We start from the raw sequence: 453565 nt of genomic DNA, 5'->3' as shown, positions 1-453565 counted from the left end.
ACCCACCAGCGCGATATCCATGATGGCGTCGGCGCGGTCGGGCCCGACCCTGCATGCACCCACCGAGATACCGCCCACTGTGTCCAACGCACAACGCTCCTTGAAATCCGGATCGGTTCTGGCACGTGTAGCCAGCCACTCCTTTGATTTGTCATTCCTGGCCGCCAACGCCTGCCCCAGGTCTGACAGGAGATGCGAATCCGGGCAATGGTTCCCGGGCATCGCAGCCGCCGCACCGACGCACGATCCGTCGACTCCGGTCACGGCCATGCCCTGACGCCTGGCTTCGACATCAACATCCCGCCACGTCATGAAGCAGGCAGCCACCAGCAGCGCCGGCACAACTGCCGCGAACGCATACACCGGCTTCCGACGCGACGTACCCGACGGCGACCAGCGGAAGCGATTCTCCACCAGCGCGTAGGTGGCCCAGGCAAGCAGCATGGATGCCGCCAGCATCAACCACTTGTGAGCGTCCGTCGCCTCGATGTCGAACACATAGGGGAACAGGACAATGACCGGCCAGTGCCACAGATACAGCGAATACGACACGTCGCCGGTGAACTGCACCGGCCGCAGCGAGAGCACCGATGCGATGTCCCATCGTTTACCCGCATCGCCCCAAGCGATGCAGGCGATGGCACCGGCGACCGGGAGCAGCGCGATCCACCCCGGGAACGCCGATTCACCTGTGAATACAACCGCCGAGGCGAAGATCGCGAAGAAGCCAGCCCAGCCAAGAAGCGCCCGCAACAACGCGGGCAGTCGCCAACCAGCACCGGCGGCACGGTCCGAAGCAAGCAGCGCGAGCAAACCGCCTGCAGCGAACTCCCAGGCGTGGGTAAACGTCGAGAAGTAAGCGAAGCTGCGATCATTGGCTGTCGCATACACCGAATAGGCGAGGCTCAGGACGAAGATCGCGCTGATCGCGGCCAGGATCAGACGATGGCGTGCGGAGCCAGGCTTGCCGCGTGCCAATGCCGCCATGGCGACCACGACCACTGGCCACACCAGGTAGAACTGCTCCTCGACCGACAGCGACCAGTAGTGCTGCACCGGTGACGGATCGTCCGCCGCCGCGAAATAGTCGATAGCGTTGAAAGCCAGCAGCCAGTTCTGCAGGTACAACGCGCTGGCGCCGATTTCCGAGGCCGCCTGCTGCCAGAGCGTGCGGGGCATGAACGCCAGCACCAGCGCCAGGGTCACCGCGAGCACCAGCAGCGCGGCCGGCAGCAGTCTCGCGATCCGGCGCGCCCAGAACCGTGTGAGCACGACAGTGCCGGTGCGCTCCACCTCGCGCATCAGGTGCGACGTGATCAGAAATCCGGAGATCACGAAGAAGACGTCGACGCCGACGTAACCACCAGTGAGCGTCTGCGGCCACAGGTGGAAGACCACCACCAGCATCACCGCCAATGCGCGCAGCGCCTGGATCTCGGGAAGGAACCTCGTGCCCCCGTGCGACGGATGCGCGGGCAGGATTGCGCCATGGGCGCGGGAGGAAGTCTGTTCTGGCATGGGCGATCGGTTTCGAGGGTGGTGTGTCGGCCCGATGCCCATGAAGCGCACAAGCGAGACGACGGGTGGCCGAGGCCACCCGTATTCTATCGCAGCCGCAGCGACCCCAGATGTGCCCGGAAATGGAAAAGGGCCGCTGCTGCGGCCCTTTATCCCTCATATTGCAAGCGAACCCTCAGGGTCCGACCAGTTCGAACTGCCAGGCACCGTCACTTCCCGTGGGGTTCAGCGGCGTCGCGCCATTGAGCAGGAACTCCTTGTACCGGCTGTTGCCGTCGATCACGTGGACCATGGTCGTTCCCGGGCCCATTTTTTCGATGGCGTAGAGATCCAGGCGCCCGTCGCCATTGAGGTCGCCGAGCTTGAAGTCCCAATCGTCAAGCCGGCCCGTGCTGGGCAGAAGCGTGGGCGTCTGGAGCAGGAAGTTCTTGAAACGGCTCGCCGCATTGAGCACGTGGACCTCGGTTCTGCCACTTCCACCATTGCGCTTGATGGCATACAGATCAGCCCTGCCGTCACCGTTGTAGTCACCCACCTCGAACTTCCACCCCAGGTCGGAGCCGGTGCCACTGAACGCTGTGGTGGCCTGAAGCAGGAAGTTCTTGAACTTGCTCGCTCCGCTCAGTATGTGGATCTCGGTCTTTCCACTCCCCCCCATCCGCTTGATCGCATAGAGGTCGAGGCGTCCATCGCCGTTGTAATCGGCCAGATCGAACTGCCAGCGCGTGTCCGTACCCGTGGAATGCAGCAGGGTCGTGGTCTGCAGCAGGAAGGTCTTGAAATTGCTGGCACCGTTCAGCACATGCACTTCCGTCTTGCCCGAGCCTCCATTCTTTTTGATGGCGTAGAGATCCTGGACTCCGTCGAGGTTGTAGTCGCCAAGCCTGAAGGCCCAGCCATAGCCGTTTCCGGTCCGGGCCAACGCGGTGGACAGTTGCCGCTGGAACCGGGTGTAGGAGTGCGCGCCGCTCAGGATGTGCAGTTCGGTGCTGGTTCGACCGTTGCGCTTGATCGCATACAGGTGCGGGCCCTGGTTCAGATTCACGACAGCACGAAACGCCGCGATGATCGGCGCCGTACTGCGCAGGCTCCTGGCGTTGTCGGCCTGGTTGGCGACGCCACAGGCACGACCGCCGCAGTAGGTGGACTGCGGGTTGGAGAAGATTCGCCACGCGGCCTGGCCAGCGTCGCCATACGCCATGACGGTGTAGAAATTGCCGTTCGCGGCAGTGGTCTTCAGACCGAAGGAATAGGCATAGCGGCCGTATTCCTGTTCACCGCTGTCTTCATCCATCGCCGATTCGCGATCGTGGTGCGAACCCATGTTGTGTCCAATCTCGTGAACCAGCGTTTCGTCGCGGCAGAAATGGCCGTTGTCGGGCGCCTGCATGCCGTTGGAATCGCTGATCGCCGCGTAGCCATAGGCTTCGTGGCCAGGCTGGATCGCGGTGCGGTCACCGCCGATGAGCCAGGCGATTCCGCAACCGTCGTGGTCGGAGTCGCGGAATCGGCGGACCAACGCCACCAGGTCCGCCCCACGGGTCTCTCGGGCCTCCCGCAGCGGTCGCAGCGATGCCGGAACTGTCACATTGGACGTCCCATTGCTACCGGTGAGCTGCTCCAGCGCGGTCTGGTTGCTGCCCGTGTCCGCGTAACCGACCTGCATGGTGCCAACAAGCCGCAGGGTGACCGCCACGCTACTGTTGACGAAGGCCTGGTTGCCCACGGTGATGAGATGGTTGAGGCGGGTCTGCGCCTGGGATGTGCCGCCCATCATGCTGGCGAAGCCGGCCGTATAACCCAGCAGCACGTCGATGTTGACGTCCCCCGGCGCTCTTTCGGCAGAGATTCCCGCCGTATCGATCGGCAGGCCATCGACAAGCTCCTGCGCAGCCTCGGCCTCCGTCCCGGTCATGGAGACGGCCGCGTCCGCCTTCGGCACCAGGTAGTCGGGACCCACCAGCCCAGCACGGATTCGCTGCTGCAGCGGCGAGAGCACGCCCTTGGCCGTGGTCGCCAGCCAGGTCTGGCCAGCATGGGTCGTCAGCCGCAGCATGTCGTCGTGGCCATAGGGAAGAACGCCGAACACGGCCTTGTCGCCGAAGGTCAGGATGCCCTCGATGCCGTTCTGGTCCCGACCGATCCAGCTCCAGTCGCCGCTGGGATGCTCGACGTGGCGCTCGTAGCTGAGATCCACCCTGCGACCATCCGGGCCGGTCAGGTGCAGGACGCCCGTGCTGATGGCCGCCAGTGCGTGGGCTTCGCTCACCCTGACCGGGTGGAAGGTATGGCCGCCCTGGCGCTGGAGAGGCCGCACGCGGTCGTAACCGACCAGGTCGCCGCGATCGACGTGGGACGCGATGGCATCCTGGCTGCGGAGCGGTACCGGCACTTGCACGCTATCGGCAGCCATCCCCGCACCCAGGATGGCGGGTGCGGCTCCGGGTGCCTGTGCCCCGGCAACTGCAGCGGCGAGGGTCGCCCCACGTTCGGCCGCATCGCGCGAGTCCGTGGCAAAGGGCGATTCAGGGGCACATGCCGCCAGAAGCATGGCGACAAACCCCGTTGATAAGGCGGAAGGGAGACGGTTGGACATGGCCGGCACTCCTTGGGCTGGGTCCCCAAGAGTACGCTTGCCTTTCCAGGCTTGCAGCACTGTCCGTCCGGCGCCCCTTCAGCGCCCTCCTCAGCCCACCAAGGGCGCGAACGGCACTCCGGTCCGCTGGCGCAGCAGGGCCTCGTCGACGCCCTCGGCCATCTCCACCAGCTCCAGGCCGGCTTCCGTGACGTCGAACACCGCCAGGTCGGTGATGATCCGGTCCACCACGCCCACGCCGGTCAGCGGCAGGGTGCATTCGGGCAGGATCTTCGAGTCGCCGGCCTTGGTGCACTGGTCCATCAGCACCACCACGCGCTTGACGCCGGCCACCAGGTCCATCGCGCCGCCCATGCCCTTGACCATCTTGCCGGGCACCATCCAGTTGGCGAGGTCGCCCTTGTCGGTGACCTCCATCGCGCCCAGGATCGCCAGGTCGATGTGGCCGCCGCGGATCATCGCGAAGGAATCATGGCTGCCGAAGTAGCTCGCGCCGGCGCGCGCGGTCACGGTCTGCTTGCCGGCGTTGATCAGGTCGGCGTCGACCCCGTCTTCGGTCGGGAAGGGGCCGATGCCGAGCAGGCCGTTCTCCGACTGCAGCCACACGTCCACGCCCTCGGGGATGTGGTTGGCCACCAGCGTCGGCAGGCCGATGCCGAGGTTGACGTACATGCCGTCGGAGAGCTCGCGCGCGGCGCGCTGCGCCATCTGGTCGCGGGTCCAGGCCATCACTTGCCTCCTTCGCGCACGATGCGCTGTTCGATGCGCTTCTCGGGGGTGGCGTTGACCACGATGCGGTCGACGTAGATGCCGGGCAGGTGGACCTGGTCGGGATCGATGTCGCCCACCTCCACCAGCTCTTCGACCTCGGCCACGCAGACCTTGCCGGCCATGGCGCAGGCCGGGTTGAAGTTGCGCGCGGTCTTGCGGAACACCAGGTTGCCGGCGCGGTCGGCCTTCCAGGCCTTGACCAGGGCCACGTCGGCGGTGAGCGCGGTCTCCAGCACGTAGTGCTTGCCGTCGAACTCGCGGGTCTCCTTGCCCTCGGCCACCACCGTGCCGTAGCCGGTCGCGGTGAAGAACGCGGGGATGCCCGCGCCGCCGGCGCGCAGGCGCTCGGCCAGGGTGCCCTGCGGGTTGAACTCGAGCTCGAGCTCGCCGCCCAGGTACTGGCGCTCGAACTCCTTGTTCTCGCCCACGTAGGACGAAATCATCTTGCGGATCTGGCGGGTCTCCAGCAGCTGGCCGAGGCCGAAGCCGTCCACGCCGGCGTTGTTGGAGATCGCGGTGAGCCCCTTGACGCCGGAGTCGCGCAGCGCGGCGATCAGCGCCTCGGGGATGCCGCAGAGGCCGAAGCCGCCGACGGCCAGGGTCTGGCCGTCGGCGACGATGTCGGCAAGGGCGGAGGCCGCGTCGGCGTGGACCTTGCCGGCCGGGGCCGCGGTGTTCGCGGATTGGACCATGTCATGGAGCCCTGGATGAACAGGATTCCCATTCTAGCCGCCGCAGGTGGCCACGACAGGGGACCTTGGGACAATGGCCGCCCGGTCTGGAACCGGATCCGGACCCGATGTCTGGCAAAATGCACGCCCCCTCCCCTCCCATGCCCCGTCCGGCATCCGCCGGGCCAGCGCCTCCCGCATGCTCAACCGCCTCAAGCTCATCGCCAAGCAACTCCTCGCCATCGTCTGGGTCCGCCGCGCCTACGAAGGCACCCTGCGCGCCGTGCTCGAGGTGCTGGCGGCCAACCGCCTGTTCTCGCTGGTCTACAGCGTGCTCAGCATCCCCTCGTTCAACCGCGAGCAATTCGCGGTGCTGCGCGGCCGCCGCGACTACTACCGCAACCTGGGCCGTGTCCGCGCCACCCGCACCGAGCTGCGGCGCAACGTGCACCGGCTGGAGAAGGGCATCCTGATGCAGCCGCGGCGCCCGGTGTTCGCGCTCGACTACCTGGTCGAGACCATCGAGTTCTACGAGCGCGCCACCCGCCAGCACGCCGACGGCGCCGACGGCGACATCGGCGAGCTGACCTGGGCCTACGGCGTGCTCGGCAGCTACTTCTCCATCGTCGACGGCGCGAACCCGGTGGTCGCCGGCGCAAAGGCGCGCTACGAGGCCACCCGCGCGCAGTTCAACCCCGACGACAACGGCAAGGTGCCCTACCGCCGCGCCGACAGCGCGCAGAGCAGCGCCAGCTACGAGGACCTGCTGTCGCTGGCGCAGCGCCGGCGCTCGGTGCGCTGGTTCGAACAGCGCCCGGTGCCGCGCGAGCTGGTCGACCAGGCGCTGCTGGTCGGCCGCCAGTCCCCCTCGGCCTGCAACCGCCTGCCCTACGAATTCCGCATCTTCGACGACCCGGAGATGGTGAAGCAGGTCGCCGCGATCCCGTTCGGCGCCGCCGGCTACGGCCACCAGGTTCCGACGATCGCCGTGGTGGTGGGCAGCCTGAACCACTACTTCAGCCCGCGCGACCGCCACGTCATCTACGTCGACAGCGCGCTGGCGGCGATGCCGTTCATGCTCGCGCTGGAAACCCTGGGCCTGGCCTCGAGCGTCATCAACTGGCCCGACTTCGAGCCGCTGGAAGCGAAGATGCAGAAGGCGCTCAACCTGGACTACGACGAGCGCGTGATCATGCTGATCGCGATCGGCTATCCGGATCCGGAGGGGCTGGTGGCGTACTCGGAGAAGAAGTCGCTGGACGTGATCCGGCGCTGGAACGACCTGGGGCGCTGAGCGCCTCCCGGACTCAGGCGTCCCGCTCCACGCGGCGCAGGCCCAGCAGCGCGAACACCCCGTCCTGGCCCAGCGCCAGCGCGAGGTCCACCACCAGGTAGACGATGCGCGCCATCACCGTGACCGCCAGCGCCTCGCCGGCCGGGACATAGGGCATCAGGCCCAGGGTCAGGATCGCGTCGCGCACGCCCAGGCCAGCCGGTGCGATCGGCACCATGAAGCCGACCGCGTAGCCGGCGGCGAACAGGCCGATCGCGAACACCGGGCCCACGTCCAGGCCGCAGCCGCGCGCCAGCACCCAGAAGCCCAGGCCCAGCAGCAGCCAGATGCCCGCCTGCGCCGCCACCGCGCGCAGCGGCGGCCAGGCCAGGCGCGCGTAGCGCGTGAGCAGCGCGCGCTTCCAGATCGCCGCAACCGCCACCGCCACCAGCGCCAGGCCGAAGCCCATCCCCAGCCACCAGGCCACGAACGCCGACAGGCTGCCGGTGAGGATGCCCACCAGCGCCGGCCCGGTCAGCACCGCGCCCACGACCGAGGCGCCGGCCACGATCCACAGGCTCTCGCAGACCAGGGCGTCGCGGATCGGGCCGTACTGCGCCCCCAGGTGGCGGTAGGCCGCGGCGCGCCCGATGAACTGCCAGATCGAGCCCGGCAGGTACTTGCCCAGCTGGCTGAGGTTGTAGAGCCGGAAGGCGTCGACGAAGCCGATGTCGATGCCGCAGCGGCGCGCGGCCACGTGCGCGTTGATCCCCAGGAACAGCTTGGCGGCCGCGGTCAGCACCAGGCTGGACGCGATCCAGCCCCAGCCCAGGGTGCGCAGCATGGCCGCGATGTCGTCCCAGGAGCGGGCGATGATCACCGCAGCGGCGACCAGCACGGCCGCCACCCAGAGCCACTTCGCGGCGAAGACCAGCCGGTTACGCAAGATCGGCGCCGAGCGACGGCGTCAGCAGCGCCGCCACCGGGCGGTCGGCCGAGGCCTTGACCTCCGGCAGCGCCGCGGCGATCGCCGCGCGCATCGCCTCGCGCTGCTCGTACACGCGCTGCACGCTGGCGCGCAGGTCGGCCGCCGACATCGCCTTGTAGTCCATGACGTTGCCTTCCAGGCCAAAGCGCGCCATCACCTCGGCGTACTTGTGGCTCCAGCCCAGCACCGCCGCCGGCACCTGCAGCGACAGCGCGCCGACCATGGCGTGGAAGCGCGACACCAGCACTGCGTCCATGCCGCGGATCACGCGCTTGATCTGCGCGGTGTTCATGTCGAGGTCGAAGGCCAGCAGCCGGCTCTCGCTGCCGACGGCGTCGCGCACGCGGCGGATCACCGGGAGGTCGTTGTTGCGCTCGGCGTCGCCGGCGGCCGCGCGCGTGGCGTTGGGGAACAGCACCACGGCGTGCCCGGCGTTGAGCAGTTCCGACACCAGCACCGACAGCACCTGCTCGTAGTTGCCGCCTGACTTGCGCGACTGCACCGCCACTACCGAGCTCGGGCAGATGCCGATGATGCCGCCGCCCTCGCCCGGGCGCAGCGCCTCCATCTCGGCGAAGCGCGCGTCCAGCGCCGGGCCGCCGTCGCGGGTCAGGCTGTAGGCATCGCGATGGTTGAAGGCGATGTCGTCGGCCTGGGCGAAGCGCAGGCCCTTGAAACCCGAGCCTTCCAGGTGCTCGCGCGTGCGCGCGCCGCGGGCCCACAGCATCCGGCACATCGGCAGCACCAGGGAGGCCAGGGTGCGGTTGGCACCGTTCCGGTAGGGGCCGGTGGCCTGCGGCATCTTCACGATCGGCGTGCCCAGGAACCAGGCCGGCAGCAGGGTCAGGGTGTTGAACGGCAGGAACTTCTCGCGCCCGTCGATGAAGGCCACGCCGGCCAGGTCGACCAGGGCCGTCGACTCCGCCAGGCCGCGGATGTCGGCCGGGGCATGGCGCAGCACGCCGGCGCCGAACAGCTTCTTCAGCAGGCCGAACAGCAGGGCCAGCGGGAACAGGCGCAGCACCAGCGCTGCCGGTGTCGAGCTGTGCAGGCTGAGCGCCGGATCGTCCACGACCAGGCGGCGATCGTCTTCGGGGTAATAGGTGAAGACGTGGAAATGCAGGTCCGCGCGATCCGCGCGCAGGCGGCCGACCACGGTTTCCAGCATGGCTTCGGCGCCGCGGTTTCCGGACAGGGTCGCGGCGATGATCGAATAGGCGCTGGCGGCCACGGAACCTCCGGTAACAGGGTCAGGGGCGGTCCGGACGCTCGGCCCGGACCCGAAGGCGCGCAATTCTATCAAGCCGCCGGCTGGCCCGACGGCCGCGACGCGTCGCGCAGCAGCACCGCGAGCAACGCGACCGCGCTCCCGGCCAGGGCCACGAACACCATGGCGACAAACCAGGGCGGTGCCGGCGCCCAGGCCAGCCACGCCTCCCAGCGCACGCCCAGGGATGCCCCGGCCGCGCCCCAGTGCGCACCCAGTACCTTGGCCATCGCCGTACCCGCGAACAGCGCGAATGCGGCCCACAGCACGACCGGCAACCAGCCGCGCATCCTGGCCGGCAGGCTTGCGGCGAACGCCAGGGCCAGCCCCGCAGCCACGCCCGCGATCGCGAAGTACAGGTAACGGCCCTGGATGCCCGCCGGGATACCGGTGCGGGCGAAAAGCCCCCAGGTGCTGTCGAGCAGTACCAGCAGGCCCAGCAGGAACGGTCCCACCAGCAGCAGCGCGTCCGCGCGGCGCCCGGCGAAGCTGCGCCGCCGCACCAGCAGCAGTGTGATCCCGGCGAGCAGGATCACACTGGCGGTACCGGTGATCCACAGCGGGAACGGCATGCCGGGCTTGATCGAGAGCGTGGCCCAGAACCGGGTCGGCAGCCGCTCGGACAGTACGCGCAGCCAGCGCATCCCGTCGCCCCCGAATGTCAGCGGGCCGTCCTGGAGCAGGGGGACGTGCCCGGCAGGCTGCATCGTGCCGTACTTGAGCAGGTTGGCCAGCCACCACCATCCGCCGAGTGCGGACAGCGCGGCGACGATCCCGAGTGCGATCGCATACCGGGTCCATGCCCGGCTGCGCCAGGCACCCACCAGGTAGGCCAGGCCCACGAACGGCACCAGCAGCAGGGCCCAGGCCTTCGAGAACAGGGCCAGCGCCAAGGCGATGCCGACCCAGCACGCCGTGCGATGGCGCGCGTCGCCGGTGGCGACGGTCACCACGCCCAACGCCACCACCGCGCAGACGATGTTGAGCAGGCTGTCGTTGTTCACCGCGCCGCTGATCGCAGCCAACTGCGGGATGCATAACGGAACCAGTGCGGCTGCGGCCATGGCCGGCCGGTCGCCGCCCAGGCGGCGCACCGCCAGCGCCGCCAGCAACGGCAACCCCGCCATCAGGGCCACGCCGAACAGGCGCAGGGCGAGCACGAAGAGGTCGAAACGCCAGCCCGCTGGAATGACCGAGGTCGCGGCGGCCGCCAGCAGGTAATACCCGGGTGGATGCTGCGACATCTGGTTGTTGGCGCCAGACGGCAAAGGTTCGCCAATCGCGTCGAAACTCGGCCGATCCGCGCGTGCGACCGCGTCATCCGCTTCCAGGCGCGGATAGTGGTTCGGCCCCTTAGGCAGGCCGGCATGGCGCATGCTCCGGACCACGTTCTGCTGCAGTCTCAGCTCCTTGAATCCGGGCCAGTCACCCTGCTCCTGGAGATGTCTCACCGCCCCCACGTGCCAGGCCTCGTCGGCTGATCGATAGACGGGGAGCAGCAGCGACCAGCCTGCCAGCAGGCACACCCAAGTGGCCGTTGCCAGCCAGACGCTGCGCGGCAACGGCAGCTGCAACCGCCCCTCCGCTCCGGCTGGCGCCGTGGCACCGGAAGCCGCACCCGGGCTGGGCGCCCGCGCACGGTGCGCACCGGCAAGCATGTTCCGCGCCCAGGGGAATGCCGTGCCCCCTGACTCGATCGAACGTACCGGCCATGCCTTCGTCCTGCGACCCCATGCGACAAGACCGGCGCAGACCAGCCCGACCGTGGCCAACCAGGCGAGCAGCGGTCCGGCCGCGATCGCCCGGTAGTTGAACTCGATGCGCGCCGGGCCGGCCACCGGCACGGCAGGCAGCACGCCGGCGAACCGCCCGGGTTCAACCCGGACCCCGTCGACCGTGATACGCCATCGCCGGGTTGCCTCCATGGGGACCACGATGTGGCCGGCGGCCTCGCCCGTGTATGCGAGGGTGAATCTGGACGGCCGGTATTCAAGGATGTCCACCGCATCGCTGCCAGGGCCCGGCAAGGTCGCACCGTCCGCAACGAAGTATGGCCCGTTGGGACTGCGCGTGTTTTCCCAGACGTCGCTGTAGGAGCCTTCGAAGACCTTGCGGAAATGCGCCGGACGCGCGCTCGACGCGAGCACGAAGTCGATCACCCGCCCTGACGGCGCGCCACCGACCTGTACCTGCCTGACGGAGCTTTCCGGATCGACCTCGCCCGTCCACGCCGTCAACGGGCGCCCGGCGGCGCCCGGCTGGTAGGCGACGTCGAAGGTGTAGCGTCCCGCCGGCAGTATGTGGTCGCCCTCGAACGGCACGGTCAGGTACTCGTTGTCACGCGCATCGCCGGCATCGACCCGGCCGCGCGCGACCTCGGCACCGCCCTCTTCCTCGCGCAGGACCACTTCCACCGCCCCGTCGATGTCGGTCGCCTGGTGGGTCCCGACGCGGATCCGCAGCGAAGCCAGCTCGAACGGCCTGCGCAGCGCAAAGGGCTGCACCCAAGGACCCGACCCGGGCAGGTCCGCGAGCGGCTGCATGGCCTGGCCGCTGCGCACGCCCACCAGCGCACGCCCCAGCCCGGTCTTCTGGCTGACCATCAGGTAGCGGACGTTCATCGACGCCAGTTCGTCCGCGTCGAGCCGGATGTCGTTGGCGCGGACCGCGGACGCGGTCGGCGTGACGAACGGGTTGTTGGCCATCCTGGCCAGCTGCTCCCGCAGCGCCTCCGAACGGAAGCGGTGTGCGAACCACTCGCGCAGGCCATAGGCACCCACGGTGCCCGCGATCAGGTGGCTGTTGTCGGCGATCACGTAGTCGAACGGGCCCTTGTGGGCCAGAACATGGTCGATCGCCGGTGTGCGCGGATAGTAGTGCGCGGCCTGCGCCGGCCCGTTGAACTGGCGGAAGTAGCGGATCTGGTCCACCACCTGCCAGCACAGGAGCGCCAGGATCACCACGCCCACCGGTGCCTCCCGCAGCGCCGGCCGATGCCGCAGGGCCTGTCCGAGCTTGTGCAGGACCGCCGCCGCCGACATGGCCAGCGCCAGCCCCAGGATGGATATGGCACGCGACCAGGCGTTGCCGGACAAACCCGGGACCCAGGCAAGCCGGGACGGAGGCACCAGGCCGAACACCAGTACCACGGCCACCAGCCCCAGCAGCAGCGCGAACAGGCCGAGCAGGAAGGCCCCCTGCCTGCGCACCCACACCAGGGCGAAACCGGCAAGCGCCAGCACGAAACCCACCGCACCGACGTACATGGCCGACTCGACCTGGGGCTTGTCGAACGCGGCCCCCGGGAAGAACAGCCCGAAATGCGTAGCCAGGCGCAGCGGGCTTCCACTCGCGCGCGCGCTGGTGTCGAACTGGCCCAGCCAGCCAATGAACACGGCCAGCGGAATCGCGGCCAGCAGGAACCCGAATGCCATGCCGACCGCGGCCGGCACGCCGGCCCGTGCCGTTCGCCTGAGGCAACCGGTGAGCGACCGCTCGTGCGCGGAGACGGCCACCGACAGCATCAGCGCATAAAGCACCGCCGCGCCCAATACGAGCAGACTCACGAACGGGAAGCCGCCACAGAGCACGAGCGCGGTCGTCGCAGCCACTCCGACGACCGCTCGCGGCCGCGGCGACCGGATGGCCGAATCCACGGCCAGCAGCAGCCACGGCGCCCATAGCAGCACCAGGGTGTGCGACCAGAACAGCCAGGCGGCAATGAAGCCACAGAACTGGAACATCACCGCGCCAAAGCCCGCCGGCAGGCGGTCAACGTGACGCCGCAGGAAGAAGTACATGCCGACCCCGGCGAGGGTCAGGTTGAGGAGCACGGCCAAATACAGCCCCAGCGCGGCGGATGGCGCGGCGGCGAACACCCCGAACGCAGGACTCAACAGTCCCGAGGTCAGCTTCAGCAGCGCCGCGTCACCGCCGGCCGAGGCATCGTTCCACAGCGGGAGCCGCCCCTGCCGCAACTCGTTGCGCGCGAAGGTCCACTGCGGCAGGCGGGCATCCAGGACATCCGAACGCTGCGGATGGCGCACCTCCGCCTTCGGCACCGCCGAGCCCCAGGCCGGATAGCTCGCCAACAGCTCGACCGGCGTCGTGGTCTGGCCACGAAAGGGGTTGGCACCGATCGCGACCACCGCCAGCAGCCCGAACAGGAGCCATGTCCACAGGATCCGGAGTCGAGCGGGCATGAAGAGCCTTGAATACGAGGGGACTGGGCATTCTATCGCGGTCGCCCGATGGACTCAGCCGCAGCTGCACTATAATAGGGGATTAACGCCAGAAACCTGCCCATGAAGCTCATCATCCAGATCCCCTGCCTGAACGAAACCGGCACCCTGGCCATCGCCATCAACGCGCTGCCGCGCGAGGTCCCCGGCTTCGACACGGTGGAATGGCTGGTGATAGACGACGGCTCGACCGACGGCACGGCTGGACTGGCGCGCGAGCTCGGCGTCCACCACGTGGTCCGCCACCCCGTGAACCGTGGTCTGGCCGCGGCCTTCATGACCGGCATGGACGCCTGCCTCGCGCTGGGCGCCGACGTCATCGTCAACACCGATGCCGACAACCAGTACGAAGCGCGCGACATCCCGCAGCTGACCGCGCCGATCCTGGCGGGCGAGGCCGACATGGTCATCGGCGCGCGCCCGATCAGCGAGACCGAGCACTTCTCCTGGATCAAGAAGCAGCTGCAGCACCTGGGCAGCTGGGCGGTGCGCGTGGCCAGCAAGACCGACGTCGCCGATGCCCCCAGCGGCTTCCGCGCGATCTCGCGCGAGACCGCCATGCGGCTGAACGTGTTCAACCCCTATACCTACACGCTGGAAACCATCATCCAGGCCGGCCAGAGCAACCTGCGCGTGGCCTCGGTGCCGGTCCGCACCAACGAGGACCTGCGTCCATCGCGCCTGGTGAAGAGCATCTCCAGCTACGTGCGGCGTTCGCTGGTGACGATCTTCCGCGTGTTCGTCACCTACCGGCCGCTGTTCTTCTTCTGGGTCGCGGCGCTGCTGGCGGTGCCGGGTGTGCTGATCGGCGCGCGCTTCATCTACCACTACCTGAGCGGACAGGGCGGTGGCTACATCCAGTCGCTGATCCTTGCTTCGCTGCTGCTCACCCTGGCCGCGCTGGCAGGCATGTGCGGCCTGCTGGCCGACCTGATCGCGACCAACCGCAAGCTGCAGGAGCGGATCCGGGTGGACGTGCTGAAGGCGCGGCTGGGCTCGACCCAGGCGCCGGGAACCCATCGCTGAACCCTCCCCCGCGAGCCCGCCAACACCCCTTCGCCTGCCTGGAACACCCGCCATGAAGCTGACGCCCCTGTCGCTTGTCCTGGTCCTCGCCGCCACCGTCACCGCCTGCCAGAAGGACGGGCCGTCGGCGGCCACGGCGCCCGCGGACACCGGCGCCACTGCCGCTGAAGCCGCGGAAGTGGCCGACCCGATGGCCGAGGTGGTCTGGGACGACTCCGCCGCTCCGGTGGCCGGAACGCGCGTCGAAATCAACCCGGACCCGACCCCGTTCTGCGAGGGCTCGCGGCAGGTGGTGGAAGTCGAGTGGGATGTCGCGGCCGCCGAGCCGGTCCATCTGCAGCTCTGGGTCGAAGGAGCCCCCGGCCGCCGCAAGCTGTGGACGGCCACGAAGGCCCTGACCGACTCGAAGCGCACGGGGCCTTGGGCGACCGAAGGCATGAGGTTCATCGCGCTGGACGCCAAGAGCAAGCGAGTGATCAACTCCGCCACGGTCACCGCTGCGGACTGCCCCTGAGTCAACCACCACCCTGGATATACGCCATGGCCTTCGCTGACAGCATCCTCCGCGGCCAGCACGGGAGGTCGCCCCGCCTGGCCAGCGTCGCCGTAATGGCGGTGCTGTCGCTGGCGTGGACGCTGATGACCCTGTGGGATTTCGGCCTTCCGGGACTTTACTTCGACGAGGTCAACCACTACGCCTTCATCCCGGGCCTGCTGTCCGAGGAGGCGGCGCGCCTGCCGCACTACAGGCTTGCGGACAACTGGCTCGACCTCAAGGACGGCGTGAGGCAGTACCCGATCCTTGGCGGCACGATCTACAACTCGCTGCTGCGGACCTACATCGGCCTGCCATTCTTCCTTGCCGCCGGCTTCTCGCTCGAGAGCATCCGCATCTTCTCGGCCCTCTTGGGCCTGGCCGCGATCCTGTCTTCGGCGTCGCTGGTCGGCCGGCTGTTCGGATGGTTGCCGGCACTCCTGTTCGGGCTGGTGGTCATCACCGATCCCACGAACGTGTTCTCCCTGCGTGCGCAAGGCGGCCTGTTCTGGATGCTCATCCTGTTCGCCACCCTGGCCGCCCACGCGCTGCTCGTCGCCTGGCAGCGCCGCGAACTCCCGCCATGGTGGACTGCCATCGTCGCCGGAGCCTCGATCGCACTGGCCGTCGCCAGCTACTTCGTCGGCGTGTTCGTGGCAGTTCCGTTGGTGGCCTGCGGCATCGCCATCTACTGGCGCCACCCGTTGCGCCTGGCGGCCTTCCTCGCCGCCGGGATCATCGCCTATTCGCCGGTGCTGTACGCGCTGTGGTCGATCCACATGCACACGCCACAGCACTTCGCCAACTTCGGCCATGCGTCGCTGGATCCGTCGCGTCCCGCGATGCCGTTCGCGGAAGGCCTGAAGAAGGCGCTGGACAAACTCCAGGGTGCCCTTGGGAGCCACCGTTTCGCCGGATCCATCGTCGGGGGCCTGCCCCGCGACTTCTCGCTGCTGCGCATCACGGCGCTGGTGGCGGCGATCGCAACCTGGCTGGTGGTGGCGGCCCGGGGGCGAATCGGGGGAAAACCCCGGGGCCTGTTCCTTGTCGTCATCGCTTTCGTCGCGACGATCCATGTCTTGGCCCTGCTGAAGCTGACTTCGCTGAACCTGCACCACCTGATTCCGTTTTCGGTCCTGCTCACGATGGCCGTTTGCTGCCTGGCCGCTATCCCGGGGATCCCTCGCGTGGTGGCGGCATGCGTCGTCGCGATCCTGCTGGCTACGAATTCGATCGCAATGTCCGACGCGCATACCAGTCTCCAGCGAACCGGCGGCCGCGCCTACCACAACGAAACCTATTCACTGCCAGCCTCGCTGATGACAGAAGAGGCGTATCGGGACCATTACCCGGTATTCGCGGCGTGGGGCTTCCACCTGCAGTATCTGTTCCAGACCCGCGGCGAACGCCCGTATGCCTTCATGGCCAGGCCCAATCCCGACCGGATCAGGAAGCTCCTGGGCAAGCATGGGAAGCTTGCCGTCTTCGTCGACCGACGGGATCGCGACGCCTTCCTCGCCGGGTTCCAGCCGGATTCCGAAACGCGGTTCCAGCAGCGCGACGGCCAGTACCTGTACAGCATCATGCTGCTGTCCGCGGCTCCGGGTCCGTCACCTCCCTGACGACCACGCGACCGGCCACCGGACATGGGCGGGCGTGGCCATGGGTGCGGCCGTCGTCGCGCGGCACCTAGCCTGCGGCGTGCCGCGGCGGTCTGGCGAGTATCTCGCGCCGCTCGTCCACGTCCGCATAGGGCGTGGGATCCATGAAACCCGACAGCGCGCCCCACACCGCCTGCGGCGAGAAGCGCCGGGCGATGAAGTCGCGCGATTCGCGCGACACCCGTCGCCATTCGTCGTCGTCGGCCAGCAGTTCGAGGATGCGGGCGGCCATGGCTTCAGCGTCGTCGCAGGCTGCGAGGAAGCCGGCGGTCTCCTCCTCCATGCCCTGCACGCCGTAGGACGTGGTGACGCAGGGGATGCCGTGGTGCATGGCTTCGAGCACCTTGCCCTTCATGCCACCGCCAAAGCGCAGCGGCGCCACGACCAGACGGGCGCGCGCGTAGTAGCCGGCCAGCGCTTCCTCGGTCACGTAGCCGGTGACCTCGACGTGCTCACCGGCCAGGGCCTGCACCGCCTCGGTGGGGTTGGAGCCGACCAGCGACAGGCGCAGACCGGGGTGTTCCCGGTGCAGCAGGGGCAACACTTCGCGAACGAACCATTGCGAGGCATCCACGTTCGGCGGGTGCGCGAAGCCGGCCACGAACAGCAGGCCCTCGCGTTCGGCCAGGTTGTCGGCGGGATCGTCGCGCTCGGCCTCGTAGGCGTACAGGGGCACGGTCCGTGCTTCCGCGTCCACGTCGTTGTCCGCCAGCCATGCGCGCACGTGCGCCGTCTCGCCGTCGGCCGGGTACAGGACCAGGTCCGCGCCGCGCCACATCGTCTGCTCCCAGCCGCGCTGGGTTTCGATGTCGTCGGCCAGGTGCCGGGTGGGCAGCACTTTCATCTGCTCCTGCAGGCGCAGGTGGTGGATGTCGTGTCCGTAATAGACGATGCCTGCGTTGGAATGCCGGCGCACGGCGTCTAGCGCCTGGATGCCGATGTGCGGGCGGCTCAGCACGACATAGTCGAAGTAGCGGCCGTTTTCCGCGAACCAGGCCTCGAAGCCCATGCCGGCGTACTCCGGACCATGGAAGAACTCGATGCCATGGCGTTCCAGCGCGCGCGCGTAGACCGGGTCCCAGGCCAGGTTCTCGGGCCAGAACTTCACCTGCATGCCCTGGCGCTGGAGCACGCTCATCAGCTGCCACATCGCGCGCGAACCGGCGTCGCGATCAGGCTGCGGGGCGTAGTGGTCGACCACCAGCACGGTCTTGCGCAACTGCGAGCGCTCGCGGGCCAGGAACACGTGCTCGCCGTTGGCGAAGTGCCCGCGGGCCAGCGTGTCCTTCCAGCGTTCGGCCAGCTTCCGCAGGTTGGTGAGCTGGTGCGCCTTGATGCCGCTGCCGGTGTCGGTGCCGTGGCTGACGCCTTCGTGGTGCACGACCACCGATTCGGGCTGCAGGTAGACCGGGCGCCCGATCGCGCGTGCGCGGAACGCGAGGTCGGTGTCTTCGCAGTAGGCCGGCAGGTAGTGCTCGTCGAAACCACCGAGGGTGCGGAACACCTCCGTGTCGACCAGGATCGCCGCGCCGGAAATGTAGTCGGCCTCGTGCACGTAGTTGTACAACGGCCGCGAGGGGTCGTCGTAGCGGCCGAAGTTCCAGGCGCTGGCGTCGCTCCAGACGATGCCACCGGCTTCCTGCAGGCGGCCGTCGGGATAGACCAGCTTCGAGCCGACGATGCCGGCCTGCGGGAACAGCCTGAAGGTGTCCACCAGCGCATCCAGCCAGCCCGGGGTCACCGTGGTGTCGTTGTTGAGGAAGCAGATGTACCGCCCCCGCGCCATGTGCAACGCCTGGTTGCAGGAGCGCAGGAAGCCCACGTTCTCCGGGTTGCGGTGGTAGCGCAGGCCCGGGGTATGGGCGAAGCGGTCCATCTCGATGTCACCTGACGCGTCCTCGAGCAGCAGCACCTCGAAGGACTCGCGGCCGGCGAGGTGCATGATCGAGCGCAGGCAGTCCAGCGTATGGCGGAACTGTCCGTAACAGGGCACCACGATGGTCACGCAGGGGTTGTCGACCTCGGGGAAGCGGAGCTCCGGGACCGGCAGGGCGGCGCGGCTCAGGCGCGGTGCTTCGACACCTTCCACCAGGGTCACCGGCAGGGAAGGATCGGGCGGCGGCACTTCGACAATCCCGCGAACGGGCACTTCGGGCTCCGTACCGCGGCGTGCCAGCAGGCCGACGGTGCGCCGCAGGGGCCGCGTCATCTTCCAGCTGCTCGACGTCAGGACCGCCTGCAGGGTCTGCTGCAGCCGGTCATAGGCTTCGCTTTGGGCCTGGTTGGCACCGGCCAGTCGCTCCGAAACCTCGCGCAGGGCGTCGGCCAGCGACCATGCACGCTGCATCTCCGCTTCCAGCAGCGAGCTCCAGTCGGAGGATTCCTGCAGCCGGATCTCGAGTTCCCGGCGGGCCATGGCGTGCCCGGTCTCCCGGGCTGCGATGTCCTCCCGGAGCGTGCCCTCCAACGCCCGCGCATTGGCCAGCTCGGCCGTGAGGTTGCGGACATGGACATTGGTCGACTCGAGAAGCAATCGCTGCTGGTTGTGGTCGCTCTCGAGCGATGCGGCCCGCCGCGACTCCTCGGCCAGTGCCTGCCTCGCCTTCTCCAGCCCGCCCTCGAGCGACTGCGCCCACGCCGTGCGCTCGTCGTACTCCGATTGCAGCTTCGCATGGCGTTCCGCCGCTTCCGCCAGCTTCGCGTCCAGAGATTTCGCCCACGCCGTGCGCTCGTCGTACTCCGACTGCAGCTTCGCATGGCGTTCCGCCGCTTCCGCCAGCTTCGCGTCCAGAGATTTCGCCCACGCCGTGCGCTCGTCGTACTCCGACTGCAGCTTCGCATGGCGTTCCGCCGCTTCCGCCAGCTTCGCGTCCAGAGATTCCGCCCACGCCGTGCGCTCGTCGTATTCCGACTGCAGCACCTCATGCACTTCGACCAGCGACGCCAGTTCGGACGACTGCGCCTCGAACTCGCGGTTGGCCTCGACCAGCGCGGCAGCACGCAGCGCCGGCAGGTCGCCGGGCTCCAATGCGAGGATGTCGTAGACCTCGTTGGCCGGCAGCGACACCGGCGCGGCGACCTCGCGGCCTTCATGGTCCAGGAACAGCAGGCGCGCGCCGCCGGCCGTCGTTCCGACCTCGGCGTTGCGGGAGCGGCTGCTGCCGACCACCAGAAGGTCGTCGAACACCAGCAGGCCACGCACGTAGGAGTCGAGCCGGATCGCGGCGACCTCGGCGAAGCCTTCGTCGTAGCAGCGGACCACGCCGGCCTCGGAATCGCACAGCCACAGCCGTCCTGCCGCGCTCACCAGCGAATGCGGCTGGGACAGGCCGCGCACCACCGTGCTGCCGCTGGCGAGGTCCACGACTTCGCCGGCGCCTGCGGTGCGGCCCTTGTACTCCCGATGACTGCTGAAACGCCCGAACATCGACGCCAGCCAGCGGCCTCCGTGGAAGGCGGTCGAATTGAGATGGCAGGCATCGGACTCACCGGGGACCGGCGTCCAGCGTCCGGCCTCGCGCCAGTCCGCGCCGTAGCGGATCACGGCGTTCTCGCCCGTGGCCACGACCAGCGCACCGTCCCCACTCCAGGCCACATCGTGGACATCGAACGCGGTGTCGCCCGGCGCGAAGCTCTGCAGTGAACCGTCGGCACCGAAGCGGCGCACCATGCCGCCCTTGCCCGTCTGCCGCCCGACGAGGATCGCGTCGTCGGCACGCGCCAGCCCGGTGCTGTCGACGTGGCCGAGGCGCTCGACGCGCCCGTCGACCACCAGGAACAGTCCGCCCCGGTTGGGGCTGGACACCAGCAGTGGCACCCGGGACGTGGTCATGCTCAGCGCACCTCCAGCGGTTCGCCGCTGGCCGCGTCGGCCACTCCGATCACCGCTTCGAGGTCGGCCACGCCCTGGCAAGCGCTCTTGTCGCCGATCACCGTGATGATGACCGCGTCCACGCGCCGGTCAAGCGCGAAAATCTCGTGGCCCTGATCGTCGAACTTCGACACGCCCAGGGTCACGAAGTACTGGCCCGGGGTCAGCCCGCAGCGCAGGTCGAAGTTCGCCACCACCACGCCGGGCTCCCTGCGGACCATCAGCGTGCCGGTGGTGGAAAAGGTGTTGGCGGCGTACACCACCGTGCCGTCGACGGTCGCCACCCGCATGCCGAACACCAGCCGGTCGTTGGGCTCCCGGATCTCGTAGCGGGCATGGATGCTGAAACGCTCGCGCCCCGACAGCACCGGACCCTGGCCTTGCGGACCAAGGATCAGGAAGTCGCAGGTCGCCGCGCCGCCGACGCCGATGCGGGTCTCGTCGCGGTTGTAGCCCGCGCGCTGGTGGAAGCAATCCACCGCCCCACGAGCGACGAATTCGGCCAGGGCCGTCTCGCCCGCGTCCACGACCTCGGCGGCAGCGGCGCCGGACGGCGCGGCTGCCGGCCCCGGTGCGGACTCCGCCGGCGCGCTGTTGTCGCCGAAAACGCGGCGCAGATACTCGCCCACCGCGTTCCGGGCCTCGCCGTCGTACACCAGGCGCCCGTGGTCGAGCACCACGCCACGATCGCAGAGCTGCAGCAGCAGGTCGGCGGCGTGGGTCACGAACAGCAGCGTGCAGCCGTTCTGGCGGAGTTCCTCGATGCGCTTGTGGCACTTGCGCTGGAAATAGATGTCGCCGACCGCGAGCGACTCGTCGACGATCAGGATGTCCGGGTCGGTATGCACCGCGACCGCGAAGGCCAGTCTCACGAACATGCCGCTGGAATAGGTCTTGACCTGCTGGTCGACATAGTCGCCGATCTCGGCGAAGGCGAGGATGTCGCCCATGCGTGCCTGGATCTCGCCCTGGCTGAGGCCGAGCAGGCTGCCGTTGAGCAGGATGTTCTCGCGCCCGGTGAACTCGGGGTTGAAGCCCGCGCCCAGCTCCAGCAGCGCGGCGATCCGGCCCTGCACCTCCACCGTGCCCGCGGTCGGCGTCAGGATCCCAGAGATCAGCTGCAGCAGGGTCGACTTGCCCGAGCCGTTGCGGCCGATGATGCCGACCGCTTCGCCGCGGCGGATGTCGAGGCTCACGCCCGAAAGCGCCTGGAACTCGCCGGCCGGCCGCGACTTCGGCCAGACCATGTGCAGCATCTGCTGGTAGGGATGCTCGAACGAGGGGAAGGCCTTGCCGACCCCACGGACGCGGATCGCCAGGTCAGAGGACATCGGCGAACCCCCGGCTGGTCAGCTTGAACCAGCCGTAGGCGAGATACATCGCCACGAGCCCACCCACGGCGTACGCCGCCAATCCCTGCCAGTCCGGCAGCACCTGCCACAGCGCGACATTGCGCGCCTGGTCGATGAAGAAGGTCAGCGGATTGAGATGGAACACGAGGCGATACTGCTCAGGGACGGATTCGACCGGGATGATCGCGGAAGAGAGGAAGAACATGCCCGTGACCACCACCGGCACCGCCTGGCCGATGTCGCGCAGGTAGACGCCCAGCGCCGAGATCACCCACGTCGCCGCGATGGTCAGCATCACCAGCGGCGCGAGCACCACCGGGAGCAGGACGATGTACCAGGAGAAGACGCCGTAGACCAGGCCCGCCAGAAGCACGAACACCAGCAGGTTCATGGCCATGTGGAACAGCGCCGACCACACCACCGCCCAGGGCAGCACCGGCAACGGGAAGATCACCTTCTTGACGTAGTTCGCGTTGCCCTGCATCAGCGACGGCGCGCGGGACACGCACTCGGCGAAGAAGCCGTGGACGATGATGCCGATGAACAGCACGATGGCGAAGTTCGCCGCCTCGCCCTCCGGGCGCACCCAGCGGCTGCCCAGGATGTGGCCGAAGGCCAGCGCGTAGATCGCGAGCATCATCAGCGGGCCGATCAGCGACCAGAACAACCCGAAGTTGGCCCCGCGGTAGCGGCCGAGGATATCGCGCCAGGCCAGCTGCGCGGTGAGGCTGCGATCCCGTCCGAAAGCGCGAAACGGCCCGGCCAGAAAGTGGCCGAGCCGCCCTGCCTGCGGCCGGTTCACGACCGCTGGCCCGTCAGGCCTGCTGTGTTGCGGCGTACCACGGTTCAGGGGCTGACCGTGATCGACTTCCTGGTATCGCAGCGGAAGCCACCGGGACCTTCCTGGGCCAGCCACACCGCGTATTCGCCCGCGGGCAGGCCGGCGAGGACCACCTTCACGTTGTAGCCGGAATCCCGGGCTTCGGGACGGTTATGGCGGCGGGCCACGTCCTCGCGCTTGCCTCCGGTCTTGAACTCGTGCGCGAACTGGCTGGTGCCGCTGTCCAGGACAATCAGGGGCTGGGACGTGGCAATGCCCTTCGGCGGCAGGAACCAGCCACCGAACAGCAATTCGTCGCCCATCGCGTAGGGCACCGCACCGACGGATTCCCTGTTGATGCGGTCAAGCGCGCAGACGCCTCCCGCCTTCAGCTTGCCCGCCGCCGCATGTTCGAACATCCCCGACGGGTAGGTGCGCTTCGACACCGGGGCGGGAGCTTTCTGCTCCTGGGCCGGGGTCGTGCTGGCGCCGGTGTCATCGGAAGGCCGCTCGCCGCATGCCGCGAGGGCGACGACAACCGCTGCGGAAAAAACGGTGGCGGAGAGGTTCCGGGTAATGGCGTTCATAGAATTCTCGCTGAGAAATCGTTTCGGAGGACTACGGAGTTGCCTTCGCGTGCTCCGCAAAGGGGCAGATTGACAGGACGGCGCGACCGTCGCGCATCGAGTCTTTCAGATAAAGGCGGGGCGGAATCGCGAGATCGAAATTGCCGTCCAGCAATGACAGGTTCGGATTATATGCCGGATCCCAGGCCAGGGATGAACCCCAGCGGGCCTGTATCCGGCCGACTTCGCCCATGAACCGGGCCATCTTTACCGGATTGTCCTCGTAGCCCCGGCTGGCGGATTCGTGGTGGTAGAGCTCGGCCCACGGCGTCCAGACATTGAGGTAGCCGCGGGCGGCCACGCGCAGGCAGAAGTCGACGTCGTTGAACGCCACCTCGAAGTCCTCGTCCAGGCCGCCGACCTCCTCGAAAACCTCCCGCCGGACCAGCAGGCAGGCTGCGGTGACCGCGCTCAGGTTCTGCGCCAGCATGGCGCGGTTGTGCTGCCCGGGCGTTCCCCGCGGCTGGCCCACGTGCGCATGCCCCGCCACGCCGCCGATGCCGACGATCACGCCGGCGTGCTGGATCCGGTCGTCGGGGTAGTACAGCATCGCGCCGACCGCGCCGTACTGAGGGACCAGGGCCAGGCCCAGCATCTCCTCCAGCCAGCCACCGTCGATGACTTCGATGTCGTTGTTGACCAGGCCAATGACCGTGCCACGGCATGCCCGCACGGCGACGTTGTTGATCCGCGAGTAGTTGAACGGCGCATCGTGGCGTATCACGCGCACGCGCGGGTCGCGCTGCACCTCGTCCATATACGCCAGCGCGTCCGCATCAGTCGACTGGTTGTCGACGATGACGATCTCGAAGTTCCGGTAGTGCGTGCGCTCGAGGATCGTGCCCACGCTCATGCGCAGCAGTTCCACCCGGTCGCGGGTCGGGATCACCAGGCTCACCAGCGGGCCGTCGTCGCCCACCGGGCGGCGCACCCGGTAGCCGCCGGTGACCGGCTCCACCGTGGCCTCGATGTCCCCACGCGCGTGCAGGTACTCGGTGATCGCGCGCACGCCGGCGGCGTCGGTGTAGGACTTGGCGGTGCCCGACAGCGCGGTCGAACTGGCGATCGCGCGCCAGTGGTAGAGGATGTGCGGGATGTGCCCGATCTCGTCGCTGGACAGTCGCGCGGTCGCGCGCAACGCCAGGTCATGGTCCTGGCTGCCTTCGAAGCCGATGCGGAAGCCGCCGATCCCGCGCAGCAGCGCCGCTTCGTACACGCTCAGGTGACAGACGTAGTTCTGGCTGAGCAGCAGCTCGGGGTTCCAGTCGGGCTTGAAGTAGGGCGCGAAGCGGTTGCCCTGCTCATCGACCTTGTCCTCGTCCGAATACACCAGGCGCAGGCCGGGCTGCTCGTCGAGCGCCTTGGCGACCATGTACAGCGCATGCGGGGCCAGCTCGTCGTCGTGGTCGAGCAGGGCGACATAGTCGCCGGTGGCGATCTCCAGCGCGGAGTTCGAAGCGGCCGAAATGTGGCCGTTCGCCTCACGCCGCACCACCTTGATGCGCGCGTCGCGGGCGGCATACTCGGCCAGCACCTCGCCCACCCGAGGGTCGGGCGAGGCGTCGTCGGCGATGCACAGCTCCCAGTGCGGGTAGGTCTGCGCCAGCACGCTGTCCAGGCACAGGCGCAGCCACTGTTCGGGCGTGTTGTAGACCGGCATCACGATCGACACCAGAGGCCGCCGCGCAAAACGCGCGATCCGCGCCTCCATCTGCCGCAGGTCGTAGGCGACGGGCGTATCGAAGCGCCGCAGCCAGGCCTGGTAATCCAGCGAGACGCCCTCGGACATCTCGTCGTGGAAGGCATACAGCCATTCGCCGAAACCGGGCAGGCCGCCCTCGCGCCAGGCCTTCCAGGCTTCGCCGGCGGCAATGCCCAGCATGTCGCGGTCGCCGGCGAAGCGCTGCACCAGGCGGCGCAGCATGACCAGGGTGGCACGCACGGTGCCCATGCGCACCAGGGTGGCGTTGGTCAGTTCGAACTCGCAGGGCGCCGTGGACGGGTCCATGCGCAGGCAATGGACCTCGTGCGTGAAGCGCACGACGGCATCGACCTGCGACGTGGACGCCTTCGAGGAATACGGGATGCGGACCCGGTGCGCGTCGCCCATGCCCTGCCCGTAGTCCGGGTAGAAGCAGGGGTTGTCGATGAAGCCCTCGAACCGGCGCAGGTCCATGCGCAAGCGGTACCAGCCCGCCGGGAACCGGCGGCCCTGGTCGTGGCTGGCGATGAAACGGGGGTCGACCCCGACCGCTGCCCAGCGTTCGCCGGCGTCGCCATCGTCCACCCGCTCAAGGTGTCCGGAGGCTTCCAGCTCAAGTGCCACGCCCCGAAACCAGCGCCACCACGATGAAATCGACATTCCTGCTTCCCTGCCCGTGCTACCTGTTGCCCGCTGTCCGGTTGCCGATCGCCACGCCGGGCTCAGGCCAACGCCTGCAGGACGTCCGCGACGAGGTCGTCGATGCTTTCCACGCCCACGCTCAGGCGGACCAGGTCGTCGCCCATGCCCAAGGCGGCACGGCGTTCGGCAGGCACCGAGGCATGGGTCATCACCGCCGGGTGGTTGACCAGGCTTTCCACGCCACCCAGCGACTCCGCCAGGGTGAACAGCTCCAACCGCTCGCAGAAGCGCTGTGCGCCCTCGTAGCCGCCCTTCAGGCGCACCGAGACGATGCCGCCACCGCCGTCCATCTGGCGCATCGCGAGCGCATGCTGCGGGTGCGAGGCCAGGCCGGGGTAGATCACGTCGAGCACGCCCTCGTGCTCCTGCAGGCGTCCCGCCAGGGCGAGCGCGTTGTCGCAGTGCGCGCGCATGCGCAGGTGAAGCGTCTTCAGGCCGCGCAGAGCGAGGAAGCTGTCGAAGGGACCCTGCACCGCCCCGACCGAGTTCTGGAGGAAGGCGAGCTGCTCCCCCAGTTCGTCGTTGTCGCCGGCCACGACCATGCCGCCGACCATGTCGGAGTGGCCGTTGAGGTACTTGGTGGCGGAATGCACCACCAGGTCGGCGCCGTGCTCGAGCGGGCGCTGCAGGATCGGCGAGGCGAAGGTGTTGTCGACCACCATCAGCAAACCGTGCCGGCGCGCGATCGCGGAGACCGCCTGCAGGTCGACGATCTTGAGCATCGGGTTGGTCGGGGTCTCCACCCAGACCATGCGCGTCTTCGGCGTGATCGCGGCCTCGAAGGCGGCGGCGTCGGACAGGTCGACGAAGCTGAAATCCAGCGCCGCGCTGCGCCGGCGCACGCGCTCGAACAGGCGGTAGCTGCCGCCGTACAGGTCGTCCATGGCGACGACGTGGTCACCGCTGTCGAGCAGTTCGAGCACCGTGGCCGAGGCCGCCAGGCCCGAGGCGAAGGCGAAACCGCGGCTGCCGCCTTCGAGCCCGGCCACGCAGCGCTCGTAGGCGAAGCGGGTCGGGTTGTGGGTGCGGGAGTACTCGAAGCCCTGGTGGACGCCTGGGCTGGACTGCGCATAGGTCGAGGTCGCGTAGATCGGCGTCATCACCGCGCCCGTGGAGGGATCCGGCGACTGCCCGGCGTGGATCGCCCTGGTGCCGTGACCCCACCGGGAAGGATCTGCGCCGCCCCGGCCGTGATCGTCCTGCATGCCCGTGTTTCCGCTGGAAAAGACCGCGAATTGTAGCACTGGGGCGGCCTGCGACCGCCCTCCGGGGCGCGCCGAAACTGAGCCTCAGCTGACCCGTCGCCGCAGCCAGTTCAGGAGGTCGATCCGGGTGATCAGGCCCAGGAAACGGTCGCCGTCCATCACGATCGCCACCTTGCCGGCGTCGAACACCGGCAGCAGGGCCTCGACCGGCGACTTCACGTCCAGCACTTCGAGCTTGCTGACCATGGCGGTCGACACCGGGTCGCGGAACCGGGCCTCGTCGCCGTACACGTGCAGCAGCACGTCGGACTCGTCGAGGATACCGGCCAGGCGCTCGCCGTCCATCACCGGAAGCTGCGAGATCTCGTACAGCTTCATGCGCTGGTAGGCGGTGACCAGCAGGTCGTCCGGGCCCACCACCACGGTGTCCTTCTGCGAATACGGGCGCAGGATCAGGTCGCGCAGGTCGCCGTGCTGCTCGCGCTCGATGAAACCGTTGTCGAGCATCCAGTAGTCGTTGTACATCTTCGACAGGTACTTGTTGCCGGTGTCGCAGACGAACACCAGCACCTTCTTCGGCTCGGCCTGTTCACGGCAGTATTTCAGCGCCGCGGACAGCAGGGTGCCCGTCGAAGAGCCGCCGAGGATGCCCTCCTTCGCCAGCAGTTCGCGCCCGGCCAGGAAGCTTTCCCGGTCGCTGATGGCATAGGCCTTCTTCACCCGGCTGAAGTCGGAGATGGTCGGCAGGAAGTCCTCGCCGATGCCCTCCACCATCCAGCTGCCGGACTTCTCGGACAGCGTGCCCTCGTTGATGTACTCGGCCAGGATCGAGCCCACCGGGTCGGCCAGCACCATCTCCACGCCGGGCGCGTGCTCGGCGAAACAGCGTGACAGCCCGCTCATGGTGCCGGAGCTGCCACAGCCGAACACCACCGCATCCACGCCGCCGACTTCCGCCATCTGCCGCAGGATCTCCGGCCCGGTGCCGAACTCGTGCGCGGCCGGGTTGTCGGGGTTGCCGAACTGGTTGATGAAATACGCACCGGGGGTTTCGCGGGCGATGCGCTCGGCGAGGTCCTGGTAGTAGTCGGGGTGGCCCTTGGCCACGTCCGAGCGCGTCAGCACCACTTCGGCGCCCATCGCCTTGAGGTTGAAGATCTTCTCCCGGCTCATCTTGTCCGGAACCACCAGGATCAGCCGGTAGCCCTTCTGCTGGGCGACCAGGGCCAGGCCGATGCCGGTGTTGCCGGCGGTGCCCTCGACCAGGGTAGCGCCCGGCGCGATGTCGCCGCGCTTTTCGGCGGCCTCGATCATGCTCATGCCGATGCGGTCCTTGATCGACCCGCCCGGGTTCTGGCTCTCGAGCTTGAAGTAGAGCTCGCATTTGCCGGCGTCCAGGCGCTGGGCCTTGACGATGGGCGTGTCGGCGATGAGTCCGAGGACGGAGTCGTGGATGGGCATGCGATGGCGGCCTGTCGGGCGACGGGGCGCCGATTATCGCATCGCCCGCCGGGCCCCGGACGGGGCCGGCGGGAGGCGGCCGTGGCGCGGGCGGCGGCGACCGACGAGGATGGTGCCGCCGCCCGCCACAGCCTTGGCTGTCACGTGGGGGGAGGGAAAACGGCGGTCAGTGGGCGAGCGCCTGGTACATCACCGACAGGCGGTCCTTGGCGGCGAGCTTCTCGCGCTTCATCCGCGCCAGCGTGGTGTCGTCGATCGGCAGCACGCCGAGCTCGGCGTCCAGCACCTTCTTGTCGAGCTCCTTGTGGTGGTGGTAGAGCTGCCGGAACTCCGGGTTGGCCTTGAACAGCGCGTCGAGTTCCGCCTGGGGTTGCCCTTCGAACATGGAGACCTCCTTCAACCTGGGCCCGCGCATGCGTGCCGCGCGGGCATGCAAAAACGCCCCGGGCCTTGCGGCACGGGGCGTGTCGTGGGGAACGGCTGCGACTGGCTCCAGACACCCTCCCTCGGGATCGTCCGCGGGGCCTTGCCCGCGGCGACGTTCCCCTTGGAGTCGCTGGTATCCGTCACTGTGTCGTCCCTTCTGCAAGGCGGCCCACCCGGGGGTGGAACCTGCCTCTGGGGTCGACCCTACTCCTCCCCGCCGGGGGCGGCAAGGGTCCCGCCAAAGGGGACCTGAACCACGTGCCGGCGGCCGCCGTAAGCGGCCGCGGCGGGGCTCAGCGGGGGTCTTCCAGGGACTTCAGCAGCTCGGCCTCCTGGCGCTTGAGCTCGGCCTCGCGCTCGCGCGCGGCGCGCAGGCGCGCGGCCTGGGCACTGGCGACATCATCGAGCACGCCCTCGGCGCGCTGGCGGGCCCCGGACTCCGCCTCGGCCTCCAGGCGCAGGCGCTCGGCCTCCTCGGCCTGGATCCGGGCCTGGATGCGCAGGCGTTCGGCCTCGGCGCGGGCGCGGGCGGCGTCCTGTCGGCTGGCCTCGACCAGCAGCTCGCTGCGCTCGCGGTCCAGGCGATCGACTTCGCGACGGGCGAGCTCGGTGGAGGCGGTGACCTCGGCGGTCTCGACCCGCCATTCAGCCACCTGGCGGGCATCGGCCTTCGGCTGCGCACCCCTGGCGGCGGCCAGGGCGTCCAGCGCCTGGCGTGCACGCAGGCGCTCGTAGGCGGCCAGGCCCGCCCGCTCGGGGTCGGCATCGAGCGCGCGCAGGCGGGCCTGCAAGGGGGCACTGCCGTCGTCGGGAACGGCGCGGCTCTGGGCCAGCGAGGTGGCGGGAAGCAGAAGGAGGGCCGCGATCGCGGCGGCAGCCAGGCGGATCATCGGCCGTCCTCCATGCCCAGGCGCTGGCGCAGCGACGCCACCTCGGCCCGGCGCTGGGCCAGGGTGGACTCGGCCTGGGCCTGCGCGCTGCGGGCGGTGGCGAGGTCGGCCGAAGCCTCCGACAGGCTGGCCAGGGCGCGGGCATCGCGCTCCTTGCCACCGGCCATCGCGGCCTGGGCCCGGCTGAGCGCGGTCCGCGCCCGGTCCAGGTCCTCGGCGGCGTACTGCTGGGCATCGGCCGCGTCGGCGCGCGCCACCGCCTGCTGGGCGGCCGAAAGCTCGGCGGTCGGCGGCGGCAGGCTTGCGCAGCCCGCCAGCGCGAGCGCGAGAACGAGACACGCGCCATGCAGGCGCTTTGGAATTTGTGCGAAGCTTGTGCGCATAGGGGGCCGCCGCGGATTGGGGAACGCACGGCCATTGTCAACAGCATCCGCCCGGACCGCAATCGCCGGGGCGGCGCGACAGGGGAATTCCGCGAATGGACATCGGCTACTTCCTGAAGCTGATGACGGAGAAGAACGCCTCCGACATGTTCCTGACCACCGGCGCGCCGGTGTACATCAAGGTCGAAGGCAAGCTTTATCCGCTGGGCAACACCGGCCTGCCTTCGGGCATGGTCAAGAAGATCGCGTATTCACTCATGGACGAGGGCCAGGTGCCGCAGTTCGAGCGCGACCTGGAGCTGAACATGGCGCTGTCGCTGGCCGACTCGGGCCGCTTCCGCGTGAACGTGTTCAAGCAGCGCGGCGAGGTCGGCATGGTGATCCGCGCCATCCGCAGCACCATCCCCTCGATCGAGGAGCTGCAGCTGCCGCAGGTGCTGAAGGAGATCATCATGGCCCCGCGCGGCCTGGTGCTGATCGTCGGCTCCACCGGCTCGGGCAAGTCGACCACGCTGGCGTCGATGATCGACTACCGCAACACCAGCACCTCGGGCCACATCCTCACCATCGAGGATCCCATCGAATACCTGCACCGGCACAAGAAGTCGATCGTCAACCAGCGCGAGGTCGGCCTGGACACGCACGCCTTCCACAACGCGCTGAAGAACGCGATGCGCGAGGCGCCGGACGTCATCCTGATCGGCGAGATCCTGGACGCGACCACGATGGAGGCGGCGATCGCCTTCGCCGAGACCGGCCACCTGTGCCTGGCCACGCTGCACTCCAACAACGCCGACCAGACCATCGAGCGCATCCTCAACTTCTTCCCCGAGGCGGCGCACAAGAACGTGCTGATGAACCTGGCGCTGAACCTGCGCTCGGTAGTCAGCCAGCGCCTGGTGGTGGGCACCGACGGCCGCCGCATGCCGGCCACCGAGGTGCTGATCAACACGCCGATGATCCGCGACCTGCTGCGCCGCGGCCAGGTGCACGAGATCAAGCAGGCGATGGAGGAATCGCTGGAGGAAGGCATCGAGTCCTTCGACCAGTGCCTGTTCCGCCTGTACAAGGAAGGCCGGATCGAGCGCGAGACCGCGCTGCGCGCGGCCGACTCGCGCGAGGGCCTGGACCTCAAGTTCCGCCTGTCCGAGGGCGGCGATGGCGAGCACGACCCCTACGCGGACGTCTTCGACACCCACGGCGCCGCATAGGCGCCCGGCGGTACCCGTGCCTCAGGCCGGGGGCGCGTCCGGCTGCCGCTCGGGACGCGCCGCGTCGAAGGCGGGCAGCGCCAGGCAGTGCGCCTCGATGCGCGCGATCACCGGATAGGCGGACATGTCCACGCCGAAGCGACGCGCGTTGTAGACCTGCGGCACCAGGCAGCAGTCCGCGATGGTCGGCTGGTTGCCGTCGCAGAACTCGCCGGTGGACGGGTTGTCGACCAGCAGCGCCTCGAAGGCGCGGAAGCCGGCCTCGATCCAGTGCTTCACCCACACCTCGCGCTCGGGCTGCGGCACGCCCCAGTCGTGCTCGAGGTACTGCAGCACGCGCAGGTTGTTCAGCGGGTGGATGTCGCAGGCCACGATCTGCGCCAACGCGCGCGCGCGCGCGCGTTCGCGGGCGGTGGCCGGCAGCAGCGGCGGCGCCGGCCACATCTCGTCCAGGTACTCGAGGATGGCCAGCGACTGGCGCAGGTTGCGGTGGCCATGCTGCAGCACCGGCACCAGCTCCTGCGGATTGAGCGCCGCGAAGTCCGGGCCGTGCTGCTCGCCGCCGCCGCGGACCAGGTGCACCGGCGCGATGTCGTACTTCAGGCCCTTGAGGTTGAGGCCGATGCGCACGCGGTAGGCCGCGCTCGAGCGCCAGTAGGAATGCAGGCACAGGGCCCCGCTTCCGCTGCCCTCGCCTTCGCCGCCGCCCGCGTCATGTCCGGCCACCGCACCCCTCCTGCTGTCGTAGTCGCCCGGCTTCCGCCGGAGCCGCGCTCAGGGCGCGGCCTGGTGCTCGATCACTTGCTCGATGGCGCCGAAGATCGAGGTCCCGTCGGCGTCCAGCATCTCGATGCGCACGCGGTCGCCGAAGGACATGAAGGGCGTCTTCGGCTGGCCGTGCTCCAGGGCCTCGACGGTCCGTCGTTCGGCGAAGCACGACGCGCCCAGCGAGGTGTCCTCGTTGGCGATCGTACCCGAGCCAACGATGGTCCCGGCCGACAGCGGCCGCGTCTTGGCCGCGTGGGCCACCAGTTGGGCGAAATCGAACTGCATGTCGACGCCGGCCTCGGGCGCGCCAAACCACTCGCCGTTGATGTGGGTGACCAGGGGCAGGTGCAGCTTGCTGCCGCGCCAGGCATCCCCCAGCTCGTCCGGGGTCACGAACACCGGCGACAGCGCCGAGCGCGGCTTGGACTGCAGGAAGCCGAAGCCCTTGGCGAGCTCGCCCGGGATCAGGTTGCGCAACGAGACGTCGTTGACCAGGCCGATGAGCTGGATGTGGCCGGCGGCCTGCTCCGGCGTGGACGCCATCGGCACGTCGTCGGTGATCACCACGATCTCGGCTTCCAGGTCGATGCCGTAGTCCTCGCTGACCACGCGCACCGGGTCGCGCGGGCCGAGGAAGCCGGCGCTGGTGGCCTGGTACATCAGCGGATCGGTGTAGAAGCTTTCCGGCACCTCCGCGCCGCGGGCGCGGCGCACGCGCTCGACGTGCGGCAGGTAGGCCGAGCCGTCTACGAACTCGTAGGCGCGCGGCAGCGGCGCGGCCAGCTGCGCCGGCTCGAGGTCGAAGGCACCGTCGGCATCGCCGGCATTGAGCGCATCGGACAGCGCGACCAGCCGCGGCGCGATGTTCGACCAGTCCTCCAGCGCCTGCTGCATCGTGGCCGCGACTCCAGTGGCGCGCACCGCGCGCGCAAGATCCCGCGACACCACCACCAGCGTGCCATCGCGCCCACCTTCCTTCAGGGAACCCAGCTTCATCGCCACTCCGCGAAACGTTGCAATCCCGGGATTGTAACGGGGCGGCGGGGGCGGCGGGACAGGAAGAGCTTTTGCCACGGATGACGCGGATCACGCGGATTTACGCGGATCAAGTAAAAGCAGTTCAACAATGGGCAGCGCCCAGTGTGGTGCATGACCGCACTCCACCCGGCAACTGCTCTATCCGCGTAAATCCGCGTGATCCGCGTCATCCGTGGCAAGGCTTTTCAACCGTCCCCCTGGAACCCGCCCGAACGGTAGGTCAGGACGAGGGTGTCGCGGTGGCCGTGGCCGTCGGGGGCGAGGGGCTGGATCGGGGTTGATTCGTGGATGACGCGGGTGTCGTCCATCAGCAGGAGCGACCAGGGCTCTTCCAGGGTGAAGCGGTGGCCGTCGGGGCCGGCGGCGTCGAAGACGCGGGTTTCGCCGCCCTTGATGCCTTCGCGGCCGACCACGAACACGGCGACGAAGTCGACGCCGTCGCGGTGCGCGCCCTCGGGCGTGGGCCGGCCGATGCCGTCGCTGGTGTCGATGCGGAACTGGTGGGCTTCGACATGCCAGGGGCCGGCGTCGCGCACGCCGCTGCACAGGGTGCCGATAACGGCCAGCAGCCGCGACCAGGCCGGCCGCGACACCAGCTCGGCGGACAGCGGCTGGTACATGCGCTCCATGCCGCCGTGCAGGGCGTTGTAGTCCAGCGACTGCCAGTGCGCGCGGTGCGGGGTCATCCGCACGTCGTCACCGTCGACCACGAAGCAGGAGTGCCGGCGACTGCGGTAGCGGCCACCGTCGCGAAGGTATTCGTCGGGTGGCAGGTCGTCCCAGCCGATGCGCAGGCCAGCGATGTCGGCGGGCTCCAGGCCCATGGCCGAGACCACCGAGGCCGGGGAGAGGACGGCGTAGCCTTCGTCGCGCAGGGCCGCCTGTTCGGCGCCTTCGGGCGTGTAGGGAGGCGGGAAAGTGACGGCCATGGCAGGACACCTCGGCGGTCACGGGTCGCGGGCCGACATCCGCCGCCAGGGCGCCGGGCCCGGAAAGGGCGAAGCCCGCGCGAGGCGGGCTTCGAACCTTGTTTCGATGTGGCAGCCCCGGATGGATTCGAACCACCGAATGCCTGAGTCAGAGTCAGGTGCCTTACCGCTTGGCGACGGGGCTATGCAGCAATTGTAACCCAGGATCGCCGGAAGCGATCCTGAATACCGCGATCAGCGCTTCGAGAACTGGGTCGCGCGGCGGGCCTTGTGGAGGCCGACCTTCTTGCGCTCGACCTCGCGGGCGTCGCGGGTCATGAAGCCCGCCTTGCGCAGCTCGGACTTCAGGCTCTCGTCGTACTCCACCAGCGCGCGGGCGATGCCCAGGCGGATGGCGCCGGCCTGGCCGGTGGTGCCGCCGCCGGTGGTGGTCACGGTGATGTCGAAGCTTTCGGTGTTGTTGGTCAGCTCCAGCGGCTGGCGCACGATCATGCGCGCGGTCTCACGGCCGAAGAACTCGTCCAGCGGACGCTCGTTGACGGTGATGTTGCCGGAACCGCGGCGCAGGAACACGCGGGCGGTGGAGGACTTGCGACGGCCGGTGCCGTAATTCTGGGTGATTGCCATGACTTAGATATCCAGGACTTGCGGCTGCTGGGCGGCGTGCGGGTGCTCGGAACCCTTGTAGACCTTGAGCTTGCGGTACATCGCGCGGCCCAGGGGATTCTTCGGGAGCATGCCCTTGACGGCGATCTCGATGACGCGCTCCGGGTGGCGCTCCAGCGCCTGCGCCAGGGACTCGGTCTTGAGGTTGCCGATGTACCCGGTGAAGCGGTGGTACATCTTGTCGGCGAGCTTGTTGCCGGTCACGTGGATCTTCTCGGCGTTGACCACGATGATGTAGTCGCCGGTGTCGACGTGCGGGGTGTAGACGGGCTTGTGCTTGCCGCGGAGGCGGCGGGCCAGCTCGCTGCTCAGGCGGCCGAGGGTCTTGCCGGTGGCATCGACCACGTACCAGTCGCGCTGGACAGTCTCGTTCTTGGCGGAAAAGGTCTTCATCGTAGCTCTCAGGGGTGACTGGTCGGGCTGGTTGCGCGGGCCATCGCCGGCGGAACTTCGCCTCGCGTTTTCACGTTCGGGGAACGCAAGAGGCGGAATTGTAGCGGGCGCCAGGCTCCCCCGCAAGTTCGGCCCCGGCCGCCCTGCCCACAGGCACAATAGGGCCATGGCCACCCGCACCCTCTCTCCCCTCGACCGCCTGCTGGCGGATGCCCAGAACGCGCTGGAGACCGTGGCCGGCCGGCCGCGGGCGGAGCGTCCCAATCCCGGGGCCGTCGAACCGGAGGTCGAACTGGACGACGCCGAGCGCCGCCACGCCGCCGGGCTCATGCGCATCAACCACGTCGGCGAGGTCTGCGCCCAGGCACTGTACGTCGGCCAGGCCACGGTCGCCCGCGACCCGGCCACCCGGGCCCACCTGCTCGAAGCCGCCCAGGAGGAGACCGACCACCTGGCCTGGTGCGACGACCGCCTGCGCGAGCTCGACAGCCGCCCCAGCCTCTTCAACCCGCTGTGGTACGGCGGCGCCTACGCCATCGGCCTGCTGGCCGGGCTGCGCGGCGACGGCTGGAACCTGGGCTTCGTGGTCGAGACCGAGCGCCAGGTCGAGGCCCACCTGGAAGAGCACCTGCAGACCTTGCCGCAAGCCGACCTGCGCAGCCGCGCCATCCTCGAGACCATGAAAGCCGACGAGGCCCGCCACGCCGACAACGCCGAGGCCGCCGGCGCCAGGGTGCTGCCGCAACCGATCCCGTCGCTGATGGCTGCGGCTTCGAAGGTGATGAAGACCGTCGCCTACCGCCTCTAGCCCGATACCAGCTTCAGCCCGACGATCCCGCAGACGATCATGCCGATACAGGCCAGCCTTGCCGGCGAAGCGCTTTCGCCAAAAACCAGGATGCCGAAGGCCGCAACGCCAACCGCGCCGATGCCAGTCCAGATCGCGTAGCCGGTGCCGATCGGGATCGCCTTCAGGGCCTGCGACAGGCACCAGAAGCTCACCGCCATCGCCGCCAGCGTGCCCAGGCTCGGCCATAGCCGGGTCCAGCCCTCGGTGTACTTCAGGCCCAGCGCCCACACCACCTCGAACAGCCCCGCCACCACCAGATAGATCCACGCCACCTTCTGCCTCCTTCGCGCCTTCGCGAGAGCCCCGCCCTTTCCGCGGCGCCCATGAAAGAAAAGCGGCCCGGAGCCTTCGCTCCGGACCGCCGTCGGTCTTCGTCCGCGGGCCGCGCCCGCGCGCGGGTCGTCCCGCCGTATGTGTTCCGTCGCTACATCATGCCGCCGCCAGGCCGAACGCCACGTAACCCGGCGCCCTCGGCTCAAGCCACCAGGTTGCGGCCGTGGAAGAGCTCCTCGATCTCCTGCTTGAGCAGCGCCTCGATCTTCATGCGCTCCTTGAACGACAGGTTCCGCGCCTTCTCCTCGAACAGGTACTGGTCGAGGTCGAAGTCCTTCAGGTGCATCTTCGTGTGGAAGATGTTTTCCTGGTAGACGTTGACGTCGAGCATCTCGTAGCGCGACTTGACGTTCTTGGCCAGGAAGTCCTGGATCGAATTGATCTTGTGGTCGATGTAGTGCTTCTTGCCCTTGATGTCGCGGGTGAAGCCGCGCACCCGGTAGTCGGCGATCACGATGTCCGACTCGAAGCTCTCGATCAGGTAGTTCAGGGCCTTCAGCGGCGAGATCACGCCGCAGGTGGCGACGTCGATGTCGGCGCGGAAGGTCGCGATGCCCGCCTGCGGGTGGGTCTCGGGATAGGTGTGGACGGTGATGTGGCTCTTGTCCAGGTGCGCGACCACGGCGTCGGAGATCACGCCCTTGGCGTCGGCCTTGTCGATCACCGGCTCCTCGGAGATCAGGATCGTCACCGAGGCGCCCTGCGGATCGTAGTCCTGGCGCGCGATGTTGAGGATGTTGGCACCGATGATCTCGGCGACGTCCGTGAGGATCTGCGTCAGCCGGTCGGCGTTGTATTCCTCGTCGATGTATTCGATGTAGCGCTGGCGCTCGTCCTTGGAGACGGCGTAGCACACGTCGTAGATGTTGAAGCTCAGTGCCTTGGTGAGGTTGTTGAAACCCTGCAGCTTCAGGCGAGGCAGCGGCTTGACCACGTCGGTGCGATCCCGGTTCGGGCGGAAAGTGCGGGATTATGGGGCAAAGCGGCCGACGGGGCGAGCCGGCGGAGGGTTGAGGCCCCCTACGACGGATCAATGGTTTGCCCGCAGGGGCCGGACGGCCTACTCTTGCTGAATCCCCCGTTCACCCTTTCCATGACTATCAGCCCTGTGGCCATCATCAGCACGCATCGACGCCCCCTGCATCCACTCATGCCGTCGCCGGCGACCATCGAGCGCTTCCTGGCGCACTGCCACCGGCGCCGCTACCCACCGCGCACGGAGGTCTTCCGCCCCGGCGACCAGGCCGGGACCATGTATTACGTGGTCAGCGGCTCGGTCACGATCATCACCGAGGAGGACGACGGCCGCGAACTGATCCTGGGCTACTTCGGCCCCGGCGAGTTCGTGGGCGAGATGGGGCTCTTCATCGAGTCCGACGTCCGCGAGGTGGTGCTGCGCACCCGCACCCAGACCGAGCTGGCCGAGATCAGCTACGAGCGGCTGTACCAGCTGTTCGATGGTTCGCTGTCCGGGGACGCCACCCAGATCATGTACTCGATCGGCGCCCAGCTGTCCCGGCGCCTGCTCGACACCAGCCGCAAGGCCGGGCGCCTGGCCTTCCTCGACGTCACCGACCGCATCACCCGCACCCTGCACGACCTGACGAAGGAGCCGGAGGCGATGACCCATCCCGACGGCACCCAGCTGCGGGTCTCTCGCCAGGAGCTGGCGCGGCTGGTCGGCTGCTCGCGCGAGATGGCCGGGCGGGTGCTGAAGAAGCTCCAGGCCGACGGCAAGCTCCACGCCCGCGGCAAGACCATCGTCCTCTACGGCACCCGCTGAGGCGCGATGGCGGCGTTCGAACCCCGGGGGATGCTGCCCGACGCCGACCTGCGCAGCGCGTCGGCGATCGATGCCGACGACGTTGCCGCCCTGCTCAGCGCGCTGGGCTATCCCTGCGACACCGCGGACGCGGCGCGCCGCATCGCCTCGATCACCGCCAATGACCGCCAGGCCCTGGTCGTCGCGCGCTGCGGGGGCATGGTCACCGGGCTGGTCGCGCTGGACTTCATGTACTACCTGCCGCTGGACACCACCACCTGCCGGATCACCGCCCTGGTGGTCTCGCCCGACGCCCAGGGCCGCGGCCTGGGCCGCCAGCTGCTGCGCGAGGCCGAGCGCCGCGCCCGCGCCGCCGGCGCCGCCCGCGTCGAACTGACCAGCGGCTCGCAGCGCACCGAGGCCCACGCCTTCTACAAGGCCTGCGGCTTCAGCGACGGCACCCTGCGCTTCATCAAGCGATTGGGCGACGCCTGATCCCGGACAAGCCGCGACGCCCCGCGTCCGGTTAACCTGCCGCTTCCTGATCCGAAGGCGCCAGCGCGCCGGGGCTGCAGCGCATGGATTTCCTGGCCGGCGACTTCCTGATGTTCGTGGCGATCGGACTGTGCGCGCAGCTGGTCGACGGCGCACTGGGCATGGCCTACGGCCTGGTGTCCTCGTCGATCCTGCTGGCCATGGGCATGCCACCGGCGGCGGTCAGCGCCAGCGTGCATACCGCGGAGGTGTTCACCACCGGCGTCTCCGGTGCCGCCCACGGCGCCCTCGGCAACGTGAACCGCAAGCTGATGCTGCGCCTGGCGGTACCTGGCGTGATTGGCGGTATCCTCGGCGCCACCGCGCTCAGCCGGCTCGACGGCGACGCCATCAAGCCCTGGATCTACGCCTACCTGCTGGTGCTGGCCCTGCTGATCCTGCTGCGTGCGGCCGGGCGCCGGCTGCCGCGCAACGAGGTCAAGCGCGTGGGCGTGCTCGGCTTTTTCGCCGGCCTGCTCGACGCCATCGGCGGCGGCGGCTGGGGCCCGATGGCAACCTCGACCCTGCTCGCCAACGGCGGCGAGGCGCGGACCAGCATTGGCACCGTCAGCGCCTCGGAGTTCGTGGTCACCCTGGCGATCTCGCTGACCTTCCTGTTCTCGATCGGGATCGAGCACTGGGAGATCATCGTCGGCCTGCTGGTGGGCGGCGTGATTGCCGCGCCGGTGGCCGCGCTGCTGGTGCGCCACGTGCGCGAGCGGGTCGTGCTGTTCGCGGTTGGCGGCCTGGTGCTGGCGATCTCCAGCTTCCAGATCTGGCGGGCGCTGGCCGGCTAGGCGCGGTCCGCCGGCAGCGAGCCGTCCTCGCCGATACCCACCGCGACCGGCTCGCCACCGCGGTCGGGGCAGCCCCAGTTGAGGATCGGCGTGCCCGGCGGCAGCGCGGCGCGGAAGCGCTCGATGGCGCCCGGCTTGGGATTGACCACCACCGGCCGGCGCGCGGCACGCAGCAGCGGCAGGTCGGCCCAGGAGTCGGAATAGGCGGCGTCGATGTCGCCCCAGCCGAGCTCGCGCAGCATGCGCATCTTCTCTTCGTTGTGGCAGTGGCGGGCGGCGACCACCGCGCCCAGGCGCGGGCCGGCCAGGGTGCCGACCACCGGCACGTCCTCGTGGGCGACGAAGGCCAGGATCGCGCGCGCCAGCTCCGGCGGCGCGCCGGTGGCGACCACCACGCGGTCGCCGCGCTCGCGGTGGCCGTGGAAGGCCTCCAGCGCCACGGGGAGCAGGCGGCCGCGGATGTCCTCGACGTGGCCGGCGACATAGGCGTCGATCAGCGCATCGAGGTCGCGCACGCGCTGCAGGCCGAGGGTGCCGGCCCAGACGAAGCCGGAGATGCCCACGCGCCGGGTCGGCAGGAAGGCGACCATCGGGCCGAAGACCGGCGCCAGCAGCAGGGCCAGCAGCACGCGCCACGGGCTGCGCCTGATCAGCCAGGCGAAGAGGTGGCTGCCGGAGTCGCCGTCGTACAGCGTGTGGTCGAAGTCGAAGATCACCAATGGCGCGTCGTCGCGGGGCACCGCGTAGCGGCCGCGCAGGGCGTCCTCGGGCGCGCCCGCGACCGGATCGCCACTCATGCTGCGAACATCCCGCGCAGCGCCGCACCCGGATCGTCGGCGCGCATGAAGGCTTCGCCGACCAGGAAGGCGTCGACGCCGGCGCCGCGCAGCAGGGCCACGTCGGCGGCGCTCATCACGCCGCTCTCGGTGACCAGCCGGCGGCCCGCGGGCGCCCGCGCCTTCAGCGACAGAGTGGTGTCCAGCGACACTTCGAAAGTCCGCAGGTCGCGGTTGTTCACGCCCAGCAGCGGCACGCGGCCGTCGACGGCCGGCAGGCGCAGCGCGCGCTCGAACTCGTTGGCGTCATGCACCTCGGCCAGCACGTCCATGCCCAGCGCCAGCGCCTGCGCCGACAGGTCGTGCAGGCGCGCGTCATCGAGGCCGGCCAGGATCAGCAGCACGCAGTCGGCGCCGAGCACACGGGCCTCGTCGACCTGGTACGCATCGACGATGAAGTCCTTGCGCAGCACCGGCAGCGAACAGGCGTCGCGCGCCTGCTGCAGGTACTCGTCCGCGCCCTGGAAGAAGTCGACGTCGGTCAGCACCGACAGGCAGGCCGCGCCGCCGGCCTCGTAGCTGCGCGCGATGGCAGCCGGGTCGAAGTCGGCGCGGATCACGCCCTTCGAGGGGCTGGCCTTCTTGACCTCGGCGATCACCGCGGCCTGGCCGGCGGCGATCTTCGCTTCGATCGCGGCGGCGAAGCCGCGCGGCGGCGACGCATCGGCCAGGCGCGCGGCCAGTTCGGCGCGCGGCAGGCGTGCGCTGCGCTCGGCGACTTCCTCGACCTTGCGGGCGAGGATCCGCGCCAGCACGTCCGGCGCCTGCACCGCGCTCATGCCGCGCCCTCCCCGTCCGCCGCGGCGGGAGCGGCCGCGCCACCGGACAGGCTGCGCGTCGCCGCCACGAACTCGTCCACCTTCGCCCGCGCCGCGCCCGAGGCGATGGTCGCCCGCGCCAGTTCCACGCCGCTGGCGATCGAATCGGCCACGCCGGCGACGTACAGCGCGGCGCCCGCGTTGAGCGACACGATCCGGCCCGGCAGGCCCTCGGCATCGCCGATCGCCTCCAGCACCATCGCCTTCGATTCCGCGGCGCCTTCGACCTTGAGGTTGCGACTGGCGGCCATCGGAATGCCGAAGTCCTCGGGATGGATTTCGTACTCGCGCACCTGGCCGTCGCGCAGCTCGCCGACCAGGGTGCCGGCGCCGAGCGAGATCTCGTCCATGCCGTCGCGGCCCCAGACCACCAGCGCGCGTTCCGCGCCCAGCTCCTGCAGCACGCGCACCTGGATGCCGACGAGATCCGGATGGAAGACGCCCATCAGGATCGACGGCGCACCGGCCGGATTGGTCAGCGGCCCGAGGATGTTGAACAGCGTGCGCACGCCCATCTCGCGGCGCACCGGGGCGACGACCTTCATCGCCGGGTGGTAGGCCGGCGCGTACATGAAGCCGATGCCGGTGCGCGCGATCGATTCGGCCACGGCTTCGGGCGGCAGTTCGATCGCCGCGCCCAGCGCCTCGTAGGCGTCGGCGCTGCCCGAGGTCGAGGACACGCTGCGCCCGCCGTGCTTGGCCACGCGCGCACCGGCCGCCGCGATCACGAAGCTCGACGCGGTGGAGATGTTGAAGGTGTTGGCGCCGTCACCGCCGGTGCCGACGATGTCGACCAGGTGCGTGCGGTCGGCCACCTCGACCTTGCGCGCCAGCTCGCGCATCGCGCGCGCGGCGCCGGTGATCTCGCCCACCGTTTCCTTCTTCACCCGCAGGCCGATCATGATCGCCGCGGTCATCTGCGGCGAGACTTCGCCGCGCATCACCTGGCGCATGAGGTCGAACATCTCGTCCTCGAAGATCTCGCGGTGTTCGATGGTGCGCTGCAGGGCTTCCTGGGGGGTGATGGGCATGATGTCTCTATGAAAGAAAGTTCTTCAGCAGCGCGTGGCCGTGCTGGCTGAGGATCGATTCGGGGTGGAACTGCACGCCCTGCACCGGATGCTCGCGATGGCGCAGGCCCATGATTTCCTCGCGGCTGCCGTCGTCGTTCTCGGTCCAGGCGGTGACTTCCAGGCAATCGGGCAGGCTGGCCTGCTCCACCACCAGCGAATGGTAGCGCGTGGCTTCATAGCCGTCGGGCAGGCCGGCGAACACGCCCTGCCCCCGGTGCCGGATCGGCGAGGTCTTGCCGTGCATGATCCGCCCTGCGCGTACGACCCTGCCGCCGTAGGCCTGGCCGATGGCCTGGTGGCCCAGGCAGACGCCGAGGATCGGCGTGGTCGGGCCGAGGCGCTCGATCACTTCGAGCGAGACCCCGGCCTCGTTGGGCGTACACGGCCCCGGCGAGATCACGATGTGGCTGGGCGCGCGGCGCGCGATGTCGTCGACGCTCAGCGCGTCGTTGCGCACCACCTCCACCTCGGCGCCGAGCACCTGCAGGTACTGGACGAGGTTGAAGGTGAAGCTGTCGTAGTTGTCGATCATCAGCAGCACGTCAAAGCCCCTCCGCCGCCTGCGCCACCGCGCGGAACAACGCGCGGCCCTTGTTCATCGTCTCTTCCCACTCCTTCACCGGGTCGGAGTCGTACACGATGCCGGCGCCCGCCTGCACGTGCAGGCGGCCGTCCTGGATCACCGCGGTGCGGATTGCGATCGCCATGTCGGCGTCGCCGTTCCATCCGATGTAGCCGATGCTGCCGGCGTAGACGTTGCGCTTGATCGGCTCCAGCTCGCGGATGACTTCGAGCGCGCGGATCTTGGGCGCGCCGCTGACCGTGCCCGCGGGGAAGGTCGCGCGCAGCACGTCGGCGTAGGACAGGCCTTCGCGCAGCCGGCCGGTGACCTCGCTGACGATGTGCATGACGTGGCTGTAGCGCTCGATCACGAACTGCTCGCCCATCTCCACCGTGCCCGCCCGCGAGACGTGGCCGACGTCGTTGCGGCCAAGGTCGATCAGCATCAGGTGCTCGGCGCGCTCCTTGGGATCGGCCAGCAGTTCGGCTTCCAGCGCCATGTCCTCGGCGTGGGTGGCGCCGCGCGGGCGGGTGCCGGCGATCGGGCGCACGGTGACCTCGTCGCCCTGCATGCGCACCAGGATCTCCGGCGAGCTGCCGACCACCTGGGTGTCGCCGACGTCGAGGAAATACATGTAGGGCGAGGGATTGAGCGCCCGCAGCGCGCGGTACACGTCCACCGGCCGCGCCGCGAACGGCACCGACAGCCGCTGCGACAGCACCACCTGGAACACGTCGCCGCCAGCGATGTACTCCTTTACCTTGGCCACCGCGTCGATGAAGCCCTCGCGGGTGAAGCCGGAGACGAAGTCGTCTTCGTCCAGCGCGGCCGGATGCAGGGTTTCCGGATAGCCCGTGCCGGCCTGGCGCAGGCGATGCACCAGGGCATCGAGCCGGCGCTGCGCACGCGCCAGCGCCTGCGGCTCGCGCGGGTCGGCGTGCACCACCAGGTACAGCCGGCCCTTGAGGTTGTCGAACACCGCCAGTTCGTCGCACTGCATCAGGAGGATGTCGGGCGTGCCCAGGTCGTCGCGCAGGCCGGCGTCGGCGGCCAGCCGCGGTTCGATGTAGCCGATGCACTCGAAGCCGAACCAGCCGACCAGGCCGCCGCTGAAGCCGGGCAGGCCTTCGACCTCGGGCACCGACTGCTCGGCGCGCAGGCGCTCGACCTCGGCGAAGGGATCGGTGACGTCGCGCTCGGCCACCACTTCGCCATGCTCGCGCAGCGCGTAGCGATGGCCGCGGAACTCGTGCACGCGCGTGGCCGGCAGGCCGATGATCGAGTAGCGGCCGAAGCGCTCGCCGCCCTCGACCGATTCGAACAGGCAGCTGTGCGGGCCGTCGGCCAGCTTCAGGTAGACCGACAGCGGCGTGTCGAGGTCGGACAGCACTTCGCGCACCACCGGGATACGGGTGTGGCCGGCGTCGGCATGCCGCTGGAACTGTTCGGGGGTCATCGTGGCTCCGTGGGCGATGGATCGGCGTCGCCGGGGGACAGCAGCGCGCAGCCATCCGGCAGGTGCATGCGCAGCCGGCCGGCGACCGCTTCGGCGCGAAAGCGGCGGCCTTCCACCGGCTCGCCGTCGAGGTTGAGCACCATCGGCGCGTCGGCTTCGATCTCGATCCACGGCAGGCGCGCGCGCACGGCGACGCGATCCAGCGCAGCGTGACGCCCTTCCGCCAGCATCGTGCCGAGGGTGGCGCCGACCTCGCCCTCGAGGCCGGGAACGATGGTGAGGTCGAGCAGCCCGTCGTCGATCCGTGCATCCGGGCACAGCGCCTGGCCGCCACCGGCCTGGCGACCGTTGCCGATGCCCAGCGCGATGAACCCGCCGCCCCAGCCGAAGCCCGGTCCGCTGATCCGCGCCTCGATCGGGTCGATGCGTCCCAGCCGCGCGAGGCCGGTGACGAGGTAGGCCAGCCCGCCGAGCAGCTTCTTCAGGCCTTCGTCGGTCTCCAGCGTGACCTGGGTGCCGAAGCCGCCGCTGGCGAGGTTGGCGGCCCAGTGCGTGCCGTCCTCGCCCTGAAGCCGCAGCAGGTCGATGGGGCGCGCCGGCTGCGACAGCACCAGTTCGAGCGCGGCCAGCGGCGCATCAGGGAGACCGGCGGCCGAGGCGAAATCATTGGCGGTGCCCATCGGCACCAGCCCGAGCGCGGGCAGCTCGCCGGGGCCGGCGTCGCGGCCGGCCAGCGCGGTCGCGACCTCGCTCAGGGTGCCGTCGCCACCGGCGGCGATCACGGCGTCGACGCCCGCCGCCATCGCCTCGTCCACTTCGCGCGCGCCGTCGCCGGGTTCCCAGGTCACGCGCACGTCGACGTGCACGCCGCGGTCGCGCATCGCCACCACGGCCTCGCGCAGCGCGTCGTCGCCCGCGGCCTTGCCGTTGATGACCAGCAGCCAGCGGGGCGTGGTCATGCCGGCGACCCGTCGCTGCGGCCGTGATCGCGGCCGGGGCTCACGGAGCGCCGCCGCAGGCGCGGGCGACCTCACGGCGCATCCGCGACACCACGTCGGCATAGTCCGGCTGGCCGAAGATCGCCGAGCCGGCGACGAAGGTGTCCGCGCCCGCGGCCGCGATCGCGCCGATGTTGTCCGGCTTCACCCCGCCGTCGATCTCCAGCCGCACCGCGCGGCCGCTGGCGTCGATGCGCTCGCGCACCTTGCGCAGCTTGTCCAGCGCGGAGGGAATGAAAGCCTGGCCGCCGAAGCCCGGGTTCACCGACATCAGCAGCACCAGGTCGAGCTCGTCGAGCACGTAGTCCAGCACTTCGACCGGCGTCGCCGGGTTCAGCACCAGGCCCGGCTGGCAGCCGGCGGAGCGGATCAGCTGGATGGTGCGATGCACGTGGCTGCTGGCTTCGGGATGGAAGCTGATCAGCGTCGCGCCGGCCTCGGCGAAGTCGCCGACGATGCGGTCCACCGGCGACACCATCAGGTGCACGTCGATCGGGGCGGTCACGCCGTGCTTCCTCAGCGCCGAACACACCAGCGGCCCGATGGTGAGGTTGGGCACGTAGTGGTTGTCCATCACGTCGAAGTGCACCCAGTCGGCGCCGGCGGCGAGCACGTGGTCGACCTCCTCGCCGAGGCGGGCGAAATCCGCCGAAAGGATGGAGGGGGCGATGACGGTGGGCTGCATGGCGGGGCTCGCGCGGTGAACCGGGGGAACGTGGATTCTACCGGCGGCCGCGCTGCTTCCGGATGCGGTCGTAGGCGCGATTGATCTCGGCAGCGCGCTGCTGGGCCTGCTCCAGCAGCTCCGGCGCGGCGCCGGCCATGCGGTCGGGGTGGTACTGCGCCATCAGCCGGCGGTAGGCCAGGTCGACCTCGGCGTCGCTGGCGTCGCGCTCCAGGCCCAGCACCGCGTAGGCCTCGTTGCGGGTGGTCCGGAACCAGTCGCTGTCGAAGGCATGGCCGATCAGCAGGCCGATCAGGCCCCCGGCCGGATGGCGCATCAGCAGCCAGCCGGCGATGAATCCCAGGACTTTCCCGTACCAGCGCTTCATGCGCGCGATTCTACCTTGGCCACCCGCACGGAAGGCCGCGCATCGCTACAATGCCCCCCCGACGGCTCCAAGACGACCCATGGCAACGACCCTGCTCGAAGCCCATCTTCCCGGGCTCGAACTGATCCACCGCGGCAAGGTCCGCGATGTCTACGCGCTCCCCCCCGGCTCCGGCCCCGAGGCGCTCGGCCCGCTGATGCTGATGGTCGCCACCGACCGCCTCAGCGCCTTCGACGTGGTGCTGCCCGATCCGATCCCCGGCAAGGGCGAGATGCTGTGCCAGGTGTCGAACTTCTGGTTCGGCCAGACCGAGCACCTGGTGCGCAACCACCTCACCGGCATCGACGTCGCCTCGGTGCTGCCCGAAGGCGTGGATCCCGAACCCTACCGCCTGCGCTCGGTGGTGACCCGCCGGCTGAAGCCGGTGCCGGTGGAAGCCATCGCCCGCGGCTACCTGATCGGCAGCGGCTGGAAGGACTACCAGCGCACCGGCCGGGTCAGCGGCATCGCCCTGCCCGACGGCCTGCGCCAGGCGGAAAAGCTGCCGCAGCCGATCTTCACGCCCTCGACCAAGGCCGCCGTCGGCGACCACGACGAGAACATCGACTTCGACACCATGGTGCGCACCATCGGCGCCGAGCTGGCCGAGCAGGTGCGTGATGCGACGCTGCGGCTGTACGGCTTCGCCGCGGAGTACGCGGCCGCGCGCGGCATCATCCTGGCCGACACCAAGTTCGAGTTCGGCACCGACGCCGACGGCCGCCTGTACGTGATGGACGAGATGCTCACCCCCGACTCCTCGCGCTACTGGCCGGCCGACGCCTACGAGGTCGGCACCAGCCCGCCGAGCTACGACAAGCAGTTCGTGCGCGACTACCTGGAGACGCTGGACTGGGGCAAGACCGCGCCCGGCCCGAAGCTGCCAGCGGATGTGATCGAACGCACGCGCGCCAAGTACGCCGAAGCGCTGCAGCGGCTGGCGGGCATCGACATCGACCAGGCCGCGGCCGCGGGCTGACCGACCACACCCTGCCGGGCGCCGGGGCCGGCGCTACTCCGCCGGCGCGAGGCCGGCGGCCTGCAGCGCGCCGGTGATCACCGCGCGCGCCGCATCCAGCGCATCGCCGCGCGGCACGATCCGTGCGCGGCGATCCAGGGTCTGCGCCAGGCCCAGGGCCACCAGTTCGGCATGCGCATCCAGCAGTGCGTCCGCGGTGGCGGCATCGAGCAGGCCCGCGTCGCGGCAGGCCTCGACCAGCGCCGGCGTCGCCCGCGGCCCGAGCAGCTGCGGATGCGCCGCGGCACCGCCCAGCACCAGCGCCTGCAGCAGGAACTCCAGGTCCACCAGGCCGCCCTCGCCCTGCTTGAGGTCGAACAGACCGTCGCGGCCGCGGTCGAGTTCGACGCGCATGCGCGCGCGCATCCCCGACACGTCCGCGGCCAGCGCCGCGGGTTCGCGCGCGCGCGCCAGGGCCTCGGCGCGCACCTGCTCGAAGGCCGCGTGCAGGCCCTCGTCGCCGGCCACGCAGCGCGCGCGCACCAGGGCCTGGTGCTCCCAGGTCCAGGCGCGTTCGCGCTGGTAGTCGCCGTAGGCCGCCAGCGAACTCACCAACAGGCCGCTGCCGCCGTCCGGGCGCAGGCGCACGTCGACTTCGTACAGGCGGCCGGCGCCGGTGCTGGTGCCGAGCAGCATCACGATCTTCTGCCCCAGGCGCGCGAACCAGCGCTGTGCCTCCAGCGGGCGGGCGCCGTCGGACTGCGCGTCGGCCTGCGCGTCGTAGAGGAACACCAGGTCCAGGTCGGAGCCGATGCCCAGTTCCTCGCCACCGAGGCTGCCGTAGCCGATCACCGCGAAGGGGGCATCGGGCACGCTGCCGTGGGCGGCGCCCATCTCGCGCCGCGCCAGCTCCACCACCGCGCCAACCACGCCGTCGGCCAGCCAGGCCAGCTGGCGGGCGGCATCGACCGCGGCGATGCGGCCGTCGAGCGTGGCCAGCGCGATCCGGAAGCTCAGCGCCTGGCGGGTCTCGTTCAAGGCGAACAGCGCGCCCTCGAGGTCGTCGCGCTGCAGCGCGGCGGCGCAGGCGGCGTCGATCTGCCGGCGGCCGGGCAAGGGCCCTTCCACGCGCAGGTCCAGCAGCTCGTCCAGCAGCAGCGGGTGCGCGGCCACGCGCTCGGCGAGGAAGGCGCTGCGGGTCACCAGATCGGTCAGGCGCGCCAGCGCTGCCGGCTGCTCGTCGAGCAGCGCCAGGTAGCTGGCGCGGCGCAGGATGTTGTGCAGCAGCGCCAACAGCCGGCGCATCGCCTGCAGCGGGCGGTCGGCCGGGGCGCTGGCCTGCAGCATCACCGGCATCACCCGGTCCAGGCGCGCGCGCGCGGCGTCGGACAGTTCGCGCACGCTCGGCGAACGCGCAAAGTCGCGCAGCGCGGCGTCGACCTCGGCCGGATCGCCGTAGCCGGCCGCCGCCAGCACGCCGGCGTCACCGCCTTCGGGCAGGGCGCGCCAGTAGCCGGCGAGGTCGCCGCTGACCTCGCTGCGCGCCTCGTCGCGCTGGGCCAGCAGGGCGCCGAATTCGGCGGCGACGCGGTCGCGCACCGGGGCAAGTGCCGCGACCAGCTCGTCCCAGCCGGCATGGCCCAGGCCGGTGGCGATGCGCAGCCGGTCCAGCGGATCCTGCGGCAGCACGTGGGTCTGCGCGTCGCGCAGCATCTGCAGGCGGTTCTCCAGGCGGCGCAGGAACAGGTAGGCGGCGGCCAGGTCATCGGCGGCCCCCGGCTCGACCTGGCGCGCATCGCGCAGCGCCTCGAGCATCGGCAGCAGGCGGCGGCCGCGCAGCGCCGGCTCGCGGCCACCGCGCACCAGTTGCAGGGCCTGCACCAGGAATTCGATCTCGCGGATGCCGCCGGGACCGCGTTTGATGTCGTCGGCCAGCTCCTTGCGCGCGACCTCGGCGGCGATCGCCGCCTTCATCTCTCGCAGGCCGGCGAGCGCGCCATAGTCCAGGTAGCGGCGGTAGACGAAGGGCCGCAGCGCGGCGAGGAAGCGCTCGCCGGCATCGATGTCACCGGCGACCGGCCGCGCCTTCTGCCAGGCGTAGCGCTCCCAGTCGCGGCCCTCGCGCTGGAAGTACTGCTCCATCGCCGCGAAGCCCAGCGCGATGCGCCCGGCGTTGCCGAAGGGGCGCAGGCGCAGGTCGACGCGGTGGCAGAAACCGTCGGCGGTGGGCTCGTCGAGCAGCTTCGCCAGCGCGCGGCCCAGGCGTGCGAAGTATTCCTCGGCGGCCAGCGGCCGCGGGCCGTCGCTCTCGCCGGTCTCCTCGTAGGCATAGACCAGGTCGACGTCGGAGCTGAAGTTGAGCTCGCCGCCGCCGAGCTTGCCCAGCGCGAACACCACCAGCCGCACCTCGGCGCCGGTGCGGTCGCGGACCACGCCGTGGCGCGTGGCGAACTGCACCTCCAGCGCGGCCAGCGCCCGCTGCAGGCAGTCCTCGGCGAGGCGGGTACTGCCGGCGAGGGTGTCGGGCACGTCGTCCAGGCCTTCGAGGTCGCGCCAGACCAGGCGCGCCGAGGCGGCGGTGCGGTAGGCGCGCAGCCGGGCCGGCCACTCGTCGGGGCTGTCGGGATCCAGCTGTGGCGGCGGCACCGGCGCGTCGGGATCGTCCAGCAGCGCCTCCAGCACCTGCGGCTGGCGGACGAAGACTTCCAGCGCGAAGTCGCTGGCGATCGCCACCCGGCGCAGGCTCGCACCGCCGCGCTTGACCAGCAACTCCGGCAGCCGCTCCAGCTGACGTGCTGCGTGGGCGTCGAGGGCGGCGGGGAGGGCTTCACGGGAGGCTGGATCCATCCCCGGATTGTGGCAAATAAAAAAAGCCCGAAGCGGCGGACCGCTTCGGGCTTTGCTCCCTCCCCCACGTCGGGTGCGGGGTGATCGTGAAGGAAACGTTATGCAACTTGCACGCTGCAGCGCAAAACGAGACCGACGGGTTCAGGAATTGTCAATCCCGACCTTGGTCGGCCTCCGCCCGGCGTCGCGCAGGATCTCGCGCGCCGCGTTGCGCCCCGGCAACCCGGTGACCCCGCCGCCCGGATGCGTACCCGAGCCGCACAGGTACAGGCCCTTCAGCGCCCCGCGGTAGTTGCCCTGCCCCAGCACCGGCCGCGCCGAGAACAGCTGGTCCAGGCCCAGCGAGCCGTGGAAGATGTCGCCGCCGACCAGGCCGAAGCGGCGCTCCAGGTCCAGCGGCGACAGCGCCTCGAAGCCCAGCACGCTGCGCGCGAAATTGGGCGCGACCGCATCCACCGTGTCGATCATCAGCTTCGCCACCGTGTCCCGGTGCGCGTCCCAGCCGCCGTCGACGTCCGGGTGCACGTGCTGGCAGAACAGGCTGGCCACATGCTGGCCGGGCGGCGCGAGGGTGTCGTCGAGGGTGGACGAGATCACCAGCTCCACGATCGGTTCGCGCGACCAGCCGGGGTTGTGCTGCTTCGATTTCGCATCGAAGTAGGCCTGCTCGAAGTAGCGCAGCGAGGGTCCGACCAGGATGCCGCTCTGGTGGTGCGGCTGCAGCTGCGTGCCGGGCGCGGCGCGGAAGTCCGGCAGCTCCGACAGCGCCACGTTCATGCGGAAGGTGCCGGAGCCGCAGCGGTAGCGTTCGAAGCGCTGTGCGGTGTCGTCGTCGAGGTGTTCGCGCGGCACCAGCTTCGTGTACAGCAGCTTCGGGTTGAGGTTGCTGGCGACGATGGCCGCGCGCAGCTCGCGGCCATCGGCCAGGGCGACGCCGACCGCGCGGCCGCCTTCGACGATCACCTGCGCGACTTCGACACCGGTCTCCACCACCACGCCGCGCGCGGCGCATTCGGCCGCCATCGCCTGCGTGATCGCGCCCATGCCGCCGATCGCATGCCCCCACGCACCCTGCTTGTCGTTGACCTCGCCGAAGACGTGGTGCAGCAGCACGTAGGCCGAGCCCGGCGTGTACGGGCTGGCGAAGTTGCCCACCACCGAGTCCCAGCCCAGCGCCGCCTTCAGCGGTTCCGACTCGAACCAGTGGTCGAGCAGTTCGCCGGCCGACTTGGTGAACAGGTCCAGCAGGTCGCGGCGGCCGCGCATGTCCAGCCGCTTCAGCCGGCGCGCGACCGAGGCCGAGGCCAGCCAGTCGGCGAGCACGAAACCACCGGACACGTTCGGCGGCGTCAGCAGCATCAGCTCGCGCAGCACCGCGACCACGCGGTCGAGCATCGCGAAGTACTCCGGCAGCCGCTGAGCATCGCGTGCCGACCACTTCGCGACTTCCGCCGCCCCGTGCTTGCCGCCAAGGCGGAAGGCGCGGCCATCGGGCAGCGGCAGGAAGTTCGAGTACGGCCGTTCGACCACGCGCAGCCCGTGTTCGGCCAGGCGCAGGTCGGCGATCACGCGCGGATTGAGCAGGCTGACCGTGTAGCTGGCGACCGAGTTGCGGAAACCCGGATGGAACTCCTCGGTGACCGCAGCGCCGCCGACGATGCCGCGGCGCTCCAGCACCCGCACCTTCAGGCCGGCGCCGGCGAGGTAGGCGGCGCAGACCAGGCCGTTGTGGCCGCCGCCGATGATGATGGCGTCGTCGCGCGCGGCCAAGGCGTCAGCCCGCGTTGCGCACGACGCGCATGCCCGGACGCGCGCCGAGCAGGGCCTCGACCTCGTTGGCCAGGCGCGCGGCGGCGTCCGGACGGCCGAGCTTCGCCGCGGCAGCCGCCGCCGCGGACAGGATCGAAGGATCGGCGAACAGCGCCTGCAGCCGCGCCGCCAGCGCGTCCGCGGTGAAGCCGCCATCGTCCTCGCGCATGCACCAGCCCGCGCCCAGGCGCTCCAGCGCCTCGGCGTTGCCGCGCTGCTCGTCGCGCGAACCGCCCTGCGGGATCGGCACCAGGATCGCCGGTCGCCCGACCACCAGCAGGTCGGCGATGGTGGTCGCGCCGGCGCGGGTGACGACGAGATGGGCGTCGCGCAGGCGCGCGGCCATGTCGTCGAAGAACGGCCGCAGCTCGACGGCGATGCCGGCTTCGCCCAGCTGCGCGGCCACGGCGTCGGCATCCTCGCCACGGTACTGCAGCGACAGCTGCAGCCGCGCGCGCAGCGCTTCGGGCAGGGCCAGCAGCGCCGGCGGCAGCACGCGGCCGAACACCGCCGCGCCCTGGCTGCCGCCGACCACCAGCAGCCGCAGCGACGCGTCGCCGTCCAGTGGCGGATACGGCGCCTGCGCCGCTTCAAGGATAGTCGCGCGCACCGGGTTGCCGGTTTCCACCAGTTTGCCGCGCGCCGCATCGGCCACGCCGCCGATGTCGGCGAAGGACGTCGCCACGCGGTCGGCGAAGCGCAGAAGCTGGCGGTTGGCCATGCTCAGCCGGGTGCCCTGCTCGTGCAGCAGCAGCGGCAGGCCGAGGCTGCGCCCGGCCAGTGCCGGCGCGAAGCTGGGATAGCCGCCGAAACCCGCCACCAGCGCCACGCCGCGGCGCTTCATGTCCGCGCGCGCGGCCAAGGTCGCGCGCGTGATCACCGCCGCCGCCGCGAGCTTGCCCCCGATGCCACCGGCCAGGCTGCGCGCCGGCAACACGAGGTGCGGCAGGCCTTCCAGCGCCTGCGTGAAGCGCGCACCACGCGCCTCGGTGTAGACCACCACCCCGTGGCCGCGCGCCTGCAGCTCGCGCGCCAGCGCCTCGGCCGGGAACAGGTGGCCTCCGGTGCCGCCGGCGGCCAGCCCTATCGTCGCGCGCGGCGCGCGGGCGGCGTCATCGTGCATGCGCGCGCCTCAGTGCGCCGCCGCGGGTGCCTTGCCCCGCAGCCGGTTGAACAGGCCTACCGCGCCCAACACCAGCCCGCCGACCACCAGGCCAACGACCAGGCTGGCCAGGGTGTCCGCCACGAAGCCGGGCACGCCCCAGCCCGCGGCGACATCCAGCAGATGGTGCAGGGCATCGATGTTGTGCACGAAGATGCCGCCACCCACCAGGAACATGGCGATGGTGCCGAGCACACCCAGCACGTTCATGAGCCACGGCGCGGAGTAGACTAGGCCGCGCCCCAGCGCCGGCACCAGCTTTCCGGGCCGCCCGCTCATCCACAGCCCGGCGTCGTCCATCTTCACGATCGCCGCGACCAGGCCATAGACGCCCACGGTGACCAGCAGCGCGACCACCGACAGCGTGGTCGCCCGGGTCAGCAGCGGCGAGTCGGCCACCACCGCCAGCGACAGCACGATGATCTCGGCCGACAGGATGAAGTCGGTGCGCACCGCGCCGCGGATCTTCTTCTTCTCCATTTCCTGCGGCGTCTCGCCCGAGGCCAGCACCGCCTGCGCACGTGCCTCCGGATCCGGCTTCGCCCCGCGGTGGAACAGCTTGTGCACCACCTTCTCGAAGCCCTCGTAGCAGAGGTAGGCGCCGCCGATCATCATCAGCGGCACCACCAGCACCGGCGCCAGCCAGCTGATCAGCAGCGCCGCCGGCACCAGGATCAGCTTGTTGACCAGCGAGCCCTTGAACACCGCCCAGACCACGGGCAATTCGCGGTTGGCCTTCACGCCCGCGACCTGCTGCGCATTCAGGGCAAGGTCGTCGCCGAGCACCCCGGCGGTCTTCTTCGTCGCGGCCTTGGTCAGGACGGCGACGTCGTCGAGCAGCGCGGCGATGTCGTCCAGCAGGGTGAGCAGGGAGGCGCCGGCCATGCGGGTTCCGGGAAAGTGGCGGGAACGGATTGTCGCACCGACGGCGCCGGCGGTGCAGGGCGCCGCCCACCCCCGGGGCAGCCCCGAATTGCGACCGCTCCCCGGCGCTGCTACCGTCGCGCGTCCGCACTGCCCCGGGGAGGGGACGGGCATGTCCGACGCCGAAATCACACAGCTGCTGGTGCGCGCGCGCAGCGGGGAGCCCGAGCGGCTGGCCGAAGTGTTCCAGGCGCTGTACCCCGAGCTCATGCGCATGGCGCGCTCGCGGCTGCGCGGGCGCCACGACACCCTGACCCCGACGGTCCTGGTGCACGAGCTGTTCCTGCGCGTCACCGCCTCGGAGAACCTGGAACTGGTCGACCGCAGGCATTTCTTCGCCGCCTCCGCGCAGGCCCTGCGCTGGATCATGGTCGAGGACGCGCGCAAGGGCCTGTCGCAGAAGCGCGGCGGCGGCGCGGTCCATGTCGAGCTGGAGGACGACCTTGCCCCGGCCGTCGCCGGCGGGCCCGCGGACACCGGCGTGCTGGCCCTGCACGAAGGCCTGGAGGCGCTGGAGCAGATCAGCCCGCAGCGGCGCCAGGTGGTCGAGCTGCGCTACTTCGCCGGGCTCGAGTTCAAGGAAGTCGCAGAGCTTCTCGGCATTTCGGAGCGGACCGCGCAGCGCGAGTGGGAGCGTGCGCGCGCGTTCCTGCTGGCAATGCTGGACGGGGACGGCGATGGATCCTGAGCGGCTCGCGGACTGGCAGGCCGCCGACGCCCTCTTCGACCAGTGGCTGGACCTGCCCGAGCCGGAGCGCGATGCCTGGTTGGCGGCACAGGCACCGTCGGGCGCAGTGCGCCGGCGACTGGACCAGCTGATCGACGCGCACCGCAGGCCACGCGCCGCGCTCGACCCCTCCGGCGACAACCTCGCCGGCTGCAGGCTCGGCGAATGGACCCTGGGCAGCGAACTCGGCCGCGGCGGCATGGCCGTGGTCTACCGGGCCTGGCGCGAGGACGGCATGGCACGGCGACAGGCCGCGCTGAAGATCCTCACCCTGGGCGCACTGGGCGCCACCGGCCGCGAACGCTTCCAGCGCGAGGCCGAGATCCTCGCCCGTCTCAACCATCCCAACATCACCCCGCTGATCGATTCGGGCGTGGCCGGCGACGGCACCTGCTGGCTGGCCATGCCGCTGGTCGAAGGCAAGCGCATCGATGCCTGGTGCGACACGCAGGCGCTGGATGCCCGATCCATCGTCCGCCTGTACCTCCAGGTCTGCGGTGCCGTCGCCTGTGCGCACCGGAACCTCGTGATCCACCGCGACATCAAGCCTTCCAACGTGCTGGTCGAGGAAGCCGGGCACGTACGCCTCCTCGACTTCGGCATCGGCCAGTTCACCGATGCGGCCGCCGAACCGACCCAGACCCTGTGGCGCGCAATGACCCCCGGCTATGCCGCGCCCGAGCAGCTGCGCGGCGACCCGCCAAGCACCGCGATCGACGTCTACGGCCTGGGTGCCCTCCTGCACCGGCTCCTGACCGGCCTCACGCCGGAAGCCGGCGACACCACCACCCGGCCCTCGCAGCTGGTGCGGACCAGCAGCCACGCCTACCACCGCCACCACCTTCCGCTGAGGAACGACCTCGACCGCGTCCTGCTGAAGGCCCTGGCCGAGGAACCCGAGCGGCGTTACGCATCGGTCGAGGCCTTCGCCGACGACCTCCGCCGCTGGCTGGACCAGCGTCCCGTCCTCGCCCAGGAGCCCTCCCTGGGCTATCGCGCGCGCAAGTTCATCGGCCGCAACCGGTTCGGGGTGGCGGCGGGCGTGCTGCTGTCTGCGACTCTGGCGGCTGGCGTCACGGCAACGCTCTGGCAGGCACAGGAAGCGCGCAGGGAAGCGGAGAACGCGCGCGTGCAGGCGCAGCGGGCGATCCTGGTGCGCGACTTCCTCCAGCATGTGTTCCAGTCCACCGAGCCTGCAGCCGGCGGCGTCCCGGACGCACTGGAACTGCTGGCCGAAGGCGCGCGCCGCGCGCGCAGCGACCTCCTCGACTCCGACCCCCTGGCCGCCGCTGACATCCTGATGCTTACCGGCCAGGCACGGAGGGAGCTGGACCACGGGGCGGAAGCGGAAGCCGACCTGCTCCAGGCGCGCGAGCTGTTCGCCCGTGTCGCCCCCCGGGCCTGGAAGGAACGCGCCAGCATCGAAGAAGAGATCGGACATCTGCTGCGAGACCGCGGCGATGGCGAAGGGGCGCTGCGCCACTCGCGGGCCGCAGTGGGCCTGGGCGAGCAGGCCTTGGCCGAGGACGGCAACGCCAAGCCTCTGCTCGAGGCCAGGACCGGCCTCGGGATGGCCCTGTTCGCCAGCGATCCACACGCCGCGCGGGGCATGTTCGAGGACGTCCTCGCGGCGCTTCCCGGCCACGGCCTCCAGGACACCACGCTGCATATCACCGCGATCGACGGCCTGTCGGCCACGGTCGCCGCAACCACCCCCGACGACATCGAGCGGATGGTCGCGATCTCGGAAGAGCAGATCCGGCTGTCACGCCTGATCGATGGCCCCGACAGCGGCTGGTATGCCAGCACGCTCGCCGACCAGGTGCCCACCTTCGGGCGCGCCGGTGACCATGTGCGTGCGGGGGAGCTCGCCCGGGAAGCGGTTGCTATCGCGGACCGCGTCTATCCGGGGCCTCATTCGAAGAAGGCCGCGGCACACTGCCAGCTGGCGGCCCACCTCCATTTGCGCGGGCGTTTCGCCGAAGCAGTGGAGCACTACGCGGTGGCCAGCGGCATCAACCGGGAGCTCGGCCAGAGCAACCTGCACGTGCAGGCCTGCTTCATGTTCAGCGGCTACGCGAACGTCGCGACGGGCGACTATCCGACCGCGCTCGCGGACATGGAGCGCAGCTGGGAGATCCTCGGCCAACACGATTACCGGACGTCGCCGACCGGCCTCACGGCCTGCGGAAACCGGGCTTCGCTTCAGCTCCTCCTGGGCGATATCGGAGCAGCCGCAGGCATCCTCGCCGACTGCCCGCGCCCTGATGGCGGGCCGCCGGTGATCCAGCACCACCAGGCCTTCGCGGAGCTGCACCTGGCCCGCGGACAACTGGCCGAGGCCGGACGGATCGCGGAGGAGTTGCGCGAAGCCGGCCCTCCCGAGGCCGACGACCGCTACTGGATGCGCCCGTGGATGCTGTCGCTGCTCCTGGCCCACCGCGAGGGACGGGAGGACGCATTCGCGTCCCTGGTCGCCGCGCTCGGCGAGCACGCCGCCATGGAGCCGCTGTCGCACTGCCTCGCCGCACCGGACGAGGCCCGCTGCCTGGCCTTCCCCTAGGCAGCCCGCGTCCCCGGTGCACGCCCGCGGCAGCGCTGCGCTCCCGCGATGACGTGGCGGTTCCCGCTTCCTGTTCCCGATAACCAGGGACCCGGACAGCAGGAACGCAGCCATGAAAATCCACCACCACCCGCTCGCCATCGCCCTGGCGACCGCCCTCGCCGGCCTCGGCGCCACCGCCTCGCCGCAGGCCAGCGCCGCCAAGGCCGAACTCCACGTCGAAGTCGCCACCCACACCATGCCCGGCATGGGCGGACTGGGCACCCTGGGCCGCATCACCGGCAACCTCTCCGGTGGCACCGCGAGCTACGGCCAGGCCCGCCACCCCGGCATGCCGGGGCACTACCTCGACATCGCCCTCGACAACGAGGACAGCCCCGGCACGGCCGCGAACCTCGCGATCCCCAAGGGCCTGCGCCTGGGCGACAGCATCGACCTGCGCGCACCCGAACGCCGGACAGACACCCATACCGGCGGCGGCGGCAACGATGGCGCCACCGGCCTCGCCGATGGCTCGTCGCAGGAGATCCGCTACTACTGGGGCTGCGGCAACGAAGTGCGTGGCGGCCAGCCGCGCACGATGACCACCGCCGTCCGCAACGGCAAGCCGGTGGTGACGGGCAGCATGCCGCAGCCGCGCACGGTGCCGCAGCTGGGCATCGACGCCGGCCCGGCCTTCGCCCTGTGGCCCAACCCGTCCAGCCGCAAGTCGGTGTCCAATCGCGCGTCCCTGGTCGGCGCCCACCGCCTGACCGGCGGTGGCCTCGCCCAGGCGATCGATTTCCAGGTCGACGACGCCCAGGACTTCATGCCCGAACTCGAGCTCGACAGCACGGGCAGCGCCGCCGAGGGCATCGCCCTCGCCTGGAACGGCGTCGATGGCGCCAGGGCCTACTTCATCCAGGCCATGGGCATGGACGGCGACGCGATGGTGATGTGGAGCAGCGCGGAAGACGGCGTTGCCGGCCCCGAGCTGATGGCCTACCTCCCGGGAAACACCCTTTCGCAATGGCTCGGTGCGCGCACGCTGCTGTCGCCGGAGACGCGCAGCTGCAGCATCCCGGAAGGCATCTTCTCGAGCGAACCGATGGTGCAGATGATCGCCTACGGCAACACCCGGACCATCGAGGGCGATGACTGGCGCGTGCACCTGCGCAGCAAGTCGACCGCGACCCTGATGGGCGGTGGCGTGGCTCCGGCCGGAGCGGCCAAGGACGCCGGCAAGAGCGCCACCAAGGGGTTCCTGCGTGGCCTGATCGGTCGTTGATCGCATGCGCCTCCGGATCAAGTGCCTGAGGACACCGCCCCTCCTCCTGGCCGCACTGGCGCTGCCGCTGCTCTCCGCCTGCGGGGACAGCGCCGCCACCGGCACCGCCCGGGAAGAGCGCGGCTACGCCACCGGAAAAGTCGTCGATACGCAGGGCCGCCCGCTTGCCGGGGCGAAGATCCTGCTCGACAACTCGATCTTCTACGCCTCCTACATCGATGGCTCGAGCCGGGACGACGGCAGTTACCGGATCAGGGTTCAGCCAGGCGCCTGGCGGGCCCAGGCCAGCCTGGACCGCGAGTACAACGGGCGAACCTACACCCTCGAACTGCACGGCGACGAGACCGACTCCTTCGACGAGGAAGGCGCCGTGCGCGATTTCACGTGGAAACTGGACAGGCGCTCCGCATCCAGGACTGGCATGCCAGGGGCGACTTCGTGCCCCGCTTCCAGCTCGACTTCCTGCCGGATCCGGGCAACGGGCCACGCAACTCGGCCTCGATCGTCATCGGCTACTGACCACCACGCATCCAGACACAAGGACCCAGACCATGAAACCGATCCTCATCGCCATCTTCGTCGTAGCCACCGCCCTCCTCTCCGCCTGTACCGTCAGCACCGACCTGGATTCCGCGCGTGTGGACTGCGGCACGCCCGGTCCCCACGGCGTCGACTGCCTGGTGCAGCGCACCGGCGGCAATCGCGGCTTCGAGGCCTGCTGGGACCTCGCCATCACCTGCCAGAACGGCGGCGTGATGACGGGATCGGCCTGCCACTCGATGGCCGCGGCCGACAGCAAGGGCGAGCAGAACATGCCGGCCGACGGCTTCTCCAACCAGGCCGCCTGCGACGTTCCCGCGTCGGGACAGGTGGAGAACCTGAAGGTCACCGCGCAGTGATCCTGCACACCTACGAGCGCAGGGAACCCGGGGCATGAAGGTGCCGCGCGCCCTGGCCACCGCCATGCTCCTGGTCGGGGTGTCCGCGTGCGGTGCGGACGGCAATGCCACCGCCGCGGCCGCCCCGGCCAGACATGGCCATGTCACCGGCAAAGCGGTCGATGCCCGCGGCGAGCCGATCGCCGGTGCCCGGGTGCTGCTGGACAATACGGTGTTCCACGCCTCGCACATGGAAACCACGACCGCCGCGGACGGCAGCTACCGGCTGAAGATGCATCCCGGCGCATGGCTGGCGACCGCCACCTTCCGGAAGGAATACAACGGACGGACCTACCAGCTGGAGCTGCACCCGGAAAGCCCCGACGCCTTCGACGACGACGGCGCGATCCGCGACTTCAGCTGGAAGCTGGAAGGACGTTCGCCGCTGAACGAGTACCGCTACTACGGCGGTTCCATCGTGGTGCACGCGGGCAACGACTTCGACGGGGACATGCAAGCGGTCAGGCTGGCCCTGGTACCCGCGGGCCCGCTGATCGACGGTTCGGAAGGAACCATGCTCGCGCTGCGGCAGGGCGACCGCTACTGGGTGCAATACGGCTACATCGAAGACGTGCCGATCGGGCGCTACCGGGTCACGGCCGTGCTCGAAACCGGTGAAGGATCCCGCCCGCTGAGGATCCGGAACCTTCACGCGAAGGATGGGCCGCAGCAGGAACTCCTGCTGGACTTCCTGCCGGAGTCGGACCTGTCCCCCGGGCAGAACGTCGCGGTCATCGCGATCGAGCACTGAGAACCAAAAAAACCCCGCCTCTCGGCGGGGTTTCTTCTGGCTCATGCCGCGGCAACCGGGATCAGAAGCCCATGCCGCCCATGCCGCCCATGTCGCCGCCGCCCGGCATCGCCGGCTCTTCCTTCTTCGGAAGCTCCGCCACCATCGCTTCGGTGGTGATCATCAGGCCGGCGATCGAAGCCGCGTTCTGCAGCGCGGTGCGGGTGACCTTGGTCGGGTCCAGGATGCCGAACTCGACCATGTCGCCGAACTCGCCGTTGGCGGCGTTGTAGCCGTAGTTGCCCGAGCCGTCCTTGACCTTGTTGACGATGACCGACGGCTCTTCGCCGGCATTGGTCACGATCTCGCGCAGCGGGGCTTCCATGGCGCGCAGGGCGATCTGGATGCCGTGGTTCTGGTCTTCGTTGGCACCCTTCAAGCCTTCGACCGCGGTCTTGGCGCGCAGCAGGGCGACGCCGCCGCCCGGAACCACGCCCTCTTCGACGGCTGCGCGCGTGGCGTGCAGGGCGTCTTCGACGCGGGCCTTCTTCTCCTTCATCTCGATCTCGGTCGAGGCACCGACCTTGATCACCGCCACGCCGCCGGCCAGCTTGGCCACGCGCTCCTGCAGCTTCTCGCGGTCGTAGTCCGAAGAGGTCTCCTCGATCTGCGCCTTGATCTGCTTGATGCGGCCTTCGATGCCGGAGGTCTCGCCGGCGCCGTCGATGATGGTGGTGTTCTCCTTGGAGACCTGCACCTTCTTCGCGCGACCGAGGTCGTTGATGGTCGCCTTCTCGAGCGACAGGCCGACTTCCTCGGAGATCACGGTGCCGCCGGTCAGGATCGCCATGTCCTCCAGCATCGCCTTGCGACGGTCGCCGAAGCCCGGGGCCTTCACGGCGCAGACCTTCACGATGCCGCGGATGGTGTTCACCACCAGCGTCGCCAGGGCCTCGCCCTCGACTTCCTCGGCGATGATCAGCAGCGGCTTGCCGGCCTTGGCCACGCCCTCGAGGACGGGCAGCAGGTCGCGCACGTTCGAGATCTTCTTGTCGTGCAGCAGGATGAAGGGATCGTCCAGCTCGGCCGACATCGACTGCTGGTTGTTGATGAAGTACGGCGACAGGTAGCCGCGGTCGAACTGCATGCCCTCGACCACGTCGAGCTCGTTGTCCAGGCCCGAGCCTTCCTCGACCGTGATCACGCCTTCCTTGCCGACCTTGTCCATCGCCTGGGCGATCAGGTCGCCGATGTTGGCGTCGGAGTTGGCGGAAATGGTGCCGACCTGGGCGATTTCCTTGCTGGTCGACGACGGCTTGCTGATGTTCTTCAGCTCGCCGACCGCGGCCACCACGGCCTGGTCGATGCCGCGCTTGAGGTCCATCGGGTTCATGCCGGCGGCGACCGCCTTCATGCCCTCGCGGATGAAGGCCTGGGCCAGCACGGTCGCGGTGGTGGTGCCGTCACCGGCGTTGTCGGAGGTCTTGGAGGCGACTTCCTTCACCATCTGCGCGCCCATGTTCTCGAACTTGTCGGCCAGCTCGATCTCCTTGGCGACGGACACGCCGTCCTTGGTGATCGTGGGCGAGCCGAAGCTCTTGTCGAGCACGACGTTGCGGCCCTTCGGGCCCAGGGTCGCCTTGACGGCGTTGGCGAGCACGTTGACGCCACGCACCATCTTGGCGCGCGCGTCCTCACCGAAACGGATTTCCTTCGCGGACATGTGTGTTACCTCGAATGTGGATCAGGGAATGGGGATGCGATGCGCTTCGGGGCGCACTCAGCCGACGATGGCGAGGATGTCGTCCTCGCGCACGATCTTGTATTCGGTGCCTTCGTGCTTGTAGGCCGAGCCCGAGTACTGGCCGTAGATGACCTTGTCGCCGACCTTGACCTTCGGCGCGCGCAGGCTGCCGTTGTCCAGGGCCTTGCCCTCGCCCACGGCCACGACCTCGCCCTGGGTGGGCTTTTCCTTGGCGTTGTCGGGGATGACGATGCCGCCGGCGGACATCTGCTCGGCTTCGATCGGCTTGACGACCACGCGGTCGTAGAGCGGCTTCAGGTTCATGCGATCCTCACAAGTGATTGATTTTACGGGAGTCGATGGTCGATCGGTCGCGCATTCTGGCAGTCGGGGAGTCCGAGTGCCAGCGCGCGCGCCGCGAAAACCCGGCAGCGCCGGGATGCCCGCAACATGGGGGGCTGCTTTCGGGGTTCAAGGGGGGTGGGAGGAAAAATCTTCCCGGACGCGCCCGACCCCCGACCAGGGCCGGGCCGGGGCGGGGCGGGGCTCAGAAGCGCCAGGCGGCGACCAGCATGGTCTCGCCGTCGTTGGGCTTGTGCAGGCTGGCGTTGGAGATATGGCGCAGCAGCAGGGAGAAGCGGTCCCAGCGCCAGCCGGCGGTGGTGACGAACTGCGGATCGCCGGACAGGGCGTCGGTTTCGCCGGACTGGGCACCGACGCCCGCGCCCAGGGTCAGGCCGTTGTCGGTGCGCTCGTAGCGCAGGCCGGCATAGCCGACCCAGACGTCGTCGGCGAGGTCGCGGCCGCGGACGTCACCGCGGCCATTGACGTAGACCGCGCCCACTTCGGCGCGGAGCACCGCGTTGTCGAGCGACCGGACCTCGGGCAGCCAGGCCACGGAGGCGACCCGGGTGAATTCGCGGTTGGTGGTGGTGGAGGCGCCGGCGGCTACTTCGATGTCGCTGGCGGCCCGGGCCGGGACAAGCGGGGCGGAGGCCAGCATCACCACGGCCAGCCCCGCGCCCAGGACGGCGGAGCGGGAAGACACACGCATGGGGGATACCTGCATGAATGGGGAATCGATCACGGAAAGCATAAGGTTCCGGTGTCGCGCGGGCGTGCAGGCCCACAGAAAGGTGTGTCCCCCTGTCTGGCAACAGTCACATGGGACGGCTAAATTGCAGGGTTCACCAAGGGGAAACATCAATGCGACCTGAACGCTCCATGCTCTGCTGCGCGCTCGCCCTCGGCATCGCCGCGGCCCTCCCGGCCCAGGCCGAGGTCTTCGTCAACGAAATCCACTACGACAACCTGGGCGCCGACGTCGGCGAGGCGATCGAAGTGGTGGGCAGCGCCGGCGAAAGCCTGGCCGGCTACCAGCTCGTGCTCTACAACGGCAGCAACGGCCAGTCCTACAGCACCACCACCCTGCCCGAGGGCAACCTCGCGACCTGCGGCGGCCAGGTCCGCTTCGCGGTCGCCACCTATCCGCAGGACGGCGTGCAGAACGGTTCGCCCGACGGCATCGCCCTCGTCGACCCGCAGGGCGGCGTGGTCCAGTTCCTGAGCTACGAAGGCACGATGACGGCCAGCAACGGTCCGGCCGCCGGCATGACCAGCACCGACATCGGCGTCGAGCAGGCCAACAGCACGCCCATCGGTCTCTCGCTGCAGCTCGGCGGCGAAGGCAACGTCTACGCCGACTTCGCGTGGAATGATTCCGCGGCCCAGACCTTCGGCGCCTGCAACAACGGCCAGTCCTTCGGCGAACCCGGCAACGCCGCGCCGCGCGTGGTCTCCACCTTCCCCACCGAAGGCTCGAGCGACTTCCCCTATGCGGCCGACCTGACGGTCACCTTCAGCGAGCCAGTCGTCGCCCAGCCCGGCGCCTTCACCCTGGCCTGCGAGGGACTGGCCCGCCGCCAGCCGGTGCTCGACCACGAGGCGCAGGCGACCAGCTTCACGCTGACGCCGTCGATTCCGCTGGTCCCCGGCCAGGCCTGCTCGCTGCAGATCGATGCCGGCCTGATCGCCGACCTCGACGAAGCCGCGCCCGAAGCCGACACCACCATCGCCTTCCACGTGAAGCGCTCCAGCTCGGGCACCAACCCCGGCGAGTACTACGGCCTGGTCAACGACTCCAGCCCCGACCAGCTGCGCTGCTCGCTGCACGAGACCATCCGCGGCCATGTCGCCTACCCTTACAGCGGCAGCGGCACCAGCACCTGGACGATCCTCGAGATCGCCGACGAGGACCCGAACGATCCGGGCAAGATCCTCGACGTCTACCGCAACCGCAGCTACACCAAGGTCACCGACCGGGCCGGCAGCGGCGGCGGCAACAGGTACAACCGCGAGCACACCTGGCCGAACTCGCTGGGCTTCCCCAGCACCACCGGCAACCTCGGCCTGCCGCACTCGCCCTACACCGACACCCACATGCTCTACCTGAGCGACGAGGGCTACAACTCCAACCGCGGCAACATGCCCTTCGCCAACTGCGCCAGCGGCTGCACCGAGCGCGCCACCGAGTTCAACAATGGACGTGGCGGCGGCAGCGGCACCTACCCAGGCAACTCCAACTGGTACCAGGGGCCGAACGGCAACCAGGGCTCGTTCGAGGTGTGGGGCGCGCGCAAGGGCGACATGGCGCGCGCCGTGCTGTACATGGCGATCCGCTACGAGGGCGGCGTGCACCCGACCACCGGCCAGGCCGAGCCCGACCTCGAGCTGACCAACAACCGCAGCCTGATCCTGGCCACCAGTTCGCTGGATGCGCCGGCGTACATGGGCCTGCTGTCGAACCTGCTGGCCTGGCACCAGGCCGACCCGCCGGACGACGCCGAGCGCGCCCGCAACGAAGTGGTGTTCGCCTACCAGGGCAACCGCAACCCCTTCATCGACCATCCGGAGTGGGCCACCGAGGCGCTGTTCACCTCGACCACGCCGGCCACCTGCGAGCTCGGCACCCCGACGCCGAACCCGCCGCGCAACCCGAGGCTGCGCAACCCGCTGCGCTGAGCCAGCGGCCCGCGGGCCGACGGATGCACCATCAGGAGGGGCGCCGGCATGCCGGCGCCCCTTCTTCGTTCCGGAACCGTCCGGGTTCCGGCGGCACGGGTCGGCTACCCTATCCGGCCCCTCCACGTAGCGACCGCGATGACCGTCCTGCCCTGGCGGCGCCTGTGCGCCGCGCTCCTCGCGCTGTCGGCGCTGCTGGCGCCGGCGATGGCGGCCGCCGCGATCGACCTCGACGACCTGCTACCGGTGGACGAGGCCTTCGTGCTGCGTGCCGAGGCCACCGCGCCGGACCGTATCGAGCTGGAATGGACGATCGCCGACGGCTACTACCTTTACCGCCACCGCATGGGTGCCGAACCGGTCGATGCCGGCTTCCGCGCCGCGCCCGGCGGGCTGCAGCTGCCGGACGGCAAGCGCCACACCGACGAGTTCTTCGGCGAGGTCGAGACCTACCGCGACCGCGTGCGCGCGGTGCTGCCCGGCACCGCCGCGGGCGCGCGCACCGAACTGAAGATCCGCTACCAGGGCTGCGCCGACCTCGGCATCTGCTACCCGCCGCAGACGCGCACGGTGGCGGTCACGCTGCCCGCGGCGGCCAGCGCCACCGCAGCCGCAACCCCCGACACCGGCTTTGCCGCGCTGGGCCAGGCGCTCGGTGCCGGCCCCGCGGGCCGCGGCAACCTGGCGCTGCCCGGCGGCAGCCAGGCACTGCCGCTGCCGGAGGAACAGGCCTTCGCCTTCGAGGCCATCGCCGGCGACGGCAACACCGTCCTGATGCGCTTCACCCCGGCGCCGGGCTACTACCTCTACCGCGACCGCAGCAGCTTCAGCCTCGAGGCCGAAGGCATCCAGGCCGGCGCGCCGCGCTGGCCGCGCGGCGTCCAGCATCGCGACGAGCACTTCGGCGAAGTGGTGGTGTATTTCGACCAGGTCGACGTGCCGCTGCCGCTGCGGCGCAGCCACGGCGAGCCGCGCGAGGCCACCCTCACCGCCACCTTCCAGGGCTGCCAGGACGAGGGCATCTGCTATCCGCCGATGACCCGGCGCGTACGCGTGTCGCTGCCGTCGGGCACGATCGCGACCGCGGCGCCGGAAGCCGCTGCCACGACGGAAGCCCGGCCCGGCGACGGCGCGCGCGCGGAAGACGACGCCACCGCGTCAGCGACGACCGCGGACGAAGCCACCGGCCAGCGCGAGGACGTGGCCGCCGCCCTGTCCAGGATCGCCGGAAGCACGGGGGCCACCGCGGACAGTCGCGAGGACGACGACCGGGCCGCGGACGACCTGGCGGACCGGGCCTCCGCTGCCGATGCCGCCGCCGCCGACAACGCTGCACGCAGCACCCCGCCCACGGCCACGACCGGCGGCCTCGCCCTGGCCCTGCTGCTGGCGCTGGCCGGCGGCATCCTGCTCAATGTCATGCCCTGCGTGCTGCCGATCCTGTCGCTGAAGGTGCTGGGCCTGGCCCAGGGGGGCGCCAGCCGTGCGGCCGCGCGCAGCCATGCGCTCTGGTACACGGCCGGCGTGCTGGCCGCCTTCGCCGCGATCGGCCTACTGGTGCTGGCGCTGCGCGCCGCCGGCCAGGCCCTGGGCTGGGGCTTCCAGCTGCAGCAGCCCGGCTTCGTGGCCGCGCTGGTGCTGCTGATGGCGGCCGTCGGCCTGAGCCTGTCGGGGGTGTTCAGCGTCGGCGGCAGCGCCAACCTCGGCCAGGGACTGGCGGCGCGGACCGGCCCGGTCGGCGACTTCTTCACTGGCGTGCTGGCCTGCGTGGTCGCCAGCCCCTGCATCGCGCCCTTCATGGGCGGCGCCCTGGCCTATGCCTTCACCGCCCCTGCGGCGGCGGCGCTGCTGGTGTTCCTGGCCCTGGGCCTGGGCCTGGCCCTGCCCTTCCTGCTGGTCGGCTTCGTGCCGGCGCTGGCCGACCGTCTGCCCCGCCCTGGTGCCTGGATGGAAACGCTGAAGCAGATCCTGGCCTTCCCGATGTACCTCACCGCGATCTGGCTGGCCTGGGTACTGGGCCGCCAGCGCGGCGTCGACGCCATGGCCCTGGTTGCCGCCGGCGTGGCGGTGATGGCACTGGCGCTGTGGTGGCTGGAGCGCGCGCGCCTGCGCGGCGGCTGGCTGTGGCGGCTGCCGGCGATCGCACTGCTGGCGGTCGCACTGTCCTCGGCCTGGCTGGTCGGCCGCCTGCCGGCGCCGGCCGCCGCCGCGGCCAGGGCTCAAGGCGGCAGCGTGCCGTACTCGGCCGACGGACTGCAGGCGCTGCGCGACGCCGGCACCCCGGTCTTCGTCAACATGACCGCCGACTGGTGCGTGACCTGCAAGGCCAACGAGCGCACCACCCTGTCCAGCGACGCCTTCCGCGAGGCGCTCGCCCGCACCGGCGCCACCTACATGGTCGGCGACTGGACCAACGTCGATCCGGAGATCAGCGCCTTCCTCGAAGCCCACCGCGCCGTGGGCGTGCCGCTGTACGTGGTCTACCCGCGCGGCGGCGGCGAGGGCGAGGTGCTGCCGGCGGTGCTCGACCGCGGCACCGCGGTCGCGGCGCTGGAACGGGCGGCCGGCCGATGAGCACGCGCGCCATCCTGCTGGTGGCGCTGGCGGCCGGCGTGCTCGGCGTGGTCGCCGGGCTGGCGGTGAACGGGCCGGGACCGCTGCTGCGCACCGAACTCGGCCAGCGCGCGGTGCAGCAGGCGATGGAGGCCGTCGCCCCGCCGCCGCCGGAAGGCCTGGCCGTGGCCAGGCGCGGCGACCCGATCCCCGCCGTCACCCTGCCGGACCTGTCCGGCACGCCCCGCAGCCTGCCCGCCGATTTCGACGGCCGCCCGCTACTGGTCAACTTCTGGGCCAGCTGGTGCGGCCCCTGCATCGAGGAAATGCCCGAACTCGACCGCTTTGCCGCCGAACAGGGCGACAACGGCGTGCAAGTGATCGGCATCGCGCTCGACGACCAGGCCGCGGTCGAGGATTTCCTGCAGCGCATCCCGGTGCGCTACCCGATCCTGATCGACGCCGCCGGCCCGCGCGATGCCGGGGTCCAGCTCGGCAATCCGCGCGGCGTCCTGCCCTACACCGCCCTGGTGTCGGCCGACGGCCGCCTGCTGAAGCAGCGCATCGGGCCCTTCGTCCATGGCGAACTGGACGCCTGGGCGCGGCTGGACGACTGATTCAAACAGTCGCTTAAAACGTCACTTTATCGCAAAACTTCGGCGATCTGGACACGATCGGCCGCTTGGCGCAGACTGGCGACCGTTTTTCGCGAACGCGGCGCGACCGCATCGAATGGACCGGATCCTCGTCCTCCACGGCCCCAACCTCAACCTGCTCGGCAGCCGCGAGCCGGAGATCTATGGCCGCGAGACCCTGGCCGCGATCGACGCCGGTTTGCGCCAGCGGGTGGAAGCAGCGGGGCTGGCCTTCGAAAGCCTGCAGTCCAACGCCGAGCACGTCCTGGTCGACCGCGTCCAGGCCGCCGCCGGCGACGGCACCCGCTTCATCCTGCTCAACCCGGCCGCTTTCACCCACACCTCGGTCGCCCTGCGCGACGCCCTGGCCGCGGTCGCGATCCCCTTCATCGAGGTGCACCTGTCCAACCCGCATGCCCGCGAGCCCTTCCGCCGCCAGAGCCATTTCAGCGACCTGGCGGCGGGCGTGGTCTGCGGCTTCGGCGCGGCCAGCTATTCCTATGCCCTGGACGCCGCGCTGGCGCGGCTCGCGCCGGCATCCTGACCCCGAACCCCTGTAGCCACCGCCGGCGCCTGCGCCCGGCATCACCCGAGAGGCCCGCATGGACCTGAGAAAAATCAAGAAGCTGATCGACCTGCTCGAGGACTCCAACCTCGCCGAGATCGAGATCAAGGAGGGCGAGGAGTCGGTGCGCCTGGCGCGCACGCCGCGCGCGGGCTACGCCGCCGCGCCGCAGCCGGCGCCGCAGTACGTGGCCGCCCCCGACCAGGGCGCGATGATGCCGATGCAGTCCCCCGTGCAGGCCGCCACCGGCGGCGCCCGCCCGGCCGAACCCACCGGCCCGGCGCTTCCGGAGGGCAACGTCGTGCGCTCGCCGATGGTCGGCACCTTCTATGCCTCGCCGGCCCCGGACAAGCCGCCCTTCGTCACCGTCGGCCAGGCGGTCAGCGTCGGCGACACGCTCGGCATCGTCGAGGCGATGAAGATGTTCAACCCGATCGAGGCCGAGGTCGGCGGCACCGTGCTCGCCATCGTCGGCGAGAGCGGGCAGCCGGTCGAGTTCGACCAGCCCCTGTTCGTGATCGGCTGAGGCGGCGGCCATGCTCGACAAGGTCGTCATCGCCAACCGCGGCGAGATCGCGCTGCGCATCCTGCGCGCCTGCCATGCCCTGGGCATCCGCACGGTCGCCGTGCACTCCACCATCGACCGCAACCTCAAGCACGTGGCCATGGCCGACGAGTCGGTCTGCATCGGCCCGGCGCCGTCGCAGCAGAGCTACCTCGACATGGCCAGCATCATCGCCGCCGCCGAGGTCACCGACGCCCAGGCCATCCACCCCGGCTACGGCTTCCTGTCGGAGAACGCGGACTTCGCCGAGCGCGTGGAGCAGTCGGGCTTCGTCTTCATCGGGCCCAAGGCCGACACCATCCGCCTGATGGGCGACAAGGTCGAGGCGATCAAGGCCATGAAGGCCGCCGGCGTGCCCTGCGTGCCCGGCTCGGGCGGCCCGCTCGGCGAAGACGCGGCGGAGAATGTGCGCATCGCGCGCGAGATCGGCTATCCGGTGATCGTGAAGGCCGCCGGCGGCGGCGGCGGCCGCGGCATGCGCGTGGTCCAGACCGAGGCCGCCCTGGTCAACGCCATCGCGACCACGAAGCAGGAGGCCAAGGCGGCCTTCGGCAACGACATGGTCTACATGGAGAAGTTCCTGGAGAACCCGCGCCACGTGGAGATCCAGGTGCTGGCCGACGGCCAGGGCCACGCCATCCACCTGGGCGAACGCGACTGCTCGATGCAGCGCCGCCACCAGAAGGTGGTCGAGGAGGCGCCGGCGCCGGGCATCACCCCGGAAATGCGCGAGGAGATCGGCCGCGTCTGCGTCGAGGCCTGCATCCGCATCGGCTACCGCGGCGCCGGCACCTTCGAGTTCCTGTTCGAGGACGGGCGCTTCTACTTCATCGAAATGAATACGCGCATCCAGGTGGAACACCCGGTCACCGAGATGGTCACCGGCATCGACCTGATCCGCGAGCAGCTGATGATCGCCGCGGGGCGCCCACTGTCGATCCGGCAGGAGGACGTGGTGCTGCGCGGCCACGCCATCGAGTGCCGGATCAATGCCGAGGACCCGGACAGCTTCCTGCCCTCGCCTGGCCTGATCCAGCACTTCCACGCCCCCGGCGGGCCGGGCGTGCGCGTGGACAGCCACGTCTACGAGGGCTACCGGGTGCCGGCCAACTACGACTCGATGATCGGCAAGCTGATCGTCCACGGCGCCGACCGCGAGCAGGCGATCTGCCGGATGCGGGTGGCGCTGAGCGAGATGGTGATCGACGGCATCAAGACCAACATCCCGCTGCAGCAGCGGATCCTGGCCGACGGCGGCTTCGAGGAAGGCGGGCGCAACATCCACTACCTGGAGAAGCGCCTGGCCGAGCGCAAGGACAAGGCGCTCTCGATCCTCTGAGCGGCGCCGCCCATGCGGCAGCGCGTCATGGTGGCGGGGCCGGCACTCGCCTATGCTCGGAAGTTCGCCGGGCACGGGGGCCGGCACCAACGACCATGGGAGAGAGGATCGATGCGTTTTCGCAAGAGCAGGCTCGCAACCGTCGTAGTGGGCGGGCTACTGGTGTCGGCCACGGCCGGGATCGTTTTCGCACAGCCGCGCACCGCGGCCCCGGCACCCAAGGGTGCGGCCACGGCCGACGCGGGCGTGCAGAGGCCCTGGAGCGCCGGCGGCGGCGACATCGGCATCCGCTGGAACCATGACCTGGCCGGCGACCTCGGCATGCGCATCGTGCCCGGCTCCATCCACGGCCGGCGCGCCAGCGACGGCTCCGAGCGCTTCGCGCTGCAGGACGGCCGCCAGCTGCAGTTCATGGTCGGCAACGGCTACGCCCGCGAGATGGCCGGCGGCGGCCTGCAGGCCAAGGGCGGCTATGTGGTGCAGCTCAAGGGCGGCAGCATCGACCTCGACGGCTTCCGCCTGGTGCCGCGCCGGATGAAGCCCGGCGCCGAGCCGGAGTTCGACCTGGTCGACGCCCAGGGCACGGCCTGGTTCCACGTCGACCACGTGATGCACGAGCTGCTTGACGACCCGCCGTCGTTCACCGTGCCTTCCTCGGACATCCGCATCAGCGAGCGCCTGGCCCAGCGCCTGGGCAAGCCCTACGCGGCGGGCATGGCGATCGCCGAGCTGCAGCTCGACGTGCCGGTACAGGTGCGCGGCAGCGGCGACCTGCAGCCGCAGGCCAACCAGATCACCTGGGACGGCGACCCGGCGCCCGACGGCGGCACCTACCAGAACGACATCTTCATGCTCAGCACCTTCGCGCAGCAGTCGCGTTGCCAGGGCTGCACGGGCAACAGCGGCAGCGGCAACCTGGTGATCACGCCGTCGGCGACGCTGAAGAACAACGTCAACGAGGGCAGCTTCAACGCCACCGTGCCCGGCGACCCGCTCGGCACCAGCGCCGCGAAGTGGACGGCCACCATTCCCTGGTACCAGAAGTTCACCGCGCCTTCGGCGCCGTACAACAACGACCAGCATCCCTACCTGATCTGGAACATGTACCGGACCAACCCGGACGGCAGCCTCGAGCAGATCGGCCGCTCGGGCGTGAAGCACGCCTACCTGACCACCAACGGCAGTTGCCTGGACAGCGGCGACCACCACGGCCACGCGCTGGGCCGCGGTTGCACCGACACCTACTCGGTCGGCAACAACGACTACACCCAGGGCATGACCTCGCGCGACGAGATCCTGCCGGCTTCGGGCCTGTGGGGCCGCTGCGGCTCGGTGTTCGATCCGGACTGCAACGGCGTCCAGAACACCTCGCCGGGCAACGAGTACAGCTACCGCATGCTGGTCAACGAGACCCAGCTGTCGCCCAGCGCCAATCCCGGCGCCAGCTGGCTGTTCGAGTCCTGGTACGTGGCCCGCGGCGACATCAACATCTACAACTCGATGTCGACCCGGGCGACCACGCCGGCGTGGAGCGGCAGCGTCTGGAACATCAACAGCACCGGCGAGCGCCTCGGCTCGGCCATCGACCGCTGGTTCGGGGACGCCGCCGCACCGCCGCCGAACCCGCGCAATCCGCGCATGAACCCGGTCAAGGACCGCAAGCACATCGCCGAACTGGTCGCGGGTGGCGCCCGCGCCAAGCTCGCGGTCAAGGCCGCGCGGCAGCCCAACGGCGTGTGGGAGTACCACTACGCGCTGATGAACTTCGAGTTCGTCTTCGCACAGACCGAAGGCAGCACGCCGAACCTGCGGATCGTGAGCAGTACCGGCTTCGATGGATTCAGCCTCGGCACCGCGTCGGGCAGCGCCATCGCCTCGACCGTGTTCCGCGACGGCGACCTCGACGACGGCAACGACTGGGGCTTCGAGGCGGGCGCCGACCGCGTCGGCTGGTACATGGGCGACAGCGACCGCAGCCTGCGCTGGGGCGAGCTGTACTCGTTCACCGTCTACTCCACCCGGGCACCGGTGAGCGGCACCGCCACCCTGCACGGCGACAGCGCCAACCGGGGCGTCACCTACGAGATCGAGACCCTGGTTCCGGGTCCCTGAGCCCGACCGCCGGCCCGGGACGTCCCGGGCCGGCGGCCTTCCCGCGTACCGGGCCGGTACCATGCACTCCCCCAGGCCCGGCCACGCGCGATGCCTTTCCTCGAACTGACGCTCCACTGCCGCGAATCCGAGCAGCCCCGCTACGAGCACGCCCTCGACGACGTCGGCGCGCTGGCGGTGACCATGCTCGACGCCAACGCCGGCACCAGCAACGAAGACGCCATCCTCGAGCCCGGCGTGGGCGAGACCCCGCTGTGGGCCGCGATCACCCTGAGCGCGCTGTTCCCGCACGATGCAGATGCGCTGCTGCTGCTGGCCGCGCTGGAAAGCTTCGACCCCGGCCTGGACTGGAGCCGGGCCTCGTTCCGCAACGTCGAGGACCAGGACTGGGAGCGCGCCTGGATGGACCAGTACGTGCCGCTGCGCTTCGGCGAACGCACCTGGATCGTGCCCTGGAACCGCGAACTCCCCGAAAAAGCCGACCGCGCAGACGCCGCCATCGTGCGCCTGGACCCCGGCCTGGCCTTCGGTTCCGGCACCCATCCGACCACCGCGCTGTGCCTGCGCTGGCTCGACGGCCTGGCCGCCGACGGCCTGCTCGACGGCGCGCGCGTGCTCGACTTCGGCTGCGGCAGCGGCATCCTTGCCCTGGCGGCCCTGAAGCTCGGCGCCGCGCACGCCACCAGCATCGACAACGACCCGCAGGCGCTGACCGCCACCGCCGACAACGCCGCGCGCAACGAGGTCGCTTCGCGGCTTTCCGTGCACGCGCCCGACGATGCACCCGACGGCACCTGGCCGGTGGTGGTCGCCAACATCCTCGCATCGGCGCTGGAGGCGCTGGCCGACACCATCGCCGCGCGCGTCGCGCCGGGCGGGCGGCTGGCGCTGTCGGGCATCCTGGACGGCCAGCAGGATCCCCTGCTCGCACGCTATGGCGAGTGGTTCGACGAACTGCACGTGGCGGTGGAGGGTGACTGGGTTCGCATTGACGGCATCCGCCGCGGCTGACGGCTGCCAGCCGCGCACGGCGCGTGCTTGAATAGCGCGCATGTTCGTCAACTGCCCGGCCTGCCGCGGACTGGTCGCCACCGACCCCGCCACCGACCTGCCACCGGAGCGCTGCCCGCGCTGCGCCGCGCCGCTGCGCGAAGCGCCGTCCGCACAGCCGCCAGCCAACGACGCGCGCAGCGGCGTGGCCGCGGCGGTGGCCGAGGCCTTCGGCCACCTCGAGGCGTCGGGAGCTTCCGATCCCGCGGATGACCTTGCCGCGCAGCCGGCCATCTCGATGGCGACGCTGCTGCAGCCCGGGTCCGAGTCCGGGCCGTCCGAAGCATCGGGGCCGGAGCCAGGACCGGACCAGGCCACGCTGTCTTCCCAGGCGCCTGCGACTGCTCCCGTTCCTGCGCTGGCGCCTGCACCACCTCCGGCGGCAGAGCCGGACGAGCCCGCACCGCCGGCAGCATCTGCGCCCGCCACCGAGCCCGCACCCGCGGCCACGCCGCCTGCGGCCGCCTCACGGCCACGGCGGGCGACACCCAGCTTCGCGCGCATGCCCCGCGACAGCGCGCGCGCGAAGCCCGCCGGCCGGCGCTGGCCGATCCCGGCGGCGATCGCGGGCCTCGCCCTGCTGCTCGCAATCCAGTGGCTGCTGGCCGACCGCGAGCGGCTGGCGGCCGATGCGACCTGGCGTCCAGTGGTCGCCGGCGCCTGCGCCGTCCTGCGCTGCAGCCTGCCGCCCTGGCGCGAGCCCACCGCGTTCGCCCTGCTCGAACGCGACGTGCGGCCCCACCCCCAGGCCGGCAACGCGCTGCGCATCACCGCCAGCTTCCGCAACGACGCCGCCTGGGCGCAGGCCTGGCCGGACGTCGTGCTCACGCTTTCGGACATCGATGGCCGGCCCCTGGGCGCACGCGCATTCACGCCCACCGAGTACCTGGGGAATGAACCGCCGTCGGCCCTGATCGACAGCGGCGAAGGCGCGGTGATCCGCATGGACGTGCTCGAACCCGACGCCGGCGCGGTCGGATTTTCCTTCGATTTCCGCTGAGGCCGCGCGTGGCAGCAGCGCGGCGGTCGCGCTAGACTCGACCTCCTTCGCGCACGATGCGCGGACACGGCCCAGGGGACCGATTGAACGCTGCCGACACCAACGAGCCGCAGGCACGCGGCACGCAACGGGCACCGTTGCGCGAGCACGTGGCCACCGCCGTGCGCCGCTACATCCGCGACCTGGATGGCTGCAACGCGGAGAACCTGTACGACATCGCCCTGCGCGAACTCGAGATCCCGCTGTTCGTGGAAGTGCTCAACCACTGCGAGGGCAACCAGAGCCGCGCCGCGGCCATGCTCGGCATCCACCGCGCCACCCTGCGCCGCAAGCTGCGCGACTACGGCATCCTCTGAGCCCCGGCCGCGGCGGCGCCGCGCCGTATAATCGCGGCTTTCCCGCTGCCCTCCCCCTGCAATGACCACCGATCGCCTGCCCCTGCGCCGGGCACTGCTGTCCGTGTCCGACAAGACCGGCCTGCTCGAGCTTGCCCAAGCCCTCGCCGCCCGCGGTGTCGAACTTCTCTCCACCGGCGGCACCGCCCGCGCCCTGCGCGAGGCCGGCCTGGCCGTGCGCGACGTGTCCGAAGCCACCGGCTTCCCGGAAATGATGGATGGCCGGGTCAAGACCCTGCACCCGGTGGTGCACGGCGGCCTGCTCGGACGCGCGGGCGTGGACGACGCGGTGATGGCCGAGCACGGCATCGGCGCCATCGACCTGCTGGTGCTGAACCTCTACCCCTTCGAATCGGTCACCGCGAAGGCGGACTGCACGCTGGCGGATGCGGTCGAGAACATCGACATCGGCGGCCCGGCGATGCTGCGCTCGGCGGCGAAGAACTTCGCGCGGGTGGCGGTGGCGACCGACCCGGCGCAGTACGCCGGCATCGTCGAAGAGCTTGAAGCGAACGACGGCACGCTGTCGGCGAAGACCCGCTTCGCGCTTTCGGTGGCGGCGTTCAACCGCGTGGCGCAGTACGACGCGGCGATCGGCAACTACCTCTCGGCCATCGCCGACCCTATCGACGGCGTGCCCGAGCGCGGCGAATTCCCGGCGCAGATGCACTCGAACTTCGTCAAAGTGATGGACCTGCGCTACGGCGAGAACCCGCACCAGAGTGGCGCCTTCTACCGCGACCTGTACCCGGTGCCGGGCACGCTGGCGACCTTCACCCAGCTGCAGGGCAAGGAGCTGAGCTACAACAACCTCGCCGACGCCGATGCAGCCTGGGAATGCGTGCGCCAGTTCGATGCGCCGGCCTGCGTGATCGTCAAGCACGCCAACCCCTGCGGCGTCGCCACCGCCGCGGGTTGCGGCGACGCCTACGAGCGCGCGTACGCCACCGACCCGACTTCGGCCTTCGGCGGCATCCTCGCCTTCAACACGCGCCTGGACGCGGCCACGGTGAAGTCGATCCTCGACCGCCAGTTCGTGGAGGTGCTGATCGCGCCCGACTACGACCAGGACGCGCTCGACTACTGCACGAAGAAGGCCAACGTGCGCGTGCTGCGCATTCCGCTGGGCGACGGCCGCAACATGTACGACAGCAAGCGCATCGGCTCCGGCCTGCTGCTGCAGTCGTCGGACAACCGCGGCATGAACGTGGGCGAGCTGAAGCAGGTATCGAAGCGCGCGCCGACCGAGGCCGAGCTGCGTGACCTGCTGTTCGCCTGGCGGGTGGCCAAGTTCGTGAAGTCCAACGCCATCGTGTATGCGAAGGACGAAGCCACCATCGGCGTCGGCGCGGGCCAGATGAGCCGCGTGTACTCCGCGCGCATCGCCGGCATCAAGGCCGCCGACGCGGGCCTGGTGGTGCCGGGCTCGGTGATGGCGTCGGACGCCTTCTTCCCCTTCCGCGACGGCCTGGACGCCGCCGGTGAGGCGGGCATCCGCGCGGTGATCCAGCCCGGCGGCTCGATGCGTGACGCCGAGGTGATCGCGGCGGCGGACGAGCACGACATCGCGATGGTGTTCACCGGGGTCCGCCACTTCCGGCATTGATACCCGGCTGCGGCGCGAATCGCCCCCTGACTCAGGGGGCTATGCTCTTCCGACGATCCGAAACGGCAGGTTGATACGTCATGAAAGTGCTGGTCATTGGTTCGGGTGGGCGCGAGCACGCGCTGGCGTGGAAGCTGGCGCAGTCGCCGCGCGTGGACGAGGTGCTGGTGGCGCCCGGCAATGCCGGCACCGCGCAGGAGGAAGGCTGCCGCAATGTCGCGGTGGCGGCCGCCGACATCGACACGCTGGTGGCCCTGGCCCGCGACGAAGGCGTGGACTTCACCGTGGTCGGCCCCGAAGGCCCGCTGGTGGCCGGCGTGGTCGACCGCTTCCAGGCCGAAGGCCTGCGCATCTTCGGGCCCAGCGCCGCGGCCGCGCAGCTGGAAGGCAGCAAGGCCTTCGCCAAGGACTTCCTCGCCCGCCACGGCATCCCGACCGCGCACTACGCCGTGTTCACCGAAATCGGTGCCGCGCTCGCCCACCTGCAGGGCACCGGCGCGCCGATCGTGGTCAAGGCCGATGGCCTGGCCGCGGGCAAGGGCGTGATCGTGGCGATGACGCTGGACGAGGCGGAAGCCGCGGTACGCGACATGCTCGGCGGCAACGCCTTCGGCGAGGCCGGTGCGCGGGTGGTGATCGAGGAATTCCTGGAAGGCGAGGAAGCCAGCTTCATCGCCATGGTCGACGGCCGCACCGCGCTGCCGATGGCCACCAGCCAGGACCACAAGCGCGTGGGCGACGGCGACACCGGCCCGAACACCGGCGGCATGGGCGCCTACTCGCCCGCGCCAGTGGTCACGCCCGGGGTGCATGCGCGGATCATGCGCGAGGTGATCGAACCCACCGTCGCCGGCATGGCCGCCGACGGCGCGCCGTTCACCGGCTTCCTCTATGCCGGGCTCATGATCGACGCCAGCGGCGCGCCGAAGGTGATCGAGTTCAACGTCCGCTTCGGCGACCCGGAAACACAGCCGATCATGATGCGGCTGCGCTCGGACTTCGCGACCCTGGTCGAGGCCGGCATCGACGGCGCGCTCGACGGCGTCGAGGCCGACTGGGACCCGCGCCCGGCCCTGGGCGTGGTTATGGCGGCCGAGGGCTATCCCGGCACCCCGCGCACCGGCGACACGATCAACAGCTTCGACGTGCCGGACGTGGCGGACACCAAGGTCTTCCACGCCGGGACCCGGATCGACGGCGAACACGCCGTGACCGCGGGCGGCCGCGTGCTCTGCGTCTGTGCCCTGGGCGACAGCGTCGCCGACGCCCAGGCCCGCGCCTACTCGGAAGTCGCCGGCATCTCCTGGCCGGGCGAGTTCCACCGCCACGACATCGGCTGGCGGGCGGTGGAGCGCGAGCGCGGCTGAGACCCGGGCGCGCACGGGACCCGCGGACGCCGCGCCCGGCTGGCATCGCGCGGACCCAGGGTATAACATGCGTTATTACACGCATCCCGAAGGCTCGCCATGAAGCTGAAGATCACCGCCATCGGCAACTCCGCCGGCGTCATCCTGCCCAAGGAGCTGCTGGCCCGGCTGCGCCTGGAGAAGGGCGATACGCTCTACGCGCTTGAGACCCCGGACGGCGTGCGCCTGACCGCGTTCGATCCGGAACTGGCGGCGCAGATGGAGGTGGCCGAGGAGGTCATGCGCAAGGATCGCAATCTCCTGCGCAAGCTGGCCCAGTAGGGAGCGCGGCCATGATCGTCTGGATCACGCGACCGCTGGCCATCGCCATCCACGAGCGCCAGCTGGCCGAGCACGGCGGGGGCACCGGCGTGCGCGACGATGGTCTGCTGGACTCGGCACTGGCGCGCCCCCGCCAGCTGTACGCCTACGGCGACCCTCCGCCCGACCTTGCCGCGCTGGCGGCGAGCCTGGCGCACGGTCTTGCCCGCAACCACGCCTTCGTGGACGGCAACAAGCGCACCGCGCACGTCTGCTACCGCGTGTTCCTCGCGCTCAACGATGCCGAACTCGATGCGAGCGAGGAGGACAAGTACGTGCAGATGGTGGCCCTCGCCGAAGGCAGCCTGCCCGAAGCCGGCTTCGCCGACTGGCTGCGCCGGCACCTGCGCCCGCGCCCTGGCGCCGCCGTCCACGAGCCGCGCAAGGCCTACGCCCGCTGACGCAGCCTGCGCGGCCCGTCGCAGCCGTCTGCTAGTCTCGCCACGCACCCACGGGAGCCCGCATGGCGTACAACCAGTTCGAGCTGCTGCGGCAGCGCCGCTTCCTGCCCTACTTCGCCGTGCAGGCGCTGGGCGCCTTCAACGACAACGTCTACCGCCAGGCCATCATCGGCCTGCTGTTCTACCTGGGCGTGGACAGCGAACAGCGCACGCTCTACACCAACCTGGCGCCGGCGCTGTTCATCCTGCCCTACTTCCTGTTCTCCGCGATCGCCGGCCAGTTCGCCGAGAAGATGGAGAAGCAGCGCCTGATCGTGATCACCACGACGATGGAGATCGGGATCATGACCATCGCCGGCATCGGCTTCCTGCTCGGCAACATGCCGCTGCTGCTGGTGGCGCTGTTCGCGACCGGCATGCAGTCGACCCTGTTCGGGCCGGTGAAGTACTCGATCCTGCCGGCGGTGCTCAAGCCCGAGGAGCTCACCGGCGGCAACGGCCTGGTGGAGATGGGCACGTCGCTGTCGATCCTCGCCGGCATGATCTACGGCGGACTGGTGTTCCAGGTCGCGGGCACGTGGGGGCCGGAGGCGGCCGCGGCCTCGGTGGTCGCGCTGGCGGTCACCGGCAACCTGGTCGCGCGCATGATCCCGCGCGTGGACGCCGGCGCGCCGGAGCTGAAGGTCAACTGGAACCCGGTGCCGGAATCGATCCGCATCTGGAAGCTCACCCGGCGCACGCCGGCGGTGCGCAATGCCATCCTCGGCGTGTCCTGGTTCTGGTTCGTGGGCACGGTGCTGACCGCGCAGCTGCCGAACTACGCGGAGCTGCACCTGGGCGCGGCGGAGCGATCGACCAGCCTCTACATCTTCGGGCTCGCGCTGTTCTCGGTCGGCGTGGGCACCGGCTCGCTGCTGTGCGAGAAGCTGTCCGCGCGCACGGTCGAGATCGGCCTGGTGCCGCTGGGCGCGCTGGGCGTCAGCGCCTTCATGCTCGACCTCTACTTCGCACGCAGCGGGCTGGCGCCGCAGGCGGGGCTGGACATCGCCGGCTTCCTGGCCGCCGAGCACGGCTGGCGCATCGCCATCGACCTCACCGGCATCGGCTTCTCCTGCGGCCTGTTCATCGTGCCGCTGTTCGCGCTGATCCAGAGCCGCACGCCGAAGCAGGAAATGGCGCGCGTGTTCGCCGGGCTCAACATCCAGAACTCGGCCTTCATCGTCGCCGCGGCGGTGACCGGACTGGCGCTGCAGCAGGTGTTCGGCTGGAGCATCCCGCAGGTGTTCCTGGGGCTGGCGATCGCCAACCTGCTGGTCACCACCTGGATCTTCACCATCGTGCCCGAGTTCGCGATGCGCTTCGTCAGCTGGCTGCTGGTGCGCACGCTGTACCGGCTGGAGCTGCACGGCATCGAGCGCCACGTGCCCGACGAGGGCCCGGCGCTGCTGGTCAGCAACCACGTGAGCTACATGGACGCGCTGATCCTGGCGGCGAGCATCCCGCGGCCGGTGCGCTTCGTCATGTACTACCGGATCTTCCAGATCCCGGTGATGCGGTGGATTTTCAAGGCCGCCGGCGCGATCCCGATCGCCAGCCCGAAGGAGGACGCGGCGATGATGGAGCGCGCCTTCGAAGCCATCGATGCCGCGCTGGCCGAAGGCGAGCTGGTGTTGATCTTCCCCGAGGGCCGGCTGACCTCCGACGGCGACATCGCGCCGTTCAAGTCGGGCGTCGAACGCATCCTGGAGCGCCGCCCGGTGCCGGTGGTGCCGATGGCCCTGCGCAACATGTGGAGCAGCATGTGGAGCCGACGCGGCAGCGCGGCCGCCAGCGGGCGACTGGCGCGGATGCGCGTGCCGCGCCGCTTCCGCGCGCACGTGGCGGTGATGGCCGAAGCGCCGGTCCCGGGCCGCGAGGCCGACGCGAAGATGCTCGAAGCAAGGGTCCGCGCACTGCGCGGCGACCACGCCTGAGCCGCGGGCGCGACCGCCGCGGGACGGGATGAAACCGGTTCAGTTCACCCAGCCGGCCACCACGAACAGCGCCAGCACCGCCAGCCAGGCCAGCAGCACGCGCCAGACCAGGGACATGGCGTCGCGCAGGGCCTGGACCAGCGCCGGATCATCGGCGCCGGCCATCGGCACCGGTCCGGGCGGCATCCCGGCATCGCCAGGATCGGGCCCGGCGGCCACTCCGGCCTGCGGCGCGCCGGCGGAAGCGGCCTCAAGATCCCCGGTCTCTTCATCCAGCTCCCAGCGCACGCTCGCCCGCCCCACGGCGGCCAGCATGTCCGTGCCAGCACGCAGCGCGGCGCCGCCGGCGGCCTTCCAGGCCGACACCGCCACGTCGAAGTTGCCCACCAGCGCCAGTGACAGCGTCATCAGCTGGGCCACCGGCCAGTCGAGCACCGCCAGCCCGCGGCGGGCGCCGTCCACCGTACCCTCGGGCAGATAGAGCGCGGGTTCGTCCTCGGCCGCGATCGCGACCAGCCGGTACAGCAGCGCACCCACGGCGCCCAGCAGCACGAACCAGAACAGCACGCCGAACCAGCGCCGCAGCGCAGCGACGAAAACGCGACCGACTTCGTCGCGGTCAGCGCCTGCACCGGTCGCTGCGGCGGGACGCAGCCGCGCCAGCGCCTCGCGGCGTTCGGCCGCATCCGTCGCGTCGACCACCGCATCCACGTCGACATCGAGATCGCGCGGACCCCAGGCATAGAACACGGCGGCGACGCCGAACAGCAGCGCCGGCAGTCCGTAGGCGAAGCCATCCAGCAGCCACTGCACGAAGCCGACCACCAGCACCACCGGCACCAGCGCCATCAGCAGGCCCCAGCGGCCACGCCAGAAGCCATCGTCGGCGAATCGACGGCCCAGCCAGCCCAGCAGCGCGCGGTACCAACCGTCATCGCGCACGGCGGCGGCGAACGCGGGCGCCAGGTGCCCCAGCACCAGCGCAACCACCACGGCGAACAGGGTCGAGAACATGCCCGGATTCTACCGCCCGGGTCCGTGCACGGTGCCGACCTGGGTCAGGTGCCGGCGTGCCAGCGTTCGATCAGCCAGCGCGAAATGGAAATCGACGGCGACAGCAGCAGGCCCTCTGGCCCGGATTCGCCGCGCAGCGCGGCACCGACCTCGTCGCGCGTGAACCAGCGCGCGTCTTCGAGCTCGTCGCTGGGGCAGTGCGGCACGTCGGGGCCGGCCTCGGCCTCGAAACCGAGCATCAGCGAGGAGGGGAACGGCCAGGGCTGCGAGGCCAGGTAACGGCAACCGCGCACGCGCACCGAGGACTCCTCGAAGACTTCGCGCACCACGGTCTGCTCCAGCGACTCGCCCGGCTCGACGAAGCCCGCCAGCACCGAATAGCGCCGCGGCGGCCAGCCGGGGCTGCGCCCCAGCAGCAGGCGCTCGCCGTCGCTCACCGCGACGATCACCGCCGGGTCGGTGCGCGGGTAGTGCTCCAGCCCGCAGGCCCCGCACCAGCCCAGCCAGCCCGCGCGACGGTAGGCCAGCGCGCCGCCGCAGGCGCCGCAATAGCGGTGCCGGGCGCGCCAGTGCAGCACCGCGCGCGCCTGGGCGAAGGCGGTGGCCTCGAAGTCCGGCCACTGCGCCGCGGCGCTGCGCAGGTCGATGCGTGGCGGCGCCAAGGCGGCCACGGGTCCGCGTCCGGCGTCCGGGTCGATCGCCTCCTCGCGCACCGCGAACCAGCCCTCGTCCCCGCGCAAGCCAAGGAACAGCGCTTCGTCCGGTCCATCGGCCAGCTGCGTCGCGCATGGCGCCAGCAACGCACCGTCCGCCGTCGCCCACGCCCGCCCTTCGCCATCGAGCACCAGCGCTCGGCCCTGCGCCCACAGCCGGGCCAGCGCGGCATCGTCGTCGCGGAGGTTCTCGGCGCGGTCCAGCGGCGCCTCGACGAAGGCGAACGGCGCCACGCGCCGCGACGTCATGTGGTGAAGCTGCTGCCGCAGCCGCAGGTCGACTTCGCGTTCGGGTTGCGGATGGTGAACTGCGCGCCGTGCAGGCTCTCGACATAGTCGACCGAAGCGCCCATCAGGTACTGCAGGCTGAGCGGATCGACCAGCAGGGTCACGCCATCGGTGGCGACCGCGAGGTCGTCCTCGCCCTGCTCCTCGTCGAACTCGAAGCCGTACTGGAAGCCCGAGCAGCCGCCGCCCTGGATGTAGACGCGCAGCTTGAGGGCGTCGTTGCCCTCCTCGGCGATCAGTTCGCGCACCTTGGCCGCGGCCGCGGGCGTGAACTCCAGCGGGCGATCGAGCGCCTGGTAGCCGGGCGCGGACAGGTCGATGGTCGTGCTCATGCGCTCAAGGATGGGGCGCGCGGCGGCGGGCTTCAAGCATCCGGCGCGGAACGCGGCGTCGCCGCGGTGGCGTCGGCCCAGGTGAAGGACTCCTCCACCACCGGCCCGCGCGGCTGCGCCAGGCGCACGATCACACGCAGCGGCTTGAAGTCCGCGGGCAGCATCAGGTCGCCGTCGACCTGCTGGAAGTACTTGAAGGAATACTCCACGCCCGGCGCATCCTCGCTCTGGCGCAGGTCGTTCCAGGCCAGGCGCTCGAGGCTGTCATTGCGCGAGCCTTCCACCTCGACGGTAAGGGTGCCGCTGCTGACCGCGGCGCGGTTCAGGGTCTGGGTCAGGGTGGCGGTGAAGTGCCAGGCGCCCTCGCCCTGGGACTGCAGGCGCAGGCCGTGCACGGTGAGGCCGCGGCGCTGGCTGGTGCTGCCGACCAGGCGTTCGTAGAAGGCGACGTCGGCGCGCAGGGCGGAGATCTCTTCGTCGCGCTCGGCCAGCGTCAGCTGCAGGTCGCCGTTGGCCTCGCGGCTGACCTGGTCGGAGCGCGACAGGGTGGCGACCTGCTGGCGCAGGCCTTCGATCTCACCGCGCATCGCGCCGTCGTCGCGGGCCGGCCCGCCGCCGGCCACCGTCCAGGCGCCCCAGACGCCGAACAGCAGGCAGGCGGCCAGCACGGCCATCAGCGCCATGTGCGCGCGGGGATGGGGATGTTCGGGCGGCGGCGTGTCGGGCATCCGGGCATGTTAACCCCCGAGCCTGAGCGCCGGGCGAACGCGGCCATGCCTATACTCCGCCGCAGTGCAGTCCCCCCTGGAGCCCGGCATGTCCGAAGCCCACCTCTTCGCCGCCGGCGTGCTGCTGGCCTGGCTGGCCGGCATCCGCGTCTACCTGACCGTGTTCGGTGTCGGCCTCGCCGGCGCCCTGGGCTGGCTGGAGCTGCCGGCCGCGCTCGAGGTCACCGCCTCGCCGTGGGTGATGGGGATCTCGGGCGTGCTGGCCCTGGTCGAGTTCTTCACCGACAAGATCCCCGGCGTCGACTCCGGCTGGGACTTCCTGCAGACGCTGGCCCGGGTGCCGGCCGGCGCCTTCCTTGCGGCCGCGGCGCTGTCGCCCGACGGCGACCTGTCGGCCGGCATGCTCGCCACCGGAGCCGGCGTGGCCCTGGGCAGCCATGCGCTGAAGGCCGGCAGCCGGGTCCTGATCAACGCCTCGCCCGAACCGCTGAGCAACTGGGGCGCTTCGGCCACCGAGGACGTGGCCGCCATCGGCCTGCTGGCCCTGGCCCTGGCCAATCCGCTGCTGGCGCTGGGCATCGCGCTCAGCCTCAGCCTGTTGCTGGCCCTGGCCCTGTGGTGGGTCTGGCGGCGGCTGTTCAGGCGCCGGGCGGTCGCGGGCCCGGGCTGAGCGCGACGCCCGTCGCGCGATACGGCGCGCGGTTTCTTGTAGGCTTGTCCGTTCGGGGGAGACGCCAGGGGCGTCGGGCCTCCGTATTCGTCCTCGGAGGAATCCCGCAGTGAGCGCAGCCCCCGGAACACGGACCGCCACGGACATGGGCACGGCAGCATCGCTGCCGGGCACAGCGGTGCGCGCCGAGTTCCCACCGGCGCATTACTGGCGGCGCTGGTGCGAGGACGCAGGCGCCCCGCTGCCCATGCAGGTGGACGCCGCACCGGCCGAGCCCGCGCCCCCCCCGGTCACGCCCCCGGTCGCCGCCGACGGCACCACCGAGGCGCCCTACCGCGTGCTGGTGGTCGAGGACGACCTCAGCCAGGCGCTGTTCGCCGAAAGCGTGCTCTGCGGCGCAGGCATGCAGGCCGCGGTGGTCTCGGTGGCCAGTGAGGTGATGGCCTCGGTGGACACCTTCCGCCCCGATCTGGTGCTGATGGACCTGCACATGCCGGGCATGGACGGCGTCGAGCTGACCAACCTGATCCGGCAGCACCAGGCGCACGCGCACACCCCGATCGTGTTCCTCACCGGCGACCCGGATCCGGAACGCCAGTTCGAGGCCCTGGAAACCGGCGCCGACGACTTCCTCACCAAACCGGTGCGCCCGCGCCACCTGATCGCCGCGGTGCAGAGCCGCGTGCGCCGCGCGCGCATGCTCCAGCGCGAGCGCAGCGGCGGCGCCCGCCACCCGGTCACCGGGCTGTACACCCGCTCGCACATGCTGCAGCGGCTGAACTCGATGATCCCCGGCGACGGCAAGGGCGCGCTGTACATGGTCGAGGTGGCCGGCATCGGCGCCCTTCGCGACCGCTACGGCTATGCCGGCCTCGAGCAGCTGCTCACCGACGCCTCCAGCCGCATCAGCCAGGCGGCCGCCGGCCACGCGGTGTCGCGCCTGAGCGACAGCATCTACCTGGTGCATGCCGCCGACCTCGCCGCCGACCAGTTGCCCGAAAGCGCCCGCGCGCTCCGCGACGCGCTGGGCCGCGAAGGCTTCAGCGCCAACGACGAGGCGGTGCGCCTGCGCGCCTTCGTCGGCTACACCACCCTGGCCCACGGCTACGGCGACGCAAGCAGCGCGCTGGCCGCGGCCGAGCGCGCCCTGCGCGAGGCCCGCGCCCAGCCGATCGGGATCGCCGGCTACCAGCCGCCGCGGCAGCGCGACCACGACCAGGCCATGGCCGAGTCGGTACGCCAGGCACTGGCCGACAACCGCTTCCAGCTCGCCTTCCAGCCCGTGGTCGCGGTGGCCGGCGGCGACGAAGCCCAGTTCCAGACCCTGCTGCGCATGCGCCGGGCCGACGGCAGCCTGCTGCCCGCCGGCGACTTCCTGCCCGCCGCCGATGCGGTCGACCTGATGCAGGACATCGACCAGCGCGTGCTCGAGCTGGCAGTGACCGTGCTTCACCAGCGCAGCGAGGCGGGCAAGCCCGTGCGCCTGTTCGTGTCGCAATCCGCGCGCAGCCTGGCCCGTGACGGCCACGCCACCCACGTGCTGGGCATGCTCGCCGCCTACGGCGTGGAGGGTTCGCGGATCGTGATCGACGTGCGCCAGGACGAGGCCCTGATCCATGCCCTGGCCCTGCGCGAATTCTGCGACGCGATGGTGCCGGCCGGCGTGCAGCTGTGCCTGGGCCAGTACCAGGCCGGCCGCGAGGCCGACGCCCTGCTCGGCCAGCTGCCGCTGGGCTACGTGCGCCTGGCCCCGCGCTATTCGCAGAAGCTCGACGACCAGGCCGTGCGCGACGAGATGCGCCAGGCCATCGAACGGGCGCACCGCCTGGGCCTGCGCGTCATCGGCCAGCAGGTAGAGGACCCGCAGGCCGCGGCCACGCTCTGGATGAGCGGCGTCGACTTCATCCAGGGCAACCTGGTGCAGCAGGCGGCGGGCGAACTGGACTTCGACTTCGACCACTCGGTGCTTTGATGAAGCTGACTCGCGGACGCCCCACGGCGATCATGATGCGCTGGCTCGCGCTGGGCGCGGCCGCCGGCGCCGCGCTGACCCTGGTGCTCGACGTGATCGGCATGGAAGGGCCCTGGCAGCACGCGGCGCTGGTGCTGGCGCTGCTGGCGCTGTTCGCGGTGATCGCGCTGCACATCGCCCTGCGCCAGCGCGAACAGCAGATGGACGAGGCCGACGAGCGCGCCCGCCGCGACGAGGCGGTGATGGAACAGCTGCAGGCGCAGATCGAGCAGCACACCCAGCTCGAACACCAGCTGCGCCAGGCCAAGCAGGCGGCGGAATCGGCGGTGATGGCCAAGGGCGAGTTCCTGGCCACCATGAGCCATGAGATCCGCACCCCGCTCAACGGCATCGTGCCGATGCTCGACCTGCTGATGCACGCGCGCCTCGCGCCCGACCACGCCGAACTGGTGCGTACCGCGTACACGTCCTCGCAGCAGATGCTGCGCATCGTCGACGACATCCTCGACTACTCCAAGCTCGAAGCCGACAAGCTCGAACTCGAGACCACCGGCTTCAACCTGCGCGAACTGCTGGACGGCGTGATCCAGCTGATGGAACGCCCCGCCCAGGCCAAGGGCCTGCGCATGAGCCTGAGCGTGGACCCGGCCGTGCGCCTGGCCGTGCGCGGCGACCCGGTGCGCCTGCGCCAGATCCTGGGCAACCTGGTGTCGAACGCGGTGAAATTCACCGAACGCGGCTCGGTGTCGCTGTCGGTGCGCCGCATCGGCGAGACCGCCGCCCAGCACCAGCTCCGCTTCGAAGTGCGCGATACCGGCATCGGCATTCCCGCCGGCTCGCAGTCACGCCTGTTCCAGGCCTTCAGCCAGGCCGATGCATCCACCACCCGCCTCTACGGCGGCACCGGCCTGGGCCTGGCGATCTCCAAGCGCATCGTCGACCTGATGAGCGGCCGCATCGGCGTGGAGTCCGAACCCGGCCACGGCGCCACCTTCTGGTTCGAGATCCCGCTGCTGAAGGCCGCCGGCGACATGCCCAGTGGCGGCGCCGAGGACAGCACCGCCCGCGGCCGCCTGCTGCTGCTCAGCGCCGACCCGCGCCTGCGCCTGCGCCTGTCGATGCTGCTCCCCAACTGGGGCCTGCGCGTGAGCTCGGTCGAAACCACCCAGGAAGCCCTGGACCGCCTGCGCGCAGCCGCCAACCAGGGCGCGCCGTGGGCCTATTCCCTCGTGCTCGCTGACCTGGCCGGCATGCGCAGTACCGCGGTGGCCCTGCACCGCAACCTCGGCCGCCAGGCCGTCTACGGCGACCTCAGGCTGGTCTGCCTGTACGGGGACGACCCGATCCCCGATGAACTGCAACGCAGCGTCACCCTCCTCAGCCGGCAGGCCCCCGATGCCGACCTCCGCGCCGCCCTCCTCGAAGGGGGAACGACGCAGACTCCGGATTCCAGGGAGCCCATCGCCATGGCCACCATCCCGACCCCGTCGACACCTGCCGCGCCCGTGCGCGCCGCGCGCGTGCTGCTGGTCGAAGACAACCCCGTGAACCTGATGGTGGGCCAGCGCCTGCTGTCGGTGCTCGGCATCACCTGCGACACCGCCAGCAACGGCGAGGCCGCCCTGCTGCGCATGGAAGCCTCGCGCTACGACATTGTGCTGATGGACTGCCAGATGCCGGTGATGGACGGCTACACCGCCACCCGCCGCTGGCGCGAGACCGAGGAGGCCGCCGGCGACGGCCGCCACGTGCCGATCATCGCCATGACCGCGAACGCGATGGCCGGCGACCGCCAGAAGTGCCTGGATGCCGGCATGGACGACTACCTGGCCAAACCGGTGACCCGCAGCGAACTGGAGCGCACGCTGGCACGCTGGTGGAACGCGGAGACCGCCGCGGCGGCCGCGCAGCGCGAGTCCTACGAGGTGGACCCGCATACCGGCGACATGATCGGGCCCGGTGGCGCGATCGAGGACGTAGTCGCCGCCGATGCGCCTCCGCCTCCGGTGGTACCGGCGCAGGTGGCCGCTCCGTCGCCGATCCCGACGGCCGCAACGGCACCTGCCGCGTCGGCCGCGCCGCTTCCGCAGCAGGCGCTGCCACCGGTGCTGGACCACGAGATCCTCGACGAACTGCGCGCCATGCTGGGCGGCGACCTCGACCACCTGATCGACGTGTTCCTGACCGACACCCCGCGCCTGATCGGCACCCTGGAGCAGGCCGCCACCGGCCCCGACTACGAAGCCCTGCGCGACGCCGCGCACTCGCTGAAGTCGTCGAGCGCCAACCTGGGCGCGATGTCGCTGTCGGCCGCGGCCAAGCGCGTGGAACTGGGCGCCCGCGAGCGCCTGCTCGAGCGCCCGGCGGTGGCGGTGGCGCTGGTGGCCAACGAGTTCGTCAGGGCCCGCGCCGCGCTGAAGGCGGTGAGCCCGGCGCAGGCCTGAGCGGCCTGCGCGGATAGCAGCAGGGGGCGGCTCAGCCGCCCATCTTCGACTGCAGGTAGTTCTGCTCGCCCACGCGCTTGATCAGGTCGAGCTGGGTCTCGATCCAATCCACGTGCTCTTCCTCGGAATCGAGGATGTCCTTGAACAGGCGGCCACTGGTGAAGTCCTTGACGCTGTCGCAGTACTCGATGGCCTCGCGCAGCAGCGGCAGGCCGTCGAGTTCCAGCGCCAGGTCGCACTCCAGCGCCTCGCGCGGCGACTCGCCCACGCGCAGCTTGCCCAGCGCCTGGAAGTTCGGCAGTCCCTCGAGGAACAGGATGCGGTCGGCCAGCCGGTCGGCGTGCTTCATCTCGTCGATCGATTCCTCGTACTCGTGCTTGGCGAGTTCCTCGAGGCCCCAGTTCTTCAGCATCTTGGCGTGCAGGAAGTACTGGTTGATCGCGGTGAGTTCGTTGTAGAGCGCCTTGTTCAGGAGCTCGATGACCTTGGGATCGCCCTTCATGGCATGCCTCCGGCTGGGATGGGGAAGATGCCGGGGACTCTAGCGCCATCGCGAAGGCGATGACGGAACGCGAATCGTGATCATCTTCACCCGCGGCGCGGGCCAGGAGGGGCGCGGCCCGCAGGGGTCGAACGTGGCGGCGCCCGCAGGCGCGGCGGCCTCAGGCCGCGCAGGCCATGGGAAGTTCGTGGACGACCTTGCGGGCCGCGGTCTCGCTGGCCAGCAGCTCCGCGGCGGTGTCCACGCAGCTGCCGCAGCAGGCACCGGCACCGGTGCGCATCGTGAGCTCGGTCATGCTGCCGCAGCCGGCGGCCGCGGCTTCGCGGATCTGGTGGTCGGTCACACCATTGCAGACGCAGACGTACACGGCTTGCTCACGGAATCCAGGGAACGGGCCGATTGTCCGCTTACATGAGAATGATTGTCAATGCTGAATGAGGATCGTCCTCAGCGGGACGGTTCAATCCGCCGACGAGCGCCGCGGGCCCGAGGGCGCGCGGCCCGGCTGGCCGCAGCCCCGGCCACCGGGCGCCGCCCCGCCCTGCCGGCCCCGGCTGCGCTGGGTTTCCAGGCTGATCGTGGGCACCGCTCCGGCCCCGGCCACCTGCCGCGCGAACGGTGCCAGGTGCTGCAGCGCCCGGGCGTAGACTCCGCGCTTGAAGTTGACCACGTGCTCCAGCGGGTACCAGAAATCCACCCAGCGCCAGTGGTCGAATTCCGGCTTGTCGGTCAGGTCCAGGCGCAGGTCGCTGTCGGCGCCGGTGAAGCGCAGCAGGAACCAGACCTGCTTCTGGCCGATGCAGACCAGACGGTCGTTGCGGCGGATGGCCCGCGGCGGCAGCCGGTAGCGCAGCCAGCCCGGCGTGGTTCCGAGCACCTCGACGTGCGCGGGCAGCAGCCCGGTCTCCTCGTTGAGCTCCCGGTACATGGCCTCGAGCGGCGTCTCGTCGGAGTTCATCCCGCCCTGCGGGAACTGCCAACCGTCGCGCCGCACGCGCCGCGCCCAGAACACCCGCCCGTCGGGGTGCATCAACACAATGCCCACGTTGGGGCGATAGCCGTCCGGATCGATCACGATGCGGACTCCTGAGGTCTTTCGACGCTTCCAGCGTCACTGCGACCGACTCTGCCACGCGCCGCCGGGGGCGACAAGCCGCGGCCGGGGATTTGACGCCGGGGACCGGCCAGTGGACAATTGCGGGCTCGCCGCGCCCAGCGCGTGCGGACCCCATGGCTATGTAGCTCAGCCGGTTAGAGCACAGCACTCATAATGCTGGGGTCGGTGGTTCGAGTCCACCCATAGCCACCATATTTTCCAATAAAAACAACAAGTTAAACGACGAAAACCCGCCATCGACGCGGGCTTTTCTGTGTCCATGCACCGGGCACTGGGCTAAGGCATGCACGCCTCATCCAACCGGGGCAACGCGCAAACCCCTCTAGACAACGCGGGAACGGCCACTACAGGCCGCTGAGGCCAGGGCGGATCAGGTGTGTTCTTTCGCCGCTGCCTGGACACCGCCGGAGGCTTGGGCCATCTGGCGGAGCACGGTCAGCAGCTCGTCCCGGTCCCCGTCTTCATGGATCGCAGCAATGACTGCGAGCGCCAATGCCGGGTCATCGCGGTACAGGTCGGCCATGGCGTCGTCATTGGGCCTGCTCTTCATCTCATTCCCTCCGCTGCCAGTCTTGCCAGCGAGCACCGGCCGGCCCGGCGGCATCAGGCCTTGTCGTGCTTGCTGCCACCCATGCACCGCGGCGAATCCGGCGCCGCCCCCTGCTCCGCCCACTCCTCCGGCGTATAGGTATGCAGCGCCAGCGCGTGGATCTCGCCCATCAGCCCGCCCAGCGCGGCATAGACGGCCTGGTGGCGACGCACGGCGGTCTTGCCGGCGAAGGCCTCGCTGGCGATCACGGCCTTGTAGTGGGTTTCAAGCCCGCGGCTGTGCATGTGGCTTTCGTCCAGCACTTCGAGATGGCTGGGGGACAGGGCCTGGAGGGCGGCCTGGATGCGGTCGATCTTGGTGGTCATGGCGCCATTATGGCGCGCCGGACCTGTGGGAGCGGCCATGGCCACGATCGCCGCTATAGCGGCTCCCACAGGCATGGGGGCCCCGACACATGGGGGCCCCGACAGTCAGGCAATGGCGGCCAGTGCTTGCCTTGCCGCGATCCACTCTTCATTGGTGGGCTCCACCGCCACCAGGACGCGGCTGCCGGGGGCGGAGATCACCGCTGCATTTGCCTCGTTCGCGGCCTCTTCCAGCTCCACGCCCAGGAAGGCCAGGTCCCTGCACACGCGCTCGCGGATGAAGGCGTTGTGCTCGCCCACGCCGGCAGTGAACACCAGCATGTCCAGGCCACCCAATACCGCGGCCATCGCGCCGATCTCGCGCACGATGCGGCGCACGTACAGCGCCAGCGCGATCCGTGCGCGTTCGCCGGCTTCGCCTTCCTCGTCCTCGTGCTTCACGATCACCCGCGGCTCGGACGAAATCCCGGACACGCCGAGCAGCCCCGAGCGGTGGTACAGCATCTGCCCCACGTCTTCCAGGCTGAGCTTCTCGATCTCCATCAGGTAGATCACCGCACCGGGATCCAGTGCACCGGTGCGCGTGCCCATCATCAGGCCGTCGAGCGCGGAGAAGCCCATGGTGGTGGCGACGCTCTGCAGATCCCGCATCGCGCACAGGCTGGCGCCGCTGCCCAGGTGGGCGACGATGGTGCGGCCGCGCGCGGCGTCGCCGTGGCGTTCGGGCAGCGCGGTGGCCATGTAGGCATACGACAGGCCGTGGAAGCCGTAGCGGCGCACGCCGCGCTCCCAGGCGTCCCAGGGCAGGGGCAGGATCTGTTCGACCTTCGGGATCGTGTGGTGGAAGCCGGTGTCGAAGCAGGCCACCTGCGGCAGGCGCGGGTACTCGCGCAGCAGGATGGCGACCGCCTCCAGCGCGAAGGGCTGGTGCAGCGGCGCCAGCGGGATGTAGCCGCGCAGGTCGTCGAGCACGCCGGCATCCACGCGCACCGGTTTGAAGTACTTGCTGCCGCCGTGCACCACGCGGTGCGCGACCGCGCCCACGCGCCGACCGGCCAGGCGCGCGAGGATGCGGTCGCGGATCAGCGCCAGCGCGCCGGTGTAGGGCTTTCCGGCATCGAGATCGATCGCGAAGGGCTCCACGCCGCTCTCGCCGAAGTCCGGCGACGGGCCGCCGATGCCCTGCACCTTGCCGTTCCACAGCGCCTTGCGCGGCAGCGGGTCGATGCCGCTGTCGTAGACGGCGAACTTGATGCTCGACGAGCCGCAGTTGAGCACCACCACCAGGTCGGCGCCGGAGGATTCCACCGGCGGCGCCACGGGCTGCGCGCTCACGGCGGGCTCTGCCGGTTGTGGTGGGCCAGCATCAGCGCGATGGCGCAGGAGGCCATGCGCGAGTCGCGCGCGTCGGCGCGGCTGGTCAGCACCACCGGCACCTTCGCGCCCAGCACGATGCCGGCGCTCGCCGCCTGGCCCATGTACATCAGCTGCTTGGCCAGCATGTTGCCGCTTTCCAGGTCCGGCACCACCAGGATGTCGGCCTGGCCGGCCACCGGTGATTCGATGCCCTTGGTCTGCGCGGCCGCCATCGACACCGCGTTGTCGAAGGCCAGCGGGCCGTCGAGCACGCCGCCGGTGATCTGGCCGCGGTCGGCCATCTTGCACAGCGCGGCGGCGTCGAGCGTGGCCGGCATCGAGGGGTTGACCGTTTCCACCGCCGCCAGGATCGCCACCTTCGGCCTGGCCACGCCGATCACGTGCGACAGGTAGATCGCGTTCTGGACGATGTCGGCCTTCTGCAGCAGGTCGGGCGCAAGGTTGACCGCGGCGTCGGTGACGATGAACGGCCGCGGGTAGTGCGGCGTCTGCATCACGAAGCAATGACTGACGCGGCGCTTGGTGCGAAGGCCACCGGCCGACGACACCACCGCCGACATCAGCTCGTCGGTGTGCAGGCTGCCCTTGATCAGGATTTCGACGTCGCCGCCGCGCGCGAGCTCGGCGGCGCGCACGGCGGCGGCGTGGCTGTGGGCGACGTCCTCGATGGCGAGGCCGGAAATGTCGAGGCCCGCCTCCTTCGCCGCGGCTTCAAGGCGCGCGCGCGGGGCCACCAGCACCGGCTCCACCAGCCCGGCATCACGCACGTCCAGCGCCGCGGACAGGCTGAGCGCATCGCAGGGATGCACGATCGCCGCACGCACCGGCTCCAGGCTTGCGACATGCGCCAGCAGGCGGGCGAGGCCGTCGTTGCCGTTGGCGTCGCTGGTATTGATGTCGGGAAGCGCCAGGCGGCCGCGCTCGATGCGCTCGTCCTGCGCCAGCACTTCGACCTCGCCCTCGACCACGGTCTCGCCGTCCTGGTTGCTGCCGCGACAGTCCAGCACCACGGCGCGGCTGGCCTCGTCCTTCGAGCTCACCTCGACGCGCAGCGTGAGCGTGTCGCCGGCCGACAGCGGCCCGCTGTAGCGCAGCGCCTGGCGCCGGTACACCGTGCCCGGGCCCGGCAGGCGCGTGCCCAGCAGCGCCGCCAGCCAGGCGCCGGCCCACATGCCCAGGGCCACGGTGTCCTGCGCGGCGGGCGCACCGCCGTCGTTGGCGGGATCCTCGACGGCCTTGCCCGCCAGCAGGGCGAACATGCGCAGGTCTTCGCGGGTCAGCGTGCGCGCGATGCTGGCGCTGTCGCCGACGGCGATCTCGTCGAAGGTGCGGTTGCGGAGGGTGTCGAGCGCCGGGGCATCTGCGGTCATCGGGGTCCCTTGGGCGATGGGCGGGTTGGCCGCGCGGGTGGCGCGACCCGGGCAGTGTCGCGGCTGCGGGCGCACGGGACAATGACAGGCGTCAATCCGCTCGCCGCGCGCGGTCGTCCGGCACAATGGCTCGTGAGTAGCCGGGGGCCTGCCTGCCCGGCCGGAACCCACCATGCCTCACGCCATCGTCGACGGCACGCTCTCGTTCGACGCCTTCGTCAGCATCACGCTCGCCATCCTGCTGCTGTTCGTGGGCAAGGGACTTGCCGCGCGCGTCGGCGTGCTGCGCCGCTACGGCATTCCCGAGCCCGTGGTCGGCGGCGTGCTGTGCGCGACGGTGGTCTGCGCGCTGTACTACGGCGCGGGCCTGCGGGTGGAATTCGACCTGGGCATGCGCGACCTCCTGCTGCTGTATTTCTTCGCCGCGCTGGGCCTGAACTCGAACGTGCGCGAACTGGCCTCCGGTGGGCGCCTGCTGGTGGTGCTGGCGCTGCTGGCGACGGTCTTCATCGTGATGCAGAACGGGCTGGGCATGGCCCTGGCCGGCCTGTTCGGCATGGATCCGCGCGCGGGGCTGATGGTGGGCTCGATCTCGCTGACCGGCGGCGTGGGCACCACCCTGGCCTGGGCGCCGCACTTCACCGATGTGCTCGGCATCGAGGACGCGGCCGAGCTTGGCCTGGCCGCGAACATGATCGGGCTGATCTCCGCCTGCGTGATCGGCGGCCCGATCGCCGGCTGGCTGATCCGGCAGCGCCCGGTGATGCCGTCGGCCGACGCGGAGCTCGAGGTCGGCCTGCTGTACGGCGATGAATCGCGCACCACGCTCGACTACCACGCCGTGCTGCTGGCGCTGTTCTGGCTCAACGTGGCGCTGATGCTCGGCCATGCCATCGGCGGGCTGATCGAAGGTGCCGGGATCACCCTGCCCGCCTTCGTCGGCTGCCTGCTCGGCGGCATCGCGCTGCGCGCGGTGGGCGACCTGGTCGCGCCCGAGGGCGGCCGGATGTGGCGCTTCAACGAGATGCAGCCCGGGATCGCGCTGATCTCGGACATGTGCCTGGGCCTGTTCCTGACCATGGCCCTGATGGGGCTGCAGCTGTGGGTGCTGCAGCCGATGCTGGGCTTCATCGCGGTGGCGATGGCGCTGCAGGTCGCGATGGTGGTCGCCTTCACCGTGTTCGTGGTGTTCCGGGCGATGGGCCGCGACTACGAGGCGGCGGTGATTTGCTCCGGCTTCGGCGGCATCGCGCTCGGCTCCACCGCCACCGCGGTGGCGAACATGACGGCGGTGGCGCGCGAATACGGCGCGGCACCGCGGGCCTTCCTCGTGGTACCGCTGGTCTGCGGCTTCGTGATCGACCTGGTCAACGCGCTGGTGATCGGCCTGCTGGCGCGCTGAGCGTCCGCGCGCCCGGCATGGCGGCCGCGCCTTGCCTCGCGGATTATTATTCCGCCGCGGCGCCTTCCAGCCGCTTCGCGGCCTCGCGCTTGCCCATGCCACGCAGTTCGGCCAGCGCGGCCACCTGCGCCTGGCGCGGGGTCGACTTGCCGGCTTCCCAGTTGTAGATCGACTGCGCGCTGACGCCGGCCAGCGCACCGTATTCGGCGGCCGACAGGCCCAGCTTCTCGCGGTGCGATTTCAGGCCCTTGGCCTGGAAGCGGAGCTTGCGGCCATCCTCGGGTTCGGCCTGGGACTTCCTCGCCGGCTTCGACGCGGACTTGAGCTGGCGCGAAAGCTGCGCCACCTCGCGCTTGAGCGCGGCGATGTCGCGCCGGTAGCCGACATTGGCCTTGCGCAGGGGGTCGAGCTGGGCCTTGGTTTCCTTGCGGGCCAGGCGGGCGATTTCGGCTTTCAGGACGCTTGCGAGATTTGCCACCAGTCGTCACTCCGTATTTATCCGGGGGAATGACGCAGTTTATGTTCGAATACAAATTCCGTCCAATGGAAAGATAAACAATCGTCAATCAGGAAACCTTGTGGAGGATTATCCAGATCGCCGCGGCGAAGGTCATGACAGAAAACAACGCGGCCCCCGAGACCATGCTGCCCGAGCGCCCGGGCCGCGCATTGATCCAGGGCAAGGCCGGCGCGGCGATATAATGGGCGTTTCCCGCCCACCCCCGTGCCAGCCATGACCAACAGCAAGCATCGCAAGCCCCTTCCCGGAACCTCGCTCGACTGGTTCGACGCCCGCGAGGCAGTGGAGGCGCTGCGCCCCGGTGCCTGGGACGGCCTGCCCTACACCGCCCGCGTGCACGCCGAGAACATCGTCCGCCGCGCCGAACCCGCGCGGATCGACGATTACCTGCTGCAGCTGATCGAGCGCCGCCGCGACCTGGATTTCCCCTGGTTCCCTGCGCGCGTGGTCTGCCACGACATCCTCGGCCAGACCGCGCTGGTCGACCTGGCCGGCCTGCGCGACGCCATCGCCGACCAGGGCGGCGACCCGGCCAAGGTCAATCCGGTGGTGCCGGTGCAGCTGATCGTCGACCACTCGCTGGCGGTGGAATGCGGCGGTTTCGATCCCGGCGCATTCGAAAAGAACCGGGAAATCGAAGACCGCCGCAACGCCGACCGCTTCGATTTCATCGACTGGACGAAGAAAGCCTTCCGCAACGTCGACGTGATTCCGCCGGGCAACGGGATCATGCACCAGATCAACCTGGAGAAAATGTCGCCGGTGATCTACACGCAGGACGGCGTCGCGTTCCCGGATACCTGCGTGGGCACCGACAGCCATACCCCGCACGTGGATGCGCTGGGGGTGATCGCGATCGGCGTCGGCGGCCTGGAGGCGGAGAACGTGATGCTCGGCCGTGCCTCGTGGATGCGCACGCCGGAAATCGTCGGCGTCGAACTGGCCGGGAAGCCGCAGCCCGGCATCACCGCCACCGACGTGGTGCTGGCGCTGACCGAATTCCTGCGCCAGCAGAAGGTGGTCGGTGCCTATCTGGAATTCCACGGCGAAGGTGCCGCGGCGCTGACCATCGGCGACCGCGCCACGATTTCCAACATGGCGCCGGAATACGGCGCGACCGCGGCGATGTTCTTCATCGACGACAACACCCTCGACTACCTGCGCCTGACCGGGCGCAGCGACGAGCAGGTGGCGCTGGTCGAGACCTACGCGAAGACCGCCGGGCTGTGGGCCAGCGACCTCGCCGACGCGCGGTACGAGCGCACGCTGCACTTCGACCTGTCGAGCGTGGTGCGCAACATGGCCGGCCCGTCGAACCCGCACCGCCGGCTGCCGGTCAGCGACCTCGCCGAGCGCGGCATCGCCGGCAACCTCGACGCCGCGCGTGCGCAGGAAGCCGAGGGCCTGCTGCCCGACGGCGCGGTGATCATCGCCGCCATCACCAGCTGCACCAACACCTCCAACCCGCGCAACGTGATCGCCGCCGCGCTGCTGGCGCGCAACGCCAACGCGCGCGGGCTCACGCGCAAGCCCTGGGTGAAGACCTCGCTGGCACCGGGCTCGCGCGCGGTGCAGCTGTACCTGGAAGAAGCGAAGCTGCTGCCGGAGCTGGAGCAGCTCGGCTTCGGCATCGTCGGTTTCGCCTGCACCACCTGCAACGGCATGTCCGGCGCGCTGGATCCTGCGATCCAGCAGGAAGTCATCGACCGCGACCTGTACGCGGTGGCGGTGCTGTCGGGCAACCGCAACTTCGACGGCCGCATCCATCCTTACGCCAAGCAGGCCTTCCTGGCCTCGCCGCCGCTGGTGATCGCCTATGCGATCGCCGGCACCGTGCGCTTCGACATCGAGAAGGACGCGCTGGGCACCGACGCAGAAGGCAATCCCGTCACGCTCAAGGACATCTGGCCGACGGACGAGGAAATCGACGCGGTGGTCAAGGCCAGCGTCAAGCCAGAGCAGTTCCGCCGCGTGTACGAGCCGATGTTCCGCATCGCGGTGGACGACGGCAGCCGGGTGGAGCCGCTGTACGACTGGCGTCCGATGTCGACCTACATCCGCCGCCCGCCATACTGGGAGGGCGCGCTGGCCGGCGAGCGCACGCTCAAGGGCATGCGTCCGCTGGCGGTGCTCGGCGACAACATCACCACCGACCACCTCTCGCCCTCGAACGCGATCATGGCGTCCAGCGCCGCCGGCGAATACCTGGCGAAGATGGGCCTGCCCGAAGAGGACTTCAATTCCTACGCCACCCACCGCGGCGACCACCTGACCGCGCAGCGCGCGACCTTCGCCAATCCGAAGCTGCTCAACGAAATGGTGCGCAACGAAGACGGCAGCGTGCGCCAGGGCTCGCTGGCGCGGATCGAGCCGGAAGGCACCGTCACCCGCATGTGGGAAGCCATCGAAACCTACATGGAGCGCGGCCAGCCGCTGGTGATCATCGCCGGCGCCGACTACGGCCAGGGTTCGAGCCGCGACTGGGCCGCCAAGGGCGTGCGCCTGGCCGGCGTGGAGGCGATCGTGGCCGAGGGCTTCGAACGCATCCATCGCACCAACCTGGTCGGCATGGGCGTGCTGCCGCTGGAGTTCAAGCCGGGCACGACGCGGCTGACGCTCGGCATCGACGGCAGCGAGACCTTCGACGTGGCCGGAACGCCGGCACCGGGCGCGACGCTGACCCTGGTGATCCACCGTCGGGACGGGTCGACGACCGATGTGCCGGTGACCTGTCGCCTCGACTCCGACGAGGACGTGCAGGTCTACGCCGCGGGCGGCGTGCTGCAGCGCTTCGCGCAGGATTTCCTGGCGGCGTCGACGGCCGCATAACGCGGCCCGGCGTAACACGCGGGTTCCACCCGTTCCGGGAGGAACCCGCATGCCCGGCACCGGCACCATGCACGCGTTCGATGCGCGCGTGGGCGGCGGCTACCGGATGTCGTTCACCAACCTTGGCACCGGATCCAGCCATTCATTCACGGTGAAGTACGTCGAACTGGTGCCGAACGAGCGCATCCGCCACACCGACAGCTTCGACAGCCCCGGCCTGCCGGGCGAAATGCAGGTGACGGTGGCGCTGAAGAAGAGTGTCTGCGGCACCGAGCTGCAGATCGAGCAGGCCGGCATCCCCGACGCCATCCCGGTGGACTACTGCTACCAGGGCTGGCAGGAATCGCTGGAGCTTCTCGCGAAGCTGGTGGAACCCGAGATCCCGGACGGCGCCTGAGCGCGCGCGGGCATCCGCATCCGGTGGGACAATGCGGTCTGGCGATACACGACACCGACTCCCATGACCCACCTCCCCCAGCTCAGCATCCCCGCCACCTACATGCGCGGCGGCACTTCCAAGGGCGTGTTCTTCCGCCTGGAAGACCTGCCCGAGGCCGCGCGCGTCCCCGGCCCCGCCCGCGACGCGCTGCTGATGCGCGTGATCGGCTCGCCCGATCCCTATGGCAAGCACACCGACGGCATGGGCGGGGCGACGTCCAGCACCAGCAAGTGCGTGATCATCGGGCCGTCCACCCGGCCCGGGCACGACGTCGACTACCTCTACGGCCAGGTCTCGATCGACACCGCCTTCGTCGACTGGTCGGGCAACTGCGGCAACCTCAGCACCGCCGTCGGCCCGTTCGCGGTCGCCAACGGCTTCATCGATCCCGCGCGCCTGCCAGAGAACGGCAGCTTCGCGGTGCGCGTGTGGCAGGCCAACATCGGCAAGACCATCGTGGTGCACGTGCCGATCGCCGACGGCCAGGTGCAGGAGACCGGCGACTTCGAACTCGACGGCGTGACCTTCCCCGCCGCGGAGATCGTGCTGGAGTTCATGGACCCGTCCGACGATGGCGAGGGCGGCGGCGCCATGTTCCCCACCGGCCGGCTCGTCGACGAACTCGAGGTGCCGGGCCTGGGCTCGTTGCCGGCGACGATGATCAGCGCCGGCATCCCGACCGTCTTCGTCAACGCCGCCGACATCGGCTACGACGGCACGGAGCTGCAGCCGGCGATCAACGAGGACCAGGCCGCGCTGGCGATGCTGGAGGCCATCCGCGTGGCCGGCGCGCTGCGCATGGGCCTGATCGCGACGCCGGAGGAGGCCGCCACCCGCCAGCACACGCCCAAGGTCGCCTTCGTGGCCCCGGCGCGCGACTACGTCGCCAGCAGCGGCAAGGCCATCGCCGCGGCCGGCATCGATCTCAACGTGCGCGCGCTGTCGATGGGCAAGCTGCACCACGCGATGATGGGCACCTGCGCGGTGGCCATCGGCACCGCCGCCGCGATCCCCGGGACGCTGGTGAACCTCGCCGCCGGCGGCGGGGCGCGCGAGGCGGTGCGCTTCGGCCATCCCTCGGGCACCCTGCGCGTGGGCGCGGAAGCGCGCGAAGTGGACGGCCGCTGGACCGCCACCAAGGCGATCATGAGCCGCAGCGCGCGGGTGCTGATGGAAGGCGCGGTGCGCGTGCCGGCCGCCGACGGCGCCGCGTAGAATCGCCGCCATGGACATCTTCAAGGTCTTCACCCTCGAAGCCGCGCACCGCCTCCCCAACGTGCCCGAGGGCCACAAGTGCGCGCGGCTGCACGGGCATTCGTTCCGGGTCGAGCTGCACGTGTCCGGCGAGCCGGGCGCGGACACCGGCTGGGTGATGGACTTCGCCGACATCAAGGCCGCCTTCCGCCCGCTGTACGACCAGCTCGACCACCACTACCTCAACGACATCCCGGGGCTGGAGAACCCCACCAGCGAGCGCCTGGCGGTGTGGATCTGGGAGCGGCTGAAGCCGGCGCTGCCGCTGCTTTCGGAAGTCGTGGTGCACGAAACCTGCACCTCCGGCTGCCGCTACCGGGGGCCGGACGCCTGAGGGCAGGTCCGCCGCGGCGGTTCGCCGGCCGGCGTTTCCCCGCATAAACAGCAGCTTAAAGGTTCCGACAGGCGGTTGTTGCAACGCAACATGGGCCGGGTTATGCTGCACCGCACAAACCGGCAATCCCTGCCGGACATTCAGCAGGAGCCCGCCATGTACCAGAACATCAACGAGCAGTTCGCCTCGACCGCGCGCCAGTTCGCCGACACCGCCGCCCAGGTCAACCGCCTGGCCCTGGCCAGCGCCGAGAAGGCCTTCGGCCTGCAGCTGTCGACCCTCGAAGAGAACACCAACGCCGCCTTCGCCTTCTGGGGCGAGCTGGCCGAGGTCCGCGACTTCGACGGCCTGAAGGCCGTGTGGCCGAAGGGCGTTCAGACCGCCCGCGAGAGCATCGAGCGCTCGGTCAGCGCCGGCCAGGAAGTCTTCGGCCAGGCCGTCGCCACCAACGAGGCCATCGCGCAGATCGCGAAGGGCCAGGTCGAGGCCGCCCAGGCCAAGGCCGAGGAAGCCGTGCAGACCGCCACCAAGGCGGCCACCGGCAAGAGCCGCAAGTAAACAACGGCGTCAAGGGTTCCGGCAACGGAACCGGGGCACGCGCGCTCCTCTCCCCGCGCGTCGCCCCACACACCGTACCCGGCAGCGCAAGCTGCCGGGTTTTTTCGTGCCTCAGTCCTTCGCCAGTGCCTTGCCCGGCGCGGCATCATCCAGCCGCTCGCCCAGCACGCGGCGCACGCTGACGAAGAACACCGGGATCAGCAGCAGGCCGAGGAAGGTCGCGAACAGCATGCCGCCGATCACGCCCGTGCCCAGCGCGTGGCGGGCGTTGGCACCGGCACCCGACGACAGTGCCATCGGCGTCACGCCCATGATGAAGGCGAAGGACGTCATCAGGATCGGGCGGAAGCGCATGCGCGCGGCCTCGATCACCGCTTCGCGCAGTGGCTTGCCCTGGGCGCGCTCCAGCACCGCGAACTCGATGATCAGGATCGCGTTCTTCGCCGCCAGGCCGATCACCGTGACCATGCCGATCTTGAAGAAGATGTCGTTCGACAGCCCCGGGCGCAGCATGGTGAACACCACCGCGCCCAGGATGCCCAGCGGCACGATCAGCAGCACCGCCACCGGGATCGACCAGCTCTCGTAGAGCGCGGCCAGGCAAAGGAACACCACCACCACCGACAGCACCAGCAGCAGGGTCGCGGTGTTGCCGGCGATGATTTCCTGGTAGGACATGCCCGCCCAGTCGTAGCCGAAGCCGGTCGGCAACTCTTCGTCGACGATGCGCTCCATCGCGCCCATGGCCTCGCCCGAGCTGTGGCCCGGCGCCTGCGAACCCACGATGTTCACCGCCGAGTAGCCGTTGTAGCGGGTCAGCGAGGGCGTGCTCATGGTCCACTCGGAGTGCACCACGTTCGACAGCGGGATCATGCTGCGGCTGCCGTCCTCGGCCACCGGGCCGGGGGTGTAGAAACGCGACAGCGAACCGGGGTCGGTGCGGTAGGGCGCGTCGGCACGCATGTTCACGCGCTTCACGCGGCCGTCGGCGAAGTAGTCGTTGACGTACACCGGCGCCAGCATCAGCTGGATCGCGCTGTAGATGTCGCTGACCGACAGCCCCATGGCCTGCGCCTGCACGCGGTCGACGCTGAGCTTGAGCTGCGGCGCGTCTTCGAGCGTGTTCGGTCGCACCGCGGTCAGCGCCGGGTCCTGCGAGGCCGAGCCCAGCAACTGGTTGCGCGCCTGGGTCAGCGCTTCGCGGCCGAGGCCGGCGCGGTCCTGCAGGTACATGTCGAAGCCGCCGAACTGGCCCAGGCCCTGCACCGTCGGCAGGTTGACCACGAAGATCTGCGCGTCGCGGATGCCGTACAGCGCGCCGTTGGCCGCCTGCAGGAAGTCCTGCACCGTGCCCTCGCGGTCGTCCCAGTCCTTGAGCTTGATGAAGGCCATGCCGACGTTCTCGCCCTGGCCGATGAAGCTGAAGCCGGCGACCTGCATCATGCTTTCGTAGCCGTCCACCTGCTCCAGCGTGGTGCGTACCTGCTCGAACACCGCCTGCGTGCGCTGCAGGGTCGAGCCCGGCGGCAGCTGCACGATGGCCATGGCATAGCCCTGGTCCTCCTCGGGCAGGAAGCTGCCCGGCAGGCGCGCGAACAGCACGCCGGTGGCCACCACCAGCGCCGCGAACACCAGCATCCACCGTGGCGCATGACTGACCGCGCCGCTGATGTGGCGCACGTAGGTCGCCGCGACCCTGTCGTAGTACTTGTTGAAGGTGCGGTAGACCACGTTCTGGCGCTTGCCGCCCTGCTCCTCGCCGTGGTGCACGGCGTCTTCCTTGAGGAAGCTGGCGCACAGCGCGGGGGTGAAGCCCAGCGCCAGGAAGGCGGAGAACGCCATCGCCACCGCGATGGTGATCGCGAACTGCTTGTAGATCTCGCCCGAGGCACCGCCCTGCAGCGCGCTGGGGATGAACACCGCCGCCAGCACCACGGTGATCGCGACCACCGCGCCGGTGATCTGCTCCATGGCCTTGATCGTCGCCTCGCGCGGCGGCAGGCCTTCCTCGGACATGATGCGTTCGACGTTCTCGATCACCACGATCGCGTCGTCGACCACGATGCCGATCGCCAGCACCATCGCGAACAGCGTGAGCTGGTTCACCGTGAAGCCGAGCATGCTCAGGCCCAGGAAGGTGCCCAGCAGCGCCACCGGGATCACCAGGGTCGGGATGATGGTGGCACGCAGGTTCTGCAGGAAGATCAGCATCACCAGGAACACCAGCACCACCGCCTCGAGCAGGGTCTTGACCACCTCCTTGATCGAGATGGTCACGAAGGTGGTGCTGTCGAAGGGCGAGAACCACTCCACCCCTTCCGGGAAGCTGCCCTGCAGCTCGTCCATGCGCGAAGTCACGGCCTCGGCCACCGTCAGCGCGTTGGCGCCGGGCAGCAGCTGGATCGCGAAGGCGCCGGTGGGCACGCCGTTGTACTTGGTGTCGAAGCCGTAGCCCTGGGCGCCGATGTCGATCCGCGCCACGTCCTTCAGGCGCACGGTGCCGCCGTCGGCGTCCGCGCGCAGGATGATGTCGCCGAACTGTTCCGGCGTCGCGAAGCGGCCCTCGGCCGAGACCGTGGCGGTGAAGCCCTGGCCCTCGGGCGCAGGGTCGGCGCCGATCGAGCCGGCGGCGAACTGCACGTTCTGGCCGCGCACGGCCTGCAGCACCTGGCTGGCCGACAGCCCGTAGCCCTGCATCCGGTCGGGGTTGAGCCAGATGTTCATGGCGTACTCGGAGCCGAAGTGCTGGGTGCTGCCGACGCCGGGCACGCGCGAGATCTGCTCCAGCACGCTGGAGCCGATCATGTTGTTGAGCGCGTTGCGGTCCACCGCCGGGTTCGACGAGCGCAGCCCCACCACCATCAGGAAGCCGGCATTCGCCTTGGCCACCACCACGCCCTGCTGGGTGACCTCGCTGGGCAGGCGCGGCGTGGCCAGCGCGACCTTGTTCTGCACCTGCACCTGGGCGATGTCGGGGTCGGTGCCGGTCTGGAAGGTCAGGGTGATGCTGGCGCGGCCCGACGAGCTGGAGCTGGAACTGAAGTACAGCAGGTTGTCGATGCCGGTGAGCTGCTGCTCGATCACCTGGGTGACCGCGCGTTCGGTGGTCGCCGCGTCGGCGCCGGGGTAGCTCGCGCCCACGGTGACCTGCGGCGGCGCCACGTTCGGATACGACTCCACGCCCATGTTGAGCAGGGCGATCACGCCGGAAAGCGCGATCAGGATCGAGATGACCCAGGCGAAGACCGGATGGTCGATGAAAAAGCGAGGCATCGCCGTCAGTCCTGCGTGGCCGCGTCGTCGCCGGCCTCAGCCGGTGCGGCGGGGTCGGCGGCATCGGGGTGGTCGCCGGCCGGTGCAGGCGCGGCCTGTCCGCCGGTCGGTGCCGCGGGCGTGCCCTGCGCCGCACCGTTGGCGGCGGCACCCGGCTGCCACGGCGTCGCGGTGGCCGGCTCGCCGACCTTCGCGCGCTGCAGGCCGGACACCACCACGCGATCGCCGGCAGCCAGGCCGGCGGTGACGATCCATTGGCCGCCTTCGGCGCGGTCGGTGGTGACGTCCTTGCGGGCGACGGTGTCGTCCGCGCCCACCACCAGCACGTAGGGGCCGGTGGCGTCGCGCTGCACCGCGGCCTGGGGAACCGTGTACACGCCCTGCTGCACGCCCAGCGTCGCGACCAGGGTCACATAGGTGCCCGGCAGCAGGCGGCGGTCGGGGTTGGGCAGGGTCGCGCGCAGCGACACCGCGCCGGTCTCCGGGTCGACGGTGTCGCCGGAGAAGTCGAGTTCGCCTTCATGCGCGTAGACGCTGCCGTCGGGCAGCTTCACCTGCACCGCGACCGGCCCCTGGCGCTCGAGCTGCATCGCCCGCACCTGGTCCAGCTCGGCCGAGCCCATGCTGAAGTTCACGTACAGCGGGTCGATCTGGTCGACGGTGGTGAGGAGGGTCGCCGTGCCCTGGCCCACCAGCGCGCCCTCGGTCACCTGCTGCTTGCCGGCGCGGCCGGCGATCGGCGAACGCACGGTGGCGTAGCCGAGGTTGATGTTGGCGCTGTCCACCGCCGACTGCGCCGCCTGCACGGCGGCGTCCGCGCTGCGTTCCGCGGCCAGGGCGTTGTCGAGGTCGGACTGGGACACGAACTTCTGCGGCGCCAGGCTGCGCGCGCGGTTCGCGGCGGCGCGGGCATTGGCCTGGTTGGCGCGGGCCTGGGCGAGCGCGGCCTGGGCCTCGCCGGCGGCCGCGCGCAGCGGCGCCGGGTCGATCTCGAACAGCACCTGGCCTTCCTTGACGTCGCTGCCCTCCTGGTAGCTGCGGCGCTGGAGCACGCCCGGCACGCGGGCGCGCACGTCGGCGCTGCGGTAGGCGGCCAGCCGGCCGACCAGGTCGCGACGCAGCGGCGCATTGGCCGGCTGCACGGTCACCACGCCGAGTTCGGGCGGCGGCGGGGCCTGCTGGCCGTCTTCGCCACCGCATGCGGCCAGCGCCGCGAGGAGGAGTGTGATCGTCGCGATGCGCCGCATGGGACCGGTTCCGTCAATTATTGAACTGGCAAGTATAGCGTCGGGGAAACGCCATACCCGTGCATGAAGTCAGGGTTGTAGCAGCACGTTCCGTCCCAGCGGTGAAGACTATTGCTCAAGAACTGAATCAGGTTCATTATTCCCGCCCCACCCCTCCCCCAGCCCCTGCATGAGCACCCGTGAACGACGCCGGCGCGAACTCGCCGAGCGCGAACAGCTGTTCCTGGACAAGGCACAGGAGCTGATCCGCCAGGACGGCCTGCTGGGCCTGCAGATGTCGCGCATCGCGCAGTCCTGCGACTACGCCATCGGCACCCTGTACCAGCACTTCGCCAGCAAGGAGGACCTGCTGGTCGCGCTGGCCACGCGCAGCTGCCTGTCGCGCGCCGAGCTGTTCGAGCGCGCCGCGCGCTGGGACGGCCCCACCCGCGACCGCATGCTGGCGGTGGCGCTGGCCGACCTGCTGATCCTGCGCGAGCAGCCCGAGCACTTCCGGCTGGCCCAGTTCGTGTGGACCGACGTGGTCTGGGGCGCCGCGTCGGCGGAAAGCCGCCGCCGGGCGCTGGAAGCCAGCGCGCCACTGGCGGCCGTGGTCGACGGCATCGTCGTCGAGGCCCGCCGGCGCGGCGACCTGCCCGGAAACGTGACGCTGGCCCCAGCGGCGATGACCATCGGACCTTGGGCGATGTGCCTGGGCATGTACACCCTTGCGCAGCAGGAAGGCCTGCTGGACCACCGCCAGACCGGCAACCCCTACCGCCTCCTGCTCGTCCACGTGCAGTACCTGCTCAACGGCTACGGCTGGCAGCCGCTGTTCGACCCGGCCGACGACCGCGCCTTCGACGCCCTGCTCGAACGCGTCTGCGCCGCGGTGTTCGGCCCCGCCTGCGACCCGCACTCGACTTCCGCGACTTCCCTGCTCCAGGACCTCCTCCATGGCCAAGCCTGACCCCGCCCGCAAACCGTCCGCGCGCAAGCGCATGTTCTGGATGCTGCTGATCACCGTGCTGGTGTTCGGCGGCGTCTTCGCCGTCTGGGGCGCGATGCGCGTCATGATGAACAGGTTCTTCGACGACATGCCTCAGCCGGCGGTCGCGGTGAGCACCTTCGAGGCCCGCGCCGAACGCTGGGAAGGCAGTCTCGAGGCGGTCGGTACCCTGGTGGCGGTCAACGGCACCGACGTCACCGCCGAAGCCGGCGGCGTGGTGCAGAAGATCGCCTTCGAAGCCGGCCAGCCGGTGAAGGCCGGCGCCCTGCTGGTCGAACTGAACTCGGCCGCCGAGCTCGCCACCCTGGAAGCACTGGACGCTTCGGCGCGGCAGGCCCGCACCCAGGCCGAGCGCTGGCGCACGCTGGGGCGCGACAAGCTGGTCTCACAGGCCGACGTCGAGGAGCGTGCCACCCAGGCCGCCACCGCCCGCGCCCAGGCCGAAGCCCAGCGCGCGGTGATCGCGCAGAAGCGCGTGCGCGCGCCCTTCGACGGCATCCTCGGCATCCGCAAGGTCAACCTGGGCCAGTTCGTGGCGCCGGGCGACCCGATCGTGAGCCTGCAGTCGCTGGACCCGGTGTTCGTGAATTTCAGCCTGCCAGAGCAGCAGATCCCGCAGGTGCGCGAAGGCCTGACCGTGCGCGCCCGCGTGGACGCGCTGCCCGACCGCGAGTTCGAGGGCACGATCACCGCGATCGAGCCGGGCGTGGATGCCGGCACCCGCAACTTCACCGTGCAGGCGACCGTGGCCAATCCCGACGGCGCGCTGCGCCCCGGCTCCTTCGCCCGCGTCGACTTCGACGTCGGCGAAGCGACCGACGCCGTGGTGGTGCCGCAGACCGCGATCAGCTTCAACCCCTACGGCAACGTGGTCTACGTGGTGGTCGAGGCCGAAGGCGAGGCGCGCGCGCAGGACGGCGAAGGCGATGGCCCGCAGCTGATGGTGCGCCAGCGCTTCGTCACCACCGGCGCCACCCGCGGCGACATGATCGCGGTGACCGAAGGCCTGGAGCCGGGTGAAACGGTGGTCAGCAGCGGCCTGCTGCGCCTGCGCAACAACGCCGCGGTGACCATCAACAACGACGTGCAGCCCAGCACCGACGAGCGCCCGCAGCCGGCCAACCGCTGAGCGCGGCCCCGCCCCCACCCGCCGCCGCGCGTCCGCGCGACGGCCGGAGATCCCGATGAAATTCACCGACATCTTCATCAAGAAGCCGATCCTGGCGATGGTCGTCAGCCTGTTCATCCTGCTGCTGGGCATCCGCTCGTTCACCGAGCTCAACGTGCGCCAGTACCCGGAGCTGCAGAACGCGGTGGTGACCGTCAGCGTGTCCTACTTCGGCGCCGACGCGAACCTGATCCAGGGCTTCATCGTCACCCCGCTCGAGCGCGAGGTCGCCAGTGCGGAGGGCATCGACTACATCACCTCCACCAGCACCGCGGGCGTGGGCATCATCCAGGCCTACATCCGCCTGGACTACGACGCCAACGAGGCCCTGACCCAGATCGCGGCCAAGGTGAACAAGCTGCGCAGCCAGCTGCCGGCCGAATCCGAGGATCCGGTGATCGACCTGCAGCAGGGCCAGCAGATGGCGGCGATGTACACCTCGTTCGCCAGCGAACAGCTCAGCAACAACCAGATCACCGACTACCTGACCCGCGTGGTCGAGCCGCGCATCTCCACCATCCCCGGCGTGCAGCGCGCGGAGATCATGGGCTCGGGTTCGTTCGCGATGCGGGTGTGGCTCAAGCCCGACCGCATGAACGCGCTGGGCGTGACCGCCAGCGACGCACACGCGGCGCTGCAGTCGAACAACGTGCTGGCCGCGCTCGGCTCGACCCGCGGGCAGATGGTGTCGGTCGACCTGACCGCGCGCACCGACATGCGCACGCCGGAGGAGTTCCGGTCGCTGGTGGTGCGTGAATCCGAAGGCGCGATCGTGCGCCTGGGCGACATCGCCGACGTCGAGCTGGGTTCGGAGAACTACGACACCTCGGTGCGCATCAACGGCGAGGCGGCGACCTTCATGGGCATCTTCGTCTCGCCCGACGCCAATTCCCTGGACGTGATCGCAGAAGTCCGCCGGGTCTGGGACGAGGAGATCCTGCCGCAGCTGCCCGAGGGCATCGAGGCCACCATCCCCTACGACAGCACCGAGGCGATCCAGGACGCGATCAACGAGGTGGTGCGCACGATCATCGAGGCGCTGGTGATCGTGATCGTGGTGATCTACCTGTTCCTGGGCTCGCTGCGCAGCGTGCTGATCCCGGCGATCGCGGTGCCGCTGTCACTCGTCGGCGCGCTGTTCCTGATGCTGCTGATGGGCTTCACCATCAACCTGCTGACCCTGCTGGCGATGGTGCTGGCGATCGGCATCGTGGTCGACGACGCGATCATCGTGCTGGAGAACATCCACCGCCACATCGAAGAGGGCATGACCCCGCGCGATGCCGCGCTCCGCGGCGCGCGCGAGCTGGCCTGGCCGGTGGTGGCGATGACCACGACGCTGGTGGCGGTGTACGTGCCGATCGGCTTCCAGGGCGGCCTGACCGGCGTGCTGTTCACCGAGTTCGCCTTCACCCTGGCCGGCTCGGTGCTGCTGTCGGGCGTGGTCGCGCTGACGCTGTCGCCGATGATGTCCTCGCGCCTGCTCAAGGCCCACGGCGACGGCCACGAGAAGGGCCGGCTGGAGGCCTGGCTGGATGCGCGCTTCGACCGCCTGCATGCCGCCTACCAGGGCAAGCTGCACGGTGCGCTTGAGACCAAGGGCGTGATCGCGGTCTTCGGCGCGCTGGTGTTCGCTTCCTGCGTGGCGCTGTACATGATCGCGCCCAAGGAACCGGCGCCGATGGAGGACGAGGGCTTCATTTTCGGCGTCGCCTTCGCCGACGCGCCGGTCACGCTCGACTTCATCGAGCGCTACACGGAATCGGTCAACTCGCTGCCCGAGGAGATCGACGAACTCGGCGACGTGTTCCTGATCAACGGCGGCATGGGCCCGGGCAGCGGCATGGCCGCGATCGCCGGCTTCATCATGGAACCGTGGAGCCAGCGCAGCCGCTCCACCAACCAGGTGCTGCAGCAGGACATCCAGCCGAAGCTGGCCGAGATCACCGGCCTGAACTTCTTCGCCCAGGTCCCGCCCTCGCTGCCCAGCGCCGGCGGCGACGGCGGCGGCGAGTTCCTGATCGGCGGCATCGGCTCGTCGGAGCAGCTGGCCGAACTGGCCGGTGCCATCGTCGAGCGCGCGCAGGCGAGCAGCCGCTTCATCTTCCTCGACACCGACCTCAAGCTCGACAGCCCGCGCATCGAGGTGCAGGTCGACCGCGACAAGGCGGCGATGCTCGGCATCGACATGCGCACGCTCGCCGCGGACATGTCGGCGCTGCTGGCCGGTGGCTACGTCAACCGCTTCGCGATGGAGAACCGCTCCTACCGGGTGATCCCGCAGGTGCAGCGCAGCGACCGGCTCAACGCCGCGCAGCTGGAGAACTACTACACCCGCACCCGCGACGGCGAGCTGATCCCGCTGTCGACCCTGGTAACCCTGAAGGAAAGCGTGCAGCCGCAGAACCTCAAGCGCTTCCAGCAGCTCAACGCGGTGGCGATCACCTTCATGCCGCGCCCGGGCGTGTCCAAGGGCGATGCGCTGCGGGTGCTGGAGCAGGCCGCGGCGGAGGTGCTGCCGCAGGGCTACAGCGTCGATTACGCCGGCGAGTCGCGGCAGTTCAAGCAGGAAGGCACCGGCATGCTGGTGACCCTGCTGCTGGCGCTGATCGTGATCTTCCTGGTGCTGGCCGCGCAGTTCGAAAGCTTCCGCGACGCGCTGATCATGCTGGTCACCGTGCCCATGGCGATCAGCGGCGCACTGCTGGTGCTCAACGCCCTGGCGCTGCTGTCCGGGGTGCTGCAGATGGCCGGGATCGAAGCCTTCCCCGGCATGAGCATCAACATCTACACCCAGGTCGGCCTGGTGACCCTGGTCGGCGTGATCGCCAAGCACGGCATCCTGATCGTGGAGTTCGCCAACAAGCTGCAGCTCGAGCAGGGGCTGTCGAAGCGCGAGGCGATCGAGGAGGCCGCCGGTATCCGCCTGCGTCCGGTGCTGATGACCACCGCCGCGCTGGTGTTCGCGATGATCCCGCTGCTGATCGCCAGCGGCCCGGGCGCGGCGGCGCGCTTCGCGATCGGCATGACCGTGGCCGCGGGCATGACCATCGGTACCGCCTTCACCCTGTTCGTGCTGCCGGCGTTCTACCTGTACCTGGCGCGCGACCACAGCCACGACCGCGAGGCGGACGCAAGCAGTGTCGATGATGCCGATGCCGACGACGACGCCCTGCCCTCGCCGCAGCCTGGCTGAGGCGAGGCCTCGCGCGGCTGCCGGTCAATCCCCGGCCGGCAGCCGCAGCGCCTTCGCGGCGGCGCGCGCGTCGCCTTCGGGCAGGTACGGCAGCACGCCGAGGCAGGGTGCCGGCAGGGCGTCTTCGACCAGCGCCAGGTAATCGGCGCTGAAGTCCGGCTCCAGGGTGGAGCCGATCCAGCCGGCCAGGCGCAGGCCGTCGTCCTCGATCGCGCGCGCCGACAGCCGGGCGTGGTTGAGGCAGCCCAGGCGCAGGCCGACCACCAGGACCACGTCGGCGTCCAGCGAGCGCGCCAGCAGCGCGTGCTCCAGGCCGTCGGCCAGCGGCGCCATCCAGCCGCCGGCGCCCTCCACCACCACCACGTCGCAGTTCGCGGCGATGCGCGCGTGCGCGGCGGCGAGCACGCCCGGCGACACGCGGATGCCCGCGATGCGCGCGGCCAGCTGCGGCGCGGTCGGCTCGGGCAGCGGATAGGGGTTCACGTCCGCGTAGGGCGGCCGCGGCCGGCTGGCCGCCTGCAGCGCCAGCGCATCGGCGTTGCGCCAGCCGCCGTCGCCCGGTTCGCAGCCGGCGGCCACCGGCTTCATGCCGGATGCGCGACGGCCCTGCGCGCGCAGCGCATGCAGCAGCGCGGTGGACGCCAGGGTCTTGCCGATGCCGGTGTCGGTGCCGGTGATGAAGAACGTGGTCGCGGCCATGGTGGCCATTTTTACGCGAAAAACACCGCGCCATCACCGCCCGACGCATCGCGCCGCTTTCGCGACAGGCGCGGCGACGGGCACGCCGCCGCACCGGCCTGGCGGCTTGCCCTAGACTGGGCGGATGTTCACGTCACAGACCCTTTCGGGCAGCAAGCCCGAGCAGTACGCCCAGCTCGCCGCCCAGGCCCGCGCCCTGCTGCACGGCGAGCGCGACCGCATCGCCAACGCCGCCAACCTCTCCGCGCTGGTCTACCACGCCCTGCCGGAGCTCAACTGGGCCGGCTTCTACTTCTACGACGGCACCGAACTGGTGGTCGGCCCCTTCCAGGGCCAGCCGGCCTGCGTGCGCATCCCGCTCGACCGCGGGGTCTGCGGGGCCGCGGCCCGCAGCGGTGAAACCCAGCGCGTCGAAGACGTCGAAGCCTTCCCCGGCCACATCGCCTGCGACGCCGCCTCGCGCTCGGAGCTGGTGGTCCCGCTGTTCCACGAGGGTGCCCTGGTGGGGGTGTTCGACCTCGACAGTCCGGTTCCGGGCCGTTTCGACGTTGAGGACCAGCAGGGGCTCGAGGAGATCGCGCGCGTGTACATGGAATCGCTGGGGCAGTGAGTGCGCCGCCGCTCAAGATGCGCAACATCGGGCCGAAATCGGCCGCATGGCTGCGCCAGGTGGGGCTGAAGACGCCCGAAGACCTGATCGAGGCCGGCCCGCTGGAGGCCTTCATGCGCATCAAGCGCGCGGGCTTCAAGCCCAGCCTCAACCTGCTCTATTCGCTGGAAGGGGCCCTGCGCGACTGCCATTGGCAGGAGGTGCCCGAGGCGCGCCGCGCCGAGCTGGTGGCCGCCGCCGAAGAGGCCATCGCCGGCCTGCCGCCGCCGCGCAACCGGCCGCCGGCCGGGCCGGTGACCACCACCGTGATGCAGGACGAGCCCGACGCCGACTGAGGGCCCTGCGGCTGCGGCTGCGGCCGCCGCCGGTACCCGTGTCCGGGCGTTTTGGCGCGCCCCGCCCCGATGCCTTAGACTGCCGCCACTTTCTGGTGACCCGCGGGGATTCCCCCAAGGGTTGAAACGGGAAGCCGGTGACCTCCCGCCCGCCACCATGGCCGGCGGAAGCATTCCGGCGCTGCCCCCGCAACGGTAAGCGTGGATCCACCCCGGCAAACCGCCACTGTGCTTCGCACGGGAAGGCGCCGGGGCCGGGCATGGAGTCGGCACGCCGACCCGACGCCCTCCCGCAAGCCCGGAGACCGGCCAGAGGGATGACTGGTTGCGATGCGGAGGGCGTCGCGGCGGCAGCGCGCCGTGTACCCGCACGTCTCCCTTCCGTCGCTCCCCATGCACGCAGCCCACACCGACCCGGTCGCGCGGGCGTGCGCGATGCATGGAGATTGACCGATGAAGCCGCAACACCAGATCCTGTCCCTCGCAGTGGCGCTCGCCCTGTCCCCGGCCGCCGCGGCCAGCGGCGCGATCCAGGCCACCGACCTCGACACCGTCGTGGTCACCGCCACCCGCACCGCGATCAACGCCGAGGACGCCAACGTCCCGGTGCAGGTGATCGACCGCGCGGTGATCGAGCGCAGCCAGGCCACCTCGCTGGTGGAGCTGCTGCGCGGCCGCGCCGGCATCAACCTCGCCAACCAGGGCGGCCCCGGCAAGCTGTCGTCGGTGTTCCTGCGCGGCACCGAGTCCGACCACGTGCTGGTGATGGTGGACGGCGTGCGCATCGGCTCGGCGACCGCCGGCATGGTGATGTTCCAGGACCTGCCGCTGGACCAGATCGAGCGCATCGAGATCGTGCGCGGCCCGCGTTCGAGCCTGTACGGCTCCGAAGCCATCGGCGGCGTGATCCAGATCTTCACCCGCCGCGCCGGCGAGGGCGAAGGCCTGCGCTCCAACTTCAGCCTGGGCGTGGGCAGCAACAGCCTGCGCCAGGCCGCCGCGGGCATCGGCAGCTCCGGCGAGCGCGGCTGGTTCCAGGCCCAGGGCGCCTGGCAGCGCACCGACGGCATCGACTCCTGCCGCGGCACCGCCGAGGGCTGGGGCGCGGGCTGCTTCGCCGACGAACCCGACCGCGACGGCTACCGCAACACCTCGGTGAGCGTGCGCGGCGGCGGCAAGCTCGGCGACACCGTGGAGCTGGAGGGCCACGTGCTGGTGGCCGACGCCTTCAACGAATACGACGGCAGCATCTTCGGCGGCAACGAGGCCGACACCCGGCAGCAGGTCTTCGGTGGCCGCCTCGGCTGGCGCCCGAACCAGGGGACCGACGTCAACGTCCGCATCGGCCGCGCCGACGACAAGTCGGACAACCATTTTTACGACCACGCCACCGGCACGCGGACCTTCGCCAGCAACTTCGAGACCCGCCGCGACACCGCCTCGGTGCAGGGCGACTTCAGCGTCGGCGAAGGCCAGCTGCTCAGCACCGGCGTCGACTGGCTGCGCGACAAGGTCACCGGCAGCACCGACTTCACCGTCAAGGACCGCGACAACACCGGCCTGTTCCTGGCGTACCAGGGCAGCTTCGGCGCGCACAGCCTGGACGCCAGCGTCCGCCACGACGACAACGAGCAGTTCGGCGGCCACGCCACCGGCAGCCTCGGCTACGGCCTGAAGTTCGGCGACGGCTTCCGCTTCACCGCCAGCGCCGGCACCGGCTTCAAGGTGCCGACCTTCAACGACCTGTACTACCCGGTCTACGGCAATCCGGACCTGGAGCCGGAGGAGTCGACGACGCTGAACCTGGGCATCGCGCAGTTCGGCCAGGGCTGGAACTGGACCTTCAACGTGTTCCAGACCGACATCGACGAACTGATCGGCTACGACACGAACTTCGCCCTGCTCAACGTCGAAGAGGCGCGCATCCGCGGCGCCGAGCTGACCGGCTTCGTGTCGCTGGCCGGCTGGGACATCAACGCCGAGCTCAGCCACATCGACCCGCGCAACCGCAGCGCCGGCGCCAACCACGACCACTGGCTGCCGCGGCGCTCGCGCAACACCGCGCGCGTGGACGTGGACCGCGCCTTCGGCGCCTTCCGCGTGGGCGTGACCGGCTTCGGCAGCGGCGAGCGCTATGACGACGCCGCCAACCTGGTGCGCCTGGGCGGATACGGCACGCTCGACCTGCGCGTGGAGTACGCGATCAACGCCGACTGGACGCTGCAGGCGCGGGCCTCGAACGTGTTCGACCGCGAGTACGAGACCATCGCCTGGTACAACCAGCCCGGCCGCGAATACGGCCTGACGCTGCGCTACGCCCCCGCCAACTGAGCCTAGGAAGCGCAGGCTGCCCCGCGCCGCCCTGCATCGCACAGCACCGCACCCCCTGTAGGAGCAGCTACAGCTGCGACCCCGACCTCGCGACGGATCACCAAAGGTCACATGGAATGTGACCTCGGAGTCGCAGCTGTAGCTGCTCCTACAGGACGGTGTCGGACGGGGCGGTGTCGGGCGGGGGGCTGAGGGACGGCAGGGTCGACAGGTCGTCGAGCACGGCCACCGCACCCGCGCTTTCCAGGTCGAAGTCGCGCGGATAGCCGTGGCGCAGCAGCACCAGGTCCATGCCGGCGGCCTTCGCGGCGCCGGCGTCGGCCTCGGAATCGCCGACCATCAGCGTGTCCGCGGCAGCCACGCCGTGCAACGCCGCCAGGTGCAGCAGCGGCATCGCGTGCGGCTTGCGTTCGGCAAGCGTGTCGCCGCCGACGACATGCGTGAAATAACGGTCGATGCCCATGGCGTCGGCCAGCACGCGCGCCATGCGCTCGGGCTTGTTGGTCGCCATCGACATCGCCACGCCGGCGTCTGCCAGCGCATCGAGCGCTTCGACGGTGCCGGGATAGAGGCGCGCGTGCAGCAGCAGGCAGTCCTCGTAGTGGACCATCAGCCGCGGCATCACCGCGTCCACGTCGGCAGTGCTGCCGGCATGGCGCAGGGCGCTTTCGAGCAGTACGCGCGTGCCCAGGCCGATCCACGAGCGCACGGTGGCCTCGTCCTCGCGGGCGTGGCCAAGTTCGTCGAGGGTGCGGTTCACCGCCTCGGCGATGTCGGCGGCGCTGTCGACCAGGGTGCCGTCGAGGTCGAACAGCACCAGGGCATACGGAAAGGACACGCGGCGCCTCCTCGGCTTCGGGGACGCCCATTGTCGCCCCGGGCGCGGGCGCGGCGCTATCCGCGGGCGCCGCGCGCCGCCGACAGGTCCAGGCGCGTGGTCGTGCCCTGCCCCGGCCGCGATGCGATGTCCAGCGTCCAGCCGAGATGCCCGCACAGGCGCGAGATCAGGTCCAGGCCGATGCCGCCGCGCTCGCGACCGCCGCCACCGCGCGCCATGCGCGCATAGATCGCGCTGATCTCCTCGGGCGTCATGCCGTGGCCGGGATCGTCGATGACCACGGCGCCACCGTCGACGCGGATGTCGATCGTGCCGCTGTCGCTGTTCTCGATGGCGTTGCGCAACAGGTTGCCGATCGCGGCCTGGACCACCGGCAGCGGCGCCAGGATGTCGCAGCGCTCCGGCGCGTCCAGCACCACCGCCAGGCCCTTCTCGCGCGCCATCGGCAGGTGGTCGTCGATGATCTCGGGCAGCAGCTCGGCCAGATCGATCCAGTCGCTGGACCGCGCCAGCCGCCCGGGGTCCTTGGCCAGCACCAGCAGCAGCGCGATCAGCCGCTCGACCTCGTGCCCGGTGCGGCGGATGCGCGCGATCTGCTGGCGCGCGGCGTCCGGGACGCCGGGCTGCGCGGCCGCCAGCTCGGCCGCGCCGGCGATCACCGACACCGGCGTGCGCAGCTCGTGGCTCATGCTGTCGATGAAGGCCCGCTCGCGCTCGACGTACTGCTCGTTGCGCACGATGAAGTCGTTGAGCGCATCGGCGATCACCGCCAGCTCGGTGCTGGCGTCCGCGGGCAGCGCGATGCGCTGGCCGGCCCGGTCCGGGCTCAGGCCCGCGATGTCCTGCGCGAACTCGCGCATCGGCCGCATCAGCCGGTCGACGCCCCAGCCGATCGCCAGGCCCAGCAGCGCCACCATCACCAGCATCGCGGCCAGCACGCTGGCGGCGACGAAGATTTCCCGCCGCTCGAAATCGCCGATGTCCAGCGCCAGCGCCCACGGGCGGCCGTCCACCTCGCGCACCAGCACCACCCATTCCTTGCCGCCGAACACCACCTCGTCATGCAACCCGGGCGCCAGGCCGCGCAGTGCGTCCGGCAGCGGGCTGGCGGCCTCGTCGCCGTACAGGAACAGGGTCTCGGTATCGCTCCAGCGCTCGTCGGGGGAGAGCGCGCGGCGGTCTTCGATGTGGTCGAACTCGGCCTCCAGCAGCGCCGTCCACACCAGCTGTTCGGCGCGCTCGTTGACCAGGAAGCCGTAGCCGTACACCGCCACCGAAACCAGCAGCGCGTACGCCAGCAGCCCCTGCACCATCCGCCGCCGCAGACTGCTCCTAGCCGGCATCGTCGTCCCCGGTCGCCGGTTCGCCCAGGCGGTAGCCGATCCGCGGCAGCGTGTGCAGCAGCTTGACCGGCCACGGACCGTCGATGCTGCGCCTGAGTTCGTAGACGTGCGAGCGCAGCATGTCGCCGTCCGGCGGGTCGTCGCCCCACAGCGCCTGCTCCAGCCGTTCGCGCGTGACCGCCGCCGGACTGGCGCGCATCAGCACTTCCAGCAGCTTCCGGCAGGCCGGATACAGGTGCAGGCTGCGGCCGGCGCGGGTGACGTCGAGGGTGGTGAGGTCGTAGCGCAGGTCGGCCACCTCGAGCACGCGGCCGCGCCCCCGGCCGCTGGCCCGGGCCACCAGGGCTTCGATGCGGACCTCGAGCTCCGGCAGCTGGAAGGGCTTGGTCAGGTAGTCGTCGGCCCCGGCGCGGAAGCCTGCGATCTTGTCCGGAAGCTCGTCGCGCGCGGTCAGCATCAGCACCGGCATGTCGTGGCCGGCCTCGCGCAGCCGCCGCAGCACCTCGCGGCCGTCCAGCCGCGGGAGCATCCAGTCCAGCACCAGGGCGTCGTAGGCCTGGGTAGAGGCGAGGTGGTAGCCGGTGGGGCCGTCCGGGGCGGCATCGAGCACGTGGCCGCGCGCTTCGAAGTAATCGAAGAGATTGGCGACCAGGCTCTGGTTGTCTTCCACGACCAGCAGGCGCATGGGTGGCTCCGGTGGGGCCGACAGGCTGCGCGCGCCGACGTCGGAACGATGTCGGAGGCGGCGCGCTCCGACGATTCTCCCACGCGCCGCCGGACACCATCGCCCGGACACCCGGTCCCCCGATGCAGACGCCGATGCCGCCGCCGCGCCCCGCCCGCACGCCGCTCCCGCCCCGCTGGCTCCTGCTGGCACTGCTGCTGTTCGCGCTGGCCGCCGGCATCGGCCTGCGCGATCCCTCGCCGCCGGACGAGCCGCGCTTCGTCCTGGCCGCCAGCGCCATGGTCGACAGCGGCGACTGGCTGCTGCCACGCCGGGGCCGCGAGTTCTATGCCGAAAAGCCCCCGGTCTTCATGTGGATGCAGGCGGCCGCCTGGACCCTGGTCCGCGACTGGCGGGTGGCGTTCCTGCTGCCGTCGCTGCTGGCGGCGCTGGCGACGCTGTGGCTGGTGCGGCGCACGGGCGCGCGGCTGTGGTCGCCGCGGCACGGGCCGTGGGCGGCGGCGGCGCTGTTCGCCTGCCTGCAGTTCGGCCTACAGGCCAAGCGCGCGCAGATCGACATGGTGCTGGTGCTGATGACCACGCTGTCGCTGTGCGCGCTGCTGCGCTACCTGCTGGACGGATACCGGCGGCGCTGGCTGGCGCTGGGCCTGTTCGCGGCCGGGCTCGGCACCGTCACCAAGGGCGTGGGCTTCCTGCCGGTGCTGGTGCTGCTGCCCTGGCTGTGGCCGGGGCTGCGACGGCGGCGGCCACGTCGGCCCGGTGCGCGCGTCGCCGGCGATGCGGTGCTCGGGCTGGCCGCCTTCGCCGCGGGCGCGGCGGTCTGGCTGGCACCGCTGGGCATCGCGCTGCTGCGCCATCCCGATCCCGTACTGCAGGCCTATGCGCACGAGCTGCTGTTCCGCCAGACCGGCACCCGCTACGTCAACGCCTGGCACCACGTGCAGCCGCCCTGGTACTACGCGCAGGTGATCGCGACCCTGTGGCTGCCGGGCGCCCTGCTGCTGCCCTGGCTGCTGCCGGCCTGGTGGCGGCGCCTGCGCCGCGGCGATCCGCGCCACGTGCTGCTGCTGGGCTGGGCGGCCCTGGTGCTGCTGTTCTTCTCGCTGAGCCCGGGCAAGCGCGAGGTCTACATCTTTCCCGCGCTGCCCGCGCTCTGCCTGGCCGCGGCGCCGCTGCTGCCGGCGCTGCTTCGGCGCGCCGGCGTGCAGTGGCTGCTGTCGGGCTGGCTGCTGCTGTGCGGCGCGCTGCTGCTGGGCGCCGCCGGCAGCGGCCTGTCCGACGCCGACTGGGCGACGCGGCTGGGTGGAACCCGGGGCATCGCGCCGGCCGACATGCGCGCTTTCCTGTGGGCGCTGGGCGCACTCGGCGCCGCGGCCTGGGCGCTGGCCGCGGCCTTCCGCGGGCCGCGCGTGGGCTCCGGCCTGCTGCTGTTCACGGCCCTGCTGTGGGCCGGCTACGGGCTGGTGCTGGCGCCGGCGCTGGATGATTCGAGCTCGGGGCGGGCGCTGATGCGCGACGTCTCGACGCGCATCGGCGCGCAGGGCGAACTCGGCGCGATCGCCTGGCGCGAGCAGCACATGCTGCAGGCCGGACGCCCGATGCAGGAGTTCGGCTTCAAACAGCCTCTGCACCTGCAGTGGCGCGAGGCCGCGGACTGGGTGGCGGCGGCGCCGGAGCGGCGCTGGCTCTGGATGCCGGAGCCCGCGCTGGGGCCCTGCGTCGACCGCGGCCGCGCGCGGATGATCGGCCATGCCAGCCGGCAGGACTGGTGGCTGGTGCCCGGGACCGCGGTCGATCCACGGTGCAGCGTGCCGCCATTCGCCGCGGACGGGGATTAACGAAGCGCCAACATCGCTCCAACGGCTCTCCGACAGCGGCGCCCGGATCATTCCGCCACCCCACGCTGCCGACGCCTGCGATGCCCACCACCATGTCCACCGCGCCCCGCCACCGTGGCGACGCCCTTGCCCGGACGCAGCCATGACGATGAATCCGTCCCCCCCGCGGCATCCGCTGGTGCCGGCGCTCAGCGTCGTCGTGCCCGCCTACAACGAAGCCGACAACCTGCCCGCCCTGCTCGACGAGATCGACGCCGCCCTGCGCCACGTCACCCGCTACGAGATCGTCTGCGTCGACGACGCCTCCGACGACGGCACCGCCGCGGCGCTGGCCGCCTGCGCCGCGAACCGGCCGCAGCTGCGCGTGCTCCGCCACCGCGCGCGCAGCGGCCAGAGCGCCGCGCTGCGCACCGGGGTCAAGGCCGCGCGGGCGGACTGGGTCGCGACCCTCGACGGCGACGGCCAGAACGATCCCGCCGACCTGCCGCGGCTCTTGCAGGCACGCGCGGACGCCGACGACGGCGTGCGCCTGTTCGCCGGCTGGCGCGTGCGGCGCGAGGATTCCGCCAGCAAGCGCTGGGCCTCGCGCATCGCCAACGCGATCCGCACCCGGCTGCTGCACGACGCCACCCCGGACACCGGCTGCGGGATCAAACTGTTCGCGCGCGACACCTTCCTCGACCTGCCCGCCTTCGACCACATGCACCGCTTCCTGCCGGCGCTGATGCAGCGCGCGGGCTGGCGCACGCTCAGCGTGCCGGTGAACCACCGCCCGCGCCGCCACGGCCAGAGCAAGTACGACAACCTCGGCCGCGCACTGGTCGGCATCAGCGACCTGCGCGGCGTGCTGTGGCTGCTGCGGCGGAACCCCTGCGCAGTCGCCGACGAACGCATCAGCCGCAGCACGGAGCTGCTGTCATGAACGGGACCATCGAAGCACTCGCATGGACCGGCATCGCGCTGACACCGTGGAAGCTGGTCGGCCTGGCCGGCGCCCTGCTGTTCGGCGCGCGCTGGCTGGTGCAGTTCGGCGCCTCGCGCCGCGCCGGACGCGCGGTGGTGCCACGCAGCTTCTGGATCATCAGTATCTGCGGCAGCGCGATGACGCTGTCGTACTTCCTGTTCTCGGACAAGCAGGACGCCGTGGGCGTGCTGCAGAACCTGCTGCCGGCGCTCACCGCGGCCTACAGCCTGTGGCTGGAGCTGCGCCCGACGCGCGCCGCGCCCGCTCAGGCGGATGCGAACAGCGGCGCCTGGACCGGCACTTCGTCGGCGTCGCGGAATCCGGCCAGGCCGACGCCGGCCAGCCGGTAGCGGGTCGAGGCCGGCAGCTGCACGCGCTCGCGCAGCGCCAGCGCGATGGCGACGAACTCCGCCTCCGACGCGGGCGGCGCGTCGGGCGTGAAGCTGCGGGTGAGGATGCGGAAGTCCGACGTCTTGAGCTTCAGCACCACCGTGCGGCCAACGCGCTCGGTCTTCCGGGTCGCGGCCCAGGCCTTGGCGGCCAGCGCCTCGATCGCCGGACCCAGCTCGTCCAGGCGCAGGTCGCTGGCGAAGGTGTCCTCGGTTGAAATCGACTGCACCGGCTGGTCGGGTTCGACCGGGCGCTCGTCGATGCCGCGGGCGCGCCGGTACAGGCCGGCGCCGAAGCGGCCGAAGCGCGCCTGCAGCTCCTCCAGCGCGAAGCCGCGCAGGTCGCCGACGGTGGCCACGCCGATGTCGGCCAGCTTCTTCTCCATCACCTTGCCCACGCCGGGGATCTTCGACACCGGCAGCGGCGTCAGGAAGGCCTCGACCTGCGACGGCTTCACCACGAACAGCCCGTCGGGCTTGTTCCAGTCGGAGGCGATCTTGGCGAGGAACTTGTTCGGCGCGACGCCCGCCGACGCGGTAAGCGAGGTCGCCTCGCGGATCTCGGCGCGGATCATGCGCGCGGACTCGGTGGCGCTGGGCGAGGCGACCTTCGGCGCGGTCACGTCGAGGTAGGCCTCGTCCAGCGACAGCGGCTGCACCAGGTCGGTGTGGCGCAGGAAGATCTCCCGCACCTGCTTCGACACCGCCTTGTAGCGCGCGAAATCCGGCGGCACGAACACCGCCTCCGGACACAGCCGCTCGGCGCGCGCGGCCGGCATCGCCGAGCGCACGCCGAACACCCGCGCCTCGTACGAGGCCGCGCACACCACCGAGCGCGCGCCGCGCCAGGCCACGACCACCGGGCGGCCGCGCAGGCCGGGATCGTCGCGCTGCTCCACCGACGCGTAGAAGGCGTCCATGTCGATGTGCAGGATCTTGCGCATCCGCGGATTATCCCCCGGCACCTGCCTCCACCGGCAGGGTCACCAGCATCAGCGTGGCGTCGTCGGGGTCCGGCACCACCTTGAAACCGAGTCGCCGGCACATGGCGAGCATGGTGCTGTTCTCGCGCAGCACCTGGCCTTCGATGATGGACAGGCCCATCCAGCGCGCGACCTCGATCATCTCCTGCATCAGCCGCCAGCCCAGTCCGGCGCCCTTGAGGTCGGAGCGCACCATGATTCCGTATTCGCCGCGCTCGAAGTCGGAATCGGCCAGCAGGCGCACCGCGCCCAGCATGTCGCCGGTCTGCGTGTCGATCGCCACCAGCGCCATCGAGCGCGCGTAGTCCAGCTGCACCAGGCGGGCGATGAAGTCGTGGCTGAAGTCGCGTACCGCGCGGAAGAAGCGCAGGCGCAGGTCCTCGGCGCTGACGTGCTCGAAGAAGCGGCGGAACATCGCATCGTCCTCCGGGCGCACCGGGCGCACGAAGGCCTCGCGGCCATTGGACAGCGCCAGCGTCCGCTCCAGCTCGGTGGGATACGGGAACACCGCGAAGCGCGGGTGGCCGCGGCCGCGGTGCAGGCGCTTCGACGGCGCCACCGCGATCCGCGCGTCCAGCGCGACCGCGCCGCCGGCGTCGGCCAGCAGCGGGTTGATGTCCACCTCGCGGATGTCGGGGATGTCGGCAGCCAGCTGCGCCAGCTTCACCAGCACCAGGGCCAGCGCGCGCTCGTCGGCCGCGGGCACGTCGCGGTAGGCGTGCAGGATGCGCGAGACCCGCGTGCGCCCGATCAGCTCGTGCGCCAGGCGCAGGTCCAGCGGCGGCAGCCCCAGCGCCTTGTCGTCGATCACCTCGACCGCGGTGCCGCCGCGGCCGAACACCACCACCGGGCCGAACACCGGGTCGTCGGCGATGCCGGCGATCACTTCGCGCGCCTTCGCGCGCAGCACCATCGGATGCACGCTGACGCCGTCGATGCGCGCGTCGGGCCGCAGCCGGCGCGCGCGCGCGATGATTTCTTCTGCCGCCTCGCGCACCGCCGCGGCGCTGGCCAGGTGCAGGCGCACGCCGTCGACGTCGCTCTTGTGCGCGATGTCCGGCGACAACACCTTGACCGCCACCGTGCGCCCGGCATCGAGCAGCGGCTGCGCGGCGCTCACCGCGGCCCCGGCATCGGCGGCCAGCGCCGGGGTGGCGATGGCGATGCCGTAGGCGGCGAGCAGGCACGCGGTGGCTTCGGGGTCGAGCCATTCGCGGCCCTCCGCCAAGGCGGCATCCACCAGCGCCTGCGCGGCGGCGCGGTCCACGGCGAAGTCCCCCGGCAGGCTCGGCGGCGTCTCCATCAGCGCCGCCTGCGCCTCGCGGTGGCGAACCAGATACATGAAGCCGCGCACGGCCTCGGCCTCGCTGGCGTAGGTCGGTACCCCGGCCGCGCCCAGCAGGCCGGCGGCGCCCTGGTCGTCGCCCAGCCACAGGGCCAGCACCGGCTTCTTCGGCGCGCCGCGCGGCCGGGCCGCGAGCACGCCCGCCACGGCCTCGGCGGTCTCCTTCGGGCTGGACAGCACGGTCGGCACGTTGACCGCGAGGATCGCGTCGTTGCCGGGATCGTCGAGCAGGGCCTCGAGCCCGGCGGCATAGCGCTGGCCCTCGGCGTCGCCGAGCAGGTCGACCGGATTGCGGCGCGACCATCCGCGCGTCAGCGCCGCGTCCAGGCGATCGACGGTCGTCTGCGAAAGCCCTGCCGGCGTACCGCCCAGATCCTGCAGGCGGTCGAGCGTGAGCAGGCCGGTGCCGGCGCCGTTGGTCAGCACCGCCAGCCGGTCGCCGGGCACGCTGCCCAGGTGCGACAGCGTCTCCGCCGCGGCGAACAGTTCGTCCAGCGCGTGCACGCGCAGCAGGCCGGCGCGGCGGAAGGCGGCGTCGTAGACGGCGTCGGGCGTGGCCAGCGCGGCGGCATGGCTGGCCAGTGGGCCCCGTCGCCGCGCATGCCGCCCAGGGCGCACCACCACCACCGGCTTGCCGCGCGCAGCGGCGCGGGCGGCGGACAGGAACTTGCGCGCATCGCGGACGCGTTCGAGGTAGAGCAGGATCGCGCGGGTGTGGCGGTCGACGGCGAACCAGTCCAGCAGGTCGGCGAAGTCCACGTCGACGGCATCGCCCAGCGACACCACGCTGGAGAAGCCGAGGCTGCGCTGGCTGGCCCATTCGATCATCGCCGCGGCCACCGCGCCCGACTGCGACACCAGGGCCAGGTCACCCGGCGGTGGCCGGTGCGCGGCGAAGCTGGCGAACAGGCGCGAATGCGGCGCGATCACGCCCAGGCAGTTCGGCCCGACCACGCGCAGCCCGCGCTCGCGGGCGATGGCGCGCAGCGCGGTGTTGTGCGAACCGGGGCCCACGCCCATGTCGCGGGTGAGCACGATCAGCGCGCGCGCGCCCGCATCCGCGGCACGCACGGCGACCCGCGGCACGGTCGCCGGCGGGGTGGCGACCAGCACCAGCTCCGGGGCGAAGCCCAGCGCATCCAGCGACGGCGCCGTGGCCACGCCCTCGATCTCCGGATAGTTCCGGTTGACCACGCCGATGCGGCCGCGGAAGCCGCCGTCGATGAGCTGCCGCAGCACCAGCCGGCCCAGCGATCGCTCGCGCGGACTACCCCCGACCAGGGCCACCGAGGCCGGGGAGAACACGGATCCGAGCGCATAAGTGCCCATTCGATCGATGGCCTGCGTGGGGGCCGTCGACGATAGCACCGGCGCCCCGCGGGCCGCTTGACGCCGCGCAGCCCGCTGTACAACCTGCCGTGATGACCATCACACTCATCCGCAACGCCGACGTCTACGCCCCCGAACCCCTCGGCCGCCAGGACCTCCTGCTCGGCGGCGGCAGGCTGCTCTGGATCGGGCCTTGCGGGTCGGAACTGCCGGACGCCTTCGGCGCCAGCGCCATCGACCTTGGCGGGCGCCGCCTGCTGCCCGGCCTGATCGACTGCCACGTGCATGTCACCGGCGGCGGCGGCGAAGCCGGCTTCGCCACCCGGGTGCCGGCGCCGATGCTTTCGCGCTACACCCGCAGCGGCGTGACCACGGTGGTCGGCCTGCTCGGCACCGACGACGTCGCCCGCGGCACCCGCGAGCTGGTGGCCCAGGTCAACGCGCTGCGCGAGGAGGGCCTGTCCGCCTACGGCCTGGCCGGCGGCTACCACCTGCCCCCGACGACGCTGACCGGCAGCGTGGCCGCCGACCTCGCCTTCATCGACTGCCTGATCGGCGTCGGCGAGCTGGCGATCAGCGACCACCGCTCCAGCCAGCCGACCCTGGACGAACTGCTTCGCATCGCATCGCAGGTGCACGTGGCCGGCCTGATGACCGGCAAGGCCGGCATCGTCCACCTGCACCTGGGCGACGGGCCGCGCGGCCTGGACCTGGTGCGCCGCGCGCTCGACCAGAGCGAGCTGCCGGCGCGCGTGTTCAACCCGACCCACGTCAACCGCCGCAAGGCGCTGTTCGAGGAAGCCGTCGAACTCGCGCGCCGCGGCTGCACCGTCGACATCACCGCCTTCCCGGTGGAGGACGGCGAGGACGCGTGGAGCGCCGCCGACGCCTACGTCCGTTACCTCGACAGCGGCGCGCCGCGCGAACGGGTCACGATCAGCTCGGACGCCGGCGGCTGCCTGGCCTGCTTCGACGCCGAAGGCCACCTGTGCAGCATGGGCGTCGGCCACTCCGGTTCGCTGGTCGAGACGCTGCGCGAGCTGCTGGCCCGCGGCGTGGCGCTCGAAAACGCGCTACCGGCCTTCACCAGCAACGTCGCCGCCCTGCTGCGCCTGCCCGCGAAGGGCCGGATCGCGGTCGGCGCCGACGCCGACCTGGTGGCGATCGACGACGCCGGCGCGGTCACCGACGTCATCGCCCGCGGCCGCCCGCACGTGCTCGCGGGCGCGCTGGTGCAGCGTGGTACGTTCGAATCGCACGACGCATGAGCCATTTCATGCGCCACTTGAAGCCCATCCAACACAGGAGCCATTGATGCCAAGCAAGCCCGCCAACGGGGAGCAACGCGGCTGGATTATTCCGATCGGCGGTGCAGAGGACAAGGAAACCAACCCGCGTATCCTGGCGCGCTTCGTCGAAACCAGCGGCGGCAGCGAGGCGGACATCGTGATCCTCCCGACCGCGAGCCGGCTCAAGGAAAGCGGCCTGAACTACGAGGCGCTGTTCAAGGAGATGGGCGCGGCCCGGGTCGAAGTGATGGACTTCGACACCCGCCGCGACTGCCAGGAGGAGAACCGGCTGGCGCGACTGTCCGAGGCCAGCGGCATCTTCTTCACCGGCGGCAACCAGCTGCGCCTGTCGACCATCCTCGGCGGCACCGACGTGGCGCGCACCATCCGCCTGCGCAATGCCCAGGGCGTGACCGTGGCCGGCACCAGCGCCGGCGCCGGCTTCCTGAGCGAGCACATGATCGCCTTCGGCAGGGAAGGCTCGTCGCCGCACGCCGACAGCGTGCGCCTGGCGCCCGGCCTGGGCCTGACCAACCGCTTCATCATCGACCAGCACTTCCGCCAGCGCGACCGCCTCGGGCGCCTGAGCGCGGCGCTGGCCTACAACCCCTTCGCGATCGGCATCGGCCTGGACGAGGACACCGCCGCCTTCATCTCGCCCGACGACACGCTCGAGGTCGAGGGCAGCGGCGCGGTCACCGTGGTCGACGCCCACGACCTGCAGTTCTCGTCGATGGCCCATGCCGACGAGGAAGACCCGGTATGCATGCTCGGACTGGGCGTGCATATATTGATCGCCGGCGCGACCTTCAACCTGCACACGCGGCGGGCCTCGGCCGGACGCCTGGCCACCCGCAAGACCTGACCACCAGGGACACACCATGCGCATCCTCGAACGCTCCGTCTACGTCGGCCCTTCGCTCCACGCCCACTTCCCGGTCATCCGCCTGCTGATGGACCTGGGCGAGCTGGAGCAGTGGCCCACCGCGCGCCTGGGCCCCGGCTTCATCGATGGCCTGGTAGCCGCCCTGCCCGGCCTGGCCGAGCACGGCTGCTCCTACCGCGAGCCCGGCGGCTTCCTGCGCCGCATGCGCGAGGACGAGGGCACCTGGCTGGGGCACGTGTTCGAGCATGTGGCGATCGAGCTGCAGAACATCGCCGGCGAGGACGTCACTTTCGGCAAGACCCGCAGCGTCGACGGCCGCCCCGGCGTCTACACCGTGGTCTACGAATACGCGCAGCGCGAGGAAGGCATCGCGGCAGGCGAGCTGGCGATGCGCCTGCTCGGCTCGCTGCTGCCGGAAAACCTCCGCCCCGCGGGCAGCGTGCCCGAGGGTTGGCAGTGGGAGGAGGCGCGCGACGACTTCATCCGCTATGCGCAGCGGCGCGCGCTGGGGCCGTCCACCGCCTCGCTGGTGCGCGCGGCCGAAGAGCGCGACATACCCTGGCTGCGGCTCAACGAGCGCTCGCTGGTGCAGTTCGGCCACGGCAGGTACCAACAGCGCATCCAGGCCACGATCACCGGGCGCACGCCGCACATCGCGGTGGAGCTGGCCTGCGACAAGGAGGAGACCAACCGCATCCTCGCCTCGCTCGGCCTGCCGGTGCCGCGGCAGGAGCTGGTGTCGCGCCAGACCGACGCGCTCAAGGCCGCGAAGAAGCTCGGCGGCCCGGTGGTGCTCAAGCCCTACAACGGCAACCATGGCCGCGGCATCACCATCAACATCACCGGCGACGACGAGATCCGCGAGGCCTTCACCGCCGCGCAGGAGCATTCGCGCTCGGTGATCGTGGAAACCTTCCAGCCCGGCGACGACCACCGCCTGCTGGTGGTCAACGGCGAACTGGTCGCCGCCACCCGGCGCACGCCCGGCCACGTCGTCGGCGACGGCCGCAGCAGCATCGCCGCACTGGTCGAGGTGGTGAACCAGGACCCGCGCCGCGGCGTCGGCCACGAGAAGGTGCTCACGCGCCTGGAACTCGACCGCGAAGCCGGGCTGATGATGGAGCGCGTGGGCTACGTCGCCGAATCCGTGCCGAAGGACGGCGAGGTCGTCTACCTGCGCTCCACCGCCAACCTCAGCACTGGCGGCACCGCCACCGACGTCACCGACGTCATCCACCCCGACAACCGCGAGATGGCGGTGCGCGCGGTGCGTGCGATCGGCCTGGACGTGGGCGGCGTGGACTTCATCAGCCCCGACATCACCGAGAGCTACCGCCGCATCGGCGGCGCGATCTGCGAGGTCAACGCCGCGCCCGGCTTCCGCATGCACGTCGCGCCCAGCGAAGGCACCCCGCGCGACGCCGCCGGCCCGGTGATCGACATGCTGTTCCCGCCGGGCACGCCGTCGCGGGTGCCGATCGCGGCGGTCACCGGCACCAACGGCAAGACCACCACCGCGCGCATGCTCGCGCACATCGCCAAGATGTCCGGCCACACCCCGGGCCTGACCACCACCGACGGCGTCTACATCGACGGCAACCGCACGGTCGAGGGCGACATGACCGGACCTGTGTCCGCGCGCATGGTGCTGCGCGACCCGACCATCGACTTCGCGGTGCTGGAAACCGCGCGCGGCGGCCTGCTGCGCGCCGGCATGGGCGTGCGCTCGGTGGACGTGGGCGCGGTGATCAACGTGCAGTCCGACCACCTGGGGCTGAAGGGCATCGACACCCTGGAGCAGCTGGCCGAGATCAAGCGCATCGTGGTCGAGGTGGCCGACGAATGCGCCGTGCTCAACGCCGACGACCCCAACGTGCTGCGCATGTCCGGGTACACCAAGGCGCGCAACATCTGCTACGTGACCATGAACCCCGGCCACCCGCTGGTGCGCGAGCACGTGCGCGCCGGCGGCCGCGCCTGCGCGCTGGAGGAAGGCGTCAACGGCCACATGATCACGCTCTACGAGAAGGGCAGCCACATCCCGCTGCTGTGGACGCACCTGATCCCGGCCACGCTGGAAGGCCGCGCCCTGCACAACGTGCAGAACGCGATGTTCGCCGCGTCGATGGCCTTCGCCATGGGGCTGAAGCTCGACGACATCCGCCACGGCCTGCGCACCTTCGACACCACCTTCTTCCAGGCCCCGGGCCGGATGAACGTGTTCAACGAGCATCCGTTCAAGGTGCTGTTCGACTACGCGCACAACGCGCACGCGGTGGGCGTGATGGCCGACCTCGCGCAGCGCCTGGACGTGGACGGCCGCCGGATCGTGGTGGTCGCCGGCCCCGGCGACCGCCGCGACGACGACATCATCGCCATCGCGCAGGCGGTCGCCGGGCGCTTCGACCACTACATCTGCCGCCGCGACGATTCGCTGCGCGGCCGCGACGGCGACGAGGTGCCCAACATCATCGCCCGCGCCCTGCGCGAAGCCGGCGTCGACCGGGACGCGATCTCGGTGATCCCGGACGAGCAGGCGGCGATCGATGCCGCCCTGCGCATGGGCCAGCCCGGCGACCTGTTGCTGGTGTTCGCCGACGCGCTGGCGCGCTCCTGGAAGCAGATCACCAAGTTCCGCGCCGACGGCAGCGCGGCGGGCGCCGCGAAGCCGGTGCAGCCGCCGCCGCTGCCGGGCGTGGACGTGGCCGAGCCGGCCTTCGACCTCGAGGGCCTGGTGCGCGAGGAGCGCGGGCTGGTGTTCGCCCCCGAGGAAGACAGCGACTGAGGCCCGGGGCCGCCGACCGCGGCGGCCCCGCCCGCGAGCCCGCGTCCCACGCCCACCTGCCCGGCGCACGTCACGATGACCCAGCCTGCCCCACCGCCGTTCGACGACCTGCGCCGCCTGACCGGCCCCAACCTGTACTTCGCCGCGCCCGGCGCGGTGCTGGAAACGGGCATCGGCGCGCCGGTGCCCGCCGCCCTGGTGGACGCATGGAAGCGCCGCATCGCGCAGGCGCGCGCCGCGCTCGGCTGGCCGGAAGGCCCGGTGACCGTGCGCGAACACGCCACCGGCGCCAGCCTCGCCTTCGCCGCGCCCGGCGACGTGCTGTACGCGGCCACCGAGGTCAACGAATGGGCCTGGCTGTCGGCGCTGGCCGACGCCGGCATCGACACCGGCGAAACCGCGCTGCAGCCGGGCCATGCACCGGTGGGCAACGACGGGGAAGCGATGCGGATCCTGCGCTCCGTCGCCGCGGCCGAAGGCCTGCCGCGCCTGCCCGCGCTGCGCGAAGGCGCGCGCAAGCACGACCTGCCGCTGCTGCTCGACGACGAACAGCTTTCCATCGGCCTGGGCACCGGCAGCCTTACCTGGGACAACCCCGAACTGCCGCTGGCCGAAGACGTGCCCTGGCAGGACCTGCACACCATTCCCGTCGCGCTGGTCACCGGCTCCAACGGCAAGACCACCACCGTGCGCCTGCTGACCGCGATCGCCATCGCCCACGGCTGGCACACGGCGAACAGCTGCACCGACGGCATCTACCTCGACGGCGCCATGATCGAGGACGGCGACTACTCCGGCCCCGGCGGCGCGCGCGCCCTGCTGCGCAACCGCCAGGCCGAGGCCGCGATCCTGGAAACCGCCCGCGGCGGCCTGCTGCGCCGCGGCCTTGGCGTCGAGCGCGCCGACGTGGCCATCGTCACCAACGTCAGCCCCGACCATTTCGGCGAGTACGGCATCCACGACCTCGACGGCCTGGCCCAGGTGAAGCTGACCGTCGCCCGCGCCATCGATGCCGACGGCATGCTGGTGCTCAACGCCGACAACGAACTGCTGCGCCGGCACGCCGGCGGGATCGACGCGCCGCTGGCCTGGTTCTCCACCGACGACGGGCATCCGCTGCTGCGCGAGGCGCGCGCCGAAGGCCGCCGCAGCTGCGGCGTGCGCGAGGGCCGGCTGATGCTGTTCGACGGCGCCCAGGCGCACGACCTCGGCGCGGTCGCCGACATGCCGCTGACGCTCGGCGGCCTGGCCGCGCACAACGTGCAGAACTGCGCCGGCGCCGCCCTGGTCGCCACCGGTCTGGGCATCGCGCCGGACACGATCGCCGCGGTGCTGGCGCGCTTCGGCAGCGACCACGGCGACAACCCCGGCCGCCTGCAGCGCTGGATCCTCGGCGGCGGCGTGCAGGTCTACGTCGACTACGCGCACAACCCCGACGGCCTGCACAACCTGCTGACCCTGGTGCGCCAGGCCATGAGCGAGGGCGGCCGCCTGCACCTGCTGCTCGGCCAGGCCGGCAACCGCACCAACGAGGCGATCGGCGAACTCGCCGCCACTGCGGCCGCGTTCAAACCCGACCACGTCGTGCTCAAGGACATGGACGGCTACCTGCGCGGCCGCGACAGCGGCGAGGTGGCCCACGTGCTGCGCGAGTCCCTGCTCCGCGACGGCGTGGCCGCCGACGCGATCGTCGAATGCCTGGACGAGACCGAGGCCGCGCGCCTGATCCTGGCCGCGGCCCGGCCCGGCGACAGCCTGGTGCTGCCGGTGCACGGGGCCACCGGGCGCAACCAGGTGCGGGGGCTGCTGGACGAACTGCAGGCGCGGCGATGGACGGCGGGCATGCCGCTGCCGCCGCCCGCCGCGGCCGATCCCGCCGGGTAGGCGCGACTCAGGCGCGCGAGGGCGCTTTCCTGCGCCGGCGTGCTTTCGCGGGTGCCTCCGTGGCCGTGGGCGCGGCCGTTGCCTGCAAGGCCTGCAGGCTGGCCAGCATGTCGACGTAGGCCGTGAAGTGCTGCAGGTAGCCGGGCGACTGCGACTGCATCAGCCTGAGCATACGGTGTACCAGCGCGCTTGAATTCAGCGGCCCCGCGTCCGCCAGCGCAGGCGCGGGTGCCAGCGCGGAACGCAGCCGGGCGTCGGCGTGCAGCCGTGTCCACAGCACGGTGAAGCCATGCAGCGCAGGCAGCTCCGGCCACTCGTCCTGCCGCGGCAGGCCGGTATCGATGCCATCGGCGAGGGCGTCGCGCGCGTCCTTCCAGCGCTCCATCTGCTGCAGCAGGCCGCGAAGCCCCGGCGCGTCGGCGCACGCGCCCTCGTCCGCGAGGTCCTGCACGACGCTGTCGATCATCGGCGGCCTTCCAGGCCCGACCCGGCCATGGCTGCGGCCGCCGAGGGCTCGGCCGGCCCTGCGGCCTGCGCCTGCGCCTTCGCCAATCGCGGCACCGGCGCCATCTCCACGCGGCGGTTGCGCGCGCGGCCTTCCTCGCTCTGGTTGCTGTCCACCGGCTGCTCGGCGCCGAACGCCGCCGCGAACACCGACGAGGCCGGCACGCCCTGCCCGACCAGCGCGCGGGTCACGGTCAGCGCGCGCTGCGCCGACAGCTCCCAGTTGTCCGCGAAGCGGCGGTTGCCGTCCAGCACCGGGCGGTCGTCGGTGAAGCCGCTGACCATCAGGATCTCGTCGCGCGCGGCCAGGAAATCGGCCAGCGGCGCGGCCAGGCTGGCCAGCAGCGCCTCGCCCTCGGCCTGCAGGCGGTCGGAGTTGAGCGCGAACAGCACGCTGCCGCGGATGCCGATGCGGCCGTCGACCAGGGTGATGCGACCGGCGGCCAGCGGCGCGGCCAGGGCCTGCTCCAGCGCTTCGCGGCGCTGCTGTTCGGCCTGGCGCTGCGCGATCTCCTCGCGCAGCTGCGCCTCGAGATGCAGCTGCACGCCGATCACGCCGACCAGGATCAGCACGAACACGCCCAGCAGCACCGACATCAGGTCGCCAAAGGCGGCCCAGACCGGCGCGGTCGAATCGGCGTCGCTTTCGATCTCCAGGCTCACGCCCCGGTCCCGGCCGGCGCGCCCGGCAACTGGCGGAGTTCACCGATGATCTGCTTCTGCGACAGCACGCTCAGGTCCACGACCTCGCGGGCCTGGGCGACGTAGTAGGCCAGCTGCTCGTCGCTGCGCGTGCCCGCCGCTTCGAGCGCGGCGGCGATGGCGTCCAAGCGCTGCGTCAGCTGCGCGTGGCTCTCGCCGAACTGCTGCACCGCGCCGGCCAGCGCCTCGCCCAGCCCGGCCACGCCGTCCACGCCCGCATCCAGGCGCGCGGTGGCGGCATCGATCACGCCGGTGCCGGCCTCGACCTGGTCGCTGAAGCGGCTGCCGGCCTGCTCCAGCAGGGTGGAGGTGGTGGACACGAGTGCGTCGATGGCGCCGCGCTGCTCGCTGGAGGCGTGGTTCACCGCTTCGAGCAGGGTCGCCAGGGTCTCCATCAGCTGGCTGCGCTCGGCCAGCAGCGCGGTGTCGCGCACCATGCTGTCGGAGAGCTTCTGGCGGAGCTCGGCGACCACTTCGGCGGCGGCGCGTGGCGCTTCGGAAGCGGCTTCGACCAGGGTGGAAATCTCGGCGATGGTCGCGGCGGCGTGCGCCTGCGACTGCTCGCCGATGTCGGCGGCGGCGCGGGCCAGGGCTTCGGCGACGGCTTCGTGCCGGCGCGCGGCGTCTTCGCCGGCCTGCGTCCAGTCCTCGCGCAGCGTGGTCGCCATGCCGGCGAGCTGCTCGCGCCAGGCTTCGAGGCGCTGCGCATCGCGTTCGGCCAGCGCGGACTGCAGGCGCCCGTGCGCACCTTCCAGTTCGGCCAAGAGCGTCGTGGCCTGCGCCGCGAACGCCGCGTTGGCCGCGTCGAGCGCTTGTTGATGGCGCCCGGCCAGCGCATCGGCCAGCGCCTGCTGCGACGTCGCCTGTTCGTCCAGCGCGCGCTGCCACAGCGCGGTCGCGGCGCTGGCGTTGGCTTCGAAGCCCGCGCCCAGCGCGGCCAGCTGGCGGTCGACGGCCTCGGCGACGTTCGCGTTGAGCCGTGTGGCCTCGCCGGTGACCGTTTCCATGGCGGCGGCGATGGCCGGCTGCACGGCTTCGGCCGCGGCACGCGCGCTGTCGGCGGCGCTGCGTTCCAGCGACTGCGCCATGGTCTCCGCCAGGCGCTCCCAGGCCTGCATCGCGCCCTCGTGGAAGGCCGCCTGCTGGCCGGACTGGCGCTCGTGGGCGAGCTGCGCCTGCTGCTCCAGCGCCGCCATCATCGCGCCCATGCGCTCGACCAGGGTCGGCATCAGCGCGGCCTGCTCCTGCATCAGGCGCAGGGCCTCGTCGCGCTGGTGCGCGCGCGAGTGCGGGCGCAGGTGGGTCGCGGTCGCGGCGTCGAGGGCACGCACGGCCGCCGCGCGCTCGCGGCGGCACAGCGCCGCCAGCAGCCCCAGCATCGCCGATGCGGCCACGCCCGCGATCGAAGTGCCGAAGGCGACGCCCAGGCCCTCCACCGGCGCGGCCAGCGAATCGCGTACCGCCTGCAGGTCGCCCGCCGACTGCAGCGCAAGCCCGGTGCCACGCAGGGTGACCAGCATGCCCAGCAGGGTGCCGAGCATGCCCAGCAGCACCAGCATCCCGACCAGGTAGGGCGCGAGCGCGGGCGCCGGCAGCGGCGCCTGGCCGCTCTCGACGCGCTGGCGCACGGCGGTGCGCAGGCCCGGGTCGAGGCGGCCCAGCCATTCGCCGAAGCCGTCGGGCTCAGGCGGCGCATCCAGCGCGGCCGCGAGGCTGGCGGTGGCCTGGCGGTAGCGGTGCAGCTCGATGCCGCCGAGGACGTAGAGCACGCCGATCACCACGGTCACCGCCAGCGCCAGCGCATGGCTGCCGACGTAGCCCGCGCCGATCCAGGCCACGACCAGCAGGCCGATGGCAAAGACGAATCCGTTCAGGAGAGTTCTGTTCATGCGTCCGGTCGTGGAGTGCGAAGCGCGGCGAGCAGCGCTTCGATGGGTTGGAAACGGAGGTCGAGTTCGGCCAGCAGCACCTGCCGGGCCTCGCTGCGGAAGTTCGCGCGCCAGGTGGTGGCGGGCTGCGCGGCGCCTTCGCCATGGCGCGCATGCAGGCTTTCGAAGCGCGCGACGAGCGCGGGGACGACGGGGGCCAGCAGCGCGTGCTCGCGCGGCGCAAGCAGGCCCTCCATCACCGCATCGACGGCGGCCAGGCGCGCTGCGCCGCCTTCGCGCAGCGCCAGGCGCTCGCGCAGTTCGCCGCGCAGGCGCCCGGTGGCGGCCTGCATGTCGTGCTGCAGGTTGCGGCAGTGGCGCTGCACGGCAGTGGCGCCGGCGGCGGCCCCGTGGCTGTCCTCGTTGCGGCGCGGATGCAGCGGCAGCGTCCAGTCGCGGGTTTCTTCGGCGATGGTGTCGCCAAGCTCGGCGCGCAAGCGGCGGCACTCGGCGACCAGGGCTTCATCCACATCATCGGAGGCGTTCATCGATCCGGCGTCCGCATCCGTGACGGCGCCAACGCCCGGATCCGCCGGTCGATGGCCATCGGTGGCTCCGGAGCCATCGGCCCCCGGATCGCCGTCCAGCGCCCGCGACAGCGCCACCGCCCGCTGCCACTCCAGCCAGTCGCCCAGCCGCTCCGCCGGGGACTGCGTCGGGGGCGTGGCGTCCAGCCCCGACATCCGGGCCAGCAATCTGGCGAGGGCGGCGCCCGGGACGGGCGCCCGGGTCTGGGCTTCGGGCATTCGGATGGCCAAAAAACGACCATTTTAGCGCGTGGGCGGATCTGGTCGGGGCTGCCCGATGCCCCGACTTCCCCGGACCAGCCATGGCCGCGATCGACAAGGCATTCCACGGCCAGCCGACCGCGGATGCCACGGCGGGCTACTCGACGGTCACGCTCTTCGCCAGGTTCCGCGGCTTGTCCACGTCCGTGCCGCGCGCCAGCGCAACGTGGTAAGCCAGCATCTGCACCGGGATCGTGTGCACGATCGGGCTCAGCACGCCGACGTGGCGCTCGGTGCGGATCACGTGCACGCCCTCGGATTCGCTGAAGTTGCTGTCGGCGTCGGTGAACACGAACAGTTCGCCGCCGCGCGCGCGCACTTCCTGCATGTTCGACTTCACCTTCTCCAGCAGGCTGTCGTTGGGCGCGATCACCACCACCGGCATGTCGGCGTCGACCAGGGCCAGCGGGCCGTGCTTGAGCTCGCCGGCCGGGTAGGCCTCGGCGTGGATGTAGGAGATTTCCTTGAGCTTGAGCGCGCCTTCCAGCGCGATCGGGTAGTGCACGCCGCGGCCGAGGAACAGCGCGTGCTGCTTCGGGGTGAAGCTCTCCGACCACAGCGCGACCTGCGGCTCCAGGTTCAGCGCGTGCTGCACGCTGCCGGGCAGGTGGCGCAGCGCTTCGATGTATTCGGCCTCCTTCTCTTCCGGCAGGCGGCCGTTGAGCTTGGCGAGCGTCGCGGCCAGCGCGAACAGGCCCACCAACTGGGTGGTGAAGGCCTTGGTCGAAGCCACGCCGATCTCGGCGCCGGCGCGGGTGTAGAACACCAGGCGGCTGGCGCGCGGGATCGCGCTCTCCGGCACGTTGCAGATCGACAGCGTCAGGTCCTGGCCCAGCGACTTCGCGTACTTCAGCGCCTCCATGGTGTCGAGCGTTTCGCCGGACTGCGAAATCGTCACCACCAGGTGCTTCGGGTTCGCCACCGCGGTGCGGTAGCGGTATTCGCTGGCGATCTCGACGCTGCAGGGCAGGCCGCTGATCGCCTCGATCCAGTAGCGCGCGACCGAGCCGGCGTAGAAGCTGGTGCCGCAGGCGAGGATCTGCACGCCTTCCACTTCGCGCAGCACGGCGTCCGCGTCCTTGCCGAACAGGGTCGGCTCGAAGACGCCGGCGTCGATGATCGCTTCCATCGTGTCGCCCAGCGCGCGCGGCTGCTCGTGGATCTCCTTCTGCATGAAGTGGCGGTAGGGCCCCAGCTCCAGAGACGACAGCGAGACGTCAGAGAGGTGCTCGTCGCGCTCGACCGGCCGGTCGTCGCCGTCGAACACGCGCACGGCATCACGGCTGATCTCGGCGGTGTCGCCCTCCTCCAGGAAGATCACGCGGCGCGTGGCCTGCAGGATCGCGGAGACGTCGGAGGCGACGAAGTTCTCGCCTTCGCCCAAACCGACCAGCAGCGGGCAGCCCATGCGCGCGACCACCATGCGCTCCGGCTCCTTGCGGCTGACCACGGCCAGCGCGTAGGCGCCGTGCAGTTCCTTGACCGCACGCTGCAACGCCGCCAGCAGGTCGTCGCCGTCCTGCAGGTAGTGGTGGATCAGGTGGGCGATGACCTCGGTATCGGTCTGCGATTCGAATTCGTAGCCCAGCGACTTCAGGCGCTCGCGCTGCTCTTCGTGGTTCTCGATGATGCCGTTGTGCACCAGCGCCACGCCCTGGCTGATGTGCGGGTGCGCATTGGATTCGGTGACGCCGCCGTGCGTGGCCCAGCGGGTGTGGCCGATGCCGAGCGTGGCCGAGAAGCCTTCGGCACCCGCCGCGTTTTCCATTTCCGCCACGCGGCCGGTGCGGCGCACGCGACGCACGTCGGCGCCGTCCACCACGGCGATGCCGGCGGAGTCGTAGCCACGGTATTCAAGCCGCTTGAGTCCTTCGATCAGGACCGGAACCACATCGCGATCCGCGATCGCGCCGACGATGCCGCACATGGGTGATGGACGCCTTGCCTGGGGACTGCACAGTTTAACGGCGAATGCGCGGCAGGCTGTCCGGCGGACGGCCCAGGTGTCCGCCCGGACAGTCGGACACGACAATAAAATTGAACAAAATCAACATCTTGAAGTTGGCACGCAGCTTGCGTCCCCGATAGACGACTCCCGAATCCCCGAGACCGGACACGCCATGGAACCCAGCCGCGCCCGCATCCGCGATACCTCCGGCCAGGACCGCATCCCCACCGGCACGCCGCCCGCGCGCCGTCGCCTGCGCGATCCGAAGCTGGTGGCCGGCTTCGCCGGCGCGGTGCTGTTGGGCCTTGCCGCCTGGGTGGCGGTGGGCTGGAGTGGCGGCGGCCGGTCCTACGACACCTCGCGCCTGCGCATCGCCGAAGTGGTCCGCGGCGACCTGGTGCGCGACCTCTCCGCCGACGGCCGCGTGATCGCCGCCAACAGCCCGACGCTGTACGCGATCGCCGCCGGCACCGTCGCCCTCAAGGTCGTGGCCGGCGACGCGGTGGAGAAAGGCCAGGAGCTTGCGATCATCGACAGCCCCGAACTGCGCAGCAAGCTGGTGCAGGAGGAATCCACGCTCGCCAGCCTGCAGGGCGAGGCCAGCCGCGCCATGCTCGACGCGCGCCTGACCCGCTCCGACGCGCAGAAGCTGCTCGACCAGGCCCTGATCGAACAGACTGCGGCGCAGCGCGACGTCGAACGCTACAAGCGCGCCTTCGAAGGCGGCGCGGTCTCGCGCAACGACTACGACCGGGCGCTCGACGGCCTGAAGAAGGCGGAGATCGGCGTCGCCTCCGCGCGCCAGGACTTCGCCCTGCAGGGCCAGGGCGCCGGCATCGACGCCGGCAACAAGCGCCTGATGGCCGAACGCCAGAAGGCGGTGGTCGACGAACTGCGCCGCCAGGTCGACGCGCTCACCCTGCGCGCGCCCTTCGACGGCCAGGTCGGCCAGGTGCAGATCGCGCAGGGCACGAACGTGGCCGCCAACGCGCCGGTCCTGGGCGTGGTCGACCTCTCGCAGTTCGAGGTCGAGATCAAGGTGCCCGAGAGCTTCGCCCGCGACCTTGGCATCGGCATGCCGGCCCAGGTCACCAGCGTCGGCAAGCTGTGGCCGGCGGAGATCTCGGCGGTGTCGCCGGAAGTCGTCAACGGCGAGGTCAACGCCCGCCTGCGCTTCGCCGACGGCCAGCAGCCGCCCGGGCTGCGCCAGAACCAGCGCCTGTCCGCGCGCATCGTGCTCGACACCCGCGAGGACGTGCTGATGGTCGAGCGCGGGCCCTTCCTCGAACAGGACGGCGGCAGCTTCGCCTACGTCGTCCAGGGCGGCAGCGCCCACCGGCGCCCGATCCAGGCCGGTGCCTCCAGCCTGTCCTCGGTCGAGATCGTTTCAGGGCTGCAGGCCGGCGAACGCATCGTCGTGTCGGGCGGCGACCAGTTCCAGCAGGCGGACCGCGTCCGCATTTCCGGAGATTGACCATGCAAGCGAACACCGGCTTCCCCCACCAGGTGCACTGGGATTCCTTCCAACTCGCCGATGCCGTGCCGCGCCGCCTGAGCGAGCTGTACCGCTTCGACGTCCGCCTCGACGCGCCCGAAGCGCGCTGCGCCAACGCCGAGCCGCGCCGCGGCCGCGGTGCCCGCCCCTACCTGCCGGCCTCCACCCTGCCCGGCCTGTTCCGCGTCGATTGATGCCCACCACCCACTCCAACGCACAGGGACACACCGTCATGCTGGACATGCGCCAGGTCACCAAGGTCTACCGCACCGAACTGGTCGAGACGCACGCGCTGCGCTCGCTCGACCTGAGCGTGAAGGAAGGCGAGTTCGTCGCCGTCACCGGGCCTTCGGGTTCGGGCAAGACCACCTTCCTCAACATCGCCGGCCTGCTCGAAACCTTCACCGGCGGCGAATTCCACCTCGACGGCGAGGACGTGCGTGGCCTCAACGACAACCAGCGTAGCCGCCTGCGCAACCAGAAGATCGGCTTCATCTTCCAGGGCTTCAACCTGATCCCGGACCTGAACCTGTTCGACAACGTCGACGTGCCGCTGCGCTACCGCGGCATGCCGGCCAACGAGCGCAAGCTGCGCATCGAGGACGCGCTGGCCATGGTCGGCCTGGGCTCGCGCATGAAGCACTTCCCGGCGGAACTGTCCGGCGGCCAGCAGCAGCGCGCCGCGATCGCGCGCGCCATCGCCGGAAGCCCGCGCCTGCTGCTCGCCGACGAGCCCACGGGCAACCTCGACACGCAGATGGCGCGCAGCGTGCTGGAACTGCTGGAGGACATCAACCAGCAGGGCACGACCATCGTGATGGTCACCCACGACCCCGAGCTGGCCGCGCGCGCGCACCGCAACGTGCACATCGTCGACGGCATGGCCACCGACCTGTCGGTGGAGCCGAGCCTGACCCGGGCCGCGCGCGCGGCGCAGGTCGAGGCCGATGCGACCGCGGCCCCCTGAGGACACGCCCATGTTCGCCTACTACTTCAAGCTCGCCCTGCGCAGCTTCCGCCGCAACAAGGTGCTGACCGCGCTGATGGTGCTGGCGATCGCGCTGGGCATTGGTGCCTGCATGACCACGCTGACCGTCTTCAAGGTGCTGTCCGGCGACCCGATCCCGGAAAAGAGTGATCGCCTGTTCTACGTGCAGCTCGATCCCGCCTCGATGCGCGGCTTCATCCCCGGCGAGGAGCCCTCGGCCCAGGTCACGCGTTTCGACGCCGAAACACTGCTGCGCGAGAAGCGCGGCGTCCGCCAGGCGATGATGACCGGCGGCGCGGTATCGGTCACGCCCGAACGTGCCGACCTGCCCCCCTTCTTCGCCCAGGCGCGCTACACCACTGCCGAGTTCTTCCCGATGTTCGCCGCGCCGTTCCTGCACGGCACCGGCTGGAGCAGCGCGGACGACGCAGGCAGCGCGCGGGTCGCGGTGATCTCGAAGTCGCTCAACGAGCGTGTCTTCGGTGGCGCGAACAGCGTCGGCCAGCGCCTGGTGGTCGGTGGCAACGAGTTCCGGGTGGCAGGCGTGCTGGAGGAGTGGCGGCCGACGCCGCGCTTCTACGACATGAACACTGATCGCTACGGTGAGCTGGAGGAGGTCTTCGTGCCGTTCTCCACCTCGCGCGACCTCGAGTTCGGCCGCAGCGGCAGCATGGACTGCTGGGGCGATTCCGGCGCCGACGAAACCGCGCTCAACGCGCCTTGCGTGTGGATCCAGTATTGGGTCGAACTCGAGGACGCCTCGAAGGCCGCGGACTACAAGGCCTATCTCGAAAACTATTCGGCACAGCAGAAGGCCGCCGGCCGGTTCGAGCGCGAGCCCAACGTCCGCCTGCGCAACGTCATGGAATGGCTGGACTTCAACCGCGTGGTCCCGCGCGACGTGATGATGCAGCTCTGGCTCGGCTTCGGCTTCCTGCTGGTCTGCCTGCTCAACACCGTGGGCCTGCTGCTGGCCAAGTTCCTCCGCCGCAGCGGTGAGATCGGCGTGCGCCGCGCCGTGGGCGCCTCGCGCACCGAGATCTTCAAGCAGTGCCTGGTGGAAGCCGGTGCGATCGGCCTGGCGGGCGGCATCCTGGGACTGGGCCTCGCGCTCCTGGGGCTGTGGGCGGTGCGGCAGCAGCCGTCGAGCTACGCCGAACTGGCGCACCTGGACCTGCCGATGCTCCTGGCCACGTTCCTGCTCGCGGTTTTCGCCAGCATCGTCGCCGGCCTCCTTCCTGCGTGGCGCGCCATGGAAGTGACGCCCGCCATCCAACTCAAGTCGCAGTGACCGCGAGGAACGACTGATGGACATCCGACCGATCCTTTCCACCCTGCTCCGCCACAAGACCGCGGCCGCGCTGATCGTGCTCGAGATCGCGCTGACCTGCGCCATCATCTGCAACGCGCTCTTCATGGTCGGCGAACGCCTGGCGCAGATGCGCGAACCCAGCGGCATCGTCGTGGACGAACTGGTGCGCATCCAGATCATCCCCGTCGGCAACGATGCCGACGCCGCGGCGCAGACCCGCTCGGACCTGCAGGTTCTGCGCGAGCTGCCCGGCGTCCGTGCCGCCACCACCAGCAACCAGGTGCCGTTCGTGAATTCCTCATGGAACTCGGGGGTCAACCTGAAGCCCGACCAGCAGCAGCCCACGCTCAGCGCAACCACCTACATGGGTGACGAGCACTTCCTCGACGCCTTCGGCGTGGAACTGGTGGCCGGCCGCTACTTCACGTCCGACGAACTCATTCCGCACGCCGCCCTCAGCGATCCCGACCAGGAGGTGACCATCCCGGGCGTGGTCGTCACCCGCGCCGTGGCCGAGCGGCTGTTCCCCGGCGCGAATCCGCTGGGCAAGCCGATCTACGTCTGGGGCGACACGCCGGTCAGCATCATCGGCGTGGTGGAGCACCTGGTCCGGCCCAGCAGTCTTGGCGGCCCGGGGGCAAGGCAGTACTCGCTGATCGTGCCGGTGCGCGCCAACTACGATCTGGGCGGCCAGTACATCATCCGCACCACGCCCGAACGCCGGCAGGAGGTCCTGGCCAGCGCCAGCGACGCCCTGCGCGCCAACGGTCCGAAGCGGATCATCATCGAGGACAACACCAAGACCTTCCGCGAACTGCGCGACGAGTACTACCAGCAGCAGCGCTCGATGGTCTGGCTGCTCGGCATCGTCTGCATCGCGCTGCTGCTGATCACCGCGCTGGGCATCGTCGGCCTGGCCAGCTTCTGGGTGCAGCAGCGCAGCAAGCAGATCGGCATCCGCCGTGCGCTCGGCGCCACGCGGGGGCAGATCCTGCGCTACTTCCAGACCGAGAACTTCATCCTCGCCACCATCGGCATCGCCATCGGCATGATCCTGGCCTTCGGCATCAACCAGCTGCTGATGGGCCGCTACGAGCTGCCTCGCCTGCCGCTGGTCTACCTGCCGGTCGGCGCGGTGGCGCTGTGGCTGCTGGGCCAGCTGGCGGTGCTGGGGCCGGCACGCCGCGCGGCCGCCGTCCCCCCGGCGGTGGCCACGCGCAGCGTATGATCCCGGACCGATGCCGACCATCCTGATCATCGACGACAACCCCGCCGTCGCCACCGCGCTGGAAGTGCTGTTCTCGCTGCACGACATCGACACCGTGGCCGCGCAGTCGCCCGACGAGGGCCTGGCGCGGCTGCGGCGCGGCGACATCGACCTGGTGATCCAGGACATGAACTTCCACGCCGACACCACCTCGGGCGAGGAAGGCATGGCGCTGTTCCAGGCGATCCGCGAGCGCGAACCCGACCTGCCGGTGATCCTGCTCACGGCGTGGACGCACCTGGAAGCCGCGGTCGACCTGGTCAAGGCCGGCGCCGCGGACTACCTGGGCAAGCCCTGGGACGACCGCAAGCTGCTGGCCACGGTCAACAACCTGCTGGAACTGTCGGAGGCGCGGCGCGAGCTGGCCCGCCACCGCGGCGCCGAGCGCCGCCGCCGCGACGAGCTGTCGCGCGGCCACGACCTGCGCGGCGTGGTCTACGCCGACCCGGCCAGCGAGCGCCTGCTGGCGCTGGCCTGCCAGGTCGCGCGCTCGGAGCTGCCGGTGCTGGTGACCGGGCCCAACGGCGCGGGCAAGGAGAAGATCGCCGAGATCGTGCACGCCAATTCGATGGTGAAGGACGGCCCGTTCGTGGCGCTCAACTGCGGCGCCCTGCCGGGCGAACTGATCGAGGCCGAGCTGTTCGGCGCCGAGGCGGGTGCCTACACCGGCGCAGGCAAGGCGCGCGAGGGCAAGTTCGAGGCCGCCGACGCCGGCACCCTGTTCCTGGACGAAATCGGCAACCTGCCGGCCGCCGGGCAGATGAAGCTGCTGCGCGTGCTCGAGACCGGGCGCTTCGCGCGCCTGGGCGGCAACCGCGAGCGCCACGTCCGCGTGCGGGTGGTCAGCGCGACGAACGCCGACCTCCCGGCGATGATCCGCGACGGCCGCTTCCGCGAGGACCTCTACTACCGCCTCAACGCGGTCGAGCTGAAACTGCCGCCGCTGGCCGAGCGCCCCGACGACATCCTGCCGCTGGCCCTGCACTTCCTGCCGGCGGGCAAGCACCTGGCCGCCGATGCCGAGCGCGCGCTGCTGCGCCATCCCTGGCCGGGCAACGTGCGCGAGCTGCGCAACGTGGTGCAGCGTGCGGCCCTGCTGTCGACCGGCGCCGACATCCACGCCGAGGCGCTGGGCCTGCCGGCGCACGCGGCATCGACCACCGCGACCGCGGGCGGCATCGAGGAACCCGATCGCACGATGATCGAGGCGGCGCTGGCGCGCAGCGGCGGCGTGCTGGCGCAGGCGGCGATGGAACTCGGGCTGTCGCGGCAGGCGCTGTACCGCCGGCTCGACCGCCTCGGCATCCGGCGCGACTGATGCGCCGCATCCGGCGCCTGCCGCTGAGCCTGTCGTTCACAGCCGTCGCCGTGGCCTACATGGCCATCGCGGCCGCGCTGGTGCTGCTGCTGGAACCGTGGCTGCCTTCGCGCTGGCTCGCACTGCCGCTGGCGGTACTGCTGCCGCTGCCGCTGCTGCTGTACCACCTCCGGCGCCTGCTGGCGCCGGCGCGCTCGCTGTTCCGCGCGCTGGCAGGCAGCGTCGCCAGCTACCGCGACGGCGACTACAGCTTCGGCATCGCCTGGGAAGGTGGCGGCGACCTCGGCGACCTGGTCGCCAGCCACCAGGCGCTGGGCGACGCGCTGCGCGAACAGCGCCTGCGCCTGGTGCAGCGCGAACTGCTGCTCGACACCATGGTCCAGAACACCCCGGTGGCGATGCTGCTGGTGGATCCGTCCGGACACGTGGTGCTCGGCAACCTCGCGGCGCGCAAGCTGCTCGGCGACGGCCGCAGGCTGGAGGGCATCGCCTTCGACGAGCTGATGGAGCACGTGCCCGAGCCGATGCGCGAAGCCTTCGCCCGCGGCGGCGATGGCATGTTCACTGTCGGCGACGAGGACGACGAGGACATCTACCACCTCTCCCGCCGCCTGTTCCGGCTCAACGGCCGCCGCCACGAACTGGTGCTGCTGCGCCAGCTCACCGCCGAACTGCGCCGGCAGGAAGTGCAGACCTGGAAGAAGGTGATCCGAGTGATCAGCCACGAGCTCAACAACTCGCTGGCGCCGATCGCGTCGCTGGCCCATTCCGGCGCCGAGCTGCTCAGGCGCGGCCAGCACGAGCGCCTGCCGGCGGCGCTGGCCACCATCGAGGAGCGCGCGCGCCACCTGGAAGGCTTCATCCGCGACTACGCGCGCTTCGCCAAGCTGCCCTCGCCGCGGCTGGAGGCGATCGAGTGGCGCGGCTTCCTCGAGCGCCTGCGCAGCCAGGTCGATTTCATGATCGAAGGCCACGTCGAAGGCGACGTCCGCGCCGATCCCGCGCAGCTGCAGCAGGCGATGCTCAACCTGCTGAAAAACGCGCACGAATCCGGCTCCGCCCCGGGCGACGTGCGCCTGGCGCTGCGCCGCCTGCCCGACGGCTGGCGCATCGACGTGCTCGACCGCGGCAGCGGCATGAACGAGCCGGTGCTGGCCAACGCGCTGCTGCCGTTCTATTCCACCAAGCGCCACGGCACCGGCCTGGGCCTGGCGCTGAGCCGCGAGATCGCCGAGGCCCACGGCGGCCGCATCGCGCTCGCCAACCGCGAAGGCGGCGGCCTGTGCGTGAGCCTGGTGCTGCCGGGCTGAAAGGACGCTCAGCCGGCCTTCGGCTTCTTCAGCGGACGCTGCCAGCCCTCGATGCTCTGCTGGCGCCCGCGCGCGATCGTCAGCTTGCCCTCGGGCGCGTCGCTGGTAACCACCGAACCGGCGCCGATGGTGGCGTCGCGGCCGATCCGCACCGGCGCCACCAGCGACGAGTTGGATCCGATGAAGGCCCCGTCCTCGATCGTGGTCGTGGACTTGTTCACGCCGTCGTAGTTGCAGGTGATGGTGCCGGCGCCGACGTTCACCCCGGCGCCGATCTCGGCATCGCCAAGGTAGCTGAGGTGGTTGGCCTTGCTGCCCACGCCCAGCACGGCGTTCTTGGTCTCGACGAAGTTGCCGATGTGCACGCCGTCGGCCAGCACCGTGCCCGGGCGCAGGCGCGCGAAGGGCCCGACCTGCACGGCGCCCTCGGTGCGTGCGCCGTGGATGTCGCAGTGCGCGCGCACTTCGGTGCCCGGTCCCAGTTCGGCGTCGCGGATGCGACAGAACGGGCCGATGCGCGCGCCGTCGCCCAGCACCACGCGGCCTTCGAACACCACGTCGACATCGATCTCGACGTCGCGGCCGACGACGACCTCGCCGCGGATGTCGATCCGTCCGGGATCGGCGAAGCGCGCACCCTCGGCGCACAGCGCGCGCACCAGGCGCTTCTGCATCGCACGCTCCAGCTGCGCAAGCTGCCAGGGATCGTTCGCGCCCTCGGTCTCCATCGGGTCATCCACGAACACCATCTCCGCGGCGCTGTACTCGGCCGCGGCCATGGCGAAGACGTCGGTCAGGTAGTACTCGCCCTGGGCGTTGTCGCTGGACAGGCGCTGCAGCCAGTTCTTGAGCGCAGTCGACTCCGCGGCCAGCACGCCGGTGTTGACGATATTGATGCGGCGCTGCTCGGCGGTCGCGTCCTTCTCCTCGACGACGGCGCCGACGTTGCCCTCGGAGTCGCGCAGGATCCGGCCGTAGCCGCGCGGGTTGTCGAGTTCGGCCACCAGCACGGCCAGCCGCCCTTCCACCGCCAGCAACCGGCGCAGGGTGGCGGCGGTGATCAGCGGCACGTCGCCGTAGAGCACCAGCACCTGGGCGCCATCGGGGATGCCGGGCATCGCCTCGCGCACGGCGTGGCCGGTGCCGAGCTGTTCGGCCTGCTCGACCCAGCGCAGGTCGGAGCGGTGGCTGAAGGCCTCCTGCACCTGGTCACCGCCGTGGCCGTACACCACGTGGATGGCGGTCGGCGAGAGTTCGCGGGCCGCAGCCATGACGTGCGAAAGCATCGGCCGGCCGGCCACCTTCTGCAGCACCTTGGGCAGCGCCGATTTCATGCGTTTGCCCTCGCCGGCCGCGAGGATCACGACGTGGAGCCCGCCCGTGGAGGCGCTGTCGGCAGGGGTCTTGCTGGCTGATGGCATGGTCGGTCCTGGGCCCTGGTCCCGGCCATTCTAGAGCGAGCCTCTGCTAGCATGCGCGCGATGTCGCCGCCACGCGTGCAAGGACCGAGCCACGCCCTGTCCTCGCCGCGCGTACGGACCGCGGCGGGGCGCGTGCTGGCGTGGTCCGGCCTGGCCGCCACCATCACCGGTGCCGTCGTCCACGACCTGTTCGAAGGCTGGCGGCCGCCGCGGACGCTGGCGATCCTGGTCGTGGCCGGCCTGCTGCTGGCCTGGCCGCTGCGACGCTTCGCGCGCTGCTCCTGGGCTTCGGCGATCGCGCTGTACTGGTGCGCGCTGCTGCCGGTGTTCGCCGATCCCCTGCCCGTGGCCGCCACCCTGCTCGCTGCCGCTGCGGCCACCGCGCTCGGCGGCACGCTGCTGCGGGACGAGGACCTGGCCGCGCGCTGCATCGCCGGCACCGCGCTGGCCGCCGGCGTCCTGGGCTGGCTGATGCCGCTGCCGATCCACCTGCGCTGGATCTACCTGGCCGCATGCGCCGCGCTGCTGGCCTGGCAGTGGCGGCCACTGTGGTCGGGCCTGCGGTCCGCGCGCGTCGCCTGGACCGATTCGGTGGCGACGGCGCCGCTCAGCGCCGCGTTCGCGGTGATGCTGCTCGGACTGGCCGGCACCGGCGGCTGGCTTCCGACGCTGCAGCACGACGACATCGGCTACCACCTCTACCTGCCGTGGTCGCTGATGCTCGACGGCCGCCACCCGCTCGATCCCGAATACCACGCCTGGGCGCTGGCGCCGTGGTTCGCCGACGTGGTGCAGGCCGTGCCGCAGGTGCTGGCCGGCGCCGAAGCCCGTGGCGCGGTCAACGCGCTGTGGCTGGCGCTGGCGGCATCGGGCCTGTGGCGGCTGTGCCTCGCCCTGGGCGGCGATGCGCGCGCGGCGTGGTGGACCGTCGCGGCCTGGGCCAGCCTGCCGCTGACCGCGGCGCTGGCGGGTGGGATGCAGACCGAACTGCCCACCACGGCATTGCTGGCCTGGCTGGTGGTGCTCGGCCATCGCCCGGCTTCGATGCGCGGAGTGCTGGCCATGGCGCTGCTGGCCGGCGCGCTGGTCGCGACCAAGCTTGCCGCCGCGGCCATGGCCCTCGCCCTGCTGCCGTGGCTGGCCTGGCGCCAGCGCGCGGCGCTGGGTCCGGCCACCGTGGCCGTGGCGATGGCGCTGATGGCGCTGGTCGGTGGCGCCAGCTACGCCTTCGCGGCCGTGATCGCCGGCAATCCGCTGCTGCCGCTCGCCAACGGCATGTTCGGATCGCCGTACTTCCCGGCCGAGGATTTCAGCGATCCGCGCTGGCAGGCCGGCTTCGACGCCGCCCTGCCCTGGCACCTCACGTTCGACACCGCGCGCTACCTGGAAGCCGACGCCGGCGCGGGCGGCGTGGTGCTGGTGGCGCTGGCCGGAACCTGGCTGCTGGCGATCGCGATGCGCCGCACCCGTGCCTTTGCGCTGCTCACGCTGGCCCTGATGGCGGGACTGCTCGCGACCAGCCAGTACCTGCGCTACGTCTACCCGCTGCTGGCGCTGGCGCTGCCGGCGCTGGTGGTCGCGACGACGCGCGCCGAACCCCGGCACTGGATGCTGTTGCTGGCGCCGGTGATCGTCCTCAACCTCGCCCTGCAGCCGCGGGGCCACTGGATGCTCGGCGCCAACGTGGTCAAGCACGCCCTGTCCGCGCGCGGCGCGGACGCACCGCTGTATGAAACGTTCGCCCCGGAGCGGCAGCTCGCCGCGATCATGCGCGAAACCATGGGCGCGGATGCGCGCGGCAACGTGCTCATGCTCAGCGACTTCGGCCCGATGCCGGCCGAGTTCGGCCGTCGCGCCAGGACCATCATCTGGTACGACCCCTCGCTGGCCGCGCGCGCGGCCACGGCCGACCGCGATGCGTCCGGCGAAGCCTGGATCCAGCTGCTCCGCGACGAGGGCATCGGCGAGGTGATGCTGCGTCCCGACGAACTCTCCCCGCCGCGCCGCGCCGCGCTCGAACGGCTGGACGCGCGGCCGCGCGCCGCAGTGGGCAGGGTCGAATGGTGGCAGCTGCCCCCCGCGGGAGACACGCCATGAGCCTGGGCCGGCAGGGTTCGCGCTACCTGGTGATCGGCGCCATCCAGTGGCTGCTCGACTGGGGCGTGATGGTGCTGCTGAGCCACTTCGGGCTGCGCATCGGCCTGGCCAACATCGCCGGACGCGTCAGCGGCGCGATCCTGGGGTTCTGGCTCAACGGCAAGCTGACCTTTACTGGCGACGAGCACGTGCTCGGACGCAGGCAGCTGCTGCGCTTCGTGGTGATGTGGCTGGCGCTGACCCTGCTGAGCACGGTCGCGATCGAGGCGATCGACGACGTGCTCGGGCGCAAGTGGGCGTGGCTGGCCAAACCACTGGTGGAACTGTGCCTGGGCGTGCTGGGCTTCATCGGCTCCCGGCACTGGGTCTACCGGCGCTGAGCCGGAAAAGGAAAACCCCGCGCGGAGCGGGGTTTTCCGGGATTCCCGCAGGGGCCGACGCCCCCGCCTTCAGTGCTTGAGGTCAGTGCTTGAGGTTCTTGCGCAGGCGCTCCAGCGCCTGCAGCTGGGCCGCGACTTCGGCCATCTTCTTCTGCGCCTCGGCGACGTCCATCGCCTCGCCGCGGCCGGCGAGCACGCGCTCGGCCTCTTCCTTGGCGGCGCGCACCTTGGCCTCGTCGATCTCGTCGGCGCGGATCGCGGTGTCGGCCAGGATCGTCACCACCTGCGGCTGCACCTCGAGGATGCCGCCGCTGATGGCGAAGTCCAGCTTCTCGCCGTTGGCCTGGGTCACCACCACCTTGCCCGGTTTCAGGCGGGTGATCAGCGGCGCGTGGCGCGGCGCGATGCCGAGTTCACCGACTTCACCGGTGACGACCACCAGGGTGGCCTCGCCGTGGAAGATCTCGGCCTCGGCGCTGACGATGTCGCAACGGATGGTGGTGGTCATGGCTCTACCTTCTTAGGCCTTCTCGGCCATCTTCGCGGCCTTCTCGACCGCCTCGTCGATGCCGCCCACCATGTAGAACGCCTGCTCCGGCAGGTGGTCGTACTCGCCTTCGACGATGCCCTTGAAGCCGCGGATGGTTTCCTTCAGCGGCACGTACTTGCCCGGCGAGCCGGTGAACACCTCGGCCACGTGGAAGGGCTGCGAGAAGAAGCGCTCGATCTTGCGCGCGCGCGACACGGCCTGCTTGTCCTCTTCGGACAGCTCGTCCATGCCCAGGATCGCGATGATGTCCTTGAGCTCCTTGTACTTCTGCAGCGTCGCCTGGACCTTGCGCGCGGTGTCGTAGTGCTCGCTGCCGATCACGTTCGGATCGAGCTGGCGGCTGGTCGAGTCCAGCGGGTCGACCGCCGGGTAGATGCCCAGCGAGGCGATCTGGCGCGACAGCACGACGGTGGCGTCGAGGTGGGCGAAGGTGGTGGCCGGCGAGGGGTCGGTCAGGTCGTCCGCGGGCACGTACACGGCCTGGATCGAGGTGATCGAACCGGACTTGGTCGAGGTGATGCGCTCCTGCAGCACGCCCATTTCCTCGGCGAGCGTGGGCTGGTAGCCCACCGCCGACGGCATGCGGCCCAGCAGCGCCGAAACCTCGGTGCCGGCCAGGGTGTAGCGGTAGATGTTGTCGACGAACAGCAGCACGTCCTTGCCCTTGCCCGACTCGTCCTTCTCGTCGCGGAAGTACTCGGCCATGGTCAGGCCGGTCAGGGCGACACGGAGACGATTGCCCGGCGGCTCGTTCATCTGGCCGTAGACCATCGCCACCTTGTCGAGGACGTTGGAGTCCTTCATCTCGTGGTAGAAGTCGTTGCCCTCGCGGGTACGCTCACCGACGCCGGCGAACACCGACAGGCCCGAGTGCGCCTTGGCGATGTTGTTGATGAGCTCCATCATGTTCACGGTCTTGCCCACGCCGGCGCCGCCGAACAGGCCGACCTTGCCGCCCTTGGCGAAGGGGCACATCAGGTCGATGACCTTGATGCCGGTTTCCAGCAGCTCGGTGGAGGACGACTGGTCCTCGTAGGACGGCGCGGCGCGGTGGATTTCCCAGTTCGCCGAAGCGTCGACCGGGCCGGCCTCGTCGATCGGGCGGCCGAGCACGTCCATGATGCGGCCCAGGGTGCCGGCGCCGACCGGCACCGAGATCGCGCTGCCGGTGTTGGTGGCGACCAGGTTGCGCTTCAGGCCGTCGGTCGAGCCGAGCGCGATCGCGCGCACGATGCCGTCGCCGAGCTGCTGCTGCACCTCGAGGGTGATCTCGGTGCCGTCCACCTTCAGTGCGTCGTACACCTTCGGCACTTCGCTGCGCGGGAACTCCACGTCGACGACGGCGCCGATGATCTGAACGATCTTGCCCTGGTTGCTCATTGCCTGGTCCTCTGAAACTTGCTGTGTGCTTCGAATGTGGGGTTCAAACCGCCGCGGCGCCGCCGACGATCTCGGAAATTTCCTGGGTGATCGCCGCCTGGCGGGCCTTGTTGTAGACCAGGTTCAGGGTGTCGATCAGCTTGGTCGCGTTGTCGCTGGCGGCCTTCATGGCGACCATGCGCGCGGCGTGCTCGGAGGCGATGTTCTCCATCACCGCCTGGTACACCAGCGACTCGATGTAGCGGGTCAGCACGTGCTCGAGCACGGTCTGCGCGTCGGGCTCGTAGAGGTAGTCCCAGTCGTGGGTCACCAGCTTCTCGTCCGACGGCGGCAGCGGCAGCAGCTGGTCGAAGGCGGCGCGCTGGGTCATCGTGTTGACGAAGTCGTTGTAGACCACGAACACACGGTCCTGGCGGCCCTCGGTGAAGCCGTCGATCATCACCTTGACGATGCCGATCAGCTGCTCCAGCTCCGGGTTGTCGCCGAGGTGGGTGACGCTGGCCAGCATGTCCACCTTCAGCCGACGGAAGAACACCGTCGCCTTCTGGCCGATGGTGACCACGTCGACCTCGACGCCCTTCTCCTGCCACTCGCGCAGTTCGCCGAGCAGCTTGCGGAACAGGTTGTTGTTGAGGCCGCCGGCCAGGCCGCGGTCGGACGACACGATGATGTAGCCGACGCGCTTGACCTCAGGCCGCTCCGCGAGGAAGGGGTGCTGGAAGTCGGTGTTCGCCTGCGCGAGGTGGCCGATCAGCTGCTTCATCGCGCGCGCGTACGGGCGCGAAGCCTTCATCCGCTCCTGCGCCTTGCGGATCTTCGAGGCCGAGACCATTTCGAGCGCGCGCGTCACCTTGCGGGTGTTCTGCACGCTCTTGATCTTGGTTTTGATTTCTCTGCCGCCGGCCATGGTCGCTCGCTCTGGTCGCTAAGGGGTCTGGGTCTGGGTCGCTGGGCTCGGGCCCGCGCTTACCAGGAACCCGTCGCCTTGAAGTCCTCGATGCCCTTCTTGAACGCGGCCTCGATTTCATCGTTCCAGCCGCCGCTGGCGTTGATCTTCGAGACCAGTTCGCCGGCGGTGTTGTCGAAGTGGGCGTGCAGGCCTTCCTCGAAGGCACCGATCTTGGCGACCGGCACGTCGTCGATGTAGCCCTCGTTGACGGCGTAGATCGACAGCGCCTGGTGGGCGATCGACATCGGCTGGTACTGCTTCTGCTTCATCAGCTCGGTGACGCGCTGGCCGCGCTCGAGCTGCTTGCGGGTGGCGTCGTCGAGGTCGGAGGCGAACTGCGCGAACGCCGCCAGCTCGCGGTACTGCGCCAGCGAGATGCGGATGCCGCCCGAGAGCTTCTTGATGATCTTGGTCTGCGCCGAACCGCCCACGCGCGACACCGAGATGCCGGCGTTCACGGCCGGGCGGATGCCGGCGTTGAACAGGTCGGTTTCCAGGAAGATCTGGCCGTCGGTGATCGAGATCACGTTGGTCGGCACGAACGCGGACACGTCGCCGGCCTGGGTCTCGATGATCGGCAGCGCGGTGAGCGAGCCGGTCTGGCCCTTCACTTCACCCTTGGTGAACTGCTCCACGTACTCCTCGGACACGCGCGCGGCGCGCTCGAGCAGGCGGGAGTGCAGGTAGAACACGTCGCCCGGGTAGGCTTCGCGGCCCGGCGGGCGGCGCAGCAGCAGCGAGATCTGGCGGTAGGCCACGGCCTGCTTGGACAGGTCGTCGTAGACGATCAGCGCGTCTTCGCCGCGGTCCATGAAGTACTCGCCCATGGTGCAGCCGGAGTAGGCGCTGATGTACTGCATCGCGGCCGACTCCGACGCGGTCGCGGCGACCACGATCGTGTGCGCCAGCGCGCCGTTCTCTTCCAGCTTGCGCACGATGTTCGCGACCGTCGAGGCCTTCTGGCCGATGGCGACGTACACGCATTTGATGCCGGTGCCCTTCTGGTTGATCACCGCGTCGATGGCCATCGCGGTCTTGCCGGTCTGGCGGTCGCCGATGATCAGCTCGCGCTGGCCGCGGCCGATCGGGATCATCGAGTCGACCGACTTGTAGCCGGTCTGCACCGGCTGGTCGACCGACTTGCGCCAGATCACGCCGGGGGCCACGCGCTCCACCGGGGCGGACAGCGAGGCGCCGATCGGGCCCTTGCCGTCGATCGGCTCGCCGAGCGCGTTGACCACGCGCCCCAGCAGCTCGGGGCCGACCGGCACTTCGAGGATGCGGCCGGTGGTCTTGGCCACGTCGCCCTCGCGCAGGTGCTCGTAGTCGCCCAGGACCACGGCGCCGACCGAGTCGCGCTCGAGGTTCAGGGCCAGCGCGAACGTGTCGTTCGGCAGCTCGATCATTTCGCCCTGCATCACGTCGGCCAGGCCGTAGATGCGCACGATGCCGTCCGACACGGAGGTGACCGTGCCCTCGTTGCGCGCCTCGGCGGCCAGCTTGACCTTCTCGATGCGGCTCTTGATCAGTTCGCTGATTTCAGAGGGGTTGAGCTGGGTGCTTGCCATTTCCGGTTCCTCGGTGCGCGCCAGCGTTGGTGGTGCGCGGTAAGTGGATCTTGTGGTGGTGCCGCCGCCCGGGGGCGACGGCACCTTGGTGCTTACTGGCTCAGTGCCGACTGCAGGCGCGCGAGCTTGCCGCGCAGCGAGCCGTCGATGACGACGTCGCCGGCGCTGATGACCGCGCCGCCGATGAGGGCCGCGTCGACCGCGGTCTCGACCTCGACCGCGCTGCCGAAGCGGCGCTCGAGCCCGGCGCGGATGCCGGCCAGCTCGGCCTCGGACAGCTCGGCCGCCGAGGTCACCGTGGCGCGGACGACCTTCTCGGCCTCGGCGCGCAGGTCCTCGTAGAGACCGGCGATCTCGGGCAGCTGGGCCAGGCGGCCGTTGGCGGCGAGCAGCGCGAGAAAATCGCGCTGTTCGGCGGCCGCGGCTTCCGGCGCCAGCAGTTCGACGGCCTCGGCATCGGCCAGCGACGGGTGGCCCAGCAACGGCGCGACGCGCGGGTCGGCGGCGACGCGGGCGGAGAACGCCAGCGCCTTCGACCAGCCCGCGAGGTCGCCGCGGTCGCGCGCGATCGCGAAGGCCGCGCGGGCGTAGGGACGGGCGAGGGTGATCTCCTGGCTCATCGGGCTCAGATCTCCGCGGCGAGTTCGTCGAGCAGCGCCTTGTGGGCGTTGGCGTCGATCTCACGCTTCAGCAGCTTCTCCGCGCCGGTGACGGCCAGCGTGGAGACCTGCCTGCGCAGTTCCTCGCGGGCACGGTTGGCCGAAGCCTCGATCTCGGCGTCGAACAGCGCCTTCTGCCGGATGGCCTCGGTCTGCGCTTCCACGCGCGCGGCCTCGACGATCTGGTTGGCGCGCTGGTGCGCCTGGTCGATGATCTCGTTGGCCTTGGTGCGCGCGGCCTTGAGCTCCTCGTTCGCCTGGTCCTGGGCCTGCGCAAGCGCGCGCTGGCTGTTGTCGGCGGCGGCGAGGCCCTCGGCGATCTTCTGCTGGCGCTCCTCGATGGCCTTGAGCAGCGGCGGCCAGACGAAGGTGGCGATCAGCCAGATCAGCGCGGCGAACGAAAGCGCCTGGGCGATCAGGGTGAGATTGATGTTCATGGCGTTGCCTGTCGTGGTGGTCGGGGCATGCGCGGCTGCGCATGCCGGCCCTGCGGCGTGGCGGGGGCGACGGTCGCCACCCCTGCCGACTGCGGAGCGTTGATCAGCCGGCGACGCGAGCCAGGGCCTCGGTCCACGGACCGATGAACGGGCTGGCGAAGGCGAACAGCAGGCCGACGGCGACCGAGATGATGAACGCGGCGTCGATCAGGCCGGCGGTGATGAACATGCGGACCTGCAGCACCGGGATCAGCTCGGGCTGGCGCGCGGCCGACTCGAGGAACTTGCCCGACATGATGGCGAGGCCGAGGCCGGCGCCGAGCGCGGCGAGGCCGATCATGATGCCGATACCGAGGGCGGTCGAGGCCTGGACCTGGGCAAGGGTGGCGAGGATGGTATCCATGGTTATCTCCGGGCGATGTTGCTTGAGGGTTGAACGAAAGGGTTGAGGGTGGAACTGGAACTCTGGGTGGCTGCCTAGTGGCTGTCTTCGGACAGGCTCAGGTAGACGATCGACAGCATCATGAAGATGAAGGCCTGCAGCGGGATCACCAGGATGTGGAAGATCATCCAGCCGAAACCGAACAGGGCGCCGCCGATCATGCCGAGGATGCTGGCGCCGCCGAGCACCCAGATCAGCAGGAACACGATCTCGCCGCCGAACATGTTGCCGAACAGTCGCATCGCCAGCGAGATCGGCTTCGACAGCCACTCGACGATGTTGAGGATGAGGTTGAACGGCATCATCCACTTGCCGAAGGGCGCGGTCAGGAACTCCTTGGAGAAGCCGCCCAGACCCTTGGAACGCAGGGCGAAGAACAGCATCAGGAAGAACACGCTGAAGGACATGCCGAGCGTGGCGTTGACGTCGGCCGTCGGCACCGGCTTCCAGTAGTTGACGCCCACCCACGACAGCGGGATGGCGAAGAAGTCGGCCGGGATGAACTTGAGCATGTTCATCATCAGGATCCAGAAGAACAGGGTGATCGCGATCGGCGTCACCAGCTTGCTGGAACCGTGGTAGGTGTCGCGGGCCTGGCGGTCGACGAACTCGAGCAGGATCTCGACGAAGGCCTGCCACTTGCCGGGCACGCCGGCGGTCGCGTTGCGGGTCGCGACCCAGAACAGGAAGGTGATCAGCAGGCCCATCGCCACCGCGCTGACCAGGGTGTCGACGTGCAGGGTCATGAAGCCGCCCTCGCCAACCGACGCGGTCAGGTTCTGCAGGTGGTGCTGGATGTAGCTGGTGGGGGTGAGTTCCGCCGCAGCCGCCATTTCAAGGATTCCCGTTTCGATGTTCGCCGGCCAGGGCCAGCACCTGTACCACCAGGGCGACGACCACGCCCCCGATTACCGCCAGGGGCGGCAGCTTCGCCACCGCGATCGCGATGAACAGCGTCGCGATCACCACGAACCACTTCGCCAACAGCCCCAGCACCAGGCGCGCAAGCGCGCCGACGGCGGGCGCGATGCCCCCACCGAGCGCGAGCACGCCGTACAGCGCACCGCCCACGATGATGGCACCCCCCCCTGCCACCGCCCCCAGGGCCCATGCGGATCCCTTCGCGAGCAGCGCAAGCGCCAGCGCGGCGACCGCGATCCCCTGCCGGGTGACCGTGCGCCGCACCAGCCGCGGACCTGCGGCGAGGGGATTGAACACGTGGTTTCCTGTGGCCATGGTGCGGGAGCCGCGGTGAATATCGGCCCCGTCTAGCCCCGGAAGTATAGCAGTCACATTCCGCTCACGGCCAATGGCATTCGTGGGAAAGTTCCCTGAACGGGCGGATCCGCGACGGCCGCCCGGAATCGGAGGCGCCACGACCCATTCAGGCAATCCGGCGACGGCGGCGGGGAACCCTTTGGCAGCGGGGCTGTCTGACCCATTGCCCGGCCCGCACGCTCACCTCGTCGATCCCGTGCAGGCCTTGCAGAAGCCCCGGCAGCCGCCGGGGCTTCGACTTTTCCGGGCTCCCGGCAGGCCGCGCTCAGCCGCCCTGCCGCTCCTGTTCCGCGTCGGCCTGCGCCTGCAGCGCCTGCTCGCGCGCGATCCAGTCCTCGATCGCACGGCGCGCGCGGCGCTCCTCGGCCTTCTCGCGCAGCGCTTCGATGCTCAGCACCCGCTGCAGGCCCACCATCACCCCCACCATCAGCAGCGCGAACGGCAGCGCCGCCACCGTTATCAGGGTCTGCAGCGCGCCCAGGCCACCGGCGACCAGCATCGCCGCGGCGATCACCGCGATCGCGATGCCCCAGGCGAACTTGCGCGACAGGCTGGGATCGCCGGCGGATTCGCTGGACATCGACCCCAGCACCAGCACCGCGGAGTCGGCCGAGGTCACGAAGAAGATCACCAGCAGCGCGATGGTGAGCGCGGACAGCAGGCCAGACACCGGCAGCATGTCGTACATGCCGAACAGCACCGTCTCGTAGCCTTCGGCGAGCGCACCGGCCATGTCCGCGCCGCCGAACATCTGCCCCCACAGCGCGGCGCCGCCGAAGGTCGCGAACCAGGCGAAGCCGAGCAGGCTCGGCACCGCGACCACGCCGAGCACGAACTCGCGCACGCTGCGCCCGTAGGACACGCGCGCGATGAAGGCGCCCACGAAGGGTGACCACGAGATCCACCAGGCCCAGTAGAAGATCGTCCAGTCGGCCACCCAGGTGCTTTCGGAGAACGGCGCCATGCGCAGGCTCATCTCCACCAGGTGGTCGAGGTAGCTGCCCAGCGAGGTGGTAAAGGTCTCGAAGATGAAGCCGGTGGGCCCGAGCAGCGCGACCGCCAGCAGCAGCAGGCCGGCCAGGGCCAGGTTGAAGCTCGACAGCCACTTGATGCCGCGGTCCACGCCGCTGGCGCTGGAGGCCATGTACAGCACGAAGCACACCGCGATCACGCCCAGCTGCATGCCCAGGCCGGTGGGCAGGCCGAACACCCGCGCCATGCCGGCGCTGATCTGCATGGTGCCGAAGCCCAGGGTGGTGGCCACGCCGATCGCGGTGGCGACCACGGCGACGATGTTCACCACTTTGCCGATCCAGCCCAGGTGGCGGTCGCCGATCAACGGCTGCAGCAGGTCGCTGATCAGGCCGCGGCCATTGCGGTTGTACTGGAACCAGGCGATGGCCAGGCCCATCAGCGCATAGATCGCCCAGGGATGCAGGCCCCAGTGGAAGAAGGTGTATCGCATCGCCGCGCGCGCGGCCTGCGGCGTGCCCGGCGGCAGGCCTTCGGGCGGCTTCACCAGGTGCGAGACCGGCTCGGCCGCACCCCAGAACACCAGGCCGATGCCCATGCCGGCGGCGAACAGCATCGACAGCCAGACGGGGTTGGAGAACTCGGGCTCGGCGTCGCGGCCGCCGATCCGCAGCCGCGCCAGCGGGCCGAAGGCCAGGTAGGCGAGGAAGGCCAGGGTCAGGAACACGATCAGCAGGTACAGCCAGCCGGCGTGGCCGATGACCGCGACCAGCGCCGCGGAGGCCATCGCCCCGAACGAGTCGGGCGCAAGCCCGGCGACCACCGCCAGCGCGAACACCAGCAGCAGCGAGATGCGAAAGACCATGGACGGCTCCCCTGCGCCTGCGGAAACCGCGACAGCTTACGCACCGGGGCGCACGGCCGCATGAAACCCCTTGCCGGATGCGTCGCCCCGCCCTCAGTGCCGCAGCTGCACGTCGTCGATGTAGAGGTTGATGTCCCAGCTGGTGTTGGCGTGGTACAGCCAGATCGCGTCCAGCGTGACGTTCGCGGCGGTGATCGCGCCGTTGCCGCCCGCCCAGGCGTTCCACTGGCCGGCGTCGGCCAGCGACCAGGACACGTAGGTCCAGCTGTTGGCCGGGATCGCGCGACTGATCGAACGCTCGGTGCCGTCGCTGTCGTCGATGCCCACGGCCACGCTCATGCCGCTGCCGCCGGCATAGACCCAGAAGCCGATGCTGCCGGGGCGCGGCAGCGGCGCATTCGCCGCGGGAGTACCGACGCCCGACAGCAGGCGCACCGCCCAGGCGGCGCTGCTGCCGGGATCGTCCACCAGCCGGACATGCAGGGAACACGTGCCGCCGTGGCGGACGCTGCAGGTCCGCATGGCAGTCGAGGCGGTGCTGATGCCCACGGTGCTGCCCGAGTAGGTGGGGCCGGTTCCGAACCGGCCCACGCCGTTCTCGAAGTTGTCGAGCATCGTGGTGGCGGTGGCGAGGTTGGCCAGGAAGGCATTGCGCATCCCGCCGGGCTGGTTGCTGTTGTTGAAGTAGTGGTTGGTGATCCACAGCCAGTCGCGCCCGTGGTTGGCGGCCCAGCGCTGCGTACCCCACTGGCTCATGCCGCGCCCGTGGCCGAAACAGCCGCGCCCGGTCCCGACCGGGTCGGACAGGCAGGGCCAGCCGTTGCGTGGCGATCCGTTGCGGCCGTTGCCGCAGCTGAGGTCGGGATTGCTGCATGACAGGCCATCGGACGGGTCGTCCCAGGCGTTGTTTTCGGCCGAGTATTCGCTGAAGGCGATGCTCTGGCCGTCGCGGGTCAGGACCACGCCGCGGGTGGCCGCGGCGGCGGCGACCGTGGCCGTCACCGAACCCGGCTGGAACACCTGGCAGGACGTGCTGCTGCAGATGTCGTACTGGCTGTTGACCGGATTCGCCACGTGGTAGGCGCCGTAGCTGCGGTACGCGATCGCGCCGGCAGCCAGCGACGCCGCCCGCCAGGACGCGATCCACTCATCGTCCAGGCCGCGGCCGACGTAGTCCTCCAGCGCGTAGACCGACACCCCCGTGCAGCTGCGCCCCGAGCAGTTGGTGCCGACGCGGATGCTGCCCGGCACAGGGAGGGTGGCGGCCTGGGCGGCGAGTTCGCGCGCCATCGCCACGGTGTCCGGATCATCCGGATCCAGGGCCTGGTGCCGGTCGGTGGCGACGCGCTCGGCTTCGATCGCCGCCACGGCCGGAGCCCCGGCCAGCGCGGCGCGCGCAGGCGCCGTCCCGGCCTGCAACTGGACGTGTCCGAAGTCGGCTGGCGGCGAGCCGCCAGGGGCGAGATCCAGGATCAGGTCATGGCTGTCCTGGTACAGCGCGAGATTGCGCAGCGCCTGCCGGTAGCCGCCGCCCTCGATCACCAGGCTGGTGGTTTCGGGCAGGGCTTCGGCGTCGGTGGTGGTGTGCGGGGATGCATGCAGCACCAGCTCGAACGCGCCGTCACGATCGGTGGTGGCGCTGCCCCCGCGCTCGGAGCGGATGCGCAGCCCCGGCAGCGGACGCCCCGAATCGCGATCGTAGACATGACCGGACACGATGGCGCAGACACCGCATTCAACGGCACGCAAGGCACGGCGCTCGGCCTCGACAGAGGGCCGCTGTGGCTGCAGCCAGAGCGTCACCGGCAACGCGGCCGTGCCGTCGACCTGGAGGGGCATCGACAGCGGGTGGTAACCCGGCGCCGATACGGACAGCTGGTACGCACCGTGCGCGACCTGCGCAAGTCGCGCACCCGAGGATGGCAGCGCGCCCTGGCGGACGGCATCGGCGCGCGCGAGTGATTGCAGCTCGGCCTGGGCCGGCAGGCTGCGACCGGTCGCGCTGTCACGCACGCGCACCAGGGGCGCCGAAGGATCCGGCCGCGTGCCATCACTTGCCAGCAGCGGGGACACAGGCCCCGCATGGGCGAGGCCCGTCACGCAGGCGACGAACGCGGCGGCAAGGATCACGGAGCGGCGGCGGGGATGACCCGCCTTCCGGTCTGTCAGTGTGGACATGGGGCGTTTCCGGCGGATCGCTGGAATGCAACGGCAACTGCCGCGGGGCGGCCTGTCCGCATGCGGACCGCCCGCGACGGGCGCAGGCCCTCGCGCTGCCGCAGTGGGATGGGCGATGGCGGCGAACCGCCACCGCCCGGACCCGGGTCAGTTCCTGGCCTGCACGTCGTCGATGTAGACGTTGATGTCGTAGCTGGTGTTGGCGTGGTACAGCCAGATCGCGTCCAGCTTGACGGTGCCGGCGGTGATCGCGCCGTTGCCACCGACCCAGGCGTTCCACTGGTTGGCGTCGGTCAGCGACCAGGACACGTAGGTCCAGCTGTTGGCCGGGATCGCCTTGCTGGTGGAGCGCTCGGTGCCGTCGCTGTCGTCGATGCCCACGGCCACGCTCATGCCGCTGCCGCCGGAGTACACCCAGAAGCCGATGCTGCCGTTGGCGCGGGTGATCGCCGTGTTGCTGCCCGGATTGCCCGTGCCCGAGAGCAGGCGCACCGCCCAGGCCGCGCTGGTGTTCGGGTTGTCCTTCAGCAGCACGCGCAGCGAGCAGTTGCCCGCGTAGCGGGTCGTGCACACCCGCGTCGCGGTGGACGCCGTGGAAATACCGGTGGTGCTGCCCGAATACGCGGGGCTGGTGTTGAAGTGGCCGACGCTGCTCTCGAAGCGGTCGAGGTACGTGGTGCCGCCACCGCCACCGCCCGGGTTGAGCCGGGTGTAGTAGCTCGCCCAGTTCCAGTTGATGCCCGGATCGGTGTGGGTCTGCCCGCTGAAGTGCTGGTGGCCCTTGATCTTGACCGAGGTCGGCAGGACGTTGATGCCGCTGCTGGGCGCACCCTTGTAGGCGCTGGCGCAGCTGATGGCGCTGTACTTCGAGCAGAAATTTCGCACCAGCGCCGCCGAGGCGTTGTACATGGCGGTGGTGTACCAGGAGCTGTTGTTGACGTAGCCCTCGTGCTCGATGCCCAGGGTGTAGCTGTTCTGGTTGCGCACGTGCCAGGCAGTGTGGGCGTTGCGCACCATCTGCGTGACCTGGCCGTCGGAGCTGCGGATCACGTAGTGGGCGCTGACGTTGGCCGCCGAGTTCTTGAACCAGCTGATGGTGCCCGCATAGCTGCCCTGCGCGGTGTGGATGGTCACGGCGCTGACGGCCGCGCTGCGCGAGGCGTTGTAGTTGGTGGAGTGGGCGGGGTTCCAGATCGCCGGACCGTAATCGGTGCTCTGCGCGCGCAGGCTGCCGTCGCCGCCGTCCTTCTTCGACGGCGTGCGCACGAGCTGCTCGCTGACCGGGTCGATGGCGAAGCCGTCGACCTCGATGCGGTCGCCTTCCACGTCCAGGCGCACGAACGGCGCCTGCAGCTTCACCAGCGTGGAGGCGTCGAAGGCGCGCTCCCAGGCCACCGCGGTCTGCGGCACCACCATGCCCTTCTCGTCGATGCCGCGGTCCTGTGCCAGCAGCACGTCGAAGGCGAAGCTGGCGCGGGCATAGTCGTCGATGGCGCCATCCGCCGGCGAAGCGGAGAAGCCCGCGTAGCGCGCCAGTTCCGGCGCCAGCGATTCGAGGTCCCTGACGTCCTTGCCGCGCAGCTGGCGGTCGAGCAGCACCGCGGCGGCCAGGATGTTGGTGGCCGGGTCCTGCTTCACGCGTTCGGCCGGGACGCCCAGCAGGGCCGCGGCCTCGCCCACCTGGTCGGCGAAGCCATCACCCGCGTACAGGCCCATCACGCCGTGGGCGGCGGGCATGTGGTGGTGGTCGCCCATGTCGCCGGCGTCCTCGTGGCGGACGTTGTGCCAGCGGCTCTGCACATAGGCGATCGCCTCCAGGGTGCCGCGCGGGATCTTCGGATAGGCCGCATAGGCGCGCTGGAAATAGCCGGGATACGCGGCACGTTCGGCGCGCAACCGGACCTCCTCGGCCTGGAGCCGCTGCACCATCTCCGCTTCCAGCTTCGCCGTGACCGGGTCCACCCCGTCGTCGCCGACGAACTTCGCCTTCGCATGCGCGGGCGCCGCCGCAAACGCGGCCACCGCGATCGACAGGGCCAGCACCGCAACTGCCTGATTCGTTCGAATGCTCATCTCCACCCCTTGGTTGCGCCCTTTGGCGCCTTGGCTCCCCCCGTCCCCGGAACCGGTCCGCGCGGCTTGCCGCCGCGCTTGGGCAATAGCGCCACGCCAGGCGCGACGCGGATAGCTGGGGTTGGCCCTAAGCCGATGGAAACGCGACGCATGGGCGATGCGCAGCGTGCCGACGGTCACATTGCGACTGGCCGCGGGGCGTCGCCCATCGCGCCACCGCTTCACGTCCGCTGCATCGCCGATCAGGCAGAAAGTGCGCCGGCGGCCGCCGCAGAGCAGCCCCATCCCCCCACAAGGAGTTCCCCACGTGAGCAAGACCCCCCTGACCCGCGGCGCATTTGCGCTGTGCGCGGCGGCGGCGCTTTTCGCCCCGGCCGCCCATGCCGACGATGATCGATTCACCCTGCGCCTGAGCGGCATGCACGCCAAGGCCGAGACACAGTTCACCGCCGACGCCATCGTCGCCGGCGATGCCTACGAGTATGAAAGCCCGCGCTGGGAGATCGGCGAAAAGACCGTGCCGCGCATCGAAGGCATGTTCCGCGCTGGCGACCGCCACCGCCTGCTGTTCAACTACTTCCGCTACAGCGAGGACCAGAGCGCGACCCTGGGCCAGGACCTGGACTTCGACGGCATCGAGTTCCCGGCCGACAGCCAGGCCCGCCTGGACACCGACTTCCACCTCGCCAGCCTGGTCTACGACTATGCGGTGGTGGAAACCCCGACCACGAGCCTGGGCCTGCAGATCGGCCTGGAAAGCGCGCGCCTGGAAGCCGACCTGCGCGCGACCGCGGGCGACGAGAGCTTCCGCGCCCACGGCCGCGAGACCGGCTACGCGCCGGTGGTCGGCCTGCGTGCCGCCGCGAACACCGCCGACGGCCGCTGGCGCTTCGTCGCCCAGGGCCAGTACCTGGACGCCGACTGGGGCGACTTCGACGACTACGACGGCGACATCAGCCGCGCCAACGCACTGGTGGAATACCGGTTCACGCCGAAGGTGGGCGTCCACGTCGGCTACGACTGGTTCAAGCTCAACGTCCGCAAGAGCGGCAGCGACGGCACGGTCGGGCTGGACCAGCGCTTCCGCGGGCCGGTGGCGGGGTTGACGCTGGCGTTCTGACGATACGGCGGCCTGCCCCCATCCCCCGAAGGGCAGATGGGGGGCAGGCTCGCGGTGGTGTCCCGCTACTTGCGCTTCGGGATGTAGAGGTCGGTGATGGTTCCGTCGTAGACCTCGGCCGCCATCGCCACCGATTCGCCGAGCGTCGGGTGCGGGTGGATGGTGTGGCCGATGTCCCCGACCTCGGCGCCCATCTCGATCGCCAGCGCGGCTTCGGAGATCAGCTCGCCGGCGTGCACGCCGACGATGCCGGCGCCGATGATGCGGTGCGTGGCCTCGTCGAAGACCAGCTTGGTGAAGCCCTCGGTGCGGCCCAGGCCGATGGCGCGGCCGCTGGCCGCCCACGGGAACTTGCCGACGCCGATCTTCAGGCCCTTCGCCTTCGCTTCCGTCTCGGTGATGCCGACCCAGGCGATCTCCGGGTCGGTGTAGGCCACCGACGGGATCACGCGCGCGACCCATTCCCGGCTCTTATCGGGATCGCCTTCGCCGGCGGCGACTTCGGCGGCCAGCTTGCCTTCGTGCGTCGCCTTGTGGGCCAGCATCGGCTGGCCGACGATGTCACCGATGGCGAAGATGTGCGGCACGTTGGTGCGCATCTGCGCGTCGACGTCGATGAAGCCGCGCTCGCCCACGCGCACGCCGGCCTTGTCCGCGTCGATCTTCTTCCCGTTCGGACTGCGGCCCACGGCCACCAGCACGCGGTCATAGAGCTTGCCCTCGGGGACGTTCTCGCCGTCGAAGGCGACTTCGATGCCCTTCTTGCCGGTCTTGGCTTCCACCACCTTCGTCTTCAGGTGGGTCGACACGCCCTGCTTCTTCAAACGGTCGGCCAGCGGCTTGACCAGGTCCTTGTCGGCGCCGGGCATCAGCTGGTCGGCAAGCTCGACCACGGTCACCTCGCTGCCCAGCCCGCGGTACACCGTCGCCATCTCCAGGCCGATGATGCCGCCGCCAACCACGAGCAGCTTCTTCGGCACCTCGGCCAGTTCCAGCGCGTCGGTCGAATCCATGATCCGCGGATCGTCCCAGGGGAAGCCGGGCAGCTTCAGCGCCTGCGAACCGGCGGCGATGATGCACTGCTCGAAGCGCAGCAGCCGGGTCTTGCCGTTGTCGCCGGCGACTTCGATCTCGTTGGCCGAAACGAAGCGGCCGACGCCCTGCAGCACGCGCACCTTGCGCTGCTTGGCCATGCCGGCCAGGCCCTTGGTCAGCTGCCCGATCACGCTTTCCTTGTGGCCGCGCAGCTTGTCGATGTCGATCTTCGGCTTGCCGAAGTCGACGCCGTAGGCGCCGGCGTGCGCGGCCTGCTCGATCACCTCGGCCGCATGCAGCAGCGCCTTGGACGGGATGCAGCCGACGTTGAGGCAGACGCCGCCGAGCGAGGGATAGCGCTCGATCAGCACCGTGTCGAGCCCGAGGTCGGCGGCGCGGAACGCGGCGGTGTAGCCGCCGGGGCCCGCGCCGAGCACCACGATGCGGCATTCCACGTCGGCCTTGCGGCCGCTTGCGGCGGCTGCGGCCGGCGCTTCCGGCTCGGCCGGGGCGCGATGCGACTTGGCCACAGGCGGCTTGCCCGGGCCGGCGTCGTCGGCCGCGGCCGGTGCCTTGGGCGCGTCGGCCTCCGGCGCCTTGCCGGCCGGCGCATCGCCGCCGCCCGCGCCTTCGGCCTCGAGCACCAGCACCACGCTGCCCTCGGACACCTTGTCGCCGACCTTGACCTTCAGCTCGCGCACCACGCCGGCGGCCGACGAGGGCACTTCCATCGTCGCCTTGTCCGACTCCAGCGTCGCCAGGCCCTGGTCGACGGCGACGGTGTCGCCGACGGACACCAGCACTTCGATCACCGGCACGCCGTCATAGCCGCCGATGTCGGGAACCTTCACTTCGATCGTGTTCGCCATGGCCGCGCCCTCAGAGCATCGCCCGGCGCATGTCGCCGAGCAGCTGTGCGAGATAGGCGGTGAAGCGCGCCGCCGCGGCACCGTCGATCACCCGGTGGTCATAGGACAGCGACAGCGGCAGCACCAGTCGCGGCTGGAAGGCCTTGCCGTCCCAGACCGGCTTCATCGCCGACTTGGACACGCCCAGGATCGCGACTTCCGGCGCGTTGACGATCGGCGTGAAGGCAGTGCCGCCGATGCCGCCCAGCGAGCTGATCGAGAAGCAGCCGCCGGACATTTCGGCCGGGCCGAGCTTGCCGTCGCGGGCCTTCTTCGCCAGCGCCGAGGTCTCCTGCGCGATCTCGATGACGCCCTTCCTGTCGCAGTCGCGCACCACCGGCACCACCAGGCCGTTGGGCGTGTCGGCGGCGAAGCCGACGTGGAAGTACTTCTTCAGCGTCAGCGTCTCGCCCGAGGCGTCGAGCGAGGCGTTGAACTCGGGATACTTCTGCAGCGCGGAAACGGCGGCCTTCATGATGAAGGCGAGCATGGTGAGCTTGATGCCGGCCTTCTCGTTTTCCTTGTTGAGCGCGACGCGCAGCGCTTCCAGGTCGGTGATGTCGGCGTCGTCGTGCTGGGTGACGTGCGGGATCATCGCCCAGTTGCGCGCGAGGTTGGCGCCGCTGATCTTCTTGATCCGCGACAGCGGCTTTTCCTCGACCTCGCCGAACTTCGAGAAATCGACCTTCGGCCAGGGCAGCAGGTTGAGGCCGCCACCGGCCGCGACCGCGCCGCCGCCCGCGGACACGCCGCCAGCCAGGGCCGACTTCACGAACTTCTGCACGTCTTCCTTCGTGATCCGGCCGCCGCGGGCGCTGCCCGCCACCTGCAGCAGGTCGACGCCGAGCTCGCGTGCGAACAGGCGAACGGCCGGGCTGGCATAGGGCACCTTGCCCGGCAGCACCGCGTCGGCGCCGAGCACGCGCGGCGCGGCGGCGGCATCGGCCGCGGCCGTCCCGCCGGCCTGGCGGTCGATGGCGGCCTGGGCGATGTTGTCCGGCTTTTCGGACACCGCCACCGGCGGCACCTGGGTGCCGGTCTCGGCGGCAGGGCGGACCTCGGACGGCGCCTCGGGCTGGGCGCGCGGCGCTTCCGGCGCCGCGGCTTCGGCCGGGGCCGGTGCGTCGGCGCCGCCTTCGGCGGGTTCGATGAGGGCGACCAGCCCACCCTCGGACAGCATGTCGCCGACCTTGACCTTGACCTCGCGCACGATGCCCGCGAACGGCGCCGGCACTTCCATCGTCGCCTTGTCGGACTCCAGCGTGATCAGGCCCTGGTCCTTGTCGACGCTGTCACCGGCCGCAACCAGGACCTCGATCACCGGCACGTCGTCGTAGCCTCCGATGTCCGGTACGCGTGCTTCCTGGGGGCTGGCCATCGGGTATCTCCACGGTCGGTAAGGCGGACCGCTATTGTGGCCCCCGCGCGTGCAAGCGCCAACCTCGGAACCGGCGGCCACGCCCGGGCCGCACCCCGCTTCGCCGCGCGGCGCCTCACAGGCTGCCGACCGGCCATGACCAGGGTCATGCCGCGTTCACCCGTGTCCACGCCGCGTGTGGCGGATGAACCGCGCGTGCAGAAGTTCCCTTTTCCGCCCCGCCCGCGACAAGTGCGATTCATGCGTGCACGGCCAGGATGTCGTCGCCCCACTCCCAGGGGCCCATATGTTGTTAACGAGGAGACTCCCCATGTCCGTTATTTCCCCCAAGAAGCAGTCCCGCATCGCCAAGGTCCTGGTTCCCGCCGCCCTGGCCCTGGCCATCGCGCCGGCGGCCTTCGCCCAGGACGGCACCAGCGCCGCCGACAAGCGCGTGTCCGTGGTCGCCGGCTATTCGATGGTCGAACCGACCCGCAACCCCGAGATCGGCGGCACCCGCACGCAGTTCGACGGCGAAGGCACCCCGACGCTGGGCGTGACCTACCACATCACCGACAACTGGGGCGTTGAAGCCTGGGCCGCGGACAGCTACGGCCAGCGCGTCAATGCCGGCGGCGGCAAGGTCGGCAGCGTCGATGCGCAGCCGTACTCGGTGAGCGGCCAGTACCGCTTCGGCACCGCCGAAAGCACGATCCGGCCCTTCGTCGGCCTCGGCTACCACGAGACCAACTACGACAACGAGACCGCCACCCCGGCCGGCGACCGCGTCGGCATCGAGACCGCCAAGGGCGCGGTGGCCACGGTCGGCGTGGATGCCAACATCAGCCCGACCTGGTTCGCCCGTGCCGATGCGCGCTATTTCCAGGCCGACTCGGACGTGAAGGTCAACGGCGTGAAGGCCGGCGACGCCAAGCTCGACCCGGTGGTGCTGGGCGTGGGCATCGGCGCCCGGTTCTGATCGGACGCGCCGGTCTGCGGCGATCCGGTCGACCGCCGGCCGGCAGTCCCGGCAACAAGGCGGGCCCCGCGCGGGCCCGCCTTTTTCATGCCTGCGCAGGCGGCTCCGGCGCGTCGGCGGGCGCGGACTGCGCGCGCACCACCCGCTCGCGGCGCATCAGGTAGAGCCCGCTGGCGACGATGATCGCCGCGCCCAGCCAGGTCATGCCGTCGGGCAGCGCGTGCCACAGCGCCAGGTCGAGCACCACCACCCACACCAGCGCGGTGTACTCCAGCGGCGCGATCAGTGAAGCCTCGCCGAGCCGGAAGGCATTCGTCAGCGCCACCTGGCCCAGGGTGCCGAAGACCGCGATGCCGCCCAGCAGCCAGGCATCGGCGGCGCGCAGCGGCACCCACTCCGGCCAGGCCAGCAGGCCCGCGCCCAGCGCCACCATGCCCAGGAACCAGAACACCAGCGACTGCGCGCTGTCGCGCTGGGCCAGCATGCGCACGGTCACCACCGAGGCCGCATAGCAGACGGTCGCGAACAGCACCAGCAGGCCGGCGCGGGTCATCACGCCCTCCCCGCCCGGCCGCAGCACCACCAGCACGCCGACGATGCCGACCACGATCGCGGTCCAGCGCCGCGGGCCGACGTGCTCGCGCAGCAGCGGCACCGCCATCGCGGTCACCAGCAGCGGGCCGACGAAGGTGATCGCGTACGCAGTCGACATCGGCAGGTCGCGCAGGCCGGCGACGAAGCAGGACAGGAACAGCACGCCCAACACGCCACGCAGCAGGTGCAGCGGCCAGTGCACCCGGAACAGCGGCCGCAAGCCGGTGGTCGCCGCCGCCCAGGCCAGCACCAGCGGCAGGCCGACCATGCCGCGCAGCGCGGCGACCTGCATCGGCGGGTAGTGGCCGGCCAGCTGCTTCATGCAGGCGTCCATCAGGCACAGCACGGCCACCGCGAACAGCATCGCGAGCACGCCGCGGCGGTGGTCGCGGGCGGCCGCGGCTTCGGCATCGCCGTCGCCGGCGACGCCGGGGCTCACCGGATCCATCGCGTCCTCAGCCGCCGAAGGTCGCGGCGTCGATCACGAAGCGGTAGCGCACGTCGCCGCGCAGCATGCGCTCGTAGGCCTCGTTGATGGCGCTGGCGTCGATCAGCTCGATGTCGCTGGCGACGCCGTTGGCGGCGCAGAAATCGAGCATCTCCTGGGTTTCGCGGATGCCGCCGATCAGCGAACCGGCCAGCCGGCGGCGGGCCATCACCAGCGACGAGGCCGCAACCGGCGACGGCTCCGGAATGCCCAGCAGCACCATGGTGCCGTCGATCTTCAGCAGGCCCAGGTAGAGGTTGTAGTCGTGGGCGGCGGATGCCGTGTCGAGGATCATGTCGAAGCGCTTGGCCAGCCGGCGTGCGGCGCGGCTGTCATCGCCGACGACCTCGAAGGCGTGCGCGCCCAGCTTCATCGCGTCCTCGCGCTTGCGCTCCGAGGTGCTGAGCACGGTCACCCGCGCGCCCAGGGCCACGCCCAGCTTCACCGCCATGTGGCCCAGGCCGCCCAGGCCGACCACGCCCAGCTCGTCGCCGGGCTTCAGCCCGAAGTGGCGCAGCGGCGACCAGGTGGTGATGCCGGCGCAAAGCAGCGGCGCGGCGCGATCCAGCGGCAGGCCGTCGGGGATGCGCAGCACGTAGTCCTGGTGGACGGTGATGCGGGTGGAGTAGCCGCCCTGGGTGGTCTCGCCGGTCGAAGGGTCGAGGCTGCCGTAGGTGGCGACCATCCCCTTCTCGCAGTACTGCTCCTCGCCGGCGGCACACTGCGGGCAGCTGCGGCAGGAGTCGACGAAGCAGCCGACGCCGACGGCATCGCCGACCTGGTAGCGGTCCACGCCCTCGCCCACCGCGGCGACGTGGCCGACGATCTCGTGGCCGGGCACCAGCGGGTACTCCACCGGACCCCACTCGCCGCGCACGGTATGCAGGTCGGAGTGGCAGATGCCGCAGTAGCGGATGTCGATCAGGACCTCGCCCGCGCGCGGATCGCGGCGCTCCAGGCTCCAGGGGGCCAGCGGCGCGGTGGCCGAGGTGGCGGCATAGGCGGCGGTCTTGTGCATGGCGGGCTCCGGGGCTGTCGCGGGGTGCGGATCGGGGTCGGACGCACATGATGCACGACGGCCGTTCCAGCCGCGTTGCGGTACCCTGACCACTCCGTTCCAACGCAATGAGCGCGCCATGCCGTCCTTCGACATCGTCTCGGAAGTCGACACCCACGAGCTGACCAATGCCGTCGACCAGGCCAACCGCGAGCTGTCCACCCGCTTCGACTTCAAGGGCGTGGACGCGGCCTTCGAGCGCGAGGACGCGGTGATCAGCCAGCGCGCGCCCAGCGAGTTCCAGCTGCAGCAGATGACCGACATCCTGCGCGCCCGCCTGGCGGCGCGGAAGATCGACACGCGCTGCCTGGAGTTCGGCGACATCGACACCAACGTCGCCGGCGCGCGGCAGAAGATCACGGTCAAGCAGGGCATCGAGCGTGAACTGGCGAAGAAGATCACGACCGAGATCAAGGCTTCGAAGATCAAGGTCGACACCCAGGTCAACGGCGACAAGCTGCGCGTGACCGGCAAGAAGCGCGACGACCTGCAGGCGGTGATGGCGCTGCTGCGGGGCAAGGACTTCGAGCTGCCGCTGCAGTTCGACAATTTCCGCGACTGACCGCGCCGCGCCCCCCGCAAGCCCCACAGCTCCAGCAGCGCCCCCGACTCCCGGGGCGGCAACCCAAGGCAGGCCGATGGATCCGATCGAAGACACCCGCCGCTGGCTCGAGCGCGCCGTCATCGGCCTGAACCTCTGTCCCTTCGCGAAGGCGGTGGTGGCCAAGGGCCAGGTGCGCATGGTGCTGAGCGAGGCGCGCGACGAGGCGGCATTGCTGGAGCAGCTCGGCGAGGAGCTGCTGCACCTGCGCGACACGCCGGCCGAAGTCACCGACACGACGCTGATCGTGCATCCACAGGTGCTCGGGGACTTCCTGGACTACAACGATTTCCTCGATGCCGCCGATGGGCTGGTCGAGGAGCTGGGGCTGGAAGGGGTGCTCCAGGTCGCGAGCTTCCACCCGCAGTACCAGTTCGCGGGCAGCGATCCCGACGACATCGCCAACTTCACCAACCGTTCGCCCTGGCCGACCCTGCACCTGCTGCGCGAGGACAGCGTCTCCCGCGCGGTCGAAGCCTTCCCGGATCCCGATGCGATCGTCGAGCGCAATGTCGAGACGCTGGAGAAGCTGGGCCACACCGGGTGGCAGGCGCTGTTCCGCAGGGATTCCTGACGTTTTTTGCAGGGCGCCTTCCCTGGATTCGGCTTCGTGTTTGAGCGCCCCTCCTGGGGGACTGTTGCTTCGGGGGGACGCGTGCCTCGGCTTCGGAAGGACGCGTGCCACTACGCGGTGGGTATGAACCGGCGAAGCAGCCATCCATGGCTGATTCGCCTACCGCGCACATCCTTGTGCGCTGTTCATACCCACCGCGCAGTGTCCCGCTCGCGCGAGCGTGTGGTTTCCCGGCTTCGGGGATGACGACGTCCGGAGAACCTTCCGCGTAGTGCCCTTGCGGCTGTGCGATAGCCGCTGCTTGGGCGTTGGGCGTTGCGCCTTGGGCCAGACCTCAGGCCACCGCACCGTCCGTCGCGGAGCGCGGAGTCCGTCGCTTTTCGCCTGGCCGTGCCAAGAAGGTGGTGCAGGAGGTGGATGGTGGGGGGAGTGCGGAGAGTGGGCCAGGGATGGCCCAAGGCCCCGCTTCAGCCATGGACGGCTGACGGCGGGGCGCAGCACTCCCCCCGCCAGCCGCCTCATGCGGCGCGCACTCACACGAACGGGCTTTTGGCTCCGGTGCGACGCACCCCAGGAGCACACCCCAGCCCATCCGTAGCGGCTGTCGCGGCTGTAGCCGCTCCCACAAAGACAGTGATCCCTGGGCAGTGATCCCTAAAGGGGCGCGGCGAAGAGGCGGGTGCGTTCCGCTTCGTCAAGGCTGCGCCATTCGCCTTCGGGCAGGTCGCCGAGGGACAGGCCGCCTACCTCGGAACGATGCAGCGCGGCGACGTGGTTGCCGACCGCCGCGAACATCCGCCGCACCTGGTGGTAGCGGCCCTCATGCAGGGTCAGGCGCGCTTGCGTGGGCGAGATCACTTCGAGTTCCGCCGGCAGCAGCGGCGTCTTCTCGGATTCCAGCATCAGCGTGCCGCTGGCGAAGATCGCCGCCTCGTCGCCCCGTAGCGGCTCCGCCAGCGTCGCCTCGTAGACTTTCGGCAGCTTCGACTTCGGCGAAATGATCCGGTGCAGCAGTTGGCCGTCGTCGGTCAGCAGCAGCAGGCCGCTGGTCTCCCGATCCAGGCGCCCCACCGTCGACAGCGTCGGCGAACGCAGCGCGTAGCGCGGCGGCAGCAGATCGTAGACCAGTCGCCCGCGGTCCTTGGTCGAACAGGTGTAACCGACCGGCTTGTGCAGCATCAGCAGCAGGCCCGGCGGCGGATCCAGCGGCTCGCCGTCGACGCGCACATCGTCCCAGGCGGGCGTGTCGTCGGCATAGAGCACCTCGCCGGCGGCATCGGTGACGCGGCCCTCGCGGAACATCAGCGCGACCTGCTTGCGGCTGCCGTAGCCGAGGTTGGCCAGCGACTTGACCAGCTTCATCGCCGCGCCCATGCCGCCGGCGCGCCCGTGGCCTTGATCGCCTCCACGACCTTGAAGCCGGATTCCTGGGCCACCAGCCGCGCCTCGCCGAAGCCGGCGCCCAGCGCCTGTTCGTAGGGCAGGTGGCGGTTGGCGACCAGCCACAGGCGGCCACCGGGCCGCAGCGCCTGCGCGGCCGCGGCGATGAAGGCGCGGCCGATGTCCGGGCGCTCGCGGCCGTCCGGGGCGTGGAAGGGCGGATTGGTGACGACCACGTCGTAGCCGCCGGGAATGCCCGCGGTCACGTCGTGCCAGTGGAAGCCCAGCGCCACGCGCTGCGCGAAGCCGGCGAGGTTGTGACGCGCCAGCGCAAGCGCGCGGGCGTCGGCTTCAAAGGCGTCGAGCGCGGCGATGCCGGGGCTGCGCTCCAGCAGTTCGGCGGCGAGGTAGCCGTAGCCGGCGCCGAGGTCGGCGGCCCGGCCGCGCAGGTCGGTCGGCAGGTGGCGCGCCAGCAAGGCCGAGGCGAGGTCGATGCGATCCCAGGCGAACACGCCCGGGCGGCTCAGGAAGCGGCCGCCGGCCACCGGGCGCGGGGCGTCCAGGCCGCGCCACTGCGCCGCCAGCGCAGGATCGCCGCCGGGCTGGCCTGCGCGCGCCCAGAACACCCGGCACTTGTGCTTGCTGCGGGTGTTCACGGGGCCGGCGATGCGCGCGAAGTCGGCTTCGGCGGATTTCGCGCCGGCATCGTTGGCGACGCTGGCCACCACCAGCGCGCCGGGCGCGGCACGCGACAGGGCTTCCGCGAACAGCGCGCGGGCCTCGTCGCGCTGGCGCGGCGGCAGCAGCAGCACCAGGGGCCGGCCGGCTTCGCCATCGACAGCCATCGACTCACTGGCCACGGCAATCCCGGCACGCTCCAGCGCCGCCGCATCCGGCCTGAACGCCGTCTCGCAGTCCAGCCCCGGCCAGTCGCCGGCGGCCAGGGCGGCACCTTTGCGCGCGCGCAGGAACAGCGCGCCGGGCTCGCGCGCCAGCGTGCCGTCGGCGAAAGGAAGCATCAGCGCGTCGAGCGCGGGGTCACCGTGGCTGGACATCATGGGCCCGATCAATGAACAGGGCGGGGATTGTAGTGCCGCCACCGCCCTCAACGCCGCGGCAACACGCGCTTCATCGGATTCGAATGCCGGCTTTGCCAGCATCGGGGCCTCCCCCAAGGCAAGCAGAGGAACCCCGCATGCGAGCACTTTTCGTCGGAGGCCCGGTCGACAACAGCGAACTCGACATCAACGCCACCACCCCGCCCACCCACTACCCGCCCGACACCGGCAGCGGCCAGTCCCGCTACCGCCTGCACCAGGTCGGCCGCAAGGGCGACGACGTGGTCTACGCCGTCTACGGCGCCCCCGACAGCGCCGATGACGAAGTCCTCGCGATCGCCGAAGAGCGCGGCTACGCCCGCCGCTTCGAGGCCGAGCCCGGCCCGGCCCGGCTCTGAATGCTCGGGGGTTCCGCCCCCCGCATCCTCAGCCCTGCAGTTCGCGCAGGGTGACCGCCGGCGGCGCGTCGAGCACGCGCCGCGTGGCCCACAGCCCCGCGGCCAGCGCCGCCGCCATGCCGGCCAGGCCGCCGGCGGCGGCCATGGCCAGGTCCGGCGTCCACGGCAGGTCGAACACGCGGGTGGCAACCACGCCCGCCAGCACCGTGGCCGCGATCGCCGCCACCAGTCCCGACAGCAGGCCGATGGCCGCGAACTCCGAGGCTTGGGCCAGCCGCAGCTGCCGCCGGCTGGCGCCGAGCACGCGCATCACCCCACCCTCGAGCAGGCGCTCGTCCTGGCTGGCGCTGATCGCCGCCAGCAGCACCAGCAGGCCGGCGGCGAGCGCGAACCAGAACACCACTTCCACCACCGTCGAGACCTGGTCGGCGGTGCTTCGCACCTGGGCCAGCACCACGTCGATGTCGATCACCGAGACGTTGGGATAGCGCTCCACCAGCGCGCGCGTGAACGCGGTATCGCCCTGCGGCACGCTGACCGCGGTGATCCAGCTTGCCGGGTAGCCCTCGAGCGCGCCGGGCGAGAACAGCACGAAGAAGTTCGGCCGGAAGCTCTCCCAGTCGACCTCGCGCAGGCTGGTGATGCGGCCCTCGATGCGGCGGCCGGCGATGTCGAAGGCGACGCGGTCGCCCAGCGCCCAGCCCAGCGAAGCTGCGAAGCCGGTTTCCACCGACAGCTCCACGCCGTCGCCGCCATCCGCCCCCCAGAACTCGCCCGCGCTCACGCGGTTGTCCTCGCGCAGTTCGCGCGCGGTGGAGAGGTTGAACTCGCGGTCGGCGCGGCGCTGCGCGCGTCGCGCATCCTCGTCGCCGTCGTCGCCGGCGAAGTCGGCCCCGCTCACCACGCGGCCGTTGTGCGTGGCCAGGCGGCCGCGGACCATCGGGTACAGCACCGGCTCGGCCAGGCCCTGCGCCGCGGCCACCTCGGCCACGCCATCGATCTGGTCGGGCTGCACGTTGACGATGAAGCGGTTGGGCGCCTCCTCGGCCAGCGCCAGCTGCCAGCGTCCGATCAGGTCGGTGCGCACGAAGGTCAGCAGCAGCAGCGCCATCAGGCCGAGGCCGAGCGCGGACACCTGGGCGATGCTGGTGCCGGCGCGGCGGCTGACGTTGGCAAGCCCGTAGCGCGCGCTGCCGCGCAGACGCGTGCGCAGGCGGCGCACCGCGAGGATCATCAACCAGGCCAGCAGCGCCAGCACGCCCAGCGTCAGCGAGATGCCCACCAGCATCGCCAGCGCCAGCGTCGCCGAGCCCGCCTGCCACCACAGCAGGGCCGCGATGCCGGCGATGCCGGCGGCGAACACCAGCAGCGCCGCCGGCTCGGTCGGATCGAGGTCGCGGCGCAGCACGCTCAGCGCCGGCACCCGGCGCAGGGCCAGCACCGGCGGCGCGGCGAAGGCCAGCAGCACCACCAGACCCACGCCGTAGCCGCGCAGCGCCGGCATCGCGCCCGCCGGCGGGATCGCGATGCCGAGCATGCCGGCCAGCCAGCCGCCGATCGCCCACTGCAGCCCCCAGGCGATGCCCACGCCCACCGTGCAGGCCAGCAGGCCCAGCATCAGCAGCTCGCCGACGTGGATCCCGGCGAGCGTGGACTGGCTGGCGCCCAGGCAGCGCATCACCGCCGCGCCCTGCAGGTGGCGCGCGCTGTGCCGGCGCGCGGCCATCGCCACCGCCACCGCGGCCAGCACCACCGAGACCAGCGCGGCCAGGCCGAGGAAGCGGCCCGCGCGGTCGAGCGCCGAGCGCACCTCCGGCCGCGCATCCGCCGCGGTTTCCAGGCGCTGCCCGCGCGCGAGGTTGTCGCGCGCCACGGTGGTGAAGCGCTCCACCGCGCCCGCGTCGCCCGCCACCACCAGGCGGTAGCGGATGCGGCTCCCCTCCTGCACCAGGCCGGTGGCGGCGAGGTCGTCGGGGTGGATGAAGACCTTGGGCGCGACGTTGAAGTAGTCCAGTGCGGCATCGGGCTCTTGCACCACCAGCGCCTCCAGGCGCAGCTCCAGCATGCCGATGCCGACGGTGTCGCCAATGCGCGCGCCGAGGGTGTCGGCGCCACCGCGGCTCATCCACAGCGTGCCCGGCGCCGGCACGCCGTCGGCCACGCGCTCGACGCCGTCGGCGCCGCTGATCCGGTATTCGCCGCGCAGCGGGAAGCCTTCGCCGATCGCGCGCAGCTCGCCCAGCCGCAGCTGCGCCGCGTCGCCGCGGCCCACGCGCACCATGGTGTCGAGTTCGACCGTATCGGCGCTGCGCAGGCCCGCGGCCGCGGCCGCCTCGCGCGCCGGGCCGTCGATGGGCGCGTCGCCGCGCAGCACCGCATCGCCGCCGAGCAGGCGGTTGGCCTCGATCGCCAGCGCGCGCGCGGCGCGGTCGGTGACGAAGCCGACCGCGGTCACCGCCACCACCGCCAGCACCAGCGCCGCCAGCAGGATGCGGACATCGCCCGAGGCGAGGTCGCGCCGCAGCTGGCGCCAGGCAAGGCCGGCGATCCTCATGCCAGCGGCCCGCTGTCGGCCACCAGCCGCCCGCCTTCGATGCGCAGCGTGCGCCGGCAGCGTTCGGCCAGGTGTTCGTCGTGGGTGACCAGCACCAGGGTGGTGCCGGCGTCCTGGTTGAGCGCGAACAGCAGCTCGATGATCGCCTGGCCGGTGGCAGTGTCGAGATTGCCCGTCGGCTCGTCGGCGAACATCAACGAGGGGTCGGTGACGAAGGCACGGGCCACCGCCACGCGCTGCTGCTCGCCACCCGACAGCTGCCGCGGGTAGTGGCCCAGGCGCTCACCCAGGCCGACGCGGCCGAGGATCGCGCGCGCCGGCCCTTCGGCATCGGCGTCGCCGCGCAGCTCCAGCGGCAGCATCACGTTCTCCAGCGCGGTCAGCGAGGGCAGCAGCTGGAAGTTCTGGAACACGAAGCCGACCTTCTCGGCGCGCACGCGGGCGCGGCCGTCCTCGTCGAGCGTGGACAGCGGCGCGCCGTCGATCGCCACCGCGCCACGGGTCGGCGTGTCCAGGCCCGCGAGCAGGGACAGCAGGGTGCTCTTGCCCGAGCCCGAGGGCCCGACGATCGCCACGCTTTCGCCGCGCGCGACGCCGAAGCCGACGCCATCGAGGATCACCAGCTCGCCGCCGGGCAGCGCGACGCGCTTGCCGAGGTCGCTGGCCGACAGCGCGGGCGCGGTGGTGGTGGTTCGGGGGGAGTCAGCCATGGTGTCCTTCATCGGGGCATGATGTCCGCCACGGGTGCCCCTGCTGGAGCGGGCACGATCCACGGGCGGAACTTGGGAATCGCGGGATGAAGACAGGATATTGGGCGCGGCGGCGCTGGCTGCAATGTGCCATGGGTTTGTGCGTCCTGCTGCTGGCGACCGCCGCGCAGGCGCAGCCGGCCGCGGCCGCGGCGGAAGCCGGCGCGCCGCGCGGCACCGTGCTGGTGATGGGCGATTCGCTCTCCGCCGCCTACGGCCTGCGCGCCGAAGAGGGCTGGGTGGCGCTCATGGCCGAACGCATCGCCGCCGGCCATCCGGGCTGGCAGGTGGTCAACGCCAGCATCAGCGGCGAGACCAGCGCCGGCGGCTCGGCGCGCGTGGTCGGCGAAGTCCTGCGCCACCGCCCCACCGTGGTCGTGATCGCCCTGGGCGCCAACGACGCCCTGCGCGGCCTGCCGCTGCCGGAGATGCGGCGCAACCTGGCGCGCATGGTCGGCGCCTCGCAGCACGTCGGCGCCCGGGTGCTGCTGGTGGGCATGCGCATGCCGCCCAACCTCGGCCCCGACTACACCCGCGGCTTCGAACAGGTCTACCGCGACCTGGCCACCCTGTTCGACGTCGAACTGCTGCCCTTCCTGCTCGAACCCGTGGCCGCCGACCGCGGCAACTTCATGGACGACAACCTGCACCCGACCGCTGCGGCGCAGCCGGCGATCCACGACCACGTCTGGCCCGCGCTGGAGCCGCTGCTGGACTGAGTCCGCACAGGACCGCGGCGGTGCGCCGTGCCCTGCCCGACGCCTCAGCGCGCCCCGTCTGCCAGCAGCGGATACGGATCGATCGCCGTGCCTTCCCACCAGCGCTTCTCGGGGCCGAGCAGGAAGATCGCGAAGTGCAGGTGCGGCGCCGCCGGATCGGCGTTGCCGGTGCTGCCGACATAGCCGATGACCTCGCCCCGGCGCACTTGCTGCTGCTCTTCCAGTCCGGGCGCATAGCGTTCCAGGTGCGCGTAGTAGTAGGCGTACTCGCCGCCCGGCTCGAACTGGTAGATCGTCAGCCCGCCGCGGTCGCTGTCGAACAGCTTCTCGACGTGGCCGTCGGCCACCGCCAGCACCGGCGTCCCGGCCGGCGCCATGATGTCCAGCGCCTCGTGCACGCGGCCTTCGCCGCGGTCGTCGTCGAAGGTCGACGAGAGCTGCGAGGGCGCGATGCCCTGCACCGGCACGAGCAGGCCGGAAGGCGGGGGCGCAGCGATGGGCGCTGCGTCGGGTGGCACCGTGCCGGTGTCCACCGGCAACTCCGGCATCGGCGCGGCGACGGCGGATGCAACAGGCGTCGCGTCGGATGCCGGCAGCGCGGCGATCCCGACGTCCGCGTCAGCCGCCGCCACGGACGATGCCGCCGATGACGGGGCCACCTGCAGGATCCGCGCCCGCTCGGCGTCCGGCATCAGCACGAAGTGCAGGCCCGCGGCCAGCAGCAGGCCCGCGAGGACGATCGCCACATGGCGCACGCCCTACTCCTGCAGCACCGCCGGCAGGCCCGGTTTCACCGCATCGGCCAGCACCAGCACGTTCCAGTTGCTCAGGCGGATGCAGCCATGCGAATCGGTCTTGCCGACGTTCTCCGGCGCCGGCGTGCCGTGGATGCCGTAGTGCTCCTTCGACAGGTCCACCCAGGCCACGCCCACGGGGTTGTTGGGGCCCGGCGCGAGCGTCGCCTTGGCGTGCGACTTGTCCGCGTCCCAGAACAGGTCGGGGTTGTAGTGGAAGGTCGGGTCGCGCGCGACGCCCTGGATGGTCCATTCGCCGATCGGCAGAGGATCGTGTTCGCTGCCGGTGGAGGCCGGGAACTGGGCCACGACCTTGCCGCCGGCATCGACCAGCTGCAGCACGGAATCGGACTTGTCGACGACTACCTTGGCGATCTCCGGCAGCGGCGCGGCGCCCGACACGCCCGGCACCACGACGCTCGTACCGGCGCGGAACTCCTTGCCGGGGTTGAGTCGCTTCAGCAACGCCGGGCTGGCATGGAACTTCTCGCCCAGGGCCTCGGCCGCGCTCTCGTAGCCGAGCGCGTCGAGCTTCGACTTCTCCATCATGTCCCCGGGCAGCTTGCGGAACGGGCCGCTGACGTCGGCGCCGGTGATTTCGTACTGCACCAGCACCGGAGCGGTGTCGGCGTCCAGCGCCTTCCAGGTGGCCTCGTCCAGTTCACCGCTGGCATCGAGGTCGCGGCTGCGCTGGAAGGCCGCGATCGCGCGCCGGGTGTTGGATCCGCCGCGCCCGTCGATCTCGCCCGGCGAGAAGCGCGCGCGATCAAGCAGCACCTGCGCGCGCAGCATCGCGTCGTCGCCGCTCCGGGCGCCAGCGTCGTTGGCGGGATGGTCGGCGGCCTTCGCCTGCGGGCGTGCAGCCTCTTCGCTGGCTTTCGCGCCGGGCTCGGCGGGGCCTTCCTGCACGGACGCCAGCAGCGGCGCAGTGGACAGGATCGCGCACAGCGCGAGGGCAAGCGGCTTGGCGGAAGTCATCATGCGTCGGTCCTTCGTTCCTGGTCCGCCGGATGCTGCGCGAGCCACGGGCGAAGCTACGTGAAGGTCAGCGCCTGCCGGAGCCCCCACGTTCAGCCAGATCGCAGTGCAGGAAGCGCGAACCTTCCAGCCACGCGGCATCGCGTGCATAGGCGAACAGCAGCTGTCCGTTCTTCAGGTGATCGATGACCTCGCGCGTGACTTCCGGTCGCAGCGCGGGACACCCCCAGCTGCGTCCCAGTCGGCCCTGCCGGCGGGCCTGCGCGGAATCGACGTAGTCGGCGCCGTGCATCACCAGCAGGCGCTCGCGCGCGGCGTCGTTGATGCCGGGCTCCAGGCCATCCATGCGCAGCGAGTAGCCATTGCCGCCGACATAGGTCTCGGCGGTGGCGAACAGGCCGAGGCTCGACTGGTAGCTGCCCTCGACGTTGGAGAAGCGCGTGGCCATGCCGTCGCCGCTGCCGCGACCGTGGGCGACGTGCTCCTCGTGCAGCAGGGTCCCGCGCACGAGGTCGAACACCCACAGCCGTTCCTCGGTCGAGGGACGGGTGTAGTCGATCACCGCCAGCCGCGCGGCATCGGCCCCCGCGCCGCCGCCCAGGCGCGCGCAGTCACGCGCCTCCAGCGCCAGCGCCAGCACCTCGCGATCGATCCCGGGCGCGGCTGCGGCAAGCCGCTCCAGCAGGTCGCCGGCCTGCGCCAGCGGTGCGGACGCGAGCAGTGCCACGACGACTGCGCGACGCAGACGCGGCACGGACCGCCGGCCCGGGCGGATGTTTCCAGTCACCATTGCTTGAAGATGCGGGCGCATTGGCACCGGCGCAAGGGTGCCGCCGCTGCGCACAGGCTGAACGAAGCGTGTCGCCGCCGCCCGATTTCATTGCCGCGGAACGCATGGGGGCGCAGACTCGGTCAATACGACGGCAAGGAACCGCAGCCATGCCACGCCAACGACACATCACGACCGCCGCGATCGCCACCGCGTTGGCGTTCGCCTTCGCAGTTCCCGCCGGCGCCGCCACCCGCATCACCGATCCCGACTACCCTCGCAGCCTGGAGGCCGAAGGCCCGGTTGCGGTGTCCTGGGACGATCCCGCCGGCTTCACCGAGATCCGCTACAGCCGCGACCGTTTCGCCGCCGGACGCGGCAACTGGGTGCACGACATCGCCGCCTACGTGGCCACGCGCGCCGGCAAGGCACTGGGGCCAGGCGAGCGGCTCGAGGTCCACATCACCGACATCGACCGCGCCGGCGACTACGAGTACGGCGCGCGCCGGGCCGACTTCGTCCGCGTGGTGCGCGACGTCTACCCGCCGCGCATCAGCCTGCGCTACACCCTGTACGACGCAGGCGGCCAGGTGGCCGACAGCGGCGAACGCCGGCTCACCGACCCCGGCTTCCTGAGCAGCGGCATTGGCCTGCCGTCCAGCAGCGACCCGCTGCGGCACGAGAAGCGCCTGGTCGACGACTGGGTCCGCCGCGACCTGCAGGCGCGCGGCAACGTCGCGGCCAGGGACGACTGAACGGCGCGATGGCGGTCTACGTGGACGATGCCGTGACCCTGTGGCGCGGCCACCGCTGGGCCCATCTGATGGCCGACACCCTGGACGAGTTGCACGCGTTCGCGGCGGCGCTGGGTATGCCGCGGCGCGCCTTCCAGGACAAGACCAGCGGCGCCCATTACGACGTCACCGGGGAACTCCGGGAACGCGCGATCGCGCTCGGCGCGGTGCCGATATCGCGCCATCGCGACCGCGAACAGATGCGCGCGGTGATCGCGCGTGCCCGCGCCCAGGGCCGCCGCGAAGCGTCCTGAGCGCGATAATGGCGGCCCTGCCCCGTCCACTCCCCCACAGGAGCCGCGCATGACCGCCTTCGACCTGTCGCCCCCCGACGAAGCCCAGCGCCGCCGTCTCACGGAGGCACTCGGTGACGACGCCCGTCGCGTGCTTCTCGCCCACGGCACCGAGGCACCGTTCTGCGGCACCTTCCTCGACAACAAGCGCGACGGCACCTACACCTGCGGCTTCTGCGGCCTGCCGCTGTTCCGCTCCAGCGCCAAGTTCGACTCGGGCACCGGCTGGCCGAGCTTCTTCGAACCCTTCGACCCGGCGCACATCCGTTACGTGCGCGACCTCAGCCACGGCATGGTGCGCGTGGAGGAGGTCTGTGCGCGCTGCGGCAGCCATCTCGGCCACGTCTTCCCCGACGGCCCGCCGCCCACGGGCGAACGCCACTGCCTGAACTCGGTGTCGCTCGACTTCGTCGCCGCCGGCGACCCGCTGCCCGACCCGCTGGGGCGTGGAGGCGCGGAGGCGGCCGCGGTAAAGTAGCGGCCATGAACGACACGCCTCCCGATCGCCTCAGCAACGACCCGCGCAGCCCCCATTACGACGAAGCGGCCATGGCCCGCGGCGTCGGCATCCGCTTCAAGGGCGAGGAACGCAACAACGTCGAGGAATACTGCGTCAGCGAGGGCTGGATCCGCGTTGCCGTGGGCAAGGCGCTGGACCGCCGCGGCAATCCGATGACGATGAAGCTCCAGGGCGAGGTCGAACCCTACTTCCGCGACGCCGCTGGCTGAGCCGTCGCCGCGGGGCGCTGCGACGCGCCCGCGGGAGCAGCCGCACCCGACGCCAGCAGTCCCTGTGACCTGAAACGCTCGATCACGAGGCGGGCGCCCTCGTAGCTGAGGTGCGCCTTGTCGAACTGCACGGGCACGCCCGCGGCCGTCGTGGCGACGCACCGGCCTTGCTCGCACATGGCGTCGAAGGGGGCGTAGAAGGACACGCCCAGCGGCTGCATCCGCCCGGAAACAGCCTGCGTGGCCTTCTCGGCCTGGGCGTAGAGCCGGGCTTCGTCGACCAGCGCGCCATTGTCCTTCCGCAGTGCCGACCTCGCCAGCAGCACCGGTAGTTCCGAGGTGTACTCGGGAACCGGACCGAACACGATGACTTCGCCGACCTGCGGCGCAATCTGCTCGACCGTCTTCGCCAGGCGGGCGGAATTCCCCGCCGACCATCGTCCGGCGAGGATCACCGCATCGAAATCGCCACGCGGAATGTACTCGCTGAAGACCTTGTCCAGCAGTCTCGTGCAGGTGTTCTTCTTCGCATCAGGCGACTGCACTACCGGGCGGCAGCCGGACGCGGTGACCTGCGAAAACTCTACTTCCGGATAGACGTCTCGCAGCGCTTTGCCGTAGTGCGCGGCGTGGCTGTCGCCGACGAGCAGCACGTTGCGACGACCCGGCCGGATGTCGACGCACTCATCTTCCGAGAAATCGCGGACGCCACGCTTGTGGAGGCTGGTGATGAAGCAGTCATTGCGGCCGTTCTGCGAGGTCACGGTCTCCGCGGCGTAGTGCTCCAGCTTCCGCAGCTCCGGCGGCAGGCGCGCGGGCAGGCCGCCCGATGTGGCGACCGCGAGTCCGCAGGCGGCCACCGCCACGATGGCCGTCGAGCCCACCGCGACATTCACGCCCTTGCGTCCCCGGCGCCTGCGGAACGGCTGCTCGATGAAACGCCAGGACAGCACCGCGAGCACGAGACTGGCCAGCGCGAGCCACAGGGCCTCGCGGGTACCCGGCTGCTCTCCGGTGCCATAGAGGCGGTAGAAGACCAGCACCGGCCAGTGGTAGAGGTACAGCGAGAACGAGATCCTGCCGATGAATACCAGCGGAGGCAGGGCCAGCAGGCGGGCGATCCAGGTGCCCTGCTCCCGCGGCCAGACCAGGAGCGCAGCGCCCACCACCGGATAGGCCGCGTTGGCGCCCGGGAACTTCGACTCCGCATCGAGCAGGAAGAACGCGGCGACCACCAGCCCCAGCCCCAGCAGCGACAGTACTTCGGCGAAGACCCGACCCGGGATGCGCGGCAGGAACACCAGCAGCGCGCCGAGCGCCAGTTCCCAGGCGCGCGAGTGCAGCATATAGAACCCGATCTTGGGATCCCCGACTTCGAGGATGGCGACCGATGTCGCGAAGCTGGCCAGGATGATCGCCGCCAGCGCGCCCGCGATGATCCGCGGGGAATTCGACGACAGACGCGCGACGACCAGCAGGATCACCGGCCAGACGAGGTAGAACTGCTCCTCGACCGCAAGCGACCACATGTGCAGCATCGGCTGCATCTCCGCGCTCGCGTCGAAGTAGCCGGTGTTCCAGAGGAAATAGAAGTTGGCCAGGCCGGCGGCGGAATAGCCCGCGCTTGCTCCAAGCGTGGTGTAGGCCGTCGGCAGGAGGATGAAGTACCCCGCGACCAGGCTGGCGAGCACCACCACCAGGGCCGCCGGGAGGATGCGCCGCACGCGCCGGTCGTAGAAGCCGGTGAACGAGAAGCTGCCACGCCCGATCTCCCCGGCGATGATCGCGGTGATCAGGTAGCCGGAAATCACGAAGAACACGTCGACACCGACGAAGCCGCCGGGCACCGGGCCCAGCTGGTAATGGAAGAGCACCACCGACAGCACCGCCAGCGCACGCAGGCCATCGATGTCGGGACGATAGGTGATGGGCGTCATCGAGTACGGCCGGGCATGCGCAAAAGGGCCTGAATCATACCGGACGCCTCCGCGCGGTTCCTGGCGCAAACCCTCTCCGGACCAGGCAACGATGGATTCCGGCCGCGCCTTGGCGGCGGTTCAATCCGTCGGCTGCTGTCCGTAGCGCAGCCAGAGGCGGGCTTCGCGCACGTCCATGAACACGCGGGCCTGGAAACCGACCTGGCGCGCCGAGAGTTCACAGTGCTCGATCTCGTCCAGGCCATTGGGCTTCACGTGGGCGATGCGCACCGACTCCAGGCCGGAGCCGACCAGCGTCCGCACCAGCGCCTGCCAGTCCCCGGCGCTCAACGCGGGGCCACGCAGTTCGTCGATCAGCAGCACGTAGTCCACCGGCTCGCGGGCGAACTCCTCGACGATCTGCCGCCAGTAGGCCCGGGTGGCCTCGGGCGAGGCCGCGCCACGCACTTGGACGCGGAGCGTCCCTGCCTCGCGCGAGATGACAACCGTGGGCACTTCCATCGCGATCACGGCTCCTTGGAGGCTGTACCGGTTGGCGGGACAACGCAGGCGGCGGCGCGCACCGGCCATGCGCCTCGAACCGGCAGATCACAGTGGTTTGGAACTGTACTGATGTCCGCCCGGCTGGCGCGGCCGCGCCGCCAGATGACCGTAGAACAGGAACTTCGTCACACTTGGCACGCTCATTGCTTCACGTTTCCGCGGGAGTGCCGGGGCAACCCCGGTACATGGAAAAGGGGAAATCCAATGAGCAAGACCCGCAATCGCACGGCGCTGGCCAGCGCACTCGCATTCGCAATCGCCTCCGGCGGCGCCCTGGCGGCCGAGCCCCGGATCGTGTCCGTGGTGGTGATGGACGACCTGGATGCTTTCGTGGTCCTGGGTGAAAACCTGCAGCATTCGGGCGCCCGCTCACGGATCACGCTGGGCGACGTGGGCGACATCTCGCGCAACTGCATGCGCTCGCGCGGCCCAGAGTCGCTGACGATGCTGACCTGCACCCTGCCCGGCGGCTTGCCCCCGGCGGGCGACTACATGCTCACGATCGAGCATTTCAGCAGCCTGGGCACGACGCAGCTCGACTACGGTCTGACCATTGGTGCTGTCGGACCGCAGGGCCCCACCGGGCCCCAGGGACCCGCGGGTGACACCGGCCCGGCAGGTCCAGCGGGGCCCGCCGGCCAGGCCGGTGCCGCGGGCGAAGCGGGTACCGCCGGTCCCCAGGGTGACGTTGGTCCTCAGGGACCCCAGGGCGAACAGGGTGTTGCCGGTCCACAGGGCGACATCGGGCCCCAGGGGCCGCAGGGCGAACAGGGCCTCGCCGGTCCCCAGGGTGACGCCGGTCCTCAGGGACCCCAGGGCGAACAGGGTGTTGCCGGTCCGCAGGGCGACATCGGGCCCCAAGGGCCGCAGGGCGAACAGGGTGCTGCCGGTCCGCAGGGCGACATCGGGCCCCAGGGGCCGCAGGGCGAACAGGGCCTCGCCGGTCCCCAGGGTGACGCCGGTCCTCCGGGACCCCAGGGCGAACAGGGTGTTGCCGGTCCGCAGGGCGACATCGGGCCTCAGGGGCCGCAGGGCGAACAGGGTCTCGCCGGTCCGCAGGGCGACATCGGGCCCCAAGGGCCGCAGGGCGAACAGGGTCTCCAGGGCGAAACCGGCACCACCGGGCCGGTGGGACCGATGGGGCCCGCCGGTCCGCAGGGCGCCACCGGCCCGATGGGCCCGGCCGGCCCGGCAGGCACCGCCTCGCTGCGCTACATCACGGGGACCATCAATATCCCGGCGCGCGCGCTGCGCCGCGGCATCGCCCAGTGCCAGTCGAACGAGATCGCCTTCAACGGCGGCATGTACGTGGCCAACCACGGCAACGACGGCTTCAACCTGGACAACGTGGACGGGGTCTACGTCAACACCAGCGGTACCGGCCGGAACGCCCAGGAATGGGTGGTCGTCGCCACCAACGTCCGCTTCTCCGGCGCACAGAACGTCACTTTCTGGATCGGCTGCGCAGGGAATGACGCTGGCGGGACCGCGATGTCCGAAGCCGTGCGGCAGCGCGACGGCGCCTGGCGCTTCGACGGCAAGGCCCTGGCCGACTGACACCAGGGCAGGCACCGGGGGGCACGGACGCCCCCGCCATGAAGTACGAAGGCACGCCCAAGGGCGTGCCTTCGCGTTTACGGGACCCTGCCGGGCCGGCGGAAGCGCCGCGTCCGTTCCGGGCGGGGCGCTTCCTCGAACTCAGGCGTGCAGCGGATTCGGCCGGTCGGTGTCGATCTTGTAGAGCTTCAGCGCCCGCGCCGCGTCCTTGGCGGTCATGCTGCCGTCCTTCGCCAGCGCGTCGATGGCGGCGTGGGCGATGTGGAAGCGGTCGACCTCGAAGTGCCGGCGCAGGTTGGCGCGGGTGTCCGAGCGGCCGAAGCCGTCGGTACCCAGCACGGTGTAGGTCATCGGCACGAAGGCGCGGACCTGGTCGGCGAAGGCGCGCACGTAATCGGTGGCGGCGATCGCCGGGCCCTGGCGGCCCTCGAGCAGCTCCGTGATGTAGGCCTTGCGCGGCTTCTTCGCCTCGGGGTTGTGGCGGTTCCAGCGTTCGACGTCGAAGCCGTCGCGACGCAGCTCGGTGAAGCTCGGGCAGGACCAGATGTCGGCGGTGACGCCGAAGTCCTTGTCCAGCAGCTCCGCCGCGGCGATCGCCTCGCGCAGGATCGTGCCCGAGCCCATCAGCTGCACGCGCAGCTCGCCCTTCTTCGGCTTGCCGGCGTCCTTGAGCAGGTACATGCCGCGGATCACGCCCTCGGCCGCGCCCTCGGGCAGCGCCGGGTGGGCGTAGTTCTCGTTCATGAGCGTGAGGTACCAGTACTCGTCCTGCTGCTGGTCGAGCATCCGCTCCATGCCGTGCTGCACGATCACCGCGACTTCGCCGGCGAAGGTCGGATCATAGGCGCGGCAGTTGGGGATGGCGCCGGCCAGCAGGTGGCTGTGGCCGTCCTCGTGCTGCAGGCCCTCGCCGTTGAGCGTGGTGCGGCCCGCGGTGCCGCCGAGCAGGAAGCCTCGTGCGCGCATGTCCGCCGCCTGCCAGGCGGCGTCGCCGACGCGCTGGAAGCCGAACATCGAGTAATAGATGTAGAACGGCAGCATCGGCTGGTCGTTGGTGCTGTAGCTGGTGGCGCAGGCCATCCACGAAGCGAAGGCGCCGGCCTCGGAAATGCCTTCCTGCAGCACCTGGCCGGTGGCGTCCTCGCGGTAGTACATCAGCTGGTCGCGATCGACCGGCTTGTACTTCTGGCCATCGGGCGCGTAGATGCCGATCTGGCGGAACAGGCCCTCCATGCCGAAGGTGCGCGCCTCGTCGCAGACGATCGGCACCACGCGCGGGCCGACCTGCTTGTCGCGCAGGATGATGCCCAGGGTCTGCACGAAGGCCATGGTGGTGCTGATCTCGCGCTCGCCGGTGTCCTTGAGCAGGCGCTCGAAGACCTCGAGCTTCGGCGCGACCAGCGTCTGCGTGCTCTTGCGGCGTCGCTGCGGCAGGAAGCCGCCCAGCGCCTTGCGGCGCTCGAGCATGTACTCGATTTCCTCGGATTTCCCGCCCGGGTGGTAGAACGGCACCGCGCCGTCCTTGAGCTGCCCGTCGTCGAGCGGGATCTTGAAGCGGTCGCGGAAGGCGCGCACGGCCTCGTCGTCGAGCTTCTTGGTCTGGTGGGTCGGGTTCAGCGCCTCGCCGGCCGAACCCATGCCGTAGCCCTTGACCGTCTTGGCCAGGATCACGGTCGGCTGGCCCTTGGTCTCGACCGCGTTCATGTAGGCCGCGTAGACCTTGTGCGGGTCGTGGCCGCCGCGGTTGAGCCGCCAGATGTCGTCGTCGGACAGGCTGGCCACCATCGCGGCCGTCTCCGGGTACTTGCCGAAGAAGTTGTCGCGCGTGTACTTGCCGCCGAAGGCCTTGCAGTTCTGGTACTCGCCGTCGACGGTTTCCATCATCAGCTTGCGCAGCAGGCCGTCCTTGTCGCGGGCCAGCAGCGGATCCCAGTAGCTGCCCCAGATGGTCTTGATGACGTTCCAGCCGGCGCCGCGGAAGTTGCCTTCCAGTTCCTGGATGATCTTGCCGTTGCCGCGCACCGGCCCATCCAGGCGCTGCAGGTTGCAGTTGATGACGAAGACCAGGTTGTCCAGGCCCTCGCGCCCGGCGATCGAGATCGCACCCAGGCTCTCGGGCTCGTCGGTCTCGCCGTCGCCGAGGAAACACCAGACCTTGCGGTCGGACTTCGGCATCAGGCCACGGGCCTCGAGGTACTTCCAGTTGCGCGCCTGGTAGATCGCGGCGATCGGCCCCAGGCCCATCGACACCGTCGGCGTCTGCCAGTAGTCGGGCATCAGCCACGGGTGCGGGTACGAGGAAATGCCGCGGCCGTCGACCTCCATGCGCAGGTGGTCGATCTGCGACTCGGTCAGGCGGCCTTCCAGGAAGGAGCGCGCGTAGATGCCGGGCGAGGAATGGCCCTGAATGTAGAGCAGATCGCCGGGGTGATCTTCGGACGGCGCACGCCAGAAGTGGTTGAAGCCGACGTCGTAGAGCGTGGCGCTGGAGGCGAAGCTGGCGATGTGGCCGCCGAGATCGCCCGGCTTGCGGTTGGCACGCACCACCATCGCCATCGCGTTCCAGCGGATGATCGAGCGGATCTTCCATTCCAGGGTCTGGTCGCCGGGGATCTTCGGCTCCAGGTGCGGGGGAATGGTGTTGATGTACTCGGTGGTCGGCGCGAACGGCAGGTGGGCGCCGGCGCGGCGCGTCAGCTCGACCATGCCTTCCAGCAGCTGGTGCGCCCGCTCCGGCCCATCGGCGTCGATGACCGCCTTCAGGGACTCGAGCCATTCGCGGGACTCGGTCGGATCCGGATCGTTGTCGAGGACGTCGTTCAGCCAACTGTTCATGCTCGTGCTCCACACGGCGCGCCGGCCGTGTCATTCGGGATTCGTGGAACCCCCGATTCTACCAGCCCGCTCCCCCGACCTGCCGGCGCCGGCGTTGCCCCCGGGGCCCGCTTCGCGCATGATCCCGTGGCCGGTACGCGCTGCGACCGGTCGTCCTGTCCAGGGGATCCCGCCGACCACATGCCTCCCGTTTCGTTCCGGTTCGACCCGCGCTGGCGGGTGCCGCTGCTGCTGGCGGCGGTGCTGGTGATCGTGGTCGTGCCCTTCCTGCTGCTGCGCGCCGCCGAAGACCGCATCCGCGACGCGGAGGCGCTGGTGGCGCACACGCTGGAGGTCGAGGCCGCGGTGCAACTGGTCAATGCCGCCGTGCGCAACATCGAGGCGGCCTCGCTGGAACGTGCGCTGGGTGCGCGTGCACCGATCCTCGAGCAGCGCCTCGATTACAGCCGCACCATCGTGGTGCCGACGCTGGACCGGCTGGAGGCGCTGACCCGCGATTCGGCCGAGCAGCAGGTGCGCATCGGCATCCTGCGCCAGAGCATCAACCAGCGCCTGGACCAGATCGGACGCCTGCAGGACGACACCGGCGCCATCGACGGCGTAGAGCTGCAGCGCCTGGCTGAACACTTCCCCGTGCAGGAGCCGATCGCGGAGATGATCCGCGCCGAACGCAAATTCCTGGCCGACCGGATGGCGGTGGCCGACCGCGCGCGCCGCCAGGCCGACTGGCTGTCCTACGGCACCCTGGCCGCGCAGATCCTCCTGCTCGTCGGCCTGGCGACCCTGGCCATGCGCGACGCCGATCGCCGCAGCCACGCCGAGACCGCCTCGCAGCGCGCAAACCGCCGTTCGGCCGCGGTGCTCGACACCGTGCGCGAGCCGATCGTTCTGCTCGACGGCGACCTGCGCATCGTGATGCACAACGCGGCGTTCTCGGAGCTCTTCGGCATCGACGACGACGCCCGCGGCCGCCCCCTGGCCGAGGTCGGCAACGGCGCCTGGAACGATGGCGAAGCCCTGCGCCGGCTGCGCGACGTCAGCGGCCGCGGCCGGGAGCTGTGGGACTACGAACTGCAGCAGCGCACCGCCGACGGACTCGAGCGGACCATGCTGGTGAACGCGCGCATGATGGAGCTGCCCGACAGCGACGACAGCGTCGCCCTGGTCACCGCCAGCGACATCAGCCTGCAGAAGGCCAGCGAAGAGCACATCCGCGACCTCAACCGCCAGCTCGAGGGCAAGGTCGAGCAGGTCTCCGACGTCAACCGCGAACTCGAGGCCTTCAGCTACTCGGTCTCGCACGACCTGCGCGCGCCGCTGCGCCATATCGCCGGCTTCGCCGACAAGCTGCGCCGCCACCTCGGCGAGGGCATCGACGACAAGGGCGAGCACTACATCCAGGTGATCGGCAGCTCGGCCAAGCGCATGTCCGAGCTGATCGACGACCTGCTGGTCTACTCGCGCCTGGGCCGTAGCGCCCTGCGCCTGCAGGCGGTGGACATGCAGTCGCTGGTGGAGGAAACGCGGGCGATGCTGGACTCCAACGTCTCCCACGACCACCCCGGCCACCACGTCGACTGGCGCATCGGTCCGATGCCGGTGCTGGTCGCCGACGAGAACATGCTGCGCCAGGTCTGGGGCAACCTGCTGGGCAACGCGGTGAAGTACAGCACCGGCAGCGAACCCGCCGTGGTCAGCGTCGAACATCGCCGCGGCGACGACGGTGAGCACGTCTTCACCGTGACCGACAATGGCGCCGGCTTCGACATGGCCTACGCCGGCAAGCTGTTCGGCGTGTTCCAGCGCCTGCACGCGCCCAGCGAGTTCAGCGGCACCGGCATCGGCCTGGCCAGCGCCAAGCGCGTGATCACCCGCCACAATGGCCGCATCTGGGCCGAAGCCGAGCCCGGCAAGGGCGCCACCTTCCACTTCACCCTCCCCGCCAACCTCGACCTGAGCCAACGGAGCAAGACCGCATGACCGCCATCCGCACGATCCTCCTCGCCGAGGACAGCCCGCACGACGCAGAGATGGCGATCGACGCGCTGCGCGACGCCCACCTCGCCAATCCCATCGTCCACGTCGAGGACGGCGTCGAGGCGCTGGACTACCTGTTCCGCCGCGGCAAGTTCGCCGACCGCCCCGAGGGTGATCCGGCTGTGCTGCTGCTGGACATCAAGATGCCGCGCATGGACGGCCTGGAAGTGCTCACCCAGCTGCGCCAGCACGAGAGCCTCAGGCGCATGCCGGTGGTGATCCTGTCGTCTTCGCGGGAAGAGAACGACCTCGCCCGCAGTTGGGACCTGGGCGTCAACGCCTACGTGGTCAAGCCGGTCGACGTCGACCAGTTCTTCGAAGCCGTGCGCACGCTCGGCAAGTTCTGGGCGGTGCTCAACGAAAGCCCCTCCGAGGGCTGAGCCGGTGGCGATCAGGGTGCTGATCGTGGACGACTCGCGCGACGATGCCGAACTCACCGAGTTCGCGCTGCGCGAAGGGGGGCTTGCGGTCGAATGCCGCAGCCTCTGCCACGAAGCCGCCCTGGACGCCGCACTGGCCGGCTTCGAGCCGCAGCTGGTCCTGTGCGACCTGAACCTGCCCGGCTGGTCGGGGTCCGAGGCGATGGCGGCGGTGCGCCTCCGCGTGCCGGCCGCGTGCTTCGTGTTCCTCACCGGCGCCCTGCACGGCAACGAGGACCTGCCCGAAGCGGACGCCGTGGTGCTGAAGGACGACCTCGGACCGGTGGTGGCGCTGGCGCGCTCCCTGGCTACCGCCTGACCACGCGGATCAGGCGGATTCGGATGCGCGGCGGGCGGCGCGGATCTGCGCTTCCACCGCGGTGATCGCGGTCATGTTCACCACCCGGCGCGGCGTGCTGGATGCGGTCAGCACGTGGGCGGGATGGTCGACGCCCATCAGGATCGGGCCCAGCGCCACGCCATCGGTCATCACCCGCACCATGTTGTAGGTGATGTTGGCGGCGTCGAGGTTGGGCAGCACGAACAGGTTGGCGCGTCCGCTGAGCGTGGTGTTGGGGAACATGCGCTCGCGCAGCACGGAATCCCAGGCGGTGTCGCCCTGCATTTCGCCGTCCATCTCCATCCGCGGCGCGCGGCGCGCGAGGATCTCGCGCACCCGGCGCATCTTCGCCGCGCTCGGGTTGTCGTGGCTGCCGTAGTTGGAATGCGACAACAGCGCCACCCGCGGCTCGATGCCGAACAGCTTGAGGCGGTAGGCCGCCTGCATCGTGGCCTCGGCGATCTGCTCGGCGGTGGGGTCGACCTGGACGTGGGTGTCGAGGAAGAACCACACGCCGCGGTCGTTGATCACGCCGGTCATCGCCGAGGTGCTGGTGACGCCGGGATCCAGGCCGAACACGCTGCGCAGGTAGCCCAGCTTCTTGTGGAAGCGGCCGACCAGGCCGGCGATCATGCCGTCGGCCTCGCCGCGCTGGACCATCAGCGCCGCAATCAGCGTCGCGCGCGAACGCACCAGGTTCTTGGCGGCGTCGGGCGTGACGCCGCGGCGTTCGGTCAGCGCGTGGTACTGGCGCCAGTAGTCGCCGAAGCGCGGATCGTCGTGGATGTTGGTGAGGTCGAAGTCGCGACCCTCCTCCAGGCGCAGGCCGAGGCGCTCGATGCGCTGGGCGATGACCTCGGGGCGGCCGATCAGGATCGGGCGCGCCAGCTGCTCGTCGGCCACCGACTGCACCGCGCGCAGCACGGTCTCCTCCTCGCCCTCGGCGTAGACGATGCGCTGCACGTCCGCGCGCGCGCGCTCGTAGACCGGCTTCATCACCAGGCCGGTGCGATGGATGAACTGGCCGAGCTTCTCGGCGTAGGCCGCCACGTCGATCGGGCGACGGGCGACGCCGGAGTCCATCGCCGCCTGGGCCACGGCCGGGGCCAGCAGCATCAGCAGGCGCGGGTCGAAGGGCCGCGGGATGAAGTACTCCGGGCCGAAGGAGGTCACGTCGCCGCCGTAGGCCGCGCCGAGGTCGGAGGACTCGCGCTTGGCCAGCGCCGCGATGGCGTGCACGCAGGCCAGCTTCATCGCCTCGTTGATTTCCGTGGCGCCGACGTCGAGCGCACCGCGGAAGATGTAGGGGAAGCACAGGACGTTGTTGACCTGGTTCGGGTAGTCCGAGCGGCCGGTGGCGATGATGGCGTCGGGGCGGACCGCCTTGGCCGCTTCCGGCAGGATCTCCGGGGTCGGGTTGGCGAGCGCGAGGATGATCGGGCGCCCGGCCATGGTCGCGACCATCTCCGGCTTCAGGATGCCGGCGGCGGACAGGCCGAGGAAGATGTCGGCGCCCTCGACGATCTCCGCCAGCGTGCGCAGCTCCGTATCGCGCGCGTAGCGCTGCTTGGCCTCGTCGAGGTCGGTGCGGCCGGTGTGGATCACGCCGCCACGGTCGAAGGCGAGGATGTTCTCCGGCTTCAGGCCCAGCGCCACCAGCATGTCCAGGCAGGCGATGCCCGCGGCGCCGGCGCCGGTGGTGGCGACACGGACCTCGTCGATCTTCTTTCCGGCGATCTCCAGCGCGTTGACCACCGCCGCACCCACGATGATCGCGGTGCCGTGCTGGTCGTCGTGGAACACCGGGATGTTCAGCCGCTCGCGCAGCTTGCGCTCGACGATGAAGCACTCCGGTGCCTTGATGTCTTCCAGGTTGATGCCGCCGAAGGTCGGCTCCAGGCTGGCGATGATGTCGACCAGCCTGTCGGGATCGCGCTCGTCGACCTCGATGTCGAACACGTCGATGCCGGCGAACTTCTGGAACAGCACGCCCTTGCCTTCCATCACCGGCTTGCCCGCCAGCGGGCCGATGTCGCCCAGGCCCAGCACCGCTGTGCCGTTGGAAATCACCGCCACCAGGTTGCCACGCGCGGTCAGCGTGCTCGCTTCATCCGGGTCGGCGACGATCGCCTCGCAGGCGTAGGCCACGCCCGGCGAGTACGCCAGGGCCAGTTCGCGCTGCGTCACCAGGGCCTTGGTCGCCGCCACCTTGATCTTCCCGTGCGGCGCGGCGCGATGGTAGTCGAGCGCGGCCTGCTTGAACTCTTCGGTGGTGGAAGGACTTTCGGGCGGCTGTTCGGACATGGCGTGGCTGCGGTTCGTGCGGACGTTCCATTCTAGCCCCTTGGCCCGGTGGCGACCCCGCGCCGGTGGCATCAGGCCGGACCACCGCGGCCCGCCCCACTGCGCTGCCATAACCCGCGGTTATGCGCGGCGGGCATCTTTTCAATGGCGGGGCCCGGGTGCAGGGCAGAAGATGGAGTCCCCCCTGCCCGCCCGGGCCGCACAGGACGCCACCGGCCATGTCGATCGCCCTTCCCGCCGCCACCGCAGAAGCCCCGCACTGGCCGCCACCGTTCCTGCTCTACCTGGGCAACGCGGCGGACGACCTGGCCGCCAAGACCGCGCGCGGGCTGGTGCAGTTCCGGCCGGAGTGGTGCGTGGGCCAGTTCCGCGGGCCGGAGTGCAGGACCACCGTCCACGTGCCGGACATGGGTTTCGCCGAAGCCCGCGACGCCGGCGCCAACACCATGATCGTCGGCGTGGCCAATGCCGGCGGGCGGCTGGGGTCGGACTCGGTCGCGGACATCGTCGCGGCACTGGACGCTGGCATGAACGTCGCCTCCGGCCTGCACGAGCGGCTGGCCTCGCACCCGGCCATCGTCGAAGCCGCGCGCCGCAATGGCCGCCACCTGTTCGACGCCCGCAACCCGCCGGCCACGCCGGTCGGCAACGGCCTCCGGCGCGCCGGGCGCCGACTGCTGACCGTCGGCACCGACTGCTCGACCGGCAAGATGTACACCACGCTGGCGCTGGAAACCGAAATGCGCGCGCGCGGGCTCGCCGCCGACTTCCGGGCCACGGGCCAGACCGGCATCTTCATCGCCGGGCGCGGCATCCCGATCGATGCGGTGGTGGCCGACTTCATCTCCGGCGGCATCGAATGGCTCTCGCCCGAACGCCACGACGGCGGCTGGGACCTGATCGAAGGCCAGGGTTCGCTGTTCCATCCGTCCTATGCCGGCGTGTCGCTGGGATTGCTGCACGGCGCCCAGCCCGACGCGCTGGTGCTGTGCCACGAGCCGGGCCGGCCGCACATGCGCGGGCTCAGGCACTACCCGGTGCCGGACCTGCGCACCACGCTGGCGGCCAACCTGGCCGCGGCGCAGCTGACCAACCCCGGGGCGGTCGCCGTCGGCATCGCGCTCAACACCTCCAAGCTCGATCCGGCCGAGGCCACCCGCGCCTGCCGCGAGACCGAGGACCTGCTCGGCCTGCCGGCGCAGGATCCGGTGCGCGACGGCGTGGCACGGATCGTCGACCGCTTGCTGGACTCCGTGCCGTGCTGAGCCTGGCCCGGGCCAGCCATCCGCTGGCCACGCCCTTCCGCATCGCACGCGGGGTGCGCACCTCCGCGGACGTGGTGGTGGCGACGATCCACGATGGCGCCCGCACCGGCCGCGGCGAAGCGATGCCCCTGGCCCGCTACGGCCAGGACGTCGATGGTGCGATCGCCGAGGCCGGCGCCCTGGCCGACGCCTTCGGCACCGGGCTCGACCGCCGGGGGCTGCTCGAACGGCTGCCCCCGGGCGCCGCGCGCAACGCCCTGGACTGCGCGCTGTGGGACCTGGAATCGCAGCGGCAGGGACTGTCGGTGGCAAACCTGCTCGGCCAGCCCGGCCCGTTGCCGGCGCTGGCCAGCGTGCAGACCGTCGGCATCGATACGCCCGAGCGGATGGCCGCAAGCGCACGCACGCTTGCCCACCTGGGCCAGGTCAAGATCAAGGTCGACGCCAGCGATCCGGCCGCGCAGATCCGTGCGGTGCGCAGCGCGCTGCCGACGGCCCGGCTCATCGTCGATGCCAACGAAAGCTGGACCCTCGACCTGCTGCACGCCATGCAGCCGGTGCTGGCCGAAGCCCGCATCGACATGCTTGAACAGCCCCTGCCCGCCGGCGAGGACGACGCCCTGCTCGGCTTCGAGTCCGTGGTGCGGCTGTGCGCGGACGAATCCTGCCACGTCGCCGCCGACCTGCCGCGGCTGCACGGCCGCTACCGGATGGTCAACATCAAGCTCGACAAGACCGGCGGCCTGACCGCCGCGCTGGAGCTGCTGGACGCGGCGCGCGCGCAGGGCTTCGGGGTCATGGTCGGCTGCATGATCAGTTCCTCGCTGGCCATCGCGCCGGCCTGGCACGTCGCCCGCCACGCGGAGTTCATCGACCTCGACGGCCCGCTGTGGCTGAGCGACGACCATCCCGGCGGCACGGTCATGCGCGACGGCCTGCTGCAGCCGCCGGCGCCGGAGCTCTGGGGTGGTGGCCTGCGCGCGACAGGAGCAGCCACCGCATGAGCGGCGGCCGCGCAGGACACGCCCGCCTTCGCGCAGCGCATGCCCTGCGCCTGCCGCGGCCGGCGCGCTGCCTGGTCGGCCTGCTGTTGCTCGCGGGCTGCACGAACGTCACGCCGACGCCGACGGCCGACGCCGACACCCTGATCCACGGCGGCCTGCTGTTCGACGGCGGCGACGGCCCGGGCCGCATCGCCGACGTCGCGATCCGCGGCGACCGCATCCTCGAGGTCGGCCCCGGCCTGCGCCAGCGCTACCGTGCCGCGCGCGAGCTCGACGCCACCGGCCTGGTGGTGTCGCCGGGCCTCATCGACCCGCACACGCACCCCGATACCTACCTGCGCTCGACGGACCCGGCGATGCGGCGCCTGCTGCCCTGGCTGCACCAGGGCGTGAGCACGATCTTCATCGGCATCGACGGCGGCGGCACGCCGGACATCGCGGCGGACCGCGCCAGGCTCGAGGCCGCGGGCACCGGCACCAACGTCGCCGCCTACGTCGGCCTGGGCCCCGTGCGCCGCCGCGTGCTGGGCGACGACGCGCGCGCACCGGACGCGGACGAACTGGCGCGCATGCGCGGCCTGGTCGCCGGCGCGATGTGCGAAGGCGCCTTCGGCCTGTCCGCGGGCCTGTTCTACGCGCCGCAGAGTTTCGCCTCCACCGACGAGGTGGTCGCGCTTGTGCGCGAGGCGGCGATCCGCGGCGGCATCTACGACACCCACCAGCGCGACGAGTCCAGCTATTCGCTGGGCCTGATGGGCTCGATCGAGGAGGTGCTGGAGATCGGGCGGCGCGCCGGGCTGCCGGTGCACATCGCCCACATCAAGGCCCTGGGCGCCGACGTCCATGGCAGCGCGGGCGAAGTCATCGCACGCATCGAACGCGCGCGGGACGAAGGCCAGCAGGTGACCGCAGATCAGTATCCCTGGCTGGCGTCGTCCACCAGCCTGGGCGCCGCGGTGCTGCCGCGCTGGGCGGTGGACGGCGGGCGCGCCGCGCTGTTCGAGCGGCTGGACGATCCCGCGACCGCCGCCCGCATCCGCGACGCCATGCGCGACAACCTGCAGCGCCGCGGCGGCGCCGACGCGATCCTGATGACCGGCAGCGGCTGGCCGTGGAGCGCGCTCACGCTGCAGGCGTTCGCGGATGCCGAGGGCCTCGACCCGGTCGAGGCCGCGCTGCGCATCATCCGCGAGGGCGGCACCGGACGCACCGGCTCGGCGCAGCGCATCGCCTCGTTCAACATGCACCGCGACGACGTCGACCTGTTCATGCGCCAGCCCTGGGTGCTGACCGCCTCCGACGGCGGCGACGGCCATCCGCGCCAGCACGCGACCTTCCCCGAGAAATACGCGCGCTTCGTGGTGCAGGACCAGGTGATCGACCTGGCGGCCTTCATCCACCGTTCGACCGGGCTGACCGCCACCACCTTCGGCCTCGAAGGCCGCGGCTTCCTGCGCGCGGGCCACCATGCCGACGTGCTGGTGTTCGACCCCGGCGCCTACGCGCCGAAGGCCGACTACGTGCAGCCGCACCTGCTGTCGGAAGGCGTCGTCCACCTGCTGGTCAACGGCGTGGCGATGATCGACACGGGCCTTGCGACACATGACCTTCCGGGACGGGTGCTGCAGCATCGTCCACCGCCGGGCACCTGCCCCTGAACGTCGCCCGCCCGCTGCGGGCGACGTGACCCCGAAAAGGAGTGTCCATGCTGCAACTCGACGCCGTCCAGACCCTCGCCCTCGCCGGCATCGCCCTGTTCCTGGGCTATGCGCTGTGCCGCGCGATCCCCGTGCTCGGCCGCTACAACCTGCCGCCGCCGGTGATCGGCGGCCTGGTGTTCGCGATCGCCGCCTGGATCGCGCACGACCGCGGCACCGTCCTGTTCGAGCTCGATACCGGCCTGCAGAGCCCGCTGATGATCGCGTTCTTCACCACCATCGGCGTCAATGCCAGCCTGCGCCTGCTGAAGATCAGCGGCCGGCAGGTGCTGGTGTTCCTGGCGCTCGCCACCGTGTTCGCCGTGGCGCAGAACCTGCTGGGCATGGCGGTGGCGGTCGGCTTCGACCTGCATCCGCTGTTCGGCGTGCTGGCCGGCTCGACCACGCTGACCGGCGGGCCGGCGACCGGACTGGCGTTCGCGCCGCTGTTCGAGGCCGCCGGTGTCGAGGGCGCCGAATCGATCGCGGTGGCGGCCGCGATGTCGGGCATCGTGCTGGGCGGCCTGATCGGCGGCCCGGTGATCACCGTGCTGATCCGCCGCTTCGGCCTGGTATCCACGCGCCCGCAGGACCATGACGCCCCCGACGATGCCGTCGCCGCACCGGCGCTGACCGAGGCCCAGCGCGAGTACGGCGCGCTGAAGAGCATCGTCGTGATCCTGGTGGCGATGTGGCTGGGCAGCTGGGTCAGCGGGCTGATCTCGGCCACCGGCATCACCCTGCCCGCCTACGTCGGCGCGATGCTGGTGGGCGCGCTGATCCGCAACATCGACGACGCCACCGGCTGGATCGGCATGTCGGTGCCGACCACCGACCTGATCGGCAACGTCTGCCTGGCGCTGTTCCTGTCGGTGGCGCTGATGAACCTGAAGCTGTGGGAGCTGGCCGGGCTGGCGCTGCCGCTGCTGGTGAACCTCGGCCTGCAGGTGGGGATGGTGGCGGCGTTCTGCCTGGTGGTGTTCCGGATGATGGGCCGCGACTACGACGCCGCGGTGATGGGCGGCGGCTTCATCGGCTTCATGCTCGGCACCACCGCGAACGCGATGGCGGTGATGCGCACGCTGGTCGAGCGCTACGGCGCGGCGCCGCGCGCCTTCCTGGTCGCGCCGCTGGTGGGCGCGTTCTTCATCGACTTCACCAACGCGCTGATCATCACCGGCTTCATCAACGTCTGGAGCTGATCGGCACGTCGTACAGCGGGCCGGGCGGCGCATCGGAGCGCAGGCCGTAGTGCCACCACTCCATCGGATGGTTGCGGAAGCCGCCGGCCTCCATCGCCTCGCGCAGCAGCTGCCGGTTGGCGCGCTGCGCGGGGCTGGCCTCGGGCGAGTCGGTGTTGGCCAGCGGGCCGAAGAAGTCGAAGCCGGTGCCCATGTCCAGCGGCTCGCAGCCGCTGCCGTCGGCGGCGCAGCGCAGCAGGGTGAGGTCGACGGTGCCGCCGCGGCTGTGGCCGGACACCGGGGCGATGTAGCCCTCCAGCAGCTGCGGCTTGTCCAGGTCGGGATAGTGCGTGGCCTTGGTGGCCAGGTCGTCGGCGTCCTCCACCCAGCGCATGAAGTGCGCCACTGCGCGCGCCGGGCGGTAGCAATCGAAGACGTGCAGGCGCAGCTGACGCGGACGCAGGGCCGCGTCGACCCGCGCCAGCGCCTCGGCGGCATCGCGCTTCAGCCAGCAGCGCGGCGCTTCGTAGCCGTCCACCGGCGCGCCGACGAAGTTGTCGCTGCCGGCATAGGCGATCGATTGCGACATGTCCGGCACCAGCTCGCGGATGTCGACCAGGCCGGCCTCGGCCTTGGTGGCCGCGTCGGACACGACGGGCGCGGGCGCGGCCGCCGGCTCCGCTGCGGGATCGGCGATGAAATGCTCGTGCAGCGCCCGGTTGACCGCGGTGCGGAACGCCTCCTCCCCGCGGCTGCCGTTGGTGATCACCACGAAGCCGTATTTCTTCTCCGCGTCGAAGAACATCGAGCTGTACAGGCCGTAGGCGGAGCCGGTGTGGCCGGTGAGGACGACGCCTGGCACCAGCGCACGCTCCGTGCTCAGGGCCAGGCCGTAGGCGGAGTCGTCGTCGATGGCAACCGTCGCCGTCTGCATCGCCTTCGCGCTGGCGGGGGCGATGACGCGCACGCCGTTCCACTCGCCCTGGTTCATGTGCATCAGCATGTAGCGGGCCAGGTCGGGTGCCGAGATCTTGACTCCACCGGTGGGCGAGAACATCGGCGCGTCGCGGCCCTGCACGTAGTGCTGCAGGCGCTCGCCCAGCGGCGCATAGGCCGCGTCCGAGCGCACGAAGCCCTCACCGTCGCGCCAGCGGTAGATGCGCGCCAGGCGCCCCGCGTCCAGCGCGTCCACCAGGTGGCCGCCCTCGAGCCCGAGCGGTTCGAACACGTGCCGCCGCACGTAAGCGTCGAAGCGCTCGCCCGACACCCGCTCCACGATCGTCCCCACCATGTTGTAGGCGAGGTTGGAGTACTCGTAGCGCTCGCCGGGCGCACGGTCGGCGTAGCTGTCCTGCCAGTTGCCGCCGGCGTCGGGGTCGATGACGTCGAGATTGCCGTAGCTCGGCCCGTCGGTGATCGACGAGGTGTGGTCGAGCAGCATCCGCAGCGTGATCGACCGGTCGGGGAAGGCCGGGTTGCGCACCGGGAAGCCGATCAACTCGCCGGCGTCGTCGTCCAGCGACAGCCGGCCCTGCTCCACCAGCTGCATCACCGAGGTGGCCGCGAACGACTTGGAGATCGAGGCGATGCGGAACAGGTCGTCGGCCTCCAGCGGGACCTTCGCCTCCAGATCCTTCCAGCCGAAGCTGCCGCGGTAGACGATGGCGTTGTCCCTGGCCACCACCACCGCCAGGCCCACGGTTTCGTGCTCGGCCATCAGCGCACGGAGCCGGGCTTCGACATCGTCGGCCGCCATCGACGGCAGCCACGCGCACGCCAGCAGCCAGGCCGCGCACAGCGACCAGGCGTGGCGGTTCTTGCGGGATCGCTTCATGGTTCCTCCGTCAGGTCCTGCGGTTGCACGCGGCCACCGCCGCCGTTCATGGCGGCGGCGGTGGCGGTGGGGAGGACGGCGGCGCTCAGTCGAAGGACTTGGTCACCGTCAGGTACCAGCCACGCCCCAGCGCATTGTGCATCGACGAGCTGTAGCCCAGCGCGCTGGGCGTCAGCGGCGGCTGGCGGTCGCCGACGTTGCGCACGGTCAGGCGGATGCGGGTGCCGTCGAGGATGCTGTCGGTCCCGCGGAAGCGGTGCTCCGCCCAGACGTTGGCGGTGGTCCAGCTCGGCACCTGCCAGTAGTCACCGAGGTTGGACACCGCGCCGGTCGATTTGAAGCCGTCGGTGTAGTTGACGAAGGTGCCCAGGCCCCAACCGCCCTTGCGCCACGAGGCGCTGAAGGTGGCGCGCCACTCCGGCTTGCCGTTCACGCCCAGCAGGTTGCCGGCGTTGCGGATGTCGAAGTTGTCATCGATGACCCCGGCTTCCTGCGCGGCGATGATGCGCAGCTCGTCCTCGGTCGGGTCCTGCGACATCTCGATCAGGCGGGTCGCGTTGAGGCTGGCGTTGAAGGTGCCGGCATTGTCCGTGCGCAGGCGCCAGTCGACGCCGAAGTCGATGCCGCGCGTGGTCCGCGGCAGGCGGTTGATGTAGACGTCATCCACGTAGTCGACCATGCCCACCGGCGCCAGCCCGGTGCCGTCGAACAGGTCGATCCGGGCCTGGTCGGGCTCCAGCCGCACCACCGCCGGGTTGTACGAGCCTTCCATGCGCAGCAGGTAGTCCAGCGCCAGCTGGGTGGCCTCGCCCAGGATGCCGATCACGTCTTCCTGCTGGATCTCGAAGTAGTCGGCGGTGAACGTCATCCGGGTGGATTCGGGCAGGAAGCGCGGCTGGAACACGACGCCCGCCGACCAGGTTTCCGCCGTCTCCGGCTGCAGGTCGCGGTTGCCGCTGCGGATCGCCATGGTGCTGTAGCTGCGGCCGCAGCGGTGCACGCCGTCGATGGTGCCGTTGCGGATGTCGGCCTCGCAGACGTAGTAGTCGGTGCGGCTGTTGCTGACCGTGGTGCCTTCGGCGTACAGCTGCAGGATGTTGGGCGCGAGGAAGCTCTCCGACCAGTTGCCGCGGACCATCAGGCCGTCGACGATGTCCCAGGCCAGCGAGACCTTGGGCTTGGTGACGCCGCCGAAGTCCGAGTAGCGCTCGTGGCGTCCGGCGACCTGCAGGTCCAGCGCGCGCACCAGCGGCACGCCCATCGACGGCGACACCAGCGGGATCGCGAACTCGGCGTACAGCGAACCGACGTCGCGGTCGCCGGAGTTGTCGCCCGACGGGCTGGCGCCGAGCACGTCGCTGGTGATCGCGCCGTTCATCGGGTTGGTGTAGGTGATCGTGCCGTCGAAGCGCGGGTCGCGGTCGTCCTTCAGGGTTTCCCGGCGCCACTCGGCGCCGAAGGCGACGCCCACCGGCCCCGCGGGCAGCGCGAACAGGTCCTCGCGAATGAAGCGGGTATCGACCTGGAACAACGTCGCCTTGCTCTTGCGGACCACGGGAACCGTGAAGTGGTCGATCGCCACCTGGTTGCGCGCGGAATCCGGCGGCGCGCCCCAGTCGGCGAGGTTGCCGCCGTGGAAGGGGTTGTAGGCATCGGGCGTGCTCCACGCCAGCGCCTCGCTGAACAGCGTGCTGCTGATCGAGCCGTGCTGGGTGTCGGTGGTGTTGGCGGCCGAGTACAGCACCGCGCCTTCCCAGTCGAAGCCGCCCACCATGCCGCGGACGCCGGCCAGGAACCGGTACTGGTCGTCATCGACCGTGTACGGGCGCGTGGTGTCGGTGGCGCGGAAGCTGGTCATGCGCACGTCCAGCCCCTCCTCCGGCGCGTCGATGCCGGCCAGGCGGTTGGGGTTGAGCGAGCCGTCGGGCAGGTACATGGCGCCGAACGGGTTCCAGTAGTTGGTCTTCGACACGATGATCGGCGCCGCGCCCAGCGCCGCCGCCTGCTCGCGCATGCCCTTGTAGCGGGACTCGTAGTACGCCAGCTCCGCGAAGGCGACGAAGTTGTCGTCAAGATCGTGTTCGAGCGTGCCGAACACGTTCATGCGGTCGACCTCGCCCAGGATGTTGCGCTGGTGGTTCGGGCTGAAGCGCAGCGGCCGGTCGGCGTCGGTGTTCTGGGAGCCCGAGTTGATGCAGACATCGCCGGTGACCTGCGCGGTACAGCCGTGGTGGCCGACCGGGTCGATGTGGAAATAGCCGCTGGCGCTGGTGATCGAACCGTTGTCGGCATCGCGCACGCGCACGCCGTCGATGGTCTGGAACACGCCCCAGGCGGTGCCGGTGATGCGGTCGTCGAAGGCGGTGACGCCCTCGAAATCGGTGCCGTCCATCTGCGCGCGGCGGTCCATGTTGGCGCTGTAGTCGCGCTCAGTGGCCGGGAGATCGGTGCGGTGCGTCCAGCCGCCGACCACCGTGGCCCGCGTGCGGCCGTCGTTGAACCATTTGCCGGCCTTGAAGTTGATGTTGCCCTGGCGGAAGTCCACGTCTTCGGAGCCGCCGTACTGGCCCTGCACCTGGAAGCCCTGGTAGTGGGTGTCCAGCACCACGTTGACCACGCCAGCCACCGCATCGGATCCGTACAGCGCGGACGCGCCGCCGAGCAGGGTCTCCACCCGGCGGGTGCCGAACAGCGGAACCGCGTTCATGTTGGCGGTCTGCCGCGGCACCAGCGCCTCGGTCTGCGTGCCCGGATGCGGGACCATGCGGCGCCCGTTCACCATCAGCAGGGTGTTGCCGGTGCCGAGGTTGCGCAGGTTGATCGAGCCGACGTCGCCGCGCGCGGCGTTGAGGTTGGCCGCGGTGTCGGCGTTGTTGAACATCATGTCGCCGACCTGCGGGATCGACTGCAGCAGCTCGTCGCCGGAGATCGCGCCGGTGGCTTCGATCTTCTCCTCGTCCATGACCAGGACCGGCGAAGGGCCTTCGGTGCGGTTGCTGGCCAGCCGGCTGCCCACCACCGTCACGGCGTCCAGATCCTTGGCATCGGGTCCGGTCGTCGCCGCCTCGGTGGAATCGGCGGGGGCCGGCGATGGATCAGCCGCCCCGGGTTCCTGCGCGAACGCGAGGTTCTGCAGGGCGGCTGCAAGCATGACGCTCAACAGCGTTGGTTTGATGCGGCGACGGTGCATGTGGTGACTCCCTCCGAAAGCGCGAAGCTGCACGCGGCAGCGATTTCCCCGCCCGACTGTAGCGACATGTCAGCCGCGCCAGACCTCGCTTTTTGAGCCCATCCCATAGCGGCAGGTTATGCCTGCACGCACCGCATCCGCCGGCCATGGAGGGCTACTGCGCCACCACCGCCGCGCCCGGGCGCCGGGGATCGGCCGCGCCCTCCACGCGGTCGGACTCCAGCAGCAGGGTCTGCGTGCTGCCGATGGTCTGTCCCGGCTCCGGCTGGTGCCCGCGTTCACGCAGGATGCGCAGCGTGTCCGGGCTGAAGCCGCGCTCGATGTCGAGCTCGCCGCGCGCGGTGACCTGCTGGTGGATGCGCGGGAACGCCGTGGCCTCGGCGATGTTCATGTCGAAGTCGACCACGTTGACGATCATCTGCACGATCGTGCCCGGGATGGTGTTGCCGCCCGGACTGCCGGTCACCAGCCAGGGCCTGCTGTCGCGCAGCAGCATCGTCGGCGACATGCTCGACACCGGCCGGCTGCCCGGCCGCAATGCGTTGGCCGGCGGCTCGCGCCCCTCGCGCGCGGCATCGAGCTGGGCCTGCAGCGAGAAGTTGCCGATCAGGTTGCCAAGCAGGAACCCCGTGCCCTCGATCATCACCCCGGATCCGAAGTCGGCGCCGATGGTGTACGTGGTACTGACCGCATTGCCGTCGTCATCGACGACCGAGAAGTGGGTGGTCTCGCGGCCCTCGTGCGCCCAGATGTCGCCTGCGCCGACCTCGGCGGCCGGGGTGGCCCGATCCATCGATATCCCGCGCGCCCGCAGCGCGCCATAGGCCTTCGACACGAAGCCCTCCAGCGGCACGGCCGACGCCGCCGGATCGTTGGCATATGCCCTGCGGTCGCGCCAGGCGCGCTTGGTGGCCTCGGCCAGCAGGTGCAGCGCGTCCGCCGAGCCGGCCCCCATCGCGGCGAGATCGAACTGCTCCAGGATGTTGAGCGTCATCGCGATGCCCGGGCCGCCACCGCTCGAAGGCGGCATGGTCAACAGTTCATGGCCGCGGTAGCGGGTGCGCAGCGGTTCGCGTTCGACCGCGCGATAGGCGGCGAGGTCGGACTTGCGCAGCAGGCCGCCATGGGCGCGCATGCCAGTGTCCAGGCGATCGGCGATTGCGCCGCGATAGAACGCGTCGGCGCCGTGCTCGGCGATCTGCTCCAGCGACCACGCCAGGTCGGCCTGCACCAGGCGCTCGCCGGCGGCCAGTGCCGAGCCGTCGGGATGCAGGAAGACCCGGGCGCCGGCCTCGCTGCGCGCCAGCCGCTCACGGCCCCAGTCCAGCGCGAAAGCTTCGTCGCGGCTGAGCACCATGCCGTCGGCGGCCAGCCGGATCGCCGGCTGCAGCAGCTGCTTCCAGGGCAGGCGCCCATACCTCCCGTGCGCCAGCGCCAGGCCGGCCACCGTTCCGGGCACACCGGCGGCGCGGATGCCCGCGGCCTGGCCCTGCAGCGTCCCGTCATCGCCCACGTAGGCATCCAGCGTGGCCAGCGCCGGCGCCATCGACCGGAAGTCGATCGCGATCGCGCGATTCCCGTCGGCGAGGTGGACCAGCATGTAGCCGTCGCCACCGATGTTCCCAGCGCGCGGCAGGGTCACCGCCATCACGAAGGCCATCGCCACGCTGGCATCGACCGCGTTGCCGCCGTCGCGCAGCACCTTCGCCCCGGCTTCGCTGGCCTGCGTGCTCTGGCTGACCACCATGCCGGCGTCGGCCACCACCGGCTTGTGGATCTGCTCGTAGTTGAGCAGCTGGCGCGTCTGCGCCGGCGCCGGGGCAGCGGTCGCCGCCAGGGCGATGGCAAGCAGCGCTGCGAGGGAGGCGATGAGGGGCCTGGGCATGGCGTGGGTCTCCAGGAGGCAGCCAAAGGTGCTTCCACCCTGCGGCAGCGCATGTCGGCTGTCGCGCAGCATTTCCGGAGTGGGGTATGCCCCGGGGCTATGGGACACCGTGGCAAAGCGACGGGCGGGCCGCGACAGGAAGCGATAGCCTCGGGACCATCGATTCCCGCCGGTGGCACGCTGCCGGCCCGCCACAGGTGGCCGCACTTGCCTTCTTCATCGCCGCACCCGTCCCGCATACGCGCCCGGCGTTCGCTTGCCGCCGCCTGCCTGTTCCTTGTCGCGGCCTGCGGCACCGGCCCCGATCGCGCGGCGCCGGCACCCGCGGACGCCGGCCCGGCCTCGCCAGGCATGGTCAGCAGTGCGCATCCGCTGGCCACCGAAGCGGGCCTGGAGGTGCTGCGTCGCGGCGGCCACGCCATCGATGCCGCGATCGCGGTGCAGGCGATGCTGGGACTGGTGGAGCCGCAGAGCTCCGGCCTGCTGGGCGGCGCGATCCTGCTGCACTACGACGCCGGATCCGGCCGCATCGACAGCTACCTCGGCCGCGAGCGGGCGCCCGCCGATGCCCGGCCCGGCATGTTCAGCGACGGCGATACGCACGCGCTGTCGCGGGGCGACGCCATGCTCAGCGGACATGCCACGGGGGTTCCGGGCGTGCTGCAGGCGCTCGAACTGGCGCACGCCGCGCACGGCGCCCTGCCCTGGCGGGAACTGTTCGAGCCCACCGCACAGCGGGCCGGTCAGGGTTTCGCGGTCACGCCACGCCTGCACCGCCACATCGCCGGCCGCTTCCCGCAGGCGTCGGCGCCGGACGTGGTCGCCCTGTTCGAAGGCCCGGACGGGCGTCCACTGCGCATCGGCGACACCTTCCGCAACCCGGCGTACGCCGACAGCCTGCGCATCATCGCCAAGCACGGGGCCGACGCCCTGCGCGAAGGCCCGCTGGCCGATGCCCTGGCCGCGCGCGTCGCGCAGGCGCCGCATGGCGCACGCATGACCCCGGAAGACCTGCGCGCCACGGTCGGCGAACGCACCGATGCGCTCTGCCGTCCGTTGCGCGCCTGGATCCTCTGTACCGCACCGCCGCCGGCGAGCGGCGTCGGCGTGCTGCAGCTGATGCTGCTGCTCGACGGCACCGACATCGCCGGACGCGGTCCCGACGACCCCGAGACCTGGCGGCTGTTCGCCGAAGCCAGCCGCCTGATGTACGCCGACCGTGACCACTACGTCGGCGATCCGCGCTTCGTTCCGGTGCCCGTCGAGGGCCTGCTGGCACCGGAATACATCGCCGCGCGGCGCGCCCTGATCGGTTCCCGCGCCGCCTCCGCCGCGCCGATGCCGGGCCGGCCCGGCGGAGCGCCCTCGCCCGCGGCCGACAGCACCTGCGAGCCCGCCGGCACCAGCCACCTGGCGGTGGTCGACGCCGCCGGCAATGCGGTGTCGATGACCACCACCATCGAGTCCTACTTCGGTTCCGGCCGGGTGGTCGGCGGCATGCTGCTCAACAACCAGCTCACCGACTTCTCGTGGGGGCCCGGTGCGACGGCGGCGAACGCGATCGCGCCGGGCAAGCGCCCGCGCTCGTCGATGTCGCCGGTGATCGTGCTCGACCGCGAGGGCCGCTTCGTCGGCGCGATCGGATCGCCGGGCGGCAACGCGATCCCGGCCTACATCGCCAAGGCCCTGGTCGGCTGGCTGTACTGGGACCTGCCGCTGCAGGACGCCATCGCCCTGCCCAACCTGGTGGCACGCGGGGATCGCTTCAACGGCGAGGCCGATGCCTTCCCGCCGGCCCTGCGCGCGGCGCTGTCGGGGCGGGGCGTCGACATCGTCGCCGGAGCCGGCGAGGACTCGGGCCTGCACGGCGTGGCCCTGCAGGACGACATCCTGCAGGGCGCGGCCGATCCGCGCCGCGAAGGCGTTGCCGCACAACCTTAGTCACGCGACACCCGCATGGCGGGCGGCCATCATGCCCTGCAGCCATCCAGGAGTTCCGGCCAGACATGCGTTTCCGCCAGATCGAAGTCTTCCACGCCGTCTACACCACCGGCTCGATCAGCGCCGCCGCGCGCGCGCTGCATGTCTCGCAACCCTCGGTCAGCAAGGTGCTGCACCACACCCAGCAGCAGTTGGGCCTGGAGCTGTTCCGGCTGGTACGCGGCCGCCTGGTCGCCACCGACCAGGCGCACGAACTCTTCGTCGAGGTGTCCGAGGTCTTCAGCCGCCTGACCTCGCTGCAGAAGACGGTCGGCAACCTGCGCAGCCTCGCCGGCGGTCGCGTGCGCCTGGCGGTGGTGCCCTCGCTGGGCCTGCACATCGCGCCGCTGGCCATCGCGCGCTTCCGCGCACGCCACCCGGACGTCAGCTTCGACGTGCAGACCCTGCACCACGACGCGCTGTTCCAGGCGCTGTACGAGCGCAGCTGCGACGTCGCCATCGCCTACGACCCGCCGACGCACCCGCGGATGAAGCGCCGCGACATCGACAGCGGCGAGCTGATGCTGCTGTTCCAGGGCGACGCCCTGCCCGACGCCGGCGAGCAGGTTCCGCTGCGGATCCTCGACGGGCAGAACCTGGTGGGGCTGACCACCGGCGGCCCGGTCGGCGAGCTCCTCAACCGCGAGCTGCAGCGCCAGGACATCACGGTGAACGAGGTGGTCTCGAACCAGACCTTCTACATCGCCGCCGAGCTGGCGCGGCACGGCGTGGGCATGGCGGTGGTGGACGAGTTCACCGCGCGCGCGAGCAGCGGCCCCAGCCTTTCGCACCGCCCGTTCTCGCCGCCGCTGCGCTTCAAGGTGCAGTACGTGCACCTGGAAGACCGTCCGCCCTCCGAGGCGGCCCGCCGTTTCCTGGCGGTGTTCTCCAAAGTGCTGCGCGAGGCGCGTCCGGCGCGCTGATGCTGATGCCGCCGCCCCGCCCCTAGCCCGCCGTGGACAGCCGGTCGAGCCGGATCCGGTTGGCGAACAGGGAGAACGCCAGCACCCCGGCCAGGCCGTTGGCACGCGCCACCCATTCGGGCAGCCAGCGCGGCGGCAGCAGCACGCCGGCGTCGAACAGCGGATCGAAGGCCTGGACGTCGTCGAGGGTCATCTTGCCCGCGAACAGGCGCCGGCACTGGTGCAGTCGGCCCTCGCGCAGCGCATGCCTGAAGAAGGTGTGCACCTCGACCAGCCCGCGCAGGTAGACCGTGTCCTTGGCGAAGGCCGCGCCGCCGGTCACCGGCACGCCGCGGAACACGCGCTGGGCCGAGGAAAAGCTCTCGTCCGGGCCCTGCCCGGCGTCGCCGAAATAGGCGAACACCTCCAGGAAATCCGCGCCGTCCATCGCCATCGCGATGGCCTCGGTGCGCAGGCTGATGCGCTTCATCCGCTCGATGTCGATCGAACCGGTGATCTGCTCGGCCAGCACCGCCAGTCCCTCCTGGGTGGCGGTGATCCGCGGCGAGGACATCGCCAGGCTCGGCAGCCGCACCTGTCCGCGGCCGTTGATCGCGGTCAGCGAATGCACCAGCGCCTCGTGGTGCAGGAGTTGCCGCCGGTCGTAGTCGGTGTAGGCCGCGCCGTTGCGCAGGCGGATGCGGTAGGCGCCCGCCGCGGCCTTGGCGATCATGTCCGGATCCAGCTCGACCTCGATCACGCGGCCGCCGAAGAACCCGTCCAGCGCGTTCTGCAGCTGCAGCTGCAGCGCGGTGGCGGAGATCTCGACCTGCTCCTCCGGCGCCAGCAGCTCGCGATCAAGCTCGTTGGCGATGTCGATGAAGTGCCGTGCCGCCTCGCGCGTACCCGGCCCTCCGCCCGGGAGCGGGTCGCCCGGATGCCCGTACAGCGACACCGACAGCGCGCCCGCGCGGTGGGTGCCCAGGGCCTCCAGCATGCGCGCGGCGATGTCCCACTGCCGCGCCGACTCCACCAGGTAGCGGCCCAGCGGGTGCGCGGGATCGGCCGCATCCACGATCGCCTGCAGCTCGCGGCGCGACTCGCCGAAGTCATGTCGGGGATAGTCGATCCGCGGCAACCGCGCGTCGCCGCGTGCAAGGCCGGCGAGGAAGTCGCGCTGCACCGACGCCGGCCAGCTCGCCAGCGTCAGCACCCGGATCCCGCGCGCGGCCTTGACCATGCGTGCGTCCATCGCGGCGTGGTGGCGGATGTCGGGTGATCCGGCGTCCACGGCTCAGTGCTTGCCGTACTTGTCGTCCAACCGCTTGTGCAGGGCGCGCGTGACCACCCTCGCGCCCTGCTTGTCGGCCAGTCGCGAGGCGAGGCGGTCGGACGCGGCGGCGACTTCGTCGCGCAGCTTGAGGTAGTTGAGGAAGCGGCCCTCGTCGAGTTCGCCGCGCTCGATCGCGGCGCGCACCGCGCAACCCGGCTCGCGACCGTGCGCGCAATCGCGGAACCGGCACGCCGCGGCCAGCGCCTCGACATCGGCGAAGCCGGCATCGGCGACTTCCTCCTCGCCGGTGGGCTTGAGCTCCCGCATCCCGGGCGTGTCGATCAGGCAGGCGCCCGTCGGCAGCGGGATGAGCGCGCGGTGGGTCGTGGTGTGGCGGCCGCGTGCGTCGTGTTCGCGCACCTCCGCGGTCTTCATCCGCTCGACGCCGAGCAGGGTGTTGGTGAGCGTGGACTTGCCCGCGCCCGAGCTGCCCACCAGCACGGCCGTGTCGCCGGGGCGCAGCCATGGCGACAGCGCTTCGACCGCTGCGGGATCCTTCGCGTTCACCGCCACCGCCGGCACGTCCTGCGCCTCGATGTCCGCCAGCTGCGCCCGCGCGGCGGCGACGTCGGCACCGGGGCCGTCGGCCTTGGTCAGCACCACCACCGGCTGCGCGCCGCTGCCCTGCACCAGCAGCAGGTAGCGCTCGATGCGCCGCGGGTTGAAATCACCGTCCAGCCCGCAGACCACGAACACCACGTCCACGTTGGCGGCGATCAGCTGCTGCCGGTAATGCTCGCCGGCGGCGCCGCGCTTGATCGCGCTGCGACGCGGCAGCAGGGCGACGATGCGCCTGCCGTCCTCGACCAGCACCCAGTCGCCGACCGCGGGCCGGTCCTCGGGGGCCACCTTGCCCTTGCGGTAGCCGGCCGGCCGCTGCCATTCGGGCAGCGACTCCACGGCCACGCCGTCGCCTGGACCGGTCGCCACCACGTAGCCGGAGCGGTGCTGCTCGACCACGCGCGCCGGGGATGCCGCCGGATGTGCGTGCATCGCCTCCCGCCAGCGCGGATCGACATCGGCGCGCCAGCCGATCGCCTGCAGGCCGGCGGGCACGGGAGTCAAGCGTGGAGGCGACGGCGGTTCATGGCCGCGATTCTACCGCCGGCTTGGCAAGCCCGCCGACCGGCTGCGACCATCGCGCGGTCACCTTCCCGCACGGATTCCCGATGGACTGCTGCCCCCACGGCCATCTGCATGGCCGCCTCCCGATCACGCGCACCGCCGCCTGGCTGCCTGCCCTGCTGGCGCTGCTCGTGGCGGGCTGCGTCTCGCACCCGCCTGCGGGTCCGTCGGCGGCAGCGGCGACCGCTGTCGCGACTCCGGCCACGAATGACCCCGGCGCGACGCTGCAGGCACGCCGGACCTGGCGGTTCGAAGCCGATGGCATCCGCTTCGACAACCAGCTGTCGGCGGCCCGGCTGTCGGGCGTCGAACGAGTGGGCGATGGCCGCTACCGCGTCGACATCGCGCCCGAGGTCCATCCCGTGAACCCCAGTCCGTGGTACGGCTTCCGCATCCGCAGCGATGCGCCGCGCGCGCTGGAACTGCGGTTCGCCTACCCGCACGACTACCGCCATCGCTACGTGCCCAAGCTCAGCCGCGACGGGCGCGACTGGCAGGAGGCCGACCCGACGGCATTCCAGGTCGATGCCGACGGGAACGCCCGCCTGCTGCTGCAACTGGAGGCCGGCGAGCTGCGCGTGTTCGCACAGCCACCGCTGCTGCCCGGTGATTTCGAGGCGTGGTCGACGCGCATCGCGGCGCAGGTGGATGCCGCCACGGGCCGCTTCGGCAGCTCGGTGCAGGGCCGCCCGCTGCGGATGTTCGAATTCGGCGCGGGCGCGGATGCCCCCCTGCTGCTGGTGGTCGGCCGCCAGCACCCGCCCGAGAACACCGGCACCCAGGCGCTGATGGGCTTCGTCGAGGCGCTGGCCGCCGACACCCCTCAGGCACGCGCCTTCCGCGGCCGGGTGCAGGTGCTGGTGGTGCCGCTGCTGAATCCCGACGGCGTGGTCGAAGGCCACTGGCGCGGCAACGCCCGCGGCGTCGACATCAACCGCGACTGGGGGCCGTTCGCGCAGCCGGAGACGCGCGCGCTGCGCGACCTGCTGGCCGCGCGCGGCGCCCGCGGCCGCACGGTCTTCGCCATCGACTTCCACTCCACCTTCCGCGACGTGTTCTACACCGTCGCCGAGGACCCGGCGCGGGCGCCGGACGGGGTGCTGCATGCATGGATGGCCGCGATGCAGGCGGAATTCGACATCGACGACAGGCCGTCCGCCGCGCGCACGCCGGTGTTCAAGAACTGGGCGTTCTGCCACCTGGGCGCGCCGGCAGTGACCTATGAGGTCGGCGACAGCACGCCGGCGGCGACGCTGGGGGAGGTCGCCCGCCATGCCGCGGCGAGCCTGATGGCGCTGCTGGCCGACCCGCCGCCGCCGGCGGCCGCCCCGGACTGCCCTTCCTTCCCGTACGGCTGAGCGCAGCCCAGCGGGCGGCCGACAGCGCCAGCGGCGCTTTTCCGCTAGGATCCGCGGGTTTCCCCACCGATCCGCGCACGATGCCCGCCCCGACCCTGCCGATCCGCGAACGCCTGACCGAGGTGCGCTACGAAATCCGCGGCGAGCTCGCCCGCCGCGCCCGCGAGCTCGAGGCCCAGGGCCACAGCCTGATCAAGCTCAACATCGGCAACCCCGGGGCCTTCGGCTTCCGTGCGCCCGAGCACATGCAGCGCGCGATCGCCGACCGCATCCAGGACACCGATCCCTACGCCCACCAGCAGGGCCTGCCGGCCGCGCGCGAAGCCATCGCCGGGCACCACGCCGCGATCGGCACCCCGGGCGCCTCGGCGGACAACGTCTTCATCGGCAACGGCGTCAGCGAACTGATCGACATCAGCCTGCGCGCCCTGCTCAACCCGGGCGACGAAGTGCTGCTGCCCTCGCCCGACTACCCGCTGTGGTCGGCGGCGACCATCCTCAACGACGGCCGCCCGGTGTACTACCGCTGCCACGCGGGCAACGGCTTCCTGCCCGATCCCGACGAGATCGAGGCCCTGGTGTCCCCGCGCACGCGCGCGATCGTGCTGATCAACCCCAACAACCCCACCGGCGCCAGCTACCCGCGCGAGCTGCTGGAGCGCATCGTCGCCATCGCCCGACGCCACGGCCTGCTGCTGATGGCCGACGAGATCTACGACGGCATCACCTACGACGGCGCGCGCTTCGAACCGCTGGCGCCGCTGGCCGGAGACGTGCCCTGCCTGTCGTTCGGTGGCCTGAGCAAGGTGCACCGCGCCTGCGGCTGGCGCATCGGCTGGGCGATGCTGTCCGGCGACGAGGGCGCCACCCGCGACTACCGCCACGCCATCGACCTGCTCGGCGCGCTGCGCCTGTGCGCCAACGTGCCGGGGCAGTTCGCGGTGCCGGCGGCGCTGTCGGGACTGGACACCATCGGCCCGCTGGTCGCGCCCGGCGGCCGCCTGCACGAGGCGCGGCGCATCGTCGCCGAGGCCTGCGCGGCCAGCCCGCACCTGGAACTGCAGGTCCCCGACGGCGCGCTGTACGCCTTCCCGGGCGTGGTCGGCCCGGCGGCCCAGGGCTTCGACGACCACGATTTCGCGCTGGAGCTGATGGAGACCGAGCACGTGCTGGTGGTGCCGGGTTCGAGCTTCAACGTGCCCTATCGCAACCACTTCCGCGTGACCCTGCTGCCGGAGCCGGAGCAGCTGCGCGAGGTGTTCCGGCGCATCGACCGCGTGCTGCAGCGGCGCGCGGATGCGGCCACGGCGGCGGAGGCCGCGCCGCTGGCGCAGGCCGCGGTGGCCTGAGCGCGTGGGCCTGCGCTACCTCGCGCTCGGCGACTCCTACACCATCGGCGAAGCCGTCGCGGTCGAAGGCCGCTGGCCGCACCAGCTCGCATCGCGGCTGCGCGCGGAAGGCATCGACCTCGACGACCCGTGGACCATCGCGACCACGGGCTGGACCACCGACGAGCTCGACGCCGCGATCGACGAAGCCGCGCCGCAGGGACCCTATGACTTCGCCAGCCTGCTGATCGGCGTCAACAACCAGTACCGCGGCCGCGACCCCGGCAACTACGCCGACGAGTTCGCCGCCCTGCTCGATCGCGCCATCGGCTTCGCCGGCGCCCGCGCCGACCGCGTGCTGGTGCTGTCGATCCCGGACTGGGGCGTCACCCCGTTCGCCGCCGCCTCCGGCCGCGACACCTCGGCCATCGCGCGCGAGCTCGATGCGTACAACGCAGCCGCGCGCGCGGCCTGCGAAGCCCGCGGCGTCGCCTTCGTCGACATCACCGCGGTGAGCCGCGAACGCGGCGCCGAACCCGACATGCTGGCCGAAGACGGCCTGCATCCCTCCGCCCTGATGTATGCGGAGTGGACGCGCCTGGCCCTGCCGGTCGCGCGCCGCCTGCTGCAGCCATCCCACGGCAACGCCAAGGACGACGCATGAGCCCCAGAGCCGCCGACGCCCCCTTCCCGCCCGACGAGGCCCGCGCGATCGCCCGTGCCTTCCTGCCACCGCGCTTCTACGGCAACCGCTACGACTACTACTACACGCTGACCAAGCTGCGCACGGATCCGCTGTACCCCGGCGTGCTTGAGGCCCTGCGCGGCACCGACGCGCCCGTGCTCGACCTGGGTTGCGGCCTGGGCCTCCTGCTGCACGCCCTGCGCCTCGACGGCCAGGCCATGCCCTGGCACGGCGTGGACATCGACGCCGACAAGATCAAGCGCGGCCGAATGATCGCCGAGCGCAACGGCATCGCCGGCAACGCCCGCTTCGAAGTGGTCGACCTCGCCGAAGGCTGGCCTCCGCACCAAGGGAGCGTCGCCATCCTGGACGTGCTGCAGTACCTCGACGCCGAAGCCCAGGCCCGCCTGCTCGCCGACACCGCCGCGATGCTGGTGCCCGGCGCCAGGCTGGTGATCCGCAGCGGCCTGGGCGACGACACCCGCCGCGGCCGCACCACCCGCATCACCGACCGCCTCGCCCACCTCGCCGGCTGGATGCAGGAAGTGCCCAAGCGCTACCCCACCCGCGCCGAACTGGAAACCGCGCTCACCGGCGCCGGGCTTTCCGTCGAGTTCCGGCCGCTGTACGGGAATACGCCGTTCAACAACTGGCTGGTAGTGGCTCACCGCGACTGAGCTGCCGCGCGCGCTGGGCGGGGCATCTTTTTTTTGCCACGGATTTGCGCGGATTACGCGGATCTGGCTGAGGCAAGAGTGTTGCCGGGAAGCCTGAAAAAGGAGAATGCCCCGGTAAAAGCATAGTGCCATCGCTGGCCTCAGCCAGATCCGCGTAATCCGCGCAAATCCGTGGCAAATCTTCTGCTCTTCCCTCACCCCACCGGAACCACCGCCCGATAGCCCGCACCCTGCGTCCGGGCTAGTACCGCGGCGATGATGTCGACGCTGCGGCCGTGGGGGGCGCCTTCGTGGAGGAGGACGATGGCGCCCGGCGCGAGGTCTGCGGCGATGCGGGCGGCGACGCGGGCGGGGTCGGATTCGACGGCGTCGTAGCCGCGGGCGCTCCAGGCCAGGCGCGACAGGCCGGCGTCACGCAGCGGCGCGTGCACGAAAGGGTTGGCATGGCCGACGACGGCGCGGAACCAGCGCGGGGACGTGCCGGTGATGGCGGTCAGCGCCTGCTGGCAGTCGAGGATCTCGCGGCGCATCGCGCGCGGGCCCAGGGCCCAGAAGCGGGCCTGGGGGTGGGTGTGGCTGTGATTGCCGATGCCGTGGCCGCGGGCGGCGATCTCGCGTACCAGTTCGGGGCGCGCAGCGGCGCGTTCGCCGACGAGGAAGAAAGTGGCCTTCGCGCCGTGCGCGTCGAGCAGGTCGAGGACGGCGGCGGTGTCGTCGGACGGACCGTCGTCGATGGTCAGCCACACGTCGCGGCCGGTCGCCGGGAAACTCCGCCGCACCGGGCCGAACAGGCGCGAACCGGGCCGCAGCGTGCCCCAGACGAAGCCCAGGTGCAGGGCCAGCAGCAGCGGCAGGCCCCAGCGCCAGCCCAGCTGCCACCAGGCGAGCGCCACGGCGAGGTGCAGGGCCAGTGCGAACCACGCCCATGCGTGCGGGTGGCGGGGAGCGGCATGGAGGGAAGCGGGGCCGGGCATCGGGAGATGGTGGCACGGGAACGCCGCCCGCGGGCCGCATGGACACACGTCGATGACCCGGATCAAGGCTCCCGCATGGCGCGCGGGGTACCCTATGCAGCCCACTCAACCCCGCGGTGCCCGCCATGTCCCTCACGCCAGAACTCCGCCAGCGCATTGAAGACCTGCTGCAGGCCAACCGCATCGTGCTGTTCATGAAGGGCGATCCGCGGGCACCGCAGTGCGGCTTCTCGGCCAAGGCGGTGGCGGCGCTGTCCGCGCTGGAGCAGCCCTACGCGCACGTCAACGTGCTGGCCGATGGCGAGATCCGCGAGGGCATCAAGGCCTATGGCAACTGGCCCACGATCCCGCAGCTCTACATCGGCGGCGAACTGGTCGGCGGCAGCGACATCATCGAGCAGATGGCGAACTCCGGCGAACTGCACGCAGCCCTCGGCCTGCCGCCGCCGGATCGCACCCCGCCCACCATCACCATCACCCCGGCCGCGCACCCCACCCTGCGCAAGGCCATCGACGATGCCGGCGGCGACCTTGCCGTGCAGATCGACATCGACCCGAACTTCCGCACCCGGCTGGCGCTGGCCACCCGCGACGCGAACGCGATCACCGTCGACTGCGACGGCATCCCGGTGCAGGTGGCGGTCGCCGCCGCGCGCCGCGCCGACGGCCTGGTGATCGACTTCGCCGACGACACCCGCGGCCGCGGCCTGGTGGTGGAAAACCCGAACGCGCCGCCGGCCGTGCGTGCAATGTCACCGGCCGACGCCCAGGCCCGCGCCACCGACGGCAGCGTGCGCCTGGTCGACGTGCGTCCAGCTGAAGAACGCGCGATCGCCACCGCGCCGGTGCCGCATTCCACCCTCGACGAGGGCCCGGGCGCGCTCGAGGGCCTGCCGAAGGACACCCCGCTCGCCTTCCTCTGCCACCACGGCGGCCGCAGCATGCAGGCGGCCGAGCACTTCCGCCAACTCGGTTTCCGCGAGGTCTACAGCGTCGAGGGCGGCATCGACGCCTGGGCGGAACAGGCGAACGCAACGATTCCGCGTTACTGAGGCGTCGCGCTTCGGGCGTGGCTTTGCGAGGAAGAGCTTTTGCCACGGATGAACGCGGATTACGCGGATCTGGCCGAGGCCAGCGATGGCACCACGCTTTGCCGGGGCATTCTCTTTTTCAAGGCTTTCTGGCAACACGCTTGCCTCGGCCAGATCCGCGTAATCCGCGCAAATCCGTGGCCAAACACGCTGTTGCCTTTCGCTTCCTTCCCGATCAGCCGGCGCAGCCGGAACGCTTGCCTGCAAGCGCCTTTTCTACAAAGGCTCTCGCTCTATCCGTGTAAATCCGCGTAATCCGCGTTCATCCGTGGCAAAAGCTTTTCTAGAAGCCTCCACCAGCATCGAGCCAAGCCTGTTCGTCGGCGCTGTTGATCCGGCCCAGGGCGCGGTTGCGGTGCGGGAAGCGGCCGAAGCGTTCGATCACTTCGAAATGCTGCACCGCGTAGTCGGCGTAGACCTCGCCCAGATCGGCCATGAGCGCGACCGAGCGCTCCTGGTCGAGCAGCTTCTCCGAATGCTCGAACGGCAGGTAGCAGAATACCCGCAGCCCGGGCTCGACTTCGCGGTCCAGGCCCGACTCCAGCATGCGCTCGGCGTAGTGCAGGGCCAGCGGATCGGTGGCGTAGGAATGCGCGCTGCCGCGGAAGATGTTGCGCGGAACCTGGTCGAGCAGCACCAGCAGGGCCAGCGCGCCGTCGGCCGTCTCCATCCACGACTCCAGCTCGCGGCGCGCGGCGGCGAAGTGCGCGGCCTCGAAGCGCTCGCGCAGCTCGGCGTCGAAGGCGTCGCCGCCGCCGAACCACTTGGCCTGGCCAGCTTCGCGCCAGAAATCCACGACCTCGCGGGCCGCGGGCAGATCGTTTGCAGTGTTCATTCGTCGAACCTCAGGTGGCGCACGGACTTGCCGTGGCGGCGGATCAGGCGCAGCGACTCGATGCCGACCTGGATGTGGCCTTCGACGAAGCGCGTGCTCACCTGCGCATCGGAGGCCTCGGTCTTCACGCCTTCGGGAATCATCGGCTGGTCGCTGACCAGCAGCAGCGCGCCACTGGGAATGCGGTTGGCGAAGCCGGCGGCGAACACGGTGGCGGTCTCCATGTCGATGGCCATGCAGCGCATCGTGCGCAGGCGCTCCTTGAAGGCCTCGTCGTGCTCCCAGACGCGGCGGTTGGTGGTGTAGACGGTGCCGGTCCAGTAGTCCAGGCCGGCGTCGCGGATCGAGGTCGAGACCGCGCGCTGCAGGGCGAAGGCCGGCAGCGCCGGGACCTGCGGCGGCAGGTAGTCGTCGCTGGTGCCCTCGCCGCGGATGGCGGCGATCGGCAGCACCAGGTCGCCGAGCTGGTTCTTCTTCTTCAGCCCGCCGCACTTGCCGAGGAACAGCACCGCCTTCGGGCTGATCGCGGACAGCAGGTCCATGAGCGTGGCCGCGTTCGGGCTGCCCATGCCGAAGTTGATCATGGTGATGCCGTCGGCGGTGGCGCTGGGCATCGGGCGGTCGGTGCCGACGATCTCCGCACCGGTCAGGCGCGCGAAGTGGCCGAGGTAGCCGCCGAAGTTGGTGAGCAGGATGTGCTCGCCGAAGCCGTCCAGCGGCACGCCGGTGTAGCGCGGCAGCCAGTTTTCGACGATCTGGTCTTTTTCCTTCATTCCTTCCTCCTTTCTCCCGGGATTCTGGCACGGCCGGAACCGCCACCCTGCCCGCCCATGCGAAAACACGACTTTCCGCCCATTGCCCCGGCACCAGTGCCCGGCTAGGGTTCGGAAAGAACCACGGGGACCCTCGAATGGCACTGAAGACCACCACCGCGCTCGCTGCGGCGCTCACGATCGCGCTCGCCGCCGGCTGCGCGACCACCAGCGCGTCCGGCCCGCGCGACGACGGCAAGCGCGGCGCGACCGCCACCAGCAGCTCCCCCGGGGATGCCTACCCGAGCACCTACCAGCGCATCGCCAGCGCGCCGGTGCTGGTCTCCGGCGCCACCGTGCTCGACGGCACCGGCCGGCGCCTGGACGGTGCCGACGTGCTGATGCGCGATGGCGCCATCGTCGCCGTGGGCCCCGGCCTCGAGGCCCCGGCCGACGCCATCCGCGTCGACGGGCGCGGCAAATGGGTCACGCCCGGCATCATCGACATCCACTCCCACCTGGGTGTCTACCCCAGCCCGGGCACGCGCTCGCACAGCGACGGCAACGAGATGACCTCGCCGGTCACCGCCGCGGTCTGGGCCGAGCACTCGGTCTGGCCGCAGGACCCCGGCTTCCACGCCGCGCTGGCGGGCGGCGTGACCAGCCTGCAGATCCTGCCCGGCTCGGCCAACCTGGTCGGCGGCCGCGGCGTGACCCTGAAGAACGTGCCCGCCACCACCTACCAGGGCATGAAGTTCCCCGACGCCCCGCACGGCCTGAAGATGGCCTGCGGCGAGAACCCCAAGCGCGTCTACGGCCAGAAGGGCGGCCCGGCCACGCGCATGGGCAACGTCGCCGGCTACCGCGCCGCCTTCATCGACGCCGCCGAGTACCGCGACAAGCGCAAGGGCGGCGACGGCAACGGCAAGCGCGACCTCAAGCTGGAGACCCTGGCCGGTGCGCTCGACGGCGAAATCCTGGTCCACATCCACTGCTACCGCGCCGACGAGATGGCGACCATGCTCGACCTGGCGGACGAGTTCGGCTTCAAGGTCGCCGCCTTCCACCACGGCGTGGAGGCCTACAAGATCGCCGACCGCCTCGGCCGCGAAGGCGTCTGCGGCGCGCTCTGGGCCGACTGGTGGGGCTTCAAGATGGAGGCCTTCGATGGCATCCAGGAGAACATCGCGATCGTCGACCGCGCGCCGGGCGGCTGCGCGATCGTGCATTCGGATTCGGACGAGGGCATCCAGCGCCTCAACCAGGAGGCCGCCAAGGTCATGGCCAACGCCCGCCGCGCCGGCATCGACATCACGCCCGAGCATGCGATCACCTGGCTGACGGCCAACCCGGCGAAGGCCATGGGCATCGGCGACCGCACCGGCACCCTCGAGGCCGGGAGGATGGCCGACGTGGTGCTGTGGAACAGCAACCCCTTCAGTTCCTACGCGCTGGCCGAACAGGTCTGGATCGACGGCGCGAAGGTGTACGACCGCAACGACCCCGCGCGCCAGCCGCGCTCGGACTTCATGCTCGGCCGCGGCGCCGGCGCCGGAGGTGCCCGATGATCCGCCGCGCAGTCACGATCGCCGCGCTGCTGGTCGCAGCCGGGGGCGCCCATGCCCAGGACCTGCTGATCCGCAACGCCACCGTGCACACCGCCACCAGCCGCGGCACGCTGCAGAACACCGACGTGCTGGTGCGCAACGGCCGCATCAGCGCGGTCGGCAGCGGCCTGGACGCCGGCGGCGCGAGCGTGGTCGAGGCCGAGGGCCGGCCGCTCACGCCCACGCTGTTCGGCGGCATCACCGGCATCGGCATCGAGGAGGTCTCGGGCGAGGACGCCACCACCGATGGCCGCCTCGCGCTCGGCGGCAATGCCCACGAGATGACGGTGCGCCCCGAGTTCGACGTCACCCTGGCCTACAACCCCGACTCGCTGCTGATCCCGGTGGCGCGCGTTGAGGGCGTCGGCTTCACCCTGGTCGCGGCCGGCACCGGCGCCGGCGGCTCGATCATCGGCGGCCAGGGCGCGGTGATGCGCCTGGACGGCGGCGACCAGCCGGCGGGCCCGAAGCTGCTGTTCGTCGACCTCGGCAGCCGCGCCGCCAACCTCACCGGCGGCTCGCGCGCGGCGCAGTGGATGCTGCTCGACCAGCTGGTCGACGAGGCGCAGGGCCGTATCCGCGCGGATTCGCCCTCGGCCCTGCTGACGCCGGCCGGCCGCGCCACCCTGCACCGCCACCTCGAAGGCAAGCGCCCGCTGGTGGTGGCCGTGGACCGCGCCGCCGACATCCGCCAGCTGCTGCGCTGGTCGAACAGGCAGGGCGTGAAGGTCGCCATCCGCGGCGGCGGCGAGGCCTGGCGCGTGGCGCGCGAACTGGCCGCGGCGCAGGTGCCGGTGTTCGTCGACCCGCTCGACAACCTGCCGGCGAACTTCGACCGCATCCACGCCAGCCTGCGCAACGCCGCGGTGCTGCGCGAGGCCGGGGTCGAGGTCGGCTTCACCCAGGCCGGCGATTCCTCGCACAACGCGCGCAAACTGCGCCAGCTGGCGGGCAACGCCGTGGCCCACGGCCTGCCCTGGGAGGACGCCCTGGCCGGCCTGACCCGGGTGCCGGCGCGCGCCTTCGGCGTCGACGGCGAGACCGGGGCCATCGCCCCGGGCCTGCGCGCCGACCTGGTGCTGTGGGACGGCGACCCGCTCGACGTCGCCAGCCTGGCCAGCCGGGTGTGGTTCGACGGCCGCGCGATCGACATGCGCTCGCGCCAGACCGAGCTGCGCGACCGCTACCTGCGCGCCGAGCCCGATGCCACGCGCGGCGAGCTGCCGCGGGCCTATCCGGCGGCCGGCGGGCGCTGATCCCGGCCCGGGCGCCGCCGCGGAACCACGCCGCGGCGGCGTTTGACCGCCGTCAATACCGCGGCCCGCGCCGCGGCCAATGATGCCCCCCGGTCCCTGGGGAGATTGGCAATGCATCCTGTCCTGGTCGAACTGTTCGCCCGTCCGGTCGGCTGGCTGCTGATCGCCGGCACCGTGATCATGCTCGGCATCGGCATCGGCGTGCCCCTGTTCATCCGCAGCCGCGAGCGCGCCGACGCCGCCGAGGCCAAGCGCCGCGGCAAGGCCCCGCCCGGCCCCTGAGCGGGATCCCCCGGGCATCGCAAATCCCGCAGCCCATCACCACCGGGGCGTGACCGCGAGCACGTTGCATGCGACGATTCCCGCGATTGCAGCTGCAACAGAGGGAACGCCATGCGCATCGGAATCGTCGTCGACTCGGCCTGCGACCTGCCTGCGGACTTCTTCGAACGCGAACAGGTCCACATCCTCCCGATCACCGTGCGCATCGGCGATGCCGTGCAGGCCGATCACCGCGACGAGACCCAGACCCTGGCCTTCCTCGAATCGCACATCGCCGAACGCGGTGCCAGCGCCGAGACCATCCCCTACACCCCGGAGCAGATCCGCGACCTGTTCCTGGACCGCCTGGTGGTCGACTACGACTACGTGTTCTGCATGACCATCACCGGATCGCGCAGCCCGATCTTCGCCAACGCGCAGAAGGCGAGCTACATGATCCTCAACGACTACAAGCAGCCGCGCGCGGCCGCCGGCAACACCACGCCCTTCGCGCTGCGCGTGATCGACACCCAGAACCTGTTCTGCGCCCAGGGCATCCTGCCGGTCGAGGCCGCGCGCCTGCGCGCCGCCGGCGAGCACCCGCTGCGCATCCGCACCCGCCTGGAGGAACTGGCCAGCAACACCTACGGCTACCTGGTGCCGCGCGACCTGTACTACATCCGCAACCGCGCGCGCGCCAAGGGCGACCGCAGCATCAGCATGCTGAGCGCCGCGCTGGGCACCGCGCTGGACATCAAGCCGGTGCTGCGCGGCTACCGCGGCGACACCGGGCCGGTGGCCAAGATCAAGGGCTTCGACCCGGCCACGGAGAAGATGTTCGACTTCGCCACCCGCCGCGTGCAGGCCGGCCTGATGACCCCGACCGTCACCCTCTGCTACGGCGGCCACCTGGACGAGATGCGCGCCCTGCCCGGCTACGAGCGCCTGCGCAACGCCTGCGCCGACCAGAACGTGGAGGTGTTCGAAAGCGTGATGAGCACCACCGGCATGGTCAACGTCGGCCGCGGCGCGGTGGTGGTGGGCTTCGCGGCGGCGCCGCACAGCTTCGACTGAAGGCTCCGCGCGGCCGCACTACACCCGGTTAACGCCGGCGAAGGCTAAGCTTGCGGCAACGCCACGCAAGGGACGCCACCATGGCCACGCGCTATTTCATCGCCATCCCCGACCCCGCCGCCGCCCGCGGCGCCGGGGAATTCGCCTTCACCGCGCAGGGCGCGGAAGCCTTCGCTCGCGAACTGCAGGAAGCCCTGCGCAGCGACCGCCTGTTCGAACGCTGGCGCGCCACCCAGGACGAGCCCGACGAGGTCGATCCGAAGCTCGGTGCCACCGACCCCGGTGCGAGCGTGGAAGGCACCCAGCGCGAGCAGCGCATCGAACTCGTGGCCAGCACCTCGGTGCCCGGCGACGTGGTGAAGCACCGCCTGCGCCTGCTGGCCGGCAGCGCCTGGGAACTGCGCGACGTCCGCGCCGGCTGAGGCCGGCAGCGCAATGGAACGGCCGCACGCGCTGCTGGCCTGGAGCGGCGGCAAGGACGCGGCCTGGGCGCTGCATGCGCTGCGCGAACGCGGCGATGTCGATGTGGTCGGCCTGCTGACCACGATCACCGAAGGCCACGAGCGTGCGTCGATGCAGGGCATCCGCGTCGATGTGCTGCAGGCGCAGGCCGCGGCGGCGGGGCTGCCGCTGCTGGAATCACGGATTCCGCAGAACTGCGACAACACAGGTTACGAAGCCGCCTTCGCCGCGACGCTGGACGAGGCGCGCAATCGCTGGCCCGGCATCGCCCACATCGCCTTCGGCGACCTGCTGCTGGCCGACATCCGTGCGTGGCGCGAAGCGCTGTGCGCGCGACTGGGCTGGACGCCACTGTTCCCGCTGTTCGGCCGCGACACCTCAGCGCTGGCGCGCGAAATGCTGGCCGGTGGGCTACGCGCCGCGCTGTGCTGCGTGGATACCGGGCAGCTGGATGCCGGCTTCGCGGGACGCGACTTCGACGCCACCCTGCTGGACGACCTGCCCGCAGGCGTGGATGCCTGCGGCGAGAACGGCGAATTCCACACCTGCGTGGCCGCGGGGCCGATGTTCACCGCGCCCATCGCACTGCGCCGCGGCGAGACCCTCCTGCGCGACGACCGCTTCGTCTATACCGACTACGTGCTTTCGGAGCTTCGGTAGCGGCGACGGGAGATGGAAAAGCTTTGCCACGGATTCACGCGGATGGGCGCGAATTTACACGGATCAAGCCAAAGCTCTTGAGTGGCACCTTGCCTTGATCCGTTCCTGCCCTGCAGGCTCGCAGCAGGAATATCCCGGCCCGCCCCGCGTAGATCCATAGCTGAAAAAGCTTCTGCTCTATCCGCGCAAATCCGCGTTTATCCGCGTCATCCGTGGCAAAAGACTTTCCCGCCTCAGCCCCTCAACGCCGCCGCATGGTGCGCGATGTGGTCGCCGATGAAGCTGGCGATGAAGTAGTAGCTGTGGTCGTAGCCGGGCTGCATGCGCAGGGTCAGGGGGTGGCCGGCGGCCTCGCAGGCGGCCTGCAGCAGCTGGGGCTTGAGCTGGGCTTCGAGGAATTCGTCGGCGTCGCCCTGGTCGATGAGCAGGGGCAGACGTTCCTTTGCGGACTTCACCAGTTCGACGGCGTCGTGCTGCTTCCAGGCCTCGCGGTCGTCGCCGAGGTAGGCGGCGAAGGCCTTCTCGCCCCAGGGCACCTGGCTCGGGGCGACGATCGGCGAGAACGCAGACACGCTGCGGTAGCGGCCCGGATTGCGCAGGGCGATGGTCAGCGCGCCGTGGCCGCCCATCGAATGGCCGCTGATCGCGCGCGCGTCGCTGGCGGCCGGATCCTCTTCGACCCAGGCCGGCAGCTCGTGGACGATGTAGTCGTACATGCGGTAGTGCTTCGCCCAGGGATCCTGCGTGGCGTTGACGTAGAAGCCGGCGCCCTTGCCGAGGTCGTAGCCCTCGGCGTCGGCCACGTCGTCGCCGCGCGGGCTGGTATCCGGGGCGACCAGGATGATCCCGTGCTCGGCGGCGTAGCGCTGCGCGCCGGCCTTGGTGATGAAGTTCTGCTCGTTGCAGGTCAGGCCCGAGAGCCAGTACAGCACCGGGCACGGGCCCTGCTCCGCCTGCGGCGGGACGTAGACGCCGACGGTCATGTCGCAGCCGAGGACTTCGGAGCGGTGGCGGTAGACATCCTGCCAGCCGCCGAAACTGGCGCGATGTTCGATGCGTTCCATGGCGGTGCCTCAGTAATGGATGACGGTGCGGATCGACTTGCCCTCGTGCATCAGGTCGAAGGCCTCGTTGATCCGCTCCAGCGGCAGCGTATGCGTCACGAACGGCGCCAGCTGGATGTCGCCGCGCATCGCATCCTCCACCATGCCCGGCAGCTGCGTGCGGCCCTTCACGCCGCCGAAGGCCGTGCCCAGCCACTTGCGGCCCGTCACCAGCTGGAACGGACGGGTGCTGATCTCCTGCCCCGCGCCGGCCACGCCGATGATCACGCTCTGGCCCCAGCCGCGGTGCGCACACTCCAGCGCCGCGCGCATCACGTTGACGTTGCCGATGCACTCGAAGCTGTGGTCCACGCCCCAGCCGGTCATCTCCACGATCACCTGTTGGATCGGCTTGTCGTGGTCCTTCGGATTCACGCACTCGGTCGCGCCCATTTCCTGCGCCAACGCGAACTTCGACGGGTTGGTGTCGATGGCGATGATGCGCCCGGCCTTGGCCTGCTTCGCGCCCTGGATCACCGCAAGTCCGATCGCGCCGAGGCCGAACACCGCCACGCTGTCGCCTTCGGCCACCTTCGCGGTGTTGTGCACCGCGCCGATGCCGGTGGTCACGCCGCAGCCGAGCAGGCAGGTGTGCTCCGGGTTGGCTTCCGGGTTCACCTTCGCCAGGGACACTTCCGCGACCACGGTGTGCTCGCTGAAGGTCGAGCAGCCCATGTAGTGGTACACCGGCTGGCCGTTGTAGCTGAAGCGGGTGGTGCCGTCGGGCATCACGCCCTTGCCCTGGGTGGCGCGCACCGCGACGCACAGGTTGGTCTTGCCGCTCTTGCAGAACAGGCACTCACCGCACTCGGCGGTGTACAGCGGGATCACATGATCGCCCGGCTTCACGCTGGTCACGCCCTCACCCACTTCCACCACGATGCCCGCGCCTTCATGGCCGAGCACCGCCGGGAACACGCCTTCCGGATCCTCGCCCGACAGCGTGAACGCATCGGTGTGGCAGAGCGCGGTGTGGGTGATCTTCACCAGCACCTCGCCCTTCTTCGGGCCTTCGAGGTCGAGCTCGACGATCTGCAGCGGCTTGCCGGCTTCAAAGGCGACGGCGGCACGGGTCTTCATGGTGATGCTCCTGGCGATGCGATGTGTGGGGCGGCGCTCGCGGCGCCGTGGCTCGTGCGGGCGACCTACTTGAGATAGGAGCGGATCAGCCCGGTCATTTCGGCGACGCGCTCCGCGCGCTCGGCGTCAGTGTGCGCGGCGTGCCCGAACTGCTCGCGCAGGTGCGATTCCAGCACCTCGCTCATCAGCCCGTTGACCGCGCCGCGGATGGCCGCGATCTGCTGCAGCACCGGCGCGCAGTCGGCGCCGGCCTCCAGCGCGCGGTCGAGCGCGTCGCACTGCCCGCGGATGCGGCGGACGCGGGCGAGGACCTTCTTCTTTTCCTCAGGCGAGTGCGGCATGGCGGGCGCTTGGAACTATAGGGGGGGATAGTATACGGCCATCCCGACGCCCGTGCGACGCCAGGGGTTGCCGGGCGCTAGACTCCCGCCATGACGCGCACCTGGATCCTGTCCGCGACCCTGCTGCTCACGGCCTGCTTGCATGGCTGCGCGAGCCTGCAGGACCCTCCCTCCGGACCCGTGGCCGCAGGCCCGCGCGCGGGTGTCCCGATGCCGGCCGGGCAGAAGACACCGGCGGACTCCGTGCCGCTGGAATACCTTCCGGCGCTGGCCGGCGACTACTTCCCGCTGGTCTCGCGCGACAGCGGCCGCACCCACCACGCTTATGTGAGCCTGCCCGAGGGCTACGACGCCGCGGACGACCGCACGTATCCCGTGGTCTACCTGCTCGACGGCGACAGCCTGTTCCCCCTGCTGGCACCGACCCATCTGTTCCTCGGCTACGACGAAGGCCTGCCCGAAGCGATCATCGTCGGCCTCGCCTACGGCGGCTTCGATCCGTCCGTCAACAGACGCAACCTCGACTTCACCGCCGTCGGCGCCGACACCGCGCCCGACCAGGGTGGCGCCGAAGCCCACCACCGCTTCCTGCGCGAACAGCTGTTGCCGGAAGTGGAGCGCCGCTACCACGCCGATCCCGAGCGCCGCGTGCTCGTCGGCCAGTCGCGGGCCGGATACTTCGTGCTCTGGTCCGCGATCCGCGACCCGGACCTGTTCTGGAGCCGGATCGCCAGCAACCCCTCGCCCGGACCCGCGCGCGAACAGCTGTTCGGCGCGCCTGCCACGCACCGGCGCGACGACCTGCAGCTCGTCGTCGCCAGCGGCGCGCGGGACACGGCGGCGCGAGTCCGGCACGCGGCCGAATGGTCGGCGACCTGGCAGCAGCGGCCCGACGCGCCGTGGGACATCGAGCTGGTGGTCCTGCCCGAAGGCACCCACGCCGCCAGCATCGGCGACGCTTACCGGCGCGCGATGCTGTGGCTGTTCCGCGACGCCATGCGGCGAACCGGGCCGGAAACGCCGTAACATCACGCGCCAGGACAGGGAATGCCCGGAATGAAGCCGCATCGCACGCGCAAGGCCATTCTCCTGCTTGCGGGACTGCTGGGCGCCGCCCTGTTCGGCTTCACCTTCTTCCTGACGTTCCACACACCCGCATGGGTCGAGTCGTTCGCCGCCGGCTACATCGAGCGGGAAGTCGCGACACGGGTCGACCGGAAGATCGACTCGGTCCAGCCGCCCGCGGGCGAGGGTGCGCTCTCGCGCATGGCCGCCCACGTGTATGCGAGGAACGAAGCGGACATCGAACGCTACAGGGAATTGCTTCGGCGCAATGCACATCAGCGCATGGGGGCGGCCATTGCCACGATCCGCGATCCGGACTGCGATTGCAGGACCCTCTGGGCCGAACGGATCCGGCAGGGAACGACCATGCAGATCCACGCGCTCGAACGGGCCAACGAGCGCATCACGGCGCTCATCCATTCCACCTACGTCGAGGTCGTCGCCGACCTCAAGCGCGACATCCGCATCTTCTCCGGCTCGAGCGCGGCCATGTTCCTGCTGCTCGTCGCGGCCGCGTTCCTGAAGCCGGGCGCCACCATGCAGCTGTTCGTCCCGTGCCTGCTCCTGGTGATTTCGACGCTGGCATGCGCGTACTTCTACGTCTTCAAGCAGAACTGGCTGATGACCATCATCCACGGTGACTACGTCGGCCTGGCTTACGTGGCCTACCTGGCGCTGGTGTTCGGATTCCTGTGCGACATCGTGCTGAACCGGGGGCGCATCACCACCCGGATCGTGAACGCCGTGCTCAATGCGATCGGCTCGGCCGCCAGCGCCGCGCCTTGTTGACCTGCCTGCGGAAGACGGACAGCCCGGCTAGCTCGGCAGGACGCGTCCCACGCGCATGTTGATCGGCCACGTCACCGGGCGCCTGCCCCGTGCCTCTCCCCACAGCCCGGCCAGGTCCTGCACGAACCGCTGCACGATCTGCTCCCGCCCGGCCGCCCTCGCCCTGCGCACCGCCGACCAGGTCGCGACGTAGCCCAGGAACTGCGGCAGGCTCCACGCCTTGCGGATCTCCAGCTGCGCAGGCGCCAGCTCCTCGAACGGGAAATCCAGGTCCGCGTACCCGCCGTCCACGAGGCTGCGCTCGGGCGGCCAGAACGGGCCGATTTCCTTCCAGTAGAAGCGCTGGAAGCGCTCGTCAAGCTCCGGTTCCAGACGTGCAACGCCGTAGCTGACCAGGGCCAGGACGGCATCGGGCGCTGCGACGCGGCGGGCTTCCGCGTAGAACGCCGGCAGATCGAACCAGTGCGCGGCCTGCGCCACGGCAACCAGGTCCACGCTGCCATCGGGCAGCGGCAGCCGCTCGGCGGGCGACACCAGATACCGGGCCCGATCGGCCGCGCGCGCATTCGCGACCTGGTCCGCGCTCGGGTCCAGTCCGATCACCTCATCGAAATGGGGTGCAAGCAGCGTGGTCAGCTGTCCGGTGCCGCAGCCCACGTCGATGGCCAGTCGCCGCCGTCCGCACAGTCCGGCCAGATGAGCGGCAAGCTCCGGCGGATAGTCGGGCCGGAACTTCGCATAGCCCTGCCCACCTTCCTCGAACCAGTTCTTCCGCCCGTCACCACCGTGAATTCCGCTCAATTCCGCGCGCCCTCCGATCCGTCCCGCGGCTTCGCGACGCACTGTGCCGCCGACCAGTATTCCATGCGCCGCACCTGCATCAACGGGCTGGATCAGTCGAAGCGCTCGTGCGCGTTGGCCGCCTCGCGGCGCCAGTAGCTGGCCGCGCGGATGCGGCTCTTGTCGACGCCCAGCACATCGGCCAGGTGGCGCCGCACGGCGCGGATCTCGCTGTACTCGCCGGCGGCCCAGACATAGCCTTCGCCCTCGTCTGGCAGCGCGAGCTCGCGGACCGCGGACAGCAGCACGCCTTCGCCGGTATCCACCTCGCCCGGTCCACCGACCACCCAGCGGACCTCGCTCTGGCACTCGCCGTGCAACTCGATCCTCCCGTCTCCGGCCAGCGTCCTGATGATGACGATGGCCTGCGCCGAAGCGGGCAGCTCCTCCAGCCTGCGCCCGATCGCCGGGATCGCGGTCTCGTCGCCGATCAGCACATGCCAGTCGAACGCGGTCGGCACCACGGATGAACCGCGCGGCCCGGCGATGCCGATCGGGTGGCCCGGTGCGGCATCCGTGGCCCATGCGGTTGCCGGACCGGCGTGGCCGAGCACGAAATCGATGTCGAGCTCGTTCGCGTCCGGGTCGTAGCGGCGCGGCGTGTAGTCGCGCATCGCGGGCTTCGCCGTGCCTTCCTCGAACACCAGGCCATCAGGGCCCAGCGTCGGCACGTTGGGCTCGCCGCCCGCGGCCTCCGGAACGATCAGCTTGACGTGGTCATCGAACGAGGCCGAGACGAAGCCGGCCAGCGCGTCCCCGCCCAGGGTGATGCGCCGCATCGACGGGCCCAGCTCCACCACGCGCCTGACCTCCAGGCGCCGCGTGCGGATGGGATGCTGCAGCTTCTGCACCTTGTATGTGTCTGTCGTCATCGTTGGCCCCAGTGCTTCAGAAGGACGATTTTATCGGCGCGGAACCGACCCACCCGCTCCGCGCCGGAACAGGAGTGTTCCGCATGCGTCGGGGGTCTGCGGCACGCGCGTGCAGGGTCTTGAGGACAGTCCGCCGTTACGTGAGCGCTGCGGACACGGCGTCCGCGAGCGAGGTGGTCGGCCGCCCGATCAGCTTCGACAACGCGCGGCCATCATCGAACAGCGCGCCCTTGCCGGCTTCGACATCGAGCGCCGGCAGCGCGTCCGGCCACGGTGCGGGCACGCCCGCCGCGACCAGCGCCGCGGTGTACTCGGCGGGCGGCAGGTCGACGTAGGGCACGTCCTTGCGGGACTGGCGCGAGATCTCCGCGGCGAGATCGGCCAGCGTGTAGGCGGTATCGCCGGCCAGCTCGTAAACCTTGCCGTCGTGGCCGGGCGTGGTCAGCACGGTCACCGCGGCATCGGCGTAGTCGGCGCGCGTGGCCGAAGCGATCCGTCCCTGCCCCGCGCTGCCGATCAGGGCGCCGTTGGCCACCGCGACGGCGGCGCCGGCGGTGTAGTTCTCGGTGTACCAGCCGTTGCGCAGCACGGTGGTGGCCAGCCCGGACTCGCGGAGCATGGCCTCGGTGGCGACGTGCTCGGGCGCCAGCCCAAGGGTCGAAGTGTCCGCGTGCAGCAGGCTGGTGTAGACCACGCGGCGGACGCCGGCCTGCTTCGCGGCCTCGATGAGGTTGCGGTGCTGGGCTTCCCGCTGCCCGACCTCGCTGCCGGAAATCAGCATCAGGGTGTCGATGCCGGCCAGCGCCTTGTCCAGGGTTTCCGGGCGCGTGTAGTCGGCTTCGCGCACCTCCACGCAGAGGTCGGCGGCCTTCGCGGGCGTGCGGGCCAGGGCGACGATGTCGGTGGCCGGCACCTTGCCGCGCAGGCGCTCGATGAGCAGGCGGCCAAGCTGGCCGGTGGCGCCGGTGACTGCGATTTTCATGGGGATTCGCTCCGTTGTGGGGGGAATGCGGCCAGTGTAGGATTGCCACTAACTTTTAGGAAGTACGCACATGAAAGTAAGTGCAAAGGCCTCAGGCACCCCAGCCATCGACAAGGACCCCACCCTGCTCGGCCGCATGCGCCGGGGCAAACTCCTGGCGGCCGCCTGCCCCTCGCGCGAGGTGCTCAAGCACGTCACCAGCCGCTGGGGCGTGCTGGTGCTGGTCGTGCTGGAGACCCGCGTCCACCGCTTCAGCGAACTGCGCCGCGCCATCGACGGCGTCAGCGAACGGATGCTGGCGCAGACCCTGCAGTGGCTGGAGGGCGACGGCCTGGTCGACCGGATCGCGTACGACGTGGTGCCGCCGCACGTGGAATACCGGCTGACGCCGCTGGGCCGGGAGGCGGCAAAAAAAGTGCGGGCGCTGGCGGACTGGATCGAGGGAAGCCTGCCGAGGATCCTGGAGGCGCAGGACGAGCGGAAAACGGAACGCTCGCAATAGGAGCGTACGCCACGGTCGCTCAAGAAGTGCAAGCGCGTTGGCAACCACGAGCGCCTCCAGAGGACCGGATCTGCCCGTCAGCCCGGGACCAGCCGCTTGACCGCTCGATATTCCCGCAGCCAGCGCTGGCGCAGCGTACGGTTCACCCACGCCGTCACGCCCACGGATGCAACCGCCACCACCAGCAGGGCCAGCCCCGCTTCGCGCCATGGCCCGCCAGCCAACAGCCACACACCCACGTTGGCCACGACCGCATACCCCAGCAGCCACCACGCCGTGGTCCGGGCCAGCCACAGGTCACGCAGGCCGGCGCGGAGCTGGGCGAGCCTGAGCCGCGCGTAGCTGCTGGTGCTCGCGGTCGCGTGCTGTCGCGGCGCGCGCTGCACGGTGGCCCACGCCATCGGCAGGAAGACCACGAAGAAGGGCATCAACAGCCAGTGCGCAGGGTCGAGGCGCCCGCTCAGCAGCGCCCGCCCGAACACCAGCACCGCCATCACGGTCAACGCCACTTCCACGGCGCGCAGCAGGCGCAGCCGCCACTGGCGCCTGCGGATGCGACGCGTCAGCTCCCGGTGATCGGTCGAATGCGTTTCGCCCTGCCACGCGTCCTTCAGCAGTTCGTCGAAGTTCATCGCGCAGCCTCCTCTCTGGACAGCGCCTTCAGGCGCCCACGGGCGCGATGCAGGCGCACGCCCACGTTCTCGACACTGATTCCCAGCATGTCGGCGATCTCCTGGTAGTCGAACCCTTCCAACTGCAGCATCAGCACCTGGCGCAGGCTCAGTGGCAGGGTGGCCAGCGCCTCGAACAACCATTGCGTGCGGGCGCAGGCATTCGTCGTGGCCGGGTCAGCCACGTCGTGCAGGGTGTCGTCGAATGGAACCGGTGATGGCATTCGCGTCTCCGCGCGCACATGGCTGGCACCCAGGTTGTGGGCAATCCGCAGCACGAACGGCAACAACAGGTCCGGATCGCGCAGCCGGGGCAGGCTCTGCCAGATGGCGAGCAGCACCTCCTGCAGCAACTCCTCGCGCATCGCGGGATTGAGCTCATAGCCGCATACCGCACGCCACAGCTGAGGGTGGAAGGTCTGTACCTGGGGCCAATGTGGATGCATGCGGTTCGTGTGCAGGTGTGCCAGAGGCCAACTACAGGGCGGCCATCAACCTTCAGTCGTCGCCCGGGGCGCGTTTCTTACACCTCTGGAAATTGTTTCTTTTCGTAAGAAATCCGCCGTTCCAGCTGACTTGAGAGACAGACCCACTCGAAAGGAAGCATCGACGATGCGACGCTCCATCCTGGCAAGACTGCTGCTCCCATCCACCCTGGCGTGCGCACTGGTTCCCGCGCTGGCAAACGCCCGGCCCACCGACAGCATGTTGGCGCTCGACAATGTGCACATCGTCGAGGCCGAACACAACCGCGTCACCGCGCCCAGCTGCGTGCGCGTGCAGGGTGACCGCATCACCGGCATCACCCCGGCGGGCGATGCCGCATGCCGGCGCGGCGCCCGCACTGTGGACCTGCAGGGCCGCTACCTGATGCCGGGCCTGATCGATATGCACGCGCACCTCACCCTGGGGCCGCTCGAGATCAAGCGCGAACGCGGCCAGGCGGTGATGCAGGCCCTGCCCGACGATGACATTGCCGAACACAACGCCCGGCGCCTGGTGGCATTCGGCGTCACCACCGTGCGCAACCCGGGCGGCGACCTGGAAGCCGCCAGCCGCTACAAGGCGCGCCTGGCCGCTGGAGAACTGGTGGGTCCCGAAGCCTTCAATGCCGGCCCGGTGATCAACAACGCCGACCTGGCAGGTCTGTCCACCGCGGCACACAGTGCCGAGGCCATGGAGCAGGTGGTCCGCGCGCAGGTCGAGGCCGGTGCCGACTGGATCAAGCTCTACACCGGCCTCTCACCGGAACTGCTGCAGGCCGGCATCGATGCCGCACACGGCCATGGCCGCCTCGCCGTCGCCCACCTGGAAAGCATTGCCTGGACCGACGCATTGGCCATGGGGCTGGACGGGATCGTGCACCTGATGCCCCTGAGCCCGGACCTGCTGACCGCGGAGCAGCGCGCGGCCTGGCAGGCCACGGCACGCGGTGGCACGTACTCGTTCTTCGAGTGGTGGGAACACTTCGATCCCGATGGCCCACAGGCTGACCGCGTGGTCGCGGCCTACGAACAACACCGTCCGGTGTTCGACGCCACCCTGGTCGCCTTCCACGCCGCCTTCGTCCAGGACCAGGACAACCCGTACAAGGACGATGCCCGCCGCTACGCCCACCCGCGCCTGCTGGCGCACTGGAACGAATGGTTCACCTTTGCCATTGGCTGGGAGGCCGGCGACTTCGAGCGCGCCCGCGCGGTTTGGCCGAAGGTGCAGCGCATGGCCGTGCGCCTGCACGCCACCGATGCCCGCATGACGCTGGGCACCGACATGAGCAACCCGTGGATCGCGCCGGGCATCAGCCTGCACCGCGAACTGCAGCTGCTGTCCGAAGCCGGCGTGCCCACCGCGCAGCTGCTGCTGGCCGCCACCCGCAACGCCGCCGATGCCCTGGGCGCCAGCGAGCGCCTGGGGCGCGTTGCCCCCGGCTTCAACGCTGACCTGCTGGTGCTCGACGCCAACCCGCTGGACGACATCCGGCATACCCGTGGCATCCACGCCGTCGTGCTGGATGGCGCGTTGCTCACGACCGATGCATTGAATCGACTCAAGGGAGAATGACCATGAAGCACACCTGCCGATACCTCGCCACCCGCACCCTGCTGGCCGCAGGCCTGACCCTGGGGCTCGCCACCAGCGTCCATGCTGGCCCCAGCGACTGGGAAACGCCCGAGGCCATCGTCCACGCCCTGTACGAAACCATCTCCGCCGACGCCGGCGCCAAGCGTGACTGGGACCGCTATCGCGCCCTGTTCCTGGGTGGTGCCCGCATGTCGATGGCGGTGGATTCCAGCATCGCCACCGGCATCATGGGCATGGACACCGAAGAGCTGATCGCGCAGACCGAGAGCGCGTACGGCGCGACCGGCTTCCACGAGCTTCCACTGGTGACGAAGGTCGAGCAGCACGGCCTGCTGGCCTCGGTCATGAGCAGCTTCGAGGTCAGACTGCGCCGCAGTGATGAACAACCGCTGATGCGCGGACTGAACCACTTCCAGTTGCTCAATGACGGCGAGCGCTGGTGGATCGTGTCCAACATCGGCGCGGTGGAGACACGCAGTTCACCGCTGCCCGACGCCATGCTGCCGGCGAGCCGGGGAGGTGCGGAATGAGTGCTCCCGTGACCACCAGAACCATCGCGGCCACCGCGACTTCCCCGGCGGCGGAGTCGCAGCCTGCCCACCGCCGCAAGTGGAGATGGATCGTCCTGTCCGCTGTCGCGTCCCTGCTGTCGTGGCTCGCGCTGGTCCTGGGCTTCTTGCTGGATGCCGGCACCGGGACGATGCTCATCCTGGCCACCCTGGCCGCCGTCACCACCGAGGGCACGATCTGGCTGGCGGCGCTGCTGCTGGGAGTCAGCGTCTACCAGGCGCGCCGGCGGCTGTGGGAGAAGTTGCGCTCCCGCTTCCTTTGACGCGCGAGGGAGGCGGTCACTGCCACGCAGTGACCGCTTTCGCGGCGTCGATCATTCGGTCAGGCCCTGTGTCGGTCCAGCAGCGGCAGTCTGGCCACCATGTGGCCCGGCTCGACCTCCTCGATCACCAGATCGATCCCGTACCGCTCGCAAAGCCGCCCCGCGATCGAAAGCCCCAGCCCGAAACCGGTGCTTGCCTCGGCCTTGGCAAAGGGCTGCAGGTCGGCTGCGCGGACGCCCGCGCCGGGATTGCGGATCCACAGGTGCCCGCCGTGCGCCTGGATCGAGATCAGCCCTTCACGGGTGTGGGCGAAGGCGTTGCCCACCAGGTTGGACAGCAGGATGTTCAATGCTGGCGCCGGGAGCGCCATCACCGCGTCGGCCGGCACGTCGATGTCCACGGTGATGTCCTTGCCTTCGAGCAGCGGCGACTGGTCGACGACGACGCGCTCCAGCAGCGCAAGCACGCCCGTCGACGTGCCGCTGCCCGGAAGCGCTTCCTCCCGCGCCAGCGACAGCAGCGCATCGACGGTCTGCTCCAGGGAGGCTGCGGACTGCCGGATATGGGCCAGGCTGTGGCGCGCCTCCGCGGACAGCGCAGGATCGGTCGCCAGGCGCTCGGTCGATCCACGGATCACGGCCAGCGGCGTGCGCAGTTCATGGCTGGCATCGCGCGTGAACTCGCGCTCGCGGGCGACGAAGGCGCGGATGCGCGCGACCAGGTCCTCGAGCCGCCTCGCGAGCAGGCCGACCTCGTCGTCGCGGAACTCGGACGCGAACGCCGCGGGCAGCCGGTCGGGCGCGGTGTCCGCCATCAGCCCCGCCAGCCGCGACAGCGGCGCGGTCGTGCGGCGCGCAAGCCACCAGCCCAGCACCAGCGCCAGTGCCGCCATGGCCACGCCCGACCAGGCCAGCAGTCGCAGCAACGCGTTGCGCTGCGGCCGCACCACCAGCTGTCCGCTGACTTCGGCGACCAGCCAGGCACTCGCGTCCGGCGCGTCCAGCGCGCGCAGGTGGTAGTGGTCGCCGTCGGCTCCCGCGAACTCGGTACGACGGGGCTCGGCGCGCAGCGTCGCCGCGATCCCGGCCGGCAGTCCATCGGCGTCCTCGACGACGCGCATCCATGATTCACGCGGCGTGGCCCAGATGCCGGAACCGGTGCGGTGCCGGAGTTGCACCTCGGCCTCGCGCTCCAGCATCGCGTTGAAGAACATGTCCTCGACCGTGTAGGCGAAGACGACCGCATAGAGGCCGAACAGCGCAGTCACCGCCAGGGTGAACGCCGCGAACGCGAGCATCAACCGGTTGCGCAGGCGGTGCCTTGGCGCAGCGGTCCCGCCGGTCATGCGTCGGCCTCCAGCCGGAAACCTACGCCATGCACGGTCTTGAGCATCGGCGTATCGAAGGGTCTGTCCAGGGCCTGGCGCAGCAGGTACAGGTGCGAACGCAGGGGATCGGAGCCGGGTGGATCGTCGCCCCAGAGCCGCTGGATGATTTCGCTGCGGGTCAGCGTCCGCGGCCAGGCCTCGGCCAGCGCCAGCAGGATGCGATGACTGGTCCTGTGCAGCTCGATGCGCCGGCCGTCGCGCCGCACTTCACCGCACTTGCGGTCGATCTCCAGGCTGCCGATCCGCAGCACGTGCCGTTGGCCGGCGAGATGGCGGTGCGACAGCGCCAGGCAGCGGGCGACCAGTTCGTCGCCCGAAAAGGGCTTCACCAGGTAGTCGTCCGCGCCCGACCCGAAGCCCTGCAGCTTGTCCTCCAGCGCATCGCGCGCGGTCAGCATCAGGATCGGAACGTGCCGGTCGGCGCGGGCACGCAGCCGCTCGCAGACCTGCAGGCCGCCGAGACCCGGCAGGCCCAGGTCCAGCACGACCACGTCGAAGGGCTCTTCCAGCGCCATCGCCAACCCCGCCAGACCGTCGCCCGCGAAGCTCGCATCGAAGCCGGCACGGACGAACAGCGCTTCGAGGTTCGCGCACAGCGCGCGGTTGTCCTCGATCACCAGCACGCGCAGCGTCTTCGCCTTCATTGCTCAGCCATCGATCTGTCGAAGCAGTTCCTCAGCCTGCTCCAGGCCAGGCTTCGCCTCCAGTGCCTGCAGTAACAGGGCACGCGCCTGCGCCTGCTGCCCGAGCTTCACGTGCAGGCCGGCGGCGGCCACCTTCATCTGCGGGTCCTGGAAGTACGGCAGCGCGAGCTCGACCACCTGAAGCGCCCTCCGCCAGCCCTCCGGAGTGGTGGCCGCAATGCCCTGGTAATAGCCCAGCGCGCCGAGCAGTTCCACGTGGTACTGCCCGGGTGCGGCGGCAAGCTTGCGCGCCGCGCCCTGGGCATCGCCGGCGTGAAGCTGCTCCGCCAGTGCGATGGTCGCCTCGTCGCGCCATGGCTCGCGGGCCACCGGCGTGCGGCCGGTGCCGCGGACGATGGCCTCGGCCACCAGCACGGTGGAGTAAGGGTTCTGCCCCGTGACCAGACGGCCGTCGACCACGAGGTGGGGCATCATCAGCGGCGCATTGCTCCATCGCGCGCCGCGCTCGCGCAGGGCGGTTTCCAGGTGCCACGGGAACTCCTTCGCCCACTTCTTGCCGAAGATCGCCTCTTCTTCGTTACTGAAGCCGGTCAGCGCACGGCCCTCGACCAGCCGCGAGCCGTCGGAAAGACGCACCTCCGCCAGCGCCGCCGGTCCGTGGCAGACCGCGGCCACGACCGCTCCGGCCTCCCAGGCATCGGCCAGCAGCCGCTGCAGGGCCGGATCGAACGGCAGGTCGAACATCGCGCCCTTGCCGCCGACCACGTAGACCGCCGCATAGTCGCCGGCCTCGAGGTCGGCCGTGGCGCGGGTGTCCGCCAGCGTCCGCATGGCCGCCTCGTCGGCCAGCAGGGCGGCATTGAACGGGTCGGCGGGGTCGTACCTGTCGGCCTCGACGGCGCCACCGCGCGGGCTGGCGACATCGACCTCCAGGCCGTTGGCCGTGAACACCAGCCAGGCCTGCGAAAGCTCGTCGAACTCGTAGCCCGGCCGCGCCTTGCCGCCGTCGCGGCCTTCGCCGCTGACGACGATCAGCACCTTGTCGGCGGCGGCCGCTGGCGCGGCCAGGAAAACGATCGAGGAAAGGGTCAATACTGTCGACAGCAGGAAGCGTTTCATGGGCTTGCTCCGGGGAATCCGACTCCAGCGTGGCAACCCGGCGTGAAACAGACTTCAAAACCGCAGGCAGCAGGACCGGAGCACATGGCCACCGACCAGGACTTCATCGACTACGTCGCCGAGCAGGCCGGGCTCGGCGAACGGCTGACGCGCAGGAAGATGTTCGGCGAGTACGCGTTCTACGTGGACGGCAAGGTCGTGGCCTTCGCCTGCGACAATAGTCTGTTCGTCAAACCGTCCTCCGCTGCAAAGAAGCTGGCCCCCGACCTGCCGCAGCGGCCGCCGTATCCCGGCGCGAAGGACTACCCGGTGGCCGATGAACTGCTCGATGATGCCGATGCGCTGCGCCGGCTGCTTCTTGAAACCGCCGCGCTGATGCCCGAACCCCGGCCGAAGAAGCCGCGCAAGCCCCGGAGGACGCAAGCTTGAACGGACCCGACCCAGGCAACCCCCATCCGATGGAGGGCTTCCCGCAGGTGTGCTTCATCCGCAACACCGTGCGCAATCCGGACATCATCGTCGGCGAGTACACCTACTACGACGACCCGGAGGATTCCGAAGGCTTCGAACGCAACGTCCTTTACCACTTTCCCTTCATCGGCGACCGGCTGGTGATCGGGAAGTTCTGCGCGATCGCGCGCGGCGTGAAGTTCATCATGAACGGCGCCAACCACAAGCTGTCTGGCATCTCGACCTATCCCTTCCAGATCTTCGGCAACGGCTGGGAGAAGGTGATGCCAGAAGCCGGCGACCTGCCGTACAAGGGCGACACCGTGATCGGCAACGACGTGTGGATCGGCTACGAGGCGCTGGTGATGCCGGGCGTCCGGATCGGCAACGGTGCGATCGTCTCGGCGCGCTCGGTGGTCACCTCGGACGTGCCCGCCTACACCATCGTCGGCGGCAATCCGGCCAGGCCCATCCGCCAGCGCTTCGACCCGGAGACGATCGCGCGACTGGAATCACTGGCCTGGTGGGACTGGCCGGTGGAGGCGATCACACGGCACCTCGGCCTGATCGTGGCCGCGGATGTCGACGCGCTGGCCGCGGTTGCAACCGGAGTCTGAACTTGCGCCTCTGGTCCCTGCATCCGCGCTACCTTGACCCGCCGGGCCTGGTCGCGCTGTGGCGCGAGGCGCTGCTGGCGAAAGCGGTGCTGCGCGGCGAGACCACCGGCTATCGCCGCCACCCGCAGCTCGAGCGCTTCAACATGCACCCGCATCCCCGCTCGGCGATCAACGCCTACCTCGCGGCAGTACACGACGATGCCACGTCCCGCGGATACCGCTTCGACCGCTCGAAGATCGGGCCGGTGCGCCAGGTCATCGCGATCGCGGTCACGGCCGGCCAGGTCGAACGCGAGTGGGAACACCTGCAGCGCAAGCTCGCTTCGCGCAATCCGGCGCTCTTCGAGCAATGGGCCAGCGTGCGCCACCCGGAACTGCATCCGCTGTTCCATGCCGTGCCGGGACCGGTGGCATCCTGGGAAAAGGCGCAGTAGCCGGCAGGTATGCAGAACGGGGCGGCGCTGTTCACTGCCCGCCGGCAGCAGTGATCAGAACGCTCGTTTCGCTTCCCGCTCCACCCAGCACCTGCAGCACCAGGTCACGGCCAGCGGCCAGATCGAACTCGACGACCTTGCGCAGCAGCGGACACCCGTGCCGCCCCTCGTGGCCCGTCGAGGCCACGATCTCTCCGCCATCGACCACATCGACCCAGTGCGCGGTGTCGAGCGAGACCCGGTAGCGGCCGTCCACCGGCACCTGGAACACGAGCAGGCCCGCGACCGCATCATCGGCCGGCGCCTTGGCCGGGCGCGCGGCCAGCGTCACTGCGCCCTGGGGATGCAGGCGCATGTCGTAGCGGGTGTCCAGCTCGATGCGCACGGCGTCGGCGTCGCCGCCCATGCCGGCTACGCCGGCGGTGGACGGCGACTGCAGCACCGCAAGCTCGTTCGACACGTCCCAGGCGAAAGCGCCGCACTCCCGCGGCAGCGCGTCCACGGCGGCCGGCGCATCGGCAGCGACGGCGGCGGAGGCCGCGAGCAGGATGGACAGGAGCAGGCTTGGACGGACAGGCATGGCGGGCACCTCTCGATACGTTCACGGCAATGTATCGATGCGCCCGTGGCAACGCCATTGCGGAGGCCGCATGTCCCCGCCTCAGTGCAGCAGCAGTACCGGAATGCGGATGCTCCGCAGCAGGGTCGAGGTGGTGCTGCCCATGATCAGCTGGTGGATGCGCGAGCGGCCGTAGGCGCCGATCACCAGCAGGTCGGCGCGAATGGCATCGGCATGCAGGCCGATCACCTCCTGCGGGTCGCCATGCACCACCCGCCCCGAGGCCTGTGCGCCGGCATCGGTGAGCATCCGCAGCGCCTGCTCCAGCGCGGGGCGCGCGGCATCGTCGCCCACCGTCACCAGGCGGATGTCGAGGCCGGCGAACAGGGGGCTTTGCGCCACCCACTCCAGACGCCTGCGCCCGCTCTCGCTGCCATCGAAGGCCACCAGCACCCGGCGCACGTCGGTGAAGCCGCGCGGGGCCACCAGCAGCGGACGGCCGATGTCGCGCACCACGCGCTCGACCTGGCTGCCCATGCGCGTCTTCTCGAATTCGGACTGCTCGCCGCGGCGCCCCATGACGAACAGCGCCGCCTCCGGCGCCAGGGTCGAGAGCGCGCCGACCAGCGGGCCGTGGCCCAGCAGCGCGCGCACCGGAACCTCGCAGCTCCGCGTCGCCAGCGCCGCCGCCTGCTGCAGCAGCAGCTGCCCGCGCGCATCCCCCCCGAGCTTCCCGACCGCCTCGAGCAGCTCCGCCTCGTCGAGCAGCGCTGCCGCGGCATCCAGCGCGACATCGGCCAGCGAGCCATCACCATTGCGGCGGCCGCGGCCTTCAACCACGTGCAGGCAGGCCAGCGGCGCGGCCAGGCGATGCGCCGCCCACGACGCATAGCGGCAGACGCCCTGCGTGTACAGGGAGGCATCGAGGGCGGCGACCACCTGGCCGCCGGCATCCACCTTCGCTGCTGCGCCGCCGCCCATCGCCGCGGCCTCAGTCCTTCGCCGGCATCAGCGCGTCGTCCTTGGCCCGCGCACGCTGGTAGGCCTCGCGCGCGCGCAGGCGCTCGGCCCAGGCAGTGAATGCGGGACGCTCGGGGATCGACTTGAAGGCCAGGCCGAAATCGACCTGACTGCCGACGTAGACGTCCGCGGCGCTGAAGTGGTCGCCCAGCAGCCAGGGCGAGGCCGAGGCAGCGGCCTGCTCCAGCGCGTCCATGGTCTGCTCGAAGCTGCCGTAGCCGACGAAGCCGGCCTTCTCCGCCGGCGGCAGCAGCCCCAGCGAGTTCGCGGTCACCGCGGCCTCCACCGGGCCGGCGGCGAAGAACATCCAGCGCAGGTAGGGCCCGCGCAGCGGATCGTCGGCGGCGGGTGCGAGCCCGGCCTGCGGGAAGGCATCGGCGAGGTAGGCGCAGATCGCCGCGGCCTCGGTGATCACCACGCCGCGGTGCTCCAGCGCTGGCACCTTGCCCATCGGATTGATGGCAAGGTACTCGGGCGACTTCATGCCCGTGCCGTAGTCCTGCACCACGGTGGTGTATTCGATGCCGAGTTCCTCAAGCATCCAGCGCACGATCCGGCCGCGCGACATCGGGTTGGTGTGGAAGACGGGGTCGCTGCTGGCCATGGCTGGCTCCGGGGGGGCGGGAGGATCACGTTACCTGCTGGAACGTCGTCGCGCATGACGCTGCGCAGCGATCACGGGACACCTCCGCGCGGCGCCGGATCAGCCCGTGTTCTGGATACCGGCCGCGATCCCGTTGACGGTCGCGAACAGGGCGCGCTGCAGCTCGCCCTCCTCGCGGCCGCCCTCGCGCCAGCGGCGCAGCAGCTCCACCTGCAGCAGGCTGATCGGATCGACGTAGGGATTGCGCAGGCGGATCGACAGGCGCAGGCGGTAGTCGTTGGCCAGCAGCTCGTCCTCGCCCTTGATCGCGAGGATCGCGTCGCGGGTGCGCGCGAACTCGGCGGCGATGCCGGGGAAGAACGCATCGTGCGCATCGCCCGCCAGGCGCGAGTAGCGCTCGAAGATGGCGAGGTCGGACTTGGCCAGCAGCATCTCGACGTCGTCGAGCATGGCGGCGAAGAAGGGCCAGTCGCGCGCCATCCCGGCCATCGCGTCCAGGCCGTACCGGGCGATGCCGGCCTCCAGCGCGTGCCCGACGCCGTACCAGCCGGTCAGGCCGGAGCGGTTCTGCGACCAGGCGAACACCCAGGGAATCGCGCGCAGGTTGGCGATGCCGCCGTCGCGCCGCCGCGAGGGACGGGAGCCGATCTGCAGGCGCTCGATCACGTCCACCGGCGTCGCCGCGCGGAAGTAGGCGTCGAAGCCGGGATCCTCGTGGACCAGGGCGCGATAGTGCGCGCGCGAGTCGGCGGCCAGCGCATCGGCGGCGGCGCGCCAGGCGCGCACGCGCGGCTCCGGTGGCCGCGGCCGCAGGCTGGCGCGCAGCACCGCGCCGGTGGTCTGCTCCAGGTTGCGCAGCGCCAGTGCGCGGATGCCGTACTTGCGATGGATCACCTCGCCCTGCTCGGTCACCCGCAGGCGGCCGTCGACGGTACCGCGCGGCGCGGCGATGATCGCGCGCCCGGTCTTGCCGCCGCCGCGGCTGACCGAACCACCGCGGCCATGGAAGAACACCAGGCGCACCCCGGCCTCGTGCGCCAGCCGCATCAGGTCGACCTGGGCCCGCTGCAGCGCCCAGCGCGAGGCCAGCAGTCCGCTGTCCTTGGCGCTGTCGGAGTAGCCGAGCATCACGACCTGGCGGTCGCCGCGCGCCGCGACGTGGCGGCGATAGACGGGATCGTCGAACAGCGCGCGCATCACGCCGGCGGCGGCGTCGAGGTCGTCGACGGTTTCGAACAGCGGCGCGACATCGAGCGGCACTTCGCCGGCGCCCACATGCGCGCCACCGGCTTCGGCGCCGCCGTCCGCCTGCTCCACGCAGCCGGCGATGCGCGCCAGCGCCAGCACCGCCAGCGCATCGGCGGCGCTGCGGCTCATGCTGACGATGTAGGGTCCGAAGGCGTTTTCGCCGTAGCGCCCGCGCGCGGACTTCACCGTGCGGAAGACCTCGAGCGTGGAGGCGGCGGCGGCGGCATCGGGCACGCGAGGCCGTGCCGATCCGATCAGCGCGTGCAGGCGGGACAGTCGCTCCTCCAGCGGCTGCGCCGCCCAGTCACCAACGCCTTCGAGCGCAGCCAGCGCGGCATCGTGCATCGCCGAATCCTGCCGAAGGTCGAGCGCGGCGAGATGGAAACCGAAGCCCGTCACCCGCCGGCGCAGGCGTCGCAGCGCGAAGCGGCCGGCGTGCTCGCCACGATGGCGGGCGAGGCTGGCATCGATCAGGTCGAGATCGGCGAGAAAGTCGCCGGCGCCGGCGTAGGCCGCGGACGACGACGCCGGCCCATTGGCATCGACGACATCAACGTCGGTGCCGGGTTGCGCGCCCTCTCCGGCCGTCGCCAGCAGCCGCGCCGACATCAGTTCCAGCAGCTGGCGGTAGGGCATGTCCGCCTGCCGCGCGCGCAGCTGAGCCGCCGCTTCGGGCATCGCGGCCTTGTACGAGGCCAGGCGCTCCAGGATCGCGGCATCGACGCCGGCGCGGTCCACCGTCTGCGTCAGCACCTGGCCCAGCGCGGCGACTTCCGCGCGGTAATGCCCCAGCACCTGCGCGCGCTGTGCGGCCAGTGCGGCTTCGATGGTCGCGGCGCCGACGTTGGGATTTCCGTCCATGTCGCCGCCCACCCAGGTGCCGAAGCGCAGCATGTCGGGCAGCTCGACGCGCTCGCCCCAGGCCGCCTCGACCGCGTCGGCGAAAACTTCGTAGAACGCCGGCAGCACCCGGAACAGCACGCCCAGGTAGTGGCCGATGTGGTCGACCTCGTCGGTCACCGTCGGCTTCAGCGGCGGTGCTTCGGAGGTCTGCCAGGTGGTGGCCAGGGCCTGGCGGATGCGCGACTCGTCGCTCAGGCGCTCGTCGGGCGTGCGCGTGCGGTCGATGTCGGCGACCAGGCGCTCCACGATCACCGCTTCCTTCGCCAAGAGCGCGCGGCGCACGGCCTCGGTGGGATGCGCTGTGAACACCGGCTCCACCCACAGCCGCGGCAGCAGGGCCTGCAGCTCGTCGATGGTCACACCTTCGGCATGCAGCGCGGTCAGCGATGCTTCCAGCCCGCCGGGCTGCGGGCCTTCGTCGCTGCGCTGGTGGTCGCGCCGGCGGCGGATGCGATGCACGCGCTCGGCCAGGTTGATGGCGCCGAACCAGGCCGAAAACGCCCGCACCAGCGCATCGGCATTCCCCGGCGAGACCCGCGCCAGTTCCGCGGCCAGCGCATCCACCGGCTCCCCGCTCTCGCGCCGCGCGATCGCCGCCCGCCGCACCGCCTCCACCTGCTCCAGCAGCGCCGGCGACACCTGCTCCGCCAGCATCTCCCCCACCATCGCCCCGAGCCGCCGCACGTCATCGCGCAGCAGAGCATCGGTATCGGCGAATTCGAGCTGCTCTCGCAGCGGCCCGTCACGACTGTCGGAAGGAATGCTCATGCGCCGAAGGCTACACCGTGGTGCGTTGAGAGATGATTTTTCGCCACGGATTTACGCGGATTACGCGGATCTGGCCGAGGCGAGATTGTGGGTCAGAACTCATCCGGGATAGTTCGCCCCAAGCCCATCTGGAAGAGTGAAGCCGGTGCAGGGCGTGGTATCGATCCCAGCCTCGGCCAGATCCGCGTAATCCGCGTAAATCCGTGGCAAAAGCGCTTGTGCTTTTCCTCAGTACGCGAACTCGCGGAACACGCGATCAATGTCGCCGCCCCACTCGCCGTGGTACAGGGCGAGCTTGCGTTCGGCCGGGGTTTCGTTGGCCTGGGCGAATTCGATCAGCGGGGCGAGGAAGTGGCGTTCGTCCTGGTCCTGGTCGTTGCGGCGGTCGCGGCGGGCGAGGCCGGCGGCGGAGATCTCCAGCGCGCGCAGGGCGAGGTCGCGCACGGTGCCGTCGCGGAACGGCAGCTTCAGGGCCTGCTTCGGCACGCCATCGCGCAGGGCGTGGCGTTCCTCCAGGCTGAAGTCCTTCACCAGGTCCCAGGCGGCGTCCAGCGCGGCATCGTCGTACAGCAGGCCGACCCAGAACGCGGGCAGCGCGCAGATGCGGTTCCAGGGGCCGCCGTCGGCGCCGCGCATCTCCAGGTACTTCTTCATGCGTACTTCCGGGAAGGCGGTGGTCATGTGGTCGGACCAGTCCTGCATCGTCGGCAGCGCGCCGGGCAGCGCCGGCAGGCGGCCGTCCATGAAGTCGCGGAAGCTCTGGCCGCTGGCGTCGTGGTACACGCCGTCGCGGTAGCTGAAGTACATCGGCACGTCGAGCAGGTAGTCGACGTAACGCTCGAAGCCGAAGCCGTCGGCGAACACGAAGTCGAGCATGCCGGTGCGGTCGGGATCGGTGTCGGTCCAGATGTGCGAGCGCCAGCTGAGATACCCGTTGGGCTTGCCTTCGGTGAACGGCGAATCCGCGAACAGCGCGGTGGCGATCGGCTGCAGCGCCAGCGAGACGCGGAACTTCTTCACCATGTCCGCCTCGTCGGCGAAGTCCAGGTTGACCTGCACCGTGCAGGTGCGGGTCATCATGTCCAGGCCAAGGTCGCCGACCTTCGGCATGTAGGCGCGCATGATCCGGTAGCGGTCCTTGGGCATCCAGGGCATGTCCGCGCGCGCCCACTTCGGCTGGAAGCCCATGCCGAGGAAGCCCAGGCGCAGCTCGTCGGCCACGGCCTTGACCTCGAACAGGTGGCTGCCCACTTCGCGGCAGGTGTCGTGGATGGATTCCAGCGGCGCGCCGGAGAGTTCCAGCTGGCCGGCGGGTTCGAGCGTGACCGAGGCGCCGTCCTTCAGCAGCGCGACCACCTTCCCGTGCTCCTCCACGCGCGTCCAGCCGTAGCGGGCCAGGCCGTCGAGCAGGGCGCCGATGCCGCGCTCGCCCTCGTAGGCCGGCGGCCGCAGGTCGTCCAGGCGGAAGCCGAACTTCTCGTGTTCGGTGCCGATGCGCCAGTCGGTGCTCGGCTTCGAACCGGCGGCGATGTAGGCGACGAGTTCGTCGCGCGAGCGGATCGGAGCGTCGTTGCGGGTGCTGGGGCTGGACACGTGGGATGGCTCGCCGGGGCGGTTTGGAGGGCCCGCGGTCGCGACGCGGCCCACGGGGCGCCACTATATCCCGCGCCGCCGCCGCGACCGGCCCCGCCCCCGGATTGCAGCGTCGCCGCCATCGGCGCAATCGCCCGGCCTGGAGGCGCCCGCCCGGCTCAGTCCGGCGCGATCTCCAGCCAGCCGCAGATCACCTCGCGGGCCTGCTCGACCCCGAGCTTCGATTCGCCGGAGAACGACTGCACGCTGACCGCGTCGCCGAAGCTCTTGGCCAGGTCGCGCTTCACCGCCTGCACCACGTTGCCGGCGGCGCTGCGCGACAGCTTGTCGGCCTTGGTCAGCAGCGCATGCGCCGGCAGCCCGCGCTCCACGGTGTAGCCCAGCATGTGCCGGTCGTAGTCCTTCAGCGGATGGCGGATGTCCATCACCACCACCAGCCCGCGCAGGGCGATCCGGGTGCGGAAATAGTTGTCGAGGAAGGCCTGCCAGTGCGCGCGCAGATCCTGCGGCACCTTGGCGTAGCCGTAGCCGGGCAGGTCGACCAGGAAGCGGTCGGGGTACTGCGGCAGCCCGAAATACACCAGCTGCTGGGTCCGCCCGGGCGTCTTGGACACCCGCGCCAGCGCGTTCTGCTGGCACAGGGCGTTGAGTGCGCTGGATTTTCCGGCGTTGGAGCGGCCGGCGAAGGCCACCTCGAAGCCGCCGTCGGGCGGCAGCTGGCGGGGAAGGTGCGCCGCCAGCGTGTACTGGGCGCGGGCAAGGGGATTGGCCATGGCGCACAGGATCGCACGGGACGCCCGGCAGGGCGGGTTTGACCGCTTCGAGCCGGCGACCGGATAATGACGGGCCTTGCGACCGAGCCCCTACCCGGGGCCCGGTGTCCCGATCCCCGGAGTCCAGCCAGATGCGTCACGCCCGCAGCTACCTCCTCGCCGGATTCGCCGCCCTCGCGGTCGGCGCAGTCGCCTTCGCCCAGACCACGGTCGCCCCGCTGGAGGAGGCCGAGCCGGTCGAGACCCTGCCGCTGGAGTCCGTCGACGCGGTCACCGAACTGGCCAAGGCCAAGCCCGGCAACGCCCAGAACGGCGCCACCCTGGCCGGTACCTGCGCGGCCTGCCACGGCCTGGACGGCAAGGGCACCATCCCCGAGATCTACCCGAACATCGGCGGCCAGAGCGAGCGGTACATCGCCCACCAGCTGGCGCTGTTCAAGAGCGGCGAGCGCGCCAACGCGATCATGCAGCCCTTCGCCGCGATGCTTTCGCCGCAGGACATGCGCGACGTGGGCGCGCACTTCGCCTCCCAGGCGTCCTCGGCCGGCATCGCCGACGACTCGCTGGTCGCCGAAGGCCCCTACCAGGGCATGAAGTTCTACGAGATCGGCCAGCAGCTGTTCCGCCGCGGCGACTTCGAGCGCGGCATCCCGGCCTGCATGGCCTGCCACGGCCCCTCGGGCGCCGGCAACCCGGGACCGGCCTACCCTCACGTGGGCGGCCAGCAGTCCTGGTACACCGCCCGCCGCCTGGAGGAATACCGCGCCGGCACCACCAACGAGCGCGACGGCGGCATGTTCGAGATCATGGCCGCGGTCGCCCGCCAGCTGACCGACGAAGAGATCGGCGCGCTGTCGAGCTACATGCAGGGCCTGCACGCCCGCCCCGACGCCGCCACCCTGGCCGCGATCGCGAAGATGCCGGCGCAGGCGCCCGCCGAGGCCGCCCCGGCGGACGCCGGGGCCGAAGAAGGCGCGACCGATGCCGCCGAGGGCACCGAACCGACCGACGCCGCCGCGACGGACCTCCAGCAGGCGCCGTGACGTTGTTCCGGCAGCTGCCGGCCGGCGGCATGCACAATGCGTGAGACCCAGCGCCGGCCAGGCCCCTGTGCCGGCGCTTTTTTCTGAAGCGAGTCCCGATGCCGATGATCCAGCGCCTGTTCCCCGCCCTGTTCGCCCTCGCCTTCGCCGCGATGGCCGCCGCGCTGCCAGCGGCCACGGCGCACGCCAGCGAAGGCCTGGTCGAAGGCCGCGACTACGTCACCGTCGCCGACGGACAGCCGCTGAAGGCGGAGCCGGGCAAGATCGAGGTGGTGGAGGTCTTCGCCTACTGGTGCCACCACTGCAACAACCTCCAGCCCCTGATCAGCGCCTGGCAGCGCAGGCAGCCCGCCGACGTCGCCTTCCGCTACCTGCCGGCCGCCTTCACGCTGGACGACGCCGCCGCCCGCGCATACTTCGCCGCGGAGTCGCTGGGCGTGCTGGACCGGACGCACGACGCCACCTTCCGCGCCATCCATGCCGAGCAGTCGCTGCCCGCGCGGGGCGCCTCGATGGCCGAATACGCCGCGCTGTACGCCGGCCTTGGCGCCGACCGCGACCAGGTGCTGGCCGCCATGCGATCCCCGGAGACCGATGCGCGCATGGCCGCCGCCCGCGAGTTCATCGTCAACGCCGGCATTCAGGGAACACCGACCATCATTGTGAACGGTCGCTACCGCGCGCTCGGCCGCAGCTACAGCGACATGCTCCGCATCACCGACCTGCTGGTCGCGCGCGAGCGCGCCGCGGCCGGCCACTGATTCCCGCATCCGCAACACACGAGTCCAGACCATGACCAAGCGCCTGTTCGCCCCTCTGCTCCTGAGCGTCCTGCTCGCCGCCTGCGGTGGCGGCGAAACCCCCTCGACGTCCGACGCCACCCAGGCTCCCGCGGCCACCGCCCCGGCCGAAGCCGCGGCGCCGGTGGGCGACGAGCCCGCGGTTGAGGGTGCGCCCGCGATCGAGGCCGGTGCTGATGCCGCCGGCACCAGCGAAGCCGCGCCCGCCGCCCCGGCCGAAGCCGCGGCCGACCCTGCCGCCGACGCCGCGGTCGCCGCCGCAGCTCAGGCCGCCCAGCGCGGCCCGGCGCTGGTGCCCGGCACCGACTACGTCGAGATCCAGGGCGGCCAGCCCTTCGCGCCGCTGGACGGCAAGATCGAAGTGGTCGAAGTGTTCGCCTACTCCTGCGGCCACTGCGCGGCCTTCGACCCGCTGGTCGGCGCCTGGAAGAAGCGCCTGCCGTCCGACGTGCGCTTCACCATGCTTCCGGCCGTGTTCCACGACCAGGACAACTTCCCCAAGGCCTTCTTCGCCGCCGAGTCCGTGGGCGTGATCGACCGCGTGCACACCCCCCTGTTCAACGCCATGCACATCCAGCACAGCCTGCGCCCGAACGCCAGCGCCGACGACATCATCGCGGTCATGGCGAAGAACGGTGCCGACGCCGGCCAGCTCAAGGGCACCATCGACAGCTTCGCGGTGAAGGCCAAGATCGCGCGCACCAAGCAGTTCATCGTGCGCAGCGGCGTGGACGCCACCCCGACCGTGATCGTGAACGGCAAGTACCGCGTGCGCGGCCGCAGCCTGGAAGATGTGCTGCGCATCACCGACCAGCTGATCGCGCAGGAGCGCGCAGCCGCGCAGGCCGGTGGCACGCACTGACAGCCAAGCCATGGCGCAGCCGGACACGACCGCGCCCGCAGCCGCTGCCGACGCCGATGGCGCCGCGCAGCGGCTGAAGCTGCTCAGCGCCAACATCCAGGCCGGTTCGAGCACCCGCCGCTACAGCGACTACGCCACCCGCAGCTGGTCGCACGTGCTGCCGATGGGCAACAAGCGCGGCATGCTCGACGCCATCGCCAAGCTGGCCGGCCGCCACGACATCGTCGGCCTGCAGGAAGCCGACCCCGGCAGCTGGCGCTCGGGCTTCACCAACCAGACGCACTACCTGGCCGAACGCGGCGGCTTCGACTACTGGACCCACCAGCCCAACCGCCGCGTGGGCCAGTTCGCCTCCAGCGCCAACGGCCTGCTCAGCAAGTTCGAACCCCTGGACATCGCCGTCCACGCCCTGCCCGGCCGCATCGCCGGCCGCGGCGTGCTGGTGGCCCGCTTCGGCGAAGGCGACGACGGCCTGACGATCGCCGTGGCCCATCTCTCTCTGGGCGCGCAGTCGCGCGCCTCGCAGCTGTCCTTCATCGCCGAACTGCTGTCCGACACCCCGCACGCGGTGCTGATGGGCGACTTCAACTGCACCGTCGACCGCCCCGAGATGGCGAACCTGTTCCGCCAGACCCGGCTGCAGCCGCCGTCGTGCATGGTGCACACCTTCCCGAGCTGGAAGCCGCAGAAGGCGATCGACCACATCCTGGTGAGTGATGGGTTGGGATGCCGCGACATGCAGGCGTTTCCGGCGGCGTTCTCCGATCACCTGGCGCTTTCGGTGGAGCTGGATGTGCCGGATATCGCGCTGAAGCGTTAGCGGCGATCGCTGCGGGCGGGCTTCGCGGGGCGAACAAGGAATGCCGGGTTAGGGCCCATGAAAAGGATCATCGCAATCTGGGCGCCTGTCCTCATGGTTCTCGCAGCCGCGTGGTTCGGATACTCGCACTACAAGGCTACGCCGGTTGGTGACTTGCTCTACACGCCCGCTCCTGGCATCTGTCCGAACCACAGTCACAGCTTCACAACAGGCTACACACTCGCCCTGTCCTTCGCTGGTGTCATCTGGCTAGTCGCCCTCGTCGGCTCTTGGGTCGTTGGCCGGCTCGCAAAGTCGACCAGGATCAGAACAGTATCGCGCAGCCTGACTACATCCATCCTGCTCGGAGTTGCCATCCTTGGCGTGTTCTGGTTACTGCATCCAGTCGCAGAACACTTTCTGCCCCTGCAGCCCTCGCCTTGTACGCAGCATGGGCCCTGACAAGTCATTCAAGCCGACACCGCTTCGCGGCGCGGCTTGGTTCCGGCGCTGGACCGCAAGGAGAAAACATCACGATGTCGAACCAAGGAAGACGCTCAAGCACCTGGCTGTTCTTTTCGGCTCTGCTCTTCATGATCCTGGGGCTGGCTTCCAATCCGCTGTTCTTCGTCGTTGCCATCTTCCTGTTTTCCGCTGCGCAAGCGGGCCGAGACAAGACCGTTGGAATTGTTGGCATGGCCTTCGGAAGGCCTGTTTCTGTTCCTCATTCTTGGTTATGGCTTCGGCAAAGACGCGGCACTTCGTGACAACGCCCAAGCATCAATCCCGAGGTCCGGAAGCACGCCCGGACAGTGCGTCCGAGCCGACGCAGCTTTGCGACGCGCTCTGGCACATGCGCTGGGCGCAGGAGTCGCAGGAGTTCCGGGAATGCATCCGGGAACCATGGAATCAGGTGCATGCCTGACATGGAAAGGATGACTTGGCCCTTCCTGGCCGTTGGCCTTGCCTTGGCCATGCCGCCAGCTGCTTCACAGGAATCAGGGCTGCTCCCGTCGATCAGGGACGCCGAGTGGCAAACCCACGGCGACTACTATCCGCCGAGCCCGCTTTGCGGAAACGACGAGGTGACGCTGTGGTCGTGCAAGGTTCGCGACCGGGAGTACTCGCTCTGCGCCTCCCGGGTGATGACCCGCGACGCGGGCCACATGCAGTACCGGGCGTCGGACGCGGGCACGACGGTGTTCACCTATCCTGCGGAGAAGCAGCCCCCTGCGGGCCTGTTCACCTTCATGACCTTCGCCAATGGGGATGCGTCCATCAGGTTCGAGAACCGGGGTTACCACTACACCGTGATGGACCGGCTCCGGGGCGATTCTTCCATCATGGTGGCTGCGCCGGACGGCAGGGGCAGCACGATCGACTGCGGGGGCAACCAGACCCTCCATGTCAACTACACCCTGCGGCTCATGCATGAGTCCGGGATATGGGAGCGTCACGATGACCGTCGCTGAAGTCCTCGCCCTGCTCCGCGCCGAGCGCGACGAGCGCGGCATGAAGAACTGGGAGAAGCTCGGCCCGGCCACCGCCGGCATGCGCAGCTACGGGATCGGGCTCACGCGCCTGCGCAAGCTGGCGAAGCAGGTCGGGCGCGACCGGGCGCTGGCGCAGGCGCTGTGGAAGACCGACGTCCACGACGCGCGGGTCATCGCACTCCTGATCGACGATCCCGCGCAGATCACCCGCGAGCAGGCCGAGCGGCAGGTCGGGGAACTGTCCGGCGGGATGCTGGCCCACGTCTTCGCCTCCTGCGACGCGACGCTCGCGAAGACACCTTTCATGGTCGAGCTGGCCGACGAGTGGGTACGCAGCGACGATCCGGTGCGCCGCGACTGCGGCTACGGGCTGCTCTACGAGGCATCCAAGCTTTCCGGCAGGAAGGCACCGGAGGAATCCTTCTTCCTCGCGCATGTCCAGCGCATCGCGGACCGCATCGACAACGAACCCGAGCGCGTCCGCCTGGCGATGGCCACGGCGCTGATGGGGATCGGGAAGCGCAGCGTCGCCCTGAACCGGGCCGCGCTGAAGGTCGCACGCGACGCGGGGCCGATCGGGTTCGCCTCCGCCAGCGGCAGCTGCGAGTCCTTCGATGTCACCAGGCACCTGACCACGGATCGGCTGAAGGAGAAACTGGGGCTCTAAAGGCGGACAATCCGGAGTCGAGCATCCGCCAGTCATCCACGGAGTCCCCATGCCGATTCGCCCGTTCCGCTTCGCCGCCCTCCTCGCCGCCGTCGTCCTGGTGCTGGCGACCGCCTGCAGCCAGGTACCGCCCTACACCGGCGGCAACGTGCCCGAACTCGAGCGCATCGACCTGGTGGTGGGTGAAGGCGAGACCGCGACGCCCGGCGACGAGGTCAGCGTGCACTACACCGGCTGGCTCCACGAACAGACCGCCGCCGACCGGCGCGGCGCGAAGTTCGACAGCTCGGTCGACCGCGGCCAGCCCTTCGTGTTCAAGCTCGGCGCCGGCCGCGTGATCCGCGGCTGGGACGAGGGCGTGGCCGGCATGCGCGTGGGCGGCAAGCGCGAGTTGCGCATTCCCGCCGACCTCGCCTACGGCGCCAAGGGCGCGGGCGGCGTGATACCGCCGGGCGCCTCGCTGGTGTTCGAGGTCGAGCTGCTGGACGTGCGGCGCTGAGGCATGGATACCACCACGACCACCGACACCATCCGCTTCAGCAACGGCGCCTCCTACGAGCGCTACATGGGCCGCTGGAGCCAGCTCGTCGGCGACGCCTTCCTCGACTGGCTCGATCCCGCGCAAGCCCTGCGCTGGCTGGACGTCGGCTGCGGCAACGGTGCCTTCACCGAAATGCTGTTCGACCGTTGCGATCCGCGCTCGGTGCACGGCGTCGATCCTTCGCAGGCCCAGCTCGACTACGCACGCGCGCGGCCGACGCTGCAAGCCGCGGACCTGCGCATCGGCGATGCGATGGCGCTGCCCTTCGCGGAGGACAGCTTCGACGTGGCGGTGATGCCGCTGGTGATCTTCTTCGTGCCCGACCCGCGCAAGGGCGTCGCGGAGATGGTGCGCGTCGTCCGCCCCGGCGGTTCCGTAGCGGCCTATGCCTGGGACATGGACGGCGGCGGCTTCCCCTACGAAGTGCTGCTGGCGGAGGTGCGCGGCAGCGGCGTGACCTCGCCGCGGCCGCCCAGCCCGGATGCTTCGCGGATCGATGCCATGCATGCGCTGTGGACGGAGGCGGGGCTCGAGGCGGTGGAGACCCGCTCGATCGACGTCAGCCGCCGCTTCGGGGATTTCGACGACTTCTGGGACACGGCGCTCGGCGCACCCAGCCTGGGGCCCACGCTGGCCGCGATGCCGCCGGCGGAGCTTGCGGCCATCCGCGATCGCGTGCGCGGCAGGCTGCCGGCCGCGGCCGACGGTTCGATCACCTGCCACGCCCGCGCCAACGCGGTGAAAGGCCTGCGTGCACTACGCTCCGGCCAGTACTGAGAAGCCGGGGCCGTGAACATGCAATCCATCGTGCTGGTGGGCCTCGGCGGCTTCATCGGTTCGATCGCCCGCTACCTGCTGGGCGGACTGGTGCTGCAGATGACGGCGCAGGACCGCTTCCCGGCCGGCACCTTCGTAGTGAACGTGCTGGGCTGCCTGGTGATCGGGCTGCTCGCGGGCGCCTTCGAGCGCCACCCAGGCTTCGGACCGGACGTCCGGCTGTTCCTGTTCACCGGCCTGCTCGGTGGATTCACGACGTTCTCCGCGTTCGGGCTGGAAACCCTGTACCTGCTCCGGCGCGGCGACACCGGCATCGCCGTGCTGTACGTGCTGGGCAGCGTCACCCTGGGCCTGGTCGCGGTCTGGCTGGGATTCAAACTGATCGAGTTCCTGCCGCGCTGAAACCCGAAACCATGGACCTGGCCCTGTTCGACTTCGACGGCACGATCACCACGCGGGAGACCATGCCCGACTTCATGCGCGCGGCCGTGCGTCCTGGCCGCCTGCGGCTGGGCAAGGTGCTGCTTGCGCCGCTGGTTGTGGGCTACCGGCTGGGCCTGGTGTCGGGAACGGTCGTGCGCACGGCCATCTGCCTGTTCGGTTTCCGCGGCGTGCCCGCACCCGAGCTCGAATGCCACGGCCTGGCGTTCGCACGCGACGTCCTGCCCGGACTGCTGCGTCCCGAAGCGATGGCGCGGATCGCCTGGCACCGGGCGCGCGGCGACGCTGTGGTCATCGTCTCCGGCGGGCTCGATGCCTACCTCGAACCGTGGGCACGCGAACACGGCCTGGAACTCGTCTGCTCGTCGCTCGAGCAGCGCGACCGCCTGCTGACCGGCCGCTATCGTGGCCGGCAGTGCGTGCGCGCCGAGAAGGCGCGGCGGGTCATGGAACGCTACCCGCCGACCGGCTACGCACGCATCCACGCCTACGGCGACACCCCGGAAGACCAGGAACTGCTGGCGATGGCACACGAACGCCACTACCGCTCCATGCCCGCAGCGGCACCCGAGGCGGCGCACTGAGCCGCCGCTCCATGTGCAGCGGTACCGCAACATGCCGGCCGGCACCCACGCCGGCCGGCCCGCATCGACTCAGAACTTCACGCCCACGCGCGCATAGAAGAACCGCCCCGGCAGGTCGTAGGTGGACGCGTCGTAGCCGTTGAGCGAGCAGCTCAGGCAGATCGGCGGGTCCTCGCCGGTGAGGTTGTTCACGCCCAGGGTCACCCGCAGCCCGCGCATCAATGCGTCGCTGTTCCACGAGGCCTGCAGGTCGTGGTAGGTGGTGGCATCGAGCCGGTTGAGGTCGTTGGCGCTGTCGTCGCAGATCGGGAAGCCATTCGCACCGCCGCAGGACTCGCGCAGCTCGCCGATGTGGCGGACGCTCCAGGCCAGCGCCCAAGGCCCCTTCGTCCACTGCGTGGTCAGCGACGAGGTCCACTCCGGAATCGCGCTGTCATTCACCTCGACGCCCGGCGCGCGCGGCTCGGCCTGGCCGGATTCGTTGACCAGCTCGTACTTGCCCACGAAGGTGGCCTTGGCGTCGAAGCGCAACTGGCCCCACGACTGCTCGGGCAGCAGCCAGCCCAGGCTCAGGTCCCAGCCGTCGGTGCGGATGGTGCCGAGGTTGTCGAGGATGTCGTCGAAGCGGACGATCTGGCCGCGGTCGCTGCGGTCGTAGGACCCGCAGGAGAAGGGATCGGCCTCGAACACGCAGCGGTTGAGGATGGCCTGGGCATCGGGCGCCTGGATGGCGTCGTTGATGGTGTGCTTGTAGAAGGTCAGGCCCAGGTCCATGCGCTCCGACCAGGCGGCATCGCTCGCGAACGAGGGGCTCCACACGGCGCCCAGGGTCAGGCTGCGGCTCTCTTCCGGCTGCAGGTCCGGGTTGCCCGAGGTCACCACCGAGATCTGCGAGTTGGTCTGCACGTAGTCCGCCGGCACGCCCTGCGCGACGCACTCCGGCCGCACCGCGTTGGCAGGTCCGGAGCAGGGATCGATCAGGGTGGCGTCGAAGCGCGACAGCGTGCCGTACAGCTCGCCGATCGACGGCGCGCGGAAGCCCTGCGCCCAGGTGCCGCGCAGCACCAGTTCCTCGGCCACCTGCCAGCGCAGGCCGAACTTGCCGGTGCTCTCGCCGCCGAAAGTCGAGTAGTCCGAGTAGCGGCCGGCGATGCTCATGTCCAGCGCGCTGCCGCGCTCGGCGTTGGCGTACAGCGGCACGGCCAGTTCGAGGTAGAGCTCGTTGACGTCGTAGTCGCCGCGGGTCGCGCCCGAGGGCACGCCGTTGTATTCGCCGGCCACGGTGATCGGGTCGGGCTGGTAGGCGCCTTCGTACTTGCGGTACTCGTAGCCGGCGGCGAAGCCCAGCGGGCCCGCGGGCAGTTCGGCCAGCGCGCCGGTGATGTTCGCCGACACCAGGCTGAGCTGGTTCTCGCTCTCGTCGCGCACCACCGGCTGGATGAAGGCCAGCATCTCCGGGGTGATGGTGCCGGCGCCGCCGAACAGGTTCAGCGGCACGCAGCCGGCGATCGCGGCGCAGGCCGCGGGGTCGCCCAGGGCTTCGTTGATGCGGCGCAGGTTGTAGCTGCCGTAGTTGGTCTGCTCGGCGCGGCTCTCGCTGCGCACCAGGTTCACGTCCCAGCTCCAGGGGCGGTCGCGCACGTCGAAGCTGCCCTCAACGCCGGCGGCCACGTACCAGGTCTCGACGTCCTGCTCGTAGCGGCGCGGGCCGCCTTCCACCGGGCGACGGCCGAGCAGGAACAGGTTGGCGTCGTCGCCGACGGTGGTGAGGTCGAAGCCGAAGGGGTTGTAGGGATTGAGCGCCGAGATCACCAGGCTGCTTTCGCCCCAGTGGTTGTAGATGCCGGCGTCGGTGCCGAGGAAGAAGGGCTCGGGCGCGGCCTGGTTGGCCGACTGCCGCTCGTTGTACAGCACGCGCGCATAGCCACCGACGTTGTCGTTGAAGGCGAAGCGCACCTGGCCGAACACGGTCTTGCGCTCGGACGGCGTCAGCAGCAGGTTGTAGGGCGCGAAGTTGAAGCGGTCGGCGGTGGCGAAGCAGTGGAAGCCGTCCGTGCGCTCGCAGGCCTCGCCCGGATTGAAGACCGGGTCGCTCACGCCGGTGTTGGTGGTGAGGTCATGCACCACGCCGGTGTTCGGATCGAGGAACACGAAGCGCCCCTGCGGCGTGGCCGAACTGCCGTTGGACAGCCCGGTGCCCGGCACCGGCACGCTGGACGGTCCGTACTTGAGCGAGGACACCTCGTCCTGCTTGAAGTACGAGGCGCCGACGAACCACTGCAGCCGGTCACTGCCGCCGCCGAAGCCCATGTCCGCGCCCCAGGTGTCGCCGCCGAGGTCGTCGTAGGTGCCGTAGTGCAGTTCGATGTCGCCGCCCTGCACGTTCTTGCGGGTGATGATGTTGACCACGCCGGCGATGGCGTCGGAGCCGTAGATCGAGGAGGCACCGTCCTCCAGCACCTCGATGCGGTCGACCAGCGCCAGCGGGATGGTGTTGAGGTCGACGGCCGAGCCCACGCCCGAGCCCGAGGACTCGTTGACCCAGCGGATACCGTCCACCAGCACCAGCACGCGCTTGGGGCCAAGGTGACGCAGGTCGACCGTGGCCGCGCCCGCGCCCACGCCGCCGCCGTCGGGCGGGAAGCCGAAGTTGCCGCTGGAGTTGAACTTGGTATTGAGGCCCGCGCCGCTGGCCGTCAGGTTCTGGACGATGTCCGACACCGACTTGAAGCCACTGCGGTCGATGTCCTCGCGCGTGAGCACCTGCACGGGGACATGGGTTTCAAGTTCCGACTGCTTGATGCGCGAGCCGGTGACGGTGACCGAATCCAGGGTGGTGGGGTCGGCGTCCTGCGCGAAGGCCGCGGCGGGAACCGTGAGGGACAGCGCGGCGCCGACGGCGGCCGCCAGCAGGCAACGCGGGGGCATGGCCATGGATCACTCCTTGTGAGGTGGTGCCGGCCCGTTGCCCCCGTGCCGTCGGCGGCCCAGTTGTAAACAAACCGTAAAACAACGGCAAGGCCCGGATGCGGAACTGCGGCACAGATCACCCACGCACGCACGCACATCCGGATCGACGCACGGATCCCGCGCGGCTCAGCCCTGCAACACCAGGCTCAGGCCCACGAGCACCATGAAGACGGCGAACACCCGCCGCAGCGCCGCACCGCTGATCGCGTGCGCCAGCCGCGTGCCCCATGGCGCGGCGAGCACCGAGGCCACGGCCACGCCGATCGCGGCCGGCAGGTAGACATAGCCCACCGCGCCTTCCACCAGGCCGCCGGGAGGCGCATTCAGCGCATAGCCCAGCACGCTGCCGATGGCGATCGCCACGCCGCAGGCCGAGGACGTGCCGACCGCACGCACCGGGCGCACGCCGCGCCAGACCAGCAGCGGCACGGTCATGCTGCCGCCGCCGATGCCGACCACCGCCGACAGCGCGCCGATGCCGGTGCCGGCGGCGGTCATCGGCAGGCCGGTGGGCACGACGTCCTGGCCGCTGTCCGCGCGCGCGCCGCCGAAGGCCATCTGCGCGCCGGCGACCAGGCAGTACAGGGCGACGATCCAGCGCAGCACGATGCCTTCCAGACCCACCGCCAGCAGGCTGCCCAGCCAGCCGCCGACCAGCAGGCCCGGCACCATCCAGCGCACCGTCGGCCACAGCACGCTGCCGCGGCGGTGGTGCGAGCGCGCCGAGGACAGCGCGGTGAACACGATGCTGGCCATCGACGTCGCCAGCGCGGCATGCATTGCCAGTTCCGCCGGCACGCCATGCAACGGCAGCAGCCAGGCCAGCGCCGCCACCAGCACCAGACCACCGCCGATGCCGAGCAGGCCGGCCAGCACGCCGGCGACGAGGCCCAGCAGCGGGAACATCCAGAACCCGTCGATCACGTCGACTCCTTCAGCATGGGCCACGGAACCATTCGATATAGTCCCCGCATGTCGCCCCACAAACCCTGCATCGTACTGTCTGCGGCGTTCGCGCTGTCCCTTGCCACCAGCACCGCGCCGGCCCAGGCGCTGCCCGACGACGATCTCGCGCGGCGCGCGCTCACCGCCGCCGAGATCGGCCAGCCGCTGCCGCCGCTGCGCGCCGACCACCCGCTGCAGGGCTGGATCGGCCATGCGCGGCTGAACCGCGACATCGCGAACCTGACGCCCGCGCAGGCGCTCGACTTCATCGACCGCCACCGCGGCCAGGCGGCCGTGGTCGACACCTTCCGCACCGCGTGGCTGGGCGAACTGGCGAAGCGCAAGGACTGGGCGGGCTTCCGTACTGCGTGGGTGGCGGGCACCGGCTCCGCGGCCCTGGCCTGCAATGAACTCGAAGCGCGCCTGCGCACCGGCGCCGCCGACGCGAAATGGACCGCCGAGGTGCAGGAGCTGTGGCGCGGCGCCGGGCGCTCGCAGCCCGACGCCTGCGATCCGGTGTTCGCCGCGCTGGCCGAACGCGGCGGCCTGGGCGAAGCCGAGCGCTGGGCGCGGATCGAAGCCGCGATCGCCGAGGGCCAGCCGGCCGTGGTGCGCGCCGCCGCGCGCGGCCTGCCCGATGCGCAGCGCCGCCAGGCCGAGGCCTATGCCGCTTATATCGCGAAGGCCGATGCCAGCGCGACCTCGTGGCCGAAGGACGCGCGCAGCCGCCTCGCCGCCTCGCACGGCCTGGCGGCGCTGGCGCGCACGAACCCCGATTCGGCCGAATCGCTGCTGCCGCAGGTGGCGGCGGCGCTGGACTTCAGCGACGCCGACCGCAGTCGCGTGCTCTACCAGATCGCGCTGTGGACGGTGGCCTCCTACCACGACGGCGGCGCGCGGCGCCTGGCCGCGGTGCCCGAGGCCGCCTGGGACGACCGCCTGCACGAGTGGCGCGTGCGCGAGGCACTGGCGCGCTCGGACTGGCGCGCGGCGCTGGCCGGGATCGAGCGAATGGGCGCGGAGCAGCGCGGCCAGTCGCGCTGGACCTACTTCGAAGCGCGCCTGCGTGAACTCGCCGGCGACCGCGCCGCCGCGCGTCGGCTGTACGCGGCGGCCGCGCGCGAACCGGATTTCCATGGTTTCCTCGCCGCCGACCGCATCGACCAGCCCTATGCGCTGTGTCCGCTGGAACACGGCGGCAGCGCCGCGGACAAGGCCGCGGTGGCGAACGATCCGGCGATGCAGCGCGCGATGGCGCTGTTCCGCATCAACCGCGCAGGCTGGGCCACGCGCGAGTGGCGCGACGCGCTTTCGCGCTTCAGCGACCGCCAGCGTCAGATCGCGGTGGAGGTGGCGCAGGACAACGGCTGGTTCGACCGCGGCGTGTTCGGCCTGGTCAACGCCGGCGGCGAGCGCAAGCCGGAGGAACTGCGCCTGTACACGCTGCGCTTCCCGCTGCACCACGACGCCCTGATCCGCCGCGAGTCCGCGCGCAACAACCTCGACCCCGCCTGGGTCGCCGCCGAGATCCGCGCGGAAAGCACGTTCAACCCGCGCGCGCGCTCGCCGGCCAATGCCCGCGGCCTGATGCAGGTGCTGCCGGACACCGGCGCCGGCGTGGCGCGGCGCCTGGGCATTCCGTGGTCGGGCGCGGAGTCGCTGTACGACCCGGCCACCAACGTGCGCATCGGCACCGCCTACCTGCGCGAGATGAAGGACAAGTACACCCTGCCCTACGTCGCCATCGCCGCCTACAACGCCGGTCCCACGCCGACCGCGCGCTGGCAGTCGCAGCGCCCGGGCATGGATGCCGACTTCTGGATCGAGACCATCACCTACAAGGAAACCCGCGACTACGTGGCGCGCGTGCTGGCCTTCAGCGTGATCTACGACTGGCGACTGGGCGACGCGCCAGTGCCGGTGGGCGACCGCATGCTGGGCCGCACCGTCGCGGCGCGAAAATCCTTCAGCTGTCCGGCGGCCGCCAGTCCGCCCACTGCCGCCGGCAGCGGGGGCTGAGGGCGCCTTGGAGACCCTTCTCGTCGGCGGTGCGGTACGCGACCGGCTGCTCGGGCTGCCGGCGGGCGACCGCGACTGGGTGGTGGTCGGCTCGACGCCCGAGGCGATGCTCGCCGCCGGCTTCCGCGCGGTGGGCCGCGACTTCCCCGTTTTCCTGCACCCCGACACCGGCGAGGAGCACGCGCTGGCGCGCACCGAGCGCAAGTCGGCGCGCGGCCACCGCGGCTTCGTGGTCGACGCCGCGCCGACGGTGACGCTGGAGGAAGACCTCGGCCGCCGCGACTTCACCATCAACGCCATCGCCGAGCGCGACGACGGTCGCCTGGTCGATCCCTACGACGGCCAGCGCGACCTCGAGGCGCGCGTGCTGCGCCACGTCGGTCCCGCCTTCGCCGAGGATCCGCTGCGGGTGCTGCGCGCGGCGCGTTTCATGGCGCGCTTCGCACCGCTGGGCTTCACCGTGGCCGATGAAACCCGCGCGCTGATGCGCGGGATGGTGGCCGGCGGCGAACTGGCCGACCTGGTGCCCGAGCGCGTCTGGCAGGAGCTGGTGCGCGCGCTGCGCTCGCAGCGGCCTTCGGCCTTCCTGCAGACCCTGCGCGACTGCGGCGCGCTGGCGGTCGTTCTGCCCGAGGTCGATGCGCTGTACGGCGTGCCGCAGCGGCCGGAATACCACCCCGAGGTCGATACCGGCGTGCATGTCGAACTGGTCTGCGACATGGCCGCGAAGCTGGCACCGGGCGACGACGAGGTCGGCTTCGCCGCACTGGTGCACGACCTGGGCAAGGCGCTGACGCCGGCCGACGAGCTGCCGCGCCACATCCAGCACGAGCAGCGCGGCGTGGCGCCAGTGCGCGCGCTGTGCGAGCGCCTGCGGGTGCCGGCCGCGCATCGCGAGCTGGCGGTGGTCGCCTGCCGCGAACACCTCAACGTGCATCGCCTGGCCGAACTGCGCGACCAGACCGTGCACGACCTGCTGGCGCGCTGCGACGGCTTCCGCAGGCCCGGACGCGTCCGCCAGCTGGCCGTCGCCTGCGAAGCCGACAAGCGCGGCCGCGCCGGGCTGGAGGACCATCCCTATCCGCAGGGCGAAGAACTCGTGCGCCTGCGCGACGCGGCCGCCGCGGTGACTGGCGCCGACATCGCCCACCCCGATCTCAAGGGCCCCGCCTTCGGCGAGGCACTGCGCAAGGCGCGCATCGCCGCGATCGGCGCAGCACGCACGCTACGCCGCGACCCGGGCTGATCAGCCGGAGCGGAAGCCGCGCGGCGCCGACCGCTCAGCCGGACGCACGCAGCGCCAGGCGCGCTTCGATACGCAGCAGCAGGTCGTGGAGCGGCGTCAGCCGCGTGCCCAGGCCGGCGATCACACCCAGGGTATTGGCCAGCGCGTCCCAGCGGTCGGCCATGCGCGCCACGCCCATCGCACCCTGCGCGTATTCCAGGCCGATGCCCAGCAGCACCAGCCCCAGGCCGGCGCCGAGCAGCGCGGGCCAGCGCGCGAACAGCTGCACCGCGCTCGCCGCCAGCGCGAAATAGGCGAGGAAATGGTGCAGCTTGTCGTTGCCCGGCGCATCGGGCAGTTCCGCTGCCGGCATCAACGACAGCGCCACCACCACCGCGATCGCCAGGCACCACAGCGCCGCCCACGCCCAGGGCCAGCGCAGCGGCTTGAGCGAACGCCCGAAGCGCGGCCGGCCACTCACAGCCGGAAGCTCAGGTCGCCGGCGAGGAAGGCGGCCTCGAAGGGCACGCCGCGCTCGAAGCCCATGGCCTGGAAGCGTTCGCCCATGGCGGTGGGCAGGGTCAGCTGCTGCACTTCGCGGCGCAGGGCGAAGCGTGCGGTCTCGGTGGAGGCGATCGCCTCCTGCGCGGCCAGGCGCTGCTCCAGGCCGTTGCCGAGGAGAAACGCCGCCTGGCTGCAGTAGCCGGCGAAGTCGAAGCCGGCGCCGGTGCCGGCCTCGGCCAGCGCGGTGAAGTCCACCGAAGCCGTGATGTCCTGGAGGCCCACGCGCGCGAACACGTCGTCGACCACGTGGTGGCGATGGAAGGCGCGCAGGGTGCCGCGGTCGCGCGTCCGCGCGTAGTACTCGCGACGCGGGTAGCCGTAGTCGATGAACAGCATCGCCCCGGCCTGCATCCGGCCCATCACCGCCTGGATCCAGTACGGCAGCTGCGGCAGCAGCTCTGAGCGGTAGCCCTCGGGGAAGGCCTCGCCGCGCTCGCGCTCGACGTGGCGCACGGCGGCGGTCATCAGCGCGTCGGAAGGCACTTCGACCACCGTGAAGCCGCCATCGGCTGCGCTGGCCACGCCCTCCTCCATCACCTCGCCGCCGCGGATCACGAAGCGCGGCGTGGGCAGGGCATCGATCACCTCGTTGGCGAACAGCACGCCGCTCCAGTCGTCCTCGCCCAGCGGGCGATCCAGCCATTCGACGCGCGCGTTGAGCGCGGCGGGCAGGCGCTCGCGGAGGCGTTCGCGCTGGCGTTCGCGCAGGTCGGCGCTGGGCTCGAGGATGGCGTAGCAGGCGGGCATGGCGTCGAGTGCGGCCAGGTGCCGGATCGCGGCTTCGGCGAAGGCACCGCTGCCGCCGCCGATCTCCACGAAAGTGGCGCGGTCGCCGACCTGGCGCAGCGGCGGTGCCAGCGCCTCGGCCACGCATTCGGCGAACAGGCTGCCGAGTTCGGGCGCGGTGACGAAATCGCCGGCGCGGCCGAACTTGGTGCTGCCGGCGCTGTAGTAGCCCAGGCCCGGCGCGTACAGCGCCAGCTCCATGAAGCGGGAAAAGGGAATCGCGCCGCCGGCATCGGCGATCACGGCGTGGATCAGCTGGCGCAGGCGGTCGCTGTGGGCCTGGGCCTCGGGGTCGAGCGGGGGAAGCGGCATGGGGGATTCCGTTGCGTACGCGCGGAAAGGATACGGAAACGCGCGCCGCGGGACGTTATCGTGTCCCTTCCCTGTTACGGAGCCAGCCATGTCGGGAGGCCATCCAGTCGCGCTCGTCACCGGCGCCGCGCGCCGCCTGGGCGCTGCCATCACGCGCCGCCTGCACGGCGCCGGCTACGACCTCGCCCTGCACTACCGCGGCTCCGCCGGCGAGGCCACAGCACTTGCGACGGAGCTGGACGCCGCGCGCCCGGGCAGCGTGTTGCCGCTGCAGGCGGATCTGGCCGAATTCGACCGCCTGCCGGAGCTGGTGGCGCGCACCGTCGGCCGCTTCGGGCGCCTCGACGCCCTGGTCAACAACGCCTCGGGCTTCGCGCCGGCCGTATTCGGCGGCATCCATCCTGCGCACTGGGACGGGATGATGGCGGTGAATGCGAAGGCGCCGTTCTTCCTCGCCCAGGCCGCCGCGCCGCACCTGCGCGCGGCGCGCGGCGCCATCGTCAACCTGTCCGATGTCTATGCCCGCGCCCCGCGCGCCGACCTCGCCGCCTATGCCAGCAGCAAGGGCGCGCTGGAGGCCGCGACCCGCGCCCTGGCCGTGGCCCTGGCCCCGGAGGTGCGGGTGAACGCAGTGGCCCCGGGCGCCATCCTGTGGCCGGACGAAGGCATCGACCCGGCGCTGCAGGAGCGGTTGCTGGCGATGACCCCGCTGGGCCGCACCGGCACCCCCGAAGAGATCGCCGGCGCCGTGCTCTGGCTGCTGCGCGACGCGGAGTACACCACAGGGATGGTGCTCGCCGTCGACGGCGGCCGCGGGCTGCGCTGAGTCAGCGCTTCGGCGCGAAGGCGTGCGCGATGTCGGTGCCCCGAAAGGCCTCCGGCACCTCGTGCGCCACCGCATAACGGTACAGCACCGCCGAATAGATCCCCGTCAGCGCCGCCTGGTACACGCCCAGCAGCAGCACGCCCAGCAGGCACGCCACGCCGACCACGATCGCCAGCGCCACCGAAGCCTGCGCGGCCAGCACCACCAGCCCGACCGACACCAGCACCGCGCAGAAGCTCAGCAGGCCGAAGGCGGCGCCGATGCCGACCTGGCCCACGGCGTTCTCGCCCCAGGTGCGCTTGAGCAGGGTCACGCTCTGCTTCAGCGCATCGACCGGGCCGATGTCGCGGCTGACCAGCACCGGCACCACCAGGAAGGTGGCCAGCGTCCAGGCCATGCCCAGGCCGCTGCCGACCAGGCGCACCAGGAAGTTGTTGTCCTTGCCCTTGAGCGCCTGCAGCAGCACGCCCACGGTGGCGGCGATTGCCGCGTAGCCGAAGATCGAGCCCATGCGCGCGCGCGCCGCCGCCAGTCCGTCGGACAGCGTGGGATCACCGCCCTCCAGGCGGATCATCGCCGCGCCCACCAGCGCGCAGTTGAAGAAGATCATCACGCTGTAGGTGCAGAAGTAGAAGGCGAAGGCGAGCAGGACCCCGCCCACGCTCCAGCCATTGGCGAACACGCCCAGGGCCAGCGTCGGCAGCGCGAAGCTCGCCATCACCAGCAGCGTGGCCAACCCCGACAGCACCGGGAACAGCATCAGTTCGCGGTCGGAGCGCAGCACCTCGGCGCTCGCCTTCACCATGTCCCAGCTGCGCGAAAACTTCTCGAACATCGCTCCATCCTCCCTTCTGGATTCCGTGTTCCCCCGCGGCGGCAGGTCCGCCACCGCATCAGGTCCATGTTCCCACGACGCAGGCTGCGGCCGGAATGTGACCACCGGCCGCACCCGCACACTATTCCGTGGCCTGCTCCCACTGTTCCGTCCCGAGGTCCACGGCGTCGAAAGCGGTGTCGTGGTCCGGGTGCGCCCGCCACAGGTCGGCGATGCGACGTCGCTCGAGCGGATGCAGCGCGTCCGGCGCGATCTCCGCCAGCGGCTTGAGCACGAAGGCGTGGCGCAGTTCGTCGCGCGGGATGCGCAGGTTGCCGGCGCCTTCGGCCACCAGCTCGTCGTAAAGCACGATGTCGACGTCGAGCGTGCGGTCGCTGTAGCGCGGGCCGCTGCGGTCGCGCCCGTGCGCATCTTCAAGCGCATGCAGCCAGTCGTTGAGCGCCGCCGGCGACAGGTCCGTGCGCAGCGCCGCGGCAGCGTTCAGGAAATCCGGACCCTGGTAGCCGACGGCCGGAAAGCGGTAGACGATCGACACCTCGACGTTGCCGAAGCGTTCGCGCAGCGCCGCGATCGCCTCGCGCAGGTGGCGTACGGGCTCGAGGTTGCTGCCGAGGCTCAGGTAGGCGATGGGCATGTACGCGCTCCGCGGGGGCGCCCATGATCGCGCACGCGCCGCCACGGCCGCCACCGGAACCCCTGCCCCCGCACCCCCGTGGGAGCGGCTACAGCCGCGATTGCTATCGCGACGTGGCCGCAAATCCGATCGCGGCTACAGCCGCTCCCACCAGGGGAGGTGGCCGGGAAGGCAACCAAGGGAAGGGGCTGGGTAAGGCGACTAGGAAAGGCCGGAGGCGGTGGTTGGTTCCCTGCCCGCGCGGGCGTCGCTGAGCAGCACTTCCTGCGGCCCGTCGCTCGCGTCCTGGAATACCCGCAAACCGAACTCCGGCATGATCGCCAGCAGGTGGTCGAAGATGTCGGACTGCACGTCCTCGTAGGGCTTCCAGCGCACGTCGTGGGTGAAGCACCACAGCTGCAGCGGCAGGCCCTGCGGCGTCGGGTCCATCTGCCGCACCAGGGTGGTCATGCCGTGGTGGATGCCGGGATGATTGGCCAGGTAATGATTCACGTAGGCGCGGAAGGTGCCGAGGTTGGTGACGCGGCGCTGGTTGACCGGCTCGGCGCCGCGCCCGGCCAGCTTCGCGTTCCACTCCTGCAGCTCCTTCTCCTTCGCGTCGAGGTAGTCGTCGAGCAGCATGAAGCGCTGGAAGCGCGCCACCTCGTCGGGCTCCAGGAAGCGCACGCTGCGCTGGTCGATGTACAGCGAGCGCTTGATCCGGCGCGCGCCGGTCTCGGTCATGCCGCGCCAGTTCTTGAACGACTCGCTGATCAGGTACTTGGTCGGCACCCGGGTGACGGTCTTGTCCCAGTTCCTGACGGTGATGGTGTGCAGGGCGATGTCGATCACGTCGCCGTCGGCGTTCTGGCCGGGCATCTCGATCCAGTCGCCGATGCGCACGCGGCCGTCGCTGCTGATCTGCACGCTGGCCACCAGCGACAGGATCGTGTCCTGGAAGATCAGCATCGTCACCGCGGTCATCGCGCCCAGGCCGGTGAGCAGGTGCAGGAACTTGGCGCCGATCAGGGTGGCCACGATCGAGACCGCGACCAGCACGAACATGATGATCTTGGCCACCTGCAGGAAGCCCTTGATCGGCTTGTCGGCGGCGTTGGGGCGACGTTCGTAGACGGTGTTGACCAGGTCCAGCGCGCGCGACACCGACAGCGCCACGGTCAGCACGATGAAGGCCTGGCACAGTGCGCGCACCACGGTGACCACCTCTTCCGGCAGCCCCGGCACCACCGCCACGCCAGCGGCGATCACCAGCGCCGGCACCACGTTGGCCAGCCGCGGGATCACCCGCAGGTTGACCTCGTGGTCGTGCGCCTGGCCGCCCATCGGCGTCGCCCGCAACGCGCGCTTGATGCCGCGCAGCAGCACGCGCTTGGTCAGGATGTTGGCCAGCCACGCCGCCAGCAGCAGCGCGGTGATGACGACGGCGGTGTAGGCCCAGGGATAGGGCGCGAGCGCTTCCTGCAGCGCCTCGAGTCGAGCTTGCATCGGAACTCCGTTGTACGGCTGGAATCAGCCCGCCCGGGTGCGTTCGATCACGACTCCCACGGCGCGCGCACCGCGCACGGCACCGGGCTTGCTGAGCTTCAATCGTAGCCAATCGACACTGAATTCCGCGATCACGATCTCCGCGCAGCGCTCGGCCAGGGTCTCCACCAGGCCGAAATCCGACTGCGTGACGTACTCGACCAGGCGCTGGCTGACCGCCTTGTAATTGAGCGTGTCGACGATGTCGTCGCTGGCGGCGGGAACACGGTTGTCGAAGCCCATCTCGAGGTCGAACACCAGCGTCTGGCGGATCCGCCGCTCCCAGTCGTAGATGCCGATCAGGGCCTCGATCTCGAGCCCTTCGATGAATACTTTGTCCATGGCTGAACTGTCCGGGCGGGGGCATGCCAGCTTAGGGAAGCTCACCGCAATTCCCAACCGCCTGCGATGCGAGCGGCCCTGGCCGCGATCCAGGGCCTCAGGTCGCCGCGGGCGCCAGGACTTCCGGCAGCGTCGCCATGTCCCAGCGCGGGGTCACGTGCACGGCGTCGGGTGCGCGTTCGCCGGCTTCCAGCCGCAGCGCGCCTGCGAAGGCGATCATCGCGCCGTTGTCGGTGCACAGCGCCGGACGCGGGAAGCAGGCACGGCCGCCGCGCTTCGCAGCCATGTCCTGCAGGCGCGCGCGCAGGCGCCTGTTCGCGCCGACGCCGCCGGCGACCACGATCACGTCGCAGCCGGCCTCGTCCAGCGCGCGTTCGCATTTGATCGCCAGGGTGTCGACCACGGCATCCTCGAAGGCGCGGGCGATGTCGGCGCGGGTGGCATCGGACTGGTCGCTGTCGCGCCAGGCCAGCATCACCTGGGTCTTCAGGCCGCTGAAGCTGAAGTCCAGGCCCGGGCGCTGGGTCATCGGCCGCGGGAAGGTGTAGCAGCCGGGGGTACCGGCCTCGGCCAGCGCGGCGAGCTGCGGACCGCCGGGGTACGGCAGGCCCATGAGCTTGGCGGTCTTGTCGAAGGCCTCGCCGGCGGCGTCGTCCAGGGTCTCGCCGAGCAGGCGGTAGCGGCCGATGGCGTCCACGGCGACCAGCTGGGTGTGGCCGCCGGACACCAGCAGGGCCACGAAGGGCGGTTCCGGCGGGTCGTCCTCCATCAGCGGCGCCAGCAGATGGCCCTCCATGTGGTGGACGCCGACCGCGGGCAGGTCCAGCGCCCAGGCCAGCGAACGCGCCACCCCGGCGCCGACCAGCAGCGCCCCGACCAGACCGGGGCCGGCGGTGTAGGCGACGCCGTCGATCTCATCAACCCTGAGACCGGCCTCGGCCAGGGTCTGGCGGATCAGCGGCAGCAGCTTGCGCACGTGGTCGCGGCTGGCCAGCTCCGGCACCACCCCGCCGTACTCGGCGTGCAGGGCAATCTGGCTGTAGACGGCGTGCGCGCGCAGGCCCGCCGCCCCCGGCAGGGCGGTGTCGTAGACGGCGACGCCGGTCTCGTCGCAGCTGGTTTCGATGCCGAGGACTTTCATTACGGGGGCGGGCTGGGGCCAGGGGCCTTGTCCATTTGCGCGGTCGGATGACTGGGGCTATCATACGCGGCTCGCCGGGGGGAAACCGGCGCACCCTGAACCCAGAGATTCCCAATGCCCAGCGTCAAAGTCCGCGAAAACGAGCCCTTCGAGTTTGCCCTCCGCCGCTTCAAGCGCACCTGCGAAAAGGCCGGCGTCCTGGCCGAGACCCGCAAGCGCGAGTACTACGAGAAGCCGACGCAGGAGCGCAAGCGCAAGGCCGCCGCGGCGGTGAAGCGCCAGGCCCGTCGCACCTCGCGCGACGTCACCAAGCGCCAGCGCATGTACTGATCCGGCCTGCCGGCGCCCACGCGCCGCGGTCACGGATCATCCCTTGAAGCCGGCACGCGCGAGCGTCGCCGGCTTCTTGTGTTTCACGCAACCCGGAGCATCCCGATGAGCCTCAAGCAGCGCCTCACCGAAGACATGAAGGCCGCCATGAAGGGCGGCGACAAGGCCAGCCTGGGCGTGATCCGCCTGGTCAACGCCGCGATCAAGCAGCGCGAGGTCGACGAACGCATCGAGCTCGACGACGCCCAGGTGCTGGCGGTGCTGGAGAAGATGGTCAAGCAGCGCAAGGACTCGGTCAGCCAGTACGAGGCCGCCGCGCGCGAGGACCTGGCCGCGATCGAGCGCGCCGAGATCGAGGTCATCCAGCGCTACCTGCCCGAGAAGCTGGGCGAGGCCGAGGTCCAGGCCGCGATCGACGCCGCCATCGCCGAGACCGGCGCCAGCGGCCCGGCCGACATGGGCAAGCTGATGGGCGTGCTCAAGCCGAAGCTCGCCGGCCAGGCCGACATGGGCCAGGTCTCGGCGCTGGTGAAGAAGGCGCTGGCGGGCTGAGCCGCGCCCTTCCGGCCCTGCGCGCGCGGCCACGTCGCGTGCACGGGAAGCTGCGCACACTGCCTCCATGTCCCCCCTCGCCAGCGACCGCCTGAAGTCCGGCTTCGAACGCCTGCAGCAGTCGCTGCCGTACGCGATCGCGCAGCGCTTCGTCGAAGTCGACATCCTCACCCACGCGGCCTCGCTGACCTTTTTCGCCCTGCTGTCGCTGGCGCCATTGCTGGTGCTGCTGCTGTGGCTGACGGCCTCGCTCTACCCCGAGGCACAGGACGCACTGCTGGCGCAGGTGCAGGCGATCGCCGGCAGCGGTGCGGGCGAGGTGGCCAGCACGGTGCTGCAGAACGCCAACGCGGAGCCCGACGTCGGCTCGCTGGCCGGGCTGTGGAGCACGGGCCTGCTGTTCTTCGGCGCCACCGCGGTGTTCGCGCGCCTGCAGGGCACGCTGAACCTGGTCTTCCATACCTCCGGCGACAAGGTCCGCGGCGGGCTGAGCGCCTGGCTGCGCAAGCGCGTGTTCTCCTTCGGCGTGGTGCTGGCGCTGGGCTTCCTGCTGCTGGTGTCGGCGGCGCTGACCACGGCGCTGGAGATCTTCTTCGCCGGCTCCCCCACCCTGCCGGTGCTGGGCAACGTGGCTTCGCTGGGGCTGTACGCGCTGGCCTTCGCGCTGATGTACCACTACCTGCCCGACCGCCGCGTGCGCTGGCGCCAGGCCTTCCTGGGCGGCCTGCTGACCGCCGTACTGTTCGTGATCGGGCGCTGGGGCATCGGCCTGTACATCGGCGAGGCCGCGCCGGGCAGCGCCTACGGCTCGATGGGCACCCTGGTGGTGCTGCTGGTCTGGCTGTACTACGCCGCGGTGGTGTTCTTCGTCGGCGCGATGATCACCGCGGTGATCGACGAGCGCTGGCGGCTGGGGGACGTGCAGCGGCGGCTCGAGGCGCGGGCGGCGCGGCGACGGGCGGCGGCGTAGGCCGGTTCCGCCCCGGGGTGGCTGCCCCTGCTCTTGTGGGAGCGGCTACAGCCGCGATCGGATGGCCGGGATCGCGGCTGTAGCCGCTCCCACACTGGCGCATGCGATCATGGCGGGAGCCATGGCCCGCCTCTCCGACGCCTTCATCGACGACCTGCTCGCCCGGACGGACATCGTCGAGGTGATCGGCGCGCGCGTGCCGCTGAAGCGCCAGGGCCGCGAGTATTCGGCGCGCTGCCCCTTCCACGACGAGCGCTCGCCCTCGTTCACGGTGTCGCCGACCAAGCAGTTCTACCACTGCTTCGGCTGCGGCGCGCACGGCACCGCGATCTCGTTCCTGATGAACTTCGACCGGCTCGAATTCCTCGATGCGGTCGATGAACTGGCCAGGCGCGCCGGCATCGAGGTGCCGCGCGAGACCCGCCAGCACAACGAGAATCCCGACACCCGCGACATGTTCGGGGTGCTCGACGAGGCCGCGCGCTTCTACCGCGCCGCCCTGGTGCCCGGCACCGAGGCCGACGACTACCTGTCGCGCCGCGGCCTGGATGGCGCCATCCGCGAGCAGTTCGGCATCGGCTACGCGCCCGGCGGCTTCTCCGCGCTGAAGGACGCACTCGGCAGCGACCCGCGCCGGGTGTCCCTGCTCGAACGCACCGGCATGCTGTCGAAGAACGACCGCGGCCATGTCTACGACAAGTTCCGCGACCGGGTGATGTTCCCGATCCACGACCGCCGCGGCCGCGTGATCGCCTTTGGCGGCCGGGTGCTGAAGCCAGAGGACTCGCCCAAGTACCTCAACTCGCCCGAGACCCCGCTGTTCCACAAGGGCCGCGAGCTCTACGGCCTGTGGCAGGTACGCCAGGCCAACCAGAAGATCGCGCGCCTGGTCGTGGTCGAGGGTTACATGGACGTGGTGGCGCTGTTCCAGCACGGCATCAGCCAGGCCGTGGCCACGCTCGGCACCGCGACCACCCCCGACCACGCCGAACTGCTGTTCCGCAACGCGCCCGACGTGTACTTCTGCTTCGACGGCGACGCCGCCGGCCGCCGCGCCGCCGCGCGCGCGATGGAGTCGGTGCTGCCGCGGATGAAGGACGGCCGCCAGGCCTTCTTCCTGTTCCTGCCCGACGGCGAGGATCCCGACACCATCGTCCGCAACGAGGGCGCACCCGGCTTCGAGGCGCGGCTGGCGCAGGCCACGCCGCTGTCGCAGTTCCTGTTCGACCACCTGGCCGAGGACGGCATCAACCTGGCCACGCTCGACGGCAAGGCGCGGCTGGCCGAGCGCGCGAAGCCGATGCTGGCGCAGCTGCCCGACGGTGCCTTCGCCGACCTGATGCAGCAGCGGCTGACCGAGCTCACCGGCGTCGGCGCGCGCAGCGCTCCGCCCGAAGTCCACGTTCCGGCGGCCCGTGCCCGACGCGCGCCCGCGGGCAATGCACCGAAGCGCAGCCTGGTGCGCAGCGCCATCACCCTGCTGCTGCAGAAGCCGCAGCTGGCGCTGGAGCTGCAGCCGCCCTACCGCTTCGTGGCCCTGCGCCAGCCGGGCATCGACCTGCTGACCGAACTGGTGGCCATCGTCAGCGCGCGACCGGACATCGGCACCGGCGCCGTGCTTGCCCACTTCGAGGGTCGGCAGGAAGCGGACGCGCTGCACAAGCTGGCCGCGATCGACCTGCCCGGCGACGAGGCCGGCTGGGCGCGCGAGTTCAGTGACGCCATCGCCCAGCTCGACCGCCAGACCCTGCAGCAGCGCGTCGACGAACTGCTGGCCAAGCAGCGCGAGGAAGGCCTGGACGCCACCGACAAGGCCGAGCTGCGCGAGCTGCTGCAGGCCCGCGGCGCCCGGGCCGGCGGGTAGACGCCACGTTTCATCCGGAAGACAGGGGTTTTCCCCAATGGTGACGCCGGGTACGGCACCGTATTGTCCGGGAAGCTCCCGAAGCCCGGTGCCTGACGCATGTCGTTCGAAGCCCAGAGCCTGCTTGCCCCCCTGCCCCCGCCACAGCCCTGGCGCGACCTCGGCGGCTGCCTGCGGGGCCCGGAGGCCGCCCGCCCCGACGGACTGGATCCGTCGCTGCTGGATGCCAAGCCCGACGAGGTCGCCTTCGAGCTTGACCCGCGCAGCGTGGTGACCAGCGGCGAGCGCTCCGACCAGTGGAACACCCACTACGAAGCCAGCGGCGAGATGACCGTGCGCGGCCCCGACGGCGCCGGCACCGAGGTCCCGGTGCGCTACGAGGTCACCCTGCGCAACGAGGAGGCGACGCCGGCGGCGATGGCCGCGGTGAATCCCTTCGACCCCTCGACGATCCCGCCGCGCACCCGCATCGAGGTGCACGGCGCCGACTACGTGGGCACCGCGCTGGAGCCCGCCTTCCGTGAACTGGCCGCGGCCAACGACCTCGATTCGATCGAGGACCTGCGCCTGTCGCTGGAGATGACCGAGAAGAAGGGCCTGCGCGTGATGACGGGCTCCGAGCAGCTGTTCGACGCCCCACGCGACGGCGGACCCGGCTCCCCGGCGCTGGCGCGCGAGGACTTCACCCGCCACACCACGATGCTGTCCGACCCGGCCGGCGCCGACCTCGCCCAGTACAACCGCATGCTGCTCACCGGCCAGGTGCCCGACGGCACCGTGGCGGTGAGCGAGGACGTGGAGCCGGGCGAAGTGCGCGGCACCGTCACCGAAGCCGGTTCGGGCGAGGTCAACGACATCACCTGGACGCTCGACGCCGACGGCCGCCCCACCGGCGCCGAGGCCGTGCTGACCTGGGAGCCCTCGAGCCGCGGCCGTGACTCCGACCGCATCGAAGGCAACGCGCAGTCGAAGTTCCGCGTCGACAACGACATGAAGGGCAGCGGCGACGACGTCGGCCACCTGGTGGCCTACCGCTTCGCGCAGGGGCATGGCGAAGTGAACATGTTCCCGCAGTTCTCGAGCTTCAACCAGGGTGCCTACGCGAAGATGGAGCAGGAGTGGAGCGACTGGATCGGCGCGGGCATGGAGGTACGGATCGACATCGACCTGCTGCGCAACGACTCGCATCGCCCCGATGAAGTGCACGTCGACTACGAAGTCATCGACCCGGTCACCGGCAACGTGGTCTACGACCCCTCGCTGATCGCCTTCACCAACGGCGCGGACCAGGGCTTCGACGCGATCGCCGCCCGGCAGATGCCCGACATGATCGACAGTGCCGCGGCCTGACGGCACACTGCCCCGCATGCACGCAGGCCCCGCGCTGGACCGCAATGAACTGATCGCCCGCATCGGCAAGCTGCTGGTGGCGGACCCCGCCGTGTCCGACGGCCAGTGGCACGGCTACGCGCTGATCGTCCGCTACGCCGACGGCGCCATCGCCCGCCGCCTGAGCGGCTTCCGCTACGACCCCGACGGCACCCCGCACGCCGCCACCCCCGACGACGCCAGCCTCGGCCCCGCCTTCGACGACCTGCGCGAAGCCACCCGCGTCCCGAACAAGGAACCCTGGGGCGCCTGCATCCTCCGCCTCTGGCGCGCCACCGGCCGCCTCGCCGTCGAGTTCGAATACGACGCCCCCGAACAGTGGGACATCACCCCCGCCAACCTGGCCGACGTCGCGGTGCGGGCGCGGCCTGGGGAGTAACGGAAAAGCTTTTTGCCACGGATTTACGCGGATTACGCGGATCTGGCCGAGGCCAGTGTCGACACCGCGCCCTGCACAGGCTTCTTTTGTCAGATGGCTTTCGGCGGATTGTTCCGGACGCGCCCTGACCAATAATCTTGCCTCGGCCAGATCCGCGTAATCCGCGTAAATCCGTGGCCAAAGGCTTTTTCTCCTGCCTTTGCTTTATCCGTGTAAATCCGCGTTTATCCGCGTCATCCGTGGCAAAGCTTTTCACCCCACCCGCTGCAGCTCGAACAGCGGTGCCGGCTGCAGGAACGGCAGCAGCCAGTGGTCGAGCAGCAGGAAGGCGAACAGCGCCATCAGGTAGACGACGGAGTAGTTGAAGACGCGCATGGCGAAGAATTCGTCAGGCGGGTCCATCAGCTTCCACGCGTACCACAGGAACACCAGGCCCAGCACCAGCGCGCCGCCGAGATAAAACAGGCCGCTCATGCCCACCGCCCACGGCAGGATGGTCACCGCCACCAGCAGCACGGTGTAGAGCAGGATCTGCCAGCGCGTGTACTGCACGCCGTGGGTCACCGGCAGCATCGGCACCAGCGCGCGGGCGTAGTCCTCGCGGCGGAAGATCGCCAGCGCCCAGAAGTGCGGCGGCGTCCACACGAAGATGATCAGCACCAGCAGCAGCGCGTGCGCCCAGTCCCACTCGTTCTGCATGCCGGTCACCGCCGACCAGCCCAGCAGCGGCGGCGCGGCGCCGGCGATGCCGCCGATGACGATGTTCTGCGGCGTCGCGCGCTTCAGGAAGCCGGTGTAGACGATGGCGTAGCCGATCAGCGAGGCGAAGGTCAGCGCCGCGGTTAGCGGGTTCACCAGCGCGATCAGGATCGCCATCGAAGCCGCGCCCAGGAACACCGCGAACGCCAGCACCTGCGCCGGCTTCAGGCTGCCGGTCGCCAGCGGGCGGTCGGCGGTGCGCACCATCACCTTGTCGATGCGCTGGTCGATCAGGTGGTTGACCGCCGCCGCCGAGGCCGCGGCCAGCCAGATGCCGATGAAGCCGAACACCGACTGCCGCAGCGGCGGCAGCCCGGGCACGGCCATGAACATGCCCACGAAGGCGGTGAACACGATCAGCGCCACCACGCGCGGCTTGGTCAGCGCCCAGTACTGGTCGAACTTCGCGCGCACCTCAGTCGACCCCGCGCAGGCGCGCCAGCAGCGACACCATCACGAACACCAGCAGCGCGGCGCCGCCGTTGTGCATCACCGCCACCGGCAGCGGCAGCGACAGCTTGACGTTGAGGATGCCGAGCGTGACCTGGGCCACGGTGAGCAGGGCCAGGGCGCCGCCCCAGCCGCGCAGGCCGGGCGTGCGCAGCATGCGCACCGCCGCCCACAGCAGCATCGCCGCCGCGACCACCGCGCCCAGGCGGTGCGCGACGTGGATGGCGATGCGCGCGGCGCCGTCGAGCACGCCGCCCTCGTAGTCCACGCCGATCCCGCGCCAGAGCACGAAGCCCTCGCGGAAGTCGGTCGGCGGCAGCCACAGGCCGGCGCACTGCGGGAAGTTCTCGATCCCCCAGCCGCCGGCGCCGCAGGACAGCGCGGCATAGTTGGCGCTGACCCAGCCGCCCAGGGCGATCTGCAGGCCCAGCGCCGCCAGCGCCGCCCACAGCAGCCGGCGCAGGCGCGCGGCGTCGGCCAGCACGATCGGGCGGTCGGTGGCGCGCCAGGCCATCCACACCAGCAGCGAGAAGGTCAGCAGGCCACCCATCAGGTGGCCCATCACCACCACCGGCTTCAGCAGCCAGGTCACCGTCCACATGCCCAGCAGGGCCTGGAAGATGATCACCGCCAGCGTCAGCGCCGATTCGCGCCCCAGGTCCTGGCCGCGCCAGCGCAGCGCCGCCGCCAGCAGGATCGCCTCGCCGGCCACCGCCAGCAGCGAAGCGGCGACGTGGGCGCCGGCCATGTAGGCCGGGATCGCGATCGCCACCAGGCCGGCGGCGGCCAGCACCTGGGCGATACCGTAGCGGCGCCGACGGGCGGCCAGCAGGGCCAGGGCCAGCACCAGCAGGCCCAGCAGCGCAGCGATGTGGCGGTGCACCTGCTCGCGCCAGGCCTTGTGGTCCTCGAAGGCGCGGATCGCGCTGGCGGCGTGGTCGGCGACGTGGTGCGCGGCCTGTGGCCAGGTGGCGCGGCCGTAGCAGGTCGGCCAGTCCGGGCAGCTGAGGCCGGCGTGCGACAGGCGCACGAAGGCGCCGAAAACGATCACGCCCAGCGCCAGCGCCACGGCAAACCAGGCGATGCGGTGGAAATGGCGGTGGATGTGGCGGACCCCGTGCTGCAGGGCGGTCTGGTCGTTCATCACTTGAGCTTGAGCAGGCGGGCCATGTCCGTGCGCAGGTGGCCGGGGTCGAAGCCCGGCGCATAGTGCAGGATCACGAAGCCGTTGGGATCGACAACATACACCGGCGCGCCCTGCGGGCCGCCCGCTTCCACGCCCGGCAGCTGCGCGGTGAGCTCCGGCATCGGCTCGACCACGTGCCAGACGCGGTTGCGCAGCGCGCCCTCGGGCGGCTCGCCGACCCAGAGGATGTGGACATGGTCGGCGTTGTGGCCGAACAGGCGCCAGACCTTGTCGATGTCGTGGCTGAGGCCGACGCAGGCGTCGGTGCAGTCGGCCGGCGGCGCAACGAGGATGCGCCAGGTGCGCTCGATCGGGTTCCAGGGATATTCGCCGCCGTCGGCCAAGCGCGGCGCGATCTGGCGCAGGTCGGCCGGCGGCTGCAGCAGCTCGCCGTGGTTCTTCAGGCCTTCCGGCCGCCAGCCGGAGAAGCGCAGCGCCCCGGCCACCAGCGCGCTGCCGAAGAACACGACCACGATCAGCACCAACAGCGCGCGGTTGCGGTTGCGTTCGCGCACGGGAACGGTCGGGGTGGGGGCGGGATCGGTCATGGGCGTTGCCTGCGGGAAGTGAGGACGATGGCAGTGGCCAGCACCGCCAGTGCCAGCGCGAACCACTGCACGGCGTAGCCGAGGTGGCGTTCGGGCGGCAGGGTGTTGGGAAGGATGTCGAGGTCACGCGCGTAGCCGATGGCGGCGTCGGGGTCGAGCTTCAGCACGCGCGGGGCGAGGCCGGGCAGGCGCAGCGCCGGCGCGAGCGCGGCGGGATCCAGGCCCACGGCCAGCAGGCTGCCGTCGCCCTGCACGGCGAAACCGGCCGGGCCGATGCCGTGCGCGGGCGGCGGCGCCAGCAGGCCGGCGATGTCGTGCTGCCCGACCGGGCGCGGCACCTCCGGCAAGCGGCGGTCGCCGGGCAGCGGCAGCCAGCCCAGTTCGACCAGCAGCGGCGCGGCGCCGCCGTCGGGCACGAAGGCGCGGTAGACGCGCACGCCCGCGCGGCCTTCGCGCTGCTGGTTGTCGAGCAGCACCGCCGGCGCCTCGGCGAAGCGGCCGCCGCCGGCCGCCCAGTCGTAGACGCCCGCGCGCGCGCCATCGGCGGCGATGGCCAGCGGCCGAGGCGACTTCGCGGCCACGGTCGCCGCCACCTGGTCGAGCATCAGCTGCTTCTCCTGCTGGCGCCCAAGCTGCCAGTGGCCCAGCGCGGAAAAGCCGGCGATGGCCAGCAGCGCGGCCAGCCAGCCGACCACCAGGGTGGTGTCTCCCGTCGCAGGCCTGCCCATCTCAGCCCGCCGCGCAGGTGCGATACTGCACGGATCGCCGCGGCCCACTGGAGGCCCACCGCATGAGTGATTCGCTCAAAACCCTGCTCATCATCGCCTTCCTGATCCTGATCGTCTGGAATCTCGGCGCCGGCCTGTACTACATGCTGGTCGACAAGGGCACCACCAAGCGCACCGTGAACGCGCTCACCCGGCGCATCGCGCTGTCGGTGGCGCTGATCCTGATCGTGCTCCTTTCGATCTGGATGGGATGGATCACGCCGCACGGGATCCAGGGCTGAGGCCGAAGGCCCCGCGCCCCCGCGGCGCAGACGAGAAGGCCGGCATTCGCCGGCCTTCGTCGTTTCCGGGTCGGCCCCGCGTCAGAGCACGTAGACAAACAGGAACAGCGCCAGCCAGACCACGTCGACGAAGTGCCAGTACCAGGCCACGGCCTCGAAGGCGAAGTGGTTGTCCTTCGTGAAATGGCCCTTGGCGCAGCGGAACCAGATGATCGCCAGCATGATCGTGCCCAGGGTCACGTGGGCACCGTGGAAGCCGGTGAGCATGAAGAAGGTCGAACCGTAGATGCCCGAACCCAGGGTCAGGTTGAGGTCGCGGTAGGCGTGGATGTATTCCTCGACCTGGAAGAACAGGAAGATGCAGCCCAGCAGCACCGTCGCGCCCAGCCACACCAGCAGCTGGCGGCGGTTGTCGGCCTTCAGCGCGTGGTGGGCGATGGTCAGGGTCACGCCCGAGGTCAGCAGGATCAGGGTGTTGAGCAGCGGCAGGCCCCAGGCCGGGATAGTCTGGAAGGCACCGCCGACCGCGGCCGGGCCGGCGGACGGCCAGGCGGCGCTGTAGCCCTCCCAGAGCAGCGAGTTCGTCATCGCGCCGTCGCCGGCGCCACCCAGCCACGGCAGCGACAGCTGGCGGGCATAGAACAGCGCGCCGAAGAAGGCGGCGAAGAACATCACCTCCGAGAAGATGAACCACACCATGCCCATGCGGAACGAGGTGTCGACCTGCTTGTTGTAGTAGCCCGAAATCGACTCGAGGATGACGTCGGCGAACCACTTGAACAGGATCGCGGCGAGGCCCGCGGCACCGACGAAGAACACCGTGCGACCCCAGCTGACCTCGTTGAACCAGCTGGCGAGGCCGAACATGGTGATGAACAGCGCGACCGAGGCGAACAGCGGCCACTTGCTGTCGTGCGGCACGAAGTAGACGTTCGGGTCTTGGTGGTCGGCGTGGGCCTGTGCCATGTCGGTCTTCCGTTTCTGCTGTGTCAGGGTGCCGCGTGCGGCACGGTGGACGCCGCCGCGACCGCGGCGGTGTGCTCGCGCTCGGTAAGGACGTCGTTCTTGAAGAAAGTGTAGGACAGCGTGATCGTCTTGACGTCGGCCGGCAGCGACGGGTCGATGATGAAGCGCACCGGCATGTCGCGCGTCTCGCCGGCGACCAGGGTCTGCGCGGTGAAGCAGAAGCACTCGGTCTTGGCGAAGTAGCCCGAGGCACGCGCCGGCGCCACCGAAGGCGTGGCGCTGCCGACGATGGTGCGGTCGCCGTCGTTGTGGGCGTAGTAGGTGGTCTCGTACTGCTCGCCCACCCGCACCTGCATGCGCGTCTGGTTGGGACGGAACGACCACGGCAGCGAGGAGTTCACGCCGCCGTCGAACTCGACCGTGACCATGCGCGCCTCGGCCGCCGCCGCGCCCACCGTGCCGGCGTCGGCCGCGGTGTTGTCCAGGCGGATGCCGAAGACCTTCTCGCAGGCGATGCGGTACAGCGGCACCAGCGAAAAGGTGAACGCGAACGCGGCCAGCGCGGCGAGCACCATCTTGCCGATGCCGGCGGTCCTGGCGGCCTTGCCGCTCACGACGCGAGCACCCCGGAGAGGATGAAGGCGATGTAGATCGCCAGCGCCACGCCGGCCAGCCACAGCGCCATGCGCACGGCACGGCGCCGCTGTGCGGCGATCGCCTCGGGATCGCGGGACTCAGGCACGGCCGACATCGGGCTCAGGACCGGCTTCGCGACCGTGCTCGTCGACGTCGTCATGCGCGAGGTCGCCCGGGCGGATCACCGGCGGCGTGCCGAAGGTGTGGTGCGGCGCCGGCGAAGGCACGGTCCACTCCAGGCCACGCGCGCCTTCCCACGGACGCTGCGGTGCCACGGCGCCCTTCTTCAGCGAGTGGTACAGGATCGCGAACATCATGAACGGCGTGACGAACATGCCGAAGGCACCGATCGAGCTGATCATGTTCCAGTCGGCGAACACCACGTTGTAGTCCGGGATACGGCGCGGCATGCCGGCCAGGCCCAGGAAGTGCTGCGGGAAGAACAGCACGTTGACGAAGACCATCGTCCACCAGAAGTGGATCTTGCCCCAGGTCTCGTTGTACATGCGGCCGGTCCACTTCGGCCACCAGTAGTAGACCGCGGCGATCAGCGCCAGCACCGAGCCGGTGACCAGCACGTAGTGGAAGTGCGCGACCACGAAGTAGGTGTCGTGGTACTGGAAGTCGGCCGGGACGATGGCCAGCATCAGGCCGGAGAAGCCGCCGATGGTGAACAGGATCACGAAGGCGATCGAGAACAGCATCGGGGTCTCGAACGTCATCGAGCCTCCCCACATGGTGCTGACCCAGTTGAAGATCTTCACGCCCGTGGGCACCGAGATCAGCATGGTCGCGAACATGAAGTAGATCTCGCCGCCCAGCGGCATGCCCGCCGTGAACATGTGGTGCGCCCACACGATGAACGACAGGAAGGCGATCGCGGCGGTCGCGTACACCATGGCCTGGTAGCCGAACAGCGGCTTGCGGCTGAAGGTCGGGATGATCTCCGAGACCACGCCGAAGGCCGGCAGGATCATGATGTAGACCTCGGGGTGCCCGAAGAACCAGAAGATGTGCTGGTACATCACCGGGTCGCCGCCGCCGGCGGCGTTGAAGAAGCTGGTGCCGAAGAACTTGTCGGTCAGCAGCATCGTCACCGCGCCCGCCAGCACCGGCATCACCGCGATCAGCAGGAAGGCGGTGATCAGCCAGGTCCAGGGGAAGATCGGCATCTTCAGCAGGTCGACGCCCGGCGCGCGCATGTTGAGCACGGTGGCGATGACGTTGATCGCGCCCATGATCGAGCTGATGCCCATCATGTGGATGGCGAAGATGGCGAAGGCGATGGACGAACCACCCTGCAGCGACAGCGGCGGGTACAGGGTCCAGCCGCCGGCGGGGCCGCCGCCGGGCAGGAACAGCGTCATCAGCAGCATCGCGAACGCGAACGGCAGGATCCAGAAGGACCAGTTGTTCATGCGCGGCAGGGCCATGTCCGGCGCGCCGATCTGCAGCGGCAGCATCCAGTTGGCCAGGCCGACGAAGGCCGGCATCACGCCGCCGAAGATCATCACCAGCGCGTGCATCGACGTCATCTGGTTGAAGAAGTGCGGGCTGACGTGCTGCAGGCCCGGCACCGCCAGCTCGAAGCGGATCACCACGCTCATCGCCGCGCCGACGATGAACATCATGAAGCTGAAGAGCAGGTACAGCGTGCCGATGTCCTTGTGGTTCGTGGAGAAGAACCAGCGCTCGACGAAGCCCTGCTTGTGGCCATGGTGGTCGTCGTGGTGGTCGGCGGTTGCGGTATGGGTGGACATGGGCTATCGGCCTTCGTGTTCGGTCAGGCGGCGCTGGTCGCGTCGGCGTCTGCGGGGGCGGCTTCGGGCGCCTGCGGGGCGGCGGGCTCCTCGCCCTGCTGCACGTCTTCGATCATGTCGGGGTCCAGCGACCGCGGCGCGTTGCCGTCGCCGCCCTCGGGCACCTGCGACGGCTCGGCGGGCGTCGCGCCCGAGGCCTTGGCCGAAGCCAGCCAGCTGGCGTACTCGTCCTTCGGCACCGCGCGCACCACGATCGGCATGAAGCCGTGGTCCTTGCCGCAGAGCTCGGCGCACTGGCCGCGGTAGACGCCCGGCTCGCGGATCTCGGTCCAGGCCTCGTTGACGATGCCCGGCACCGCGTCCTGCTTCCAGCCCAGGGCCGGCACCCACCAGGAGTGGATGACGTCGTCGGCCGTGATCACGAAGCGGATCTTGGTGTCGACCGGGAGCACCAGCTCGTTGTCGACGTCAAGCAGGTAGTGCGGGTTGGCCGCCATGTCGGGGCGCTCGCCGCTCTGGCGGATGCGGTCGCTCTCGCGGTCCATGCGGCTGGTGATGGAAACGTCTTCGCCCAGGTAGTCGTACTTCCACATCCACTGGTAGCCGGTGACCTTCACGGTCATCGCCGACTCGCGGGTGTCGTACATCGCGATCAGCTTGGCGGTCGCCGGCCAGGCCATGATCACCAGCAGGATCACCGGGATCACCGTCCACAGCACCTCGAGCCCGGTGTGGTGGCTCCACTTGGCGGCCACGGCGCCCTTGGACTTGCGGAAGGCGAACATCGCGTAGCCCATGGCCGCGAACACCACCACGCCGATGGCCACGCAGATCCACAGCGCCAGCATGTGGGCCTCGTAGGCGTTCTGGGAGGAGGCGGTCACGCCGCGTCCCATGTTCAGCTGCCAACGGACCGGGTCGGCCTGCTGGGCCAGGGCCACCATCGGCGCCGAGGCGACGAGCGCCAGAATCCATCGCGAGAATCGCGCCTGCATCATGCGTGCAACCCCAAAATTTCCGATCGCGGCCCGGGCGGCCGCCTGCCTTGACGGTTGGTTGGACGATCCGCCCGCGCCGGCAGGGGCCCGCGCGAATGGACCGGCCACGCCCCGCGAGGGGCGTTCGATCACGAGGATGGTAGCCGTCGCGCCACGGGACCGGCAAGCGAGGCCGCTGCGGAGCCCCTTCGCGGGGCGCCATTCCGACCCCCGCGGGGGCTAGAATCGCGCCCTGTCCACCCCTGCGCCCGAACACCGTGACCCAAGCTCCCTTCGGCGACCTCCCCGCGCCGCCAGATCCCCTGCGCGCGGCCATCACCCGGCACTGGCTCGCCGACGAGGCCGTCCGCGTCCGCGCCCTGCTCGACGAGGCACGCCTGCCTCCGGAGGACACGGCGGCCATCGCCGCCACAGCCGCCGACCTGGTGCGCCGGGTTCGCCTGCGCGCGCGCGACCAGGGCGTGGTCGAGTCCTTCATGCGCCAGTACGACCTCGGCAGCGACGAAGGCGTGCTGCTGATGTGCGTGGCCGAGGCCCTGCTGCGCATACCCGACCAGGGCACCGCCGACCGCCTGATCCGCGACAAGCTCGGCGAGGCCGACTGGAAGCGGCACATGGGCCAGTCGGAATCGGTGCTGGTCAACGCCTCGACCTGGGGCCTGATGCTCACCGGCCATCTGGTCGACCTGGCCGACGATACGAAGCGTGACGTCCACGGCGCCTTCAAGCGCCTGGCCGGCCGCGTCGGCGAGCCCGTGATCCGGCTGGCGGTGCGCCAGGCGATGAAGATCATGGGCCACCAGTTCGTGATGGGCCGGACCATCGCCGAGGCGCTGGCGCGCGCGCGCAAGGGCCGCAACGCCAACTACCGCTACTCCTACGACATGCTCGGCGAAGCCGCGCTCACGCAGCGCGACGCCGACCGCTACCTCGAGGCCTACCGCAGCGCCATCGACGCCATCGGCCGCGCCGCCGGCCCGCCGGCCGACGAGATCGTGGCGCCGTCGATCTCGGTCAAGCTCTCCGCACTGCACCCGCGCTACGAGCACGCCAAGCGCGAGCGCGTGCTGGCCGAGCTCGCGCCGCGCCTGCTCGACCTCGCACAGCGCGCGAAAGGCCACGGCATCGGCCTGACCGTCGACGCCGAGGAGGCCGACCGCCTGGAGCTGTCGCTGGACGTGATCGAGGCGGCCTGGTCGGACCCCTCGCTGGCCGGCTGGAGCGGCTTCGGCATCGTGGTCCAGGCCTACCAGAAGCGTGCGCCCTTCGTGATCGACTGGATCGCCGGCCTCGCCCGCCGCGGCGGCCGCCGGATCCCGGTGCGCCTGGTCAAGGGCGCCTACTGGGACGCGGAAGTGAAGCGCGCCCAGGTCGAGGGCTACCCGGGCTATCCGGTGTTCACCCGCAAGCCCAACACCGACGTCAGCTACCTCGCCAATGCCCGCCGCCTGCTCGACGCAGGAGACGCGGTGTATCCGATGTTCGCCACCCACAACGCACAGACCATCGCCGCGGTGCAGCGCCTGGCCGCGGGCCGCCCGTTCGAATTCCAGAAGCTGCACGGCATGGGCGACGACCTCTACGACGAGGTGATCCCGGCCGATCGCCTGGACGTGCCCTGCCGCGTCTACGCGCCGGTGGGCAGCCACGAGGACCTGCTGCCCTACCTCGTGCGCCGCCTGCTCGAGAACGGCGCCAACTCGAGCTTCGTCAACCGCATCACCGACGAAGACGTGGCGATCGAGGACCTGGTCCGCGATCCGGTCGAGGTCGTGGCCGCGTTCGACCCCATCCCGCACCCCCGCATTCCGCTCCCGGTCGACATCCTTCGCATCCCGGGCTCCGACAGGACCAATTCCATGGGCATCAACCTCGCCAACGACGACGACCTGAACCGGCTGGCCGCAGCCATGTCCGCCGAGCCCGCCGACTGGCAGGCCGCGCCGCTGGTGCCGGGCGCCAGCAGCACCGCGGAATGGACCGAGGTCACCAGCCCCGCCGACCGCCGCCGCCGGGTGGGCCGCTGGCAGGCCGCCGATGCCGCCACCGTTGACCGCGCGATGGCGAACGCGGTGGCCGCGCAGCCGGCCTGGGACGCGACCCCGGTCGCCGGCCGCGCCGCGCTGCTCGAACACGCCGCCGACCTGCTGGAACAGCGGATGCCGCGCTTCATGGCCCTGTGCACGCTGGAAGCCGGCAAGACCATCCCCGACGGCGTGGCCGAAGTCCGCGAGGCGGTCGACTTCCTGCGCTACTACGCCGAGCAGGCGCGCGCCATCACCGGCCCGGATCCCCTGCCCGGACCGACCGGCGAGACCAATACCCTGCAGCTGGCCGGTCGCGGCGTCTTCGCCTGCATCTCGCCGTGGAACTTCCCGCTGGCGATCTTCATCGGCCAGGTCGCCGCGGCCCTGGTCACCGGCAACGCCGTGCTCGCCAAACCCGCCGAACAGACCACCCTGGTCGGCCACGAGGCGGTGAAGCTGCTGCACGAGGCCGGCGTGCCGGAGGACGTGCTTCAGCTGGTGCCCGGTGACGGCGCCAGCGTGGGCGCCGCGCTGACCGGCGATCCGCGCATCGCCGGCGTGGTGTTCACCGGTTCCAACGGCACTGCGCTGGCGATCAACCGCGCACTGGCCGCGCGCGACGGCGCCATCGGCACCCTGATCGCCGAGACCGGTGGCCAGAACGCGCTGATCGCCGACTCGTCGGCGCTGCCCGAACAGCTGGTCAAGGACGTGATGTCCTCGGCTTTCACCTCGGCCGGCCAGCGATGCTCGGCCGCGCGCGTGCTGTTCGTGCAGGACGACATCGCCGACCGGGTGATCGAGATGCTTGCCGGCGCCATGGCCGAGCTCAAGGTCGGCGATCCCGGCCAGTTGTCCACCGACGTCGGCCCGGTCATCGATGCCGACGCCCTCGGCATGCTCGACCGTCACGCCGAACGCATGCAGCGCGAGGCCCGGCTGATCGCGATCGCCGACATGGGCGAGGACACCGCGCACGGCACCTTCTTCGCGCCGCGCGCCTGGGAACTGAAGTCGCTGTCGCAGCTGGACCGCGAGAACTTCGGGCCCGCGCTGCACGTGATCCGCTGGAAGGCCGGCGAGCTCGACCAGGTGATCGACGCCGTCAACACCACCGGCTACGGCCTGACCCTGGGCATCCACTCGCGCATCGACGACACCGTCGAGCAGATCGCGGCCCGGGCGAAGGTGGGCAATGTCTACGTCAATCGCAACCAGGTCGGTGCCGTGGTCGGCGTGCAGCCCTTCGGCGGCCAGGGCCTGTCCGGCACCGGCCCCAAGGCCGGCGGCCCGCACTACCTGCCGCGCTTCGCGACCGAGAAGACGGTGACGATCAACACCACCGCCGCCGGCGGCAATGCCTCGCTGCTGACGCTGGGGGACTGAAGAGCTTCCGGGCATCTTCCCCCGCTTGCGGGGGGAGGTACGAAAGAAAAGGCCCCGCAGGTGCGGGGCCTTTCCGTTTCAGCACACAGCCCCGGAACCGGGGCGTCGGCCAGGTCAGAAACGGTACTGCGCCGACACGCCGAACAGGTTGGCGTGGCCGTCGAAGGGACCGGTGATGGTGCTGCCGCCGCTCGAATAGTCGACCTTGGGATCCTTCGGCTCGAGGCGGGCGAAGGCGAAGTCCATCGACAGCGCATCGCTGACCTGCCAGGTCGCGCCGAGCGTGTACCAGCGACGGTCGTCGTCGGGCAGGCGCGGGGTGCGGTGCGCCAGGCTGGTCGGGGTCTCGTCGATGGCCAGGCCGCCTCGCAGGGTCCAGGCCTCGTTGAGCTTGAACTCGCCGCCGAGCGAGACGAAGTCGGTGTCCTGCCACTCGAAGGGCTCGACCGAATCCGCGTCGGGGCCATCGAACTCGATCCGCACCTCTTCCAGCGACGACCAGCCGGTCTTGGTCCAGTTGGCCATCATCGCGAAGCGGTCGGTGATGTCGTAGCGGGCCACGATGGCCGTGGTCGACGGCGTGGTCAGCCTGGCGCCGGCACCGCCGTTCTGGAACAGCTGGGCGGTCATCGGGCTGCTGTTGAACACCGCGCGCACGTCGCCCGGAACCTGCCACTCGACGTTGCCGCGCAGGTCGTAGTCGATCTCCGACTGGTGGCTGATGCCCAGCGAGAAGCGGTCGGTGGGACGGAAGGTGATGCCGGCGATCCAGCCGAAGCCGGTGTCGTCGCCCTCGACGCTGGCATGGCCGTCGCGGGCCTGCGGAATCGCGAAGGGCAGCGGGCGGGTGGCCGGATTGGAGTACAGCAGGGTGCCGAAGTCGATCGCCTTGGACAGGGTCACGTCGGCCTTGGAGTACACGGCACCGACGCCGACCGAAACGCGCTCGGTGATGTCCAGGGCCGCGGAGAAGGTCAGGTTGACGATCTTCACGTCCGACGTGTCGGCGAAGTAACGGCCCTGCCAGTCGGGCTCGTACTCGGTCTTCAGGCCGAACGGCGCGCTGACCATGGCGCCCAGGGCCAGGCCGTTGTCGAGCTTGTGGATCACCGAGAACGCCGGGACCGGGGTCACGTCGCCGGCGTTGCCGCCGTCGCCGCCGGTGAGCGGGCGGCCGAAGGCGTCGGTGCCGCTGCCTTTGAACTCGTAGCTCAGGTCGATGACCGACAGGTCGGCCTGGACGGTGGTGCCTTCGAAACGGGTCATCGAGGCCGGGTTGTTGACCACGACCGAGGCGTCGCCTTCGTTGACGCCGGAACCGGCGAACGCGGCGCCGAGGCCCTTGACGCTGTTTTCCTTGAGCTGGAAGCCCGAGGCATGGGCGGGGACCAGGGCCAGCGCGCCCAGGATGCCGAGCGCGAGGGCCGAAGCCGGGAGAATGGGGGAGATGCGCATTGCTGGAAAGCTCCTGACGGTGTCTTGTGGTGTTGTTGTGGGCGGCACTATACCGTGGCGGATGGTGTTGCACAGGTGCCCCGCGTCACGTCTCCGGACGGGTATCTTTGCCCCACCTTCCCGGGCCGGCCACCGTCTGCAGCCATGTTCGTCTCGATCCCGACGCATTCACGTCCCGCCTTCCGCTGGGCCACGCCGCTGCTCTGCGCGGCGCTGTGGTGCGTCTACCTGTGGGCCAGCACCCGGCCCGAGGCCGTCGAACAGGCGCTGATGGCGCGCTGGGGCGCGCTCACCGGCGGGCTTGCCCCCGGGGACCTGCTGGCCTGGGCCGACGGCGAACGCGGCCTGCGCCTGCTCACGGCACTGTTCGTCCATGCCGACTGGGCGCACCTGCTGGGCAACCTGGTGTTCCTGCTGATCTTCGGCCTGCCGGCGGAGCGCGTGCTGGGCTCCTGGCGCCTGCTGGCCCTGTTCATGATCGGCGGGGCGCTCGCCAACCTGGCCACGGTGCTGGTGATCGACACCCCCGACCGGCTGGTGATCGGCGCCAGTGGCGCGGTCTCGGCGCTGATCGGCACCTACCTGGCGCTGTTCCCGCGGGCCCACCTCGGCGTGGTCCTGCCGCTGGGCCTGTTCCTCGAATTCGTGCGCGCGCCGGCGTCACTGCTGATCGGCATCTGGGCCCTGCTGCAGGTGGTGTTCGCCTACATCGGCCCGGCCTTCGGCGCGGTGGCGTGGTCGGCGCACATCGTCGGCTTCGCAGTCGGAGTGGTCTTCGCCCTGCTCTCTCGGCGCGCGATCGCGCGCCGGCTGCGCCGCCAGAAGGGCTACTGAGCGGCGTCTTCCTTCTTCGCCGGGGCCGACGCCGCGTCCGGCGGCGGCGCACAGCTCCCGCCCGCCACCAGGCGGCGCAGCGCCGCCATCGCCTGGCGGACCGGCTCGTCGCCGTCGAGCACGTGCCCGGGGCCGCTGCCCTCCTCGCCGTCGGCGGCCAGGTGGCCCGGGAGCGCGGCCTCGACGTAGCCGCGGGGCGTCCCGTCCTTGCCGTCGAGCACCAGGTCGGGCTCGATGCCGCGCGCCTGGATCGAGGTGCCGTCGGGCGTGTAGTAGCGCGCCGTGGTCAGCTTGACCGCGTCGCCGTTGTCCAGCGGCAGCACGGTCTGCACCGAGCCCTTGCCGAAGGTGCGGCTGCCGACGATGCAGGCGCGGTCGTTGTCGCGCAGGGCTCCGGCCAGCACCTCCGAGGCGCTGGCCGAGCCGGCATCGACCAGGACCACCACCGGCCGCCCGCGCATGCGGTCGCCCGGGGTGGCGTTGAACGCGGTGTCGCCGGCCTGGATCCGGCCGCGGGTGCTGACGATGCCGCCGCCCTCGAGCAGGTCGTCGGCGATCTGCACCGCCGAGGTCAGCAGGCCGCCGGGGTTGCTGCGCAGGTCGATCAGCAGGCCGCGCAGGCCCTCGCCACCGGCCTCGCGGTGCAGCCGGTCCAGTTCGTTGGCGAAGTCGGCCGCGGTGTCGGCCTGGAACACGGCCAGGCGCAGGTAGCCCAGGCCCGGCTCGCGGATGCTGGCGCGCACGCTGGGCGTGCGGATGATCTCGCGCGCCATGCGCAGCTCCAGCGGCTCCGCGCTGCCTTCGCGCATCACGGTCACCCCGACCTCGGTGCCCGGGGGGCCGCGCAGGGGGCCGCGGCCCTCATGGCTTTCCGGCGTGAGCGCCTGGCCATCGACGGCGACGATCACGTCGCCGGCGCGGATGCCGGCGCGCTGCGCGGGGCCGCCGTCCATCGGCGCGATCACGCGCATGCTGCCGTCGGGCAGCGGCATCACTTCCACGCCGATACCTTCGTAGGCACCCGTGGTGCCCTCCTCGAAGGCCTCGGCGTCGCTGCGCTGCAGGTAGGCGCTGTGCGGGTCGAGGTCGAGCAGCAGGCCGCGGATCGCCGACTGCATCAGCTCGCGATCGCCGACCTCGTCGACGTGGCCGGCGCGAACGGCGTTGAAGACCAGGACGAAGCGGCTGATCTCGTCCAGCGGCACGGCGCTGGCCGCTTCGGCTTCGGCTTCTGCCGCAGCCGCGGCCTCGACGCCGGCATCCGCTTTGGGCCCGTTGTCGCTCCCGGCGTCCTGCGCGTCGTCCGCCGCGGTGTCGGCCTCGACCGCGCCTTCGGCTTCGACCGCCTCCGGCTCCGCCGGCGGCGGCTCCTGGGCGGCGGCAGGCGGCAGGGCCAGCAGGCTGGCGAGGGCAAGCGTCAACAGGCTGGCGCGCATGCAGGGACTCCGTGGGGAACAGGATTGGGACCGCGCGGCGACGCGCGGGTTCAGCCGATTATGCCGCCCGCGCGTCCGGCGTCCGCCGCGGTTCAGCGTTTCTGCAGCCAGGTGTTGGGATCCACCGGCTTGCCGTCGCGGCGCAGCTCGAAGTACAGCGCGGCCCGGCCCTGCCCGCCGGAGGTGCCGACGGTGGACACCGCGTCGCCGCGGCGCACGCGGTCGCCGGGGCCCTTGAGCAGGCTGTCGTTGTGGGCGTACAGGCTCATATAGCCGTTGCCGTGGTCGATGATCAGGATCAGGCCGTAGCCGGTCATCCATTCGGCGAAGACCACGGTGCCTTCGGCCACGGCGGTGACCGGCGTGCCCGCGGCGGCGGCGACGAGTACACCCGAACTGGTGCGGCCGTCGGGCATGCGCGCGCCGAAGCCGGCGAGCAGGCTGCCGGCGAGCGGCCAGGACAGACCGCCCACCTGCACCGGCGCCGTGCGCGCGACCGCGACGCCCGGCGCATTGGGGACCGGGCTGCGACCGGCGGTGCTGGCTCCGGGGCTGGCCGTGCCGGAGTCACGGCGGGCGGCAGCCGCGCGGCGGGCGGCTTCGGCCTTGCGTTCGGCCTCGGCCTTGCGCGCCGCCTCGCGCAGGCGCGCGAGCAGGCTTTCCAGCGACTTCGCGTCGGCGCCCAGCGCCTTCTCTCGCGCGCTGCGGTCCTTGTAGCGGGCGTCGAGCTCGGCTACCGCCCGGGCGCGCTCGGCCTGCTCGCGCTCCAGTGCCGAGGCCTGCGCGCGCTGGCGCTCGTGGGTCGCGGCCAGCGCCTCGCGCTCGGACGCGATCCGCCGCTCCATCTCATCCAGCCCGGCGAGCTCGGCCGACAGTTCGGCGATGCGCGCGCTGCGGCCGCGCTGCAGGTAGCCGTGGTAGGCCAGGCTGCGGTTGGCACCGGCGACATCGTCCTGGGCCAGCAGCAGCTTCAGCGGCGCATGGCCGCCGACGGTGTAGGCCGCGCGCAGCAGGGCGGCGAGTTCTGCGCGCTGCGCGGACAGGCCTTCGGCGGCCGCGTCGCGGCGGGTCTCGAGTTCGGCCAGCTCCTGCTGCTGGCGCGCCAGCGCGGCCTCGGTCCCGGCCAGCTCGCGCGCGTTGCGGGCGACGCGCTCGTCGGCCTCCCGCAGGTCGCGGCTGGCGGTGCCGCGCTCGCCCTCGATGCGGCGGCGCTCACGCCCGACCTCGTTGAGCTCGCGCTTGACCCTGTCCAGCCGGCGCTGGGCCTCGCGGCTGTCCTGCGCCACGGCCGGGCCGGGGGCCAGGACCAGCAGCAGCGGGAACAGCAGCAGCCAGGCCAGCACCGGCCACGGCCGCGACGCGGCGGGCCGCGGCCAGCGCTGCGCGCGGGTGCCGCGGCCCGGCCTGGCCGAGGCGTCGCTCACGCCAGCAGGCTGCGGCCGGTCATCTCCGCCGGCTTCGGCACGCCCAGCAGGTCGAGCATCGTCGGCGCCAGGTCGCGCAGGGCACCGCCGGTGCGCAGCGTCGCGCCGGTACGGTTGCCGACGTAGATCAGGTCCACCGGGCCGACCGTGTGCGAGGTGTGCGGCTGGCCGGTCTCCGGGTCGCGCATCATCTCGACGTTGCCGTGGTCGGCGGTGACCAGCAGCTCGCCGCCCTGCGCGGCGACCGCGGCGGCGACTTCGCCCAGGGCCTGGTCGACCGTTTCCACGGCCTTGATCGCGGCCTGCAGGTCGCCGGTGTGGCCGACCATGTCCGGGTTGGCGAAGTTGCAGACCACGGCGTCGAAGCGGCCGGAGTCGATCGCGGCCACCAGCTTCTCCGTAACTTCGGGGCAGCTCATTTCCGGCTGCAGGTCGTAGGTGGCGACCTTGGGGCTGGGCACCAGGATCCGCTCCTCGCCGGCGAACGGCGTCTCGCGGCCGCCGTTGAAGAAGAAGGTGACGTGGGCGTATTTCTCGGTCTCGGCGATGCGCAGTTGGGCCAGGCCGTTCGCGCCCAACACCTCGCCCAGGGTGTTGCGCAGGTCGTCGGGCGCGAAGGCCAGCGGCGCCGGCAGGGTGGCGTCGTACTCGGTCAGGCAGGTGAAGTCCGCCAGCGCCGGGCGCCGGGCCTCGAAACCGTCGAAACCAGGGGCCACGAAGGCCGCGGTGAGCTGGCGGGCGCGGTCGGCGCGGAAGTTCATGAACACCACGGCGTCGCCGTCGCGCATCGGCGCGGCGCCGTCGATGACGGTGGGGGCGACGAACTCGTCGTTCTCGTCGCGGGCGTAGGCGGCCTTGAGCGCGGCGAGGGCGTCGGGCGCGCGGTGCTCCGACTGCGCTTCGACGATCGCGTCCCAGGCCCGGCGCACGCGCTCCCAGCGCTTGTCGCGGTCCATGGCGTAGTAGCGGCCGCTGACGCTGGCGACGTGGGCATTGCCGGCCGCGGCGCAGGCGTCCTCCAGCGCGCGCAGGCTGGGCGCGGCCGAGCGCGGCGGCATGTCACGGCCGTCGGTGAAAGCGTGCACGGCGACCCGCGCCACGCCCTCGCGCTTCGCCAGTTCCAGCATCGCGAACAGGTGCGTCTCGTGGCTGTGCACGCCGCCGGGCGACAGCAGGCCCATCAGGTGCAGGGTGCCGCCGCCAGCCTTCGCCGCCTGGCAGGCCGCGAGCAGCCCCGCGTTGGCGAAGAAGCTGCCGTCGGCAATGGCCGCGTCGACCCGGGTCAGGTCCTGGTAGACCACGCGCCCCGCGCCGATGTTCATGTGCCCGACCTCGGAGTTGCCCATCTGGCCGTCGGGCAGGCCGACGTGGGTGCCCTCGGTGTGCACCAGGGTGGTCGGGTGGGCGGCGAACAGGCGGCGCCAGTTCGGGATGTCGGCCAGCGCCAGCGCGTTGTCGCGCGGGTCGTCGCGATGGCCCCAGCCGTCGAGGATCAGCAGCACCACCGGCTTCGGGCGGCGGACGGAAGCGGGTTCAGGCACGACGTTCGACCTTGTGACCTTGGACAGATGCATTGTACCGCCGGCGGGCGCAGACTCGCCCCATGGCCGCCATCCACGCCACCCTCTTCGCCGTCCTGCTGCTGCTCGCCGCGCTGTTCCCTGCGCAGGCCCGCGCCGCGGAGGACATCCGGCGCACCAACGGTGCGATCAACACCACGGCCGGCGCCGAATACGGCCGCCTGACCACGACCAACGGCGGCATCCGGCTTGCCGACGGGATCACAGCCGGGCCGGCGGCGACCACCAACGGCAGCATCAACGCGGGCAACGACGTCACCGGCGAGCGCCTGGCCACGGTCAACGGCAGCATCCGCGTCGGCGAGCGCGCGCGCATCGCCGGCGACGTGCAGACCGTCAACGGCAGCATCCTGGTCGGCCGCGGCGGCCGCGTCGGCGGTGATGTCCACACCGTCAACGGCGCCATCGGCCTGGTCGCGACCGAGGTCGGCGGCGACATCGATATCTCCAACGGCGACCTCACCATCGGCGTCGGCTCGCACGTGCGCGGCGGCGTGCACGTGCACAAGCCCGGCGCCAACTGGATGCCGGTGCGCGTGAGCACGCGGCGGCAGCGCGTGATCATCGGCCCCGGCGCGGTGGTCGACGGCCCGCTGGTGTTCGAACGCGAGGTCGTGCTGTACGTGCACGAAACCGCTCGCATCGGCGCGGTCACCGGCGCGCAGCCGGTGCCCTACGCCACGCCCACGGCACCGCCGCGCGGCGGCGAATGAGCGCGCCGGCCCCGGCGCCGGCGGCGAACGCATAGAATCGGGGATTCCTTCAACGCAGGACCCGAAGAATGCGACCGACCCACCTCGTGCTCAGCCTCGCCGTGGCCACGGCGCTGGCCGCGTGCAGCGGCGAGCCCGCTTCCGCCCCCGCCACCGGCGACACCCCGGCCGCGGCGACCTCCGGCCACACCTTCAGCCCGGAACTGAGCAAGGACGACTTCGCCGAGATGGTGAAGACCCTGGCCTCCGACGAATTCGAGGGCCGCGCCCCCGGTTCTCCCGGTGGCGAGATGACCGTCGAATACATCAAGGCCCAGTACGAGCGCATCGGCCTGGAACCCGGCGGCGACAACGGCACATTCTTCCAGACCGTGCCCATGGTCGAGACCACCGCGGACGAATCCACCGTGCTGCGCCTGGACGTGGCCGGCGAGCAGCGCGAGCTGGCCTTCGGCAGCGACATGGTGATCGGCACCCGCACCGGCGAGGCCGAGGTCAAGGTCGCCGACAGCGACCTGGTCTTCGTCGGCTACGGCGTGGACGCGCCGGAGCTGGGCTGGAACGACTACGAGGGCATCGACGTCAAGGGCAAGACCGTGGTCATCCTGGTCAACGACCCCGGCTTCCACGCCAACGACGAGACGCTGTTCGAAGGCGAGCGCATGACCTACTACGGGCGCTGGACCTACAAGTTCGAGGAGGCCGCGCGCAAGGGCGCCGCCGCCGCCCTGATCATCCACGACACCGCCGGTGCCTCCTACGGCTGGGACGTGGTCAAGAACTCCTGGTCGGGCCCGCAGTTCGACCTGCGCGCCTCGGACGATCCGGAGCCGCGCCTGCCGGCCCAGGGCTGGCTGTCCGCCGAGACCGCGAAGCAGCTGTTCGCCGATGCCGGCCAGGACCTCGATGCCCTGTACACCGCCGCCAACCAGCGCGGCTTCAAGGCCGTGCCGCTGGACGCACGCGTGTCCTTCGACCTGGCCAGCACCACCCGCGAGAGCTCCTCGCGCAACGTGATCGGCATCCTGCGCGGCAGCGAGGCGCCGGACGAGGCGGTGGTCTACATGGGCCACTGGGACCACCTCGGCAAGCACGAGGGCGAGGGCGACACGATCTACAACGGCGCCATCGACAACGCCACCGGCATCGCCGGCATCATCGAGATCGCGGAGAAGTTCAAGGCCGACGGCCAGCCGAAGCGCTCGGTGGCCTTCATCGCCGTGACCCTGGAGGAATCCGGCCTGCTGGGCTCGAAGTACCAGGTCGCGCACCCGGCCTTCCCGCTGGAGAAGACCGTGGGCGTGGTCAACCTCGACGCCATGAGCGTGGCCGGGCCGTCGCGCGACATGGTCGTGACCGGGCTGGGCAACTCCGAGCTCGAAGACCTGCTCAAGACCCGGGCCGATGCCCAGGGCCGCACCCTGGTGCAGGAAGGCAACCCGGCCGGCGGCTTCTACTTCCGCTCCGACCACTTCAACTACGCCAAGGCCGGCGTGCCGGCGCTGTACGCCAAGGGCGGCGACGACCTGGTCGACGGCGGCAAGGAAGCCGGCGCGGAGTACGCGAAGCGCTACACCGAAGTCGCGTACCACAAGCCCGCCGACGAGTTCGATCCGTCCTGGAACCTGGACGGCGTGATCCAGGACCTGGAGGCGCTGTACGGCGTCGGCCGCGCCCTGGCCGACGAAGGCGGCTGGCCGAACTGGTACGAGGGCAACGCCTTCAAGGCCGCGCGCGACGAGATGCGGACCGGCGCGGAGTAAGCCCCCCGCGCGATCAGCGACCGGGAACGGCCATACGGGACGGCGCCTGCGGGCGCCGTTTCCGTGTCCTGCGCCACCGCCGATGGGCGCGCGGGGCGAAACCTGCTCTACTCCGCCGGTCCACGCACGGAATCGCCGCCATGACCCTCGCCACCGCCTACTGGTGCATCCTGATCACCGCGCTGCTGCCCTACGTCCTGGCGCTGGTCGCCAAGACCTCCGGCCCCGGCTACAACAACCGCAACCCGCGCGCCTGGCTGGCCAAGCAGGACGGCAACTACAGGGTCCAGCGCGCCAACGCCGCCCACCTCAACGCCTTCGAAGCCTTCGCGCCGTTCGCCGCGGGCGTGCTGATGGCGCAGTTTGCCGGCGTGGATCACGGGCGCATCGCGCTGCTCGCCGTCGTCTTCGTGGCGATGCGGCTGGCACACGGCATCTTCTACGTCGCCGACGTGCAGCTCGCGCGCAGCCTGGCCTGGCTGGGCGGCTTCGCCTGCGTGGTGGCGCTGATGGTGATGGCGGCGACCGCCATCGCCTGAGTCAGCCCGCGACCAGTCGCACCCGCGCGAAGTTGCGCTTGCCCACCTGCAGCACGCCCTCGAAGCCCGGCGCGAAGGTCGCACCGGCGTCCTCGACCACCGCGCCGTCCACCTTCACCGCGCGCTCCTTGAGCTTGCGGTTGGCCTCCGAGTTCGACGGCGTGATCCCGGCCGCGGTCAGCAGCGCGGCGATGCGCAGGCCCTCGGCCGGCACCGCCACCTCCTGCAGCGGCAGCAGCGAGGTGTCGCCCTGCCCGGTCACCGCCGCGTGCCAGCCGGCGATCGCGGTTTCCGCGGCCGCCGCGTCGTGGAAGCGCGTGGCCAGCTCGCGCGCCAGGCGCAGCTTCACCTCGCGCGGATTGAGCGTGCCCGCGGCCACTTCGGCCTTCAGCCTCGCGGCCTCGTCGATGCCGATGTCGAAGCTCAGCAGCTCGATCCACTCCCACATCAGCTCGTCGCCGATCTTCATGGTCTTGTTGACGAAGTCGATCGCCGGATCCGTGACGCCGATGTAGTTGCCCAGCGACTTGGACATCTTGTTGACGCCGTCCAGCCCGACCAGCAGCGGCATGGTCAGCACCACCTGCGGCTTCTGGCCGTGGGTTTCCTGCAGGCCGCGGCCCATCAGCAGGTTGAACTTCTGGTCGGTGCCGCCGAGCTCGACATCGGCCTCCAGCGCCACCGAGTCGTAGCCCTGCACCAGCGGGTAGAGGAATTCGTGGATCGCGATCGACTGCTGCGCCGCGTAGCGCTTGGCGAAGTCGTCGCGCTCGAGCATGCGCGCCACGGTCAACTGGCCGGCCAGGCGGATCATGTCGGCCGCCGACATCCCGCCGAACCACTCGCTGTTGAAGCGGACCTCGGTCTTCGCCTCGTCGAGCACCTTGAACACCTGGTCGCGGTAGGTCTGGGCGTTGGCCAGCACGTCCTCGCGTGAGAGCGGCTTGCGGGTGGCGCTCTTGCCCGAGGGGTCGCCGATCATCCCGGTGAAGTCGCCGATCAGGAAGATCACGGTGTGCCCGAGGTCCTGGAACTGGCGCAGCTTGTTCAGCAGCACCGTGTGGCCCAGGTGCAGGTCGGGGGCGGTCGGGTCGAAGCCGGCCTTGACCCGCAGCGGGCGGCCGGTGGCGAGGCGGACCTCGAGGTCCTCGCGCTTGAGGATCTCATCGGCGCCGCGGGCGATGAGTTCGAGGGCCTGTGCGGGGGGAATCTGGGACACGTTCATGATCCTGCTGTGCGTCACAGCCTCAAGGAAATGTGACGGGGTTTGTTCGCTATGTTAACGAGACGTTAAATTGTTGGCCGGGGGAAATTCCAGCCGGTTCAAGTGTTTGACGCAACATCTTCGCGTGATTATGGTGGCCCGGTGACGCGCCCGTCACGCATGGGCCCGGGGGTCCGTTCCGCACATGACCATGGCCGAATCGCCCCAGTCCCACGACGCGCAGCGCAGCGAGCGCGCCCGTCTCCACAATCTCCACGAACTCGCGCGCCAGGCCGCGTCCGACGCACAACACGCCGGAACCGCCACCGAAACCATCGGCGGCCGCCGATGGTCGCGCAGGCAGTGGGCACACGCCAGCCTCTTCGCCACCGCGGGCGCCCTGCTGCTGGCCATCGTGCCCGGGTTCAATACCGCCGTCGACGTGCCGCACACCGCGCGCCTGACCACGCTCTCGCTGGCGCTGCCGGCCCCGTCCGAGCCCGTCCGGGCCGAGGCCCAGGGCACCGACTGGATGCTGGTCGGCGTCGAACAGGGCCAGACCCTGGGCGCGATCTTCGACGAGATGGGCATCCCCGCCGCCACCATGCACACGCTGCTCAAGCAGCCGGGCGCGCGCGAGGCCCTGACCCGCCTGAAGCCAGGCGCCCAGCTCGGCTTCGCCTTCGGCGCGCCGGGTGCCGACGGCAAGCCCGGTGCCCTGCAGGCGCTGCGCTACGACCGCGGCGAGACCCAGCGCGTCGAGCTCGCGCTCGAAGGCGACAAGGTCGTCGAGACCGTGGTCGAGCGCCCGGTCGAGATCCGCACCACCGTGGTCAGCGGCCAGGTCGGCCGCTCGCTGTTCCACACCGCGCGCAGGCACGGCCTGTCGGGGGCGAGCATCAACAAGCTGACCGACGAGATCTTCAAGTACGACATCGACTTCAACACCGACGTCACCCAGAACGACCGCTTCAGCGTGGTCGTCGAGCAGGTGTACCGGGAAGGCGAACTGCTGCGCACCGGCGACGTGCTGGCCGCGGTGTTCACCGCCAAGGGCAAACCCTTCACCGCCTTCCGCTTCGAACAGGACGGCAAGGCCGAGTACTACAACGCCGAAGGCCGCCCGCTGAAGAAGAGCTTCATCCGCATGCCGATCCAGTACGCGCGCCTGAGCTCGAAGTTCGGCTCGCGCCGGCACCCGGTGCGCGGCACGATGCGCATGCACAAGGGCGTGGACTACGCCGCCCGCACCGGCACCCCGATCATGGCTGCCGGCGACGCCCGCGTGCAGTTCAAGGGCTGGCGCGGCGGCTACGGCAACACCGTCATCCTCGACCACGGCCGCGGCTACACCACCCTGTACGCGCACATGTCCCGCTTCGGCAACATCCGCCAGGGCCAGCGCATCAGCCAGGGCACGGTCATCGGCCACGTCGGCACCACCGGCCTGTCCACCGGCCCGCACCTGCACTACGAGTTCCGCATCAACGGCGTGCATCGCAACCCGCTGCAGCACACCATGCCCGAGCCCGAGCCGCTGAAGGGCACCGCGCTGGCGGCGTTCAAGGCCCAGACCGGTCCGGCGCTGGCGCGCATCCGCACGGTCGAGGACCTCATCTACGCGCAGGCGACCGACGAAGGCGGCGACGACACGCGCGTTGCCGCCGCCGGCCGCCCCTCCGCCGCGGGCAACAGCCGCGGCTGACCACCGGGCACCGCGCCCTGCCACCAAGGGGCTCCGCCACATGGCCCGGCCGCGCAGCTTCCTCGGCCTGATCTCCGGCACCAGCGCCGACGGCATCGACGCCGCGCTGGTGGACTTCGACGGCGACGGGGCCGGCGCCAGGCCGGCCCTGCGCTTCGCCCGCACCTACGCCTGGGATCCAGCGCTGCGCGAACGCCTGGTCGCGCTCGGCCAGCAGGACGCGCACCTGACGCTGGATGAGGTCGGCGAACTCGACGTCGCCATAGGGCAGGCCTTCGCCGACGCGGCGCTGTCTGCGCTGGCCGATGCCAGCATGGAGGCCGCGGGCGTCGCCGCCATCGGCTCCCACGGCCAGACCCTGCGCCACCGGCCGCACGGCGCCCTGCCCTTCAGCCTGCAGCTCGGCTGCGCGGCGACGATCGCCGAACGCACCGGCATCACCACTGTCGCCGGCTTCCGCGCGCGAGACGTCGCCGCCGGCGGCCACGGCGCGCCGCTGGTGCCGGCGCTGCACGCCGCGCTGCTGCACGAACGCGGCGAATCACGGGCGGTGCTCAACCTCGGCGGCATCGCCAACTTCACCCTGCTGCCGGCCTCCGGCCCTGTGCGCGGCTTCGACACCGGCCCGGCCAACGGGCTGATGGATGCCTGGTGCCTGCGCCATCGCGGCGAGGCCTACGACCGCGGCGGCGCGTTCGCCGCTTCGGGCCAGGTGGACGAAGCCCTGCTGGCGCGACTGCTGGACGAAGCCTGGTTCGCGCTGCCGCCGCCGAAGTCCACCGGCCGCGACCAGTTCCACCTCGGCTGGGTCGAGGCCCGGCTGGCCGGCGGCGAATCACCCGCCGACGTCCAGGCCACCCTGCTCGCACTCACCGCGCGCAGCGTGGCCGATGCCCTGCGCGCCACCCAGCCCGACACCGCGCGCGTGATCGCCTGCGGCGGCGGCGTGCACAACGCGGCGCTGATGGCGGCGCTGGCGGCAGGGCTGCCGCAGATGACCGTCGAATCAAGCGCGGCGCACGGGCTGGACCCGGATGCCATCGAAGCCATGGCCTTCGCCTGGCTGGCCCGCGAGACCCTGGCCGGGCGGCCGGGCAACCTGGCCAGCGTCACCGGCGCCGGTGGCCCGCGCATCCTGGGCGCGATCCACCCGGCCTGAGCGCCACGGTCTTCGTGGGAGCGGCTGTAGCCGCTCCCACAGAAGTGGGGACCGGTCAGCCGGCGGGCTTTTCGGCGTCGGGGACCTGGCCGATCAGCGAGAACACGCCGTCGGGCACGCCCTCCAGCGCGGCGATCGCAGCCTGCAGCACGTCGGCCTCGGAGTTGTCGAAGCTGAGGCGGCCATCGCCCTCCACCGCATACAGCCCCTGCTCCAGCAGGTGCTGCAGCGCGTACGACAACGCCCAGCCGCGGCGCTCGGCCACGCGCCTGATGCGCTCCAGCAGCACGTCGTCGATGTCCTTGAGCACGATGTCGGTCATGGCCGAAGTCCAGTCACTTCCATTCACGGCGGCGCGCCATTGATACGACGGCCCGCCGTTGCCGGCAAGGGGTTGCGCGCATTCACCGCGCCTCCTCCATCGCCGCCACGCCGGTGTCGTCGCCCAGCCGCACCCGCGGCTTGAGCCAGAAGAACAGCGCCACCGCCGGCACCGCGACCACCGCGGTGATCAGGAAGTAGGTGGCGTAGCCGCCGCTGCTGGTCTCCACGATCGCCCCGGAGAAGAAGCCCAGCACCTTGCCCGGCAGCATGATCAGCGACGAGAACAGCGCGTACTGGGTGGCGGTGTAGCGCTGGTTCACCAGTGCCGACAGGTAGGCCACCGCAGCCGTGCCGAGGAAGCCCTGGGCCAGGTTCTCGCCCGAGATCACCAGGGTCAGCAGGCCGATGTCGCCATTGGCCCCGATCAGGATCAGGTACAGCAGGTTGCTGGCCGCGCCGAGGATGATCGCCGCCAGCAGCGGCCAGTGGATGCCCCAGCGCGCCACCGCCACGCCGCCGAGGAACACGCCTGCGATGCCGACCCAGATGCCATAGACCTTGGTCACCGCGGCGATCTCGGTCTTGCTGAAGCCCTGGTCGAGGTAGAACGGCCCGATGATGCCGCCGACCAGGGCCTGGTCGGAGATCTTGATCGAGAGGATGAACAGCAGCACCACCAGGCCGATGCCGCCACCGAAGCGGCGGAAGAAATCGGCGAAGGGCTCGACCACGCCCTCGCGCAGGCCGGCCGCCCAGCCCTGGGTGCGCACGCGCACGGTGTCGGGCTCGGCCGCCAGCAGGCAGGCGACCATGGGCACCAGCATCAGCACCGCCATCACCCGGTACACGTTCGGCCAGGCGGCGTGGTCGGCCAGCACCAGGGCCAGCGCGCCCGAGGCGATCAGGGCGATGCGGTAGCCCAGCGAATAGGTCGCCACCAGCGCGCCCTGCGCCGAGGCCGGCGCGATCTCGACGCGGTAGGCATCGACCGCGATGTCCAGCGTCGCGCCGGCGAAGGCCACGAACAGCGTGAGCGCCACGAACACCGCCAGCCGTTCCGGGGTCAGCGCCGCCATCGCCAGCAGGCCGGCCATCACGCAGCCCATCGCCAGCAGCAACCAGCCGCGGCGCTGGCCGAAGCGACCCAGCAGCGGCAGCCGCCAGCGGTCGACCAGCGGCGCCCACACGAACTTGAAGGAGTACGCCATGCCCGCGCTCGCGATCATGGTGATCTCCTTCAGCTCGATGCCGCCCTCGCGCAGCCAGTAGGCGAGCGTGCCGGCCACCAGCAGGAAGGGCAGGCCCGAGGCGAAGCCGAAGAAGAACATCGTCCACGCCGAAGGCTGCGCGAACGCGCGCCAGGCGGAGGGTTTCGCGCTCACTCGCGGTAGTCCACGACCAGCGGCGCATGGTCGGAGAAGCGCGGCTCGCCGTGCACCGCGCAGGCCTCGACGCGCTCGGCCAGGCCCGGGGTCACGAACTGGTAGTCGATGCGCCACCCGACGTTGTTCGCACGCGCGGCGCCGCGGTTGCTCCACCAGGTGTATTCCGGCGCCTCGGCGCGCAGCACGCGCAGGGCGTCGCGCCAGCCGTTCGCCGGCGCCTCGCACAGTCCGTCGCCGCAGGCGTCGGCGATCATCGCGTTCAGCCAGGCGCGCTCGGGCGGCAGGCAGCCGGAGTTCTTCTGGTTGCTGCTCCAGTTCCGGATGTCGTTGCGCGAACGCACGATGTTCCAGTCGCCGCACAGCACGTAGTCGCGGCCGCTGGCCAGCCACTGGTCCAGGTGCGGCTTCAGCCAGTCCATCACCTCGAACTTGAAGCCCTGCCGCAGCTCGCCCGACGAACCGGACGGGATGTAGAACGACACCACGCTCAGGTTGCCGAAGCGGGCCTCGATGTAGCGGCCCTCGTCGTCGAAGGGCGCCCAGCCCAGCGAGGTACGCACCTCCTCGGGCTCGCGGCGGCTGTAGATCGCCACCCCGCTGTAGCCCTTCTTCGTGGTCGCGTCCTTGAACCAGGCCTTGTAGCCCGCGGGCAGGAAGTCGGCGTGCAGGCCGTTGCCGTCGGCGGCGATGAGCTGGTGTTCCTGGGCCTTGGTTTCCTGGACGCAGAGGATGTCGGCATCCTGGGCCCGGAACCAGTCGAAGAAACCCTTGCTGGCCGCCGAACGGATGCCGTTGGCGTTGAAGCTGACAATGCGCATGCATCAAGGTTAACGCACCGCCGGCCCGGCTGCCGCGGGTTGCTACCATGTCCGTCCCGCCGCGGACGCTCCTGCACCCCATGACCGACCACCGCTCCCGGTTCCTGCGCCTGGCGCTCGAGGTCGAGGCCCTGCGCTTCGGCGAATTCACGCTCAAGTCCGGCCGCAGCAGCCCCTATTTCTTCAACGCCGGCCGCTTCGATTCCGGCGCCGCGCTGGCGACGCTGGCGGCCTGCTACGCCGACGCCATCGATGCCGCCGGCCTGGCCTTCGACCTGCTGTTCGGGCCCGCCTACAAGGGCATTCCGCTCGCCAGCGCACTTGCCTGCGAATACGCCCGCCGCGACCGCGACCTGCCGCTGGCCTACAACCGCAAGGAAGCCAAGGACCACGGCGAGGGCGGCACCCTGGTCGGCGCGCCGCTGGACGGCCGGCGCGTGCTGGTGGTCGATGATGTGCTCACCGCCGGCACCGCCGTGCGCGAGGCCCTGGGCCTGATCCGCGCCGGCGGCGGCCTCCCGGTGGGTGTGGCGATCGCGCTCGACCGCCAGGAGGTGCTCGACGAGGCCTCCGGCGACCGCCGCTCGGCCGCGGCACTGGTCGCGGCCAGCGAGGGCCTGCCCGTGGTCGCCATCGCCAGCCTCGGCGACCTGCTTGCGTTCGCCGGCGAAAGCGCGACACTGTCGGACGAACGCGATCGCCTGCTTGCCTACCGCACGCGCTACGGCAGCGCCGCCGACTGATTCGCCCGACCGGGGGGACGGACACGATGAAGACCATGACCTGCATCGCCGGCCTTGTGCTGGCCACGCTGCCGCTGGCGGCCACGGCCCAGCGCAAGCCCGCGAAAGCCCCGTCCACGGCCGTGGACAAGAAGCTCTACTGCTGGGAAGAAAACGGCATCCAGGTCTGCGGCGACACGCTGCCGGCCAGCGCCGTGGACCGCGCGCGCACCGAGATCAGCGCGCGGCACGGCACCCGCACCGGCGAAGTGGGGCGCGCCCTGACCGCCGAAGAGCGCGTCGAGGCCGACGCCGCCGCCCGCGCCGCGGCCGAGGCCGAAATGGCCGAAGCCGAACGCAAGCGCCGCGACCTGGCGATGGTCGAGTCCTATGCCACCGAAGCCGACCTCCACCGCGCCTACGGCGAGCGCATCACCCTGGTCGACGAGTCGCTCAGGACTTCGGAACTCAGCATCGCCAACCTGCGCCAGAGCCTGCTGTCGCTGCTGCGCCAGGCGGCCGAGCGCGAGCTGCTCGGCCAGCCGGTGGGCAAGGTGCTGGCCGGCGGCATCCAGTCGCAGCATGCCGACCTGCTGCGCCAGCAGGCGATCATGGAGCGCCAGCTGGCCGACCGCGCCTCGCTGGGCAGCGACCTCGACGGCGCGCTCGAGCGCTACCGGAGCATGAAGGGCGGTTGAGGCAACCCCCTTCCCGCAACGCGGGGCCTAGAACGGCAGCGGCAGATCCGGGTCGAGGGCCAGCAACTGCTGGCGGAACTCGCCGCGGATGCGCTCCAGCGCCTCTTCGCTGTCGGCGTCAAAGCGCAGCACCAGCACCGGCGTCGTGTTCGACGCGCGCACCAGGCCCCAGCCGTCGGGAAAGTCCACGCGCAGGCCGTCGATGGTCGACGGACGCGCACCGCTCTCGAACTTCGCCTGCGCCACGAAACGCTCGACGAAGGCGTGCGGATTGCCGCCGGGGGCGTCGACCTTGATTTCCGGGGTGGCGATGCCGGTCGGCAGGGACGCCAGCACCTCGCTGGGCTCCTCGGGATTCGCGGCCAGGATCTCGAGCAGGCGCGCGGCGGCGTAGATGCCGTCGTCGAAACCGTACCAGCGCTCGCCGAAGAAGAAGTGGCCGCTCATCTCGCCGGCCAGCTCGGCCTCGGTCTCGCGCATCTTGGCCTTGATCAGCGAATGCCCGGTCTTCCACATCAGCGGGCTGCCGCCGTGACGCAGGATGTGGCCCTGCAGGCGGCCGGTGCACTTCACGTCGTAGACGATCACCGCGCCGGGATTGCGCTCCAGCACGTCGGCGGCGAACAGCATCAGCAGGCGGTCGGGGAAGATGTTCTCGCCCGACTTCGTGACCACGCCCAGGCGGTCGCCGTCGCCGTCGAAGGCGATGCCCAGGTCGGCGTCGAAGCGCTTGACCATGTTCACCAGGTCTTCGAGGTTGTGCGGCTCGCTCGGATCCGGGTGGTGGTTGGGGAAGGTGCCGTCGATCTCGCAGAACAGCGGCTCGACGTGGGCGCCGATGGCCTCCAGCACGCGTGGGCCGATCTCGCCGGCCACGCCGTTGCCGGCATCCACCACCACCTTCAGCGGACGGTCGACCTGGACGTCGGAGGCGATGCGCTCGACGTAGTCGCCGCCGATGTCGCGCTCGGTCACGCCGCCCGGCGAAGGCGCGGTGTACAGCCGGTCCTCGGCCACGCGCGCGTAGAGATCGGTGATCGCGTCGCCAGACAGGGTCTCGCCGCCGACCACGATCTTGAAGCCGTTGTAGTCGGGCGGGTTGTGGCTGCCGGTCACCGAGACGCAGCAGCCGGTGCGCAGGTGGTAGGCGCCGAAGTACACCACCGGCGTCGGCACCATGCCGATGTCGATGACCTCGCGGCCGGCCTTGCGCAGGCCGGCGGTGAGCCCGGCGACCATCTCCGGGCCAGACAGGCGGCCGTCGCGACCGACCACGATGTCCTTCAGCCCCTGTTCGTGCATCAGTGAGCCGATGGCGTGGCCGATCAGCTCGGCCACGCCGATGTCCAGCGACTGGCCGACGATGCCGCGGATGTCGTAGGCGCGGAAGATGCCGGGATCGATGGCCACCGGCTGGGCGTCTGTTCCGCGCGCCGGCGCGGACGCTGTGGCTTCTTCGTTGCTCGTTGCGGGTTCCATTTCGAGTGCCTGTTCCAGGGTGGGGGTGTCTTCCGTGGCGGCGGCCTCCGGCCTGCCGGCCAGCGCCGGCAGGCGCGTCAGCAGGTAGGCCAGCAGCAGCAGGATCCCCGCCACCACGAAGGACGGGATCGCGCCCAGGCCGAACAGCGCGGTCGGTCGCGGCGGCAGGCCAGCCGCCACGCGCAGGCCGGTGCCGGCCACCGGCACGGCCATGCGCTCGGCGGACTCGGCGAATCCGGCATCGCCCGCTTCGGCCACGGTGAAGCCGCCCTGGCGCAGCGCGAGGTAGGTCGAACCCGGCATGTCCGCCGCGTCCACGCCCGAGGTCGCACGCGCCAAGGGCAGGCGCACATAGGCCACGCCCGCCACGTCGGCGCCGTCCGCGGCGCGCGCAGGCATCGCCAGCGCCAGCCGCGGCGCGCCGCCGTCGCGCACGATCCAGAGCACCGGGCCATCCTCGGTCAACGCGGCCTCGGCCACGGCGATGCGGCCGTAGCCGGCCTCGCCGACCGCGCTGTACGCATCGGCCAGCGCGGTGTCATGGATCGAGGCGTGCTCGAGCCCCGGCCAATCCGCGCCCAGGGCCGCGGACGCGGCGTCCAGGTCGCCGGCGGCCAGCGCCTCGCGCACCGGCGCGGAGGCCATGCGTTCCTGCAGGCGCTCGAGCTCGGCGCGCAGCGAACGCGATGTCGCCTGCGCCACCGCGTCACGGCTGGCGGCCAGCTGGTCGCGCCGGCTGCCGTCCTGCATCTGCTGCCAGCCGGTCCAGGCCAGCCACAGCGCCAGCAGCACCAGCAGCCCGGCCAGCACCTTCAGCAGCGGGCCGGCCTGGGCCAGGGCCTGCCGGGTCTTGTTCGAAGCGGTCTCGTCCATGCCGATGTCTCCCCCCGTCAGCGCGTGCCGGTGTGGCCGAAGCCACCCGCGCCCCGCGCACTGTGTTCGAAAGTATCCACCACGCGCAGTCCCGCGCGCACCACCGGCGCCAGCACCAGCTGCGCGATGCGGTCGCCGGGCTGGACCACGTAGGCCTCGCGCGAACGGTTCCACAGGCTGACCATCAGCGGGCCCTGGTAGTCGGCGTCGATCAGGCCGGTGCCGTTGCCCAGCACCAGGCCGTGCCTGTGCCCGAGCCCCGAGCGCGGCAGCACCATCGCGCACAGGCCGGGATCGGCGATGTGGATGGCGATGCCGCTGGGCACGAGCGCAGTGTCGCCGCCGGCCAGTTCCAGCGGCGCGTCGATCGCCGCGCGCAGGTCGAGGCCCGCGCTGCCCTCGGTGGCATAGGCCGGCATCGGCCATTCGCCGCCGATGCGCGGGTCGAGGATCTTCAGGTCCAGCGTGTGCTGCATGGGCGTCCCGGTGGGTTTCGTGTCATTGCAGGCGCGCCGCGACCAGGTCGAGCAGCGCCTCGGCGAGTCCGGTCTTCGGTCCCGGGCCGAGCACGTGGCTACCCGTGGCATCGAAGACATGGAGGGTGTTGTCGTCGGCTTCGAAGCCGCTGCCGGCGACGCCAACGCAGTTGCCGGCGATCATGTCCACGCGCTTGCGGCGCAGCTTGTCCTGCGCATTGGCCTCGAGGTCAGCGGTCTCGGCGGCGAAGCCGAGCACCAGGCGCGGCCGCAGTGCGTGCGATGCGACGTCGGCGAGGATGTCGGCGGTGCGCACCAGTTCGAGCGTAAGGCCGCCGCTTCCGGGCTGCTTCTTGATCTTGCCTTCGGCGACCTCGGCCGGAGTGAAGTCGGCGACCGCAGCGGCACCGATGTAGACATCGGCCGGCAGCGCCCCGAGCACGGCGGCATGCATCTGCGCGGCCGAGCGCACGTCGCGCCGGTCCACGCCGGCCGGCGTATCCAGCGTCACCGGCCCGGCGACCAGCACCGTCCCGGCACCGCGGCGCGCGGCAGCGGCGGCGATCGCGAAACCCATCTTGCCGCTGCTGCGGTTGCCGATGAAGCGCACCGGATCGATGTCCTCGAAGGTCGGGCCCGCGCTGACCAGCACGCGCAGGCCTGCCAGTGCGTCGCGGCTCATGCCTTCGCGGCCGCCAGCGCGGCGACGATGTCCAGCGACTCGGCCATGCGCCCCGGACCGGATTCGCCCTCGGCCAGCGGACCGTCGACCGGATCGATCACCTGCGCCCCGCGTTCGCGCAGCAGGGCCATGTTCGCCTGCGTGGCCGGGTGCAGCCACATGCGGTGGTTCATCGCCGGGGCCAGCGCCAGCGGCGCAGTGGTCGCCAGGCACAGCGTGGTGACCAGGTTGTCGGCGAAGCCGTGGGCCAGCTTGGCCAGCGTGTTGGCGGTGGCCGGGGCGACCAGCACCCGCGTCGCCCAGCGCGCGAGTTCGATGTGGCCCATCGCGGCCTCGGCCGCGGGATCCCACAGCGAGCTGCGCACGGCCTCGCCGGACAGCGCCTGGAAGGTGGTGGTACCGACGAAATGCGTCGCGCCCTCGGTCATCGCCACCCGCACCCCGGCGCCGGCATCGCGCAGGCGGCGCACCAGGTCGGCGGACTTGTAGGCGGCGATGCCGCCGCAGACGCACAGCAGGATGCGCTCGCCCGCGAGTGGGATGTCGGCACTGGCCATGCGCGCTGGGAATGTCCTGACCCGGGAAGGGTCCGACAGCTTACCCGAAGGTCCGTGGCCGACCGGCGGCGGCGCGCCCGCCGATCGCGTGCAATGACCCCACGTCGGCTGCCGGCGCTGGCGCCCCCGATCGATCTGCCACGCGGCCCATCCCTTGCCGTGACGCGCCGGCGGCCGACGACCATCTCCACCGGAGTCCCGCCCATGCACATCCGCGACTGGCCCAGCAGCGAGCGCCCGCGCGAGAAGCTCCTGGCGCGCGGCGCGGCGGTGCTGTCGGACGCCGAGCTGCTGGCGCTGTTCCTGGGCTCCGGCGTGCGCGGGCTGGATGCGGTGGCCACCGCGCGCCGGCTGCTGGCCGACCATGGTCCGCTGCGCCGGCTACTCGAGCTTCCGCCCCCGGGCCTGGTCAAGCTGCCCGGCCTCGGCCCCGCCAGCGCGTGCCAGCTGGGGGCCGCGCTGGAGCTGGCCAGCCGCCACCTGGCCTCGCGCCTGGAGCGCGGCGAGGCCCTGACCGATCCGCATGCCGCCGGGCGCTACTTCGCCCAGCGCCTGCGCGGGCAGCCCAGCGAGGTGTTCGCCGCCCTGTTCCTGGACACCCGGCACCGGGCGCTGGCCTTCGAGGAGCTGTTCCGCGGCACCGTCGACGGCGCCGAGGTGCACCCGCGCGAGGTCGTCCGCCGGGCGCTGGGCCACAACGCCGCCGCGGTGATCGTCGGCCACAACCACCCCAGCGGCAGCAGCGAACCCAGCGCCGCCGACCGCGCGGTCACCGCCCGCCTGAAGCAGGCCCTGCACCTGGTCGACGTGCGCCTGCTGGACCACTTCGTGATCGGCGACGGCGCGCCGGTGTCGCTAGCGGCGCGCGGCTGGGTGTAGGGCCGGCGGCCGCCGGCCGGGCAAGCGGCACCGCCTGCAGGCATGGGGGGGGGAGGAGCGCAGCCGCTGTTCAGTCGCGGGGCCGGGCGCAGGGGGCGCCTCGCGTACAATGAGCGGCCGTACGTTCCCGCTGCGACCCCCGTGAAATCAACGCTCAAGGCCCTGGTCGAACAGGGCATCGCCGCCCTCCGCACGCAGGGCATCCTGCCTTCCGACCTGGCCACGCCCGACTTCGTGATCGAGCGGCCCAAGGAGCGCGCGCACGGCGACTTCTCCAGCAACGCCGCGATGCTGCTCGCGAAGCCCGCGCGCAACAACCCGCGCGCGATCGCGCAGGCGCTGGCCGAAGCCATCCCCACCGGCGGCGACATCGCATCCGTCGAGATCGCCGGCCCCGGCTTCCTCAATTTCCGCCTCGCGCCCGAAGCCTGGCAGCGCCAGCTGCGCGAAGTGCACGCGCAGGGCGAAGCCTTCGGCCGCAACGCCAGCGGCGCGGGCCGCGTGGCCGGCGTCGAATACGTCTCGGCCAACCCCACCGGCCCGCTGCACGTCGGCCACGGCCGCGCGGCGGTGATCGGCGACTGCATCGCGCGCGTGCTCGATGCCAACGGCTGGGACGTGAAGCGCGAGTTCTACTACAACGACGCCGGCGTGCAGATCGAGAACCTGGCGAAGTCGGTGCAGGCGCGCGCCAAGGGCCTGGTCCCCGACGACGCCGGCTGGCCCGAGGACGGCTACCGCGGCGACTACATCGCCGACGTCGCCCGCGCCTTCCTCGACGGCGGCAGCGTCGAGGTCGAGGGCCAGGTGGTCACCGGCAGCGGCGACGCCGACGACATCGATTCGATCCGCCGCTTCGCAGTCGCGTACCTGCGCAACGAGCAGAACGGCGACCTCGCCGCCTTCGGCGTGGCCTTCGACGTGTATTTCCTGGAGTCCTCGCTGTACGCCGACGGCAAGGTCGAGGAGACCGTGCGCCAGCTGGTCGAAGGCGGCCACGCCTACGAGGACGGCGGCGCGCTGTGGCTGCGCACCACCGCCTTCGGCGACGACAAGGACCGCGTGATGCGCAAGTCCGACGGCACCTACACCTACTTCGTGCCCGACGTCGCCTACCACCTGTCGAAGTGGGAGCGCGGCTACGAGCGCGCGATCACCGAGCTCGGCGCCGACCACCACGGCTCGCTGGCGCGGGTGAAGGCCGGCCTGCAGGCGCTCGACCGCGGGATCCCGCAGGGCTATCCCGAGTACGTGCTGCACCAGATGGTCACGGTGATGCGCGGCGGCGAGGAAGTGAAGCTCTCGAAGCGCGCGGGCAGCTACCTGACGCTGCGCGACCTGATCGACGAAGCCGGCCGCGACGCCACGCGCTGGTTCCTGGTCGCGCGCAAGCCCGACTCGCAGCTGGTGTTCGACATCGACCTGGCGCGCAGCCAGTCGCTCGACAACCCGGTGTACTACGTGCAGCTCTCGCACGCGCGCATCTGCGGCCTGCTGCGGCAGCTGAAGGAGCGCGGCCTGGGCTTCGACCTGGACAACGGGCTGGCACGACCGCTGGATCTCGACAGCGCCGCGACGCTGGAGCTGGTGACTGCGATCAGCCGCTGGCCGGAGCTGCTGGCCACGGCCGGGCAGCTGCTGGAGCCGCACCTGGTGGCGCAGTACCTGCTGGAGCTGGCACAGGCCTTCCAGTCGTATTACAACGATCACCAGTTCCTGGTGGACGAGGCCGACGTGCGCGACGCGCGCCTGGCGCTGGCGCTGGCCGCCCGCCAGGTGCTGGCAAACGGACTTGAAGTACTGGGCGTGCAGGCCCCGGAGGCGATGTAAGTGGCAGTCAAGCGTGGCAAGTCCCAGGCCCGCCGCACCGGCGGCGGCAGCAGCGCACCGCTGCCGGGCTGGGCATGGATGATCATCGGCGTGCTGCTGACGATCGTGGTGATCATGGCGGCGCCGAAGCTGCTCAAGTCCGGGGACGACCAGGGCTTCTTCCGGCCCACGCCGAACCCCGACGCGACCCCGGCCGCCGCCAGCCCCGAGGCCGGCGACAGCGTGGCCGACGACGCGCCGGCACCCGCACGCCCGGCATCCACCGAGCGCCCCGCGGAGCCGGCGACGCAGGAAACGCAGTACGACTTCTACACCCTGCTCCCGGGGCAGGAAGTGGCCATGAGCGACGCCGAACTGGCCGCCAGCGCGCGCGCCGAGCAGCAGCGGCAGCAGGAACTGCTGGCCCGTGAGCGCGCGGCGCAGCAGCAGGAGCGCGATCCCGATGCCGCCGACCTGGCGGGTGCCACTACGCCCACACCGGCGCAGCCCACCGCACCGGCACAGCCTCCGTCCACGCGCGCGCAGCCGCCGGCGGCCAGCACCGCCGCCGCGACCCCGCCGGCCGCCGCCGACGGTGCCCGCTACATCCTCCAGGCCGGCTCCTTCGCCAGCAATTCCGACGCCGAAACGCTGAAGGCGCGCATCGCCATGCTCGGCTTGGTGGCCCGGGTGGAGACCGCCGAGATCGACGGCCGCACCATGCACCGCGTACGCATGGGGCCCTACGGCACCGCGTCCGAACTGGCCGAAGCCAAGCAGAAGCTCGGCAACGGCGGCCTCGAAGCCCTGGCGATCCGCGCGCGCTGAGGATGAAAACCCTGCTTGTCACCGGCGCCACCGCCGGCTTCGGCGCCGCGATCGTCGAACGCTTCGTCGGCAACGGCTGGCGCGCCGTCGCCACCGGCCGCCGCCAGGACCGCCTCGACGCGCTGGCCGAACGCCTGGGCCGCGACCGCGTCCACACCGCCTGCTTCGACATCCGCGACGCCGACGCCATGGCCGCCGCGCTCGACGCCATTCCCGCGCCCTTCCGCGACGTCGACCTGCTGGTCAACAACGCCGGCCTCGCGCTCGGCACCGCGCCCGCGCCGGCCTGCGACCTCGCGCAGTGGCGGCAGATGATCGACACCAACGTCACCGCCCTGGTCGCCATCACCCACCGCCTGCTGCCGGTGCTGATCGAACGCCGCGGCGCGATCGTCAACATCGGCTCGATCGCGGGCGTCTATCCCTACGCCGGCGGCAACGTCTACGGCGCCACCAAGGCCTTCGTCGAACAGTTCTCGCTCAACCTGCGCTCCGACCTGCACGGCACCGGCGTGCGCGTGAGCGTGATCGAGCCAGGGCTGGCGGAAACCGAGTTCACCCTTGTGCGCACCGGCTGGGACCAGGCGGCGTCCGACACCCTGTACGCCGGCGCGCAGCCGATCACCGCGGCCGACATCGCCGAGTCCACCTGGTGGATCGCGAACCTGCCGCCACACCTCAACATCAACCGCCTGGAAGTGATGCCGGTAAGCCAGTCACTGGCGGGGCTGCAGATCCACCGGGCGCCATGAACCCCTGGCTCGCGATGCTGGTGATCGTGGCCATCGGCGCGATCCTCCCTCTGCAGGGCCTGGTCAACGCGCGCCTCGCCACCGCGCTGCATGGCCCGGTGATGGCGGCCTTCGTGTCGTTCCTGGTCGGCAGCGTGGTGTTGGGCGCCTGGCTGCTGGTCGCGCGCACGCCCTGGGGCGCCGCGCCCGACGCCCGCTTCCCGGCCTGGATCTGGGTCGGCGGTGTGCTGGGTGCGGTCTACGTGGCCGTGTTCACCCTGCTGATCCCGCGCGTGGGCGCCGCGGCGGCGATCTGCCTGGCCGTGCTGGGCCAGGTCGTGGCCTCGATGCTGCTCGACCACTTCGGCGTGCTGCAGGCGCAGCGCCCCGCTGACTGGACCCGGATCACAGGCGCCGTGCTGGTGCTGCTGGGCGTGGTGCTGGTCGCCGCCCCCTGGAAATCCCCACCCCCGGCCCTTTAGCAGGCCTCTCCTTTCAGGAACTCCCGCGGGAACGGCTACAGCCGCATCCCCACCCGCCGCCGGCACATGCCCGAATATCCCATTCAGGCCAATATGGTGAAAAAGGGTATATTGGATCCAGTCCGCACCGGAGCAAGCCCATGCCCGCCCCCTACCCGACCGACACCCTGGACGAAGCCCCCCGCACCCCCGCCTCCGACGTCAAGAAGCTCGGCTGGCGCGGCGTGATGAAAACCGTCCACCGCCACGGCAGGGTCGTGGTAACCAACCACAACGAGCCCGAGGCCGTGATCCTGCCGATGGCCGAGTACGAGCGCCTGATGGCACGGCTGCAGGCTGCGGGTGAACGGGATCGCGCCGCAGTGGCCGAACTTCGGGCCAGGTACGACGCGCGACTGGAGTCACTGGAGGCACCCGACGCCGGGGACAGGCTGCGCGACATCCTGCGCAGGCCGCTCGCACTGGATGGCAAGGTGATCGCCGGCGAGAACACCTAGGCATGTCGCGCCCACTGGTCTACGTCCTCGCCGGCGTCAACGGCGCCGGCAAGAGTTCCCTGGGCGGGCGGGCACTGGCGCAGTCAGGGCTCACCTGGTTCAACCCGGACACGTACGCGCGCGAGTGGAGCGCATTGACCGGCTGCCCGCTGGCCGAAGCCAACGGGATCGCCTGGCAGGAAGGCGTGCGCCGCCTGGACAAGGCCATCGTGCAGGGCCGCGACCACGCCTTCGAAACCACCCTGGGCGGCAACTCGATCGCGGCAAGGCTGCGTGCCGCCACGGCCACCCATGATGTCGCCATGTGGTTCTGCGGACTGGACTCGCCGGAACACCACATCGCCCGCGTGCGCCTGCGCGTGGCCGGTGGCGGGCATGACATTCCCTCGACGAAGATCCACGAGCGCTATGTCTCCTCGCTTTCCAACCTGATCGCGCTGCTGCCGCACCTGTCGCAGCTGCAGGTCTACGACAACAGCGTCGATGCACTGCCCGGAGCCCAAGTGCCCGATCCGCGGCTGCTGCTGCAGATGGAAGAGCAAGGCATCTCCTGGCCAACCGATATCGACGGATTCAAGGCCATTCCCGACTGGGCCAAGCCAATCATGGAAGCGGCGTTGACGCTGCAGCGGTAGCTTCCGGGCCAAGTGGCAACAATCCCCGCCCCGTCCATGGGCCGGAGCACCACCCCCGGCACCGAAATCACTCCAGCGGCGAATCGTCCAGATAGGTATAGCCCGTCAACCCCGCCTCCAGCGCCTCGCGCAGGCGCGCGGACTCGTCCGCCGGCAGCTTCGCCGCGGCCACCTTGGCGTCATAGCTCGCGCGCAGGTCGTCCACGCTGTAGCCGACGTAATCCAGCATCACATCGGTGGTGTCGCCACGCCGCTGCTGGACGATCGAATACCCGTCGCCCTCCACCTTGACTTCGATCGCGTCGGTGTCGCCGAACAGGTTGTGGATGTCGCCCAGGATTTCCTGGTAGGCACCCACCAGGAAGAAGCCCAGGCGGTAGCTCTCGCCGGCGCGCAGTTCGTGCAGCGGCAGGGAGGTGTCCAGGTCCTCGTTCTCGACGTAGGTGTCGATCTTGCCGTCGGAGTCGCAGGTCAGGTCGGCGATGATGCCGCGGCGCTCCGGGCGTTCGTCCAGGCGCTCGATCGGCACGATCGGGAACACCTGGTCGATCGCCCAGACGTCCGGCATCGACTCAAACACGCTGAAGTTGACGAAGTACTTGTCGACCAGGCGCTCGTTGAGCTCGTCCAGCAGCGGGCGGTGGCTCTTCTCGTCGTACGTCAGGCGCGCCTTCACCGCGTGGGCGATGGCGTAGAACAGGTCGTCGATGCGCGCGCGGTGCACCAGGTCGAGCTGGCCCAGGGCGTACAGGCTCAGGCCTTCGGCATGGTGGTGCGCGGCCTCGTGGAACAGCTCCACCGCCGGGCGCTGGTCGATCTCGGAATGGATCTCGCGCAGGTTGCGGATCACCGCCGGCTCGTCGTCGTGCGCGTCCGGCACGCGGCCTTCGGGCGCGGCCTCGACCTCGGAGACGTTGGCCACCAGCACCGCGTGGTGCGCGGTCATCGCGCGGCCGCACTCGGTGACGATGCGCGGCTGGCGCAGGCCGGCCTCGGCGCAGGCGTCGGCCAGCGGCTGCACGATGGTGGATGCGTACTGCGCCATCCGGTAGTTGACCGAGTTGTAGCTGCGCGAGCGCGTGCCCTCGTAATCGATGCCCAGGCCGCCGCCGACGTCGACGTAGTCGATCGATGCGCCGAGCTGCGAGAGTTCGACGAAGTAGCGCGTGGCCTCGCGCATGCCGCGCGCGATGTCGCGCACGTTGGAGATCTGCGAGCCCATGTGGAAGTGCAGCAGCTTCAGCGCATCGCCCATGCCGGCATCGCGCAGCGACTTCCACAGGTCCAGCAGCTGGCGCGGGCTGAGCCCGAACTTGGCCTTGTCGCCACCGGAGTTCTGCCACTTGCCCGCGCCCAGCGAGGCCAGGCGCATGCGCACGCCGAGCACCGGCTCCACGCCCAGCGCCTTGGACTCCTCCATCACCAGCTTCAGCTCGGAGGGCTTCTCGACCACGATGAAGACGTTCATGCCCAGCTTGCGGCCGATCAGGGCCAAGCGGATGTACTCGCGGTCCTTGTAGCCGTTGCAGACCACCAGGCCGCCGTGGCGCGACAGCGCCAGCACCGCCATCAGCTCGGGCTTGCTGCCCGCCTCCAGGCCGAAGCCTTCGCCCGCGTGCGAGGCCAGGGTGCCGGCCACGCCGCGGTGCTGGTTGACCTTGATCGGGTAGACCGCGGTGTAGCCGCCTTCGTACTCCCAGTCGGCCTGCGCCTGCGCGAACGCGGCCTGCAGCGCGGCCAGGCGGTCGCCGAGCACGTCGGGGAAGCGCAGCAGCAGGGGCATGTTGCCGCCCTGCGCCAGCGCGCGGTCCACGACCTCGGGCAGCGGGATCGACGGCCCGCCGGCGCCGCGCGGACGCACCACGACGCGGCCGGCGCCGTCGACGTCGAAGTAGCCCGAGGACCAGTGCGGGATCGAATAGGTCTTGCGGGCCTGGTCGATGGACCATGCGCTCATGGGCGGGAATCCGTGGGGCGTGGGGTGATGGGCAATTGTAGGGCCGCCCACGGCCGGCCACACGCCCGAGCCTGTCCGCAGCCTGTCGGAGCGTGCTCCGCCCGACCTGGGCGCGCCCGCGTCACCGCGGCGTCATGACGGCGGGGCGGCGCCCGCCCTACAATTCCCGCTTCCGCCACGCTCCACGGACACCTGTCGCATGACCGCCCCCACCTGGCTCTACGAGAACTTCGACCCCGCCGGCTCCGCCATCGGCTACCGCATCACGCGCAAGCTCGACGAGGTGCAGTCGCCGTTCCAGAAGATCGAGGTCTACGAGTCGACCGACTGGGGCAACGTCATGCTGATCGACGGCGCGATGATGGTCACCACGCGCGACAACTTCCTCTACCACGAGATGATGACCCACCCGGCGCTGTTCACCCACGCCGACCCGAAGAACGTGGTCATCATCGGCGGCGGCGACTGCGGCACCCTGCGCGAGGTGCTGCGCCACCCGGGCGTGGAAAAGGCCGTGCAGTGCGACATCGACGAGCAGGTCACGCGCATGGCGGAGAAGTACTTCCCCGAGCTGTGCGAGTCCAACAATGACCCGCGCGCCGAGGTGCTGTTCGACGACGGCATCGCCTACATGGCGAACTGCGCCCCGGGCAGCCTGGACGTGGTGATCGTGGACTCGACCGATCCGGTCGGCCCGGCCGAGGGCCTGTTCAACAAGGCCTTCTTCGAAAGCTGCTTCCGTGCACTGAAGGACGACGGCATCCTGGTGCAGCAGTCGGAATCGCCGCTGGTGCTGCTGGATCTGATCCAGGAAATGCGCGCCGAGATGGGCAAGGCCGGCTTCGACAGCTTCCAGACCCTGCCCTTCCCGCAGCCCTGCTATCCCACCGGCTGGTGGAGCTGCACCCTGGCGCGCAAGGGCGGCCGCGGCTTCGGCTTCCGCGAGGCGGATGCGGCGGCGAAGACGTTCGCGACGAAGTACTACAGCGCCGACATGCACAAGGCGGCACAGGTATTGCCGCCGTTCGTGGCTGACGCATTGGGCTGAGGACGAGATACGACGGGCTGATCCCTCCCTAAGCGAAACCGCAAGCGCAGCCTGCTGCTGGGAAGCGACTATCGCCGGAGCAGCTATAGTCTCTCGATCCCGACGATGTCGTAGACATTCGCGCTGAGCGACGGATAGCCTTCCACGCCGACTGTCTCGCTGTCCACCTGCTCGAGATGAACGAGGTACTGGTTCATCACTGCCGTTGTTTCCTGCGTCCCTGTGCGAACAAGCTTCGAGCCGAGCACAAGGGTCGCACGCCCCTTGTCCAAAACCTCTGTCGTGGACTCCACTAGAACTTCGAACCCTTCGTCCACTTCTTTCGTTAGGCGCTGCACATCCCCCTCGCCAACTGCAGCTCCGGCAGCTACCAAACCCACGAACTCCGGTGTAATGATCCGACGAGTTCTGGATTCCAGCCGCTTCATGTCGCTAGATCGGGCGCCCTCGGATGTTATCCCCTGGTCAAACAGAGCCAATGCGAGTTCCGGCGCAACATGAGTCAGATACTTGAAGCCTGCGGTGTTCTCAGGCGACCGGATTCCGTAAAGGAGAGCACCGCCCAGATGCTCTCCCTGCGAAAGAGCAGCAGCACATTCGCCGCCATGCTGCGCAGACGCTGTCCCGGCGAAGAAGAGCGAGGCAGCGAGCGCCCACCGCACGCAATGCTTTATCCTTTCCATGACGTCCTTCCTTTGGTCAAACTCCTGCGCGCGGACCCATGCCACGATATCAACGCCGCGCCAAGAATCCTTGCAAAATCGAGGATCGCAGTCCCTGAACGATCATGAGTGCTACAACGCGTCGGCGTCCAGCTCTCCGGTGCGGATGCGCACTGCACGCTCGAGGTCGTAGACGAAGACCTTGCCGTCGCCGATCTTGCCGGTGGAGGCGGCCTTGAGGATGGCCTCGGTGACCAGCTCGGCCTGGTCGTCGGTGACCGCGACCTCGAGCTTGATCTTGGGCAGGAAGTCGATGACGTATTCCGCGCCGCGGTAGAGCTCGGTGTGGCCCTTCTGGCGGCCGAAGCCCTTCACCTCGGTCACGGTGATGCCGGCCACGCCGGCCTCCGACAGCGCCTCGCGCACGTCGTCGAGCTTGAACGGCTTGATGATCGCCATGATCATCTTCATCACGTGGCCTCCCCTTGCAGTGCGCGCAGCATAACGCGCCCGGCACGGCGGCCGGGCTTTTTCCCACCCATCCACGCGCCCCGACCCGATGGCGCGCGGCCCGCGCGGCGGCCAGGCTGAAGCTGCAGGCAAACCGGAGACCCCCATGATCGACCTCGGCCACATCGACGACCTCGCCCGCCGCCTCAGCAGCCTGGTGCCCCCGGGCCTGCGCGAGGGCCGCGAGGAGCTGCAGGAAAACTTCAAGTCCGTGCTGCAGGCCGGGCTGTCCCGCCTGGACCTGGTCACCCGCGAGGAGTTCGACGTCCAGCGCGCGGTGCTGCTGCGCACCCGCGAGAAGCTGGAGGCGCTGCAGGCGCAGGTGGCGGAGCTCGAAGCCCGCCTGGCCGCAGGCGACGCTTTGCCGGCGGCCCCGCCGCAGGCACCGCAACAGCCGCACTGAGGCCCCCACCATGGCCGGGCTTGCGATCGTGCACGGCCGTGCACGTGCCGGCGTGCGCGCGCCGGAAGTGACGGTCGAGGTCTACATGAGCGGTGGCCTGCCGCGGATGTCGATGGTTGGCCTGCCGCAGGCCGCGGTGCGCGAGTCCAAGGACCGCGTGCGCGCCGCCATCCGCTGCGCACAGTTCGAGTTCCCGCCGCGGGTCACGACCGTGAACCTGGCGCCGGCGGACCTGCCCAAGGGCGGCGGGCGCTTCGACCTGCCGATCGCGCTGGGCATCCTGGCCGCCAGCGACCAGCTGCCGCGCACCGCCCTGGCCGGACACGAGTTCATCGGCGAGCTGGGGCTGACCGGCGAGCTGCGCGCGGTCGACGGCGTGCTGCCGGCGGCGCTGGCCTGCGGCGAGGCCGGGCGCGTGCTGGTGGTGCCGGCCGCGAACGGTGCCGAGGCGGCGCTGGTGCGCGGGGTGGACGTGCGGGTGGCGCGCACGCTGTCGGAAGTCTGCGCGCATGTCGCCGGACAGCGACCGCTGCCGAAAGCGGTGGCGGACACCACGGCCGTCGTGCCGGCGCCCGCCGGCATTCCCGACCTGGCCGACGTGCGCGGCCAGCTGCGCGCACGACGCGCGCTGGAGATCGCCGCGGCCGGCGGCCACCACCTGCTGCTTTCCGGCAGTCCGGGCTGTGGCAAGACCCTGCTCGCCTCGCGCCTGCCCGGCATCCTGCCCGAGGCCAGCGAAGCCGAGGCGCTGGAAACCGCGGCCATCGCCTCGGTCAGCGGTCGCGGCATCGATCCTGCGCGCTGGCGGCAACGGCCTTTTCGCGCGCCCCATCACACGGCCAGCGCGATCGCACTGGCCGGCGGCGGCGGCGAACCGCGGCCCGGGGAGATCTCGCTCGCGCACCACGGGGTGCTGTTCCTCGACGAGCTCCCCGAGTGGAGCCGCCACGTGCTGGAAGTGCTGCGCGAACCGCTGGAGTCCGGCACCGTGACCGTCTCGCGCGCGGCGCGGCAAGCCGAGTTCCCGGCGCGCTTCCAGCTGGTCGCGGCCATGAACCCCTGCCCCTGCGGCTGGGCCGGCGACGCCTCCGGCCGCTGCCAGTGCGGCGTCGACGCCGTGCAGCGCTACCGCATGCGCGTCTCCGGCCCGCTGCTGGATCGCATCGACCTGCACGTCGACGTGCCGCGCATGGCTCCCGCGGAGCTTCGCCCGGATGCTCCGCCCGGTGAAGCCAGCACCGTCGTCCGCGCCCGCGTCGAAGCCGCGCGCAACCTGCAGATCGACCGTGCCGGCGTGCTCAATGCCCATCTCGACCAGGCCGGCACCGCCGCCCACTGCCGCCTGCCCGCCAACGACCAGGCATTGCTGGAGCGCGCGATTGACAGCCTGCAGCTGTCGGCGCGCGCGATGCACCGGATCCTTCGCGTGGCGCGGACGATCGCCGACCTTGCCGGCAGGGAGGCAATCGGCAGCGCTCATCTGGCTGAAGCCCTGGGCTACCGCGGCTTCGATCCCAGGGTGCAGGGAGCCGCCTGATCCACCTGCCCGCGCTCTGTGCCGGCTGTAACATCTGGAACCCATATGGTCATCATCAGGTTTCCCGCCGGGCTGCTCGCCGCAATGACGATCTCGGCTGGACTCCCGGGCTGCGCGTCCGCCGGGCACACATCGCCAGCCACACGGCCCGATCTGTACATCCACGAGCTGCTGGGCATCGCGGTGCGGCCCGGCGCCACCCTCGATCAGCTTTCCAGCCATTTCGATTTCGTAGGAAAGCAGGATGTCGAAGACGCCGGCTTCAGCCTGTCGACCACCTGGTCGATTCCATCCCTGCGACCGGGCCTGGGCGTGCAGAAAATGATCATCAGTCCGAAGCCGGGATCGCCGGATCGGATCGGGAGCGTGCGATTCGTGCTCATGGCGGGTGAGGAATCGGCCTGCGTGGATGCACGCGCGTTCGCAGACCGGGTCGGCCTGGTGGCATCCGCACCGATGCATCCCGATGCCATCACGGAGCACGACGTGGCACGAGTCAGCTACACGGGACGGATCAGCGACGCCCAGGTGTCGGCCGTGACGCGCCCCGACGGCATGGGCTGTCTCGAGGAACTCTTCGTCTGGCATCGGCATGCCGGCCGGCCAACCCCCTGACCTGCGTGCCGGCCCACTTGCACTGAGTCCCAATTGGGACTATTATTGCAATGAAGTCCTGTCAAGGAGTCTGTCATGAGCCAGCTCCGAATCGCCGACGCCCCGCTCCGCCGCGATCTGGCCGCCCCCGCGCTGCGGGCCTTCTTCAACATCGCCGACCGCTGGGGGCTCGGCAACGAGCAGGAGCGCGTGCTCCTGGGCAGCCCCGGCCGCTCCACGTTCTATCGCTGGAAGCGCGACCTCTCCGGCCAGCTCCCGCATGACGTGCTCGAGCGCATCAGCTACATCCTCGGCATCTACAAGGCCCTGCACCTGATCTTCGGCAACGAACAGCAGGCCGATGCCTGGATCAGCCGCGCCAACGACGCGCCATTGTTCGGCGGCCGCTCGGCCCTGGACCGGATGCTCGGCGGCCAGGTGGCGGACCTGTTCGTGGTGCGCCAGTACCTCGACGCCCAGCGGGGCTGGGGCTGATGCAGGCCGCGAAGGCCACCCGCGTGCGGTTCCGGTCGACGTACCGGATCGTGTCCAGCCGCTTCCCGCCGGTGGGCGTCTTCGACACCATCGCCGACCCGGCGGACATCGAGGCCCTGCACGAACTGGAGGCGATGACCAACCCGCGCATGCGCGATGCCCTGGGCGCGATCGGGCTGGTGCCGCCGGAGCGGCGCATCGCCGGCCCTGGCACCACGCCGATCATGGCGGCCTTCACCCACATCAACCCGGAAGGCTCGCGCTTCACCCCGGGCTGGTACGGCGTCTACTACTGCGCCCGCGAGCAGCAGACGGCGGTGGCGGAAACGGTGTTCCACCGCGAGCGCTTCCTGCGCAGCACGGACGAGCCCGCCTGCGTCCTGGACATGCGCTGCTACGTCGGCGAAATCGACAGCCGCCTGCACGACATTCGCGGCGGGTATCCCGCCCTGCACGACCCCGACAGCTATGTCGCCAGCCAGCGCTTCGCAGTCGAGCTGCGCGCGGACGGCGGCAATGGCATCGTCTACGACAGCGTGCGCGCGACGGGTGGCACCTGCATCGCGGCCTTCCATCCCGACGTGCTGAAGCCGGTGCACCAGGGGCCGCATCTCCAGTACCACTGGGATGGCAAACGGATCGCGCAGGTCACAGAAGCCAGAATCGTCCCGTTCTGACCAACCCTTCCCCCGGCAAACCCCAACCATCCCGCCAGCGCACGGACTTCTTCCCCCGCAAAGCGGGGGAAGATGCCCAAAGGGCAGATGGGGGCGAAGCTTGCGGAAGTGTCGGGACGAAGCGCCGCTGCAAGCTTGCGGCGGCGCCTTGTTGGGGCGATGCCACGGGATTGCTTCCATCCCCCGCTTCGCGGGTACTTCCCCCGCTTTGCGGGGGAAGGGAGCGGCCTCGAGGGGCCCTGCTCAGGCCGCAGCGACCTGGAACTGCTCCTCCTCCGTCGACCCGGTCAACGCCGTCGTCGACGACTGGCCCTGTTGGATCGCCTGGGTCACCGCGTCGAAGTAACCCGTGCCCACTTCGCGCTGGTGCTTGACCGCGGTGAAGCCCTTGTCGGCCGCGGCGAACTCCGCTTCCTGCAGCTCGACGAAGGCACTCATCTGCTTGCGCGCATAGCCGTGCGCGAGGTTGAACATCGAATAGTTCAGCGCGTGGAAGCCGGCCAGGGTGATGAACTGGAACTTGTAGCCGTAGGACGCGATCTCGTCCTGGAACTTCGCGATCGTGGCGTCGTCCAGGTTCTTCTTCCAGTTGAAGCTCGGCGAGCAGTTGTACGCCAGCATCTTGCCCGGGTATTTCTCGTGGATGGCCTCGGCGAAGGCGCGGGCAAAGCCGAGGTCGGGCTTGCCGGTCTCGCACCACACCAGATCCGCGTAGGGCGCATACGCGAGCCCGCGGCTGATCGCCTGGTCGAGACCGTTGCGGGTCTTGAAGAAGCCCTCGACGGTGCGCTCGCCGGTAGTGAAGGGGCGATCGTTGTCGTCGATGTCGCTGGTCAGCAGGTCGGCGGCCTCGGCGTCGGTGCGGGCGACAATCAGGGTCGGCACGCCCATGACGTCGGCGGCCAGGCGCGCGGCGTTGAGCTTCTCCACCGCCTCGCGCGTGGGCACCAGCACCTTGCCGCCCATGTGGCCGCACTTCTTGACCGAAGCCAGCTGGTCCTCGAAGTGCACGCCGGCGGCACCGGCCTCGATCATCGCCTTCATCAGTTCGAAGGCGTTGAGCACGCCGCCGAAGCCGGCTTCGGCGTCGGCCACGATCGGCTGCAGGAAGTCGATCGAATCGTCACCTTCGGCATGCTGCAGCTGGTCGGCGCGCAGCAGCGCGTTGTTGATGCGCTTCACCACCGCGGGCACCGAGTCGGCGGGGTACAACGACTGGTCGGGATACATCTGGCCGGCGAGGTTGGCGTCCGCCGCCACCTGCCAGCCGGACAGATAGATCGCCTTCAGCCCGGCCTTGACCTGCTGCATGGCCTGGTTGCCGGTCAGGGCGCCGAGCGCGTTGACGTAGTCGCGCTCATGCAGCGAGTCCCACAGCTTCTCCGCGCCCAGGCGCGCCAGCGAATGCTCGACGTGCACGGTGCCGCGCAGGCGCACGACGTCCTCGGCGGAATAGTTGCGGGTGATGCCGGCCCAGCGCGGGTCGGTGCTCCATTCCTGGCGGATCTCTTCGGCGGTCTGCAGCTTGGGCTTCGTGCTCATCTGGGTGGTCTCCGGTGCAGCGGTCTTGTCGGTGGGGGCGGAGCGGTTTCGCTGCTCCTGTGGGAGCGGCCATGGCCGCGATGGGTTTGCGGGATCGCGGCTGTAGCCGCTCCCACGGTGTTCAGGGGGCGGGCTTCAGGGCAGACGTTCGTACGCCGGCAGCGTCAGGAACTCCTCCAGCTCCGCGCTGCGCGTCAGCGTTTCCAGCATCCCGACAGCCTCGGCAACGCGGCCGGCGCCCGGGATCGGCCCTTCGGCGGCCAGGCGCGAAGGCAGGTTCAGCAGCGCCTGCTCGAACAGGCAGTCGTCGATCACCGTGCCGTCGTCCAGGCACAGCGGCACGCCGCCGCGGTCGGCCGCGTGCAGCCACTGCCACAGCTGCGAACGCGCGATCTCGGCGGTGGCGGCGTCCTCCATCAGCCAGTGGATCGGCACGCAGCCGTTGCCGTCGAGCCAGGCGGCGAGGTAGCGCACGCAGACTTCGACGTTGCCCTCGAAGCCGGCGCGGGTGATGGTGCCGCGCGAGGGCGCGATCAAGGTGTCGCGGTCGGCGGCGACGTCGTCGCGCGCCACGCCGTGCTGGTTCGGCCCCGGCATCGCCTCGTCGAAGATCGCCTTCGCGATCGGCACCAGCGCCGGATGCGCGACCCAGGTGCCATCGTGGCCGGCACCGGCCTCGCGCAGCTTGTCGGCGCGCACGCGCGCCAGCGCGGCCTCGTTCGCCTCCGGGTCGCCGGAAATCGGAATCTGCGCCGCCATGCCACCCATCGCGTGCGCGCCGCGGCGGTGGCAGGTGCGCACCAGCAGCTCCGAATACGCCTTGAGGAAGGGCTGGGTCATCGTCACCTGTCCGCGCTCGGGCAGCACCCGGTCGCGGTGGGCGCGGAAGGTCTTGATGTAGGAAAAGATGTAGTCCCAGCGCCCGCAGTTGAGCCCGGCGATGCGGCCGCGCAGTGCGTGCAGGATCTCGTCCATCTCGAACACCGCCGGCAGCGTTTCCACCAGCACGGTGACCTTGATGCAGCCCCCGGGCAGGCCCAGCACCTGCTCGATGTGCGCCAGCACCTCGTCCCAGAGCGCGGCCTCCTCCATCGACTGCAGCTTGGGCAGGTAGAGGTAGGGGCCGCGATCCTTGGCGACCAGCGCGGCGGCGTTGCCCAGGCAGAACAGGCCGGCGTCGAACAGGCTGGCGCTGATGCGCTCGCCGTCGACCAGCAGGTGCTTCTCGTCCAGGTGCCAGCCGCGCGGGCGCACGATCAGTACCGCGCGCTCGCCTTCGGGCTTCATCCGGTAGGACTTGCCGTTGTCGGCGTCGAAGGCCAGCGTCCCGGCGATCGCCTCGCGCAGCGCGCGCTGGCCGGTGAGCAGGGCGTCCCAGGTCGGCGCGGTCGAATCCTCGAAGTCGGCCATGTAGCAGCTGGCGCCGGAGTTGAGCGCGTTGATGACCATCTTCGGGTCGACCGGGCCGGTGATCTCGACGCGGCGGTCGAGCAGCGCGGCCGGCAGCGGCGCCACGCGCCAGTCGCCCTCGCGGATGGCGCGGGTATCGGCGCGGAAGTCGGGCAGGCCGCCGGCGTCGAAGAAGGCCTGGCGCTCGCGGCGGGCGGCGAGCAGGGCCTGGCGGCGCGGCTCGAAGCGCTGGTGCAGGCCGGCGAGGAAGGCCAGGGCGCGCTCGTCCAGCAGGTCGGGCGCGGCGGCCGCGCCGGCGGCGAGGCGGACATCGGCGACGACGAGATGGGGGGCTGCGGACATGTCGGCTCCGGAGGCGGGTCGGGCAGCCACCATCCCCGCAGCTGGAATATTTGACAAAACAGATATAACAATGCGATTGATAAGTTGTTCTTATATTCCAGTCAGGACGCGGCCTTGGCGCCCTCCCGCACCCCCCGCTTCGCCTACAAGGGCGACCGCCTCAAGCCCCTCCGGGCCTTCTGCCAGGTGGCCCGCCTGGGCTCGGTGTCGCGCGCGGCCGAGGCGCTGTACGTCAGCCAGCCCGCGGTCAGCCAGCAGCTCCAGGCCCTGGAACGGGAGCTGGGCGCGACCCTGTTCCAGCGCAACGGCCGCCGCCTGCTGCCGACCGCGGAGGGCGAGGCCCTGTACGAGCTGGCGCGCCCCTTGGTCGAGGGCATCGACGCCCTGCCCGCCGCCTTCCGCCGCCAGCTGGCGGGCATGGACGCCGGCGAGCTGGAAATCGCGGCCAACAGCTCGACCATCCTCTACCTGCTGCCGCGGATCGTCGGCGCCTACCGCGAACAGCATCCCGAGGTGCGCTTGCGCCTGCACAACACCATCAGCGCCGACGGCACCGACCTGCTGCGCGCGGACACGGTGGAGCTGGTGGTCGGCTCGATGCTCGACGTCCCGGCCGACCTCAGCTACGTGCCGGTGTACTCGTTCACCCCGATGCTGATCACGCCGCGCGACCACCCGCTGGCGACCATGCCGCAGCTGACCCTCGAAGCCATCTCGAAGCACGGCCTGATCCTGCCGCCGCAGCGCCAAGTGACCTGGCGCCTGGTCGACCTGGTGTTCCAGCAGGCGCGCGTGCCCTACACGGTGTCGCTGGAAGTCGGCGGCTGGGAAGTGATCAAGCAGTACGTGGCCATGGGCCTGGGGATCTCGATCGTCAGTTCGATCTGCCTGGACGAGGCCGACCACGAACGCCTCGCCATCCGCCCCCTGGACGCCTGGTTCCCCGCGCGCAGCTACGGCGTGGTGGTGCGCAAGGGCAAGGTGCTTTCGCCGCAGGCGCGCGCCTTCATCGACCTGATCGGGCCCGACCTGTTCGTGCGTCGCAGCCACGAAGACCCGGGGCATTCCGAACGCTGAGCGGAGGCCGCACGCGGGGCCTCCCGCGCGGCCGGTGGTTCAGGCGGCTTCCTCGACGTCGAGATCGCGGTCCTTGCGCTTGCCATCGGCGACGGGCACGGCCGCGGTGGCCGGCTGCCTCGACACCCGGTCGAGTTCGGCGGCGACCTTGTCCTGGTCGGGGCAGCGCATGTTCGGGCACAGCGCCTGCATGTAGTCGGCGTCGAAGTTCAGGCGTTCGACCAGGAAGTCGACGAAGGCGCGCACCTTGGGCGAGGTGACATGGCCGCGCGGGAACACCGCGTTGAAGTCCAGGTCCGGGCCGGTCCAGCCGGCCAGCACGCGCTGCACCATGCCCTTCTCGGCGTAGGCCTTGACGGTGACGTCGCTGGCGAGCATCAGGCCCTCGCCGCAGAGCAGCGCGCCCTTCAGCGCCGCGGGATCGCTGGCGACCAGGATCGGGTCGATGCCGTACTCGGCACGTCCGTCGCCATCGCCCAGCTGCCAGTAATAGCTGCCGTTGCGCCGCGATTTCTGCATCGCCAGCGTGCGGTGGTGCTGCAGGTCGTCGGGATGCAGGGGCTCGCCGTGTCGCTCGATGTAGGAGGGGCTGGCATAGACCTGGGTGCGGAACACCGCCAGCCGGCGCGCGACCAGGTTGGAATCGGGCAGGTTGCCGATGCGCAGCGCGAGGTCGATCTCGCCATCGATCAGATCGACCTGTTCGTTGCTGAGCGACATCTCCAGCCGGACCTCGGGGTGCCGGGCGTGGAACTCACCCAGCAGCGGCGCGATCCAGGCGATGCCGGCGGAATACGGCGCGCTGAAACGCAGCCAGCCGCGTGGGCCGCCCTGCAGCTGGCCGACGGCGCTCTCGGCTTCTTCCAGTTCGCGCGCGATGCGCTGGCAGTGCTCGTAGTAGACGCTGCCGGCCTCGGACAGGCCGAGCTTGCGCGTGGTGCGGTGGAGCAGCTGCGCGCCCAGGCGCGTCTCGAGCTCCTGCACCTTGCGGCTGACGGTGGTCTTGGGCAGGCGCAGGGCCTTGGCCGCGGCGATGAAGCTGCCGAGCTCGACCACCTTGACGAAGATCAGCGTGTCGTTGAGATCACGGCTCACGGGGCGCCTCCGGGGCGAGTACTGGATTGGACCAGAGAAGGGACAATTATTCCCCGATCCGACGGCTAATCAAGTGCCGATCCGGCGCCTATCTTGTCGGCCTGCCCGCCCTTGGCCGCCTCCCATGTCCCGCACCACCCGCCGCTCCCTGCTCCGCAATGCGCTGTCCGCGCTGATCGCCCTGGACCTGCTTGCCCTGGCCGCACTTGTTGCGAATCAGTGGCTTGCGGTGAGTGCGGGGGTGGCCTGGGGCATTGCAGCGGCACTCGCGCTGCCGGTGTTCGCGCTGGCCAGGCCCGTGTCGGCGACGGTGCTGGCGATGGCCGACCGTTACGCCGGCATCCCGAATACGGGAGAACAAATCCCGAGGACGGGACAATGAGCGGCCGCCTGATTGTCCTGGGCGCGACCGGGGCCATCGGTCGCGCCGTGGTCGGCCATGCGCTGGCCGAAGGGCGCGGCGTGATCGCGGTGGCCCGCGACGCCCGCAGGCTGGCGCAGCTCAAGCGCAGCCACGGCCGCGACGCCGACATCGCCACCCTTGCCGCCACGATCGCCAGCGACGGCGACGCCGCGCGGCTGGCGGCGCGCATCGGATCGCTGCGTGGCGCGCCGCCGACGGGCATGGTCGCCGCGATCCGCGGCCAGGCCGAACGCGGCCGCCTGCTCGATGCCCGCGCCGATTTCCTGCAGCGCCGCCTCGACGAGGACCTGCTGCCGCACCTGTTCGCCGCGCGCCACCTGATGCCGCTGCTGGCACAGCAGCCAGACGCCGGCTACGTCTTGGTCGGCGGCCCGGGCGCGGAGCAGCCCTGGGCCGGCTACGGCCACCACTCCATCGGCGCGGCGGCGCTGCGGATGCTGGCGCGCGTGCTCCACGACGAGGCCCGCGCGCTGCCGCTGCGGGTGCGCATGCTGTCGGTGGATTCGCCGGCGCGCACCGCGGACAACGCCCGCCACGCCTGCGAACGCTGGCCCGACGCCGACGCCGTCGCGCGCCAGGTCCTGCATCTGCTCGATGGCGGCGGCTGCGCCCAGCCGCTGGTCCGCTTCCCGCCCCGCGCCGCCCTGCCGACGGCCGCCCTGCCCCCGACTTCCCCCGCGTCGAAGGAAAACCATTCGCCATGAACATCCGCACCGTCATCGTCGATTCCGGCATCCGCCTGTCCCTGGTCGCGGTCGCGCTCGGCGCCGCGATCGCGCTGGCCAGCGCCGGCTGCAGCAGCCAGGCGGCACCCGGCGCCGAGGCTGCCCCGGCGCCCGAAGTCGGCGTCGCCACCGTGCTCTCCCGCCAGGTACGGCAGTGGGACGAGTTCAGCGGCCGCATCGCCGCGATCGAATCGGTCGAGCTGCGGCCGCGCGTCAGCGGCTACGTGCAGCGCGTGGCCTACGAGGAAGGCAGCGAAGTCGCCAAGGGCGACCTGCTGTTCGTGATCGACCCGCGCCCCTACCGCGCCGCGCTCGACCAGGCCCAGGCCCAGCTCGAGCGCGCGCGCGCCGAGGCGCGGCTGGCCACGACCCAGCACGAGCGCGCGCAGTCGCTGATCGAAGCCCGCGCGATCTCGCGCGAGGAGTTCGAGACCCGGCGCGCCGCGACCGCCCAGGGCAACGCCGGCGTCCGCGCCGCCGAAGCCGCGGTGGCCGCGGCGCGCCTGGACCTGCAGTTCACCGAGGTGCGCGCGCCGGTCGCCGGCCGCGCCGGGCGCGCCCTGGTCACCGAGGGCAACCTCGCCCAGGCCGACGCCACCCTGCTGACCACGGTGGTCTCGCAGGACCCGGTGCACGTCCACTTCGAGGCCGACGAGCGCGCCTTCCTGCGCTACCAGGCGCTGGCGCGCAGCGGCGAGCGCGACGCCGCCGGCAATCCGGTGCGCGTGGGGCTGGCGGACGAGACCGGCCACCCGCATGCCGGCACGGTCGATTTCATCGACAACCAGGTCGACAGCACCACCGGCACGGTGCGTGCGCGCGCGGTGCTGCCCAACCCCGACCGCGTGTTCACGCCGGGCCTGTTCGCCCGCGTGCAGATCGAAGGCAGCGCCGAGTTCGATGCCCTGCTGGTCGACGACAAGGCGGTGCTCACCGACCAGGACCGCAAGTACGTCTACGTGCTGGGCGAAGGCGACACCGCGCAGCGCCGCGACGTGGTGCTCGGACGCATGGTCGACGGCCTGCGCGTGGTGCAGTCGGGGCTCGAACCCGGCGACCGGGTGATCGTCAACGGCGTGCAGCGGGTGTTCTTCCCGGGCATGCCGGTGGCGCCGACGCAGGTCGCGATGGTGCCGCCACCCAAGGGCGAGGCCGTCGCCACGGCAGGCACGCGATGACGCCGTAACACGGGTAGACCCCTTCCCCCAGCCGGCCGTCGCCCCCGTCCGCGGATCCCCTCCCCTTGCGCGGGCCGGGGCGGCGACGCCGGCACCTTCTTTCCCGAGCCCCGCCCCGCGGGGCCAGGACCCACGCGGCCCGTCGCCGCGAAGGAATGCCACATGGACTTCTCCAGGTTCTTCATCGACCGCCCGATCTTCGCCGCCGTGCTGTCGATCGTGATCTTCGCCGCCGGCCTGATCTCGATCCCGCTGCTGCCGATCGGCGAATACCCCGAAGTGGTGCCGCCCTCGGTGATGGTGCGCACGGTGTATCCCGGCGCCAATCCCAAGGTGATCGCGGAAACCGTGTCCACGCCGCTGGAAGAGGCCATCAACGGCGTCGAGGACATGATGTACATCAAGTCGGTCGCCGGCTCCGACGGCGTGCTGCAGATGACGGTCACCTTCAAGCCCGGCACCGACCCCGACGACGCCACGGTACGCGTGCAGAACCGCGTCAGCCAGGCGCTGGCGCGACTGCCGGAGGACGTGCGCCGGCAGGGCGTGACCACGCAGAAGCAGTCCCCGGTGTTCCTGATGGTGGTGCACCTGACCTCGCCCGAGGGCAAGTACGACACCCTGTACCTGCGAAATTACGCGCGCCTGCACGTCAAGGACGCGCTGGCGCGCCTGCCCGGCGTCGGCGACGCGCAGGTGTTCGGCGGCGGCGACTACGCGATGCGCGCCTGGCTCGATCCCGATGCGATCGCCTCGCGCGGGTTGACCGCAAGCGACGTGCTGCGCGCGATGCGCGAGCAGAACGTGCAGGTGTCCGCCGGCCAGCTCGGCGCCGAACCGATGCCCGACAGCGACTTCCTCACCCTGATCAACGCCCGCGGCCGCCTGGAGACCGAGCAGGAGTTCGGCGACATCGTGGTCAAGGCCGGCGCCGACGGCGAGATCGTGCGCCTGTCCGACGTCGCCCGCCTGGAGCTGGGCGCGGGCGACTACACCCTGCGCTCGCAGCTCGACGGCAACAACGCGGTCGGCATCGGCATCTTCCAGGCGCCCGGCGCCAACGCGCTCGAGATCCGCGACGCGGTGATCGCCAATATGGACGAGGTCGCGCAGCGCTTCCCCGAGGGCATCGAGTACGAGGCCGTCTACGACACCACCATCTTCGTGCGCGATTCGATCAAGGCCGTGGTCGCCACCTTGCTCGAGGCGGTGCTGCTGGTGGTGCTGGTGGTGATCCTGTTCCTGCAGACCTGGCGCGCGTCGATCATTCCGCTGATCGCGGTGCCGGTATCGATCGTCGGCACCTTCGCCGCGCTATACCTGCTCGGCTTCTCGATCAACACGCTCAGCCTGTTCGGCCTGGTGCTGTCGATCGGCATCGTGGTCGACGACGCGATCGTGGTGGTGGAGAACGTCGAGCGCAACATCGAGGAGGGCCTGAGCCCGCTCGAAGCCGCGCACCAGGCCATGCGCGAGGTGTCCGGGCCGATCATCGCCATCGCCCTGGTGCTGTGCGCGGTGTTCGTGCCGATGGCCTTCCTGTCGGGCGTGACCGGCCAGTTCTACAAGCAGTTCGCGGTCACCATCGCGATCTCGACGGTGATCTCGGCGATCAACTCGCTGACCCTGTCGCCGGCGCTGGCCGCGCGCCTACTGAAGCCGCACGGCGCGCCCAAGGACGCGCCCACTCGGCTCATCGACCGCCTGTTCGGTTGGGTGTTCAAGCCGTTCAACCGGTTCTTCGGCGCCAGCTCCAGCAGGTACCAGGGCGCGGTGTCGCGCACGCTCGGCCGCCGCGGCATGGTGTTCGTGGTCTACGCCGTGCTGCTGGCCGGGACCGGGCTGATGTTCAAGGCGGTGCCGGCGGGCTTCATCCCGGTGCAGGACAAGCTGTACCTGGTCGCCGGCGTGAAGCTGCCCGAGGGTGCCTCGATCTCCCGCACCGACGCGCTGCTGCGCAAGGTCAGCGAGATCGCGATGGACACCGAGGGCGTCGCGCACTCGATCGCGTTCCCGGGCCTGAACGCGGTGCAGTTCACCAACACGCCCAACACCGGCGTGGTGTTCCTGCCGCTGGATCCGTTCTCGGAGCGCAAGCGGAGCGCGCTGGAGATCAACGCCGAGATCAACCAGAAGATCGCCGGCCTGCAGGAGGGTTTCACCTTCTCGGTGATGCCGCCGCCGATCCTCGGCCTGGGCAACGGTGCCGGCTACCAGCTGTTCATCGAGGACCGCGCCAACCTCGGCTACGGCGCGCTGCAGGAGGCGACCAGCGCCATGCAGGGCGCGCTGATGCAGACCCCGGGCATGGGTTTCGCCAATACCACCTACCAGGCCAACGTGCCGCAGCTCGATGCCGAGGTCGACCGGGTCAAAGCCAAGGCCCAGGGCGTGCCCCTGACCGAACTGTTCGACACCCTGCAGACCTACCTCGGCTCGGCCTACGTCAACGACTTCAACCGCTTCGGGCGCACCTGGCAGGTGATCGCGCAGGCCGACGCGCCGTTCCGCGACGGCGTCGAGGACATCGCCAACCTGCGCACCCGCAACGACCGCGGCGAAATGGTGCCGATCGGCTCGATGGTGAGCGTGCGCCAGACCTTCGGCCCCGACCCGGTGCTGCGCTACAACGGCTACCCGGCCGCCGACCTCGCCGGCGACGTCGACCCGCGGGTGATGTCGTCGACCGAGGGCATGGCCAAGGTGGCCGAGCTGGCGGAAGGGATCCTGCCCAACGGCATGGCGATCGAGTGGACCGACCTGAGCTACCAGCAGGCCACGCAGGGCAATGCCGCGCTGGTGGTGTTCCCGCTTGCGATCCTGCTCGCGTTCCTGGTGCTGGCGGCGCTGTACGAAAGCTGGACGCTGCCGCTGGCGGTGATCCTGATCGTGCCGATGTGCATGCTGTCGGCGCTGCTGGGCGTGTGGCTGACCGGCGGCGACAACAACGTCTTCGTGCAGGTCGGGCTGGTGGTGCTGATGGGCCTGGCGTGCAAGAACGCGATCCTGATCGTCGAGTTCGCGCGCGAACTGGAGCTGCAGGGCAAAGGCATCGTGGAGGCCGCGCTGGAAGCCTGCCGGCTGCGCCTGCGCCCGATCATCATGACCTCGATCGCCTTCATCGCCGGCACCGTGCCGCTGGTGCTGTCGTCGGGCGCCGGCGCGGAGGTGCGCTCGGCCACTGGCATCACCGTGTTCGCCGGAATGCTCGGTGTGACCGTGTTCGGCCTGTTCCTGACGCCGGTGTTCTACGTCGCATTGCGCAAGCTGGTCACCCGCCGTGCATCGCCTGAAACCACCACCGCCGCCGACCCGGCCCTGCAGGCCTGATCCGCCATCCGTGAAGGAGTTTTCCCGATGAGCAGCCATTCCCGCATCGCGCGGATCCCGCGCCTCCTCGCCGCGCCGCTGGCGACGGCCCTGCTGGCGGCCTGCGCGATGGGTCCGGACTTCGTCCGCCCGGAGCTTCCGCCCGACGAGGCGTTCCACCATGCCGCCGTCGCCGCCGATGCCGGGACCGAAGCCGGCGCCGCGGCGGCCAATGCCACCCCCGACGCCGCGCACGGCCCGTTCTGGGAGGGCTTCGGCGACGCGCAGCTGAGCACGCTGGTTGAGGACGCGCTGGCATCCAACCACGACCTGCGCATCGCGCTCGCCCGCTACGACCGCGCCAACGCCCTGCTGCGCGGGGCGAAGTTCGACCGCTATCCGACGCTCACCGCACGGGCCGAAGCCGGCGACTCGCGCGCCAGCGCCGACCAGATGCCAGGCGTCGCGCGCGGTGACCGAGACGGCGAAAGCTACAGCGCGGGCGTCACCGCGGCCTGGGAGCTCGACCTGTTCGGGCGCATCCGCCGCGGCGTCGAGGCCGGCCGCGCGGAGGCGCTGGCCGGCTACGCCGACCTGCAGGCGGCCCAGGTCGCGATCGCGGGCGAGGTCGCGCGCACCTACCTGGAGCTGCGCGGGACGCAGGAACGCCTGCGGGTGGCGCGCGGCAACGCCGACAACCAGCGCGAGACCCTGGAACTGGTGCAGGCGCGTTTCGATGCCGGCCGCGACAGCGAATTCGACACTACCCGCGCCCGCGCCCAGCTCGAGGCGACCTCGGCGCGGATTCCCGCGCTCGAAGCGCAGGTCGCCTTCGCCATGCACCGCCTGGCCGTGCTCACCGGGCGCAGTCCCGATGCCGTGGTCGCTTCGCTGGATGCCGCCGCGCCGCTGCCGACGCTGCCGTCCGCGATCGACCCCGGCACCCCCGGCGCGCTGCTGCGCCGGCGCCCGGACGTGGCCGCCGCGGAAGCACGCCTGCACGCCGCGACCGCCCGCATCGGCGTCGCCACCGCCGACCTGTTCCCGCGCTTCACCCTGGGCGGCCTGATCGGCAGCCAGGCGATCGATGCCGGCGCGCTGTTCGAACGCGACAGCGAGACCCGCCTGCTGGCGCTGGGCATCGACTGGTCCTTCCTCGACGTCGGCCGGGTGCGCGCGCGCATCGCCGCCGCCGATGCCGATGCCGCCGGTGAACTCGCGCGCTACCAGCAGGCGGTGCTGCTCGCACTGGAAGACACGGAGAACGCCCTGGTGCGCCTGGACCGTGCGCGAATAGAGGATGCCCACCTCGAACACGCGGCACGCGACAGCGCGCGTGCCGCGGAGCTGGCGCGCACGCGCTTCGAGGCGGGCGCCACCGGACTGCTGGAGGTACTGGACGCCGAACGCACGCGGCTGCAGGCCGAGGATGCCTTCGTCGAAGCCCGGACCCGCAGCGCCACCGGCGCGGTCGCGCTGTACCGCGCGCTGGCCGGCGGCTGGCCGCAGTCGTTGCCGATGCGCGAAAGCATCGGTCGGCGCTGAGGGCGGCGCGACCTCAGTCGGTGGGCAGCGGCAGGCTTTCGTCGGCGAAGACTGCGACGTGCGGCACGCCGTCGGTGCCGATCCAGCCTCGGTACATGCCCTCGGTGTTGAAGGGGAAGGCGACGCGGCCCTTCGCGTCGAGGGCGATCGCGCCGCCGTCGCCGCCGGCTTGCACCACTTCGCCATTGATCACGGCATCCGCGGCGGTGGCGATGTCCTCGCCGCGATGGCGCACGCGGGTGCAGACTTCGTGCGCGGCGGCGGTGCGGAGGTAGAACTCGCCCCAGCCGGTGCCCGACACGGCGCAACCTTCGTCGGCCCAGGTGCCGGCGCCGATGACCGGTGAGTCGCCGATGCGGCCCCAGCGCTTGTTGGTCATGCCGCCAGTGGAGGTGCCGGCCGCCAGGTGGCCGCGTGCATCGAGCGCCACGGCGCCGACCGTGCCGACGTACTTGAGGCCTTCGCGACCTGCGACCTCCTTGCGCAGCGCGCGCTGCAGCTGCTCCCAGCGGCGCTCGGTGCGGAAGTACGAGGGATCGACCAGCTCGATGCCCTGCCCTTCGGCGAAGGCCTCCGCGCCGCTGCCGGCCAGCATCACGTGCGGCGACCGCTCCATCACCGCGCGCGCCAGCAGGATCGGGTTGCGCACGCGCTGCACGCCGGCGACGGCACCGGCATTGCGGTCGCGCCCGTCCATCAGCGAGGCGTCGAGTTCGTTGCGGCCCTCGTGGGTGAACACCGCGCCGCGGCCGGCGTTGAAGGCGGGATCGTCCTCGAGCACGGTGATCGCCGCGACCACGGCATCCAGCGCCGGCGCGCCGGCCTGGAGCTTCGCGTGGCCGGCCAGCAGGGCACGTTCGAGGCCCGCGCGCGCGGCGGCCTGGTCCTCGTCCGAAAGCCCCGCGCGCACCACGCCCGCGCCGCCGTGGATGGCGAGCACCGGCGCTGCGGTCGCACCTGTATGCGAACCCCCGCCCGCGCCGGCAGCCGTGGATGCCTCGCCATCTTGCGCTTGCGCGGCACCCACGATCGCCGCACATCCCATCAGCATCGCCCCTGCCAGCACCACGGCGGCCGCACGCCTTCGATCGAATCGCTTCATGTCCTGCTCCTGGAAAACCTCAGACCGTACCGCGATTGCGCCCCTGCCAGGGCCGGTACCACTCGCGGATGCGGCGCATGTCGGCCTCGGTGTCGTCGCCGACGTGGAACAGCGGGCCAACGCCGATGATCTTCTCCGGATAGTGGAAATACACCGGCAGCACCGGCACATCGGCCGCGCGCGCGATCTTCAGGAAGCCGCTCTTCCAGTGCTCCACCGGCTTGCGCGTGCCCTCGGGCGCGAGGCCGAACCAGAACCGCTCGCGGCTGCGGATCATCTCCGCGACCTGGTCGACCACGCCGGACGAGCGCTGGCGGTCGATCGCCACGATCCCCAGCCCGCGCAAAAGGATGCTGAGCGGCCACCAGAACAGCTCCTGCTTGCCGAGGATCCTGATGTCCAAGCCCAGACCGATCTTCGCGGCCATGCCCCAGATCCCGTCCCAGTTCGAGGAATGCGGTGCGCCGATCAGCACCACCCGGGGTTCGTCGGGGAATTCGCCGACCAGGCGCCAGCCGCCGAGGCGGAGAATCGTGCGCCCGAACCAGCGCGTGAAGCGGTTCGGCTTCACCCGCGGCACCTTTGGCGGAAGCTCGGGCAGGATGTCGTCGCCGGCTGCGCTCATGGTTCCCCTGCGATGGATCAGTCCCAGTCGCGCCCCGTGCGACCGCGCTTGATCGTACTACGCTCGCGCTTGGCATCCAGCCGCCGCGCCTTGGCCGCGCGGCTGGGCTTGGTCGGTACGCGCTTTTTCGGCGCACGCAGTCCGGATTCGATGAAGGCCGCCAGCCGCTCGCGCGCATCCTGTCGGTTGCGCTCCTGGGTGCGGAAGCGCTGGGCGCTGATCACCAGTACGCCTTCGTCGGTGACGCGGCGGTCGCGCTTGGCCAGCAGTCGCTCGCGCACCGCCTCGGGCAGCGAGGGCGAAGCGGCGATATCGAAGCGCAGCTCGACCGCGGTCGCGACCTTGTTGACGTTCTGGCCCCCGGGGCCGGAGGCGCGGACGAAGCGTTCGACAAGCTCGCTTTCGGGGATTTCGATGGGGTTCGGCGTGGCGGTCATGCGTCGGGATCCGGTGGCCTGCACGATCATCGCCGGCTCGCGGCAGCGGTGGCGAACCGCGGCGATCGCTGCGATCAGGGCTGCGCGAAGAATGCCAGAGCGCGTGCGAATTCGCCGTCCGGCGGCGCGGTCACGTGCACGCGCGTGGCCACATCGTGCGGATGCGGGAAGGCCAGCTGCTCGGCGTGCAGCAGCATCCGATGGATGCCCATCATGCGGAAGCTGCGGTTGTGGCGGCCATCGCCGTGGCTGGTGTCGCCGACGAGGTGGTGCGAGAGGTGCTTGAGATGACGGCGGATCTGGCGGAAGCGGCCGGTCTGAGGCCAGGCGCGCAGCAGGGCGTAGCGCGAGGTCTCGAAGCCGGCGGACGGGATCGGCAGTTCGGCGGTGGCCAGGCGTTCGAAGCGGGTCACCGCGGGCTTCTTCTGCGGCTTGCCGGGGCCGCCGTCGAGCGGATGGTCGACGGTGAAGGCCTCGTCCGCCGGCCAGCCGCGGCAGACGGCGAGGTAGGCCTTGTCGACCTCGTGCAACATCAGCGACTTGCCCAGCGCCGACGCGGTATCGCGGTCGAAGGCCAGCAGCAGGCAGCCGCTGGTGGCGCGGTCGAGGCGATGCACGAGGAAGATCGGCCGGCCGAACTGTTCACGTAGGCGATCCGCGGCAAAGTCGTCCTCGCCGCGGGCCAGCTTGCTGTCGTGGACCATCAGGCCGGCGGGCTTGTTGACGACGGCGAAGCGCTCCTCCAGGTGCAGGACCGCCAGGGCAGGAGCGGCAGGCTCTGTGGGAGCGGCTATAGCCGCGATTTCACTCCCATCGCGGCTATAGCCGCTCCTACCGGGGGTGTTTCCGGCGGAGGTGGGGCTCATCACCGCGGGCGGGCGGCGATGATGGCCCAAAGGCCGCCGATGCCGGCGACCCACGCCGTCACCGGCACCGACCACAGGCGCGGGCCGCCGGCGTCGAGGCCGTACAGCACCGCGGCCACCACCAGCAGGCCGACGCCGAGGATCGCGGCCACGGTGCGGCGCTGCATCGCGCGCATCACTTCGACCAGCTCGGCCATTTCCTTCGAATGCATGCCCAGCTGGTGCCGGCCCTCGACCTGCTGCGTCAGCCAGGCGTGCAGCAGGCCCGGCATTTCCGGCGCGCGCGTGGCGAGTTCCGGCAGGCGCTTGCGGAACTCGGCGCCCAGGCGCTGAGGGCTGTAGCGCTCGGCCAGGATCCGCTCCAGCACCGGCCGCGCCACCGCCCAGATGTCGATCTCCGGATCCAGGTGCCGGCTCACGCCCTCGACGTTGAGCAGGGTCTTCTGCATCAGGATCAGCTGCGGCTGCAGGGTCAGCTGGTAGCGCTGCGCGGTGCGGAACAGCTTCAGCAGCACCTCGCCGAGCGAGAACTCCGACAGCGGCCGCGTGAAATAGGGCTCGCAGACGCCGCGCACCGCCGCCTCCAGCTCGTCCAGGCGCAGCGTCGACGGCATCCAGCCCGCCTGCACGTGCAGCTCGGCGATGCGCCGGTAGTCCTTGTTGAAGATCGCCATGAAGTTCTCGGCGAGGTAGTACTGGTCGTCGCCGGACAGCTGGCCGACGATGCCGAAGTCCAGCGCGATGAAGCGCGGGTTGAGCCGCCGCGACGGGTCGTCGTCGACCCAGATGTTGCCGGCGTGGGCGTCGGCGTGGAAGAAGTTGTCGCGGAACACCTGGGTGTAGAACACGCGCACGGCCTTGGCCGCGAGCAGCCTGCGGTCGATGCCGGCGGCCTCGATCGCGGCGAGGTCGTCGCTGGGGATGCCGGTCACACGCTCCAGCGTCAGGATCCGCTCGGTGCTGTGCGACCACACCGGCGCCGGCACGTACAGGTCGGGCGAACCCTCCCAGTTGCGGCGCAGCACCGAGGCGTTCGCGCCCTCGCGCTGCAGATCCAGCTCGGCGGCGAGCGTGGTCGCGACCTCGTCCACGACTTCGCGCGGGCGGATCTTGTCGGCATTGGGATGGGTGCGCTCGACGAAGCCTGCGATGCGCTCGAGCAGGCGGATGTCGGCGGCGATGCGGGCGTCGATGCCAGGGCGCAGCACCTTCACCACCACCTGCCGCGGCAGGCCACCGTCGATGCCGGGCAGCTCCGCCGCATGCACCTGCGCCACCGAGGCCGAAGCCAGCGGCACGGTGTCGAAGCGCGCGAAGGCGTCGGCCACCGGCATTCCCAGCTCGCGCTCGACGATCCCGCGCGCGACCTCGCCGTCGAAGGGCGCGACCTGATCCTGCAGCAGCACCAGCTCGTCGGCGATGTCGGGCGGCACCAGGTCGCGGCGCGTGGACAGCACCTGGCCGAACTTGACGAAGATCGGCCCGAGCTCCTGCAGTGCCAGGCGCACGCGCGCGCCGCGCGGCAGGTCGGTGATCCCGCGTTCGGCGCCCGGCACGAAGGGCCGCAGCAGCCACAGCCAGCGCCCGGCCGGCGTGCCCTCGGCCAGGGTGTGCAGGCGGTAGCGGAGCAGGACGCGCCCGATCTTCAGCGCATGCAGGCCCGACCTCACCGCGCGCCTCCCGCGGCCGCCGCCAGGCGCGCCACGCGCGCGGCGATGCGCTCGACGTCGTCGCGCAGCACGTCGACATCGTCGTGGAAGGCGTCGAGCTCATGCTTCCCGACCACGTCGCGCGACTCCTCCACCACGTATTCGGCAGCGGTGGACGCGAACTCCTGGCCGGCGCGGCGCGCGCCCTTCAGCGCCGAGGCCGCGGCATTGGCCACCTGCACGCCCACCACCTCGCCGAAGGCGGCCACGAAGGGCCGCTGCCAGTCGGGATCGAAACGCTGGGCCAGCCGTTGCAGCGCGCGCGCCAGCTCGGCATCGCCCTCGATGCGCAGGCGGCCGCTGGGCGTGGCGTGGTCGTCGCCGGCACCGAGCAGGGTCTGCAGCTGGCCGAAGAGGCCGCCGATCGTGGTGCGCACCGACAGGTCGGGATCGGCGTCGGCCTCCACCGGGCCCACGCGCAGCGCCTCGCCGTCGACGCGGATCGACATCGCCAGCGGCGGCGAGGCCAGGTGCAGGGCGACATGCCGCCCGTCCAGCCGGGACAGCGCCTGGCGGGTGTCGTCGTCGAGGGTGAGCGCGCGGTTGAGCGCCGATTCCAGCGCGCGGCCGGCCAGCGGCTTCAAGCCGGACAAGGGAGACGGGGATCGGGCCATGGCCGGCATTGTAGCGGCCGCGGCCTGCGCCGCCGCGGTGCCGGAGGCGGCACCGCGGCGGCGGGGATTCAGATCTTCCTGCCGCGGAAGAACGAGATGATGGCCAGGATCAGGAACACCACGAACAGGATCTTGGCGATGCCCGCGGCGGTACCGGCGATGCCGCCGAAACCGAGCACGGCGGCGATCAGGGCGATGACGATGAAAATGACGGCGTAGCTGAGCATCTGGATTCTCCGGTCCGTCGGAATGCGGACGACCGGGCACATGTTCAGGGGAGCGCGGTGGTCAGGAAGTGATGGCCGCCCCGCCCTGCGACGCGGCCAGGCGCTCCAGCCCCTTGGCGATCGACACCCGCGGCACGTAGCCGAAGTCGCGGGTGGCCGGCGCCATGTCGTACCAGTGGGTGGTGCTGAGCTGCTCGGCCAGGAAGCGGGTCATCGGCGGCTCGCCGCCCAGGCGCAGCAGCGGCCACAGCGCCTCGCAGGCCGCGCCCACGGCGTAGGCCACGCGGAACGGGATCGTGCCCTGCACCTCCGGCGCGCCCGAGGCCCGCAACAGGCCGTTGACGATATCGCGCACCGCCATCGGCTCGCCGTTGCTGATGAAGTAGGCGCGGCCGGCGCAGGCGGCGCCGACCTCGAGATGGTCGAGCGCGTCGAAGTGGGCCTGGGCGGCGTTGTCGATATAGGTGGTGTCGATGCGGTTGAGCCCGTCGCCTACGAAGCGCAGGCGGCCGGCGCGCGCGCGCTCGGCCAGCCGCGGCACCAGCTGGTTGTCGCCCGGGCCCCAGATCAGGCGCGGGCGCAGGGCGACCGTGGCCAGGGTGTCGTCGTTGGCGGCGAGCACGATCTTCTCGGCGATCAGCTTGGTGGCCGCGTACGGCGCCTTCAGGTCCTCGCCGTAGGGCACGGTGTCGGCGGTGCCGCCTTCCACCGGATGCGTGGCGCGGTGGGTGACGCTGGGCGAGGAGGTGTGCACCAGCTTCGGCACGAAGTGCTCGCGGCAGCCGGCCAGCACGTGCCCGGTGCCCATGACGTTGGCGCGGTGGTAGCTGTCGTAGCTGCCCCAGGCGCCGGCCTTGGCGGCGTTGTGCAGCACCGCGTCCATGCCGGCGCAGGCGGCGATGACGGCGTCGCGGTCGGCGAGGTCGCCGCGCAGCTGGCGCACGCCCAGCACGTCGAGCTCCGGGTAGTGGCCGCGGTTGAAGCTGGTGACCTCGTGCCCGCGTTCGACCAGGCCGCGGCACAGCGCCTGCCCGAGGAATCCGCCACCGCCCGTCACCAGTATCCGCACCACGCCGCTCCCGCGTCAGTCCGGCGCCGACGCCGGTTCGAAGACCCTGCCGGCACGGAGCTCGCGCGCGGCCCAGACGGCCAGCTTTTCGCGGCCGATCTTCGCATTGTGGCGGATGTCGACCGGGAATGCGGGGTGGAAGGTGAAGCTGTCGACGTGGGCGGTGTGCACGAAACCTTCGCCGAGGTGGCGGAGTTCGTCGGCGATGCGGGCGTGCTCCGTCTTCGCGATGCCGACGTTCAACTCGACGCAGAGCAGCAGCCGCTGGGCGCCGCGTTCGCCGATGCCGACCAGGGCGGTGCGGCGCACTTCGGGGTGGGTATCGAAGACCGGCTCGACCTGTTCGGTGCAGAGGGTGCGGTTGGCGGTGACCACGCGCTGCGACTTGCGGCCGCAGAACCAGAGGCGGCCTTCGGCGTCGAAATAGCCGAGGTCGCCCATGCGGTGGACGATGCGCGCACCTTCGCGGATCTTCGCCAGCCGCGTCTGCGCCTCACGGTTGAAATAGGTGTCCGTGGCCGTGGGCCCCGCCACCGTGATCTCGCCGACCTGGCCCGGCTTCACCAGCAGTTCGTCCGACCACTCGGCGATGGCCTCGTCGGTGATGCGGATGATGCGCACCTCGTTCGGCGCCACCGGGCGACCGACGCAGGTGCCGGCGCCGGTCTCGGTGCGCTCGCGCAGGGTCATCAGTTCGCGACCCTCGATCACCGCCACCGGCAGGCATTCGGTCGCGCCGTAGGGCGTCCAGAACTGGGCGTCGGCGGGCAGCAGTTCGCGCATCTTCGCCACTACGTCGGCGGGCACGGGTGCGCCGGCCGAGGTGACGCGGGTGACGGTGGGCAGCGGCCGCCCGTGGTTCGCCAGCACCCGCATCAGCGCCGGCGAACCGAACAGCTGGGTCACGCCGAAGCGTTCGATCGCCGCATGCAGCTTGCGCGGATCGGCCTTCGCCGGCCGCGTCGGATCCATGTCGGGAATGATCGAGGTCAGCCCCAGCGCCGGATCGAACAGCGCGAACGGCGGGAAGGTCGGCAGGTCGACGCCGCCGGGCTGCAGGCCGAAGGCGTCGCGCAGCATGTCGATCTGGGCCACGAAGTGGCGGTGGCGGTAGACCACGCCCTTGGGCACGCCGGTGGATCCGCTGGTGAACAGGATCGCGGCCACGTCGTCGGGTGCGGTCGCGATCAGCTGCGGGCCGGCGCCCTCGCCGTCGCGTTCCACCTCGGCCAGGGTGGCGTCGGCGAACCGCGCGCTGCGCCCGGTGGTGATGCGCAGCTTCGCCGCCCGCGCCCAGCGCAGCAGCACGCGCGCGAACATCGCCAGCGGCACGCCGATGAAGGCGTCCGGCCGCGCCTCGTCCAGGCACTGCTTCAGCGCACGCTTGTCGATGCCCGGGTCCACCAGCACCGGTACCGCACCGGCCTTGAACAGCGCGTACATCAGCAGGAAGAACTCCGGCGTCGGCCGCACCATCACCACCGTGCGGCTGCCGCGGCCGATGCCGCGCCGTGCCAGGCCGGCGGCGATGGCGTCGCTGCGCCGGTCGAGCTCGCCGTAGCTGAGGGCCGCGTCGTAGCGGCCGCCGTGGCCCGGGCAGCGCATCGCGATGCGCTCCGGTGCCTCGGCGGCGAGCCGGGGCAGCGCCGCGGCGATGTTGCAGGCTTCGGTCATCGCGCGATTATCGCCGCTCAGTCCCCCATCGCGCCCAGCGCGAACAGCATGTCGACGTAGGACTTCTCGATCGCCGCCAGCCCGGCGGCCTCCACGCCCGCGGCCGGATGCACCAGCATGTACTCGTCCGGCGCGTGCGCGCCCGAGCCGTGGCCCAGGCCGCCGAACACGAAGGGCAGGCCCAGGCTGCGGGTGAAGTGGTGGAACGGTGCGCTGCCCGCCAGCCAGGGCGCGACGCGCAGCCGGGTCCCGTACTTGTTGAACACGCCGATCGAGGCCTGCACCAGCGGATCGTCGACCGGGGTCGAAGCCGCCGGATAGCCCGACATCGGGCGCACCACGATGTCCTCGAAGCCGTTCGCATCCAGGTGCGCGCGCAGCATCCGGAACGCCTCGTCCGGCTCCAGGCCGGGCGGCAGGCGCGAATCCATCTTGGCCGTGGCCACGTGCGGCAGGATGGTCTTCACCCCTTCCCCGGTGTAACCGCTCCAGATGCCGTCGATGTTGAGCGTCGGGTCGTAGAGGTTGCGGACCAGGGCGTCGCGCCCTTCGTCGCCGTCGATCCAGCGCGAGACGCCCAGCGCCTCCTGCTGCTGCCTGTCGTTGGACGCCAGCGCCAACGCATTGACCAGGCGCTGCTCGGCCACGGTCGGGGCCTGCACCGCGTCGTAGTAGCCGGGAATCAGGATGGTGTTGCCGTCGGGCGAGGTCATCGAGGCGATGGCCTGCACCAGCCGCAGCGCCGGCGAATCCACCAGCGCCTTGAGCGAACCGTGCACTTCGGCCCGCGCCGGGCCGCCCCACGCGCCGCCCCTGGATTCCAGCTCGAAATAGATGATGCCCTTCACGCCGAGGTTGAGCGTCGCCTCGCCGGCCGGGTTCTGGATGTTCATCGGGAAGAAGGCGCCGTCCGCTTCGCGCAGGCGGTCGGCCCAGGGCGCGACCACGGCGCCGAAGTTGGGCGAGCCCAGCTCCTCCTCGCCCTCGGCGACCACGTACAGGTTCACCGGCAGCTGGCCCTGCGCCTTGATGATGGCGTCCACCGCGTTGAGGAAGGCGCGCTGCGGACCCTTCTGGTTGGTCGCGCCGCGCGCCATCAGCACCGTGCCCAGTTCGTGCTCGACCAGCTCGCCGGCAAAGGGATCGTCGATGCGCCAGTTGTCCTCGATCGGCTGCACGTCGTACATCATGTAGACCACCAGGGTCCGCTCGGCGCCGGCATCGTAGTGGCCGAGGACGCCCGGATGCCCCGGCGTTTCGACCAGCTCGACCTGCTGGAAGCCCAGCGCGCGCAGGTCGTCGGCGACCAGCCCCGCCATGTCCCGGATGCCGTCGTCCTGGGCGCTGATCGAACGCTGGCGGACCCAGCGCTGCAACTCGGCCACATGCGCGTCGAGGTCGGCGTCGATGCGCGCGTAGACCGCGTCGTGGCTGCCGGCATAGGCCGGGATCTCCGAGGCATCGAAGGCGTCGCTGGTGGAGAAGCTGCGATCCGGGCGCGGATTTTCCGCATGAGCCCCGGTCGTCGCCGTGAACAGACAGGCCCCGGAGAGCAGGAGGCAGGAAGCAAGCAAACGGCTGCGCGTCATCAGGGGTCTCCAGGAAAGCCTGCCGGCACTGTAACCGGCTGCCCGCGCCGCTGCCTCCGCGGCACTTGCGCACCCCCGGGCCGTGGTCGAAAAATCCGCTCCCCACCGCATCACGACCGCCCGCGTGCCCCACCCCTGCCTGAGCTGCGGCGCCTGCTGCGCCCACTACCGCGTGAGCCTGCACTGGTCCGAGGCCGAGCCCGACCTGGGCGGCGGCGTGCCGCGCGAACTGACCGTGCCCCTGCGCAGCCACGAGTTCGCCATGCGCGGCACCGAAGGCGGCGGCCACCCGCGCTGCATCGCGCTGGACGCCGACATCGGCCGTCATTCCCGCTGCAGCATCCACCCCATGCGGCCGCAGGCCTGCCGCGATGTCGCAGCCTCCTGGGAATCCGGCGAGCCCAGCCCGCAGTGCGACCGCGCCCGCGCCGCCCACGGCCTGGCGCCGCTCGCCCCGGCCGACTGGATCTGGCGCGAAGCCGCGGCCAACGACCGCGACGGCAATCCCGACGACAGCGACAATCCCAACGATCGCGGCACCCCGCCGCCCGCGCTGCCGCCGCCGATCGCGGCCTGAGGCAGTGGCAGCCGGCACCCGCCGGCGGTCGCGGATCAGCGCTGTTGGTGCGGGCGCTGCAGCGGGTGGCGGTCGAGGAAGTCTCGGATCGCGGGAACCAGCACCTCGTGCTTGTCCTCGAGCACGTAGTGCCCGGCATCATCGAAGGCCATCACCTCCGCGCCCGGCAGCTCGGCCTGGAAGCGTTCCAGGAAGTGATGGTCGAACACGAAGTCCTTCAGCCCCCAGCCGATGAAGGCCGGCAGGCCCGCGTACTCGTGCAGGCGCTGGCCGGATTCCTCCAGCAGCGGCCACGCCCTGTCCTTCGGCGACAGCGGGATGTCCTGCATGAAGCGCACCGTGGAAATACGGTTCTTCCAGCTGTCGTAGGGCGCGACGTAGGCGCGGCGCACCTCGGCCGGCATCCTGCGCTCCACGCCCAGCCACGAGGCGCCGGACGAGAACGCGTTGAAGCCGCGGATCACCATCTCGCCGACGTTGTAGTCGCGGCCCAGCGCGATCTGCCAGGGCATGGCCTTGGCCTCGGGCATCGGGAAGGCCGCGGTGTTGAGCACCACCAGCCGCTGCACCTGCGCCTGGTGCGACAGCGCCCAGCCGAAGCCGATCATCCCGCCCCAGTCGTGCACCGCCAGGGTCACCGGACCGGTGATGCCGAGGTGGTCGAGCAGCGCGGCCAGGTCGTCCACGCGCGACTGCAGGGTGTAGTCGTAGCGCGGGATCGCGTTGGGCGCGTCGTCGGGCTTGTCGGAAAGCCCCATGCCGACGTGGTCGGGGACGATGCAGCGGTAGCGATCCGAAAGGCCCGCCACCAGGTGGCGCCAGTAGTAGCTCCACGACGGGTTGCCGTGGACCATGACCACGACCTCGCCATCGCGGGGGCCTTCGTCGAGGTAGCTCAGCTCGATGCCGGGGCGCACCTGGAAGCGGTGACGGGTGGCGGGGTAGTCGGGGAAATCCATCGCGCAATTGTAGCCCGCGGGTGCCGACCCACCTGCGCGCCGGCCTGGGCGACTACCATGCCCGCCTGCCTTTCCGGATGCCTGCCCCGATGACCGCCGCCGCCCCGCCCTACCTCGACGAAGACCGGATCGAACGCCTGGCCACCCTGCTGGACCAGCGCGCGGTGCCGTTCAAGGGATTCAACCTGGAGGCCCTGGACGGCTTCCTGACCGCGCTGGCGGTGTCGCCTTCATCGGTGCCGCCGGAGGAGTGGCAGCCCGTGGTCTGGGGCGGCAAAACGCCGCGCTGGGACAGCGAAGACGAGGCGGCCGCCGTGCAACAGCTGCTGATGGGCCACCTGAACATGGCCGTCGCCCGCGTGCGCCATGGCGATTCCGACCTGCCCGACCACCTCGCACCGCTGATGTGGCTGCCCGAGGACCCTGAACTCGGCGGCGAAGACAGCCTGCGCGAGGACGAACTCGACGTTGGTGCCGACTGGGCGCAGGGCTTCTTCACCGCGGTGATGCTGCGCGAGGCCGAATGGGACCGCTGGCTGGACGACAACGACTGGATCGAGGACATCTTCGACGCGCTCGACCGCCTGGCCAGCGGCGAAGCCATCAACCCCGACGACCCGACCGCCCCGGCGATGCCGGTCGACTACCGCGAGCGCCTGGGGATCGTAGTCGATCTCCCGGGGATGATGGCCGACCTCAACCACCACCGGGTGGAGGCGCTGACCCCGCGTACGCCGATCCGGCGCGATGATGGGCCTGGGCGCAATGATGCGTGTCCCTGCGGGAGCGGGAAGAAGTACAAGAAGTGCTGCGCGGCGGGCTGAGGCAGCTCCCTGCGCGTGTCCGGGACAGGGACCGCGGCCATCCGCCGCCTCAGCCCGCGAACCCCCTCACCCATTCCACCAGCGGATTCCCGGGCTCCATCAGCAGCTTCACCGTCAACACCAGCGACATCACCACCAGCAGCGGCCGGATCAATCGCGCGCCGGCCCTGCCCAGCGCCAGGTGCGCGCCCAGCTGGCCGCCGGCGATGCTCGCCACCGCCATCACCAGCCCCACTACCCACAGCACCTGGCCGCCGATGACCAGGGTCACCAGCGCGGCGATGTTGCTCGACAGGTTCAGCAGCTTGGTATGCGCGGTGGCCGACACCAGGCCCATGCCGAACAGCGCCACCAGCGCGGTCGCCATGAACGAGCCGGTGCCGGGGCCGAAGAAACCGTCATAGAAGCCCAGCGCGAACATGATCGTGACCAGCGCCGCCTGCCCCAGCCGCGCGTGGCGCTCGGCTTCGCTGGCCTTCGGCCCGAGCAGGAAGTAGGCCGCCATCGCCACCAGCAGCACCGGCACCAGGCCGGCCAGGAACGAGGGATCCACGAGCTGGATCGCGATCGCGCCGCCCACCGAGCCCGCGAACGCGCCCACCACAGGCCACAGGAAGCGCCGGAAGTCGATCCGCCCCTGGCGCGCGAAGGCGAGCACGGCGCTGGTGGTGCCGAAGCTCGACTGCAGCTTGTTGGTGGCGATCGCCTGCACCGGCGGCACGCCGGCGGCCATCAGCGCGGGAATGGTGATCAGCCCGCCGCCGCCGGCCAGCGCGTCGATCGTGCCTGCGACGAAGGCTGTCAGCGCCAGCAGCGCCAGCACCTCGATTCCAAACTCCATAGACCTGCCCGGAAACAACGAAGGCCGGACAAGCCGGCCTTCCTGTGCGTCAGCGGATGCCGGCGCTTACCACTCCACCTCGGCCATCGAGCAGTTCAGGCCCGAGCCGATGCCCAGCAGGGCCACGCGGTCGCCCTTCTTCAGGCGGCCCATCTCGCGCAGCTTGCTGAGCACGATCGGCACCGAGGCCGGGCCGATGTTGCCGTGCTCGCCGAAGATGGTCATGACCTTCTTCGGGTCGATGCCCATGGCCTTGGTGAAGGCAGCGGTGTGCACCTTGCTGACCTGGTGGATCACGAACTGGTCGAGCTCGCCCACCACCCAGCCAAGCTTCTGCGTGGCGACCTGGAAGGTCTTCTGCGCCAGCTTCACGCCTTCGATCAGCAGCATGCGGGTGTCGGTGATCATGCCGTCGAGGTTGCCGCGGCAGAGCTTGTTCCACTCGGTGGCCGCGCGGGTCACGCCGCCCTTGTAGCGCGGGGCGCCCGGGGCGAGTTCGGCACGCGCCAGCACCATGGCGGCGGCGCCGGAGCCGAGCGTCAGGGTGGCCAGCTCGTTGCGGAAGTCTTCCTCGGTGACGTCGGCGCGGGTCATGCGCTCGATGGTCTTCTCGTAGGCGAGGTCGGCGGTCTCGCCGTCCACCACCAGGGCGTAGTCGATCTCGCCGCGCTCGATCATGCGGCTGGCGATGTCCATGCCGTTGATGAAGGCCAGGCAGGCGTTGGCGACGTCGAAGTTCTGGCAGGTGTCGGGCAGGCCGAGGTTGCCGCTGACGATCGAGGCCGTGGACGGCTCCAGGTAGTCGCGGCTGACCGAGGTGTTGACCAGCAGGCCCATGCGCGCGGGGTCGACGCCGGCGTCGGCCAGCGCCTTCACGCCGGCGAGCGTGGCGGCGTCGGAGGCCTGCATGTCGCCATCCCAGAGGCGACGGGCGTGGATGCCGGCGATGTCCTTGAGGACGTCGGTCTTGATGCCGAGGCGGTCGAGCGTCGGCTTCAGGCGGGCGTTGATCTCGTCCGAGGACAACCGGCGCGGGGCGTCGATGTGGGCGAGGCCGGCAATGGCTACGTGCTGGAACAACATGGGCTGGCCGCCAGAGTGCAGGAACAAAGATTTCCTAGGGTACCGGCTTCCGGCCCCCGGCGCACATTCCGGGGGTTGAGGGGCTCCCGGAGGGCCCAACCGCCCGCCCGGTCAGCCGCCGCAGCGCCAGGCGGCCCAGCGCTGGGCGCCGCGGACCGGGTCGGACAGCGGGTGGATGGTGTCCGCACCCAGGCCGGGGGCCTCGTTGCGGGCCAGGGTCTCCAGTTCCTCGCGCACGCGGAGCGGGTTGCGATCGATGAAGGCGACGCTGTGCTTCACCGCCACCTCGATCTCGCCGCGCTTGTCGCAGCCCGCCGGCGGCGAAGCCGCCACACGCACCGAGGACGCGCCCGGGGCCATGTGCACCCAGGTGCAGGCGGACAGCGTGGCCAGGACGGGGATCAGCAGCAGTGCGCGCATGGGAATGGCTCCGTGAAGGATGGACGTGATTGTGCCCCGGTCGCGCGCCGCCTCAGCGGGCCACCGGCTTGCCGTCGGCGTCGAGGATGGTGACCTCGCCCAGTTCCAGCGCGCGCACCGGGGCCTCGATCTGCGACAGGTCGCCGACCACCACCCAGGTCAGGGTGGACGCGTCGAGGGTCTTCGCGGCCGCGGCCACCTGGGCCGGGGTCATGGCCTCGACCTCGGCCTTGCGGCGCACCACGTAGTCGTCCGGGCGGCCATACAGGACGTTGCCGGCGATGGTCGAGGCCACCGACGAGGTGGTCTCGTAGGCGCCGGGCAGGCTCAGGGTGTTGATCGCGCGGATGCGCTCGACTTCCTCCGCGGTCGGCGGCGCCTCGCCGCTGGCGAAGCCGGCGATCTCGCGCTGCATCTCGGCCATGGCTTCGGCGGTCTTGTCGATCTGCACCGGGGCCGAGGCCAGCCACGGGCGCTGGCCCAGGGCACCCGACGCGCCGCTGCGCGCGCCGTAGGACCAGTGCTTGTCCTCGCGCAGGTTCATGTTCAGGCGCGCGGTGAAGTCGCCGCCGATCACGCCGTTGGCGATGTCGAAGCGCACCGCGCCGGTGTCCGTGGTCGAGGGCACCAGCTGGCCGGCGTAGATGTTGGCCTGCACCGCACCGGGCTGGTCGATCAGGAACACGCGCGCACCGGCCGGGCGCGGCACGGCCGGAATCGCCGCGGCGGCCGCGGGCGCGTCGCCGCTGCCGACCCAGTCACCCAGGTGCTTTTCCAGCACCGGCACGATCTCGGCCAGGGTGGTGTCGCCGACCACCACCAGGGTCGCGCCCTCGGGGCGGACGCTGGCGCGGTGGAAGGCCATCAGGTCGTCCCGGGTCAGCGAGGCGATGGAGTCCTCGGTGCCGCTGCCGGTGAACGGCATCGAATAGGGATGGCCCTCGCCGTAGAGCAGCGGCGGCAGCACGCGCAGCGCGGCGGTCTGCGGCCGCGCCTTCTCCTGCGCGATGTTGGCGATCCAGGTCGCGCGCACGCGTTCGATCTCGGCGGCATCGAAGTTGGGCCGGCGCAGCATGTCGGCGAACAGCGCCACCGAACCGTCCAGCTCACCCTTCAGCGCCGACAGCCACGCGGTGCCGGCGTCCAGGCCGGCGCCGGCACCCAGCTGCGCGCCCAGCGCCTCGGCGCGGTCGGCGAAGGCCAACGCACCCTGGCCGGCGGCGCCCTCGTCCAGCATGCCCATGGCGAAGCTGGCCGTGCCGACCTTGCCGCCGGCGTCGGCGCTGTAGCCGGCGCCCGGGAACTGGTAGCTCAGCTGCACCACCGGCACGCCGCTGCGGCGGGCCAGCACCACGGTGCTGCCGTTGGACAGGGTGGCGCGCTCCACGGCCGGGAATTTCAGCTCCGGGAAGGCGTCCGGCATCGGCACGCCCTGGCTGCGGTCGACCGTGGCCGGCTGCACGCCGTAGCGGGCGTCGATCGCCGGCAGGTTCCAGGGCTGCGGCGTGCCTGCAGGCTCCTCGGCCAGCGCGATGCGCTCACCGGGCACGACCACCAGCGTGTGTTCGCCCTTGGCCAGCCAGTTGCGGCCGGCGGCCTGCACCTCCTCGGCGGTGGCAGTATCGATGATGCGCAGCGACTCGCGGAAGCAGCCCGGGTCGCCTTCATAGACCGCGCACTCGGCCAGGGCATCGGCCTTGCCGCCGAAGCCGCCGATGCGCTCGATGCCGCGGACGAAGCCGGCGCGGAATACGGTGCGTGCGCGCTCCAGTTCCTCCGCGGTCGGGCCTTCGGCCAGCAGGCGGGCGATTTCCTCGTCGATCACCGCCTCGACCTTCGCCGGGTCCACCCCCTGCTTGACGTTGGCGATGACCATGAAGTTCGAGCCCAGCTGCTTGCCGTAGGTGCCGGCGCTGATGCTGTCGACCAGCTGGTCGCGATGCAGCAGGCGCGTGTCCAGGCGCGAGGAGCGGCTGCCGCCCAGCACCTGGGCCAGCAGCTGCAGGCGGTCGAGATCGGCATCGCCGACCTCGGCCACGTTCCAGACGCGATAGATGCGCGGCTGCGGCACCTTGTCTTCCATGGTCTCGCGGGTGGACTGCGCGCGGCGCGCGACGTCCACCTTCGGCTGCGCCATGTCGGGGCCGGCGGGAATGTGGCCGAAGTACTTCGCCACTTTCTCCTTCGCGGTGGCGAGGTCGATGTCGCCGGCCAGGACCAGCACCGCGTTGTTCGGTCCGTACCAGGCGCGGAACCAGGCGTGCACGTCCTCGAGCGCGGCGGCGTCCAGGTCGTTCATCGAGCCGATCACGGTGTGGTGGTAGGGGTGGCCCTTCGGGTAGAGCGCCTGCATCAGCTTGGTCCAGGCCTGACCGTAGGGCTGGTTCTCGCCCTGGCGCTTCTCGTTCTGGACCACGCCGCGCTGCTCGTCCAGCGCCGCCTGGTCGACCGCGCCCAGCAGGTGGCCCATGCGGTCGGACTCCATCCACAGCGCGGTGTCGAGCGCGGTGGTGGGCACGTTCTGGAAGTAGTTGGTGCGGTCTGTGTTGGTGGTGCCGTTCTGGTCGGTCACGCCGACCTGCTTGAAGGGCGCGAAGAATTCGCCGTCATGGTTCTCCGAGGCCTGGAACATCAGGTGCTCGAACAGGTGCGCGAAGCCGCTGCGGCCCGAGGGCTCGTCCTTACTGCCGACGTGGTACCAGATGTTCACCGCCACGATCGGCGCCTTGCGGTCGGTGTGCACCACCACGCGCAGGCCGTTGGGCAGGGTGAATTCCTCGTAGGCGATGTCGACGCCGGCCCGGGCCTCGGCGGGCTCGGCCTCGGCCCAGGCTACGGGAGCCACGGTCCCGAGGACTGCAGCGAGTGCGATGGCGAGGACGGTTCCGCGGCGCGGCAGGGTCTTGGCGGTCGGCATGGTTCTTCCTTGCGGGATCGAAACGCCATGGTAAGCCGCCGCGCCGGCCCCGGGGCGGGCCATTGGTACCGGCGATACCGGTCCACGACCACACCGCAACAGGGTTTGGTGCATGCTCGCGGCATGGACACGCCTATCCGCACCTCGATCGTCACCGGCGCCAATCGTGGCCTGGGGCTGGAGTTCGTCCGCCAGCTGCTCGCGCGCGGCGACCACGTCCTGGCCGCCTGCCGCCAGCCTGGCCGCGCCACCGACCTCAACGCCCTCGCCGGCGAGCATCCCGGCCGCCTGCACCTGCTGCCGCTGGACGTGGCTGACGCGCGATCGCGGGCCGCCTTCGCGGCGGAGCTGCCGCTGGTGCTGACCGACGGCGTGCGCATCGACCTGCTGGTCAACAACGCCGGCGTGCTGCACTCCGGGGAGCGGTTTGGAAACCTCGGCGAAGCCAATCTGGAGCACAGCTTCCGCGTCAATGCCATGGGCCCGCTGCTGCTGGTCCAGGCCCTGGCGCCGCTGCTGGCCGACGGCGCGAAGGTGGCCAACCTGTCCTCGCAGCTGGGCTCGATCGCCGGCTGTGGCCGCTTCGGCACGCCGAGCTACAACATCAGCAAGGCCGCGCAGAACATGGCCACCGCGCTGCTGGCGCACGCCCTGCGCGAGCGCGGGATCGCGGTGGTGGCCCTGCACCCGGGCTGGGTGCAGACGGAGATGGGCGGCGAACAGGCTACGGAAACCGCAACGGAATCCGCCACCGGCCTGCTCGGCGTCATCGACGGCCTGGGCGTGGACGACAGCGGCCGCTTCCTCGACTGGCGCGGCGAGGAACTCGCCTGGTAGCCGGCCGCGGCGGGTATCCTGCCGGCCCGCACCGCCGCGCCCGCGATGTTCGACATCATCCTCCACCAGCCGGAAATCCCGCCCAACACCGGCAACGTGATCCGCCTGTGCGCCAACACCGGCGCGCGCCTGCACCTGGTGCGGCCGCTGGGCTTCGACATGGACGACCGCCAGCTCAAGCGCGCCGGGCTGGACTACCACGAGTACGCGCCGGTGGCGGTGCACGACGACCTCGACGCGGCGCTGGCCGCGATCGCCCCGGCGCGGCTGTTCGCGCTCAGTTCGCGCGGGCAGGTGCGCTACGACACCCCGCGCTATGCCGACGGCGATGCCTTCCTCTTCGGCTGCGAGACCCGCGGGCTGCCCGGCGACGTGCTGGACGCGGTTCCCGCCGACCGGCGCCTGCGGCTGCCGATGCGCCCCGGCAACCGCAGCCTCAACCTGTCGAACGCGGTGGCGGTGGTGGCATACGAAGCGTGGCGGCAATCCGGATTCGCGGACGCGGGTTGAGGCGGCGCAAACCACGGATCGACGCTCGCCTGCAAGCCGTTGCAACAGGCCCGGGACACAGATTTCCGAAAAGTTCCTGCACCCGCGGGTTCAATATTCAGGTCACGTTGCCTTCACATCGGCATGATGCGTGCACCGGCCACGGGCGGTATCCGATTTCCCCGATCGGTTCTCTCCCCTCCCCTGCCCCCGTGGCCGGTCCTCTTCCCAAATCTAGAACTAAACAGAGGATCTCCCCCGATGAAGCGCTCCCTGATCGCCATTGCACTGGCGGCATCGCTGCCGTTTGCCGCAAACGCCGCCGAAGGCGTCACCTACAACTACGTCGAGGGCGGCTACAAGGCTTCCAACGGCGACATCGACGCCGACGGCTACGCCGCCAACGCATCGTTCGCGTTCCACCCCAACTTCCACGTCTTCGGCGGCCTCGGCAGCCAGGAGATCGACCACACCAACCGCGACGTCGACCAGTACCACCTCGGCCTCGGCTACAACCTCGAGATCTCGCCGCGCGCCGACCTGCTGGCCCGCGTCGCCTACCAGAAGCTCGACGCGGGCCGCGTGCTCGGCCAGGAGCTCGACTTCGACGGCTGGAGCACCGAGGTCGGCGTCCGCGGCCTGCTGGCCAACAACTTCGACGGCTACGCCCTGGCCGGCTACGAAGACTACGACGGCGGCATCGACGGCGACTTCTACGGCCGCCTGGGTGCCAACGTCCGCTTCAACGCGAACTGGGGCATCAACGGCGACGTCAAGTTCAACGGCGACGTGACCGAATGGTTCGTCGGCCCGCGTTTCACCTGGTAAGTCCCACGGGGTAACTCCCGGCGTCGCAGCGCGACCTCTCTCCGCGCCTGCGATGCACGACCCCGGCCGAAAGGCCGGGGTTTCTTTTTGTCCGGTAGTCGGCCCCGGGGCCGGGCCGCGCCGCGCCGGGCTCAGCGGAAGCTGTAGACCAGATTGATCGTGGTCAGGCTGTCGGTCTTGCGCGTGTCCGCGCCGACCTCGGTGTTGTGCCGCAGCTGCAGGCCCGCCTTCAGCGCGAAGGACTCGTTCATCGCCACCGCGACGCCGAAGTCGTTCTGGGCGAAGGTGTTGTCGGAACCGGCCTCGATCAGGAGCTTGTTGAACAGCTCGGTGTTGTCGGTCAGGCGGTGGCTGAAGTCGAGCAGGCCGCGCAGGATGGCGTCGGACTCGATGTCGCCGGTTTCGGCGTCGCGCGCGCGGCGGTAGCCCGGGCCGACCTCACCCAGAAACTTCGTGCGCTCGGAATCGACCAGTTTGCGGCCGTAGCTGAGGGCCACCGTGGCCTGGTATTCGTAGGGCGAGAAGTCGTCGTTCTCGTAGCGGCCGCTGCCGGAGATGTGGTTGCGGTCGTCGAACTTGTACGCGCTGGATGCGCCCAGCTCGTAGCGGTTGGCGTTGAGCTCGTAACGTTCCTCGTCCACGCCGTCACCGTCGAAATCGCCGGTGACCTCGCCCTTCGCGCGCAACGCGGCGGCGTACCAGCCGTGCTTCCAGTCCTCGGTCTCGCGGCCGAAGGCGAGCCTGGCATTGAAGTTCTCGGAGCGGGCGTTGCCGCGCGCGAGCGCGAAGCCGAGTTCGCCGGTGCCGGTCCAGCCGGTCGGCGCTTCGGGGGCTTCGGGAGCGGCATCCTGCGCGAAGGCCAGCATCGGCGCGGCAGCCAGCGCCACTGCGAGGGCGGAACGACGGATACGGTTTGCCATGGGTGGAGTGATCCCCTTTGTGTGTGGTGTCGCGTGTGTCGTACGGTGCCGTGCGCGCACGGCGGACAGGCTTTCAGTTCAGCCGATCAGCTTGCTGGCGTACTCGGCCTTCTGCTCGCGGGCGAGCAGGCGGGCCAGCCCCTCGGCCGGGGTGATGTCGCCGTGCAGCACGTCGCGGACGTTGCTGGAGATCGGCAGCTCGACGCCGTGGGCATCGGCCTGGCGCATGACCTCGTCGGCGGTCTGCACCGATTCCACCACCTGGCCGATCTCGCGCACAGCCTCGTCCAGGCTCTGCCCGCGGCCGAGCGCCAGGCCCAGGCGGCGGTTGCGCGAGAGGTCGCCGGTGCTGGTCAGTACCAGGTCGCCCAGGCCGGCCAGGCCCATCAGGGTCTCTGGCCTGCCGCCGATGGCGATGTTCAGGCGCAGCATCTCGTTCAGGCCGCGGGTGATCAGGCCGGCGCGGGCGTTGAGCCCCAGGCCCATGCCATCGGCCACGCCGGTGGCCACGGCCAGCACGTTCTTCATCGCGCCGCCGAGTTCGGCGCCGAGCATGTCGTTGCCGGTGTAGGCGCGGAACGCGGGGCCATGCAGCACGTCGGCCACCGACTGCGCGAAGGCCTCGTCGTCGCCGTGCACGGTGACCGCGGTCGGCTGGCCGCTGGCGACCTCCTTCGCGAACGAAGGCCCGGTGACCACGGCCAGCGGCACGTCGCCGCCCAGCACTTCGCCGGCGACCTCGTGCAGGAAACGGCCGGAGCCGGGCTCGAAGCCCTTGGTCGCCCAGGCCACGCCGGCGTGCGCCGGGCGCATCGGCGCCAGCGCGCGCAGGGTGCCGGCGAAGGCGTGCGAGGGCACCACCACCAGCACCAGGTCGGCGCCGGACAGCGCTTCGGCCAGGTCGGTGGTGGCGCGCAGCGCCCCGGGCAGGGCGATGCCCGGCAGGTAGCGCGGGTTCTCGTGGCGGGTGCCGATGGCCTCGGCGACATCCGCATCGCGACCCCAGAGCAGGGTCGGATGATCGTGGCGCGCGATCAGCGCCGCGAGCGCGGTGCCCCAGGAGCCCGCGCCGAGCACCGCGACCGCCGGCCTGGCCGACGGTGCGATGGAAGGCTGCGCAGCCACTCAGGCGTTGCCGCTGGTCTCGCTGCTGGCCAGATCGCCGCCCTGCTGGCCGGCGGCGCGCTGGCGCAGGCCTTCGGCGTACAGGGCCTCGAAGTTGATCGGCTGCAGCAGGAAGGGCGCGAAGCCACCGGCCTGGATCAGGTCGCCGATCACCTGGCGCGCATAGGGGTACAGGATCGACGGGCAGTGGGTGCCCAGCATCGCGTCCAGCGACTGGTCGTCGAAGCCGGCGAGGTTGAACAGGCCCGCCTGCTGCACTTCGACCAGGTACACGGTCTTGTCCTCGGCCAGCTTGCAGGTCAGGTTGATGCCCAGAACCACCTCGAAGGTCGACGACTCGCCGACGCGGGTGACGCGCTGGTTGAGGTTCATCTGCAGCTGCGGCTGGCCCTGCTCGCCGAAGGCCTGCGGGGTCTTCGGGGCCTCGAAGGAGACGTCCTTGACGTAGATCTTCTCGACCGTGAACTGCGGGCCGGCGTTCTGCTCGGGCGCGGCGGCGCCGTTCGCATTGATGGGGTCTTGCTCGGACATCTCGGTCAACTCCAGCGGAATTCGGGTTAAGAGAGGGATTATCGCACGCTGCCTGTGGCTACTTGCCGCGCCCCTTGGCCAGCGGCAGGTCGGCCTGCTGCCAGGCGCCGATGCCGCCTTCGAGCACGTACACCTTCTCGAAGCCGGCCTTGCGCAGGCGCTTGGCGGCGTCGACCGCGGTCATGCCGGCCTTGCACACCGCCACCACCGGCAGCGACTTCGCGTTGGCCAGGGCCTTGTTCTCCGGGTCGAACTGGGCCATCTGCACGTTCTTCGAGCCGGGGATGTGCCCCTTCTCGAATTCGGCCGAGGGGCGCAGGTCGACCACCAGGGCGTCCTCGCGGTTGATCAGCGCGGTCAGCTCGGCCGGGCGCAGGCCCTTGAAGCCGCGGAACACGCGCATCACCTCGGTATAGATGATGGCCACGGTGATGCCGGCCAGGGCCAGCGAGAGCATGGGGTTGCGGCCCAGGAAGGCCGACAGTTCTTCGAAATTCACGTTGTGCGGACATCCGTCGGCGGGCCGCGATTGTCGCCCAGCGTCGGCGGCGGCGCAAAGCGGCGGCCGGGCGGGCTTACTCGCCCCGCCAGAAGTCCGGCAGCCCCCCGGTGATCCACCAGGTGCGGGCCTGCTCGTCCCAGCGCCAGCTCTCGCGGTAGCGCATCCCGCGCTCGGCCATGGTGTGGCGGTTGATGACGCCGATGTCGATTTCGCGCTGGGCGGTGCCGTCGGCGGCCTGCTGGCTGCCGAGGTCGCGGTAGTGCGAGACCTGGATCTGGGCGTAGCGCTCGAGCTGGATGTCGGTCAGCGGGTGCTGCTCCCGGTATTCCGGATCGACCAGGTTCCAGGCGCCCTCGAAGTCGCCCCAGCGGATCGCCGCCGACCAGGCGTACTGGGCGCGCTGCAGGGCCTCGCCCTTGCCGCCGCCGGTGGAGCAGGCGGACGGGAGCAGCACCCCGGCCAGCAGTGCGAGGGTGGCGAAGGCAAGGCGGAAGCGGGTCAGTCGCATGGCAGGGTCCCCGGAACGTCGGCGGCCATGCTAACCCCTGGCGATCGCCGCGTAACCCGCGCGCAGGGTGGTGGCGACGCCGCCGTCGGGCAGGGGAACGCTCGCGGCGATCCGCACGCGCGCGCGGCCGCGCCTGCGCAGGGCGTCGTCGAAGGGCGCCCAGCCGCTGCCGTCGGCCAGCGTGGCGGTGGCCTGCAGGTCGGTGTACAGCGGCGCCAGGTAGCGGATCTCGCTGTCGGCGACGTAGACATCGGCGTCGATGCCGAGCTGGTGGCAGCGCAGGGTCACCAGGCCCCAGCCGGCCAGCGTCATCAGCGACACCAGGCTGCCGCCGAAGGCGCAGTCCTTGTCGTTGACGTTCAGCGCCAGCGGCGCACGCAGGGTCAGGGTGTCGCCTTCGATGTCGCGGCCGGCGATGGCGATGTCCATGGCCGCCACCGGCGGCATCGAGCGGTAGTGCGCATCCAGCGCGCGGAGTTCTTCGTCCAGTTGCATGCAGCGTGTTCCATGTCCTTCGATGGCGGGGGTGCGGCGCCTTGCGGGCGGGGGCGCGAAGCACCAAGCTTCCGCGATGCCTGCACGCGCCACGACCGGGCGGCTGTCCGGATGCTACGTCATCTCGCTGCGCCCGGCGGGCGGCCACGACGCCGTGCGCCGCGCCGCCGCGATGCTGGGCGCGCGCACCCTTGCGCTTTCGCCGTGGCGCATCCGGAACATTGATGATGACAACGCGCGCGATGCGCTGCGGCGGTCGCTGTCGGCGCATCGGGTGGTGTTCACCAGTCCCGCGGCAGTGGTGGCGGCCGCAGCGCTGCAGCCCCTGCGGCAGGGCGACGGCCAGGCCTGGCTGGCGGTCGGCGCGGGCACGGCGCATGCGCTGCGCCGCGCAGGTGCCGCGGACGTCGCATCGCCCGCGCGGATGGACAGCGAGGGCTTGCTGGCAATGCCGGCGCTGCGCGAGGTCCGCGGCCTGGACGTCGGCCTGGTCACCGCGCCCGGCGGCCGCGGCGTGATCGCTGCCACCCTGGCCGACCGCGGCGCGCGGGTCGTCCGCGCCAACGTCTACGAGCGCGTGCCGGTCGCGCCAGCGCCGCGGGCGGTCGCGGCGCTGCGCGCGCTGGACGCGCCGGCCTGGCTGCTGCTCAGCAGCGGCGAGGCGCTGGAGCACGTGCTCGCGACCCTGCCGCCGGATGCGCTTGCGGCCCTGCGCCGCGCCACCGTGGTGGCCGCCAGCGACCGGCTTGCCGCGCAGGCGCACGGCCACGGCCTGGACGTGGGCGCGGTCGCAGCCAGCGCGCGCGTCGCGGACCTGCTCGCCGCCTGCACCGGGGCTGCCGCAAAGCCCTAACATGGGCGCCCCGCGCCCCTTCCCTCCCCCGTGAACGCCCCCGAGCCGTCCGCCGCGCCCGCGCGCCGCACTTCCGCTTTTGCCTGGCTGCTGCTGATCGTCCTGCTGCCGGTCGCCGGCTTCCTTGCCTGGCGTGCATGGCAGGCCGAGGCCGACCAGCGCCGCGCCTTCGAGGCCGACGAGGCCGCCCGCGTCAACGCCCTGGAACAGCGCATCGCCACCCTGCGCGAAAGCCAGCAGGGCCAGGGCAAGCGCCTGCAGCAGGCCGAAGCCACCAACCGCCTGCTGCGCGACGAGTTGCTGGCGATGGGCCAGCGCGCGGCCCTGATCGAGGACAGCGTGCAGCGCCTGGCCCACCCCGCCCAGGACGCCGCCCGGGTGCTGCGCCTGGACGAGATCGAACTCCTGCTGGCCCAGGCCCAGCAGCGCCTCCTGCTGGCCGGCGACCTGGACGGTGCGCGCAGCGCCTATGCCCTGGCTGCACAGCTGCTCGAGGCCCTGACCGACCCCGCCGACATCGACCTGCGCCAGGTGCTTGCGCAGGAACGCGTCGCGCTCGATGCGCTCGGCGCGGATCCGCGCGTCGCTGCCATCGCCGGCATCGACGCCTTCGAGGCGGCGCTCGATCCGACGGCTGCGCGACCGGGCGGCACCTCGAACATCGCCACCGGTGAGCCTGCAGGCACGGAGACCGGAAGCCAGGGCGACAGCGGCGACGGCAGTGGCATCACCGGCGACGCCGCGCAACCCTGGTGGCAGCGTCTGGCAAACCGCCTGGCCACGCGCATCGTCGATGTCCGCCGCAGCGACGACCACCTCGCCGTGGCCGCCGGGGACCGTGCCGCGGCCCTGGCCGCGCTGCGCCTGGAGCTGTCGCTGGCGCGCACCGCCGCCGAGCGCCGCGATGCTGGAAGCCACGCCGCCGCACTGGACCGGGCTGCGGCCTGGCTGCCGCGCCTGTGGCCGGAGTCGGCCGCCCGCGACGCCCGCCGCGCCGAACTCAAGACCCTCGCCGAGATGCCGCTCGCGCTGGAGTTGCCGACGCTGGGCACCACCCTGGACCAGTTGCGGCTGCAGCGCGCCAGGCGCGCGCCCACGGCCACGGCCGTTCCGCGCCTCGCCACAAGCCCCCGCCCTGACGCCACGCCGGCCGCCACCGACCCCATCGACGCAGACTGAACGGACCGGCAACCGCCACGGCCAATGGACACGGCCACGACACCGCGGCCGCTAGGGTGGCCCCAGCTTACGGAGGCCCGACATGAACCTGTTCCGAAACCTGCTGGTCTGGATCCTGCTGGCGATCATCGGCGCCCTGGCCTGGCACCTGCTCGCGCAGGATCCCGGCTATGTGCTGGTGCGCTACCGCGGCTGGGACTACACCACCAACCTGCTGTGGGTGTCGGTGGCGGTGGTCGCCGGCCTGTTCGCGCTGTGGCTGCTGTGGTCGCTGGTCGCCCTGCCCCTGCGCGCCTGGCGCAACCGCCAGGAACGCCAGTCGCGCGAGCGCCTGGGCAGCGGCCTTGAAGCCCTGCACCAGGGCCACTACGCGCGCGCCGAAAAGCTGCTGCCGCAGGCCGCCGCCGACAGCGACGCCGCGATCGCGCGCCTGGCCGCCGCCCGCGCGGCCATGGCCCGTGGCGACCATGCCGCCGCACGCAGCCACCTCGATGCCATCGACGCCGGCCATGCTCTGACCCGCGCCATCGGCCGCGCCGAGCTGGCGCTCGCCGAGGATCGCCCGACCGACGCCCTGGTGGCGCTGGACGACCCCGCCGCCCAGCCGCTATCGCCGCGTGGCCTGGCCCTGCGCGCCGACGCCCTGGCCGCCTCGCGCCAGTCCGCTGAGGCCTATGCCCTGCTCGGCGCCCTGCGTCAGCAGCAGGCCCTGCCCGAGGCCGTGCTCGCCGAACGCGAGCGCAGCTGGGCCGCGCTGGCCCTGGCCGAAGCCGCCGACGGCAACGCCCTGGCCGACCGCTGGGAAACCCTGCCCAGGCCGCTGCGCAGCGAGCCCCCGGTGGTCGCCGCCTACGCCGGACGCGCCGCCGACCTGCGCTGGGAAGAGGCCGCCACCTCGAGCATCGAGAACGCCCTGGACGAACGCTGGGACGAAACCCTGGCCGACCGCTACGGCCGCCTGCCGATCGAGCGCATCGAACACCGCGAAGCCACCGCCCAACGCTGGCTGCAGCAGCACCCGGGCAGCCCGGCCCTGCTGCTCACCCTCGCCCGCCTGGCCCGCGCCCGCGGAGAGTGGCCGCAGGCCCAGGACTACCTGCAGCGCGCGATCGCCCAGGGTGCCGGCCCTGACGCCTGGGAGGAATTGGGCGACGGCTACGCCACCATCGGCGACGACAGCCGCGCCCGCGCCGCCTACGCCAATGCCCTGCGCGCCCAGCGCGGCGAACCGCCTGTTCCCGTCGCCGAGCCCGCCGCGCCCTTGCCGCCGCCGCTGTAAGGCGGCGGGGTGCGGGGCGCAAACCCCGCACTCAGCGCTCGAGGATCGCCACCACGCCCATGCCGCCGGCGGTGCAGATCGACACCAGCGCGCGGCCGCCGCCGCGTTCCTGCAGCTGGCGGGCGGCGGTTGCGACCACGCGCGCGCCGGTGGCGGCGAAGGGGTGGCCGGTGGCCAGCGATGAGCCCACGGGATTGATCTTCGCGGGATCGATGCGGCCCAGCGGGGCGTCCAGGCCGAGGCGGCTGCGGCAGTAGTCCTCGCTCTCCCAGGCGCGCAGGGTGCACAGCACCTGGGCGGCGAAGGCCTCGTGGATCTCGTAGATGTCGAAGTCCTGCAGCGTCAGGCCGTTGCGGGCCAGCATCTCGGCCACGGCCACGGTCGGCGCCATCAGCAGGCCTTCGCCGTGGACGAAGTCGACCGCGGCCACGTGCGCGTCGCGGAGGTGGCACAGCACCTCGTGGCCGTGCGCGGCGGCCCATTCGTCGGTGGACAGCAGGCAGACGGCGGCGCCGTCGGTCAGCGGCGTGGAGTTGCCGGCGGTGAGCGTGCCGCGGCCGGAGACCTTGTCGAAGGCCGGCTTCAGCGTGGCCAGCTTCTCCAGCGTGGAATCGGCGCGCAGGATGTTGTCGCGCGAGACGCCGCGGAAGGCCACGACCAGGTCGTCGAAGAAGCCGCGCTCGTAGGCCGCGGCCAGCTTGTGGTGCGAGGCCACCGCCAGTTCGTCCTGCGAATCGCGGGAGATGCTCCACTCCTTGGCCATGTCCTCGCAGTGCTCGCCCATCGACTTGCCGGTGCGCGGCTCGGCCACGCCGGGGAACTCGGGCTTGAGCTCGCCCAGGCGGAAGCCGCGGAACTGCGCCAGCTTGTCGCGGGGCGTCTTCGCCGCGTTCGCGGCCAGCAGCCGGCGGCGCAGCGAGCGGCCGTAGACGATCGGCACGTCGGAGGTGGTGTCGCTGCCGCCGCCGACGCCGCTGTCGATCTGGCCGGCGGCGATCTTGTTGCCGACGGTGATGATCGAATCCAGCGAGGTGCCGCAGGCGCGCTGCAGGGTGATGCCCGGCGTCAGCGGCGACAGCCCCGAGGACAGCGCCGCCTCGCGGCCCAGGTTCCAGTCGCTGGAGTGCTTGATCACCGCACCCATGGCGACCTCGCCCAGGCGCTGGCCGTGCAGGCCGAACTTCTCCACCAGCGCGCCCAGGGTGCGTACCGACATGCCGAGGTTGCCGACGTCGGCGTAGGCGGTGTTCTGGCGACAGAAGGGAATGCGGACGCCGCCGAGGACGGCGACGGGGCGACCATGCTGCATCTGGGGAACCTCGCGGACTGCCCACCGACCGTGGCGGGCATAATGCGCTGGAGTTTAGCGCCGAGCGTGCGCAGGGCCAATGAACACCACCGCAGCAGACAACACCTCCCCCCGCCGCGTGCTCGGCGCCCTGGCCCTGGAGCTGGCGCCGGGCAGCGCCGCCGCGCGCGACGCCGCGGCCCAGGCCGAAGCCGGCGCGCTGGCCGCCCTGGTCGCCGCCGACCTCGCCGCCTTCGCGCCCGACGCCGCCGGCCTGGACTGCACCCTGGTCGCCGCCCACTTCGACCCGGTCGAACTGCTGCGCCCGGGCTGGCCGCTGCACCAGGAGCTGTGGCAGCTCGCGGCCAAGGCGCCGCGTGCGCCCGGCGGCGGTGCGCGCATCCTCGCCTTCGGCAGCCACGAGGGCCGGCTGCCCGGCGCGCTGTCACCGGCACCGGAGTATTCCGGCGGCCCGCTGCGCCTGCTGCCCTTCGTGCTCGACGGCGATGCGGCCGTGGTCGCGCGCGTGTCCGCGCGCTGCGAGGCCGACCTGATGGAGGAAGGCATGGCCGGCGCCGGCACCGCGCTGGCGATGCAGGACGCCTTCGGCCTGCAGGTGGAACACGCGCGCTACCTGACCGTGCACGACCTCTGCGCCCTGACCGCGATGCAGTACGAGCACGCCGGCCTGGCGCCGCTGTGGCCGCTGCTGGAAACCGCCCTGCTCTCGCCCCGACGCGAGGCCTGGCTGGACGAGGCGCCGGAGCCGCTGCTGCACTACGCCGGCGACGGCCAGGTGCGGATGGCGCTGTTGCCCCCGGCGGCGTGGCATTCGCGCTACGCGCCCGGTGACGCCTGCGACGACGACGCCTCGCGCGCGCGACTGGAGCGCCGGTACAGCCACTTCGAGGCCCGCCAGCGCCAGCTCGCCAGCCTGCTGCGCGCCCACGGCCTGGCGGTGGAGTTCATCCACTGCCAGGGCGACGATGCGCGGGCGGAGCTCGCGGCCCCGCCCGCGCCCTGACTCACATCGACTGCGCGATCACGCCGCAGGCCAGGCGCGCGCCGGCATTGCCGGTGGGCTGGGTGGCGTAGTCGTCCGGGTCCGCGTGCACGATCACGCCGCGGCCGAGCACGTCGGTCGGCGCGCCGTCGGCCAGCGTGGCGCCTTCCAGGCGGGTGTTGACCGTCGCCACGCCGGTGTCGTCGGCGACGATGTTGTCGGTGTCGCCGACGTGGTGCGCGCCGGCGCCGACGCGACCGTGATCGACGTCCATCGGGTTGAAGTGGCCGCCGGCGCTGCTGCCGTCGGGCGCACTGCAGTCGCCGGTCTCGTGGACGTGGAAGCCGTGCTCGCTGCCCGGGGGCAGGCCGTTGACCTGGCCGGTGATGGCGACGCCGCCGTCGACCGCCTCGAAGGCGAGCTCGCCGGTGACCGAATTGCCTTCGGTCGCCGACAGGATGGCCACGGTGTGCGACGCCGGCGACAGGGTCATGTCAGGCGCGGCGTCGGCCACCGGTGCGGTGTCGACCGGCGGGGTCGCGGCCTCGTCGACGGCGTCGGACTGGCCGCTGCAGGCCGCGAGGCCGATCGCCAGCGAAGCCGCGAGAAGGGTCGTGGAAAGCTTGCGCATGGGTCTGTCTCCTGTTCCTAGGGGGCGCCCGCGGGCGCGAGGGTGATGACGCCACAGGCGATCCGCGCACCGGTCGCGCCGGCGGTGGAGCCGAGCACGACCAGGGAGCGGCCGCCGATGTCATTGCCCGAGCCGCCGCCGAGCACGGCGCCGCGGACGAGCTGGTCGACGCGGGCCACGCCGCGCTCGTTGGCGACGATGCGGTCGCTGCCGCCGTCGACCGCGCCGCTGCCGCTGGCGTCGAAATAGGGGCCGGCGCTGGAGGCGTCGATCGCGCTGCAGTCGCCGCGCGCGTGCACCTGCAGCACATGGGCGCCGTTGCGGCTGAGGCCGCCGACGTCGCCCGACAGGCGCACGCCGCCGGATTCGGCCCGCAGGGTGATGCGGCCGCTGGCCAGCGTGGCCGAGGCCGCGGTCAGGTTGGCGTGGGCCAGGCTCGCGGTGCCGGCCTCGGCGCGGGGCGGCGGTGGCGGCGGGGCCTGCGGCTCGCGCGGCGCCGGGGGCGCGCTGGCGCAGGCGGCCAGCAGTCCGGTGGCGAACAGGGCAACGGCCGGCGGGGCGAAGTTCGGGCGACGCATGCGTTCCGGAATCTTTGTCGGGCTCATAAGGGTAGCCCCGGCGAGGTTGCGGGTGCGTGAGCCACCCGCTCCGCGGCACGGTGGCTCGATGCGGCGTTCAGCGCCCGCCGCGGCGCGCACCGAGCTTGCGGGTCAGGGTGTTGCGGCCCAGGCCCAGGCGCGCGGCGGCTTCGCTGCGGCGGCCGCCGGTGTGGTCCAGCGCGGCCTCCAGCAGCACGCGGTCCAGGGCGTCGCGGGCCTGGGCGTGGATGCCGTCGGCGTGCGCGTCCAGCTTCGCCCGCGCCCAGTCGCGCAGCAGGCCTTCCCAGCCCGGACCTTGCGCCTGGCCCGCAATGCCGCCTGCGACGGCAGCCTCGCCACCCAGCGCGTCGCCGAGGTCGGCCACGCCCACCACGTCGCCCGGCGCCAGCGCGGCCAGGCGCCAGCACAGGTTCTCCAGCTCGCGCACGTTGCCCGGCCAGTCGTGCGCCTGCAGGTGCTCCAGCGCCGGTCGCGACAGGCGCTTGGGCGGTGCTTCGAAACGTCGCGCCGCACGCTGCAGGAAGCGTTCGGCCAGGCGCGGGATGTCGTCGCGGCGCTCGCGCAGCGGCGGCAGGCGCAGGCGCACCACGTCCAGCCGGTGCAGCAGGTCGGCGCGGAAGCTGCCATCGCGCACCTTCGCCTCCAGGTCCTGGTGGGTGGCCGCGACCACGCGCACGTCGACCCGGATCAGCTCCCGGCCGCCGACGCGGAAGAACTCGCCCTCGGCCAGCACGCGCAACAGCCGCGTCTGCAGCGGCGCGGGCATGTCGCCGATCTCGTCCAGGAACAGGGTGCCGCGGTCGGCCTGCTCGAAGCGGCCGACGTGGCGCTTCGTCGCACCGGTGAAGGCACCGGCTTCGTGGCCGAACAGCTCGCTTTCCAGCAGTTCGGACGGGATCGCGGCGGTGTTGAGCGCGACGAAGGGCCCGCGCGCGCGCGGCGACTCGCGGTGCAGCGCGCGCGCAACCAGTTCCTTGCCTGTGCCGGTTTCGCCGGTGACCAGCACCGACAGCGGTGCCTGCGCCAGTCGGCCGATGGCGCGGAACAGCTGCTGCATGGCCGGGGTGTCGCCGACCAGGGCGTCGTCGCCATCGGCGGCGGCCGGGCCCTCCACGACGGACGCTTCGGCAGCGCCCCCGCCTTCGCCCAGCGCGCGCGCGGCCAGGGCCACGGCGTCGTCGAGGTCGAAGGGCTTGGACAGGAACTCCTGCGCACCTCCGCGGAAGGCGCCGGCGGTGCTGGCGATGTCGGTGTGCGCGCTCATCACCACCACCGGCAGCGCCGGCAGGCGGCGCTTCAACTCGTCGAGCAGGGCCAGGCCGTCATCGCCGGGCATGCGCACGTCGGTGAACAGCAGCCGGGGCGGCGCGGCGCCGCGGTCGAGGGTGGACAGCACGTCGGCGGCCGACTCGAAGGCGGTGACCTCGAAGCCGGCGTCGCGCAGCGCGGTGGCGAGCACGAAGCGCACGGCGCGGTCGTCATCGACCACCCAGACGCGGGCGCCGTCAGTCGTGTCCATCAGCCGTCTCCGTCCGTGACGCTACCCGCGCCGGCGTCACCGGCCGCACGACCACCGGCTTCGCCCCTGTCTTCGCTGCCGCCGTCATCCGGCCCTGCGCCGGCATCCGGAGCCACGGGCAGGGCCGCGTAGGGCAGCAGCAGCGTGAACACCGTGTGCCCCGGCCGCGAGCGGAAGGCGAGGCTGCCGCGGTGCTCGCGTGCCACCTGTTGCGCCAGCGCCAGGCCCAGGCCGCTGCCCTCGGCGCGGCCGGACACCAGCGGCACGAATACCTGTTCGGCCAGCTCGTCGGGCACGCCGCGGCCGTCGTCGACGATGTCCAGGCGCAGGGCCAGCGCATGCAGCTCGCTGCCGATGCGCGCGCCGTGCTCGGCGCGGGTGCGCAGCACGACCTCGCCGGCGCCGGCCTCGATGGCGTTGCGCACCAGGTTCCACGTCGCCTGCACCAGGCGGTCGAGGTCGCCGTGGAGCTCCGGCAGGCTCGGGTCGTAGTCGCGCACCAGCTTCACGCCCCAGCCGGCGTCGGCCTCGGCCAGGCGCAGCACGCGCTCGAGCACGGCGTGGACGTTGAGCGGGGCGTGCGGATTGGGCGGCGCCGGGTCGAGCAGGCGGTCGACGAGCTGCGCCAGCCGCCCCACTTCGGAGTCGACCAGTTCGACCAGCTCGCGCGAAGCGGCATCGTCGCCGGGAATGCGCCGCGCCAGCAGCTGCGCCGCGCCCTTGAGCCCCGCCAGCGGATTGCGCAACTCGTGGGCCAGGCCCTTGAGCGCGGCGGCCAGGGCCAGCGGCAGCGCCGCCACCGGATCGCCGCCGGGGAACTCGTCCACCGGGTGCAGTTCGAGCAGCCAGCCGCCACCGTCGCGCGGGGTCAGCCAGGCTTCGGCGAAGCGCGGCGCGGCGCCGGGATACGCCAGCGCCAGGCGCGGGAGTCGGATGACGCCGGTCGCGGCCATCGGCGCGATGGGGCGCCCCATCGCCGCCGGGTCGCCGCCGGCGGCCAGCGCGCGGACCAGGGCATCGCCCTGCACTTCCAGCGCCGCCAGCGGCAGGCCTGCCAGCCGGCGCAGCGAAACCCCGAACCACTGGCCGCCGGCCGTATTGGCCGCTTCGACCACGCCCTCGGCCGACACCGCGAGCAGGGGGGTACTCAGGTGGTCATGAGCGGGGTCGAGGGCGGGATGCATTGCACCAATCTAGTGCAAGGTGACCGGCAATGTCAGCGGGAACTCGTGATACATTGAATACTTGTATTCAAAGAGACCGCATCATGGCCACGTCCATCCGGCTCGACCCGGACACCGAGCGCCGGCTCGATGAACTCGCAAGCCGTACCGGCCGCACCAAGGCCTACTACCTGCGCGAGGCCATCGGCGCATACCTCGACGAGATGGAAGACGTCTATCTCGCCGAGCAGGAACTTCGACGCGTCAAGGAAGGCAAGTCGACCACCTATTCACTGGACGAAGTGATCCGGACGCATGGCCTGGCGGATTGAGCTTTCCGGCGCTGCCGAAAAAGCCCTGAAGCGTCTCGATCCACACGCGAAACAGCGGATACTGCGGTTCCTGCGTGATCGCCTCCTGCCGGCCGAAGATCCACGCCGGCTCGGCAAGCCGTTGACCGGTACCCGCCTCGGAAATCTCTGGCGCTACAGGATTGGCGACTATCGCCTTGTCGCCGACCTGCAGGATGGCACCCTGACGGTGCTGGTGGTCCGCATCGGCCACCGGCGCGAGGTCTACCGGCAATCCCCGTGAGCGGTAATCCCGCCTTGATCCAAGCCCGTCCTTGCCCGGCTCAATCCAGGCCTGTCGCCGGCACCAGCAAGCCCGCCCCACCGGGCAGCGTCAGCGCATGCAGGATGCGCAGGTCCTCGTCGTCCAGCGCTGTCCCCGCATCGCCGCGGAATCGCAGGCGGAACGCGCGCACCACGGCCTCCGGATCGCGGGTGTCGTAGCCGACCTCGCGCAGGGCGCGCATGCCGTCGAAGCCTTCCGGCGCCGGCGGCGCATCGTCCGCAGGCCAGATGCCGAAACCGGCCTCGGCCAGGCGCCGCCAGGGGAACAATGCGCCCGGATCGATCTTGCGCGAGGGCGCCAGGTCGGAATGCCCGATCACCTGCGTGCGCGGGATGCGCAGGCGCGCGGTGAGGTCATCGAGCAGGCGCAGCAGCGCCTGCACCTGCGGTTCGGTGAAGGGCTCGCGGCCGTTGTTGTCGATCTCGATGCCGATCGAGGCCGAGTTGAGGTCGGTGATCGTGCCCCAGCGGCCGCCGCCGGCATGCCAGGCGCGGTGCGAATCCGCGACGAGCTGGTAGATCGCGCCGTCATCACCGACGAGGTAGTGCGAGCTCACCGGGCCGCCGCTGTTGCCCGTGCGCAGGGTGCGCAGGCTCTGCTCGGCCGAGTCCTGCTCGGTGTAGTGCAGGACGATGACGACCGGGCGGCGCTCGTCGAAATTCGGCGAGGGCACCCAGGTCGCCATCGGATTGCGCGCCGGCTGGTGGACGCAGGCGGACAGGAGGGCGGCGCAGAGCACCGCGGCTGCGAGCTTCTTCATGCGCTGCATTGCACCCGGCGCGTCAGACCAATGCAAGTGGGAGCGGCTACAGCCGCGATGGCCCAACTGTTGACCAATCGCGGTTGTAGCCGCTCCCACAGATCTGCTGGGCTGGTGTCAGATCGCGTAGTAGAGCTGGTACTCCAGCGGATGCGTCGCCGAGCGGAACGCGGTGACCTCCTTCATCTTCAGCGCGATGTAGGCGTCGATGAAGTCGTCGCTCATCACGCCGCCGGCCTTGAGGAACTCGCGGTCGGCGTCGAGCGCTTCCAGCGCCTGGTCGAGCGAGTGGCAGACGGTCGGGATGCCCTTGGCCTCTTCCGGCGGCAGGTCGTAGAGGTCCTTGTCGCTCGGGCCACCCGGGTCGATCTGGTTCCGGATGCCGTCCAGGCCCGCCATCATCAGCGCGGTGAAGATCAGGTAACCGGAGTTCATCGGGTCCGGGAAGCGCATCTCGATGCGGCGCGCCTTCGGATTGGCCACGTACGGGATGCGGCAGGACGCCGAGCGGTTCGACGCCGAGTACGCCAGCATCACCGGCGCCTCGAAGCCCGGCACCAGGCGCTTGTAGCTGTTGGTGCTGGAGTTGGCGAAAGCGTTGATCGCGCGGGCGTGCTTGAAGATGCCGCCGATGTACCACAGCGCGGTCTGGCTCAGGCCGCCGTAGCCGTCGCCGGTGAACAGGTTCACGCCGCCCTTGGCCAGCGACTGGTGCACGTGCATGCCGCTGCCGTTGTCGCCCACCAGCGGCTTGGGCATGAAGGTCGCGGTCTTGCCGTTGCGGAAGGCGACGTTCTTGATGATGTACTTCATCGTCAGCAGCTCGTCGGCCTTCTGCACCAGCGAGCTGAACTTCGTGCCGATCTCGCACTGGCCGGCGTTGGCGACCTCGTGGTGGTGCACTTCGACCTCGATGCCGACCTGCTGCAGGGTCTTGCACATCTCGGCGCGGATGTCGTGCAGCGAGTCCAGCGGCGCCACCGGGAAGTAGCCGCCCTTCACGCCCGGGCGGTAGCCGCTGTTGCCGCCGTCGTACTCGCGGCCGGAGTTCCACGCGGCTTCTTCGGAGTCGACGTGGAAGAAGGTGTGGCCCATCTCGTTGGCGTAGCGCACCGAGTCGAAGATGAAGAACTCGGGCTCGGGGCCGAAGAAGGCCTGGTCGGCGATGCCGCTGGACTTCAGGTAGGCCTCGGCGCGGCGGGCGATGCCGCGCGGGTCGCGGTTGTAGGCCTGCATCGTGGTCGGGTCGAGCACGTCGCAGGTCAGCACCAGGGTCGGATCGGCGGTGAAGGGATCGAGGAAGGCGGTCGCCGGATCGGGCAGCAGGACCATGTCCGAGTTCTGGATGCCGCGCCAGCCGCCGATCGAGGAGCCGTCGAACATCTTGCCGTCCTCGAACAGGCCGGGTTCGATGATCGACTTGGGATAGGTGACGTGGTGCTGCACGCCGCGCATGTCGGCGAAGCGCAGGTCGACGAATTCGACCTTGTGGTCGCTGATCAGCTTTTCGACGTTCTCGATGGACATGGATGGCTCCGGGTTCGCAAGGGATGGATCCCGGGCGCGCCCGGGTGTCGCAGTGCAACAACGCAAGCGCCGTGCCATCGGGCAAGTCATTGAATTTGCGGGCCAAGTGAGCGATCAAATCGCCTGAGTGCACCTTTATGGTGCAGATCTGCGAAAGTTCGCACCATCATGGTTCAGCCGCATCATCGGCTATGCTGCCGCGCTGCCCTGCCCTGCGTCCCGCGCCCACCGACCGGCCGCGCGACCGCGGCCGACACGAAACCGCTCCGGAACCCCGCCGATGACCGACCCCTTGGCCGCCCTGCTGCTGGGCATCCTCGAAGGCCTGACCGAATTCCTGCCGATCTCCAGCACCGGCCACCTGCTGATCGCCCAGTACTGGTTGGGCGCGCGTTCGGACTTCTTCAACATCGTGATCCAGGCCGGCGCCATCCTCGCCGTCACCCTGGTGTTCCGCGAGCGCCTGGTGACCCTGGCCACCGGCCTGGGCGAGGCCCGCAACCGCGACTACGCGATGAAGCTGGCCGTGGCCTTCCTGGTCACCGCCGGGGTCGGCCTGCCGGTGCGCCTGCTGGGCTGGGAGCTGCCGGAGACGGTCACGCCGATCGCCTGGGCGCTGATCTTCGGCGGCGTGTGGATGATCGTGGCCGAGCGCGTGGCCGAGCGCCGCAGCCCCGACGGCACCACGGTGACCTGGACGGTCGCGGTGCTGGTGGGCCTGGCCCAGGTGGTGGCGGGCGTGTTCCCCGGCACCTCGCGCTCGGCGGCGGCGATCTTCATCGCCATGCTGTTCGGGCTCAGCCGACGCACGGCGGCGGCCGAGTTCGTGTTCCTGGTCGGCATCCCGACCATGTTCGCGGCCAGCGCCTACGCCTTCCTGGAACTGGCGATGGACGGGGCGTTGGGCGGCGAGGCCTGGGCCGACGTCGGCATCGCCTTCGCCGCGGCCACGATCACCGGCTTCCTGGTGGTGAAGTGGCTGCTGGGCTACATCGAACACCACCGTTTCACCGGTTTCGCGATCTACCGCATCCTGCTCGGCGCCGCCCTGCTGCTGTGGCTGCCGCTGGGCGATTGAGGCCGGCGTGACCCCATCGGTCGCGCCCGCGCGTTGTCCCGGTCACTGCCTGTGGAGGTCATCATGAAGCACCTGTCCGTCCTTGCCCTCGCGCTGTCGCTCGCGGCCTGCTCGCCCGCGCCCGGCCCCGGCGATGCCAGGCCCGACGCCGGCGGCACGCCTCCGGCCGCATCCACGGCCCCGGGTGATGCCACGGCCCCGGTTGACTCCGCGGCCACCCTCGGCGCCTACCACTGGCAGCTGGAATCGGCGACCGACGCCGCCGGCCAGCCCATCGAAGCCCTGTCCGGCAACCCCGATGCACCGCTGCAGCTCGACTTCGCCGACGGCCGGGTTTCGGTCTCCAACGCCTGCAACCGCATGGGCGGCGACTACACGCTCGAGGCTGGGGAAATCCGCTTCGCACCAATGGTCAGCACCGAGATGGCCTGCGCCGAACCGCTGATGGCGATGGAACGCGAGGCCCATGCGCGCCTTGCCGGTGCCCACGCTCTGGACCTTGAAGCCGGCGAACCGCCGCGCCTGTCGCTGTCCAGCGGCGCTGGCCGCCTTTCCTTCATCGGCGCGCCCACCGCGCGCACCCGCTACGGCAGCGAGCCCGAGCGCGTGTTCCTGGAAGTCGCCGCCGAGCGCATCGACTGCCACCACCCGCTGATGCCGGAATACCGCTGCCTGCAGGTGCGCGAAGTGCACTACGACGGCAACGGCCTCAAGCAGGGCACCGGCGAATGGGGCCCGCTGTACGAGGAGATCGAGGGCTACGAGCACCGCCCCGGCGTGCGCAACGTGCTGCGCCTGGACCGCTACCGACGCCAGGACGTGCCGGCCGATGCCTCGGCCGTGGTCCACGTGCTCGACATGGTGGTCGAGTCGGAGCAGGTCGCGCCCGAGGAGTGACTTCCTGGTCTGTGGGAGCGGCTACAGCCGCGATCCGGGCTCGCGGCAATCGCGGCTGTAGCCGCTCCCACAAAAGCCGCTCCCGGCGCCCTCAGACGTTGAGGCTGTAGCTGCCCCAGGTGGCGGCCTCGGCCAGCACGTGGCCCTGCATCGCGCGCAGCACGTCGCCTGCGGTGAAGCGCTCCGGAAGCTGCAGGCGCTCGACGTCGAGCGCGAACACGCGGAAGAAGTAGCGGTGCACGCGCAGGTCGTGCGGCGGCGGGTACGGGCCGTCATAGCCCAGCCAGTCACCCTCCATCTCCGCATCGCCGGCGAACCAGCCGGTGTAGTCGTTCAGGCCCTGGCGGGTGCCGGCCGGGCCCTGCGGCGAAGCCTTGCCGCCCTTGGTCACGCCCTCGCTGCAGCTGCCCGCGGCGATGTCGGTGACCTGAAGCGGGATGTCGACCATCGCCCAGTGCGCGAAGTCGCCGCGCGCGTGCTCGACCGGGATGTCGGACTGGTCGTTGGCGACCAGGGCGGGGTCGGTCGGGGCATCGGTGTCGATGCACAGCAGGGCGAAGGCGCGCGTGCCCTCGGGCGCGTCGCCCCAGGACAGCTGCGGGTTGCGGTTGCCGCCCAGTCCACCGGGGGCGCCGAAGGCGAACTCAGCGGGAATCGGCATGCCGTGGGCGAAGCTTTCGCTGGTGATGTGCATCTCGTGTTCCTCGGGTCAGGCGTCGGGATAGCCCAGGCGGCGGGCCACCGGGGCCAGGGCGGCGAACGGTGCGGCGAGCAGGCCGGCATAGTCGCGCCAGGTGCCGGCCGCGAAGCGCGGCGCGCCGAACAGGCCCATCGGCGGCTCGGGCAGGCGGATGCCAAGCGCCTCGCCCAGCTGCGCGGACATCGCCACCGGATCCTCGGCGGTATCGTCCACGCGGAGCAGGCGGTGCGGCACCAGGTCCTGCTCGTGCAGGGTGGCGATCTGGTCCAGCGCGGCCGCCAGCCAGTCGGCCGCGGCCTGCGGCGACTCGACAGCGAACGGTGCGCGCGCGCCGAAGGCCAGCCAGTCGACCAGCATGTCGCGCGGATCGCGCAAGGGCACCAGCAGCATGGCCTCGGGCAGCGCCGCGCGCATGGCCGCGGCATAGGCGTGGTCCCACCACGGCAGCCAGTCGATGATCGCGCCATCGATGCCGCGCGCGGGCATCAGCACGCGCCAGCCGGCGACCACGGCGGCGGCGTCGGGTTCGCCCGCGGAAAGCCGCGCCCAGCCCGCGGCGTCCTGGAAGGCATCCGGCGGGGGCTGCGCACCGAAGCGGTCGTCGCGGAAAGTGGGCACCACCCCCGCCAGCAGTTGCGCCATGCGTTCCACGAGGCTGCCGGGAAGACTGAGCAGGAAGGCGGCCGGGGGCGCGCCTGGCGTCGCTGCCGCGGGCTCGGGCCAGGATGCCGGCGCGGACGTGTGCGTCGGCAGCGGCAGCCGATCCGCCGCATCGTCGGCGTTGCGCCGGTTCCAGCTTTCCAGCGCGGCGGTGAAATCACCCGAACGATGACGCGCCAGCCCCAGCCACGCGGTCAGCACCTTGCGTTCGGCCGGGCGAGAGGCCCGCGCCATGAGCGCCTCGAGGCGCTGCGCGGCCTCCTGCGGATCGCGCACCAGCAGGGCGTCGATCACGCGCATTTCGGCACGCACGTGGCCGGGCGAACGCTCCAGCAGCGCGCGCGCGGCCGCCTCGGCCTCGGCAGGCCGGCCTTCGCTGGCGTGCAGGACCATCTCGGCCTCCATCGCGTCGATCGACTCGGGCCGACGCTCGCGCCAGCGCGCGATCAGCGCGGCCGCGCCCTGCCGTGCCGGCTCGAAGGCCAGGCGCGCGCGCCACAGGCCGTCGTTTTCCGGCGACGTCGCCAGGGCTGCATCCAGGGTGCTGCGCGCATCGTCGAAATCGCCCAGGCGACGCCAGGCTTCGCCGATTGCGGCCATCGTCCTCGACTCGCCCGGCAGCGCGGCCAGCGCCTCGCGCAGCAGCGGCAGGGCGCGGTCGGGGCGGCCCGCGGCGATCTCGATCTCGCCGGCAAGGCGACGCAGTGCGGGCGTGGCGGTCGCGGGATCGTCCAGCAGCGGCGCCAGCGCTTCGACGGCCTCGACCGGGCGGCCCTGGCGCAGCAGCAGCTGCGCGATCACCAGCCGGACCATGCCCGCGCGCGGCGCCACCTTCAGCAGGTTGCGGAAGGCCTGTTCGGCAAAGGCCAGGTGGCCCTTGGCCAGGTAGGCGAAGCCGAGCGCATGCAGTGCGACCGGGTCCTCCGGCGTCCGCTGCGCGGCCTCCGACAGCAGCCTCATCGCCTCGTCGGTGTTGCCGCGGCGAAGTTCCAGAGTGCCCTGCAGCGCCTGCAGCGACGGGTGGTCGGGCGATACCCGGGCCGCCAGCCGCGCCAGCCGCGCCGCCTCGTCGAGATCGTTGCGGCCCATCGCCAGCTGCGCCTGCATGATGTAGGCGGGAAACGCGTTCGGATCCAGGGTGACGCTGGCCTCCAGCGCCTGCCCGGCGCCATCGAGGTCGCGCACGCCCAGCAGCAGGCCGGCGTGCTCCATGTGCAGGCGGGCATCGTCGGGCGCCAGCGAAATGGCCTGTTCGATGGCCGCGCGCGCGCCTTCGGCGTCACCGGCGCTGCGCAACGCCAGCGCCAGCAGCCGCTGCGCCTGGGCGTCGTCGGGGGCATCGGCAGCGAAGCCGCGCGCCGCGTCCAGGGCGGCCTGGACATCGCCGCGGCGCAGCGCCTCGATAATCTGTTCTTGCATGCGGGGGTTCCTGCGGGCGCGGCGCGCCGAAAAACGCTGATTGTAGCTTGCGTCAGGCCCTGCCCCTCAGTCGCCGCCGGCCAGCCGCCCGGCCACCCAGCGTTCGGCATAGCCGTCCAGCCGCGGCCCTTCGATGAAGCCGCAGTGGCCGCCCCAGCGGGCCACCTCCAGGTGCGCGTCCGTGGGCAGGGCCAGGCGGCCGAAGTCCTCCACCGGGATCACCGGATCGTCGGCGCTGGTCAGGATCGACACCGGCACCGCGAGCCCCGCAAGGCGGTCGCCAGCAATGGAATAGCGGTCGAAGTAGGCGTCCAGGCTGCCGAAATCGGTGTGGCGCAGGACCAGCCACTCGGTCAGCTCGCGCATGCGCAGGCGCAGCACCGCGTCATCGAAGCCCACGCGCTCGGGAAACAGCGCTCGCTTGCGCGCCAGCGAGCGCCGCCAGCTGCGCTCGAAGTGGTGCATGTACAGCGGCAGTCCACGCTCCATCGAATCCATGGTCCGCGCCGGGTCCAGCACCGGGCAGACCGCGGCCACGCCGGACAGCGGCAGCCCCGCCGCCGGCGCGCGCAGCGCCAGACGCAGGGCGAAGTTGCCGCCCAGCGAATGCCCTGCAACCACCAGCCGCGGCCGCGGCATGCGCCTGGCCACGTCGAGCGCGGCGTGCACCACCTCGTCGATGCGCGCGGAGTGGAAGATGTCCGGGTTGAGGTGGTGGGTGCCGCCGTGGTCGCGGAAATTGAGCCGGAACACGTCCCAGCCGCGCGCCAGGAAACCGGCCGCGGCCAGGCAGACATAGGCCGATTCCGCGCTGCCCTCCCAGCCGTGCAGGAGCAGGGCCATGCCCTGCGGCTCCATCCCGGGGCGCGTGGTGTGCAAGCCCATCAGGCGCACGCCGTCGCCGCCGTCCACCTCCACCTGCCGGGTCTGCGCGCCGGTGGCCGCGAGCGCGGCCAGCCCGCGGCGTCGACGCAGCGGGCTGCCCGCCAGCACCGACTGCACGTGCGCGTTGCGCAGCCAGCGCGGCGGGCGGTAGCCGCTGGCGACCCCGGCGCTCACGGCGCCTGCAGTGCTTCCACGATCCGTTCGCGCGCGATCTTCGCGATCGCCGCCCGGCCGTCGGCCTCGCCGGGCATCACCGGCGCCAGGAACACCACGTCGACCACTCGTGCGGGCTCGCCGAGCAGGCGCAGGAAGTTCTGCAGGAAATTTTCGCGGCCCTGGAAGGCCACCGCGCGCTGGTCGTCGCCACCGGCACCGTAGCGCAGCGCGACCGGCTGCACCGGCACCCCGGCCTCGACCGCGGCCATGAAGATGCGGGCATGGAACGGGCCCACCTCGCCGCCATCGCGGGTGCGGCCCTCGGGGAACACGCCCACCGCGCGGCCTTCGCGCAGGCGCTCGATCATCGCGTCCAGCACCCCGCCCAGCGACTCCTGGCTGCCGCGCTTGTGGAAGATGGTCTCGCCCCGGCGCGCCATCCGCCCGACCACCGGCCAGCCGTCGATCTCCTGCTTGGCGACGAAGCCCATCATCCGCTGGCTGTGCAGCGCCGAGATGTCCATCCAGCTGACGTGGTTGGCCACGAACATCGTGGCGCCAGGCAGCGGCGTGCCGACCTGGCGCATGCGCATGCCGAACACGCGCATCAGGCCGCCCTGCCACCAGCGCACCAGGCGACTGCGCAGGCTCTCGCCGCCGATGTCGACGCGGTCGCTGGGCAGGGCGATGCCGATCATCACCGGCGGCAGGTGCACCAGGGCATGCCAGAGCAGCATCGGCACGCGCACGGCATAGCGGCCCGCGCGCGCCAGACGGCCTCCGGCGGGCGCGGTGGAAGAGGTGGGGGAACGCATGGCTGGAACGATACCGGATGGCCTCCGGCACGGGTAGACGGAAGCGCGGCCTCAGGCCGCCGGCACCACCGCCAGGGTCAGGCGCGAAACGCAGGCCAGGCGGCCGCGGGCGTCTTCGATGCGGATTTCCCAGACCTGGGTGCTGCGCCCGAGGTGCAGCGCGCGGGCGGTGCCGGTGACCCGGCCTTCGCGCACGGCGCGGACGTGGTTGGCGTTGATCTCGAGGCCAACGCAGACCTCACCCTCGGCCACGCACATGTTGCCGGCGCTGCTGCCCAGGGTTTCGGCCAGGAGCACCGAGGCGCCGCCGTGGAGCAGGCCGTAGGGCTGGAGGGTGCGGTGGTCGACCGGCATGGTGGCGACCAGGCGGTCATCGCCGATGTCGACGAATTCGATGCCCAGGGCCTCGATCGCGGTGCCCTTCGACAGGGCGTTGAGGGCCGCCAGGTCGAGGCCGCGGCGGAAGATCGGGGTGGGGCTGGACATGGCGGGGTTCCGGGAACCTGGCTGGCGGTGGGGGCGCGCCAGCCTAGGTTCGGATCCCCCCGGGGTCAATCGACTCAGGCGAGGCGGAAGCGGGAAACCGGCTGGTTGCCCGGGACGTAGCGGCGGGCGGCGGCGTAGCCGCTGCTGCTGCCATAGCCGGAGCCGAAATCGCGGGAGCGGTAGCGGACCGGGCGGGGGGCCGGGACGCGGACGGCGTTCGTGGTGGCGTGGGAGGCGACGGTGGATTCGGTGCGGTACATGGTGATCTCCTTGGGGGGTGTGACTTGGTGTGCTGGTAGACTACAACACCACAGTTCTACCGCAATAGGCCAAAGGTCATGACCGCCCGCTCCGGGCAACCGGCCGACGAACGGTCGCCCCCGCGGGGGCTCTCCAAGGGGTCAGAGGATCGGGGCCAGCCCGGCGCCGAAGGCGGTGAAGATGCGCGTCATCAGGCTGCGCAGGCCCAGCCGGACTTCGGGGAAGTCGCCCACCGGCTCGTGGCAGGCGCGGAAGCGCGGGTCGCCCGGCGGCGGTGGCTCCGGACAGTCGGGCCCGGGCACGAACTCGTAGCTGGTGGCATAGCGGGTCGGCCACAGGTCGAACACCGGCAGCGACTCGGACACCTTGCCCAGGGAATAGTCCAGGCCGGAGAACACCGGTGGCCGGTCACGGCGGGCCACCACCCACGAGTTCTCGGGCGCCATGTCGCGGCGGATGCTCGTGGCCAGCGCCTGCGCGAAGGCGGCGTCCTCGATCACCACCGCGCTCTCGGTGTTGTAGTTGTCACCGCGTGGATCGAAGTTGTGGGTGCCAACCACGCCGATGCGCCCGTCCACCACCAGCGACTTCGAATGCAGGCCGAAGCGCACGCCGCCGCGGTGCAGCGGCACCCGCTCGTGCGCCGAGAAGCCCGACCAGCGCAGCGCCGAGTACTCTCGCTCCAGCGGTCGCGCGCGCGGCCGGCCGTCCGCCGCACGCGCCACCGGCTCGCCGTCGAGCCCGACGGTGCCGGTGGCCTCGACGTCGATCGGCGCGTCCTGGGGGAAGGGCTTGAACTCGTGGATCTCGAAGCCGAACTCGCGCAGGAAGCGGCGCTTGTACTTGTACGACAGCGCGTAGGTGATGAAGGCGTCGGTCGCCGCCAGGCTGTTGGTCGACACCCGCACCCGCGGCGGACCGTCGCGCTGGCGCAGCTCGCGGAACTGGTCCTGCGCCTGCGGCGACAGCACCAGGTAGGGCGTCTGCAGCAGGATCTCCTCCTGCGCCGATCCGATCAGGTCGAGCAGGCCGCGGGTGGATGGCGCGACCTCTTCGTAGCCGGCACGATGCTTTTCCGGCGGGTCGGAGATGAACTCCACCTCGCCCACCGGCAGCGCCTGCGCGGCCAGCGCCCCCACCAGCAGCGCATCGTCGGCGTCGCGCGAGATCCGCTCGACCCGCGCCGGCAGTTCGAAGGGCTCGTGCGGCAGTGGCGGCACGCCCTCGCGCAGCAGCAGGCGGCCGACGTCGGCCAGCTCCGGCAGGCTGCGGGCCAGGCGCGCGTCCCAGTACTCCTCGAAGCTCGCCTGCATCCCCGCCACCACCGGGCCGGCGACGAACAGGTCGCGGTCGCGGAAGTTGTACTCCGGATCCCAGTCGTAATAGCTGTCCTGGTAGTTGCGCCCACCGGTGATACCGACCAGGCCGTCGACCAGCAGCAGCTTGTTGTGCATGCGCTGGTTGAGCCGGCGCCAGCAGCAGGCCGCGGCCAGCACGTACTGCGGGTAACTGATGCGCGCGCGGCCAAGCAGCGGGTTGTAGATGCGCAGCTCGAAGTTGGCGTGGGCACCCGCCAGCGCCGCCAGCGTCTCCACCTTGCGCAGCGCCGAAAGCTGGTCGATCAGCACCCGTACCTTCACCCCGCGCCGGGCCGCGGCCAGCAGTTCGTCCAGGAACAGGTGGCCGGCGTCGTCCTCGTCGAAGATGTAGGTCTGCACGTCCACCGCCTGCTGCGCCGAGCGCACCAGGCTCAGCCGCGCCAGCAGCGCGTCCTGGCCGTAGTCGAGGATCAGGGCGTGGTGGCGCGGCGCATCGGGCGCGCTGGCCGCCATCGCGTCGCGGCCCAGCGCGCGCAGCGGTGAAGGCGTGGCACAAGCATCCTCGCGCGCGCAATCCACCAGCACCGGGCGCGCCTGCGCCGCGACCTCCGCGGCCGCGCCGGCCTGCTCCGGGGTCAGCGTGGCGCAACCGCCGGCGGCCAACGCCGCGACCAGCGCCAGCAGTCGTGCCAGCACCTTCATGTGCCCTCGCCGGCCAGCCGCAGGCTGAGCTGGAAGCGGACCTTGCCGCCGATGGCGAAGCTCCAGCGGTTCATGCCGTAGTTCGCACGCTCGACCACGCCGCGCGCCCGTACCGCGCAGTCCAGCGCGGGCCGTGCACAGTTGGCGGGCGCCACACTGAAGATCTCCGCCCGCTGCACGTCGCGGATGTGGAGCGTTCCCGGCAGGGGCCCGCCCTCGATCAGCAGCGCGGGATCGAAGGGCTCGGAAACGAAGGTCACCCAGGGGTACTTCTCGGCGTCGAAGAAGCCGCGGCCGCGGGTCAGATGCGTGTGCCGCAGGTTGCCGACGATCTCGACGTCCGCGGTCGAGAGCGACAGCCGCACCTGCTGGCGGCCGTCGGGAAGCCGGGTCAGGCGGCCGTCGAAGACCGGGAAGCGGCCGTCGACCACCTCGCCCCAGCGGGTGACCAGGCTGAAGCCGACCTCGGACGCCGCGGCGTCGATGTTGGCCGCGCACACGGGTACCGCCGCGCACAGCGCGACGGCGGCGAGCAGCCAGGCGTGGAGACAGGCACGGCTCACGGCCACCAGAAGTCGGCGAGGCTGGCCACGCCCGGCTCGACCTCGGCCGTGGCCGGCAACCGCAGGTGCGCGATCGAACCCGGCGGCATGCCGCGGTAGTCGCCCGACTGGCCGCTGTGCAGCAGGGCCGCCAGCCTCTCCAGGCCCGGGTTGTGTCCGACCAGCATCAGTCGGCCGACGTCGCGGTGCTGGTCGGCCAGTTCCGCCAGCGTGCCGGGGGTGGCGTCGTAGATGGCAGGCTCCAGCCGCTGGTCGACGTAGCCGATCACGCCGAGCACCGCCTCCAGCGTTTCACGGGTGCGTCGCGCCGGCGAGCACAGCACCAGGTCGGGCAGCAGGCCGTGCTCCTGCAGCCAGCGCCCGGCGGCCTCCGCCTCGGCCTGGCCCTCGGGCGACAGCGGGCGGTCGAGGTCGGCCTGCCCCGGCCCGCTCCCCCCGGCGTGGGCGTGGCGTAGCAGCAGGATGTCCCTCGTGTCGATCGCCATGCTCAGCTTCTCCTTGGTCCCTCGGGGCGGGTTCAGTGCTTGCGCAGCCACTTCAGCAGCGGCGCCCAGTCCGCCTGGTGGTCGCGGACCTGGGCGGAGCGGTAGTCGAACAGGCTGCGCCCCAGGCCCACCATCAGCACGTAGGCCTGGCTGTCGCGCAGGGTGGCGACCACCGGATAGGGCCACTGCGACAGCAGGTCCAGGGTGGCCTGCGAAGCGTTGGTCCAGGGCTTCATGCGGTTGGCGACCAGGCCCACGCGCAGGTCGCCGCGACGCACGCGGGTGTCGCGGGCCAGGGTGTCGAGGAAGTTCACGGTGGCGTCGAGGTCGAGCGCCGAGGGCTGCACCGGCACCACCACGGCATCGGCGTGTTCCAGCCAGACCCCGAGGTCGTCGGCCATGGCCCCGGCCGGCGCGTCCACGATCACCCGCTGGGTGTCCTCGGGCAGCGACTTCCAGGCGGCCTTGGCCCGGCGCGCGCCCGGGATCGGCAGCACCGCGCTCTCCAGCCCGGCGCGGCGCTCGGCCCAGCGCGTGGACGACTGCTGCGGATCGGCGTCGATCAGGGCGGTGTGCCGCCCTTCGAGGGCCGCATGCGCGGCGAGATGGGTCGCGATCGTCGTCTTGCCCACGCCGCCCTTGGAACTGGCCACCAGCACCGTCTTCATGCGCTCTCCGGTCACGTCCACCAACGTACGACAGTCGAGGTTACACCGCCGTGCGCGGCTTCGCGCACATAGAATGCCCCGATTCCCGCCCCGCACCACAGATGACAGATGACAGATGAGTGACCTGCAGGACCTGGCCGCGCTGATCCGCGCTGACACCCCGCTGATCGTCGTCGAGACCCCGGACGAGCCGCGGGTGGTCGAGCTGTTCCGGCAGTCGCTGCTGCACGTCTGGCGCGCGCTGTACCGCTGGACGATCACCGAGGGCCTGCGCCGCCTCGACCTCGACGGCGAGGACCCGATCGAAGGCGCCCCCGACGCCACCGCCACCCTGCGCGCGATCCACGCCGCCGAGCAGCGCGGCGTCTACCTGCTGCTCGACTTCCACCCCTACCTGGGCTATGCCGGCACCCAGCGCATGCTGCGCGACCTGATGCAGCGCCGCGGCTGCCTGCCGCACGTGCTGGTGCTGGTCGGGCACAAGGTCGAGCTGCCGGGCGAACTCGAGGCCAAGGCGGTGCGCTTCCGCACCCGCCTGCCCGACGCCCGCGCCCTGCTCAAGCTGGTCCGCGAGGAGGCCGAACGCTACCAGGTCGAGCACGGCGGCCGCCGGGTCGAGGCCGACGCCGAGGCGGTGCAGCTGATCGTGCGCAACCTGCAGGGCCTGTCGCTGGGCGACGCCCGCCGCATTGCCCGCCAGCTGGTCTTCAACGACGGCGCACTGTCCCACGACGACCTGCCGCGGCTGGCGAAGCTCAAGTTCGAGCTGCTCAACCGCAGCGGCCACCTGCACTACGAATACGACACCGCGCAGTTCGCCGACGTCGCCGGCGCGCGCGCATTGAAGCGCTGGATCGAACAGCGGCGCGCGGTGTTCGTCTCCGGCAACGCCCCGCCCGGCCTGGACCCGCCCAAGGGCGTCCTGCTGCTGGGCGTGCAGGGCTGCGGCAAGTCGCTGCTGGCGAAGTCGATCGCCGGCGGCTTCGGCGTGCCCCTGGTGCGCCTGGACTTCGGCACCCTGTACGACAAGTTCCACGGCGAGACCGAGAAGAACCTGCGCGCGGCGCTGGAGTCCACCGAACAGCTCGCGCCCTGCGTGCTCTGGATCGACGAGATCGAGAAGGGCCTGGCGTCCTCGGCCGGCGACGGCGACGGCGGCGTCTCCCGCCGCGTGCTCGGCTACCTGCTGACCTGGATGGCGGAGCGCAAGTCGCACGTGTTCCTGGTCGCCACCGCCAACCAGGTGCAGGAGCTGCCGGCGGAACTGCTGCGCAAGGGGCGCTTCGACGAGATCTTCTTCGTCGACCTGCCCGATGCCGACACCCGGCGCGAGCTGTTCGAGCTGCACCTGCGCAAGCGCGCGCTGAAGTCCGACGGCTTCGACCTCGACGGCCTGGCCGCGGCGGCCGAAGGCTTCTCCGGCGCCGAGATCGAGCAGGCGATCGTGTCCGGCCTGTATTCCGCGCACGCCGCCGGCACGCCGCTCAACGACTTCCTGCTGCGCGCGGAGATCCGGCGCACCCGGCCGCTGTCGGTGGTAATGGCCGAACCGGTGGAGGCGCTGCGCAGCTGGGCGCACGGACGCACGGTGCCGGCGGACTAGGGTCCGTCCCAGCTGGCAAGCCGCCCGCGGCTGTCTAGGCTCCCCGTATCCACCGCGGAGTCGGCCATGAGCTTCCCGATCGCCAGCCAGCTGTCCATCGCCCAGCAGCTGCAGCTGGACAAGCGCTTCCCGCTCGGCCTGCAGCCGCCACCGTCGCTGCAGCAGGTCGCCAATGCGTACCCGCAGGGCGACGGCAGCTTCGCCAGCCAGGTCACGGGCACCCAGCCGCAGCCCGACCTCGACCTGCAGCTGGCGATGATGGCCAACGACGTCTACGCCGCCGACAACCCGCAGACCGAGCAGGCGCTCGCCGAGGCCGGCTGGCACCGCCTCGAGCCCAGCGCCGACGGCGCGTCCCTGGTCGATGCCCAGGGCAACCAGATCCCGATCGACCCGACCCTGCTCAGCACCTCCGAGGGCTTCGACGCCGCGATCTACCAGAACGATCAGGGCCAGTACGTCGTCGCCTACCGCGGCACCGACGACTGGGGCCTGTCGCCTTCGGGCGACGCCGACGACAACGCCCTGCAGGGCCTGGGCTTCGAGAGCGGGCAGTACCGCGACGCGGTCGCCCTGGCGGAGGCGGCGCTGCGTGCCTTCGGCGACGGCAACGTGGCCTTCACCGGGCATTCGCTGGGCGGCGGCCTGGCCTCGGCGGCCTCGCTGGCCACCGGCGTGCCGGGCGTGACCTTCAATGCCTCGGGCCTCAGCGACCAGACCCTGGAGTCGCTGGGCTTCAACCCCAACGCGGTGCGCGAGTCCGCCGCCGAGAGCGGGCAGCTGCGCCGCTACATCGTCAACGGCGATCCGCTCAATGCCGCGCAGCAGGACGTGCCGATCATCCCGATCCTGGGCATGTCGCCGCCGAACGCGGTCGGCCACGAGCTGCGCATCGATCCGCCGGCCGGCATGGGCGGGCTGGGCGACCTGGCCGCGCTGCACGGTGGCGGCGGCGACGGCGCCTCCTACGTCGACGCGCTGCGCCAGAACAGCGCCTACGACCCCGCCACCCGGCCCACCCTGCCCGAACAGGCCGGCAGCCTGGTCAACGACGGCCTCGATGGCCTGGGCGATCTTGCCAACGACCTCCTCAGCGCCGGCGGCAGGCCCGGCCTGGGCTGGGCGGTCGACGGCCTGCTCGATGCCGGCGGCAACGTGCTCGACACCGGCATCAGCGTGCTGGGCAACATCGGCATCGACGGCCTCGAGCGCTACGGCGAATTCAACCTCAACCAGCTCGGCAGCGTCATCCGCCAGGGCCAGGAAGTCGTAGGTGACATCGCCGGCAACGGCTCCGAGCTGGCCGACGGCCTGGCGCAGGCCGGCCAGGAGTTCCTGCAGGGTGACTACGTCGACGGCGTCGCCCAGGGCCTGGGCGACGTGCTCGACTTCGGCATCGACAGCGCCGGCAGCCTGGTCGATGGCGCCATCGGCCTGGTCGGCGACACCACCCAGAACCTCGCCAATGCCGGCGGCGGCCTGCTGCGCGACATCGGCGACGCCACCGGCCTGGATACGCCCTTCGACTTCGTGGCCAACGTCGTCGAGGGCGGCGGCAAGATCGTGAGCGACGTCGCCGACGTCGCGGGCGACGTGTTCGAAGCCACCGCCGACCTGGTCGGCGACGGCATCGAGGTGGTGTCCGATGTGGCCGGCGACGTGGGCCAGGCCGTGTCCGACGGCGCGCAGTGGCTGGGCGAGAAGCTCAACCCCATGAACTGGTTCTGATCGCAGGCGCCGCGCCGGTCACGCAGGGCGCGGCATTGACGTAGTAAGTTGGCCCGCATGTCCGACGCGCCCCGCCGCCAGGTTCCGCAGACAGCCTCCCGACGGGGGCTGCCGCGGCGCATGCGTGCGCTGCTGGCCGCGTCGCTGATGCTCGCCTCCACCGCCGGCTGCGCCCGGCAAGGGACCGACGTGAACCCAGGCCAGGCCTTCGCAAACCCCGGCAACGCCCAGTTCGCCGACGCCGTCATCCGCGGCGACGAAGCGCTGGCGCGCGAGCTGCTCGCCGCCGGCGCCAACCCCAACGCCGAGGACGAGCAGGGCCAACCGCTGCTGCAGTGGGCGATGAAGCGCGGCGATCGCGGCGCCTTCCGCCTGCTGCTGTCGCTGGGCGCCGACCCGGCGCGCGGCAACCGCGACGGCCGCACGGCGCTGCACCTGGCGGCGATGGGCAAGGACCCGGGCTGGCTGGAGGCGCTGCTGGAGCGCGGCATGCCGCCGGACACGCCGAACACCGTCACCGGCGCCACGCCGCTGTACGACGCCCTGCGCGCGGACAGCGAGGGCAACCTCGGCGTGCTGCTGCGCGCCGGCGCGCGCCTGGACGTGGCCGACCGCAACGGCACCACGCCGCTGCACCAGGCGGCGACGGTGAAGGATTCCGCCGCGGTGCTGCGCTTCCTCGAGGCCGGCGCCGACCCGCGCGCCACCGACCGCACCGGCGCCACGTTCCAGGACTACCTCTACAAGGGCGATCCGAAGCTGCTCAACGTCGCTACCCGCCGCGACCTGGACAAGATCGACGCCTGGCTGGAAGCCAACGGCGTCGCGGTGCAGCCGCGCGGCTGAGTCGCGCGCACCGCGCTCAGCGGCGCGGCCGCTGCCAGGGCGCGGCCCAGCCCGCGGGCGGATCCTGGGCGAGGCGGGCTTCGGACAGCAGGCGACGCACCAGCGCGTCCTCGGTGTCGATGGAGGCATCGGCCAGCGCGTGGGCGAAGGCTTCGGCATCGCCGGCGTCTTCGCGCCCGGCCCGTTCGGCCATCTGCTCCTGGCGCCAGTCGACGCCGCGGCGGCGCGCGTCCAGCGGCGCGCGCTCGGCCGCGCTGCGGGTCAGTGCGCGCGCCATCGACAGGCCGATGCGTTCGTCGAGCACCGTCTGCGGCCGCGCCAGCAGCAGCTCCGACAGGTGCCGGCAGGCTTCAGGGCGACCGGCCAGGCCCAGCTGGCGGCCAGTGCAGGCCTCCAGCACTTCGCGGTAGTCGGGCACCAGCAGCGCCTGCAGCGATGCCGCCCAGGCCGCGGCGTTGGCCTCGGCCGAGGGTCGCGGACCTTCGCCGAAGGCGGCCCATTCCGCCGCGCTCGGCGCGTGCCGGCGCAGCACGCCGGCCACCCAGCGCTGCAACGGATAGGGGTCGGGTGCATTGCGACTGGATTGCCCGGCCGCTTCGAGCAGGGCTTCCGGCCCCAGGCCCTGCAGCACCCGCGGCGCCAGGTTGCCCGGCTCCAGCGACTGCCAGCGGCGCGCGGCAGCGAGCGCCGCGGCTTCGTCACCGCCCGCTAGTCCCGCGGCCAGCAGCAGCTGCTGGGTGAGGGTGTCGCCTGCGCCCTTCGTAGTCGCAGCTTCGCGCCAGCGCCTGGCTTCCGCGCCAGCAGGTGCGATGCCCTCGCCTTCGGCGGGACGCGCGGTGGCCTCCAGCAGCGTCGCCAGTGCCAGGTCGCGGGCGCCGTCGGAGCGGCCCAGCAAGCGGGCCACGCGCAGGGCGTAGGCCTGCCAGGCTTCGCCGCGCTGCTGCGCGAGCCGCAGCTCTTCTTCCGTGGGCTCGGGGGCCTGCGGCGACTGCGCGAACGCGGGCGCGGCCAGCACCGGCAGCAGCAGGAGGGGAAGCAGGAAACGGATGCGCATGCGCGACTCCATCAACAGTGTCGACCGCCCCGCAGCATATCCGTGCCGGCGCGGACGCCATGCCCACGCCGCCGCCACGATGCACTCGCCGTTCAGTAGCCGGCGGCCTGCCCGTCCTTGCGCGATTCGCTGGCGCCGGTATACCCGCCCTGCGGATTGACCTTGATCGCCTGGTAGCCGCCGTAGGGGCCGAGCGCCCGGCGCACCGAGTGGCCGAGATCCATCAGCGCGCGCACGGTCGCCTCGGGGAAACCGGATTCCAGTTCGATGCGGCCACCGTCGCTCATCACCGTCGCCCGCCCGACCGGTTCGGTGGAGCCGTCGTGGTGGATGCGCGGCGCATCGCCGGCCTCCTGCAGGTTCATGCCGAAGTCGATCATGTTGAGCAGGATCTGCACGTGCCCCTGCGGTTGCATCGCGCCGCCCATCACGCCGTAGGAGAGCCACGGTTTGCCGTCCTTCGTCACGAAGGCCGGGATGATGGTGTGGAAGGGCCGCTTGCCCGGCGCGTAGGCATTGGGATGCGCGGCGTCGCCGAGCACGAACTGCTCGCCGCGGTCCTGCAGGATGAAGCCCAGCCCCGGCGGCGCCATGCCGCTGCCCATGCCGCGGTAGTTGGACTGGATAAGAGAGACCATCATGCCGTCGGCGTCGGCGGTGGTGAGGTAGATGGTGTCGCCCTCCTCCAGCTGCCGCGGCGTGCCCGGCTGCGCCTCGCGCAGCACGCGGTCGGGCGACATCAGCTTGCCGCGCTCGCGGGCGTAGTCCTTGGAGATCAGCTTCGCCACTGGCGCCGGCTGGAAGGCGGGATCGGCGTACCAGCGCGCGCGGTCGGCGAAGGCCAGCTTCTTGGCCTCGGTGAACAGGTGCACGTGCTCCACGCTGCCGAAGCCGTAGGACGCCAGGTCGTAGGGCTCCAGCAAGTTGAGGATCTGCAGCGCCGCGATGCCCTGGCCGTTGGGCGGCAGCTCCCAGACGTCATGACCGCGGTAGTTCGTCGACACCGGCTCGACCCACTCGCCCCGGTGCGCGGCGAGGTCGTCGTAGGAGAGGAAGCCGTCGTTGGCCGCGAAGTAGTCGCCGATCACGCGCGCGATGTCGCCCTGGTAGAAGGCGTCGCGGCCGCCGTCGGCGATCTTCTGCAGGGTGTCGGCGAGGTTCGGGTTCTTCCAGGTCTCGCCGTTGCGCGGCGCGCGACGGCCGCCATCGGCGTCGACATCTGCCACGGTGAACTGCTCGCTGAAGCCCGGCCACTTCGACAGCCGCGGCACCGATCGCGCCCAGTAGTAGGCGATGGTCTCGTGCACCGGATGTCCCCGGCGCGCGTAGCGGATCGCCGGCGCCAGGTTCTCCGCCATCGAGCGCTTGCCGAAGCGTTCGTGCAGCGCGAACCAGCCGTCGACCGCACCGGGCACGGTCACCGGCAGCGGACCGTGCGCCGGGATGTCGGCCAGCCCACGGCGCTCGAACTCGGCCGCGGTGAGCGACATCGGCGAACGCCCGGAGCCGTTGTAGCCGTGCAGCTTCCCGGTCTTCGGATCCCAGATGATGGCGAACAGGTCGCCGCCGATGCCGTTGCCGGTCGGCTCCATCAGCCCCAGCGCGGCATTGGCCGCGATCGCGGCGTCGACCGCGGAACCGCCGGCCTTCATCACGTCCAGCGCCACCTGCGTGGCCAGCGGATGCGAAGTCGCCGCCATCGCCTCGGGCGCATGCACCTCGCTGCGGGTGGCGAACACCTGCCCGGTAATCCGATCAGCCGCACCCGCGGCCGTGGCTACACCCAGCAGCAGGACCACAGACAACACACGCGCACGAACAGTCATATGCACTCGAAACGGCTCAGGACAGAACCGCGACCTTAGCAAGTGCATGGTCCGGCGGGTGCGGCTGCGGGGTGGCCCTCGAGAGCATTTTTGCCACGGATTACGCGGATTGCGCGGATCTACACGGATCTGCGCAAGGCAAGTCCATGGCCCAGAGCCCATCCACCGCACCTCGCCGAAAACCCATTGAAAAAGAAGCCTGTTCAGAGCGTCTTGTCGGCGCTGGCCTCGGCCAGATCCGCGTAAATCCGCGCAATCCGCGTAATCCGTGGCAAAAGCTTCTGCTCCATCACCCCCGGTCGAAGCGGGAGCCTAGGGTACGCCCCCGGTTGATCGCGGGCGGGGACGGCGGTCCACTGGCGGCAGACTTCCGCGGGAACGCTTCCCATGCAGCCGATGCGCCTGGACAACGATTCGCTTTCGCCCATCCAGCTGCGCAGCCTGCAGGCGCCGCCGCCGGCAGCCGAAGCGGCCAATGCCCCGGCCCTGCAGCCGCTGCAGGGCCGCCACGAGCCCGCCTACCACCCGCAGCTGGCCGCGCTCTCGCCCACCGCCGCCGCGCCGGCGCAGTGCGGTCCCGGCGCGCTCGGTCCCGGCGAGCTCTCGGCCGTGGCCGGTGGCCAGCAGGCGCAGGAGTTCGACGTGGTGCTGTCGCAGCTGGCCACCGCCGTGTACGAAGGCCGCCCCGCGCCGCCGGCCGGCTGGACCGCGGTCACCAATGACGACCTTGCCGCCGCCGGCATCGAGGACCCCGCCGCCTGGCGCGCGCAGTACCTGGAAGGCGGCGACCAGCTCGCGGCCCAGCACTTCAAGGCCGAGATCTACCGCGACTGCAACGGCAACTTCGTGCTCGCCTACCGCGGCACCGACGGCAGCGGCGCGGACTGGATGAACAACTTCCGCCAGGGCGCGGGCTTCACCACCAGCGACGAGATCGACAAGTTCAGCGGCCTGGCCACGCGTACCGCGGTCGAGTTCGAGCGCCGCTTCGGCACCCCGGACGCCGACGGCAATGCCACCAACCTCGCCATCACCGGCCACTCGCAGGGCGGCGGCCTGGCCTCGGTGGCCTCGCTGGCGTCGGGCGTCCCTGCCGTCACCTTCGACGCCTCCGGCATCCACCCCAACACCCTGGACCGCCTCGGCATCGATCCGCAGGCCGCGCGCGACCTGGCCGAGGGCGGGCTGATCCGGCGCTACTCGCTGGACGACGACCTGCTGACCAACTTCCAGGAAAACAGCCCCTTCGCGCTCGCCGCGCCGGACGCGCTGGGCACCCAGATCGTGGTCAAGGCCGAGGGCGTGCAGGACGCCACCCAGGTGGCCCGCGGCCTCGATATCGAAACCGGCCTGCCGACCCCGATCGCCTGGGGCCTGGGCCTTGGCCTGGAAGCCCTGGATCGCGCCAACGTCCCGGTGCTGGGCGATGTGGCCGGGCTGGTTCGCGGGGCCGTCAGCCACAGCCCCGAACTGCTGACCGAAGCCATGATCCAGCAGCAGCCCTGGCAGCCCGGCTACCAGAATCCGCCGCAAGGCACCGCCGGCAGCCTGATCGATGCGGTGCCGGACGTGCTGCAGGACGACTTCGCGCGCAACACGCATGACCTGGTCGGCGACATCGCCAGCGAGTGGGAGAACAACATCGCCAACGGCAACGTGCTCGAGGGCGGGATCCGCATCGCCGGCGACGTGGTCGAGGGCGTGTTCAACTCCGCCGGCGACACCGTGCGCACCGGCACCGACGCGCTGGCCGAGCGCATCGACAACAGCGTGGGCGGTCCGGTCGGCGACATCGCCGCGAGCGTGGTCTCCGGCGGTGGCCGCGTGGTCGAGGGCGTGGTCGACTTCGGCGGCAACGTGCTGGAGACGGGCTTCGACCTGGTCGGCGGCCTGTTCCGTCGATAACACGCGCCTGTGGCACCATCGGGAGCCATGCGCAGCGGTGTCCTGATCCTCCTCCTGGCGGCGAGCGCGGCCGCGTGCAGCCGAGCACCCACCTTGGACCATCCCTTCACTGATCCGCAGCTCGCCCCGCTCGCCGACGCCGTCGTGCGCGGCGATGCCGACGCCCTGCGCGCCGCCCTGGCCGGCGCCGGCGTCCACCCCGACGCCCCGGGCAGCGACGGCAGCAGCCTGCTGCAGCTGGCCGTGGCCGCCGGCGAGGCCGAGGTGGTGGCGGCCCTGCTCGATGCCGGTGCCGATCCCGATCGCCAGCCACCCGGCGGCGGCAGCGCGATGCACGTCGCGGCCTTCGGCGACGATCCCGCCCTGCTGCGGCTGCTGCTCGACCGCGGCGGCGACCCCGACCTGCGCAACCGCGTGACCGGGGAAACCCCGCTGGTACGCGCCATCCTTGGCGGCAACCGGGCCCAGGTCGACATGTTGCTCGAGGCCGGCGCCGATCCCGGGCTTGCCGACAACAACGGCGCGACGCCGCTGCACGCCGCGGGCTCGATCAACGCCGGCGGCGTGCTGCTGCGCCTGCTGGAAGCCGGCGCCCCGGCGCACGCGACCAATTCGGCCGGGGAAACCTTCCAGCCCTACTACTTCCAGATGCGCGAGGCCCTGCTCAACGAGCGCGCGCGCGGCGAGCGCCAGGCCGTGCTGGCTTGGCTGCGCGAGCACGAGGTTCCGCTGGAGGCCGGCGTCGGGGAATGAGTCGGCGCGGCCACAGTCGTGGCCGCGCGTCGACCGGGATCGATCAGGCGATCGCGATCAGGGCCAGGACGGCGGGTTGGCCTGCCAGGCCGCGGCCACTTCGGCCAGCATCGCGCGGTCGGCTTCGGTCCAGTCCGGGAGCAGGCGCGCCAGGTCCGGCGACTGCCACAGCAGCGGCTCGGTGCGCACTGAAGCGGCATACCAGCGCACGGCCTCGTCGCGTCGGTCGAGCTGCCACAGGCCCAGCGCCAGCGTCGGCGGCAGCCAGGACGGGCCCTTCAGGCGCTCGGCGCCGGCGATCCGCCACTGCTCGAGCGCACCGGCGATGTCGCCGCTGCGGTACAGGTCCCAGCCGTGGTTCCAGTGCAGCGAATCGCGCATGCGCGCGTTGTCGGGACGCTGCTTGGCCTCCGCGTACAGCGCGGCGCCGGTGTCGGCGCGGCCGGTGGCGTAGGAGATGTGCGCCAGCTGGGCCGTCGCCAGCGTAGCGTCGCGGCGGTTGCGGTCGCGGGCCTGCAGCAGGCGTTGGATGGTGGCATCGTCGCTCCCCGGGTACAGCTGCAGCGGACTGGCGACGTCGGTGTCGGCCTCGAAGTAGAACTCCTTGGGCCTCGGAATGTCCTGCGCACACAGGCCGAACGGAAGCGCGGCGAGCATGAGCGCGCCGAAGATGCGGACGATACGGTGGTTCATTGCGTGAGATTGCCGATGACAGGGCCCCTGCACCCCGGCCCCCATGGTAACCCCTGCGGTGCGGGGATTCAGCCGCTGCGGGCCAGCAGGGCCTGGAACTCGGTCACCGGCATCGGCCTGCCGTAGTGGTAGCCCTGGCCGCGGGTCACCCCGCAACGGGCCAGGGCCTCCGCCTGCGCCCCGGTCTCCACGCCCTCCGCGACCACGCTGATGCCCGCCTTGCGGGCGACCAGGGCCATGGCGGCCACGATCGCCGCGTCCAGTGAATCGTCCGGCAGGTCGGCGACGAAGCTGCGGTCGATCTTCAGCCCGTCGATCGGCAGGTGCTTGAGCCGCGCGAACGAGGAATGGCCGGTCCCGAAGTCATCCAGGGCCACGCGCACGCCCAGGGCGCGCAGCCGCGCCAGGGTCTGGACCGCGAACTGGGCGTCGGGCAGCAGCGCCGTCTCGGTGAGCTCCAGCCACAGGCGCGAGGGCGCGAGGCCCGAGGCCTGGAGCGCGGCGGCCACATCGGCCACCAGCCCCGGCTGCTCGAGCTGGCGCGCCGAGACGTTGACCGCCAGCACCGGCGGCGGCTGCCCCTCGCGGGCCGTCCATGCCACCGCGTGCCGGCAGGCCTCGCCCAGCAGCCAGCGCCCCAGCGGCACGACCAGGCCCGAGGACTCGGCCACGTCGATGAATTCGCAGGCCGGCCGCCAGCCGCCGCCTTCCTCGCGCCAGCGCAGCAGGGCCTCGGCGCCCAGCACCCGGCCGTCGGCCAGCTCGACCAGGGGCTGGTAGTGGACATGCAGCCGGCCCTGCTCATGGGCTTCGCGCAGGGCGCGCTCCACCTGCATGCGTTCAAGCAGGTCGCGGTGGCGCCCGGCGTCGAAGACCTCGCAGCGCTCCAGCCGCCCCAGGCTGTGTGCGCGCTGGCTGGCGAGTTCGGCGTTGCGCAGCAGCATGTCGGCCGAGGGCGCGGCCAGGTCGTGCGAGAAGGCGATGCCGGCCGAGGCCCGGGTGCCGTCCGCGCCCGGCAGTGCCTGCTCGGCCAGGTCCACGCAACGACCGGCCAGCTCCAGCGCCGCGGCCTCGCGCAGGCCGCGGTGGGGGACCAGGGCGAAAGCGTCGTCGCGCACCCGCGCCAGCGTCACCTCCTCGCCCAGGGCCTTGCGCAGGGCCGAGGCCACCGCGACCAGGCCGGCATCGCGATCGTCCCCGACGCCGTCGAGCTGCAGGTGGATGGCGGTGATCGCAGGCTCGCCCGCGCCTGCCGGGCGCAGGGCGCTGTGCGCGACCTCCAGCAGGTGGTCGCGGTTGGGAAGGTTGGTCTGCGCGTCGTGCAGTTCGAGGTAGCGCAGGCGGCGCTCGGCGGCGCGGCGGCGGTGGATCTCGGTGGCCATCGCCACGTAGTCGCCGATGCTGGCGGCGAAGGCCTGGTCGGCCTGGCTCCACACCCGCGGCCGCCCGACCTGTTCGTGGCAGACCACGCCCAGCAGCACCCCTTCGCTGCGCACCGGCGCGTCGAGCAGCGAGGCCACGCCGTGCTCCGCGAAGTACGTGCCCAAGGCGCCGTACGAAGCGGCCAGCGTGGGGTCGCGGTGCACGTCGACGGCGTCGATCACCCGCACCGCGTCCAGGCGCCGGCCGTATTCGTTGTCGGTATCGAAAGCCTGGTCGTAGCCCGGGGGATTGTGTCCGCCGGTGCGCCGGTCATAGGCATGGATGCAGCGCAGCACGCTGTGCCCGGGATGCAGCCGCCAGACGTTGACGCGTTCCACCCCCAGGGTTTCGGCGGCGGTTTCGCAGATCCGCGCCAGGGCCGATTCCAGGGTGCAGCCGTGGCTCCAGACTTCCCTGGCCAGGGCCACCAGCGCCTGGCTGTGTCGCCGGGCGAGGCGGCCTTCTTCGTCGTCGGCCTGGCGCAGTTGCTCCTGCATGGCGGCCATCTCCGTCCCCCATCGGCTACGCCCTTGGGCCATCTAGCGCCCGCCGGTGTTAAGAAGGGGTCACGAAAACAGGGCCACTGATAGAATCCGCGCCGCTTTCGCGTCCACGCACACCGCCCGCACGCCCGGCGCGGGCCCGTGGATGCGCCCTCCGCCAGCGTTCCGCCTGCAACAGGGTTCCGCCATGACCAGCACCGCCGAATTGTCCTCCCCCGCCTCCGCCAGCACCGGCCTGACCCGGGGCGTGACCGACGCCGACTACACGCTGGAGGACAAGTACACCCGTACCCGGGGACGCATCTACCTGTCCGGCGTGCAGGCCCTGGTGCGGCTGCCGATGATGCAGCGCCTGCGCGACCAGGCCGCGGGCATCGACACCGCCGGCTTCGTCTCGGGCTACCGCGGCAGCCCGCTGGGCGGCTTCGACCTGGAGCTGTGGCGCGCCCGCAGGCAGCTCGAGGCGGCGAACGTGCGCTTCCAGCCGGGACTGAACGAGGACCTCGGCGCGACCATGGTCTGGGGCACCCAGCAGACCAACCTGTTCCCGGGCGCCAAGGTCGATGGCGTGTTCGGCATGTGGTACGGCAAGGGCCCGGGCGTGGACCGCTCGGGCGACGTGTTCAAGCACGCCAACGCCGCCGGCACCCACCGCCACGGCGGCGTGCTGGCGCTGGCCGCGGACGACCACGCCTGCCGCAGCTCCACGCTGCCGCACGGCTCGGAAGGCGAGTTCACCAGCGCGCTGATGCCGATCCTCAACCCGGCCGGCGTGCAGGACATCCTCGACATGGGCCTGGTGGGCTGGGCGATGAGCCGCTACACCGGGCGCTGGGTGGGCTTCAAGACGATCGCCGAGACGGTGGAATCGTCGGCCTCGGTGGACGTGGATCCGTTCGCGATCGAGATCGTCACGCCCGAGGATTTCGAGCTGCCGCCCGGCGGCCTCAACATCCGCTGGCCGGATCCGCCGATGGAGCAGGAGATGCGCCTGCACCGCTATGCGGTGAAGGCGGCGCAGGCCTTCGCGCGCGCCAACCGCATCGACCGCGTGGTGGTGGATTCGCCCAATGCGCGCCTGGGCATCGTCACCACCGGCAAGAGCTACCTGGACGTGCTGCAGGCGCTGGAATACCTGGGCCTGGACGCCGCCGCCTGCGCGGAGCTGGGCATCCGCGTCTACAAGGTCGGCATGACCTGGCCGCTGGAGCCGGTCGGCATCCGGGCGTTCGCGCGCGGGCTGGAGGACATCCTGGTGGTGGAGGAGAAGCTGTCCTTCATCGAGAGCCAGATGAAGGAGCTGTTCTACAACTTCGACTTCGGCCTGGACGGCGGCCGCCGCCCCTCGATCGTCGGCAAGTACGACGAGGCCGGCGAATGGATCCTGCCCTCGACCGGCGAGCTGACGCCGGCGACCATCGCCGGGGTGATCGCGCGCCGCATCCAGCGGTTCCACGACTCGGAACACATCCGCGACGTGCTGCGCTGGATGGAGGAGAAGGAAGGCGCCCTGGCGCTGCCGCGCGCGCAGTTCCCGCGCGTGCCGCACTACTGCTCCGGCTGCCCGCACAACACTTCGACCAAGGTGCCGGAAGGCTCGCGCGCCATGGCCGGCATCGGCTGCCATTACATGGTGACGTGGATGGACCGCAGCACCGACACCTTCACCCACATGGGCGGCGAAGGCGTCACCTGGTCGGGGCAGGCGCCGTTCTCCGACACCCCGCACGTGTTCCAGAACCTCGGCGACGGCACCTACTTCCACTCCGGCACGCTCGCCATCCGCCAGTCGGTCGCGACCGGCGTCAACATCACCTACAAGATCCTCTACAACGACGCGGTGGCCATGACCGGCGGCCAGCCGGTGGACGGCACGCTGTCGGTGCCGCAGATCGCGCAGCAGCTGCGCAGCGAGGGCGTGCAGGAGATCGCGCTGGTATCCGACGAGATCGGGAAGTGGAGCGACCGTTCGATCTTCCCGTCGGGCGTCAGCTTCCACGACCGCCGCGAGCTTGACGACGTGCAGAAGCGCCTGCGCGAAGTGAAGGGCGTGAGCGCGCTGATCTACGACCAGACCTGCGCCACCGAGAAGCGCCGCCGCCGCAAGCGCGGCAAGATGGCCGACCCCGACAAGCGCGTGGCGATCAACTCGCTGGTCTGCGAGGGCTGCGGCGACTGCGGCGTGAAGTCGTTCTGCGTCTCGGTGCTGCCGAAGGAGACCGAGTTCGGGCGCAAGCGCGAGATCGACCAGTCGGCCTGCAACAAGGACTTCAGCTGCGTCGAGGGCTTCTGCCCGAGCTTCGTCACCGTGCACGGCGGCAAGCCGCGCAAGGGCAAGCCGGCCACCGGTCTTTCCCGCCTGGCCAACCTGCCCGAACCGACCTTCGCCAGCGACCTGTCGCGGCCCTGGAACATCCTCATCACGGGCGTCGGCGGCACCGGCGTGGTCACCATCGGTGCCCTGCTGGGCATGGCCGGCCACCTGGAAGGCCGCGGCGCCAGCGTGCTCGACCAGACCGGGCTGGCGCAGAAGGGCGGCGCGGTGACCACCCACATCCGCATCGCCAACGCGCCGTCGGACATCCACGCCGTGCGCATCGCCGCCGGCGAAGCCGACCTGGTACTGGGCTGCGACATGGTCGTGGTCAACGACTACTGGGCGCTGTCCAAGCTGCGCGCCGGGCGCTCGCAGGTGGTGATCAACAGCTACGAGGCGATGCCGGGCACCTTCACCACGCGGCCGGACATGCAGTTCCCGGCCGCCGACATCGTCAGCGCGGTGCGCAAGGCACTCGGCGGCGGCGAGGCCGGCAGCGACGGCGCGGCCACGGCACGGACCCTCGCCGCGGACGACGCGCTGCACGTGGTCGATGCCACCCAGCTCGCCACCGCGCTGATGGGCGACGCCATCGCCGCCAACCTGTTCATGCTCGGCTACGCCTGGCAGCGCGGCCTGGTGCCGCTGTCGCTGGAGGCGCTGATGCGCGCGGTCGAACTCAACGGCGCCGCGATCGAGATGAACAAGACCGCGTTTGCCTGGGGCCGCCTGGCCGCGGTCGACATCGCCGCCGTGCAGGAGGCCGCCGGCCTGGTGCGCAACCCGCGCACCGCCGCCGAGGACACGCCGACCCTGCTCGACGCGCTGCCCCCGGGCGACTGGGAAGGCAACGAGTGGGGCGCCACCAGCGCGCCCAAGCCGCAGCGCACCGAAGACGAACTGCGCCACCTCCCCGCAAGCGCCGAGACCTCCCTTCCCCCGCAAGCGGGGGAAGGTGCCCGAAGGGCGGATGGGGGCCAACCCCGCGACAACCTCACCTTCCTGCCCCTCGACGACGCCCGCCTCTCACGCAGCCTCGACGAGCTGGTCGAGCGCCGCGGCACCTTCCTGACCGACTACCAGGACGCGAAGTACGCCGCGCGCTACACCGCCTTCGTCGCCCGCGTGCGCGAAGCCGAAGCCGCGCGCGCCCCGGGCTCGACCGACCTCACCGAGGCCGTGGCCCGCTACTTCTTCAAGCTCATGGCCTACAAGGACGAGTACGAAGTCGCGCGCCTGTACACCAGCGGCGAGTTCGAGCGCCGGCTGAAGCAGCAGTTCGAAGGCGACTTCAGGCTGGAATTCCACCTCGCCCCGCCGCTGCTCGCGAAGCGCGACGCCGAGGGCCGGCTGCAGAAGAAGTCCTTCGGGCCCTGGGTGTTCACCGCGTTCAAGCTGCTGGCAAAGCTCAAGGGTCTGCGCGGCGGCCCGCTGGACGTGTTCGGCTATACGGAAGAGCGGCGCATGGAGCGCGGCCTGATCGACGACTACGAGCGCACCGTCGGCGGGCTGCTGGAGACGCTGGACGCCGGCAACGTGGCGCTGGCAGCGGAGATCGCCTCCATCCCCGAGCACATCCGCGGCTACGGCCACGTCAAGCACGCCCATCTGGAAAAGGCGAAGGCGCGTGAGGCGGACCTGTTGCGCGAGTGGCAGAACCCGCTGCGCATCGTCCAGGCCGCCTGAGCCAGCACGCCGCCCACCGCGACCTCTTCCCCCGCCCTGCGGGGGAAGATGCCCGAAGGGCAGATGGGGGCAAGCTTGCGGGGGTGTCCCATCGGAGCGCTTCTGCAAGCTTGCAGGATACGATTTTTATATCTATTCAATATAAATTCAATCAAATGCGCAAAAGAGGCGTTTATCCAAGCAATAAAGCCACATGAATCCTTGACTATCTATTCATAGATCTATTCAATACAGATCCATGAACACCTCCCGCCTGCCCCAGGCCCTGGCCCTGCTCCAGCGCGAGGGCCCGCTGCCGACCCGGGACATCGGGCAAGCGCTCGGGGTCAGCCAGCCCACGGTCTCACGCCTGCTGGCCAGCGCCGGGGACCGCATCGTGCGCATCGGCCGCGCCCGCGCCACCCGCTATGCGGCGGCCCGCGACATCGGCCGGGCCGGCAGCCGCTGGCCGCTGTACCGCATCGGCCCGGATGCGCGGCCCGTCCATCTGGGCGAGATCCGCGCGCTGGCCGGCGACGCCTTCCACTTCGAGACTGCGCGCCCCTTGCCCAGCTTCGTCCACGGGGCCTTCGCCAGCGGCCTCTACCCCGGCCTGCCGTGGTTCCTCGACGACCAGCGCCCGCAGGGCTTCCTGGGCCGCGCCTTCGTGCATCGCGTCAGCGGCGACATCGGCGCCCCGGACGACCTGCTGCGCTGGCAGGCCGACGACGTGCTGCTGGCCCTGCTGCGCCACGGACACGACCAGCCCGGCGACCTCGTGCTTGGCGACGCGGCGCTGCAGGAAGCCCTGCAGGCCACGCTGTCGGATGTGGGAACGCTCGCGCCCGGCGAGCGCGACGAGCGCTACCCGCTGCTGGCCGAAGCCGCGCTGCGTGGCGAAGCCCCGGGATCATCGGCAGGCGGCGAGCAGCCGAAGTTCCTCGCCCACCTGCGCGAGGAGCACGGCGTGCGCGCACTGATCGTCAAGTTCAGCGAGCGCACCGACACCCTCGCCGGCCGGCGCTGGGCCGACCTGCTGCACTGCGAGTGCATCGCCGCCAACGTGCTGCTCGGCCACGGCCAGGCCGCCGCGCGCAGCGAGGTGCTCGAGGCCGGCGGTCGCGTCTTCCTGGAATCCACGCGCTTCGACCGCACTCCCGTCCGCGGCCGCCATGGCTTCGTGTCGCTGGCCGCGATCGACGCCGCCTTCCACGGGCACGGGCGCATCGACTGGTGGCGCTACGCCGGCGAACTGGAGCACGACGGCTGGCTGCATGCCGAAGATGCGCATCGCCTGCGCGTGCTCGGCTGGTTCGGCGCACTGATCGGCAACAGCGACATGCACCTGGGCAACGCCGGACTGGTGCTGGCCGACGACCGCCCGCTGGCGCTCGCACCGGCCTACGACATGCTGCCGATGATGTTCCGGCCCGCGGCGAGCGGCGAAGTGGTGGAGCGCGGATTCGCCGCCATCCCGCCCCTGCCGGAGCAGCACGATGCCTGGCTGGAGGCCGCACGCGCGGCGCAGGTGTTCTGGTCGCAGGTCGTGGACAGCGATGCGGTGTCGGCGCCCTTCAGGGCGATTGCAGGCCAGGCGGGCGAATCCGTCGCCCGGGCCCTCGCCCGCTACGCTGCCTGAACCGCCGCGACCTCTTCCCGCGCCCTGCGGGGGAAGGGTTCAGCCGCTGCAGCCGCCGCAGCACACCGAAGGCTGCTGCTCGACTTCGTCGGGATCGACAGCACCGCCGACCTGGTTGAGCAGCACCACCAGGCCCTGGGCGTCGATCGCCGCGTTCACGCGCAGGCCCTGCGCGGGGTCGATGTCGACCACGGCGGCCGGGTCGAAGGCGAGCAGCGCGTCCTCGATCACCGCCAGCGGCGGCAGCGGGCGCGACGCGCGGACGTGGAATTCCATCGCCGGTTCCTCAAGGTGCGGCGCAGGTTTCGCGCCGTTGGCCCATGCTCAGCCCGCGGCCGCGCGACCGCGCTGACCCAGGTCAAGCCCGCAACGAGCGGGCTGCATGCGTCGCGGAACCCCGGACGGCTACTGCGCGAGGTAGCCGCCGTCGGCAGGGTAGTAGGCGCCGGTGACCAGGCTGGCCCGCGCGCTGGCCAGGTAGGCCACCAGATCGCCGACCTCTCCCGGCTGCCCCAGGCGCTGGATCGGATGCAGGGTCGCCAGGTGCTCCAGCACCTCCGGGTCCGCGCCGAGGATCGGCGTTTCGACGAAGCCCGGCCCCACCGCGTTGATGCGGATGCCGCGCTCGGCGTACTCCAGCGCAGCGGTCTTCGTCAGCCCGACCACGCCATGCTTGGACGCCACGTAGGCGGACGCCGTGCGCCAGCCGACCCGGCCCAGGATCGAAGCGATGTTGACGATCGAGCCGCCGCCGCGCGCCAGCAACGCCGGCAGCTGCGCGTGCATGGCGTAGTACACGCCGTTGAGGTTGACGTCGATGACCCTGCGCCACCCCTCGGGACTCATGTCACAGGTGAGGTTGGCCTCGCCACCGATACCGGCGTTGTTGACCGCGATATCGAGGCCGCCGTAGGCGTCCAGGGCCGCGTTCACCGTCGCTTCGTGGTCGTCCAGCCGCGAAGCATCGGCGCGCAGCACCACGCCCTTGGCGTCAGCGCGCGCCGCACGCATCTGCGCCAGGGTCTGTTCACAGCCGGCGACGTCGATGTCGGTCAGCACCAGGTCCGCGCCCTCGCGCGACAGCGACAGCGCGATCGCGCGACCGATGCCCGAAGCCGCGCCGGTGACGATGGCGGCCTTGCCCTGCAGCTCGAGATCCATGGCCGTGCTCCTCGGTAGGGTCTCCGAGCATCGCGCAGCCGCCGCGGCTCCGTATTGTCCTCGATCAACCCGCGCCGCCTGTCCTGCGCGCCGGCTCAGTCGCCCAGGACCTCGCGCGCATCGACCACTTCCACGTCGGCCATCTGCCGCGCCCACTGGTCGTACCAGGGCTTGTGCGAGGCGCCGACGATGTTGAGCACGCGCGCGCCGGGGTGCGGCGTGATCGCCTCGCGGATGTTGGCGACCATGCGCAGGTTGCGGGTTTCCCACCAGCCGGCGTAATAGCGCCCGAAGCGCTCCGGCGCCGCGTCGGCGAAGGCGCCGCCGAAGTCGGCCCGGATCTGCGCGTCCTGGGCACCAGGCGCGTTCATGTCGCGGTAGGCCGCCAGCAGGCTGTCGCCGTCGTCGACCGCGGACCAGGCCGCTTCCATGGCCGCGAAGCGGGGCGTATCGCGGATTCCCTGGAAGAAGGTGCGCTGCCAGTCCGCGAACCCCTCGGGATAGGCATCGCCCAGGACCACCGCCGTGTGGTCGTCCACGGCGTGGATCCGTTCAAGGCCGCTGGCCGCCGCCACCGCCGCGGCGATGTCGTAGGACTCGTTCATCGCCCGCTGCGAGCGGTCCAGCACCTTGAGCGCGGCCTCGGTCAGGCCGTCTTCCGCGATCCGTTCCGGCACCGCGAGCCGCAGCCACTGCACCTGCGCCGAAGGCCTGTCGCCGGCCGCCAGGAACAGCATCGCCAGGCGGCGGCGCTGCGCCGGCGTGGGCGATGCCGGCCATTCGGCGAGTACAGCCGCAGCGTCACGCTCGGCCTCCGCCTGCGTGGTCTTCAGCGCGCGCTGGAAGCCGGTCGCGTCGGGACAATAGTGCTCATAGGCTTCGGCATAGCGCTGCGGCACCTGGCGCATCAGCTCGCACTGCGCGCCCGACAGCGATTCCACCGTCACCACCTGCGGCTGCCATGCGACCAGCTTCGCGTTGAGCGGCGCCAGCCACGTGCGCTGCCAGTCACCGTGGCTGGACAGGTGCACGCTGCCGAGGTTGAGCATCTGCGTGCGCGGTCCCGCCACGGCGGGGCGTTCGCCCAGCGGCGGCGTGTACTGGGCGGACGCGGGCGCACCGGCGAACACGGCGGCGGTGGACAGCAGCAGGGCGACGAGCTTGCGCACGACGACGGCTCCATGGCGGGCGGGCCACCACCCTGCCGCGAGCCGGTGCCGTGCTCAAGCTCCGATCGTCACGGTGCCTATCGACGCCTCCACGTCCAGGCAGAACGACTCAGGCCAGCGATTCGATGTGCGCGACCATCCGCTTCCGGCCGGCCTCGTCGGGCAAACGTCCCGTCGCCGCGCCCAGGTTGTCGATCACGTTGCGCGCCTGGCTGGTGGCCGGCGTCGCCGCGGTGACCGCCGGGTGCGAGACCACGAACTTGAGGAAGAACTGGCCCCAGGTGGCGATGTCGTACTCCGCCGCCCACTCCGGCAGCGCCTGGCCTTCCACCCGCTGCCACAGCCGCGTGCGCCCGAAGGGCGCGTACACCAGCACGCCGATGCCGTGCTCCTGCGCCAGCGGGAAGATACGCTCCTCCATCGCCCGGTTGTCGACGGCGTAGTCGACGCCGATGAAGTCGAGCGCCTTGTCGCGCATCAGCGGCTCCAGCTCCGCGTAGCGGCCCGCAGACGTGTTGGTCGCGCCGATGTAGCGGATGCGGCCGGCGGCCTTCGCCTCGCCGAGGATGCCGAGCTGGGTCGGTATGTCGGCCATGTTGTGCACCTGCACCAGGTCGACCGGCGATTTGCCCACGCGCGCGAACGACTGCTCCAGCTGCGCGCGCGCGGCTTCGGGATCCGCGGCACCGCCGCCGCGGCCGGCGACGTTGAGCTTGGTGGCCCAGAACAGCCGGTCGCCGAGACCCGCCTCCTGCGCGATCCGGCCGGCCACGTCCTCCGACGCGCCGTAGCTGGGCGCGGTGTCGAATACGCGGCCGCCGTGCTGAACCATCGCCTCCAGGACCTCGCGGACGCGCGCGGCGTCGCCTTCGCCGGCGATCCGCGAGAACGAAGCCGAACTGCCCAGCCCCACCACCGGCAGCTGCTCACTGGTGCCGGGGATGACGCGCGTGATGAGCGCACGCGGACCGTCGTCGGCCAACAGCAGCTTCGGACTGATCGCCAGGGCCACGCCCGCCGCAGCGGACAGCTTCAGGTATTCGCGTCGCGTGATCATGCGCGGTTCCTCGTTGGCTGTTCGAACCACAGGTTTTACCACGCGCGGCCGGCATCCCGGTGCAGCCAGCGATACAGCGCAGGCAGCACCAGCAGCGTGAGCAGCGTCGACGACACGATGCCACCGATGACGACCGTCGCCAGCGGCCGCTGGACCTCCGCGCCCGCGCCGACGTTGAAGGCCATCGGCAGGAAGCCCAGCGAGGCGACCAGCGCGGTCATCAGCACCGGCCGCAAACGGCCAAGCGCACCCTCGACGATGGCCACCTCCAGCGGCTCGCCGCGCTGCCGCAGCTTGCGGATGAAGCTGATCATCACCAGCCCGTTGAGCACCGCGATCCCCGACAGCGCGATGAAGCCCACGCCCGCCGAGATCGAGAGCGGGATGCCGCGCAGCCACAGCGCGACCACGCCACCGGTCAGCGCCAGCGGCACGCCGGTGAACACGATCCCGGCGTCCTTCGCCGAGCCGAAGGCCATGAACAGCAGCCCCAGGATCAGCAGCAGCGTCACCGGCACCACGACCGCGAGCCGCCGGCTGGCCGAGAGCAGCTGCTCGAAGGTGCCGCCGTAGTCGATCCAGTAGCCTTCCGGCAGCGCGACGTCGCGCACGATCGCGTCCTGCAGTTCGGCCACGAAGCCGCCCAGGTCACGCCCGCGCACGTTGGCGCTGACCACGATGCGGCGCTTGCCGTTCTCGCGGTTGACCTGGTTGGGGCCGAGCCGCGTTCCGATCTTCGCGACTTCGCGCAGCGGGACCGTGCGCGGCGCGCCCGAGCGCCACGCGGCCCTGCCGCTGGACTCGTCCGCCTGCACCTCGTCGCCCAGGGCGATGGGCAGCTCGGCCAGCGCGCGCGGGTCCTCGCGCAGGGCGTCGGGCAGGCGCACGACGATGTCGAAGCGGCGGTCGCCCTCGAACAGCTGGCCCGCCTGCGTACCGCCGATCGCCGTGGCCACGGTGTCCTGCAACTCGCCCGGATTGAGCCCGTAGTTGGCGAGCGCGATGCGATCCGGCTCCACGGTGAGCATCGGCAGGCCGGCCACCTGTTCCACCTGCACGTCGGCCGCGCCGGGAATCCCCGACACCACGGCCTGCACCTGCGCGGCCGTGCGCGCGAGCCTGTCCAGGTCGTCGCCATAGACCTTCACCGCCACGTCCGCGCGCACGCCGGAGATCAGCTCGTTGGTACGCATCCGGATCGGCTGGGTGATCTCGTAGTTGCTGCCCGGGACCGCCGAGATCACGCCTTCGATCTCGTCCAGCAGCACGGCCTTGGGCTTGCCGGGGTCGGGCCAGTCGCGGCGATCGGCCAGCATCACGAAGGTGTCGGCGATCGAGGGCGGCATCGGGTCGCTGGCGACTTCGGCGGTGCCGATCTTGGCGAACACGCGCTTGACCTCGGGCAGGCCGCCGAGCGCCGCCTCCAGCGTCGTCTGCATCTCCACCGACTGGCCCAGGCTGGTGCCCGGGATGCGTAGCGCCTGCACCACCACGTCGCCCTCGTCCAGTTCGGGAATGAACTCGCTGCCCAGGCGCGTGGCCAACAGGCCGCAGAGCACGGTCAACAGCGCTGCACCGGCGATGACCGGCATGCGCAGGCGCAGCGACGCGCGCAGCAGCGGTGCATAGCCCCGCCGGCACGCGGCGACCACGCGGTTCTCGTGCTCGTCCACGCGGCCGCCCATGAACACGGCGATCGCCGCCGGCACGAAGGTCAGTGACAGCAGCATCGCGGCGGTCAGCGCCATCACCACGGTGATCGCCATGGGATGGAACATCTTTCCCTCGACGCCGGTGAGCGCGAAGATCGGCAGGTACACCGCGGTGATGATGCCGACGCCGAACAGTGCCGGACGGATCACCTCGGCGGTGGCGCTGGCGGTGGCCTCGAAGCGCTCTTCGCGGGTCATCACCCGTCCAAGCGCCCGCTGCAGTTCGCCGAAGCGACGCAGGCAGTTCTCGATGATGATCACCGCGCCGTCCACGATCAGGCCGAAGTCCAGCGCGCCCAGGCTCATCAGGTTGCCCGACACGCCCGTGCGCACCATGCCGGTGAGCGTGAACAGCATCGCCAGCGGAATCACCGCGGCGGTGATCAGCGCCGCACGGACGTTCCCCAGCAGCAGGAACAGCACCACGATCACCAGCAGCGCGCCCTCGACCAGGTTCTTCGCCACCGTGGCGATGGTGCGCTCGACCAGCGAGGTGCGGTCGTACACCGGCGTGGCGGTCACGCCCTCGGGCAGGCTGGCGTTCGCGGCCTCGAGCCTGGCCGCGGCCGCCCGCGAGACCTCGCGGCTGTTCGCGCCGACCAGCATGATGACCGTGCCGATCACGGCTTCGTGCCCGTCCTGCGTGGCCGCGCCGCTGCGCAGCTCCCGACCCTCGCCCACCCGGGCCACGTCGCGCACGCGGATCGGCACGCCTTCGCGGCGGTCGAGCACGATCAGGCCCAGTTGTTCCGCGTCGCCCACCTGGCCCGGCACGCGCACCAGCAGCTGCTCGCCGTTGCGCTCGATGTAGCCGGCGCCAACGTTGCGGTTGTTGCTGGCGATCGCGGACACCACGTCCTGCAGGGTGAAGCCGAGCGCGCGCAGCCGGGCCGGATCCGGGGTCACGTGGATCTGGCGCTCGAAGCCGCCGATGGTGTCGACCTCGGTCACGCCCGGCACGTTGCGCAGCTGCGGCCGGATCACCCAGTCCTGCAGGGTGCGCAGGTCGGTGGGCGTGTAGCGGCTGCCGTCGGGCTTGCGCGCGTCGGGGGCCGCATCGACGCTGTACATGAGTACCTCGCCCATGCCGGTGGCGATCGGGCCCATCGTCGGCTCCAGCCCCTCGGGCAGCTGCGCGCGCGCCTGCTGCAGGCGTTCGGCCACCTGCTGGCGGGCGAAGTAGATGTCGGTGCCATCGTCGAACACCACCGTCACCTGCGACAGCCCGTAGCGCGACAGCGAACGCGTGTGGTCGAGCCCGGGCAGGCCCGCGAGGGCGGTCTCGACCGGCCAGGTCACGCGCTGCTCGGACTCGAGCGGGGAGTAGCCGGGCGCCACGGTGTTGACCTGCACCTGGACGTTGGTGATGTCCGGGGTGGCATCGATCGGAAGCTTCGTGAAGCTCCACCCGCCCAGGGCGGCCAATGCCAGCGTCAGCAGCAGCATCATCCAGCGGTGCCGGATGGAGAACGCGATCAGTGATTCGAGCATGGCCGTGCCTCAGTGATCGTGGGCGACAGCGGACTTGCCGATGTCCGCCTTGACCAGGAAGCTCTGCGAGACCACGACCTCCTCGCCCGCCTCCAGGCCGGAGACGACCTCGACCCGCTCGCCATCGCGGCGACCCAGGGTCACCGGCCGCTCCCCGTAGTGCTCGCCTTCGCGCACGTAGATCACGTCGCGACCCGCCTCGTCGGCCTGCAGCGCGGTGACCGGCACCGCCAGCGCGACATCGGCATGGTCCACGACCACGCGCGCGCGCACCGCCGCGCCCGGGCGCCACAGGCCGTCGGCGTTGTCGATGCTGGCGCGCGCCACCGTGCTCTGGCTGGCGGTGGCGGTCGCCGGCAGGATGCGTTCGAGCGTGGCCTCGATGCTGGCGCCGTCGCTCATCCGTGTCACCGTGACCGGGATGCCGGCGACTATGTGGCCGGCGTCGTTGCCGAAGATGTGCAGGTCTACCCACAGCGTCGACAGGTCGGCGACCTCGAACAGCGGCGTGCCCTCCGCCGCCACGCCGCCGACCGATGCGGAGCGCTGCAGCACCACGCCGGAGATCGGCGAGGCCACGGTGTAGGTGGTCAGGCTGAGGTTGCTCTCGATGGTGGCCAGCGCCTGGCCCGCGCGCACCTGGTCGCCGATCCTGGCGTTCAGCGCGCGGATCGGCCCCGGGAAGCGCGCCGTCACCTGCGCCACGCGCCCTTCCGCGGGCGTCAACAGGCCCTGGACTTCGTGTTCGTCGGCGATGGTGCCCGGGCCAGCGGCCGCGACGCGGATGCCGGAGGCCGCGGCCACGTCGGCGGGGATCGTGGTGGCCGGCGCGCCGTCCTCGTCGTGCTCGTCGTGCTCGTCGTGCTCGTCGTGCTCGTCGCCGTGATCATCGTCGTGCCCGGCCGCGCCCTCGGCATGGGTCGCGGCGCTGCCGTCGTCGGCATGCCGGCCGCCGCAGGCGGCGAGCAGCGCGGCCAGTGCCAGCGCCAGCACGCGCTGGATCGTCTTCGTGTACGTCATGGCAGGGTTTCCTTTGCAGCCGAGGCGGGGCCGGCCAGCAGCGATGCGCCGGTCAGGCGCTGGAGTTCGAGCAGTGCACGCCGGGCGTCGAGCGCGGCGTCGAGCTGCTGGCGCTGCGCGGCGATCGTTTCGGACTGGAGCTGCGCCCATTCCAGGTAGCTGGCGGCGCCGGCACGATAGGCACGCTCGGCGGACCGTTCGGCGCGCACGAGCCGCGGCAGGATCCCGTCGCGGGTCCGCTCGACCTCCAGCCGCGCGACGCGATAGCGGCCGTGGGCTTCGGCAAGCGTGCCGTACAGCGCGACGTCCAGCGACTCGCGCTCGATCCCGAGTGCGGCGAGGTCGGCTTCGGCGGCGAGGATCCCCGGCCGGGCGCGGTGCGCGGCACCCAGCGGCATCGACACGCTGCCGAGCAGGGCCACGTCGCCGCCGTCCTGGAAGCGGCGCGCACCCAGCTGCCACTCGAGGTCCGGGCGCGCCTCGCTGCGCGCGAGCTGCAGGCGCGCCTCGCGGATGCGGCGCTCGTCGGCGACCTGCATCAGCTCCGGCGTGTGCTGGAGCATCGCGGCGAGCTCTTCCATCGCCGCGATCTCCGGCAATGCCAGCAGGTCGCCATCGACCATCTCGAACCGGGGCTCGCGCTCGCCCCACAGCGCCGCGAGATGCCGGCGCGCGGCATCCTGCTGCTGCAGCGCGCGCTCCAGCATCATGTCCGCACGGACGTGCGCCGCCTGCGCCGCCAACAGCACCGACTCCGGCGAAGCCCCGGCCTGCAGGCGCTGCCGTGCAGCGGCGACCGCACGCCCGCGCTGCTCGATGTCACGCCGCGCGATCGCAGCCTCCGCCCGTGCCGCCAGCACCGCCAGATAGCGGCGGGCGGTGTCGGCCAGCAGGTCCAGGCGCTGCGCCTCGCGCTGGACCGCCAGCGCATCGATCCGGCCCTGTGCCAGGGTGCGGCGTGCATCCAGCTTGCCGCCGCGCTCGAACACGCCCGCGAGCGTCAGCGTGGTGCTGGCCTGGTCGAATCCACGCAGGGCACCGCTGCCGAGGGCGTCTTCGACCTCGATTCCTGCGCGCAGCGGCGGACGCAGCGTGGCCGCCTCCTGCTCGGCGAGCAGGATGTTGTGACGCGCGCCGAAGAGGCGCAGGTCGGGGTGGGCGCGCGCAACGCGCGCGAACGCGTCGTCGAGCGTAAGCGTGGGGGGCGCCAACGGGGGCGTTTGTGCGCGCACCGGCAGGCACGACGCAAGCAACAGGGCGGCCATCGCCGCCAGACGAAACCACATGGAAATCTCCGATCGGGAACGAGGAGCCGGCCGCAGCCGGCGGCAACCTCAGGCCGTGATCGGGGGCCGGATCGCAGTTCCGCGGGGCGCGGGCGCCGGTTCGGCCAGCGCGGCGTCCGCCGGGCGCGCAGCGACATGCGTCGCCACCATCGAAGCCGTGGCCTTCGGCAGGACCGTTCCCGCCGTGCAGCATTCGCCGCAGGCCTGGCCCGGGCAGCATTCGTCGCCGGCTTGCCCGGAAGCGGCATCCACGACCAGCGCCGCGAAGGGATCGCCGGCCGCCAGCCGCATGTCTTCCAACTCGCAGCCCGCCACCAGGACCGGCTTCACCAGCAGCCCCAGGGCAAGCAGCACCAGCGCCAGGAGGCGCAGGCCGCGTGGAGTGCTGTGGAGGCGGGAATGCATCGGCGCAGGTTAGCGACCGGGCCGAGCGTTACACAATCTCACCCGGGGCGACGCCACGCCAGGCAGCGGTTGTTGGCCGGCATCGCCACGTCGTCGACCAGGCGCAGCCCCGCGGCGACGGCAAGCGCGTCCACCGCCTCGAAATCGCGGATGCCCGAGCGTGGATCGCGCGCTTTCAGCCACGCATCGAAGTCACGGTTGCTGTCGCTGGTGAACGTCCCTTCGTAGTTGAACGGCCCGTAGGCGACGAGCGTGCCGCCGGGCGCATCGGCGAGCAACCGCCCGACGCCGCGAAAGAAGGCCTGCACCCCGTCCCAGCCCATGATGTGCAGCGTGTTGGCGGTGAACACCGCATCGGCACCCGGCTCCGGCCACTGCGGCTGCAACACGTCGAGTTCGAGCGGCGCTGGCGTGTTCGGCAACTGCGCATCGTCCAGCCAGGCACGGACGCCCGGCAGGTGGTCGGCGACGTCCGAGGCCTGCCACTCAAGCCATGGCATCGCCGCCGCGAAGTGCACCGCGTGCTGCCCGGTGCCACTGCCGATCTCGAGGACGCGCCGGCGATCGGCGAACCACTCGCGCAGCACGGCGAGAATGGGATCGCGGTTGCGCTCGCAGGCGGGGGCGTGGGGCCGAGGGTCCATGAAGTCATCCATCCAGTCGATGTTTCCCGCGCCCGGACGCTCAGCGGCCCGCGCGCTCCTGCGCACTGGCATCGCGCGCGACGCGGAATTCGCTGTCCGCATCCCACGCCGGCCAGGCCCCGGATCCCGCCACCTCGCGCACCAGCCGCAGCACCACTTCCGTATCCGCGGTCGGTCCGCGCATGTCCCAGCCGTCGCCGAACTCGTCGCCGGGCTGGTGGTAGCGCTTGGCGAAGTAGTCGGCGCGCGCCGCCTTGCCGCCTTCCACGCCGCCGTCGAGCTGGTCCATGCCCGGACCGATGGTGATCGCCGGCACGCCCGCCTGGGCGAAGGCGAAATGATCGGCGCGGTAGAACAGACCGGCCTCGAGGTCGGGATCGGTGGAATACGTGCGCCCCAGCGCCGCCGCCGCGGCCTGCAGGTCGCGCTCCAGCGAGACCTTGCCTTGGCCCCAGCTCGAGATGTCACGGGTCGGCCCGTCCGGGCTCCACATCTCCATGTTGAGCACCGCCGCCGTGGTCGCAAGCGGCCGCAGCGGATGGGCCGCGTAGTAGGTCGCGCCCAGCAGCCCGCTCTCCTCCGCCGTCAGCGCGACGAACAGCACGCTGCGCGCCGGCTTCGGCCCCTCGGCCATCACCCGCGCGATCTCGATCATCGAGGCGATCGCGGTGGCGTTGTCGACCGCCCCGTTGATGATCGCGTCACCGCTTTCGTCGGGCTCGCCGATGCCGAAGCTGTCCCAGTGCCCGGACACGACCACCGTCTCGTCGGCGCGTGCATCCCCCGGCAGCAGGCCCAGCACGTTGCGACTGGTGATCCGGCTGCGCTCGACCGCGAACGCCGCCGAGAACCTCGCATCCCCCAGCGCGCGCGCCCTGAAGCCATGCTGCTGCGCCTCGCGCTTGGCGGCCTCGAACGACAACCCCGCATCCGCGAACAGCCGCTCCGCCGTCGCCCGCTGGATCCAGCCCCGCACCGGCAGATGCCAGCTGGCCGCATCCTCGCGCACGATGTCGAACTGCGGCGCCAGTCGCCCGTTGCGCACCGTCACCCACGGATACGCCGCCGGCGCCGTCTCGTGCACGATCAGCACGCCTGCAGCCCCGCGCTTCGCCGCCTCGATGTACTTGTAGGCCCAGCGCCCGTACCAGGTCATCGCCTTGCCGCCGAACCGCCCCGGTTCGGTCTCGAAGTCCGGATCGTTCACCAGCACCACCACGACCTTGCCGCGCACGTCGAGCCCCGCGTAGTCGTCCCAGTCCAGCTCCGGCGCCGTGATCCCGTAGCCCGCGAACACCACCGGCACATCGCGCAGCGCCACGTTCCCGTCCGGATGCAGCGTCTCCAGCGCGATGTCCTCGCCGTTCACCAGCGACCACGCCTCATCGCCCCCGACCGTGAACGACGCCGCCACCGGCCCCGCGATCTCCGTCCGCTCCAGCGTCACCGCCTGCGTCCAGCCCCCACCGTCGCCCGCCGGCTGCAGACCCGCCGCCGCGAACTGTTCGCTGATATACGCAACCGTCTTCTCCTCCCCCGGCGTATCCGGCGCCCGCCCCTCGAATTCGTCCGAAGCCAGCATGCGCAGATGCCCCGCCAGCCTCTCGCTGCTGATCGCGCCAACATCCGCATCTGCACCCGCATCTGCAGGCTGCCCGGAATCAGCATTGGCATCCTGATCGCCCTGCCGCACCCCATCGCAGGCCGACAACAGCAGCCCGAACATCACAACGCCGAACACACGCAGCATGGCCGTTCATCCCGGATCGACAAGGCGTCCATTGTGCCCACATGCAAAGAACGCACTGCAACACGCCGCCGCAACACGCCCTGATCCACCCACCGCGAGAACGCCCCGCAGGCATGTCGGGCGCGACGTGCCCACCGAGCACAGGCTGCGAATGGGCACGTCGCGCCCGGCATGCCTGGTCTCAGCCCCCGGCGCGGGAGTCCTTGACCTTCCTCCAGACTGGCGGCGGCAATGCAAAGCGGCGCGTGTCCTCCGCGCCAACCAAGCGAATAACGAGGAGCGACTTGGCGCGGAGGGCACGCGCCGCCACCGTCACCGTCACCGCCACCGCCACCACAATCATCCCGCCCACACACCCGGCGACCATGCAGTCACCCCGCACCAGCCAGCACCACAGCGGCTCCTACTGCCCCGAATCCCGCCGCAAAGCCTCCAGGATCCGCACCCCCGCCCGCCCATCCGCCGGCGAAATCCCCAACCGCTCCTGCTCCGACACGATGGCCCGCCGCGTCAGCGTCCCCACCATCCCGTCCGCCTCCCCGATGGCATGCCCCCGCCCAAGCAGCAGCGTCTGCAGCTCCCGCCGCTCCGCCCGCCCGATGCCCGGATCATCCGTCGGCCACGGCGTCACGAACGCAGCCCCGCCACGCAGCCGATCCGCCAGGTGCGCGATCGCGAACGCATAGCTCTCCGCCGCGTTGTACGAATAGATCGCATCGAAGTTCCGGAACACCACGAACGCCGGCCCCGACGCCCCCGCCGGCAGGATCACCGCCGAACGCGCATCCGCCGCCACCCCCGTGATCGCACTGCCATCGACGCGCCGCAGCCCCTGCGCCACCCACGCCGACAGCGGCTTCCGGTTTGTGCGCCCCGCCTGCGACGCATTGAACCCCGCCGGCAGCTTCACCTCGTAGCCCCAGGGCTCGCCGGTGCGCCAGCCCGACTTCTTCAGATAGTTCGCCGTCGACCCCAGCGCATCCGGAATGCTGCCGACCAGGTCGCGCCGGCCATCGCCGTCGAAATCCACCGCGATCCGCTGGTACGTCGTCGGCATGAACTGCGTATGCCCGAAGGCTCCCGCCCACGACCCCGTGATGCCCGGATCGCGCAGGTCGCCGCGCGCCAGCAGCTGCAGCGTCGCGATGAATTCGCCCTGGAAGAAGGGCTGGCGCCGCCCGAAGCACGACAACGTCGACAGCGACGTGAGCAGCGGCCGCTTGCCGAAGCTGCGCCCGTAGTCGCTCTCCACGCCCCACACCGCCACCACCGTGGCCGGATCGATCCCGTACTCCGCCTGCACCCGCGACAGCGTGGCCGCATGCCCGGCCAGCATCGCGCGCCCGTCGTCCACCCGCTGCTGGTCGACCAAAGCTGCCAGGTAGTCCCAGATCGGCGTGCTGAACTCCGGCTGCTGGTTGAGCAGCGGCAGCACCGTCATGTCCGGCGCCAGCGACGACGTCAGGCGGTCGAAGCTGGCGCCGTCCACGCCCTTGCCGGCGGCGGAGCCGCGCAGCCGCGCCATGCAGCCCTTGAACGTGGCGAGGTCGGCTGCCGATGCGGTCGGTGCGGGTGCAGGTGCGGGCGCCGCCGGTGGGGCGGCCTGCGCCATGGCCTGGGTCGCCGGCAAGGCCAGCAGCAGGGTCGCAAGCATCGGGGAATGGCGCATCGCAGGCTCCGGATTGGACTCGCCGGATTGTAGGCACGTGCACGCGCCGGCAACCGTCACGCCGATGAACGACGACCTGCGCCGCGCCGCGGCTTCACGGCAACCAAACCACTACTGCGATGTCATCGACCGTCCACCCACGGAACGATCGCGATGGAAGCGCTGGAAAGCGGCGAACTCTGGATCCTGCTGCGCGTCGCCGCGGCGATGGCACTGGGCGGCGTGCTCGGCATCGAGCGCGAGCTCGGCCGCCACGCCGCCGGCCTGCGCACCCACATGATGATCGCCGGTGCCGCCGCCCTGATCGTCGGCCTCGGCGACGTGGTTGCCGAGCAGTTCACCCGCGAACAGTACCGCGATCTGGTGCGCATCGACCCTGGCCATCTGATCAAGGCCGTGGTCGCCGCCGTGGGTTTCGTCGGCGCCGGCGCCATCCTGCGCGCGCGCGGCAATCAGCAAGTGCAGGGACTGACCACCGCCAGTTCGCTGCTGATGGCCGCCGCCATCGGCATGGCCGCGGGCCTGGGCCACTACCTGCTCGCGTTCGGCGCCTCGCTGATGTGCGTGGTGGTGCTGGCGGTGTTCCGGCGCCTGGAATCCGGCATCGGCACCGATCGACCCCGGAAGGAATGATTCCGGACAACCGCGCCGCGCATGCGGCATGATCCCGCCATGACCATGAGGAAACCACCATGCCCCGCATCCATCTTTCGCGCAGCGCCGCCGCGCTGCTGGCCGCACCGCTCGTCCTTGCCGTCGCCGCCTGCGGCACCGCCCGCGAGCCCGCGCCCGTGAACGGCGCCCCGCCCAAGGTCATCGAAGGCGGCGGTCTGGCAGGCAGCTGCGACGCCAAGGCCGCGCAGGAATACGTCGGCCAGGTGCTGGACGAAGCGCTCGGCGAGCGCATCAAGACCGCCACCGCCGCCCGCGGCGTGCGCGTGATCCGCCCCGGCATGGCCGTGACCATGGATTACCGCGCCGACCGCCTGAACATCGAGATCGACGACGACAACCGCATCGTCAGGATCCACTGCGGCTGACACCCATGGCACGGGGAAACAGGGGGAAGCCGGGCACGCCACGTAGCTGGATCTGGCTGGTCGCCGCGCTGTGCCTGGTCGGCATGTGGCAGCTGCTCGAGCGCCAGGCCGGCCCGGGCATGCCGCCGGTGGCCGACACCCACCGCGTGCCCGATGCCGCGCCGCAGGCGCCGCCGCGCACGGGTGCCGGCACGCAGCAGGATCCCGCACTCGCCTTCCTGCCGCCCGAAGCCCACGCCACCCTCGCCCTGATCGACCGCGGCGGCCCCTTCCCGCACCGCCAGGACGGCAGCGTGTTCCAGAACCGCGAGCGCCTGCTTCCCCAGCGCCCGCGCGGCCACTACCGCGAATACACCGTCGACACACCGGGCCTCGGCCATCGCGGCGCGCGCCGCATCGTCACCGGCGGCGACCCGCCGGCCGAGTGGTACTACACCGCCGACCACTACCGCAGTTTCCGCGAATTCCAGCGCAGGCCGTCCCCATGACCGACATCGAGCTCGGCGCCCTGCTGGCCGACGCCAGCCAGGCCGCGGCCTATTTCATCGACATCCGCGACCGCGCGGCGCTGGTGGACGCCGCCAACGCGCTCGATTTCGCCGTCGCCGCCGCCAACCTCGAAACCGCCGACGACAAGGACGCGCTGCTCGACGAGATCGCCGCCGCGCTGGCGTTCCCCGCCACCTTCGGCGGCAACTGGGACGCGCTGGCCGACAGCCTGGGCGACCTGTCGTGGCTGCCGGCGCCGGGCTACCTGCTGCTGCTGGACCATTCCACCGGCCTACGCGAATCCGCGCCGGACGATTTCGCCGTCCTGCTCGAGATCCTGGACGAGGCCGCACGCACGCACGCGCGCGTCGGCGTCCCGTTCTGGGCGGTGCTGCCGACCGCATCGTCCGCAACCTGAACCACCGCGACGCCATGCACACGGGCGGGCCGCGATACTCGTGCCACGCCCATCCCTGCGGGGAACCCGCAATGAAGCGACTTCTGCTGACCGCGACTTTCGCCACCCTGGCCCTGTCCCTGGCCGCCTGCAGCGATCCGAGCGAGGCCTATACGCCGGTTGACGAGCTGCCCTCGGCCCAGGACCCGGTCGAGGACCGCACGGACACCGCGGCCCCACCCGAAGACACGATGTACGAGCCCGCGCCGCCGGAGCCGATGCCGCCCACCGACCCGGAGATCCCGCCGCCGATGGATCCGGTCCCGCCGGTCGACGAGGCGACCCAGCCGCCGCCGGTGGACCCGACGATGGAAGACGAAGACCCGGAGACGCCCGCGTCCTGACCGGGCCCTCAGTCGTCGCCCGCGCCCTTTCGGAAATCCACGGGCTCGCTCCTGCGCTCGGTGCTGATGCTGCCGCCGCTCTCGCGCAGGCAGTCGCGGGCGACCGGCTCGCCGGGCCGGTCCGGCCGGCTGGCGCAGAGCGGGTTGGCATCCACGGCCGCGTTGGTGTCGTAGTACTCGCTGGTGCCTGCGCAGCCGGCGAGCGCGAGCGCAGTCCCGCAGATGGCAAGGGTGGTGGCGAAGCGCATGCCGGATCCTCCGTCGACAGTCGAGGGATCCAGCCTGAGCGAGCGGCGGTGTCGCATCAAGGGCCTGCAGGCATGTCGCCCGCGGATGCCGGTGCCGCGGGCAGGCGGGCGTGGCGCCAGGCGACCGCGATCGCCAGCAGCAGCATCGACGAGGCCACGAGGTAGGGAATACCGGGCAGGTCGATCGGCGAAGCCGGCGACACCGCCCAGCCGAAGCTGCCGGCATACACCGCCGGACCGACGACGCCCGCCAGCGCGGTCAAGCTCATCAACGCCCCCTGCACGCGGCCCTGCATGGCCGGATCGACCTGCCGGGTGATCAAGGACTGCGAGGCCGGCGCGGCCACGCCCCACAGCGCGCCGATCGGGATGCCGACCAGGAACAGCCAGCCCACCGGCGCCAGCCCGGTCACGGCGAACCCGGCGGCGCCGAAGCACAGCGCCAGGATCAGCGCGCGGCGTTCGCCCATGCGCTTCACCAGCAGCCCGACCAGCCAGGCATTGACCACGATCGCCATCGCGCCGACGAAGGCCAGTACGTAGCCGACCTCCTTCTGCCCCCAGCCGTAGCGGTAGTCGGCGTACAGCACGAACACGCTGGGGTGCGCGTAGTGCGCGAACGCGGAGATCAGCACCACCACTGCCAGCCCCATCACCTGCGGCTGCGCGCGCAGCAGGCCGAGCGAACCCAGCGGGTTGGCGTGCGACCAGTGGATGCGCGCACTGCGCCGCTCCGCCGGCAGCGACTCGGGCAGCACGAACAGCCCGTACAGGAAATTGAGCAGCGCCATGCCGGCGGCGAACCAGAACGGCAGGCGCAGGTCGATGTCGCCAAGCACGCCGCCGATCAGCGGACCGGCGATGAAGCCGACCCCGAACGCCGCGCCGATCATGCCGTAGCCCCTGGCGCGGTCGGCACCGCTGGTGACATCGGCGATGTAGGCGTTCGCGGTGCTGAAGCTGGCCGCGGTGATCGCGGACACGATGCGCCCCACCAGCAGCCAGGCCAGCGTCGGCGCCAGCGCCATCAGCACGAAGTCGAGCCCGAGGCCCAGGCAGGACAGCAGGATCACCGGGCGCCGGCCGTAGCGGTCGGAGAGCGCGCCCTGGATCGGCGCGAACACGAACTGGATCGCGGCGAACAGCACGGCGAAGATCCCCACCCACCACGATGCCACCGAAATGTCGCCGCCGACGAAGTCTTCGATCAGGTGCGGCAGCACGGGAATGATGACGCCGAACGCCATCACGTCGATCAGCACCACCACGAAGATGAAGGCCAGCGCCGCGCGACGCGCGCCGGGCGAAGGGGTCTGGACGCCCACGGCGCATCCCGCTCTGGAAAACAGAGCGCGGAGTCTACGGCCTTGGGCCCGCGCACCGCAGGTGCCGGACGGCTTCCCGCCGGAATCAGCGCTCGCCGAGCAGGCGCGTGGTCGCGACCGCGAGCTGCTCCATGGCATCGCCCACCGGGTCGCTGCCGCCGTTGGCGTAGACGCCGTGGCCCGAGGCGTAGGCATCGGCCACGCGGCTGGCGACCTCGCGGCCCTGGGCGAACTGCGAGCCCAGCACACCGTCGAACGCCGCCGCGGCGTCCACCGCATCGGCGAAATTGCCGCTGGCGACGTGGCCGAAGGCATCGCGCGCGGCATCGGCCAGGCCGGTGATCGAACGCGCGACGTCGCCAATGGCGTTGGCCGAGGGCGCGACGCCATTGGTCAAGGCGCCGCTGGCCAGCGCACCCAGCACGCCCTGGGGATTGATCGATGCCTGCGCGCCGGGGACGTTGCTGGTCAGCGCGGAGATCGCCTGGTGGGCGATCGCCTGCATCGGCGCGGGCATGGATTCCACCGCCTCGTGCGCCGCCGACGCCACGGTGCCGCCGATGACCGCATTGGCCACCGCCGCCATCGCGCCCGGCAGGCCGCCGGTGATCGCCCCGAGCACCGCGGTGCCGATGAGGCCCTGCAGGTCCTGCGGATCGAGCCCGAGCGCATCGGCGACCGAGCCCAGCGCTTCGCCCAGGCCGATCGCATCGGCCATGGCGCCCAGCGCGTTGCTGACCGCTTCTGCGACCGATTCCGCCACCGATTCGGCGACGCTGCCGAGGCTGTCGGCGGTGGCGCTGGAACTGCTGGCGCTGTCGGCCCCGTTGGAGCCACCGTCACCACCGCCTACGCCACCTGCACCGCCTGCGCCATCGCTCATGGTCCTGCCCTCCGCCTGTCTCTACAGGTGAAGCTAGGACGCCATGCGCGGAAGGACTACCCGGGGCCGACCCGAGGGTGGCCGCTCAGCCCCGCGGATCGCCGACGAAGCGCAGGAACTCCTGGCGGGTGCGGGCGTCGTCGCGGAAGCCGCCCAGCATCTTGGAGGTCACCATGCTCACCCCGCGCTTGTGCACGCCGCGGGTGGTCATGCACTCGTGGCTGGCCTCGACCACCACGCCCACGCCGCGCGGCTTCAGCACGTCCTCGATCACGGCCGCGATCTGCGCGGTCATCTTCTCCTGCACCTGGAAGCGGCGGGCATAGGCCTCGACCACGCGCGCGAGCTTGCTGATGCCCACCACCTTGCCGTCGGGCAGGTAGCCGACGTGGGCGCGGCCGATGATCGGCGCCATGTGGTGCTCGCAGTGGCTCTCGAACTGGATGTCGCGCAGCACGATCATCTCGTCGTAGCCGGCGACCTCCTCGAAGGTGCGCTCCAGGTACTCGCGCGGGTCGTCGCCGTAGCCGCTGAACCAGTCGCCGTAGGCGTCGACCACGCGCTTGGGGGTGTCGAGCAGGCCTTCGCGCGAGGGGTCCTCGCCGGCCCAGCGCAGCAGGATGCGCACGGCGGCCTCGGCCTCGTCGCGGGCCACGCCGTTGCGCTGATCGTCCTGGTTGGCCATGGCCCGGGCTCCACTGGTTCGCGAAACCGCCATGGTACCGCGGCGCAGCAATGGCAGGCGGGCCAAGGCTTCCCGGGACGGCGTCCCCGGTACCAATGGCCCTGCTTGCGCGGCCGGTTTCGTGGGACAGTCGCCGACCTGACCCCGGCCGGATGCCGGTCCCGACGCCCTCGCCACCCGGAGTTCGCCCATGCGCCCTGCTTCCACCCGCTCGCCCCTGGCCATCGCCCTCGCGCTGGTCCTTCCGCTGGGCCTGGCCGCCTGCGACCGCGCAGCCACCGATGCCCCCGCCGCCGGCACCACCGCGGCGACCGCCGCCACCGCCGAGGAGCGCGAGGCCGAAACCGCCCGCCTCAACGCCTGGTTCGAGGCGCAGTTCGAGGAACAGCTGCAGCTGAGCCCGATCCGCATGACCTTCCTCGGCCGCAAGGACCTCTACGACCAGATCGACGACGTCTCCGACGCCGGCATCCAGAAGCAGCTCGACTGGATGGAGGCCTCGGTCCGGACGATGGAGGCGGAGTTCGACTACGACCGCCTGGAGCCCGAGGCCCAGCTGTCCTGGAACCTGTGGAAGAAGCAGTACGAAAGCGCCCGCGACGGCATGCCCTTCCTGCTCGATGGCTATGTCTTCGACCAGATGAACGGCATGCACAGCATGGCCCCGACCTTCATGATCAATTTCCACCGCGTCGACGAGGAGTCCGACTTCGTCGCCTACGTCGCGCGCCTGGAGAAGCTGCCGACGGTGTTCGACGCGCTGGTCGAGCGCGGCGGACGCGCCTCGGCCGCGGGCATCCATGCGCCGAAGTTCGCCCTGGACGGCGTGATCGACCAGTCGCGCAAGGTGATCGCCGGCGCGCCCTTCGACGGCGGTGCCGACAGCGCGCTGTGGGCCGACGCCCAGGCCAAGGCCGATGCGCTCGTCGCCGGCGGCAAGATCACCACCGAGCGCGCGGCCGAGCTGAAGGACGCCGCCCGCAAGGCCCTGCTGGAGCAGGTGAAGCCCGCCTACGAGCGCGTGATCGCCTTCGCCGAGGCCGAGCTTCCGCAGGCGCCGGTCAATCCCGCGGGCGTCGGCAGCACCCACCCCGATGGCGCCGCGTACTACGCCTACCAGCTGAAGCAGCACACCTCCACCGACATGACCGCCGACCAGATCCACGAGCTCGGCCTGTCGGAAGTCGCGCGCCTGCGCGGGGAGCTGGAGAAGGTGCAGGCGGAGATCGGCTTCGAGGGCGACCTGCAGGCCTTCTTCAAGCACGTGCAGAGCGACCCCGAGCGCCTGTACCCCAACACCGACGCCGGACGCCAGGCCTACATCGACGACGCCACCGCGGCCATCGACAACATCCGCCAGTACCTGCCCGAATACTTCGGCCTGCTGCCCAAGGCGGAGCTGGTGGTCAAGCGCGTGGAGGCCTTCCGCGAACAGGACGGCGCCGCCCAGCACTACAACCCGGCCTCGCCGGACGGCTCGCGTCCGGGCGTGTACTACGCGCACCTGTCGGACATGAACTCGATGCCGAAGACCGAGCTGGAAGTGATCGCGTACCACGAGGGCCTGCCCGGCCACCACATGCAGATCTCGATCGCCCAGGAGCTCGAGGGCGTGCCGACCTTCCGCACGCAGCTGTTCGACACCGCCTACACCGAGGGCTGGGGCCTGTACTCCGAGTGGCTGGCCAAGGAAATGGACGGCACCTACCAGACGCCGTACTCCGAATACGGCCGGCTGATGTCGGAGATGTGGCGCGCGATCCGCCTGGTGGTGGACACCGGCATGCACGCCAAGGGCTGGACCGAGCAGCAGGCGGTGGACTACTTCCGCGCCAACAGCTCGGTGCCCGACGCGGCGATCCGCTCCGAGGTGCAGCGCTACCTGGTGTTCCCGGGCCAGGCCACCGCCTACAAGGTCGGCATGATCCGCATGCAGGAGCTGCGCGCGAAGGCCGAGGCCGAGCTGGGCGAAGCCTTCGACATCCGCGGCTTCCACGACACCCTCCTCGGCGGCGGCGCGATGCCGCTGGACCTGCTGGAACAGCGCGTGGACCGCTGGATAGAATCGCGCAAGGCCGGCTGAGCGCCGGCCGTCGGCCACGCCGCCGGGGGACCGGGCGGCGTGGCTCCACGTAGACAGGGGAACAGGACGAATGAGCAGCCCCGACGGGCCGGTGCCAGCGCCGGGCGACGCCGTGACCCCACCCACCAGCCGCGTCGCGTTCGAGCGCCTGCGCGAGCGCACCGACGAACTCGAGCTGATCGTCTCCGGCCTGCTGGCCTTCGCGCTGCTGACGGTGCCCGGCCGCGCCTTCGAGGCCTGGGCGGCGAACACGGTCCACGTCGAGGGCGTGTTCGAGATGGCGCTGTGGTTCGGCTTCGCGACCGTGGTCGGGCTGAGCTGGTCGCTGGCGTTCGCGTTCATGATCCACCTGGCCATCCGCGGCTACTGGGTCGCCCTGATCGGCCTGAAGTCGACCTTCCCCGACGGCATCCACTGGGACCGGATCCCGCTGATGGGGCCGGTTTCCCGGGCCTTCCACCGCGAGCGCGTCGGCGACCTCGGCAGCGTGATCGACCGCGCCGACCGCGCCGCGTCGATGCTGTTCGCGATGGCGATCCTGCTCGCGCTGTCCCTGGTCTGGGTCACCGTGCTCGCGGTGGGCATGATCCTGGTCGCCGCGCTGTTCGGGGCCGTGCTCGGCGACATGGACCGCATCGCGAGGATCGTGCTGTTCCTGGCCTACGCGATGTTCATGGTCTTCGGCATGCTGCCCTACGTCGCCGAGAAGTACCTGGCCCGCCAGGCGCGCGAGGGACGCACCGCGCCGCGGGTCGAAAGGCTGGTGCAAGGCATCCTGCGCGTCTACAGCTTCGTGATCCCGCAGCGGCTGATCCTGCCGGTCCAGCTGACCCTGCAGAGCAACCTGCCCGGCCGCGGCTTCATGGCGGTCTACGTCCTGGTCATCATGTTCGCGATGGTCTTCGGCGGCCTGCAGATCGCCAGTTCCAGCAACTTCTCGATGCTGCACCGCTACGACGTGCTGACCGCGGAAGCCGTGGACCATGGCATGACCGGCGCCCACTACGAAGACATGCGCGCGGACGACGACGTGCTTCTGCGCTACCCGATGATTCCCTCGGACCGGATCTCCGGCAGCCACCTGCGCCTGTTCATCCCGCACCAGCCGCAGCGCGACAACGTGCTCGCGCGCGAGCGCTGCGACGCCCTGGTCGACGGCGCCAACCGCGCGAAGGGCGACGACGCGGCGGCGCTGGCGGTGGACTGCCTGTCGTCGCTGTGGACGGTCACCCTGGACGGCAGGCCGGTGCCGCTCGACGACTTCCTGCCCATCGAGCGCCGCGACCTGCACCTGCGCGGCCTGGTCGGCTACGTCGCGATCGCCGACCTGCCCCCGGGGCGCCACGACCTGCGGCTGGCCTGGAACGAGGCCGGGGACGCGAAGGGCCAGCTGCGCAGGCGCGACTTCCGCATCCCGTTCTGGTTCACCCCGGCGATGAACCGGGACGCCATCGGCGACTGAGCGCCCGCCAGCGTCCGGCGGCCATGCCTGCCATCATGTGCGGATGACCACGCCCTCCCCGTTCGCCGCCCTCCCGCTTTCGCCCGCCCTGCTCCATGGCGTGGACGCCCTCGGCTACACCGCCATGACGCCCGTCCAGGCGCAGGCGCTGCCGCCGATCCTCGAGGGCCACGACGTGATCGCGCAGGCGCCCACCGGCAGCGGCAAGACCGCGGCCTTCGGCCTGGGCCTGCTGCACCGGCTCGACCCGGCGTCCGGCACGACCCAGGCCCTGGTGCTCTGCCCCACCCGCGAACTGGCCGACCAGGTCGGCAAGCAGCTGCGCCGGCTGGCGGTGGGCATCCCCAACCTGAAGGTCTCGATCCTGTGCGGCGGGATCCCGCTGGGCCCGCAGCTGGCCTCGCTCACGCATGCGCCGCACGTCGTCGTGGGCACGCCGGGGCGGGTGCAGGAGCTGGTGGCCAAGGGCGCGCTGTCGCTGAAGGCCGTGCGCACGCTGGTGCTGGACGAGGCCGACCGCATGCTCGACATGGGCTTCGAGGACGCCATCCGCGACCTGGTGCGGCGCACGCCGAAGGAGCGCCAAGGCCTGCTGTTCTCGGCCACCTTCCCCGACGCGATCCGCGACCTGGGCCGCGCGATGCTGCGCGAGCCGGTCGAGGTCAGCATCGACAGCGGCGCCCAGCCGGCGGCGATCGAGCAGCTGTTCTTCGAAGTGGATCCGGCGCGCCGCGGCCGCACGCTGGCGGCGCTGCTGCTGCGCCACCGCCCGGAGTCGGCGGTGGTGTTCTGCAATACCCGCGCCGACACGGCGGACGTGGTCGGCTCGCTCACGCACTACGGCTTCTCGGCGCAGGCCCTGCACGGCGACATGGAGCAGCGCGACCGCGACGAGGTCCTGCTGCAGTTCGCCAACCGCAGCTGCAGCGTGCTGGTGGCCAGCGACGTCGCCGCGCGCGGCCTGGACGTCGAGGACATCGGCGCGGTGGTGAACTACGAACTGCCCAGCGACATCGACACCTACCAGCACCGGGTCGGCCGCACCGGGCGCGCGGGACGCAACGGCCTGGCGCTCAGCCTGTGCAGCGCGCGCGAACGTCCGCGCGCCGAGGCCATCGCCGAACGCCAGGGCCGGCCGCTGCGCTGGGAGACCGTGCCCCCGCTGTCGGGCAAGCCCGCGAACGTGCCGGTGCCGGCCATGGCCACCCTGCGCATCGACGCCGGCCGCGGCGACAAGCTGCGCCCCGGCGACATCGTCGGCGCCCTGACCGGCGAGGCCGGCCTGCACAAGGACGCGATCGGCAGGATCGACGTGTTCGCCACCCGCAGCTACGTCGCCATCGCGCGCGACCAGGCGGCGCAGGCACTGGAGCGGCTGCGCGCCGGCAAGATCAAGGGGCGCAGGTTCCGCGTGCAGCGGGCCTGACGCGGGAGCGGGCAGGCGGCCTTTCCCCGCTCGCCTGCGCCGCCAGCGGCCCACCGGCAGGCCACCGCGGCCGGCGCGGCTCTTGAAATCGACTGCGTCGCGCGCATATCGGACGGTCTTACTGGCCCGTTACCGATATCGCCCATGACCGCCACCGCCGAAACCCGCAAGTTCGAAGCCGAAGTCGCCCAGGTCCTGCACCTGGTGACGCACTCGCTGTACTCGCACAAGGAGATCTTCCTGCGCGAGCTGGTCTCCAACGCCTCCGACGCCTGCGACAAGCTGCGCTTCGAGTCGATCGCCGACCCGGGCCTGCTGGCTGGCGATGGCGAGCTTCACATCGACGTCAGCTGGGACCCGTCCGCGCGCACGATCACCCTGCGCGACAACGGCATCGGCATGTCGCGCGACGAAGTGGTGGCCAACATCGGCAGCATCGCCAGCTCCGGCACCCGCCGCTTCCTCGAAGCCATGGGCAGCGAGCAGAAGGCCGATGCCCGCCTGATCGGCCAGTTCGGCGTGGGCTTCTACTCCGCCTTCGTGGTCGCCGACCGCGTGACCGTGCTGACCCGCCGCGCGGGCGCCGCGCCGGATACCGGCGTGAAGTGGACCAGCGACGGCCGCGGCGAGTACACGCTCGAAGACGCGGACCTGCCCGAGCGCGGGACCACCGTCGTGCTGCACCTGAAGGACGGCGAGGACGAATTCCTCGACGGCTGGAAGCTGCGCTCGCTGGTTCACAAGTACTCCGACCACGTCGCCTTCCCGATCCGGATGCCGAAGGACGCGGCGGCGGATGCGGGCGAGGACGCGGACAGCGAAGGCGACGAGGCTGTCGCCAGGGCCGACGCCACGCCGGAATGGGAGGCGGTCAACGACGCCTCCGCGCTGTGGACCCGCCCGAAGGCGGAGATCAGCGACGAGGAATACCAGAACTTCTACAAGTCGCTGGGCCACGACTTCAACGACGCCGCGGCCTGGACCCACAACCGCGTCGAGGGCAGCCAGAGCTTCACCACCCTGCTCTACCTGCCCGCGCAGCCGCCCTTCGACCTGATGATGGGCGGCCGCGACGAGCGCAAGGGCCTGAAGCTCTACATCAAGCGCGTCTTCATTATGGACGCCGCTGCGGAGCTGCTGCCCAACTACCTGCGCTTCGTGCGCGGCGTGGTCGACGCCGACGACCTGCCGCTCAACGTCAGCCGCGAGATCCTGCAGCACAACCGCCAGCTCGAGCGCATCAAGGGCGCCTGCGTGAAGCGCGTGCTCGACCTGATCGAAAAGCTCTCGCGCGACGAGCCGGAGAAGTTCGCCACCTTCCTCAAGGCCTTCGGCAACACGCTGAAGGAAGGCATCGTCGAGGACGCCGGCAACCGCGAGCGCATCGCGAAGCTGCTGCGCTTCGCATCGACCAAGGGCGAAGGCGAGGCGCGCAGCGTGTCGCTGGACGACTACGTCGGCCGCATGCCCGAAGGCCAGGACGCCATCTGGTACGTCACCGCCGACGGCCACCGCGCCGCCGCCGGCAGCCCGCAGCTCGAAGCCTTCCGCGCCAGGGACATCGAAGTGCTGCTGATGTCCGACCGCATCGACGAATGGATGCTCGGTCACCTGCGCGAATACGCCGGCAAGCCGCTGAAGCACGTCGCCAAGGGCGAGCTGCCGCTGGACGAGGCCGACAGGGCGAAGCAGGAGGAAGCGACCGCGGCCGCTGCGCCGCTGCTGGAGCGCATCAAGGGCCTGCTCGGCGAGCGCATCGCCGAAGTGCGCGTTTCCGCGCGCCTGACCGACTCGCCGTCGTGCCTCGCCCTGTCGGAGTGGGAGATGGCGCCGCACCTCGCGCACCTGCTGCGCGAGGCCGGCCAGGACGTGCCGGAGCAGAAGCCCACGCTGGAGATCAATCCTTCGCACCCGCTGGTGCGCAAGGTGCAGGGCGAAGCCGACGACGCGCGCGCCGCCGACTACGCCAACCTGCTGCTGGAACAGGCGGAACTCGCGGCCGGTGCCCCGCTGCCCGATCCAGCGGCCTTCGTGCAGCGCGTGAACCGCCTCCTGATGAACTGACCACGGCGCATGTGCCCCTGAACCATTCAGCTGGTATCAGCGCATTGCACGCGGATTTCATGGCCGATCGTGGAAAGTGTTCCACACCCCCACGACGGAAACGGACATGACCACGGACAGCAAGAAGATCGAGCACAGCCTCAACGACCTGATCGAGATCGCACGCGACGGCGACGACTTCTATACCGAAGCCGCCGCCAAGGTCGACAACCCCGAACTGTCGTCGCTGTTCAGCCAGATGGCGGCCCACAAGCGCGAGATCGTCACCGGCCTGGGCGCCGACGTCGCCGCGACCGGCGGCGAGCCGGCCGAGCGTGGCACGATGGTGGGTTCGATGCACCAGCTGTACAGCAAGGTGCGCGCCGCGTTCGGCGATACCGACTACGCCTACGTGGCCGAACTCGAGGAGTCCGAAGACCGCCTGCTCGACGCCTTCAGGGACACGATCAAGGACACCGGCACCCCGCCGGCTGCCCGCGCCGCGGCCGAGAAGTACCTGCCGCGCGTGGTCGAGTGCCACGGCATCATGCGCAACCGCAAGCTGGCCATGAAGGACGCCGGCTGATCCCTGGCCGCGGCATCGCGCCAAGGGCGGGAATCCGGGCCCCGGCACATGCCGGGGCCTTCGTTCGCAGGCAGTCATGCAATTCCGCCCTCGAAGCTGCAGAATCGAAGCCCCCATCCAAGGAGTCCACCATGGGCCTGTTCTCGAAGATCAAGGATCGTATTTTCGGCGGCGCCAAGGCCGCCCCGGCACCCGCACCGGCGGAACCCGCCAAGCCCGCGCCCATCATTTTCGATGGCAGTGAAAACGACCCCGACGTGGCACCGCCCGCGCTGAACCCGGCGCCGCCGGCGCCCGCCCCCGAACCCGTCGACGTCGAGGCCGTGCTTTCGGCGATGGCCGAAGCAAAGGGCGGCAAGAGCGACTGGCGCAACTCCATCGTCGACCTGCTGAAGCTGCTCAACCTGGATTCCAGCCTCGACGCGCGCAAGGAGCTGGCGGCCGAACTCGACGTCAACGCCGGCGCCCACGGCAGCGCGGAGCAGAACATCGCCCTGCACAAGGCGGTGATGCGCAGGCTGGCCGAGAACGGCGGCAAGGTCCCCGACGACCTGAAGGACTGACCGGCACGGCGGCATCGCATTGGTGACGGTCCAGCACCCCGCCAGGCGACAGGCACCCCGGCCCCGGCCGGGGTGCTTGCGTCTGGGCGCGACGTGACCGCGGCAACACGCCCCACGGGTGGGCGCGCGCAGTCCCGCGCCGACCGCCTGCAGCCCTGGATCGCCGCGCTGGCCAGCGCGCTGCTGCACCTGCTGCTGGCGTGGCTCGCGATGTCGTCCACGCCCGTCACCGTGTCGAACCCCGAGGGCAGCGCCGGCGGCAGCCGGATGGAAGTCGAGTACATCGACGTCAACAGCCCGATCCCGTCGCCACCGGAAGTCCCGCCGGCCATGCCGACCGTCCGCCGCGAGCGCGTGCCGCCGCGGCCCGACCCCGCCGAACCCCCGTCCGCGTCCGCGTCCGCGCTGCAGGTGGTGCAGGTCGAAGAGGCCGAGGCGCCGCTGCCGCCGGACGCCGAGCAGCCGCGAGACGCCCCGACCCCGCCCGCGTCCAGCAGCCGCCCCGTGCCGCGGCGCCAGCAGCATGCCTGGGGCCAGCCGCCCGGCATGCTCCGGGAAGACCACGCCGCGGTGAACGCCGGTCCCGCGCCCACGCCCGCCACCGACCGCGGCCGCCGCTACAACGCCTCCTCCGCCGAACCCAACATGGAGGTCGGCGGCTACCAGGTCATCTACGACCTGCTCAGCGAGACCCGGCTGCGCGCCTGGCGCGACGAGGGCATCACCGAGATCTTCCTGCCGCTGCCGGGCTCGCGGCAGTACATGGTCTGCCCGCTGGAGACCGCGCTCAGGCGCGGATCCGGGCCCTGCCGCCTGCTCGAACCCGACGACCCCGAAATGGAGAACATCGGCGACGCGCGCAAGGTCATCACCATGGAGCGGGTCTACCGCCGCGGTGAACTGCTCTGGCGCGGCCCGGCGCCGTATCGCTGAAACAGGCTGCTGCGGCGTGCTGGAGGACGGCGTATTCTGCGCCGCGTTCCAGCGGCAGGTGGGGCAGCCGCCGGGACGTTATGCGAGCGCGGGCAGCGAGCGCGCCTGAGGCGGATCAGTCAGCCGCTTCAGGCGGGCCGAGGTTGCCGCGGCTATACATGCCGGAACGATCGAAGCAGCAGGCGCGGCGCTTGCCGGACGCCAGCTGGTCGCAGGCAGTGGCGATGCGCTTCACGCGGGTCTCGGCCTTCTTGCCCGAGGTCATCCACTGGATCCAGTCGCGCCGCGCGACCGGGGTGATGTCGTCCCAGGTCGCCTTCGCGGCGGGATGCGCGGCCAGGGCCTTGCGCAGGTCGGGCGGCAGCTTCGGCTCGGGCTCCTTCGCCACCGGTGCGATCTCCAGGGCCACCGTATCGCCCGGTTTCGCAGCGGCGGCTTCAAGCAGCGCGCCGTCGACCTTCAGCCAGTGGCTGCCCTCGCCATCCGGCTCCAGGGTGGCCTGGAACGGCACCGCCGCGAAGCGGCCTTCCACCGTGACCTGGCTGCGGGTCGGCAGCTTGCCGCTGGCGGCGGCAGGCAGCACGAGGAAGGCCCAGGCGGCGTTCTTCGGCTCGGCGGGCCTGCGAAGGATCGACTTGAAGCGAACTACGGCAGGTGTGGTCTTGGCCATGTCGAAGCCTTGTCAATGGATCGGGAAGCACGCTCGATCTTCGGCGGCTGCCCGGTGGCGACCACGATGATGTTCGTGATCACTGTCGCGGTAAAGATGATCGAAAGCGGACGGGGGACCTGCCTGACGAACCTGCTCGTGTTCATTGATCCACCTTTTCCCTCATGACAGCGTCCCGGCCTGCTTCGCGCCGCGGCGCCGGGATCAGTCCGATGCCGTGTTTCCGTCAGCCTGCCTGATGAAGTCCGCCATCGCCTTCAGATAGCCTTCGGGCTGCCGAGTCGACACACGCTCGCCATCCGCATCGGTTTCGAACTCGTACATGCCATGGTCTGCCTGCGGGAACACGATCGTGGTGATGGGTCGACCCGCTTTCCCGAGCTCGTCCAGTCGCCGCAACGTCTCGAACGGCGGCGCGTCACGATCCTGTCCACCCAGGATCCACAGCTGCGGCACGTCGAGATTGGACAGCACGGGCATCGGGTCGTAATGCGCCGGAACGCCTTCAAGCAAGGCTGGAAAGTCCCGGCGCACCACCGCTTCGGGAGTGGAGAGCAGATACGAGGTGAAGTTCCCGCGCACGAACCGGAACCAGGGTTCGTTCCCATACTGCGCCTTCAACGCGTCAAGCCGGTCGAACCCTTCCGTGAAGTCGCTTTCGATGATGGCCGCTGTCGCGTCCGCCACTTCGCCGGCCTTGCGTTGCACGTCCGCCCCGAAGCCGGCGCGGTCCATGTCGAAGGCGATCGCTTCGCGGTCTTCCTCGATGGGTGACACTGCCAGGCCGAAACTGACGATCACGAAGTCCACCGGCTCGATCATCGCCGCCAGCGGCGCCACCCATCCCCCCTGGCTGCCGCCTTGATATCCGACCCACCCAGTGCGTTCGCCGGAAAGACGCCGGGCCTCTCGCATGGCGTGGATGGCATCGGTGGCGAGGACAAGGTAGTTCTGCGTGTAGCGGCCCCCCGAACGACCGGTGCCGCGCTTGTCGTACGCGAAGACACCGATGCCCTGGCTGGCCAGTTCGCGCTGAAGCGAATAGGTGTCCACCGCCGACGACCGTTCCGCACCGTGGACGAGCACCACCACGGGCACGCGTGCCTCGCCCGGCGGCAGCGTCAGTCGCCCGCTCAACTCGACTCCGCTTCCCTGGAAACGGGTATCGACCTGCAGCAGCGGCTGTCGTCGCCCCTGGACATCGTCGAAGCGGATCTCGCCGCCCTCGCAGTCCTCCACGGTCAATCGGTGGCCGTCCGGACGACCGGTCCAACCGAGCGTGCTGGACCACATGCCGTCATCCTGCAGCGCCAGGGCTCCGGTTCGACCATCCGGACGCCGCCAGCGGAGCGCGCCCGGTGTTCCCGGCCCGATATCGAGCATGCTGCCATCCGCCATGCGATAGCTGCCGGTATGGCAAGCGGGAGCTTGTGCCTCCCCTGCATCATTCCCGCCCGCGATCACCGTGCCATGGGGCGCGGCCAGGACCAGGGCCAAAGCGAGTACCAGCCTCTGCATGACACCCCATTTGCGTTACTATTTACGTAAATATTGACCATGACGCCTGAACGCGTCAACCCACGGGAGAGGAATCACGGAATGACCGACTTCATCCAGCAGCAGGGACCGGCGTTCCTCGCGCACCTGCTGCGGCGACTTGCCGATGAACTGGTGCAGGGCGCGGCCGACTGGTACCCGACGGTTGGAGTGATGGCACCCCCACGCACGATATCCACGCTTCTGGCGCTGGACGAGCACGGTCCACTGGGCGTGACCGAACTGGCGGGACTGCTGCGGCAGTCACATCCGCTGGTGATCGTCTGGATCAGGAAACTGACCCAGCTGTCGCTGGTGAGGTCCAGCACCGATCCGCACGACCGGCGCAGAACCCTGGTGACCCTGACGGCGAAGGGTCGAAGCGAGCTGGTGCGTATCCGTGAAGCCCTGGTGGTGATGGAGCGCGCATCCACCGAACTTCTTGAACTGTCCGGCACCGACTCGCTCGAGATGCTGTGGGCAATCGAACGCAACTGCCGCGAACTCCCTTTCCTGCAGCGCCTGCAACAAGCAACGAAGCGGGAGGCGGGCGCGGCTCGCTAAAGGGTTGCGCCCTGCGGACGACGGTGCCCGGGCACGCTCTTTGTCGATGCTGCGGTCAATCGCCACCCCAACCCCGACCAACGCCCTGCATGCCGCGCCAGCGCCTCCGCGATGACGCCGGCATTCCCCGCCACGTGCAGCCTGTCGCGCGCCCGCGTCATCCCCGTGTACACCAGCTCCCGCGACAGTACGCGGTTGCCACGTTCCGGCAGCACCAGCCAGACCTCGTCGAACTCCGAGCCCTGGGCCTTGTGCACCGTCATCGCGAACGCGCTGTCGTGCGCGGGCAGCGATGCCGGATGGAAGGGCCGCGGCTTCGCGGGGTCGTCGCCGGGAAACCAGGCCATCAGCGTTCCGCCGCTGTCGCGCAGGCAGATGCCGACGTCGCCGTTGAACAGGCGGTGGCGGTAGCTGTTCTCGGTGACCAGCAGCAGGCGGCCGTGGAACCAGCGGCTGGCCGTGGACGCGGGCCCGCCCCCGCGGCGGGTGCCGGCGAGCAGGTCCTCGATGCGGGCGTTGACCGCGCGCGCGCCCTGCGGGCCTTCGCGCACGGCGGTGAGGATGCGCAGGCGGTTGGCCCGGGCGAGCGCTTCGGCGGGGTCGGCGGCGTCCGCCATCGCGGCCCAGTGCGCGAGGAAGTGTTCGCGCTGCGACTGCAGCGGGTCGGATTCGCCTTCGTGGAAGTGCACGCCGGACAGCCCGCCGTCGCGCAGCAGTGACAGCGCGGTGGCGCTGTCGCCTTCGCGCACGGCGGCCGCCAGCGGCGCGAGGTCGAGCGACGCGCTCTGGCGCCAGCCGCGGGTGAGGTGGACGTGCCGGGCCGGGAAGCGCCGGCCCGTGGCATCGGCTTCCGTGGCCCCCACCGCGCGCAGGATGCCGGCGAGCACGTCGCCCGCTTCCACCGAAGGCAGCTGGTCGGGGTCGCCGAGCAGGACCAGGCGCGCGCCATCGGGCACGGCTTCGACCAGCTTGGCCATCAGCGGCAGGTCGATCATCGAGGCCTCGTCCACCACCACCACGTCGAAGGGCAGCGGGTTGTCGGCGTGGTGCCGGAACCGCGGCGAGTCGGGGATGGTGCCGAGCAGGCGGTGCAGGGTCGTGCCGGCGGTGGGCAGGTGGGCGCCCAGCGCGGGGTCGATGCCGAGCACGGGCAGCGCCTGCACGGCCTTGCGCACGCTTTCGGCCATGCGCTCGGCGGCGCGGCCGGTGGGGGCGGCGAGCGCGATGCGCGGCGGTGGGCCGCCGGCTTCGAGCGCCTGGGCGACCAGCAGCACCAGCATGCGGGTGATGGTGGTGGTCTTGCCGGTGCCGGGGCCGCCGGTGACGAGCAGCAGATTGTGGTGCAGGGCGAGCGTTGCCGCTTCGGCCTGGCGGTCTTGTGGCGGTGTCGCGGGGTTGCCCCCATCTGCCCCTTGGGCATCTTCCCCCGCAGGCGGGGGAAGGGCGGGATCGGCTGCAGCACTGCCGATGCGGCACAGGTCGACGGCCAGGCGACGCTCGTATTCGCGATAACGGCGCAGGTAGACCAGGCCGTGCTCGTACACCAGCGGCGCGTCGGCCGCGGATTCATCGACGGCGGTGTCCGGACGGGCGACCCAGCTCGAGGACTCCAGGGCTTCGCGCCAGGCCTCTGGCGTGGGCCAGTCGATGGGCGCTTCGACCAGTCGCTGCGGTCCGGTGGGGTCGAAGCCGGCGTGGCCGGAGGCCACGGCGAGCGAGGCGAGCGCCGCCGCGGCCAGCACCAGCTCAGGCGTCTCCGGATCCAGGCGCTTCAGGCTCTGCGCCAGCGCATGGTCCAGCGTGCGCAGCGCGCCGGCCTTCGCGAGGGCCTGCAACAGGCTCATGCGGCAGCCTCGCCGGGCTCGCCCGCGAACAGCGCGTCGAGCGCTTCGACCAGGCCCGGGTCAAACCGCCAGGCCTGCACGCCGCGTGGCGCCTGCGCGTCTTCGCGGGAAACATCCAGCCCCCGACAGAACACATAGCGCACGCCACCGAAATCGCGCGCGTAGTCGTAGGCATCGCCCATCCGGAATCGCAGCCAGCGGTGCAGTGCCAGGGTGTAGATCAGCGCCTGCAGGTCGTACTCGCTGTGCGCCATCGCCTCGGCCAGCTGCGCCGGGCCGTAGCCCGGCAGGCGGTTGGACTTGTAGTCGAGCACGTACCAGCGGCCCTCGTGCACGTAGGTGAGGTCGATCAGGCCGGTCATCAGGCCTTCCAGCCGGCGCCGCGCGCCGAAGCCCTGGCGCGCGGTGAGCAGGCCGTGGCGGTGCAGCAGCGCGAGCAGGGCATCGACGCGCGTGGGCGCGAGCGCGAACTGGAACTCGATCTCGGGGCGGCGGCGGTCCGCCGGCACGTCGGTCAGGCGCACGCCTTCGGGCAAGGCGACGGTCAAGGTCTGGCCGACCAGCGGCGTGAGCACGGCCACGCCGGCATCGACGTCCTCACCCTGGTAGCCCCCCTCGCGCAGGCGTTCGGACATCAGCTCCACCTCAGCGGCACCCGGCGCGGATGCGCCTGGCACCCACGCCGACCAGCGCGCGAAGTCGACGTGTTCCAGCACGTCGTGCAGCACCACGCCGAAACGGGTGCCGGCGAAGCGCGGGTCGAAGGCGTCGCTGCCCTCGCCTGCCGCGCCTGCCATGGCCACCTCGGCTCCGGCATCCGCCGCCGGTTCGTCCTGGCCGCCGGGCACCGGCTGGGTGGCGCTGGCGGCGGCATCGCCCGGTGCATCACCCTGTCCCTCGGCGTTGGCGAGCTGGGTGAAGCTGTAGACCCACCAGTCGCTGCCCAGGTCACGGGTGGCGAGGCGCGCCGGCGGCACCGCGTCGGCGGATTCGGGAAGCAGCCAGGGCAAGGTGACCGGCGGCACGTCATCGTCGATGGCGACGGCGGCGCCCAGCGCGGCGGCCAGCGCCTCCGGCGCCGCCACCATGTGCCGCAGCGGCGAGCGGTCGGGGTTGTGGAACAGGCCGCTGGCCAACCACAACGCATGCCGCGCGCGGGTGAGGCCGACGTACAGCAGGCGCGCATCCTCGGCGCGCTGCGCGAGGCTCCACGCGTCCTTCGCCGCTTCCCAGCCGGAGATCGACGGCAGCAGCCTCCAGTGCAAGGCGCGGCCGTCCGCGCCGTTCACCACCGCGCGCTGCCCGGGACTGCGCGCGGGCGAGCCGATGGCCGCGAAGGGCATGAACACCAGCGGGTACTCCAGGCCCTTGCTCTTGTGCAGGGTCACCACCTGCACGCGCCTGGCATCCGACTCCAGCCGCAGCAGCTGGCTGTCGTCGCTGGCATCGGCGTCGGCGATGGCGTTCGCCAGCCAGTCGACCAGGCCGTGCAGGCCGAGCGCGCGCGCCTGCGCGTCCTGAAGCAGTTCGGCCAGCTGCAGGTAGTTGGTGAGCCGGCGCTCGCCGTCGAGCAGGCCGAGCAGGCGGCCGGCGTGCTCCGCACAGAGCGCGTTGACCAGGGCCAGCGGCCCGCCGCGCTGCAGGCGGTCGCGCCAGGCGAGCGCGGTGAGCTGCCAGCCGCGCAGCGCATCGCCGTCCCCGTCGAGCGCGGCGATCGCGGCGGCGTCCAGGCCCACCAGCACCGTGGACAGCGCCATGCGCAGGCGGCCGTCGTCGGCGCCGTGCAGCAGGGCGAGCAGCAGCGCGTGCAGGTCGCGCGCCTCGGGCGTGGCGAACAGGCTCTGCTTGCCGGCGGCCACGGCGGGAATGCCGGCCATCGCCAGCGCATGGCGGATGCGCGTGGCCTCATGGTGCGAGCGCACCAGCACGGCGATGTCGCCCGGCTGCACGGCGCGGCCTTCGATGCTGGCCTGGCCTTCGCGCGCATCGGTCAGCACGCGGTGGATCGCGGCAACGCAGGCCTGGGTGGCCAGCTCGCGCGAACGGCCGGCGCTGTACGGCTTCAGCCTGCCCTTGCCGTCGGGCTCCGGCAATGGTGCGCGCCACAGGGTGAGCGCGGGCGCGATCGCGCCGTTGCGAAGGAATTCGTCGTCGGCGCGCACGCCGCCGGGGGCGACCTCCCTGAATCCGATGCGGCCATCGATGAAGGGCGGCGGGACCGCTTCGTCCGCCTCCGCAGCGGCCTGTGCCTGCGCATACAACGCCGACACCGCGCGCAGCACCGACGGCCGCGAGCGGAAGTTCAGGGCCAGCGACGGTGCCTCGACGGCGGTCGCGCGCGCGGCGAGATAGGTCTCGACGTCGCCGCCGCGGAAGCCGTAGATCGCCTGCTTGGGATCGCCGATCACGAACAGCGCCGGCGCGCCGCTGCCGGCGCCGAAGACGCGATCGAAGATGCGCCACTGGCGGGCGTCGGTGTCCTGGAACTCGTCGACCAGGGCCACGGCGTACTGTGCGCGCAGCTTCGCCGCCAGCGCTTCGGCCTGCCTGCCGTCGTCAAGCCTGGAGTCGACGGCCTCGGCGACGCGGTCGATCAGGTCGTCATAGGTCTGCACGCGCTGCTGCTGCTTCGCGCGGGCCACGCGCAGGCGGGCGTCGGCGCGCAGGCGGTGCAGCAGTTCGACGCGGCGCGCGTCCTTCCATTCCGCCATTGCCGCCAATGCGTCCAGATAGCCGGGCACGGCATCGCAGACCGGCGAGTCGGGGGTGGGGCCCTTGGCGGTCTTGTTGGTCTTTCCGACCAGCATCGTGCGCTGGAGATGACCGAGCTTCGCGTGTTCGAACGGCACGCCCCGATCACCTGCGCGGCACCATTGCTGCAGCGAATCGAACAGCGCGTTGATCCAGTCCAGCCGGTAGCTGCCACCGTGCAGGATCTTGCCTTCCACGGCCGACACCAGCGATGCGCGGAAGTCCTCGCCGTGTGCGCGGAGCGCGGCGGCCAGCGCTTCGCCCGCGGCATGCAGGCGCGGCGCGGGATCCCCGGGCAGCTCGGCCAGCGCCGGGCGCAGCACCGGTTCACGCACCAGCACGGCCAGGTCATCGGCCAGCGCCTGCGGCCCTCCCGGCCACATCGCCAGCAGGTCGTCGGCGGCGTCGCCATCGCTGCCATGCGCGCGCCACAGGTCGGTGGCGATGGCCTCGTACAGGGGGGCGTCGCTCGTCAGCAGTTCCGGTGCATCGAAGGCCTGCCCCACCTCCAGCGCATGGTCGCGCAGTACGCGCGCGCAGAAGCCATGGATGGTGAAGATCGCCGCGAGGTCGATGTCGTTGGCCGCAGCGTGCAGGCGGCGGCGCAGGGCGTCGGCGGATTCGGTGCCTTTCGCGAGCTGCGCTTCGAGCACGTCGCGGGTCAGCGCCGCCTCGGGCGATGCATCGGCCGCGGGCGCCGCACCGACCAGCCGCTCGGCCAGCAGCAGGCGCGCGCGGATGCGGCTGCGCAGCTCCTGGGTGGCGGCCTCGGTGAAGGTGACGGCCAGCACCTGGCCCACGCGCAGCCCGCGCTCCACCACCAGGCGCACCACCAGCGTGGCCAGGGTGAAGGTCTTGCCGGTGCCGGCCGAGGCCTCGATGGCATGCACGCCGTCGAGCGCAAGCTCGAGGTAGGGATCCCGCGGCGATGCGCGCGCAGCGTCCTTGCCCGTGCTCATTCCGCATCCTCCAGGTCGAGCGCGGCGGCGATGTCGCGCAGCGCGCCCACGTCCGTGCCCGCGTAGACCTGGCCGGACACCACCGCGGAATAGACGGCCATCGCCAGGTCGACGAAGGCGAGCCGGGTCGCCTCGTCGGTGAACGGGTCGCGGCCCCGCAGCGCCAGCCGCAGTGCCTCGCCGGTGCCCTCGCCCCAGCTGCGGTCGCTGCCGTGCCAGCGCCTGGCCGCCTGCGCCAGGCCGCGTTCGAGGCTGTCGGCGCGGAACAGCTCCCAGCCGCTGTAGGGCGCGAACGGCAGGGGCCTGCGCAGGCCCCTGGCACGCAGCTTGACCAGCATCCGCAGCACCTCGCGGGCCTGCGCGGGATCGAGCGGCGCACGCTCGTGCGGGCCGAGGCCAAGATCGTCACCGTCATGGAATTCCACCAGCGGCGTCGACCGCCCGGCCGCGCTCGCCAGCAGCCAGTCCAGTCCGTTGCGGATCGCCGACTGCCCGCCGGGCTTGTCGAAGCGCATGCGTGCAATGCCCTGCGGATACGCATCCGGGATCCGGCCGCGCAGCATCACGCCGTCGATGTCGACCTCCAGCCGCGGCGAATCCGGCTCGTCCGCGCCGCGCCAGTCGCCGAACGCCGCGGCATAGGCGTCCACCTGCCCGCGCACCTGCTCCAGCGTGCGCCGGCCCAGCGGACCGGACGGCAGCAGCCCGCGCGCGCGCAGCCGCGCATGCGTGGTGGTGTCGTCGTCGCCGCGCAGCACGGCTTCGAACACCGCTTTCTGCAGCACCTGGCGCGCGAGTCCGCGCCCCGGCGCCACCAGCGGCTCCACGTCTTCGTCGACCGCTTCGACCTCGGCCAGCCGCAGGCCAAGACGCTGGCGCAGGAGAACGTCGGCCGGCGCCTGCAGGAAGCGCCGCAGTTCGTCGAGCGACAGCACGGCGCCCTCTTCAGCCATGTTCGCCAGCGATTCCTCGCCGAACCAGGCCGGCAGCGGCACGCGCTCCTGCATGGGCTGCGTCGCCGCCGGCCACCACTGCGCCTGGTACGAGAACCGCCGCGACTCATCAACGCTTCCGAACGCCGCCGGCGCGAACGGTTGCAGCGGATGCCGCACCACCAGCGCTTCGCCCGCTTCCGCTTCCGGCGCGTGCTGCGCATCGGCCGCCGCCAGCAGGTCCGCCACCAGCACCGACGGCTCACGCACGCTGCCGTCGCGCGGATCCGCGCCCTGGTAGCTCAGGTAGAACACGTCCTGCGCGGAGGCGAACAGCTGCAGGAACAGGAAGCGGTCGTCGTCGCGCGTGGAGCGGTCGCCCGGACGGCGCCGGCCGCCGACCAGATCGGCCGCGAGGCGGTCGAGGCCGCCGGAAGGATCCCGGCGCGGGAACTCGCCGTCGTCCATGCCCAGCAGGCAGATCACCCGGAACGGCAGCAGGCGCATCGGCACCATGCGGCCGATGCTGACACCGCCGGTGAGCAGCGGGGCGCGGGTGTCGGCTTCGGACAGCGCGGCAGCGAAGTGCGCCCGCACCACCTCCGCCGGCACCGGCGTGTCCACGCCCGCACGACGCGCATCCTTTGCGAAACCATCAACCAGGCTGCGCAGACGATCCAGCGCGCGCCGCGTCGCCGGCGCCTGCGGCGGTTTCGGCAGCAGTGCATCCAGCAGGCGCAGCAGCCGCTCGCGCCAGCCTTCGGGCGGCAGCGCCTCGTCGAGCACGCGGGCATGGTGCGCGAGCACGCGCAGCAGGCGCACCAGGGTATCGAGCGCATCCAGCGCGCTGCCCTCCAGCTCCGGCATCGGTGCGAGCACCTGCCCGCCGGCGGTGGTGATCGGCGCATCGCTGCCGCTGGCATGCCCCAGCAGCAGGCGGTCCAGCGCGAAGGCCCAGGTGTAGGCGTCATCGGCCGGCGCATCCAGGCGAGCGCGATGCGCGGCGTCCAGGCCCCAGCGCGCGCCGGCGGCGTGCAGCCAGGCATGCAGGCGGTCGAAGGCGGCGGCGTCCAGCCCCGCGGCCTCGGCCAGCGGCGGGCTGGCCAGCAGGTCCAGCGTCTCCACCAGGCCGAAGCGCGCCACCGGCAGCGCCAGCAGGCGCAGGAACACGTCGGCCAGCGGCTCGCCGGCCAGCGGGCTGGCGTCCGCCACCGCGTACGGGATCGCCTGATTGAAGCCGGCGTCGGCGCGACCGCGGCCGCCGAACACGGCGTCGAGGTAGGGCAGGTAGGGGTCGATGTCCGGCGCCAGTACCGCGACTTCGCGCGGCTGCAGCGGCGGGTCGAAGCGAGGGTCCTCGAACAGCGCGCGCAGCTGGTCGTGCAGCACCTGCAGCTCGCGCAGGCGGGTGTGGCAGGCGTGCACCTGCAGGCTGGGGTCGTCGCGGCGCAGCGCCGGCAGCCGGGTACGCATGTCCCCGGTCGCCGGCGCCAGCGGTGGCGACGGTCGGCGATGGAACAGGTCCGACTGCAGCCGCCGCAGCAGGCTGCCCCGTAGCGCGCCGCCGCCCTCGCCCGGGTCGGCATCACCGCGGAACTCGATGTCCGGATGCACCACTTCGTAACTGCCCAGCACCGCCATGAAGTCACGGCCGGCCGCACCCCAGGCGCGCAGCAGCGGGTTTTCGCCGGCGGCCGCCTCCGGGTCGCCGCCACGCGCACGCTGCAGGTCGCCCCAGTAGTCGCGACTGGGCGATGGAACATAAAGGTGAAGCGTGCCGACACGCGCCTGGGTCGCGACCACCCGCAGCACGTCCGGCGACACGTTGAGGATCGCGAAGGCGAACAGCCGCTTCGGCAGGCCCGCCGGCAGCGGCTCGCCGGGCCCGGCGAAGCCGCCCAGATAGGTCTCGATGCGGCGCGCACGGTGCGCCGTGCCGCCCGCCACCCGTCGCCACAGCGCCGCCTGCGGATCGCGCGGCGCCTCGCCGGCCTCCCAGGCCAGCAGCCATTCGCGGCGCCAGGCCTTGTATTTCTCGAACGCCTGGGCGAGTTCGCCGGCCAGCGACCAGGCCTTCACCGGGTCGGGTGCGCCTTCCATGTAGGCGCGCAGCGGCTGCAGGGCGCGCGCGCGCAGCAACGCGGGATCCGCCAGCGCGGCGTGGATGCGCCAGCGCAGGGCGGCGGCGTCGAGGTCTTCTCCCTTCCCCGGCACGTTGGCATCCAGCGCACGCTGCACGAACTCGCCCGGGGTCAGGAACTCGAGGTTGGCGGCCACGCCGTGCGCCTCGGCCAGCGTCGCCTGCAGCCAGCGCCGCATCGCCGGCTGCGGGATCAGGATCACGTCGGGCTCCAGCAACCCCTGCCGGGGCGCGGGCGCGCGCAACTCCGCGGCCAGCAGTCCCGCCAGCACGTCGAGCGCGTTCGAATGGTAGAGGCGGAAGTCGCCGGTCCCCGGAGCCATGCAGCCATGATGCCGGAGCGGTGTCGCAGCCGGCGATACCGCGACCGGCATCTTCGGCGGGATCGCCGGCACGATGCGTTGCGCACCGCCGCAAGCGCGGCCCGCCCGATTCCCGCATAATTCCTGTACTGCCCGGTTCAGGCATGCCAGCCGCTGTTCAGGCTGGTCGCGCCAAGCTTTTCCGGTTTACGTCCGCGCCATCCCCCGAGCCACGACGCCGATGCCCCAGACCGCACAGACATCGCAGGCCCCTGCCGTCCGCCTCTCAGGCGTACGCTTGGATCGCGGTGCGCGCACGATCCTCGAGGGCATCGACCTGGAGGTGCCGCGCGGCAGCATCACCGCCATCCTCGGGCCCTCGGGCAGCGGCAAGTCGACCCTGCTCGCGGCGCTGACCGGCGAGCTGGTGCCGGCCGCCGGCCGCGTGGAGGTGTTCGGCCAGCCGGTGCCGCACCGCCAGCGCGAGCTGCTGGAGCTGCGCAAGGGCATCGGCATGCTGCTGCAGGGCAACGGCCTGCTCACCGACCTGACCGCCGGCGAGAACGTGGCCCTGCCGCTGCGCGCGCACACGAAGCTGCCGGCGCCGGTGATCGAGCAGCTGGTGCTGATGAAGCTGCACGCTGTCGGCCTGCGCACCGCCGTCGACCTGTACCCGCGCGAGCTCTCCGGCGGCATGGCGCGCCGCGTGGCGCTGGCGCGCGCGCTGGCGCTCGACCCGCCGCTGATGCTCTACGACGAGCCGCTGACCGGGCTGGACCCGATCGCCTCGGGCGTGATCATGTCGCTGATCTCGCGCCTCAACGCCACGCTCGGCCTGACCAGCATCATCGTCAGCCACCATGTGCGCGAGACCCTGCCGATCGCCGACCGCGCGCTGGTGGTGGCCCATCGCGGCATCGTCTTCTCCGGCACGCCGGCCGAGCTCCAGGCCAGCGAGGATCCGCTGCTGCGCCAGTTCCTGCGCGGCGAGCCCGACGGGCCGATCGCCTTCGACCCGGCATCGGCGCAGCCCCGCGCGCGCGGCGCAGCCGCCGCGCCCCGTCCCGACGCCGAGGCCCGCTGATGCCCTTCATCTCCAGCACCCGCTCGCTCGGCCGCGCCGGCCTGTTCTCGCTGTCGGTGTTCGCGGCCTCGAAGCCGACCGCCGACTTCTTCGCCGAACTGATGCGCGAGATCTACAAGATCGGCGCGCGCTCGCTGCCGATCATTGCCGTCGGTGGCGCCTTCGTCGGCCTGTCGCTGACCCTGCTCGGCTACCGCGCGCTGGAAACCTACGGCGCCTCCGACCAGGTCAGCGTGCTGATCGGCCTGGGCCTGTACCGCGAGCTGGCGCCGGTGCTGACCGCGCTGCTGTTCGTCGGCCGCGCGGGCTCGTCGATCGCCGCGGAGCTGGCGTTGATGCGCGCCACCGACCAGATCCAGGCCCTGGGCCTGATGGCGATCGACCCGGTGGCCAAGGCCGTGGCCCCGCGCTTCTGGGCGGCGGTGCTGTGCGTGCCGCTGCTGACCGCGATCTTCGTCAGCTTCGCCCTGACCGCGAGCTGGTTCCAGGCGGTGCAGGTGCTGGGCGTGGACAACGGCAGCTTCTGGCAGACGATGCGCGACGTGGTCGACTTCAAGGACGACTTCCTGGTCGCCTTCCTGAAGTCCGCGGTCTTCGGCGGCACCTCGGCCCTGGTCGCCGCCTACGTCGGCTTCCACGCCGAACCGACCATCGAAGGCACGTCCGTCGCCACCACCCGCGCCGTCGTCAACGCGTCCTTGCTGGTCCTGATGTTCAACTTCGTCCTCTCCGCGCTGTTGTTCCGATGAACAGCGGGGAGAGCATTTGCCACGGATTTACGCGGATCAGGCGGATCACGCGGATCGGCTTCCCGCTTATCCGCTCCGGTCGCAAAAACCGGGGAATCAATCGTTGATTGAGAGCAGTCCCGCCCCACCTGACTCCTGATCCACGTAATCCGCGTAAATCCGTGGCAAAAAAGCTTTCAAAGGTATGCCCTTATGAATACATCCCGTGGCCCACGACTTGAATTCGCCGTTGGTGCGTTCCTGCTGCTGGCGCTGGCGTCGGTGCTGGTGCTGGCGATCGCTTCGACCAACGGCAAGTTCGGCTTCGCACGCGACAGCTACGAGCTGACGGCGCGCTTCACCAACCTCGGCCAGCTGCGCCCCAACGCGCCGGTGAAGGTCGGCGGGGTGACGATCGGCAGCGTTTCGAAGATCGACCTTGATCCGGCGAAGTTCGACACCATCGTGACCCTTGCGATCGACTCGCGTTTCAACGAGATCCCGATCGACACCTCCGCCCAGATCCTCACCGGCGGCCTGCTCGGCGAAAGCTATGTCGGGCTGCAGCCGGGCGGCGACATGGAGGTGTTCCAGCCGGGTGAAGAACTTGTCTACACCCAGCCCGCCGTCGACCTGATGCAGATGGTCGGCAAGTACATGTTCAGCGGCGCCGGCGAAGATGGCGCTGCCACAGGCGCAGCGGCACCGGATGCCGCCGCCGGCGACACCCCGCCCCCCACGGAGCCCACCGAATGAACCGTCCCCTGATCCCCCTCGTGCTCGCTTCCGCCCTGCTTGCCGCCGCGCCGTTCGCGGCTTCGGCGCAGGCCGCCCAGCCCGCCGCGGCCGCCACCCAGGGCGAGTCGGCCAGCAAGCTGGTGCTCGACAACAGCCAGCGCCTGCTGTCCACGCTGGAATCGCGCCGCGCCGAGTTCACCGCCGACCGCGGCAAGCTGCAGGCCTTCGTCGCCAGCGAGTTCGACAAGATGTTCGACCGCGATTACTCGGCCCGCCAGGTGCTCGGCCGCCACGGCCGCGGCGCCTCGGATGCCGACGTCAAGCTGTTCGCCGACGCCCTGGCCGACAGCCTGATGCGCCGCTACGGCAGCTCGCTGCTGGACTTCAACACCCAGCTCCGGGTGCGCGTGAAGTCCGAGACCCCGCTGCCGCGCGGGCTGGGCGTGAAGGTGTCCAGTGAAATGCTGCGCCAGGGCGGCGAGCCGATCCCGGTCGACTACCTGATGCGGCAGACCGCCGACGGCTGGCGCGTGTTCGACGTGATGGTCGAAGGCGTGTCCTTCGTGCAGACCTTCCGCCAGCAGTTCGACACCCCGCTGTCGCGCAAGTCGATCCGCGAGGTCGCCGCCGACCTGAGCGCGGGCCGGATGCAGGCCGATGCAGGCACCAACTGAGGCCACGGTCCGCCGCGAAGGCGAGGCGCTGCGCTTCAGCGGCGCCCTCGTCCGCGATGCCGTGCCCGCGCTGTGGCGCGCCGCGCAGCCGCAGGCCGCCGGCGCGCGCGGCATCGACATCGCCGCGGTGACGCGGATCGACAGCGCCGGCCTGGCGATGCTGTCCGCGCTGGCCGGTGCGGTCGCGGGCGGCAGCGGCATCGACGTCACCGGCGATCCGCCCGGCCTGGCCGACCTCCGCGCCGCCTATCGCCTCGACGCGGCGCTGGGCTTCGCTTCCTGACGACGACGACAAGGACGCCCCCGCCCCATGTCCAGCCAGCCCCACACCCGCCTGCGCATCGCCGCCGCCGCGATCACCATCGCGCTGCTGGCCGGCTGCGCGGGCACGGCGCCGCGCGCGCAGGCACCGGCCGACGCGCTTCCGGTCGCCACGCAGGACGCGGCCGTCGGCATCGACGCCGACACCAGCGACTCCGCGTTCGCCGCCGGGGCCGCGGACACCACCGTTGATACCGCCGCCCATGCCGACGTCGCAGCCACCGGAAGCGACGATTCCGGCCTTCCCACCGAAGGCGCGGACGCCATCGCCGCGCCCGGCGCAGACCCCACCCAGGCCGAACTCGATTTCGCCGCCATCTACGGCGGCGACGTCTACGACCCCATCGCCGACCCCACCCTGCCCGCACCGGCACAGGTCTCGGCGCCCGGGCACGACCCCTGGGAGAAGTGGAACCGCCGCGTCCACGGCTTCAACATGGCCGTCGACCGCACGGTCGCCGAGCCGCTGGCGCGCGCCTACGTGAAGGTGGTGCCGCGCCCGGTGCGCCTGGGCGTGGGCAACTTCTTCTCCAACCTCGGCCAGCCGGTCAGCGCGCTGAACGCGCTGCTGCAGGGCAAGCCGAAGCAGGCCGGGCAGTCGCTGGGGCGCTTCCTGGTCAACGCCACCGTCGGCGTCGGCGGCCTGTTCGACCCGGCCACGCGCATGAACATCCCCAACCGCACCGAGGACTTCGGGCAGACGCTGGGCGTCTGGGGCTGGCAGAACTCGCGCTTCGTCGAACTGCCGCTGTTCGGCCCGCGCACCGTTCGCGACGTCTTCGGCCTGGTCGGCGACGGCCAGGTCTCGCCGATCCGCCAGGTCGACGACGACACCGTGCGCATCGGCCTGCAGGGCCTGCAGCTGGTCGACCTGCGCACCCAGCTGTTCGCGGTCGACCGCCTGCGCGAAGGCGCAGCGGACGAATACGCGCTGGTGCGCGACGCCTGGATGCAGCGCCGCAACTACCAGATCAACGGCGACCGCGTACGCGAGGACCAGGACGACCTGCCGGACTACCTGCTCGAGGACGAGACCAACCCGACGGTGCCGGTGGACGTGATGCCGATCGTGCCGGGGTCGATCCCGCCGCCTTGACCGCGGCCACGGTGGCAACGGCCGCTTCGTCGGCCGTCGCGGCCGATGTCAGTCAGCGTCCGGCCCGGCCGCCGCATCCCCCAGCAGTTCCTTCGCCTCCGCGCCGGGCAGCGTTTCCACGCCCTTGAGCTGGCGCTCGATCGCGCGCGTGCGCACGCCGGCCTGCTTGATGCTGTTCTGCACGGTGTCGAGCTGGCCGTGGGCCTTCTCGAGCACGGTCGCGAACTTGCCGAACTCCGCCTTCACCGCGCCCAGCAGCTGCCAGACCTCGCTCGAACGCTGCTCGATCGCCAGCGTGCGGAAGCCCATCTGCAGGCTGTTGAGCAGGGCCAGCAGGGTGGTCGGGCCGACCATGGTCACCCGGTACTCGCGCTGCAGCGCCTCGAACAGGCCCGGCCGGCGCAGCACCTCCGCGTACAGGCCCTCGGTGGGCAGGAACAGCAGGGCGAAGTCGGTGGTGTGCGGCGGCGCCAGGTACTTGTCGCGGATGCGCTTGGCCTCCAGCCGCACCTGCCGCTCGAGGCCGGCGGCGGCCTGGGTCGCGGCCTCGGGATCGGCGCGATCCTGGGCATCGAGCAGGCGTTCGTAGTCGTCGCGCGGGAACTTGGCGTCGATCGGCAGGAGGATCGGCTGGTCGGGCTGCGTCCCGGGCAGGCGGATCGCGAACTCCACGCGCGCGTCGCTGCCGGGCACGGTGGCGCAGTGGGTCTCGTACTGGCCCACGGTCAGCACCTGCTCCAGCAGCGTGGCCAGCTGCACCTCGCCGAAGATGCCGCGGGTCTTGACGTTGCCCAGCACGCGCTTGAGGTCGCCGACGCCGGTGGCCAGCTCCTGCATCTCGCCCAGGCCGCGCTGCACCTGCTCCAGGCGCTCGGACACCAGCTTGAACGAAGCGTCCAGGCGGGTGTTGAGCGTGGTCTGCAGCTTCTCGTCGACGGTGGCGCGCATCTGCTCGAGCTTCTGCGCGTTGTCGGCCTGCAGCGCCTTGAGCTGCGATTCCAAGGTGGCGCGCATCTCGCCAATACGCTGTTCGTTGCGCTGGGTCAGTTCGCCCAGGCGCAGGCCGAGCTGGTCGGCGAAGCGCTGCTGCGCCTCGGCACCCTCGCTGCGGGCCTTGCGCGCGTCCTCGCCCAGGGCCTCGCGCAGCACGTCCAGGCGCTGGTCGGTGCGGGTGCTGAACTCGGTCAGGCGCGCGGCGAAGCCGTCGATGCGCTGCCCCTGCGCCAGGCCCAGGCCGTCGAGCTGCTGGCGCAACTCGCCGCGGCCGTCGCGCTGCTCGGTGCGCAGGGTTTCCTCCAGCTCGCGCTTCAGCGTGGCCAGCGCCGCCTCCGGGCGTCGCAGCAGCAGCACCACCAGCAGCACGATGGCCACCGCCACCGCCGCCAGCACCAGCATCAACAAGGTGTCCACATCCATGGGCGCAGTGTAGCGGCCGGCCGTCGCAGCGCCTGCGATCATGCGATCGCAGCGGACAGCGACAGCCGCCGCCACCGTGTCCGCGCAGCCCGCGCGAGGTCGCCCATGGAATTCAGCATCCGCCGCATCTACGACGACCCGGCTACCCGCGAGGGCCGCCGCGTCCTGGTCGACCGCCTCTGGCCGCGCGGAAAATCAAAGGCCGACCTGGACGGCATCCCCTGGGTGAAGTCGGTCGCACCCAGCGATGACCTGCGCCACTGGTTCGACCACGATCCCGCGAAGTGGCCCGAATTCAAGAAGCGCTACTTCGCCGAACTCGACGCCAACCCCGATGGCCTGGCCGAGCTGCGCAAGGCCCTGGGCCGCGGCAAGCACGCCACCTTGCTCTACGCCGCGAAGGACGAGGACCACAACAACGCCACAGCCCTGGCCGAGTACCTCGCCAAACACCCCCAATAACACTTGCCATCGCGGCTATAGCCGCTCCCACAAACAACTCCCACGACAAACAGCTGCAGGCGGCCGGCCTCAGTCCAGCACGCGGCAGAACACCGCCTTCAGGTAGCGCGACTCCTGCGCGTTCGCCATGAACGGATGGTCCGGCCCGGCGCCGGCCACCTTCAACACCTGCACCGTGCGGTTGGAGAAGAACGCCGCGCGCCGCAGCATGTCCAGGAACTGGTCTTCGCTCACCAGCCCGGTGCACGAGAACGTCGCGAACAACCCGCCCGGCTTCACCACCGACAACGCCAGCTTGTTCATGTCCAGGTACTTCTTCAGCGCCGGGATCACCTGTTCGCGGTCACGGGTCATCTTGGCCGGGTCCAGCACCACCACGTCGTAACGCTCGCCGGCGTTCGACGCATCGCGCAGCCAGGGGAAGATGTCGGCCTGCACGAAGCGCGGGCGCACGCCGTTCAATTTCGCGTTGCCCTTGGCGATCTCGATCACGTCGGCGTCGATATCCACGCCCACCACCTCGGCCGCGCCGCGCACCGCCGCATACACGGCGAAACCACCGGTGTTGCAGCACAGGTCGAGCACGCGCCTGCCGGCCACCTGGCGGCTGAGCCATTCGCGGTTTTCACGCTGGTCGGCGAAAAAGCCGGTCTTGTGCGCACCCGCGGGGTCGGCGCGGAAGCGGATGCCGTGTTCGGTGATGACGGCGGGCTCGGTGCCGGGCGTGCCGTGGAAGTCGAAGCTCTCCTGCTTCTGCACGTGCTCGTCGGCGAAGGCGTGGAAGCGGCAGCCGGGGAACTGTTCGCGCAGCGCGGCCATGATCCATTCGCGGTGGCGGAACATGCCGGCGCTGAAGTACTCCAGCACCAGCAGGTCGGCGTAGCGGTCGACCACCAGGCCGCTCAGGCCGTCGCCTTCGCTGTGCACCACGCGCCAGGCGTCGGACACCTCGTCCAGGCGCAGCACCTCGCGGCGCAGGGCCACGGCGTCGGCGATCTTCCGCGCGAACCAGCCGGCATCCACCGCCACGTCGGGGTGGGTTTCGAGGATCCGCACCGCGATGCGCGAATGGCCGTTGTAGAAGCCGCGTCCGATCCACTCGCCGTCGACGCCGACCACGTCGACGATGGTGCCGGGCTTCGGCCGCGGGTTCGGCTTCTCGACCAGCTTCTGGAAGATCCACGGGTGGCTGGACCGCCAGGCGTTGCGCAGGCGGACTACGGGGGGGGCGTCGTTCATGGTGTGATTCTACCGGCGCCGCCCTTGCGTTGCCGGCATCCGCCGCCATGCTTCGGGTCATGCAGCTGCCCGTCCACGACCACCCGCCCGACTCCGCCGCCCAGCGCGCGGCCGACTGGCGCCGCTTCCGCCGCGCCGCGGGCGTCTCGGCGGCCTTCGTCGCCGTGCTGGCGGTGGTCTACGCCGCGCAGTCCGGCTTCGACGCCCGCCTGTTCGCGGTGGCCCCGGGCAGCCTGAGCGGGCTCTGGGGCCTCCTCACCGCGCCACTGCTGCACGGCTCGCCCGAACACATCGTGGCCAACAGCGCGGCGGTGCTGCTGCTGGGCACGCTGGCCGGTTGGGTGTATCCGCGGGCCTCGCTGCGCGGCCTGCCAGTGATGTGGCTGGGTTCGGGGCTGGGCGCCTGGGCCCTGGGCGCGCCGGGCTCGTACCACCTGGGCGCCAGCGGCGTGACCCACGGCCTGATGTTCCTGGTGATGGCGCTGGCGGTGATCCGCCGCGACCGCGCCGCCATCGCCGCCACCATGATCGGCTTCCTGTTCTACGGCGGCATGCTGCTGACCGTGCTTCCACGCGAGCCGGGGGTGTCCTGGCAGTCGCACCTGGGCGGCGCGATCGGCGGCATCGTCGCGGCCTGGCTGTTCCGCCGCCTCGACCCCGTGGCGCCGCGCAAGCGCTACAGCTGGGAGATCGAGGAGGAAATAGCGGCCGCCGAGGCCGAACGCGCCGCTGCCGATCGCGAGCAGTTCGAGCCCGGCGCGCCCGAGGACGTGCCGGTGCTGTGGCACCGGCCCGATCCCACGGAGCAGGACCGCGGCACCGTCCTGCCGTTCCCGCCGCGCGAGCGGCGCTAGACTCGGGGGCATGAACCTCCGCCCCGCCCTTCTCTTCCTGCTGGCGATGCTGCCTTTCGCCAACGCCACCGCCAACGACGCCACGGAGCGCGCCACCATGGCCGAAGCCGACGCCCGCCTGCAGCGCTACACCGGTGACGTCCCCGGCGCCGCACTGCTGGTGCTGCACGACGGCGAGCCGCTGCTGCGCCGCGGCATGGGCCTGGCGGACGTCGAAGCGGGCACCGCGGTGACGCCGGCCACGAACTTCCGCCTGGCCTCGGTGAGCAAGCAGTTCACCGCCGCCGCCGTGCTGCTGCTGGCGCAGGACGGCCGCCTGCGCCTGGACGATCCGGTGCGCCGCTGGCTGCCCGCGCTTCCCGCCAACACCGACGGCGTGACCCTGCACCACCTGCTCAGCCACACCTCGGGCGTGTACGACTACGAGGACCTGTTGGCCGCGGACTTCGAGGGCCAGGTGCGCGATGCGGATGTGCTCTGCCTGCTGGCGACCGGTGCGCCCTGCATCGATGCAGGCGCGGACGCGGGACCCGACGGCGCAGGAACCGGCTTCGCCGCCGATGCCGCCGCCAAGCCCCCGGCCTCCCGCGCCACCGGACCTGCCCCTGGACAAGCTGTGGGAGCGGCTACAGCCGCGATCCCCGCCCGCCCCTACTTCGCACCCGGCACCGCCTACCGCTACAGCAACTCCGGCTACGCCCTGCTCTCCCTCGTCGTGGAAGCCGCTTCGGGCATGTCCTATCCGGACTTCCTGCGCGAGCGCATCTTCGTCCCCCTGGGCATGGCCGACACCCTCGCCCACGTCGACGGCGTCAACGAGGTTCCCCATCGCGCCTTCGGCCACAGCGCCGACGGCGACGGCTGGCGCCGCACCGACCAGTCCACCACCAGCGCCGTGCTCGGCGACGGCGGCATCTATTCCTCCATCGACGACCTGGCGAAGTGGGATGCGGCGCTTTACGACGACCGGCTGCTCTCCGACGCCTCGCGCGAACTGGCCTTCTCGCCGCAGACCACCACCTCCATCGGCGAAACCGGCGTCAAGGCCTACGGCTATGGCTGGCGGCTGGACGGCGACCTGATGTGGCACTCCGGCGAAACCATGGGCTTCCGCAACATCATCCTGCGCTGGCCCGTGCAGCGGCTGACCGTGATCCTGCTCAGCAACCGCAACGATCCCGAGCCGTATGCCGATGCGCGCGCGATCGGCAAGGCGTTCCTGCGCGAGGCCGCCGCGCGCTAGGCTTGTCGCCTTTGCCGCTGCCGGACCCGCCATGCCCGCCGCCATCCGCCGCCACCCGGCGGCCTCCGCCGCCCTCGCGCTCGCCGCCACGCTCGCCCTGCTGCCGGCGCTGACCGCCTGCAAGCGCGAGGCCACGCCCGAGGCCGACGCGCCCGCTGCGGCGGGCAAGCGCTCCGCGGATCCTGCCGCCCACCGCATCGAGGACGACGTGCGCGCGCTCGCCGACGACCGCATGCAGGGCCGGGAGACCGGCACGCCCGGCCACGAGCTTGCCGCCGAGCACGTGGCGGCCCGCTTTGCCGACGCCGGCCTGTCGCCGGGCGGCGAAGACGGCGGCTGGTTCCAGCGCGTGCCCTTGCTGCGCGCCAGCCTCGACCCCGCGGGCGCGAGGATGGACGTCGGGCTGGCCGGCGACTCGGTCGCCCTCGCCTTCCAGGAGCAGTTCCTGCCGATGGCGAACTTCAACCGGGCCGAGGCTTCGGTCGATGCCCCCGCGGTCTTCGTCGGCCAGGCTGTGCATGCACCCGGTCTCGGCCACGACGACTTCGCCGGCCTGGACCTGCGCGGCAAGGTCGCGGTGATGTTCGGCGGCGCGCCGGAGCGCTTCGACGACACCCGTCGCGCCTTCCACGCCTCGCTGGCCGAGAAGCTGCGCGGCGTGGCCGAACGCGGCGCCGTGGCCGCGGTGCTGGTCGGCACCGCCGCCGACGAAGTGCGCACGCCCTGGGCACGGAGCGCGGCCGGCTGGGACCGTCCCACCCTGCGCCTGCGCGACGCCGACGGCCGCGGCATCGACACCTGGCCGGAGCTGCAGGTGGTGGCGCGCGTCAGCGCCGCCGCCGCCGACACCCTGTTCGCCGGCGGCGAGCGCAGCGCAGCGCAACTGGCCGACGAGGCCCGCGCCGGCCGCCTGCGCGGCTTCGACATGCCTGTGCGCCTGTCGCTGGCGGTGCGCACGCGGGTGGAGCCGCTGGAATCGCGCAACGTCGTCGGCCTGCTGCCCGGCGGCGATCCCGCGCTGGTCGGCGAGTACGTCGTGCACAGCGCGCACCTGGACCACGTCGGCATCGGCCTCGAGGTCGACGGCGACGAGATCTACAACGGCGCGCTCGACAACGCCCTGGGCGTGGCGATCATGACCGAGGCCGCGCGCGAGCTGGCTTCGGCCGCCGAGCCGCCACGCCGGCCGCAGCTCTTCGTTGCCGTGACCGCCGAGGAGCAGGGCCTGCTGGGCTCCCAGTGGTTCGCCCGCCATCCCACGATCGCCGACGGCGGCAGGCTGGTGGCCAACATCAACCTCGACATGCCGGTCCTGACCGCACCCGCGCGCGACGTGGTGCCGATCGGCGTCGAGCATTCGTCGCTGGAGGCCGTGGTCGAGGAAGCCGCGCGCGACATCGGGGTCAAGGTCTCGCCCGATCCCTTCCCGGAGGAGGCGGTGTTCGTGCGCAGCGACCAGTACTCCTTCGTGCGCGAGGGCATTCCCGCGGTCTATCTCGACGGCGGCGTCGAACCCGCCGACCCTGATCGCGACCCCAAGGTCTCGGCCACCTGGTTCATGCGCAACTGCTACCACCGCCCCTGCGACCAGGCCGACCTGCCGATCGAGTACGACGACGCGGTGCGCCTGGCACGGCTGTCCGCGCGCATCGCCCGCGGCATCGGCGACGCCGACGCGGCGCCGACGTGGAACGAGGGCGACTTCTTCGGTGAACACTTCGGCCAACGCAAGGCACTCAGCACCGCCGGCGAAGCCGCAACAGACCACTGAGAAGCCTCATTCCATCTGCTGACCAGCCCATGACTGCAGCCAGCAGGGTGAACACGAACGCATGTCAGACCTGTCTCGCACCGGACATGATGATGCCCACGCCCAGAAGGCAGACGAGCACGCCGATCCAGTCAGTCACGGTCGGCCGCACTGAATCGACGGCCCACAACCACATCAAGGCCACGCTGATGTAAACGCCACCGTAGGCCGCATACACCCGGCCAGCGGCGTGGGGGTGCAGGGTGAGCAGCCAGGCGAACGCGGCCAGGCTGAGTGCCGCCGGCACCAGCAACCAGGCCGATCGACCCTGCTTGAGCCACAGGTACGGCAGGTAGCACCCGATGATCTCGGCCAGTGCGGTAACGACGAAGAGCCCGAGAACCTTCAGCATTTCCAAAATTGAACCTCCCCGGAACTCCCGGAGGCTCATCAGATGCGGTCATGCCGCCACTGCGAGCTCACGGGTTTGATGAATTTGTTGGGCCCTGCGACCAGAGCCGTGACCTGTCGAGGCCAACGGGTAGAACGTGGCCTCAAAGCTTGAGTCACCCTCCCTGCACCACTCCGTGGCGAGTGCAGCCCGATCCAGGGCGCCAAGGCCCTCAGCCGGATCAGCCGACGCCGCCGAAGCGGCATTGGCCTGAACACGCGGCTGAACGCACTTACGACTGTATGCACTGCTCGATAAGGTCCCCGCTCGTGCCGTCGGCATTGTGGCGGAAGAGCGTGCCATCGGATCCGGCACCAGAGCCTTTTGTCCACCACTCCAGATCATTGCCGACGTAACGCGCACCGCTGGCAGAAACCGCGATCTGCATACTGTATGAACTGCCCTTGTACTGGACCGTGGCCGAGTCAGTCGAAGGATAGCTCGTGACGTCCTCCCGATAATTCAGACCAGCCAGAAGTAGAGGATTCGGCGACACTCAGGCCCAATGATCCAGCCTAGTGAAACCGAGACTTCCGATCCGCAGGCAATGCAGGGGCGTGAACGTCCAGGTCCGAACCCCGTTTTCTCCCAAAGTCCGAGCCCTGGGTCATTACCGCAGTGCGGACAGCGAGACTGTTTCATGGAGCGCCTAACGCCTGAATTAAGCCGCGCCGCGAAGCGGCGTCGGCTTGAATGACTTGTTAGGCCGCGGCCAGTTTGAGTTTGCTAACCCGTTGCAAGTTGACATGCTGGCGAGCAACCCAAAGGTCATGA

General features: G+C 70.9%; 412 protein-coding genes, 2 tRNA genes, 2 pseudogenes and 1 riboswitch (1 of these 417 cut by a window edge). Of the genes and pseudogenes, 197 read left to right on the top strand and 219 right to left on the bottom strand.

Translation table 11 applies throughout. The features are described 5' to 3' along the window. The 4 genes from E2170_RS14115 to E2170_RS02045 all read right to left on the bottom strand — a co-directional run. A protein-coding gene (locus tag E2170_RS14115; protein WP_165942129.1) for an SGNH hydrolase domain-containing protein crosses the window boundary here: on the bottom strand, positions 1-1518 show its 5' portion. It extends 651 nt beyond the left edge of the window; only the first 1518 of its 2169 coding nucleotides appear in the window; it begins with the start codon at positions 1516-1518; the stop codon falls past the left edge of the window. A 175-nt stretch (positions 1519-1693) separates the two neighbouring features. Beyond that, the gene (locus E2170_RS02055; protein ID WP_132998983.1) at positions 1694-4114 is read right to left on the bottom strand and encodes a reprolysin-like metallopeptidase; all 2421 of its coding nucleotides are present in this window, start codon (positions 4112-4114) and stop codon (positions 1694-1696) included. A gap of 90 nt (positions 4115-4204) precedes the next feature. Beyond that, positions 4205-4843: a CoA transferase subunit B gene (locus E2170_RS02050; protein ID WP_132998982.1), complete on the bottom strand. Its 639-nt coding sequence runs from the start codon at positions 4841-4843 to the stop codon at positions 4205-4207. Further along, positions 4843-5577, bottom strand: a complete 735-nt coding sequence (locus E2170_RS02045) for a CoA transferase subunit A (protein WP_132998981.1) — start codon at positions 5575-5577, stop codon at positions 4843-4845. The genes E2170_RS02050 and E2170_RS02045 overlap by 1 nt, the downstream gene beginning before the upstream one ends. A 178-nt stretch (positions 5578-5755) precedes the next feature. Between E2170_RS02045 and E2170_RS02040 the strand changes: the two genes are divergently transcribed. Beyond that, positions 5756-6850: a nitroreductase family protein gene (locus tag E2170_RS02040; RefSeq protein ID WP_132998980.1), complete on the top strand. Its 1095-nt coding sequence runs from the start codon at positions 5756-5758 to the stop codon at positions 6848-6850. Between the two features lie 13 nt (positions 6851-6863). Here the strand turns inward: E2170_RS02040 and E2170_RS02035 are convergent, their stop codons facing one another. The 3 genes from E2170_RS02035 to E2170_RS02025 form a co-directional block, all read right to left on the bottom strand. Next, positions 6864-7775 carry a lysylphosphatidylglycerol synthase transmembrane domain-containing protein gene (locus E2170_RS02035; protein WP_165942128.1) on the bottom strand — a complete coding sequence of 304 codons (912 nt, stop codon included), beginning with the start codon at positions 7773-7775 and terminating at the stop codon, positions 6864-6866. Continuing rightward, entirely contained in the window at positions 7768-9048 is a 1281-nt protein-coding gene (locus tag E2170_RS13745) for a polysaccharide pyruvyl transferase family protein (RefSeq protein ID WP_165942127.1), read from the bottom strand. Before E2170_RS13745 ends, E2170_RS02035 begins: the two co-directional genes overlap by 8 nt. Positions 9049-9116: 68 nt before the next feature. Continuing rightward, a complete protein-coding gene (locus tag E2170_RS02025) occupies positions 9117-13286 on the bottom strand; it encodes a glycosyltransferase family protein (protein ID WP_132998977.1) in 4170 nt (1389 codons plus the stop codon). Positions 13287-13388: 102 nt separating this feature from the next. Here E2170_RS02025 and E2170_RS02020 point away from each other — a divergent pair, with 102 nt between their 5' ends. The 3 genes from E2170_RS02020 to E2170_RS02010 all read left to right on the top strand — a co-directional run bounded on the left by E2170_RS02020 (position 13389) and on the right by E2170_RS02010 (position 16508). Further along, complete coding sequence (locus E2170_RS02020; protein ID WP_132998976.1) at positions 13389-14351, top strand: glycosyltransferase family 2 protein; 963 nt, start codon at positions 13389-13391, stop codon at positions 14349-14351. A 52-nt stretch (positions 14352-14403) separates the two neighbouring features. Continuing rightward, entirely contained in the window at positions 14404-14865 is a 462-nt protein-coding gene (locus E2170_RS02015; RefSeq protein WP_132998975.1) for a hypothetical protein, read from the top strand. Between the two features lie 95 nt (positions 14866-14960). Continuing rightward, complete coding sequence (locus tag E2170_RS02010) at positions 14961-16508, top strand: glycosyltransferase family protein (protein ID WP_165942126.1); 1548 nt, start codon at positions 14961-14963, stop codon at positions 16506-16508. Positions 16509-16575: 67 nt separating this feature from the next. Here E2170_RS02010 and E2170_RS02005 read toward each other — a convergent pair whose 3' ends face one another. The 10 genes from E2170_RS02005 to E2170_RS01960 all read right to left on the bottom strand — a co-directional run bounded on the left by E2170_RS02005 (position 16576) and on the right by E2170_RS01960 (position 29985). Further along, positions 16576-20379: a glycosyltransferase gene (locus E2170_RS02005; RefSeq protein WP_132998973.1), complete on the bottom strand. Its 3804-nt coding sequence runs from the start codon at positions 20377-20379 to the stop codon at positions 16576-16578. A gap of 2 nt (positions 20380-20381) precedes the next feature. Continuing rightward, positions 20382-21749, bottom strand: a complete 1368-nt coding sequence (locus E2170_RS02000; protein WP_132998972.1) for an ABC transporter ATP-binding protein — start codon at positions 21747-21749, stop codon at positions 20382-20384. After that, positions 21739-22572 (bottom strand): ABC transporter permease, encoded by an 834-nt coding sequence (locus E2170_RS01995; protein WP_132998971.1) that lies wholly within the window; start codon positions 22570-22572, stop codon positions 21739-21741. Before E2170_RS01995 ends, E2170_RS02000 begins: the two co-directional genes overlap by 11 nt. A 44-nt stretch (positions 22573-22616) precedes the next feature. Next, entirely contained in the window at positions 22617-23177 is a 561-nt protein-coding gene (locus tag E2170_RS01990; RefSeq protein ID WP_132998970.1) for a hypothetical protein, read from the bottom strand. A gap of 31 nt (positions 23178-23208) precedes the next feature. After that, positions 23209-25578 carry a glycosyltransferase family 2 protein gene (locus E2170_RS01985; RefSeq protein ID WP_132998969.1) on the bottom strand — a complete coding sequence of 790 codons (2370 nt, stop codon included), beginning with the start codon at positions 25576-25578 and terminating at the stop codon, positions 23209-23211. Positions 25579-25640: 62 nt separating this feature from the next. Next, the gene (locus E2170_RS01980) at positions 25641-26825 is read right to left on the bottom strand and encodes a cystathionine gamma-synthase (protein WP_132998968.1); all 1185 of its coding nucleotides are present in this window, start codon (positions 26823-26825) and stop codon (positions 25641-25643) included. 84 nt (positions 26826-26909) lie between these two features. Further along, on the bottom strand, positions 26910-28286 hold the full coding sequence (locus E2170_RS01975) for a pyridoxal-phosphate dependent enzyme (protein ID WP_132998967.1): 1377 nt from the start codon (positions 28284-28286) through the stop codon (positions 26910-26912). Between the two features lie 166 nt (positions 28287-28452). Then, positions 28453-28671: an HP1242/YdcH family protein gene (locus tag E2170_RS01970; protein ID WP_132998966.1), complete on the bottom strand. Its 219-nt coding sequence runs from the start codon at positions 28669-28671 to the stop codon at positions 28453-28455. A 334-nt stretch (positions 28672-29005) separates the two neighbouring features. Next, positions 29006-29602, bottom strand: coding sequence for a hypothetical protein (locus tag E2170_RS01965; RefSeq protein WP_132998965.1), 597 nt, complete (start codon positions 29600-29602; stop codon positions 29006-29008). Continuing rightward, on the bottom strand, positions 29599-29985 hold the full coding sequence (locus E2170_RS01960) for a DUF4398 domain-containing protein (RefSeq protein WP_132998964.1): 387 nt from the start codon (positions 29983-29985) through the stop codon (positions 29599-29601). Before E2170_RS01960 ends, E2170_RS01965 begins: the two co-directional genes overlap by 4 nt. Positions 29986-30080: 95 nt before the next feature. Here E2170_RS01960 and E2170_RS01955 point away from each other — a divergent pair, with 95 nt between their 5' ends. Then, entirely contained in the window at positions 30081-31196 is a 1116-nt protein-coding gene (locus tag E2170_RS01955; RefSeq protein WP_132998963.1) for a PilT/PilU family type 4a pilus ATPase, read from the top strand. Between the two features lie 21 nt (positions 31197-31217). Here E2170_RS01955 and maiA read toward each other — a convergent pair whose 3' ends face one another. From maiA to rplM, 6 genes are all read right to left on the bottom strand, one after another. After that, positions 31218-31922, bottom strand: coding sequence for a maleylacetoacetate isomerase (maiA, locus tag E2170_RS01950; protein ID WP_243708025.1), 705 nt, complete (start codon positions 31920-31922; stop codon positions 31218-31220). A 48-nt stretch (positions 31923-31970) separates the two neighbouring features. Further along, positions 31971-32960, bottom strand: coding sequence for a fumarylacetoacetate hydrolase family protein (locus E2170_RS01945; RefSeq protein WP_132998962.1), 990 nt, complete (start codon positions 32958-32960; stop codon positions 31971-31973). A 227-nt stretch (positions 32961-33187) separates the two neighbouring features. Then, positions 33188-33931: a 2OG-Fe dioxygenase family protein gene (locus E2170_RS01940; protein ID WP_132998961.1), complete on the bottom strand. Its 744-nt coding sequence runs from the start codon at positions 33929-33931 to the stop codon at positions 33188-33190. A 109-nt stretch (positions 33932-34040) separates the two neighbouring features. Next, positions 34041-34115 (bottom strand) — tRNA-Gln (locus tag E2170_RS01935). 50 nt (positions 34116-34165) lie between these two features. Then, positions 34166-34558: a 30S ribosomal protein S9 gene (rpsI, locus tag E2170_RS01930; protein WP_132998960.1), complete on the bottom strand. Its 393-nt coding sequence runs from the start codon at positions 34556-34558 to the stop codon at positions 34166-34168. A 3-nt stretch (positions 34559-34561) separates the two neighbouring features. After that, a complete protein-coding gene (gene rplM, locus E2170_RS01925; RefSeq protein ID WP_132998959.1) occupies positions 34562-34990 on the bottom strand; it encodes a 50S ribosomal protein L13 in 429 nt (142 codons plus the stop codon). A gap of 166 nt (positions 34991-35156) precedes the next feature. On the opposite strand from rplM, the gene coq7 reads away from it, so the two are divergent. Next, positions 35157-35798 carry a 2-polyprenyl-3-methyl-6-methoxy-1,4-benzoquinone monooxygenase gene (coq7, locus tag E2170_RS01920; RefSeq protein ID WP_132998958.1) on the top strand — a complete coding sequence of 214 codons (642 nt, stop codon included), beginning with the start codon at positions 35157-35159 and terminating at the stop codon, positions 35796-35798. On the opposite strand, the gene sugE is transcribed toward coq7, so the two are convergent. After that, the gene (gene sugE / locus E2170_RS01915) at positions 35795-36112 is read right to left on the bottom strand and encodes a quaternary ammonium compound efflux SMR transporter SugE (protein WP_132998957.1); all 318 of its coding nucleotides are present in this window, start codon (positions 36110-36112) and stop codon (positions 35795-35797) included. The two genes, coq7 and sugE, sit on opposite strands and share 4 nt — an antisense overlap. Before the next feature lie 203 nt (positions 36113-36315). After that, positions 36316-37107, bottom strand: a complete 792-nt coding sequence (speD, locus tag E2170_RS01910) for an adenosylmethionine decarboxylase (RefSeq protein ID WP_132998956.1) — start codon at positions 37105-37107, stop codon at positions 36316-36318. Positions 37108-37323: 216 nt separating this feature from the next. On the opposite strand from speD, the gene crp reads away from it, so the two are divergent. The 3 genes from crp to E2170_RS01895 all read left to right on the top strand — a co-directional run bounded on the left by crp (position 37324) and on the right by E2170_RS01895 (position 39266). Continuing rightward, positions 37324-37956 (top strand): cAMP-activated global transcriptional regulator CRP, encoded by a 633-nt coding sequence (gene crp / locus E2170_RS01905; protein WP_243708024.1) that lies wholly within the window; start codon positions 37324-37326, stop codon positions 37954-37956. A gap of 30 nt (positions 37957-37986) precedes the next feature. Continuing rightward, the gene (locus E2170_RS01900) at positions 37987-38430 is read left to right on the top strand and encodes a GNAT family N-acetyltransferase (RefSeq protein WP_165942125.1); all 444 of its coding nucleotides are present in this window, start codon (positions 37987-37989) and stop codon (positions 38428-38430) included. 83 nt (positions 38431-38513) lie between these two features. Beyond that, positions 38514-39266, top strand: a complete 753-nt coding sequence (locus E2170_RS01895; protein WP_132998953.1) for a sulfite exporter TauE/SafE family protein — start codon at positions 38514-38516, stop codon at positions 39264-39266. Here E2170_RS01895 and E2170_RS01890 read toward each other — a convergent pair. From E2170_RS01890 to E2170_RS01855, 8 genes are read right to left on the bottom strand one after another with little or no spacing between them, the layout of a single operon-like run. After that, on the bottom strand, positions 39263-40063 hold the full coding sequence (locus E2170_RS01890; RefSeq protein ID WP_132998952.1) for a haloacid dehalogenase-like hydrolase: 801 nt from the start codon (positions 40061-40063) through the stop codon (positions 39263-39265). The genes E2170_RS01895 and E2170_RS01890 overlap by 4 nt on opposite strands. Continuing rightward, positions 40060-40881 carry an indole-3-glycerol phosphate synthase TrpC gene (gene trpC / locus E2170_RS01885; RefSeq protein WP_132998951.1) on the bottom strand — a complete coding sequence of 274 codons (822 nt, stop codon included), beginning with the start codon at positions 40879-40881 and terminating at the stop codon, positions 40060-40062. Before trpC ends, E2170_RS01890 begins: the two co-directional genes overlap by 4 nt. Next, positions 40878-41951, bottom strand: a complete 1074-nt coding sequence (gene trpD, locus E2170_RS01880) for an anthranilate phosphoribosyltransferase (protein ID WP_132998950.1) — start codon at positions 41949-41951, stop codon at positions 40878-40880. The genes trpC and trpD overlap by 4 nt, the downstream gene beginning before the upstream one ends. A gap of 7 nt (positions 41952-41958) precedes the next feature. Next, on the bottom strand, positions 41959-42534 hold the full coding sequence (locus E2170_RS01875) for an anthranilate synthase component II (RefSeq protein WP_132998949.1): 576 nt from the start codon (positions 42532-42534) through the stop codon (positions 41959-41961). Position 42535: 1 nt separating this feature from the next. Next, positions 42536-44011 carry an anthranilate synthase component I gene (trpE, locus tag E2170_RS01870; protein ID WP_132998948.1) on the bottom strand — a complete coding sequence of 492 codons (1476 nt, stop codon included), beginning with the start codon at positions 44009-44011 and terminating at the stop codon, positions 42536-42538. Further along, positions 44008-44970: a lipid kinase YegS gene (gene yegS / locus E2170_RS01865; protein WP_132998947.1), complete on the bottom strand. Its 963-nt coding sequence runs from the start codon at positions 44968-44970 to the stop codon at positions 44008-44010. The genes trpE and yegS overlap by 4 nt, the downstream gene beginning before the upstream one ends. A gap of 40 nt (positions 44971-45010) precedes the next feature. Beyond that, positions 45011-45694, bottom strand: coding sequence for a ribulose-phosphate 3-epimerase (gene rpe, locus E2170_RS01860; protein WP_132998946.1), 684 nt, complete (start codon positions 45692-45694; stop codon positions 45011-45013). A gap of 37 nt (positions 45695-45731) precedes the next feature. Continuing rightward, the gene (locus E2170_RS01855) at positions 45732-46061 is read right to left on the bottom strand and encodes a J domain-containing protein (protein ID WP_132998945.1); all 330 of its coding nucleotides are present in this window, start codon (positions 46059-46061) and stop codon (positions 45732-45734) included. A 79-nt stretch (positions 46062-46140) separates the two neighbouring features. Here E2170_RS01855 and E2170_RS01850 point away from each other — a divergent pair, with 79 nt between their 5' ends. Further along, complete coding sequence (locus E2170_RS01850; protein WP_132998944.1) at positions 46141-47079, top strand: phosphoribosylaminoimidazolesuccinocarboxamide synthase; 939 nt, start codon at positions 46141-46143, stop codon at positions 47077-47079. 33 nt (positions 47080-47112) lie between these two features. Here E2170_RS01850 and glnE read toward each other — a convergent pair whose 3' ends face one another. From glnE to E2170_RS01830, 4 genes are all read right to left on the bottom strand, one after another. Then, entirely contained in the window at positions 47113-49905 is a 2793-nt protein-coding gene (glnE, locus tag E2170_RS01845) for a bifunctional [glutamate--ammonia ligase]-adenylyl-L-tyrosine phosphorylase/[glutamate--ammonia-ligase] adenylyltransferase (RefSeq protein WP_132998943.1), read from the bottom strand. Positions 49906-50046: 141 nt separating this feature from the next. Beyond that, positions 50047-51675 carry a phytoene desaturase family protein gene (locus E2170_RS01840; RefSeq protein ID WP_165942111.1) on the bottom strand — a complete coding sequence of 543 codons (1629 nt, stop codon included), beginning with the start codon at positions 51673-51675 and terminating at the stop codon, positions 50047-50049. 4 nt (positions 51676-51679) lie between these two features. After that, complete coding sequence (locus tag E2170_RS01835; protein WP_132998941.1) at positions 51680-52837, bottom strand: UDP-N-acetylglucosamine--N-acetylmuramyl-(pentapeptide) pyrophosphoryl-undecaprenol N-acetylglucosamine transferase; 1158 nt, start codon at positions 52835-52837, stop codon at positions 51680-51682. Between the two features lie 9 nt (positions 52838-52846). Next, complete coding sequence (locus E2170_RS01830) at positions 52847-53761, bottom strand: DUF808 domain-containing protein (RefSeq protein ID WP_132998940.1); 915 nt, start codon at positions 53759-53761, stop codon at positions 52847-52849. A 151-nt stretch (positions 53762-53912) separates the two neighbouring features. On the opposite strand from E2170_RS01830, the gene E2170_RS01825 reads away from it, so the two are divergent. The 6 genes from E2170_RS01825 to E2170_RS01805 all read left to right on the top strand — a co-directional run bounded on the left by E2170_RS01825 (position 53913) and on the right by E2170_RS01805 (position 60046). Continuing rightward, positions 53913-54488 (top strand): ECF-type sigma factor, encoded by a 576-nt coding sequence (locus E2170_RS01825; RefSeq protein ID WP_132998939.1) that lies wholly within the window; start codon positions 53913-53915, stop codon positions 54486-54488. Further along, on the top strand, positions 54478-57090 hold the full coding sequence (locus E2170_RS01820; protein WP_132998938.1) for a serine/threonine-protein kinase: 2613 nt from the start codon (positions 54478-54480) through the stop codon (positions 57088-57090). Before E2170_RS01825 ends, E2170_RS01820 begins: the two co-directional genes overlap by 11 nt. A 112-nt stretch (positions 57091-57202) precedes the next feature. Then, positions 57203-58357 carry a hypothetical protein gene (locus tag E2170_RS01815; protein ID WP_132998937.1) on the top strand — a complete coding sequence of 385 codons (1155 nt, stop codon included), beginning with the start codon at positions 57203-57205 and terminating at the stop codon, positions 58355-58357. 384 nt (positions 58358-58741) lie between these two features. Next, the gene (locus E2170_RS14110; RefSeq protein ID WP_279432848.1) at positions 58742-58876 is read left to right on the top strand and encodes a hypothetical protein; all 135 of its coding nucleotides are present in this window, start codon (positions 58742-58744) and stop codon (positions 58874-58876) included. Between the two features lie 32 nt (positions 58877-58908). Next, a complete protein-coding gene (locus tag E2170_RS01810) occupies positions 58909-59256 on the top strand; it encodes a hypothetical protein (RefSeq protein WP_132998936.1) in 348 nt (115 codons plus the stop codon). Positions 59257-59290: 34 nt separating this feature from the next. Continuing rightward, positions 59291-60046, top strand: a complete 756-nt coding sequence (locus E2170_RS01805) for a carboxypeptidase-like regulatory domain-containing protein (protein ID WP_132998935.1) — start codon at positions 59291-59293, stop codon at positions 60044-60046. Positions 60047-60107: 61 nt separating this feature from the next. Here the strand turns inward: E2170_RS01805 and groL are convergent, their stop codons facing one another. From groL to E2170_RS01790, 3 genes are all read right to left on the bottom strand, one after another. Continuing rightward, a complete protein-coding gene (gene groL, locus E2170_RS01800) occupies positions 60108-61748 on the bottom strand; it encodes a chaperonin GroEL (RefSeq protein WP_132998934.1) in 1641 nt (546 codons plus the stop codon). 57 nt (positions 61749-61805) lie between these two features. After that, entirely contained in the window at positions 61806-62093 is a 288-nt protein-coding gene (gene groES / locus E2170_RS01795) for a co-chaperone GroES (protein WP_132998933.1), read from the bottom strand. Positions 62094-62316: 223 nt separating this feature from the next. Next, positions 62317-62823 carry an acyloxyacyl hydrolase gene (locus E2170_RS01790; protein WP_243708023.1) on the bottom strand — a complete coding sequence of 169 codons (507 nt, stop codon included), beginning with the start codon at positions 62821-62823 and terminating at the stop codon, positions 62317-62319. Between the two features lie 152 nt (positions 62824-62975). Between E2170_RS01790 and E2170_RS01785 the strand changes: the two genes are divergently transcribed. The 15 genes from E2170_RS01785 (at position 62976) to E2170_RS01715 (ending at position 80711) form a co-directional block, all read left to right on the top strand. Next, the gene (locus tag E2170_RS01785; protein ID WP_132998931.1) at positions 62976-64790 is read left to right on the top strand and encodes an endonuclease; all 1815 of its coding nucleotides are present in this window, start codon (positions 62976-62978) and stop codon (positions 64788-64790) included. 138 nt (positions 64791-64928) lie between these two features. After that, positions 64929-67364 (top strand): protein-disulfide reductase DsbD family protein, encoded by a 2436-nt coding sequence (locus tag E2170_RS01780; protein ID WP_243708022.1) that lies wholly within the window; start codon positions 64929-64931, stop codon positions 67362-67364. Continuing rightward, a complete protein-coding gene (locus E2170_RS01775; protein ID WP_132998930.1) occupies positions 67361-67960 on the top strand; it encodes a TlpA family protein disulfide reductase in 600 nt (199 codons plus the stop codon). The genes E2170_RS01780 and E2170_RS01775 overlap by 4 nt, the downstream gene beginning before the upstream one ends. Positions 67961-68075: 115 nt before the next feature. Further along, a complete protein-coding gene (aroQ, locus tag E2170_RS01770) occupies positions 68076-68522 on the top strand; it encodes a type II 3-dehydroquinate dehydratase (RefSeq protein ID WP_132998929.1) in 447 nt (148 codons plus the stop codon). Between the two features lie 58 nt (positions 68523-68580). Then, on the top strand, positions 68581-69069 hold the full coding sequence (gene accB / locus E2170_RS01765) for an acetyl-CoA carboxylase biotin carboxyl carrier protein (RefSeq protein WP_132998928.1): 489 nt from the start codon (positions 68581-68583) through the stop codon (positions 69067-69069). A gap of 10 nt (positions 69070-69079) precedes the next feature. After that, entirely contained in the window at positions 69080-70447 is a 1368-nt protein-coding gene (gene accC, locus E2170_RS01760) for an acetyl-CoA carboxylase biotin carboxylase subunit (RefSeq protein WP_132998927.1), read from the top strand. A gap of 111 nt (positions 70448-70558) precedes the next feature. After that, entirely contained in the window at positions 70559-72559 is a 2001-nt protein-coding gene (locus tag E2170_RS01755; protein ID WP_132998926.1) for a hypothetical protein, read from the top strand. A 90-nt stretch (positions 72560-72649) separates the two neighbouring features. Further along, positions 72650-73570, top strand: a complete 921-nt coding sequence (prmA, locus tag E2170_RS01750; RefSeq protein ID WP_132998925.1) for a 50S ribosomal protein L11 methyltransferase — start codon at positions 72650-72652, stop codon at positions 73568-73570. Between the two features lie 40 nt (positions 73571-73610). Beyond that, positions 73611-74609, top strand: a complete 999-nt coding sequence (locus E2170_RS01745; protein WP_132998924.1) for a DUF3426 domain-containing protein — start codon at positions 73611-73613, stop codon at positions 74607-74609. Positions 74610-74692: 83 nt separating this feature from the next. Continuing rightward, a complete protein-coding gene (gene fis / locus E2170_RS01740; protein ID WP_243708021.1) occupies positions 74693-74965 on the top strand; it encodes a DNA-binding transcriptional regulator Fis in 273 nt (90 codons plus the stop codon). 61 nt (positions 74966-75026) lie between these two features. Further along, the gene (gene purH / locus E2170_RS01735) at positions 75027-76610 is read left to right on the top strand and encodes a bifunctional phosphoribosylaminoimidazolecarboxamide formyltransferase/IMP cyclohydrolase (RefSeq protein ID WP_132998922.1); all 1584 of its coding nucleotides are present in this window, start codon (positions 75027-75029) and stop codon (positions 76608-76610) included. A gap of 80 nt (positions 76611-76690) precedes the next feature. Continuing rightward, positions 76691-77977, top strand: coding sequence for a phosphoribosylamine--glycine ligase (gene purD / locus E2170_RS01730; protein ID WP_132998921.1), 1287 nt, complete (start codon positions 76691-76693; stop codon positions 77975-77977). 99 nt (positions 77978-78076) lie between these two features. Then, on the top strand, positions 78077-78298 hold the full coding sequence (locus E2170_RS01725; RefSeq protein ID WP_132998920.1) for an AbrB/MazE/SpoVT family DNA-binding domain-containing protein: 222 nt from the start codon (positions 78077-78079) through the stop codon (positions 78296-78298). An 11-nt stretch (positions 78299-78309) separates the two neighbouring features. Continuing rightward, positions 78310-78738 carry a type II toxin-antitoxin system death-on-curing family toxin gene (locus E2170_RS01720; protein WP_132998919.1) on the top strand — a complete coding sequence of 143 codons (429 nt, stop codon included), beginning with the start codon at positions 78310-78312 and terminating at the stop codon, positions 78736-78738. A gap of 62 nt (positions 78739-78800) precedes the next feature. Further along, positions 78801-80711, top strand: a complete 1911-nt coding sequence (locus E2170_RS01715; RefSeq protein ID WP_132998918.1) for an MFS transporter — start codon at positions 78801-78803, stop codon at positions 80709-80711. 39 nt (positions 80712-80750) lie between these two features. Here the strand turns inward: E2170_RS01715 and E2170_RS01710 are convergent, their stop codons facing one another. Genes E2170_RS01710 through E2170_RS01695 form a run of 4 tightly spaced genes read right to left on the bottom strand, consistent with a single transcriptional unit; the run spans position 80751 to position 83741 of the window. Next, complete coding sequence (locus E2170_RS01710) at positions 80751-81725, bottom strand: hypothetical protein (protein WP_132998917.1); 975 nt, start codon at positions 81723-81725, stop codon at positions 80751-80753. Positions 81726-81769: 44 nt separating this feature from the next. Further along, positions 81770-82687, bottom strand: coding sequence for an NAD(+) diphosphatase (nudC, locus tag E2170_RS01705; protein WP_132998916.1), 918 nt, complete (start codon positions 82685-82687; stop codon positions 81770-81772). Next, a complete protein-coding gene (gene erpA, locus E2170_RS01700; RefSeq protein WP_132998915.1) occupies positions 82684-83058 on the bottom strand; it encodes an iron-sulfur cluster insertion protein ErpA in 375 nt (124 codons plus the stop codon). The genes nudC and erpA overlap by 4 nt, the downstream gene beginning before the upstream one ends. 32 nt (positions 83059-83090) lie before the next feature. Further along, on the bottom strand, positions 83091-83741 hold the full coding sequence (locus E2170_RS01695) for a DUF6776 family protein (RefSeq protein WP_132998914.1): 651 nt from the start codon (positions 83739-83741) through the stop codon (positions 83091-83093). A 133-nt stretch (positions 83742-83874) separates the two neighbouring features. Between E2170_RS01695 and E2170_RS01690 the strand changes: the two genes are divergently transcribed. The 3 genes from E2170_RS01690 to E2170_RS01680 all read left to right on the top strand — a co-directional run bounded on the left by E2170_RS01690 (position 83875) and on the right by E2170_RS01680 (position 88872). After that, on the top strand, positions 83875-84456 hold the full coding sequence (locus E2170_RS01690; protein WP_132998913.1) for a DUF4126 domain-containing protein: 582 nt from the start codon (positions 83875-83877) through the stop codon (positions 84454-84456). 109 nt (positions 84457-84565) lie between these two features. Then, positions 84566-86428 carry an EAL domain-containing protein gene (locus tag E2170_RS01685; protein ID WP_341777129.1) on the top strand — a complete coding sequence of 621 codons (1863 nt, stop codon included), beginning with the start codon at positions 84566-84568 and terminating at the stop codon, positions 86426-86428. Then, positions 86428-88872 carry a hybrid sensor histidine kinase/response regulator gene (locus tag E2170_RS01680; RefSeq protein WP_243708020.1) on the top strand — a complete coding sequence of 815 codons (2445 nt, stop codon included), beginning with the start codon at positions 86428-86430 and terminating at the stop codon, positions 88870-88872. The genes E2170_RS01685 and E2170_RS01680 overlap by 1 nt, the downstream gene beginning before the upstream one ends. A 31-nt stretch (positions 88873-88903) precedes the next feature. On the opposite strand, the gene bfr is transcribed toward E2170_RS01680, so the two are convergent. The 3 genes from bfr to E2170_RS01665 form a co-directional block, all read right to left on the bottom strand. Further along, a complete protein-coding gene (gene bfr / locus E2170_RS01675) occupies positions 88904-89374 on the bottom strand; it encodes a bacterioferritin (RefSeq protein ID WP_132998912.1) in 471 nt (156 codons plus the stop codon). A gap of 160 nt (positions 89375-89534) precedes the next feature. Then, positions 89535-89741: a (2Fe-2S)-binding protein gene (locus tag E2170_RS01670; protein ID WP_132998911.1), complete on the bottom strand. Its 207-nt coding sequence runs from the start codon at positions 89739-89741 to the stop codon at positions 89535-89537. Positions 89742-89834: 93 nt separating this feature from the next. Next, positions 89835-90449, bottom strand: a complete 615-nt coding sequence (locus tag E2170_RS01665) for an RNA pyrophosphohydrolase (protein WP_132998910.1) — start codon at positions 90447-90449, stop codon at positions 89835-89837. Positions 90450-90606: 157 nt separating this feature from the next. On the opposite strand from E2170_RS01665, the gene E2170_RS01660 reads away from it, so the two are divergent. After that, positions 90607-90683, top strand: a tRNA-Met gene (locus E2170_RS01660). 178 nt (positions 90684-90861) lie between these two features. On the opposite strand, the gene E2170_RS01655 is transcribed toward E2170_RS01660, so the two are convergent. The 4 genes from E2170_RS01655 to E2170_RS01640 form a co-directional block, all read right to left on the bottom strand. Further along, positions 90862-91041, bottom strand: coding sequence for a transcriptional regulator (locus tag E2170_RS01655; protein ID WP_207914902.1), 180 nt, complete (start codon positions 91039-91041; stop codon positions 90862-90864). 53 nt (positions 91042-91094) lie between these two features. Then, on the bottom strand, positions 91095-91406 hold the full coding sequence (locus tag E2170_RS01650; protein ID WP_132998909.1) for a BolA family protein: 312 nt from the start codon (positions 91404-91406) through the stop codon (positions 91095-91097). Positions 91407-91511: 105 nt separating this feature from the next. After that, complete coding sequence (locus tag E2170_RS01645) at positions 91512-92741, bottom strand: acetate/propionate family kinase (protein WP_243708019.1); 1230 nt, start codon at positions 92739-92741, stop codon at positions 91512-91514. Beyond that, on the bottom strand, positions 92738-94153 hold the full coding sequence (locus tag E2170_RS01640) for a bifunctional enoyl-CoA hydratase/phosphate acetyltransferase (protein WP_132998908.1): 1416 nt from the start codon (positions 94151-94153) through the stop codon (positions 92738-92740). Before E2170_RS01640 ends, E2170_RS01645 begins: the two co-directional genes overlap by 4 nt. A gap of 172 nt (positions 94154-94325) precedes the next feature. Here E2170_RS01640 and gltS (E2170_RS01635) point away from each other — a divergent pair, with 172 nt between their 5' ends. Beyond that, entirely contained in the window at positions 94326-95555 is a 1230-nt protein-coding gene (gene gltS / locus E2170_RS01635; RefSeq protein ID WP_132998907.1) for a sodium/glutamate symporter, read from the top strand. Positions 95556-95601: 46 nt separating this feature from the next. Here gltS (E2170_RS01635) and E2170_RS01630 read toward each other — a convergent pair whose 3' ends face one another. Further along, positions 95602-96033 (bottom strand): helix-turn-helix domain-containing protein, encoded by a 432-nt coding sequence (locus tag E2170_RS01630; RefSeq protein ID WP_132998906.1) that lies wholly within the window; start codon positions 96031-96033, stop codon positions 95602-95604. Positions 96034-96288: 255 nt separating this feature from the next. Here E2170_RS01630 and acnD point away from each other — a divergent pair, with 255 nt between their 5' ends. The 5 genes from acnD (at position 96289) to E2170_RS01605 (ending at position 101489) form a co-directional block, all read left to right on the top strand. Continuing rightward, positions 96289-98904 (top strand): Fe/S-dependent 2-methylisocitrate dehydratase AcnD, encoded by a 2616-nt coding sequence (gene acnD, locus E2170_RS01625; protein ID WP_132998905.1) that lies wholly within the window; start codon positions 96289-96291, stop codon positions 98902-98904. A 49-nt stretch (positions 98905-98953) separates the two neighbouring features. Continuing rightward, positions 98954-99301 carry an SRPBCC domain-containing protein gene (locus E2170_RS01620; RefSeq protein WP_132998904.1) on the top strand — a complete coding sequence of 116 codons (348 nt, stop codon included), beginning with the start codon at positions 98954-98956 and terminating at the stop codon, positions 99299-99301. Positions 99302-99364: 63 nt separating this feature from the next. Continuing rightward, positions 99365-100558 carry a 2-methylaconitate cis-trans isomerase PrpF gene (gene prpF / locus E2170_RS01615; RefSeq protein WP_132998903.1) on the top strand — a complete coding sequence of 398 codons (1194 nt, stop codon included), beginning with the start codon at positions 99365-99367 and terminating at the stop codon, positions 100556-100558. Positions 100559-100568: 10 nt separating this feature from the next. Next, entirely contained in the window at positions 100569-100931 is a 363-nt protein-coding gene (gene queD, locus E2170_RS01610) for a 6-carboxytetrahydropterin synthase QueD (protein ID WP_132998902.1), read from the top strand. Between the two features lie 156 nt (positions 100932-101087). Continuing rightward, the gene (locus E2170_RS01605) at positions 101088-101489 is read left to right on the top strand and encodes a phasin family protein (protein ID WP_132998901.1); all 402 of its coding nucleotides are present in this window, start codon (positions 101088-101090) and stop codon (positions 101487-101489) included. A 111-nt stretch (positions 101490-101600) separates the two neighbouring features. Here E2170_RS01605 and E2170_RS01600 read toward each other — a convergent pair whose 3' ends face one another. Both E2170_RS01600 and E2170_RS01595 read right to left on the bottom strand, forming a co-directional pair. Then, positions 101601-104762, bottom strand: a complete 3162-nt coding sequence (locus E2170_RS01600) for a multidrug efflux RND transporter permease subunit (protein ID WP_132998900.1) — start codon at positions 104760-104762, stop codon at positions 101601-101603. Between the two features lie 5 nt (positions 104763-104767). Further along, complete coding sequence (locus tag E2170_RS01595) at positions 104768-106009, bottom strand: efflux RND transporter periplasmic adaptor subunit (RefSeq protein ID WP_132998899.1); 1242 nt, start codon at positions 106007-106009, stop codon at positions 104768-104770. Between the two features lie 169 nt (positions 106010-106178). On the opposite strand from E2170_RS01595, the gene E2170_RS01590 reads away from it, so the two are divergent. Genes E2170_RS01590 through E2170_RS01580 form a run of 3 tightly spaced genes read left to right on the top strand, consistent with a single transcriptional unit; the run spans position 106179 to position 111361 of the window. Continuing rightward, positions 106179-106958, top strand: a complete 780-nt coding sequence (locus E2170_RS01590; protein WP_132998898.1) for a TetR/AcrR family transcriptional regulator — start codon at positions 106179-106181, stop codon at positions 106956-106958. Then, positions 106945-108126 (top strand): efflux RND transporter periplasmic adaptor subunit, encoded by a 1182-nt coding sequence (locus E2170_RS01585; RefSeq protein WP_165942124.1) that lies wholly within the window; start codon positions 106945-106947, stop codon positions 108124-108126. The genes E2170_RS01590 and E2170_RS01585 overlap by 14 nt, the downstream gene beginning before the upstream one ends. 55 nt (positions 108127-108181) lie before the next feature. Next, entirely contained in the window at positions 108182-111361 is a 3180-nt protein-coding gene (locus E2170_RS01580; protein WP_132998897.1) for an efflux RND transporter permease subunit, read from the top strand. 24 nt (positions 111362-111385) lie between these two features. Here the strand turns inward: E2170_RS01580 and bioD are convergent, their stop codons facing one another. Next, positions 111386-112060 (bottom strand): dethiobiotin synthase, encoded by a 675-nt coding sequence (gene bioD, locus E2170_RS01575; RefSeq protein ID WP_132999960.1) that lies wholly within the window; start codon positions 112058-112060, stop codon positions 111386-111388. A 124-nt stretch (positions 112061-112184) separates the two neighbouring features. Between bioD and E2170_RS01570 the strand changes: the two genes are divergently transcribed. The 3 genes from E2170_RS01570 to btuB all read left to right on the top strand — a co-directional run bounded on the left by E2170_RS01570 (position 112185) and on the right by btuB (position 115336). Further along, a complete protein-coding gene (locus E2170_RS01570) occupies positions 112185-112670 on the top strand; it encodes a GAF domain-containing protein (RefSeq protein ID WP_132998896.1) in 486 nt (161 codons plus the stop codon). 17 nt (positions 112671-112687) lie between these two features. Further along, positions 112688-113005, top strand: a complete 318-nt coding sequence (locus E2170_RS01565) for a TfoX/Sxy family protein (protein WP_132999959.1) — start codon at positions 112688-112690, stop codon at positions 113003-113005. Between the two features lie 76 nt (positions 113006-113081). Further along, positions 113082-113333: riboswitch (cobalamin riboswitch) on the top strand. Positions 113334-113458: 125 nt separating this feature from the next. Then, positions 113459-115336 (top strand): TonB-dependent vitamin B12 receptor, encoded by a 1878-nt coding sequence (gene btuB, locus E2170_RS01560; RefSeq protein ID WP_132998895.1) that lies wholly within the window; start codon positions 113459-113461, stop codon positions 115334-115336. A gap of 148 nt (positions 115337-115484) precedes the next feature. Here the strand turns inward: btuB and gph are convergent, their stop codons facing one another. The 3 genes from gph to E2170_RS01545 are packed head-to-tail and all read right to left on the bottom strand — an operon-like array spanning position 115485 to position 118202. Further along, the gene (gene gph, locus E2170_RS01555; RefSeq protein ID WP_132998894.1) at positions 115485-116174 is read right to left on the bottom strand and encodes a phosphoglycolate phosphatase; all 690 of its coding nucleotides are present in this window, start codon (positions 116172-116174) and stop codon (positions 115485-115487) included. A 56-nt stretch (positions 116175-116230) separates the two neighbouring features. Continuing rightward, entirely contained in the window at positions 116231-117487 is a 1257-nt protein-coding gene (locus tag E2170_RS01550) for a sensor histidine kinase (RefSeq protein WP_425477812.1), read from the bottom strand. Positions 117488-117506: 19 nt separating this feature from the next. After that, positions 117507-118202, bottom strand: a complete 696-nt coding sequence (locus E2170_RS01545) for a response regulator transcription factor (protein WP_132998892.1) — start codon at positions 118200-118202, stop codon at positions 117507-117509. Positions 118203-118336: 134 nt separating this feature from the next. On the opposite strand from E2170_RS01545, the gene E2170_RS01540 reads away from it, so the two are divergent. From E2170_RS01540 to E2170_RS01530, 3 genes and pseudogenes are all read left to right on the top strand, one after another. Further along, positions 118337-120040 carry an ArnT family glycosyltransferase gene (locus E2170_RS01540; protein WP_132998891.1) on the top strand — a complete coding sequence of 568 codons (1704 nt, stop codon included), beginning with the start codon at positions 118337-118339 and terminating at the stop codon, positions 120038-120040. 148 nt (positions 120041-120188) lie between these two features. Continuing rightward, positions 120189-120962, top strand: a complete 774-nt coding sequence (locus E2170_RS01535; RefSeq protein WP_132998890.1) for a glycosyltransferase family 2 protein — start codon at positions 120189-120191, stop codon at positions 120960-120962. Continuing rightward, a pseudogene (locus E2170_RS01530) lies at positions 120959-121249 on the top strand (lipid-A-disaccharide synthase N-terminal domain-containing protein); the annotation flags it as partial. The gene E2170_RS01535 and the pseudogene E2170_RS01530, both read left to right, overlap by 4 nt. Before the next feature lie 20 nt (positions 121250-121269). On the opposite strand, the gene dinB reads toward E2170_RS01530, so the two are convergent. Then, positions 121270-122337 (bottom strand): DNA polymerase IV, encoded by a 1068-nt coding sequence (dinB, locus tag E2170_RS01525; protein WP_132998888.1) that lies wholly within the window; start codon positions 122335-122337, stop codon positions 121270-121272. A gap of 7 nt (positions 122338-122344) precedes the next feature. Further along, complete coding sequence (locus E2170_RS01520) at positions 122345-125050, bottom strand: bifunctional acetate--CoA ligase family protein/GNAT family N-acetyltransferase (protein WP_132998887.1); 2706 nt, start codon at positions 125048-125050, stop codon at positions 122345-122347. A 92-nt stretch (positions 125051-125142) separates the two neighbouring features. Between E2170_RS01520 and iadA the strand changes: the two genes are divergently transcribed. The 4 genes from iadA (at position 125143) to E2170_RS01500 (ending at position 131894) form a co-directional block, all read left to right on the top strand. After that, positions 125143-126318 (top strand): beta-aspartyl-peptidase, encoded by a 1176-nt coding sequence (iadA, locus tag E2170_RS01515; RefSeq protein WP_132998886.1) that lies wholly within the window; start codon positions 125143-125145, stop codon positions 126316-126318. Between the two features lie 46 nt (positions 126319-126364). After that, positions 126365-127204 (top strand): cyanophycinase, encoded by an 840-nt coding sequence (locus tag E2170_RS01510; protein ID WP_132998885.1) that lies wholly within the window; start codon positions 126365-126367, stop codon positions 127202-127204. Between the two features lie 16 nt (positions 127205-127220). Continuing rightward, positions 127221-130010, top strand: coding sequence for a cyanophycin synthetase (cphA, locus tag E2170_RS01505; RefSeq protein WP_132998884.1), 2790 nt, complete (start codon positions 127221-127223; stop codon positions 130008-130010). A gap of 75 nt (positions 130011-130085) precedes the next feature. After that, positions 130086-131894, top strand: coding sequence for a Mur ligase family protein (locus tag E2170_RS01500; protein ID WP_132998883.1), 1809 nt, complete (start codon positions 130086-130088; stop codon positions 131892-131894). Between the two features lie 7 nt (positions 131895-131901). Here the strand turns inward: E2170_RS01500 and E2170_RS01495 are convergent, their stop codons facing one another. The 5 genes from E2170_RS01495 to glmS all read right to left on the bottom strand — a co-directional run bounded on the left by E2170_RS01495 (position 131902) and on the right by glmS (position 137743). Then, positions 131902-132360, bottom strand: a complete 459-nt coding sequence (locus tag E2170_RS01495; protein ID WP_132998882.1) for a DUF2894 domain-containing protein — start codon at positions 132358-132360, stop codon at positions 131902-131904. Further along, complete coding sequence (locus E2170_RS01490) at positions 132357-133061, bottom strand: OmpA family protein (RefSeq protein ID WP_132998881.1); 705 nt, start codon at positions 133059-133061, stop codon at positions 132357-132359. The genes E2170_RS01495 and E2170_RS01490 overlap by 4 nt, the downstream gene beginning before the upstream one ends. After that, the gene (locus tag E2170_RS01485; RefSeq protein ID WP_132998880.1) at positions 133058-134989 is read right to left on the bottom strand and encodes a DUF802 domain-containing protein; all 1932 of its coding nucleotides are present in this window, start codon (positions 134987-134989) and stop codon (positions 133058-133060) included. The genes E2170_RS01490 and E2170_RS01485 overlap by 4 nt, the downstream gene beginning before the upstream one ends. Continuing rightward, entirely contained in the window at positions 134986-135774 is a 789-nt protein-coding gene (locus E2170_RS01480) for a DUF3348 family protein (protein WP_132998879.1), read from the bottom strand. Before E2170_RS01480 ends, E2170_RS01485 begins: the two co-directional genes overlap by 4 nt. 139 nt (positions 135775-135913) lie before the next feature. Next, on the bottom strand, positions 135914-137743 hold the full coding sequence (glmS, locus tag E2170_RS01475; RefSeq protein WP_132998878.1) for a glutamine--fructose-6-phosphate transaminase (isomerizing): 1830 nt from the start codon (positions 137741-137743) through the stop codon (positions 135914-135916). 193 nt (positions 137744-137936) lie between these two features. Between glmS and E2170_RS01470 the strand changes: the two genes are divergently transcribed. The 7 genes from E2170_RS01470 to E2170_RS01440 are packed head-to-tail and all read left to right on the top strand — an operon-like array spanning position 137937 to position 145454. Beyond that, positions 137937-139238, top strand: coding sequence for an efflux RND transporter periplasmic adaptor subunit (locus tag E2170_RS01470; protein WP_132998877.1), 1302 nt, complete (start codon positions 137937-137939; stop codon positions 139236-139238). A 2-nt stretch (positions 139239-139240) separates the two neighbouring features. Continuing rightward, the gene (locus E2170_RS01465; RefSeq protein ID WP_132998876.1) at positions 139241-139453 is read left to right on the top strand and encodes a hypothetical protein; all 213 of its coding nucleotides are present in this window, start codon (positions 139241-139243) and stop codon (positions 139451-139453) included. 38 nt (positions 139454-139491) lie between these two features. Continuing rightward, a complete protein-coding gene (locus E2170_RS01460) occupies positions 139492-140226 on the top strand; it encodes an ABC transporter ATP-binding protein (RefSeq protein WP_132999958.1) in 735 nt (244 codons plus the stop codon). A gap of 10 nt (positions 140227-140236) precedes the next feature. After that, positions 140237-141538 carry an ABC transporter permease gene (locus tag E2170_RS01455; protein ID WP_132998875.1) on the top strand — a complete coding sequence of 434 codons (1302 nt, stop codon included), beginning with the start codon at positions 140237-140239 and terminating at the stop codon, positions 141536-141538. Between the two features lie 16 nt (positions 141539-141554). Continuing rightward, on the top strand, positions 141555-142787 hold the full coding sequence (locus E2170_RS01450) for an ABC transporter permease (RefSeq protein ID WP_132998874.1): 1233 nt from the start codon (positions 141555-141557) through the stop codon (positions 142785-142787). Between the two features lie 10 nt (positions 142788-142797). Further along, positions 142798-144144 carry a sigma-54-dependent transcriptional regulator gene (locus E2170_RS01445; RefSeq protein WP_132998873.1) on the top strand — a complete coding sequence of 449 codons (1347 nt, stop codon included), beginning with the start codon at positions 142798-142800 and terminating at the stop codon, positions 144142-144144. Continuing rightward, the gene (locus E2170_RS01440) at positions 144144-145454 is read left to right on the top strand and encodes a sensor histidine kinase (protein WP_207914901.1); all 1311 of its coding nucleotides are present in this window, start codon (positions 144144-144146) and stop codon (positions 145452-145454) included. The genes E2170_RS01445 and E2170_RS01440 overlap by 1 nt, the downstream gene beginning before the upstream one ends. 8 nt (positions 145455-145462) lie before the next feature. Here the strand turns inward: E2170_RS01440 and glmU are convergent, their stop codons facing one another. After that, positions 145463-146875 (bottom strand): bifunctional UDP-N-acetylglucosamine diphosphorylase/glucosamine-1-phosphate N-acetyltransferase GlmU, encoded by a 1413-nt coding sequence (glmU, locus tag E2170_RS01435; protein ID WP_132998872.1) that lies wholly within the window; start codon positions 146873-146875, stop codon positions 145463-145465. Between the two features lie 60 nt (positions 146876-146935). Between glmU and E2170_RS01430 the strand changes: the two genes are divergently transcribed. Further along, positions 146936-148972 carry a hypothetical protein gene (locus tag E2170_RS01430; protein WP_132998871.1) on the top strand — a complete coding sequence of 679 codons (2037 nt, stop codon included), beginning with the start codon at positions 146936-146938 and terminating at the stop codon, positions 148970-148972. Next, the gene (locus tag E2170_RS01425; protein WP_132998870.1) at positions 148969-149352 is read left to right on the top strand and encodes a GtrA family protein; all 384 of its coding nucleotides are present in this window, start codon (positions 148969-148971) and stop codon (positions 149350-149352) included. Before E2170_RS01430 ends, E2170_RS01425 begins: the two co-directional genes overlap by 4 nt. An 82-nt stretch (positions 149353-149434) precedes the next feature. Here E2170_RS01425 and E2170_RS01420 read toward each other — a convergent pair whose 3' ends face one another. From E2170_RS01420 to E2170_RS01365, 12 genes are all read right to left on the bottom strand, one after another. After that, positions 149435-149860, bottom strand: coding sequence for a F0F1 ATP synthase subunit epsilon (locus E2170_RS01420; RefSeq protein WP_132998869.1), 426 nt, complete (start codon positions 149858-149860; stop codon positions 149435-149437). A gap of 12 nt (positions 149861-149872) precedes the next feature. Next, the gene (gene atpD / locus E2170_RS01415) at positions 149873-151282 is read right to left on the bottom strand and encodes a F0F1 ATP synthase subunit beta (RefSeq protein WP_132998868.1); all 1410 of its coding nucleotides are present in this window, start codon (positions 151280-151282) and stop codon (positions 149873-149875) included. Between the two features lie 43 nt (positions 151283-151325). Next, complete coding sequence (gene atpG / locus E2170_RS01410; protein WP_132998867.1) at positions 151326-152189, bottom strand: F0F1 ATP synthase subunit gamma; 864 nt, start codon at positions 152187-152189, stop codon at positions 151326-151328. Between the two features lie 59 nt (positions 152190-152248). Continuing rightward, positions 152249-153799, bottom strand: coding sequence for a F0F1 ATP synthase subunit alpha (gene atpA, locus E2170_RS01405; protein ID WP_132998866.1), 1551 nt, complete (start codon positions 153797-153799; stop codon positions 152249-152251). A gap of 92 nt (positions 153800-153891) precedes the next feature. Continuing rightward, the gene (locus E2170_RS01400) at positions 153892-154419 is read right to left on the bottom strand and encodes a F0F1 ATP synthase subunit delta (RefSeq protein WP_132998865.1); all 528 of its coding nucleotides are present in this window, start codon (positions 154417-154419) and stop codon (positions 153892-153894) included. A 5-nt stretch (positions 154420-154424) separates the two neighbouring features. After that, the gene (locus E2170_RS01395) at positions 154425-154895 is read right to left on the bottom strand and encodes a F0F1 ATP synthase subunit B (RefSeq protein WP_132998864.1); all 471 of its coding nucleotides are present in this window, start codon (positions 154893-154895) and stop codon (positions 154425-154427) included. 103 nt (positions 154896-154998) lie between these two features. Continuing rightward, positions 154999-155298 carry a F0F1 ATP synthase subunit C gene (gene atpE, locus E2170_RS01390; protein ID WP_132998863.1) on the bottom strand — a complete coding sequence of 100 codons (300 nt, stop codon included), beginning with the start codon at positions 155296-155298 and terminating at the stop codon, positions 154999-155001. A gap of 74 nt (positions 155299-155372) precedes the next feature. Further along, a complete protein-coding gene (gene atpB / locus E2170_RS01385; RefSeq protein ID WP_132998862.1) occupies positions 155373-156170 on the bottom strand; it encodes a F0F1 ATP synthase subunit A in 798 nt (265 codons plus the stop codon). 1 nt (position 156171) lies between these two features. Continuing rightward, on the bottom strand, positions 156172-156555 hold the full coding sequence (locus tag E2170_RS01380) for a hypothetical protein (protein ID WP_243708018.1): 384 nt from the start codon (positions 156553-156555) through the stop codon (positions 156172-156174). Positions 156556-156880: 325 nt separating this feature from the next. Continuing rightward, entirely contained in the window at positions 156881-158452 is a 1572-nt protein-coding gene (locus E2170_RS01375) for a BCCT family transporter (protein WP_132998861.1), read from the bottom strand. 93 nt (positions 158453-158545) lie between these two features. After that, the gene (locus E2170_RS01370; RefSeq protein ID WP_132998860.1) at positions 158546-160630 is read right to left on the bottom strand and encodes a SpoIID/LytB domain-containing protein; all 2085 of its coding nucleotides are present in this window, start codon (positions 160628-160630) and stop codon (positions 158546-158548) included. A gap of 147 nt (positions 160631-160777) precedes the next feature. Further along, on the bottom strand, positions 160778-162703 hold the full coding sequence (locus E2170_RS01365; RefSeq protein ID WP_207914900.1) for an N-acetylmuramoyl-L-alanine amidase: 1926 nt from the start codon (positions 162701-162703) through the stop codon (positions 160778-160780). A gap of 307 nt (positions 162704-163010) precedes the next feature. Between E2170_RS01365 and E2170_RS01360 the strand changes: the two genes are divergently transcribed. Then, positions 163011-163823 (top strand): hypothetical protein, encoded by an 813-nt coding sequence (locus E2170_RS01360; protein WP_132998859.1) that lies wholly within the window; start codon positions 163011-163013, stop codon positions 163821-163823. Between the two features lie 65 nt (positions 163824-163888). Here the strand turns inward: E2170_RS01360 and lpdA are convergent, their stop codons facing one another. After that, complete coding sequence (lpdA, locus tag E2170_RS01355) at positions 163889-165727, bottom strand: dihydrolipoyl dehydrogenase (protein WP_132998858.1); 1839 nt, start codon at positions 165725-165727, stop codon at positions 163889-163891. Positions 165728-165737: 10 nt separating this feature from the next. Next, complete coding sequence (locus E2170_RS01350) at positions 165738-167144, bottom strand: dihydrolipoyllysine-residue acetyltransferase (protein WP_132998857.1); 1407 nt, start codon at positions 167142-167144, stop codon at positions 165738-165740. Positions 167145-167454: 310 nt separating this feature from the next. Here E2170_RS01350 and E2170_RS01345 point away from each other — a divergent pair, with 310 nt between their 5' ends. Beyond that, positions 167455-168102, top strand: coding sequence for an OmpW/AlkL family protein (locus E2170_RS01345; protein ID WP_132998856.1), 648 nt, complete (start codon positions 167455-167457; stop codon positions 168100-168102). Positions 168103-168187: 85 nt separating this feature from the next. Here E2170_RS01345 and E2170_RS01340 read toward each other — a convergent pair whose 3' ends face one another. Together E2170_RS01340 and E2170_RS01335 are read right to left on the bottom strand one after the other, a co-directional pair. Continuing rightward, positions 168188-169144, bottom strand: a complete 957-nt coding sequence (locus E2170_RS01340; RefSeq protein WP_279432847.1) for a DMT family transporter — start codon at positions 169142-169144, stop codon at positions 168188-168190. Between the two features lie 7 nt (positions 169145-169151). Beyond that, positions 169152-170201, bottom strand: a complete 1050-nt coding sequence (locus E2170_RS01335) for an NAD(P)-dependent alcohol dehydrogenase (protein WP_132998855.1) — start codon at positions 170199-170201, stop codon at positions 169152-169154. Positions 170202-170319: 118 nt separating this feature from the next. On the opposite strand from E2170_RS01335, the gene E2170_RS01330 reads away from it, so the two are divergent. Both E2170_RS01330 and E2170_RS01325 read left to right on the top strand, forming a co-directional pair. After that, entirely contained in the window at positions 170320-170802 is a 483-nt protein-coding gene (locus E2170_RS01330; protein WP_132998854.1) for a YajQ family cyclic di-GMP-binding protein, read from the top strand. A gap of 76 nt (positions 170803-170878) precedes the next feature. Beyond that, positions 170879-171415 (top strand): DUF1415 domain-containing protein, encoded by a 537-nt coding sequence (locus E2170_RS01325; protein WP_132998853.1) that lies wholly within the window; start codon positions 170879-170881, stop codon positions 171413-171415. Positions 171416-172069: 654 nt separating this feature from the next. Here E2170_RS01325 and E2170_RS01320 read toward each other — a convergent pair. Together E2170_RS01320 and E2170_RS01315 are read right to left on the bottom strand one after the other, a co-directional pair. Next, positions 172070-172777, bottom strand: a complete 708-nt coding sequence (locus E2170_RS01320; RefSeq protein WP_132998852.1) for a 16S rRNA pseudouridine(516) synthase — start codon at positions 172775-172777, stop codon at positions 172070-172072. Then, on the bottom strand, positions 172774-173850 hold the full coding sequence (locus E2170_RS01315; protein WP_132999953.1) for a class I SAM-dependent methyltransferase: 1077 nt from the start codon (positions 173848-173850) through the stop codon (positions 172774-172776). Before E2170_RS01315 ends, E2170_RS01320 begins: the two co-directional genes overlap by 4 nt. 140 nt (positions 173851-173990) lie before the next feature. Between E2170_RS01315 and E2170_RS01310 the strand changes: the two genes are divergently transcribed. After that, positions 173991-174251 (top strand): hypothetical protein, encoded by a 261-nt coding sequence (locus E2170_RS01310; RefSeq protein ID WP_132998851.1) that lies wholly within the window; start codon positions 173991-173993, stop codon positions 174249-174251. Positions 174252-174279: 28 nt separating this feature from the next. Here E2170_RS01310 and E2170_RS01305 read toward each other — a convergent pair whose 3' ends face one another. Both E2170_RS01305 and E2170_RS01300 read right to left on the bottom strand, forming a co-directional pair. Then, positions 174280-176805, bottom strand: coding sequence for an ABC transporter permease (locus tag E2170_RS01305; RefSeq protein ID WP_132998850.1), 2526 nt, complete (start codon positions 176803-176805; stop codon positions 174280-174282). Next, on the bottom strand, positions 176802-177515 hold the full coding sequence (locus E2170_RS01300; protein ID WP_132998849.1) for an ABC transporter ATP-binding protein: 714 nt from the start codon (positions 177513-177515) through the stop codon (positions 176802-176804). Before E2170_RS01300 ends, E2170_RS01305 begins: the two co-directional genes overlap by 4 nt. Positions 177516-177646: 131 nt before the next feature. Here E2170_RS01300 and E2170_RS01295 point away from each other — a divergent pair, with 131 nt between their 5' ends. Then, positions 177647-178273, top strand: a complete 627-nt coding sequence (locus E2170_RS01295; protein ID WP_132998848.1) for an arylesterase — start codon at positions 177647-177649, stop codon at positions 178271-178273. A gap of 44 nt (positions 178274-178317) precedes the next feature. Here the strand turns inward: E2170_RS01295 and E2170_RS01290 are convergent, their stop codons facing one another. The 3 genes from E2170_RS01290 to E2170_RS01280 all read right to left on the bottom strand — a co-directional run bounded on the left by E2170_RS01290 (position 178318) and on the right by E2170_RS01280 (position 180772). Next, a complete protein-coding gene (locus E2170_RS01290) occupies positions 178318-179028 on the bottom strand; it encodes a M23 family metallopeptidase (RefSeq protein ID WP_425477811.1) in 711 nt (236 codons plus the stop codon). Positions 179029-179031: 3 nt separating this feature from the next. Beyond that, a complete protein-coding gene (locus E2170_RS01285; protein WP_243708017.1) occupies positions 179032-180048 on the bottom strand; it encodes a L,D-transpeptidase family protein in 1017 nt (338 codons plus the stop codon). 64 nt (positions 180049-180112) lie between these two features. Continuing rightward, on the bottom strand, positions 180113-180772 hold the full coding sequence (locus tag E2170_RS01280) for a murein L,D-transpeptidase catalytic domain family protein (RefSeq protein WP_243708016.1): 660 nt from the start codon (positions 180770-180772) through the stop codon (positions 180113-180115). Between the two features lie 212 nt (positions 180773-180984). Here E2170_RS01280 and E2170_RS01275 point away from each other — a divergent pair, with 212 nt between their 5' ends. From E2170_RS01275 to E2170_RS01260, 4 genes are read left to right on the top strand one after another with little or no spacing between them, the layout of a single operon-like run. After that, positions 180985-181569 carry a DUF3016 domain-containing protein gene (locus E2170_RS01275; RefSeq protein WP_132998846.1) on the top strand — a complete coding sequence of 195 codons (585 nt, stop codon included), beginning with the start codon at positions 180985-180987 and terminating at the stop codon, positions 181567-181569. Positions 181570-181577: 8 nt separating this feature from the next. Beyond that, positions 181578-181862: a DUF4031 domain-containing protein gene (locus tag E2170_RS01270; protein ID WP_132998845.1), complete on the top strand. Its 285-nt coding sequence runs from the start codon at positions 181578-181580 to the stop codon at positions 181860-181862. A 49-nt stretch (positions 181863-181911) separates the two neighbouring features. After that, the gene (gene msrB / locus E2170_RS01265) at positions 181912-182379 is read left to right on the top strand and encodes a peptide-methionine (R)-S-oxide reductase MsrB (protein WP_132998844.1); all 468 of its coding nucleotides are present in this window, start codon (positions 181912-181914) and stop codon (positions 182377-182379) included. A 5-nt stretch (positions 182380-182384) separates the two neighbouring features. Beyond that, a complete protein-coding gene (locus E2170_RS01260; RefSeq protein ID WP_132998843.1) occupies positions 182385-182630 on the top strand; it encodes a DUF3297 family protein in 246 nt (81 codons plus the stop codon). Here E2170_RS01260 and E2170_RS01255 read toward each other — a convergent pair. Then, positions 182606-184567, bottom strand: coding sequence for an acyltransferase family protein (locus E2170_RS01255; RefSeq protein ID WP_132998842.1), 1962 nt, complete (start codon positions 184565-184567; stop codon positions 182606-182608). The two genes, E2170_RS01260 and E2170_RS01255, sit on opposite strands and share 25 nt — an antisense overlap. Before the next feature lie 120 nt (positions 184568-184687). Further along, positions 184688-185068, bottom strand: a complete 381-nt coding sequence (locus E2170_RS01250; RefSeq protein ID WP_132998841.1) for a hypothetical protein — start codon at positions 185066-185068, stop codon at positions 184688-184690. Between the two features lie 246 nt (positions 185069-185314). Between E2170_RS01250 and E2170_RS01245 the strand changes: the two genes are divergently transcribed. Then, the gene (locus E2170_RS01245; protein ID WP_243708117.1) at positions 185315-186667 is read left to right on the top strand and encodes a collagen-like domain-containing protein; all 1353 of its coding nucleotides are present in this window, start codon (positions 185315-185317) and stop codon (positions 186665-186667) included. Positions 186668-186808: 141 nt separating this feature from the next. Here the strand turns inward: E2170_RS01245 and aceE are convergent, their stop codons facing one another. Next, the gene (gene aceE, locus E2170_RS01240) at positions 186809-189502 is read right to left on the bottom strand and encodes a pyruvate dehydrogenase (acetyl-transferring), homodimeric type (RefSeq protein ID WP_132998840.1); all 2694 of its coding nucleotides are present in this window, start codon (positions 189500-189502) and stop codon (positions 186809-186811) included. A gap of 180 nt (positions 189503-189682) precedes the next feature. Here aceE and E2170_RS01235 point away from each other — a divergent pair, with 180 nt between their 5' ends. From E2170_RS01235 to E2170_RS01225, 3 genes are read left to right on the top strand one after another with little or no spacing between them, the layout of a single operon-like run. Then, positions 189683-191482 (top strand): sensor histidine kinase, encoded by a 1800-nt coding sequence (locus E2170_RS01235; RefSeq protein WP_132998839.1) that lies wholly within the window; start codon positions 189683-189685, stop codon positions 191480-191482. Beyond that, positions 191479-191919, top strand: a complete 441-nt coding sequence (locus E2170_RS01230) for a response regulator (RefSeq protein WP_132998838.1) — start codon at positions 191479-191481, stop codon at positions 191917-191919. The genes E2170_RS01235 and E2170_RS01230 overlap by 4 nt, the downstream gene beginning before the upstream one ends. Before the next feature lie 4 nt (positions 191920-191923). After that, entirely contained in the window at positions 191924-192277 is a 354-nt protein-coding gene (locus tag E2170_RS01225; RefSeq protein ID WP_132998837.1) for a response regulator, read from the top strand. Positions 192278-192286: 9 nt separating this feature from the next. Here the strand turns inward: E2170_RS01225 and E2170_RS01220 are convergent, their stop codons facing one another. After that, positions 192287-194602 (bottom strand): NADP-dependent malic enzyme, encoded by a 2316-nt coding sequence (locus E2170_RS01220; RefSeq protein ID WP_132998836.1) that lies wholly within the window; start codon positions 194600-194602, stop codon positions 192287-192289. 218 nt (positions 194603-194820) lie between these two features. On the opposite strand from E2170_RS01220, the gene dgcN reads away from it, so the two are divergent. The 4 genes from dgcN to gltS (E2170_RS01200) are packed head-to-tail and all read left to right on the top strand — an operon-like array spanning position 194821 to position 199770. Then, positions 194821-195867 (top strand): N-acetyltransferase DgcN, encoded by a 1047-nt coding sequence (gene dgcN / locus E2170_RS01215; RefSeq protein ID WP_132998835.1) that lies wholly within the window; start codon positions 194821-194823, stop codon positions 195865-195867. Next, positions 195861-196871 (top strand): N-acetyl-D-Glu racemase DgcA, encoded by a 1011-nt coding sequence (gene dgcA, locus E2170_RS01210; protein ID WP_132998834.1) that lies wholly within the window; start codon positions 195861-195863, stop codon positions 196869-196871. Before dgcN ends, dgcA begins: the two co-directional genes overlap by 7 nt. Beyond that, positions 196868-198529 carry an N-acyl-D-amino-acid deacylase family protein gene (locus tag E2170_RS01205; protein ID WP_132998833.1) on the top strand — a complete coding sequence of 554 codons (1662 nt, stop codon included), beginning with the start codon at positions 196868-196870 and terminating at the stop codon, positions 198527-198529. Before dgcA ends, E2170_RS01205 begins: the two co-directional genes overlap by 4 nt. Positions 198530-198576: 47 nt before the next feature. Beyond that, the gene (gene gltS, locus E2170_RS01200; RefSeq protein ID WP_132998832.1) at positions 198577-199770 is read left to right on the top strand and encodes a sodium/glutamate symporter; all 1194 of its coding nucleotides are present in this window, start codon (positions 198577-198579) and stop codon (positions 199768-199770) included. Here gltS (E2170_RS01200) and E2170_RS14185 read toward each other — a convergent pair. The 3 genes from E2170_RS14185 to ggt (E2170_RS01185) form a co-directional block, all read right to left on the bottom strand. Continuing rightward, positions 199754-201583: a serine hydrolase gene (locus E2170_RS14185; RefSeq protein WP_132998831.1), complete on the bottom strand. Its 1830-nt coding sequence runs from the start codon at positions 201581-201583 to the stop codon at positions 199754-199756. The genes gltS (E2170_RS01200) and E2170_RS14185 overlap by 17 nt on opposite strands. Before the next feature lie 85 nt (positions 201584-201668). Continuing rightward, entirely contained in the window at positions 201669-204773 is a 3105-nt protein-coding gene (locus E2170_RS01190) for a TonB-dependent receptor domain-containing protein (RefSeq protein ID WP_132998830.1), read from the bottom strand. Positions 204774-204927: 154 nt separating this feature from the next. Beyond that, a complete protein-coding gene (gene ggt, locus E2170_RS01185; RefSeq protein WP_132998829.1) occupies positions 204928-206658 on the bottom strand; it encodes a gamma-glutamyltransferase in 1731 nt (576 codons plus the stop codon). 351 nt (positions 206659-207009) lie between these two features. Between ggt (E2170_RS01185) and E2170_RS01180 the strand changes: the two genes are divergently transcribed. Next, entirely contained in the window at positions 207010-208599 is a 1590-nt protein-coding gene (locus tag E2170_RS01180) for a gamma-glutamyltransferase family protein (protein WP_165942122.1), read from the top strand. Between the two features lie 65 nt (positions 208600-208664). After that, entirely contained in the window at positions 208665-209561 is an 897-nt protein-coding gene (locus E2170_RS01175; protein WP_132998827.1) for a LysR family transcriptional regulator, read from the top strand. A 22-nt stretch (positions 209562-209583) separates the two neighbouring features. Here E2170_RS01175 and E2170_RS01170 read toward each other — a convergent pair whose 3' ends face one another. Together E2170_RS01170 and rsgA are read right to left on the bottom strand one after the other, a co-directional pair. Then, positions 209584-210792 carry a flavohemoglobin expression-modulating QEGLA motif protein gene (locus E2170_RS01170; protein WP_132999949.1) on the bottom strand — a complete coding sequence of 403 codons (1209 nt, stop codon included), beginning with the start codon at positions 210790-210792 and terminating at the stop codon, positions 209584-209586. A 42-nt stretch (positions 210793-210834) separates the two neighbouring features. Then, on the bottom strand, positions 210835-211866 hold the full coding sequence (gene rsgA, locus E2170_RS01165) for a ribosome small subunit-dependent GTPase A (protein ID WP_132998826.1): 1032 nt from the start codon (positions 211864-211866) through the stop codon (positions 210835-210837). Between the two features lie 176 nt (positions 211867-212042). Here rsgA and E2170_RS01160 point away from each other — a divergent pair, with 176 nt between their 5' ends. From E2170_RS01160 to E2170_RS01145, 4 genes are all read left to right on the top strand, one after another. Beyond that, on the top strand, positions 212043-213356 hold the full coding sequence (locus E2170_RS01160) for a M14 family metallopeptidase (RefSeq protein ID WP_165942121.1): 1314 nt from the start codon (positions 212043-212045) through the stop codon (positions 213354-213356). A gap of 80 nt (positions 213357-213436) precedes the next feature. Next, positions 213437-214705, top strand: coding sequence for an aminotransferase class I/II-fold pyridoxal phosphate-dependent enzyme (locus E2170_RS01155; RefSeq protein WP_132998824.1), 1269 nt, complete (start codon positions 213437-213439; stop codon positions 214703-214705). A gap of 4 nt (positions 214706-214709) precedes the next feature. After that, complete coding sequence (locus E2170_RS01150; protein WP_132998823.1) at positions 214710-215348, top strand: SGNH/GDSL hydrolase family protein; 639 nt, start codon at positions 214710-214712, stop codon at positions 215346-215348. Next, the gene (locus tag E2170_RS01145) at positions 215345-216046 is read left to right on the top strand and encodes a methyltransferase domain-containing protein (RefSeq protein WP_132998822.1); all 702 of its coding nucleotides are present in this window, start codon (positions 215345-215347) and stop codon (positions 216044-216046) included. Before E2170_RS01150 ends, E2170_RS01145 begins: the two co-directional genes overlap by 4 nt. A 194-nt stretch (positions 216047-216240) precedes the next feature. Here E2170_RS01145 and E2170_RS01140 read toward each other — a convergent pair whose 3' ends face one another. Further along, positions 216241-217020, bottom strand: a complete 780-nt coding sequence (locus E2170_RS01140; RefSeq protein ID WP_132998821.1) for a polysaccharide deacetylase family protein — start codon at positions 217018-217020, stop codon at positions 216241-216243. A 125-nt stretch (positions 217021-217145) separates the two neighbouring features. Here E2170_RS01140 and grxD point away from each other — a divergent pair, with 125 nt between their 5' ends. Beyond that, entirely contained in the window at positions 217146-218072 is a 927-nt protein-coding gene (gene grxD / locus E2170_RS01135; RefSeq protein WP_132998820.1) for a Grx4 family monothiol glutaredoxin, read from the top strand. Between the two features lie 322 nt (positions 218073-218394). On the opposite strand, the gene E2170_RS01130 is transcribed toward grxD, so the two are convergent. Both E2170_RS01130 and E2170_RS01125 read right to left on the bottom strand, forming a co-directional pair. Then, on the bottom strand, positions 218395-218946 hold the full coding sequence (locus E2170_RS01130) for a DUF924 family protein (protein ID WP_132998819.1): 552 nt from the start codon (positions 218944-218946) through the stop codon (positions 218395-218397). Next, positions 218943-219719: an AMP nucleosidase gene (locus tag E2170_RS01125; protein WP_132998818.1), complete on the bottom strand. Its 777-nt coding sequence runs from the start codon at positions 219717-219719 to the stop codon at positions 218943-218945. The genes E2170_RS01130 and E2170_RS01125 overlap by 4 nt, the downstream gene beginning before the upstream one ends. Before the next feature lie 137 nt (positions 219720-219856). Here E2170_RS01125 and E2170_RS01120 point away from each other — a divergent pair, with 137 nt between their 5' ends. The 6 genes from E2170_RS01120 (at position 219857) to E2170_RS01100 (ending at position 225018) form a co-directional block, all read left to right on the top strand. Next, positions 219857-221266: an amidohydrolase gene (locus tag E2170_RS01120; protein ID WP_132998817.1), complete on the top strand. Its 1410-nt coding sequence runs from the start codon at positions 219857-219859 to the stop codon at positions 221264-221266. Continuing rightward, positions 221263-222561: an amidohydrolase family protein gene (locus E2170_RS01115; protein WP_132998816.1), complete on the top strand. Its 1299-nt coding sequence runs from the start codon at positions 221263-221265 to the stop codon at positions 222559-222561. Before E2170_RS01120 ends, E2170_RS01115 begins: the two co-directional genes overlap by 4 nt. 111 nt (positions 222562-222672) lie before the next feature. Further along, on the top strand, positions 222673-222843 hold the full coding sequence (locus E2170_RS13735) for a hypothetical protein (RefSeq protein ID WP_165942120.1): 171 nt from the start codon (positions 222673-222675) through the stop codon (positions 222841-222843). Between the two features lie 111 nt (positions 222844-222954). After that, positions 222955-223896 carry a DegV family protein gene (locus E2170_RS01110; RefSeq protein ID WP_132998815.1) on the top strand — a complete coding sequence of 314 codons (942 nt, stop codon included), beginning with the start codon at positions 222955-222957 and terminating at the stop codon, positions 223894-223896. 80 nt (positions 223897-223976) lie between these two features. Next, a complete protein-coding gene (locus tag E2170_RS01105) occupies positions 223977-224318 on the top strand; it encodes a hypothetical protein (RefSeq protein WP_132998814.1) in 342 nt (113 codons plus the stop codon). Positions 224319-224331: 13 nt separating this feature from the next. Next, the gene (locus tag E2170_RS01100; protein WP_132998813.1) at positions 224332-225018 is read left to right on the top strand and encodes an adenine nucleotide alpha hydrolase; all 687 of its coding nucleotides are present in this window, start codon (positions 224332-224334) and stop codon (positions 225016-225018) included. 233 nt (positions 225019-225251) lie between these two features. On the opposite strand, the gene fghA is transcribed toward E2170_RS01100, so the two are convergent. The 3 genes from fghA to frmR all read right to left on the bottom strand — a co-directional run bounded on the left by fghA (position 225252) and on the right by frmR (position 227542). Then, positions 225252-226082 (bottom strand): S-formylglutathione hydrolase, encoded by an 831-nt coding sequence (fghA, locus tag E2170_RS01095; protein ID WP_132998812.1) that lies wholly within the window; start codon positions 226080-226082, stop codon positions 225252-225254. A gap of 9 nt (positions 226083-226091) precedes the next feature. Beyond that, positions 226092-227201 (bottom strand): S-(hydroxymethyl)glutathione dehydrogenase/class III alcohol dehydrogenase, encoded by a 1110-nt coding sequence (locus tag E2170_RS01090; protein ID WP_132998811.1) that lies wholly within the window; start codon positions 227199-227201, stop codon positions 226092-226094. Positions 227202-227266: 65 nt separating this feature from the next. Next, positions 227267-227542 (bottom strand): formaldehyde-responsive transcriptional repressor FrmR, encoded by a 276-nt coding sequence (gene frmR, locus E2170_RS01085; protein WP_132998810.1) that lies wholly within the window; start codon positions 227540-227542, stop codon positions 227267-227269. A gap of 90 nt (positions 227543-227632) precedes the next feature. Here frmR and E2170_RS01080 point away from each other — a divergent pair, with 90 nt between their 5' ends. Continuing rightward, positions 227633-228568, top strand: a complete 936-nt coding sequence (locus E2170_RS01080) for an alpha/beta hydrolase (protein WP_132998809.1) — start codon at positions 227633-227635, stop codon at positions 228566-228568. A 30-nt stretch (positions 228569-228598) separates the two neighbouring features. Continuing rightward, complete coding sequence (locus tag E2170_RS01075; protein WP_132998808.1) at positions 228599-229396, top strand: hypothetical protein; 798 nt, start codon at positions 228599-228601, stop codon at positions 229394-229396. A 27-nt stretch (positions 229397-229423) separates the two neighbouring features. On the opposite strand, the gene E2170_RS01070 is transcribed toward E2170_RS01075, so the two are convergent. The 3 genes from E2170_RS01070 to E2170_RS01060 all read right to left on the bottom strand — a co-directional run bounded on the left by E2170_RS01070 (position 229424) and on the right by E2170_RS01060 (position 232090). Beyond that, positions 229424-230197, bottom strand: coding sequence for a class I SAM-dependent methyltransferase (locus tag E2170_RS01070; protein ID WP_243708015.1), 774 nt, complete (start codon positions 230195-230197; stop codon positions 229424-229426). A gap of 92 nt (positions 230198-230289) precedes the next feature. Further along, positions 230290-231108, bottom strand: coding sequence for a siderophore-interacting protein (locus tag E2170_RS01065; protein WP_132998807.1), 819 nt, complete (start codon positions 231106-231108; stop codon positions 230290-230292). A gap of 136 nt (positions 231109-231244) precedes the next feature. Next, entirely contained in the window at positions 231245-232090 is an 846-nt protein-coding gene (locus E2170_RS01060; RefSeq protein ID WP_132998806.1) for an SDR family oxidoreductase, read from the bottom strand. 70 nt (positions 232091-232160) lie between these two features. On the opposite strand from E2170_RS01060, the gene E2170_RS01055 reads away from it, so the two are divergent. Beyond that, positions 232161-232592 (top strand): winged helix-turn-helix transcriptional regulator, encoded by a 432-nt coding sequence (locus E2170_RS01055; protein WP_132998805.1) that lies wholly within the window; start codon positions 232161-232163, stop codon positions 232590-232592. A 77-nt stretch (positions 232593-232669) separates the two neighbouring features. Here E2170_RS01055 and E2170_RS01050 read toward each other — a convergent pair whose 3' ends face one another. Both E2170_RS01050 and E2170_RS01045 read right to left on the bottom strand, forming a co-directional pair. Continuing rightward, the gene (locus E2170_RS01050) at positions 232670-233224 is read right to left on the bottom strand and encodes a hypothetical protein (RefSeq protein WP_132998804.1); all 555 of its coding nucleotides are present in this window, start codon (positions 233222-233224) and stop codon (positions 232670-232672) included. Beyond that, complete coding sequence (locus E2170_RS01045) at positions 233221-233709, bottom strand: sigma-70 family RNA polymerase sigma factor (RefSeq protein ID WP_132998803.1); 489 nt, start codon at positions 233707-233709, stop codon at positions 233221-233223. Before E2170_RS01045 ends, E2170_RS01050 begins: the two co-directional genes overlap by 4 nt. A 166-nt stretch (positions 233710-233875) precedes the next feature. On the opposite strand from E2170_RS01045, the gene E2170_RS01040 reads away from it, so the two are divergent. Genes E2170_RS01040 through E2170_RS01030 form a run of 3 tightly spaced genes read left to right on the top strand, consistent with a single transcriptional unit; the run spans position 233876 to position 236177 of the window. Further along, positions 233876-235324: an amidohydrolase family protein gene (locus E2170_RS01040; RefSeq protein WP_165942119.1), complete on the top strand. Its 1449-nt coding sequence runs from the start codon at positions 233876-233878 to the stop codon at positions 235322-235324. A gap of 2 nt (positions 235325-235326) precedes the next feature. Next, on the top strand, positions 235327-235875 hold the full coding sequence (locus tag E2170_RS01035; RefSeq protein ID WP_132998801.1) for a hypothetical protein: 549 nt from the start codon (positions 235327-235329) through the stop codon (positions 235873-235875). Positions 235876-235883: 8 nt separating this feature from the next. After that, a complete protein-coding gene (locus E2170_RS01030) occupies positions 235884-236177 on the top strand; it encodes a hypothetical protein (protein WP_132998800.1) in 294 nt (97 codons plus the stop codon). 59 nt (positions 236178-236236) lie between these two features. Here the strand turns inward: E2170_RS01030 and E2170_RS01025 are convergent, their stop codons facing one another. Genes E2170_RS01025 through E2170_RS01015 form a run of 3 tightly spaced genes read right to left on the bottom strand, consistent with a single transcriptional unit; the run spans position 236237 to position 239328 of the window. Then, the gene (locus E2170_RS01025; RefSeq protein WP_132998799.1) at positions 236237-237523 is read right to left on the bottom strand and encodes a sensor histidine kinase; all 1287 of its coding nucleotides are present in this window, start codon (positions 237521-237523) and stop codon (positions 236237-236239) included. Continuing rightward, entirely contained in the window at positions 237520-238209 is a 690-nt protein-coding gene (locus E2170_RS01020; protein WP_132998798.1) for a response regulator transcription factor, read from the bottom strand. The genes E2170_RS01025 and E2170_RS01020 overlap by 4 nt, the downstream gene beginning before the upstream one ends. A 3-nt stretch (positions 238210-238212) precedes the next feature. Beyond that, positions 238213-239328, bottom strand: coding sequence for a type 1 glutamine amidotransferase domain-containing protein (locus tag E2170_RS01015; RefSeq protein ID WP_132998797.1), 1116 nt, complete (start codon positions 239326-239328; stop codon positions 238213-238215). An 84-nt stretch (positions 239329-239412) separates the two neighbouring features. Here E2170_RS01015 and E2170_RS01010 point away from each other — a divergent pair, with 84 nt between their 5' ends. From E2170_RS01010 to E2170_RS01000, 3 genes are read left to right on the top strand one after another with little or no spacing between them, the layout of a single operon-like run. Then, entirely contained in the window at positions 239413-239757 is a 345-nt protein-coding gene (locus E2170_RS01010) for a TfoX/Sxy family protein (RefSeq protein ID WP_132998796.1), read from the top strand. Further along, positions 239754-240395: a Vat family streptogramin A O-acetyltransferase gene (locus tag E2170_RS01005; RefSeq protein ID WP_132998795.1), complete on the top strand. Its 642-nt coding sequence runs from the start codon at positions 239754-239756 to the stop codon at positions 240393-240395. The genes E2170_RS01010 and E2170_RS01005 overlap by 4 nt, the downstream gene beginning before the upstream one ends. A gap of 2 nt (positions 240396-240397) precedes the next feature. After that, entirely contained in the window at positions 240398-240829 is a 432-nt protein-coding gene (locus E2170_RS01000) for a pyrimidine dimer DNA glycosylase/endonuclease V (protein WP_132998794.1), read from the top strand. A 31-nt stretch (positions 240830-240860) separates the two neighbouring features. On the opposite strand, the gene E2170_RS00995 is transcribed toward E2170_RS01000, so the two are convergent. The 6 genes from E2170_RS00995 to yihA all read right to left on the bottom strand — a co-directional run bounded on the left by E2170_RS00995 (position 240861) and on the right by yihA (position 248297). After that, positions 240861-241409 carry a hypothetical protein gene (locus E2170_RS00995; RefSeq protein WP_132998793.1) on the bottom strand — a complete coding sequence of 183 codons (549 nt, stop codon included), beginning with the start codon at positions 241407-241409 and terminating at the stop codon, positions 240861-240863. An 81-nt stretch (positions 241410-241490) separates the two neighbouring features. Then, the gene (locus E2170_RS00990; RefSeq protein WP_132998792.1) at positions 241491-242369 is read right to left on the bottom strand and encodes a universal stress protein; all 879 of its coding nucleotides are present in this window, start codon (positions 242367-242369) and stop codon (positions 241491-241493) included. A 10-nt stretch (positions 242370-242379) separates the two neighbouring features. Beyond that, positions 242380-243012, bottom strand: a complete 633-nt coding sequence (locus E2170_RS00985; RefSeq protein WP_132998791.1) for a glutathione S-transferase family protein — start codon at positions 243010-243012, stop codon at positions 242380-242382. 99 nt (positions 243013-243111) lie between these two features. Further along, positions 243112-245931 (bottom strand): phosphoenolpyruvate carboxylase, encoded by a 2820-nt coding sequence (ppc, locus tag E2170_RS00980; RefSeq protein ID WP_132998790.1) that lies wholly within the window; start codon positions 245929-245931, stop codon positions 243112-243114. Positions 245932-246159: 228 nt separating this feature from the next. Beyond that, on the bottom strand, positions 246160-247524 hold the full coding sequence (locus E2170_RS00975) for a glutamate--cysteine ligase (RefSeq protein ID WP_132998789.1): 1365 nt from the start codon (positions 247522-247524) through the stop codon (positions 246160-246162). A gap of 158 nt (positions 247525-247682) precedes the next feature. Next, entirely contained in the window at positions 247683-248297 is a 615-nt protein-coding gene (gene yihA / locus E2170_RS00970) for a ribosome biogenesis GTP-binding protein YihA/YsxC (protein WP_132998788.1), read from the bottom strand. A 131-nt stretch (positions 248298-248428) separates the two neighbouring features. Here yihA and E2170_RS00965 point away from each other — a divergent pair, with 131 nt between their 5' ends. The 11 genes from E2170_RS00965 (at position 248429) to E2170_RS00915 (ending at position 256304) form a co-directional block, all read left to right on the top strand. Then, complete coding sequence (locus E2170_RS00965; RefSeq protein WP_132998787.1) at positions 248429-249340, top strand: c-type cytochrome; 912 nt, start codon at positions 248429-248431, stop codon at positions 249338-249340. A 98-nt stretch (positions 249341-249438) separates the two neighbouring features. Next, a complete protein-coding gene (locus tag E2170_RS00960) occupies positions 249439-250101 on the top strand; it encodes a thiol:disulfide interchange protein DsbA/DsbL (protein WP_132998786.1) in 663 nt (220 codons plus the stop codon). A gap of 31 nt (positions 250102-250132) precedes the next feature. Beyond that, the gene (locus E2170_RS00955; RefSeq protein WP_132998785.1) at positions 250133-251002 is read left to right on the top strand and encodes a thiol:disulfide interchange protein DsbA/DsbL; all 870 of its coding nucleotides are present in this window, start codon (positions 250133-250135) and stop codon (positions 251000-251002) included. A gap of 79 nt (positions 251003-251081) precedes the next feature. Next, entirely contained in the window at positions 251082-251822 is a 741-nt protein-coding gene (locus E2170_RS00950) for an endonuclease/exonuclease/phosphatase family protein (protein WP_132999947.1), read from the top strand. A gap of 515 nt (positions 251823-252337) precedes the next feature. Continuing rightward, a complete protein-coding gene (locus E2170_RS00945; protein ID WP_132998784.1) occupies positions 252338-252568 on the top strand; it encodes a hypothetical protein in 231 nt (76 codons plus the stop codon). A gap of 150 nt (positions 252569-252718) precedes the next feature. Then, positions 252719-253273 (top strand): hypothetical protein, encoded by a 555-nt coding sequence (locus E2170_RS00940; protein WP_243708013.1) that lies wholly within the window; start codon positions 252719-252721, stop codon positions 253271-253273. Continuing rightward, the gene (locus E2170_RS00935) at positions 253260-253961 is read left to right on the top strand and encodes a DNA alkylation repair protein (RefSeq protein WP_132998783.1); all 702 of its coding nucleotides are present in this window, start codon (positions 253260-253262) and stop codon (positions 253959-253961) included. Before E2170_RS00940 ends, E2170_RS00935 begins: the two co-directional genes overlap by 14 nt. Positions 253962-254010: 49 nt before the next feature. Next, the gene (locus E2170_RS00930) at positions 254011-254460 is read left to right on the top strand and encodes an FKBP-type peptidyl-prolyl cis-trans isomerase (protein WP_132998782.1); all 450 of its coding nucleotides are present in this window, start codon (positions 254011-254013) and stop codon (positions 254458-254460) included. Positions 254461-254463: 3 nt separating this feature from the next. After that, positions 254464-255279, top strand: coding sequence for a class I SAM-dependent methyltransferase (locus tag E2170_RS00925; protein ID WP_132998781.1), 816 nt, complete (start codon positions 254464-254466; stop codon positions 255277-255279). 18 nt (positions 255280-255297) lie between these two features. Then, the gene (gene crcB, locus E2170_RS00920) at positions 255298-255681 is read left to right on the top strand and encodes a fluoride efflux transporter CrcB (protein WP_132999945.1); all 384 of its coding nucleotides are present in this window, start codon (positions 255298-255300) and stop codon (positions 255679-255681) included. 11 nt (positions 255682-255692) lie between these two features. After that, entirely contained in the window at positions 255693-256304 is a 612-nt protein-coding gene (locus E2170_RS00915; RefSeq protein WP_132998780.1) for an HAD family hydrolase, read from the top strand. Between the two features lie 69 nt (positions 256305-256373). On the opposite strand, the gene E2170_RS00910 is transcribed toward E2170_RS00915, so the two are convergent. Both E2170_RS00910 and E2170_RS00905 read right to left on the bottom strand, forming a co-directional pair. Continuing rightward, positions 256374-259238 carry a TonB-dependent receptor gene (locus tag E2170_RS00910; RefSeq protein WP_132998779.1) on the bottom strand — a complete coding sequence of 955 codons (2865 nt, stop codon included), beginning with the start codon at positions 259236-259238 and terminating at the stop codon, positions 256374-256376. Between the two features lie 162 nt (positions 259239-259400). Next, positions 259401-260198, bottom strand: a complete 798-nt coding sequence (locus tag E2170_RS00905) for a sulfite exporter TauE/SafE family protein (protein WP_243708012.1) — start codon at positions 260196-260198, stop codon at positions 259401-259403. Between the two features lie 48 nt (positions 260199-260246). Between E2170_RS00905 and E2170_RS00900 the strand changes: the two genes are divergently transcribed. Both E2170_RS00900 and E2170_RS00895 read left to right on the top strand, forming a co-directional pair. Continuing rightward, positions 260247-262238 carry a lytic transglycosylase domain-containing protein gene (locus E2170_RS00900; RefSeq protein ID WP_132998778.1) on the top strand — a complete coding sequence of 664 codons (1992 nt, stop codon included), beginning with the start codon at positions 260247-260249 and terminating at the stop codon, positions 262236-262238. 7 nt (positions 262239-262245) lie between these two features. Continuing rightward, on the top strand, positions 262246-263484 hold the full coding sequence (locus E2170_RS00895; RefSeq protein WP_132998777.1) for a multifunctional CCA addition/repair protein: 1239 nt from the start codon (positions 262246-262248) through the stop codon (positions 263482-263484). A 34-nt stretch (positions 263485-263518) separates the two neighbouring features. Here the strand turns inward: E2170_RS00895 and E2170_RS00890 are convergent, their stop codons facing one another. Together E2170_RS00890 and E2170_RS00885 are read right to left on the bottom strand one after the other, a co-directional pair. Next, positions 263519-263944, bottom strand: coding sequence for a VanZ family protein (locus E2170_RS00890; protein WP_132998776.1), 426 nt, complete (start codon positions 263942-263944; stop codon positions 263519-263521). Then, positions 263941-265125: a class I SAM-dependent methyltransferase gene (locus tag E2170_RS00885; RefSeq protein WP_132998775.1), complete on the bottom strand. Its 1185-nt coding sequence runs from the start codon at positions 265123-265125 to the stop codon at positions 263941-263943. The genes E2170_RS00890 and E2170_RS00885 overlap by 4 nt, the downstream gene beginning before the upstream one ends. A gap of 88 nt (positions 265126-265213) precedes the next feature. Between E2170_RS00885 and E2170_RS00880 the strand changes: the two genes are divergently transcribed. After that, positions 265214-265951, top strand: coding sequence for a pteridine reductase (locus E2170_RS00880; RefSeq protein WP_132998774.1), 738 nt, complete (start codon positions 265214-265216; stop codon positions 265949-265951). A gap of 1 nt (position 265952) precedes the next feature. On the opposite strand, the gene E2170_RS00875 is transcribed toward E2170_RS00880, so the two are convergent. The 5 genes from E2170_RS00875 to tsaD all read right to left on the bottom strand — a co-directional run bounded on the left by E2170_RS00875 (position 265953) and on the right by tsaD (position 270427). Beyond that, complete coding sequence (locus E2170_RS00875; RefSeq protein ID WP_132998773.1) at positions 265953-266786, bottom strand: DUF6159 family protein; 834 nt, start codon at positions 266784-266786, stop codon at positions 265953-265955. 121 nt (positions 266787-266907) lie between these two features. Continuing rightward, positions 266908-267420, bottom strand: a complete 513-nt coding sequence (folK, locus tag E2170_RS00870) for a 2-amino-4-hydroxy-6-hydroxymethyldihydropteridine diphosphokinase (protein WP_132998772.1) — start codon at positions 267418-267420, stop codon at positions 266908-266910. Positions 267421-267621: 201 nt separating this feature from the next. After that, on the bottom strand, positions 267622-268905 hold the full coding sequence (locus E2170_RS00865) for a mechanosensitive ion channel family protein (protein ID WP_132998771.1): 1284 nt from the start codon (positions 268903-268905) through the stop codon (positions 267622-267624). Between the two features lie 24 nt (positions 268906-268929). Further along, on the bottom strand, positions 268930-269286 hold the full coding sequence (gene folB / locus E2170_RS00860) for a dihydroneopterin aldolase (protein ID WP_132998770.1): 357 nt from the start codon (positions 269284-269286) through the stop codon (positions 268930-268932). Between the two features lie 97 nt (positions 269287-269383). After that, positions 269384-270427, bottom strand: coding sequence for a tRNA (adenosine(37)-N6)-threonylcarbamoyltransferase complex transferase subunit TsaD (gene tsaD, locus E2170_RS00855; RefSeq protein ID WP_132998769.1), 1044 nt, complete (start codon positions 270425-270427; stop codon positions 269384-269386). A gap of 114 nt (positions 270428-270541) precedes the next feature. Here tsaD and rpsU point away from each other — a divergent pair, with 114 nt between their 5' ends. From rpsU to E2170_RS00825, 6 genes are all read left to right on the top strand, one after another. Then, positions 270542-270757 carry a 30S ribosomal protein S21 gene (gene rpsU / locus E2170_RS00850; RefSeq protein ID WP_132987039.1) on the top strand — a complete coding sequence of 72 codons (216 nt, stop codon included), beginning with the start codon at positions 270542-270544 and terminating at the stop codon, positions 270755-270757. A 105-nt stretch (positions 270758-270862) separates the two neighbouring features. After that, positions 270863-271309 carry a GatB/YqeY domain-containing protein gene (locus E2170_RS00845; protein WP_132998768.1) on the top strand — a complete coding sequence of 149 codons (447 nt, stop codon included), beginning with the start codon at positions 270863-270865 and terminating at the stop codon, positions 271307-271309. A gap of 67 nt (positions 271310-271376) precedes the next feature. Further along, positions 271377-272279 carry a YihY/virulence factor BrkB family protein gene (locus tag E2170_RS00840; RefSeq protein WP_132998767.1) on the top strand — a complete coding sequence of 301 codons (903 nt, stop codon included), beginning with the start codon at positions 271377-271379 and terminating at the stop codon, positions 272277-272279. Positions 272280-272400: 121 nt separating this feature from the next. After that, on the top strand, positions 272401-274143 hold the full coding sequence (gene dnaG / locus E2170_RS00835) for a DNA primase (protein ID WP_132998766.1): 1743 nt from the start codon (positions 272401-272403) through the stop codon (positions 274141-274143). A gap of 99 nt (positions 274144-274242) precedes the next feature. Next, complete coding sequence (locus E2170_RS00830; protein ID WP_132998765.1) at positions 274243-275493, top strand: DNA/RNA non-specific endonuclease; 1251 nt, start codon at positions 274243-274245, stop codon at positions 275491-275493. 16 nt (positions 275494-275509) lie between these two features. After that, positions 275510-275911: an antitoxin YezG family protein gene (locus tag E2170_RS00825; RefSeq protein WP_132998764.1), complete on the top strand. Its 402-nt coding sequence runs from the start codon at positions 275510-275512 to the stop codon at positions 275909-275911. 252 nt (positions 275912-276163) lie between these two features. Here the strand turns inward: E2170_RS00825 and cyoE are convergent, their stop codons facing one another. From cyoE to E2170_RS00805, 4 genes are read right to left on the bottom strand one after another with little or no spacing between them, the layout of a single operon-like run. After that, complete coding sequence (gene cyoE / locus E2170_RS00820; protein ID WP_132998763.1) at positions 276164-277084, bottom strand: heme o synthase; 921 nt, start codon at positions 277082-277084, stop codon at positions 276164-276166. A gap of 1 nt (position 277085) precedes the next feature. Further along, positions 277086-278264 (bottom strand): COX15/CtaA family protein, encoded by a 1179-nt coding sequence (locus tag E2170_RS00815; RefSeq protein WP_132998762.1) that lies wholly within the window; start codon positions 278262-278264, stop codon positions 277086-277088. Further along, positions 278264-278854, bottom strand: a complete 591-nt coding sequence (locus E2170_RS00810; protein ID WP_243708011.1) for a hypothetical protein — start codon at positions 278852-278854, stop codon at positions 278264-278266. The genes E2170_RS00815 and E2170_RS00810 overlap by 1 nt, the downstream gene beginning before the upstream one ends. Further along, positions 278851-279582, bottom strand: a complete 732-nt coding sequence (locus E2170_RS00805; RefSeq protein ID WP_132998761.1) for an SURF1 family protein — start codon at positions 279580-279582, stop codon at positions 278851-278853. Before E2170_RS00805 ends, E2170_RS00810 begins: the two co-directional genes overlap by 4 nt. Positions 279583-279644: 62 nt before the next feature. On the opposite strand from E2170_RS00805, the gene E2170_RS00800 reads away from it, so the two are divergent. Continuing rightward, positions 279645-279863 (top strand): twin transmembrane helix small protein, encoded by a 219-nt coding sequence (locus tag E2170_RS00800; RefSeq protein WP_132998760.1) that lies wholly within the window; start codon positions 279645-279647, stop codon positions 279861-279863. A gap of 81 nt (positions 279864-279944) precedes the next feature. Here the strand turns inward: E2170_RS00800 and E2170_RS00795 are convergent, their stop codons facing one another. The 5 genes from E2170_RS00795 to coxB are packed head-to-tail and all read right to left on the bottom strand — an operon-like array spanning position 279945 to position 284223. Beyond that, the gene (locus E2170_RS00795; RefSeq protein WP_132998759.1) at positions 279945-280829 is read right to left on the bottom strand and encodes a cytochrome c oxidase subunit 3; all 885 of its coding nucleotides are present in this window, start codon (positions 280827-280829) and stop codon (positions 279945-279947) included. Positions 280830-280852: 23 nt separating this feature from the next. Beyond that, positions 280853-281443 carry a cytochrome c oxidase assembly protein gene (locus E2170_RS00790; RefSeq protein ID WP_132998758.1) on the bottom strand — a complete coding sequence of 197 codons (591 nt, stop codon included), beginning with the start codon at positions 281441-281443 and terminating at the stop codon, positions 280853-280855. Next, a complete protein-coding gene (locus E2170_RS14105) occupies positions 281440-281571 on the bottom strand; it encodes a hypothetical protein (protein WP_279432863.1) in 132 nt (43 codons plus the stop codon). The genes E2170_RS00790 and E2170_RS14105 overlap by 4 nt, the downstream gene beginning before the upstream one ends. Further along, complete coding sequence (ctaD, locus tag E2170_RS00785; RefSeq protein ID WP_132998757.1) at positions 281564-283225, bottom strand: cytochrome c oxidase subunit I; 1662 nt, start codon at positions 283223-283225, stop codon at positions 281564-281566. The genes E2170_RS14105 and ctaD overlap by 8 nt, the downstream gene beginning before the upstream one ends. 23 nt (positions 283226-283248) lie before the next feature. After that, positions 283249-284223, bottom strand: coding sequence for a cytochrome c oxidase subunit II (gene coxB / locus E2170_RS00780; protein WP_132998756.1), 975 nt, complete (start codon positions 284221-284223; stop codon positions 283249-283251). A 224-nt stretch (positions 284224-284447) separates the two neighbouring features. Between coxB and putA the strand changes: the two genes are divergently transcribed. Beyond that, positions 284448-287636, top strand: coding sequence for a bifunctional proline dehydrogenase/L-glutamate gamma-semialdehyde dehydrogenase PutA (putA, locus tag E2170_RS00775; RefSeq protein WP_132998755.1), 3189 nt, complete (start codon positions 284448-284450; stop codon positions 287634-287636). A gap of 114 nt (positions 287637-287750) precedes the next feature. Here putA and E2170_RS00770 read toward each other — a convergent pair whose 3' ends face one another. Beyond that, entirely contained in the window at positions 287751-289091 is a 1341-nt protein-coding gene (locus E2170_RS00770) for an OmpP1/FadL family transporter (RefSeq protein WP_165942118.1), read from the bottom strand. A 144-nt stretch (positions 289092-289235) separates the two neighbouring features. Between E2170_RS00770 and E2170_RS00765 the strand changes: the two genes are divergently transcribed. Beyond that, positions 289236-289925 carry a rhomboid family intramembrane serine protease gene (locus E2170_RS00765; protein ID WP_132998753.1) on the top strand — a complete coding sequence of 230 codons (690 nt, stop codon included), beginning with the start codon at positions 289236-289238 and terminating at the stop codon, positions 289923-289925. Here the strand turns inward: E2170_RS00765 and E2170_RS00760 are convergent. The 3 genes from E2170_RS00760 to gpmI form a co-directional block, all read right to left on the bottom strand. Continuing rightward, entirely contained in the window at positions 289919-291361 is a 1443-nt protein-coding gene (locus E2170_RS00760) for a S41 family peptidase (protein WP_132998752.1), read from the bottom strand. The genes E2170_RS00765 and E2170_RS00760 overlap by 7 nt on opposite strands. 92 nt (positions 291362-291453) lie before the next feature. Beyond that, positions 291454-292785, bottom strand: coding sequence for a murein hydrolase activator EnvC family protein (locus tag E2170_RS00755; protein WP_243708009.1), 1332 nt, complete (start codon positions 292783-292785; stop codon positions 291454-291456). Then, positions 292782-294326 carry a 2,3-bisphosphoglycerate-independent phosphoglycerate mutase gene (gene gpmI, locus E2170_RS00750; protein ID WP_243708008.1) on the bottom strand — a complete coding sequence of 515 codons (1545 nt, stop codon included), beginning with the start codon at positions 294324-294326 and terminating at the stop codon, positions 292782-292784. The genes E2170_RS00755 and gpmI overlap by 4 nt, the downstream gene beginning before the upstream one ends. Before the next feature lie 62 nt (positions 294327-294388). Here gpmI and E2170_RS00745 point away from each other — a divergent pair, with 62 nt between their 5' ends. From E2170_RS00745 to E2170_RS00735, 3 genes are all read left to right on the top strand, one after another. Then, entirely contained in the window at positions 294389-295078 is a 690-nt protein-coding gene (locus tag E2170_RS00745; protein WP_132998750.1) for a DUF4097 family beta strand repeat-containing protein, read from the top strand. Positions 295079-295146: 68 nt separating this feature from the next. Then, positions 295147-296841, top strand: coding sequence for a M28 family peptidase (locus E2170_RS00740; protein WP_132998749.1), 1695 nt, complete (start codon positions 295147-295149; stop codon positions 296839-296841). A 140-nt stretch (positions 296842-296981) separates the two neighbouring features. Continuing rightward, the gene (locus E2170_RS00735) at positions 296982-297380 is read left to right on the top strand and encodes an MAPEG family protein (protein WP_132998748.1); all 399 of its coding nucleotides are present in this window, start codon (positions 296982-296984) and stop codon (positions 297378-297380) included. A gap of 1 nt (position 297381) precedes the next feature. Here the strand turns inward: E2170_RS00735 and tyrS are convergent, their stop codons facing one another. Beyond that, positions 297382-298590: a tyrosine--tRNA ligase gene (gene tyrS / locus E2170_RS00730; protein ID WP_243708085.1), complete on the bottom strand. Its 1209-nt coding sequence runs from the start codon at positions 298588-298590 to the stop codon at positions 297382-297384. Positions 298591-298795: 205 nt separating this feature from the next. Here tyrS and E2170_RS00725 point away from each other — a divergent pair, with 205 nt between their 5' ends. Both E2170_RS00725 and E2170_RS00720 read left to right on the top strand, forming a co-directional pair. Continuing rightward, positions 298796-300289, top strand: coding sequence for a peptidoglycan DD-metalloendopeptidase family protein (locus E2170_RS00725; RefSeq protein ID WP_132998746.1), 1494 nt, complete (start codon positions 298796-298798; stop codon positions 300287-300289). 40 nt (positions 300290-300329) lie between these two features. Beyond that, on the top strand, positions 300330-301448 hold the full coding sequence (locus E2170_RS00720) for an anhydro-N-acetylmuramic acid kinase (RefSeq protein WP_132998745.1): 1119 nt from the start codon (positions 300330-300332) through the stop codon (positions 301446-301448). Between the two features lie 55 nt (positions 301449-301503). Here E2170_RS00720 and E2170_RS00715 read toward each other — a convergent pair whose 3' ends face one another. From E2170_RS00715 to E2170_RS00705, 3 genes are all read right to left on the bottom strand, one after another. After that, positions 301504-301770 carry a hypothetical protein gene (locus E2170_RS00715; protein ID WP_132998744.1) on the bottom strand — a complete coding sequence of 89 codons (267 nt, stop codon included), beginning with the start codon at positions 301768-301770 and terminating at the stop codon, positions 301504-301506. Positions 301771-301852: 82 nt separating this feature from the next. Next, a complete protein-coding gene (locus E2170_RS00710) occupies positions 301853-303154 on the bottom strand; it encodes an AmpG family muropeptide MFS transporter (RefSeq protein ID WP_243708007.1) in 1302 nt (433 codons plus the stop codon). Then, entirely contained in the window at positions 303151-303975 is an 825-nt protein-coding gene (locus E2170_RS00705; protein WP_132998743.1) for an exodeoxyribonuclease III, read from the bottom strand. Before E2170_RS00705 ends, E2170_RS00710 begins: the two co-directional genes overlap by 4 nt. Positions 303976-304055: 80 nt before the next feature. On the opposite strand from E2170_RS00705, the gene pyrE reads away from it, so the two are divergent. After that, complete coding sequence (pyrE, locus tag E2170_RS00700) at positions 304056-304718, top strand: orotate phosphoribosyltransferase (protein WP_132998742.1); 663 nt, start codon at positions 304056-304058, stop codon at positions 304716-304718. A 26-nt stretch (positions 304719-304744) separates the two neighbouring features. Next, positions 304745-305395, top strand: a complete 651-nt coding sequence (locus E2170_RS00695; protein ID WP_132998741.1) for a hypothetical protein — start codon at positions 304745-304747, stop codon at positions 305393-305395. Positions 305396-305422: 27 nt separating this feature from the next. Here E2170_RS00695 and E2170_RS00690 read toward each other — a convergent pair whose 3' ends face one another. From E2170_RS00690 to coaBC, 3 genes and pseudogenes are all read right to left on the bottom strand, one after another. After that, entirely contained in the window at positions 305423-307747 is a 2325-nt protein-coding gene (locus tag E2170_RS00690) for a phosphomannomutase/phosphoglucomutase (protein WP_132998740.1), read from the bottom strand. A gap of 17 nt (positions 307748-307764) precedes the next feature. After that, positions 307765-308223, bottom strand: coding sequence for a dUTP diphosphatase (dut, locus tag E2170_RS00685; protein ID WP_132998739.1), 459 nt, complete (start codon positions 308221-308223; stop codon positions 307765-307767). A 22-nt stretch (positions 308224-308245) separates the two neighbouring features. Then, positions 308246-309462 (bottom strand): annotated as a pseudogene (gene coaBC, locus E2170_RS00680) (bifunctional phosphopantothenoylcysteine decarboxylase/phosphopantothenate--cysteine ligase CoaBC). Positions 309463-309666: 204 nt separating this feature from the next. On the opposite strand from coaBC, the gene radC reads away from it, so the two are divergent. The 7 genes from radC (at position 309667) to E2170_RS00645 (ending at position 315323) form a co-directional block, all read left to right on the top strand. Then, positions 309667-310341: a RadC family protein gene (gene radC / locus E2170_RS00675; RefSeq protein ID WP_132998738.1), complete on the top strand. Its 675-nt coding sequence runs from the start codon at positions 309667-309669 to the stop codon at positions 310339-310341. A gap of 141 nt (positions 310342-310482) precedes the next feature. After that, positions 310483-312171: an arginine--tRNA ligase gene (gene argS / locus E2170_RS00670; protein ID WP_132998737.1), complete on the top strand. Its 1689-nt coding sequence runs from the start codon at positions 310483-310485 to the stop codon at positions 312169-312171. Then, on the top strand, positions 312172-312978 hold the full coding sequence (locus E2170_RS00665) for an SPOR domain-containing protein (protein ID WP_132998736.1): 807 nt from the start codon (positions 312172-312174) through the stop codon (positions 312976-312978). Positions 312979-312980: 2 nt separating this feature from the next. Further along, entirely contained in the window at positions 312981-313730 is a 750-nt protein-coding gene (locus E2170_RS00660; RefSeq protein WP_132998735.1) for an SDR family NAD(P)-dependent oxidoreductase, read from the top strand. Then, positions 313727-314191, top strand: coding sequence for a DMT family transporter (locus E2170_RS00655; protein ID WP_132998734.1), 465 nt, complete (start codon positions 313727-313729; stop codon positions 314189-314191). The genes E2170_RS00660 and E2170_RS00655 overlap by 4 nt, the downstream gene beginning before the upstream one ends. Before the next feature lie 140 nt (positions 314192-314331). Next, positions 314332-314688 (top strand): type II toxin-antitoxin system prevent-host-death family antitoxin, encoded by a 357-nt coding sequence (locus E2170_RS00650; RefSeq protein ID WP_132998733.1) that lies wholly within the window; start codon positions 314332-314334, stop codon positions 314686-314688. A 2-nt stretch (positions 314689-314690) separates the two neighbouring features. Continuing rightward, the gene (locus tag E2170_RS00645; protein ID WP_132998732.1) at positions 314691-315323 is read left to right on the top strand and encodes an ATPase; all 633 of its coding nucleotides are present in this window, start codon (positions 314691-314693) and stop codon (positions 315321-315323) included. 67 nt (positions 315324-315390) lie between these two features. Here the strand turns inward: E2170_RS00645 and speA are convergent, their stop codons facing one another. Then, positions 315391-317280: an arginine decarboxylase gene (gene speA, locus E2170_RS00640; protein WP_132998731.1), complete on the bottom strand. Its 1890-nt coding sequence runs from the start codon at positions 317278-317280 to the stop codon at positions 315391-315393. Positions 317281-317479: 199 nt separating this feature from the next. Between speA and speE the strand changes: the two genes are divergently transcribed. Beyond that, positions 317480-318328 (top strand): polyamine aminopropyltransferase, encoded by an 849-nt coding sequence (gene speE, locus E2170_RS00635; protein WP_132998730.1) that lies wholly within the window; start codon positions 317480-317482, stop codon positions 318326-318328. Positions 318329-318411: 83 nt separating this feature from the next. Here speE and E2170_RS00630 read toward each other — a convergent pair whose 3' ends face one another. Next, on the bottom strand, positions 318412-319011 hold the full coding sequence (locus E2170_RS00630) for a hypothetical protein (RefSeq protein WP_132998729.1): 600 nt from the start codon (positions 319009-319011) through the stop codon (positions 318412-318414). Positions 319012-319122: 111 nt separating this feature from the next. Next, positions 319123-319461, bottom strand: a complete 339-nt coding sequence (locus tag E2170_RS00625; RefSeq protein ID WP_132998728.1) for a P-II family nitrogen regulator — start codon at positions 319459-319461, stop codon at positions 319123-319125. Positions 319462-319606: 145 nt separating this feature from the next. Between E2170_RS00625 and ubiK the strand changes: the two genes are divergently transcribed. The 5 genes from ubiK (at position 319607) to E2170_RS00600 (ending at position 323206) form a co-directional block, all read left to right on the top strand. Further along, positions 319607-319903, top strand: a complete 297-nt coding sequence (gene ubiK / locus E2170_RS00620) for a ubiquinone biosynthesis accessory factor UbiK (RefSeq protein ID WP_132998727.1) — start codon at positions 319607-319609, stop codon at positions 319901-319903. 10 nt (positions 319904-319913) lie between these two features. After that, positions 319914-321440: a YifB family Mg chelatase-like AAA ATPase gene (locus E2170_RS00615; RefSeq protein ID WP_132998726.1), complete on the top strand. Its 1527-nt coding sequence runs from the start codon at positions 319914-319916 to the stop codon at positions 321438-321440. A 45-nt stretch (positions 321441-321485) separates the two neighbouring features. Further along, the gene (locus E2170_RS00610; RefSeq protein WP_132998725.1) at positions 321486-322055 is read left to right on the top strand and encodes a hypothetical protein; all 570 of its coding nucleotides are present in this window, start codon (positions 321486-321488) and stop codon (positions 322053-322055) included. A 75-nt stretch (positions 322056-322130) separates the two neighbouring features. Continuing rightward, entirely contained in the window at positions 322131-322529 is a 399-nt protein-coding gene (locus tag E2170_RS00605) for an MbcA/ParS/Xre antitoxin family protein (RefSeq protein WP_132998724.1), read from the top strand. Further along, entirely contained in the window at positions 322529-323206 is a 678-nt protein-coding gene (locus E2170_RS00600; RefSeq protein ID WP_132998723.1) for an RES family NAD+ phosphorylase, read from the top strand. Before E2170_RS00605 ends, E2170_RS00600 begins: the two co-directional genes overlap by 1 nt. A 243-nt stretch (positions 323207-323449) precedes the next feature. On the opposite strand, the gene aceA is transcribed toward E2170_RS00600, so the two are convergent. Both aceA and aceB read right to left on the bottom strand, forming a co-directional pair. Then, positions 323450-324748, bottom strand: a complete 1299-nt coding sequence (aceA, locus tag E2170_RS00595) for an isocitrate lyase (protein WP_132998722.1) — start codon at positions 324746-324748, stop codon at positions 323450-323452. Positions 324749-324883: 135 nt separating this feature from the next. After that, complete coding sequence (gene aceB / locus E2170_RS00590; RefSeq protein WP_132998721.1) at positions 324884-326500, bottom strand: malate synthase A; 1617 nt, start codon at positions 326498-326500, stop codon at positions 324884-324886. A gap of 114 nt (positions 326501-326614) precedes the next feature. Between aceB and E2170_RS00585 the strand changes: the two genes are divergently transcribed. Beyond that, positions 326615-327577, top strand: a complete 963-nt coding sequence (locus tag E2170_RS00585; RefSeq protein ID WP_132998720.1) for a LysR family transcriptional regulator — start codon at positions 326615-326617, stop codon at positions 327575-327577. Between the two features lie 39 nt (positions 327578-327616). Here E2170_RS00585 and E2170_RS00580 read toward each other — a convergent pair whose 3' ends face one another. Next, on the bottom strand, positions 327617-328672 hold the full coding sequence (locus E2170_RS00580) for a LysR family transcriptional regulator (RefSeq protein ID WP_132998719.1): 1056 nt from the start codon (positions 328670-328672) through the stop codon (positions 327617-327619). Between the two features lie 124 nt (positions 328673-328796). Here E2170_RS00580 and E2170_RS00575 point away from each other — a divergent pair, with 124 nt between their 5' ends. The 5 genes from E2170_RS00575 to E2170_RS00555 all read left to right on the top strand — a co-directional run bounded on the left by E2170_RS00575 (position 328797) and on the right by E2170_RS00555 (position 335853). Beyond that, entirely contained in the window at positions 328797-329054 is a 258-nt protein-coding gene (locus E2170_RS00575) for a hypothetical protein (RefSeq protein ID WP_132998718.1), read from the top strand. Then, positions 329051-329800: an SDR family NAD(P)-dependent oxidoreductase gene (locus tag E2170_RS00570; RefSeq protein ID WP_132998717.1), complete on the top strand. Its 750-nt coding sequence runs from the start codon at positions 329051-329053 to the stop codon at positions 329798-329800. Before E2170_RS00575 ends, E2170_RS00570 begins: the two co-directional genes overlap by 4 nt. Beyond that, positions 329797-330999, top strand: a complete 1203-nt coding sequence (locus E2170_RS00565; protein ID WP_132998716.1) for an efflux RND transporter periplasmic adaptor subunit — start codon at positions 329797-329799, stop codon at positions 330997-330999. The genes E2170_RS00570 and E2170_RS00565 overlap by 4 nt, the downstream gene beginning before the upstream one ends. A 162-nt stretch (positions 331000-331161) precedes the next feature. Next, on the top strand, positions 331162-334329 hold the full coding sequence (locus tag E2170_RS00560) for an efflux RND transporter permease subunit (protein ID WP_132998715.1): 3168 nt from the start codon (positions 331162-331164) through the stop codon (positions 334327-334329). A 27-nt stretch (positions 334330-334356) separates the two neighbouring features. Continuing rightward, positions 334357-335853 carry an efflux transporter outer membrane subunit gene (locus E2170_RS00555; protein ID WP_132998714.1) on the top strand — a complete coding sequence of 499 codons (1497 nt, stop codon included), beginning with the start codon at positions 334357-334359 and terminating at the stop codon, positions 335851-335853. A 13-nt stretch (positions 335854-335866) separates the two neighbouring features. On the opposite strand, the gene E2170_RS00550 is transcribed toward E2170_RS00555, so the two are convergent. From E2170_RS00550 to E2170_RS00505, 10 genes are all read right to left on the bottom strand, one after another. Further along, positions 335867-336955 carry an isoaspartyl peptidase/L-asparaginase family protein gene (locus E2170_RS00550; RefSeq protein ID WP_243708006.1) on the bottom strand — a complete coding sequence of 363 codons (1089 nt, stop codon included), beginning with the start codon at positions 336953-336955 and terminating at the stop codon, positions 335867-335869. A 19-nt stretch (positions 336956-336974) separates the two neighbouring features. Continuing rightward, the gene (locus E2170_RS00545; protein ID WP_132998713.1) at positions 336975-337580 is read right to left on the bottom strand and encodes a lysophospholipid acyltransferase family protein; all 606 of its coding nucleotides are present in this window, start codon (positions 337578-337580) and stop codon (positions 336975-336977) included. A 17-nt stretch (positions 337581-337597) separates the two neighbouring features. After that, positions 337598-338017 carry an alternative ribosome rescue aminoacyl-tRNA hydrolase ArfB gene (arfB, locus tag E2170_RS00540; RefSeq protein ID WP_243708005.1) on the bottom strand — a complete coding sequence of 140 codons (420 nt, stop codon included), beginning with the start codon at positions 338015-338017 and terminating at the stop codon, positions 337598-337600. A 74-nt stretch (positions 338018-338091) separates the two neighbouring features. Continuing rightward, entirely contained in the window at positions 338092-338883 is a 792-nt protein-coding gene (locus tag E2170_RS00535; RefSeq protein ID WP_132998711.1) for a pseudouridine synthase, read from the bottom strand. Further along, a complete protein-coding gene (gene ubiB / locus E2170_RS00530) occupies positions 338883-340553 on the bottom strand; it encodes a ubiquinone biosynthesis regulatory protein kinase UbiB (RefSeq protein ID WP_132998710.1) in 1671 nt (556 codons plus the stop codon). Before ubiB ends, E2170_RS00535 begins: the two co-directional genes overlap by 1 nt. Next, entirely contained in the window at positions 340550-341206 is a 657-nt protein-coding gene (locus tag E2170_RS00525) for a ubiquinone biosynthesis accessory factor UbiJ (RefSeq protein ID WP_132998709.1), read from the bottom strand. Before E2170_RS00525 ends, ubiB begins: the two co-directional genes overlap by 4 nt. Before the next feature lie 68 nt (positions 341207-341274). Continuing rightward, a complete protein-coding gene (locus E2170_RS00520) occupies positions 341275-341433 on the bottom strand; it encodes a DUF1328 domain-containing protein (RefSeq protein ID WP_132998708.1) in 159 nt (52 codons plus the stop codon). A 61-nt stretch (positions 341434-341494) separates the two neighbouring features. Next, on the bottom strand, positions 341495-342502 hold the full coding sequence (gene oleD, locus E2170_RS00515) for a 2-alkyl-3-oxoalkanoate reductase (protein WP_132998707.1): 1008 nt from the start codon (positions 342500-342502) through the stop codon (positions 341495-341497). A 15-nt stretch (positions 342503-342517) separates the two neighbouring features. Continuing rightward, a complete protein-coding gene (gene oleC, locus E2170_RS00510; RefSeq protein WP_132998706.1) occupies positions 342518-344176 on the bottom strand; it encodes an olefin beta-lactone synthetase in 1659 nt (552 codons plus the stop codon). A 17-nt stretch (positions 344177-344193) separates the two neighbouring features. After that, entirely contained in the window at positions 344194-345765 is a 1572-nt protein-coding gene (locus E2170_RS00505; protein WP_132998705.1) for a M20/M25/M40 family metallo-hydrolase, read from the bottom strand. Between the two features lie 124 nt (positions 345766-345889). Here E2170_RS00505 and E2170_RS00500 point away from each other — a divergent pair, with 124 nt between their 5' ends. Next, on the top strand, positions 345890-346342 hold the full coding sequence (locus E2170_RS00500) for a YkgJ family cysteine cluster protein (protein ID WP_132998704.1): 453 nt from the start codon (positions 345890-345892) through the stop codon (positions 346340-346342). 35 nt (positions 346343-346377) lie between these two features. Here E2170_RS00500 and E2170_RS00495 read toward each other — a convergent pair whose 3' ends face one another. Continuing rightward, positions 346378-347301, bottom strand: coding sequence for an alpha/beta fold hydrolase (locus tag E2170_RS00495; protein ID WP_132998703.1), 924 nt, complete (start codon positions 347299-347301; stop codon positions 346378-346380). A gap of 89 nt (positions 347302-347390) precedes the next feature. On the opposite strand from E2170_RS00495, the gene E2170_RS00490 reads away from it, so the two are divergent. Continuing rightward, entirely contained in the window at positions 347391-348125 is a 735-nt protein-coding gene (locus tag E2170_RS00490) for a UPF0149 family protein (protein ID WP_132998702.1), read from the top strand. Positions 348126-348174: 49 nt separating this feature from the next. Here the strand turns inward: E2170_RS00490 and E2170_RS00485 are convergent, their stop codons facing one another. The 4 genes from E2170_RS00485 to E2170_RS00470 form a co-directional block, all read right to left on the bottom strand. Beyond that, positions 348175-348966, bottom strand: a complete 792-nt coding sequence (locus E2170_RS00485) for a TSUP family transporter (RefSeq protein WP_132998701.1) — start codon at positions 348964-348966, stop codon at positions 348175-348177. Positions 348967-349032: 66 nt separating this feature from the next. Then, positions 349033-350049: a 3-oxoacyl-ACP synthase III gene (locus tag E2170_RS00480; protein WP_132998700.1), complete on the bottom strand. Its 1017-nt coding sequence runs from the start codon at positions 350047-350049 to the stop codon at positions 349033-349035. A gap of 111 nt (positions 350050-350160) precedes the next feature. Continuing rightward, the gene (locus E2170_RS00475; protein WP_132998699.1) at positions 350161-350469 is read right to left on the bottom strand and encodes a DUF4156 domain-containing protein; all 309 of its coding nucleotides are present in this window, start codon (positions 350467-350469) and stop codon (positions 350161-350163) included. A gap of 52 nt (positions 350470-350521) precedes the next feature. After that, positions 350522-353386 carry a M16 family metallopeptidase gene (locus E2170_RS00470; RefSeq protein ID WP_132998698.1) on the bottom strand — a complete coding sequence of 955 codons (2865 nt, stop codon included), beginning with the start codon at positions 353384-353386 and terminating at the stop codon, positions 350522-350524. A gap of 123 nt (positions 353387-353509) precedes the next feature. Between E2170_RS00470 and E2170_RS00465 the strand changes: the two genes are divergently transcribed. The 3 genes from E2170_RS00465 to E2170_RS00455 all read left to right on the top strand — a co-directional run bounded on the left by E2170_RS00465 (position 353510) and on the right by E2170_RS00455 (position 355540). Next, positions 353510-354223 carry an SDR family oxidoreductase gene (locus E2170_RS00465; protein WP_132998697.1) on the top strand — a complete coding sequence of 238 codons (714 nt, stop codon included), beginning with the start codon at positions 353510-353512 and terminating at the stop codon, positions 354221-354223. A 45-nt stretch (positions 354224-354268) separates the two neighbouring features. Continuing rightward, on the top strand, positions 354269-354733 hold the full coding sequence (locus E2170_RS00460; protein ID WP_132998696.1) for a tRNA (cytidine(34)-2'-O)-methyltransferase: 465 nt from the start codon (positions 354269-354271) through the stop codon (positions 354731-354733). Between the two features lie 240 nt (positions 354734-354973). Beyond that, positions 354974-355540 carry a porin gene (locus E2170_RS00455; protein WP_132998695.1) on the top strand — a complete coding sequence of 189 codons (567 nt, stop codon included), beginning with the start codon at positions 354974-354976 and terminating at the stop codon, positions 355538-355540. 131 nt (positions 355541-355671) lie between these two features. On the opposite strand, the gene E2170_RS00450 is transcribed toward E2170_RS00455, so the two are convergent. From E2170_RS00450 to E2170_RS00425, 6 genes are all read right to left on the bottom strand, one after another. Then, complete coding sequence (locus E2170_RS00450) at positions 355672-356460, bottom strand: DUF481 domain-containing protein (protein ID WP_132998694.1); 789 nt, start codon at positions 356458-356460, stop codon at positions 355672-355674. Positions 356461-356538: 78 nt separating this feature from the next. After that, positions 356539-357567 (bottom strand): NAD(P)H-dependent glycerol-3-phosphate dehydrogenase, encoded by a 1029-nt coding sequence (locus E2170_RS00445; protein ID WP_132999939.1) that lies wholly within the window; start codon positions 357565-357567, stop codon positions 356539-356541. An 18-nt stretch (positions 357568-357585) separates the two neighbouring features. Then, complete coding sequence (gene secB / locus E2170_RS00440; protein WP_132998693.1) at positions 357586-358116, bottom strand: protein-export chaperone SecB; 531 nt, start codon at positions 358114-358116, stop codon at positions 357586-357588. A 58-nt stretch (positions 358117-358174) separates the two neighbouring features. After that, a complete protein-coding gene (locus tag E2170_RS00435) occupies positions 358175-358615 on the bottom strand; it encodes a rhodanese-like domain-containing protein (RefSeq protein ID WP_132998692.1) in 441 nt (146 codons plus the stop codon). A 76-nt stretch (positions 358616-358691) separates the two neighbouring features. After that, complete coding sequence (locus E2170_RS00430; RefSeq protein WP_132998691.1) at positions 358692-359126, bottom strand: hypothetical protein; 435 nt, start codon at positions 359124-359126, stop codon at positions 358692-358694. Positions 359127-359156: 30 nt separating this feature from the next. After that, positions 359157-359621, bottom strand: coding sequence for a YiiD C-terminal domain-containing protein (locus E2170_RS00425; RefSeq protein WP_132998690.1), 465 nt, complete (start codon positions 359619-359621; stop codon positions 359157-359159). A gap of 76 nt (positions 359622-359697) precedes the next feature. Here E2170_RS00425 and E2170_RS00420 point away from each other — a divergent pair, with 76 nt between their 5' ends. The 3 genes from E2170_RS00420 (at position 359698) to E2170_RS00410 (ending at position 362932) form a co-directional block, all read left to right on the top strand. Continuing rightward, on the top strand, positions 359698-360474 hold the full coding sequence (locus E2170_RS00420) for a uroporphyrinogen-III synthase (protein WP_132998689.1): 777 nt from the start codon (positions 359698-359700) through the stop codon (positions 360472-360474). Positions 360475-360504: 30 nt separating this feature from the next. Next, positions 360505-361653, top strand: coding sequence for a uroporphyrinogen-III C-methyltransferase (locus E2170_RS00415; RefSeq protein WP_132998688.1), 1149 nt, complete (start codon positions 360505-360507; stop codon positions 361651-361653). An 82-nt stretch (positions 361654-361735) separates the two neighbouring features. Further along, a complete protein-coding gene (locus E2170_RS00410) occupies positions 361736-362932 on the top strand; it encodes a heme biosynthesis HemY N-terminal domain-containing protein (RefSeq protein ID WP_132998687.1) in 1197 nt (398 codons plus the stop codon). Positions 362933-362963: 31 nt separating this feature from the next. Here E2170_RS00410 and E2170_RS00405 read toward each other — a convergent pair whose 3' ends face one another. Beyond that, entirely contained in the window at positions 362964-364241 is a 1278-nt protein-coding gene (locus E2170_RS00405) for an acetyl-CoA C-acetyltransferase (protein WP_132998686.1), read from the bottom strand. A gap of 79 nt (positions 364242-364320) precedes the next feature. Between E2170_RS00405 and E2170_RS00400 the strand changes: the two genes are divergently transcribed. After that, a complete protein-coding gene (locus tag E2170_RS00400) occupies positions 364321-365244 on the top strand; it encodes a hypothetical protein (protein ID WP_132998685.1) in 924 nt (307 codons plus the stop codon). 1 nt (position 365245) lies between these two features. Here the strand turns inward: E2170_RS00400 and E2170_RS00395 are convergent, their stop codons facing one another. The 4 genes from E2170_RS00395 to E2170_RS00380 form a co-directional block, all read right to left on the bottom strand. Next, on the bottom strand, positions 365246-365854 hold the full coding sequence (locus tag E2170_RS00395) for a superoxide dismutase family protein (protein ID WP_132998684.1): 609 nt from the start codon (positions 365852-365854) through the stop codon (positions 365246-365248). Between the two features lie 17 nt (positions 365855-365871). Further along, a complete protein-coding gene (locus tag E2170_RS00390) occupies positions 365872-366459 on the bottom strand; it encodes a superoxide dismutase family protein (protein WP_243708004.1) in 588 nt (195 codons plus the stop codon). Positions 366460-366529: 70 nt separating this feature from the next. Continuing rightward, entirely contained in the window at positions 366530-367975 is a 1446-nt protein-coding gene (ntrC, locus tag E2170_RS00385) for a nitrogen regulation protein NR(I) (RefSeq protein ID WP_425477833.1), read from the bottom strand. Further along, positions 367972-369156: a two-component system sensor histidine kinase NtrB gene (locus tag E2170_RS00380; protein WP_132998682.1), complete on the bottom strand. Its 1185-nt coding sequence runs from the start codon at positions 369154-369156 to the stop codon at positions 367972-367974. Before E2170_RS00380 ends, ntrC begins: the two co-directional genes overlap by 4 nt. An 83-nt stretch (positions 369157-369239) precedes the next feature. Between E2170_RS00380 and relB the strand changes: the two genes are divergently transcribed. Both relB and E2170_RS00370 read left to right on the top strand, forming a co-directional pair. Then, a complete protein-coding gene (gene relB / locus E2170_RS00375; protein ID WP_132998681.1) occupies positions 369240-369467 on the top strand; it encodes a type II toxin-antitoxin system RelB family antitoxin in 228 nt (75 codons plus the stop codon). Next, complete coding sequence (locus E2170_RS00370) at positions 369451-369729, top strand: type II toxin-antitoxin system RelE family toxin (RefSeq protein WP_132998680.1); 279 nt, start codon at positions 369451-369453, stop codon at positions 369727-369729. The genes relB and E2170_RS00370 overlap by 17 nt, the downstream gene beginning before the upstream one ends. Before the next feature lie 40 nt (positions 369730-369769). On the opposite strand, the gene E2170_RS00365 is transcribed toward E2170_RS00370, so the two are convergent. Together E2170_RS00365 and glnA are read right to left on the bottom strand one after the other, a co-directional pair. Next, complete coding sequence (locus E2170_RS00365) at positions 369770-370531, bottom strand: N-acetylmuramoyl-L-alanine amidase (protein WP_243708003.1); 762 nt, start codon at positions 370529-370531, stop codon at positions 369770-369772. Between the two features lie 117 nt (positions 370532-370648). Then, positions 370649-372058, bottom strand: coding sequence for a type I glutamate--ammonia ligase (gene glnA, locus E2170_RS00360; protein ID WP_132998678.1), 1410 nt, complete (start codon positions 372056-372058; stop codon positions 370649-370651). Positions 372059-372338: 280 nt separating this feature from the next. Here glnA and E2170_RS00355 point away from each other — a divergent pair, with 280 nt between their 5' ends. Both E2170_RS00355 and E2170_RS00350 read left to right on the top strand, forming a co-directional pair. Next, complete coding sequence (locus E2170_RS00355; RefSeq protein WP_132998677.1) at positions 372339-373136, top strand: undecaprenyl-diphosphate phosphatase; 798 nt, start codon at positions 372339-372341, stop codon at positions 373134-373136. 63 nt (positions 373137-373199) lie between these two features. Then, on the top strand, positions 373200-374033 hold the full coding sequence (locus E2170_RS00350; RefSeq protein WP_132998676.1) for an META and DUF4377 domain-containing protein: 834 nt from the start codon (positions 373200-373202) through the stop codon (positions 374031-374033). A 91-nt stretch (positions 374034-374124) separates the two neighbouring features. On the opposite strand, the gene E2170_RS00345 is transcribed toward E2170_RS00350, so the two are convergent. The 10 genes from E2170_RS00345 to E2170_RS00300 form a co-directional block, all read right to left on the bottom strand. Further along, a complete protein-coding gene (locus E2170_RS00345; protein ID WP_132998675.1) occupies positions 374125-374727 on the bottom strand; it encodes a YbhB/YbcL family Raf kinase inhibitor-like protein in 603 nt (200 codons plus the stop codon). Positions 374728-374742: 15 nt separating this feature from the next. Beyond that, positions 374743-376812 (bottom strand): tetratricopeptide repeat protein, encoded by a 2070-nt coding sequence (locus E2170_RS00340; protein ID WP_132998674.1) that lies wholly within the window; start codon positions 376810-376812, stop codon positions 374743-374745. A gap of 66 nt (positions 376813-376878) precedes the next feature. Beyond that, entirely contained in the window at positions 376879-377871 is a 993-nt protein-coding gene (locus E2170_RS00335; protein WP_132998673.1) for a YheT family hydrolase, read from the bottom strand. Further along, positions 377868-378668, bottom strand: coding sequence for a lysophospholipid acyltransferase family protein (locus E2170_RS00330; protein ID WP_132998672.1), 801 nt, complete (start codon positions 378666-378668; stop codon positions 377868-377870). The genes E2170_RS00335 and E2170_RS00330 overlap by 4 nt, the downstream gene beginning before the upstream one ends. A gap of 51 nt (positions 378669-378719) precedes the next feature. Beyond that, the gene (locus tag E2170_RS00325; RefSeq protein WP_132998671.1) at positions 378720-379154 is read right to left on the bottom strand and encodes a hotdog fold thioesterase; all 435 of its coding nucleotides are present in this window, start codon (positions 379152-379154) and stop codon (positions 378720-378722) included. A gap of 74 nt (positions 379155-379228) precedes the next feature. Continuing rightward, the gene (locus tag E2170_RS00320) at positions 379229-379414 is read right to left on the bottom strand and encodes a hypothetical protein (protein ID WP_132998670.1); all 186 of its coding nucleotides are present in this window, start codon (positions 379412-379414) and stop codon (positions 379229-379231) included. Positions 379415-379555: 141 nt separating this feature from the next. Next, entirely contained in the window at positions 379556-381436 is a 1881-nt protein-coding gene (locus E2170_RS00315) for a phospholipase D family protein (protein WP_132998669.1), read from the bottom strand. Further along, positions 381433-381999, bottom strand: a complete 567-nt coding sequence (locus E2170_RS00310; protein ID WP_165942117.1) for a YceI family protein — start codon at positions 381997-381999, stop codon at positions 381433-381435. Before E2170_RS00310 ends, E2170_RS00315 begins: the two co-directional genes overlap by 4 nt. Next, entirely contained in the window at positions 381996-382484 is a 489-nt protein-coding gene (locus E2170_RS00305; protein ID WP_132998667.1) for a SixA phosphatase family protein, read from the bottom strand. Before E2170_RS00305 ends, E2170_RS00310 begins: the two co-directional genes overlap by 4 nt. A 32-nt stretch (positions 382485-382516) precedes the next feature. Continuing rightward, entirely contained in the window at positions 382517-383152 is a 636-nt protein-coding gene (locus E2170_RS00300) for a ParA family protein (protein ID WP_132998666.1), read from the bottom strand. Positions 383153-383267: 115 nt separating this feature from the next. On the opposite strand from E2170_RS00300, the gene E2170_RS00295 reads away from it, so the two are divergent. From E2170_RS00295 to E2170_RS00285, 3 genes are all read left to right on the top strand, one after another. Next, on the top strand, positions 383268-384755 hold the full coding sequence (locus E2170_RS00295) for an AAA family ATPase (protein WP_132998665.1): 1488 nt from the start codon (positions 383268-383270) through the stop codon (positions 384753-384755). Positions 384756-384821: 66 nt separating this feature from the next. After that, entirely contained in the window at positions 384822-386483 is a 1662-nt protein-coding gene (locus E2170_RS00290; RefSeq protein WP_132998664.1) for a Tle-like phospholipase domain-containing protein, read from the top strand. Positions 386484-386603: 120 nt separating this feature from the next. Continuing rightward, entirely contained in the window at positions 386604-387329 is a 726-nt protein-coding gene (locus E2170_RS00285; protein ID WP_165942116.1) for an ankyrin repeat domain-containing protein, read from the top strand. A gap of 16 nt (positions 387330-387345) precedes the next feature. Here the strand turns inward: E2170_RS00285 and E2170_RS00280 are convergent, their stop codons facing one another. Both E2170_RS00280 and ggt (E2170_RS00275) read right to left on the bottom strand, forming a co-directional pair. Further along, positions 387346-388383: a hypothetical protein gene (locus E2170_RS00280; protein WP_132998662.1), complete on the bottom strand. Its 1038-nt coding sequence runs from the start codon at positions 388381-388383 to the stop codon at positions 387346-387348. A 92-nt stretch (positions 388384-388475) separates the two neighbouring features. After that, a complete protein-coding gene (gene ggt / locus E2170_RS00275; RefSeq protein WP_132998661.1) occupies positions 388476-390209 on the bottom strand; it encodes a gamma-glutamyltransferase in 1734 nt (577 codons plus the stop codon). 387 nt (positions 390210-390596) lie between these two features. Between ggt (E2170_RS00275) and E2170_RS00270 the strand changes: the two genes are divergently transcribed. Both E2170_RS00270 and E2170_RS00265 read left to right on the top strand, forming a co-directional pair. Then, positions 390597-392114 (top strand): Tle-like phospholipase domain-containing protein, encoded by a 1518-nt coding sequence (locus E2170_RS00270; protein WP_132998660.1) that lies wholly within the window; start codon positions 390597-390599, stop codon positions 392112-392114. A gap of 93 nt (positions 392115-392207) precedes the next feature. Next, the gene (locus E2170_RS00265; protein WP_132998659.1) at positions 392208-392867 is read left to right on the top strand and encodes an ankyrin repeat domain-containing protein; all 660 of its coding nucleotides are present in this window, start codon (positions 392208-392210) and stop codon (positions 392865-392867) included. A 57-nt stretch (positions 392868-392924) separates the two neighbouring features. On the opposite strand, the gene E2170_RS00260 is transcribed toward E2170_RS00265, so the two are convergent. Beyond that, positions 392925-393560 carry a tetratricopeptide repeat protein gene (locus tag E2170_RS00260; RefSeq protein WP_132998658.1) on the bottom strand — a complete coding sequence of 212 codons (636 nt, stop codon included), beginning with the start codon at positions 393558-393560 and terminating at the stop codon, positions 392925-392927. Positions 393561-393628: 68 nt separating this feature from the next. Continuing rightward, positions 393629-395479: a putative bifunctional diguanylate cyclase/phosphodiesterase gene (locus E2170_RS00255; protein ID WP_165942115.1), complete on the bottom strand. Its 1851-nt coding sequence runs from the start codon at positions 395477-395479 to the stop codon at positions 393629-393631. Between the two features lie 193 nt (positions 395480-395672). On the opposite strand from E2170_RS00255, the gene E2170_RS00250 reads away from it, so the two are divergent. After that, a complete protein-coding gene (locus tag E2170_RS00250; protein WP_132998656.1) occupies positions 395673-399488 on the top strand; it encodes an indolepyruvate ferredoxin oxidoreductase family protein in 3816 nt (1271 codons plus the stop codon). A gap of 238 nt (positions 399489-399726) precedes the next feature. Further along, on the top strand, positions 399727-401106 hold the full coding sequence (yjjJ, locus tag E2170_RS00245) for a type II toxin-antitoxin system HipA family toxin YjjJ (protein WP_132998655.1): 1380 nt from the start codon (positions 399727-399729) through the stop codon (positions 401104-401106). 39 nt (positions 401107-401145) lie between these two features. Here the strand turns inward: yjjJ and E2170_RS00240 are convergent, their stop codons facing one another. The 10 genes from E2170_RS00240 to E2170_RS00195 form a co-directional block, all read right to left on the bottom strand. Beyond that, positions 401146-401382: a hypothetical protein gene (locus tag E2170_RS00240; protein WP_132998654.1), complete on the bottom strand. Its 237-nt coding sequence runs from the start codon at positions 401380-401382 to the stop codon at positions 401146-401148. A 129-nt stretch (positions 401383-401511) separates the two neighbouring features. Next, positions 401512-402267 (bottom strand): SDR family NAD(P)-dependent oxidoreductase, encoded by a 756-nt coding sequence (locus E2170_RS00235; protein ID WP_132998653.1) that lies wholly within the window; start codon positions 402265-402267, stop codon positions 401512-401514. Positions 402268-402362: 95 nt separating this feature from the next. After that, positions 402363-403436 carry a DUF5694 domain-containing protein gene (locus E2170_RS00230; protein WP_132998652.1) on the bottom strand — a complete coding sequence of 358 codons (1074 nt, stop codon included), beginning with the start codon at positions 403434-403436 and terminating at the stop codon, positions 402363-402365. Between the two features lie 109 nt (positions 403437-403545). Beyond that, positions 403546-404493 carry an aldo/keto reductase gene (locus tag E2170_RS00225; protein WP_132998651.1) on the bottom strand — a complete coding sequence of 316 codons (948 nt, stop codon included), beginning with the start codon at positions 404491-404493 and terminating at the stop codon, positions 403546-403548. A 35-nt stretch (positions 404494-404528) separates the two neighbouring features. Continuing rightward, on the bottom strand, positions 404529-407696 hold the full coding sequence (locus tag E2170_RS00220) for an efflux RND transporter permease subunit (RefSeq protein ID WP_132998650.1): 3168 nt from the start codon (positions 407694-407696) through the stop codon (positions 404529-404531). Between the two features lie 9 nt (positions 407697-407705). After that, the gene (locus tag E2170_RS00215; RefSeq protein ID WP_132998649.1) at positions 407706-408716 is read right to left on the bottom strand and encodes an efflux RND transporter periplasmic adaptor subunit; all 1011 of its coding nucleotides are present in this window, start codon (positions 408714-408716) and stop codon (positions 407706-407708) included. Then, the gene (locus E2170_RS00210) at positions 408713-410002 is read right to left on the bottom strand and encodes a TolC family protein (RefSeq protein WP_132998648.1); all 1290 of its coding nucleotides are present in this window, start codon (positions 410000-410002) and stop codon (positions 408713-408715) included. The genes E2170_RS00215 and E2170_RS00210 overlap by 4 nt, the downstream gene beginning before the upstream one ends. 48 nt (positions 410003-410050) lie before the next feature. Further along, positions 410051-410407, bottom strand: a complete 357-nt coding sequence (locus E2170_RS00205) for a hypothetical protein (protein WP_132998647.1) — start codon at positions 410405-410407, stop codon at positions 410051-410053. Between the two features lie 38 nt (positions 410408-410445). Then, positions 410446-411051 (bottom strand): DUF938 domain-containing protein, encoded by a 606-nt coding sequence (locus E2170_RS00200; protein WP_132998646.1) that lies wholly within the window; start codon positions 411049-411051, stop codon positions 410446-410448. 40 nt (positions 411052-411091) lie between these two features. Further along, positions 411092-412744 carry a M28 family peptidase gene (locus tag E2170_RS00195; RefSeq protein WP_425477832.1) on the bottom strand — a complete coding sequence of 551 codons (1653 nt, stop codon included), beginning with the start codon at positions 412742-412744 and terminating at the stop codon, positions 411092-411094. Here E2170_RS00195 and E2170_RS13940 point away from each other — a divergent pair. After that, positions 412640-412885: a hypothetical protein gene (locus E2170_RS13940; protein WP_243708116.1), complete on the top strand. Its 246-nt coding sequence runs from the start codon at positions 412640-412642 to the stop codon at positions 412883-412885. The two genes, E2170_RS00195 and E2170_RS13940, sit on opposite strands and share 105 nt — an antisense overlap. A gap of 319 nt (positions 412886-413204) precedes the next feature. Here E2170_RS13940 and E2170_RS00190 read toward each other — a convergent pair whose 3' ends face one another. Further along, on the bottom strand, positions 413205-414470 hold the full coding sequence (locus tag E2170_RS00190; RefSeq protein ID WP_243708002.1) for a lytic murein transglycosylase: 1266 nt from the start codon (positions 414468-414470) through the stop codon (positions 413205-413207). 153 nt (positions 414471-414623) lie between these two features. Here E2170_RS00190 and E2170_RS00185 point away from each other — a divergent pair, with 153 nt between their 5' ends. From E2170_RS00185 to E2170_RS00165, 5 genes are all read left to right on the top strand, one after another. After that, positions 414624-415103, top strand: a complete 480-nt coding sequence (locus tag E2170_RS00185) for an MgtC/SapB family protein (protein ID WP_132998645.1) — start codon at positions 414624-414626, stop codon at positions 415101-415103. Positions 415104-415162: 59 nt separating this feature from the next. Further along, the gene (locus tag E2170_RS00180; RefSeq protein ID WP_132998644.1) at positions 415163-415510 is read left to right on the top strand and encodes an I78 family peptidase inhibitor; all 348 of its coding nucleotides are present in this window, start codon (positions 415163-415165) and stop codon (positions 415508-415510) included. 5 nt (positions 415511-415515) lie between these two features. Further along, positions 415516-415998, top strand: a complete 483-nt coding sequence (locus E2170_RS00175) for a guanyl-specific ribonuclease (RefSeq protein ID WP_243708001.1) — start codon at positions 415516-415518, stop codon at positions 415996-415998. Then, positions 415995-416417, top strand: coding sequence for a barstar family protein (locus tag E2170_RS00170; RefSeq protein ID WP_132998643.1), 423 nt, complete (start codon positions 415995-415997; stop codon positions 416415-416417). Before E2170_RS00175 ends, E2170_RS00170 begins: the two co-directional genes overlap by 4 nt. A 71-nt stretch (positions 416418-416488) precedes the next feature. Beyond that, positions 416489-416800 (top strand): hypothetical protein, encoded by a 312-nt coding sequence (locus tag E2170_RS00165; protein WP_132998642.1) that lies wholly within the window; start codon positions 416489-416491, stop codon positions 416798-416800. An 8-nt stretch (positions 416801-416808) separates the two neighbouring features. On the opposite strand, the gene E2170_RS00160 is transcribed toward E2170_RS00165, so the two are convergent. The 4 genes from E2170_RS00160 to folE form a co-directional block, all read right to left on the bottom strand. Then, the gene (locus E2170_RS00160) at positions 416809-417105 is read right to left on the bottom strand and encodes a hypothetical protein (protein WP_132998641.1); all 297 of its coding nucleotides are present in this window, start codon (positions 417103-417105) and stop codon (positions 416809-416811) included. Further along, positions 417105-418373, bottom strand: a complete 1269-nt coding sequence (locus E2170_RS00155; RefSeq protein WP_243708000.1) for a TCR/Tet family MFS transporter — start codon at positions 418371-418373, stop codon at positions 417105-417107. The genes E2170_RS00160 and E2170_RS00155 overlap by 1 nt, the downstream gene beginning before the upstream one ends. An 85-nt stretch (positions 418374-418458) precedes the next feature. Next, positions 418459-419256: a hypothetical protein gene (locus tag E2170_RS00150; protein ID WP_132998639.1), complete on the bottom strand. Its 798-nt coding sequence runs from the start codon at positions 419254-419256 to the stop codon at positions 418459-418461. Between the two features lie 85 nt (positions 419257-419341). Continuing rightward, positions 419342-419941: a GTP cyclohydrolase I FolE gene (folE, locus tag E2170_RS00145; RefSeq protein ID WP_132998638.1), complete on the bottom strand. Its 600-nt coding sequence runs from the start codon at positions 419939-419941 to the stop codon at positions 419342-419344. 190 nt (positions 419942-420131) lie between these two features. Between folE and E2170_RS00140 the strand changes: the two genes are divergently transcribed. The 7 genes from E2170_RS00140 to E2170_RS00110 all read left to right on the top strand — a co-directional run bounded on the left by E2170_RS00140 (position 420132) and on the right by E2170_RS00110 (position 429037). Beyond that, complete coding sequence (locus E2170_RS00140) at positions 420132-422024, top strand: DUF885 domain-containing protein (protein WP_132998637.1); 1893 nt, start codon at positions 420132-420134, stop codon at positions 422022-422024. A gap of 70 nt (positions 422025-422094) precedes the next feature. Further along, entirely contained in the window at positions 422095-423486 is a 1392-nt protein-coding gene (locus E2170_RS00135; RefSeq protein WP_132998636.1) for a hypothetical protein, read from the top strand. Between the two features lie 43 nt (positions 423487-423529). Beyond that, positions 423530-424912: an ATP-dependent RNA helicase DbpA gene (dbpA, locus tag E2170_RS00130; RefSeq protein ID WP_132998635.1), complete on the top strand. Its 1383-nt coding sequence runs from the start codon at positions 423530-423532 to the stop codon at positions 424910-424912. 144 nt (positions 424913-425056) lie between these two features. Next, positions 425057-426976 (top strand): molecular chaperone HtpG, encoded by a 1920-nt coding sequence (gene htpG / locus E2170_RS00125; RefSeq protein WP_132998634.1) that lies wholly within the window; start codon positions 425057-425059, stop codon positions 426974-426976. 106 nt (positions 426977-427082) lie between these two features. Beyond that, positions 427083-427541: a PA2169 family four-helix-bundle protein gene (locus E2170_RS00120; RefSeq protein WP_132998633.1), complete on the top strand. Its 459-nt coding sequence runs from the start codon at positions 427083-427085 to the stop codon at positions 427539-427541. Positions 427542-427672: 131 nt separating this feature from the next. Beyond that, the gene (locus tag E2170_RS00115) at positions 427673-428104 is read left to right on the top strand and encodes a DUF3597 domain-containing protein (RefSeq protein ID WP_132998632.1); all 432 of its coding nucleotides are present in this window, start codon (positions 427673-427675) and stop codon (positions 428102-428104) included. Positions 428105-428197: 93 nt separating this feature from the next. Further along, the gene (locus tag E2170_RS00110) at positions 428198-429037 is read left to right on the top strand and encodes a type II toxin-antitoxin system RelE/ParE family toxin (protein WP_132998631.1); all 840 of its coding nucleotides are present in this window, start codon (positions 428198-428200) and stop codon (positions 429035-429037) included. 115 nt (positions 429038-429152) lie between these two features. Here the strand turns inward: E2170_RS00110 and E2170_RS00105 are convergent, their stop codons facing one another. Next, complete coding sequence (locus E2170_RS00105) at positions 429153-429707, bottom strand: YdeI/OmpD-associated family protein (protein WP_132998630.1); 555 nt, start codon at positions 429705-429707, stop codon at positions 429153-429155. A gap of 15 nt (positions 429708-429722) precedes the next feature. Here E2170_RS00105 and E2170_RS13730 point away from each other — a divergent pair, with 15 nt between their 5' ends. After that, positions 429723-429875 (top strand): hypothetical protein, encoded by a 153-nt coding sequence (locus E2170_RS13730; protein WP_165942114.1) that lies wholly within the window; start codon positions 429723-429725, stop codon positions 429873-429875. 36 nt (positions 429876-429911) lie between these two features. Here E2170_RS13730 and E2170_RS00100 read toward each other — a convergent pair whose 3' ends face one another. After that, complete coding sequence (locus tag E2170_RS00100) at positions 429912-431204, bottom strand: alpha/beta hydrolase family protein (protein WP_243707999.1); 1293 nt, start codon at positions 431202-431204, stop codon at positions 429912-429914. Positions 431205-431306: 102 nt separating this feature from the next. Here E2170_RS00100 and E2170_RS00095 point away from each other — a divergent pair, with 102 nt between their 5' ends. Further along, positions 431307-431807, top strand: a complete 501-nt coding sequence (locus E2170_RS00095; protein ID WP_165942113.1) for a MarR family winged helix-turn-helix transcriptional regulator — start codon at positions 431307-431309, stop codon at positions 431805-431807. Here E2170_RS00095 and recD read toward each other — a convergent pair. From recD to recC, 3 genes are read right to left on the bottom strand one after another with little or no spacing between them, the layout of a single operon-like run. Beyond that, on the bottom strand, positions 431804-433651 hold the full coding sequence (gene recD, locus E2170_RS00090; protein WP_132998627.1) for an exodeoxyribonuclease V subunit alpha: 1848 nt from the start codon (positions 433649-433651) through the stop codon (positions 431804-431806). The two genes, E2170_RS00095 and recD, sit on opposite strands and share 4 nt — an antisense overlap. Continuing rightward, positions 433648-437361 (bottom strand): UvrD-helicase domain-containing protein, encoded by a 3714-nt coding sequence (locus E2170_RS00085; RefSeq protein ID WP_132998626.1) that lies wholly within the window; start codon positions 437359-437361, stop codon positions 433648-433650. The genes recD and E2170_RS00085 overlap by 4 nt, the downstream gene beginning before the upstream one ends. Then, on the bottom strand, positions 437358-440756 hold the full coding sequence (gene recC, locus E2170_RS00080; RefSeq protein ID WP_132998625.1) for an exodeoxyribonuclease V subunit gamma: 3399 nt from the start codon (positions 440754-440756) through the stop codon (positions 437358-437360). The genes E2170_RS00085 and recC overlap by 4 nt, the downstream gene beginning before the upstream one ends. Positions 440757-440976: 220 nt before the next feature. Here recC and E2170_RS00075 point away from each other — a divergent pair, with 220 nt between their 5' ends. The 6 genes from E2170_RS00075 (at position 440977) to E2170_RS00050 (ending at position 445376) form a co-directional block, all read left to right on the top strand. Further along, positions 440977-441819, top strand: a complete 843-nt coding sequence (locus E2170_RS00075; RefSeq protein ID WP_132998624.1) for an ABC transporter ATP-binding protein — start codon at positions 440977-440979, stop codon at positions 441817-441819. Then, complete coding sequence (locus E2170_RS00070) at positions 441819-442568, top strand: MlaE family lipid ABC transporter permease subunit (protein ID WP_132998623.1); 750 nt, start codon at positions 441819-441821, stop codon at positions 442566-442568. Before E2170_RS00075 ends, E2170_RS00070 begins: the two co-directional genes overlap by 1 nt. 192 nt (positions 442569-442760) lie before the next feature. Next, the gene (gene mlaD / locus E2170_RS00065) at positions 442761-443303 is read left to right on the top strand and encodes an outer membrane lipid asymmetry maintenance protein MlaD (RefSeq protein WP_132998622.1); all 543 of its coding nucleotides are present in this window, start codon (positions 442761-442763) and stop codon (positions 443301-443303) included. Next, positions 443300-443959, top strand: a complete 660-nt coding sequence (locus tag E2170_RS00060) for an MlaC/ttg2D family ABC transporter substrate-binding protein (RefSeq protein WP_132998621.1) — start codon at positions 443300-443302, stop codon at positions 443957-443959. Before mlaD ends, E2170_RS00060 begins: the two co-directional genes overlap by 4 nt. Next, positions 443943-444242, top strand: a complete 300-nt coding sequence (locus E2170_RS00055) for an STAS domain-containing protein (protein ID WP_132998620.1) — start codon at positions 443943-443945, stop codon at positions 444240-444242. The genes E2170_RS00060 and E2170_RS00055 overlap by 17 nt, the downstream gene beginning before the upstream one ends. A gap of 27 nt (positions 444243-444269) precedes the next feature. Continuing rightward, complete coding sequence (locus E2170_RS00050) at positions 444270-445376, top strand: MlaA family lipoprotein (protein WP_132998619.1); 1107 nt, start codon at positions 444270-444272, stop codon at positions 445374-445376. A 48-nt stretch (positions 445377-445424) separates the two neighbouring features. On the opposite strand, the gene E2170_RS00045 is transcribed toward E2170_RS00050, so the two are convergent. Beyond that, complete coding sequence (locus E2170_RS00045; protein WP_425477831.1) at positions 445425-446738, bottom strand: DNA recombination protein RmuC; 1314 nt, start codon at positions 446736-446738, stop codon at positions 445425-445427. Between the two features lie 159 nt (positions 446739-446897). On the opposite strand from E2170_RS00045, the gene E2170_RS00040 reads away from it, so the two are divergent. Then, on the top strand, positions 446898-447254 hold the full coding sequence (locus tag E2170_RS00040) for a DUF488 domain-containing protein (RefSeq protein WP_132998617.1): 357 nt from the start codon (positions 446898-446900) through the stop codon (positions 447252-447254). 69 nt (positions 447255-447323) lie between these two features. Here E2170_RS00040 and E2170_RS00035 read toward each other — a convergent pair whose 3' ends face one another. Beyond that, a complete protein-coding gene (locus tag E2170_RS00035; RefSeq protein ID WP_132998616.1) occupies positions 447324-448493 on the bottom strand; it encodes a class I SAM-dependent rRNA methyltransferase in 1170 nt (389 codons plus the stop codon). 59 nt (positions 448494-448552) lie between these two features. On the opposite strand from E2170_RS00035, the gene E2170_RS00030 reads away from it, so the two are divergent. Genes E2170_RS00030 through E2170_RS00020 form a run of 3 tightly spaced genes read left to right on the top strand, consistent with a single transcriptional unit; the run spans position 448553 to position 452361 of the window. After that, entirely contained in the window at positions 448553-449347 is a 795-nt protein-coding gene (locus E2170_RS00030) for a rhomboid family intramembrane serine protease (RefSeq protein ID WP_132998615.1), read from the top strand. A gap of 10 nt (positions 449348-449357) precedes the next feature. Then, positions 449358-450590: a serine hydrolase domain-containing protein gene (locus E2170_RS00025; RefSeq protein WP_132998614.1), complete on the top strand. Its 1233-nt coding sequence runs from the start codon at positions 449358-449360 to the stop codon at positions 450588-450590. A gap of 31 nt (positions 450591-450621) precedes the next feature. Beyond that, positions 450622-452361, top strand: a complete 1740-nt coding sequence (locus E2170_RS00020) for a M28 family peptidase (RefSeq protein WP_132998613.1) — start codon at positions 450622-450624, stop codon at positions 452359-452361. 64 nt (positions 452362-452425) lie between these two features. On the opposite strand, the gene E2170_RS00015 is transcribed toward E2170_RS00020, so the two are convergent. Together E2170_RS00015 and E2170_RS14215 are read right to left on the bottom strand one after the other, a co-directional pair. Further along, positions 452426-452752 carry a YnfA family protein gene (locus E2170_RS00015; protein WP_425477808.1) on the bottom strand — a complete coding sequence of 109 codons (327 nt, stop codon included), beginning with the start codon at positions 452750-452752 and terminating at the stop codon, positions 452426-452428. A gap of 271 nt (positions 452753-453023) precedes the next feature. Further along, positions 453024-453287: an MliC family protein gene (locus E2170_RS14215; protein ID WP_132998612.1), complete on the bottom strand. Its 264-nt coding sequence runs from the start codon at positions 453285-453287 to the stop codon at positions 453024-453026. Between the last annotated feature and the right edge of the window lie 278 nt (positions 453288-453565).

This window comes from Luteimonas arsenica (assembly GCF_004352825.1).
Taxonomy (GTDB): Bacteria; Pseudomonadota; Gammaproteobacteria; order Xanthomonadales; family Xanthomonadaceae; genus Luteimonas; species Luteimonas arsenica.
This window is presented reverse-complemented; position numbering and strand designations above follow the sequence as displayed.

Bases quoted from the DNA above. Each gene is read 5' to 3' on its own strand.
- E2170_RS01815 (WP_132998937.1), top strand. From the start codon at position 57,203: ATGAAAATCCACCACCACCCGCTCGCCATCGCCCTGGCGACCGCCCTC.
- E2170_RS01270 (WP_132998845.1), top strand. From the start codon at position 181,578: ATGGCGGTCTACGTGGACGATGCCGTGACCCTGTGGCGCGGCCACCGC.
- E2170_RS01590 (WP_132998898.1), top strand. From the start codon at position 106,179: ATGAGCACCCGTGAACGACGCCGGCGCGAACTCGCCGAGCGCGAACAG.
- E2170_RS01145 (WP_132998822.1), top strand. From the start codon at position 215,345: ATGAGCCCCAGAGCCGCCGACGCCCCCTTCCCGCCCGACGAGGCCCGC.
- E2170_RS01345 (WP_132998856.1), top strand. From the start codon at position 167,455: ATGTCCGTTATTTCCCCCAAGAAGCAGTCCCGCATCGCCAAGGTCCTG.
- E2170_RS01075 (WP_132998808.1), top strand. From the start codon at position 228,599: ATGAAGCCGCATCGCACGCGCAAGGCCATTCTCCTGCTTGCGGGACTG.
- E2170_RS00140 (WP_132998637.1), top strand. From the start codon at position 420,132: ATGCGCCCTGCTTCCACCCGCTCGCCCCTGGCCATCGCCCTCGCGCTG.
- E2170_RS01955 (WP_132998963.1), top strand. From the start codon at position 30,081: ATGGACATCGGCTACTTCCTGAAGCTGATGACGGAGAAGAACGCCTCC.
- E2170_RS00625 (WP_132998728.1), bottom strand. From the start codon at position 319,461: ATGAAGATGATCATGGCGATCATCAAGCCGTTCAAGCTCGACGACGTG.
- E2170_RS01850 (WP_132998944.1), top strand. From the start codon at position 46,141: ATGGCAACGACCCTGCTCGAAGCCCATCTTCCCGGGCTCGAACTGATC.
- E2170_RS01175 (WP_132998827.1), top strand. From the start codon at position 208,665: ATGCGTTTCCGCCAGATCGAAGTCTTCCACGCCGTCTACACCACCGGC.
- E2170_RS00400 (WP_132998685.1), top strand. From the start codon at position 364,321: ATGAACACCACCGCAGCAGACAACACCTCCCCCCGCCGCGTGCTCGGC.
- E2170_RS00830 (WP_132998765.1), top strand. From the start codon at position 274,243: ATGTCGTTCGAAGCCCAGAGCCTGCTTGCCCCCCTGCCCCCGCCACAG.
- E2170_RS01155 (WP_132998824.1), top strand. From the start codon at position 213,437: ATGCCCGCCCCGACCCTGCCGATCCGCGAACGCCTGACCGAGGTGCGC.
- yegS (WP_132998947.1), bottom strand. From the start codon at position 44,970: ATGACCACGCCCCGCTGGCTGCTGGTCATCAACGGCAAGGCCGCGGGC.
- E2170_RS01370 (WP_132998860.1), bottom strand. From the start codon at position 160,630: ATGTCCACACTGACAGACCGGAAGGCGGGTCATCCCCGCCGCCGCTCC.
- E2170_RS00805 (WP_132998761.1), bottom strand. From the start codon at position 279,582: ATGGGCAGGCCTGCGACGGGAGACACCACCCTGGTGGTCGGCTGGCTG.
- groL (WP_132998934.1), bottom strand. From the start codon at position 61,748: ATGTCCGCGAAGGAAATCCGTTTCGGTGAGGACGCGCGCGCCAAGATG.
- recD (WP_132998627.1), bottom strand. From the start codon at position 433,651: ATGAGCCTGTTGCAGGCCCTCGCGAAGGCCGGCGCGCTGCGCACGCTG.
- E2170_RS00235 (WP_132998653.1), bottom strand. From the start codon at position 402,267: ATGGATCTCGAGCTGCAGGGCAAGGCCGCCATCGTCACCGGCGCGGCT.
- radC (WP_132998738.1), top strand. From the start codon at position 309,667: ATGCACATCCGCGACTGGCCCAGCAGCGAGCGCCCGCGCGAGAAGCTC.
- E2170_RS02040 (WP_132998980.1), top strand. From the start codon at position 5,756: ATGCTCAACCGCCTCAAGCTCATCGCCAAGCAACTCCTCGCCATCGTC.
- atpA (WP_132998866.1), bottom strand. From the start codon at position 153,799: ATGGCAAGCACCCAGCTCAACCCCTCTGAAATCAGCGAACTGATCAAG.
- E2170_RS01395 (WP_132998864.1), bottom strand. From the start codon at position 154,895: ATGAACATCAATCTCACCCTGATCGCCCAGGCGCTTTCGTTCGCCGCG.
- E2170_RS01820 (WP_132998938.1), top strand. From the start codon at position 54,478: ATGGATCCTGAGCGGCTCGCGGACTGGCAGGCCGCCGACGCCCTCTTC.
- glmU (WP_132998872.1), bottom strand. From the start codon at position 146,875: ATGCCATCAGCCAGCAAGACCCCTGCCGACAGCGCCTCCACGGGCGGG.
- dgcN (WP_132998835.1), top strand. From the start codon at position 194,821: ATGTCGATCGCCCTTCCCGCCGCCACCGCAGAAGCCCCGCACTGGCCG.
- E2170_RS00150 (WP_132998639.1), bottom strand. From the start codon at position 419,256: ATGAGCGATGGCGCAGGCGGTGCAGGTGGCGTAGGCGGTGGTGACGGT.
- rpsU (WP_132987039.1), top strand. From the start codon at position 270,542: ATGCCCAGCGTCAAAGTCCGCGAAAACGAGCCCTTCGAGTTTGCCCTC.
- E2170_RS01090 (WP_132998811.1), bottom strand. From the start codon at position 227,201: ATGAAGACCCGTGCCGCCGTCGCCTTTGAAGCCGGCAAGCCGCTGCAG.
- E2170_RS00120 (WP_132998633.1), top strand. From the start codon at position 427,083: ATGACCACGGACAGCAAGAAGATCGAGCACAGCCTCAACGACCTGATC.
- E2170_RS00025 (WP_132998614.1), top strand. From the start codon at position 449,358: ATGAACCTCCGCCCCGCCCTTCTCTTCCTGCTGGCGATGCTGCCTTTC.
- E2170_RS01325 (WP_132998853.1), top strand. From the start codon at position 170,879: ATGGATCCGATCGAAGACACCCGCCGCTGGCTCGAGCGCGCCGTCATC.
- E2170_RS01420 (WP_132998869.1), bottom strand. From the start codon at position 149,860: ATGACCACCACCATCCGTTGCGACATCGTCAGCGCCGAGGCCGAGATC.
- E2170_RS01025 (WP_132998799.1), bottom strand. From the start codon at position 237,523: ATGACCGGCGGGACCGCTGCGCCAAGGCACCGCCTGCGCAACCGGTTG.
- E2170_RS01375 (WP_132998861.1), bottom strand. From the start codon at position 158,452: ATGGTCTTTCGCATCTCGCTGCTGCTGGTGTTCGCGCTGGCGGTGGTC.
- E2170_RS00995 (WP_132998793.1), bottom strand. From the start codon at position 241,409: ATGCCTGTCCGTCCAAGCCTGCTCCTGTCCATCCTGCTCGCGGCCTCC.
- E2170_RS01255 (WP_132998842.1), bottom strand. From the start codon at position 184,567: ATGACGCCCATCACCTATCGTCCCGACATCGATGGCCTGCGTGCGCTG.
- E2170_RS00965 (WP_132998787.1), top strand. From the start codon at position 248,429: ATGCGTCACGCCCGCAGCTACCTCCTCGCCGGATTCGCCGCCCTCGCG.
- E2170_RS00925 (WP_132998781.1), top strand. From the start codon at position 254,464: ATGGATACCACCACGACCACCGACACCATCCGCTTCAGCAACGGCGCC.
- E2170_RS01285 (WP_243708017.1), bottom strand. From the start codon at position 180,048: ATGATGACTTCCGCCAAGCCGCTTGCCCTCGCGCTGTGCGCGATCCTG.
- purH (WP_132998922.1), top strand. From the start codon at position 75,027: ATGACCACCGATCGCCTGCCCCTGCGCCGGGCACTGCTGTCCGTGTCC.
- E2170_RS00505 (WP_132998705.1), bottom strand. From the start codon at position 345,765: ATGACGCGCAGCCGTTTGCTTGCTTCCTGCCTCCTGCTCTCCGGGGCC.
- E2170_RS02050 (WP_132998982.1), bottom strand. From the start codon at position 4,843: ATGGCCTGGACCCGCGACCAGATGGCGCAGCGCGCCGCGCGCGAGCTC.
- E2170_RS00610 (WP_132998725.1), top strand. From the start codon at position 321,486: ATGGTCATCATCAGGTTTCCCGCCGGGCTGCTCGCCGCAATGACGATC.
- rsgA (WP_132998826.1), bottom strand. From the start codon at position 211,866: ATGCACGCACATCCGGCGGCATCCCCGGCGCGCGTGGTCGAGCAGCAC.
- E2170_RS01060 (WP_132998806.1), bottom strand. From the start codon at position 232,090: ATGAAAATCGCAGTCACCGGCGCCACCGGCCAGCTTGGCCGCCTGCTC.
- E2170_RS00330 (WP_132998672.1), bottom strand. From the start codon at position 378,668: ATGCGTTCCCCCACCTCTTCCACCGCGCCCGCCGGAGGCCGTCTGGCG.
- E2170_RS01305 (WP_132998850.1), bottom strand. From the start codon at position 176,805: ATGAGGATCGCCGGCCTTGCCTGGCGCCAGCTGCGGCGCGACCTCGCC.
- E2170_RS01835 (WP_132998941.1), bottom strand. From the start codon at position 52,837: ATGCACGATGACGCCGCCCGCGCGCCGCGCGCGACGATAGGGCTGGCC.
- E2170_RS00185 (WP_132998645.1), top strand. From the start codon at position 414,624: ATGGAAGCGCTGGAAAGCGGCGAACTCTGGATCCTGCTGCGCGTCGCC.
- E2170_RS00305 (WP_132998667.1), bottom strand. From the start codon at position 382,484: ATGGCGATCGACACGAGGGACATCCTGCTGCTACGCCACGCCCACGCC.
- E2170_RS00355 (WP_132998677.1), top strand. From the start codon at position 372,339: ATGACCGACCCCTTGGCCGCCCTGCTGCTGGGCATCCTCGAAGGCCTG.
- E2170_RS00930 (WP_132998782.1), top strand. From the start codon at position 254,011: ATGCCGATTCGCCCGTTCCGCTTCGCCGCCCTCCTCGCCGCCGTCGTC.
- dbpA (WP_132998635.1), top strand. From the start codon at position 423,530: ATGACCACGCCCTCCCCGTTCGCCGCCCTCCCGCTTTCGCCCGCCCTG.
- E2170_RS02055 (WP_132998983.1), bottom strand. From the start codon at position 4,114: ATGTCCAACCGTCTCCCTTCCGCCTTATCAACGGGGTTTGTCGCCATG.
- E2170_RS01140 (WP_132998821.1), bottom strand. From the start codon at position 217,020: ATGCCCGGCCCCGCTTCCCTCCATGCCGCTCCCCGCCACCCGCACGCA.
- E2170_RS00565 (WP_132998716.1), top strand. From the start codon at position 329,797: ATGAACATCCGCACCGTCATCGTCGATTCCGGCATCCGCCTGTCCCTG.
- E2170_RS01015 (WP_132998797.1), bottom strand. From the start codon at position 239,328: ATGAAACGCTTCCTGCTGTCGACAGTATTGACCCTTTCCTCGATCGTT.
- E2170_RS00420 (WP_132998689.1), top strand. From the start codon at position 359,698: ATGCCTGCACGCGCCACGACCGGGCGGCTGTCCGGATGCTACGTCATC.
- E2170_RS00800 (WP_132998760.1), top strand. From the start codon at position 279,645: ATGAGTGATTCGCTCAAAACCCTGCTCATCATCGCCTTCCTGATCCTG.
- E2170_RS00535 (WP_132998711.1), bottom strand. From the start codon at position 338,883: ATGAGCCCCACCTCCGCCGGAAACACCCCCGGTAGGAGCGGCTATAGC.
- E2170_RS01550 (WP_425477812.1), bottom strand. From the start codon at position 117,487: ATGGTGCAGGGGCTGCTGGCGTACGCGCTGCTGGTTTCGGTGGCGGTG.
- E2170_RS01130 (WP_132998819.1), bottom strand. From the start codon at position 218,946: ATGAACACTGCAAACGATCTGCCCGCGGCCCGCGAGGTCGTGGATTTC.
- E2170_RS00570 (WP_132998717.1), top strand. From the start codon at position 329,051: ATGAGCGGCCGCCTGATTGTCCTGGGCGCGACCGGGGCCATCGGTCGC.
- E2170_RS00935 (WP_132998783.1), top strand. From the start codon at position 253,260: ATGACCGTCGCTGAAGTCCTCGCCCTGCTCCGCGCCGAGCGCGACGAG.
- folB (WP_132998770.1), bottom strand. From the start codon at position 269,286: ATGGACAAAGTATTCATCGAAGGGCTCGAGATCGAGGCCCTGATCGGC.
- E2170_RS00810 (WP_243708011.1), bottom strand. From the start codon at position 278,854: ATGACCGATCCCGCCCCCACCCCGACCGTTCCCGTGCGCGAACGCAAC.
- E2170_RS02015 (WP_132998975.1), top strand. From the start codon at position 14,404: ATGAAGCTGACGCCCCTGTCGCTTGTCCTGGTCCTCGCCGCCACCGTC.
- E2170_RS00660 (WP_132998735.1), top strand. From the start codon at position 312,981: ATGAAAACCCTGCTTGTCACCGGCGCCACCGCCGGCTTCGGCGCCGCG.
- E2170_RS00720 (WP_132998745.1), top strand. From the start codon at position 300,330: ATGGCCCGGCCGCGCAGCTTCCTCGGCCTGATCTCCGGCACCAGCGCC.
- E2170_RS00315 (WP_132998669.1), bottom strand. From the start codon at position 381,436: ATGAAGGTGCTGGCACGACTGCTGGCGCTGGTCGCGGCGTTGGCCGCC.
- acnD (WP_132998905.1), top strand. From the start codon at position 96,289: ATGACCAACAGCAAGCATCGCAAGCCCCTTCCCGGAACCTCGCTCGAC.
- dinB (WP_132998888.1), bottom strand. From the start codon at position 122,337: ATGCGCAAGATCCTGCACATCGACATGGACGCCTTCTACGCGTCGGTG.
- E2170_RS00210 (WP_132998648.1), bottom strand. From the start codon at position 410,002: ATGTGGTTTCGTCTGGCGGCGATGGCCGCCCTGTTGCTTGCGTCGTGC.
- E2170_RS00495 (WP_132998703.1), bottom strand. From the start codon at position 347,301: ATGGATTTCCCCGACTACCCCGCCACCCGTCACCGCTTCCAGGTGCGC.
- E2170_RS00370 (WP_132998680.1), top strand. From the start codon at position 369,451: ATGGCCTGGCGGATTGAGCTTTCCGGCGCTGCCGAAAAAGCCCTGAAG.
- atpE (WP_132998863.1), bottom strand. From the start codon at position 155,298: ATGGATACCATCCTCGCCACCCTTGCCCAGGTCCAGGCCTCGACCGCC.
- recC (WP_132998625.1), bottom strand. From the start codon at position 440,756: ATGGCTCCGGGGACCGGCGACTTCCGCCTCTACCATTCGAACGCGCTC.
- aceA (WP_132998722.1), bottom strand. From the start codon at position 324,748: ATGAGCACGAAGCCCAAGCTGCAGACCGCCGAAGAGATCCGCCAGGAA.
- E2170_RS01220 (WP_132998836.1), bottom strand. From the start codon at position 194,602: ATGTCCGAACAGCCGCCCGAAAGTCCTTCCACCACCGAAGAGTTCAAG.
- coq7 (WP_132998958.1), top strand. From the start codon at position 35,157: ATGGCCACCCGCACCCTCTCTCCCCTCGACCGCCTGCTGGCGGATGCC.
- E2170_RS00240 (WP_132998654.1), bottom strand. From the start codon at position 401,382: ATGGAATTCCACGTCCGCGCGTCGCGCCCGCTGCCGCCGCTGGCGGTG.
- atpG (WP_132998867.1), bottom strand. From the start codon at position 152,189: ATGGCCGGCGGCAGAGAAATCAAAACCAAGATCAAGAGCGTGCAGAAC.
- msrB (WP_132998844.1), top strand. From the start codon at position 181,912: ATGACCGCCTTCGACCTGTCGCCCCCCGACGAAGCCCAGCGCCGCCGT.
- E2170_RS00030 (WP_132998615.1), top strand. From the start codon at position 448,553: ATGCAGCTGCCCGTCCACGACCACCCGCCCGACTCCGCCGCCCAGCGC.
- E2170_RS01205 (WP_132998833.1), top strand. From the start codon at position 196,868: ATGAGCGGCGGCCGCGCAGGACACGCCCGCCTTCGCGCAGCGCATGCC.
- E2170_RS00345 (WP_132998675.1), bottom strand. From the start codon at position 374,727: ATGCACATCACCAGCGAAAGCTTCGCCCACGGCATGCCGATTCCCGCT.
- rpsI (WP_132998960.1), bottom strand. From the start codon at position 34,558: ATGGCAATCACCCAGAATTACGGCACCGGCCGTCGCAAGTCCTCCACC.
- E2170_RS00485 (WP_132998701.1), bottom strand. From the start codon at position 348,966: ATGGAGTTTGGAATCGAGGTGCTGGCGCTGCTGGCGCTGACAGCCTTC.
- E2170_RS01680 (WP_243708020.1), top strand. From the start codon at position 86,428: ATGAAGCTGACTCGCGGACGCCCCACGGCGATCATGATGCGCTGGCTC.
- E2170_RS00325 (WP_132998671.1), bottom strand. From the start codon at position 379,154: ATGTCCAGCCCCACCCCGATCTTCCGCCGCGGCCTCGACCTGGCGGCC.
- E2170_RS01055 (WP_132998805.1), top strand. From the start codon at position 232,161: ATGAAAGTAAGTGCAAAGGCCTCAGGCACCCCAGCCATCGACAAGGAC.
- E2170_RS00425 (WP_132998690.1), bottom strand. From the start codon at position 359,621: ATGCAACTGGACGAAGAACTCCGCGCGCTGGATGCGCACTACCGCTCG.
- E2170_RS00285 (WP_165942116.1), top strand. From the start codon at position 386,604: ATGCGTGCGCTGCTGGCCGCGTCGCTGATGCTCGCCTCCACCGCCGGC.
- E2170_RS00760 (WP_132998752.1), bottom strand. From the start codon at position 291,361: ATGCGCGCCAGCCTGTTGACGCTTGCCCTCGCCAGCCTGCTGGCCCTG.
- mlaD (WP_132998622.1), top strand. From the start codon at position 442,761: ATGAATACATCCCGTGGCCCACGACTTGAATTCGCCGTTGGTGCGTTC.
- E2170_RS01335 (WP_132998855.1), bottom strand. From the start codon at position 170,201: ATGCACAAGACCGCCGCCTATGCCGCCACCTCGGCCACCGCGCCGCTG.
- E2170_RS01040 (WP_165942119.1), top strand. From the start codon at position 233,876: ATGCGACGCTCCATCCTGGCAAGACTGCTGCTCCCATCCACCCTGGCG.
- trpC (WP_132998951.1), bottom strand. From the start codon at position 40,881: ATGAGCGCGGTGCAGGCGCCGGACGTGCTGGCGCGGATCCTCGCCCGC.
- E2170_RS00035 (WP_132998616.1), bottom strand. From the start codon at position 448,493: ATGAACGACGCCCCCCCCGTAGTCCGCCTGCGCAACGCCTGGCGGTCC.
- E2170_RS00840 (WP_132998767.1), top strand. From the start codon at position 271,377: ATGTCCCCCCTCGCCAGCGACCGCCTGAAGTCCGGCTTCGAACGCCTG.
- E2170_RS01275 (WP_132998846.1), top strand. From the start codon at position 180,985: ATGCCACGCCAACGACACATCACGACCGCCGCGATCGCCACCGCGTTG.
- E2170_RS00395 (WP_132998684.1), bottom strand. From the start codon at position 365,854: ATGCGCAAGCTTTCCACGACCCTTCTCGCGGCTTCGCTGGCGATCGGC.
- E2170_RS01620 (WP_132998904.1), top strand. From the start codon at position 98,954: ATGCCCGGCACCGGCACCATGCACGCGTTCGATGCGCGCGTGGGCGGC.
- E2170_RS00180 (WP_132998644.1), top strand. From the start codon at position 415,163: ATGCCCCGCATCCATCTTTCGCGCAGCGCCGCCGCGCTGCTGGCCGCA.
- E2170_RS00205 (WP_132998647.1), bottom strand. From the start codon at position 410,407: ATGCATTCCCGCCTCCACAGCACTCCACGCGGCCTGCGCCTCCTGGCG.
- E2170_RS01640 (WP_132998908.1), bottom strand. From the start codon at position 94,153: ATGACCGCAGATGCCCCGGCGCTCGACACCCTCCGCAACCGCACCTTC.
- E2170_RS00050 (WP_132998619.1), top strand. From the start codon at position 444,270: ATGTCCAGCCAGCCCCACACCCGCCTGCGCATCGCCGCCGCCGCGATC.
- E2170_RS13940 (WP_243708116.1), top strand. From the start codon at position 412,640: ATGCCCCGCCAGCCTCTCGCTGCTGATCGCGCCAACATCCGCATCTGC.
- aceE (WP_132998840.1), bottom strand. From the start codon at position 189,502: ATGAACAGTTGGCTGAACGACGTCCTCGACAACGATCCGGATCCGACC.
- E2170_RS00480 (WP_132998700.1), bottom strand. From the start codon at position 350,049: ATGTTGTTCCAGCACGTAGCCATTGCCGGCCTCGCCCACATCGACGCC.
- E2170_RS01605 (WP_132998901.1), top strand. From the start codon at position 101,088: ATGTACCAGAACATCAACGAGCAGTTCGCCTCGACCGCGCGCCAGTTC.
- E2170_RS00060 (WP_132998621.1), top strand. From the start codon at position 443,300: ATGAACCGTCCCCTGATCCCCCTCGTGCTCGCTTCCGCCCTGCTTGCC.
- E2170_RS01715 (WP_132998918.1), top strand. From the start codon at position 78,801: ATGGCGTACAACCAGTTCGAGCTGCTGCGGCAGCGCCGCTTCCTGCCC.
- E2170_RS00940 (WP_243708013.1), top strand. From the start codon at position 252,719: ATGCCTGACATGGAAAGGATGACTTGGCCCTTCCTGGCCGTTGGCCTT.
- E2170_RS00460 (WP_132998696.1), top strand. From the start codon at position 354,269: ATGTTCGACATCATCCTCCACCAGCCGGAAATCCCGCCCAACACCGGC.
- E2170_RS01300 (WP_132998849.1), bottom strand. From the start codon at position 177,515: ATGGCTGACTCCCCCCGAACCACCACCACCGCGCCCGCGCTGTCGGCC.
- E2170_RS01985 (WP_132998969.1), bottom strand. From the start codon at position 25,578: ATGTCGATTTCATCGTGGTGGCGCTGGTTTCGGGGCGTGGCACTTGAG.
- queD (WP_132998902.1), top strand. From the start codon at position 100,569: ATGGACATCTTCAAGGTCTTCACCCTCGAAGCCGCGCACCGCCTCCCC.
- erpA (WP_132998915.1), bottom strand. From the start codon at position 83,058: ATGAGCACGACCATCGACCTGTCCGCGCCCGGCTACCAGGCGCTCGAT.
- E2170_RS00875 (WP_132998773.1), bottom strand. From the start codon at position 266,786: ATGTTCGAGAAGTTTTCGCGCAGCTGGGACATGGTGAAGGCGAGCGCC.
- ctaD (WP_132998757.1), bottom strand. From the start codon at position 283,225: ATGTCCACCCATACCGCAACCGCCGACCACCACGACGACCACCATGGC.
- E2170_RS00845 (WP_132998768.1), top strand. From the start codon at position 270,863: ATGAGCCTCAAGCAGCGCCTCACCGAAGACATGAAGGCCGCCATGAAG.
- E2170_RS00555 (WP_132998714.1), top strand. From the start codon at position 334,357: ATGAGCAGCCATTCCCGCATCGCGCGGATCCCGCGCCTCCTCGCCGCG.
- cphA (WP_132998884.1), top strand. From the start codon at position 127,221: ATGCGCATCCTCGAACGCTCCGTCTACGTCGGCCCTTCGCTCCACGCC.
- E2170_RS01725 (WP_132998920.1), top strand. From the start codon at position 78,077: ATGAAGCTGAAGATCACCGCCATCGGCAACTCCGCCGGCGTCATCCTG.
- E2170_RS01320 (WP_132998852.1), bottom strand. From the start codon at position 172,777: ATGAAGCTGGTCAAGTCGCTGGCCAACCTCGGCTACGGCAGCCGCAAG.
- E2170_RS00260 (WP_132998658.1), bottom strand. From the start codon at position 393,560: ATGAACCACCGTATCGTCCGCATCTTCGGCGCGCTCATGCTCGCCGCG.
- bfr (WP_132998912.1), bottom strand. From the start codon at position 89,374: ATGAAGGGCGATCCCAAGGTCATCGAGCTCCTGAACAAGGCGCTCTAC.
- E2170_RS01440 (WP_207914901.1), top strand. From the start codon at position 144,144: ATGCGCCGCATCCGGCGCCTGCCGCTGAGCCTGTCGTTCACAGCCGTC.
- E2170_RS01260 (WP_132998843.1), top strand. From the start codon at position 182,385: ATGAACGACACGCCTCCCGATCGCCTCAGCAACGACCCGCGCAGCCCC.
- E2170_RS00885 (WP_132998775.1), bottom strand. From the start codon at position 265,125: ATGCCGCTTCCCCCGCTCGACCCCGAGGCCCAGGCCCACAGCGACCGC.
- lpdA (WP_132998858.1), bottom strand. From the start codon at position 165,727: ATGGCGAACACGATCGAAGTGAAGGTTCCCGACATCGGCGGCTATGAC.
- E2170_RS01190 (WP_132998830.1), bottom strand. From the start codon at position 204,773: ATGCACCGTCGCCGCATCAAACCAACGCTGTTGAGCGTCATGCTTGCA.
- grxD (WP_132998820.1), top strand. From the start codon at position 217,146: ATGTCCCTCACGCCAGAACTCCGCCAGCGCATTGAAGACCTGCTGCAG.
- E2170_RS00525 (WP_132998709.1), bottom strand. From the start codon at position 341,206: ATGGCCCGATCCCCGTCTCCCTTGTCCGGCTTGAAGCCGCTGGCCGGC.
- E2170_RS01695 (WP_132998914.1), bottom strand. From the start codon at position 83,741: ATGGCGCTGATGGCCGTGCTGGCCGCCTGCCTGCTGTTCGGCGTCTGG.
- E2170_RS00165 (WP_132998642.1), top strand. From the start codon at position 416,489: ATGAAGCGACTTCTGCTGACCGCGACTTTCGCCACCCTGGCCCTGTCC.
- E2170_RS00550 (WP_243708006.1), bottom strand. From the start codon at position 336,955: ATGAAGCGATTCGATCGAAGGCGTGCGGCCGCCGTGGTGCTGGCAGGG.
- E2170_RS00725 (WP_132998746.1), top strand. From the start codon at position 298,796: ATGGCCGAATCGCCCCAGTCCCACGACGCGCAGCGCAGCGAGCGCGCC.
- dut (WP_132998739.1), bottom strand. From the start codon at position 308,223: ATGCAGCACACGCTGGACCTGAAGATCCTCGACCCGCGCATCGGCGGC.
- E2170_RS00455 (WP_132998695.1), top strand. From the start codon at position 354,974: ATGAAGCGCTCCCTGATCGCCATTGCACTGGCGGCATCGCTGCCGTTT.
- E2170_RS01990 (WP_132998970.1), bottom strand. From the start codon at position 23,177: ATGAACGCCATTACCCGGAACCTCTCCGCCACCGTTTTTTCCGCAGCG.
- E2170_RS00160 (WP_132998641.1), bottom strand. From the start codon at position 417,105: ATGCGACACCGCCGCTCGCTCAGGCTGGATCCCTCGACTGTCGACGGA.
- accB (WP_132998928.1), top strand. From the start codon at position 68,581: ATGGACCTGAGAAAAATCAAGAAGCTGATCGACCTGCTCGAGGACTCC.
- E2170_RS02010 (WP_165942126.1), top strand. From the start codon at position 14,961: ATGGCGGTGCTGTCGCTGGCGTGGACGCTGATGACCCTGTGGGATTTC.
- rplM (WP_132998959.1), bottom strand. From the start codon at position 34,990: ATGAAGACCTTTTCCGCCAAGAACGAGACTGTCCAGCGCGACTGGTAC.
- nudC (WP_132998916.1), bottom strand. From the start codon at position 82,687: ATGACGTCGCGGCGCGTGGCGCCGTTCGCCTTCGTCGAGGCGCCGCTG.
- E2170_RS02005 (WP_132998973.1), bottom strand. From the start codon at position 20,379: ATGACCACGTCCCGGGTGCCACTGCTGGTGTCCAGCCCCAACCGGGGC.
- trpE (WP_132998948.1), bottom strand. From the start codon at position 44,011: ATGACCCCCGAACAGTTCCAGCGGCATGCCGACGCCGGCCACACCCGT.
- purD (WP_132998921.1), top strand. From the start codon at position 76,691: ATGAAAGTGCTGGTCATTGGTTCGGGTGGGCGCGAGCACGCGCTGGCG.
- E2170_RS00280 (WP_132998662.1), bottom strand. From the start codon at position 388,383: ATGCGCATCCGTTTCCTGCTTCCCCTCCTGCTGCTGCCGGTGCTGGCC.
- E2170_RS01825 (WP_132998939.1), top strand. From the start codon at position 53,913: ATGTCCGACGCCGAAATCACACAGCTGCTGGTGCGCGCGCGCAGCGGG.
- E2170_RS01520 (WP_132998887.1), bottom strand. From the start codon at position 125,050: ATGGGCACTTATGCGCTCGGATCCGTGTTCTCCCCGGCCTCGGTGGCC.
- E2170_RS01540 (WP_132998891.1), top strand. From the start codon at position 118,337: ATGCCGCCGCCGCGCCCCGCCCGCACGCCGCTCCCGCCCCGCTGGCTC.
- E2170_RS00630 (WP_132998729.1), bottom strand. From the start codon at position 319,011: ATGGAAAGGATAAAGCATTGCGTGCGGTGGGCGCTCGCTGCCTCGCTC.
- ubiK (WP_132998727.1), top strand. From the start codon at position 319,607: ATGATCGACCTCGGCCACATCGACGACCTCGCCCGCCGCCTCAGCAGC.
- E2170_RS01785 (WP_132998931.1), top strand. From the start codon at position 62,976: ATGCGACCTGAACGCTCCATGCTCTGCTGCGCGCTCGCCCTCGGCATC.
- atpB (WP_132998862.1), bottom strand. From the start codon at position 156,170: ATGGCGGCTGCGGCGGAACTCACCCCCACCAGCTACATCCAGCACCAC.
- E2170_RS00190 (WP_243708002.1), bottom strand. From the start codon at position 414,470: ATGCGCCATTCCCCGATGCTTGCGACCCTGCTGCTGGCCTTGCCGGCG.
- E2170_RS02020 (WP_132998976.1), top strand. From the start codon at position 13,389: ATGAAGCTCATCATCCAGATCCCCTGCCTGAACGAAACCGGCACCCTG.
- E2170_RS01960 (WP_132998964.1), bottom strand. From the start codon at position 29,985: ATGCGCACAAGCTTCGCACAAATTCCAAAGCGCCTGCATGGCGCGTGT.
- E2170_RS01830 (WP_132998940.1), bottom strand. From the start codon at position 53,761: ATGGCCGGCGCCTCCCTGCTCACCCTGCTGGACGACATCGCCGCGCTG.
- E2170_RS00070 (WP_132998623.1), top strand. From the start codon at position 441,819: ATGCCCTTCATCTCCAGCACCCGCTCGCTCGGCCGCGCCGGCCTGTTC.
- E2170_RS14185 (WP_132998831.1), bottom strand. From the start codon at position 201,583: ATGAAGCGATCCCGCAAGAACCGCCACGCCTGGTCGCTGTGCGCGGCC.
- crcB (WP_132999945.1), top strand. From the start codon at position 255,298: ATGCAATCCATCGTGCTGGTGGGCCTCGGCGGCTTCATCGGTTCGATC.
- E2170_RS00390 (WP_243708004.1), bottom strand. From the start codon at position 366,459: ATGAGCCCGACAAAGATTCCGGAACGCATGCGTCGCCCGAACTTCGCC.
- E2170_RS01500 (WP_132998883.1), top strand. From the start codon at position 130,086: ATGACCCAGCCTGCCCCACCGCCGTTCGACGACCTGCGCCGCCTGACC.
- E2170_RS01480 (WP_132998879.1), bottom strand. From the start codon at position 135,774: ATGCCCGAAGCCCAGACCCGGGCGCCCGTCCCGGGCGCCGCCCTCGCC.
- E2170_RS01295 (WP_132998848.1), top strand. From the start codon at position 177,647: ATGGGTTTGTGCGTCCTGCTGCTGGCGACCGCCGCGCAGGCGCAGCCG.
- glmS (WP_132998878.1), bottom strand. From the start codon at position 137,743: ATGTGCGGCATCGTCGGCGCGATCGCGGATCGCGATGTGGTTCCGGTC.
- E2170_RS00915 (WP_132998780.1), top strand. From the start codon at position 255,693: ATGGACCTGGCCCTGTTCGACTTCGACGGCACGATCACCACGCGGGAG.
- E2170_RS00605 (WP_132998724.1), top strand. From the start codon at position 322,131: ATGAGCCAGCTCCGAATCGCCGACGCCCCGCTCCGCCGCGATCTGGCC.
- E2170_RS00740 (WP_132998749.1), top strand. From the start codon at position 295,147: ATGCGACCGACCCACCTCGTGCTCAGCCTCGCCGTGGCCACGGCGCTG.
- E2170_RS00490 (WP_132998702.1), top strand. From the start codon at position 347,391: ATGACCGCCGCCGCCCCGCCCTACCTCGACGAAGACCGGATCGAACGC.
- fghA (WP_132998812.1), bottom strand. From the start codon at position 226,082: ATGGAACGCATCGAACATCGCGCCAGTTTCGGCGGCTGGCAGGATGTC.
- E2170_RS00340 (WP_132998674.1), bottom strand. From the start codon at position 376,812: ATGCAAGAACAGATTATCGAGGCGCTGCGCCGCGGCGATGTCCAGGCC.
- E2170_RS01310 (WP_132998851.1), top strand. From the start codon at position 173,991: ATGCGAGCACTTTTCGTCGGAGGCCCGGTCGACAACAGCGAACTCGAC.
- E2170_RS01120 (WP_132998817.1), top strand. From the start codon at position 219,857: ATGGCACTGAAGACCACCACCGCGCTCGCTGCGGCGCTCACGATCGCG.
- E2170_RS00365 (WP_243708003.1), bottom strand. From the start codon at position 370,531: ATGAAGAAGCTCGCAGCCGCGGTGCTCTGCGCCGCCCTCCTGTCCGCC.
- gltS (WP_132998907.1), top strand. From the start codon at position 94,326: ATGCCTCACGCCATCGTCGACGGCACGCTCTCGTTCGACGCCTTCGTC.
- folE (WP_132998638.1), bottom strand. From the start codon at position 419,941: ATGGCCAACCAGGACGATCAGCGCAACGGCGTGGCCCGCGACGAGGCC.
- E2170_RS01045 (WP_132998803.1), bottom strand. From the start codon at position 233,709: ATGCATCCACATTGGCCCCAGGTACAGACCTTCCACCCTCAGCTGTGG.
- E2170_RS00475 (WP_132998699.1), bottom strand. From the start codon at position 350,469: ATGCGCGCACTGCTGCTGATCCCCGTCCTGGCCACGCTGTCCGCCTGC.
- E2170_RS00825 (WP_132998764.1), top strand. From the start codon at position 275,510: ATGCACGCAGGCCCCGCGCTGGACCGCAATGAACTGATCGCCCGCATC.
- E2170_RS00215 (WP_132998649.1), bottom strand. From the start codon at position 408,716: ATGACGTACACGAAGACGATCCAGCGCGTGCTGGCGCTGGCACTGGCC.
- frmR (WP_132998810.1), bottom strand. From the start codon at position 227,542: ATGCCGCACTCGCCTGAGGAAAAGAAGAAGGTCCTCGCCCGCGTCCGC.
- crp (WP_243708024.1), top strand. From the start codon at position 37,324: ATGCCGTCGCCGGCGACCATCGAGCGCTTCCTGGCGCACTGCCACCGG.
- E2170_RS01720 (WP_132998919.1), top strand. From the start codon at position 78,310: ATGATCGTCTGGATCACGCGACCGCTGGCCATCGCCATCCACGAGCGC.
- speA (WP_132998731.1), bottom strand. From the start codon at position 317,280: ATGAGCGCATGGTCCATCGACCAGGCCCGCAAGACCTATTCGATCCCG.
- E2170_RS01510 (WP_132998885.1), top strand. From the start codon at position 126,365: ATGCCAAGCAAGCCCGCCAACGGGGAGCAACGCGGCTGGATTATTCCG.
- E2170_RS00410 (WP_132998687.1), top strand. From the start codon at position 361,736: ATGAACCTGTTCCGAAACCTGCTGGTCTGGATCCTGCTGGCGATCATC.
- E2170_RS00600 (WP_132998723.1), top strand. From the start codon at position 322,529: ATGCAGGCCGCGAAGGCCACCCGCGTGCGGTTCCGGTCGACGTACCGG.
- E2170_RS01330 (WP_132998854.1), top strand. From the start codon at position 170,320: ATGCCGTCCTTCGACATCGTCTCGGAAGTCGACACCCACGAGCTGACC.
- E2170_RS00270 (WP_132998660.1), top strand. From the start codon at position 390,597: ATGCAGCCGATGCGCCTGGACAACGATTCGCTTTCGCCCATCCAGCTG.
- E2170_RS01180 (WP_165942122.1), top strand. From the start codon at position 207,010: ATGGTCAGCAGTGCGCATCCGCTGGCCACCGAAGCGGGCCTGGAGGTG.
- E2170_RS01125 (WP_132998818.1), bottom strand. From the start codon at position 219,719: ATGAAGGAAAAAGACCAGATCGTCGAAAACTGGCTGCCGCGCTACACC.
- E2170_RS00690 (WP_132998740.1), bottom strand. From the start codon at position 307,747: ATGGACGAGACCGCTTCGAACAAGACCCGGCAGGCCCTGGCCCAGGCC.
- E2170_RS00795 (WP_132998759.1), bottom strand. From the start codon at position 280,829: ATGGCACAGGCCCACGCCGACCACCAAGACCCGAACGTCTACTTCGTG.
- E2170_RS01485 (WP_132998880.1), bottom strand. From the start codon at position 134,989: ATGAACAGAACTCTCCTGAACGGATTCGTCTTTGCCATCGGCCTGCTG.
- secB (WP_132998693.1), bottom strand. From the start codon at position 358,116: ATGTCCGAGCAAGACCCCATCAATGCGAACGGCGCCGCCGCGCCCGAG.
- E2170_RS01340 (WP_279432847.1), bottom strand. From the start codon at position 169,144: ATGGATCCGGTGAGCCCCGGCGTCGCCGGCGACGGCGATGCCGAAGCC.
- E2170_RS01780 (WP_243708022.1), top strand. From the start codon at position 64,929: ATGACCGTCCTGCCCTGGCGGCGCCTGTGCGCCGCGCTCCTCGCGCTG.
- btuB (WP_132998895.1), top strand. From the start codon at position 113,459: ATGAAGCCGCAACACCAGATCCTGTCCCTCGCAGTGGCGCTCGCCCTG.
- E2170_RS01235 (WP_132998839.1), top strand. From the start codon at position 189,683: ATGCCTCCCGTTTCGTTCCGGTTCGACCCGCGCTGGCGGGTGCCGCTG.
- E2170_RS00115 (WP_132998632.1), top strand. From the start codon at position 427,673: ATGGGCCTGTTCTCGAAGATCAAGGATCGTATTTTCGGCGGCGCCAAG.
- E2170_RS01065 (WP_132998807.1), bottom strand. From the start codon at position 231,108: ATGACGACAGACACATACAAGGTGCAGAAGCTGCAGCATCCCATCCGC.
- E2170_RS01900 (WP_165942125.1), top strand. From the start codon at position 37,987: ATGCTGCCCGACGCCGACCTGCGCAGCGCGTCGGCGATCGATGCCGAC.
- E2170_RS01010 (WP_132998796.1), top strand. From the start codon at position 239,413: ATGGCCACCGACCAGGACTTCATCGACTACGTCGCCGAGCAGGCCGGG.
- E2170_RS02025 (WP_132998977.1), bottom strand. From the start codon at position 13,286: ATGCCCGCTCGACTCCGGATCCTGTGGACATGGCTCCTGTTCGGGCTG.
- E2170_RS13735 (WP_165942120.1), top strand. From the start codon at position 222,673: ATGCATCCTGTCCTGGTCGAACTGTTCGCCCGTCCGGTCGGCTGGCTG.
- E2170_RS00225 (WP_132998651.1), bottom strand. From the start codon at position 404,493: ATGATCACGCGACGCGAATACCTGAAGCTGTCCGCTGCGGCGGGCGTG.
- E2170_RS00745 (WP_132998750.1), top strand. From the start codon at position 294,389: ATGGCCGCCATCCACGCCACCCTCTTCGCCGTCCTGCTGCTGCTCGCC.
- trpD (WP_132998950.1), bottom strand. From the start codon at position 41,951: ATGCCCATCACCCCCCAGGAAGCCCTGCAGCGCACCATCGAACACCGC.
- E2170_RS01890 (WP_132998952.1), bottom strand. From the start codon at position 40,063: ATGAGTGGCGATCCGGTCGCGGGCGCGCCCGAGGACGCCCTGCGCGGC.
- E2170_RS00705 (WP_132998743.1), bottom strand. From the start codon at position 303,975: ATGCGCATTGTCAGCTTCAACGCCAACGGCATCCGTTCGGCGGCCAGC.
- E2170_RS01470 (WP_132998877.1), top strand. From the start codon at position 137,937: ATGGAACCCAGCCGCGCCCGCATCCGCGATACCTCCGGCCAGGACCGC.
- E2170_RS00945 (WP_132998784.1), top strand. From the start codon at position 252,338: ATGTCGAACCAAGGAAGACGCTCAAGCACCTGGCTGTTCTTTTCGGCT.
- E2170_RS00055 (WP_132998620.1), top strand. From the start codon at position 443,943: ATGCAGGCACCAACTGAGGCCACGGTCCGCCGCGAAGGCGAGGCGCTG.
- E2170_RS00085 (WP_132998626.1), bottom strand. From the start codon at position 437,361: ATGAGCACGGGCAAGGACGCTGCGCGCGCATCGCCGCGGGATCCCTAC.
- yjjJ (WP_132998655.1), top strand. From the start codon at position 399,727: ATGAACACCTCCCGCCTGCCCCAGGCCCTGGCCCTGCTCCAGCGCGAG.
- E2170_RS01805 (WP_132998935.1), top strand. From the start codon at position 59,291: ATGAAGGTGCCGCGCGCCCTGGCCACCGCCATGCTCCTGGTCGGGGTG.
- E2170_RS01940 (WP_132998961.1), bottom strand. From the start codon at position 33,931: ATGGCCGTCACTTTCCCGCCTCCCTACACGCCCGAAGGCGCCGAACAG.
- E2170_RS00075 (WP_132998624.1), top strand. From the start codon at position 440,977: ATGCCCCAGACCGCACAGACATCGCAGGCCCCTGCCGTCCGCCTCTCA.
- E2170_RS01600 (WP_132998900.1), bottom strand. From the start codon at position 104,762: ATGCCTCGCTTTTTCATCGACCATCCGGTCTTCGCCTGGGTCATCTCG.
- E2170_RS01080 (WP_132998809.1), top strand. From the start codon at position 227,633: ATGACGCGCACCTGGATCCTGTCCGCGACCCTGCTGCTCACGGCCTGC.
- E2170_RS00765 (WP_132998753.1), top strand. From the start codon at position 289,236: ATGTTCGTCTCGATCCCGACGCATTCACGTCCCGCCTTCCGCTGGGCC.
- E2170_RS01050 (WP_132998804.1), bottom strand. From the start codon at position 233,224: ATGAACTTCGACGAACTGCTGAAGGACGCGTGGCAGGGCGAAACGCAT.
- E2170_RS01455 (WP_132998875.1), top strand. From the start codon at position 140,237: ATGTTCGCCTACTACTTCAAGCTCGCCCTGCGCAGCTTCCGCCGCAAC.
- glnE (WP_132998943.1), bottom strand. From the start codon at position 49,905: ATGGATCCAGCCTCCCGTGAAGCCCTCCCCGCCGCCCTCGACGCCCAC.
- E2170_RS00350 (WP_132998676.1), top strand. From the start codon at position 373,200: ATGAAGCACCTGTCCGTCCTTGCCCTCGCGCTGTCGCTCGCGGCCTGC.
- accC (WP_132998927.1), top strand. From the start codon at position 69,080: ATGCTCGACAAGGTCGTCATCGCCAACCGCGGCGAGATCGCGCTGCGC.
- E2170_RS01400 (WP_132998865.1), bottom strand. From the start codon at position 154,419: ATGAGCCAGGAGATCACCCTCGCCCGTCCCTACGCCCGCGCGGCCTTC.
- E2170_RS01465 (WP_132998876.1), top strand. From the start codon at position 139,241: ATGCAAGCGAACACCGGCTTCCCCCACCAGGTGCACTGGGATTCCTTC.
- E2170_RS01230 (WP_132998838.1), top strand. From the start codon at position 191,479: ATGACCGCCATCCGCACGATCCTCCTCGCCGAGGACAGCCCGCACGAC.
- arfB (WP_243708005.1), bottom strand. From the start codon at position 338,017: ATGACCGCCACGCCGAACCCCATCGAAATCCCCGAAAGCGAGCTTGTC.
- E2170_RS01110 (WP_132998815.1), top strand. From the start codon at position 222,955: ATGCGCATCGGAATCGTCGTCGACTCGGCCTGCGACCTGCCTGCGGAC.
- E2170_RS00990 (WP_132998792.1), bottom strand. From the start codon at position 242,369: ATGGGCGGCGGCGCAGCAGCGAAGGTGGATGCCGGCGGCCAGGTGGTC.
- E2170_RS01595 (WP_132998899.1), bottom strand. From the start codon at position 106,009: ATGCGGCGCATCGCGACGATCACACTCCTCCTCGCGGCGCTGGCCGCA.
- E2170_RS01895 (WP_132998953.1), top strand. From the start codon at position 38,514: ATGGATTTCCTGGCCGGCGACTTCCTGATGTTCGTGGCGATCGGACTG.
- groES (WP_132998933.1), bottom strand. From the start codon at position 62,093: ATGAACCTGAAGCCGCTCTACGACCGCGTGGTCGTCAAGCCGATCGAA.
- E2170_RS01115 (WP_132998816.1), top strand. From the start codon at position 221,263: ATGATCCGCCGCGCAGTCACGATCGCCGCGCTGCTGGTCGCAGCCGGG.
- E2170_RS00105 (WP_132998630.1), bottom strand. From the start codon at position 429,707: ATGGCCAAGACCACACCTGCCGTAGTTCGCTTCAAGTCGATCCTTCGC.
- prmA (WP_132998925.1), top strand. From the start codon at position 72,650: ATGCCTTTCCTCGAACTGACGCTCCACTGCCGCGAATCCGAGCAGCCC.
- E2170_RS01350 (WP_132998857.1), bottom strand. From the start codon at position 167,144: ATGGCCAGCCCCCAGGAAGCACGCGTACCGGACATCGGAGGCTACGAC.
- rpe (WP_132998946.1), bottom strand. From the start codon at position 45,694: ATGCAGCCCACCGTCATCGCCCCCTCCATCCTTTCGGCGGATTTCGCC.
- E2170_RS00135 (WP_132998636.1), top strand. From the start codon at position 422,095: ATGAGCAGCCCCGACGGGCCGGTGCCAGCGCCGGGCGACGCCGTGACC.
- E2170_RS02045 (WP_132998981.1), bottom strand. From the start codon at position 5,577: ATGGTCCAATCCGCGAACACCGCGGCCCCGGCCGGCAAGGTCCACGCC.
- E2170_RS01450 (WP_132998874.1), top strand. From the start codon at position 141,555: ATGGACATCCGACCGATCCTTTCCACCCTGCTCCGCCACAAGACCGCG.
- E2170_RS01655 (WP_207914902.1), bottom strand. From the start codon at position 91,041: ATGAAGAGCAGGCCCAATGACGACGCCATGGCCGACCTGTACCGCGAT.
- ggt (WP_132998661.1), bottom strand. From the start codon at position 390,209: ATGACTGTTCGTGCGCGTGTGTTGTCTGTGGTCCTGCTGCTGGGTGTA.
- E2170_RS13730 (WP_165942114.1), top strand. From the start codon at position 429,723: ATGGATCGGGAAGCACGCTCGATCTTCGGCGGCTGCCCGGTGGCGACC.
- E2170_RS01810 (WP_132998936.1), top strand. From the start codon at position 58,909: ATGAAACCGATCCTCATCGCCATCTTCGTCGTAGCCACCGCCCTCCTC.
- E2170_RS00985 (WP_132998791.1), bottom strand. From the start codon at position 243,012: ATGGCCAGCAGCGACCCCGTCTTCCACACCAACCCGATGTCGCGCGGC.
- E2170_RS00450 (WP_132998694.1), bottom strand. From the start codon at position 356,460: ATGGCAAACCGTATCCGTCGTTCCGCCCTCGCAGTGGCGCTGGCTGCC.
- E2170_RS00520 (WP_132998708.1), bottom strand. From the start codon at position 341,433: ATGCTCAGCTACGCCGTCATTTTCATCGTCATCGCCCTGATCGCCGCC.
- E2170_RS01545 (WP_132998892.1), bottom strand. From the start codon at position 118,202: ATGCGCCTGCTGGTCGTGGAAGACAACCAGAGCCTGGTCGCCAATCTC.
- E2170_RS00300 (WP_132998666.1), bottom strand. From the start codon at position 383,152: ATGAAGACGGTGCTGGTGGCCAGTTCCAAGGGCGGCGTGGGCAAGACG.
- E2170_RS00020 (WP_132998613.1), top strand. From the start codon at position 450,622: ATGCCCGCCGCCATCCGCCGCCACCCGGCGGCCTCCGCCGCCCTCGCG.
- E2170_RS01365 (WP_207914900.1), bottom strand. From the start codon at position 162,703: ATGAGCATTCGAACGAATCAGGCAGTTGCGGTGCTGGCCCTGTCGATC.
- E2170_RS00320 (WP_132998670.1), bottom strand. From the start codon at position 379,414: ATGTACCGCACCGAATCCACCGTCGCCTCCCACGCCACCACGAACGCC.
- E2170_RS00655 (WP_132998734.1), top strand. From the start codon at position 313,727: ATGAACCCCTGGCTCGCGATGCTGGTGATCGTGGCCATCGGCGCGATC.
- E2170_RS01570 (WP_132998896.1), top strand. From the start codon at position 112,185: ATGTTCACGTCACAGACCCTTTCGGGCAGCAAGCCCGAGCAGTACGCC.
- E2170_RS01745 (WP_132998924.1), top strand. From the start codon at position 73,611: ATGTTCGTCAACTGCCCGGCCTGCCGCGGACTGGTCGCCACCGACCCC.
- E2170_RS01965 (WP_132998965.1), bottom strand. From the start codon at position 29,602: ATGATCCGCCTGGCTGCCGCCGCGATCGCGGCCCTCCTTCTGCTTCCC.
- E2170_RS00560 (WP_132998715.1), top strand. From the start codon at position 331,162: ATGGACTTCTCCAGGTTCTTCATCGACCGCCCGATCTTCGCCGCCGTG.
- E2170_RS01945 (WP_132998962.1), bottom strand. From the start codon at position 32,960: ATGAAGCTGGGTTCCCTGAAGGAAGGTGGGCGCGATGGCACGCTGGTG.
- E2170_RS02000 (WP_132998972.1), bottom strand. From the start codon at position 21,749: ATGTCCTCTGACCTGGCGATCCGCGTCCGTGGGGTCGGCAAGGCCTTC.
- E2170_RS01020 (WP_132998798.1), bottom strand. From the start codon at position 238,209: ATGAAGGCGAAGACGCTGCGCGTGCTGGTGATCGAGGACAACCGCGCG.
- E2170_RS00200 (WP_132998646.1), bottom strand. From the start codon at position 411,051: ATGGACCCTCGGCCCCACGCCCCCGCCTGCGAGCGCAACCGCGATCCC.
- E2170_RS00040 (WP_132998617.1), top strand. From the start codon at position 446,898: ATGGAATTCAGCATCCGCCGCATCTACGACGACCCGGCTACCCGCGAG.
- ggt (WP_132998829.1), bottom strand. From the start codon at position 206,658: ATGCCCAGGCCCCTCATCGCCTCCCTCGCAGCGCTGCTTGCCATCGCC.
- E2170_RS01035 (WP_132998801.1), top strand. From the start codon at position 235,327: ATGAAGCACACCTGCCGATACCTCGCCACCCGCACCCTGCTGGCCGCA.
- speE (WP_132998730.1), top strand. From the start codon at position 317,480: ATGACCGCCCCCACCTGGCTCTACGAGAACTTCGACCCCGCCGGCTCC.
- bioD (WP_132999960.1), bottom strand. From the start codon at position 112,060: ATGGCCGCGACCACGTTCTTCATCACCGGCACCGACACCGGCATCGGC.
- E2170_RS01460 (WP_132999958.1), top strand. From the start codon at position 139,492: ATGCTGGACATGCGCCAGGTCACCAAGGTCTACCGCACCGAACTGGTC.
- tsaD (WP_132998769.1), bottom strand. From the start codon at position 270,427: ATGAAAGTCCTCGGCATCGAAACCAGCTGCGACGAGACCGGCGTCGCC.
- E2170_RS00255 (WP_165942115.1), bottom strand. From the start codon at position 395,479: ATGCAGGAGCAACTGCGCCAGGCCGACGACGAAGAAGGCCGCCTCGCC.
- E2170_RS00615 (WP_132998726.1), top strand. From the start codon at position 319,914: ATGGCCGGGCTTGCGATCGTGCACGGCCGTGCACGTGCCGGCGTGCGC.
- E2170_RS00465 (WP_132998697.1), top strand. From the start codon at position 353,510: ATGGACACGCCTATCCGCACCTCGATCGTCACCGGCGCCAATCGTGGC.
- E2170_RS01425 (WP_132998870.1), top strand. From the start codon at position 148,969: ATGAGCCTGGGCCGGCAGGGTTCGCGCTACCTGGTGATCGGCGCCATC.
- glnA (WP_132998678.1), bottom strand. From the start codon at position 372,058: ATGTCCATCGAGAACGTCGAAAAGCTGATCAGCGACCACAAGGTCGAA.
- E2170_RS00910 (WP_132998779.1), bottom strand. From the start codon at position 259,238: ATGGCCATGCCCCCGCGTTGCCTGCTGGCGGCCGCCGTCGGCGCCGCG.
- E2170_RS00015 (WP_425477808.1), bottom strand. From the start codon at position 452,752: ATGCTGAAGGTTCTCGGGCTCTTCGTCGTTACCGCACTGGCCGAGATC.
- E2170_RS00290 (WP_132998664.1), top strand. From the start codon at position 384,822: ATGAGCTTCCCGATCGCCAGCCAGCTGTCCATCGCCCAGCAGCTGCAG.
- E2170_RS01775 (WP_132998930.1), top strand. From the start codon at position 67,361: ATGAGCACGCGCGCCATCCTGCTGGTGGCGCTGGCGGCCGGCGTGCTC.
- ppc (WP_132998790.1), bottom strand. From the start codon at position 245,931: ATGAGCATTCCTTCCGACAGTCGTGACGGGCCGCTGCGAGAGCAGCTC.
- E2170_RS01650 (WP_132998909.1), bottom strand. From the start codon at position 91,406: ATGACCACCAAGATCGACCGCATCCAGGCCGCCCTCCAGGCCCTGTCC.
- E2170_RS00770 (WP_165942118.1), bottom strand. From the start codon at position 289,091: ATGCGCATCTCCCCCATTCTCCCGGCTTCGGCCCTCGCGCTCGGCATC.
- E2170_RS00900 (WP_132998778.1), top strand. From the start codon at position 260,247: ATGTCGCCCCACAAACCCTGCATCGTACTGTCTGCGGCGTTCGCGCTG.
- E2170_RS01710 (WP_132998917.1), bottom strand. From the start codon at position 81,725: ATGTTCTCGACCCTGTTCGCCGTGGTGGTTGCGCTGGTGCTGGGGCAC.
- E2170_RS00220 (WP_132998650.1), bottom strand. From the start codon at position 407,696: ATGCTCGAATCACTGATCGCGTTCTCCATCCGGCACCGCTGGATGATG.
- E2170_RS00960 (WP_132998786.1), top strand. From the start codon at position 249,439: ATGCCGATGATCCAGCGCCTGTTCCCCGCCCTGTTCGCCCTCGCCTTC.
- E2170_RS01690 (WP_132998913.1), top strand. From the start codon at position 83,875: ATGTCCGAAGCCCACCTCTTCGCCGCCGGCGTGCTGCTGGCCTGGCTG.
- htpG (WP_132998634.1), top strand. From the start codon at position 425,057: ATGACCGCCACCGCCGAAACCCGCAAGTTCGAAGCCGAAGTCGCCCAG.
- E2170_RS01585 (WP_165942124.1), top strand. From the start codon at position 106,945: ATGGCCAAGCCTGACCCCGCCCGCAAACCGTCCGCGCGCAAGCGCATG.
- E2170_RS01495 (WP_132998882.1), bottom strand. From the start codon at position 132,360: ATGATCGACAGCGTCGTGCAGGACCTCGCGGACGAGGGCGCGTGCGCC.
- E2170_RS00170 (WP_132998643.1), top strand. From the start codon at position 415,995: ATGACCGACATCGAGCTCGGCGCCCTGCTGGCCGACGCCAGCCAGGCC.
- gltS (WP_132998832.1), top strand. From the start codon at position 198,577: ATGCTGCAACTCGACGCCGTCCAGACCCTCGCCCTCGCCGGCATCGCC.
- E2170_RS01980 (WP_132998968.1), bottom strand. From the start codon at position 26,825: ATGCAGGACGATCACGGCCGGGGCGGCGCAGATCCTTCCCGGTGGGGT.
- E2170_RS00735 (WP_132998748.1), top strand. From the start codon at position 296,982: ATGACCCTCGCCACCGCCTACTGGTGCATCCTGATCACCGCGCTGCTG.
- aroQ (WP_132998929.1), top strand. From the start codon at position 68,076: ATGGACCGGATCCTCGTCCTCCACGGCCCCAACCTCAACCTGCTCGGC.
- E2170_RS01245 (WP_243708117.1), top strand. From the start codon at position 185,315: ATGAGCAAGACCCGCAATCGCACGGCGCTGGCCAGCGCACTCGCATTC.
- E2170_RS01105 (WP_132998814.1), top strand. From the start codon at position 223,977: ATGGCCACGCGCTATTTCATCGCCATCCCCGACCCCGCCGCCGCCCGC.
- prpF (WP_132998903.1), top strand. From the start codon at position 99,365: ATGACCCACCTCCCCCAGCTCAGCATCCCCGCCACCTACATGCGCGGC.
- E2170_RS00645 (WP_132998732.1), top strand. From the start codon at position 314,691: ATGTCGCGCCCACTGGTCTACGTCCTCGCCGGCGTCAACGGCGCCGGC.
- folK (WP_132998772.1), bottom strand. From the start codon at position 267,420: ATGCCCATCGCCTACCTGAGCCTCGGCAGCAACCTCGAGCCCGTACGC.
- E2170_RS01315 (WP_132999953.1), bottom strand. From the start codon at position 173,850: ATGTCCAGCCACGGTGACCCCGCGCTCGACGCGCTGATGCTTCCTTTC.
- E2170_RS01790 (WP_243708023.1), bottom strand. From the start codon at position 62,823: ATGCGTGTGTCTTCCCGCTCCGCCGTCCTGGGCGCGGGGCTGGCCGTG.
- relB (WP_132998681.1), top strand. From the start codon at position 369,240: ATGGCCACGTCCATCCGGCTCGACCCGGACACCGAGCGCCGGCTCGAT.
- E2170_RS00695 (WP_132998741.1), top strand. From the start codon at position 304,745: ATGAAGACCATGACCTGCATCGCCGGCCTTGTGCTGGCCACGCTGCCG.
- E2170_RS01580 (WP_132998897.1), top strand. From the start codon at position 108,182: ATGAAATTCACCGACATCTTCATCAAGAAGCCGATCCTGGCGATGGTC.
- E2170_RS01170 (WP_132999949.1), bottom strand. From the start codon at position 210,792: ATGGACGCACGCATGGTCAAGGCCGCGCGCGGGATCCGGGTGCTGACG.
- E2170_RS00545 (WP_132998713.1), bottom strand. From the start codon at position 337,580: ATGAGCGCAGCCGGCGACGACATCCTGCCCGAGCTTCCGCCAAAGGTG.
- atpD (WP_132998868.1), bottom strand. From the start codon at position 151,282: ATGAGCAACCAGGGCAAGATCGTTCAGATCATCGGCGCCGTCGTCGAC.
- E2170_RS01970 (WP_132998966.1), bottom strand. From the start codon at position 28,671: ATGTTCGAAGGGCAACCCCAGGCGGAACTCGACGCGCTGTTCAAGGCC.
- yihA (WP_132998788.1), bottom strand. From the start codon at position 248,297: ATGGCCAATCCCCTTGCCCGCGCCCAGTACACGCTGGCGGCGCACCTT.
- E2170_RS01565 (WP_132999959.1), top strand. From the start codon at position 112,688: ATGCGCAACATCGGGCCGAAATCGGCCGCATGGCTGCGCCAGGTGGGG.
- iadA (WP_132998886.1), top strand. From the start codon at position 125,143: ATGACCATCACACTCATCCGCAACGCCGACGTCTACGCCCCCGAACCC.
- E2170_RS00250 (WP_132998656.1), top strand. From the start codon at position 395,673: ATGACCAGCACCGCCGAATTGTCCTCCCCCGCCTCCGCCAGCACCGGC.
- E2170_RS01445 (WP_132998873.1), top strand. From the start codon at position 142,798: ATGCCGACCATCCTGATCATCGACGACAACCCCGCCGTCGCCACCGCG.
- E2170_RS00380 (WP_132998682.1), bottom strand. From the start codon at position 369,156: ATGCATCCCGCCCTCGACCCCGCTCATGACCACCTGAGTACCCCCCTG.
- E2170_RS00430 (WP_132998691.1), bottom strand. From the start codon at position 359,126: ATGCGACTGACCCGCTTCCGCCTTGCCTTCGCCACCCTCGCACTGCTG.
- E2170_RS00295 (WP_132998665.1), top strand. From the start codon at position 383,268: ATGAGTGACCTGCAGGACCTGGCCGCGCTGATCCGCGCTGACACCCCG.
- E2170_RS00955 (WP_132998785.1), top strand. From the start codon at position 250,133: ATGACCAAGCGCCTGTTCGCCCCTCTGCTCCTGAGCGTCCTGCTCGCC.
- E2170_RS01535 (WP_132998890.1), top strand. From the start codon at position 120,189: ATGAATCCGTCCCCCCCGCGGCATCCGCTGGTGCCGGCGCTCAGCGTC.
- dnaG (WP_132998766.1), top strand. From the start codon at position 272,401: ATGGCCCGCCTCTCCGACGCCTTCATCGACGACCTGCTCGCCCGGACG.
- E2170_RS00405 (WP_132998686.1), bottom strand. From the start codon at position 364,241: ATGCAGCATGGTCGCCCCGTCGCCGTCCTCGGCGGCGTCCGCATTCCC.
- E2170_RS00650 (WP_132998733.1), top strand. From the start codon at position 314,332: ATGCCCGCCCCCTACCCGACCGACACCCTGGACGAAGCCCCCCGCACC.
- E2170_RS00470 (WP_132998698.1), bottom strand. From the start codon at position 353,386: ATGCCGACCGCCAAGACCCTGCCGCGCCGCGGAACCGTCCTCGCCATC.
- aceB (WP_132998721.1), bottom strand. From the start codon at position 326,500: ATGTCCGCAGCCCCCCATCTCGTCGTCGCCGATGTCCGCCTCGCCGCC.
- coxB (WP_132998756.1), bottom strand. From the start codon at position 284,223: ATGATGCAGGCGCGATTCTCGCGATGGATTCTGGCGCTCGTCGCCTCG.
- E2170_RS00175 (WP_243708001.1), top strand. From the start codon at position 415,516: ATGGCACGGGGAAACAGGGGGAAGCCGGGCACGCCACGTAGCTGGATC.
- E2170_RS01855 (WP_132998945.1), bottom strand. From the start codon at position 46,061: ATGAAGCGCTGGTACGGGAAAGTCCTGGGATTCATCGCCGGCTGGCTG.
- pyrE (WP_132998742.1), top strand. From the start codon at position 304,056: ATGACCGACCACCGCTCCCGGTTCCTGCGCCTGGCGCTCGAGGTCGAG.
- E2170_RS00575 (WP_132998718.1), top strand. From the start codon at position 328,797: ATGTCCCGCACCACCCGCCGCTCCCTGCTCCGCAATGCGCTGTCCGCG.
- E2170_RS01160 (WP_165942121.1), top strand. From the start codon at position 212,043: ATGGACTGCTGCCCCCACGGCCATCTGCATGGCCGCCTCCCGATCACG.
- E2170_RS00815 (WP_132998762.1), bottom strand. From the start codon at position 278,264: ATGAACGACCAGACCGCCCTGCAGCACGGGGTCCGCCACATCCACCGC.
- oleC (WP_132998706.1), bottom strand. From the start codon at position 344,176: ATGACCGAAGCCTGCAACATCGCCGCGGCGCTGCCCCGGCTCGCCGCC.
- E2170_RS00715 (WP_132998744.1), bottom strand. From the start codon at position 301,770: ATGACCGACATCGTGCTCAAGGACATCGACGACGTGCTGCTGGAGCGC.
- E2170_RS01100 (WP_132998813.1), top strand. From the start codon at position 224,332: ATGGAACGGCCGCACGCGCTGCTGGCCTGGAGCGGCGGCAAGGACGCG.
- E2170_RS00865 (WP_132998771.1), bottom strand. From the start codon at position 268,905: ATGCAAGCTCGACTCGAGGCGCTGCAGGAAGCGCTCGCGCCCTATCCC.
- E2170_RS00095 (WP_165942113.1), top strand. From the start codon at position 431,307: ATGACCGACTTCATCCAGCAGCAGGGACCGGCGTTCCTCGCGCACCTG.
- E2170_RS01755 (WP_132998926.1), top strand. From the start codon at position 70,559: ATGCGTTTTCGCAAGAGCAGGCTCGCAACCGTCGTAGTGGGCGGGCTA.
- E2170_RS01975 (WP_132998967.1), bottom strand. From the start codon at position 28,286: ATGCCCATCCACGACTCCGTCCTCGGACTCATCGCCGACACGCCCATC.
- E2170_RS01430 (WP_132998871.1), top strand. From the start codon at position 146,936: ATGTCGCCGCCACGCGTGCAAGGACCGAGCCACGCCCTGTCCTCGCCG.
- E2170_RS00880 (WP_132998774.1), top strand. From the start codon at position 265,214: ATGTCGGGAGGCCATCCAGTCGCGCTCGTCACCGGCGCCGCGCGCCGC.
- E2170_RS01250 (WP_132998841.1), bottom strand. From the start codon at position 185,068: ATGGAAGTGCCCACGGTTGTCATCTCGCGCGAGGCAGGGACGCTCCGC.